At 42.0% G+C, this 461373-nt stretch carries 372 protein-coding genes, 10 tRNA genes, 1 other RNA gene and 3 pseudogenes (1 of these 386 only partly in view); 161 read left to right on the top strand and 225 right to left on the bottom strand.

All coding sequences use genetic code 11. The features are described 5' to 3' along the window. Positions 1-1397 carry the 5' portion of a malate synthase gene (locus tag AAFH98_RS09285; protein WP_342522424.1) on the bottom strand. The gene continues 289 nt to the left of window position 1, outside the view, so only the first 1397 of its 1686 coding nucleotides appear in the window; its start codon is at positions 1395-1397; its stop codon lies beyond the left edge, outside the window. Between the two features lie 186 nt (positions 1398-1583). Between AAFH98_RS09285 and AAFH98_RS09280 the strand changes: the two genes are divergently transcribed. Continuing rightward, positions 1584-3092 carry a helix-turn-helix domain-containing protein gene (locus AAFH98_RS09280; protein WP_342522423.1) on the top strand — a complete coding sequence of 503 codons (1509 nt, stop codon included), beginning with the start codon at positions 1584-1586 and terminating at the stop codon, positions 3090-3092. A gap of 16 nt (positions 3093-3108) precedes the next feature. Here AAFH98_RS09280 and AAFH98_RS09275 read toward each other — a convergent pair whose 3' ends face one another. Continuing rightward, positions 3109-3759 carry an arylesterase gene (locus AAFH98_RS09275; protein WP_342522422.1) on the bottom strand — a complete coding sequence of 217 codons (651 nt, stop codon included), beginning with the start codon at positions 3757-3759 and terminating at the stop codon, positions 3109-3111. 124 nt (positions 3760-3883) lie between these two features. Here AAFH98_RS09275 and AAFH98_RS09270 point away from each other — a divergent pair, with 124 nt between their 5' ends. The 7 genes from AAFH98_RS09270 (at position 3884) to AAFH98_RS09240 (ending at position 11402) form a co-directional block, all read left to right on the top strand. Continuing rightward, complete coding sequence (locus AAFH98_RS09270; protein WP_342522421.1) at positions 3884-4603, top strand: ABC transporter ATP-binding protein; 720 nt, start codon at positions 3884-3886, stop codon at positions 4601-4603. Positions 4604-4624: 21 nt separating this feature from the next. Beyond that, positions 4625-7171: an ABC transporter permease gene (locus AAFH98_RS09265; protein WP_342522420.1), complete on the top strand. Its 2547-nt coding sequence runs from the start codon at positions 4625-4627 to the stop codon at positions 7169-7171. 75 nt (positions 7172-7246) lie between these two features. Further along, positions 7247-7930 (top strand): YiaD family glycine zipper/OmpA-like lipoprotein, encoded by a 684-nt coding sequence (locus tag AAFH98_RS09260; RefSeq protein ID WP_342522419.1) that lies wholly within the window; start codon positions 7247-7249, stop codon positions 7928-7930. Between the two features lie 115 nt (positions 7931-8045). Next, positions 8046-8216: a hypothetical protein gene (locus AAFH98_RS09255; protein WP_342522418.1), complete on the top strand. Its 171-nt coding sequence runs from the start codon at positions 8046-8048 to the stop codon at positions 8214-8216. A gap of 111 nt (positions 8217-8327) precedes the next feature. Then, the gene (gene corA, locus AAFH98_RS09250; RefSeq protein WP_342522417.1) at positions 8328-9449 is read left to right on the top strand and encodes a magnesium/cobalt transporter CorA; all 1122 of its coding nucleotides are present in this window, start codon (positions 8328-8330) and stop codon (positions 9447-9449) included. A gap of 53 nt (positions 9450-9502) precedes the next feature. After that, on the top strand, positions 9503-10381 hold the full coding sequence (locus AAFH98_RS09245; protein WP_342522416.1) for a universal stress protein: 879 nt from the start codon (positions 9503-9505) through the stop codon (positions 10379-10381). A gap of 13 nt (positions 10382-10394) precedes the next feature. Next, positions 10395-11402 carry an endonuclease/exonuclease/phosphatase family protein gene (locus AAFH98_RS09240; protein WP_342522415.1) on the top strand — a complete coding sequence of 336 codons (1008 nt, stop codon included), beginning with the start codon at positions 10395-10397 and terminating at the stop codon, positions 11400-11402. A gap of 247 nt (positions 11403-11649) precedes the next feature. Here AAFH98_RS09240 and AAFH98_RS09235 read toward each other — a convergent pair whose 3' ends face one another. From AAFH98_RS09235 to AAFH98_RS09200, 8 genes are all read right to left on the bottom strand, one after another. Continuing rightward, on the bottom strand, positions 11650-13140 hold the full coding sequence (locus AAFH98_RS09235) for an OmpP1/FadL family transporter (RefSeq protein ID WP_342522414.1): 1491 nt from the start codon (positions 13138-13140) through the stop codon (positions 11650-11652). 37 nt (positions 13141-13177) lie between these two features. Continuing rightward, complete coding sequence (locus AAFH98_RS09230) at positions 13178-14458, bottom strand: hypothetical protein (protein WP_342522413.1); 1281 nt, start codon at positions 14456-14458, stop codon at positions 13178-13180. 120 nt (positions 14459-14578) lie between these two features. Continuing rightward, positions 14579-15214 carry a response regulator transcription factor gene (locus AAFH98_RS09225; RefSeq protein WP_342522412.1) on the bottom strand — a complete coding sequence of 212 codons (636 nt, stop codon included), beginning with the start codon at positions 15212-15214 and terminating at the stop codon, positions 14579-14581. A 36-nt stretch (positions 15215-15250) separates the two neighbouring features. Beyond that, a complete protein-coding gene (locus AAFH98_RS09220) occupies positions 15251-18106 on the bottom strand; it encodes a ligand-binding sensor domain-containing protein (RefSeq protein ID WP_342522411.1) in 2856 nt (951 codons plus the stop codon). Positions 18107-18227: 121 nt separating this feature from the next. Then, a complete protein-coding gene (locus AAFH98_RS09215; RefSeq protein ID WP_095607284.1) occupies positions 18228-19082 on the bottom strand; it encodes a sigma-70 family RNA polymerase sigma factor in 855 nt (284 codons plus the stop codon). 192 nt (positions 19083-19274) lie between these two features. Then, a complete protein-coding gene (locus AAFH98_RS09210) occupies positions 19275-20438 on the bottom strand; it encodes a phosphopentomutase (protein WP_342522410.1) in 1164 nt (387 codons plus the stop codon). Between the two features lie 5 nt (positions 20439-20443). Then, positions 20444-21955 (bottom strand): GAF domain-containing protein, encoded by a 1512-nt coding sequence (locus tag AAFH98_RS09205; protein ID WP_342522409.1) that lies wholly within the window; start codon positions 21953-21955, stop codon positions 20444-20446. A 5-nt stretch (positions 21956-21960) separates the two neighbouring features. Further along, positions 21961-23757, bottom strand: a complete 1797-nt coding sequence (locus tag AAFH98_RS09200) for a M3 family oligoendopeptidase (protein ID WP_342522408.1) — start codon at positions 23755-23757, stop codon at positions 21961-21963. A 219-nt stretch (positions 23758-23976) separates the two neighbouring features. Between AAFH98_RS09200 and AAFH98_RS09195 the strand changes: the two genes are divergently transcribed. Next, positions 23977-27642: a multifunctional oxoglutarate decarboxylase/oxoglutarate dehydrogenase thiamine pyrophosphate-binding subunit/dihydrolipoyllysine-residue succinyltransferase subunit gene (locus tag AAFH98_RS09195; protein ID WP_342522407.1), complete on the top strand. Its 3666-nt coding sequence runs from the start codon at positions 23977-23979 to the stop codon at positions 27640-27642. Between the two features lie 464 nt (positions 27643-28106). Here the strand turns inward: AAFH98_RS09195 and folE2 are convergent, their stop codons facing one another. The 24 genes from folE2 to AAFH98_RS09075 all read right to left on the bottom strand — a co-directional run bounded on the left by folE2 (position 28107) and on the right by AAFH98_RS09075 (position 53196). Then, positions 28107-29006 carry a GTP cyclohydrolase FolE2 gene (folE2, locus tag AAFH98_RS09190; RefSeq protein WP_342522406.1) on the bottom strand — a complete coding sequence of 300 codons (900 nt, stop codon included), beginning with the start codon at positions 29004-29006 and terminating at the stop codon, positions 28107-28109. A 24-nt stretch (positions 29007-29030) separates the two neighbouring features. After that, positions 29031-29483: a 6-pyruvoyl trahydropterin synthase family protein gene (locus AAFH98_RS09185; protein ID WP_342522405.1), complete on the bottom strand. Its 453-nt coding sequence runs from the start codon at positions 29481-29483 to the stop codon at positions 29031-29033. 148 nt (positions 29484-29631) lie between these two features. Further along, positions 29632-30714 (bottom strand): ACR3 family arsenite efflux transporter, encoded by a 1083-nt coding sequence (gene arsB / locus AAFH98_RS09180; protein ID WP_342522404.1) that lies wholly within the window; start codon positions 30712-30714, stop codon positions 29632-29634. Positions 30715-30796: 82 nt separating this feature from the next. Continuing rightward, positions 30797-31393, bottom strand: a complete 597-nt coding sequence (locus tag AAFH98_RS09175; RefSeq protein ID WP_342522403.1) for a low molecular weight phosphatase family protein — start codon at positions 31391-31393, stop codon at positions 30797-30799. 136 nt (positions 31394-31529) lie between these two features. After that, positions 31530-32429, bottom strand: a complete 900-nt coding sequence (locus AAFH98_RS09170; protein ID WP_342522402.1) for an arsenite methyltransferase — start codon at positions 32427-32429, stop codon at positions 31530-31532. A gap of 1 nt (position 32430) precedes the next feature. Beyond that, on the bottom strand, positions 32431-32766 hold the full coding sequence (locus tag AAFH98_RS09165; RefSeq protein WP_342522401.1) for an ArsR/SmtB family transcription factor: 336 nt from the start codon (positions 32764-32766) through the stop codon (positions 32431-32433). A 162-nt stretch (positions 32767-32928) separates the two neighbouring features. Continuing rightward, positions 32929-35829: a TonB-dependent receptor gene (locus tag AAFH98_RS09160; protein ID WP_342522400.1), complete on the bottom strand. Its 2901-nt coding sequence runs from the start codon at positions 35827-35829 to the stop codon at positions 32929-32931. A 108-nt stretch (positions 35830-35937) separates the two neighbouring features. Continuing rightward, positions 35938-37467 (bottom strand): autotransporter outer membrane beta-barrel domain-containing protein, encoded by a 1530-nt coding sequence (locus AAFH98_RS09155; RefSeq protein ID WP_342522399.1) that lies wholly within the window; start codon positions 37465-37467, stop codon positions 35938-35940. 398 nt (positions 37468-37865) lie between these two features. Then, positions 37866-39911: an ATP-dependent zinc metalloprotease FtsH gene (gene ftsH, locus AAFH98_RS09150; RefSeq protein ID WP_342522398.1), complete on the bottom strand. Its 2046-nt coding sequence runs from the start codon at positions 39909-39911 to the stop codon at positions 37866-37868. Between the two features lie 168 nt (positions 39912-40079). After that, positions 40080-41120 (bottom strand): thiamine-phosphate kinase, encoded by a 1041-nt coding sequence (gene thiL, locus AAFH98_RS09145; protein ID WP_342522397.1) that lies wholly within the window; start codon positions 41118-41120, stop codon positions 40080-40082. A 72-nt stretch (positions 41121-41192) separates the two neighbouring features. Further along, entirely contained in the window at positions 41193-41639 is a 447-nt protein-coding gene (locus tag AAFH98_RS09140; RefSeq protein WP_342522396.1) for an ExbD/TolR family protein, read from the bottom strand. A 12-nt stretch (positions 41640-41651) separates the two neighbouring features. Beyond that, positions 41652-42194, bottom strand: a complete 543-nt coding sequence (locus AAFH98_RS09135) for a biopolymer transporter ExbD (protein WP_342522395.1) — start codon at positions 42192-42194, stop codon at positions 41652-41654. 21 nt (positions 42195-42215) lie between these two features. Next, positions 42216-42485 carry a hypothetical protein gene (locus AAFH98_RS09130; protein ID WP_342522394.1) on the bottom strand — a complete coding sequence of 90 codons (270 nt, stop codon included), beginning with the start codon at positions 42483-42485 and terminating at the stop codon, positions 42216-42218. A 57-nt stretch (positions 42486-42542) separates the two neighbouring features. Then, on the bottom strand, positions 42543-43262 hold the full coding sequence (locus tag AAFH98_RS09125; RefSeq protein WP_342522393.1) for a MotA/TolQ/ExbB proton channel family protein: 720 nt from the start codon (positions 43260-43262) through the stop codon (positions 42543-42545). Between the two features lie 154 nt (positions 43263-43416). After that, positions 43417-45384, bottom strand: a complete 1968-nt coding sequence (locus AAFH98_RS09120) for a protein-disulfide reductase DsbD family protein (RefSeq protein WP_342522392.1) — start codon at positions 45382-45384, stop codon at positions 43417-43419. Positions 45385-45460: 76 nt separating this feature from the next. Further along, entirely contained in the window at positions 45461-45919 is a 459-nt protein-coding gene (gene rplI, locus AAFH98_RS09115) for a 50S ribosomal protein L9 (RefSeq protein WP_342522391.1), read from the bottom strand. A gap of 17 nt (positions 45920-45936) precedes the next feature. Then, positions 45937-46188, bottom strand: coding sequence for a 30S ribosomal protein S18 (rpsR, locus tag AAFH98_RS09110; RefSeq protein WP_342522390.1), 252 nt, complete (start codon positions 46186-46188; stop codon positions 45937-45939). Between the two features lie 34 nt (positions 46189-46222). Further along, the gene (gene rpsF, locus AAFH98_RS09105; RefSeq protein WP_342522389.1) at positions 46223-46606 is read right to left on the bottom strand and encodes a 30S ribosomal protein S6; all 384 of its coding nucleotides are present in this window, start codon (positions 46604-46606) and stop codon (positions 46223-46225) included. 160 nt (positions 46607-46766) lie between these two features. Next, complete coding sequence (locus AAFH98_RS09100) at positions 46767-48218, bottom strand: NADH-quinone oxidoreductase subunit N (RefSeq protein ID WP_342522388.1); 1452 nt, start codon at positions 48216-48218, stop codon at positions 46767-46769. Between the two features lie 5 nt (positions 48219-48223). Then, a complete protein-coding gene (locus AAFH98_RS09095) occupies positions 48224-48514 on the bottom strand; it encodes a 4a-hydroxytetrahydrobiopterin dehydratase (protein WP_342522387.1) in 291 nt (96 codons plus the stop codon). A gap of 4 nt (positions 48515-48518) precedes the next feature. Continuing rightward, positions 48519-50132: a complex I subunit 4 family protein gene (locus tag AAFH98_RS09090; RefSeq protein ID WP_342522386.1), complete on the bottom strand. Its 1614-nt coding sequence runs from the start codon at positions 50130-50132 to the stop codon at positions 48519-48521. Positions 50133-50145: 13 nt separating this feature from the next. Continuing rightward, positions 50146-52167, bottom strand: a complete 2022-nt coding sequence (gene nuoL / locus AAFH98_RS09085; protein ID WP_342522385.1) for an NADH-quinone oxidoreductase subunit L — start codon at positions 52165-52167, stop codon at positions 50146-50148. A gap of 212 nt (positions 52168-52379) precedes the next feature. Continuing rightward, positions 52380-52682 carry an NADH-quinone oxidoreductase subunit NuoK gene (gene nuoK / locus AAFH98_RS09080; protein WP_342522384.1) on the bottom strand — a complete coding sequence of 101 codons (303 nt, stop codon included), beginning with the start codon at positions 52680-52682 and terminating at the stop codon, positions 52380-52382. Beyond that, positions 52675-53196 (bottom strand): NADH-quinone oxidoreductase subunit J family protein, encoded by a 522-nt coding sequence (locus AAFH98_RS09075; protein WP_342522383.1) that lies wholly within the window; start codon positions 53194-53196, stop codon positions 52675-52677. The genes nuoK and AAFH98_RS09075 overlap by 8 nt, the downstream gene beginning before the upstream one ends. 273 nt (positions 53197-53469) lie before the next feature. On the opposite strand from AAFH98_RS09075, the gene AAFH98_RS09070 reads away from it, so the two are divergent. Further along, entirely contained in the window at positions 53470-54486 is a 1017-nt protein-coding gene (locus tag AAFH98_RS09070; RefSeq protein ID WP_342522382.1) for an AAA family ATPase, read from the top strand. Between the two features lie 67 nt (positions 54487-54553). After that, entirely contained in the window at positions 54554-54808 is a 255-nt protein-coding gene (locus tag AAFH98_RS09065) for a hypothetical protein (RefSeq protein ID WP_342522381.1), read from the top strand. A 95-nt stretch (positions 54809-54903) separates the two neighbouring features. Here AAFH98_RS09065 and rpsA read toward each other — a convergent pair whose 3' ends face one another. Continuing rightward, positions 54904-56892: a 30S ribosomal protein S1 gene (gene rpsA / locus AAFH98_RS09060; RefSeq protein WP_342522380.1), complete on the bottom strand. Its 1989-nt coding sequence runs from the start codon at positions 56890-56892 to the stop codon at positions 54904-54906. Between the two features lie 74 nt (positions 56893-56966). Then, on the bottom strand, positions 56967-57629 hold the full coding sequence (gene cmk, locus AAFH98_RS09055; RefSeq protein ID WP_342522379.1) for a (d)CMP kinase: 663 nt from the start codon (positions 57627-57629) through the stop codon (positions 56967-56969). 150 nt (positions 57630-57779) lie between these two features. Between cmk and rpsT the strand changes: the two genes are divergently transcribed. From rpsT to AAFH98_RS09040, 3 genes are all read left to right on the top strand, one after another. Continuing rightward, entirely contained in the window at positions 57780-58031 is a 252-nt protein-coding gene (gene rpsT / locus AAFH98_RS09050; protein ID WP_342522378.1) for a 30S ribosomal protein S20, read from the top strand. 11 nt (positions 58032-58042) lie between these two features. After that, positions 58043-59566, top strand: a complete 1524-nt coding sequence (gene gpmI / locus AAFH98_RS09045; protein WP_342522377.1) for a 2,3-bisphosphoglycerate-independent phosphoglycerate mutase — start codon at positions 58043-58045, stop codon at positions 59564-59566. Positions 59567-59915: 349 nt separating this feature from the next. After that, positions 59916-62537: an ATP-dependent Clp protease ATP-binding subunit gene (locus AAFH98_RS09040; protein ID WP_342522376.1), complete on the top strand. Its 2622-nt coding sequence runs from the start codon at positions 59916-59918 to the stop codon at positions 62535-62537. A 107-nt stretch (positions 62538-62644) separates the two neighbouring features. Here the strand turns inward: AAFH98_RS09040 and AAFH98_RS09035 are convergent, their stop codons facing one another. Continuing rightward, positions 62645-63691 carry a hypothetical protein gene (locus tag AAFH98_RS09035; protein WP_342522375.1) on the bottom strand — a complete coding sequence of 349 codons (1047 nt, stop codon included), beginning with the start codon at positions 63689-63691 and terminating at the stop codon, positions 62645-62647. A 203-nt stretch (positions 63692-63894) separates the two neighbouring features. On the opposite strand from AAFH98_RS09035, the gene AAFH98_RS09030 reads away from it, so the two are divergent. From AAFH98_RS09030 to AAFH98_RS09000, 7 genes are all read left to right on the top strand, one after another. Beyond that, entirely contained in the window at positions 63895-64854 is a 960-nt protein-coding gene (locus AAFH98_RS09030; protein WP_342522374.1) for a glycosyltransferase family 2 protein, read from the top strand. 64 nt (positions 64855-64918) lie between these two features. Further along, a tRNA-Pro gene (locus AAFH98_RS09025) sits at positions 64919-64992 on the top strand. An 85-nt stretch (positions 64993-65077) separates the two neighbouring features. Then, positions 65078-65152 (top strand) — tRNA-Arg (locus tag AAFH98_RS09020). Positions 65153-65169: 17 nt separating this feature from the next. Beyond that, a tRNA-Cys gene (locus tag AAFH98_RS09015) sits at positions 65170-65240 on the top strand. Between the two features lie 31 nt (positions 65241-65271). Further along, positions 65272-65344, top strand: a tRNA-Glu gene (locus tag AAFH98_RS09010). Between the two features lie 76 nt (positions 65345-65420). After that, positions 65421-65494, top strand: a tRNA-His gene (locus AAFH98_RS09005). A 109-nt stretch (positions 65495-65603) separates the two neighbouring features. Next, positions 65604-65676, top strand: a tRNA-Glu gene (locus AAFH98_RS09000). A 92-nt stretch (positions 65677-65768) separates the two neighbouring features. Here AAFH98_RS09000 and AAFH98_RS08995 read toward each other — a convergent pair. The 4 genes from AAFH98_RS08995 to AAFH98_RS08980 all read right to left on the bottom strand — a co-directional run bounded on the left by AAFH98_RS08995 (position 65769) and on the right by AAFH98_RS08980 (position 69186). Further along, complete coding sequence (locus AAFH98_RS08995) at positions 65769-66263, bottom strand: DinB family protein (protein WP_342522373.1); 495 nt, start codon at positions 66261-66263, stop codon at positions 65769-65771. Positions 66264-66366: 103 nt separating this feature from the next. After that, positions 66367-67323, bottom strand: a complete 957-nt coding sequence (locus tag AAFH98_RS08990; RefSeq protein ID WP_342522372.1) for a helix-turn-helix transcriptional regulator — start codon at positions 67321-67323, stop codon at positions 66367-66369. 40 nt (positions 67324-67363) lie between these two features. Continuing rightward, a complete protein-coding gene (locus tag AAFH98_RS08985) occupies positions 67364-68185 on the bottom strand; it encodes a class I SAM-dependent methyltransferase (protein WP_342522371.1) in 822 nt (273 codons plus the stop codon). A gap of 44 nt (positions 68186-68229) precedes the next feature. Then, positions 68230-69186 (bottom strand): glycosyltransferase family 2 protein, encoded by a 957-nt coding sequence (locus tag AAFH98_RS08980; RefSeq protein ID WP_342522370.1) that lies wholly within the window; start codon positions 69184-69186, stop codon positions 68230-68232. A gap of 88 nt (positions 69187-69274) precedes the next feature. Here AAFH98_RS08980 and AAFH98_RS08975 point away from each other — a divergent pair, with 88 nt between their 5' ends. The 3 genes from AAFH98_RS08975 (at position 69275) to AAFH98_RS08965 (ending at position 74011) form a co-directional block, all read left to right on the top strand. Next, positions 69275-69595, top strand: a complete 321-nt coding sequence (locus tag AAFH98_RS08975) for a MerR family transcriptional regulator (RefSeq protein ID WP_342522369.1) — start codon at positions 69275-69277, stop codon at positions 69593-69595. Between the two features lie 55 nt (positions 69596-69650). Further along, entirely contained in the window at positions 69651-70532 is an 882-nt protein-coding gene (locus AAFH98_RS08970) for an MBL fold metallo-hydrolase (RefSeq protein WP_342522368.1), read from the top strand. A gap of 125 nt (positions 70533-70657) precedes the next feature. After that, complete coding sequence (locus AAFH98_RS08965; protein ID WP_342522367.1) at positions 70658-74011, top strand: DUF4175 family protein; 3354 nt, start codon at positions 70658-70660, stop codon at positions 74009-74011. 597 nt (positions 74012-74608) lie between these two features. Here AAFH98_RS08965 and AAFH98_RS08960 read toward each other — a convergent pair. From AAFH98_RS08960 to AAFH98_RS08940, 5 genes are all read right to left on the bottom strand, one after another. Further along, a complete protein-coding gene (locus AAFH98_RS08960) occupies positions 74609-75367 on the bottom strand; it encodes an HAD hydrolase family protein (RefSeq protein ID WP_342522366.1) in 759 nt (252 codons plus the stop codon). 51 nt (positions 75368-75418) lie between these two features. Then, positions 75419-75769 (bottom strand): four helix bundle protein, encoded by a 351-nt coding sequence (locus tag AAFH98_RS08955; protein WP_342522365.1) that lies wholly within the window; start codon positions 75767-75769, stop codon positions 75419-75421. A 62-nt stretch (positions 75770-75831) separates the two neighbouring features. Then, complete coding sequence (locus tag AAFH98_RS08950) at positions 75832-76866, bottom strand: vWA domain-containing protein (RefSeq protein ID WP_342522364.1); 1035 nt, start codon at positions 76864-76866, stop codon at positions 75832-75834. 525 nt (positions 76867-77391) lie between these two features. Next, positions 77392-78708: a glycerate kinase type-2 family protein gene (locus tag AAFH98_RS08945; RefSeq protein WP_342522363.1), complete on the bottom strand. Its 1317-nt coding sequence runs from the start codon at positions 78706-78708 to the stop codon at positions 77392-77394. 448 nt (positions 78709-79156) lie between these two features. After that, positions 79157-79645 (bottom strand): archaeosortase/exosortase family protein, encoded by a 489-nt coding sequence (locus AAFH98_RS08940; protein ID WP_342522362.1) that lies wholly within the window; start codon positions 79643-79645, stop codon positions 79157-79159. Between the two features lie 318 nt (positions 79646-79963). Between AAFH98_RS08940 and AAFH98_RS08935 the strand changes: the two genes are divergently transcribed. Next, entirely contained in the window at positions 79964-82516 is a 2553-nt protein-coding gene (locus tag AAFH98_RS08935; RefSeq protein WP_342522361.1) for an SLBB domain-containing protein, read from the top strand. A 273-nt stretch (positions 82517-82789) separates the two neighbouring features. On the opposite strand, the gene AAFH98_RS08930 is transcribed toward AAFH98_RS08935, so the two are convergent. From AAFH98_RS08930 to AAFH98_RS08845, 18 genes are all read right to left on the bottom strand, one after another. After that, positions 82790-84178, bottom strand: coding sequence for a capsule assembly Wzi family protein (locus AAFH98_RS08930; RefSeq protein ID WP_342522360.1), 1389 nt, complete (start codon positions 84176-84178; stop codon positions 82790-82792). An 826-nt stretch (positions 84179-85004) separates the two neighbouring features. Continuing rightward, a complete protein-coding gene (locus AAFH98_RS08925) occupies positions 85005-86243 on the bottom strand; it encodes an MraY family glycosyltransferase (RefSeq protein ID WP_342522359.1) in 1239 nt (412 codons plus the stop codon). Between the two features lie 626 nt (positions 86244-86869). Further along, entirely contained in the window at positions 86870-88198 is a 1329-nt protein-coding gene (locus AAFH98_RS08920) for a nucleotide sugar dehydrogenase (RefSeq protein ID WP_342522358.1), read from the bottom strand. A gap of 526 nt (positions 88199-88724) precedes the next feature. Beyond that, positions 88725-89825: a non-hydrolyzing UDP-N-acetylglucosamine 2-epimerase gene (wecB, locus tag AAFH98_RS08915; RefSeq protein ID WP_342522357.1), complete on the bottom strand. Its 1101-nt coding sequence runs from the start codon at positions 89823-89825 to the stop codon at positions 88725-88727. A gap of 109 nt (positions 89826-89934) precedes the next feature. After that, positions 89935-91149, bottom strand: a complete 1215-nt coding sequence (locus AAFH98_RS08910; protein ID WP_342522356.1) for a glycosyltransferase family 4 protein — start codon at positions 91147-91149, stop codon at positions 89935-89937. Between the two features lie 48 nt (positions 91150-91197). Continuing rightward, positions 91198-92784: an alginate lyase family protein gene (locus tag AAFH98_RS08905; protein WP_342522355.1), complete on the bottom strand. Its 1587-nt coding sequence runs from the start codon at positions 92782-92784 to the stop codon at positions 91198-91200. A gap of 138 nt (positions 92785-92922) precedes the next feature. Beyond that, positions 92923-93951 carry a hypothetical protein gene (locus tag AAFH98_RS08900; protein ID WP_342522354.1) on the bottom strand — a complete coding sequence of 343 codons (1029 nt, stop codon included), beginning with the start codon at positions 93949-93951 and terminating at the stop codon, positions 92923-92925. Continuing rightward, positions 93915-94862, bottom strand: coding sequence for a sulfotransferase family protein (locus AAFH98_RS08895; protein WP_342522353.1), 948 nt, complete (start codon positions 94860-94862; stop codon positions 93915-93917). The genes AAFH98_RS08900 and AAFH98_RS08895 overlap by 37 nt, the downstream gene beginning before the upstream one ends. Then, entirely contained in the window at positions 94849-96696 is a 1848-nt protein-coding gene (gene asnB / locus AAFH98_RS08890) for an asparagine synthase (glutamine-hydrolyzing) (protein WP_342522352.1), read from the bottom strand. The genes AAFH98_RS08895 and asnB overlap by 14 nt, the downstream gene beginning before the upstream one ends. Before the next feature lie 3 nt (positions 96697-96699). Further along, positions 96700-97737 (bottom strand): glycosyltransferase family 4 protein, encoded by a 1038-nt coding sequence (locus tag AAFH98_RS08885; protein ID WP_342522351.1) that lies wholly within the window; start codon positions 97735-97737, stop codon positions 96700-96702. Between the two features lie 435 nt (positions 97738-98172). Further along, on the bottom strand, positions 98173-99003 hold the full coding sequence (locus AAFH98_RS08880) for a glycosyltransferase family 2 protein (protein WP_342522350.1): 831 nt from the start codon (positions 99001-99003) through the stop codon (positions 98173-98175). Next, the gene (locus tag AAFH98_RS08875) at positions 99004-100086 is read right to left on the bottom strand and encodes an O-antigen ligase family protein (RefSeq protein ID WP_342522349.1); all 1083 of its coding nucleotides are present in this window, start codon (positions 100084-100086) and stop codon (positions 99004-99006) included. 165 nt (positions 100087-100251) lie between these two features. Beyond that, positions 100252-101280: a polysaccharide pyruvyl transferase family protein gene (locus AAFH98_RS08870; protein ID WP_342522348.1), complete on the bottom strand. Its 1029-nt coding sequence runs from the start codon at positions 101278-101280 to the stop codon at positions 100252-100254. After that, on the bottom strand, positions 101273-102214 hold the full coding sequence (locus AAFH98_RS08865) for a sulfotransferase family protein (protein ID WP_342522347.1): 942 nt from the start codon (positions 102212-102214) through the stop codon (positions 101273-101275). The genes AAFH98_RS08870 and AAFH98_RS08865 overlap by 8 nt, the downstream gene beginning before the upstream one ends. A gap of 11 nt (positions 102215-102225) precedes the next feature. Beyond that, positions 102226-103572, bottom strand: coding sequence for a flippase (locus AAFH98_RS08860; protein WP_342522346.1), 1347 nt, complete (start codon positions 103570-103572; stop codon positions 102226-102228). Between the two features lie 25 nt (positions 103573-103597). Beyond that, on the bottom strand, positions 103598-104710 hold the full coding sequence (gene gmd / locus AAFH98_RS08855) for a GDP-mannose 4,6-dehydratase (RefSeq protein WP_342522345.1): 1113 nt from the start codon (positions 104708-104710) through the stop codon (positions 103598-103600). 477 nt (positions 104711-105187) lie between these two features. Further along, the gene (locus AAFH98_RS08850) at positions 105188-106147 is read right to left on the bottom strand and encodes a GDP-L-fucose synthase family protein (protein WP_342522344.1); all 960 of its coding nucleotides are present in this window, start codon (positions 106145-106147) and stop codon (positions 105188-105190) included. 57 nt (positions 106148-106204) lie between these two features. Further along, positions 106205-107230 (bottom strand): hypothetical protein, encoded by a 1026-nt coding sequence (locus AAFH98_RS08845; RefSeq protein ID WP_342523458.1) that lies wholly within the window; start codon positions 107228-107230, stop codon positions 106205-106207. Positions 107231-107250: 20 nt separating this feature from the next. Here AAFH98_RS08845 and AAFH98_RS08840 point away from each other — a divergent pair, with 20 nt between their 5' ends. Continuing rightward, positions 107251-107430, top strand: coding sequence for a hypothetical protein (locus tag AAFH98_RS08840; protein WP_342522343.1), 180 nt, complete (start codon positions 107251-107253; stop codon positions 107428-107430). Positions 107431-108322: 892 nt separating this feature from the next. On the opposite strand, the gene AAFH98_RS08835 is transcribed toward AAFH98_RS08840, so the two are convergent. From AAFH98_RS08835 to AAFH98_RS08770, 14 genes are all read right to left on the bottom strand, one after another. Then, positions 108323-108940, bottom strand: a complete 618-nt coding sequence (locus AAFH98_RS08835) for a hypothetical protein (RefSeq protein WP_342522342.1) — start codon at positions 108938-108940, stop codon at positions 108323-108325. Further along, positions 108930-109787 (bottom strand): DUF4747 family protein, encoded by an 858-nt coding sequence (locus AAFH98_RS08830; protein ID WP_342522341.1) that lies wholly within the window; start codon positions 109785-109787, stop codon positions 108930-108932. The genes AAFH98_RS08835 and AAFH98_RS08830 overlap by 11 nt, the downstream gene beginning before the upstream one ends. A gap of 320 nt (positions 109788-110107) precedes the next feature. Beyond that, positions 110108-111103 (bottom strand): patatin-like phospholipase family protein, encoded by a 996-nt coding sequence (locus AAFH98_RS08825; RefSeq protein ID WP_342522340.1) that lies wholly within the window; start codon positions 111101-111103, stop codon positions 110108-110110. Between the two features lie 199 nt (positions 111104-111302). Continuing rightward, the gene (locus tag AAFH98_RS08820; RefSeq protein ID WP_342522339.1) at positions 111303-112013 is read right to left on the bottom strand and encodes a DNA-binding domain-containing protein; all 711 of its coding nucleotides are present in this window, start codon (positions 112011-112013) and stop codon (positions 111303-111305) included. Positions 112014-113357: 1344 nt separating this feature from the next. Further along, positions 113358-114638 (bottom strand): sulfate adenylyltransferase subunit CysN, encoded by a 1281-nt coding sequence (cysN, locus tag AAFH98_RS08815; RefSeq protein ID WP_342522338.1) that lies wholly within the window; start codon positions 114636-114638, stop codon positions 113358-113360. 73 nt (positions 114639-114711) lie between these two features. Beyond that, positions 114712-115074, bottom strand: coding sequence for a four helix bundle protein (locus AAFH98_RS08810; protein WP_342522337.1), 363 nt, complete (start codon positions 115072-115074; stop codon positions 114712-114714). Between the two features lie 37 nt (positions 115075-115111). Beyond that, positions 115112-116017 (bottom strand): sulfate adenylyltransferase subunit CysD, encoded by a 906-nt coding sequence (gene cysD / locus AAFH98_RS08805; protein ID WP_342522336.1) that lies wholly within the window; start codon positions 116015-116017, stop codon positions 115112-115114. Positions 116018-116484: 467 nt separating this feature from the next. Further along, complete coding sequence (gene cysC, locus AAFH98_RS08800) at positions 116485-117018, bottom strand: adenylyl-sulfate kinase (protein ID WP_342522335.1); 534 nt, start codon at positions 117016-117018, stop codon at positions 116485-116487. A 66-nt stretch (positions 117019-117084) separates the two neighbouring features. Then, a complete protein-coding gene (locus AAFH98_RS08795) occupies positions 117085-117444 on the bottom strand; it encodes a four helix bundle protein (RefSeq protein ID WP_342522334.1) in 360 nt (119 codons plus the stop codon). Between the two features lie 144 nt (positions 117445-117588). Next, positions 117589-118359, bottom strand: coding sequence for a 3'(2'),5'-bisphosphate nucleotidase CysQ (gene cysQ, locus AAFH98_RS08790; protein ID WP_342522333.1), 771 nt, complete (start codon positions 118357-118359; stop codon positions 117589-117591). Between the two features lie 325 nt (positions 118360-118684). Next, positions 118685-120493, bottom strand: a complete 1809-nt coding sequence (locus AAFH98_RS08785; protein WP_342522332.1) for an SLC13 family permease — start codon at positions 120491-120493, stop codon at positions 118685-118687. A gap of 609 nt (positions 120494-121102) precedes the next feature. Beyond that, on the bottom strand, positions 121103-122914 hold the full coding sequence (locus AAFH98_RS08780; protein WP_342522331.1) for an SLC13 family permease: 1812 nt from the start codon (positions 122912-122914) through the stop codon (positions 121103-121105). Positions 122915-124426: 1512 nt separating this feature from the next. Then, positions 124427-126484 (bottom strand): ComEA family DNA-binding protein, encoded by a 2058-nt coding sequence (locus tag AAFH98_RS08775; protein WP_342522330.1) that lies wholly within the window; start codon positions 126482-126484, stop codon positions 124427-124429. After that, positions 126484-127329 carry a hypothetical protein gene (locus tag AAFH98_RS08770; RefSeq protein WP_342522329.1) on the bottom strand — a complete coding sequence of 282 codons (846 nt, stop codon included), beginning with the start codon at positions 127327-127329 and terminating at the stop codon, positions 126484-126486. The genes AAFH98_RS08775 and AAFH98_RS08770 overlap by 1 nt, the downstream gene beginning before the upstream one ends. A 49-nt stretch (positions 127330-127378) precedes the next feature. Between AAFH98_RS08770 and porD the strand changes: the two genes are divergently transcribed. The 5 genes from porD (at position 127379) to AAFH98_RS08745 (ending at position 132078) form a co-directional block, all read left to right on the top strand. Further along, a complete protein-coding gene (gene porD, locus AAFH98_RS08765; RefSeq protein ID WP_342522328.1) occupies positions 127379-128290 on the top strand; it encodes a type IX secretion system protein PorD in 912 nt (303 codons plus the stop codon). Positions 128291-128401: 111 nt separating this feature from the next. After that, positions 128402-129172, top strand: a complete 771-nt coding sequence (locus AAFH98_RS08760) for an electron transfer flavoprotein subunit beta/FixA family protein (RefSeq protein ID WP_342522327.1) — start codon at positions 128402-128404, stop codon at positions 129170-129172. Between the two features lie 96 nt (positions 129173-129268). Next, the gene (locus tag AAFH98_RS08755) at positions 129269-130243 is read left to right on the top strand and encodes an electron transfer flavoprotein subunit alpha/FixB family protein (protein ID WP_342522326.1); all 975 of its coding nucleotides are present in this window, start codon (positions 129269-129271) and stop codon (positions 130241-130243) included. A gap of 78 nt (positions 130244-130321) precedes the next feature. Further along, positions 130322-131650, top strand: a complete 1329-nt coding sequence (locus tag AAFH98_RS08750) for an FAD-dependent oxidoreductase (protein WP_342522325.1) — start codon at positions 130322-130324, stop codon at positions 131648-131650. Between the two features lie 125 nt (positions 131651-131775). Beyond that, positions 131776-132078 (top strand): ferredoxin family protein, encoded by a 303-nt coding sequence (locus tag AAFH98_RS08745; RefSeq protein ID WP_342522324.1) that lies wholly within the window; start codon positions 131776-131778, stop codon positions 132076-132078. A gap of 90 nt (positions 132079-132168) precedes the next feature. Here AAFH98_RS08745 and AAFH98_RS08740 read toward each other — a convergent pair whose 3' ends face one another. Beyond that, on the bottom strand, positions 132169-132516 hold the full coding sequence (locus tag AAFH98_RS08740; RefSeq protein ID WP_342522323.1) for a beta-sandwich domain-containing protein: 348 nt from the start codon (positions 132514-132516) through the stop codon (positions 132169-132171). Positions 132517-132732: 216 nt separating this feature from the next. Then, positions 132733-133077 (bottom strand): carboxypeptidase-like regulatory domain-containing protein, encoded by a 345-nt coding sequence (locus tag AAFH98_RS08735; protein WP_342522322.1) that lies wholly within the window; start codon positions 133075-133077, stop codon positions 132733-132735. 227 nt (positions 133078-133304) lie between these two features. Between AAFH98_RS08735 and AAFH98_RS08730 the strand changes: the two genes are divergently transcribed. Both AAFH98_RS08730 and AAFH98_RS08725 read left to right on the top strand, forming a co-directional pair. Continuing rightward, complete coding sequence (locus tag AAFH98_RS08730; RefSeq protein WP_342522321.1) at positions 133305-134489, top strand: acyl-CoA dehydrogenase family protein; 1185 nt, start codon at positions 133305-133307, stop codon at positions 134487-134489. A 128-nt stretch (positions 134490-134617) separates the two neighbouring features. Further along, the gene (locus AAFH98_RS08725; RefSeq protein WP_342522320.1) at positions 134618-135838 is read left to right on the top strand and encodes an acyl-CoA dehydrogenase; all 1221 of its coding nucleotides are present in this window, start codon (positions 134618-134620) and stop codon (positions 135836-135838) included. A gap of 78 nt (positions 135839-135916) precedes the next feature. Here AAFH98_RS08725 and AAFH98_RS08720 read toward each other — a convergent pair whose 3' ends face one another. The 4 genes from AAFH98_RS08720 to AAFH98_RS08705 form a co-directional block, all read right to left on the bottom strand. Further along, complete coding sequence (locus tag AAFH98_RS08720) at positions 135917-136705, bottom strand: undecaprenyl-diphosphate phosphatase (protein ID WP_342522319.1); 789 nt, start codon at positions 136703-136705, stop codon at positions 135917-135919. A 57-nt stretch (positions 136706-136762) separates the two neighbouring features. Further along, positions 136763-137197 (bottom strand): cytochrome B, encoded by a 435-nt coding sequence (locus tag AAFH98_RS08715; RefSeq protein WP_342522318.1) that lies wholly within the window; start codon positions 137195-137197, stop codon positions 136763-136765. Between the two features lie 126 nt (positions 137198-137323). Then, positions 137324-137806 carry a PH domain-containing protein gene (locus tag AAFH98_RS08710; protein WP_342522317.1) on the bottom strand — a complete coding sequence of 161 codons (483 nt, stop codon included), beginning with the start codon at positions 137804-137806 and terminating at the stop codon, positions 137324-137326. Positions 137807-137821: 15 nt separating this feature from the next. Beyond that, positions 137822-138853 (bottom strand): Atu2307/SP_0267 family LLM class monooxygenase, encoded by a 1032-nt coding sequence (locus tag AAFH98_RS08705; RefSeq protein WP_342522316.1) that lies wholly within the window; start codon positions 138851-138853, stop codon positions 137822-137824. 450 nt (positions 138854-139303) lie between these two features. Between AAFH98_RS08705 and AAFH98_RS08700 the strand changes: the two genes are divergently transcribed. After that, entirely contained in the window at positions 139304-140335 is a 1032-nt protein-coding gene (locus AAFH98_RS08700; RefSeq protein WP_342522315.1) for a hotdog domain-containing protein, read from the top strand. A 25-nt stretch (positions 140336-140360) separates the two neighbouring features. Here the strand turns inward: AAFH98_RS08700 and AAFH98_RS08695 are convergent, their stop codons facing one another. After that, positions 140361-140723 (bottom strand): DUF488 domain-containing protein, encoded by a 363-nt coding sequence (locus tag AAFH98_RS08695; protein ID WP_342522314.1) that lies wholly within the window; start codon positions 140721-140723, stop codon positions 140361-140363. 219 nt (positions 140724-140942) lie between these two features. On the opposite strand from AAFH98_RS08695, the gene AAFH98_RS08690 reads away from it, so the two are divergent. Further along, positions 140943-141512, top strand: a complete 570-nt coding sequence (locus AAFH98_RS08690; protein WP_342522313.1) for a plastocyanin/azurin family copper-binding protein — start codon at positions 140943-140945, stop codon at positions 141510-141512. A 152-nt stretch (positions 141513-141664) separates the two neighbouring features. On the opposite strand, the pseudogene AAFH98_RS08685 reads toward AAFH98_RS08690, so the two are convergent. The 5 genes and pseudogenes from AAFH98_RS08685 to AAFH98_RS08665 all read right to left on the bottom strand — a co-directional run bounded on the left by AAFH98_RS08685 (position 141665) and on the right by AAFH98_RS08665 (position 145068). Then, positions 141665-141804: pseudogene (locus AAFH98_RS08685) on the bottom strand (DUF3565 domain-containing protein). 52 nt (positions 141805-141856) lie between these two features. Next, positions 141857-142864 (bottom strand): dTDP-glucose 4,6-dehydratase, encoded by a 1008-nt coding sequence (gene rfbB / locus AAFH98_RS08680; protein ID WP_342522311.1) that lies wholly within the window; start codon positions 142862-142864, stop codon positions 141857-141859. Beyond that, entirely contained in the window at positions 142864-143409 is a 546-nt protein-coding gene (gene rfbC, locus AAFH98_RS08675; protein WP_342522310.1) for a dTDP-4-dehydrorhamnose 3,5-epimerase, read from the bottom strand. Before rfbC ends, rfbB begins: the two co-directional genes overlap by 1 nt. Positions 143410-143494: 85 nt before the next feature. Then, positions 143495-144361, bottom strand: coding sequence for a dTDP-4-dehydrorhamnose reductase (rfbD, locus tag AAFH98_RS08670; RefSeq protein WP_342522309.1), 867 nt, complete (start codon positions 144359-144361; stop codon positions 143495-143497). 2 nt (positions 144362-144363) lie between these two features. Continuing rightward, positions 144364-145068, bottom strand: a complete 705-nt coding sequence (locus AAFH98_RS08665; protein ID WP_342522308.1) for a sugar phosphate nucleotidyltransferase — start codon at positions 145066-145068, stop codon at positions 144364-144366. A gap of 178 nt (positions 145069-145246) precedes the next feature. Between AAFH98_RS08665 and AAFH98_RS08660 the strand changes: the two genes are divergently transcribed. The 15 genes from AAFH98_RS08660 (at position 145247) to AAFH98_RS08590 (ending at position 167108) form a co-directional block, all read left to right on the top strand. Beyond that, positions 145247-148837 (top strand): T9SS type A sorting domain-containing protein, encoded by a 3591-nt coding sequence (locus AAFH98_RS08660; protein ID WP_342522307.1) that lies wholly within the window; start codon positions 145247-145249, stop codon positions 148835-148837. A gap of 260 nt (positions 148838-149097) precedes the next feature. Further along, entirely contained in the window at positions 149098-154317 is a 5220-nt protein-coding gene (locus AAFH98_RS08655; RefSeq protein WP_342522306.1) for an invasin domain 3-containing protein, read from the top strand. Between the two features lie 265 nt (positions 154318-154582). Next, a complete protein-coding gene (locus AAFH98_RS08650) occupies positions 154583-154912 on the top strand; it encodes a hypothetical protein (protein WP_342522305.1) in 330 nt (109 codons plus the stop codon). A gap of 14 nt (positions 154913-154926) precedes the next feature. Continuing rightward, positions 154927-155517 carry a hypothetical protein gene (locus tag AAFH98_RS08645; RefSeq protein WP_342522304.1) on the top strand — a complete coding sequence of 197 codons (591 nt, stop codon included), beginning with the start codon at positions 154927-154929 and terminating at the stop codon, positions 155515-155517. An 11-nt stretch (positions 155518-155528) separates the two neighbouring features. Continuing rightward, a complete protein-coding gene (locus AAFH98_RS08640; protein ID WP_342522303.1) occupies positions 155529-156809 on the top strand; it encodes a DUF4900 domain-containing protein in 1281 nt (426 codons plus the stop codon). Next, on the top strand, positions 156806-157240 hold the full coding sequence (locus tag AAFH98_RS08635; protein WP_342522302.1) for a hypothetical protein: 435 nt from the start codon (positions 156806-156808) through the stop codon (positions 157238-157240). Before AAFH98_RS08640 ends, AAFH98_RS08635 begins: the two co-directional genes overlap by 4 nt. Positions 157241-157502: 262 nt before the next feature. After that, the gene (locus tag AAFH98_RS08630) at positions 157503-158027 is read left to right on the top strand and encodes a type IV pilus modification PilV family protein (protein WP_342522301.1); all 525 of its coding nucleotides are present in this window, start codon (positions 157503-157505) and stop codon (positions 158025-158027) included. 20 nt (positions 158028-158047) lie between these two features. Next, complete coding sequence (locus AAFH98_RS08625) at positions 158048-158629, top strand: hypothetical protein (RefSeq protein WP_342522300.1); 582 nt, start codon at positions 158048-158050, stop codon at positions 158627-158629. 24 nt (positions 158630-158653) lie between these two features. Further along, complete coding sequence (locus AAFH98_RS08620; protein WP_342522299.1) at positions 158654-159676, top strand: hypothetical protein; 1023 nt, start codon at positions 158654-158656, stop codon at positions 159674-159676. A gap of 172 nt (positions 159677-159848) precedes the next feature. Next, positions 159849-160367 (top strand): DUF4402 domain-containing protein, encoded by a 519-nt coding sequence (locus tag AAFH98_RS08615; RefSeq protein WP_342522298.1) that lies wholly within the window; start codon positions 159849-159851, stop codon positions 160365-160367. A 5-nt stretch (positions 160368-160372) separates the two neighbouring features. Then, on the top strand, positions 160373-160978 hold the full coding sequence (locus AAFH98_RS08610; protein WP_342522297.1) for a hypothetical protein: 606 nt from the start codon (positions 160373-160375) through the stop codon (positions 160976-160978). Then, a complete protein-coding gene (locus tag AAFH98_RS08605) occupies positions 160971-161510 on the top strand; it encodes a hypothetical protein (RefSeq protein ID WP_342522296.1) in 540 nt (179 codons plus the stop codon). Before AAFH98_RS08610 ends, AAFH98_RS08605 begins: the two co-directional genes overlap by 8 nt. Positions 161511-161854: 344 nt before the next feature. Then, complete coding sequence (locus tag AAFH98_RS08600; RefSeq protein ID WP_342522295.1) at positions 161855-162430, top strand: hypothetical protein; 576 nt, start codon at positions 161855-161857, stop codon at positions 162428-162430. Positions 162431-162540: 110 nt separating this feature from the next. Further along, positions 162541-163389 carry a fimbrial biogenesis chaperone gene (locus AAFH98_RS08595; RefSeq protein WP_342522294.1) on the top strand — a complete coding sequence of 283 codons (849 nt, stop codon included), beginning with the start codon at positions 162541-162543 and terminating at the stop codon, positions 163387-163389. After that, on the top strand, positions 163386-167108 hold the full coding sequence (locus AAFH98_RS08590) for an SPOR domain-containing protein (protein ID WP_342522293.1): 3723 nt from the start codon (positions 163386-163388) through the stop codon (positions 167106-167108). Before AAFH98_RS08595 ends, AAFH98_RS08590 begins: the two co-directional genes overlap by 4 nt. Before the next feature lie 13 nt (positions 167109-167121). Here AAFH98_RS08590 and AAFH98_RS08585 read toward each other — a convergent pair whose 3' ends face one another. From AAFH98_RS08585 to alaS, 5 genes are all read right to left on the bottom strand, one after another. Further along, entirely contained in the window at positions 167122-167526 is a 405-nt protein-coding gene (locus AAFH98_RS08585) for a hypothetical protein (protein WP_342522292.1), read from the bottom strand. 340 nt (positions 167527-167866) lie between these two features. After that, on the bottom strand, positions 167867-169126 hold the full coding sequence (locus AAFH98_RS08580; protein ID WP_342522291.1) for a pyruvate dehydrogenase complex dihydrolipoamide acetyltransferase: 1260 nt from the start codon (positions 169124-169126) through the stop codon (positions 167867-167869). Between the two features lie 153 nt (positions 169127-169279). Further along, positions 169280-170263, bottom strand: coding sequence for a pyruvate dehydrogenase complex E1 component subunit beta (locus AAFH98_RS08575; protein WP_342522290.1), 984 nt, complete (start codon positions 170261-170263; stop codon positions 169280-169282). A gap of 54 nt (positions 170264-170317) precedes the next feature. Continuing rightward, a complete protein-coding gene (gene pdhA, locus AAFH98_RS08570; protein WP_342522289.1) occupies positions 170318-171424 on the bottom strand; it encodes a pyruvate dehydrogenase (acetyl-transferring) E1 component subunit alpha in 1107 nt (368 codons plus the stop codon). 105 nt (positions 171425-171529) lie between these two features. Beyond that, entirely contained in the window at positions 171530-174199 is a 2670-nt protein-coding gene (alaS, locus tag AAFH98_RS08565; protein WP_342522288.1) for an alanine--tRNA ligase, read from the bottom strand. Between the two features lie 170 nt (positions 174200-174369). Here alaS and AAFH98_RS08560 point away from each other — a divergent pair, with 170 nt between their 5' ends. Both AAFH98_RS08560 and AAFH98_RS08555 read left to right on the top strand, forming a co-directional pair. After that, entirely contained in the window at positions 174370-174936 is a 567-nt protein-coding gene (locus AAFH98_RS08560) for a DUF502 domain-containing protein (protein ID WP_342522287.1), read from the top strand. A gap of 159 nt (positions 174937-175095) precedes the next feature. Beyond that, positions 175096-175389, top strand: coding sequence for a hypothetical protein (locus AAFH98_RS08555; protein WP_342522286.1), 294 nt, complete (start codon positions 175096-175098; stop codon positions 175387-175389). Here the strand turns inward: AAFH98_RS08555 and AAFH98_RS08550 are convergent. The 3 genes from AAFH98_RS08550 to AAFH98_RS08540 all read right to left on the bottom strand — a co-directional run bounded on the left by AAFH98_RS08550 (position 175383) and on the right by AAFH98_RS08540 (position 177556). Next, complete coding sequence (locus AAFH98_RS08550) at positions 175383-176309, bottom strand: ferredoxin reductase domain-containing protein (protein WP_342522285.1); 927 nt, start codon at positions 176307-176309, stop codon at positions 175383-175385. The genes AAFH98_RS08555 and AAFH98_RS08550 overlap by 7 nt on opposite strands. Positions 176310-176469: 160 nt before the next feature. After that, a complete protein-coding gene (locus AAFH98_RS08545; protein ID WP_342522284.1) occupies positions 176470-177051 on the bottom strand; it encodes a porin family protein in 582 nt (193 codons plus the stop codon). A 142-nt stretch (positions 177052-177193) separates the two neighbouring features. Beyond that, positions 177194-177556 (bottom strand): response regulator, encoded by a 363-nt coding sequence (locus AAFH98_RS08540; RefSeq protein WP_342522283.1) that lies wholly within the window; start codon positions 177554-177556, stop codon positions 177194-177196. 225 nt (positions 177557-177781) lie between these two features. On the opposite strand from AAFH98_RS08540, the gene AAFH98_RS08535 reads away from it, so the two are divergent. The 4 genes from AAFH98_RS08535 to AAFH98_RS08520 all read left to right on the top strand — a co-directional run bounded on the left by AAFH98_RS08535 (position 177782) and on the right by AAFH98_RS08520 (position 181183). Next, entirely contained in the window at positions 177782-178507 is a 726-nt protein-coding gene (locus tag AAFH98_RS08535; RefSeq protein ID WP_342522282.1) for a hypothetical protein, read from the top strand. A 180-nt stretch (positions 178508-178687) separates the two neighbouring features. After that, entirely contained in the window at positions 178688-179152 is a 465-nt protein-coding gene (locus AAFH98_RS08530) for an NfeD family protein (protein WP_342522281.1), read from the top strand. 148 nt (positions 179153-179300) lie between these two features. Further along, entirely contained in the window at positions 179301-180245 is a 945-nt protein-coding gene (locus AAFH98_RS08525) for an SPFH domain-containing protein (protein WP_342522280.1), read from the top strand. Then, positions 180242-181183, top strand: a complete 942-nt coding sequence (locus tag AAFH98_RS08520; RefSeq protein ID WP_342522279.1) for an SPFH domain-containing protein — start codon at positions 180242-180244, stop codon at positions 181181-181183. The genes AAFH98_RS08525 and AAFH98_RS08520 overlap by 4 nt, the downstream gene beginning before the upstream one ends. Before the next feature lie 138 nt (positions 181184-181321). Here AAFH98_RS08520 and AAFH98_RS08515 read toward each other — a convergent pair whose 3' ends face one another. Both AAFH98_RS08515 and AAFH98_RS08510 read right to left on the bottom strand, forming a co-directional pair. Further along, positions 181322-181753: an SRPBCC family protein gene (locus AAFH98_RS08515; protein WP_342522278.1), complete on the bottom strand. Its 432-nt coding sequence runs from the start codon at positions 181751-181753 to the stop codon at positions 181322-181324. A 195-nt stretch (positions 181754-181948) separates the two neighbouring features. Then, positions 181949-182278 (bottom strand): ArsR/SmtB family transcription factor, encoded by a 330-nt coding sequence (locus tag AAFH98_RS08510; protein ID WP_342522277.1) that lies wholly within the window; start codon positions 182276-182278, stop codon positions 181949-181951. Positions 182279-182470: 192 nt separating this feature from the next. Between AAFH98_RS08510 and AAFH98_RS08505 the strand changes: the two genes are divergently transcribed. Beyond that, complete coding sequence (locus AAFH98_RS08505) at positions 182471-183118, top strand: 2OG-Fe(II) oxygenase (protein WP_342522276.1); 648 nt, start codon at positions 182471-182473, stop codon at positions 183116-183118. Here the strand turns inward: AAFH98_RS08505 and AAFH98_RS08500 are convergent. Then, a complete protein-coding gene (locus tag AAFH98_RS08500; protein ID WP_342522275.1) occupies positions 183115-184137 on the bottom strand; it encodes a TIGR00341 family protein in 1023 nt (340 codons plus the stop codon). The two genes, AAFH98_RS08505 and AAFH98_RS08500, sit on opposite strands and share 4 nt — an antisense overlap. A gap of 383 nt (positions 184138-184520) precedes the next feature. Continuing rightward, positions 184521-184887, bottom strand: a transfer-messenger RNA (tmRNA) gene (ssrA, locus tag AAFH98_RS08495). 168 nt (positions 184888-185055) lie between these two features. Between ssrA and AAFH98_RS08490 the strand changes: the two genes are divergently transcribed. Next, the gene (locus AAFH98_RS08490) at positions 185056-185577 is read left to right on the top strand and encodes a hypothetical protein (RefSeq protein WP_342522274.1); all 522 of its coding nucleotides are present in this window, start codon (positions 185056-185058) and stop codon (positions 185575-185577) included. Here AAFH98_RS08490 and AAFH98_RS08485 read toward each other — a convergent pair. Beyond that, on the bottom strand, positions 185574-188162 hold the full coding sequence (locus AAFH98_RS08485; RefSeq protein ID WP_342522273.1) for a bifunctional aspartate kinase/diaminopimelate decarboxylase: 2589 nt from the start codon (positions 188160-188162) through the stop codon (positions 185574-185576). The two genes, AAFH98_RS08490 and AAFH98_RS08485, sit on opposite strands and share 4 nt — an antisense overlap. Before the next feature lie 330 nt (positions 188163-188492). Between AAFH98_RS08485 and AAFH98_RS08480 the strand changes: the two genes are divergently transcribed. From AAFH98_RS08480 to AAFH98_RS08450, 7 genes are all read left to right on the top strand, one after another. Further along, positions 188493-190760: a TonB-dependent receptor gene (locus AAFH98_RS08480; protein WP_342522272.1), complete on the top strand. Its 2268-nt coding sequence runs from the start codon at positions 188493-188495 to the stop codon at positions 190758-190760. 3 nt (positions 190761-190763) lie between these two features. Then, positions 190764-191648, top strand: coding sequence for a DUF4249 family protein (locus AAFH98_RS08475; protein WP_342522271.1), 885 nt, complete (start codon positions 190764-190766; stop codon positions 191646-191648). Between the two features lie 8 nt (positions 191649-191656). Continuing rightward, positions 191657-192340: a DUF4159 domain-containing protein gene (locus tag AAFH98_RS08470; protein ID WP_342522270.1), complete on the top strand. Its 684-nt coding sequence runs from the start codon at positions 191657-191659 to the stop codon at positions 192338-192340. Between the two features lie 137 nt (positions 192341-192477). After that, positions 192478-192921 (top strand): ribose 5-phosphate isomerase B, encoded by a 444-nt coding sequence (gene rpiB / locus AAFH98_RS08465; RefSeq protein WP_342522269.1) that lies wholly within the window; start codon positions 192478-192480, stop codon positions 192919-192921. 4 nt (positions 192922-192925) lie between these two features. After that, positions 192926-194224, top strand: coding sequence for a serine hydroxymethyltransferase (locus AAFH98_RS08460; protein ID WP_342522268.1), 1299 nt, complete (start codon positions 192926-192928; stop codon positions 194222-194224). A gap of 20 nt (positions 194225-194244) precedes the next feature. Then, positions 194245-195087 (top strand): twin-arginine translocase subunit TatC, encoded by an 843-nt coding sequence (gene tatC, locus AAFH98_RS08455; RefSeq protein WP_342522267.1) that lies wholly within the window; start codon positions 194245-194247, stop codon positions 195085-195087. Between the two features lie 137 nt (positions 195088-195224). After that, positions 195225-195788 (top strand): FKBP-type peptidyl-prolyl cis-trans isomerase, encoded by a 564-nt coding sequence (locus tag AAFH98_RS08450; protein ID WP_342522266.1) that lies wholly within the window; start codon positions 195225-195227, stop codon positions 195786-195788. 13 nt (positions 195789-195801) lie between these two features. Here AAFH98_RS08450 and alr (AAFH98_RS08445) read toward each other — a convergent pair whose 3' ends face one another. Next, positions 195802-196866, bottom strand: coding sequence for an alanine racemase (gene alr, locus AAFH98_RS08445; RefSeq protein WP_342522265.1), 1065 nt, complete (start codon positions 196864-196866; stop codon positions 195802-195804). A gap of 13 nt (positions 196867-196879) precedes the next feature. Next, positions 196880-198478, bottom strand: coding sequence for a phytoene desaturase family protein (locus AAFH98_RS08440; protein WP_342522264.1), 1599 nt, complete (start codon positions 198476-198478; stop codon positions 196880-196882). A 108-nt stretch (positions 198479-198586) separates the two neighbouring features. Between AAFH98_RS08440 and sppA the strand changes: the two genes are divergently transcribed. Next, complete coding sequence (gene sppA, locus AAFH98_RS08435; RefSeq protein WP_342522263.1) at positions 198587-200377, top strand: signal peptide peptidase SppA; 1791 nt, start codon at positions 198587-198589, stop codon at positions 200375-200377. 9 nt (positions 200378-200386) lie between these two features. Next, positions 200387-201241 carry an MBL fold metallo-hydrolase gene (locus tag AAFH98_RS08430; RefSeq protein WP_342522262.1) on the top strand — a complete coding sequence of 285 codons (855 nt, stop codon included), beginning with the start codon at positions 200387-200389 and terminating at the stop codon, positions 201239-201241. A gap of 6 nt (positions 201242-201247) precedes the next feature. On the opposite strand, the gene rho is transcribed toward AAFH98_RS08430, so the two are convergent. Beyond that, positions 201248-202723, bottom strand: a complete 1476-nt coding sequence (rho, locus tag AAFH98_RS08425) for a transcription termination factor Rho (RefSeq protein ID WP_342522261.1) — start codon at positions 202721-202723, stop codon at positions 201248-201250. 130 nt (positions 202724-202853) lie between these two features. After that, positions 202854-204134 carry a bifunctional folylpolyglutamate synthase/dihydrofolate synthase gene (locus tag AAFH98_RS08420; RefSeq protein WP_342522260.1) on the bottom strand — a complete coding sequence of 427 codons (1281 nt, stop codon included), beginning with the start codon at positions 204132-204134 and terminating at the stop codon, positions 202854-202856. 85 nt (positions 204135-204219) lie between these two features. Here AAFH98_RS08420 and AAFH98_RS08415 point away from each other — a divergent pair, with 85 nt between their 5' ends. After that, on the top strand, positions 204220-205305 hold the full coding sequence (locus AAFH98_RS08415) for a quinone-dependent dihydroorotate dehydrogenase (RefSeq protein ID WP_342522259.1): 1086 nt from the start codon (positions 204220-204222) through the stop codon (positions 205303-205305). On the opposite strand, the gene porW is transcribed toward AAFH98_RS08415, so the two are convergent. Further along, positions 205302-207881 carry a type IX secretion system periplasmic lipoprotein PorW/SprE gene (gene porW / locus AAFH98_RS08410; RefSeq protein ID WP_342522258.1) on the bottom strand — a complete coding sequence of 860 codons (2580 nt, stop codon included), beginning with the start codon at positions 207879-207881 and terminating at the stop codon, positions 205302-205304. The genes AAFH98_RS08415 and porW overlap by 4 nt on opposite strands. A gap of 17 nt (positions 207882-207898) precedes the next feature. Beyond that, positions 207899-209332 (bottom strand): pyruvate kinase, encoded by a 1434-nt coding sequence (gene pyk, locus AAFH98_RS08405; protein WP_342522257.1) that lies wholly within the window; start codon positions 209330-209332, stop codon positions 207899-207901. A gap of 235 nt (positions 209333-209567) precedes the next feature. Between pyk and AAFH98_RS08400 the strand changes: the two genes are divergently transcribed. Next, the gene (locus AAFH98_RS08400) at positions 209568-211007 is read left to right on the top strand and encodes a GWxTD domain-containing protein (protein WP_342522256.1); all 1440 of its coding nucleotides are present in this window, start codon (positions 209568-209570) and stop codon (positions 211005-211007) included. An 847-nt stretch (positions 211008-211854) separates the two neighbouring features. On the opposite strand, the gene AAFH98_RS08395 is transcribed toward AAFH98_RS08400, so the two are convergent. The 7 genes from AAFH98_RS08395 to AAFH98_RS08365 all read right to left on the bottom strand — a co-directional run bounded on the left by AAFH98_RS08395 (position 211855) and on the right by AAFH98_RS08365 (position 228851). Beyond that, entirely contained in the window at positions 211855-212220 is a 366-nt protein-coding gene (locus AAFH98_RS08395) for a LytR/AlgR family response regulator transcription factor (protein WP_342522255.1), read from the bottom strand. A gap of 168 nt (positions 212221-212388) precedes the next feature. Further along, the gene (locus AAFH98_RS08390) at positions 212389-213900 is read right to left on the bottom strand and encodes a SusD/RagB family nutrient-binding outer membrane lipoprotein (RefSeq protein WP_342522254.1); all 1512 of its coding nucleotides are present in this window, start codon (positions 213898-213900) and stop codon (positions 212389-212391) included. Between the two features lie 54 nt (positions 213901-213954). Beyond that, the gene (locus tag AAFH98_RS08385; RefSeq protein WP_342522253.1) at positions 213955-217326 is read right to left on the bottom strand and encodes a SusC/RagA family TonB-linked outer membrane protein; all 3372 of its coding nucleotides are present in this window, start codon (positions 217324-217326) and stop codon (positions 213955-213957) included. A 1243-nt stretch (positions 217327-218569) separates the two neighbouring features. After that, positions 218570-220201 carry a SusD/RagB family nutrient-binding outer membrane lipoprotein gene (locus tag AAFH98_RS08380; protein WP_342522252.1) on the bottom strand — a complete coding sequence of 544 codons (1632 nt, stop codon included), beginning with the start codon at positions 220199-220201 and terminating at the stop codon, positions 218570-218572. A 19-nt stretch (positions 220202-220220) separates the two neighbouring features. Then, positions 220221-223604, bottom strand: a complete 3384-nt coding sequence (locus AAFH98_RS08375) for a SusC/RagA family TonB-linked outer membrane protein (protein ID WP_342522251.1) — start codon at positions 223602-223604, stop codon at positions 220221-220223. 744 nt (positions 223605-224348) lie between these two features. Further along, complete coding sequence (locus AAFH98_RS08370; RefSeq protein ID WP_342522250.1) at positions 224349-225725, bottom strand: RagB/SusD family nutrient uptake outer membrane protein; 1377 nt, start codon at positions 225723-225725, stop codon at positions 224349-224351. A 21-nt stretch (positions 225726-225746) separates the two neighbouring features. After that, positions 225747-228851 (bottom strand): SusC/RagA family TonB-linked outer membrane protein, encoded by a 3105-nt coding sequence (locus tag AAFH98_RS08365; RefSeq protein ID WP_342522249.1) that lies wholly within the window; start codon positions 228849-228851, stop codon positions 225747-225749. A 500-nt stretch (positions 228852-229351) separates the two neighbouring features. Here AAFH98_RS08365 and AAFH98_RS08360 point away from each other — a divergent pair, with 500 nt between their 5' ends. Continuing rightward, positions 229352-230698 carry a GWxTD domain-containing protein gene (locus AAFH98_RS08360; protein WP_342522248.1) on the top strand — a complete coding sequence of 449 codons (1347 nt, stop codon included), beginning with the start codon at positions 229352-229354 and terminating at the stop codon, positions 230696-230698. Positions 230699-231074: 376 nt separating this feature from the next. Here AAFH98_RS08360 and AAFH98_RS08355 read toward each other — a convergent pair whose 3' ends face one another. The 10 genes from AAFH98_RS08355 to AAFH98_RS08310 all read right to left on the bottom strand — a co-directional run bounded on the left by AAFH98_RS08355 (position 231075) and on the right by AAFH98_RS08310 (position 243813). Further along, positions 231075-232322: a RagB/SusD family nutrient uptake outer membrane protein gene (locus AAFH98_RS08355; protein WP_342522247.1), complete on the bottom strand. Its 1248-nt coding sequence runs from the start codon at positions 232320-232322 to the stop codon at positions 231075-231077. Between the two features lie 27 nt (positions 232323-232349). Next, entirely contained in the window at positions 232350-235229 is a 2880-nt protein-coding gene (locus AAFH98_RS08350) for a carboxypeptidase-like regulatory domain-containing protein (protein WP_342522246.1), read from the bottom strand. A gap of 513 nt (positions 235230-235742) precedes the next feature. Then, entirely contained in the window at positions 235743-236915 is a 1173-nt protein-coding gene (alr, locus tag AAFH98_RS08345) for an alanine racemase (RefSeq protein WP_342522245.1), read from the bottom strand. Beyond that, the gene (locus AAFH98_RS08340; protein WP_342522244.1) at positions 236908-238071 is read right to left on the bottom strand and encodes an amidohydrolase; all 1164 of its coding nucleotides are present in this window, start codon (positions 238069-238071) and stop codon (positions 236908-236910) included. Before AAFH98_RS08340 ends, alr (AAFH98_RS08345) begins: the two co-directional genes overlap by 8 nt. 151 nt (positions 238072-238222) lie before the next feature. After that, a complete protein-coding gene (locus tag AAFH98_RS08335) occupies positions 238223-238819 on the bottom strand; it encodes a peptidoglycan DD-metalloendopeptidase family protein (RefSeq protein WP_342522243.1) in 597 nt (198 codons plus the stop codon). A 462-nt stretch (positions 238820-239281) separates the two neighbouring features. Continuing rightward, positions 239282-240355: an alanine/ornithine racemase family PLP-dependent enzyme gene (locus AAFH98_RS08330; RefSeq protein ID WP_342522242.1), complete on the bottom strand. Its 1074-nt coding sequence runs from the start codon at positions 240353-240355 to the stop codon at positions 239282-239284. A 2-nt stretch (positions 240356-240357) separates the two neighbouring features. Beyond that, a complete protein-coding gene (locus AAFH98_RS08325; protein ID WP_342522241.1) occupies positions 240358-240801 on the bottom strand; it encodes a GNAT family N-acetyltransferase in 444 nt (147 codons plus the stop codon). Further along, positions 240801-242282, bottom strand: a complete 1482-nt coding sequence (locus AAFH98_RS08320) for a sodium:solute symporter family protein (protein WP_342522240.1) — start codon at positions 242280-242282, stop codon at positions 240801-240803. Before AAFH98_RS08320 ends, AAFH98_RS08325 begins: the two co-directional genes overlap by 1 nt. Before the next feature lie 139 nt (positions 242283-242421). After that, positions 242422-242772, bottom strand: coding sequence for a bactofilin family protein (locus AAFH98_RS08315; RefSeq protein ID WP_342522239.1), 351 nt, complete (start codon positions 242770-242772; stop codon positions 242422-242424). A 9-nt stretch (positions 242773-242781) separates the two neighbouring features. Beyond that, positions 242782-243813 carry a ParM/StbA family protein gene (locus AAFH98_RS08310; RefSeq protein ID WP_342522238.1) on the bottom strand — a complete coding sequence of 344 codons (1032 nt, stop codon included), beginning with the start codon at positions 243811-243813 and terminating at the stop codon, positions 242782-242784. A 202-nt stretch (positions 243814-244015) separates the two neighbouring features. Here AAFH98_RS08310 and rocD point away from each other — a divergent pair, with 202 nt between their 5' ends. Beyond that, complete coding sequence (rocD, locus tag AAFH98_RS08305; RefSeq protein ID WP_342522237.1) at positions 244016-245254, top strand: ornithine--oxo-acid transaminase; 1239 nt, start codon at positions 244016-244018, stop codon at positions 245252-245254. Between the two features lie 79 nt (positions 245255-245333). Here the strand turns inward: rocD and AAFH98_RS08300 are convergent, their stop codons facing one another. From AAFH98_RS08300 to AAFH98_RS08290, 3 genes are all read right to left on the bottom strand, one after another. Then, entirely contained in the window at positions 245334-246344 is a 1011-nt protein-coding gene (locus AAFH98_RS08300; protein WP_407935502.1) for a glycoside hydrolase family 43 protein, read from the bottom strand. Between the two features lie 241 nt (positions 246345-246585). Further along, a complete protein-coding gene (locus AAFH98_RS08295) occupies positions 246586-247683 on the bottom strand; it encodes an ATP-binding protein (protein ID WP_342522235.1) in 1098 nt (365 codons plus the stop codon). A gap of 885 nt (positions 247684-248568) precedes the next feature. Beyond that, positions 248569-248641: transfer RNA gene (locus AAFH98_RS08290), tRNA-Met, on the bottom strand. Between the two features lie 114 nt (positions 248642-248755). On the opposite strand from AAFH98_RS08290, the gene lat reads away from it, so the two are divergent. Then, complete coding sequence (gene lat, locus AAFH98_RS08285) at positions 248756-250084, top strand: L-lysine 6-transaminase (protein WP_342522234.1); 1329 nt, start codon at positions 248756-248758, stop codon at positions 250082-250084. A gap of 90 nt (positions 250085-250174) precedes the next feature. On the opposite strand, the gene AAFH98_RS08280 is transcribed toward lat, so the two are convergent. The 3 genes from AAFH98_RS08280 to AAFH98_RS08270 form a co-directional block, all read right to left on the bottom strand. Continuing rightward, positions 250175-250894: an SDR family oxidoreductase gene (locus tag AAFH98_RS08280; protein WP_342522233.1), complete on the bottom strand. Its 720-nt coding sequence runs from the start codon at positions 250892-250894 to the stop codon at positions 250175-250177. Between the two features lie 160 nt (positions 250895-251054). Beyond that, positions 251055-253313 (bottom strand): phosphoribosylformylglycinamidine synthase subunit PurL, encoded by a 2259-nt coding sequence (gene purL, locus AAFH98_RS08275; protein WP_342522232.1) that lies wholly within the window; start codon positions 253311-253313, stop codon positions 251055-251057. 72 nt (positions 253314-253385) lie between these two features. Then, a complete protein-coding gene (locus tag AAFH98_RS08270; RefSeq protein WP_342522231.1) occupies positions 253386-254078 on the bottom strand; it encodes an HAD family hydrolase in 693 nt (230 codons plus the stop codon). Between the two features lie 195 nt (positions 254079-254273). Between AAFH98_RS08270 and AAFH98_RS08265 the strand changes: the two genes are divergently transcribed. The 4 genes from AAFH98_RS08265 to AAFH98_RS08250 are packed head-to-tail and all read left to right on the top strand — an operon-like array spanning position 254274 to position 256768. Next, on the top strand, positions 254274-254864 hold the full coding sequence (locus tag AAFH98_RS08265; protein WP_342522230.1) for a LemA family protein: 591 nt from the start codon (positions 254274-254276) through the stop codon (positions 254862-254864). Between the two features lie 43 nt (positions 254865-254907). Next, complete coding sequence (locus AAFH98_RS08260; protein ID WP_342522229.1) at positions 254908-255486, top strand: YkoF family thiamine/hydroxymethylpyrimidine-binding protein; 579 nt, start codon at positions 254908-254910, stop codon at positions 255484-255486. Between the two features lie 25 nt (positions 255487-255511). Then, entirely contained in the window at positions 255512-255961 is a 450-nt protein-coding gene (locus tag AAFH98_RS08255; RefSeq protein WP_342522228.1) for a TPM domain-containing protein, read from the top strand. A 24-nt stretch (positions 255962-255985) separates the two neighbouring features. Beyond that, entirely contained in the window at positions 255986-256768 is a 783-nt protein-coding gene (locus tag AAFH98_RS08250; protein WP_342522227.1) for a TPM domain-containing protein, read from the top strand. Positions 256769-256785: 17 nt separating this feature from the next. Here AAFH98_RS08250 and AAFH98_RS08245 read toward each other — a convergent pair whose 3' ends face one another. The 13 genes from AAFH98_RS08245 to AAFH98_RS08185 all read right to left on the bottom strand — a co-directional run bounded on the left by AAFH98_RS08245 (position 256786) and on the right by AAFH98_RS08185 (position 273880). Then, complete coding sequence (locus AAFH98_RS08245) at positions 256786-258099, bottom strand: Nramp family divalent metal transporter (RefSeq protein WP_342522226.1); 1314 nt, start codon at positions 258097-258099, stop codon at positions 256786-256788. A gap of 27 nt (positions 258100-258126) precedes the next feature. Further along, positions 258127-261924, bottom strand: coding sequence for a hydantoinase B/oxoprolinase family protein (locus AAFH98_RS08240; RefSeq protein WP_342522225.1), 3798 nt, complete (start codon positions 261922-261924; stop codon positions 258127-258129). Between the two features lie 138 nt (positions 261925-262062). Beyond that, positions 262063-264555: an acyl-CoA dehydrogenase gene (locus tag AAFH98_RS08235; protein WP_342522224.1), complete on the bottom strand. Its 2493-nt coding sequence runs from the start codon at positions 264553-264555 to the stop codon at positions 262063-262065. A 21-nt stretch (positions 264556-264576) separates the two neighbouring features. Beyond that, positions 264577-265200 carry a TetR/AcrR family transcriptional regulator gene (locus AAFH98_RS08230; protein ID WP_342522223.1) on the bottom strand — a complete coding sequence of 208 codons (624 nt, stop codon included), beginning with the start codon at positions 265198-265200 and terminating at the stop codon, positions 264577-264579. A 98-nt stretch (positions 265201-265298) separates the two neighbouring features. Beyond that, complete coding sequence (trmB, locus tag AAFH98_RS08225) at positions 265299-265991, bottom strand: tRNA (guanosine(46)-N7)-methyltransferase TrmB (RefSeq protein ID WP_342522222.1); 693 nt, start codon at positions 265989-265991, stop codon at positions 265299-265301. A gap of 36 nt (positions 265992-266027) precedes the next feature. Further along, on the bottom strand, positions 266028-266687 hold the full coding sequence (gene pdxH, locus AAFH98_RS08220) for a pyridoxamine 5'-phosphate oxidase (protein ID WP_342522221.1): 660 nt from the start codon (positions 266685-266687) through the stop codon (positions 266028-266030). A 9-nt stretch (positions 266688-266696) separates the two neighbouring features. Then, entirely contained in the window at positions 266697-267278 is a 582-nt protein-coding gene (locus tag AAFH98_RS08215) for a thioredoxin family protein (protein WP_342522220.1), read from the bottom strand. A 228-nt stretch (positions 267279-267506) separates the two neighbouring features. Next, entirely contained in the window at positions 267507-268634 is a 1128-nt protein-coding gene (locus tag AAFH98_RS08210) for a PA0069 family radical SAM protein (RefSeq protein ID WP_342522219.1), read from the bottom strand. Between the two features lie 72 nt (positions 268635-268706). After that, positions 268707-269504, bottom strand: a complete 798-nt coding sequence (locus AAFH98_RS08205; protein WP_342522218.1) for a hypothetical protein — start codon at positions 269502-269504, stop codon at positions 268707-268709. Between the two features lie 117 nt (positions 269505-269621). Further along, on the bottom strand, positions 269622-270983 hold the full coding sequence (locus AAFH98_RS08200) for an NAD-dependent succinate-semialdehyde dehydrogenase (RefSeq protein ID WP_342522217.1): 1362 nt from the start codon (positions 270981-270983) through the stop codon (positions 269622-269624). A 66-nt stretch (positions 270984-271049) separates the two neighbouring features. Then, on the bottom strand, positions 271050-272237 hold the full coding sequence (locus tag AAFH98_RS08195; protein ID WP_342522216.1) for an aspartate aminotransferase family protein: 1188 nt from the start codon (positions 272235-272237) through the stop codon (positions 271050-271052). A gap of 27 nt (positions 272238-272264) precedes the next feature. After that, positions 272265-272885, bottom strand: coding sequence for a thioredoxin family protein (locus tag AAFH98_RS08190; protein ID WP_342522215.1), 621 nt, complete (start codon positions 272883-272885; stop codon positions 272265-272267). 62 nt (positions 272886-272947) lie between these two features. After that, the gene (locus AAFH98_RS08185) at positions 272948-273880 is read right to left on the bottom strand and encodes a UbiA family prenyltransferase (RefSeq protein WP_342522214.1); all 933 of its coding nucleotides are present in this window, start codon (positions 273878-273880) and stop codon (positions 272948-272950) included. A gap of 78 nt (positions 273881-273958) precedes the next feature. Here AAFH98_RS08185 and AAFH98_RS08180 point away from each other — a divergent pair, with 78 nt between their 5' ends. Further along, on the top strand, positions 273959-274861 hold the full coding sequence (locus AAFH98_RS08180; protein WP_342522213.1) for a 3-methyladenine DNA glycosylase: 903 nt from the start codon (positions 273959-273961) through the stop codon (positions 274859-274861). Positions 274862-274907: 46 nt separating this feature from the next. Here the strand turns inward: AAFH98_RS08180 and AAFH98_RS08175 are convergent, their stop codons facing one another. Continuing rightward, positions 274908-275216, bottom strand: a complete 309-nt coding sequence (locus AAFH98_RS08175) for a GIY-YIG nuclease family protein (protein WP_342522212.1) — start codon at positions 275214-275216, stop codon at positions 274908-274910. 203 nt (positions 275217-275419) lie between these two features. On the opposite strand from AAFH98_RS08175, the gene AAFH98_RS08170 reads away from it, so the two are divergent. Both AAFH98_RS08170 and thrC (AAFH98_RS08165) read left to right on the top strand, forming a co-directional pair. Beyond that, the gene (locus tag AAFH98_RS08170) at positions 275420-275671 is read left to right on the top strand and encodes a hypothetical protein (RefSeq protein WP_342522211.1); all 252 of its coding nucleotides are present in this window, start codon (positions 275420-275422) and stop codon (positions 275669-275671) included. A 111-nt stretch (positions 275672-275782) separates the two neighbouring features. Further along, a complete protein-coding gene (gene thrC, locus AAFH98_RS08165; protein WP_342522210.1) occupies positions 275783-277486 on the top strand; it encodes a threonine synthase in 1704 nt (567 codons plus the stop codon). Positions 277487-277564: 78 nt separating this feature from the next. On the opposite strand, the gene thrC (AAFH98_RS08160) is transcribed toward thrC (AAFH98_RS08165), so the two are convergent. Genes thrC (AAFH98_RS08160) through AAFH98_RS08135 form a run of 6 tightly spaced genes read right to left on the bottom strand, consistent with a single transcriptional unit; the run spans position 277565 to position 284715 of the window. Further along, positions 277565-278884 carry a threonine synthase gene (thrC, locus tag AAFH98_RS08160; protein WP_342522209.1) on the bottom strand — a complete coding sequence of 440 codons (1320 nt, stop codon included), beginning with the start codon at positions 278882-278884 and terminating at the stop codon, positions 277565-277567. After that, positions 278881-279828, bottom strand: coding sequence for a homoserine kinase (locus AAFH98_RS08155; protein ID WP_342522208.1), 948 nt, complete (start codon positions 279826-279828; stop codon positions 278881-278883). Before AAFH98_RS08155 ends, thrC (AAFH98_RS08160) begins: the two co-directional genes overlap by 4 nt. Position 279829: 1 nt before the next feature. Beyond that, positions 279830-282304 (bottom strand): bifunctional aspartate kinase/homoserine dehydrogenase I, encoded by a 2475-nt coding sequence (gene thrA, locus AAFH98_RS08150; RefSeq protein WP_342522207.1) that lies wholly within the window; start codon positions 282302-282304, stop codon positions 279830-279832. A 45-nt stretch (positions 282305-282349) separates the two neighbouring features. Continuing rightward, positions 282350-283105: a 2,3,4,5-tetrahydropyridine-2,6-dicarboxylate N-succinyltransferase gene (locus tag AAFH98_RS08145; RefSeq protein ID WP_342522206.1), complete on the bottom strand. Its 756-nt coding sequence runs from the start codon at positions 283103-283105 to the stop codon at positions 282350-282352. A 51-nt stretch (positions 283106-283156) separates the two neighbouring features. Next, the gene (gene dapA / locus AAFH98_RS08140; protein ID WP_342522205.1) at positions 283157-284041 is read right to left on the bottom strand and encodes a 4-hydroxy-tetrahydrodipicolinate synthase; all 885 of its coding nucleotides are present in this window, start codon (positions 284039-284041) and stop codon (positions 283157-283159) included. Continuing rightward, a complete protein-coding gene (locus AAFH98_RS08135; RefSeq protein ID WP_342522204.1) occupies positions 284038-284715 on the bottom strand; it encodes a dihydrodipicolinate reductase C-terminal domain-containing protein in 678 nt (225 codons plus the stop codon). Before AAFH98_RS08135 ends, dapA begins: the two co-directional genes overlap by 4 nt. Before the next feature lie 131 nt (positions 284716-284846). Here AAFH98_RS08135 and AAFH98_RS08130 point away from each other — a divergent pair, with 131 nt between their 5' ends. From AAFH98_RS08130 to AAFH98_RS08110, 5 genes are all read left to right on the top strand, one after another. Beyond that, positions 284847-286100, top strand: a complete 1254-nt coding sequence (locus tag AAFH98_RS08130) for a DUF819 family protein (RefSeq protein WP_342522203.1) — start codon at positions 284847-284849, stop codon at positions 286098-286100. Between the two features lie 155 nt (positions 286101-286255). After that, positions 286256-287446: a serine hydrolase gene (locus AAFH98_RS08125; RefSeq protein WP_342522202.1), complete on the top strand. Its 1191-nt coding sequence runs from the start codon at positions 286256-286258 to the stop codon at positions 287444-287446. A 43-nt stretch (positions 287447-287489) separates the two neighbouring features. Continuing rightward, positions 287490-287654, top strand: a complete 165-nt coding sequence (locus AAFH98_RS08120) for a hypothetical protein (protein ID WP_342522201.1) — start codon at positions 287490-287492, stop codon at positions 287652-287654. A gap of 20 nt (positions 287655-287674) precedes the next feature. Further along, positions 287675-288157: a hypothetical protein gene (locus tag AAFH98_RS08115; protein ID WP_342522200.1), complete on the top strand. Its 483-nt coding sequence runs from the start codon at positions 287675-287677 to the stop codon at positions 288155-288157. A gap of 5 nt (positions 288158-288162) precedes the next feature. After that, entirely contained in the window at positions 288163-288891 is a 729-nt protein-coding gene (locus tag AAFH98_RS08110; RefSeq protein WP_342522199.1) for an SAM-dependent methyltransferase, read from the top strand. Between the two features lie 140 nt (positions 288892-289031). Here the strand turns inward: AAFH98_RS08110 and AAFH98_RS08105 are convergent, their stop codons facing one another. The 4 genes from AAFH98_RS08105 to AAFH98_RS08090 form a co-directional block, all read right to left on the bottom strand. After that, the gene (locus AAFH98_RS08105) at positions 289032-289409 is read right to left on the bottom strand and encodes an ankyrin repeat domain-containing protein (RefSeq protein WP_342522198.1); all 378 of its coding nucleotides are present in this window, start codon (positions 289407-289409) and stop codon (positions 289032-289034) included. A 154-nt stretch (positions 289410-289563) separates the two neighbouring features. Then, entirely contained in the window at positions 289564-291198 is a 1635-nt protein-coding gene (locus tag AAFH98_RS08100; protein ID WP_342522197.1) for a dipeptidyl-peptidase 3 family protein, read from the bottom strand. A 36-nt stretch (positions 291199-291234) separates the two neighbouring features. Beyond that, the gene (locus AAFH98_RS08095; RefSeq protein ID WP_342522196.1) at positions 291235-292212 is read right to left on the bottom strand and encodes a mechanosensitive ion channel family protein; all 978 of its coding nucleotides are present in this window, start codon (positions 292210-292212) and stop codon (positions 291235-291237) included. Positions 292213-292216: 4 nt separating this feature from the next. After that, positions 292217-295156 carry a hypothetical protein gene (locus AAFH98_RS08090; RefSeq protein ID WP_342522195.1) on the bottom strand — a complete coding sequence of 980 codons (2940 nt, stop codon included), beginning with the start codon at positions 295154-295156 and terminating at the stop codon, positions 292217-292219. Between the two features lie 160 nt (positions 295157-295316). On the opposite strand from AAFH98_RS08090, the gene AAFH98_RS08085 reads away from it, so the two are divergent. The 4 genes from AAFH98_RS08085 to AAFH98_RS08070 are packed head-to-tail and all read left to right on the top strand — an operon-like array spanning position 295317 to position 298403. Next, positions 295317-296597 (top strand): N-acetylmuramoyl-L-alanine amidase family protein, encoded by a 1281-nt coding sequence (locus AAFH98_RS08085; protein ID WP_342522194.1) that lies wholly within the window; start codon positions 295317-295319, stop codon positions 296595-296597. 12 nt (positions 296598-296609) lie between these two features. Beyond that, positions 296610-297272 (top strand): uridine kinase, encoded by a 663-nt coding sequence (gene udk, locus AAFH98_RS08080; RefSeq protein ID WP_407935501.1) that lies wholly within the window; start codon positions 296610-296612, stop codon positions 297270-297272. Between the two features lie 58 nt (positions 297273-297330). Then, the gene (locus AAFH98_RS08075; protein ID WP_342522192.1) at positions 297331-298050 is read left to right on the top strand and encodes an SDR family oxidoreductase; all 720 of its coding nucleotides are present in this window, start codon (positions 297331-297333) and stop codon (positions 298048-298050) included. Continuing rightward, the gene (locus AAFH98_RS08070; RefSeq protein WP_342522191.1) at positions 298047-298403 is read left to right on the top strand and encodes a DUF4296 domain-containing protein; all 357 of its coding nucleotides are present in this window, start codon (positions 298047-298049) and stop codon (positions 298401-298403) included. The genes AAFH98_RS08075 and AAFH98_RS08070 overlap by 4 nt, the downstream gene beginning before the upstream one ends. Position 298404: 1 nt before the next feature. Here AAFH98_RS08070 and AAFH98_RS08065 read toward each other — a convergent pair whose 3' ends face one another. Then, a complete protein-coding gene (locus AAFH98_RS08065; protein WP_342522190.1) occupies positions 298405-300330 on the bottom strand; it encodes a RecQ family ATP-dependent DNA helicase in 1926 nt (641 codons plus the stop codon). A 502-nt stretch (positions 300331-300832) separates the two neighbouring features. On the opposite strand from AAFH98_RS08065, the gene AAFH98_RS08060 reads away from it, so the two are divergent. The 8 genes from AAFH98_RS08060 (at position 300833) to argH (ending at position 308927) form a co-directional block, all read left to right on the top strand. Beyond that, entirely contained in the window at positions 300833-301501 is a 669-nt protein-coding gene (locus AAFH98_RS08060) for a GNAT family N-acetyltransferase (RefSeq protein WP_342522189.1), read from the top strand. Between the two features lie 6 nt (positions 301502-301507). After that, positions 301508-302704, top strand: coding sequence for an argininosuccinate synthase (argG, locus tag AAFH98_RS08055; RefSeq protein WP_342522188.1), 1197 nt, complete (start codon positions 301508-301510; stop codon positions 302702-302704). Then, positions 302697-303674: an N-acetyl-gamma-glutamyl-phosphate reductase gene (argC, locus tag AAFH98_RS08050; RefSeq protein WP_342522187.1), complete on the top strand. Its 978-nt coding sequence runs from the start codon at positions 302697-302699 to the stop codon at positions 303672-303674. The genes argG and argC overlap by 8 nt, the downstream gene beginning before the upstream one ends. Before the next feature lies 1 nt (position 303675). Continuing rightward, positions 303676-304806 (top strand): aspartate aminotransferase family protein, encoded by a 1131-nt coding sequence (locus AAFH98_RS08045; protein ID WP_342522186.1) that lies wholly within the window; start codon positions 303676-303678, stop codon positions 304804-304806. 2 nt (positions 304807-304808) lie between these two features. After that, positions 304809-305744 (top strand): N-acetylornithine carbamoyltransferase, encoded by a 936-nt coding sequence (locus tag AAFH98_RS08040; RefSeq protein WP_342522185.1) that lies wholly within the window; start codon positions 304809-304811, stop codon positions 305742-305744. Then, complete coding sequence (argB, locus tag AAFH98_RS08035; RefSeq protein WP_342522184.1) at positions 305744-306520, top strand: acetylglutamate kinase; 777 nt, start codon at positions 305744-305746, stop codon at positions 306518-306520. The genes AAFH98_RS08040 and argB overlap by 1 nt, the downstream gene beginning before the upstream one ends. After that, entirely contained in the window at positions 306517-307578 is a 1062-nt protein-coding gene (locus AAFH98_RS08030) for a M20 family metallo-hydrolase (protein WP_342522183.1), read from the top strand. Before argB ends, AAFH98_RS08030 begins: the two co-directional genes overlap by 4 nt. 65 nt (positions 307579-307643) lie before the next feature. Continuing rightward, positions 307644-308927, top strand: coding sequence for an argininosuccinate lyase (gene argH, locus AAFH98_RS08025; protein ID WP_342522182.1), 1284 nt, complete (start codon positions 307644-307646; stop codon positions 308925-308927). A gap of 67 nt (positions 308928-308994) precedes the next feature. Here the strand turns inward: argH and AAFH98_RS08020 are convergent, their stop codons facing one another. The 3 genes from AAFH98_RS08020 to AAFH98_RS08010 form a co-directional block, all read right to left on the bottom strand. Beyond that, positions 308995-309762 (bottom strand): succinate dehydrogenase/fumarate reductase iron-sulfur subunit, encoded by a 768-nt coding sequence (locus tag AAFH98_RS08020; RefSeq protein WP_342522181.1) that lies wholly within the window; start codon positions 309760-309762, stop codon positions 308995-308997. A 107-nt stretch (positions 309763-309869) separates the two neighbouring features. After that, complete coding sequence (locus AAFH98_RS08015; RefSeq protein ID WP_342522180.1) at positions 309870-311789, bottom strand: fumarate reductase/succinate dehydrogenase flavoprotein subunit; 1920 nt, start codon at positions 311787-311789, stop codon at positions 309870-309872. 27 nt (positions 311790-311816) lie between these two features. Further along, entirely contained in the window at positions 311817-312524 is a 708-nt protein-coding gene (locus tag AAFH98_RS08010) for a succinate dehydrogenase cytochrome b subunit (RefSeq protein ID WP_342522179.1), read from the bottom strand. Between the two features lie 225 nt (positions 312525-312749). On the opposite strand from AAFH98_RS08010, the gene AAFH98_RS08005 reads away from it, so the two are divergent. The 8 genes from AAFH98_RS08005 to coaBC all read left to right on the top strand — a co-directional run bounded on the left by AAFH98_RS08005 (position 312750) and on the right by coaBC (position 319773). Further along, positions 312750-313373 (top strand): IMPACT family protein, encoded by a 624-nt coding sequence (locus AAFH98_RS08005; protein ID WP_342522178.1) that lies wholly within the window; start codon positions 312750-312752, stop codon positions 313371-313373. A gap of 75 nt (positions 313374-313448) precedes the next feature. After that, entirely contained in the window at positions 313449-313997 is a 549-nt protein-coding gene (locus tag AAFH98_RS08000) for a cob(I)yrinic acid a,c-diamide adenosyltransferase (protein WP_342522177.1), read from the top strand. Positions 313998-314141: 144 nt separating this feature from the next. Further along, a complete protein-coding gene (gene glmM, locus AAFH98_RS07995) occupies positions 314142-315485 on the top strand; it encodes a phosphoglucosamine mutase (protein WP_342522176.1) in 1344 nt (447 codons plus the stop codon). A 77-nt stretch (positions 315486-315562) separates the two neighbouring features. Continuing rightward, positions 315563-316612, top strand: coding sequence for an NAD(P)-dependent alcohol dehydrogenase (locus AAFH98_RS07990; RefSeq protein WP_342522175.1), 1050 nt, complete (start codon positions 315563-315565; stop codon positions 316610-316612). 189 nt (positions 316613-316801) lie between these two features. After that, positions 316802-317683: a YicC/YloC family endoribonuclease gene (locus tag AAFH98_RS07985; RefSeq protein WP_342522174.1), complete on the top strand. Its 882-nt coding sequence runs from the start codon at positions 316802-316804 to the stop codon at positions 317681-317683. Further along, entirely contained in the window at positions 317676-318254 is a 579-nt protein-coding gene (gene gmk, locus AAFH98_RS07980) for a guanylate kinase (RefSeq protein ID WP_342522173.1), read from the top strand. Before AAFH98_RS07985 ends, gmk begins: the two co-directional genes overlap by 8 nt. 16 nt (positions 318255-318270) lie before the next feature. Then, positions 318271-318564: a DNA-directed RNA polymerase subunit omega gene (locus AAFH98_RS07975; RefSeq protein WP_342522172.1), complete on the top strand. Its 294-nt coding sequence runs from the start codon at positions 318271-318273 to the stop codon at positions 318562-318564. A gap of 3 nt (positions 318565-318567) precedes the next feature. Continuing rightward, positions 318568-319773, top strand: a complete 1206-nt coding sequence (coaBC, locus tag AAFH98_RS07970) for a bifunctional phosphopantothenoylcysteine decarboxylase/phosphopantothenate--cysteine ligase CoaBC (RefSeq protein WP_342522171.1) — start codon at positions 318568-318570, stop codon at positions 319771-319773. A 4-nt stretch (positions 319774-319777) separates the two neighbouring features. On the opposite strand, the gene AAFH98_RS07965 is transcribed toward coaBC, so the two are convergent. Continuing rightward, entirely contained in the window at positions 319778-321931 is a 2154-nt protein-coding gene (locus AAFH98_RS07965) for a PAS domain S-box protein (RefSeq protein ID WP_342522170.1), read from the bottom strand. 81 nt (positions 321932-322012) lie between these two features. After that, complete coding sequence (locus AAFH98_RS07960) at positions 322013-323155, bottom strand: hypothetical protein (RefSeq protein ID WP_342522169.1); 1143 nt, start codon at positions 323153-323155, stop codon at positions 322013-322015. Positions 323156-323285: 130 nt separating this feature from the next. Here AAFH98_RS07960 and AAFH98_RS07955 point away from each other — a divergent pair, with 130 nt between their 5' ends. Beyond that, positions 323286-324242, top strand: coding sequence for a hypothetical protein (locus AAFH98_RS07955; RefSeq protein ID WP_342522168.1), 957 nt, complete (start codon positions 323286-323288; stop codon positions 324240-324242). Next, the gene (locus tag AAFH98_RS07950) at positions 324239-325099 is read left to right on the top strand and encodes an esterase/lipase family protein (protein WP_342522167.1); all 861 of its coding nucleotides are present in this window, start codon (positions 324239-324241) and stop codon (positions 325097-325099) included. The genes AAFH98_RS07955 and AAFH98_RS07950 overlap by 4 nt, the downstream gene beginning before the upstream one ends. Here the strand turns inward: AAFH98_RS07950 and surE are convergent, their stop codons facing one another. From surE to AAFH98_RS07915, 7 genes are read right to left on the bottom strand one after another with little or no spacing between them, the layout of a single operon-like run. Next, entirely contained in the window at positions 325100-325867 is a 768-nt protein-coding gene (gene surE / locus AAFH98_RS07945) for a 5'/3'-nucleotidase SurE (RefSeq protein WP_342522166.1), read from the bottom strand. It lies immediately after the preceding gene. A 12-nt stretch (positions 325868-325879) separates the two neighbouring features. After that, positions 325880-326707: a 3-methyl-2-oxobutanoate hydroxymethyltransferase gene (gene panB / locus AAFH98_RS07940; protein ID WP_342522165.1), complete on the bottom strand. Its 828-nt coding sequence runs from the start codon at positions 326705-326707 to the stop codon at positions 325880-325882. Beyond that, on the bottom strand, positions 326708-327151 hold the full coding sequence (fabZ, locus tag AAFH98_RS07935) for a 3-hydroxyacyl-ACP dehydratase FabZ (RefSeq protein ID WP_342522164.1): 444 nt from the start codon (positions 327149-327151) through the stop codon (positions 326708-326710). It abuts the gene before it with no gap. Positions 327152-327198: 47 nt separating this feature from the next. Beyond that, entirely contained in the window at positions 327199-327888 is a 690-nt protein-coding gene (ubiE, locus tag AAFH98_RS07930; protein WP_342522163.1) for a bifunctional demethylmenaquinone methyltransferase/2-methoxy-6-polyprenyl-1,4-benzoquinol methylase UbiE, read from the bottom strand. A gap of 38 nt (positions 327889-327926) precedes the next feature. Then, on the bottom strand, positions 327927-328547 hold the full coding sequence (locus AAFH98_RS07925; protein ID WP_342522162.1) for a histidine phosphatase family protein: 621 nt from the start codon (positions 328545-328547) through the stop codon (positions 327927-327929). 7 nt (positions 328548-328554) lie between these two features. Continuing rightward, the gene (locus tag AAFH98_RS07920; RefSeq protein ID WP_342522161.1) at positions 328555-329190 is read right to left on the bottom strand and encodes a hypothetical protein; all 636 of its coding nucleotides are present in this window, start codon (positions 329188-329190) and stop codon (positions 328555-328557) included. A 52-nt stretch (positions 329191-329242) separates the two neighbouring features. Further along, positions 329243-329953 carry a ComF family protein gene (locus tag AAFH98_RS07915; protein ID WP_342522160.1) on the bottom strand — a complete coding sequence of 237 codons (711 nt, stop codon included), beginning with the start codon at positions 329951-329953 and terminating at the stop codon, positions 329243-329245. Positions 329954-330105: 152 nt separating this feature from the next. Here AAFH98_RS07915 and AAFH98_RS07910 point away from each other — a divergent pair, with 152 nt between their 5' ends. The 6 genes from AAFH98_RS07910 to AAFH98_RS07885 all read left to right on the top strand — a co-directional run bounded on the left by AAFH98_RS07910 (position 330106) and on the right by AAFH98_RS07885 (position 340316). Beyond that, positions 330106-331254 (top strand): helix-turn-helix domain-containing protein, encoded by a 1149-nt coding sequence (locus AAFH98_RS07910; protein WP_342522159.1) that lies wholly within the window; start codon positions 330106-330108, stop codon positions 331252-331254. Between the two features lie 24 nt (positions 331255-331278). Next, positions 331279-333282: an NAD-dependent DNA ligase LigA gene (ligA, locus tag AAFH98_RS07905; protein WP_342522158.1), complete on the top strand. Its 2004-nt coding sequence runs from the start codon at positions 331279-331281 to the stop codon at positions 333280-333282. Positions 333283-333426: 144 nt separating this feature from the next. Continuing rightward, positions 333427-335871 carry an HD family phosphohydrolase gene (locus tag AAFH98_RS07900; RefSeq protein ID WP_342522157.1) on the top strand — a complete coding sequence of 815 codons (2445 nt, stop codon included), beginning with the start codon at positions 333427-333429 and terminating at the stop codon, positions 335869-335871. 9 nt (positions 335872-335880) lie between these two features. Further along, on the top strand, positions 335881-336789 hold the full coding sequence (gene xerD / locus AAFH98_RS07895) for a site-specific tyrosine recombinase XerD (RefSeq protein WP_342522156.1): 909 nt from the start codon (positions 335881-335883) through the stop codon (positions 336787-336789). Positions 336790-336915: 126 nt separating this feature from the next. Continuing rightward, complete coding sequence (locus AAFH98_RS07890; protein WP_342522155.1) at positions 336916-337473, top strand: ECF-type sigma factor; 558 nt, start codon at positions 336916-336918, stop codon at positions 337471-337473. Positions 337474-337496: 23 nt separating this feature from the next. Beyond that, positions 337497-340316 (top strand): serine/threonine-protein kinase, encoded by a 2820-nt coding sequence (locus AAFH98_RS07885; RefSeq protein ID WP_342522154.1) that lies wholly within the window; start codon positions 337497-337499, stop codon positions 340314-340316. A gap of 74 nt (positions 340317-340390) precedes the next feature. Here the strand turns inward: AAFH98_RS07885 and AAFH98_RS07880 are convergent, their stop codons facing one another. From AAFH98_RS07880 to AAFH98_RS07870, 3 genes are all read right to left on the bottom strand, one after another. Further along, positions 340391-341260 (bottom strand): collagen-like domain-containing protein, encoded by an 870-nt coding sequence (locus AAFH98_RS07880; RefSeq protein ID WP_342522153.1) that lies wholly within the window; start codon positions 341258-341260, stop codon positions 340391-340393. Between the two features lie 443 nt (positions 341261-341703). Further along, the gene (locus AAFH98_RS07875; protein ID WP_342522152.1) at positions 341704-342891 is read right to left on the bottom strand and encodes a DUF5050 domain-containing protein; all 1188 of its coding nucleotides are present in this window, start codon (positions 342889-342891) and stop codon (positions 341704-341706) included. Positions 342892-343102: 211 nt separating this feature from the next. Next, positions 343103-344302, bottom strand: coding sequence for a DPP IV N-terminal domain-containing protein (locus tag AAFH98_RS07870; RefSeq protein WP_342522151.1), 1200 nt, complete (start codon positions 344300-344302; stop codon positions 343103-343105). A 336-nt stretch (positions 344303-344638) separates the two neighbouring features. Here AAFH98_RS07870 and AAFH98_RS07865 point away from each other — a divergent pair. From AAFH98_RS07865 to mtnA, 3 genes and pseudogenes are all read left to right on the top strand, one after another. After that, positions 344639-344779 (top strand): annotated as a pseudogene (locus tag AAFH98_RS07865) (tyrosine-type recombinase/integrase); the annotation flags it as partial. Positions 344780-345218: 439 nt separating this feature from the next. Next, positions 345219-346919, top strand: coding sequence for a gamma-glutamyltransferase (ggt, locus tag AAFH98_RS07860; protein WP_342522150.1), 1701 nt, complete (start codon positions 345219-345221; stop codon positions 346917-346919). A 168-nt stretch (positions 346920-347087) separates the two neighbouring features. Continuing rightward, entirely contained in the window at positions 347088-348146 is a 1059-nt protein-coding gene (gene mtnA / locus AAFH98_RS07855; protein ID WP_342522149.1) for an S-methyl-5-thioribose-1-phosphate isomerase, read from the top strand. Between the two features lie 8 nt (positions 348147-348154). On the opposite strand, the gene ytxJ is transcribed toward mtnA, so the two are convergent. From ytxJ to AAFH98_RS07840, 3 genes are all read right to left on the bottom strand, one after another. After that, positions 348155-348541: a bacillithiol system redox-active protein YtxJ gene (gene ytxJ, locus AAFH98_RS07850; protein ID WP_342522148.1), complete on the bottom strand. Its 387-nt coding sequence runs from the start codon at positions 348539-348541 to the stop codon at positions 348155-348157. Between the two features lie 62 nt (positions 348542-348603). Next, complete coding sequence (locus tag AAFH98_RS07845; protein ID WP_342522147.1) at positions 348604-349680, bottom strand: 6-phosphofructokinase; 1077 nt, start codon at positions 349678-349680, stop codon at positions 348604-348606. 12 nt (positions 349681-349692) lie between these two features. After that, a complete protein-coding gene (locus tag AAFH98_RS07840; protein ID WP_342522146.1) occupies positions 349693-350358 on the bottom strand; it encodes an L-threonylcarbamoyladenylate synthase in 666 nt (221 codons plus the stop codon). A gap of 223 nt (positions 350359-350581) precedes the next feature. On the opposite strand from AAFH98_RS07840, the gene AAFH98_RS07835 reads away from it, so the two are divergent. Further along, positions 350582-351289 (top strand): metal-dependent hydrolase, encoded by a 708-nt coding sequence (locus AAFH98_RS07835; protein WP_342522145.1) that lies wholly within the window; start codon positions 350582-350584, stop codon positions 351287-351289. A gap of 137 nt (positions 351290-351426) precedes the next feature. Here the strand turns inward: AAFH98_RS07835 and AAFH98_RS07830 are convergent, their stop codons facing one another. The 4 genes from AAFH98_RS07830 to AAFH98_RS07815 all read right to left on the bottom strand — a co-directional run bounded on the left by AAFH98_RS07830 (position 351427) and on the right by AAFH98_RS07815 (position 355541). Beyond that, the gene (locus AAFH98_RS07830; RefSeq protein ID WP_342522144.1) at positions 351427-352458 is read right to left on the bottom strand and encodes a vWA domain-containing protein; all 1032 of its coding nucleotides are present in this window, start codon (positions 352456-352458) and stop codon (positions 351427-351429) included. A 180-nt stretch (positions 352459-352638) separates the two neighbouring features. Then, positions 352639-353631, bottom strand: coding sequence for a universal stress protein (locus AAFH98_RS07825; protein WP_342522143.1), 993 nt, complete (start codon positions 353629-353631; stop codon positions 352639-352641). A gap of 41 nt (positions 353632-353672) precedes the next feature. Beyond that, positions 353673-354797, bottom strand: a complete 1125-nt coding sequence (locus tag AAFH98_RS07820; protein WP_342522142.1) for a DUF368 domain-containing protein — start codon at positions 354795-354797, stop codon at positions 353673-353675. 75 nt (positions 354798-354872) lie between these two features. Next, positions 354873-355541 (bottom strand): protein-L-isoaspartate(D-aspartate) O-methyltransferase, encoded by a 669-nt coding sequence (locus AAFH98_RS07815; protein WP_342522141.1) that lies wholly within the window; start codon positions 355539-355541, stop codon positions 354873-354875. A gap of 148 nt (positions 355542-355689) precedes the next feature. Here AAFH98_RS07815 and AAFH98_RS07810 point away from each other — a divergent pair, with 148 nt between their 5' ends. The 6 genes from AAFH98_RS07810 to AAFH98_RS07785 all read left to right on the top strand — a co-directional run bounded on the left by AAFH98_RS07810 (position 355690) and on the right by AAFH98_RS07785 (position 366284). After that, the gene (locus AAFH98_RS07810; RefSeq protein ID WP_342522140.1) at positions 355690-358773 is read left to right on the top strand and encodes a DUF748 domain-containing protein; all 3084 of its coding nucleotides are present in this window, start codon (positions 355690-355692) and stop codon (positions 358771-358773) included. A 118-nt stretch (positions 358774-358891) separates the two neighbouring features. After that, positions 358892-360346, top strand: coding sequence for a cysteine--tRNA ligase (cysS, locus tag AAFH98_RS07805; RefSeq protein ID WP_342522139.1), 1455 nt, complete (start codon positions 358892-358894; stop codon positions 360344-360346). Between the two features lie 126 nt (positions 360347-360472). Then, positions 360473-361300, top strand: coding sequence for a prolipoprotein diacylglyceryl transferase (gene lgt, locus AAFH98_RS07800; RefSeq protein ID WP_342522138.1), 828 nt, complete (start codon positions 360473-360475; stop codon positions 361298-361300). A gap of 19 nt (positions 361301-361319) precedes the next feature. Continuing rightward, on the top strand, positions 361320-363062 hold the full coding sequence (locus AAFH98_RS07795) for a phospho-sugar mutase (protein ID WP_342522137.1): 1743 nt from the start codon (positions 361320-361322) through the stop codon (positions 363060-363062). A 152-nt stretch (positions 363063-363214) separates the two neighbouring features. Further along, complete coding sequence (locus AAFH98_RS07790) at positions 363215-363967, top strand: ZIP family metal transporter (protein WP_342522136.1); 753 nt, start codon at positions 363215-363217, stop codon at positions 363965-363967. An 82-nt stretch (positions 363968-364049) separates the two neighbouring features. Continuing rightward, positions 364050-366284 (top strand): S9 family peptidase, encoded by a 2235-nt coding sequence (locus AAFH98_RS07785; protein WP_342522135.1) that lies wholly within the window; start codon positions 364050-364052, stop codon positions 366282-366284. Positions 366285-366358: 74 nt separating this feature from the next. Here the strand turns inward: AAFH98_RS07785 and AAFH98_RS07780 are convergent, their stop codons facing one another. Further along, positions 366359-367270 carry a mechanosensitive ion channel family protein gene (locus AAFH98_RS07780; protein WP_342522134.1) on the bottom strand — a complete coding sequence of 304 codons (912 nt, stop codon included), beginning with the start codon at positions 367268-367270 and terminating at the stop codon, positions 366359-366361. Positions 367271-367484: 214 nt separating this feature from the next. Between AAFH98_RS07780 and AAFH98_RS07775 the strand changes: the two genes are divergently transcribed. After that, the gene (locus AAFH98_RS07775) at positions 367485-367913 is read left to right on the top strand and encodes an OsmC family protein (RefSeq protein ID WP_342522133.1); all 429 of its coding nucleotides are present in this window, start codon (positions 367485-367487) and stop codon (positions 367911-367913) included. A gap of 134 nt (positions 367914-368047) precedes the next feature. After that, positions 368048-369160 (top strand): dual-specificity RNA methyltransferase RlmN, encoded by a 1113-nt coding sequence (rlmN, locus tag AAFH98_RS07770; RefSeq protein WP_342522132.1) that lies wholly within the window; start codon positions 368048-368050, stop codon positions 369158-369160. On the opposite strand, the gene AAFH98_RS07765 is transcribed toward rlmN, so the two are convergent. From AAFH98_RS07765 to AAFH98_RS07745, 5 genes are all read right to left on the bottom strand, one after another. Further along, positions 369157-369681 (bottom strand): Spy/CpxP family protein refolding chaperone, encoded by a 525-nt coding sequence (locus AAFH98_RS07765; RefSeq protein ID WP_342522131.1) that lies wholly within the window; start codon positions 369679-369681, stop codon positions 369157-369159. The two genes, rlmN and AAFH98_RS07765, sit on opposite strands and share 4 nt — an antisense overlap. 46 nt (positions 369682-369727) lie before the next feature. Beyond that, a complete protein-coding gene (lepB, locus tag AAFH98_RS07760) occupies positions 369728-370816 on the bottom strand; it encodes a signal peptidase I (RefSeq protein WP_342522130.1) in 1089 nt (362 codons plus the stop codon). 14 nt (positions 370817-370830) lie between these two features. Further along, a complete protein-coding gene (locus AAFH98_RS07755) occupies positions 370831-371436 on the bottom strand; it encodes a hypothetical protein (RefSeq protein WP_342522129.1) in 606 nt (201 codons plus the stop codon). 30 nt (positions 371437-371466) lie between these two features. Continuing rightward, positions 371467-373281 (bottom strand): translation elongation factor 4, encoded by a 1815-nt coding sequence (gene lepA, locus AAFH98_RS07750; protein WP_342522128.1) that lies wholly within the window; start codon positions 373279-373281, stop codon positions 371467-371469. 163 nt (positions 373282-373444) lie between these two features. Then, positions 373445-373708 carry a YkoF family thiamine/hydroxymethylpyrimidine-binding protein gene (locus AAFH98_RS07745; RefSeq protein WP_342522127.1) on the bottom strand — a complete coding sequence of 88 codons (264 nt, stop codon included), beginning with the start codon at positions 373706-373708 and terminating at the stop codon, positions 373445-373447. 375 nt (positions 373709-374083) lie between these two features. On the opposite strand from AAFH98_RS07745, the gene AAFH98_RS07740 reads away from it, so the two are divergent. From AAFH98_RS07740 to hisA, 12 genes are all read left to right on the top strand, one after another. After that, positions 374084-374914, top strand: coding sequence for a DUF4382 domain-containing protein (locus AAFH98_RS07740; RefSeq protein ID WP_342522126.1), 831 nt, complete (start codon positions 374084-374086; stop codon positions 374912-374914). A 325-nt stretch (positions 374915-375239) separates the two neighbouring features. After that, on the top strand, positions 375240-376121 hold the full coding sequence (gene hisG, locus AAFH98_RS07735) for an ATP phosphoribosyltransferase (RefSeq protein WP_342522125.1): 882 nt from the start codon (positions 375240-375242) through the stop codon (positions 376119-376121). Positions 376122-376162: 41 nt separating this feature from the next. Beyond that, positions 376163-377464: a histidinol dehydrogenase gene (hisD, locus tag AAFH98_RS07730; protein ID WP_342522124.1), complete on the top strand. Its 1302-nt coding sequence runs from the start codon at positions 376163-376165 to the stop codon at positions 377462-377464. Between the two features lie 6 nt (positions 377465-377470). Beyond that, positions 377471-378526 (top strand): histidinol-phosphate transaminase, encoded by a 1056-nt coding sequence (gene hisC / locus AAFH98_RS07725; RefSeq protein WP_342522123.1) that lies wholly within the window; start codon positions 377471-377473, stop codon positions 378524-378526. After that, the gene (gene hisB, locus AAFH98_RS07720) at positions 378526-379416 is read left to right on the top strand and encodes an imidazoleglycerol-phosphate dehydratase HisB (protein WP_342522122.1); all 891 of its coding nucleotides are present in this window, start codon (positions 378526-378528) and stop codon (positions 379414-379416) included. The genes hisC and hisB overlap by 1 nt, the downstream gene beginning before the upstream one ends. Position 379417: 1 nt before the next feature. Then, the gene (hisH, locus tag AAFH98_RS07715; RefSeq protein WP_342522121.1) at positions 379418-380017 is read left to right on the top strand and encodes an imidazole glycerol phosphate synthase subunit HisH; all 600 of its coding nucleotides are present in this window, start codon (positions 379418-379420) and stop codon (positions 380015-380017) included. 95 nt (positions 380018-380112) lie between these two features. Beyond that, positions 380113-380919, top strand: a complete 807-nt coding sequence (locus AAFH98_RS07710) for an outer membrane lipoprotein-sorting protein (protein ID WP_342522120.1) — start codon at positions 380113-380115, stop codon at positions 380917-380919. Between the two features lie 93 nt (positions 380920-381012). Then, positions 381013-382236, top strand: coding sequence for an ABC transporter permease (locus AAFH98_RS07705; protein WP_342522119.1), 1224 nt, complete (start codon positions 381013-381015; stop codon positions 382234-382236). Between the two features lie 2 nt (positions 382237-382238). Then, positions 382239-383456 carry an ABC transporter permease gene (locus tag AAFH98_RS07700; protein WP_342522118.1) on the top strand — a complete coding sequence of 406 codons (1218 nt, stop codon included), beginning with the start codon at positions 382239-382241 and terminating at the stop codon, positions 383454-383456. A gap of 64 nt (positions 383457-383520) precedes the next feature. Continuing rightward, positions 383521-384207: an ABC transporter ATP-binding protein gene (locus AAFH98_RS07695; RefSeq protein WP_342522117.1), complete on the top strand. Its 687-nt coding sequence runs from the start codon at positions 383521-383523 to the stop codon at positions 384205-384207. Next, the gene (locus AAFH98_RS07690) at positions 384191-385381 is read left to right on the top strand and encodes a hypothetical protein (protein ID WP_342522116.1); all 1191 of its coding nucleotides are present in this window, start codon (positions 384191-384193) and stop codon (positions 385379-385381) included. The genes AAFH98_RS07695 and AAFH98_RS07690 overlap by 17 nt, the downstream gene beginning before the upstream one ends. 131 nt (positions 385382-385512) lie before the next feature. Continuing rightward, positions 385513-386232, top strand: a complete 720-nt coding sequence (hisA, locus tag AAFH98_RS07685; RefSeq protein ID WP_342522115.1) for a 1-(5-phosphoribosyl)-5-[(5-phosphoribosylamino)methylideneamino]imidazole-4-carboxamide isomerase — start codon at positions 385513-385515, stop codon at positions 386230-386232. Between the two features lie 6 nt (positions 386233-386238). Here the strand turns inward: hisA and AAFH98_RS07680 are convergent, their stop codons facing one another. After that, a complete protein-coding gene (locus AAFH98_RS07680) occupies positions 386239-386742 on the bottom strand; it encodes a cupin domain-containing protein (protein ID WP_342522114.1) in 504 nt (167 codons plus the stop codon). A 454-nt stretch (positions 386743-387196) separates the two neighbouring features. Here AAFH98_RS07680 and hisF point away from each other — a divergent pair, with 454 nt between their 5' ends. Both hisF and hisIE read left to right on the top strand, forming a co-directional pair. After that, positions 387197-387958, top strand: coding sequence for an imidazole glycerol phosphate synthase subunit HisF (hisF, locus tag AAFH98_RS07675; protein WP_342522113.1), 762 nt, complete (start codon positions 387197-387199; stop codon positions 387956-387958). An 85-nt stretch (positions 387959-388043) separates the two neighbouring features. Continuing rightward, positions 388044-388658, top strand: coding sequence for a bifunctional phosphoribosyl-AMP cyclohydrolase/phosphoribosyl-ATP diphosphatase HisIE (gene hisIE / locus AAFH98_RS07670; protein WP_342522112.1), 615 nt, complete (start codon positions 388044-388046; stop codon positions 388656-388658). Between the two features lie 118 nt (positions 388659-388776). On the opposite strand, the gene AAFH98_RS07665 is transcribed toward hisIE, so the two are convergent. Beyond that, entirely contained in the window at positions 388777-389784 is a 1008-nt protein-coding gene (locus AAFH98_RS07665) for an acetamidase/formamidase family protein (protein WP_342522111.1), read from the bottom strand. A 252-nt stretch (positions 389785-390036) separates the two neighbouring features. On the opposite strand from AAFH98_RS07665, the gene AAFH98_RS07660 reads away from it, so the two are divergent. Together AAFH98_RS07660 and metZ are read left to right on the top strand one after the other, a co-directional pair. Continuing rightward, positions 390037-390453, top strand: a complete 417-nt coding sequence (locus AAFH98_RS07660; protein WP_342522110.1) for an OsmC family protein — start codon at positions 390037-390039, stop codon at positions 390451-390453. A gap of 4 nt (positions 390454-390457) precedes the next feature. Next, positions 390458-391624 carry an O-succinylhomoserine sulfhydrylase gene (gene metZ / locus AAFH98_RS07655; protein WP_342522109.1) on the top strand — a complete coding sequence of 389 codons (1167 nt, stop codon included), beginning with the start codon at positions 390458-390460 and terminating at the stop codon, positions 391622-391624. 255 nt (positions 391625-391879) lie between these two features. Here metZ and ilvD read toward each other — a convergent pair whose 3' ends face one another. Then, entirely contained in the window at positions 391880-393559 is a 1680-nt protein-coding gene (gene ilvD, locus AAFH98_RS07650) for a dihydroxy-acid dehydratase (RefSeq protein ID WP_342522108.1), read from the bottom strand. 546 nt (positions 393560-394105) lie between these two features. Between ilvD and ilvB the strand changes: the two genes are divergently transcribed. The 9 genes and pseudogenes from ilvB to AAFH98_RS07605 all read left to right on the top strand — a co-directional run bounded on the left by ilvB (position 394106) and on the right by AAFH98_RS07605 (position 404511). After that, positions 394106-395857, top strand: a complete 1752-nt coding sequence (ilvB, locus tag AAFH98_RS07645) for a biosynthetic-type acetolactate synthase large subunit (protein WP_342522107.1) — start codon at positions 394106-394108, stop codon at positions 395855-395857. Beyond that, positions 395854-396378, top strand: coding sequence for an acetolactate synthase small subunit (ilvN, locus tag AAFH98_RS07640; RefSeq protein WP_342522106.1), 525 nt, complete (start codon positions 395854-395856; stop codon positions 396376-396378). The genes ilvB and ilvN overlap by 4 nt, the downstream gene beginning before the upstream one ends. Positions 396379-396405: 27 nt before the next feature. Continuing rightward, positions 396406-397431 (top strand): ketol-acid reductoisomerase, encoded by a 1026-nt coding sequence (ilvC, locus tag AAFH98_RS07635; protein WP_342522105.1) that lies wholly within the window; start codon positions 396406-396408, stop codon positions 397429-397431. Continuing rightward, positions 397431-399020 (top strand): citramalate synthase, encoded by a 1590-nt coding sequence (gene cimA, locus AAFH98_RS07630; RefSeq protein WP_342522104.1) that lies wholly within the window; start codon positions 397431-397433, stop codon positions 399018-399020. Before ilvC ends, cimA begins: the two co-directional genes overlap by 1 nt. A gap of 134 nt (positions 399021-399154) precedes the next feature. Beyond that, a pseudogene (locus tag AAFH98_RS07625) lies at positions 399155-400291 on the top strand (2-isopropylmalate synthase); the annotation flags it as partial. 101 nt (positions 400292-400392) lie between these two features. Then, a complete protein-coding gene (locus AAFH98_RS07620) occupies positions 400393-401706 on the top strand; it encodes a 3-isopropylmalate dehydratase large subunit (protein WP_407935494.1) in 1314 nt (437 codons plus the stop codon). A 24-nt stretch (positions 401707-401730) separates the two neighbouring features. Further along, positions 401731-402309: a hypothetical protein gene (locus tag AAFH98_RS07615; protein WP_342522101.1), complete on the top strand. Its 579-nt coding sequence runs from the start codon at positions 401731-401733 to the stop codon at positions 402307-402309. Next, on the top strand, positions 402296-403405 hold the full coding sequence (gene leuB / locus AAFH98_RS07610) for a 3-isopropylmalate dehydrogenase (protein ID WP_342522100.1): 1110 nt from the start codon (positions 402296-402298) through the stop codon (positions 403403-403405). Before AAFH98_RS07615 ends, leuB begins: the two co-directional genes overlap by 14 nt. Further along, a complete protein-coding gene (locus AAFH98_RS07605) occupies positions 403402-404511 on the top strand; it encodes a branched-chain amino acid aminotransferase (protein WP_342522099.1) in 1110 nt (369 codons plus the stop codon). The genes leuB and AAFH98_RS07605 overlap by 4 nt, the downstream gene beginning before the upstream one ends. 144 nt (positions 404512-404655) lie before the next feature. Here AAFH98_RS07605 and msrB read toward each other — a convergent pair whose 3' ends face one another. The 12 genes from msrB to AAFH98_RS07550 form a co-directional block, all read right to left on the bottom strand. Then, the gene (gene msrB / locus AAFH98_RS07600; protein WP_342522098.1) at positions 404656-405099 is read right to left on the bottom strand and encodes a peptide-methionine (R)-S-oxide reductase MsrB; all 444 of its coding nucleotides are present in this window, start codon (positions 405097-405099) and stop codon (positions 404656-404658) included. 118 nt (positions 405100-405217) lie between these two features. Then, entirely contained in the window at positions 405218-406222 is a 1005-nt protein-coding gene (gene gap / locus AAFH98_RS07595; protein ID WP_342522097.1) for a type I glyceraldehyde-3-phosphate dehydrogenase, read from the bottom strand. A 117-nt stretch (positions 406223-406339) separates the two neighbouring features. After that, positions 406340-407026, bottom strand: a complete 687-nt coding sequence (locus AAFH98_RS07590; RefSeq protein ID WP_342522096.1) for an ankyrin repeat domain-containing protein — start codon at positions 407024-407026, stop codon at positions 406340-406342. 94 nt (positions 407027-407120) lie between these two features. Further along, entirely contained in the window at positions 407121-408035 is a 915-nt protein-coding gene (gene fmt / locus AAFH98_RS07585; RefSeq protein WP_342522095.1) for a methionyl-tRNA formyltransferase, read from the bottom strand. Positions 408036-408044: 9 nt separating this feature from the next. Beyond that, positions 408045-408614 carry a peptide deformylase gene (gene def, locus AAFH98_RS07580; protein WP_342522094.1) on the bottom strand — a complete coding sequence of 190 codons (570 nt, stop codon included), beginning with the start codon at positions 408612-408614 and terminating at the stop codon, positions 408045-408047. Continuing rightward, a complete protein-coding gene (gene ruvX, locus AAFH98_RS07575) occupies positions 408586-409041 on the bottom strand; it encodes a Holliday junction resolvase RuvX (protein ID WP_342522093.1) in 456 nt (151 codons plus the stop codon). Before ruvX ends, def begins: the two co-directional genes overlap by 29 nt. A gap of 2 nt (positions 409042-409043) precedes the next feature. After that, on the bottom strand, positions 409044-409376 hold the full coding sequence (locus tag AAFH98_RS07570) for an HU family DNA-binding protein (RefSeq protein ID WP_342522092.1): 333 nt from the start codon (positions 409374-409376) through the stop codon (positions 409044-409046). 151 nt (positions 409377-409527) lie between these two features. Beyond that, on the bottom strand, positions 409528-411780 hold the full coding sequence (locus tag AAFH98_RS07565; RefSeq protein WP_342522091.1) for a RelA/SpoT family protein: 2253 nt from the start codon (positions 411778-411780) through the stop codon (positions 409528-409530). Between the two features lie 171 nt (positions 411781-411951). Further along, on the bottom strand, positions 411952-412524 hold the full coding sequence (locus AAFH98_RS07560) for an outer membrane protein (protein ID WP_342522090.1): 573 nt from the start codon (positions 412522-412524) through the stop codon (positions 411952-411954). Positions 412525-412653: 129 nt separating this feature from the next. Then, on the bottom strand, positions 412654-412854 hold the full coding sequence (locus tag AAFH98_RS15085; RefSeq protein ID WP_473730265.1) for an OmpA/MotB family protein: 201 nt from the start codon (positions 412852-412854) through the stop codon (positions 412654-412656). Beyond that, positions 412851-416516: a T9SS type A sorting domain-containing protein gene (locus AAFH98_RS07555; protein WP_342522089.1), complete on the bottom strand. Its 3666-nt coding sequence runs from the start codon at positions 416514-416516 to the stop codon at positions 412851-412853. Before AAFH98_RS07555 ends, AAFH98_RS15085 begins: the two co-directional genes overlap by 4 nt. Positions 416517-416522: 6 nt before the next feature. Then, entirely contained in the window at positions 416523-417047 is a 525-nt protein-coding gene (locus AAFH98_RS07550; protein ID WP_342522088.1) for a hypothetical protein, read from the bottom strand. Between the two features lie 266 nt (positions 417048-417313). Between AAFH98_RS07550 and AAFH98_RS07545 the strand changes: the two genes are divergently transcribed. Together AAFH98_RS07545 and AAFH98_RS07540 are read left to right on the top strand one after the other, a co-directional pair. Continuing rightward, positions 417314-417532, top strand: a complete 219-nt coding sequence (locus AAFH98_RS07545) for a cold-shock protein (protein ID WP_342522087.1) — start codon at positions 417314-417316, stop codon at positions 417530-417532. A gap of 223 nt (positions 417533-417755) precedes the next feature. Then, positions 417756-418001, top strand: a complete 246-nt coding sequence (locus AAFH98_RS07540; RefSeq protein WP_342522086.1) for a hypothetical protein — start codon at positions 417756-417758, stop codon at positions 417999-418001. Positions 418002-418075: 74 nt separating this feature from the next. On the opposite strand, the gene AAFH98_RS07535 is transcribed toward AAFH98_RS07540, so the two are convergent. After that, complete coding sequence (locus tag AAFH98_RS07535) at positions 418076-418375, bottom strand: hypothetical protein (RefSeq protein WP_342522085.1); 300 nt, start codon at positions 418373-418375, stop codon at positions 418076-418078. Positions 418376-418835: 460 nt separating this feature from the next. Here AAFH98_RS07535 and AAFH98_RS07530 point away from each other — a divergent pair, with 460 nt between their 5' ends. The 4 genes from AAFH98_RS07530 (at position 418836) to AAFH98_RS07515 (ending at position 420755) form a co-directional block, all read left to right on the top strand. Then, on the top strand, positions 418836-419390 hold the full coding sequence (locus tag AAFH98_RS07530; RefSeq protein WP_342522084.1) for a YciE/YciF ferroxidase family protein: 555 nt from the start codon (positions 418836-418838) through the stop codon (positions 419388-419390). A gap of 12 nt (positions 419391-419402) precedes the next feature. Next, positions 419403-419648 (top strand): hypothetical protein, encoded by a 246-nt coding sequence (locus AAFH98_RS07525; protein WP_342522083.1) that lies wholly within the window; start codon positions 419403-419405, stop codon positions 419646-419648. 49 nt (positions 419649-419697) lie between these two features. Further along, the gene (locus AAFH98_RS07520; RefSeq protein WP_342522082.1) at positions 419698-419913 is read left to right on the top strand and encodes a YgaP family membrane protein; all 216 of its coding nucleotides are present in this window, start codon (positions 419698-419700) and stop codon (positions 419911-419913) included. Between the two features lie 467 nt (positions 419914-420380). Next, a complete protein-coding gene (locus AAFH98_RS07515) occupies positions 420381-420755 on the top strand; it encodes a hypothetical protein (protein ID WP_342522081.1) in 375 nt (124 codons plus the stop codon). A 455-nt stretch (positions 420756-421210) separates the two neighbouring features. Here the strand turns inward: AAFH98_RS07515 and AAFH98_RS07510 are convergent, their stop codons facing one another. The 11 genes from AAFH98_RS07510 to AAFH98_RS07460 form a co-directional block, all read right to left on the bottom strand. After that, entirely contained in the window at positions 421211-421420 is a 210-nt protein-coding gene (locus AAFH98_RS07510; RefSeq protein ID WP_342522080.1) for a hypothetical protein, read from the bottom strand. A 427-nt stretch (positions 421421-421847) separates the two neighbouring features. Further along, entirely contained in the window at positions 421848-423440 is a 1593-nt protein-coding gene (locus AAFH98_RS07505) for a calcineurin-like phosphoesterase family protein (RefSeq protein WP_342522079.1), read from the bottom strand. 107 nt (positions 423441-423547) lie between these two features. After that, complete coding sequence (locus tag AAFH98_RS07500) at positions 423548-425287, bottom strand: RagB/SusD family nutrient uptake outer membrane protein (protein WP_342522078.1); 1740 nt, start codon at positions 425285-425287, stop codon at positions 423548-423550. Positions 425288-425358: 71 nt separating this feature from the next. Further along, entirely contained in the window at positions 425359-428640 is a 3282-nt protein-coding gene (locus tag AAFH98_RS07495; protein ID WP_342522077.1) for a SusC/RagA family TonB-linked outer membrane protein, read from the bottom strand. Between the two features lie 252 nt (positions 428641-428892). After that, complete coding sequence (locus AAFH98_RS07490) at positions 428893-430347, bottom strand: alkaline phosphatase (protein WP_342522076.1); 1455 nt, start codon at positions 430345-430347, stop codon at positions 428893-428895. 57 nt (positions 430348-430404) lie between these two features. Next, positions 430405-431310, bottom strand: coding sequence for a glycerophosphodiester phosphodiesterase family protein (locus AAFH98_RS07485; RefSeq protein WP_342522075.1), 906 nt, complete (start codon positions 431308-431310; stop codon positions 430405-430407). A gap of 482 nt (positions 431311-431792) precedes the next feature. Next, positions 431793-431866, bottom strand: a tRNA-Ile gene (locus AAFH98_RS07480). Positions 431867-431987: 121 nt separating this feature from the next. Then, positions 431988-432075: transfer RNA gene (locus AAFH98_RS07475), tRNA-Leu, on the bottom strand. 270 nt (positions 432076-432345) lie between these two features. Further along, positions 432346-435483 carry an efflux RND transporter permease subunit gene (locus AAFH98_RS07470; RefSeq protein WP_342522074.1) on the bottom strand — a complete coding sequence of 1046 codons (3138 nt, stop codon included), beginning with the start codon at positions 435481-435483 and terminating at the stop codon, positions 432346-432348. A gap of 29 nt (positions 435484-435512) precedes the next feature. Then, entirely contained in the window at positions 435513-436712 is a 1200-nt protein-coding gene (locus AAFH98_RS07465; RefSeq protein WP_342522073.1) for an efflux RND transporter periplasmic adaptor subunit, read from the bottom strand. A gap of 47 nt (positions 436713-436759) precedes the next feature. Continuing rightward, entirely contained in the window at positions 436760-438154 is a 1395-nt protein-coding gene (locus AAFH98_RS07460) for an efflux transporter outer membrane subunit (RefSeq protein WP_342522072.1), read from the bottom strand. Positions 438155-438443: 289 nt separating this feature from the next. Here AAFH98_RS07460 and AAFH98_RS07455 point away from each other — a divergent pair, with 289 nt between their 5' ends. The 5 genes from AAFH98_RS07455 to AAFH98_RS07435 all read left to right on the top strand — a co-directional run bounded on the left by AAFH98_RS07455 (position 438444) and on the right by AAFH98_RS07435 (position 446261). Further along, positions 438444-441086 (top strand): PAS domain S-box protein, encoded by a 2643-nt coding sequence (locus AAFH98_RS07455; RefSeq protein ID WP_342522071.1) that lies wholly within the window; start codon positions 438444-438446, stop codon positions 441084-441086. 162 nt (positions 441087-441248) lie between these two features. After that, positions 441249-441629 carry a response regulator gene (locus AAFH98_RS07450; RefSeq protein ID WP_342522070.1) on the top strand — a complete coding sequence of 127 codons (381 nt, stop codon included), beginning with the start codon at positions 441249-441251 and terminating at the stop codon, positions 441627-441629. Between the two features lie 36 nt (positions 441630-441665). Further along, positions 441666-443693, top strand: coding sequence for a M1 family metallopeptidase (locus AAFH98_RS07445; protein ID WP_342522069.1), 2028 nt, complete (start codon positions 441666-441668; stop codon positions 443691-443693). A gap of 173 nt (positions 443694-443866) precedes the next feature. Further along, a complete protein-coding gene (locus AAFH98_RS07440) occupies positions 443867-445567 on the top strand; it encodes a sensor histidine kinase (protein ID WP_342522068.1) in 1701 nt (566 codons plus the stop codon). After that, entirely contained in the window at positions 445557-446261 is a 705-nt protein-coding gene (locus AAFH98_RS07435; protein ID WP_342522067.1) for a response regulator transcription factor, read from the top strand. The genes AAFH98_RS07440 and AAFH98_RS07435 overlap by 11 nt, the downstream gene beginning before the upstream one ends. Here AAFH98_RS07435 and AAFH98_RS07430 read toward each other — a convergent pair. From AAFH98_RS07430 to fsa, 3 genes are all read right to left on the bottom strand, one after another. Further along, entirely contained in the window at positions 446258-446827 is a 570-nt protein-coding gene (locus AAFH98_RS07430) for an NADPH-dependent FMN reductase (protein ID WP_342522066.1), read from the bottom strand. The genes AAFH98_RS07435 and AAFH98_RS07430 overlap by 4 nt on opposite strands. An 84-nt stretch (positions 446828-446911) precedes the next feature. Further along, positions 446912-448294, bottom strand: a complete 1383-nt coding sequence (locus AAFH98_RS07425) for a replication-associated recombination protein A (protein ID WP_342522065.1) — start codon at positions 448292-448294, stop codon at positions 446912-446914. A gap of 84 nt (positions 448295-448378) precedes the next feature. Beyond that, entirely contained in the window at positions 448379-449035 is a 657-nt protein-coding gene (gene fsa / locus AAFH98_RS07420; protein WP_342522064.1) for a fructose-6-phosphate aldolase, read from the bottom strand. Between the two features lie 270 nt (positions 449036-449305). On the opposite strand from fsa, the gene AAFH98_RS07415 reads away from it, so the two are divergent. Beyond that, the gene (locus AAFH98_RS07415; protein ID WP_342522063.1) at positions 449306-449635 is read left to right on the top strand and encodes a YtxH domain-containing protein; all 330 of its coding nucleotides are present in this window, start codon (positions 449306-449308) and stop codon (positions 449633-449635) included. A 112-nt stretch (positions 449636-449747) separates the two neighbouring features. Here AAFH98_RS07415 and rpoC read toward each other — a convergent pair whose 3' ends face one another. The 10 genes from rpoC to AAFH98_RS07365 all read right to left on the bottom strand — a co-directional run. Beyond that, positions 449748-454082, bottom strand: a complete 4335-nt coding sequence (gene rpoC / locus AAFH98_RS07410; protein ID WP_342522062.1) for a DNA-directed RNA polymerase subunit beta' — start codon at positions 454080-454082, stop codon at positions 449748-449750. 52 nt (positions 454083-454134) lie between these two features. Further along, positions 454135-457950 carry a DNA-directed RNA polymerase subunit beta gene (gene rpoB, locus AAFH98_RS07405; RefSeq protein ID WP_342522061.1) on the bottom strand — a complete coding sequence of 1272 codons (3816 nt, stop codon included), beginning with the start codon at positions 457948-457950 and terminating at the stop codon, positions 454135-454137. 179 nt (positions 457951-458129) lie between these two features. Beyond that, positions 458130-458501: a 50S ribosomal protein L7/L12 gene (gene rplL / locus AAFH98_RS07400; protein ID WP_322574752.1), complete on the bottom strand. Its 372-nt coding sequence runs from the start codon at positions 458499-458501 to the stop codon at positions 458130-458132. 53 nt (positions 458502-458554) lie between these two features. Next, entirely contained in the window at positions 458555-459079 is a 525-nt protein-coding gene (rplJ, locus tag AAFH98_RS07395) for a 50S ribosomal protein L10 (protein WP_342522060.1), read from the bottom strand. Between the two features lie 21 nt (positions 459080-459100). Further along, entirely contained in the window at positions 459101-459799 is a 699-nt protein-coding gene (rplA, locus tag AAFH98_RS07390) for a 50S ribosomal protein L1 (protein ID WP_342522059.1), read from the bottom strand. Between the two features lie 18 nt (positions 459800-459817). Then, positions 459818-460249, bottom strand: coding sequence for a 50S ribosomal protein L11 (rplK, locus tag AAFH98_RS07385; protein WP_342522058.1), 432 nt, complete (start codon positions 460247-460249; stop codon positions 459818-459820). A 74-nt stretch (positions 460250-460323) separates the two neighbouring features. Continuing rightward, a complete protein-coding gene (gene nusG, locus AAFH98_RS07380) occupies positions 460324-460887 on the bottom strand; it encodes a transcription termination/antitermination protein NusG (protein WP_342522057.1) in 564 nt (187 codons plus the stop codon). Beyond that, the gene (secE, locus tag AAFH98_RS07375) at positions 460884-461066 is read right to left on the bottom strand and encodes a preprotein translocase subunit SecE (protein ID WP_342522056.1); all 183 of its coding nucleotides are present in this window, start codon (positions 461064-461066) and stop codon (positions 460884-460886) included. Before secE ends, nusG begins: the two co-directional genes overlap by 4 nt. 26 nt (positions 461067-461092) lie before the next feature. After that, positions 461093-461165, bottom strand: a tRNA-Trp gene (locus tag AAFH98_RS07370). 74 nt (positions 461166-461239) lie between these two features. Further along, positions 461240-461373 (bottom strand): EF-Tu C-terminal domain-related protein (locus AAFH98_RS07365; protein ID WP_473730264.1); only part of this gene is annotated, 134 nt, incomplete at its 5' end.

The following is a 461373-nucleotide window of genomic DNA, read 5'->3' as shown; positions in this document are numbered from 1 at the left end:
GCAAGATCTTCCATCAAATTATCCCACGCCACACACCCTATATCCTGATTCCATCCTTGCATATAAGCAATACCCACACGGATGTTCGTTCGTAAGCCGGCCTCGGTAATATCGCCGCCACCCTGCGGTAACAGTTCGGGATATTTATCTTGATTAGGTAGTGTTCGATCCAGCTGATTTTCTTCAGGAAAACACTCCAGCGCAGAAGTTATAAAATAAGGATGCGAAACCCAGCAGCCATCATGACCGATATCGTGCTCGTTCTTTTTATCAGCAAGCACTTTCGCCGTTTGCTCTTTTCGCAACTCGGGATCTTTACCCGGTGTAAATGCCGACATGCCGCCAATGGCCATAGCACCACGGCTATGACAAACTTTAATCAACCGCTTAGCATATTGATCCATCCAGGGCTTGCTCATATCGATAGTGCCTCGATCGGGCATAATCCGATCTTTATGATAGCGCAACACTTTAATGTCACTAAATATCTTATCCCATCGACCAACATTTAATCCCGCGGCGTGATCACGAATTTCATAAAGTATCTCCTCGATCTGGAAAGCAGCAGTCAATGTTTCTATCAAAAAGGTAGCTCGCAAGGTACCCGTTTCATATTTCAGCTTACCTTCCAACATTTCAAAAAGATTATTCCACCAGCGTGCTTCTTGGTATGACTCACATTTGGGGACATAATATTTAGGTGTACGCCCTCGCTGAACTAACGGCTCGGCGGCATGATAAAATGTAACAGCCAAGTCAAAAAGTCCTGCTGAAATAGCCTCTCCGTCAACCGTGATGTTCTCCTCATCTAAATGCAGTCCCCGGCATCTTACCATCACCCCGGGCATATCGTCTTTATTTAGCTCATAAATTTTACCTGGTCCATCATTCTTTGCCAGTTGCTCAAACCGGAGATCCCCCTTCGCCGCTCCAATTACGTTATAGATTCCATCCACAACATTTTGCCAGCTTGGTTTCATCGAATCCTCAAAGTCCAGCATCGCCATATCGGCTCTCGCGCCCTCGTCATTATAACTCAGCATATTGATAACCATTTTGGCAGAATTTACCGGCCCCGTAATTTCCACTCTTCTTTTTTTAAGATCATCAGGTAACGGATTTACCTTCCAAGCCCCGGTTACCGCTTCATTATCTCTATTTAGATATTCTGGCACCTTGCCCTCATCAAAATTAAGTTGCCGGACTTTCCGTTGTTTTAAGAGTGATTTCCGCTGTGGTTCCAAGTCCCGATGAAGATGAGCCAACAGTTTAACAAACCCTTCATTAAGAATTGCTTTCATTCTTTCACTAAAGGCCTCAGATTTGATCTCAACTCCATGCCCCAGTGAAATATATACTTTTGTTTTCGCTCCCTTCTTCTCTTTTGTTATCTGCATATTTCTCTCCTCTATTTTTTATTGATGATGTGCCTCCCTTTTTAGATCACATCTTTAAATCAATTTCGTAAAAACGAATATAACTTACAAGCGAATATTCGCTAATAGATTATATTTTATTTTGCGATGTATTTCTTTGTACATTGATTGAAGTACAAAATAAACCACTAACATCATCTAAACGCTATGTCGCAACCGGTACAGGAAGAAAATCTTAAAGCGATTTTCGGACTCAAACTCCGTCAATACCGAGAGCTGCAAGAACTTTCGACTCAAGAATTAGCTAAACAGTCGGGACTTTCAGCTTCGTATATCAACGAAATTGAGAAGGGCAAAAAATACCCTAAAGCCGACAAAATCATGTCGCTTGCTACGGCTCTCGATGTTGATTATGATGAGATGGTTTCCTTAAAACTGGGTAAACAGTTAGGCCAACTTTCTGACCTTCTGAAGAGTAATGCCCTTCATGAAATGCCACTCGAACTTTTTGGGATTAAAACCAGTGATCTTATTGGCTTGATGGGTGATGACCCGGCCAAATTTAGCGCCCTGCTGCAAACTCTTTTAGAGGTAGCCCGTAATTATGACGTGCGGGTAGAACACTTTCTGCTGGCCGCATTACGATCGTACCAAGAACTCAATAACAACTACTTTGAGGAGCTTGAAAAAGCCGCTGAATCTTTCCTGGAAAATAAGCAGTGGATGGATCTACCTACCATCCCTTATAATCAACTAAAAACACTTCTCGAAACTGATTACGATTACGAAATAATCGAAAGCTCATTTGATAGCCAGCCTGAATTGCAGGGCTTTCGATCCATATATGTCCCCACCGAATCGCCGAAACTTTTTATTAATGATCAGCTCTTCCCTAATCAAAAAGCCTTTGTGCTGGGACGCGAATTGGGATACAACATCCTTGACTTGAAAGAACGGGCTCTTACCTCTTCCTGGATTAAAGTAGAATCGTTCAACCAAGTACTAAATAATTTCAAAGCCTCTTACTTTTCAGGAGCTATCCTCATGAATCGACATACATTTGTTCAAAAGCTGCAGGATTTCTTTAATCGAGATACCTGGGATTCCCAGCCATTGCTTGATATGATCGATTATTTCGACACTACCCCCGAAACATTTACCCATAGGCTAACCCAAATTTTGCCTCACTATTTTGGCTTAGATCAACTATTCTTTTTACGATTCCATAATATGCCGGGATCCCAGCAATACAAACTTTCGAAAGAGCTGCACCTGTCTCAACTGCATAATCCTCATCGCGTTAATCCCAGCGAGCATTATTGCCGGCGATGGATCACCATCACGTTATTGCAAAAATTAGCAGATACCGATATGCATGAAGCGAGCAACCAGCCACTTATAGATATCCAGCGCTCCCAATTCTATGGAACTGAAAATGAATATCTCTGCATTTCTTTTGCACGTCCACTGGCTCTTAACGAAGAAGCCAATTCGTGCATTACGTTGGGCTTATTGGATAATAATACCCTGAAAAAAGGAGTGAATTTCGCTTCAGATACCGATATTAAAACCCGGATCGTTAACGAGTCGTGCGAACGGTGCCCTATTCCTGATTGCCAAGAACGCGCCGCCGAACCTATGATTAGTAAAAAAGATCAGCAACAAAAAAAGCGCGAAAAAGCTTTACAATATTTTTTGGAACAACATAGCGAATAGAAAAAACCTAACCTCTTCACTCATTAGTATGGCTATCACGATTCCTATCTTCTAAAATAGGCCTCAAAACTTCCCAAACCTTTTTAGCAAGCAGCTTGTGTCCTTTTTTAGTGGGATGAATACCATCCGATTGCATTAACTCAGAGTCACCGCCCAAATCATCCAGAAAGTATGGAATAAGCTTGACACCATTAGCCTTTGCTAATTCCGGGTACATCTCTTTGAATTGTTGCGTGTACTCTGGTCCCAAATTGGGCGGAACCTGCATTCCTGTGATGATGATTTCGGCTTCGGGATATTTTGACTCTACCTTGTCGATAATTTTCTGCAGGTTCTGTTTTGTAGCATCTAAGTCAATACCGCGGAGTCCATCGTTCCCCCCCAGTTCGAGCACAAATACAGATACGGGTTGCTGCAAAACCCAGTCAATACGGCGTAACCCACCGGCCGATGTTTCCCCACTCGAACCACCATTAATAGCTTTATAAGCTAAGCCTGCGGAATCAATCTTTTGTTGGATAAAGGCGGGGAAAGCCTGGTCTTCTCCCACACCGTATCCGGCGGTAATACTATCTCCAAAAAACAGAATGCGATCAGGGGAATCTTGACTAAACATAACCGTGGGTAGCAAAAAAGTGAAAACAACAGCCGTCAATAATCGTTTCATTAAATATCAGGAGTAAATTTATGTTATCCGATTTTCATTTAGTTCAGGAAACGCTTTCCTTAACGGAATGATTCACCCGTTTGTAGATGTTACAAACCATAATTCAATCATCATATTATTTTTTATGGCTTTAAATCCGATTCTGGAAGTTACAAATCTTACCCAACAATTTAGAAACGGCGACCGTAACTTAACCGTTTTAGATCACGTCGACTTTTTAGTGGAAAAAGGAACCACTTGTTCTATCGTTGGCCCCTCTGGCAGTGGTAAAACGACCTTACTTGGACTTTGCGCTGGACTTGATCGTCCCACTACAGGAGAAGTAACACTCAACGGGGTTAAACTTGGTCCACTGGATGAAGACCAGCGGGCGGAGGTACGTAACAAACATGTAGGCTTTGTTTTCCAGACCTTTCAACTCGTGCCTACCCTTACAGCCCTCGAAAATGTGATGGTTCCGCTCGAACTTCGGGGCGATAAAACATCCGAAGTACAACACGATGCCGAAGAATTGTTAGAACAGGTGGGACTTAGCGATCGGATGAGTCACTACCCTGCTCAGCTTTCGGGCGGTGAGCAGCAACGGGTAGCTATAGCACGAGCGTTCATCAACAAACCAAAAATTCTTTTTGCTGATGAACCTACCGGTAATTTAGATTCTGAGACCGGGGGGACAATTGAAGACCTGCTTTTTGATCTCAATAAAGCCCGAGGTACTACGCTGGTTTTGGTGACACACGACCTATCATTGGCTGAAAAGTGTCAGCGTATTATTCGTCTTAAAAATGGGAAGATCCACAAAGACAACTGGATAGAACATCCCCAGGAAACAGAAAAAGTTTAACCGGTTTTATTTTAGCTCTTTATGTCATCATTCTTTTCTAAATGGTCATGGAAGATGGCCTGGCGCGATGCCCGATCTAACAAAAAACGACTGTTCGTTTATATTTCGGCCATTATTATTGGCGTAGCAGCACAAGTAGCCATTACTTCATTTCGGGATAGCCTGAACAATACCATTGACAACCAATCCAAAGAACTACTGGGGGCCGACCTCGAAATTGAGACCGAACAACCGCCCCCCGACACGCTTACGGTATATTATGACTCGCTCGGCGGTGAGCAATCCCGCATTACCGAATTTCCATCGATGGTGCTCTTTCCACAAAGTGGCAACACGCGCTTGGCCAACGTACGCGCCTTAAAGGGCAATTTCCCTTTTTATGGTACGCTTGAGACTATCCCCATAGAAGCAGCTACAGCTTTTCAATCTGATTCAACCGCCCTTGTCGACGAGGCCCTAATGACCCAGCTTGATATTGAGGTTGGTGACTCTATCAAAGTTGGAGAAGTAACTTTTGCTATTGGAGGAGCTGTGACCAAAATACCCGGCGAAGCAGCCGCAGCAGCCATGGTCGGTCCACGCGTATTTATTCCCGGATCAATGTTGGAGGCAACCAATCTTGTACAACGAGGCAGCCGCATTGAGTACAAGCAGTATTTTAAGTTCGATGATAACCGGGATATGGAAGCTATTGAAGCCCAAGTAGATTCTTTGGAAGAATCTCTGGCTATTGATATCAATATAGAAACGGTAGAAGAACGTCGTGAAGAGATCGGTGAAGCAGTCGGTAACCTCAGTAAATTTCTCAATCTGGTAGGATTTATTGCCCTGCTACTGGGCGGTATTGGGGTTGCCAGCTCTATCCACGTCTATATCAATCAAAAAATTGGTACCGCCTCGGTATTGCGATGTTTTGGGGCTTCTTCCAATCAGACCATGAGCATTTTTCTTATCCAGTCGGTTGTTCTTGGCTTTCTTGGTGCCCTCACAGGCACGTTGATAGGCGTGGGCATTCAGTACCTGTTGCCGGGTCTGGTTAGCGATTTTCTGCCTGTTAACGTAGAACTTACAACATCATGGCTGGCGATCGGCTTGGGACTTTTCACCGGTACGGGGGTGGCACTGGCTTTTGCCCTGCTTCCGCTGCTGGCCCTGCGAAAAGCTTCTCCCCTTTATGCACTACGGAAAATCGAGGGATCAATTACATCTCTGCTATCAAACAAAACAAAAAGCATGATCTATGTAGCCATTGCCCTTGTTGTTATGGGATATGCGACCCTGCTCACAGCCGATTGGATGGTGGGCGGATTGTTTACGGCAGGGATGATCATTGCTTTTGGATTACTCTACCTCGTTGCCCAGTTGCTTATAACACTCATTCGACAATACTTCCCTTCTCACTGGCCGTATGTATGGCGACAAGGACTTGCAAACTTGTATCGACCCAATAATCAGACAACTACCCTTATGCTTTCGCTCGGGCTGGGAATGTTGTTAGTGAGCACGCTTTACTTTAGCCAGGATATGTTGATGGAAGAGCTCGACTTTGCAACCCGCGATGATGCGCCAAATCTCATTTTCTTTGACATCCAACCGGATCAAAATGAGGGCGTTAACAAGCTACTTGGTGAAAAAGATATTCCCATCCTGCAAAATGTACCGATGGTAACAATGCGGCTCGACTCTCTCCGTGGACAAAGCACTGATGCCATTGATGACGACACAACCAATAACGTCCGCGACTGGGCCTTGCGACGTGAATACCGTTCTACCTATCGCGACTCCCTGATTGATTCCGAAACGCTGCTCGAAGGTCAATTTATTGGTCAGGCCCCCGATACCGGTCGTGTTCCTGTCTCCGCTGCTAATGAAATCGTCGAGGACCTAAACTTATCCATTGGTGATGAGTTGACCTTTGACGTACAGGGTGTACCTGTTGCAGCTTATGTCAGCAGTATTCGTGAAGTTGATTTCCAGCGCGTGCAGCCCAACTTCTTTATGCTCTTTCCCTCAGGCGTTCTGGAATCAGCACCGCAAATTTTCGTGACCGTTTCGCGGGCCCCTACGGATGAAGCTTCGGCATCAGCTCAACAAGCGGTCGTTCAAGAATATCCGAATGTCTCGGCTATTGATGTTAGTCGCATTCTTGAAACAATTAATCAATTTATTGACAAAATCTCTTTCGCCGTACAGTTTATGGCGCTCTTCAGCATTATTACCGGACTGATTGTGCTGGCCAGCTCGGTGGCAACCAGTCGTTTCCAACGCATTAAAGAAAGTGTACTGCTGCGTACTCTTGGAGCCAGCAAGAAACAAATCATCCAGATACTATCGGTGGAGTATTTGTTTTTGGGGATTCTTTCTGCCCTAACGGGACTTATTCTCTCAGTTGCAGCCACATGGCTATTGGGCTACTTCTACTTTGATATCACTTTTGTACCAAACCCTTGGGTAATTATCATTGGTACCGTAGTAGTTACAGGACTTACCATACTGATTGGTATGTTTAACAGCCGCAGCATCTATAAAAAAACGCCATTAGAAGTATTACGAATGGAAGCCGGGTAATTTAGGAAACATTATCTGTTGATACCTATTAAAAGGTCATAGTTTAAAACCCCTAAATAAACAGATATATCTCCTATGAAATCATCTAAATACGGTTTAATAATTACCCTTTGTATTGCGCTACTGGCAGTAACGACCAAAAGCTGTAAAAACTGGAGCAAGACAGCGAAAGGTGGTACTATTGGTGCAGGAGCTGGAGCATTAGCTGGGGCAGTTATTGGTGAAGTTACTGGTGATAATACCGTTAAAGGAGCAATTATTGGTGCTGCGGTTGGCGGAGCTGCCGGTGCAGCGATAGGAAATTACATGGATCGCCAAGCTCGGGAAATGCGAAAGGATCTTGAAAATGCGGAAGTAGAACGCGTAGGCGAAGGTATCAAAATTACATTCGACTCGGGTATCCTTTTTGAAGTTGACTCCTATAACCTCCAAAAACCGGCTAAAGAAAATATTGCTGAGCTATCAGAGATACTGAAAAAGTATGAGGATACAAATATCCTTTTTGCTGGTCATACTGACAATACCGGTTCTGAAAAATACAACCAAGAATTATCCGAAGAACGGGGTAAGTCTGTTGCTGAGTACACCTCCTTTCTGGGTGTGGATTCAAATCGCATGACGATTATTGGATATGGAGAAACCGAACCTGTTACCTCGAATGAGACGGCGGAAGGTCGACAACAAAATCGTCGTGTTGAAATCGCCATTTATGCTAATGACGAATTGAAAGAAGCCGCTAAAAATGGTGAGCTTGATTAACCAGTATTAATCTTATTACCACGTTTAAAAATGGCTTCGGACTTTTCCGAGGCCATTTTTATTTACACCTTCATTAATGAATAATGAAATGCAATTTTATAACACGATATAGCCTATGAATATCAATCAGAAAACAAACCTTATTTCTATTGTTATTTTATTGGTTTGTATCCTGATAGCTGTTGCCATTTACCTTTATAATGGAACTATCGTTGTGGCTATTTTTATTGCTCCGCCTATTATCCACTGGATTCTTAAGAAACGCCAAAATTCAGATTATATGTAATTCGTACCCCCATCTATATGTAATCTCCTAATGGCCATGTATTTGTCGGCTTGTTTTAGGATTACAGCTTACCCATATTACAGTTGAAATCTAAAACAAATAATAGCAGGTATGGCTACCAGAAAAAGGATTAAAAATGTTCTTCCGAGTATTCGTTTTCGACGATCAGGACAACAAAAAAAGCCGGGTACTGCACCAGGCACGGTAGAGCATATTGGCGAACGACACATGGATGAGATTAAAATTGTCGTCCATGATTATGATGAAAGCCACGTTGAAGAGATTCCAATTAAAAAAATCCAAAAAGCCCAACAGTACCTTGATGCGCCCTCAAAAACATGGGTGAAAGTGAGTGGGTTACATGATACTGAAAAGCTGAAATCAATTTGGAATTTCTTTGACCTGCACCCCCTTATCCAAGAGGATATCGTCCACACGGCCCAGCGTCCCAAAGTGGAGGTGTATGACAACTGTGTCTTTTTTGTGCTCCGTCTGCTCTCCTATTCATCGGAAGAACAGAAAATTCAAAGTGAACAGATCAGTATTGTACTGGGCGAAAACTTTGTCCTTTCCTTCCAGGAAACTGATGTCGATCATTTTAAACCTATCCTGGATCGTCTGGCCATTGAAGGATCACGTATCCGAAAAAGCGGTCCCGATTACCTTACATATGCCTTGGTTGACGCTATCGTAGACTATTATTTTAATGTCATTGAACATATTGCTGATGATATTGAGAGGTTGGAAGATCAACTGTTAAAAGAACCCGAGGACGACCTGCTGGAACAGATTCACAAAATTCGCCGCGAAATTATCTTTTTCCGAAAGTCTGTCTGGCCGCTGCGTGATGCCATGAATACGGCCATCAGAGACGAGTCTAAATTTATCGACGATGGCACCAAAATTTACTTGCGCGACGTTTATGACCATATGATTCAGGTTATTGACAATATCGAGAACTACCGCGATATGATTCTGGGGCTACACGATATGTATATGTCGCACGTGAGCAACAAGATGAATGAGGTGATGAAGGTACTCACCATTATTGCCACAATCTTCATTCCACTGACATTTGTTGCCGGTATTTATGGAATGAACTTTGACCCTGAAACAAGCCCCTATAATATGCCGGAACTGAGTTGGTACTGGGGGTATCCTGCAGCTATGGGTGTCATGGGAATCATTGCTGTTATTATGGTTGTTTATTTTAAACGTAAAGGCTGGTTCTGACAAAAGAGATAATTTAGTATTTTAAGATAACCTTTCATCAAACCTTCATTACTATGGATAACATTAAAATACTTGTGCCACTCGATTTTTCAGACCTTGGTTCAAAGGCACTCCATTCAGCTGAAAAGATGGCCAAACTATTTGATGGTAGTATTACTCCTTTCCATTCGTACTTACCACTTAATGAAGTTGATGGAGGCCCTTACATGTTTGGAATGGGCGCTTCTACAATGGAAGATTTCGATGAAATTGAAACAGCTCTGCATGACCGGCTGGCTGAAATAGCTGGCGAAGAAGTTGATGCCTCCCTTCTTACCGATCCACTTATTTCAATCGGCAATCCAGCCCAGTCTATAGCTGAGGAAGCCGAGGATTTTGATATGATCGTCATGACCACGCATGGTCGGACCGGCTTTTCGCGATTTTTTCTGGGTTCGGTATCCGAAAAAGTAATCCGTACCTCCCACGTACCTGTTTTAATTGTCAACCAAGAGCGCGAACTAAGTAACCTTAATCGTATTATGGTTACCACTGATTTTTCTGATCACTCAAAAGAGGCTTTTGCTACAGCTATGGAAATTGCCCAAAAAGCCAATGCCAAGCTCGATCTCGTTAACGTAATGAATTATGATGCCCAGCATCAAGATGCACCGGACGAATCAAAGAAAGAACTTCGCGAGCAACGGCTAAAAATCTTAGCCAAAGAAGAAATGCATGAAATGGGCGATTTGCTGCAAACAAAAGTTATTGTCTCTTCCGAGACTGCTCATGAGGCCATTATCAATTATAATCAGGAGCATCCTTATGATCTTATTGTCATGTCTACCGTGGGGCGTACTGGTATTGATTACCTGATGCTGGGAAGCACAACAGCCAATATTGCTCGGTATGTTAAGAGCCCCGTTTTAAGTATAAACCCCAAAGCGAAATAGATAAGCCTTGCAATTGTTACGTACCATCAAATTCAGTTTTGTAATCCTTATAACCTTATTACTGACTTCTTGTGGCACTCCATACCAGCCAGAAGAGGATCCCGATGAAGAACAAGAAGAGCCGGAAGAACAAATTGAACAAAATGATCCGGTTCCTCCCGATGGAGTGCTTGAAACAGTAACCTGGAATTTACTCGGCTACGGTACAGGGTTCACTGGCCCCTCAAACCAAGATCAACAAACCAGAAATATAGTGGAAGTTATTGACTCTTTGGATGCGGATCTGTTTGCCTTTCAAGAAGTTAACGACCAGCAACCTTTGAATGAGATTGTTCAATACATGCAAGGTTATAGTGGTTTTACAGCTGATCACGTAAGCCAGCAACAAAAAATGGCATTTGTATATAACACCAACACCATTGATTCTCTCGAGGCAGGATCGATCAGTAATGTGAGAGAAGAATATCAAAACGATTGGGCATATTACTGGGCTAGTGGACGTACGCCTTTATTCTTTCGTTTTGACTATACGTACGAAAATACAACGAAAGAATTCTACGCAGTTGTCATTCATGGAAAAGCAAATTATGGTGATAATGAGGAAGAATATGCCGAAGCCTATAAACGACGCCAAAAAGCTGCTGAGGGACTTTATTATTATTTACAAGATAACAAACCTGATGCCAATATTATCTTACTGGGAGATTACAACGACGATGTTGATCAGTCCATTTATTATGAAGAGGTAGATGGCGAAGAGGTTTACCAAGAAACACCTTATGATGAATTTGTTGAAGATACCGACAACTTTGATGTCATAACAAAGAAACTATCCGATACGGGCGAATCGGCTTCCATAAATTATGAAGATATCATTGATCACATTACCATCAGCGATGAATTATTTGATGAGCATGCTCAAAACAGCACCTTAATTCATGATCCACGGGAGTATATTGATAACTATGGCAATACCACTTCAGATCACCTGCCAGTATGGACCAAGTTTAACATCCAGTAGACCTTTATAACAATTTTTGTATACCCTTTCTCGGCCTACCTTTCATCCTCATTCCGGAGTTAAGTGCCGGAATGGGATTACCCTACAAGTAAAGGCTCAGCCTATGCCCATGACAACAAGCTAAATGACATTAGTATGTCTTTAGATAAGACGTACTAATGTCGTATACGCTATACTTAACGGTTCTCTCATCCCATGCCTTATATTGCGGAAAGAAAAACCAGCTCCTGAACCAAGATGTGTTAATCTACAGGATCATCCGCAGGCCAGTCATTACATGCAGACGCGTAACATCTTCCTGAACCGTTTCGGTAATTGATGGCGTACTATATAATGCATTCTGATCTTCCCAGAAACTATATTGTAGTCCAAAGTCAAAAATGAGTCCCTTGGTTAACGTGGCACTAAACCCTCCGCTAAGAAACTGCCGATCACTCCCTGCCTGCTTTGGATTGGGATAATAAGCATACCCAAAGCGACCGGTAAAATCATCATTAAAAGCATATTCTAAACCGCCACGCAGGTTGATCACATCATTAAATGCGGCTTTAACCTGTGAATTGATATCACTTTCAAGCGGATTTAAATCAATTTCATCAAACTCAATTTTTGCATTTGAATAACTAACCGCTTCCGCAGATCCGGATAACGTCAGGTTCGCCCCCCCTTGGAAAGATACGCCGGCTTTAACGCGCTGAGGCTTAGTTATTGAATACGAAAACTGGCCGGGCGCATCATCAGAGAATTGAATACTGTTATCGAATGTCGTGGTAATCTCGGTGTTAAAACGCTCATCAATATATAGCTTGGATGGAAAAGCATAACTGGCCGCAATTTTTAGCTTGGACACAGGTTCATAGATCAATCCCAATCGAGCACTAAACGCTTTTATCTCAGAATCGATCCGATCCTCGCTTAATATATTATCAATATCTGTATCAGGATTTCCATCACCATCAGAATCTATAAATGCTGCACTGTAGTCATCTTCGCGATCAGATTCTAAAAAATCACGTCGGTACTCATATGTGCCACTATAGTAGCCAATTGATCCCCCAACATATAGGTTTTCAAGGAATTCAGTTGCTAAAAACAGAGAATACTCTCCCGTGGCGCCACGCTCAGTCATCTCTATATCTTGGTTGATACCTGGAAATTGCGGAAAACCTATCCGAAAAATAGATGATGTTTCAGAGAAAGAACTATCCGTAGTGGCAAAATCAATAGCGTAGGTATCAAAAGCAGCAAAAAAGAGCGAATCATCTGCTGTGGTATTATAAAAATCGGTGATAGTTGATTGCTGGTTTCTGCCTGATGCTGAAAGCACGCGATTAAAATCTGTGGTCTGGCTATATCCTCCCCCAACCACTAAACTACCACGAGTTGTTGGTACTTTATAGACAAATCCCAAATCACTGACTCCCGTCTGATTATCGGAATCATTAGCTGTATTACCCAAGTATGTACCCGTTTCATCTACAAAACGGCTACCCAATCCAAATGAGAGAAAGCTATCATCAAATAGAGCCATAGAAGCCGGGTTCTGCTGATACGCTCCAAATCCCGTAGCTTCTGTCATCCCGGGCATCACAATACTGACCGGATCGTTGGAGGGATATTCCAGACTATATCGCAGCACGTCATCAGCACTTTGTGCCTGCATAGTACTGGATAAGATTCCAATAATAAACAGAATAAAAACGCCACTCTTTGACAAACCTCTGGTATTGATAATCATAGAACTGAATTTAAGGGATTATAACCGAAATATAATGTTAGTTACCGCGACTGCGATCTGAACCGGAATCGGAATCCGAACTACTGCCACCACTTCTACTCCGCGACGACGAAGAGCTACTACCCCGCGATCGAGAGTTACTTGATGACGATTTACTGCGTGTTACCGAGCTTCGATTATTCGAGCTACTACGATTTACGGTTCCACGATTTCGTGTCGGGAAGTTAGAACGTGTTCTCCATGTACTACGATTGCCGTCTGCTTTTTTGAAGATATCATTATTGCCATCAAAGAAAGACCGCATCCGATTGAAGAAGGTCGATTTATCACTGTCATTATTACTTCGAGAGCGATTTAGTAGTCCACGATTATTAGACCTATTTGCTTGGGATCGTATTTGTTTTAACTGGTCTTCATCAATAACAAGCGGCAAGTCAGAATCGTAATCGCGACTTCGATAATTATATTCACTTATTACATTTCCCTCATCTACGCGAGCATTCCCTCTCGTTCGGCTTCGGCCTGTACTATTGCCGTTATCACTCTTTGATCGATCAACTCTGGTAGTTCTCGAAGTACCCCGTGTTCGGGTAGTTCCAGTAGATCTCGTTCTAACAGTTGATGATGTTCGATTCGTCACTGCAGCACTTCGCTCCCGATCTACCGATCCGGATCTATTTCTATCTGTTACAACGCGATTGGTGCCAATAGAACGCGGCCCATAACGGACATTACGATCTTCTCTCACTTTTTTATCGGGATAATACCCGTGCCCATATCCAGACTTACCATAGTAATTCCAATAGCCATATGTATATCGGTTGTGATATCGGTGCCAGTAGTAATCATAATAGGGGTCATAGAAAGGATCATAATACCCGTAATGATAATGTGGCCATCCCCAACTTAAACTAAAAGAGAATCCATAATGGGGGCGATCATACCAGCGTCCATAAAAGCTGTGGTAAGCCCATCGATCGTAGCCAAACGGATACCACGAAGAGTACGGGTGATACCGATCAAAATCATACCAATCATTAGCATAAAAATTATAAACATTACCGTATTTAGTGGCATATTTATAATCCTTATAGTAAACTGGAATGTACTCTTCTTGCTTCTCAGCCTTTGCTACCTCCCCATTCGTTGTATGTTTCGAAGAATCAGCTTGTTCTTCTCCACTCCACGAATAAGCAGGAGTATCATTGGTTTCTTTATCCGTAATTTTCTTCATCGTCTGGCTGTACTGCAGCTGGGTGTAACAACCAGTGAGGAAAAGCGCTAACAGGGTGATAACAAACACTTTCATAAATTTCATAATAGACTCCATATTTTACCCATAAATTTGGCAGAAGAAATCACCTGCTTCTGTCATTATCTATAACAATGGTATCAAGCAGTATCGTTGCATTCAATCACATATTCATGCGAAGGAATGTTAGATTTCGCCCTTCAGCGATTTGGTAATCACTTCGGCCTTAGAGTTAACGTGGAGCTTACGGTAAATATTACGGATATGAGCCCGAACAGTATCGATAGAAATGTCATAGCGATCAGCAATCATTTTGTAGCTTAAACCATCTACAAGTCCATTTACAATATCGTGTTCTCGGGGCGTGAGGTCGGAATCCGAATCTTTTTTAGGGGCATTCTCCTGAAAATGATTAATCACCTTTCGTGCTATTTGTGGCGACATAGGCGCACCACCATCAACCAATTTAAGTATCGATTCTTTAATCTCTGGCAATGAGGTATGCTTTAGTAAATAGCCTGATGCCCCAGCTCGCAGAGCATTAAATATTTTGTGAGAATCATGGTACACCGTAAGCATGATAATATCCACATTATCATACTTTTCTTTGATAAGGCCAATGCCCTTAATACCAGACATGCCCGGTAGCTGAATATCCATTAAAATAACATCAGGGGCATTATGTTCTTCGAGATAATCCAGCATTTCTTCTACAGAATCGACCGCGACAGGACACGATAACTCATCCTGCATATCCAAGTAGCGCTGGATCAGATCTCGAATTTTTTTATTGTCCTCAACAATACCAACTACCGAAGCCATAGCTATAAGGGCTTATTTTAATGCTATAATTTATATCTAATTACCATTCTCAACCAACACTTCAAAACCGTTCTTGTTATTAAATGTAATTTCTGCATCTATTCGTTTCGCCCGCATTCGCATATTTTGTAAGCCCTGCCCTGTTTTTCGATTTCCCTTAACTTCAGTTCCATTATCCTTTACCTTCAATAAGGTCTCATCACTCCCATTCGCTGACAAGGTAACCTCTACGCGATCCGCATTCGAATGCTTAGCAATATTATTAACAGCTTCCTTGAAAATTAAATATAGATTTTCCTTTACTGATACTTCTAACTTTTGTTGCATATCACCATCAAAATGGTAATAAACTTCCCGATTTGGTAATACATTGTTTATATAATCTTGCATCCGATCGGTAAGATCTCCAACGGTATCATTACGAGCATCAATAGACCACACAATATCGTCGAGACTGGAAACGATTTTTCGACTCTGGGCCCCAATCTGTTTCAGTGATTCTTCCAGTTTATCCGATACCTGCATCGTTTGCAGAAAATCGGATTGGAGGGCAATTTCGGTAAGTGCTGAGCCCACATCATCATGCAAATCACTGGCTATTCGTACGCGCATGCGTTCCATTTCCATCATTTTTTTTATCCGATAATAATGATAGCTGAATATGACTAAACCTATTACTACCAATACTACCAACGTAAGAAACCACCATTGAAGCCAAAACGGAGCCTGTATTGTAAAACCTACACGAGCAGTATTCGTACTCCATTGACCATCTATATTTTGGGCCTTCACTTCAAAAGTATAATCCCCCGGTATCAAGGCCGAATAACTGACGGAACGCTGCATGGTTTCCTGCCATCCTTCACCCGAATTTTTTAACCGGTACTGATACTTCATCTGATGGGGAGCTGAAAAACTCAACCCAATAAACGAAAATGTTATGTTATGAACATCGCTCCCCATATTTATCTGAGGCTTCAGGGGAACTTCTTCTCCAGAAACATACATTGAATTGATATGCACTTTGGGAGGAGTATTGGTCACTTTTTCTTTAGAAGGATCAAAAACCGAAACCCCATGTACTGATCCAAACCATAATCGGTCATTACTATCTTTAAAAGAAGCACCGGCATTCATTTCATTGGCAGCAAGTCCCTGCTCACGAGTAATCAACTTAAATACCTGTCGTTCACTGTCTCCATCATGATATGCCTGGTAATCAAATCGGACGACCCCTTCATTTGTACCAACCCAAAAAATACCACGTTCATCCTGCTCAATAAAGTAACAAACCTCATCAGGTAGTCCATCCGCAGCGGTGATAGCCTCGAACCCTTTGCCATCAAACCGGGCAATACCTCCAAAAGTGGCCACCCAAAGCTCCCCATTTTGATCTTCTAACACATCTAATACCCCATTATGAGGCAATCCATCTTCAATAGTATAATTCGTAAAGGTAGTATCTTGTATTCGACTTACTCCCCCATAGGTCGCCGCCCAAATAACCCCATCCTCCGTTTGTTCTAATGACATTACCGTATTGTTTGCCAACCCATCTTCCTCGGTAAACTGGATAAATCTACCATTAGCGAATTCAATAATTCCTTCACCATATGTTCCCAGTAAAAACTCATCCCCACCCCCTAATGGTAAAACAGCCCTTATTTTTCGGTAAGGCAATTCCGTTTCATCAAAATTCTTAAATGAATCATTTTCATAAATACTCAATCCCCAGCGCGTACCCACAAATAATCGATCACGGGAATCAATTTGAAGCGTATAAACCTTATTATCTACCAACCCATCATTGGCAGTAAGCGTTTCAATATCCTCTCCAATTTTTGAGATACCACCTCCATACGTTGATACCCAGAACTGTCCACGTTGATCTTCTGCAATAGACGTAACTACATTATTGGGGAGGCCTTCTTCAATTGTATATGTCTCAACGTAATCGCCAAGAAAAATACTGGCTCCACCTCCAAAAGTACCAAACCATATGTTACCCTCATTATCATAATATGTGGCATGGATCATATTATTTCCCAATCCTTGCTCAACAGAATAGTTCTTAAACTGCCCGTTCGAGAAATAACTTACTCCTTCTTCAGTACCCAGCCAAAGGTTTTCCTGCTCATCTTTTGAAATGGATTGTATGCGATTATTCATCAATCCATCGTCTTCTGAAAAGCAGTTAAACTGTTCATCTTGAAAATGACATAATCCTCCACGGCTGGCAACCCAAAGCTCTCCATCCTCAGTCAAGATCACATCCCGCAAACGATTATCAGGCAAACCATGGCGGGTTGTAAACGTCCGGAAATTCCCATCCTCAAGCTTGGTCAATCCATCACGCGTAGCAAACCACATAACGCCCTTCTGATCTTCTACAGCAGCCCGTACCCGACTACTACCTATACCATGAACTTCCCGGTATTGGGTAAGACTTTTCTGAGGATCCCAGTGCCAAACGCCTTCCCCATCCGTAGTAAACCACATCCCCTTTTGACTATCTTGATAGATAGATAAAATAGTACTCGACTCCAAGGGCTGTAAATTGGAAATAGTATGAATACTATCCTTTCGAATTATATTTACGCCCGAATCTGTACCAATCCAAAAACGATTTTCGCGATCCAGATACAACGATTGGACACTATTATTGAGCAATCCATCCTCGATGTAATAGCTTTTAAAATTGATGCCGTCAAATCGGTTCAACCCATAGCCCGTGCCAATCCAAAGATACCCCTCCTCATCTTGGGCAATAGTATTAACTACTGCTTCACTTAATCCGTCTTCAATTGAATAGTTTCTGAACGGTAAATTCTGTGCCTCTGCTATACCGGCAAACAGAAACAACAATACAAATATGTTTATCAATGTTTTCATACGATGGTAACGAAATGCCAAACAGAATATTTATGCTCCACCCCCTATTCTATCAAAAGTTTAGACAAATAAAAAAAGCCCCGGAAATTCGGGGCTTTTCTTTTCAATATTTCTTTGAAACTTATCCTAAATAAGCACGCAGTGCGGCGCTTCGGTTATGGTGACGAAGCTTGCGCAGTGCCTTCTCCTTAATCTGACGGACACGCTCACGAGTTAAATCAAAACGCTCACCAATTTCTTCAAGCGTTAGGGAGTGCTCGCGGCCAATGCCAAAATAGAGACGAATCACTTCTGCTTCTCGGTTAGTGAGCTTAGAAAGTGCACGCTCAATCTCAACCTTAAGCGATTCGCCCATTAAGTCAGTATCAGGATCGGGTGTCTCTTCGTTTTCGAGAACATCAAGCAAACGATTATCCTCACCCTGGGCAAAAGGCGCATCTACTGAAAGGTGTCGGCCAGAAATCTTAAGTGTGTCGGCAACCTCCGAAACAGTCATATCCAGACTTTCAGCCAGCTCGGCAGCAGAAGGTACACGTTCGTACTCCTGTTCAAGCTTGGAAAGTTCCTTCCCGATTTTGTTAAGAGCACCAACACGGTTCAGGGGCAGACGCACAATTCGACTCTGCTCAGCCAGTGCTTGCAAAATAGACTGACGAATCCACCAAACGGCGTACGAAATAAACTTAAAACCACGTGTTTCATCAAAACGTTTAGCCGCTTTAATCAAACCAAGGTTTCCTTCATTAATAAGATCGCCAAGCGACAGCCCCTGATTCTGATATTGCTTCGCTACAGAAACAACAAATCGAAGGTTAGCTTTGGTAAGATCCTCAAGGGCTTTTTGGCTTCCTTTTTGGATCTCTTTCGCAAGCCTTACCTCATCTTCGGGGGTAATAAGTTTCTCTTTGCCTATCTCTTGTAAGTAACGATCGAGTGATTCTGATTCTCGCGTAGAAATACCTGAACTTCTTGCCACGGGATATGATGGGTTAAATTAGGATTTACGTATGATCTGTGGAACAGCTATGATCACGTTGATTAATAAGAGGATCAAATTTCAATGGGATAATACAACGAGTGCCACCAACTTAATGTTGTTTGATTTTGATCTCTGTAATATAAGGGTTTCTAAAGTTAATTTCGAGCAGCTTTTCAGCCTTCAATCACCCTACTTTAACATAGAGGTGCCAGGAAATGTTTCATCGATGCCAAAGAAGTCAGCCACAGTGCTGGCTATATCACTAAAAGTGTTACGAGTCCCCATATTTTTCTGCTCAGCCTTATCAGAAGGACACAGTAAAATAGGCGTGAACTCGCGGCTGTGATCGGTGCTTTCCGAGGTAGGATCATTTCCATGATCCCCACAGATCATTAATATATCATCGTCTGCTAATTTGCTGACGATAGCTGGTACAGCCCTATCAAATTCTTGCAGAGATTCTGCAAAGCCTTGGGGATCAAGGCGATGACCGTACTTCTGATCGGTATCAATAAGATTAACAAACACAAAACTATCCTGTGCAGCCGACATTAGACTTAACAACTGAGAAATTCCCTCGGCATTACTTTTAGTCCGACGAAATTGGGTAAATCCCTGTTCAGCAAAAAGGTCTATAATTTTTCCGATGGAATACGTTTTTATTCCCTGTTCTTGCAGCCGGTTTATAACATTATCTTCGGGCGGCTCCATAGAAAAATCGTGACGCTGATCAGAAATCCGTTCAAAATGCCCCGGCTCTCCGGTAAACGGACGCGCAATTACACGCCCCACTCCGTGCTCATCCTGGAGCACATTTCTACGCGCAAACTCACACCATTCATAAAGTGTATCCACCGGAGTTACATCTACATGGGCTGCAATCTGGAACACGCTATCAGCCGAAGTGTATACAATTGGATATCCAGTTTCTAAATGTTCCTCTCCATAATCAGCAATTACCTCGGTACCTGAATAAGGTTTATTTACTAACACTTTTTCGACGCCTATACCCTCACAAAACTGATCGATCACTTCTTTAGGGAACCCATCCGGATACGTAGGAAATGGGCGATTAAGCTGAATACCCGCAATTTCCCAATGTCCCGTTGTAGAATCTTTGCCAGCTGAGTGCTCACGCATTTTACCATACGCACAAATAGGATCGGCTTCTACCGGCACTGAAGACAGCGGAATAATATTGCCTAACCCCATACGCTGTAAATTTGGCAATTTTACATCCGTTACTTCACAAACATGCCCCAATGTATTTTCCTGTTCATCCCCATAATCAGCTGCATCTTCTTGAGCACCAACACCTAAACCATCAATAACAATTACATAACAATTTCCCATAAATGTTATACAGCTTCGTTTTTATTTGATTTTAAGGCCTGTGACAGTGCAGATTTCGCATTCTTTACCACTTGATAGCTGTCATTATACCCATTGTCTAACCGTACAAAACCTACTTTAATACCTGTTTCAATGTGGATTCCGTTTGAAAGCTCAAAAGAGTTAGCAAACTTTTTCTTTACCGCACGGCTCCACTTTTTAACAGCCTCCTCATCTTTACTCTGAATCATAAATGAATACACATAATCTGAGTTGTATCCCAACACACCGTTAAAGCCAAACTGGCTTGGATTAAAAGCGGCAATTAGATCTTTCTGCATCTGGTCAAGCTGATCCATTCGTAACTTTGTACGTAGTTCTGGCAAATTCGAAAGCGTAATAAGACCAAACCAACTTTGGGAACTACTCCCATTTCGGTGAATACGCTGCAATTCTGTGTTTACGGTAATCTCCCAAAGCTCTGGGAGATAAGCTCCATATTTATTCGTAAAAATAGCTTCATCAACATCCAATTTTGGATTGTTCGACAGCATTTGCAAACCAGCTACACGTACTAAATTGATAAGCTTATGCTTTGTAGATTCTTTAAAGATGAGTGGGTTTTTATCATACACCAACACCACCCCCTGCCGACGATCTTTCATCATCAGCGGAATAGCCAACGTTGCCCCCTCGGAATGCAACTCTCTGGGTGATAATCGTTTGGGGTTATTATTAAAATGAATGGCAAATTCCGGCTCTCCACTCTCGGCCGCTTCATAAACCATGGAGCGTTCTTCCATCTTCATACCAATTGGCGGAGCATAATTTGCACCATCAGCATTCATTACATTGTGCCAATTCCCCATCCCTTGAGCAATAAACGAAGCCCCACCATCATATAAAAAGTCTTGAATCTTATTGAGAAGTCGTTGTACCATCTCACTGCGGTGACAACGCACTTGTAGCTCCGAAATCGACTGCTCATAATCAATCCATTCATCCTGCTGCTCATATAAATCGCTAATCTCCAAATACGTATTCAACACATTGCGCAACGCATTGATGTATGAATAGATGACATCACTTGTATTCTCGGTAAAAATGTGATCCCGCGATTCTAACACTGTTATCGCAACCGTTTCTCCATTATTTACAAACGGCAGTAACGTAATGTATTGAACCGGCACATCATTATAATAGTGATTCAATACCGAGGCAGGAATATCTTCACCAATCTCAACCGCCGCAGGCTCATCCAAATCTTTAAACTCATCCAAAAAATGATTTTGGAAACTGACACGATCCTTAAACATCACGTTATCAAATACCGATGATTGGGTCTCCATCACAAATTGTTCACGGGAACGGTTCACCCAGTACATATAAACCGTTTCCATCTCTGAGGCGCTCTGCAGCATAAAAATCAGATCATTCAGCACCTGTTTAAATTCGCGAAGCGCCTTTTCCTGCCGCTTTCGTCCCATGATTTCCGCGTTCGATCGCTCCTTTTCCCGTGCCGTTGCGTAATTTTCCATCCCTGTTATTTTATCTTTTTAGCCAATTTTTCTGCCTGTTGTATCATCTCTTCAATAGCCGTTAACCCGTTATCCCAGAAATCAGGCTGCGTGATATCCAATCCCAATTTGCCAACAATATTTTCCGGCCAGTCCGATCCACCGGCTCGCAGCATGTCAATATATTTATCCGAGAACCCGTTTTCGGACCGCGTATACTCCTGATACAATGCCAACACCAATAATTCACCAAAAGCGTAAGCATATACATAACCCGGCGTATGCAAAAAGTGCGGTATGTAGCTCCACCAAAGATTATATTCCTCAGTCAATGTCACCGAATCTCCATACACCGCTTCCTGCGTTTCACGCCATAAGGTAGAAAAATCTTCGGTTGTAAGTTCTCCTTTTTCACGACGATGTGTATGCATAGCGTGCTCAAAACGATTCATCGATACCTGACGAAATACCGTAGCAATGGAATCATCAATCTTACCAATTAGCAGCGCCAGCTTTTCTTTGGGATCGTCAAGCTTGCGCATCAATTTTTGGAAGACCAACATTTCGCCAAATACAGATGCCGTTTCTGCGGTCGTCAGTGGCGTATCAGCTTGGAGTGCACCTTGTTCTCGGGATAAATACTGATGAACCCCATGCCCCAATTCATGAGCTAACGTCTGCACATCACGCACCTTGCCATTAAAATTCATAAATACATAAGGATGCACCGACGGAACGGTACTGGCCGAATAGGCTCCACCGCGCTTGCCCGGCTTGAGCGCGGCATCAATCCAGTTATTATCAAAAAACTCCGAAGTGATTTCTCCCATTTGAGGATGAAAATCCGAGTAGGAATCAAGCACCATCTCTTTGGCTTCGGTCCACTGAATAGTCTCCTCACTTTCGAGAATAGGCGCATACCGATCGTAGTCAAATAGTTCGTCATAGCCCAGCAACTCCCGTTTCAAATCATAAAATCGGTGCACCAGACCATAATTATTCGTGACGGAATTAATTAACGTCTCAACCGTTTCATCGTCAATTTCATTAGCGAGGTTTCGCGAAGAAATCCAGCTGTCATAACCACGTAGCTTATCATCAGTATGTTTGTCGGCCAATAACGTATTAAAGATAAACGTTAGGGTACGACTGTGATCCTCGAACGTATCGGTAAGTGATTTATGCGCACGCTTTCGGAGATCACGATCGGGTTCATGGAGCTTGCTGAGTACCTGCTGTTGGGTCAACGATTCATCATCCAACTCAAAACGGGCTGCTCCCATTGTTTCATCAAAATAGCGGTTCCACGCACTGCGTCCTGTTACTTTCTTCGCAGACAACACTTGCTCTTCCTTTTCACTCAGAACGTAATCTTTGTATCGACGAGACGTTTCCAAATAATGCTGATAATGCTCAAGCGTATCGCTGTCGATCAGCTTTTGCGCTTTTTCATCATCAATATCCAGCCACTCAACATCAAAAAACACCAACATCTGGTGAATTTCGGATGACAGCTCGTTGGCCTCTTGCATCAACTTACCGTACTTGGGGTCGTTGGTATTTGTTGACCATATCAGGTGAGCATAAGAACCAATCTTGCCAATAGTTTCTAATATCTGCTCATACTCCTCGAGCGCCTGCTTCATCTGTTCTTCATCAAGATCGGCTACGTTCCCTTTGTAATCTGAAGCAAATGATCTTGCCTGCTCAATAATTTGTTCTTTATCGTTTTCAAGAGCGGGGTCATCAATAGAATTATACAGGTCAGAAAGATCCCACTGTACATTTTCTGCTCCTGTTTTTTCTTTCACACTTTCGTTCATAAATTTGCTGAAACCTACTTTAATAAATCATTGTTAGAGAACCTAATTCAGTAAAAAATGATCCAAAATTATATCTATTCGAAAATCGTAATTTAATATAACAATGATTAACTTTACGCTTGATTGTTTACGGTTGAAAGAAACCAAAAATAACAGTCAATTTTAACTCTTGCAGACGTTTATTTACTAATAATTTAAACCTACTCAATAAGACATATTTTGAAGTCGCTCGAAGCCGCATTCGGACCCAACTCCGCACTTGTTGAAGAACTTTTTAATCAGTACAAAGAAGATCCCTCTTCTGTTCCCAATCACTGGCGTCAATATTTTGATGATATTGAAGGTGTAGAACGAACAGAAGATTTGAAATCAAAGGCACAAGATACCGGCAATGGATCTGCCGTTGCCAAACAAGCTGCTGCCGCCAAGGCTAAAAAAGAATCGAAAACTAAACAGAAAGCTCCCAAGCAAAAAGATGATAGCGGAGCTGATATTCCATCCGGTGCTACGCTCGAAAAAATTAAAGGCGTATCCAGCAAGATTGTCCAGAATATGGATGAAAGCCTGGAGGTGCCTACAGCAACGTCGGTTCGATCGCTACCGATGAAGATGCTTATTGAAGATCGGGCTATCATCAACCGGCATCTAAAACAGCGAAACGAGCCTAAATCTTCATTTACACATTATATTGCGTGGGCTATTATCAAGGCACTTGAAGAGTATCCCAACATGAACAATTCGTTCATGTACAAGGATGGAGAGCCTTATAAAGTTATCCCTGAGCAAGTAAACCTGGGACTGGCTATTGATGTGCAGAATAAAGATGGCTCTCGTAACCTGTTGGTGCCCAATATTAAGGGCGTTGACAAGATGAATTTCAAGGAATTTCTCTATGCCTATTCTGAACTTATTGATAAGGCCCGCAATGGCAATCTCGAAATTTCTGATTTCCAGGGTACGACCCTTACGCTGACAAATCCTGGGATGATTGGTACCGTGCAATCAGTGCCCCGCCTCATGAAAACACAGGGAGCTATTATTGCAACGGGTGCTATTGATTATCCGGCAGAATACCAGTCGATGTCGCAAGAGGTACTTAATAAGCTGGGCATCAGTAAAGTGATGAATGTTACATCTACCTACGATCACCGTGTGATTCAGGGGGCAGAGTCTGGAGCATTTTTGAAGAAAGTACATAGCCTACTGAACGGTGAAGAGGATTTCTACAGCGATATTTTTGAAGATCTGGAAATCCCGTATGACCCTCTGCCCTTTGGCGCTGACACTTATGTCGGTCAGCTTGATGGCGGTGGTGCTACCCTTGAGCAAAATAAGCGCGCAATTAACGTAATGCGACTCATCAATATGTATCGCACGCGTGGACATGTTCTTGCTGATCTCGATCCTCTTAGCGACGAGCCAGGTCACAGTCCCGAACTTGATCTAAGTTATTACGATCTCACGCTTTGGGATCTGGATCGCGAATTTTACTGCGGTGGATTAGGCGGCAATGAAAAAGCTACACTTCGAGAAATTATTACGCTGCTCCGCGAAACCTATTGCGGCAAGCTGGGTGCTGAGTTTATGCACATCCTTGATCTGGAAGAACGCAAGTGGCTGCGCGAGCGTATGGAATCAACAACTAATACGCCCGAATTAGACAAGGATCAAAAAGAGGAAATTCTACATCGTTTAAATCAGGCGATGGCTTTTGAACAATTTCTTCATAAAAAATATATCGGCCATAAACGCTTCTCGCTTGAAGGCGCTGACACGCTGATTCCAATGATGAATCACATGCTTGAAAAGGCCGCTGAGGATGAAGTTGAAAAAATATTTATGGGTATGGCCCACCGGGGACGTTTAAATATCCTCGTTAATATTATGAATAAACCGTATCGCAAAGTGTTTGCCGATTTTGAGGGCAACCTGGATCCGGAAAGTATTCAAGGTTCCGGGGATGTAAAGTATCACCTGGGTTCTCATGGCACATTCAAATCACAAGACGGTAAAGAAGTTGAAATTGAATTGATGCCAAATCCCAGCCATCTTGAATCGGTAAATCCGGTTGTTGAGGGAGCAACACGTGCAACCCAAGATCACGATGGTGAGAATGCTGAAAAGAAAAATGTGCCACTTCTTATCCACGGTGATGCGGCCTTTTCTGGTCAGGGCGTCGTAGCTGAGACCTTGAATATGTCGCAGCTGGATGCCTACAAAACGGGCGGAACCATCCATCTGATTATTAATAATCAAATTGGATTTACGACCCTACCCGAAGATGGACGTTCAACCGAATATGCTTCTGATCTTGCAAAAGCTATTTTAGCGCCGATCTTCCACGTCAATGGTGACAATCCCGAAGAAGCCGTACATGCTATGCAGATGGCCTTCGAATATCGCCAGAAGTTTGGCAAGGATGTGGTTATTGATCTGATTGGTTTCCGCAAGCACGGCCACAATGAAGGCGACGAGCCAGCATTTACGCAGCCCGGCATGTATAAAGAGATCGAAAACCATCCGACAGTACGCGACATTTATACGGAAACTCTCTTGGGGCGCGGTGAATTTACGGAAGAAGAAATGCAGGAAATCTTCGATGAGTTTGATGAATTGCTACGCGAGGCTTTTGAGGATGCAAAGAATGCCTCTCCCCTTGAAGTTACCGAGGATATGATTGACCGTCATGAAATGACGCAAGAAGATTGGGATGAATTTCCTGATACGACGTATCCCGAGGATGAACTCAAAGATATTGCCGTTAAGCTCAACACCGTTCCTAAAGATTTTGATGCGAATCCCAAGTTGCTTCGTCAGCTTGCTAAACGCGCCGAAATTGTTGAAGAGAATGAGAAGAAAATTGACTGGGGCTTTGCCGAAGCGCTGGCTTTCGGATCACTTCTCAAAGACGGTACCACTGTTCGCCTAACAGGTCAGGATGCCGAGCGGGGTACGTTCTCGCATCGTCATGCTATCCTACATGGAACAGAAACCGATCAGCAATTTATTCCACTTAATAATCTCGGAGATGATCAAGCGCCCTTCTATCCGTACAACAGTTTGCTTAGTGAATTTGCTGCTGTTGGTTTTGAATTTGGATATAGTGCCGCAAAGCTCGATGCGCTGGTCATTTGGGAAGCACAGTTTGGCGACTTTGCGAATGGTGCCCAGGTGATGATGGACCAATACATTTCGGCCAGTGAGGCAAAATGGGGACAAAAATCATCGTTGGTAATGACTCTACCCCACGGCTATGAAGGTCAGGGGCCTGAACACTCTTCTGCACGACTGGAGCGTTATCTCCAACTCTGTGCCGAGGACAACATGCAAGTCGTCAACTTGACAACGCCGGCTCAATATTTCCATATCTTACGTAAACAAGCTAAGCAGGATGACAAAAAGCCTCTCATCATTATGTCTCCAAAAAGCCTGCTTCGTCATCCATTGGCAACATCTAAAACGGATGATTTAGCTAAGGGACAATATCAGCCATTTATTCCCGATCAGGAAGTGGAAGATAAAAGTAAAATTGATCGACTGGTGATCTGCTCAGGAAAGGTCTATTATGATCTCTACAAGCAGCGTCAGGATGAGGAAGTTGATAATGTTGCCATTGCACGTTTAGAGCAATATTACCCCTTCCCGAATAAAGACATCAGTGATATTTTGGATGAATACAGTCATGTAGATGATATCGTCTGGTGTCAGGAAGAACCACAAAATATGGGTGCGTGGACATTTGTCTCAACCCGTATTATGCAGCAGCTGAAAGACGGACAAAACTTGCGTTATGTCGGTCGTCAAGCTTCTGCCTCTCCCGCTGCCGGACAGAAGAAAGTCCATAAGGCTGAGCAAGAGAAATTAGTTAACGAGGCGTTAAATTAATTTCTAAGAAAAGTTAAAACGATTACCAAAAGGGGGCGTATTCCGATACGCCCCCTTTTTATTTTTAAAACTATCTCTGGTATCGTAGCTCCGTTGTGATGCTTTATTTGTTTTCGCGATGAACTATTCGATGAGTTTCCTGCCCAAAACCAATACCGTATTCGAATAAATACTACACAGTAGGATTATCCGATAACCCTCTACAAAAACAGCTTACTTCACTACTCTGGGGAATCGTAGATTTTGTTCTTTATATAATTGTAGGCTAACTCTTTGATACTATTTCAGAGCAATTAAACCAAAGTCCTTTTTAGAAAAGAGGGTTCCGGGGGATGACCCTCCTCAAATTAGAAACGAGTTTATCAAAGTCGGCAATAACGGTGCCCCTTCAGAAGGAGGTAAAACAAAAAACCCTGACAGCGTTCGGAACGCTACCAGGGTTAATTCTCTATAAATTTTTATAACTACCGCAGACCGTTTTTTACGCCTTTACAAATGCGGCTTACAGCATCGTGGCTGTGGAGACTTTCCATATGCGTACATCGAATCACAAAATCGTGGATACGTTCTTCGTCATTTAACTCTTCGTATAACAGGCGCGCAGCATCTTCCACAAATTTCTGGTAAGCCCCATTCATCTCGGCAAAAGCCTGCTCATCTTCACGCTTCACCATCACCTGCGTTTCAGTCATTAATGCCTCTTGGCAATGGCCCACTAAATCTTCAATAAAGATCTCCTCATTCAGCTCAACCGTCAAATTTGCGATACTTCGCTGGCTGTGAGGAATACTTGCTACTTCCCGAGTTTCGCGCGCATGCTCTGAAAGTTCGTATGAACAGGGACATGCACTGCTATATTCAAAATCCAAATGCATAAACTTGCGAAAGTGTCCCTCAGCATCCATCGTACCCTCGATAGAAACCGTATAATATTGATATCCTTCCAAACCCGATCGCAAACTTTCTTGCTTGATCGGGTAATTAAACGACAGCCGCAGATATGCCGTTTTCGTATCAAGCTCTTTGCGATATGTTTCAAGAACTTCTTCTAATTTATCTGGATGAAAGACATCATCTTCAAAATCATAAAAAGATCGCATAATGCGACTCATGTTGATGCCTTTTTTACCAGCCTCTAATCCTACATAGCCATCAACCGACGTTTCCAGCGTTAACAATTCGCCATTGGGCCGTGGATATTTAAGCGGGAGCTTAAATCCTGATATCCCAACCTGCTGAATAGGTACATCAGCGCCTTCAATCAATGACGCCGGACCATTTTGCAAATCGGGTAAACTGGCCTTATAGTCATCTGAAACTGTAAATGTTGGATCGTAATGTCGTTTCAATTCTGTCGTAATCATGCGTTAAAAAATACAGTTGTTAAATTACTTAATAGCGGGCATCTCTTTTTCTAAGAGATACGGACAATATTTGGCCGAATTTCGTTCAGTTTCTTGTAACTCAACCTCATACAAAAATCCTCGCTTATTCGTAGCTTCACGGATAGGATTTTCAAGCTCTTTAAAAAAAGCTTCAACTAAATTTTCCGTTGATGGCATAATCCCATCTAAAAAAGGAACATCTAAATTTAGGTTTTTATGATCACATTTCTCAACAATGCGCGACTCAACAATCTCCTTTAATTCTGATAAATCAATAACGTAGCCAGTATCTTCATCCTGTTTACCAGCAACGGTTACCTTTAAGATATAATTGTGTCCATGCCAATGTTCATGGTTGCACTTCCCAAATGTCTTTTTATTCCATTCATCAGACTTTTGGGGATTGTGCAACCGATGAGCTGCATTAAAATGTGATTTTCGAGTTACAAAGACCAAAGTTTGCCGTTTTTATCATTTTATATTGACCCTTAGTAACGATTCTAAAATTTACAGGGTTCCCGCTTTTAAAATATCAAATAAAGTTATCAGGTAGGGCGATTTTTATCAAATATAACTTTATTCATCGTGGGGAGCTATTTCGTAATTATTCTCCCTTTTGATAGCTAAGATCCAACGAATTTTGGTAATATTTATCCTTTAACCAAAATGCCACATTAACCAGTGCAATAAGTGCAGGAACTTCAATTAACGGTCCCACAACCCCGGCAAATGCTTGTCCGCTGTTGAGCCCAAATACTGCAATGGCAACAGCTATAGCTAACTCGAAATTATTGCCAGCCGCCGTAAACGAAATCGAAGCATTTTTATCATACTCTGCTCCCATCATTTTACTCACAGCAAAACCTATAAAAAACATAACCACAAAATAGATTAACAATGGTACAGCAATTCGGGCAACATCCAGTGGAATTTGAACGATAAGCTCTCCCTTGAGGCTAAACATAACAACAATAGTAAACAGTAACGCAATGAGTGTCATGGGTGAAATCGCCGGTAAAAACTTCTCCTCGTACCACTCCTTACTTTTTAGGCGTACCAATCCAAAACGACTCAACATACCGGCCAAAAAAGGAATGCCAAGATAGATGGCCACACTTTCGGCTACAGTATAAATCGAAATATCAACTATAGCTCCCTCGAAACCCAGCAACGGAGGTAATTTTGTAATAAATATCCACGCGTAAAAACTATAGGCAAATACCTGGAATACACTGTTAAGGGCAACTAACCCAGCTCCATACTCACTGCTTCCCTCGGCCAAATCATTCCACACCAGTACCATAGCAATACAGCGTGCTAACCCAATTAGGATAAGTCCCACCATATACTCGGGATAATCGTGCAGAAAAATAATAGCCAGGGCAAACATCAGCACCGGACCAATAATCCAGTTAAGCACCAGCGAAATACTGAGTACTTTGACGTCCTTAAAAACCTTAGGCAGTAGCTTGTAGTCTACTTTGGCCAACGGCGGATACATCATTAATATCAACCCTATGGCGATGGGAATATTGGTCGATCCGCTGCTGAAAGAATTGATGAATTCAGACGTGGATGGAATAAAAAAACCGATTGCTACTCCTATGGCCATGGCAACGAAAATCCACAGCGTTAGGTAGCGATCAAGGAAACTCATTTTTTTCGTTGGCGCAGGGGAATTACTCATTTGTAATTACTTTCTATATTTTTTTGAAGTTAGGTTTCTAAGATCCTATCCGAATACATTCGGGACAGGGTGACATATAATTTTAGACTTGCGAAATCATATAATACATTTCTGATGCTATTTGGCGACAACGCTCATCATAGGTATTGGTTTCTTGGGGCGTACCGTCTGATTCTTTGGGATCGATATACGGAATAGAAAATCGTCTTTCAGCTCCCCGTACCACCGGACAATTTTCGTCGGCATCCGAGCAGGTCATTATAGCAGCAAATCCTTTTTCGGGATTGTAGGAGTCATCGAATGTTTTGGAAAAACAGATTATCGGCTCAGATTCACCATTAAAATAAACTTCGTACTTTGGATTTTCTCCACCGGGATTTTCTACCTTAAAACCAGCTCGTTCAATTGCTGCTACGGCACGTGGATTAAAAGCTGTAACTTCGGTTCCTCCAGAATACGTTTCCACATTTTCTATTCCAAAGTGTTCAGCCATCGTGGCTGCCCAGATCTGGCACAGGTGACTGCGCCTGCTATTGTGGGTGCAAATGAAAATAAGTTTTGCATCATCTTTTTCTCTGATATAATCAGCTATTTGTTTTAGCTGGCCTTTTCGGTGTTCAGAGATTTCTGATGTTCCGCTCTCAATATTTTGGATGTATAACTTTAACTCTGAATTCATGTTATGCAAATATTAGACGTTCCCCAGCAGAACTACGGAACGAGAGTCATAATAGGAGTTAGAAGTTCCCTTTGGCAAACCTGTAGAATGCAACCCTTGGTGGTCCCCTGCTTTCTCGGAGACAAAAAGATTGATCTTAGCAACAACCTGATCCAGGCTTGCAAACCGGACCATCTTCTATCATTTCGATTTCCTGTTCGTCAACTTTGTCATTACCGCCGAGTTTTTGAGCAAACACGGTAATACTGTAAATACCCGTATCACCATTCTTAAACTCATCAATTTCCTCTTCTGATAAATATTTATTCAAAATATCATCAGGAATAGTGATAGTCTTTTCTTTTTGAATAGTGATGTTTTCAAACCCCACCTCTTTGATGTGGCGCAGATATTCATCTTTCTGAATTGCCCCAGCCACGCAACCGGCATACATCTCGGCGTCTTCCCGCAAAGCATCAGGCAAATCACCCACCAGTACAATATCAGAAATACTAAAGTGTGCTCCCGGTTTTAGCGTACGGTAAATTTCTGCAAAAACGTTGGGTTTATTCGGCACCAGGTTAAGTACACAATTACTTACAATAACATCTGCTACGTTATCCGAAACGGGCATGTCTTCAATATCCCCATACCGAAATTCAACATTATTAAACCCAAGCTTATCAGCGTTCTTACGAGCTTTAGCAATCATTGGCTCTGCAAAATCGATACCAATAACTTTCCCTTCATCTCCCGTTTCGTGTCGGGCTACGAAGCAGTCGTTGCCGGCTCCTGAGCCCAAATCAATAACGGTGTCCCCTTCCTTTATTTTTGCAAATTGCGTAGGCAAACCGCATCCGAGCCCCAAATCAGCATCAGCATTATATCCTTCCACCTCGCTATAATCGTCGGTCATAATGTTATAAACTTCTTGGGAGGCCTCTCCTGCCCCACAACACGAACTGGCGTTATAGTCAGATGATTGCTCACTAATTTGGCTGTACTTTTCTTTAACAGTTTGTTTTAATTCTTCAGCAGACTTTTTGGTATTACTCATATTAGCAACAGTTTTCTTGAGTTGCAGTTGTAAGATTCGTTAAAAGGGGTTTGAATAGCTTTTCCATTTCTGCGATACCCTCTTCATCCAGACAGTAGCACGTCCGCACGCCATCAATTTCACCTTTGATAATCCCCGCTTTTTTTAAGGCTTTCAAATGTTGTGAAACCGTCGATTGAGCCAATGGCAGTTCCTGTGTGATATCACCACAAATACAGGTCTCACGTTCGGCGAGCAATTCGATAATTGCAATACGTGCAGGATGTCCAAGTGCTTTCATCAACTCGGCAGCCCGCTTTTGAGAAATGTTGAAAAGTTTTGCTTTTGTAATTGCCATATCCCCTTTATCGGTTATCGTAAATTTACGATTAAAGGTATCCTTTATGGGTTCTTTTGTCAAGAATATTATCCATTAAAAATAAAGAAGGAAGGCCCGAATCAACGGACCTCCCCTGTGATCAGCACACCTCACATATAGGATGTGAGAGATTCTTAAGTGTTAGAATGAATATTTAAAGCCAACGCTATAGGTTCTTGCAGGACTATAAGCCTCATATATTTTATCTGCAGTATTATATCCGTCATAAAACTCTTCTCTTCGATCATTCAGAATGTTAGAGATATTTAAGCTAAATGAATACTGACTTTCTTGACCAAAAGATTTATTCAGATTGAAACTGAGGTTATGAAATGGTTCTGAATAGACATCAGGGTATGTCCCTCCCCCCACTAATACTAAGGTTTCACCTTTTAGATTATAGAATAATCCTGCATCCATATTTATATTAGCATTATCATAAGTGATACCTGCATTGATAATGTAGGGAGCCTGACCAGCCATTTGACGCTGGTCATCAATATCTTGTCCTTCTTTTTCCCTGTTCTTACGGGCATTGTATTCCTCATCGGTCATATCAATTAAAGATTTCACGGCCGTTATGTTCGTGCTAAACCCAAAATTAGTTAAGGATTCTGATAAGAAGTTAAATGACTTCCGAAACTCAAATTCAGCTCCATATACTTTCCCATTACCAACATTCCGTGGTTGAAACTCACTGGATGTTGCAGAAGCTCGAAGTCTGACAAGTTCAATAGGATCATCAAATATTTTATAGAATCCACTTACCGATATCAGCTGATTACCGTTTAAAAATGATTCAAAGCGAAAGTCAAAATTATTGATCCGAGTTTCATGCAAATTGCCATCCCAGCTTCCTATGGGATATAAGCCGCCATTAAAGATCCGATTTGATATAGGATCCAAAATCTGAGCAAAAGACATTTCCTTAAAGGAAGGGCGTGCAATGGTTTTTGAATACGAGAGCCTCACATTCATACGATCTGTGACGTTATAAATCACATTTGCAGAAGGAAAAAAATCAAGTGCATCAAGTACTTTTTCATCGTCAAAATTAATGCCTGCTTCCGTACTACCCTGCGCATATGAAATATCCCGACCGGTGTGACGTAACACATATTTTTCGACCCTCAGACCAATGTTTGTTTTAACATTGGGAATCAAACTAAACTCATTAGACAAGTAAACGGCCGTATTAGAAGAATTGGAATTGTAGGCATTTGGATTGGGATCCGGATTTCCTGATTGATAATATATCGTGCCGCCATTTCCATTACCATATATATGATCATCTATCAGTATCTCTGAAGGATCACCCTGCCAGTCAAACTGATTGCCAAAGAAAGAAGCCGTATATGATAAAATCTCATAATCACGCTCTTTATATACGTGACTTCCTCCAAACTTTACTGTGGCAGGATTCCCAAACAATTCATAATCCCCTGAAATATTAACGCGACCTACCATATTAACCTCATCCATGTAGCGCCAGGTTCTACTTGGGAATCCTCCGGCTCCAGCATTAAACGTATAGTCGCCATTAGGTCTTATAGTATAAGTGGTTTTTCTCAGATCAGGATCATCCATCGATGAGAAGGTTGGAGAAAGCCTCCAATCAATCTCCCAATTGGTTTTATTAAAATAATGAGTTCCATTCAACAAAAAGTTTGTAATGCTGCGCTCACTATATTCCAAATTATAAGAGTCTCCAATATAACCTGATTGTCCCGGTGCACTTTCACTATTATCTACTAAGAAATTGGCCGATTTGCTTTCACCGTTCTGCAAATGCATACCTGTTAGCTTAAATTTTGATTGGCCAGTTTTAAATGCCAATCCGGCTAATCCTCCGAAAAACACGTCGTTTTCTGCCACCGTACCATTCTGAGTAGTTGATCGAACTAAATCATAGTTTTCCTCATCCAACGCATTTTGCCACTCCCCGTATTGAAAATTGTTATAATATTTTGTTTTGTTACTATATTTTCCTGACAAAATGTATCCGAGGGTGTTACCTTGTCCTACCGCATATTGATCTCCCAAGCTAAGTCCAAGACTGTAATCCATATTATTTCTTTTCTGTTTGGAACCAAGCGTTGGATTAAAGCTATTTACGAATTCATAGACGTTGCTATCAGATGCACCACTAAGAGGTGAGGGAATACTCTCTCCTTTTGCCTCATTAGGTAAATCCCGAGTCCCATTATCAAAGCCAAGAAAATCAGTATCACTACCCTCATAAGTTAAATAATTGCTATTGAAGTGCATCTCAGGGTTGTAAGTAAAACTGGTAGAAATATCTAAAATAGGACGTTCCGGAAAATCAATCGTTTCAATATCCACAATTCCCCCAGTGAAATCCGCAGGCAATTCTGCAGATGCTGTTTTGTTTATAACCATATTTTCAATCAGGTTAGATGGAAAAATATCAACCTGTAAACTATTACGGTTTGGATCTAAACTGGGAATCTCAACTGAATTCAGCATGGTATTAGTATATCGGTCTCCCAAACCACGAACGTATACATATTTACCACCTTCTACCGATACCCCTGTTACTTTTTTAAGAGCTTGCGCTGCATCAGAAACCCCTATTTTATTGAATTTCTCCGAAGATATTCCATCTAACATTTGGGGAGATGTTCTCTTCATTGTCAGCATGGCTGCTTCAGAATTCCTTACCGCTCCTGCTGTCACAACAACTTCTTCCATTTCGGTCGTAGCTGATGAAAGCCCGATGTCATTCAATACCGTAATCTCTCCGGCCTTTACCTCTATACCTTCAATTGTTTTGTTTTGATAAGAGACATAGGAAAGACGAAGGTTGTATGTGCCTTCGGGTACTTCCAAGCTAAATGCGCCATCAACATCGGTACTTGCGCCATCCGATGTACCAAGAATCAAAACGTTTACTCCAATAAGCGGTTCTCCGCTTGAGGCATCAATGACCTTACCTCTAATGGTGCCTTCCTGACTTTGACCATAAACTAATTGGCCAAAACCAACAAATAGAATTAAAAAAATGTATTTAGCGAATTTCATAAGATGACTGATCACAATTATTTAACTATTACAAAAGATGTGCTGTTTATAAATAATGACTTGCCCTCAATTGTGAGGGCAAGTCAAATCGAAATGTATTGCTGCTAATTAAAGTCCAACATTTGACAAAGCACCTGCCTGGCTGGCCCATGTCCAATCGAAGACAGACGTATCAGCTCCTGTACCGCTTTGGGCATCAGCCACTTCTTCAACTTCACCGTCATCCACTAAAGACTGTGGGAAGTAGTCAGCGAGTGCCGTACCAGATGGCAGAACAGCATCAATGGATGTCACTGCATAGCCATTTGAGTTACTGGCATAGTCTGCATAATCGCTTGAGAACATGTTGTCAGCATTTCCATTGTCATCAGTAGCTAAGCCAAAGAACACAACATTACTCACATTGACGTTGGTGTTGGCATCAACATCAATTAGTTCAGAACCATTAGTTTCTACGTAAGAAGATACGTTTTGAATGGTATGAGCATTACCACTTACCGTAGCACTTGATCCTTCAGGACCATCAAGCTCCATAGTAGAACCATCTGGGCTCATCGTAACAACATTATCTACTGTTCCTTGCCAGTCTTGGTCGGTATCAAGAGCATCGTCTCCATTATTCCAAACCAACACATTGGTTACATTTACCGTACCACCAAACCATTCGACGCCGTCATCTTGGTTAGCAACAACCTCGATATTCTCAATTGTTGTACCATTACCTACACCACCGAGCGACAAACCGTTTATTTCGTTTCCTTGTCCAATATTTGTCCCACCGTGACGAATAGTAACATATGTGAGTGATCCTGAGCTATCACTTGGATCATTACCACCGTATAGAGCAAGCGTCTCAGAAGTTGGGATACCTTCAATCTGGGCTTCTGTTTGATCATTCCCATCATCATCACTGTATGAAATTGGAGCATTTCCAAGCACAATTACACCACCCCAGAGACCACTCTGTGTTTCGTCCAAGTTCGGGCTTCCAAAGTTCCCGTTATCAATGTCTTCAGGTGTAATTTCGTCTGCTACAGACGTAAAGATAATAGGAGCCTGTGCAGTACCATTAGCGTTTAATGTTGCATCTCGGGCAACAAGAAGTGTAGTAGCATTAGAACCACTTCCAGCTTCTCCTTTTACTACTGCTCCACCTTCGATGGTAAGCGTAACATTTGGTTCAACAATAATTCGACCTCCAAGGACATACGTTTTGCCATCTTCCCAAGTAGTATCTTCAGTAATGTTTTCAGTAATCACGAATTCTTTCTGCTCTTCACCGACATTTATAACAGCCGTTGCCTCAGCAGTCAATCCATCTGTATCAGTTACTGTCAGTTCGATAGAACCAGCGCCAGCAGTATTACCAGTATAATTTACCACTATATCACCACTTGTAGCACCAGCTTCAGGTTCTGAAGAGATAGAAGCTTCTCCATTCGAAGAAGATATACTGGCGGACTCATATCCAGCATCTACAGAAACACTGAATGTCACGTCAACAGATTTACCTACAAGTACACTTTGAGTTTCAGGAGCAGTTGCACTTGGCGGATTCGGATCATTTTCATTATCATCACATGAAATAAATAGAGCCAACACCAATAAAAGGCTAGCTGTATGTTTTAGTATCTTCATAACTTATCTTTATATGATTATATTTGGTTTGCGGATTTGTTTGAGGTGAAGAATTTATAACACTGAAATTAGCATTACTTAAAATCAGTATTACCATACTATTACCTTCTGCATAGTGGTATATAGAAGACCTACCATCTTGATGGTATTAAGAGATTTCTTGGTAATATGATGGGACAATTTCATTCTTAAATATGCTGATTTTAATTGAAGCAGTATCTTCAACTCGATAGATCAATAATAGCATACTAAGATTGCATAACTGTTATGCCACAGTTATACCTCTGTTATTCTAATTTTAAGAGAATGTTAACAAGTACGTTTAGAGTAAATAAAGATAGGTTTTACTCTCCCTCTTGTTATTCAATGTGCTATCTAAATAACAATAGAAAGTACTTTTAATTTGAGTCTGATGAAGTGTTTTCTTCTCCGGATTGCTCGATCTCTTCCTTAAATTTTTTATCGTTTGTGCCATTTGATTTGTCAGACACTACTTCATTACTGAAGATCCCCTCCGGATATTTCCCCTCGGGATGATCGCCAAGCAGTTCTTTCAGATCATTATGATCAAGCACTTCCTTATCCAACAGTGTTTTAGCCATCTTTTCAAGCTTGTCTTTATGCTTGTTAATCAATGCTTTGGTACGCTCGTAATTCTGGCGGATAATTTCCCGAACCGCAGCATCAATTTGTTGAGCGGTTTGTTCAGAATACTTTTTATTAAACCCATAACTATTTTCGGGATTTTGAGAGTCCTTAAGAGATAGATAGCCCAACTCTTCACTCATCCCATATTCTGCCACCATGGCAAATGCCATATTCGTTATGCGCTCCAGATCATTTTGCGCTCCCGTAGAAATACGGCCAAATATGATTTCTTCAGCAATTCGTCCGCCCAACAATGCACAAATTTTATCATTGAGTTCTTCGGTTGTCATTAAGAAGCGATCTTCAAGAGGCGTTTGCAGGGTATATCCCAAAGCAGCCAAACCGCGAGGGACGATGCTTACTTTCAGTACCGGATCGGTATGCTCAAGGTACCAACCAACAATAGCATGACCCGATTCGTGATAAGCCACAATTTCTCGCTCTTTAGGACTAATCAGCTTGTTTTTCTTTTCAAGCCCGGCAATAACGCGCTCGATGGAATCCTGGAAGTCTTCCATCTCAACGGCATCTTTTCCACGCCGTGCTGCCATCAGTGCTGCTTCATTACAGAGGTTAGCAAGCTCAGCTCCGGCAAATCCAGGGGTTTGAGAAGCAAGAAGCTTTAAATCAATGTCATCAGAGAGCTTAAGGTTTCGCGTATGCACTTTGAGCACTTCAACACGTCCTCTTAAATCTGGCTTATCAATGAGAATCTGTCGGTCAAACCTTCCCGGACGCAATAGAGCAGAATCCAATACATCAGGCCGGTTGGTAGCAGCCATAATGATTACCCCTTTATCGGTATTAAAACCATCCATTTCGCTGAGTAACTGATTTAGTGTATTCTCCCGCTCATCGTTTGATCCCATCTGCATGCCTTTACCGCGACTACGACCTATGGCATCAATTTCATCAATAAAAATGATACAAGGTGCTTTTTCTTTGGCTTGCTTAAAAAGATCACGAACTCGAGCAGCTCCTACCCCTACAAACATTTCCACAAAATCAGAACCGCTAAGGCTAAAGAAAGGTACATCAGCTTCACCCGCTGTCGCTTTCGCCAATAATGTTTTACCAGTTCCCGGAGGCCCCACAAGTAATACGCCCTTGGGTAGGGTACCGCCAAGCCTGGTAAACTTTTGGGGATTACGGAGAAACTCTACAACCTCCTCCACTTCTGCTTTGGCTTCTTCCAGTCCGGCAACATCTTTAAAAGAAATCTGGTTTTCAGCTTGTTTATCGTATAGTGAAGCTTTGTTTTTACCAATACTTAATACCTGCTGGCCCGGATTCATTCTACGAAATATGTAAATCCAAAAAATAATTGCCAATCCTATGGGTATCAGCCAGATAAGAATTCCACTAAACCAATCCTCTTCAATTTGCACATCATAAGCGACATCATATTCATCCAAGATAGGACGAATTTCATCCCCTTCAAGCCTGGTTGTAGTAAAACGATTACCTTGTGGAGATGATGAGAGTGCCCACTGATTTTCTTCTTCCTTTGGAGGGCTAATTATCCCATCCTTTATAGCCTTATCGGTGTATGCTCCGCTTATATGTAGACCGTTTTTGATCGTAATTTCCTCGACATAACCTTTTTCTACATATTCAAGAAAAGTGCTGTATTTTATTTTATTTCCTGCATCAGGATTCATGAAATAAAATTGAATACCAAGCAATACCAATAAAAGTATTACATAAATCCAAATAGGAAACTTGGGAGAACTGTCATTCCCTTTCAACGGAGATTTTGAGTGGCCTTTCTCAGGCTGTTGTTTCTTTTCAGGCATATCGAAATACGGATTTACTATTCAATCAAATAGATAAATATACGGCAAATATTGATTCGGTGCGTACTCTTGTATTTATATTAGAATAATCTGTGATTGGTATTATATAAAATAAAAAAGCCGACCTTAAAACGGTCGGCTTTTAAAATTATTGGATGCGGGATGGTATTAATTCTCTTCTTCAGGCTCATCAAACAGAATCATATCTCCTTCTGCCTGTTGCATCTTAACCCCTTCTTCTTGCTCAGTAATCTTACCAATTACAGCAAAGTCAGAAAATTCATCCGTCAGTTTTTCGACATCTTTTTCTGGTAGGGTAAACATAAGTTCAAAATCTTCTCCACCATATAGCGCATACTTGTCGACATCTTCCTTCATCTCGTCGGCAACATGCCGTGTCTTTAAAGAAATTGGAATAGTCGCTCCATAGATATGTGCACCAACTTCTGAAGCATCTGCCAGATGTTTGAGTTCTGATACTAATCCCTGAGTAATATCAATCATTGAAGAGGGGACAATATTTAATTCATCTATTTTTTCAATAAAATCCTTTCGTCCAATCGGAACCAATTGCCGCTTTACCACATATTCATAGTCATCCAATTCAGGTTGAAATGCCTGCTCAGCCCCCTGCTCCTCCCAATATTCTTTCTCACGCATCAGAATACGGAGACCTGCAATAGCCCCTCCAAGGTCGCCTGTAACACAAATAGCATCATCTTTATGAGCCCCCTTGCGATAGGCAATTTTTTCTTGGGATACCTTACCATAACAGCTAATACTGGCACTTAAAATTTGATGAGAAGCCGTTAAATCTCCCCCTACAATTTCAAATTCAAAATCTTCTGATGCCCTACCAATACCCCGATATATTTCTTTCAACATATCTACAGATATTTTATTAGGCACGGCAAAGTTTACCAATACTACATCAGGCGTGCCATTCATTGCATAAATGTCACTTACTGCAGCAACAGCAATTTTATAACCTAAATGATGAAGTGGAACATAGGTGAGATCAAAATCAACGCCCTCCATAAAAGTTTCAGAGCTCAGCAGCTGATAATTTTCTCCATTATCTAACACTGCAGTATCATCACCGTATGACTGTGTAACGCAATCCTTTTTAAAGGTTGCATGCTCCATCAGTTCATCAATAAGTTCAGTACGTCCTATCGATTGTATTGTGCGAAATGAGTCTTTGTCCATAATATATCAAAAAATAAAAAAGGCAGGTACACAAACGTGTACATGCCTTTTCTGGTAAATTTTATCTAAAAATTACTGTTCTTGATTTGTAGAGTAATTGATACGAAGAGTTCCTGCGTCCCTAAGTTCTTCCTGGATATCTGTAACGATACCAAATTCAGTTTCGTCGTGTACACGTAATGACACAATTAAACGAGGTTCTTCTTTTAACTTATCATACATCAACTGTTGAACGGCTCCTACATCTTCAATTATAGAATCGTCAATCTGAATTTTAGTAGAACCTAATTGGTTTCCCTGTAATTTTTCAGGACCGACGTAAATATAACTTACTAACCGTTTTTGTTCGATCTTTTCGATATTTTCTGCACGTGCATAATCAATTTGTACCTGTAAGGTAACTTCGCGCAACACTGTTGTCACCATAAAGAAGATGAGCAACATAAACACAACATCAGGCATTGCTGATGTAGGGATATCCTGCTGTGTGTCGGCAGATTTCTTTTCAAAATGTCCCATAGTTATACTCTTTTATTGATTGGGCTCTGCGATTGAAATTTTCTTTGGATATTCATCCTTAACAGCTTTTTGCTCGTCACTTTCATCTTCGAGCTGGCTGTATCTTACACCGAAACGTTGCTGTGCTTCTTGATTACGTAATTCAGCATAAGCTCCCATCACCTCATCAAGCATATCTATATATACATTATAGGGGGTTGCCCTATCAGTTTTTATAGATACAATAGCTTTATCAGGCGAATCTGAGAGTTCCGGATTTTGTCCCCGATTTGTAATAAACTCCTTCACCGTTTGCTTAACTTGACTAACAGGAGTGGGTTCTTCATCTATCAATACCATTCCCTGAGAGTTAACCAGAATATTAAGCAAGTTACGCTCTTTAATGGGAGGGGGCTCTTGATTTTCTTCAGGAGCCGGAGGTAATTGAAGCCCTATACCAGTATCGACATCAATCGTAGTTACAAGCAAGAAGAAAATCAACAGAAGGAAGGCAATATCGGCCATTCCCGCACCGCCTACTTCCGGATCTTCTCTATCTCTTTTATTATCAAACATCGCTTAGCCTGTTTAAAAATTTTATAGATTAAATGTGGTACGCATTCCAGTAAGAGCTATCAACAATACCATGGCTGCCATCATAAACAACATTGTTCCAATTGCAGCTTCAGTAACTGTTCCTGCAATACCATATGCGACACCAAACACAATGAATGGGACAAGCATTGTAATAATCTTTTTAACATCTTGCTTGCCTTTCATTACGCTGCGAATACCGGAAATTAACATTCCCAGTACTCCCAGCCCCACGAGTCCTAATCCTAATCCTAATGCTATATTTACTATCATATCGTTAAACTAAATATTAAACTATTGTGTGATGAGAATATTTTGTTGCATCAAGAATTATTCAGCAGAATCACTTCCTGAAGTATCAACAATTTGCTCACCTTCTTTAAGCATTACAATAGAATCGATCAGGGTGATTGAACTTTCTTCCATCTCAGAAATCAAACGATCAATTTTAGAAACGCAGTAGTTGTAACCTACCTGAAGGATAATACCTGCAAGCAAACCAGCTGCCGTAGTTAGAAGCGCAACCTTAATACCACCTGCTACAAGAGTAGGTGAAATATCTCCAGCCTGTTCAATGGCGTCGAATGCCTGAATCATACCTACTACTGTTCCGAGGAAACCAAGCATTGGCGCAATGGCAATAAACAGTGATAGCCAAACGAGACCACGTTCAAGAAAGCTCATCTCAATAGAACCGTAAGATGAAATAGCTTTTTCAGCAGCTTCGATGCCTTCATCAACCCGCATTAATCCAGCCTGAAAAACTGAAGCTACCGGACCGCGTGTTTCAGCACAAAGTTCTTTTGCCGCCGGTACGCCGCCTTCTTGAAGTGCTTCTTGCACATCAACAATAAACTTACGTGTGTCAATATCAGCCAAGTTTAAGGTAATAATTCGCTCCAGGAAGATTGCCAATCCAAGAATCAGAGCGACGAGGACCGGCCACATAAACCCACCCTCATTACCTTCGTTAAACTTTTCTACGAGAACATTAAAAAATCCTTGGTCTACTCCTGCTTGAAGGAAAAAGAGAGCTATAGACGATGTCATACGATTACTCCGATTAAATTATATTTGTTAACTGTTAATAAGGGCTTATAAAGATTCAAAATGATAGATCATTTTGACTAAAATGTCAAAGAGTGGGAACCACATTTTTTATTAAATGAGATTTTTAAACCTATTTAACAAAATAGCACTCTAATTACAGGTTCCCAACACTTTCTTTACTGTTTTGCTGATTGAACCGTTGAAGTCCTGAATCCAAAAATCCTTTAAATTTATTTTGGTCTGCATACCCCACAAGTTGATCCATTATTTTTTCGTTTGACGGATCAAGAATCACATACGTAGGAAGCGCAACTGTTCCGGTTAATTCAAATTGAAATTTTTGATTTTCCGGACCATCAGAACCGTCGTCAGTATATAAACGCACTTGCTGCATTTTTGCAAATCGATTTTGCACCTCTTTTAAGGGAAATACATTGGCTTCCATAGCCCGGCAATTTGTACAAGTATACCCTGTGAAATCTATAAATAAAGGTTTATTTTCCTCAAGAGCCTTTTTTCGTCCTTCCTCATAGTTACTCGTCCAGTTTTCGCTATCAACAGAACTATCCGATATACCTCCTCGCTGTGCGAGCGAACTCACTACGCTGACATCCGTAGCTTGCTTGGGAGGCAACCATGCATCCCAAATACCAAGCGATGCTCCCATCAGCCCGGGGATTAAATAAAAACTAAATAGTAAGAAAGGCATGGCCAACATCAAGCGTCCGGTACTAATCTGCGACGATCTCTCATCATTATGAAGAGTATACGTACCCAGCAGATACAAGCCGGCCATTAAGAAAATAGCAATCCAAGTTGCTATAGCGAATGGTCGAGATACCAATCCCCACTCCCACACAAGATCGGCATTAGATAAAAACTTAATTGCTGCTGCAAGTTCTATAAATCCCAATAATACTTTTACAATATTCATCCATGAACCACTTTGTGGCAAACTTTCAAGCCAACGGGGAAATAATGCCAATAGAACAAAGGGGCTGGCAAATGCCGCTGAAAATCCAGCCATACCAATAATTGGATAGAACCATTCTCCCCCTGCGGTAGCAGCTAATACACCACCTACAAACGGGGCTGTACATGAAAATGAAACAGCACTTATGGTCAACGCCATAAAAAGAATACCAACGATTCCTGAACTTTCATTACTTTTTCTATTCAGCCAATTGGTAAGCTGATGAGGCAAGCGTAACTCAAATGCCCCTAATAAGCTGACTGCAAAAACAATAAGTACAAGAGCTATAAAAAGGTTGACCCACGGATTAGCAGCAAAATTGTTCGCACCAGAAGCTCCCACAAAAAGAGCCAATAAAGCCCCCAGTATTGTAAACGTAACCACAATTGCTAATCCAAACCCAAAAGCCTGACCAATTGCGGCCGCCCCCTGCCCTTCTTTTTGTTTGGAGAAAAACGAAACCGTCAATGGAATCATTGGAAATACACAAGGAGTCAATAATGCTGCAAATCCCGCTGCTAAAGCAATCCATAGAAAAGAAAAGATACCACCAGAATTATAATTGCTTGCTGCTACCTGTCCTTGTTCAGCTTGTTGATTATCCGTATTGGTTTCAGGGTCTGCACCTGTTTCGGAAAGTATTGCTGTTTCGCTACTCCCTTCTGATCCTCCTTCCTCAAAATCGGTGTAAGGATCAGTAGCTACCCCCGATACACTAATAGTGTGAGTAATAGATTTTGTTTTTGGCGGCAAGCATGATTTATCATCACATACCTGGTATAAAACCTCCAACGATATTTCCTGAGAGCCAACTAACTCTTTTTGAAATGCAAGAGGAATAGTAAAGGTTGCACTACCGGTATGCCATCCCAGTTCAGCATTAAAGTTCGGGTCCATCTCAATAGAAGGCTCACTCTCTTCAATACTTCCGGCGATAGCTAACTTTTGATCAGCAGAAGAAAATTGTGTGGGATAAGGACCAGCATCGGGATCATTAGCTATAGAATAAAGATGCCAGTCACCCTCAATCGTAGATTCTATGGTTATTTCAAAGACTTCCCCAGCCTGCACTTGGTTAGGTGCATCAACCACCTCATAAGAGACAGGATCTAACATCTGTCCCTGAACTAAAAAAGGGGATAACATCATAACGATGCTCCCCATCAAAACTTTAATAGAATAAGTGAAATTCATGTTAATAAATCATCAGTTCGCGCAGCATCGTTTATTCTTTCACTACCCAAACCTTAATTTGTGCTTTAATTTCACTAATCAGGTTTATTGTTGCAGTGTATTCACCCAACGTTTTGATATCCTGATCTATTGTAATCTTGCGCTTGTCGATTTCAATATCACGATCAGCTAATGCATCAGCAATATCTTGGGTAGTTACTGAACCGTGAATACGTTCATCTTCACCTACCTCAACAGGAATAGTAACCGACGTCGTTTCAAGTCTGTCAGCCATTTTTTGTGCGCGCTCAACCGTAAGTTCCGCACGACGTTCTGCCTGTTCTTTCATGCGCTCAACTTGCTTAAGAGCACCCTCAGTAGCCATCATAGCTTTTCCCTGAGGAATAAGATAATTGCGCCCGTAACCGGCACGCACTTCAACGATGTCGCCCGAATCACCAAGCTTGTCGACATCTTCTCGTAAAATTAATTTCATGTACTTATTAGCCATTGGAATAAAATCTTTTTTTATCGAAGGTTATCTGCTACGTATGGTAGTAATCCAAGAAAACGAGCACGTTTAATAGCTCGAGAAAGCTGACGTTGAAACTTGGCACTCGTTCCGGTTACGCGTCGGGGAAGAATCTTTCCCTGATCATTCATAAACCGCTCTAACAAGTCGGTATCTTTGTAATCAATATATTCAATACCCGCCTTGGTAAATTTGCATTCGCGGGTTTTAATATGTCCTTTTTTAGGATGTGATGGATTCTTAATCATAATCTTAAATTTCTTTTAGTGTATTATAATAGACTTATTCGTCGTCGTCCTCTTCGCCCTCGTTATCCTCGACGAAAACTTGCGGTACAGCGTTTTTGCGTTGTAGATCACGATGACGCATCATTTTAGCATCATACTTCAAGGTAAGATAGCGCATTACCTGATCGTCAATCCGGAGAGCACGTTCCAACTTCTCTATTAATTCTCCGGGCGCTGTAAAATAAGCATTTACATAGTATCCGCTTGATTTGTTGTCCATCTCGTACTCAAACTTGCGGATACCCCATTTATCAACTTCATCAACCTCACCCTCGTTATCTCGGATAAAGTCAGTGAATTTGTCGACGATCTCATCATATTGATCGTCTTCTAAGACAGGATTAAGAATATATGTTAACTCGTAATAATTTCTACTCATGTGATATGTTCCTTTGGTTGTTTCGATTGAAACAGCCGACGTGGTGACTTTCACTCGTCAGCAGGCACGCAAAAATAGGCTTTTTTGCGATTAATTCCAATCCCCTGACAAATAATATTCTGAGACTTCTCTAACTGTCTTCTGGCTAACTAATAACTGGTTATTGTCCGATAAAGTGAGTAACCCAATCACCAGCATAGTAAGAAGAAAGTAAGTTGTGCAAGTCACCAAAGGCGATTCCAAAATAAAGTGTCATAATCGCTAAAATGATGAGCGAAGATTTGAAAATAATTCCAGAACGAACCAAAGGAACATCTTTATGAGCCTCCCTGAAATACATATACACCATGGGACGCAAGTAGTAATACACGCTGGCTGCACTTGCTAACGCTAATATAACAGCCAGTGAAATAAATCCGGTTTCAATAGCAGCAGCAAATATCAACCATTTCCCAATGAATCCTACAAAGGGAGGAATGCCAGCCAGTGAAAACAGAAAGAATGAAAGTAGTACTCCCATCAGCGGCTTTTTAAAACCAAGGCCAGCATAGTTATTAACGTCCGTAAAATCCAATCCCTGTTGACGTTCGTAATAAGCAACTACCCCAAAAGCTCCAATATTCATAATAGTATAAGCCAACAAGTAAAACAGCACAGCACTATATCCTTCGGGCGTACCTACTGCTAACCCTACCAATAGATAACCAGCGTGCGCAATACTTGAGTACGCAAGCATACGCTTAATATCATCTTGAACAATCGCAATCAGGTTCCCTAATATCATTGTGATGATAGCAATAACTTCTATAACGTCGACCCAGTTTCCTGTTTCAGAGGGGATCATCTTCGATAAAACTACCAACAACGCTATAAATGCTGCTGACTTCGAAGCTGTTGCCATATAAGCCGTAATAGTTGTAGGGGTACCCTGGTATACATCCGGCGTCCACATATGGAAAGGAACAACAGATATCTTAAAAAAGAATCCAACTAACAAGAGTGCAGCGCCAGCAATAAAAATCAAATCTGAACTTGCAGCTGATGCAATCTCACCTAAATATAACGATCCGGTAGCTCCATATAAGAGGGCCATTCCATAAAGTAAGAAACCGGTAGAGAATGCTCCTAATAAGAAATATTTAAGTGAAGCTTCTGCACTGGTTTTCCGATCTTTTATGAGGCCTGCCAATACATATAGGCAGATCGACATTGTTTCTATGCCAATGAATATCATAATCAAATTATTGGCACTTGCAAGTCCCAACATCCCCGATGTTGCAAAAAGAATAAGGGCATATACTTCGCCATACTCATGATCGATGGCATTTAAATACTCTCGGGAAATCAATACACAAAACAGTGTACCAAATAATATTACACTATTCCCAAATGCCGAGACTCCTCCATAAGTAATCATCCCGGAAAAAGCTTCTCCTACCGGGCCAAACATATCCATAATAGAGACAGCCAATGCTGCAATCAACGAAAATACAGTAACTCCAAAAATAGCCCCATGATCATTTTTATAGGCATCAATAACAATACCTATAATGCCAGCTAAAGCTATTATAACTCCGGGTAAGAACGCGTTAAGGTCGTGTAAGTAATCCATGCAACTTAATTGTTATACAGTGTCTCAATTTTCTTAGCAAGCTTAACATCTTTTTCGGTCACTTTTCCACCTGCATCATGCGTGCTTAGCGAAATATTGACCGTATTGTAGACATTAAAAATCTCGGGATGATGAACCTGTTCTTCAGCTTCAAAGGCAATCCGATTAATAAAAGCTATGGCATCACGAAAATTATCGAATCCAAACTCTTTGCTCAGCTTATCATCCTCGTGTTCCCAACCAGGTAGATCGGAAAGTAATTCAGAAATTTTACTATCTGAGAGTGGTTCAGCCATTGTACTAATTGTTTTTAATTTGCGATGCTAATTCATCGGTAACATCAACATCATACAAGGTTGAAGCCCATTGTGGCAAGTCTTCGGTATTTGCTGATTGTTTAATTGCCATCCGCTTTTCATTTGATGATTCCAAGAGTTCCTGCACTTGCACTTCAGAATATTGGGTGAAGTCAGTGGGACGGATACCAATCCAAATCATAAAAATTACCAGCGGAACCAACAGCCCAATTTCACGAGCATTTAGGTCTACCAGCTTTTCATTCTTCTCATGCTTCATCGGTCCAAACATCACCCGTTGGTACATCCATAACATATAAACAGCTGCCAAGATAACCCCCAGTGCAGCAAATACTACAAATGCATTTTCGGGTAAAATTTCAGAGCTGAATGTTCCATTTAAAATCAAAAATTCTCCAATAAAACCGTTTAACCCCGGCAAGCCAATAGACGCCAGTGTAGCAATCATAAACATAACGGCAAACACCGGTACTACTTTAGCAATTCCACCGTAATCTTTAATCTGGCGGGTATGCGTACGGTCGTAAATCATCCCAACAATTAAAAATAACGCCCCTGTTGAGAGTCCGTGATTTACCATCTGAATTAGGGCTCCCTGAACTGCAATGGTATTGAAGGCAAACAATCCCAATACCACAAAACCCAAGTGACTAACGGAAGAATAGGCAACAAGCTTTTTAATATCCTTCTGCACCATCGCCACAAGCGCACCGTAAATAATACCTATTACAGCTAATGTGGCAAAATATGGTGCAAACTCAGTAAAGGCATTAGGGAAAAGCGGCAGACAAATGCGAAGCAATCCATAGGTACCCATTTTAAGCATAATTGCTGCTAATACTACCGACCCAGCTGTCGGTGCTTCGGTGTGTGCATAAGGCAACCAAGTGTGGAATGGAAATAATGGCACCTTAATACAGAATGCTAACGCAAATGACAAAAACAGATACGTTTGTTCAACCAATCCAATTTGATAGGCTTCGCTGGATAAAAACCTCCAATCTGTTGTAAATCGGAACCCGTCGATTACTGCCCCGGCATCGTATCCCGTATAAATTAATCCCACCAACATGATAAGAGAACCAACAAGAGTGTAAACAAAAAACTTAACCGTTGCGTGAATACGGTTCTTTCCACCCCAAATTCCGATGAGAAAATACATGGGAATGAGTGAGAGCTCAAAGAAAACATAGAAAACGATTAGATCTAAGGAAGCAAAAACCCCCATTGAGGCCGTTTGCAGAAGCAAGAGCATGGAATAGTATCCTGCCAAGTGCTTCTTAACAGAATCCCAGGATGATAGAATAACAATGGGTCCCATCAGAGTGGTGAGCATAAATAGTAGCAAACTCAAACCATCGAGACCAAGGAGGTACTTTATATCATAGCCTGCAATAATGCTACTACCCTCAGTCAAATATTGTACGGTCCCAGAATTGGCAACATCAAAATTAAACAGTAGTGGTAATGATAACACAAAGGTAGCCCCAGTAATGATAAGGCTAATCCATTTTGTAGCTTGATCATTACGGACCGCCAGAATTCCAGCGATTCCTAAAAGCGGTAAATATATAACTAAATTTAAAAGTAACTCCATTATTAATTCTTTTTTACAGGATCAACATACTTAGTACAAGAATAACACCTAACACCAATGCCAATGCATAGCTACTGGTAACGCCGGTTTGAATATATCGGAAAACACTTCCGAAAAGCCGGACAACCCCGCCAACCGTATTGACGACGCCATCTACAATTTTCATATCAAATTTCGCAAGTCCTTTTTCTGACCCACGTACTATCGGATGCACCACGATACCTTCGTAGAATTCATCCAGATTATACTTTTCACTCCAAGTCTCGTAGAGTGCACCAAATCGATCGGACAGTTTAGCATCAGATTCTTCTGTAGCCCCGCTCCCGTACATGCGATAAGCGATATATACACCACCCACAGCTACTATTATTGAAACGGTCATTAAAATCCATTCTATAGAATGAGATAATGCCAATTCATAATCGGCCGTCACATTATACAACCAGTTATGCAGCAGGTTAATATGTTCTTCTTGGTGTGTAAAGGTCGATAACAAGAAATTGGGTACTCCTAAAAATCCACCTACAACCGATAGTCCTCCTAATGTCCAGAGTGGGATAGTCATTGACTTAGGGCTTTCATGTAGATGTTTTTCAGCGCCCGCTGCTTCACTAATTTTCTCAGGCAGCTTAAAACTACCATTAAATGTTCCAAATGTTAGACGGAACATATAAAAAGCCGTCAAAAATGCTGTGATAATCCCAATAACCCACAAGAAGATATAAAGAGATCCAGCAAATTCTCCCATGCCGGCATTGAAGGTAAAGGCTAAAATCTCATCCTTGGAAAAGAATCCAGCCAGAGGTGGGATACCGGCAATAGCAATAGTCGCTATTAAAAAAGTCTTATAGGTTGAGGGCATATACTCCTTGAGCCCGCCCATAAATCGCATATCCTGCGGATCGAAATGCACATCCTTTCCCTCTTCCTGCAAGTCATGCTCAACATGTTCCATCGCATGAATAACCGATCCGGAACCAAGAAAAAGCAGCGCCTTAAAAAATGCGTGCGTAACAACATGGAACATCGCAGCCGTAAAAGCACCCGATCCCAACGCAAGAAACATATATCCCAACTGCGATACCGTTGAATACGCAAGAACGCGCTTAATATCATTTTGCGTGAGAGCAATAGTTGCAGCAACAATTGCTGTTAACGCACCAATTACTGCAATAATCATCATTACTTCCGGCGACATCACAAACATCGGCGACAAACGGGAAATCAAATAAATACCCGATGTTACCATGGTAGCCGCGTGAATTAATGCGGATACAGAAGTGGGGCCAGCCATCGCATCAGGTAACCATACAAATAATGGAATCTGCGCACTTTTCCCGGTAGCGCCAATAAAGACCAGCAACCCAATCCAAAACTTGTCATCAGCGGGAATGGCATCAAGACTCGAAAGGATGTTATCAAAATCCAAACTGCCCACGTGCTGGAAAGTCAAAAACATCGCAACTAAAAAGGCAAAGTCACCCACTCGATTATACCAAAATGCTTTACTACCGGCTGCGGAATTCGCCATGTCGGTATACCAAAAACCGATCAAGAGATAAGAACAAAGACCTACTCCCTCCCATCCTAAAAAGAGTAGCAACAGGTTATCGGCCAACACGAGGTTGAGCATTGCGAAGATGAAGAGGTTTAGATACGCAAAAAACTTCCAGTATCCTTCATCATGCCACATATATCCGATTGAATACATGTGGATTAAAAATCCGACCCCGGTAACCACGAGAGTCATCAAAATCGATAACTGGTCAATCTGATACGCAATATCAACGCTAAAGCTACCAACCTCAATCCAGGTAAATAACTCAGCAATAATAGGCTCAGCATTCTGTCCCATATTCATAAAAAAGTAGACCGCAATAGCAAAAGGAATAAAAACCGTAAGATTGGCAATACTTCCTATAAGTGACTTGCGCTGACGAAAGGATTTTGAGCTTAATCCCCAAAGTCCATTAACAAGAAAACCCAACAGGGGCAAAAGTATAATCAGACTTGTAAGCGTAGTAGCAGAATCCATTAAAAAAGATATTTCAGATTTGTATCCATATAAATTTTTCGGCCCAAATGTAGCCAACACCCCATGCATTAACAAGGGTAAATTCACAAGTGGCAAAGATACAAAAAAGTAAGTGAAGGTAAAGGGTAGAATTGCTGTTTAGACCCATTATATAAATAGAAAAAGACTCCCAAATAGAGAGCCTTTTTTCTACTTAATAAGACAAGCAGCTTCTACCAACGTAATAAACTTACTTTATTAATATCTACCGATAGATTATTACGGAATATGGCAATAATAATTGCTAAGCCAACTACCGCTTCGGCAGCGGCTACGGCAAGTGAGAAAAAAACCAATATTTGCCCGTCAATATTACCATAGTGACTACTAAAAGAAATAAGTGAAAGATTTACGGCATTCAACATAAGTTCAACGCACATAAAAATCACAATGGCATTCTTCCGAATTAGCACGCCTATAATCCCAATACAAAAAAGCAGAGCGCTTAGCGCTAAAAACCAATCAATACTAATCATTCGTTGCCCCAGATTTAACTTTGTGTTGTGCCACAATTAATGCTCCAACGACAGCAGCTGTCAATAAAATTGCGGTTAATTCAAATGGTAAAAGATATTCGGTAAAGAGTACATCACCTACGGCCTCAACCGTACCTACATAGGCCATATCAGATGAAACGGTAGGTAGCGTATCGGTAAAACTTCCCAAGCTATACAAGATTTGTGAAAATACTCCTACTCCGAGTAGAAAAGCCACAAAATACTTCAGTCGAAACTTGTTAAACAAGCTTTCTTCATCCTGCACGTTTAAAAGCATAATCACAAATAAAAACAGTACCATTATAGCCCCGGCATAAACCAGAATCTGAATAACAGCTAAAAATTGTGCTTTTAACAGCAAAAACAATCCTGCTAAAGACACCATATTTAAGACTAAGAAAAGAGCACTGTTAACAGTATTCTTACTAATTACCATTGCTAAAGCAGATGCAACTGCTAACACCGCTAAGAAAATAAAGAAATAAGTTATCATATCGATCTGTTTATTTTTGTGGCTTCAAAGGTAGATAAATTTAAAAACCTCATCAACTAAAATTGTGGAAATATACCATTGCCGTATGGTTGTAAATTTGGTTAACATAACCTTGGTATCTTTGCCTGTCTTTAAATAGGCGCTCACTATTTTTTATTTGAAATCAAATAGAAAAGAATCTGTAATTTCCATTTATTAACTTTGTTCATTCAAAACCGAGTCTTTACCAAGGCTTATTCAAACTAAACTTCAATTTGTAATAATTATTTAGATATGAGCAACAATACCTCCTCGGTAGATTCTGTGGATATGGAAAAGTTAAGCACAGAAATTGAAGAAGCCAGTGCGTTTATTGACGATATTTATTCGGAGTTAGATAAAGTAATTGTTGGTCAGCGCTATATGATTGATCGACTTCTGATTGGCTTACTGGCAGATGGTCATGTATTGTTGGAAGGAGTGCCCGGACTTGCCAAAACACTCACCGTCTCTTCATTGGCAAAAGTTATTGATACCAAGTTTCAGCGTCTCCAGTTTACCCCCGATTTATTACCTGCGGATTTGATTGGTACATTAATTTACAATCAAAAAGAAGCAGAGTTTACAGTAAAAAAAGGACCTATTTTTGCAAATATTATCTTGGCTGATGAAATAAATCGATCGCCTGCCAAGGTACAAAGTGCCCTTTTAGAAGCTATGCAGGAACAACAAGTAACAATTGGTGAGGAGACCTTCTCCCTTGATGACCCCTTCTTAGCCCTGGCTACCCAAAATCCTGTCGAACAGGAAGGTACCTATCCCCTGCCAGAAGCACAGGTCGATCGATTTATGATGAAAATTAAAATTGATTATCCCAATGAAGAAGAAGAGCTCGAAATCATGCGGCGTATGGCTAAGACCGGAGCTAAAGAAGAGTTAAAGCCGGTGATTACTACCCAAAAAGTCTTGGAGGCTCGCAATGTAATTAACGATATCTATATTGATGAAAAGGTTGAGCAATATATTATAGATTTAGTTTTTGCCACACGAAACCCTGCAAAATATAATCTTAATGATCTTTCTGAGTTGATTAACTTCGGAGCCTCTCCCCGAGCATCTATCAACCTAAATTTAGCAGCTCGAGCACATGCCTTTATGGAACACCGGGCCTATGTTACACCCGAGGATGTTCGAATTATTGCTATGGATGTTTTACGCCATCGTATTATTCCAACATTTGAAGCCGAAGCCGAAAACATCACTTCAGAAGATATCATCGACAAAATTATGTCAACTGTTCAAGTTCCATAATGACCTCTATCAGTTATCACTTCCAAGCTTTCATGAGTGAGTAGTAATTTGAAAAATAAACGATTTTATGGACATCAATTTTGTCTCAAGAACCGATATCGATATCGCCCAAAAAAGTTCCTCAAAGTACAAGCCACTTATTGAGGCCGTTCAGCAACTAAATCCAGGTGGCAAAGCATTAGAGGTATCTTTTGAAGATAAGGCAGAACTGAACTCTATGCGAAATGTTGTTTATAGCTACAACAAAGAGACTGGCGAAAAGGTAAAAAGCAGTAAGCATCCCGAAAAAAATGTTGTCTTTTTCTTCAAGGGTGAAAAGTAATTCGCACAACTTTAAAAAAAGGATATAAAAAATAGAAAAGGCTCAGAGTTTCCTCTGAGCCTTTTCTTATAAAGTACTGTAAAAGAGCTTAGTTATTACTCTTCTTCATCAGCATCACCTTCTTCCTCTTCAACCTCTTCGGCTTTCTTTTGAAGGTTCCGAGCTGCTTTCTCTTTATCTGCCATCTCTTTTTTCAGATCGGCAAGACCAGACATTTCACCTAATGTAGGTGTACCTGTTTGAGGAGTAGACTCTTCTTTTTGCTGACTACTACTTCCACGTTTTTTCGCTTCCTTGGCCTTCTTAACATCCTGCTCACGTTCGCTGAGCGTAATGTTCTTATTGGTTTCATCCAGCTCAATAACAAACGTTTCAATAGTATCACCCTCTTCGAAGTTCTCTTCGGGGTCACCATCTGTATCTGTTTTGCTGGCCGGCAAGAATCCTTCAAGATCATAAGGCAACTTCACAAACACACCCTTTTCGGTGGTCTTGGATACTTCACCTTCAACCTTGGTAGAACCACTGTACTCTTCAGCGAATTTCTCCCATGGATTCTCTTCAATCTGCTTATGACCAAGTGTGATTCGACGATTTTCGAAATCGATCGCCAGAATAACTACTTCGATCTCCTCATCCTTGTCAATAACCTCGTTTGGATGGTTGATCTTTTCGGTCCAACTTAAGTCAGAAATGTGGATGAGTCCGTCAATACCGGGCTCGAGCTCAACAAACACACCAAAGTTGGTGAGGTTGCGAACTGTTCCCTTGTGCTTAGATCCAACGGGGTAACGCTCATCGATATCTTCCCAAGGATCTTTCTCAAGCTGCTTGACGCCAAGTGAAATTTTCTTCTCGGGCTCGTTCACATTTAGCACAACACAGTCGATGATATCATCCTTGCTGACCAACTGCGATGGGTGCTTGATATGCTGTGTCCATGACATCTCACTAATGTGGATAAGTCCTTCAACACCTTTTTCGAGCTCAATAAAGGCACCGTAATCAGCGATAGAAACAACCCGACCTTGCACCTGAATATTTTCAGGATACTTAAGATCAATTTCATCCCATGGATGCGGCTGTAGCTGCTTAAGTCCAAGAGAAACACGCTTACTTTCCTCATCAAAGTCGATAACCGCAACATTAAGTCGCTGATCGAGCGAAACGATTTCTTCGGGATGTTCAACACGTCCCCAAGAAAGATCGGTAATGTGCAAGAGACCGTCGACACCACCAAGATCGATAAACACACCGAAATCAGTAATATTTTTGACGATACCTTCAAGCACCTGACCTTCTTCGATAGATTCGAGAATTTCTTCGCGCTGTTCTTCGAGATCAGACTCAATGAGTGCACGGTGAGAAACAACCACGTTCTCAGCTGACATATTCAGCTTAACAACCTGGAATTCCATCGTCTTGCCAACATAGGCATCGAAATCGCGAACAGGTCGTACATCAATCTGTGACCCAGGCAAGAATGCGTCAATACCCATAATATCGGCAACCATACCACCTTTAATGCGGCGCTGGATCTTACCTTCAACAATTTCTCCAGTTTCAGCTGCACGTTCAATCGTCTCCCATGCATGCAGAATATCTGCTTTGCGACGAGATAAAATTAACTGACCTTCCTGGTCTTCAACCTGATCTAAAAATACATCAACTTCATCGCCGGGCTCCAGTTCCTCTACTACCTCATTAGGAAACTCATTGGTTTGCACCATCCCTTCGGATTTGAACCCGATATCAACGACAACATAATCTTCATCAACAGAAACAACACGCCCGGTGACAATTTCTTTTTCCTCAATCTCGTTGAGCGTGTCTTCATACATATCTGCAAGCTCATGAAACTCCTCATCGGTATAATCTTCCGATGCAGCCTGCAATTGTTCATATGTAAATGTTTCTTCGTCATCTAAATCGCCAGAAAATACGGCAATATCCTCTTCTTCCGGCTCTACCCTTACTTCTTCTTCGGTAGTTGTTTCTACTGCAGTTTCTTCAGTTACCTCGTCGGTAGCTGTGTCCTGCTCTTGGTTTTCGTTATTTTGTTCTTGTTTAACTTCTTCGGTCATTATTGGTTTTAGTTAAAATTACCGCATTCCAAATAGTTCGGAATGGGATTAAGTTAGTGTTATAATTAATATTCTTAGTTCTGTACTTCGATCACTTCCGAAACTTTAGAACAAATTTTATCAACTTGCTGTTCAAAAGTCACATCTGTGGTATCAAACTCAATAGCATCATCCGCTTTTTTCAGTGGATCTGCTTTACGTTTAGAATCTTTTAAATCTCGTTCTGCAATATTTTGTTTCACTTCTTCTAAAGTTATCTCCGGATTTTTTGACTTTCGCTCTTTATAACGTCGCTTTGCACGCTCTTCTAAATCCGCAGACATAAAAAACTTCAATTCTGCATCAGGAAATACTGCTGTCCCCAAGTCGCGACCTTCAGCGATATATAAACCATCAATAACTGCTTCTCGCATCAGGTTATTAACAAATGATCGTACACGCGGCAAAGCAGCCACTTCGCTTACAAATTCAGCAACCTTGGCCGTTCGCAACTCATTAGTAACAGACTGCCCATCAATTGCCACATAGAATGTCTGATCTTCGTAATAGAACGAGATCTCTTTTTGATTCAATAACTCAAAGAACACTTCCTTATCTCGATTTGCCTCTATATATATAAGGGTAACGGCTCTGTACAGCGCACCAGAATCGAGATACTCAATATTTAATCGGTCTGCCACTGCCCGGGCTGTCGAACTCTTACCCGATCCGGCCGGACCATCGATCACTATGATCATAAACGAAAGTCTCCTAACTTACCTTTAATTATGTAATTTTTCAATGATTTCTTGTTTAACACTTTCAGAAATTTTAACTTTGACGTCTTTCTGAATTGGCGCAGAAAATACAAATAAATTTGAAGAACTGATAAGAAACTCTAAAAAACTATGCCACAACATCAATCTGCAGTAAAACGAGTGCGACAAAACGAAAAACGTCGCGTTAGAAATCAGGCTAAGCGTTCTAAAATGAAGACTTTGATCAAAAAAGCGCTTGAGTCTACCGATAAAGAAGAAGCCGAAAAGCTGTTTAAAGAAACCAGCTCTTTGCTCGATAAATTAGCTGCCAAGGACTTAATCCACGAAAATTTTGCTGCGCGCAAAAAGTCCAAAATTGCTAACCACGTAAACAGCCTTTAAGCAAAAAAGTAGTGGCTAACCCATATTCCAAGGCACTTCTGATTATTTTAGACGGCTTCGGGTTAGCCCAAAATCCCGAAGTAAGTGCTATTGACAAGGCGCATAAGCCGTTTATCGATTCCCTTTTTGGGAGTAATCCCCATTCTAAACTCTCGGCCAGTGGTCATGATGTAGGGCTTCCCGACGGGCAGTTTGGCAACTCTGAGGTTGGACACCTTAATATTGGTGCGGGCCGTATCGTTCCCCAAGAACTAACGCGTGTAAATACCTCCATCGAGGATGGAAGCTTTTTTGAAAATAGAGTATTAAAGCAAGCCTTTGAAAAGGCAAAGACGAATGGGCGTATCCATATTATGGGGCTATTTTCTGATGGAGGCGTACACAGCCATAATAACCATTTATTTGCGCTTCTCGATTTTGCCCAAAAAACTGGTATTGATAATACCTATGTTCATGCTTTTACGGATGGACGCGACACTTCTCCCCACGGCGGACTTAATTACTTAAAAGAGTTTGAAAACAAAGCCGGGGAAATTGGCAGTGGAGAAATTGCATCTATCGTGGGACGCTATTATGCTATGGATCGCGATAATCGTTGGGAGCGTACAAAACTTGCGTATGATCTTTTAGTACATGGAGAAGGTGAGCAGTTCTCAAATGCTACAGAAGCTCTTCAATCATCATATAATGAAGATGTTACGGATGAGTTTGTAAAACCAAAGCTTATTAACAATTCACCCGACTCCCGAATTCAAGAAGATGATGTTATCATCTTTTATAATATTCGCGGTGACCGCGCTCGGCAAATCACCCGCGCACTAACGGAAGATAACTTCAGTGAGTTTGAAGTAGAGAAAAATCTCAACCTTCATTACGTCACCTTTACTTCGTATGATGATACCTTTGAACACGTTCAGGTAGCTTATCCACCGGTGAATTTGCACAATACACTGGGCGAAGTCGTTAGCAAACACCACTTGAAACAACTGAGAATCGCTGAAACGGAAAAATATCCTCATGTAACCTACTTTTTTAACGGTGGTGAAGAAGAGCCCTTTGAGAATGAAGAACGTATCTTAATCCCCAGTCCTAAAGTAGCAACATATGACCTTCAACCAGAAATGAGTGCTGTTGAAGTTACGGATGCTCTTTGTGCTCAGCTGATTACCGAAAAACACCATCTCGGAATTTTGAATTATGCCAATCCTGACATGGTTGGACATACCGGCGATATGGATGCTACAATAAAAGCAGTTGAAACAATTGATCAGCAGTTGCAAAAAGTAGTTGATACTGCTACGGAACATGACTACAAAATGCTCATTATTGCTGACCACGGTAATGCCGATTGTTTAAAAAATGAAGATGGGAGTCCCCACACAGCACATACTTCTGCTTTGGTTCCAGCGCTTATTGTTAATGAACCAAATGCTACAGATATGAACGATGGCATTCTTGCCGATGTAGCCCCTACCCTCCTAAAATTGATGGGAATAGAACAACCCGAAGAAATGACGGGATCACCACTATTCTAATTAGAAATCACGTTCCCTTCTTACTATTTTTAAGAACAAACGATTGAAGTATCTGATTTTATTGGTGTAGATAGAAATATGAAAATAAGAATCCCGAACCAATAAAGTAGGGGCATTTCTTAAACCATGTTTTGTGCTACACCCTTGATTTGCATAAAGCTATGTGATTTAACTACAAGAGTATTTTTTTATCATTTGTTAAGAAGTTTTTTAATATCCCGATAACTTATTCAGTTTGCTTTTGCACAACGCCAATACTACTTTCGTTAAAGAATATGAACTAAATTTTCTGTTCACTCGTTAATGCGAATGACAGATAACTTTTAATCAATTTGAAGGTTCGTTTTTTATGGAGGGCAATTTCTCAAGTAAAGTCCGAGATGTAATTCAATTTAGCCGTGAAGAAGCACTTCGCCTGGGTCACGACTATATAGGAACCGAACACTTGATTCTTGGCATTGTTCGGCTGGGCGAAGGTGTAGCAGTAAAAATTCTAAAGAATCTAAATTGTGACCTTTTCAAGCTTAAAAAAACAGTTGAAGATACCGTACGCGGCACTGGCGGATCAGTAAAAGTGGGTAATATCCCCCTAACAAAACAAGCTGAAAAAGTACTGCGTATCACCTATCTCGAAGCTAAATTGTATAAAAGTGATACCATTGGTACAGAACATTTACTACTGTCATTGTTGCGCGACGATGAGAATATTGCCGCACAAATTCTTCAACAGTTTAATGTTTCATATGATGCAGTTCGCGAAGAGTTAGATCTTATTATCTCAGGTAAATCATCTGACAAGGATCGACAAGATTCAGGTTCTGTGTCAGCAAGTTTATCATCCTCTAAAGGTGGAAGTTCAAAATCGTCTGGAAGCTCACGAGAAAAGAAAATGGAAAAATCAAAGACACCTGTACTCGACAATTTTGGCCGCGATTTAACACAGCTGGCTGAAGATGGAAAGCTCGACCCTATTATTGGTCGCGAAAAAGAGATTGAGCGTGTTGCTCAGGTCTTAAGCCGTCGCAAGAAAAACAACCCGGTATTAATTGGTGAACCAGGGGTTGGGAAAACTGCTATTGCTGAAGGATTGGCTACCCGCATTATTGAACGAAAAGTTTCGCGGGTACTATACGACAAACGCGTTGTTGCCCTGGATCTGGCTGCCCTGGTTGCAGGAACCAAATACCGCGGACAATTTGAAGAACGTATTAAAGCAGTAATGGGCGAACTGGAAAAAACTCAAAATGTAATTCTCTTTATTGATGAGCTTCACACTATTGTAGGTGCTGGCGGAGCAAGCGGCTCACTCGATGCTTCTAACATGTTAAAACCTGCTCTTGCCCGTGGCGAAGTTCAAGCGATCGGTGCTACTACGCTTAATGAATACCGTCAACACATCGAAAAAGACGGTGCTCTTGAACGCCGCTTCCAAAAAATAATGGTTGATCCGACTACGCCGGAAGAAACCACTGAAATTTTATCTCAAATTAAAGACAAGTACGAAAAGCATCACAGCGTTCGATATTCTGAAGAAGCTATCGAAGCCTGTGTGAAACTTACCGACCGCTATGTAACCGACCACTTTTTGCCAGATAAAGCGATTGATGCGCTCGACGAAGCTGGTGCTCGTGTTCACTTGTCTAATATCCACGTGCCGCAACATATCATTGACTTGGAAGAGCAAATTGAAAAAACCAGCAATGAGAAAAATGGTATGGTCAAAAAGCAGCGTTTCGAAGAAGCTGCTCGTCTACGTGATAAAGAAAAACGCTTAACGGAAGAACTTGAACAAGCCCAGAAAGAGTGGGAAAAAGAATCTGAAGAAATCGTCTACGATGTTGAGGAAGAAGACGTAGCACAGGTCGTAGGCATGATGAGTGGCGTTCCTGTTAGCAAAATTAACCAGAGTGAAAGCAAGAAACTGGTTAAGATGAAGGAAGAACTCTCCAAGCAGGTCATTGGACAAAATGAGGCTATTGTAAAACTTACAAAAGCTATCAAACGTACTCGGGCCGGACTCAAAGATCCTACCCGACCTATTGGATCGTTTATTTTCCTTGGACCAACGGGAGTCGGTAAAACAGAAATGGCTAAAGTGCTTGCTCAGTATTTGTTTGATAAAGAAGATGCACTTATCCGCATTGATATGAGTGAGTATATGGAGAAATTTTCTGTCTCTCGACTTGTAGGTGCTCCTCCAGGATATGTCGGATATGAAGAAGGTGGTATGCTTACAGAGAAAGTTCGTCGAAAGCCCTACAGTGTTGTTCTGTTAGATGAAATCGAAAAAGCACACCCTGATGTATTTAATATTTTACTGCAGGTACTTGATGATGGAATTCTAACGGATAGTCTTGGCCGTAAGGTTGACTTTCGAAATACTATCATTATCATGACATCAAATATAGGAGCACGTGACATCCGTAGCTTGGGTGAAGGTATTGGATTTTCAAGTGGAGCAAAAAGCTTCGACTATGAGAAGATGAAGTCAACCATTCAGGATGCCCTTAAAAAGGTATTTAACCCTGAGTTCCTAAACCGTATCGACGATGTTATCACCTTCCGAGCACTCGAAAAAGAAGATATATTCAAGATTATTGATATTCTTTCTGATGATCTGTTCAAACGTATTCGAGATCTCGGCTACGAAGTTGAAGTTACCAAAGGTGCTAAAGACTTCTTAAGTGATAAAGGGTTTGATCAGAAATATGGAGCTCGTCCGCTTAAGCGTGCGATACAAAAATATGTAGAGGAACCACTGGCTGAAGAACTGCTCGAATCTGAACACGAAGAAGGAGCTCAGATCAAAATTAAGATGAATAAATCTCGTGATGGCCTCCTCTTTGACTGGTCAGATACCGACGACACTACACAAATCGAAACCAGTGACGATGAAATTAAAGCTGATAAAGAAAAAGAGTCAGATAATGGCTCCGAAGACGAAAAATCAAAGTCTGAGGCTAAGGCTTAACTCTCAGCAATAAATGTCATAAAACAAAAAGCCTGACAGTGATAAGCTGTCAGGCTTTTTTTATTGCTAATTTCGATTGGAATCTAAAAAGAGAACAAATTATACCGTTAAAAGTTAGCTCGAATATTCACTCTTTTATTTGCCCCTTCTAACATAAAATTATTCGAAGCATTCCGCTTAAATTCAACGTCAATAATATCCGACATACCAAGCGCCCCGGAAAGTTGCTGACTCGCTATAGATCGCTGTTCTAAATTAATAGCTCTAAAATTAACGCTGTTCAACAGGCCTGATTGGTCAGAATAATTACCTGTTAATGCTAAAATCAAATTATCTTCAGGAAAATAATCTGCTACGATAACCGGTGATCGTAGGCTTGTTGCTCCTAAACTTTCTCCTGTCAGTGTATTATGAACCATCACGCGTCCACCGGAATAAATAGTTACCTGCTCGAGATTATTAGTAAAATTAATCCCTTTCAAATCCTCATCGGCAGAGATAGTATTTAGCTCGTTTCCATATTTATCCATAATCAGAACTTGATCACTCGTGCCATCCCGGGCCGTAATTAATGCAATGAAGCTCCCATCGTCAGAAACAGTTACATCTTTCAGGTAACGATCGCTGGAGAAATAAATATCTTTAAACTCTTCTACACCAGTCCGTACTTGCGCCTTCGAACCCAATGTCCCATCACGCTTAATTTGCGGGTTATAAAGCACCACTGTTTTTCCTGACTCATTAATTGCCACTTCAGAAATTGCCTCCCCCCCTTTACTTTGACTGCTATTAGAAACACTCGTAGTAATTTCACCAAAGGTGTCATAGAATGTAAAATTGGCAATCTTATCGCGCAGTATCGTATTACCATTACCAAGGGTATACATCCCAAAAGATGCCTCATCTGCCAACATTATGGACTCAAAATCAAAAAGCTTATTTCCCTCCGAGTCATAAAGTAATATCTCTCCCTCTTCTCCATTCCATGATAAAATACTTACAAGAGATTTATCAGAGGAAACTCCTACAGCATCATAATATTCTTCGGCACCGTTATTTAGAAAACGAACACTTTGTGAATTAAAAGAAACGTTACCTTCTTTAAGTAAAAACGTTGACGTATTATTCCCATTCGTTTCAGAATCGATAGACAAGTCAAGCGATTGACCTGCCGTTACAACTGGAAAACAGAAAATTAGAACGAATTTTAGAAACTTAGCAACCATAAATACATTATTAGCAAGATTGAAATTGAAGGCTTAAGAACGGAATTATTTATCAGAGTTTCATCTGCTATAAACCAAAATTCTATCTATTTATTTGTACATTTGGCCTATCTTAAATTTTATTCGTAGCTATGTTTTTCTCTGTCATCATTCCAGTGTATAACCGCCCTGAAGAAGTGGACGAATTGCTCCAAACGCTTACCGAGCAATCGTATCAAAACTTTGAAACATTAATTATCGAAGATGGTTCCGAAGATCGGTGTGAAGATGTTGTGAAAAGATATGAAGAACAACTCGACATCCGTTACTATTACAAAGAAAACTCGGGACAGGGTTTTAGCAGGAATTTTGGTTTCGAACGTGCGAAGGGCGACTATTTTGTTGTTTTTGATTCAGATTGCCTCATTCCACCACACTATTTCGAAACAGTCAAAGATCATCTTCAAAAACATAAGTTAGATGCTTTTGGTGGACCTGATCGTGAACACGAAAGCTTTTCACCCATTCAAAAAGCTATTAGCTATACCATGACTTCCCCTTTTACAACCGGTGGTATTCGTGGTAATAAAAACCATGCCGGCACTTTTCATCCCCGGAGCTTTAATATGGGAATATCCCGAGACGTCTATGAAGAAACAGGGGGCTATAAAATCACGCGCATGGGCGAAGATATTGAGTTTAGTATACGTATCATTAAACAGGGATTTACCACTGGATTAATTCCCAATGCCTATGTCTATCATAAACGGCGCACAAGCTTACGTAAATTTTTCAACCAGCTCCACTTCTTTGGGCGGGCACGAATAAATATCAATCGCTTTCATCCCGGAGAAATAAAATTTATCCATACCCTTCCGGCAATATTTGTACTGGGTATGATCTTCTTTTTGAGTCTCCCCTTTTGGGATATGGAATTGTTTAATATTCTCCTTATTCCGTTTTTATTCTTCTTTTCGCTCATCTTTGCACATGCATCCGTAAAAAATTCCAGCCTTTATATTGGTATACTCAGTACCGCTGCAGCATTGATTCAACTCTCTGGCTATGGAATAGGCTTTTTAAGGGAATGGTGGGACGAGCAACAAGAATAAAATTCATTTAGAATTCTGATTGATTCCAGAAGTAAAGTCCCTTATATTTGACATCTTTCTGAAACGGGGAGTAGCGCAGTCCGGTAGCGCATTCGCTTTGGGAGCGAAGGGTCGCAGGTTCAAATCCTGTCTCCCCGACAATTAGCAGTTTCAAATTACATAAATCGTATGCCGAAATTGCAACGATTGACGTATTGATTTAGTAATTTGCCTTTGAGTTAGCGCGCCCGTAGCTCAACTGGATTAGAGCAACTCCCTTCTAAGGAGTAGGTTACAGGTTCGAGTCCTGTCGGGCGTACAAGAAAAGCTTTGTAAGGCGACGTGGCCGAGTGGTCAGGCAGAGGTCTGCAAAACCTCCTACGGCGGTTCGATCCCGCCCGTCGCCTCAGAAGAAGTTGTTTGATTTACTGATTTTATGCCGCGTTCGTCTAGGGGTTTAGGACGCCGCCCTTTCACGGCGGTAGCACGGGTTCGAATCCCGTACGCGGTACTCTCGTTCTTTGTATTGATTATTTTGTTTGGTAGTAATACACTGCCTAAAATCAATATTATTGAACTACTAAATGGAGCTCGTAGCTCAGTTGGTTAGAGCGCCAGGTTGTGGCCCTGGAGGCCGTGGGTTCAAATCCCATCGGGCTCCCATTTTTTTCGGCATTAATGGTTGTAAAAAACCATACAAAAACGTATCCTTGATGCCTCATTTCAGCTTTGCTGAATAATTTTCAGCAAGGCTTTTTTACTGATTTTATGCCGCGTTCGTCTAGGGGTTTAGGACGCCGCCCTTTCACGGCGGTAGCACGGGTTCGAATCCCGTACGCGGTACTCTAAAGCCTCTACAGGTTCATCACTTGTGGAGGCTTTTATTATTTTAGAAAAAGTACCTGCCCCATTCCCCCTTTGGCAGGCACCTAATACTAAAAGCTTTGCTCATCAGCACTAGGACCATAACTACCGGGAATGGGAATATCCAACAGGCGTAGATACACACCTAATTGCGCCCGGTGGTGAGTAAGCTGATTTAATGAATGACGAATAACTTCGTGCTTAGGCATCACCATCAGCACTTGGTCACCATTGCGCATGGTCCAATCGGGCAGCAGATCGTCTTCATCAGCCTCATCCAACGCTGCGTTTGACTTTGTTACCGATTGCTCCAACAGCTCCAATAAGTCGTCGGTACTTTCCACAGGCGTGGGCTTGTAGCCGTCAGCAAAATCCAGCACATCCTTATTAAGGGCCGTTTCTATCCAACTGGGGATTTCGGCAATGTGAACGGTCAGCTCTTTCAGCGACATACTCTTTTCATGAGGTTTCCAGTCGAATTTGTCATCTGGCACAAGCTTCAAAAACTTGCGGGTTGTTTTTGCTTCCTGATCCAGTTCGGTGGTAAACAAAGGAATTAATTCCATTTTAATGCTTATTTAAGATTGAAGGTATTAATTCAATCTTAAGGTAACACCGGCTTATGACAACCCTATGTCAATGGAAGAGTAATTTTCTGTAGTAGTAAAATTAACTGCTGTGGTGTCGGTACAACTCGTTACTCAGCTCTCGTATCCGTTCTTTAAGCTGTTCAGGTTGGTGGACCGTCACCCCTTTGCCCCACATCAGCAGCCAGCGGGCAAAGTATTCAAGCGATGAGGTAAGAAAGGTCATTTTAATTCCACCATCTACTTTTTCTTCTGAGACCCAGCCTCGATAATATTTTTGGTCACCAAGATAACGAACCATCTCTTTATCAAACTGCACAGTTACTTCCTCCAGGTCTTGTTCTTCGCGCAGACTCTGTTCCGAAAACTCTTGCAGGCTATGCTCCGGTGATTCGGCCAGTTGTTCTCCGGTTTTTTTATAGCTTTCTATCCGATCAACTCGAAACATCCGGTAATCGGTACGCAGCCGACACCAAGCTGCCAGATACCAGTAGTTTCCACGAATAAGAAGGCCGAGCGGTTCCAAGTCCCGCTGGGTGTGTTGATCTTTGTAAGGCGAATAATACTCTATTGAAATAACTGTGCCATTAACTACGGCATCCTGAAGAAAGCCAAATACTCGCTTATCAATTTCAACCTGTCTTTCATCCGAATAGGTAAATGTTTTGGTATGTTGGTCTAAAGTATCGAGGTATTCCTTTTCCCGGCTTCGGAGGACGGCTCGTATTTTATCCAGGGCAGCGGAATAAGATTGACTTAGCTTGGTTTCGCTCCATTTTTCCATCAGCCGTTCCCCGGCCAACAGGGCCGCTGCTTCATCTTTATCAAACATGACCGGCGGTAAGTGATATCCCTTGACGATAAAATATCCCTTCCCTTTCTCAGATCCGATAGGAACGCCCACTTCCTGCAGCGCTCGAAGGTCACGATAAACCGTACGATTACTAATATTGTACCGGTTCGCCAGTTCATCTACAGTTACTCTCTGGCGTCCCTGAAGATAAATAATGATAGCTGTTAAACGGTCAATTCGATTCATAGCAGGAATATAATATAATTTAATTCCTGGCTAACCCAATTTACTTTCGGGCTAATGCATAAATGCCGTTTCCTACATTATTATCCACTCTCATATCAAAATACATTAATACCAAGCCCACCGGTAAGGTAAACACATAATACACCGCCATCAGTGGTAGTGCCCATAGCTTTATCTTGTTGAGCCACAGCATCGGATATTTGATCATCAGTTCCCAAGCCAAGTGCCCTTTTGAACCGTACGTATACGCCACATCTGTCACTGAAAACCCAGAGCTTTCTAATTTAGTCTTAATATCTTCCTTAGAATAACCCGATCGGGCATGCTCATCTACAAAACTTTCATCGCCGTCGGCATCTTCTTCGGAATAAATAGAGGGAGAATGCATCAGAAAATAGCCGCCCGGCTGTAAGGCTTGATGAATATTTTTCATCACCGTTGTGTCCTCCTCAATATGCTCTAACACATCTACACATATTGCAAAATCGAACTGCTCACTGTAATCAATTTGCAGGAGATCTTCTTGCTCAAACTCAACACGTCCCTCTGCAATTTCTCTTTCAAAGTACTGCCGGGAATCAGCCAGGTAATCTTTTTTCACATCAATGGCTTTTACTTGTACGTTTTGGAATTCGCGAAGTATAAAACGGTCGTATTGCCCAAAACCAGATCCGGCATCCAACAACTTCCACTTCCCCTTAGTATCCATATTGCCACCAAATCGGCGTAATATTTTCCGGATATACCAGCTCCTTAAAAAGAACAGGTCCAGCACTTTATAAAAAAGCGTTCGCAGTATTTTAGAATTGCGGATAATCTTAGCAAACCGATCTTTCACCGGATCGTAGGCAATGCGACTCATGAAAAAACTTCTTATGCTTTTATGATATTATAAGTTGTAAGCTGCTAAACCTGCTCGCGTATGTTTGGCTTTTGCTGCTTCTCATTTCGCTTTTGAATGAGTTCACCCAAAAACCCGATCGAAAATATCTGTGCTCCCAGCACCATTAACATCACCCCCAGCAAAAGCAGTGGACGATCTCCAATGGGATGACCAAAAAATATTTTGTCAATAGACAAATAGGTGTTTATAGCACCGCCTAAAATCAAAAAGAGAAAGCCGAGCGTCCCAAAAAAGTGCATGGGTCGCTGCAAGTACCGATTGACAAACAAGAGGGTCAACAGATCTAAAAAACCATGCATAAAGCGCGAAATCCCAAACTTGGTTTCTCCATATTTTCGGGGATGATGTTTGACCACTTTCTCTCCAATCCGATCATACCCTTCAAGTTTTGCCAGAAAAGGAATATATCGATGCAGCTCTCCATACAGATAAATATGGTCAATAACCTCGCGCCGATACACTTTTAGTCCACAGTTGAAGTCGTTGAGTTTGATACCTGTTACCAACGACGTCACTTTGTTAAAGAAACGGGACGGCACTGTTTTAGAAATGGGATCGTGACGTTTCTTCTTCCAACCGCTTACCAAGTGTAAATCATTTTCTTTAAGCTGCGCAACCATTTCCGGGATCTCACAAGGATCGTCCTGCAAATCGGCATCCATGGTAGCTATAAACTCACCCTGGGCCTCTTCAAAACCTGCTTGTAGCGCCGAACTCTTTCCATAGTTGCGCTGCAAGCGAATTCCCGAAACAAGCGTATTTTGCTTACTAACTTTCTTTATCTTTTCCCAAGACTGATCGGTTGACCCGTCATCAACAAAAATAATCTCATATGCATACGTTCCATCAAGCACTTCGTGGAGCTGGCTGGTCAACTCTTGGATAGATTCCTCTTCATCGAGCAAAGGAACCACGACACTAAGCTCTAAATCGGATTTGCTTATATCTTTTTCAGGCAATGTTTTTTAAATATTTTGTAGCAATGAGTTAGAAATAATCCACCAGAACATGTATAATTAGCAATAAAGATACGCTTTTAGTCTTCTTATGAAAAAACTTTATTACTCCATAGGTGAAGTCAGCGATATTACCGACGTAGAAGCGCATGTACTGCGCTATTGGGAAACGGTATTTGACGAATTGAATCCCAAGAAAAATAAAGCCGGTAATCGCGTTTACAAAGAAAATGATATTGAGACAATTTTAAAACTCAAGGAGCTAATTCAAGAGAAAAAATACAGCACGGAGGGTGCTCAACAGGTCTTGGCAGAAGGCGGAGAGGAAGACTCCGAGAAAATTCCTGTAAGTGTTAAGAAAGATTTGAAAGAAATTCGCCTCTTTCTTAATAAACTCTTAGAAAAACTATAGGCTCTGCTGCCCGGCAAAACTGAATTTTAATACTCTAACATCAGTAATTACGACAATGAAGCTATCCCAAACGACTATTGGACCATTTACCTTGTATAGCATCGAAGCCGGCAGATTTCGCCTCGATGGCGGTGCTATGTTTGGTGTAGTACCTAAAACGCTGTGGGGACGACAAATGGATGTTGATGACAAAAACCGGATCCACATGGCCATGCGTTGCCTGCTTATTGAGTCTCACAACACTGGCAAACTTTACTTAGTCGATAATGGCTCGGGCACCAAATTTGACGAAAAGTTTGAGAATATTTATCAGCTGGATTATTCCGACTACGATTTGCTGAGCTCTCTCGAAGAACATGGATTTAGTCCCGAGGATATTACCGACATCATTTTTTCTCACCTCCATTTCGACCATTGTGGCGGCACTACGTATTATGATGACGATGGGAACCTGCGGCACACTTTCCCCAATGCCACCTATCATGTGACTGAGAAGCAACTTGAAACGGCTACCAATCCCAATGCACGGGAGAAGGCAAGCTTTTTGGCCGATAATATCGATCCCATTAAAAACTGGGATAAGCTAAATATTGTTGGTCCCAATCATCAGTACGAAGAAGGCTTGGACGCCCTGCCGGTTAACGGACATACATTGGGCCAACAACTACCAAGAATTACAGGAGATGAAAAAGCTATTGTTTTTGCTGCTGACCTTATTCCAACCCATGTACATCTTCCCCTGCCCTGGGTGATGGGTTACGACATGTATCCCGTAACCACACTCGAAGAAAAAGAGAACTATTTAGATCAGGCTGTTGAAAATAACTGGCACCTCTTTTTGGAACACGATGCTGACCAGGAAATGGTAACAGTTAAGAAAGAAAAGGGGAAGTTTTCTGTTGACCAAAAGCTAACGTTATCGCAGCTAACTAATTAGGCTTATAATAACTCATTCCTTGTTTACAAATACTTTAACAACTACAGTGTTGGAGTATCCAATATTTTCACTTATTTAAACGTATTATAATGTTCGTGTCCGTATAGTCGTTTAATTTTTTTCCAATGAGTCTCGATCCATCAACAGAAAAACTCATTCAACCTTTTCTCGATGCTGTCCATACTACACATCAGAGGTTGACACGAAATTATTACTTGGCCATTGTTGCCATCATTATTGCTATTCTCATTTTCGGCTTTGCCTTACTCGGCTTGGTTGAAACAGGCTACTATCTATCATCAAGTGTAAAAACAATTGGACTGCTATCCGTTATTGTCGCCGCTATTTCGGCCGGAGTTTACACCTATTCCCACTATTCCTCTCCTACCTTTAGGCATTTATATCAACAATTTAGCAGACAGAAAAACCGCTCTCAACTGGCTGATGCTTTTGACCTTCATCTTGAAAACAATCGGAATAATTCACTGAAAGAAGCAGCCATAAAACAGAACATCTCCAAGCTCAACCCTCGCAAAATACATGAAGAGCTTCGCGACTTTTCCGATAGTCATCCGCTAAAAAAATTATACAGAAAAGCTCTTGGGGTTGTACTATTCGGGATGGGGACACTGGTTCTATTCATCTTTTCTAATCCCATGGCTACCGAACGCTTAGCTACCTTTTGGGCAACGTTCAATCCCCCAAACCCCTATAATTTCGTAGTAGAACCCGGATCAGTTACCGTTGAACAAGGCGAATCTTTTGCCCCCACTATCCGATTTACAGATGAAGTTCCAAATGACATCTCACTTTCCTTTAAGTCAAATATTGAAAACCAATACCGCGAACGTCGTCCCGAATCTGTCGATGATGCTGCAGCCTCATTTACGCCCATTTCCATATCCACCAACGGCACCTACTATCTTACGATGGATGGATTTAAATCGGAAGCCTATGAAATCAATGTCCAGTTACGTCCCCGGTTCGAAAGTTTGACGTTCAATGTTATTCCACCAGACTATACCCAACTCGATTCTACAACCTACTCCTACCCTCTCTCAAAAGTGCAAGCCTACCAGGGATCAACGATTGAGATTACGGGCGTTCCCAACAAGTCGTTATCCGAGCTGTTATACATTAGCTCAAATTTAGACGATACGCTGGAAGTCTATCAAGATACCACCCAGGCTAATCGATATACGATTAAAACGAAAGTTGAAGCCCTTGATACGCTCTCTTTTCGGATGCAGGACGAGACCAATCTGACGAATAAAAATAATTTCCAGGTTGTTATTGATCCCCGAACCGATCAACCTCCTTTTGTAGATCTTATTGCTCCCACCGAAAATATTACGATGCAAAATCCCGAACCCGTTAATATTGAATATGAAGCAGGTGATGACTTTGGACTTACCCGGGCAGAGCTTCACTACGAGCATCAGCGGGCCTTTACTTCTGAACCCGAAATAGGCTCGATAGAGCTACAAACTCCATCCATCAATGACCAACAATCCTACACTTGGCAACTATCTGAATTAAATCCTAAAGCCCGAGACCAGATCACCTACTGGGTAAGAGTTTACGATAATGATCGCTACAGCGGAGCCAAGAAAGGGGAATCACAAAAAATGGATATTACCTTTCCCTCTGCAACGGAATATATGGATGAGCTGGATTCACGGGAACGAGAGGTTTCGGAATCGTTAGAGGATGTTTCAAAATCGTTCGACCAAATGCAGCAGGAATATGATGAGTTCAGAAAAAAGCTGCAGCAAAATCCGGAAACTGATTGGGAACAAAAACAACAACTTGAAGATGTTGAACGCGAGCGGCAGGAAATTGATAAAAAGGTTGACGACCTGAATAAAAAGTTTGAGCAAATCAAAAAGGACATCGAACAAAATCAGTCGTTATCTCCCGAAACGATGGAATCTTATGATGAACTGCAAAAACTAATGAAAGAGATTAACGATCCAGAGCTTGAAAAAGCGCTGGATGAGCTGCGAAATTCATTGGGAGAAATGAGTCCGGATGAAATGCGCGAAGCCCTGCAGAATTATGAATTTAATGAAGAGCAATACCGGCAACGCATTAACCGTACACTTAATCTCTTTAAGTCGCTGAAACTGAATAGCGACCTGGAGAAAGCAGCCCGTTCCCTGGAAGATTTAGCAGAACAAGAAAAAACGCTGAGTGAGTCAAATGCTCCATCAAAAGAAGAAATTAGCCAGCAAAAAGCTATTGAAAATGACCTCTCTGACTTGGAAGAGCAGTTGCAAGAGATTAATGAAAATGCGCCAGACAAAGCTAAATCGAAAATCAATGAGCTACAAGAACAGAGCCAACAGCAGTTAAAAGAGATCAAAAAACAACTGCAAGAAAATATTGATAAGTTGCAGCAGGAATCGCCCGATAGTGGCTCTGAAATCAATGAGCAGCAACAGCAAATCCGACAACAGCTTGAGCAACAAGCACAACAGATGCGGGCCGCTAAACAGCAACTCAATCAACAACAGCGCAATGTCAATATCACTGCCCTCGAATACGTGTTACATTCGTTGCTTAATCTCTCCTTGAATCAAGAAAAGTTAACAAAAGAAACGGAAGAGCTTCCTCCGCGAAGTAATGCATTTGTCGGTAAAGCGCAACGAGAGCGTAATATTTCTGATCAATTTCGGATGCTTTCTGATTCTCTTTACAAGGTTTCGTCCGAAATACCCAGCTTTTCAAATCAAATCAATAAAAAGAAAGCAGAAATTGAAGGACACCTCAACCGTTCGGTAGAAATGCTGGCAGAGCGTGACCGTTCGAATGCTACCTCGGCACAACGGCAATCACTTGGCGGGCTTAACAAGCTGGCTACTATGGTAGCTTCACTATTGGATCAGCTTAATAACCAACAAGGTGGTGGTTCGGGGGGCGCCATGAGCATGCAGCAACTGATGGAGCAGATCAAAAAAATGTCGGGGGAGCAGCAGCAAATCAATCAACAGATTCAGGAGATGATTAATGACATGCAGGGCAATCGGTTGTCGCAAGATCAGATGGAACGGCTTAATCAGCTGTCGAAACAGCAAAATCGTATCCGGAAACAAATGCGCGAACTGCAGCGACGTGGTGAGTTGGAGCCGGGTGACCGTGTGTTAAGCGAACTGGAACGAATGTCGGAACAGATGGAAGATGCAATTAATGATTTGCGCGGCGGACAACTTGATGAAAGTATGGTACAGCGACAAGAAAATATTCTATCCCGCATGCTTAACGCTGAAAAAGCTATTCAGGAACGCGGAAAAGAAGAACGCCGCGAGGCTACCACGGCCGAAGAACGAGAGAAACAGGCATCACCTGATGTAACACTTGAGGAACTCCAGAAACAAGTCCGTAAAATGATTAATGACCCTGATTACACCAAGTTTACTGAGGATTATCAACGGCTTATTGAACAGTATTTTGAACTGCTACAGGAATACGACAATTGAAAAATTGTCTCTTTCTCATTCCATTGCTCTGCTATGGGATGTGTCTCATCCCCCTATTCGTTTACCTTTCACCTTTTTTTGCCTCTCCACCATGTTACGTTCGAAATGACAAATTCCTATGTCATATCACAGAGATTTAGGCTTTCTTTGGTAACTGGTCCAAATTATAGACTTGAACCAGTCAGTGGAGTTTTTTTCATAACTTCACGGTTTTAAACCACAGGGGGTTTGGGGGAATCGCGGAAAATATAATCATAAAAGCAATAAGCGAATTAGAGCAATCTTTATTCTCTCAATTTTTGATAGAACAAAATCTACGATTCTCCCAACAGTTTTCTCGTCTATTTTTTGCTGACAAAAAATAGACATATCACCAATAAAATTAGACACAAACTACATAGGTCCTTTCCAGAAGAAGGGATATTTGCCCAATTTCTACAATTACTCGAAGGTATAACCCTCTCGTAACTAATATAATGAAGTTTAGAGGGAGTTGTACTCCCGACAAACGTACCATTTCAACGCAGAGCGTAGAAACGAGATAAACGGAGTTTCTCAATCACTTAATAACCTGATCTCCTAATCACCATCTACTGCCTATCCCGCCGCTGCCAGCTTCTTTCTATTCTCACGTATAATTTGACGATAGGCTTCCAAAACTGCTTTCGTAACTTCCCCATCAAGCACTTCTGCTTCTCGTTTGACAGACTCTGCCGCATTTTTCGGCGCAAAGGGTTTTCCCACAAATTTCAGCCCGGGAATATCCCCACTACTATCCCCTATATAAGCTACCTCGTCAGGTGATAGGTCCATAATTTCACAAAGCTGGTGAATACCTGTACGCTTATTATTTTCTGATAACACAATATTGATCGAGACATCCGTGTCGTGCACTTCAAACCGGGGATAATTGTCACTTACATACTCTTTAATACGTGGATAAATTTCTTGGATAACCTCGGTATCCAAATGAATAATTCCGGCATCCATTTTCTTGGTAAATTCAATAATGAAATTATCATCAAGGGGAACAATCTCATTATTCAGCCACTGCTTAAGCTCACGGACCTGCAATTCCGCTTCGTCATCAAATGAAGGGTGCAGCTTTATAGTATTGGATGCAAGCTCAAAAACCCCTGCACTTTCGAACACCACGTGATTCGTTATTCCCAGCCATTGTGCAACGGCTTCTACATAGGGAAATGGACGTCCCGAGCAGATCGAGAGTGAAGGCACGGCCATATCATGAGAACTTTGCTCATTCAGCCGACGAATTTGGGAAAGCAAATCCCACTCTGGCGTTTTAAAAGGGGTCGAAATACACCCATCGAGATCAGTAATAAAAAGTTTTATCATGGCATTAGTTGCAAAGTGACAAAGTTGAAAGTAACAAAGTTAACAGTAATACTATTCTATACTTCTTATAAAACTACTTAACATTCGTTCTATTTCACGACTCAATTCGTACATCTTTCCTCCCTCATTATCATTGAAATATTCCAAGTTCTGCGCAATTTCAATCTGGGTTTGAAGCTCAAATAAAGATCCCATTGAAATATTTAAATAACGCTGAAACTCTCCATTCGAATTTCGGCCATACCCTTCTGCAATGTTTGAAGGTATCGAAATAGCTGATCTCCTGATTTGTGAAACCAAACCATATTTCTCCGAATCAGGAAATCCTTCTGTTTTTTGGTAAATATCAGTAACCAGATCCATCGATTTCTGCCAAATTTTCAAATCTCTGAAAGTACTCATAACTCTCCTAATTAGATATATATTGTTTTTCTGCTCTGTTACTTTGTCACTTTGCAACTCAGTTACTTTCTATTACTCTCACCAATTTTAAACTCCGGAAATACCATTCCCATAAAAACAAACAACAATCCGATACCAGCCAGCCACTGGTACTGATTTTTGAAATCAGCATACTCTTGGCTCGAAAACTCTCCCTGTTGCAGCTCATCCAGTCGACCTAAGAAACGATCAATACCCGAACCCCCATTTCGAATCTCATAATATTCACCATTCCCCTGCTCAGCAATAGAACGCAACACATTGGATTGCAACTTCGTCGTGACCACCTTCCCATCCTGATCACGCTTATACCCAAACATCGAACCGCTGTTATCATAGAGTGGAATAGTACTGCCCGATTCCGTTCCGATTCCCAACGTATATACCGACACATTTTGCGCCAACAATTGATTAAGTTCCTCCTCATAACTTTCCCCGTGATTTTCACCATCAGAAATAATCATAAACACTTTTGACGCGTCTCCCTCCTGTTGATCTTGCTCATTTGATTCAAAGGCCTCAAAAGCCGTTTTCATCGCCGCACTAAAGTTCGTTGATGACGAAGGCATTTGGTCAGTCTCAGCGATATTCAAAAACAATCTCATAGCCGAATAATCCAATGTCATCGGTGCTTGCAGGTATGATTCTCCAGTAAATACCACCAAACCAACCCGATCACCATTAAGGCGATCAACAAGTCTTGAAATTTCGTACTTAGCCTTTTCGAGCCGACTTGGTTTTACATCCTCAGCATTCATACTGTCAGAAAGGTCCAAACCAATAAGCAGGTCGACCCCTTGGCGTTTCACTTCACGGACCTCTGTCCCAATCTTAGGACCGGCAGCTGCAATAATGAGTAAAGCAATACCCAGATATAAACTCCCCATACGGATGCGCTTACCACTGGGCCAAAATCCCTGTCGCAACTTTTCAAAAAGCTCCGAACCAAAGTAATTCTCCCGTTTCTTGGCCAGCTTCTTGTTATACCACCAAGTGGCCGCTAACAGAAGGGGAATGACCAGTAAAAACCACAAATAAATACCGTCCTGCCAAATCATAAATAATCTACATTAGGTGACTAAAATAAGCTTTGAGGATAAATAACTACCAAAAATAAACCAAATTGTGTTTAGGGCAGTGACAGAGACACAGAGCTACAAAGTAACAAAGTCCAATATAACATTTACTCCGTTACTATGTCACTTTGCACTCAGTCACTTAATCACCATTCACTGCATTTAAATCCGTCATCCGTCAATACTATCAGTCATTTGATCCTACGCGAACCCAATGGCAGGAGATCCCTCGGCTTCGCTCGGGATGACATTGCTTTTCCGGTCATCCGTCCTCCATCCCCGGTCTCCATCCAACATTCAAAATCACAATAATTCCATTCGTTACAACGCAGAGCGTAGTAACGAGATATTGATAATATAACGGTCACCCGTCCTCACTCCTCCGTCCTCACTCCTCCGTCCTCACTCACCACCCACATTCAACACTTAAAACTTAACACTTCCAACTTTGTCACTCTGTCACTTTGCTACTCAGTAACTGCCTTTCTTCATCACTTAATCACCTCATCACCTATCCACAAAAACCATCACCACATCCATCAAATTATTGCCGGTGGGACCCGTTTTTAAAAGCGTCCCCATTTTTTGATGAAAGCGATATGAATCATTGTCTCTTAAAAAAGTTTCCGGATCTACGTCTTGCTCCCTGGCCTTAATGATTGTTGTGCCATCAACAACAGCCCCCGCCGCATCCGTGGGTCCATCAATACCATCAGTACCAGCACTCAACCAAGTAATTTTTTCGTGTCCCTCTATTTCGATAGCTCCCCGAAGTGCCAACTCTTGATTCCGCCCCCCTTTTCCACCACCTGTAACCTGCACCGTACTTTCCCCATAAAATAGAAACAGCATCGGTCCTTCTTCCAATCTCATTATCTGATCCGCAATTATAGTAACCACCGTTTCAACATCAGCATTGAATGGCTCATCAAACAACTTGACAGAAAGTCCCTTCTGTTTGGCCAAATCCCCTATTTTTTGGATAAGCTTCCTGCCCGAACTAATTATGGTAGAACTATGCTCAGTTACTGGATCTTTACCCAGCTTTACAGTTTCATCAATCTTGCCCGCTACACCTTTACTAATATGTTCTCGGATAGATTTCGACACCTGATCCCAAAGTTCATACCTTAACAAAATGTCATGTGCTTCTTGATAGGTCGACGCATCCGGAACTGTTGGACCACTACCAATAATCGATAAATCATCTCCAGGCACATCAGAAATAGCTAAATCTATAAGTGTTACGGTCCTATTCAGATACCGTAATAACTGCCCCCCTTTAATCTGTGAACAATGCTTCCGAACGGTATTGATCTCTTGAATAGTCGCCCCTGAATTGTTTAGCAACCCAAACAACTTTGATAATGCCCGGACTGTGATCCCGTGAGCAGGAAATGCCAACAACGACGACGTCCCACCAGATATCAGGATAAGCACAATAGCATTGGAGGGAATTTGCTTAAAAAACGAAACGGTCTGTTTACCTGCTTGTACGCTCGACTCATCGGGCACAGGATGGCTCCCAACGATAACTTCATCAGCGCTGCAATTTTTGGCTTGTCCAGCATCACCCGTAATAACAAGGCTTTTAGTAACTCGATCGCCAAACAATTCCGCAACTTGTTGATACATCGGAACGGCCGCTTTTCCCGTTGCCCAGACGTAAATTGGGCGCCCATCACAAGCAATTTTTTTGCCATCAACAGTGATAGAATCTTCCGAAAATTGTACCGACACCTCCAATGCCCGCTGTGGGGAACACGCTTCAAGTCCTTGCAAAAAAAGATCTTTCAGCAATGTATGGGGATTTCCAAAATCCATAACAACATATTTGTAGGAATTATTACTTATCAAAGATAACCAATTCCATTCAAGCAATAGAATTTAACAGCGGGAGACATTTTCTTGCCAGCTTCACAATTTTAAGCCCCCTCCATATTTATTGGGAGGGGTTTGGGGTGGATCAACCAATTGCTAAATATGAATGCCGGTTACTCTATAGGAATACGTTGTTTGCGCACCTTCAACATTAAAACCGTCATTTGTCGTCCGCCCTCCGTCCCTGCCCCCGATCAGCACTTAAAAGTAACAACCTACATAGCTAATGCTTCTCCATTCGTTACAACGCAGAGCGTAGTAACGAGATATAGATAATATAACGGTCGTCCGCCCTCCGTCATCGGTCCCTATCCAACACTTAAAACTTAACACTAGTCCTTTGTCCCTTCGCAACTTTGTTTCTTTCTCACTCCATAACTTAATCACCCAATCACTTCTTACCCCAAACAATACAGAGACCAAAAATCACCAGATAGAATATGGCAGCAGTTGAATAATCCTGAGTTACGGTAAAGATATCAGGCGCCTGTACTTGAGTAATTGCAAGCACCATGATTCGTATGATATTGATAATATAAATAACGCCAATTCCGAACAGGATAAACGCAATGCGAGGAACCCATGCCCCTGGATATGCAATCACAAAGCCGATGAAAAGTCCAATGGCTGCAATACCACTACAACCATCAGCCAGGTAGATACCGGCCGACTCTCCAACTCCAATTAACCGCCCCGTGGCATACACATCATAATTGAATGATTGTAAAATGCCTCCCGAAACGGAAACAATATTCGTCGTTAGCCATTGATCTAAACTTCCCTCGGGTAATAACCACAGTTCATAGATACAATACCATAACAAGTATATCCCGGCTGCTTTGAGCAAGAAAAGCCCTACATCAGATTTGATCCATCGCATATAAGCTGTCAGTCCTTATTTTGAGGCCAATATATAAGTTTCGGCATAACCTTCGAAATGGATTTTATATATCCCTACCTATCAACAATCCGCCCGTCAAGGAATACCAAGATTTCTCCACTCTGACTGAAACCCACAGCCTCTGGTCGAAATTAACTGCTTTTCGGTCATCCGTCATCAGTCCACCGTCCGCGGTCTCTATCCAACATTCACCCATTAACTTTCAACCTTACTCTCTCCTGAAACAAACATTATTTTTTCGGTGCATTTCTTTATATTTACCCTCCTTTTAAACCAATCAAAAAAAACAAAAACGGTATGCGCCTCAAAAGCCTGTTAACTATAGCATTTTTAACAGTACTTACTATTGCTGCCTCGGGACAAAGTATTACAGACATTGATTTTGAAAAAATCAAAGTTGATAACCTATCCGAGCAACAAATTCAACAGCTGAAAGCCGAAGCTGAAAGCCGAGGCTTATCTACGAATGAAATTGTACAGTTAGCTGTAGCACGAGGCATGCCGCAAACCGAAGCCCAGAAACTGCAGCGCAGGCTCGGACAAGTAAGCGGTGGAGGTAACCAAGGTGCAGGTGGGGGATCAGATCGCATGCGATACACTGCCCCCGACACCGCACGAGCCAATGAATTTGATTCCTTTTTTGGAGCTGATACCCGACGCGACTCTCTCCGCTTTTATCAAGATATCCGATTTCTGCAATACCAGGTACAGCAAGATTCACTCGAACTTGAACGCAAGAAACTTCAGGATAAAATTTTTGGATTTGAACTATTCCAAAATACATCCACCTCTTTTCAACCGGCTTTAAATATTCCCACTCCAAAAGATTATCAGCTTGGCCCCGGTGACCAACTTATGATCGATATTTGGGGGGCTGCTGAAACGACCTATCAGCCACAAATAACTCCCGAAGGAACGATTAATATCACCAATATAGGGCCTATTTCGCTCAATGGCCTCACCATCGAAGAAGCATCAGCTAAACTTCAAGAACGTCTCGGAGAAATATACTCGGGACTTAACCCAGCTGACGATTCCCAGAAAGATACCTACATGCAGGTAAGCCTGGGACAAGTACGAAGTATTAACGTATCAGTGATTGGAGAAGTCCGTCAGCCAGGCAGCTATTCTCTGCCTTCGTTAGCAACCGTTTTTAATGCCTTATATTCAGCAGGCGGACCTACCGTAACCGGAAGTTTTCGTGACATACAGGTACTACGGGGGGATTCAGTAGCCGCTACGTTTGATCTTTACGATCTCATAATAAATAGTGATCAATCCGATAATATTCGTCTTCGCAGTCAGGATATCATCAAAATAAGTCCCTATATCAACCGTGTTGAAGTCGCCGGCGAAGTAAAAAGAGAAGGCCTTTATGAAACAAAGGAAGGCGATCGACTCTCCAACCTGATAGAATACGCAGGTGGTTTCACCGGTGATGCCTACAGTCACCGCATCAGAATTACCGGCAACGACTCTCGACAGCGTACTATTGATGACGTTACCAAATCGAATTTTGACAACTATGAAATCACAAACGGTGACAGTGTTACGGTCGGTAAAGTCTTAGACCGATTTAAAAACCTCGTTGAAATTGAAGGCGCTGTTTTCAGAGAAGGGAAATATGCCCTTACCGATACCAGTACCGTTGCCTCCCTGATTAAACGAGCCGAAGGCCTTCGCGGTGATGCCTTTCAAAACCGGGGACTCATATATCGTGAGCAAGATGACTATACCCTAAAAAGCATTCCCTTCAATGTTGCAGAAGTCATGACCGACTCCACCAAAGACATCCCCCTTGAAAAAAACGACTTGGTGATGATCTCATCCATTCTTGATATGAAGCTAAATTACTTTGTTGAGATCGAAGGTCCGGTACAAAATCCGAATAAGTATAAGTTTGCCGAGGAGATGACGCTTGAAGACCTCATCCTGCAGGCCGGAGGCTTCAAACAAGGAGCGACCCCTAATCATGTAGAAGTTGCACGACGTAAGACACGGGCAAACCAAGACGAATACAATACCTCACAGATCGCCCAGATCCATCGCTTTGATCTTAATGAAGATCTGAGTCTGGATGCTGAGGCAAGCAATTTTGTACTCAATCCCTTTGATAAGGTGTACGTTCGAAGCATCCCCAATTATAGCGAACAGCAAAATATTGTTATTAGCGGTGAGGTGAAGTATCCCGGCACCTATTCAATGCAGAGTAAGAACGATCGTATTTCTGATATTGTTCAACGTGCCGGTGGACTCTCTGCCAATGCCTACCCTGAGGGCGCTACGTTATACCGAGAACTTGATGATGACCAATTAGCCTCAGACTCTGACGAAGAACCTCAGGGGTTTTACGTTGCCGGCGAAGATACTCTACAATCAAGAGCCAAAGATCAGAAAGAAACAAGAACGATCTCTAAAATTGGCATCAGCTTACCCCACATCATGAAAAATCCGGGGTCAAAATATGATCTCTTTGTTCAGGAGGCCGATTCTATCGTTATCCCCAAAGAGTTGCAGACTGTTACCGTTGATGGCGGTGTCTTTTACCCTCGCAGCGTCCGCTACCAGGAAGGCATGAACTACAAGGACTACATTGCCTCGGCCGGAGGCTTTACCAATCTGGCTCGAAAAGGACGATCGTATGTCATTTATGCCAACGGGGATGTTGAAAAAGTGAAACGATTCCTCTTTTTCAAAAACTATCCCGAGGTAAAACCGGGAGCAAAGCTGGTTGTACCTGAAAAACCAGAATCAGCGAAGCTCTCACCCCAGGAACGTATTAGTATCCTGTCGGCCATAACCTCTACCGCTGCCCTTATCGTAACCACTATTGTTCAAGTAAACCGATAAGCGCAGGTCAAAGACATTAATGAATCTATTGGAGAGTATCTGGTTTGTTCTCCAGTGGGTTTTCTTTCAACCCATCCCTCTTGATCTCCCTTCCCTACAAGCAGGGAAAGGAGAAACTCTTGGTTAAGTTATCGTATCTAATTCAACATTGACGATCCAACACTTAAAACTTTAACATCCCTAACTGTCCACCGCCATCAACCATCTTAAATTACATCCGAAACCTCTCATTGAGATCGAAATAACTTCCTTCATCAAGACTTATCCCTACTGTTAATCACTTCCATAAATCGAGTAGGAAGCTCCAATCATCACCCCAAATTCATCTGATAGTTCTCCCACATCCAGCCCAAAAGTCGTCGTTACCTTGAACCGCGGTGTTATCTGTTGTCCCAGCTCTAGCTGATAATACCACTGATCTCTGCGAGGGGTTCTATACGGATTTGGATCATCCTCATCACAAAAGTCACCACTACAATCGGTCGTTAACCCATAATTTCGACTGTAAGTTACTTTAAGTTGATATTCAATAAGATTGTTACCGAATCCGATTGGAGGGGTTCCTTCAAACCCAAAATGATGAGCTACAATAATATTGTTAACAATTTTTTTTCTTTCATTAACAGTTCCCAACCCAATTAACGGTGATCCTATAATACGATCTTTGTAAGTCCAACCATTTTGATAAATAAAATTATTGTAATAATTATCAGCCCCAATTGCTTCACCACTTTTGGCATTCTGTCGCTTAGTATTAAGATGCTCCCATAGAAATGTTTTTAACCAACCTGAAGTCTTCCCTTTAATATTAACCTGTAAACCCCACTGCCCATCCCAGGGACTTCGAAATCTTACATTAGGTCCTGTCTCAATAAAAAACTGCCGATATGCTTTAAGATCAACGTTATTCAGGTATATGTCTAAACGAGCTTCATAAGCTCCTAAGGTATTGCCAAGAGCATTAAGAACTTCCCCCTCAGGCGAAGTACCTGATTCTCCAGCACGACCAGTTACAATACGCCAATAGTCTCCAGTACCATCTGGCAGATCTCCTAATCTGGGATGTGTACCTCCCCACTGTACATTATGAATTAATCCAAGGTGACCATTGACCGGAAATTTATCCTGTAATAGCCGTACATATAATGCTTTTTCATGTAGATAGGTATCTTCTACATAACGGTTTTTTCCAAACCAACCATGTCCCCAGTATCCCCGAAAAGCAATCCAACCATTCGTAAAGGGAACCGAGGTATACTCCGGAATAAAAGCCATTACTTTTGGCATGGTCGCACTATTACCACTCCATATCATTGACCCTAGAGATAATTCAGAAGACCATATGCCATCCTGCCAATTTTTTTTACCAGAGTATAGATGAAGAATACCAATTTTAGCCTCTGCATATAATTCATTAAAGAATACATCAGAATTTAAAGATCCCCGTCCCACAAAATTAGTTCCGATTCCGTAATCAAAAAACCGGGAATTCCTTAACTTTTTGTCTAGTCGTAAACCAAGTAATAGATTTGAACCGGACGGATCATATTCCCCTGCTCTATTAGAATGAAACCAAAATGGCAAATCTTCAGAGGTGGTTACGGCCCCAACTGTCCGCCCATTCAACTGCCAATTTGATTGCCCATAACCCGGAACTTGCATCCAAGCTAAACAACCTATTGTAATAATAAAACTAATAAAACCCTTTTTGAATACGCCCACTTATTTGATAATATCTAATAATTAAATATTTGGACAGAAATATAATGATATCAATCAGCAGTACATAAATTTAAAGCCTAGTAATTCAGTTATTAGGTAATGAGGTTGAAGAGTGACAGAGTTACAAAGTAGCAGAGTGACAAAGTTTTTCACCTGCCTTTTCTGAATCACAGAGCCTTTCATAGGAAGCACTGGTTTTGAGTGGTCCGAAAAATGGGGAAGCTTACACCCCCAGTCATCAAACATTCGACCCTGCTTAATTCACTTCATCACCTAATCACCATTCACCGTTCTCGACCCATCCCACTTGATCTCCCTTCCCTACAAGTAGGGAAAGGAGAAACTCTTTATTACAAACGCGTGACTCAACAAACATTCAACACCTAACCTTCAACCTATAACACCAAACCGTCAACAGTCGTCAGTCATTTAACCCTACGCGAACCTCTATATGGAGATCCTTCACTCCGTTCCCCGAATGACGGGGCACAGCAGGATGACACTGCTTTTAAGTTAACCTACAACCTTCCCGACGGTCATCGGTCACCCGTCCTCAGTCCTTTGTTACCCTGTCTCTTTGCAACTTTGTCACTTAATCACCTAATCACCATTCACTGCTTTTAAACCGTCATCGGTCCTCCGTCAGCTTCGCTTTGAAGCTCTGTATCTTTGTTACTCAGTAACTGCCCTAAACTAAAAAGGCACGCCCTGCCGGACATGCCTCAAAACTAAACTTAATACTTAACACCTTCTACTTAATACTAAATCAGACCGCTACACTATCAGCTTCTTCCCGGGCCTCTTCTCCTTTATCCACATGCTCAAAAGATTCCTCAGACTCATTGCCATTAAGCGGCTTAATTTTATCCTGATCAAACTCAATGCCCCACTTTCGACTGCGAAAGGCCACCCAGTTGTACCCAAAAACACGGGAAATCAATGCCCGCTTCCAACCATTTGTAGGGAATATCAACAGGCTCGAAAAAAGCACCGCACCAAGCAGAACATTGGGATTAACACCCAACCACGCCAACGGCCCAACAATGCCTATTAAAAGCAAACTTTTACCGTATAACAATAACGTAGCATCCCTGTGCGAAAACCCCATACGAAGCAACTCATGATGCACATGATCCTGTCCCGGCTCAAAAATAGACTTGCCCCTGCGCATGCGTTTTACAATAACTCTGATTGTATCAAACAAAGGAAATGCTAAAATAGCCACCGGAAGTATGGCCGAAGAACTGCCAAAGACATTAGCAAAAGCGGGGATATCGCTAAGGGCAATAAACTCTATAGCCTGTATGGATAACAGGAACCCTAACAACATCGAGCCGGTATCTCCCATAAAGATAGAAGCCGGACTAAAGTTGTAGTATAAAAACCCTAACAGCGCCCCTGCCAGGCAAAACGAAAACATCGCCATCGGCACCTGACCAGCATATAAAAAGGCAGAACCGAATATTACAGAAGCTAAAACTCCAATGCCTCCCGCCAGTCCATCAATACCGTCGATAAGATTCACCGCATTAATAACCACAATCACCGTGAAAAACGTAACTGGCACCGCTACCCAATAAGAGATTTCTGCCAAGCCAAACACTCCATGAAAATTGTCAATAATGACCCCGCTGCCAAAGATCACCAAACCGGCAGCCGTAAGCTGGGCCGCCAATTTCTTCTTAGCCGACAAAACGACCAAATCATCTTTCAGTCCGGTAAAAAATAAAATAAGCAACGCGCCCACCAGGTAGGAATAGCCCTCAAAACCTTCAGCCCATGGACTTACCGAAAAACTTAGTAAAAAAGCCAAAAATATAGCAATGCCACCAAGCGTTGGAATCGCTTCCAAATGTAACTTCCGATCCTCATCCGGATGATCAAAAAGGTGCTTGGCCTCTGCCGCCCGGGTAATTATCGGTATTGCAATGTAGGAAATCACATAAGAAAGAATAACAACCAGCCCTATGCTCATCCCGTGATTCAACAGTAACGTTTGTTCCATACACTATTAATTTTTCTCGACATATGACGCCTCTACTTGCTTTGTTCGAAAAAGTAATGGTTTTAATGAATTATTACAATTACAATTCTAAAGCGTCCCAATATATGTAAATTTACGTATTAATTACTAAAATCCTTTTCCAGTATTGCAATTAAAAACCTACCTATAAACTGCCCCAATTTCTCACATTATTGAACCGCACTTCGTCATCTCTTATCGGTCAATGCCTGAAAAACTTAATTTCCTTGTCACTTAGTCACCTAATCACCGCTTATAGTCCTCTGCCGACACCCTAACACTGTATACCTAAAAATTAACTCTTTGTTCTCTGTCACTCAGTAACTTAATTACCTAATCACAGCTCTCGACCCATCCCTCTTGATCTCCCTTCCCTACAAACAGGGAAAGGAGAAACTCTTTATTAAAGCGACGTAACTAATTCAACATTTAGCATTTAACCTTCAACACCAAGCCGTCCTCCGTCTCCCGTCGACTACACAGTGTTAGATACATTCGTTACAACGCAAAGCGTCGTAACGAGATAAAAAGCCCAAAAGAGCTTAATTCATCATTCACAATTCAACACTCAAAATTAAACCGTCATCCGTCGGCAGCTCCGCTGCCTCCTACGCTTTCCAAAAATGGATATCAGATTGTGACTCTATCCCTTTCAACGCATTACGGCTATCAATAATACAATCGCTCCACTCGGCTAACTGTTGATAGTCAACACACGAATGATCTGTTGAAATGATAACAGCATCGAAACCTTCCACTGTTTTTTTATCCCAGCTGATACTTTTAGTTCCCGTCCACTCGTCATGTTCTCGAGTTGGCTTTATCTCTGGAATATGCGGATCATAGTAAGATACATTGGCCTCATATTCTTCTAATAGATCCAAAATTTTAAAGGTTGGTGACTCTCTCATATCGTCTACATCGGGTTTATAGGCCAAACCCAACACAAGAATATCGGAATCATTTAATGGTTTTTTATGCGCATTAAGAGCCTTCAATGTTTGATCGATTACATATTGCGGCATGGAAGTATTAATTTCTCCCGCCAACTCAATAAAGCGGGTATTTTCTTCATACTCACGAGCTTTCCAAGTCAGGTAAAAGGGATCAATGGGGATGCAATGCCCACCGAGACCCGGTCCAGGTACAAACTTCATGAAACCAAAAGGTTTGGTATCTGCCGCATCCAATACTTCATGGACATCAATATCCATTTCAGAAAACACGACCTTCAGCTCATTGACGAGTGCAATATTAACGGCCCGAAATACATTTTCGGTAATCTTTACAGCTTCAGCTGTTTTGGTATCCGATACCGGAACCGTTTCTACAATTGAGGTATCGTATAAGGCACAGGCCAAATCTATCCCCTCTTGGGTATGCCCCCCTACTACTTTGGGGATACTACCCGTATCGAAATTGATATTGCCGGGATCTTCACGCTCGGGGCTGTAGGCCACATAAAAATCTTCTCCTGCCGTAAGCCCTGACTTTGATTCCAATATGGGAATAATCAGTTCCTCGGTAGTACCCGGATAAGTAGTCGATTCCAATACCACCAGCTGACCTTTACGTAGATTCTCACCAACCGTCAGACACGTTTTTTCCACATACTGCATATCAGGCTCACGGTGATGATCAAGTGGAGTTGGCACACAGAGCAACAGGGCATCTACTTCGGGAATGCGACTAAAATCTGTAGTGGCATCACATTTTTCACTATCAGAAAGTTTCTGCATCATCTCTTGCCCGAGATGCTTTATATAGGGCTTACCCTGCTCGATACTCTCAATTTTATCGGTATCAATATCGAAACCCAACACCGGCATGTTATTGCTATGGAACGTCCACATCAAGGGTAATCCCACATATCCCAATCCTACAATGCCGACGGTGTATTCTTTGTTCTCAATTTTACCCAAAAGCTCTTGAAGCATTTCTGATATTATTTAACAATCTAAAATTTTGGAAAGGCTGAATATAAGGCCTTCGTGTTGTAAGTAAAAGAGTTAATTAAACGTTGTATCATCCCGACCAGCATGGAGGGATCTCCAACCATTAAGCTCGCAAAGTACACCTAAGAACTAACTTAGGCGTAGGTGTACGTAGAATCTTAGGAATTCATCATACAACCATTTTTAAACAATTAGCCAGAGATTCTGAGATTCCGCTACGCTATGTTTTCATCCTAAAAGAGAAGCTTCATTAACCCTTTTATTACTGGCTATCTGATTTTCTTACCGCCTTTACAGAAATGAACAACACACTTTGTATCATTATCACTCAATGATTGCTTTCGACCCATCCCTCTATCTCCCTTCCCTGCGAGCAGGAAAAGGAGTAACTCCTGATTAAAGCGAAGTAACTAATTCAACCTTCAACATTAAAACGGTCATCGGTCCACCGTCAACCGTCAATCATTCTTTGCCCTTCAATGACTTAGTAACTCAGTCACCTAATAACTCAATTAACTTCGAGAATCACTTTAACAATCCTCTTCGCCGTATTACCATCCCAATACAACGGTTTCGGAAGATCCTTATCACCGGCCACACCATTTTGCAAATGCTTTGTAATATGATCTAAAATCACCTCAGGATCGGTGCCCACCAAGGTATTTGTCCCTTCAGTAATGGTAATAGGACGTTCGGTGTTTTCTCGGGCCGTCAGACAGGGTACACCTAATGCTGTAGTTTCTTCCTGTATACCTCCGGAATCGGTCAGTACTAATCGGGCATTATTCATTAGGTTCACATTATCCAGATACCCCACCGGCTCCAATAAGTGGAGGTTATCAATGGCCTGTAATTCATCCCAAAGCCCAAATTTTTCAGCATTGCTTTTAGATCGCGGATGTACGGGCCACACCAGCGGCAATTCTTTAGAAGTTTCCTCCAAAATATCTACAAAATTACTCAGCGTTTTCTTCTGATCTACATTTGACGGACGGTGCAAAGTCACCAGCACATATCCTTTTTCGCTGATACCCAGATCGCCTAAAATAGTAGACTCATCCGACCGCTTCCGCATATTAAAGAGCGTGTCGATCATAATATTCCCTACGAAACGAATCTTTTCTTCGGGGATGCCCTCTTTGATCAAATTCATATTACCATCAATAGACGGAGTAAGCAACAAGTCAGCGATACTATCGGTCAGTACCCGGTTGATCTCTTCGGGCATATCACGGTCGTAACTGCGTAAACCTGCTTCCACATGGGCCACTTTAATGCCCATTTTATTAGCCACAATAGTACAGGCCATAGTCGGATTCACATCACCTACCACTACCACCCAGTCAGGTTGTTCTTTCTCCAGAACTTTCTCAAATTCGGTCATCACCTTGGCGGTCTGCTCAGCGTGGCTGCCGCTGCCTACTCCCAAGTGAAAATCGGGTTTGGGAATGCCCAGCTCGTCAAAAAAGATCTTGGACATTTCGTAATCATAATGCTGACCGGTATGCAGCAACTGCGCTTCGACCTCCTGATGATTTTTGTATTCCTCTAACAGTGGCGCCACTTTCATGAAATTAGGACGTGCGCTTGCAACGTTGATAATCTTCATTTATATATTTTTTGATTTAACATTTAGATTGGCCACAGATTTTCACTGATTTAACTTTTTAAATCGGTTTTAATCTGTGCAGATCTGCGGCTATTTATCGTTAACTATTTCATAAGGTTAATTTTTCCAAGGCATCCAACATCTTTCGGGCCAGTTTCTCCCGATCATAAGCCTGAGCCAGTTTTTCTCCATTCTTGGAAACTTTTTCATATAGCTCTTTATCTTCTTTAAGTAACCTGAGTTTAGCTAAAAAGTCATCCTTATTCTCAGGTTCAAAACAGATACCTGCTTCATAAGCTTCAACAATTTCCTGTGCTTGACCTTCTACTCCCAATAAAATAGGTAGTTGCATGGAAGCAGCCTCAAAAATCTTTGAAGGTATCACCGTTTTAAAAGTATCAGATTTCTTTAGTGGAACTAAAGAAACATCAACAGCATCTAAATAATCAGGTACTTCCTGTTTGGGAATAGGATCTACAAAAGTAACATTTTCCAAATTGCGTTGCTTAGCCATTGCTACTAATCTTTCTTTTTCTGCCCCATCTCCTATAAAAAGAAAGTGTATATCCGGATCTTCAATATCGGCTACACACTCCAGAATAAAATCCAGGCTATGAGCCATACCGTGAGTACCTAAATAACCGACTATAAACTTATATTCCAGACTTAACTGCTTACGTATTCTCTGACCATCACTGTTCTCTTTATTAAATAGATCAAGGTTTGATCCATTGGGAATAACAAGCTGCTTGTCAGATTCAATATTACGATCAACTAAATTCTTTTTAAACGCATCTGTTACCGGTACAACTAAATCCGCACTACGATATAAAAACAACTCTATTTGCTCTAAGGTATCATAAATAAGCCCATCATCTAACGCCCCTACTGTTTTAATAGACTCCGGCCATAAATCACGCAGCTCAAATACCCATGGCTTGCGTTTAAACTTAGACAACCCCCACCCGCTCCACGTTGTAAAAAACTGGGGCGAAGTTGCAATTAAGATATCCGTCTTTTGAAACAGGCCAGCCCAAAAGGAAGTAACTGCAAAACTAAAATAATCCAGCGTTCTTTTAATAAATCCTTCATTAGAGGTAATATATGACCACACACGAATAACATTTATACCATCTATTTCCTCTTTTTGGCAAAGCTTATTTTCATAGCCATCATATATTTCACCCTGCGGGAAATTAGGGTTACAAGTAATTACTGTTACCTGGTGACCCTCTTCGGCCCATATTTTAGCATGTTCGTAAGTACGGGTGGCAGGGGCATTTACTTCTGGAGGGAAATTATCGGTGATGAATAATATGTGCATAATATCTTTTAACGCAGAGTTCGCAGAGAAGAAACAGAGCCCACTATTTTATTTTTTTAACCCTGTGGTCTCTGTGTTCCAAAAGATTTTAGTAATTAAATGATTAAAAAATGTTACCTTAATTTTTGGGGCCTTAATATACTGATTATAACCGTCGGGGCAATCATAGTTGTACTTTCTGATATCAACAGCACCTTCTACTTCAACTTTAATACCCTTTGTTTGTATACTGTTGTCTTGTACCAATATTTCGCCTAAAAACAACGGATGAAAATGTAGATAAAACTTTCCTGTTGCCCCCTCTTTCCCAATCAAGCGATCCCTAATATAAATATGATCTTCCTTCACTGTCCATTCCCGCTCGTGAGTAATCCCCCATGGCTGATATCCGTTGTGGGATGCAGTCAACTTCTTTTGATCCTCAGCCTTAATCTCAACCTGTGCCCTACGCCCAACCCTAAAGGCACTCCACACTTCTGACTGCTCTTTATCCCCGTACTGAACTGTATTATGAAAATTGGTTGACCGTTCCAACTGACGCTGGTCATTATTTTCATAGGTAGAAATACCGGGATCAATAATAACCGGTTTACCATCCACATATAACACAAAAGAAAATGTATCGCTGTGAGCATGTCCCGGCTGATAATCCGGACCAACCCTCCCCACATCACAAATAATATCAATGTTCCCTGATGAGTAACGTCTATAACCACTTTGTCCTAACTCAACTTTGCCTGCCTCCAGGCCCAGGCGATCGGCGTAATCGAATAGTTCAACAGGCTCCGAGCCAATCCCTTTGGCAGCATCATTTAATAAAGGTAATTGTGGTTCGTTTGGGGCGGTCTTATCCCCGGTCGTCTGTCGTCGGTCCACAGACACCTTTGCAAGCCACCCCAGCATTAATTTCACTTTCTCTTTTACTTTCTGCTCCAAGTCTGTGTCTTCGAATGCATCATTATGAGACATAACATTATGGCAATCCATCAGCCGCTCTAGAAGGATGCAATGATACATCGTCGAACGCTCAAAATGCCCCCCATCATTTAGGATCTGTTCTTCCAGCTCTTCGCTCAAAATTTCTTTTGCCTTGTTATATAACTCCTGATCCTGTAAATAATAGGCTCCAAACAGCAGGCTGCATCCATTTTCCAGCAGGTGATTTCCTAACAAGTGATATTCCAAATTGTCTAACAGTATTTGATACTGGGAATAAAGACTTGAGTCAATCTCCTTATCTTCTATATCATGCTTACTTAAAAACTTTATCCAATTGATACCTCTCAGTGATATTGGATAGGGTTCGAGTCCCTCATTGTTTTCTTTGACCTGATGAATAAACCCCCTAATAAGCTTTAGACCCTCTTCTTTGGATATATCCGTCTGGTGCAAGTAGTCAAAATAATTGAGGTTATAGACCCAAAGTTTACCGTAGGTTCTTGTATTCCAATTTATATTCCCTTCAAATGATTGGGTAAGATTTAAAAAAGTGAAACTTACCTTAGTAGAAAAAGGTTGCAGGTTGCAGGTTGCAGGTTTAGATATATCCTCTTCAAGGTTTAGCCTGTTTCCTAGTTTGGGGATTGAAAGTGGACAGGAGTGGCCAATGAGTTTTCGGGTTTTGTTTCGGAACATATACCACAAGCGGTATCGAATTTGTATCGGCTTGAGGTGCTTAATCGTCCTGTAATACAATCCAAGTTGGTTTAACATACTGACGGACTTACCACTAAGATCCTTAATAGTTTTAGTATTAACTTAGTTATAAAAATATCAAACTGAATCCAATGGCAACTTCATTATCTGATGATCATATTCAGTAGCATAAGGAGTAAACCATAAATTATTACCATCTCCCGATCCATTCGGAAACTTGATCTGCCCGTATTGAAACAATTTCATATGTCCGAAATCCTTCTTAAACTCTTTTATTTTTTTCCAATTCTTACCCTCATCATTAGAATACCATAACTCCACAGCATCCATTCTATTTACTTCCGAAGGTTCTACTACTGTAGAAAAGAATAGCCCGTTTTCCAACGCTTTACCGTAGAATACAGGACCGCCTATCTCTTGCAGTTGTTCTACCTGTCCACTTTTACGATCTAAACAGTATATATAGTTTTGTTCATTTGGGGCATCAGTAGTATAAAAAATAGCGTCTTTAGTAAATAAAAGGTCAACTGCCCTGGTTTGTTGCGAACCTGTTGCGATTTTTTCTGGCTCACCTTTATCATTAAATCGCCATATAATTGATTCATGATCTAAATCTCCTGTTGTAACCCATAAGTTAGATTCATATTGATCCCAAAATACGCCATGAATGTGGCGAATATTATTAAATATATGATATACTGACCATTTGCTTTCTTCTAAAAGATAGGAAAAAAGTTTGATAGGTTTTCGTTCTGTATTACCTGTATAAACTCCATAATAAATACAGCTGCCATCTGAGCAAATTTTTAATGGGCGTGAACCTTTAATATTCCCAATCACCTCTACTTGGCCAATATTTTCTTCCACCAAGTAAATTTTACCAAAGGCAAAACAGGCAAAAATTCCATCCCTTATCTTGATAACATGATGTACTTCATTTCTGAATAGTCTTGACAACCAACGATTACTACTATAAAACTTTTCAGACAAAGATATCGGCAAGTTACACCAAGGTTTCCAATGGGAATTATTTCTTTTTTTACAAAACAATTTATTCCCTTTAGAAATAATAATTTTATTAGAAGAGACATACTGTACTATTCCTTTCCCTAGTACTTCCATGCTACCAAAAGCTTCTGTGACCATAATCTACAAGGTATATAAATAGCTCCCAGTATTGTTAATAGAAAGCTCAAAGATAAAACCCTCAGCTTGTTAACAAAAGAGAGTTTGCTATAAGATTCACTTTTTTTATAACCTCCAATTTTAAACGCTTGCTTACATAACAACTCAGTCAGTGCCACTTCTGTGTCTGTTAGCTTACCCTTCCATTTTCCAGTATTATTTTTTAACAATGGACCCATCGTCTCTTTTTTCCACTGTTTTTCATCTTCAGAAACTAATTCTTTAGCTTTTTCTTGGAAAGAAAGCATGTTCTCTTCAAACTTTACTCCTAAAAAATTACAAACTTTTTCCATTGATATCTCAGGCTCATCCAATAACTTCTCATAAGTTAAAAGTAGATATTTATCTTTAGATAATTTTTGCCCCTGGCTTTCTCCTATCTTCAATTGAATATAATTAGCAAAGATATGATACCAACTTGGCTTATCTTTTGACCATTCTGCCTTCTTTTTCGACAATAGAACATCCCTGGGATCTCTTACTAAATGAATAAATTTAGCACTGGGAAAAAGTTCCAAAGCAGCCTTCATAAATTCTACCAATCGGGGATCTTTGTCACCAATCTTTTGTTTATTTTGAACTTCCTTATATCTCTCTATTAAGAAATAATAAAAGTACAATTTATTGGTAAATAACTGTTGTTGCCCATCAGTAATACCTTCGACAATTCTTTCCAACTTACCATTAGCTGATACAATTTCATTGGCTGTAAACTCTCTATTCCTTCTCCATGATAAAATATTAGATCTAACAAACCCAGTCTCTGGAGGCATACATATTTTAGAATGGCTAGATAATATACTTTGTAATAAAGAAGTACCGGAACGTCCAACCCCGACAATAAAAAAGGAGACACATTTATTTATTTTCATTATACCAAGCACTTAAATATAATAATCTATAAATTTTGAATGTATTATTTTGTTTCCCATTAAAATGTTCATCTAATATCTTTCTTACTTCTTTGTAAGAGATTAGATCAAACAATTCATTATTTTTCAGGTAACTTATTATTTTATTATTTCCTAATTCCATGATTTTTGAATCAATCGGTGGATGGAATCCTGCCTTTCTTCGATCAACCAATTTTTTGGGGAGCTCTTCATAGAGCATATTTTTTAATATTTTTTTTGTCTTACTCACACTCATTAATTTCCTATCAGGCAAGTTCATAGATAGCTCAAATAATTCGTGAGTAGCCAAAGGGACTCTTAACTCTATTCCAGCTTGCATACTTGATTTATCAGCCACTAAAAAATTATGTGACAAAAACCCATATCTATCTAAAAACATTGCCTTTTTTAGGGGGGACTGAAAAGGACATTTGTCAAGTATTTTATCAATTTTTTTATCAAATTTATTAAAATTAGCTCCGTCTATAATTAATCTATCAATTTCAGCGCGAGAAAATGGTGTTAAGAGTGTATTATATTTTCTTGCAAATCCCCTTTCCCCAAAATAATTAGAAAATCTCTCAATCTTTTTTTCTAAATAATTTGATAATTTCATAAAAGGTTTAAGGAATGGAAAGAAAAAAGCAAAATACTTCCCATATTTTGCCAATTGATATCTGGGATAGCCCGAAAAAATTTCATCTGCTCCCATACCGCTCAGCATTACTTTATAGCCTTCTCTACTTACTTCTTTAGACAATCCCATTGAAGAAATAAATGTATAATCCTTAATGGGCTCTTCTGATAGTTTAGCAATATGAGTAATATCCTCTAATATTGAAGACCGATTGCCTTCCTTATTATTAAGAGAAACCTCCTTAATATCTTTGTTTAAAATACCAGCTATTTTTTTTCCATATTCATAATCATTTGTCATCCCTGCCTTTTCATATTCTTTTTCCTCAGACTTAACGATAAATGGTTTAATATTTTTTTCAACTTTAGAAAGAATAAGTGAAGAATCCACCCCACCTGAATAAAATAAACCAACTGGCACATCACTCACTAAATGATTTTCTATAGAACTTCTTACCTTCTGTCTTAATTCTTCAATATTTGTCTCTCTTTTATTCAATGACCAGTATCTCTTTGGGATAAGAGTATCTCCATTATAACTATTAAGTTTTACCTTTACATAACTTGCTGGGGGTACCTTATAAACATTCTTATATCCAGTATCTGGTTCATACAAAAATCCTGTAGAAAGGTGTTCCGTTAGCACATCAGGATCAATATTTGCCTTAGTACCTATAAGATTCCATATACCCTTCAACTCTGATGACCAAAATACCCCCCTATTGTTCTGCCAGTAATAAAGAGGTTTTATGCCCAACGGGTCTCGGACAAAAATTAATTCATTCCTTGTTCTATCAAGAATACTGAAGGCAAACATTCCCTTTAACTCACGTAATCCCTTTACTCCGTATTCCTTATAATATTTTAATAGAACTTCAGTATCTGAGTCGGTTCTAAAATTAACATTTTTACTTTCTAAATCTCTTCGTAAAGATTTATAATTATATATTTCCCCATTGTATATTATTTTAAACTTTCCCTCTTCTATACTCATAGGCTGATTAGATTCAGGATTCAAGCCTATAATACTAAGCCTTGCATGCCCAAAACCAACATAACTATCCCTATATTCAGTTATTTCATAATTTTGATAATCTGGTCCACGATGGGAAATAGAATCAACTCCCTTTTTTAAATTCCATTGTTTTTTTGATACATAACCTACAATGCCACACATATTCTAAATATTTTTAATCTTTTTTAAAATCGCTGGCATTTGTACTTCTGCATTAAAACTTTTAAAAGCTTCTTTTGCACCAGCAATTAACTTTGAATAATTTGATTGATTGATTTCTTCTATCGCTTGTTTTAACTCTAACACTGATCGTGGTTCAATTAATATACCTGCATCCTTTTCAAACATTTCTTTAATTCCCATTAAATCTGTAGCAATTACTGGAATACCAAGCCCAAAAGCCTCAATAATAATACCGGGATAACCTTCACCACTCCAAAAGGTGGGAAGTACAAGAACATCATATTCACTTAACACCTGAAGTACGTTTTCAGGCTCAATAGCACCTTTATAGATGTTTTTATAAATTGGTTTTAATTGTTGAGGACATTCATAATTAAGTTCAGGGCCATATAGATGAATATCAAAATTCGATCCTAATTCACACTTAACTTTTAAAATCGCGTTTACTCCCTTTTCCTCACGTATATGACTTATAAAAACAAATTTTCCTTTAAAATCTCTTTCCTGATCGTGAATGAGAGATTCATCAGTAATACTTCGAACATTGGGAAACCAATGAGCATTAATTTGTTTATCCTTAAAGTAATTTACTTGGTAGTGTTGTTCCCAAAATACCAAATCTGCTTTCCTAAGCTGCAAAAGAAATATACACCTCAGTAAAATGTTTTTCTGTTCATAATAATTATGAAAATTTCCACCAAAAAAGCGGAATATAACTTTTTGACCACCTATCAAGCTCCAAATTAATAAAAAAGGTGCATATAGGTAGATTAGGTTGTTATCACCATTCAATAAAACTTTGTCACTACTCCATATTTTGCAAAGTATTTGCCAATGTATCAGCAAATAAGCTTTAATTTTATTTCCATAATTGCGGTAGTTGATATCAATTACTTCATGCTTAAAATTATTTCTTTGCAAATCTTCCAATAATTGTTCAAATAATACAATCACTCCCCCAACATTGGATCGTTCATTTGTAGGAACTCTTTTACCTATTATAAGATATTTATCCTTCATAATTACTAAATTGCATATTCATTAAATTAAACTCCTAAAAGTGCTTAGTACCATGTCCCATTGGGCGCTTTTTTTCTCATAAACTATGACCACCACCTTTCAAATTTATTTGTACTCTTAATAAAATTGATGGGGCCTGCTTGATGATATTTTACAAGCTTTTGCTAAACCTTTTCCATCCCTACATAGCATAAGGGGATCTATTCTTTTAATTTACGATTCATATTCGGTAATCTTTCATGTAACTTGTTCATACTTTGCCCCCCCTATTTTATCCGTGGTTCTACAACTCTTCCTAAAATTCAAACACCACTTTCAGAAGATACATCATCCAAAGTAACTGCAAGGCCCTTTCGCTATATTTTTTTCTGATCCTAAAATGCTACATCTGGCACATTATTCAACATTTCAATTTCTCGATATTAAATACTCTATTTACATCCAATAATCATCATCAGATAAAGTAAAACTATCTCTATGCTTATCCCACCACCCTTCTTGTAGTTGAATGAAGTTTTCTTGAGGTAATAAGGTCTGTAGAATACTTTTTCTTGTTTTTTGCAACGTGGTCTTAATTAATACATTCATTGCCGATAATAATCCATAATACTTCTTCTCAATTCTAAATCTTTCTATAGAACCTAAAAAACCGTTAGATATCCCTCCCTCTTGCATGTATGTCAATAAAAAATCAATAGATCCCATTTGAATTTGTGGATGTTGTTTCGCTCTCATAATCAATTCCATATCTGAAGCAATATTATACGCTAAATTGTACAAACCCATCTTTAAATAGGCATCCTTTTTAACAAAAGTAGCTGGATGATTATTGGGTTCCAATATGCCTGATTGATGGTCAGGTGGAGAAACTTTCTTTCCTATCGTACCAGTGATATTCACTCGTCCCATCTTACCAATTAAAAAATTAATATCTGATTTCTCCTGAGCATATCTCCCTACGATATTTAGCGTGTTTTTTGCATACCAATCATCGCTGTTCAAGATCCCTATCCAATCGCCAGTAGCCATTCTTATACCTTTATTCATTGCATCATATATTCCCTCATCGTTTTCCGAAATCCACTTTAAATCATCCCCATACTTTCTAATAATTTCTTTGGTTTTATCTGTTGACCCCCCATCAATTATAATATATTCCAATTCTCCCTCATAGTTTTGCTTTAATACACTTCGTATTGTTCGCTCAATCGTATTTTCCGCATTATATGAAACCGTTATAATGCTAATCTTAGGTAATCGAGACATTTAAAAACTTTTATATTTAGTTGGATATGATATGACCAAAGATAAAATCACGAAAAATATAGCCATATTACTTAGAGGTTGACTAAAAAAAGCTGTTACTAAAACTGGAATTAGAAAAACCAGCAAACGATCCCTTCTTTTAATCAAATGCCAAATCGGTAAAATTACCATCAAAAAAAATAACCCGGCACCTACAATACCTAAAGAAGCTAATATTGCAAATATCGAAGAACCTGGAACAGAACTATTAAATAAACCTACTCCAATTATTGGGTTATCTAAAAATATTTGTATTGACTCTTGATAATGTTGTAATCTCTGCAGACCAGATTCATATGTCAGCTTTGCCAATAATCCAAACTTTTCATTTGTGAACACAAAAAAATATGATCCCAAACTTATTATTAAGAACGAAATTGCTTTATAAAAAAAATTCATTTTAAACTTTCTATCTCCTGAAATGTAATAGTAATAGAAATATGACAATATAAATACCACCATACCAGTAGTAGAAAATGTGATTAAAAGAGATAAAAACACTAAGGTTTTAAATATTTTCCGATACTTAATTGAAATATAATCTAACCCAAAAAAACTGATAACCACTAATATTTGATATATTCCCGGTTCTCTCATATATCCAATTGCCCTTCCAAAATCAATGTTGGCAATATTAGCATTTCCAAGGCCCATCATAGGAGAAAATGGGAATACTATATTTATCTTATAAAAATCTTCAATTACTCTGGGTTGAAAAATATGAAAGGCAAAATAAGTAAGATCTATTATTGAATAACCAGTTAGAAGAGTAATAAGTATTGTCACAAAGTATGATAATGCAAAGAATAAAACGGGATACACGATTGCATATAAAGCATAGTGCCAAGTCTCATCCTTTGTATAGAGCGATATTAATACACCGACAAGTATAAAGAGTTCAGTAAATACTAACGATAAGTCAAATACTGACAAAGCAAGTGCCTGTAACAGCAAATATGTCATATATATACCTGCTAAGACAATATAACTTTTCTTCTTTTCAGAAAGCCTAAAACGAAACCCTAATAACAGTATTAATATCATCAAACCTATTACACACAGGAATACTAATTCCCCATACTCTTGTAATATAGCCGGTCTTAAATTTAGTGTTATGAAGAACAGCAAAAATACAAATACAGATTCAAGGGATTTCGATAGCCTATGCATCCTGCGTGTATTTATAAATAAGAGAAATGTAGTATGGTGTCATATAGATAAGTTCTTCATATAATCTAGATATTTGTCTTTTTCCTCTTTTAAGTAACTTTGATCTATTTTAATAATATTACCATTTATATCATCTAAATTTAATCTAGAAAAAAGAGCTTTTCTTTTTGTTGAAGAAATTAACATTGCAGCATTTCCAAAAGCCAATGTTGGTATACATGCATGAACTCTATCACTTATAGTAAGATCAGTATTAGCATATAAATTTAAATACCCAAAAGGCGTTTGAGAAACAAAGGAATTGGGCAATCTAAAAAGTTCAATTGAGTTATTACCTTGAATTTTATGAGTTGGTCTTACAATTTTTCTTCCAGCTGATTCTTGAGGAAAATTTCTAATTAAATCAAAATACTTATTTATGCGAAAAGGTAATTTAAGTCTATGATTTATAGTTAAGTTATTCCAAGTATTCTTGTCTTCTTCATCAAACCCATTTAAATTAATTTTCGGCTCAACAATTTTATCAAATGTAAATGTACAATAATCTCCTAATTTTGGGGTTTCATATTTCGTAAAATAATCGCTACAAAAAAAAGCGGTATCAAAGCCGTTATAGCTATTTTCTGCTAAATCAGCATAATGTTCGTAAGTAAATTCATCCCTTGTTGTAAATAAATATGGATTATATTTCTTTAAAACAGACCTGCAATACTTTACCTCCTCCTTATCATAACCTATGCTACCAGCATTCATTATGATTAACTTCGTTTTATCGTTATTTGAAAACACCCTTTCAAATACAGGAATTAATTTATTCATTGGTTTTTTCTGGAACATTGGACCAGATAAAACAAACCAATCAGGTTCAGAATAACTTGGATATTTTAGATCATTTTTTTCTATCAAAAACCTTGGTTGGTGCCATGCTAAAGTCGAAAGCTGATCTGTCTGTATTACTTTGGAGTCTTCAAATGTATTTTCTAAGATATACTTGACTCCAAGTGTAAAAAAAGAATTACCGATATTGTTAGCCCAATGGCTATTGTGTAAAAGTATCGTATTATGCATTATTAAGAATTATAGATTTAATTTTTTGTTTAGTTATACCATATCCAATCCTGATAATATCAGAGGGTAACCTAAAAAAATGGTTTGGGCAAACATTCAAACCATTTTTTAATTCTGAAATAGAGTACCCAATCTTATTTAAGTTTTTTTCTCCAATATTATCCAAGTATTTATACGCCCATTTTTTTCTTACATGAGTATTATAAGTTCGTCTCCACTTTTCAATTGAGTCAACTGATATTTCGGAATACTTATCTGTACCAGTTTGATCACCCATCCTACCAGTAAAATCAATATCATTAAATTCACTAAGTAAGTTAGAAGTGTATTCCAAGTTCAAATATTGAAGTATCTCCTTAATATGTATTTCTGGATTACTTACAAGGTCTTCATATTTAATTTGAAATATTTGATGTTCATTATCACTACATGTATTTATCAAATTATTCAATCCATCAAATAAATCGATGTAATATTTATAGACATTCCATCTACCTTTCCCCCAAGATTCAATCATAGAAGAAATAACAGCTAACGGGTTCCTCCATAAAAAGATAAACTTTCCATGGGGGAACATTTCTATAATTTGGTCACATATTAAACTGTATCTGGGAGTTTTATCTAAAAAATAGATAGCATTATTATTCGAAGCCAACTTATAGTTATTCAATACAAACTGTCTTAATAGCCTTTGATAGGAAGCTTTATTATCCGCATCAATTTGGTTTCTAAAATCATTAAATCCTTTTCTGAATTTTGAATAACCATACTCTGTTTTAACACCATTATCTTTTGACATATAAATCAACGGAAGTAAGAACCACGTCTCAGCCGTTGTAGATACCATAGGGTGTGAAGCAAGGGTTCGTTGTAACAGTGTAGACCCAGACCTAGGAAGTGAAAATATAAATATTGGACGGATTTCTTTATGCATTCTCTAATTATTTAATCAAATAATATCTTCAATGAAAATATTGAAGTATTCACATTTAAATATTTAATTCCCCAGTAAACCAAAATAAAATTCCATATAAAAAATGTAACAATAGTAGCAAGTGCTGCTCCTTCCATTCCATGATTTGGAATTAAAAATAAATTTAAAATAATATTCAAAACTGTAGAAATTGCCACCCCTTTTAAAACTAGCTTTTCATATCCTGTCATATTTAACAGCAAGCCTATTGATCCCGCCCCTACATTTATTAACTGTCCTATACAAAGTAATATGAGTGTGACGTGACCTGTTGCAAACTCAGCCCCAAAAAAAAAGCTAAGAATTTCATAACCGAAGGATGACAAAAAGATTGCAACAGGTACTGATACACCCAAACTTATAAATACGCCCCACGTGGCTATCTTTTTGAGAACTTTATTTTTTCCCTCAGTATAAAATTTTGAAAAATATGGCGCTAATACAGCATTCATCGCCAACAGACTAAATGCTACTAAAGAAGAAGCTTTGACCGTTATTTCATATACTCCAACATTCTCAGAACTTTTAAACCATCCCAGCATTAAAATATCCACCTTATTATTTAAGACAAACATCCCTCCTGTTAATAAAAAAGGTATGGCAATTGAAATCCATTTTCGACTTAAATATTCTGTATCAGAACTAAATACCTTAGATGGAAGCTTTTGCCATAACCAAAAAGTTCCTATAAGAAAAACTACGAGTGCTGATATAACATGTAGCATCATTGCATTATCGGCATAAATACTTCTATTAAAAAAATAGAAGTACCCGAGTACCATTATTACTAAAAAAGCTTGCCTTAGAATCTTATCAGGCAATTTACCTAGAACAACATATCGTAATCCTCGTAAAGCTGCCCCACGAAGTGCTCCCAAAGCTATGATTGGTAATAATAATAAACCCCAATGAAGTGTAGAAAGTCGTTCTGTAGTTAAAGAAAGTACCCTTAAAACAAAATAAGTACCTCCTATCATTGTTATAGACAACACAAATACAGCCCAATTGCTCCATTTGATTAGTCCTTTCAATTTCCCCCATTCTTCATTTGCTTGGTATTGTGCGACAAAACGGACTAATAAGTTTGGTAAGCCTAATTGAGTTGGCATTGCCAAAGTTGAAATTAATGCATATACATATACATAATTACCATAACTTTCAGCACCAAGCAATCTTGCAAGAACAACTCCCAATAAAAAGCCCAAAATAGCATTACCAAACTGTATAAAAAAACTACCAAGGGACCCTTTAAAAATAGAACTCTTTAAATCCTTTCCTTTTAATAAAGTCTGAAAAAAATCTGGTAACAAATTCTTCAACTATATTTTAATAACTATTTATAGATTATAGAGCTATATTTTTCATATCCATTTTAACCATATCCTGAACTAAATCATCAATAGAATAGTTGACTTCCCAACCCAATTTTTCTCTGGCTTTTGAGGCATTTCCCAACAAAACATCTACTTCGGTCGGCCGAAAATACTGGGAGTCGACTTCGATAATTGCTTTGCCTTTTGAAAGTTCAAGCTTTGAAGTTGAAAGCTTGGTAATATTTGAAAACTGTTCTTTATCAACAGAATCAATAACTCCTTTTTCATCGACTCCCTCACCTTCCCATTTGAGATCAATACCGAGATAGCTGAATGCCATTTCGCAAAACTCTCTAACTTTCGTTGTTTCTCCGGTTGCCAACACAAAGTCTTCCGGTTCTTCCCGCTGAAGCATCAGCCACATGCCACGCACGTAGTCTTTCGCATGTCCCCAGTCACGCTTGGCATCAAGGTTTCCAAGAAAGAGTTTCTTTTGCTGTCCGGTTGCTATACGCACCGCTGCCCGGGTAATCTTTCGGGTCACAAAGGTTTCGCCCCTTCGTGGTGACTCGTGGTTAAACAAAATTCCGTTTACTGCAAACATATCGTAGGCTTCACGATAGTTCTTGCAAATCCAGTAAGCATAGAGTTTCGCAGCAGCATAGGGGGAACGTGGATAAAAAGGGGTATCTTCGTTTTGAGGCATCTCCTGCACTTTTCCATAGAGCTCAGAAGTCGAAGCCTGATAAAATTTGGTTTTGTTTTCTAGTCCAAGAATGCGAATTCCTTCCAACAGTCTCAACACCCCCATGGCATCTACATCAGCGGTATATTCCGGCGATTCAAAGGACACCCCCACGTGGCTTTGGGCCGCGAGATTATAAACTTCATCGGGTTGGGTCTCCTGAATAATGCGGGTCAGGTTAGAAGAGTCGGTCAAATCACCGTAGTGCAAATAAAAAGGCAACCCTTCGTAATGTGGATCGTGGTACAGGTGATCTACACGGTCCGTTTTAATGAGACTAGCTCTTCGCTTTATGCCATGAACTTCGTAGCCTTTATTCAATAGTAATTCGGCTAAGTACGAGCCATCCTGTCCGGTGACTCCGGTTATTAGTGCTGTTTTATTTCTTGATGCACTCACGTTGTAGTATTTATTTAAAATTTTCTAAAAATCTTTTCTTGCCGCCTTTTCGCTTGACCCAAAAGGTTCGTAAAACTCAAGAGAATTTTAACTCCTCGGTGCTGATTTTATTCATCAACGCTGATACCATTCTATATTAGCACCTCGTCAGACAGAAATTTCTCCAGTTTCGTTTTGACACTTTCAAAAGTATGAATTAACAGTTATTACCTTTTTCAAGGTTTCAAATTCGACATAAAAATTTTGAGCAAAGGTCAAAAGATGCGTTTATGCATTTAATACCGATAAGTATTTTATATCAATCTCAATATGTATGTGGATCACAAAAATGCATGGATCTTGAAGGCTGAAGCTGAATTCAAAATTCAAAGTCTTGATCTTTTAGATTAAGCCAAAAGGCATACTATAAAACTTTTAAAGAACAAATAATCAATAATTGTAGGAGTTATCCCCAGACCCCTCTTCAAAGGGAGTCTTTTAAGGTTCAATTTCCACTTCCTTAATTTCATCTTCATACTCTAAATACCATTCATACGTCGATCGAATACCATCTTCTAACTCTATATTATACGTCCAGCCTGCCTCGTTCATACGGCTCACGTCCATCAGTTTTCTGGGCGTACCGTCCGGCTTAGAAGTATCCCAGTTGATATTTCCTTCGTGACCAATGATATCCTGTATCAACAGTGCCAAATCTTTGATTGTGATATCCCTACCTGTTCCTACATTATACAGATCGTGCTCCATCTGGTTCTTCAGCGTAAAGAACACCGCATCGGCTACATCATCCACATGCAAAAATTCGCGCATTGGTGTGCCGGTTCCCCACAACGGTACGGGACGATTACCTTCTTCTTTAGCCTCATGGAACTTTCGAATCATAGCCGGTAGCACATGCGAGGTTTCCAAATCAAAATTATCATGGGGGCCGTACAGGTTCGTCGGCATCAGTGATACATAATTACGATTATACTGGCGCCGCAGAGCCTCTACCATTTTTACGCCTGCAATCTTGGCAATGGCATACCATTGGTTAGTTGGCTCCAACTCACCGGTCAATAACGCATCTTCACTCATCGGCTGGGCGGTATGCTTTGGATAAATACAAGAACTGCCCAAAAAAATAAGTTTGCTAATATCTTGCTGGTGTGAAGCCGCTATAATATTATTCTGTATCTCTAAATTTTCATATAGAAATTGCCACGGGTATTCATCATTAGCTAATATCCCTCCAACTCGGGCCGCAGCGTCTACAACCACATCGGGGTGCTCTTCTTCAAAGAACTGTTTTACGGCCTGTTGATTGCAGAGATCTAACTCAGAACTGGTTCTGTAAAGAAGATTCTCATATCCCTCCTGTTCCAGCTTTCGCTTTACAGCCGATCCGACCATGCCTCGATGGCCGGCAATATAAATTTTCGACTTCTTATCTAACATTCAGCCAAATAGTTTTCTAACCTTTAAATTTCAATATCCAACCTGTGAGTAAGAATACTACTCAAAACGAACCTGCTCGCTTCTCCACCAACTGCTCAGCAACACCCAACCCAAACTAATAATACCGCCCAACATCCCAGATACGATCAAAACAAGTAGTCCCGAAGTATTATCCTCCAACGGAACGCTCACCGGTTCCAACACCGAAAGCACCGGTGTCTCCTCCTGCAGGTCCAGTTTTGCCTGTTCCTGTCGCTGGGCAAGAGAATTATATAAATTAAAGGTCAGGTCGTACTGCGACTGCAATTCCTGTTCTCGACTCTGCGCCTTAGCCGTCGCTAAATTTATATTACTGTCCCGAAACTCTGCCAGCCTGCTCTGTACTTCTTCAAAACGCTTTTTAGCTTCCTGCACCTGCTCTTGTACAAACTGCAGATTTTGTCGGGCCTTTTCGGTACGATATTCTTCAACATTTTTCCGCAGTAACTGAATCCCTTTCTGTCCCACCTCTGCTGCGGCCCGAGGGGTGGGGAACTCACTTGTCAGCGTTAATATTCCTGTTTCCTGATCCACCGAAATTGAAAGCCTTTCGCGTAGTGTCTTTACCGTTTCCATCTGTTCTTTCGATAGCGATAATACTGCTTCGCGATCTACTTTCTGTGGCAGCGGACGATCTTCCTGCTCTTCTTCAAATAACCCAGCAATCTTGCCGGGCAAACCAATAGTAAACTTCCCGATATACCCAAATAATGAAGGGGAATGAATTTCATTAAAAAAGGCATGCACCGTGGCGGTGGTATCATACCTCGAAAAATAGATTTTTGTATTCATCAGTTCTACCTGGTAGGGCAAACTCTGCACAATATTCGGATACAGCTGCGGGGGAATAGAACCTTCCTGTCCGCCACTTAGCTGTCCCCCACTGATCCCCAGCATGCCTCCATATTGCTGCAACAAACCAGCAGCCCCACTTTGGGCCGATTGGCTTTCGGGCATAAGCGTGGCTTCGGTAGAATATTCTTTGGGGCTAAAAAGGGCGATTAGTAAACCTAACACTAAAAAAGCCCCGGTAATCTTGGCGATAAGAATACGTTCATTCCAGAATGTCTGCGCCAGCTCTATCAGGTCTATTTCATCTTCTTCGATGGGTTGGTAGCCGTATTCGGGTGGGCCGCCGTAATAGCCTTGGGGCGGTGGGTTTTGGGGCCTTTGCCCTTTCCGAGGTTGAGGATCGTGATGCTCGTTATGTGGGTTTTCGTTGCTCAGCGCTGCGAATTATTTAGTAGTTCTTATTATAGTTTATTGCAAGTAAAAAGTAATTCAATTGTATTCAGGTTGAACGTCATAGGTTGAAGGTTAACTTTCAACATTCAACATGTAACCTTCAACAATTAACTATGCCTCTCTTCTTAACCTCAACCTTGATCCCTAAATCAAGTCATATCAGTGAGGCTATCTCAACAGTCGCTTAAAGTAAGGAAATATCGATCTTTTAGAAAGCTGTATTTGCTGTTCTTTTCGCGACTGTTGGCACAGATCCAAACGGATTGGCACCCGTCACCTGTCCTCGGTCCTCCGTCAACCGTCGTCAGTCCTTTAATCCTACGCGAACCCAATGGCAGGAGATTCTTCACTTCGTTCAGAATGACACTGCTTTTAATTGCACCTTCAACCTGAAACTTTCAACATTCAACCTACCCAACACACCCCGAGCCGCCACTTCGTGGCAGCCCACCCCTCTCGAGAGGGGAATTACTCCTGCCCATTTCAAGGTTTTCTAACCGGGCCTACGAATAATCTGTGCAGGGCAGCGGATGCCCGGAATAAATTCGCACCGGTGGTTCTTCCATTAATAGGTACCCCCTATAACGGACCATCGAATTTATTCAATCCGTTGTCCGAAACGCTTAGATTATTCTCAGCCTTGATTTTTTAGTCCCTTTTTTATCAAGAAAAAAGGGGCATCTCCAAACGTTCTTAATTACAAAAATGAATGGATTAATATAAACTACACCAAAGATTATAAGCCAGTTCCTTCGTTACAACGCTGAGCATTGTAACGAGATACCGAAGTAATAACGGTCCTCGGTCACCCATCATCCGTCTCTTCACAGCTTTGGCACTCTGCAACTTTGTCACTTAATCACCTAATCACCATTCACTGCTTTTAAGCCGTCATCGGTCGTCCCTCAACCGTCGGCAGCTTCGCTGCCTCTTCCTCAACACCAAATGCAGGTGATAGTTTTGTGCCAGCCCAAAGATGATCATCACCATCTGGTAAATCGAAAACAGCGAAACCAAGATAAGAAGCATTAATAATCCGAATCCTATATTATTTATCAGTCTGTATGCCGGGGCTACCCAGTCGATATACACCTTCGAAAACAGCTGAAACAGGAAGGCGGTCATAAGGGTCATTGATTGCAGCACCAGCGTAAAGGTAAAGGCGAAAATAACTTTTTGATAGAGCGTCAGTCCCCCTTCATCTACTGTGGTTTTTCTCAGAAATGCGCGGTCGCGAAGCCCAAAGAATATGCCGAAGCCGGCCAGCAGCACGGCCTGCATGTCAGGGAAGATACGCAGGGCCAGATCGATAAGCCCGAGCAGCATATCTCGAGCCGGCAAGCCTACCCACAGCAGTATGCCCATGATCGCTGCACTAACCGCCAGGGGAATACCCAGGGTCTGTTTTAATTTATTCTTTGGATACAACCGGAACAGGTCACGGGCACCCGACTGGTGCCGGGCCCGCAACCGCTTTATTTGTTTTGGAAGTTGGCTATTATACTTCATTGCGCCGCCCATATGTTTTCATCATATGATGGACCACCGCCGCTGCCTTCTCTCCTTCACCGCAGCGAATTTGGAAGATGCGCGGGTAGTTAGAAGTATCTACCGTCTTCTTTTCTCCCTTGCCGTTTACAATCTGCACCGAAGCGCGACCGTTGCTCGGCACCAGCCCGGCGGCCCCCATCAGAAACTCGCTTTTCTTCAGGTCTACGCTCTTGCCATCCCGCGCTCGTCCGCGGATCTCCAGGTGCTCAACCTCCGCATCCCTCAGCTGATTGTCTACAAGGGTGGTGTACTCGTCATTGAGATCCTGATTGCTGAATGAGACATGAAACGTAATATCAAGGATGTCGCGGGCACTAAAGATATCCTCAAGAAATTTCGGGGATTTCTCTAACGTAACGTGCACCTCTTCATCCTTCCGAGCGGCCCGGTTGAGTTCTGCCTTCAGAAACTTCCCCACCATCGAAAGGGATAACTTATCGAGGCGCATTAGCAGGCAAAAGCGATGCAGGGCCGGAATAAATAGGTATTCTATGACCCGAAAATTGGGACAGGGTATCTGGGCACCGGATTGTTTTTCGGCTTCACATGGATTGAAATCATACCACTGATGGCTATGCTCTTCGCAGAACTTGCCAAGGTATCCCTTTAGCACTGGTGTTCCGGCAATATAGCACTCCTCCATCGAAGCAAGCATCATGTAGCAACGGGATTTGCGAATCGGCTCCGGCTTGCGCAGCCAATGCAACGTATGGAACAGACGCGTGTAAGTGGCCGGCATGCGCTCCCGGTCGGTAAGCAGGCGGATATTGAATACAAAGAAATGTACCTCTTGTTGGTTGCTCATAGTATGTCTCTAATTTTTGATTATGATAGTATGATGTTTTACAAATCAATCTCCCTTAATCCCTCTTCTCCAAGAGGGATTTTTTTGAAGCCTCTATTTGGTCTTAAGCCTAATCTCAAAGTGTAAGAGTTCCTCCTTGCCTGCCCCGAGTAATTCGGCGGGAGAAGGAGGTCAGGAGGATTGATAACATTCACTTCTGCCACCTTTTTTTAATGAAATAACACGTTTTGATTTCATACCCTCCCCTCCCTAAACCATTAGGGAGGGGTCGGGGGCATAATAAGGGTATGAATTCCACAATCCGCCGAACTGATCCCCTTCTACAGGGCTTCCCGAAACAAAATCATCGGTTTCGGATACGGCTCCATCGACAGCACCTCGCGTGCTCGGTCGCGCCCAACCTGCATCAGGCGGCGAACGTTATCGTTGCTGAAATCCATCGCATCCCCCAGCGGCTCTTTGGGAGCAATAATCAGCGGATGAACATGCCGGTAGATGCGTCCGGTACGGTGGCGCAGCTCGACGCCCTCATCTTCTGCCTGACGTACCAAGTTATTGATCGTCAGGAAGCGGGCGATATCCTCATAGAAGATTTCATCCATCATGATATCGATCGAGCGGAAGGCGATGTCGATGATATCACGGCTTTTTACCGGACGCGGCAGGCCATCCGTAGGTTTAGTGGGGATAATAATGGCGCGGTGCGGGTTATACGGCAGTACTTCGCGGATGGGCGAAATATCGCGGAGTCCGCCGTCTACACATTGGTAACCATTGACTGATACCGGGTTGAATACTGCCGGGATGGCCGTAGATGCCAGAATGCGGCAGATCTCTTCTTCGTTGATGGTATGCGGCTCTTGATGAGGAATGGAGGCGCGTATATATCGTCCGGTTTCCAGCTTCACGTAGCCAAAGGTGAAAGGCACGGTAGTCGGCCGACCGTTCAGGTGCTTCCGCAACAGGCTGTGCAGCGGCTCGTTGTCGTATTTGGAAACGGGCGGTTTGCCCAGTCCAATTTTGTATTGCAGGTATCGGCGGGCCAGCCCGGCCAGCGTCTTTTTTCGGTATATCTGTTTCGGTGTAAGTTGCTTCCACACCTCAATCATGGTCTCAAACTGATCGGTAGCCAACATGGCTCCGTTCAGTGAACCTACGCTGATGCCGCTGATAACATCGTAGGTGAATCCCTGCTCGCGCAATACCTGCAGTACCCCTGCCTGGAAAGCCCCTTTGGCTCCTCCGCCCGGCAGCACCAGGGCCGTACGTTCTTCGGTTTTATAAGAATAATTATATGAATCATTATGAATATTCATCTCTTATCTCCTGATTTTTGATTAATAGTAAACCTGCCGGGCCGCCAGCCCCGACAGGTAATTTTTACTGTTTGTAACATTGTCATTATAAGGCCAGTGATATTGTCCTTATAAGGCCGGTGTTGCTCTCCTTATAAGGAGCGTGTCACCGACATACTAAGGGGAGTGATAGTCCCCTTATAAGGATACTGACGATATACTATGGAGTAGCTTCTACCACCAAGGGAGTTGAAAGGATACCTGATCGTATGGTGGTAGTGCCGTTTAGGATGCTGCGAACCTCCAGCCGGTATTCACCCGCAGGAAGGTCCGGAAGCGTAAAGATGAGCTCTTTCGGCATATTGCGCAGCGGAGAACGTTCTACCCGGTGTTCGGTACCGTCTTGGGTATTAATAAAGAAGATGCCTTGCTGATTATCTTCCTCATCAAACTTGAGCAGAGAACCTTTAATGCGAGCTCCACCTTGTGGGGTAAGCAGCTCACTTCTCGTCCCTGATACATTATCATGCAGATATTTGATATCGGGTGCCGGCTCCGATCCTTCTATGCGAGTAGGTTTTATAGAGGCTGTCAGGTTTCTGAGCCTCACACCCGAGTTGATATTTAACTGTACCTTATGCCGGTCAGCATCAAACGGATCCTCCTCTTCGTCAAAAACACCGGTAACACTTGATGAAATATTCACCAATGGCGTCACCACTGAATGACCTTCTTCAAGAATGTTTGAAATAGCCTGTGTGATTTCCTCGAACACCGCAAGGGCTTCCGCTTTGGTGACGGTAGATCCTTCTCGGGTCATCTGCTTGTACACATCCTCAATAGTATAACTATTAGAATTACGACTAACAGCTCTATAGTCATTGGGATTATCAGTGATATGGTTCGGAACTAAATAATACTCTAAAGACATATAGTCTATTGTTTTAGTTATGGTTGGCCGGTCCGTACCGAGCCCGTTTCGCGATAGGCAAAGCAGCGTCTCTCCGGTACCGGGTTTTATTTGTTTATGATGGACGCAATTGGAAACTACGTCCACGTTCTTGATTCAAGTTTTATATTTTTTTCAATTGATGATTTTTATTTGATTTGCAGACAAGAGTAGGCTGGAAGATACTTGTTACAAAATAAATTTATTTTTTAACCCTCTCCTGCCTTTCGAATCCACTCACTATCCCAGCCCCCTTCAGGCCAACACCGGTCAAAATAAAACCCTTAACCTCAAACACCGTCGTCGGTCACTTTACACTTGTAACTCTGAAACGTCATCACATAGATGCTTCTAAGTGAACCTTCAACCTGTAACTTTCACCATGAAAAAGAATGCGGTTTTAAAAAGCACCTCCATACTTATAGAAAGGGATTAAGCTTGCTCTACGAAGTAACACCAAACATAGTAGAGGGATTTCCAATTGCTACTTTCACGGGTTTCCCCCTTCCCTAATTGTTAGGGAAGGGCCGGGGATGGGTCACCTAATCACTGTTTTTCAATCCCCTGCATCCCCTTCTCCAAGGGGAAAAATGTTCTTAATTATCTCATAAACAAAAGCCCCTCCATAGTTATAGGGAGGGGTTTGGGGTGGGTCAAAATATTAATCGTACGTACAGCTCACTCACAACTTTGTACAGGAGTTTGGTTTTAAAACGTTTGGGGACGGGATGCATCAAGAGAAATATGCTTTACAGTCTTATAACCCGGCCTACGAATAATATGTGTAGGTCAGCGGATGCCCGGAATAAATTCGCACCGGTGCCCCTTTCCTTCACAGGCAACCATGCAACGGTCCATCGAATTTATTCAATCCGCTGATCTGGAATGGGTAGATTATTCTCAGCCTTGATTTTTTTAGTCCCCTTTTTATCAAGAAAAAAGGGGCATCTCCAAACCTAAAGCTATGCCACAGTAGAGCTACAGCACGAGAAAATTGGAAGTTACCAAACGTAGCCCTCACGTCAATCCCCTTCTCCAAGGGGAATTACCAGTACCAACCTCATGAGTTTTAATCCTTTGTCACTTTGCATCTTTATTACTCAGTTACTTAGTCACTCCAAAAAACTTCACGGTTTAAAAGTCCCTCCCTACTCGTGGGGAGGGATTTAGGGTGGGGCAAAAAACAAAGATTTCTCCACTCCGGCTCAAAACCACAGCCTCCGGTCGAAATGACAGATCGATCCTCCGTCACCGGTCGTCAGTCCTTTGCCACTCTGTCTCTTTGCAGCTCTGTTACCTTGTTACTTAATCACTAAGTAACTGCCCTTAAAGAATCATCCCTGCTCCAACAGTTTCATTGGTATATTCATCAATAAGAATAATACTGCCCGTCTTGCGATTGCGTTTATAGGAATCATAAAAGAGCGGCTTCGTTGTTCGGATTTTAATACGTCCGATATCATTAAGCCCAATCTCCTTATCCCCTTCCACGCGGTGCAGCGTATTGATGTTTACTTTGTATTTCACATCCTTGACAATGCATCGCGCCTCTTTGGTGGTATGCTTGATAGCGTACTTTCCATTAGGATCAAGCGGCTCTTTATTTAGCCAGCAGACCATCATCTCAATATCTTGTCCCACAGTAGGCTGGTTGTCAGGTTTGGCAATCATATCCCCGCGGGAGATATCAATATCGTCTTCCAAAGTCATCGTTACCGACATCGGAGAAAAAGCTTCCTCTTCATCCTGCTCAAAGGTTTGAATCTTGTCAATTTTGCTGGTAAATCCGGAGGGCAATGCAATAACTTCATCACCGGGTTTAAAAACGCCACCGGCAACTTGCCCGGCATAACCACGGTAATCGGGATAGTCGGTAGATTGCGGACGTGTAACCCACTGCACGGGAAAACGGCTGTCAACGTGATTATAATCACTACCTACCTGCACGTTTTCGAGTGTATACAACAGCGTCGACCCTCCGTACCACGGCATATTATCGGATTTATCCACAACGTTATCACCATACAGGGCGCTAATGGGCACATAATGAATATCTGGGACATCAAGCTTGGAAGAGAAGGTCTTAAACTCCTGCTTGATTTCGTTATATCGCTCCTCACTGTAATCCACCAAATCCATCTTATTAACACATAGTACTACGTGCTTGATTCCTAATAGCGAAGAAATAAACGAATGTCGACAAGTTTGCTCAATCACACCATTACGCGCGTCCACCAGAATAATAGCCAAATTGGCTGTAGATGCCCCTGTAACCATGTTTCGCGTGTATTGCACATGTCCGGGCGTATCGGCAATAATAAACTTTCGGTTCGGCGTGGAAAAATAGCGGTATGCCACATCAATGGTGATGCCCTGCTCGCGTTCGGCCGATAGTCCATCGGTAAGCAGTGCCAGGTTCGTATATTCATCTCCCTTCTTACGACTGGATTCTTCAATCTTCTCCATCTGGTCGTCAAAAATAGCTTTCGAATCATATAGCAAGCGACCAATCAAAGTACTTTTACCATCATCCACGCTGCCCGCCGTCGTAAAGCGGAGCAAATCCATATCTAAATATTTCTGTGCTTCGTTCTTTTCAGTGCTCATTATGGTTATTCAGTATCTTAAAAATTAAAATCTTACTATCACTTCTGATAAGTTAGGTGTTAAGTAACAAGTTTTAAGTGTTAAGTTTTTTATCTAAGCTTTTAATTAATCCTTGTAACATTGATGAAAGTTCTTTCAACTCTTTTATCATTTTTTGAGCTATCTCTTTCTCTACAAGTGTTGTTTCCATACCGACATATAATTGAGTTCTAAGCTCGGCAGCAGAACCTTTAGCAACATTCAAAAAATAGCGAAACTCTTTTTCTGAATGACGTTCAGCTCCTTCAGCTATATTAGAGGGAATAGACAACGCTGATCTTAATACCTGGTTCTTAAAAGCATAGTCATTGCAATCACTCAGATAATTGGTAAGCTCAACCGATAATCGTGTTGAACGCTTCCACACATTTAAATCTTCGAATGATTGGTAGGACATCACTTAAAACTTAGTACTTAACACTTTGAACTGCCCTCTAAAAGTATCCCTGCTTCTTACGTTCTTCCATTGCTGCTTCAGCTTTTTTGTCATCCGTACGGTTACCACGCTCGGTAATACGAGCCGATGCCACCTCTTCAATAATTTGAGGGAGCGTATCGGCATCAGATTCAAAAGCACCGGTACACGTCATATCGCCAATAGTACGAAATCGAATTTGACGTTCCTCATACTCCTCATCATCCGACAAGGTAATAAAACGCGATTTTGCCAGATAGGTCCCTTCGCGTTCAACCACATCACGGGTATGCGCCATATACAAGCTGGGAATATCAATCCCTTCGGAAGCAATATACTGCCATACATCCATCTCCGTCCAGTTACTCAGCGGAAATACCCGAAAATGCTCTCCGTGATTTTTATTGCCGTTATACAAATTCCATAACTCCGGACGCTGGTTCTTGGGATCCCACTGCCCAAATTCATCACGGTGGGAGAAAAACCGTTCTTTGGCCCGTGCTTTTTCCTCATCACGACGTGCCCCGCCAAAAGCGGCATCAAAACCATGCTCTTCCAACGCATTCAGCAAAGTCGGGATCTGCAACTTATTGCGACTTGGATTGGGACCTTTGGGTTCTTTCACTTTTCCAGAATCAATCATGTCCTGCACGTGAGCTACAATAAGTTCAACGCCCAGATCATCCATCAATTGATCACGAAATTCAATGGTCTCGTCAAAATTATGTCCCGTATCTACATGTAAAAAAGGGAAAGGAATTTTTCCGGGCCAGAATGCCTTTTGAGCCAAACGCGCCATCGTAATAGAATCCTTCCCTCCGGAAAACATCAGGACGGGATTCTCAAACTGGGCAGCGACCTCCCTGAAAATATGAATAGATTCCGACTCCAATTGCCGGATGTGATTCAGTTTATATAAATGCATTTGTTGATTTTATTTTTCAGTAAAACTAAAACGGCTTAAAGTAAGAATTTTAAAACCCAATGACTATTGGATTTTATCAGATAAGGGAATTCGTAACTGTTTTTGAATAGTCATCACAACAGGCTCTCTAAAGTTATAAGAGAATTGTATCCCATGAAAACACTTTGCAGCTCTGTCACTTTGCATCTTTGTCCCCCCCTCACCCAGTAACTTAATAACCCAATCACGTAGTCACTTCAGATAACAACTTCACGATTTTTAAGCCCCTCCATAGTCATAAGGAGGGGTTTGGGGTGGGTCAAAAAACAAAGATTTCTCCATTCTGGCTCAAACCCCCAGCCTCCGGTCGAAATGACAGGTCGGTCCTCGGTCATCACTCATCCGTCTCTTCACAACTTTGCCACTTTGCAACTCCGTCACGTTATAACCCAATCACCTAATCACGGTCTTCGGTCCTTCGTCGACCGTCAACTTTTCTCACGCAAATATTCAAATACCCGCTGTACTCCCTCTTCAGGCGTAATATCAGTAGTATCGATTCGCAATTCTGGATTTTCTGGCTCTTCATACGGATCACTAATACCGGTAAAGTTATCGATCTCTCCCTTTCTCGCCTTCTCGTATAGTCCTTTCACATCCCGCTCTTCACAAACTTCAAGCGGAGTAGAAATATGAATTTCGGTAAAGTCCTGGCACATATTGCGGACAAAGTCTCGGGCATCCTGATAAGGAGAAATAAACGAAGCCACTACAAAAACACCATGTTTCTGCAACAAACTGGCGATAAAGCCTACTCGTTTTACGTGATCATCCCGTTCTTTTTTTGAAAACCCCGTTTGGGGAAACACTTCCCGAACAGCATCCCCATCCAAATGCTCAACCTCATACCCCTGGTCTTTTAGCCGGGCATATACTTTTTCTGATATCGTACTCTTCCCCGATCCCGATAACCCCGTAAACCAAAGGACAGTAGGTTTTAGTGACATTTTATTACTATTCATAAATCCACTTCTTATCTAATAATTTAAATTTTAAACAAAGACAGACGACAAGTGACTATCGACCGGCTATTTTATTGCTCTTTTAAATGCATTGAGTTTTGCAAATAATTCAGCTCCCAACTCTTCAAACCTATTCATCAATTCGGTGTTTGAATCTATATAGTTACGTTCTTGAATTAACCTGATACAAGCTACAACCTCAACATGCGAACGAATAGCAAAGGATAAAAACCGAGATTGTTCTGCATTACTTTGTCCGGTAGATCCTTCAGCAATATTTAAGGCTATTGATGTTGAAGCTCTTTTTAACTGTGATGTCAGGTTATACTTTTCATGATCTGGCAATGTACCTGCAATAGTATAAGAAAGAGCATTAAATTTCATTGCAAGCTCCCAAACCTCTAATTTTTCAAACTTATATGTCATGAGTAGTCAGGTCTAAATTTAAAGGTTGATTAACGGTCATCGGTCAACCGTCTTTATCTATTAGACCATCTATTAACCAACACCTTACAAACTTTCTACTTCTGCACCGGTCATCCGTCCTTGGTCTACAGTCGTTCACAACACTCAAAATTCAACATTTTTAATAAGTCCAATCAAAAAGCTACCATTCTTTAAATCCGGCTTGTTATAGGTCAACGGCGATTCATGAACCCCTTCGCGCGCCGAGTAACGATATACCGCGTCGCCGGCCGCCACATCCCATTCCATCGTTGGGCCCATGCGCGGATAAATATCTGCTTTACCTTCAGCCACCAGGCAAAACTTGATTGAGCTCCCTGCTGGAACCGTTTCTTTGACCGTCAACCCCTGCTTTTTGAGCTGCTGTACCAATTTATCGGACCCATGCGACCGACTTTGAACAGCAGTCAGCTCATCATCTTTATGACTGGCAGATGAAAAAATTCGCTGCGGAGAATCGGCCCCAACTTGTTTAAAAGAACCTTTCCCTTTCTCAGCATAATAGGTCGTCTCTTTATCTGGGACGTACACTACGCCCAACACCGGAACCCCGTCATCTATCAGTGCAATATTAACCGTAAATTCGCCATTCTTTTTGATAAACTCTTTGGTACCGTCCAGCGGATCTACAATCCAAAACTTGCCCCAATCTTTGCGATCCTCATAATCTGGAATACCTGATTCTTCCGAAATGATGGGAGTTTCGGGATCGAGCTCTTTAAGCGCATCAACAATAATATGGTGCGAAGCCAAATCAGCCTTGGTAAGGGGAGAATCATCATCCTTACGGCTAATCTCCACATCCTGCGCATCGTGATAAATTTCCAGCATCGCCTGACCGGCTTCCTTCGCTATTCCAATAATCTCTTTAAGCATATTTTATTTTGTATGTATTGGGAGTACAACTCCCTCTTAACTTTTTCTATTTCTTATTGATATGTTTTTTAATAGCTCAATCGTCATAACCCGGGTGTCCAAAGATCCTGCCCCCCCCGAAATGTTGGGACACGGCAAGTTCAGGATGACACAATTTATAAACTGTTATCCAACACCTAACTTCTAACATCCAGCCGATGTGTCATGCTGAATTTATTTCAGCATCTACCCACGGTTTATCTCGTTACAATGCTCTGCGTTGTCACGAGAAGTGAGAATGTTATTTATCACATAATTTCTTAATCATCTAATAACTTTAGCCCTTTCAAAATGGCCAAATTTGAGGCACCAAAGATATTGTTATTACCGCAACCATCAAATTAAGAGGCAACCCTATTTTCGTAAAATCTGTAAACTTATATCCCCCGGGACCATACACCATTAAATTCGTTTGATAGCCTATTGGCGTTGAAAAACTGGCCGAGGCCGCCATGATAATCGTCATCACAAAGGGCATATAACTCACTCCAAACGAGGCCGCCATCGAAATAGCAATGGGAAATATAAGCACGGCCGCCGCATTATTGGTGACCATCTCGGTTAATATCCATGTAGACAGATAAACCCCTGCCAGTGCCAGGTACGGGTTGTTTTCTGTATAGCTTAAAAATTCCTCAGCCAACACGGAAGCTGCTCCTGTCTCTTGTAGGGCGTTACCGAGTCCCAGCGAGGCCGCAATAACCAACAGCACCGACCAGTCAATATATTCTTTAGCTGTTGATGAGCGACAACAGCGGCTAAAGATCATCAATCCCGCCGCTAAAAAAGAGGCTTGAAACATGGTTAAAAATCCAAAGGCTACAGTCCCTACCATGAATCCCAAAATAGACCATGCATAAGCCGACTTGTCATAGCTCGGCGGATTGGAGTCACGAATCCCACTAATCAGAAAATAATCACTCGAATTCTTGTACTGTTTTAAAAAGTTGGGATGGGCTTCCAAAAGTAGGGTATCCCCGGTTCTGAGGCGAATATCACCTACTTTTTCTTCAATTCGTTCCCCGCTGCGCGACACCGCTAACACTACTGCGTCGTAATTATTTCTGAACCTCCCCCTTTTGATAGTTTCCCCGTTAATGGGGTGACTCGGCGAAACAACGGCCTCAATAAGCACGCGTTCCCCTCGTTCGGAATCCATTTTAAAAATCTGTTCGGTGGCCGGCGATAAGCCCTTTACCTGCTGTAAATCTACAATAGAATCGACTACCCCGGTAAATATAAGGCGGTCGCCTGCCCGCAATTTCTGTTCGGGGTCTACTGCAGCTAATACATGATCCTCGCGATAGATCTCCGCAAGATAAAGGGAAGGCAAATGACGCAGTCCGGCCTCCTCAATTGTCTTTCCCGGCAGTGGACTATCACCCTCTACGATCATCTCAATGGTATATTCACGGGGATCTTTAAAGGTATCGAATCCAGATCCACGTTCAGGCAGTAGCGAATCCCCAAAGAAAACCAAATATAAAAAGCCCACAATAGCACAGGGTATCCCGATCAGGGCCGGCTCAAAAATACCGATGGTATTTGTAGAGGCCTCCTGAATTAATAGTCCGTTAACAATAAGATTAGTGCTGGTACCAATGAGCGTACAGGTACCTCCTAAAATAGCGGCATAGCTCAATGGAATCAGCAACTTGGAGACCTTTACTTCATTTTTACGAGCCCAGTCTTCAAGAGCAGGGATGAAAGAGGCCACTACGGGCGTATTATTAAGAAAGGCACTGACTACCATCACCGGAGCCATAATACGAATCTGGGTCCGGCGGATACTTTTAAAGCGGCCGATAATTTTCTCAACTACATATTGAATAGCACCCGTTTCTTTCATCCCTGCCGCTACTACATAAAGCGCAGCCACTGTTAACATCCCCTGATTGGAAAACCCTACCAGGGCTTCAGCCGGATCAACAACCTGGCTGACAAACAATACGGTAAGTCCGCTAACAAAAACTACATCTGGGGATATGCGACTGCCGATAAGCAGAACAACACATAATAATATAACAGCAATAACCGTCCAGCCGGCAAGGGTCATAAATGCTACACGCTTGTTTTGGGATAATATTGGAAGCACAAAGAAAACGAATTCTCCTGTGCTTTCAAATCGAAGTAAAGAAAAGTACCGTAACTGCTAAACTCCGTTACAATGCTCTGCGTCGTAACAAGATCAGATTGATCGAACGAGTGACTCTTAGATACTACACAAACCTGATGGCAGGAGATCCCTCGGCTGCGCTCCCCGAATTTCGAGACATGGCGGGATGACACTGCTTTTTACCTAGTACTTTATCTCCAAGTTTTGAGGCAATTTGACTTCCGAAATACGATCTGTTGCTCCAAAGGGTACAACACAACCCTCTCTCAAACTTAGACTCACTTATAAAAGGACTTCCTAAATATCTGCGGCAAATCCTTAGCATAATAGCATCCCAAAGCTTAGGAGTACGACTTTAATAAGCCCCTCCATATTTATAGGGAGGGGTTGGGGTGGATAAAAACACAGATTTCTCTCTTCACTACGTTACGTTCGAAATGACTCATAAAGGGTATCTTGTTACGCTGCGCCGTAACGAGTACCAAGTGTGCATAGAATCTAAAGAGCATAAAATGCGTTTCAATACGGAGCGTAGAAATAAAATAATCAGTTGAACCAACCGTCGGCCGTCCCCCCGTCCTCTGCCCCCTACATCGGCCAAATAATCGGGATAAGTATAATAACAACCGTCCACAGAGTAATCTGCAAAGGAAACCCAACCTTAAAGAAATCAGTAAACTTATAATTACCGGGACCATATACCATAAGATTCGTCTGATACCCAATCGGAGTTATCAGTGACATGGAAGCTGCCAATGTAATCCCAACAACCAACCCACGAGCCTCAATACCCTGCGTTTCTGCAATGGATATTACAACGGGAAACATGAGAGCTATGGCCCCATTATTGGTGATAATCTCAGTCAATACTACCGTAACGATGACTGCCCCTGCAAGTACTGTTCGAGGGCCATAAGCACTTGTAAGCTCCAACAGTCCTTCCCCCAAAAGTGCCGCCGCCCCACTCACCTCCATAGCTTTACCCAATCCAAGAGCAGCCCCAATAACAATCAATACCGTCCAGTCTACTGACTTTCGTGCTTCACCAGCCTCAATAATGTTAAAAACCAACAATACAGCCACCCCCAAAATACCTGCCAAGGCAATATGTAACAGTCCCGCAGCTACCGATCCTACAATAGCCAAAAGTACTCCTACAGATATATAGAGATCTTTCCCGCCCGGACGATGTTCTATAATATCTTCAGGGGCTGCCGGACCTTCGCCACCAGCTTCACTTGTCAGGAAAAAATCTTCGGTATCTTCATAGGCTCCTCGAAATCCCCGGCCGGTATCAAGTAACAAAACATCTCCAGCATGCAATACAAACTCTCCCAGCGGCTGATCAATACGCTTCCCCTTCCGACGTACACCTGTAACCGCCGCCCCAAATCGCTCTAAGAGTTTCGCCTCCCCAACTGTAGCTCCCACCAATCGAGATCCTTCTTTGACAACTACTTGGTGCAACTCCCGATCTCGTTCTGATCGTTGAATTCTTCGCGGCGGCTGATAAGCCAATCGCAAACTGGGATAATCATCTAATCTGGGTGCTTTGGCTGCAATCCCCCCTTGGGCTGCATAAAACAGGTGATCGCCAGCTCGTAGTTTTTCCTCATCGGTAACGGGAGCAATCTCTTGCCCATTTCTATTAATTCGGGATAAATAAAATTCAGAAATATTTGCGATCCCTGCTTGTTCTATCGTTTGTCCAATGACCGGAGCTCCCTCAACAATTTCGAGTTCTACTAACAGCTCTCGATTCCGCTCCTCCTGGTATCGAATATCGCGCCGGGCGGGGGTCACACTTGGTGAGATAAAAACAAGGTACAACAATCCGGCAATGGCACAAGGAACTCCCACCCAGGCAAGTTCAAAAAATGAAAACCCTTCTAATCCGTGACTCTCCAGCAGTCCGTGAGCAATGAGATTCGTACTGGTACCAATAAGCGTACAAAGTCCCCCCAAGATGGCCGCATACGAGAGGGGCATCAATAATTTAGATACGGGAATCCCTTTTTTCTGGGCCCAACTTCTGATGGCAGGAATCCCCATAGCAACGATGGGCGTATTATTTAAAAAGGCGGAATAAACAGATACGCTGGGACACAATCGTAATAAAATACGTTGAATACTTCTTGTTTCTTCTCCCAGAATAAAGCGACTGGCTCGATCCAGCGCCCCACTTTCGCGCAATGCAGCCCCAACTACATACAAACTCCCCAAAGCCAGCAACGTCGTATTCCCAAATCCTAAAAAAGCATCTTCTAAACTGATCACCCCACTTACCGTCACAATTGCAAGAGCCGTAAGTAAAATAGCATCCGGGCTCCATAAATCGACGGCCAACGCTAAAAAGGTTAGCACCAAAACAATTAATATGATCAGTACATCAATACTCATTTGGGCCTATGTTTATAATATAAATAACCCGTTTAGTTACTGGGGGAAATGGCTAATAAATGACACATAGCCCTCTGTGTCATCCCGGACCCCGATCCGGGATCTCTCGGTGGTGATCATCGTTGATCTGTTACCAGCTCATATCAAAGTTACCGAGATTTGCGAGATCCTGAAACCCCGAAGTGTCGGGACACGGCAAGTTCAGGAGACACTATAGCTTTTTTAACCGTCAAACACGTTATACATAATCTTATATAAGATAGCAGAACTCTTTTTATATGCTATAGATTTTTTTGTGGGGATAAGCTGTACTTCTTTTTGCCTGGATAAAAAACTTCTAAACACCCTTCCCCTGCTACGCACGCGTAGAGCTGCTATATTTGAGCAGATACCCATTTAAGGTACTTTGCGGGTAAATCCGTTTCGCACCAGAAATACGAAACGAGCACAGTTCAAGCAAACCTATTCGTTACAACGCAGAGCGTATTAACGAGATATTGTGAGCGTGCCATTCCCGGCTTCAAAAATCATAAAGCCAGCGCACTTCACTTATTCTCTTTCAAGAAGATAGTACCTTACGAGGTACATCCCAGTGGCCACTTCACCGTTTTCCCTATCTCGGCATAGTGAATTCTGTGCCAGAGGTCGCAGGATGAAAAGGATAATTCTATACCGGTTATTTATCCTAAAATAGTCTCTAAACTTTATAGACCATTAGAATTATCCCATCCAAAGGCCGAAGCGGTTTCAGAATTCCAAGCCAGCGATGTTTTTGGGTTCCGTTTTTGCATCGTTCCAAAAATGGAACAATACCCCAATTACCAGTTCTTGATCATTGAACAAATGAACGCCTCCATCAACGTAAAACCTTATCTATGCCGTCATAAATACGAGGGAACAAGCTAATCCCTTCGTTACAACACAGAGCGTAGTAACGAGATAAATGTTTAATCTCACCAGAGGTTCAAGGAAAATCACACGAAAAATACTTCACAGCTTTCTAATTGGACCTAAGAATTTTATGCGGAAGCCCAAATATGCGCATATGTATTTTATACCGATAACTCATTTCGACCTTGTTTCAATACTATAAGAATTATTAAAACACATGCATTTTGCCGGCCGTAGCTGGTTACAAAATTCTTACGTCTTAATCTTTTTGTCTCTTTTGCATCAAGGTAAAAGGGACGGCTCCAAAGTTTTCTTTCTTCCTTAATTGTTAGGGGAGGACAGGGATGGGTCACCTAATAACCTAATCACTGTTTTTCAATCCTCGGTATCCCCTTCTCTATGGGGAAAATGTTCTTAATTATCTCATAAACATAAACCCCTCCATACTTATAGGAAGGAATTTGGGGTGGGTCAAAAAAACAAAGATTTCTCCGCTCCGGCTCAAACCCACAGCCTCCGGTCGAAATGACAGATCGGTCCTCCGTCACCAGTCCTTTGCCACTTTGTTACTTAATAACTTCATCACTTAGTAACCTAATCACTAAACCACCTCCAGAAACCTCAAAACCGTACCCGTGCCTGAACTCCCACCTCACTTCGACGATCCCCCTCAACCCGATTGAGTCCACTGCCAACAACTTGGGTATCCTCATATACTGTCAGCCCAAACTTCGCCCACAACTCCAGAAAGTCGAACGGTTCATAATTTAATAACACGTATATACGCTGACCTTCATCAAACAGTGACTGACTGGAAAACACATACAGTAAATCACTTTCAAACTGATACACTCTCGTGGCAAAACTTTCGGTATCAAACATGGATACTCGCGTATCCAACCTCAACCGATCATTGATCCGCAATCGCAAATCCTGATACAACAAATATCCAAGCTCCAGATCTTCTCCGGCCTGTTGACTGCGGACGATTTCACCGCGCGATCGCAACCGTACTTTGGGATTCACCCAGTACTCCAAATTGACCCGAAAGCTACTTCGTTCAGCATCTCCCAATCGGCGCTGTACCCTCCCATAGGAATCCGAAATCTCATACTCATCATCCTCTATTTCGCTCCGCAGCTGCACGTAAAAATTGAAACTATCCGTCAGATCAAACTCGGCTTTCGCCAGCCAGTCGAACCCCTGTGTAGGCTGATTGGTTCCAAACCGAGCCGTCGGAAATCTAAACTGATCGATATAAGCACTCAAAGTAACCTTCGCTCCTATCGTATGGCGCATTCCCAAGTAAACCCCCTCTTCATTTTTAGGCTGACCGGAGACCTCTCCAAAACCATTCCCCAAAATAGACTGGAACTCCGCCTGGTAATTCCGATAGGCTAACGTAATATCCGTATCATTACCAAGACTACTTTCAACTCCCGAAACAAGTCCATAACCACCATTTTCGCTCTGGCCAACTTCCCCAAATATAATAGCCGGTCCTGCTATAAACGTATAATCTACTCCATAGGCATAATTCGATGTCCCCTCAAAATCATATTGTGCATACGTCTGCTCGCTGGCCGTAATATAGCGATCAAAAATGGTCTGATAGCCGGTAGCGCCAATAATACCAAAAGGAATCTCCCACTGGATATGCCCTCCATACAACTTTTGCTGCAGATTATTCTTTTGCAGAAACTCGGTTTCGGTACGATGATATCCATCCGTGCCGGGAAAACGGGTCGTATCAGCATTAATATCACTGGCACTGCGATATCGATTCGAATAAAAACCGGTAAACTGTAGCCTGGCACCATAGGTTACAGCAGCCCCGCGATAGTAGTTTGTTTCCTGCGCCGAGGTGTAGGGTTTAATGCCTCGACCGTTTCGACTTACCGCTCCCACCACATTACTTCCCTTTCCAAAAGCCGCACCGCTCCAAAGCACCAACCCCTGACCAAAAGCCAAGCTATAATCACCACCTACTAACATCTGTACATTGCCATTATCTTCTAATGCTACGTGCCACGTTCGGTGGTCAAATTGGAATGGTCCAACCAACTCTTCCCCGGGATCTTTCTCCTGCGTTAGGTTCACCGACAGATGATCACTCTGATAGCCTATCCGCTGGTAATATTTTACCGGACTCCCGATATATCCCCCTTCCTGCGGCGACTGCTCATATCCTTCGGCCTTCTGTAAATCCCGCTGGTAACGCGAAAAGGCCTGAAAATGGCCGCCCGAGGTCCAATAACGAGGGCTGGTATAAAGCTCACGACTCAATTCAAGTCCACTGCCCACCGTTATATAAGGGCGGACCTGCTCCAACGTAACCCGGCCAATACCAGATACTTCATCCAGTTCATCCGTAGTTTCAAACGGCTTAACATCCGAACGGTATTTAATAATGGCCCGGGCCAACTTGAGATTTAATCCCGGCAGCTGCAACAAATCATTTACGCCAGCCTGATTAATATTAATGGGATTTTCGGCCAGTTCTTGCAAAAATTGAGTCAGCTGCTCGCTGTCAAAATTAGTATCGCCCGGATCAAAATTTTCGATAGCCCCTTCCAGATCGTCTTCTACCTCTGAACGCGTAGTATCCTGTTGCTGAGCATACCCTACCTCTGAGAAGGCAAAAATACATCCCAAAACAAGTAAAAACCGAATAACCATTACCACAAAATTTTAAAATCGATGGCAGGACTATACCCCAGCGCTCTGTTCTCGTGACGCTGAACTGCTATATTTACGGTCCATAATTCTGAGTTGTACCCAAATCCACCTGAAAAGGTCAGCGGTTTGATGGTAAAGCCAGCCCGACCAACCAGCTCCTCTATTATGAAAACTTCTACTCCTCCGCGATACGATATTGGGAACTGTACATCCTTAACCACATCAGTCGTAAATAAGGCGATATCAGATAAATGATACGAAAACCCTATACTCAATTCCCGAGGTAACTTTTCGTTATTTAGCGAACCATATTCGGGCTGATTAACATTGGTAGCTTTTGCTCCAACCCATAGATCAGAAACAATAGATGCTGCTAACCCCACATTAATACCCAATGCTCCGGCCGAACCATATCCCCCGCCCATGGCCACATGGCTGTAGTTAAGTATTGCTCCAAAATGAAATCCCGAAAACGAATGCTTGTATCCAAGGCGCATCCTGTTTTCATTGAAAAGGTCATCTCCGTAGCGATGTGCTCCGGCTCCCAGCGTTCCAAATGTGGTTGGATATGCAACCGACATGGCCATATCAGTAATTTCAGCAAGACTAAAATAGCGTACGCCAAAGAATGACACGGCACGCTCATCTTCCGGCATCAAGGCAGGATTTCCAAACATCGACCAATCGGTGTTATATAAGGCTGTAGTGGCCTGACCAACGGCCAGCTCCCTGGCACCAATTACAGCTTGCGCCTGAACTATTGAACTAATCCCACTTATCCCCAAAAGAACACTACCCAAAAGTGTGAGCTTAAATCTGTGTATATCTATTAGCTTTCGTATCATATATACATATATTGCTCTCTGATGATTTAAAGCAATCTATAAAATCAAAATGAATATTTCTTCTATTATTAAAAATCTTAATGCCCTCTTGGTAATATTGGGACTTCTTTTCCTGCCATTTACTGGTGCAGCACAAGAAATTAATGCCGACGTAAATATTGACAGGAGTCAAATTTCCGGTACTTCTTTGGGATATATTGATAATCTGCCCCAACAACTTGAGGCGTATATCAACGACCATGATTGGACAAATGATAATTTTAATGAAAACGAACGTATTAACGTCTCTCTCCAGATCAATTTACTGGCTGTTCAGGATTACAACTTTGAAGCCCAAATTATTGTCCGCAGCCAACGTCCCATTTACAATACCCCGCGCGAAACGGTAACCCTTTTATTTAATGATGAGGATTGGGGATTTGAATATCGCCCCAATCAAACATTTTTACATGATGAGCTGCAGTTCAATCCTCTGACCAGCCTCATTGATTTTTATGTCTATCTAATTATAGGATATGACGCTGATACGTTTGAACCGCTTGGGGGCTCAGACTACTATCAACAAGCACAAAATATTGCATCGCTGGCCCAAAGCTCTTCGGCCGTCGGATGGTCGCGGTCAAACAACCGCCGAAATCGGGCACAACTTATTACTAATTTACTACAAGCCAATCACGAACCCTTTAGAATGGCTCTTTATGAGTATCATCGACAAGGACTTGATCACTTTTTAGAAGATCCGCCTGAAGCCCGTCAACAAATTTTGAGTGCTTTGGAAAAACTTCAGCAGGCCCAACGACAAACCTCATCAAGCCTGCTATTTGATACCTTCTTTAATGCCAAATACCGTGAACTTACTTCTATTTTTGAGGATGCAGAACCACAAGTTCGATTGGATGCCTATAATCTGCTTTCTAATATTGACCAGAGCCATTTAAGTGAATACGAAAAATTGCAGTAACACGGTTGTAACCTACAACCCAATACACTGAACATTTAATGTCAGGTTTTGTATATTCTCGGCCTGATGAGTAAAATCTTTTTCCATTCTAACTGAAAATATTTTCATCGTATGAAATTTTACGTCTGTATCAAACAAGTCCCCGACGTGGATGCACCCATCCAAATAAAAGACGGCAACTTAATTCAAGACACCGATCGTATGGTTCTCAATGCCTACGATGCGTCAGCTGTTGAAGAGGCACTGGTGCTTACCGAGGAACACGGCGGCGAAGTAGAAGTCGTGCTTGTTGGTCCCGAAAAAGCCAAAGAAACCATCCGTAAAGCTCTGGCTATGGGTGCCGACAAAGCCACACATATCACGACCGAAGACGAAGTTGACTACGATTCAGCTGTATATGCAAACGTCTTGGCTACCTTTTTTGAGGATAAAGAATACGATATTATTTCTTGTGGAAAGCAGTCGCAAGATACCGATGCCGGCCTGGCAGGTAGTATGCTGGCTCAACACCTCAACCTGTCTTATGCCACCAACGCTGTAGGGCTTTCAATCGAGGATGAAAATTTAGTCGTAAAACGTCAGGGAGATTCGGGACAGGAAATTATTGCACTGCCCGCTCCCTGCCTGGTAACTTGCTCCAACGATATGAATGAGCCGCGTATCCCCAGCCTTAAAGGGATTATGCAATCGAAACGCAAGCCGATGGAAACCATCGCTCTTTCGGATATGAATGTGGATGAATCGGTCCTTTCTGCGAAAACCCAAGTAACCGGTTACAAAGAAAAACCCGCGCGCGAACCGGGACAGAAGTTTGAGGGTGAACCTGATGAGCTGGCTGAAAAAGTGGCTAAACTCTTAGACGAAGAAGAAAATGTAATTTAAAGCTCTCAGATCTCAGCTAACCGCTGAAAGCTTATGTTATCTTCATAAGAAATACCACATTTTGAAATTGTTAACACTATAAAATATTAGCTATCCATGAGTACCCTACTAACCCACATCGCAGTAAGTGACGGAAAGATTAAACGATCTTCGCTGGAAGTATTATCTCGGATGACACAACTTGCCGAGTCCAACGGACATTCCTCAGAAGCCGTAATTATTGATACCAATGCCTCTAACTATGTAGATGAGGTCCAAAAATATGGTGCTTCCAAAGTGTATACTATTTCTGATCCCATTTTCGAGAACCATCAAAACACGCCACTGCTTAAAGCACTTTCGAAGGTAATGGACGAAGCCAATCCTTTTGTCTTTGGATTCGGCTCAACCGAGGGAACCAAAGATATTTTAGGTGCCCTCGCAGCCAATACAGATGCTGCTGTGCTCTCGGATGTTTCTGAGTTTGAACTGATCGACGGGGGTATCAAAGCAACACGTCCGGTTATGGCAGCTAAAATCCTTTCAGATAATGAAGCACACGGCGATAATATCCTGGTTTCGGTACGTTCGGGTTCTTATGATTTAAATGAATCTCCAACTGAAGCTGAAGTCGTCGATATTGATTTTAGCTTTGATGAAGGAGATCTCAAAGCAACTCTTCGCGAAATTATCGGTGCTTCGGGCGACAAAATTGATCTATCCGAAGCCGAAACAATTGTAGCTGCAGGACGTGGTGCCAAAGATGACGAAGGGCAAGAGTTAGTTGAAGAATTAGCCTCTGTACTAAATGCTGCACTGGGGGCTTCCCGAGCACTTACGGAAGCGGGCGTTATGGATCCCAGCCTACAAATTGGACAAACCGGAAAAGTAGTTTCTCCACAGCTCTATATCGCCGTCGGAATTTCTGGTGCTATCCAGCACGTAGCCGGTATGGCCAACAGTAAAGTCATTGTAGCGATCAATAAGGATCCCGATGCCCCTATTTTCGATATTGCTGATTACGGCATCGTTGGTGATCTTTATAAAGTGTTGCCTCCTTTTATTGAAGAATTAAAAAAGATTAAAGAGTAGTTAATTTTAAGTTTTGGATGTTGAGTTTTGAATTAGTTTCTGCATTCAACATCCAAAATTAATAATTCAACATTTATTATGATGGACGAGAAATTTGACTGCATTATTGTTGGAGCCGGCATTGCGGGATTATCGGCAGCGATGACGCTTGCAAAAAACAACATGAAGTTTTTACTCATTGAAAAAGGCGAATTTGCCGGATCAAAAAATGTCTCGGGAGGGGTGCTCTGGGGCAGTGATCTGGCCAAGCTCGTGCCCAATTACTGGGAGGAAGAAGACGGCGGCTGGGAGCGATTTATTAACCACCGCCGACTCACCTTCATGGACGATCAGTCAACATTTTCCATCGATTTTAAATCGTCTCACTTTAACGACACCCCCTACTCCGGTGTTGTAGTGCTACGCTCCAAGTTTGACCGCTGGCTGGCCGGTAAAGTCCAGGAAGAAATCGACAACAGTGACTATGCCATGGAATCGTTCATCGCTACCAATATTAAAGTGGATGAAGTCCTGATGGAAGACAACAAGGCGGTGGGCATTCGTACCGGTGATGAAAAATTTCATGCCGACAGCGTAATCATCTCGGAAGGAGTCAATAATCTACTTACACGTCAGGTGGGCTTGCAAGATGATTATGTGCCCGCTGATCATATGCTAACCGGCATCAAGGAAGTCATCCGCTACGATCAAAAAGTGTTGGAAGATCGATTCCAGCTAAATGGACTCAGCGGCATGTCGAATGAGTTTGTCGGCTTTGCGACTGACGGCGTTGAGGGCGGTGGGTTTCTCTATACCAATCGCGATACCATTTCATTAGGATTGGTGGCTGGCATCAAAGACATGCGTGAGAAGGAGAAAAGTCCGCATGATTTATTGAATACCTTCAAAGCACATCCGGTCATTCAGGATACCATCAAAGGCGGTGAAGTCGTTGAATATTCTGCACATGTGGTTTCCTCCGGTGATAAACGCGTCATGCCTAAGGAACTCTATAAAGATGGTGTTTTATTATGCGGCGAAGCGGCGAACTTGCTAATGAATGCTGGCAAGGCTATTCAAGGTATGGATTATGCGATGCGCTCTGGCATCTTGGGAGCAGAAACAATCGTTAAGGCCAAAGAGCGCGATGATTTTACAAGCAATACGCTCAAAGAGTACAAACAGGCGCTTGAGGACAGCTATGTAATGAAGGATATCAACAGCTTCCAGGATGCGGTACATATGCTCCACAACCCGACGATGTACCAAGATGTGCCAAACTTGATTTGTGACTTCGGACGTAAGTTCTTTACCATTGATAATGAACCTACAAAGAAGTCGCGTGAGCTGATGAGTGAATCTATTAAAGAGCACTCGTCGTACTGGGATCTGATAAAAATCGGATTTAAAGGAGCAAAATCGTTATAGGAATTTGAAATAGGTTTATGTGTCATCCTGAATTTATTTCAGGATCTGAAGCTAAATATTTTATAGATTCTGAAACGAGTTCAGAATGACACGTGCTAATTAATGGCAAGTCATCATTTTTTATTATGAAATTAATGGATCTTACTGAACGACTGGGACTGGTCAGCTATCGCAACCAGGCAAAATCAGATATTAAACCCCATATTGAGGTAGATACAGATATCTGTAACTCAACTTGTCCACATAAATGTACCACCTATGTGTGCCCCGCTAACTGCTATACGATGGATGAGGACGGCAAAGTGCATTTCCAGGTAGAAGACTGTATTGAATGTGGGACGTGCATGTATGCATGTGATCAGGGAGCTGTAGACTGGAATTATCCCGATCCTGAAATTGGCCGCGGTGTAACTTGGAATTTTGGATAACCTGTTTCCATCGCAACGAGTAGTTGCCCAATAAAAAAAAGGCCATCCCGTAATTGAATGGCCTTTTTACATTATGTTTTCGATTATCTATTAGTAGTCTTTGGGTTGCAGCTCAACAGTTATTGAATTTCCACTTTCTTTAACTTCTACTTCTTGCTCCCAATCCTCATATCCATCAGCTGTTGCTGTAAGCGTATAAGTTCCGGCACTAACCATTTCAAAAGTGAAAGAGCCATCATCAGAACTTGTTGTTTCCTTATCAGCACCTTCAAGGGTTAACTGAACTCCAGATAACGCCTCTTGCGTTGACGCATCAACAACTTCACCAGTTAGTGATACCTCAACGTTTTCTTGAGCAACCGCATTTCCTGCCATAATTGTCATTCCTATCAAAAGTATTACTGCAGAAAAGATTGTTGTTTTCTTGAACCAATTCATAACATCCTCAATTTTAGAGTTATATCTCAATGAAATTTTATTGACGTTTTACGTCAACTTTCAATGATTTTACCGCAACAACTACTTCTTTGTTCCGAAAACAATACACATAACCTATTGTTTATTTTAATCTTAAGTCCCCAAAAATAATCGCAACCAAATTATAAAGGTCGCCCATCAGGACGACCTTTATCGTTTTAATAATTTGATTAAACTTTAACTACCTGCCGGTTTCATTTCAATCTTTAAAGCACCACCTTTCTTGGTAACCTCAACTTCTTGCTCCCAATCTTGGTAACCTTCTGCATTGGCAGTAACAGTATAACTTCCGGGCTTGAGGTTTTTAAAACTAAATGTTCCATCATCACCGGACGTTTTCTGCATATCTTCGCCTTGTACGGTTATCTCTACGCCCGATAACACTTCTTGAGTTGAGGCATCAATAACCTGTCCAGATAGTTTTGCACCAGTCTCTTGAGCCAGTGCTTCATTTGAAATAATGGTTACTCCAATTAATAATGTTAATGCTGAAATAAGAACTTTTTTATTGAATAAATGCATAGTAATCTATGGCTTTATTGTTTTTAATTAAGATAGTTGACTTCTTTCTCAGTCAACTATTAAACCTTACCTGTAGCCCCTGCCTTTTGTTCCATGTATGAGAATGGGTACACCGTCTCCCTGATCAACTGTGTATCTCTTCCATATTTACGGGATTTGATAAAACGTTTTGTAGAAAAATTTTTATTTTAATCATAGAATAATATCAACCTTCTTATTTTCATCTTATGAGCACTGACGTAATGAATAGCTCAACTGAGCTTAACTTCAATCTTTCCGAGGAACAACAACTCATCAAAGATAGTATTAAGGATTTCGTCGAACGGCATGTCAAACCCGGCGTAAAAGAGCGCGATGCCAGCAAAGAATTTCCGCATGAGCTCGTTAACCAGTTAGCCGAACAGGGGTTTATGGGGATGGTTCATCCCGAAAAATATGGTGGCGGTGGTGTGGGACACGTCAGCTTTTGTCTGGCTATTGAAGAGATTGCTCGATGGGATGCCTCACTGGCTTTGACTGTAGCTTCACACACTTCTCTGGCTTCAGGGCACATCGCCCTGGCAGCCAACGAATCCCAAAAGGAAAAGTACCTAACGCCGCTTGCCAAAGGTAAAAAACTGGGGGCATGGTGCCTGACGGAACCCGGATCGGGAAGTGATGCATCGGGCATGAAAACAACAGCCCTAAAAAAAGGCGAGAAATATATTCTTAATGGCTCCAAGATTTTTATTACCCAGGGCTCAGTTGGAGATATATACGTAGTACTGGCAAAAACGGATCCTGATAAAGGAACAAAAGGCATCAGTGCTTTTATTGTGGAGGGAGATTGGGATGGCGTTGAATCCGGCAAAAAGATGGAAAAGCTGGGCATGAATTCCAGCGATACTACCGAGGTTATTTTTGAGGATGTGGAAGTGCCCAAAGAAAATTTGTTGGGTGAACTGGGCCGTGGTTTTGTTGATACGATGAAAGTGCTCGACGGCGGACGTATTGGCATTGGTGCCCTATCAGTAGGCATTGCACGCGGGGCTCTCGAGGAATCTCTGAAATATTCAGGAGAACGTAAGCAGTTTGGATCTCCCATCGGCGACTTCCAGGCTATTGAGACGAAAATAGCAAACATGGCTACGGAAGTGGATGCCGCTCGCATGCTGGTCCACCGCGCAGCCTGGCTCAAAGATCAGGAGAAGCCTTTTACCAAAGAAGTTTCGATGGCCAAGTTGTTTGCTTCTGAGCTGGCGGTACGCGCCGCAGATGAAGCTGTGCAAATTCATGGTGGTTACGGCTACATCAAAGAATATCACGTGGAGCGTTTTATGCGCGATGCCAAACTTATGACCATTGGCGAAGGTACTTCCGAAGTACAGCGCATGATTATCGCCCGGGAACTCAAAAAAGAATTCTGGGGATAATTAATGTTGTTGAAAATTAGCAAGTTAAAGGTTGAATGTTTAATACCTTTAACTTGCAACCTGCAACTTTAAACCATATAACTTACCTTGCACAGGAAAATAACTCAGGCAACAAACTTAATACATTTATGTCCAGCAATAGTTTTAATATTGACGATCCCTTTCAATTTGAATCCGAGCTTTCTGAAGATGATCGCATGATCATGGAAACAGCTCGCGATTATGCCCAGAGCAAATTAGAGCCGCGAGCACTGAAAGGAAATCAAGAAGAGTATTTTGACAAAGATATCGCTACAGAAATGGGCGACTTGGGACTACTTGGTTCCTACCTTCCGCCTAAATATGGCGGGGTAGACGCAAGCCAGACGGCTTATGGACTTATTGCCCGAGAAGTCGAACGGGTAGATTCAGGTTACCGCTCCTTTATGTCGGTACAATCGTCGTTGGTTATGTTTCCTATTTTCAAATTCGGAACTGAGGAACAGAAAGAACGATTTCTGCCAAAGTTAGCAACCGGAGAACTCATTGGCTGCTTTGGATTGACCGAGCCCGATCACGGTTCTGATCCCGGATCAATGGCTACGACCGCTGTAAAAACGGACGGCGGCTGGATTTTAAACGGTGCTAAAATGTGGATTACAAATTCCCCCATTGCCGATGTGGGAATTGTCTGGGCAAAAGCCAAAGAAAGCAAAGATGACGAAGGCGAAATTCGTGGTTTTATTGTCGAAAGCGACATGGATGGATACAGCACGCCATCTACTAAGCATAAAATGTCACTCCGCGCATCAGAAACGGGCGAAATGGTATTTGAGGATGTTTTTGTCCCAGACGAAAATGCTTTCCCGGATATCCGCGGACTCAAAGGTCCCTTTACCTGCCTGAACTCTGCACGCTATGGCATTGCCTGGGGAACGGTTGGTGCAGCGGAATTCTGCTATCAGAAAGCACGGGAGTATGTACTCGATCGCAAGCAGTTTGGGTATCCCATCGGAGCCAATCAACTGCCGCAGACCAAATTGGCAAATATGTTAACCGATATCACTCAGATGCAACTGCTCGCATGGCGGTTGGGTAAGCTCAAAGACGAGGGACGTGCTCATCATTCTATGGTATCAATGGCCAAACGTAATAACTGTGGTACGGCATTAGAAATTGCGCGTATTGCCCGAGATATGCATGGTGCTAACGGCATTACCGGTGAATATCGCGTAATTCACCATGTCATGAATCTCGAATCTGTAAACACTTACGAAGGCACCTACGATATTCACGGATTAATATTGGGGCGTGAAATTACCGATATTCAGGCGTTTGTTCCCCGTGGAAATGATATGCCGGAGAATTAACGTTACCATTTTAAATTACGTAACCCTGTCAGGATTCAACACCCTGACAGGGTTTGTTTATTTAATGATAGGATTTCTTTAATACAATGTAATGCCGAAGCCGTACGCCAGGATCAAAAATATCGTAGCCAGTCCAATACGGTAATAGCCGAAATGACGGAAACCGTAATGGTCCACAATTTTTAAAAATCCTTTTACGGCGATCCAGGCAAAAATAAAAGCAAAGACACTTCCCACTCCTAATAGCATAAATTGCTCCATTGAAATTACTGATGCTGTTTTGAACAGATCATAGCCTGTAGCTGCTGCCATGGTGGGAATAGCCAACAGAAAGGAAAATTCGGTAGCCTGACGCTCATTATAGCCAATTGCTGCTCCACCGATTATGGTAGCTGCAGCTCGTGAGGTGCCGGGAATAAGTGCAAAACACTGGGCAACTCCAATCATCAGGGCACTCTTCGTGGAGATGTCTTCCAGCTCCTCATATTGGGTTTCGCGGTTGCGGGTCCACTTGTCGAGCCAGATAAGCACAATACCCCCTAAAATAAGCATCACGCTTACCACAACCGTATTAAAAAGCACCGCTTTGATGGCATCATAGAACAACAATCCTACCACCGACACGGGAATAAACGCCCAAAATAATTTAAAGTACAGCTGCAGACCGGCAAACAGCTTATCGCGATACATTACCACAATGGCCAGCACCGCCGAAAGCTGGATGGAGATTTCAAAAGTCTTAAGGAACTCAGAGTTCTCCATCCCCAGCATGTGGGAAGCCAAAATCATGTGTCCCGTTGATGAAATCGGTAAAAACTCAGTAATGCCCTCAATAATGCTGAGGATAATAACTTCAATAATGCTCATGCCGCAAATGGTTGGATGGGAAAGAGGTTTTCGGTTTAAATCCTAATACACCAATAACTACATGCCCGGCCAAACTGACCATGGAATACGAAGCAGAATCAAGAATAATCCCAGCCCGTAAAAAATGAAAATTTTCTTGTGCCGTGCAGCATCATCATCTCCACTTTTGGCTTTGGAATAGCCGATAGTGATTAATACGATTCCGATAATCATGGTCAACGGATGCTCCAACATATACAATCGCGACATGGCATCGCCCATTGCTTCGCCGGAGAAGTTTGAAAGCCCAACCGGTGATATAACATAAAGTACTAATCCGATGAGCAGTTGTGTATGGGCGGCGATGAGTCCAATCAACGAAATCTTGCGCGATTTTTCAGTAAAAGGCTTGTTGTTAATGAAATTCATAGCAGCATAAATCACTACGCCTACTAAAATGAGCAGTACCAAATACGCGATGCCGGAGTGCAGATGTTGAAAGCCGGTGTACATGGTGAACAGATTTTTAAAAGTTTGATTTTGAGTGGCTCAATAATACGAAACTGCCATTGAAACAGAAACTAAAATCGACTACATAACTGAGGGAGATTTGTCCTCAAAAAACAATGGCAATTCTACTCACTGATCATTCCCTAAAACTAATTTCAGTGAGGCTACGAACGCCTTGGGATCATCAGGTGAAACAACAACTTCTCCCTCTTCGGTTGTTAATACTACCGTTTTATCCCGATGGGTAACATACGCTTTGTAGCTTTTCAGGATACTATTTCGGAAATACCCGACGTAGCCGAACAGCCCGCCAATACCAAATGTTCGCACTGATCCCGTCATCGCATGAGGTTTAAATTCAACATTTTTGATCTCCGAGAAATCGATATCCTTCGACCATCCGAGCCGTAAAATTTTAAGCTGATCATCCTCAAGGTGATATCCAAATATGCCAAAGCTGAGTGCACCCAAAATAATTGACCATGTTATAAGAGTAGGTATCGTTCCAGGCATAACGTAATTTAGCCCCAAGAGCAATATGGTAATTCCGCTCGTCATTAGGATCAGCAGCCAATCCCACGGTGCTTTGAAGGTTGTTCTGGCTTCTCCCATAGCATTCCAAATAATTTATGTTTCATTAAGTGCTTTATTTACCGCCGGCTTTACTTCAGTGGCAAACAGTTCTATGGATTTAAGCAGCTTCTTGTGTGGGATTGATCCCACGCTCATCTGCAGCAAAAACCGATCGTGACCAAAAATTTCGTGTTGAAACAGCACTTTATCAATTATTTCTTGTGGATCGCCTACAGCATTGGCCCCACGCAATGTTCGAGAGGCTTCAAACTTGTCGCGCGTCATCGGTGGCCAACCACGCTCCTTGCCAATCTTGTCCATTGTTACCTTAAAAGCCGGAAATGCAATATCAGCGGCTTCATTGGAATTTTCGGCTATGAAACCGTGTGAGTTGATACTCAACTTGGGCGGCTGGTGACCATTTTCTTCTGCTCCCCTTTTATGGATATCAGCCAGCTGTTTGAACTGCTCGGGCTGACCGCCAATAATACCCAGCGCCATGGGCAGCCCCAGTGCTCCGGCTGAGTATGCTGATTTCGGGGTTCCCCCCACGGCCCTCCATACGGGAATTTGATCTTGGTATGGCTGCGGATATACGCCACGATTGTCTATATCGGGACGATGCTTTCCACTCCAGGAAATGGTTTCGTTTTCACGGAGTTCAAGCAACAGATCCAATTTTTCTTCAAACAGTTCTTCGTAATCTTGCAGATCATAGCCAAACAGCGGAAAGGATTCTACAAAGGAACCACGTCCCACCATAATCTCGGCCCGACCTTTGGCAAGTTGATCGATAGTCGCAAACTGCTGATATGCTCGAACTGGATCTTCAGAACCGAGCACCGTTACGGCACTACTCAATCGAATTTGCTTTGTCCTTGCTGCAGCCGCTGCGAGGATGGTGGTAGGCGATGATGACAAATACTCCTCGCGATGGTGTTCCCCTATCCCAAACAGATCAAGTCCCGCTTCGTCTGCCAATTCTATTTCCTCCATCAGATTTTCGAATCGTTCGGCGGGTGTTAACATACGATCCAACTCGGGATGCGGGGTATTTTCGACAAAGGTGTATAAACCAAATTCCATAGGTAATATCTTTTAGAAGGTAATTTATTTTAATGTTAAAATAAGTGTCTGTAGTTGTAACTAAAAATAGTACGCTCAAATTCCCCATATATTCATTTCAACTAAATCAATCTCCTACGTTAAAGCTTCAGAGATCAAGAAAACGTTGTAGGGCAGGCTAACTTCAAGAGAGATTCGAAAAAAGATACAAAGAATAATATACGGCCTAAGCGGATGCCTGCACCATCTGTGGATTGTTTAGATTCCACATACATTTTTACACCGAATGCACATTATACTGATTAAACAGATAATCGCTGTTTTGATTAATCTATAAAGATCTAACAGATCAGTGTAATTCGCGTTCTATCATCAAAAACTATGTGGTATATCATCAGAAAGAATCTTCGAAAGTATATACAGATTACTATTTTCAAACAGTTCAAAAGATCAAAAAATTAGTTATCAATTATGCGACCACTCGATACCTCCATTGAACGAACTCTTCCCTTTAGTAGTGATCAAGAATTACGTAAAAGATTTATGATTGTTGATAAGGAAATACCGGGAAATATCAGATGGGGACGCCTGTTGGAAGAGCTTGACAAAATCGCCGAAGATATCGCCCTCGATTATGTCCACAGGTTCGATCCCGAAGGTCGGGTAGTTACCGCTGCGGTGGATGATATCGCTCTGCATGTTCCGGCCGATATCACCAAAGATGTATACCTGCGGGCACGCATTAATTATGTGGGGCGAACATCGATGGAGGTCGGTATCCGGGTAGATCAGGATAAAGAGGCCGACCAATCACTGGCGGCCTGTTACTTTACCATGGTCGCACGTAAAGGGGAAGGAGATGAGGCCGAGAGTCTACCCATTCCTCCATTAGAGTATGAAAGTACCATCGAAAAAGAGCGTTACAATGCCGCTATTAAACGACGTGAAAAATACCGCGAGCAGATCGACGCCCTGGAAGAACCCCCCAGCAAAGAAGAGTACCAGATGCTTCGGGAACTTCACAAGGCACAAGAAAAGGAGGATTTTGACGGGCTGCTGGCCGGCAATCAGATCCGAAATAGCGTAGAACGTATGTACCCGGATCTGGAAAATGTGCCCCAGAAAATATTTGGTGGATACGTTATTCGCAGGGCTTTTGAATTGGCCTTAATCCAAGCTGAGGAAATACTACCCGATCGTCCCGTTTTTGTACGCGTAAATCGCATTAACTTTTTGCAGCCCATTCGCATTGGCGATAAGCTCGATTTCACCAGCCGCATTGTGTATACCGGCAACACATCTATGACCCTTGAAATTGATATCGAACGCACCAGCATGGATAAAGTAACCAAAGCCTTGTCAAATACCTGCGTCTTTACTTTTGTAAATGTGGATGAGGAGCTAACTCCCAAACCAGTGCCTAAGATATATCCAACCACTTATGCCGAAGATGAACGGTATCTAAAAGCACACCGACGACGGATGGAACGACTTGACCAGTAGCTGGCGTACCCATTCAATACTCGTTTCACGTACTAACAGATTCAAGAAATCTTTTCAATACAGAAGCATGATTATGCCTCTCCTCTTTAGCTGCATAAAGCAAAGTTACTTGCTGATCCTCAGCAATTTTAATCAAGTGTTCTGTTAACTCTGGCTTCTGCTGTAACTCTACTTTATATCGGTTTCGAAACTCATCAAATTTTTGGGCATCATGATCGAACCATTTTCGAAGCTCTGTTGAGGGCGCGATATTCTTAAGCCACTCATTTAACCGGGCCTCCTCTTTAGATACTCCCCTCGGCCAAAGCCGATCTACCAACACCCGGTACCCATCATCAGGAGAGTACTCTTGGTAAATTCGTTTGGTCAAAAATTGATTCTTACTCATCAGTTATCATTTTTTTTAAAAAATACTTGAGCCCCCTTTACATAAACACTTTTATGTTTCGATTACCTAATTGATGAAATAAAAATATCAACAAACTCTTTGCACACCAACGGATTCTTAATAAAAGTTGTTACAGAAATGTAGTTAAAATATATGCAATCAATTAAATACTTCCGTATCTTTTATACTCAAATATTAACCAAAGAATTACACAAATTTATGACACGTTTTGCTCCTTATTTACTTTCATTAGTGCTACTTTTTGTAACTGCTTGCGGCGGTGGATCTGATCAGCAACAGACTGAAAATCAAACAGCAGAAACACAAGCTACCGAACAAACTGACAATATTCGGACAATAGAAGTGATCGGTATCGACCGGATGAAATATGTAGTTGAAAATGATGCCGAAGGTATTACAACTGGAGACGAAGTAGGAGATTACCTACTCCTTGAATCGATAACAGCAGCTCCTGGGGAAGAGCTTCGAATTCGGTTGCACACCGAAAGCGAGATGCCTGCCCAAGCAATGTCGCACAATTTTGTACTGCTGACCATGGATGCAGATGCCCAAGCATTTGCCAACGCTGCAGCACAAGCCCGTGATAATGAATATATCCCTGCTGACAGAGAAGATCAGATCATCGCACACTCCGACCTCGCTGCCGGCGGAGAAACGGTTGAAGTAACTTTTACTGTACCAGAAGAGACCGGAGAATATGATTATCTCTGTAGCTTTACCGGACACTTTGCTGGTGGCATGGTAGGTACTCTTAATGTTGAAGAATAATTTTCTTTATACACGCATCTAATTTAAAAAGGCGGCTGATTTTCCAGTCGCCTTTTTTATTGGCACGGCAAAATCCAATGGGGGCAATTACTTAATCAAAATCTTAGGTTCGTTGCAATCGCATTTTTTTTGCACGCCAACTCGTTCCCCAGCTATCTCTCCTCTTTCGTTGTTACCCAGGGACGTAGCATCCACGGTGGATTATGTCGTACATGCGATTATATCCGCACTGCAGTTCAGCTACCCAGTCGCCATCCTCATCTTTATGATAGCCTATAATTGGTTGCTTCATCTTTTGATATTTCTACCAATACAAACCAATTCCATATACACAGCTAACTACACTATTTGTTATAACGCTTAACATACCATTGAATAGTCTCTCTCAGACGCTCTTCAAAAGATTCTTGGCTTTTCCATCCCAGCTCTTCCTTGATTTTAGAAGCATCAATCGCATACCGAAAATCATGGCCCGGACGATCAGTAACAAACGTGATGAGGGACTTATAATCTGATTCAGGTCCCTCCCCTACCTCTTCATTCAAGATATCACAAATCTTTTTTACCAAGTCAATATTCTTCCACTCATTATTACCGCCAACAATATAAGTTTCCCCTGTTGTTCCCTCTCGAAAAACTAAATCCATCGCTTCACAATGATCTGTTACATACAGCCAATCCCGCACATTTTCTCCTTTACCATATACGGGAATATTATTTTTGTTTAATGCCGTACGAATAACCGTGGGAATTAACTTCTCATCATGCTGGTGCGGACCAAAGTTATTGGAACAATTGGTCGTCACTACATTCATCCCGTAGGTATGGAAATAAGATCGTACAACAAAATCACTCCCCGCCTTTGATGCTGAATACGGAGAATTGGGCGCGTACGGCGAATCCTCAGAAAAAGCTCCCTGTTCGCCCAATTCGCCATACACTTCGTCAGTTGAAACGTGTAAAAAACGGTTATTTTGCCAACGCCCTTCATCCTCTTTCCAAAACTGTCGGCATTCTTCGAGCAAGTTAAATGTCCCCAACACATTCGACTTTATAAATGGCTCCGGGCCTTTGATCGAATTATCAACATGTGATTCGGCCGCCAGATGAAATACCCCTTCAGGCTTATAACTTCGAATGATGTCTCGAACCGCTTTCCGGTCGACAATATCAAGTTTTTTAAACGTATAACGATTCGATCCCTTGATGGGATCAAGATACGATAAGTCCGATGCGTAACTCAGCTTATCAATATTTAAAAAATGGGCCTCTGGATATTTTTCATGCAGATGTAGTAGTAAATTAGATCCTATAAATCCCGCACCCCCTGTAACTAAAATTCTCTTCTTCATCAGAACAAATCCTCTTTTTGAATTTCATTTAATTGTGGTTGAGCCTGATCCTTCTCAGATACGATAGCATCTGAAATCTGCCAATCGATATCCAGATCAGGGTCATCCCAATATAATCCCCGCTCCCCTTCTGGATTATAATAGTCGCTGCATTTGTAATATACCAGCGCAGTATCTGATAAAACAGAAAACCCGTGTGCAAATCCCTTGGGAATAAACATCTGGTGTTTGTTATCAGCTGAAAGCTCAGTAGCAACATGTTCTCCAAATGTTGGCGACCCCTTTCGCAGATCAACAGCTACATCCCGGATCGCCCCCTGCATCACCATCAATAATTTGTCTTGCTGATTTTCTATCTGGTAATGCAACCCCCGAACGGTATTCTTTTGAGATTGTGACAGATTATCCTGGACGAAATGAACATCTATATTTCTTGATTGCAAATGCTCTTCGCGGTAGGTCTCCAGAAAAAATCCCCGTTCATCTTTGTAAACATCAGGCTTGAGTAGTAATACGTCTGGGATATTCGTTTCTACAATCTCCATTCATTAATCTTTGACGAGTTAAAATTGAAAAAGAATATAAGAATTTGAGTACAGAATTTTACTACTTCACAATAGCAAGCTGGTTCTATAACTGCCTTAACAACTTCCGCAGACCTTCTTGCCAATTAATAATCCGGCTGTCTTCTATACCTTCAATTTTTTGCGTATTCAATTTCGAGAAATACGGGCGTTTCGCCTTGGTGGGAAAAGCATTCGAATCAACAGCTTCAAGGTTTACCTTGGTACCACAAACCTTAAAGATAGCTTTGGCAAAATCATACCACGTTATCAATCCCTCTGATGTAATATGATACGTTCCGTTTGCTTCTTGATTAAGCAAGTTTAGACAATTCTGCACCACATTCTCAGTAAAAGTAGGGCTACCCCACTGGTCGTTCACAATCTGTAACTCATCCCGTTCTTGTCCCAGCTTAAGCATCGTTTTTACAAAGTTAGAACCAAACTGACCACACAGCCACGACACACGGATAATTAAATGGTTTTCAGTCGTCTGACGAATGGCCTGTTCTCCCTCCCACTTCGTTTTGCCGTACCAATTAATAGGCTCAGCAGGATACGTTTCGTGATATCCCTCAGGAAATTCCCTGCGATTCAATTTTGTACCGGGAAAAACATAATCCGTTGAGTAATGGATAAGCTTAAAATCCAACTCATTACTTAACTCAGCAAGATAAAGCACTGCTTCAGTATTTACCTTTCGGGCCAATTTACGGTGCTCCTCTGCACCATCAACATCAGTATACGCCGCACAGTTGATCACCACATCCGGCTTCTGATTACGAAACTTATCCGACATTTCTCGGTAATGCGTAATATCCAAACCATCCGAAGTATAAGTTATTAGCTCAATTTCATCTCCATACCCGGCTTCAATAATCCGTTGCCATTCTCTGCCTAACTGTCCAGACGCTCCAAGTAGTAATACTTTCATTATTACTCCGAATCCACCAGTTTATTAGCCCGCTTATATGACGACGGTGTTCCCGCATCTGTCCACCAGCCCTCCATCACCGAAAATCGCATAGATTCTTCTTTAATGTAATGATTATTCACATCCGTAATTTCGAGCTCCCCGCGATCTGATGGCTCCAACTGACGAATAAAATCAAACACCCGGGCATCATATATATAAACGCCAGTCACTGCCAAGTTACTTTTAGGCTGATCCGGTTTTTCTTCTATATCTATAATTTTGTCACCGGCAACTTCAGCCACCCCAAAACGCTCGGGATCATCCACTTCTTTTAACAAAATCTGGGCGCCGCTCCCGGGATATGATTTTAGGGCCTCATCCAACGACGTCTGGAAAATATTATCCCCTAAAATAACAGTCATCGAATCATCCCCGACAAAATTCTCAGCCAATCCCAGTGCCTGCGCAATACCTCCAGCCTCGTCTTGTACCTTATAGGTAAAACGACATCCAAAATCCTTTCCTGATCCCAACAGGTTCACCACATCCCCCATGTGCTCGGTACCGGTAACAATTAAAATCTCTTCAATACCTGCTTCGGTTAGTTTTGCTATGGGATGATAAATCATCGGTTGGTTACCAACTGGTAACAGGTGTTTGTTGGTAACTTTTGTTAACGGATACAACCGAGATCCCGTACCACCTGCCAAGATAATTCCTTTCATCTTTTTAAAATAATTTCACATTAACATTTATTTAATTATTCCGATAAGTACAACGAGACCTTTATTTTATATTCAGTTTCAATAAAACTTCTATTTGTAAAAAAACTTGCTCTCGAAGATACAATATAAGTTCTCTATATTCACACAGGGAATTCTTTTTACGATTGCTATACTGATCTTGGCTTTAATTCCTTTCCACCTACAAGCACAAACGAAAACTTGGACTGGAGCTATCGATTCGGAATGGCACAAAGCTGGTAACTGGAACCCATCAGGAGTACCTGCATCTGATGCAACAGTTGAAATACGCCCACAGAATGGAAATCCCTATCCTGTTATCTCCAAAGATGTCACAATTTCAACTGTAACAATTTCACTTTGGTATAGCGGCGGAGACCTAACAGTTAGTAATGGTGCTTATTTAACCATTACTAACCAGTTAAATATGTATAGCAACTCTAACTTATTTATAGAATCTAATTCATCGATATCAATAACGGGAAATATAAATTTTAATGGAGATGGTTCACAAGTCATTGATATAAACGGCAACGCCCAATTTTCAACTACCTCAGATTTTAGTCTCTCGGGAACATTTTACGGTGGTAGCGGCGATATTCAAATTGGCGGACAATTAACTGTTCCGAGTGGTAATTCATTTAATACTGAAGAAGCTACCGTTACCGTCACCAACAATACCAAAATTAACGGTATTTATAATGGAGATAATGGCTATACAACGTTTAATGGTAACACTGACGTTCGAGATGGTGGCGTTATTAACTTAGATACTGGAACTATCATCTTTAATGGTCAAGCTCAAATACGAAACAATGGAACGCTAAATATGGGTACGGGCACCGTCAATCTCAATGCCGGCTTAACCGCCGAAAGTGACGGTAACGTAAATGTACAGAACGGAAACCTTAACGTACAGGGTAATGCAACTTTCCAGAACAACGGGAATTTATCATCTGATAATGGGAATGTAAATGTTACCGGAGATGCCAGCCTGCAAAACGGAGGCAATTTTAATTTTAATGAGGGTTCGCTTAACGTGGGGGGTAACTCAACCTTTCAAAACGGAGGAACCTTTAATGCCGGCAAGTCCCAAATAGACCTCAAGGGCGATTTAACGGTCCAAAATGGTGGGAATTTCAATTCTGACAGCAGTACCGTTTCTTTTAGTGGTGATCAAACCCAAACTATTAATACCAATGGTAATGACATTACCTTCCATAATGTAAAAGTTGATTCGGGATCATCAGTCCAAACAGACGGGTCGGCGGACAACACAGTAAATATTGAAAATGACCTTACTGTTGAAGAAAATGGTCAAGTTGGCGTTCAGGGAGATGATACTATCGATGTTCAGGGTGATCTTAATAATCAAGGAAACGTACAAGCTAAACGACCCTTTGTTTATGCAATAACAACTCCTTCCCTCTCAGAAGTAATAGTTGCTTACGACAAAAAGATGGATCCTTCAACTACCCAGAACACCTCCAATTACTCAATCAATAATGGGATATCCGTATCCAATGCTACGTTAACTCCATCTGATTCGACCGTAACGCTACAGGTTTCACCACAGCTAACAGAAAATATAGAATATAAGCTTACAGTTAATAATGTACAGTCAGCCGCCGGTGAAGAAATATCAGATAATCATATTAAGCGATTTACGCCCATGGTTGATATCACCTATTACAGTCGTCAAACCGGTAGCTGGGATAATCTCAATTCATGGTCCACGCAAAGTCACACCGGATCAGCAGCCTCCAGTATCCCCAACGCCCACGATGGTGAAGATGTCATAATCGGGAATAATCATACGATCACGATAGGATCAACACAAGATATTAGTAACCTCAATGAATTGACCATCGACGATACAGGAACTCTGGCCGTAAGTGCCGGAGATACTCTTATTCTAAATGAGTTTCCCATTATTGGCGGCGGTACTTTTGATCTTCAGAATAACGGGACTCTGCAATTAGGATTATCTGAAGGAATCACAGCTCCAGGTAACGAAGCCGGAAATATCCAGTCTGAAAACCGAAGTTATAGCGAGACTGCTAATTATATCTATGCTGGTTCAACTGACCAAAAAACCGGTTCGGGCTTGCCTGTAACCGTCAATGATCTACGCATTGATAACAATTCGGAGGTAACAGCTTCAAACGATCTTCAAGTTAAAGGGACTCTCTATCTACAGAATGGAACGTTAACAATTCCATCCGGACAAGCACTTATTGCTAATACCAAATCAATCAATAATGGAAATCTATCATTTGAACGAATTCTCTCAGGAGATCCGGGCTGGAGAATGCTTTCTTCACCTGTTTCAGCTTCGTTTAATAATTTTTTAAGTAATATTATTACCCAGGGTTACGAAGGGGCTTATTATGATGCCAGCGTAGCGCCGAATGATACTCTGCAACCAAACGTCTTATATTATAATGAAACCTATGAGGGTACTGATAATCAGCGCTGGAGAACACCTTCATCTGCATCTGAAGAAGTTATACCTGGACTGGGTTACAATGTATACCTGTTTGGAAATGTAGAAGTCGACGAGCGATATAATAATCCTCTGCCCGCCACCCTCACAGTAAGTGGTCAGGAACATGCCGGACCTGTAGATCTTGCTGTAACATATACAGCCGAAGCAGACACCGGATGGAACCTCGTTGGAAATCCGTATGGCGCTCCTGTAAATTGGGATAATTCTGGTGGGTGGAATAAAACTAATATCGATCAAACGATCTATGTGTGGGAACCCGATGACAATTCCTACAAAACCTGGAACGGATCTACTGGCACGCTGGGAAATGGCATTATCCCCCCCTTTCAAGCTTTTTGGATTAAAGCCAATACGCCCCAACCAAACAGTCAGCCGGAGCTTGTGGTTAATGAAAATGCCAAAACAATGGATTCCTCCTTTTATTTTGTAGGTAAAACACGAAGTGATACAAATCCCGAAATTAAGATTCACTTAAATTACAACAATAATACAAACAGCATTTTCTTTAGCTTTTATGACAATGCCAAAGTAGGAAAGGACGCCCGTGATGCCTACCATTTGCAACCTCCTCTGGGTACTTCCACGTATTCTGAACTCTTTTCTATCGGCCGGAAAAACAATCGCTTTAATATTAATGCTCTCCCAATTTCATTTGGGGTCCCCATAGAAATACCCATCACTGCCAATGTTATCAAGAATCATCAAAAGGTCTCAGAATCTGTAGAGCTACAAATTGCTGAAATCAAGAATATTCCATCAAGTTGGGAGGTAACATTGGTCGATCGGAAAACAGGTCAAGATTTATCGACCTCTAAAGGATCAAACTATCAATTTAAGACCACCGGCAATAATAATGGAAACGAAAAAAATAAAAATGCCTTACAAAAAGACTACCAAATATTAACGGAGGCTGATCCATCGGATGCCCGGTTTGCCCTTCAAATTCATCCCGGTGCTTCCGGAACGGGATTACCCAACAAAATTGATCTCAAACAGAATTATCCCAATCCTTTTAATCCTACAACTACTATCCGATTTACCTTGCCCATCCAAAATGAAGTAACACTGGAAGTATTCAATATTTTAGGCCGAAAAGTAGCTACACTTTTAGACAACCGGTCCTATCAGGCAGGGTTACATAGTATAAGCTGGAATGCTTCAAACGTTGCCAGCGGCACCTATATTTATCGTTTAACTACAGGGGATCGTGTCATCTCCCAAAAAATGACGGTTATCAAATAGGTCATCTCGTCCCTGTACCTAATAAATTAAGTGATTATAATCTGCAGATATTCCATAGTTATTTATCTTTAAAGCTTTTTAATTCAACCTTTGTCACCGTACTTCCTATCTTAGGTATGGTTATCGGCATAAATTAATAACATCTACAATTCGGCGGCTTGGATAGCACAATCACTAAAACATTTTCTAAGTATAGCAACCTGATCCTTGTTTTCTTGCTTTCAGGCATTGGGTTACTATGCATTATCCCCTCTGTTACTATGGGACAAGAAGCCGATGTTATTAAGGCGGCAGGGGGCACGAATCTTTCTATCGATTCAGTTAATGTTCAAAATGGGGGATACACAACCTTAGATACGCTAACCATTCGAGAAACAGCATCAGGACAACTTGAAGAAGGTTTAAGTCTTGTTTTGGAACTCCCAAATGGTTTCGAATGGAATCCCGACCTTCAACATATCGATAATGGGGGAACTATTGGTATCATTATTACACCTACAGGTGGTAATAATACGGAGTTAGAGGTAGAATTTAACGCTAACAGCAGCAATGCATCACAAGTAGTTATTGATGTAACAAGTGAAAGTAGAACAACCGGAGGTGGTCGAGGTAAAGGACCAGGACGAGTGGAAATAAGTGGTCTACAACTTAAACCTACTACCTTGGACGTACCTACAATCGGTCAAATATCAAATACCGGTGGTACTGGCCCAGACAAAAATTATGGAGATCTAAGCACGGCCGTGGGGGCCATTCAAGAAATAATTGTTGAGTCTGCTGCTGACGGATCAGGGCAACAAATATCAAGCCAAGACATTTTAGCCGGCGAACCTATTACCGGATATGCTATTGGACGTGATGTTGGAGACAATTTTGTAGAAAATATAGGACTTAATGATGAAAGTGATTGGAACCTAATTAATATTACAGGAAATGTCCCACAAACTGCCCTTACTCCTTCAGCAGATCTTAAAAATGCAACCTTTTCCTCCCAAAAAACCGGTACGGCACAAATTCAGGCAAACTACAGCAATGTCAGCCTAACTCCTTCCGAAACCATCACAGTACTGCCAAGGGCTGCGGATGAGATGGTTATTAACACCCAACCTTCCGGCACCGCTACAGCCGGAGATCCCTTCCCAACCCAACCTGTTATTTATTTACAGGATCAATTTGGGAACAAAGTAACTACAGATAATTCTACAGAAGTTACGGTAAGTATCAGTTCTGGGAACGGATCATTATCTGGTACACTTACTCAAACGGCATCAAACGGTGAAATCACGTTTACAGATTTGTTTGCTACGGTTGCAGAAACGATTACACTTCAATTTGAAAACCCTGAATTTTCTACTGTTACTTCTGATCAAATAACTATAAATCCCGCATCTCCTTCCGATTTAACTTATACCCAACAACCCAGCAATACAGCCCAAGGCAGTAATATCGATCCAGCAGTCGAGCTGCAACTTCTCGATGAATTTGAAAATATAGTAACAAATAGCGGTACACAAGTTACTATTAATGATGAATCTTTCTTAGATAGTGGCACCAGTGACTTTACAAGCGATACGGATTCAGATGGTATTGCTACATTTGATGGTCTAAATATTGCCAGTGGTGCCTCAAAAGGTTCCGTTAATCTAACTGCTCAATTTAGTGGCATTTCTTCACCGGTTTCAAGTGAATCATTTCTGATTATTGCTGCTGATGAGCTGGCAAGATTTATTATAACAGATACTAATGGGAATGATATTGGCGAACAACAGGCTGGCTCCAGTTTTAACATTACAGTTACAGCCAAGGATGGCAGCAAAAGTGATTATACCTTTTCCAGTGATAGAACAGTCGAAATAACCTCTGATGGAGACATCCAAAAGAATGGATCTTCAACAAGTAGTTTCCAAATTACTATTCCAAGTGGTGAAAGTAGTTTAAATACTGATTTAACAATTACCTCATCCGGAGATACAAAAATATTTGCTGATGAGGGTCAAGATGTTTCAGGAACCAGCAACACTTTTAATGTAACTCCATCGAGCACCATCGATGAAACGCAATCTACGATAACCGCAAATCCAACCTTAATTACTGCCGACGGCAACAGTACATCCACCATCACTGTGCAATTAAAAGATGAATTTGGTAACAACTTGGTATCAGGTGGAGAAACCGTTGAACTAACAACTACAGCAGGTACATTCAACGGTGGTGTTACAACTATTACAGCTAATGATGAAGGAGACGGCACCTATACTGCTGTGCTTATCTCTTCTACAACTGCAGGTGAAACAGCTACAATTTCAGCCACTGTAAATAGCAATGACATCACTGATGAAGCTACTGTTAATTTTGAACCTGGAGAGGTTACCTCCTTTACAATCGCGCTGCCCCAATCAAATGGTAGTCCCGCAACACAAACGGCTGGGGCCCCTTTCGAAATAGATGTTCATGCAGTTGATGACCTGGGAAATACCGTAACTTCATTTAATGGACCCGTAACGTTTACCTCGAACTCTGCTATCAGTGCTGGTGAAACAGCTACATTTTCAAATGGAACCCTTGAAAACTATCCTATAACACTCACCACTGCTGGTGCCAATGTAACTATTACCGTTAGTGGTGATAATCTATATCAAGTTTCTGGGACAAGTACTTCTTTCGAAATTGTTGCTAATCAGCCTGATGCTTCTACTTCTCAAGTAACAGCATCACCCGATATACTCCTTAGTGATGGTGACTCTCAGTCTGTTATTACGGTAACGTTAAGAGACGAATTCCAAAACCAAGTTTTTCAACAAAAGGCTGTTTCACTTAATATCGCCCAATTAGAAGAAAATGATGGAGTATCCCCTGACGGTGATGCAGATGCTACTTTTACTAATGGCCAACAAAGCATTTCTAATCTGCCATTTAACAGCAATCAAGGTATTTACAGAGATACCCTAACATCCACAAACACCATTGAACTTGTAGAAATTACAGGCTCATTTGGCAGTTCCCCCTCAACAGGTATAAGTCAGACTCCTACTGTTGATATTGTAATACCAAACACGTGGGAACCAGGGGGTGGTCCATCAGAATTTCGATCAGATTGGAATAATGACGATAACTGGACAAGTGGTGTGCCTGATGAAGATGACTACGTAGTTATTCCTGATAATTCAGATCCCGTGCCAGAATTAGATTTAAACGTTACGCTCGGAAGTTTTCAAATTGGAACAGGCAATTCACTAACTCTTTATGGAGGAAATGCAATCACTGTTTCAGGGAATCTCGATTTACAAGGAGATCTTAACATTGAGGAAAATACAGAATTAAATGTTAATGGGAACTTAATTGGCGGAGGTACATTTGCTGGTCAAAGTGGGACCAATATAGAAGTCAAAGGAGATATTTCACTAACTAACTTTAATACTCGTACAACCGGTTCCGAAATAACACTAAATGGTTCTGATCCGCAGGTTATAACCACCCCAATTTTTCGAGCTCAAAGTTTAAATATTTTAAATGATGTCACCGCAACTTCCGGTGATCTTATTGACACCGCTAATCTATTGATCACCGAAGGAAACACCTTTGAGCTTGCCCAGGATGCTGGTATCACGCTTGATAACCTCGAAAATATTTCCGGTGATGGTGAGCTTATTCTCAACAATAATACCCTTGTTACCCGTGGAGATCTTAGCCTATTAAATATAGATACCAGTGAGGGTACAGTCATTTTCGGAATTCGAACTGATGAGAATTTTGCAGACTATCCCGATCTGGAACAACAACAAATTGCGAACCTCAGCGAGATGCAAAATGCCGTCATCAACAACACTGAAGGAGTTCGCACTTTTGAAGACATTATTATTGAGGGCGATTTAACCCTTGAAAATGGGGAATTAATTATATCCTCAGGGAAAAGCCTCATCGCTCCTAATCAAACCTACAACAATGGCTCTATAACCATCAGGCGCTCGATCAGTAATAATGGCTGGGTGATGATGGGTTCTCCCATTAATGTTACCTTCTCGGATCTTTTTGACGGACTCGTAACCCAGGGCATGACAAACTCAGACTACCCCGATAAACAACCCAACCTACTTTACTATTATGAAAGTGCCGAATGCACCCAAGATGGTGATACCGTCCCCTGCACCGATAACCAACGTTGGCGCACCCCCGATGATATCAACAACAACATTCACAGCTCCAATACCGACTCGCTGGGTCAAGGGTACTTTTTCTATGTGTTTGGAGATGTAGATGGCGATTCTGATTATAATGATAGCCTTCCCAAAACCCTGAGCGTGAGCGGCGAAGAATACCAGCAGCAAAGTTCTACCTTCGATTTTACATCGGTCTCCTACACCGCTTCGGCAGATACTATCGAATCAATGGTAGGCTGGAATTTGCTTTCAAACCCCTGGGCAGCCAGTTTAGACTGGGATGACTCTGAATGGACTAAGACGAATGTAGATAATGTAATTTACATCTGGGATCCATCCACAAACAGCTATAAAACATGGAACGGAATTGACGGATCATTAGATAATGGACTCATCAAACCATTCCAGGCATTCTGGGTTAAAGCAAACGGTACAAATCCTAATTTAACCGTAGATAAGTCAGTAAAAACTACCGGCGGCACATATTATGGAAAATCAAAAAAAGAACCAGCATCCATAGGTTTTAAACTTGAAGCCGATACCCTTGAAACCGAAACACATATCACCCTTACCCCCGATGGCAGTAATGCAAAAGACCCGCGCGATGCCTATCGACTGTTACCATTTGAAACCGAAACATACTTAGAGCTTTATACTACTTTTGATGATGGGACGGAACTATCCATAAATAATTTAGCCCGTTCCTTTGGAAAAGAGATTTCTATCCCAATGCACGTAGGAGGGTTCAATGATGGACAGCCTATTAACGGTGAATATACCCTTTCCTGGCCTACTTTTGGTGATGTACCTGACGAATGGACAATCATTCTACAAGACAAAAAAACAGGCGAAAAAATCAATCTTCGGAAAAATACCTTTTACAGTTTCAATCTGTCGCAGTCCAAGGCCAAAAGCCCCATTAGTAATACAACAGAAAATTTCCAATTAGTGAAAAATCAGCGGCTGGATACAAAAGCCAAATCACAAAATAAGAGCAACTCAGACGAAAATCGGTTTGTAATTCATATTTCTCCGGGAGCCGATGGGGCCGATGTGCCCGATGAGTATTCGCTGGGAAAAAATTATCCCAATCCGTTTTCTGAACAAACCACTATCGAATATAACACACCGGTTGAGGGTGAAGTACAGATCCATATCTATGATATCTTGGGCCGAAAAGTAAAAACTATTTTAAATGAACGACGTCCCGCTGATTACCACGAAATAGATTGGATCCCTTCACAGCTGGCCAGCGGCGTCTATATTGTTGTGATGCGTGCTGGTGGAAAGCAATTCTCAAAAAAGCTTACCTACATTAAATAGTTCCAATATCAATTGGACTTTCCCCACCACACCCTTGTAACACCCTCTCAGCTTTACATTTCCTATTATTAGAGCAGAAACGCGTTGAAGTTAACCTGTTGCTAAAAAACTTTGTAACATCTGCACTGTTTGGGATTCTTTTATAATACCATGGTTGGATTAAACTAACATTAAACCTATGAACGATTATTCGGATTTAATTTACTTAATGGGTGCTATGATAGTGTTTTCGCTCCTATCACTACAAGCCAGTAGAATGTTTCAGATGAATAATCAAGTACAGATAAATGCAGAAATTGAATACCATGCAGTATCTATTGCTCAAAATGAAATAGACCAAATAAAATGGATAAAATCAGAATCAGCTTTAAATGACCATCTCAATAAGTTTCCCCAAAAAGTACCACTAACGGTTGGCAATGATACTCTTTTTTATAACGTCAACATAGATATTGCTGATATCACAATTCCGAATTCCAATATTAAAAATAAAAAGGTATCGGTTCGGGTATCTAATAAATTTTTAAAAAACAACAGCAATAATAATAAAGGAAACCGCAACATAGAACTGGGTTTTATTAAGAGTTTTAACTAAAACAGGCTTACTATATGAATTTAGGAATCACCACAAGCTTTATTATTGGCGGATTGCTTCTGTTGGCAATGCTTCAATTAAATAACAGTATGCTGAAAAATTCCGCAGAAATTACAATGGACCTCAATGACCAATCACATATTGAGACCATTCGGAAAATTGTGGCACATGATTTCAGTCGGATAGGTCTTGGAAAGAACAGTAAAATAAAGGCTTTTAACCCTCCCCATTTTATCAACTTCAGTGCTGATGTCTACGATGAAGGGACAGCAGAAGTGATATGGCATTTTAAGGAGAATGTACAAGTAAAGAGTACCTCAAACCCTTCAGATCGTATCCTTCAAAGAAATGGGCCTATTGATACTTCTGGTGGGTCAAAACCATCGCGGTTTCAAGTTGTAGACTTTTCAATTACTGGATACAGCGATATCCAGGGAACTACAGTTACCACAGATAAAAATGAAATAAAAAGTCTGCGAATTAAAGTTATATGCGAATCCCCTGAACCGGTATCGAAGAACGGTGGGCAAACGTACTATACCAAAGCCGCGTGGGAAAAACTGATTGTTCCTAATAATCTGCAAGTAGAAAATCTAAACAAATAACCTAAGACACTATGGGACGCGGATTGTTAATTCTTGTTGGTGGCCTTGTTATTATTGTAGGTATGATTCAAAAATCTATAACTAACCGGCTGGTGCTTTTCCCTGAAAGAACTGTCAATTATCATCAAGAAGCAGATGCACAAAATGTTGCAAACAGTGCTATGGAATACGGAATACGTGAGCTTGAAAACAATCAGAATTGGGATGAAGGATTCTCATCTAATGATTTTATGGGTGCTGAAGTAACGTTAGAAATTTTTGACTATGAGGACTATAACAAAAATAACCCAGACATACCGCCAAACCACAACATAGAAAACTGGGATCAATATACTGCCCTACTTGTAAGCACTGCTAAAAACAAACAGGCCGAGGCTATTACTGAAGTTGCTGTTACTAAAAACTCATTTTCAAGGTATACCTATTTTACTGACCATGAACCCTCCAATATTTACTTTTTTGACGGTGATGTTATGGAAGGTCCTGTTCATACCAACGGCCAATTAAAAATTGCTGGCTCTCCTGTTTTTGAAGGTTTTGTTTCAAGTCCCAACAACTGGCAAGGGCATTCGGGATATCAAAACGACCCGCAATTTAATGGCGGGGCCAATTTTGATTCGCATGAAATCGAGATGCCAGATGCAAGTCAACTGAACGAATTAAAGAGTGAAGCTCAAAACGGAGGTCTTAGTTTTAGTGGAGAAATTTTTGTTGAATTCAAAAATAATGGGACTGCAGCAATTTCTGAACGTCAGGGAAATAGTTGGGGAAATACTATAACATATGACCTCGATAACTACAATGGGGTTATTTCATCTTCTCAAAAGATTTATACAAAGGGAAAACTTAAGGGCCAAATAACGTTACATTCAGAGGACGATATTGAAATTACGGGTGACTTAACCTATTCCACTGACCCGACTAAAAATACTAATGCATCAGATCTATTAGGGCTGGTTAGTGAAAAAGAAGTTATTATAGATAAAGATGCCCATAAAGATACCGGGTCAAAAGATTTAGAAATTCATGGTTCAATCATGACTCTTGATAAATCATTCAAGGTTGAAAACTATCGCTTTGGTGATTCAAGAGGTACGTTGAAACTTGTTGGGGGATTACAACAGAAAGAACGCGGACCTGTTGGTACATTTGGAAATGGCGAAATTCAATCGGGGTTTAGCAAATCGTATTCATATGATAGCCGATTGATGCAAATTAATCCTCCTTTCTATCCCCGAGTCAGTGTTTTTTCAGAAGTATATTGGAAAGAAAAACCTGTAGAAATGTTATGAAATACCTCGAAAATATGTTTAAATCTTTTTCACAGAAAATAATATCTAGAACTTCAGCATTAATCCTGTTTTTATTTATTCTGATAACAGTTGATGCTAAAGCACAAAACAAAGTTACCTTTCAAGTGAACTTAGAACCACAGCTCAAAGACAGTATTTTTGTGCCTAAAAGAGACAAAATATACGTAAAGGGAAATATATTTCCTTTGACGAATTCAAGAAAAGTTTATTTAGAAGATAAGGCTCCCACCGATAGTGTTTTTGAAGCGACTGTCAACTTTCCATCATCAGCAATCGGCCAAACCCTACAATTTAATTATATAATTGCTACCCCATCCAAGAAAATAACTGAGCAAATGTCTCGTCAAATTCAACTACAATCAGGAGATCGGGAGCTGGATGCTTTATACTTCAATAGTTTTGCATGGTGAAAATAAGCTATTATTAAAATCTAATATTCTACATCCATCATAATTATTAATCCGTAACATCAGCTCTATTCCCTCCTCTTGTAGATAAAGACGTAGAATATCCTTAATCGTCTATAAGTCAATACGTTAACATACTGTTATCATTAATGAAATTTAATCACATCTCATTTGCAGATATTATAATATTACAAGTGGATAATTGTTCAACGTGTTCTTTTCCGTACAATGATCCTATTATAAATCACTATTAATACGATTGGCTATGGTTGGATACAGTGAAGTGTTACAAACAATGGCAGCAATGGTGCTGTTTTCCCTTATTCTGCTGACCTCAAATAAACTGATATTTCTTAACAGTCAGCATGTAGTTGAAAGTGAAGCAGAAAAGAGAGCTATCACTATTGCTCAAAGTTACATCGACAGGGCACGCGCCCTTCCCTTTGATGCTAATACTGCATCAGGTACACCTTCGCAAGTACCAGAAGGATTTTCAGCTTGTGGGCCAGGTACTGGTGAGAGTTCACCAGAAAGTTTCAATGACTTTGATGACTATCACACATGGTCAGAATCTGTAGATTGGGAACCGGGTTCTGGTGATGGAGCTTTTCAAGTCAATATAGATGTGAAGTATGTAAACTCCCCTAATTATGATATGGCATCTGGAACAACCGGAACTCCTTATACCGAATTCAAAAAAATGGTAGTTACAATAACCAGTGACTATCTGAAAGATGGAAACGGAGATTATATTGAAATTAAAATACCGTACTTACGCCGTTATTATTAACAATAACAGAGGGTAACAACATGAATCTCGGTCTAACAACAAGCTTTATTATTGCAGGTATTTTATTGCTGAGTATCCTGAGCATGAATATGAATGTTTCTCAGAGCTCTACCACATTGACGATGCGGCAAATGATACAACAACGAGCGGGAACTATTGCAGAAGTTTTAGAAAAAGACATTTCAAATATTGCTTACAGTCAAGGCGGTCCATATGATGATCCCATTACCGATGCCCGGGAAGGATTTATCGAATTTAAAACGGATATTAATAACGATGGAACACAGGATGTAATCCAATGGAAACACGACGCATCAAACAATCGACTGATTCGAACCCTGAATGGGGATGAAACCACCTTTAATTGGAGTATTACTGACTTCAACATGGCGTACCTCGATAACAATAGAGATATTATTGGTATCAGCACTATCTCTAAACTGGAGGGAAATGACCAGAGCAAACGAAATAGTATTCGTTTTATTGATATATCAATAACTGTACGAAGTCCTGAGCAAATAGGTGGAATGGGTTCATCTGATCCTGATTATATCAAAACAAACTGGAATAGAGAGTTTAGACCAATCAACTTAAGTTTATAGAGGTACACTATCATGGGCAGACCAATGTTAATTATCGTAATGGGCTTACTTGTAGCCTTGGGATATACGTTTATGGGAATGACCAGTCAGCGCAAGGCTATGACCAAGCAATCAGTTAATACCGCAGAACAGGCTATGACCCAAAATATGACTCGCACAGGTATTGAATTTGGGATTAATGAACTAAGTGAGAATCCCAGCTGGGAAAAAAATAGCAAAATAACCAAAACAATAGATGGTGGTACCATTGAATATTTTTGGTCTGACATCCCAAGTTCTAACAATATTAAACTAACTGTAACTGCAACAGTAAATAATACAAGCAATAAGATATTTGCAACAGTATCCACCGGAGAAGCCATTGACTTATCTCAAATACCTGGTGCTATGGGGGTCTATGGCGATGGTACGCAGGTCCAAATCAATGGAAATCCTCCTCAGATAGATGGCAGAAATTATGATATGGATGCAAGTGCCCCTAATGGGGACCAAGATAGTTATAAATCTGGTGTAACTGGAATAAATAGTGAGGGTGAAACCTTTAATTTCAGCGGAAATAGTAATGAAGTAGGAGGCGATTATATCGAAGGGTCACCCAGATATAATGAAGATCCTGAATTAGATGGACAAGTTTGGAATGACGAAATTGCAAATAAATACGTGCCTTCTGCTGAACCATACAATGGTGATCTGGGTTCCAGATCATCACCAAAAATTATAACAGTAAGTGGTAACGAAAGTTATGGTAGTAGTGCAGAAGGTGCTGGCATTCTGATTGTTGAAGCGGGCGGATCGCTTCAACTAACAGGAGACATGAGTTACTATGGACTAATTATTATCAAGGGAAATTTGAAATTAAGTGGATCGCCCCAAATTTATGGATCAGTAATCTTTGCGGATAATTCCAGTATTGATGTAGAGGAGGATCCAGAAGGGGTTTATAGTGGAAATCCCGATATTCGTTATAGTAGTGATGCCCTAAATAATGTTAACGAAAAACTTCAGACAAGTGGGAGTGAAACAAAACTTGTCAGTATGTATAATTGATAAAATTTTTTAAGATAGAAACACATTTAGAATCCACTTATTTAGCTTAAGATTTACTAATGCAGAGGGTACCTCTCCTCTGCATTTTTTATTTTTGGATACAGTTTCAGAGAAATACATGTTATCTGCGTTTGGATAATAAATTTGTAAAACGGCTCAGCGGCTTAATATCATGAACAAACATTTACATTTTCTACTTTGGGGATTGTTATGGCTTTTCCTGTTTCTGCCAAGTTTAGCCCTATCACAAAATAACAATTCAAATTCAGAGGTTTCGATCAACGTATCTGCCCAAGTCATTAGCAGTATCGAAATGATCACCATCCAATCAATGAACCTGTCTCAAGCTGAAAATGACAATGATCGCATCACTATTGATCCGCAAAATAGTTCAAATGCCGGCAAGATGATTGCCATTGGCACGCCTAATTCAGACATACGTATTAGCTACCTTGAGCAACGTGAGTTAACCCGACGTCAGGGCTCAGAAACCCTCATATTTAATTACCAAATTGCGGGTAACACAGAGGACGATCAATCAACGGCTGAACTGCTCAATAGAGAAAATCGTGATTTTGAATTTAACGAGCAGGGACAATTTTATTTATGGATTGGGGGTAACGTAGATATATCTACTGCAACTCCCGGAAATTACGAAGGCGAATTTACAGTAGATATTGAATATATCTAATGGCTATGAAATTTCTCTTTTCCATATTAACATGCTTTTTATTTACGGTCTCGGCACAGGCCCAGCAAATCAATTTCAGCGCTTATGCCGACTACGGGTTAGAAATCATTAACAGCCCACAAGATTTAAACTTTAATCAAGTAGGCCCCATTATTGCTGATGGCAGCACATACTCACTCGACATCCACGAAGGTAATTTTACCATCATAGAAATTGTGGGAGTTAAGTACCTCGATATTTACGTTGATGTAACTGCTGATGATAATATGATTGGAAATAATACGGGCGATGCCATTGACTTTACCCTCAAAGCAGCCTATAGCAATCAGTTGGGGGATGTCAAAGATCCTGCCAGCATTCCTCTCAAGTATATCAATGTAATGAATGATGCTTTTAACATTCGTACTCCCATTCTTGAGCGACAAAGCCAACCACCTAACCCGCCCCCCACACCACCCACTAATGCCACTGATTTAGATCCCAGAACTGATTATTCGAATCCACTTTATGAAACCTTTTACTTGTATTTATATGGAGATATAACTGTGCCTGAAGGCACTTCTGCTGACAGCTATACCGGAAATATCACAGTCACCGTGAGCTATGATTGATGACAACAACATATCCCAAGCTTTAACCTTAAAAATATTTGGCCTGGCACTCCTGCTTTGCTTGTTACAAGCAAATAAAACATCAGCCCAGTTTATTGACCTTCGATTAGATATTGATGCTGAAATTACCGCCCAAACCGAACAATCCCTAAACTTTGGTACGCTTAGCACCAACAGTGGTCGACGCATGATTGAATTTGGCAGTGTTAATATGGGGATTTTTAGTATTACAGCCCTCGAAAATCAATTATTATTAGTCACCTTAGATAAGCCCACCCTCTTGAACCATGATAACCCTGCCATAGAAGAAACTATTCCTTTAGAATTATTTGCACGATATGGATTTTCTATGCAAAATCATGAAGATTCTTTTCCCCTCCCCGAAGCAGTCAGCAATATCAAGGTAGAACCCAATCCAGGACCTGGCCCCTGGAACGCTATCTACATTTTTATGTATGGTACTATTGATATAAACGACGTTCCCGATGGTACGTATTCCAATCAAATTGTATTAAGTGTAGAATACATTTAGGGAAATTCTTAGCCACCATAATACCAAATCCTCTTTCAGATGAATTTTAATTCATCCTGCAAAATATTAATGATTTATAATTTGTGAAGCTCCGCCTATCCTTTAGTTTAAAGCGGCTTTTAGAAAGCTTATTACGGCTATTTTATTTGTGTAATTAATCATCTATCGAATTACTCTATTTCAAAATACGGGATAAAAATACCCCTCAACATTAACGCTCGTTAATGCAGATTAAAAGGCTCTTAATTAATAGAACTTAATTTTAAGCCTCTTAGAATCTCGTTAATTTTGAGGTGAAACAAAGAAACTACACGGTTATTATTCACAACAAAACAATACTATCTATGAAACGGTCAATCTCTATTCTTTCGGTTTTAGCTTTCGTTTTGGCATTTAGCGGAAGTGCTTTGGGACAATCTGAAAATATTTCAGCTACAGCTCAAGTAATTACTAATATTGCAACAGACGTGGCTCAAGATGTTAATTTTGGAAATATAGATCCTTCTCTGGCAAGTACTCCAACTTTAGATGTAACAAATGGTAATACCTCAAATACCGATGGGGCTGGTCAATTAGGTTATGTTCATGTAACAAGTGGAGAACCTGACCAAAGTGTTACCGTAGAATGGAATGGAGGTAGCAATACAACAAATTTAGGTAGAGATGGAAATCCAGAAACAATAGAATGGACAATTGAAGTAGGATCCGTTGGTGGTAACGTCACATCAGGTGGTGGTACTGATATATCAAGTAATAATGGAACTGCTGGAAATGTTACTCTTGACGGGAGTGGACTTACCACTCTAATTTTTGGCGGACAATTAACAGGTAAGAGCACAACTGGTGATTTACCAGCAGACACTTATACCTCTGGCTTTGGTGATGGAGACGTGGCTGTTACTATTTCTTATGACCTTTAAATTCAAGCTTGATTCACAAAAGCTCCAGATTTAATTATCTGGGGCTTTTTTTATACAAATTAACTTTCTATATATTGTAGCTGACTTATCGGGATCAAATATTATCAATCATGACATTATTCGTATCTGCCGACATTAAAAAAGCTACAATATTTTTTATTTCCTTTTTTTGTCTGATCTTTGCTTCACAATCCATAGCACAGGTTAGTATTGCCCCTACTTCTCTATTCTTTGACAATCAAAATCGTTTTGGTTCACTTACCATCAGTAATGGTGGGCAGCAAGCTCAGGAAATTTCCATAAGCACTGAATTTGGTTATCCAACAACACAAGATGGAAACCTTACTGTCGTTAATGATTCAGTAATGGCAGAAAAAAAGTCTATTGCAGACTGGGTCAAAATATTCCCCCAGAATTTTACTCTACAACCCAATCAGCGTCAAACCGTTCGCTTTGTCTCACGTCCGCCTAATAACCTGGATCCTGGTGGCTACTGGTCACGTGTGAAAATTCGGTCAAACCCAGTATCTCCCCCAATCGAGTCGGTTGAAGAGGGAGAAGTTGGTGCTCAAATTAATTTAGTTGTGAACCAGGTAATAGCGGCACACTATCGTACACAAGATGCCCAAACGGGAGTCGAAGTTTCATCAGTAGATTTTGACCGCGAAGACGACACCGGACAAATTGCAGTAAGTATGAAACAATTAGGCAATGCGCCTTTTGTAGGATCTATTAGCCTGCAAGTGACGGATGATACTGGAGAAAAAATTTGGGAAACTACAACCACAAATTCGGTTTATACCACTATCACACGATCTTTCAATATGGATCTTTCAGAGTTAGATCCTGGTCAATATACCATTAGTGGTAAAATCGTTTCACAACGACGCGACATTAGTCAAGACCACCTCTTGCAAATTCAACCTGTTTCATTCAAAAAACAAATCACGATTGAGTGATCAACCGATGGCTACCGACTAAAATATCTGCCTATTTGGCAACAGTTTGGCTGCTGTTTGCCCTTGCATCGGTGGCCCAAGCCCAACAAAGTGATGAAAACGAGGGTACTGAAGTATATCTCACCTTCCAGTATCGAGGGGTTGTAAGTAATTACGTTACAGCTTACTATAAAGACGAGCAATTTTATCTTCCCGTTAGCGAGCTCTTCTCATTACTGCAAATAGACCATACAATTGACCAAGGCAACCTTTCTATTTCCGGACTATATCTTGGTGAAGACGAATATATGCTGGATTTCTCTAAGCAGATTGCTCAAGCTGGAAATACTAAAATCAATCTGCAAGCCGAAGATTTTCTTATTAAGGAGATTGATTATTTTTTAAGACCAGAAGTTTTTGACCAGCTTTTTGAACTGGAATTTTCTACTAATTTTAATAACCTAACTCTTGATCTGGCAACAAATGATAAAATGCCAGTCATTGCCCAATATGAACGAGAGCAGGAACGTCAACGGCTAAATCGCGATCAGCCCCTCTTCGATCGCAGTTATTATCCTCTTCAGTATGATCGCAACTACCAAACTCTCAATGGTGCCTTTTTGGACTACAATCTATCGGGGGTCTATTCCACGAACTCTAAACTATTTACTTTTAGTAACAGTTTGGGAGCCGAAGTCTTGGCTGGCGATGTTCAGGGTAATATATTCGGTGTATTCTCAAACCAACAATCTGAACTCACTACTCAAGGGCTTCGGTGGCGTTATGTCCAACGAGATAACAGGTATTTTAGCAGCGCTATTGCCGGGCAAACAAATTCGGAAGGAATCAGCAGTCGAGCCATCACTGGAGTTAAAATATCCAATAAACCAGTAGAGCCACGCCGCCTGTTCGACCGTTATCCTATAGAGGGCAACGTCCCTGCTCAATCCGAAGTAGAGCTATATCTCAATAATAGATTAGTTGACTACCAAGAAGCAGACGAATCAGGTAATTATCGATTCTTAGTTCCCCTTACATATGGAAGTACCAATTATTCGGTGCGTGTTTTTACCCCATCAGGTCGAAACCTGGAACGAAACAACAGAATCCAAGTGCCTTTCGATTATCTCCCGCCCGGGCAGGTTGACTACAACATCAGTGCAGGCCAATTAGAAAATCCTATTTTGGGATCAAGTAAACGAGGATATATCGGTGAGGCAAGCCTTTCAACGGGTATTACCAATTGGTTAACAGCCCAGGGATCATCAGAATATCTTACAGAATACCATGAGAAGGTCCCCTCATTCACCGGGACATTAAACGCCCGACTTTTTTCAAAATATTTGATTAGTGCCAGTGCAAACTCAGAAAATTTTTACAGGCTATCGTCAAGCGTAGTCTATAGCAGTGGGGCCAGCTGGAGTCTATCCTATGATTATAATCCCGGAGATAGCAGGTTGTATAATATCGGTGGAAGTGATCACTTAGGTCGAATTACTCTTTTCACTCCTTTCCAAATCGGGAATGTCCCTTTAAATCTGCGTTGGTCAACAAACTATCAGCAAAGCGGTACCAACAGCATCTATAGGTACCGGGCTGACTTAAACAGCAGAATTGGACGGTTAAACGTCCGTATAGGATATCAGGATCAACAATCCGGTAGTCTCAATTGGGAAACAACCTCATCCTCTCGCATTACAAACTCCTACACCTACTCAATGGGCCGTTTCAACGATATACCAGCCCTCTTACGAGGTATGTTTATCCGTGGACAACTTTCGTACCTGCCAGGGTTACAAGAATTGGAGGAAATGGAATTTCAGTTATCTCGTGACCTTTTCCAAACAGGGAGATTACAATTAACCTACGGGCGTAATTTTCTTGGCGGATTTAACTCGCTCAGCCTAAACATTACCGTTGACTTTAATAAAGTACGCAGCAATACCTCAGCCCGCACAACAGGCTCAAGTGTAACAATAAACCAGAGTATCAGGGGTTCTATAGGATACGACCCTTACGGTGATCAGCTCTTGATGACAAACCGCCAGCAAGTTGGTCAAGCCGGAGCAGCAGTACGACTTTTCGTGGATAATAATAATGACGGCACCTTCCAGGATAGTACTGATGAAGTCATTACTGATCCTGCTGTTCGTATGAATCGGGCAGGCGGCCGTACGCAAGTCAAAAACAACATCAATTATATTTCACAACTCCTACCCTATTATCGGTATGATCTTGAGATCAATAAAGGGGCTTTGAGCAATCCGCTGTTAGTTCCCAATGTCGAAAATTTTTCTATTATTACCGATCCCAACCAATTTAAGACGATAGAGATTCCTTTCTATCTATCAGGTGTTATTTCCGGTCGGGTTGATAGAAAACGTAATGATAAGCTTGAGGGCTTAAGCGGCGTTCGATTATATCTGGAATCAAATTATAAAAATGATTCTAAACGGGAACCATTCAGTGAAGAGATTCGTACTTTTTCTGACGGGTCCTTTTATACCTATGAAGTTCCACCCGGACGATACCACCTCTATGTAGATCCCAATCAACTGGACTTTCTACAGGTTGAATCCAAGCCTGATACCATGAGCATTGAGGTAGAATCTTTAGCAGAGGGAGATTTTATTGAAGGGTTAAATTTTGTTTTACAATCCAATGATGACTCTCTTGAGACCCAAGACCCCATAAGTACCCAAGATACGTCTGCAATAGAAGTATCGAAGAATGAGCTATCAGATCAAAAACGCTATTATCAAATTCAACTTGCCAGCTTTAAAACAGAAAAGAAGGCTAAGCGTATTGCATTAGAAGCAGCTCAACAATTGGGAGGGGCATTTTCAGTAATTTATAATACCAATACCAAACTTTATGGAATTAGAAGTGTTCCTCTTCAAAGTCGAAATCAAGCTGTAGAAACAATATTATCGTATCATAACAGCCAATATAAACAAGCAGCCTTAGTAGTCCTTAGTAATGGAGATAAAACCTCCAATAATGTTCAAGGTAAATTTATTCAAATTGGGGCTTTTAGCACTAAAGAACGAGCTGAAGAGTTTGCCCAAAACTCTGCCAAAAAACTTCAGCAAGAGACAGCTGTAACATATAATAGTAAACTTGACCTTCATAAAGTTTATCTAAATCAAAAATTTGAATCAGAGGCGCAACGTAGCAGGATACTTTCCTCAATCCGATCACAATATACCTTTGACAAGGCTTTTATAAATGAAGAACAACGAATCCAGATTGGAGCTTTTAGTAACAAACAATCTGCCCAACTCTTTGCAGACCAAGCCCAAGTAACCCTGCACCGCAATGTATCTGTTACCTTTGACGAAGAAAAACAACTACACGAAGTTTATATAGATCAACATGCTAATAACCAACAAGAGCTTCGGAAACAATTAGCTGCAATTCGTAATACCCAATCCCCCTTTTATGATGCTTTCATAAATGTATTCAACCATCCTCTACCGAATACAGGTCAAACTCCAAGCCGTGCTATAGAATTTACTTATCAAGTTGAAGTTCGTGGAGTTACAAAAGATTCAGAACAAGCCTTCATCTCGTCTATCCAAGACAGAAATACAGATACAAACTTAGCCCAACCCAAAGAAAATAAAATTGTTTTCCAGAATGTTAGCAGCTGGACAGAAGCACAACAATTACAGCAAAAGCTATCTCAAATAGCTACAGTCAGCCGACCTATTGTTATACTGGTAGAACAACGAAATTAACCATGACATTTTTTTAAAAATACTCAATAGATGTCGTCATTTCTCCTCGGTAAACACTACTCATCATTTCTGAAGACTTCTTACCAACAAACTGGATACTATTTTTACCTAACTGACCTTGCTCTCTGCTGACAATATCCATTTTTACTTGATGTCCACTGCCATCCGTTAAAACAATCTGATCAGAACTTTTTATCAGCGCCTCCCCTTTTTCAATTCCTTGTAGATTTATAGCCCCTATTTCAGCATTATGGCGGCCCGAGAACCAAACAATTGGAGACATTTTCGCTTCTACACTGGCCCCACTCACCACCGTAACACTAACACGCATCGTTGCCTGGGCAGTATTTTGTCCGTAGGAAGGTGTAGCAAAAAATCCTATCAGGAAAAGAATTGATATGAAAACATGTTTAACCACTTTACTCTCTGTTGGTGATTGAATCTACATCCATAATATTAAAATATTTTAATATTAGAAAATTTTAATATTAAAGACTGCGTAGATTTGTTAATAATCGCCTTTATCAGGTTACTGAGGGCATTTTACATTTATTAGAAATATCACCATTCCTGATAAAAAAGATTATTCGTATGAAAATGCTCAGAAATGCTCTTCTACAACTTATTAAATTCGTTGTATCAACTGTTTTTAGGCGGGGTAAAAAATACTAACAGTAAAGAGTTGCAAGAGACAACATAAAATATAAAAGCCCTGAACCTCTCGATTCAGGGCTTTAAAAATTGGATTTTAAAATAGCTTAGAGCACTAATCCCAATGGATTTTCAAGCATACTCTTAAGCGTATTCAAAAATTTAGCGGCAACAACACCATCTACGATACGATGATCACTCGAAAGCGTAACCTTCATTCGCTTGCCAGGCACTATTTCTCCATCCTCAACCACGGGTACTTCACGAATAGCCCCCACAGCGAGAATACATGCATTAGGTGGATTGATAATAGCAGTAAACTCCTCAATACCAAACATTCCTAAATTACTAACCGTAAAGGTACTGCCTTCCATTTCTTCGGGCTGTAAATCACGGTTTTGGGCTTTTTCAATAAGAGTTTTACTCTCAGCTGCAATCTGCTGCAAGCCTTTCTGGTCGGTATTATCAATCACCGGTGTAAGCAATCCTTCGTCAATCCCCACAGCAACGGCCACATTTACATCACCATGCTCAACAATCTTGTCACCATGCCATGAGCTATTCACCTGCGGATGCTGTCGTAATGCAGTAGCACATGCTTTAACAACAATATCATTAAAGCTAATCTTGCTTTCACTAATTTCGTTTAACTGCTTGCGCGCATCCCAAACCGCACTCATATCGATATCAATTGTTTCATAAAAATGTGGGCTGCTAAACTTACTTTCAGAAAGTCTGCGAGCAATCGTCTTACGCATTTGTGATACGCGATGTTCTTTATCTTCGCGCGATACCGTAGCTGCAGGCGCAGCGGCCGGAGCTTTTGAAGGCTCATAGCTTTCGATATCTCGTTTAATAATACGTCCATGTGGACCGCTACCCTCTACATTCGCAAGATTAATGCCTTGCTCTTCAGCCATATTACGAGCTAATGGAGAAGCTTTAATCCGTCCGTCATCAGACTGACCATTTTCTTTCTCATCAAGGTCTCCAAAGACCGGATCAAAACTCTCTTCCTTTTCATCACCCATAGATTCAGCAGAATCCTCAGATTTTTCTTTATCAGCCGTATCTTCAGAAGATCCACCCGCAGATTTTGCTTCTTCCAGGATATCGCTGATATCTTCTCCTTCTTCACCAATTACGGCAATCAAACCACCGAGCGGTACAGCATCTCCTTCCTCTACTAAAATTTTGAGAATCGTTCCGGCATCAAAAACCTCAACTTCCATTGTCGCCTTATCGGTTTCCACCTCAGCAATCACATCGCCGGATTCGACACTATCTCCTTCTTCAACATTCCACGCAGCGATCACGCCTTCTTCCATCGTATCGCTTAGCTTGGGCATTTCAACCTTAACTGCCATAGTAGTTAAATTTAAATTATTAACTGGTTGTAATTTTATTCAACAAATCAATTTAAAAATCAGTGTCATCCTGAATTCAGTTCAGGATCTTATTTAAGTTAGTTCTTCAAGATTCTAATCCCGAAAGCTTTCAGGACAGAATGACACGAGGTATTACTTGCGATAAGTAACGGTATTCACAGCATCAATCACCTGATCCGGACTGGGCAACCACTCATCAAACAAATTCTTTGCAAAGGGGGCATTTGTATCCGGAAGCGTTACCCGTTGAACCGGCGCATCCAGGTAATCAAAAGCCTCGCGCTGGATCAAATATCCAACTTCAGCCGCAAGCCCGCCAAACGGATGTGCTTCATCCACAATTACGCAGCGATTGGTTTTGCGGATGGATTTCACAATCGTTTCCATATCCAATGGCTTAACCGTCCGAGGATCAATAATTTCTACATCCACATCTTCTTTCGCCAACTGTTCAGCAGCTTGCGTTGCAACATGATACATCTTTCCATGCGCTACCACCGTTACGTCACTGCCTTCGCGCTTCACCTTGGCTTTTCCTATGGGGATGGTAAAATCATCTTCTTCAGGCACTTCTCCTTTCAGGCCATACATCTGCTCCGACTCCATAAACAATACCGGATTGTCATCACGAATTGCAGACTTCAACAATCCCTTAGCATCAGCAGGTTCGGAGGTATAAATTACTTTTAGTCCAGGAAAATGAGCATACATTGCATCATAAGAAACCGAGTGGGTTGCACTTAGCTGGCCTGCTGATGCGTTGGGACCACGAAAAACAATCGGAATCTCCACCTGTCCACCGGTCATATACCGTACTTTGGATGCGTGATTAATAATTTGGTCAGCGGCCAACACCGCAAAATTAAACGTCATAAATTCTACAATTGGGCGCAGACCATTCATCGCCGCCCCTACACCAATGCCGGCAAAACCCAGTTCCGAGATAGGCGTATCAATCATACGTTTCGATCCGTATTTATCGAGCAGACCTTCGGTTACCTTATAGGCTCCGTCGTATTCGGCGACTTCTTCACCCATTACAAAAATATCTTCATCCTGGCCCATTTCTTCATCTATTGCAGCCCGGATTGCTTCTCTGAATTGTAACTCAGCCATTTTTAATTAGTTATTTCAAAAATTGTCGATTCGTAATTTATCAGAAATCAAAAATTATGTATGGAAAGGATAATCATCTTCCGCAAACATGTGGTCATAGAGTGCTTCTTTTTCGGGGAAGTCACTCTCTTCAGCAAAGTCAATCGCTTCCATCACTGTGTCTTCCACACTGTCTTTAATTTCTTCGACTTTATCGTCATCGATAATATCTTCATCCAACAGATAGTTCTTAATACGCTCCACCGGATCAAGCTTCTCATATTCTTCAAGCTCTTCCTTGCTACGATATTTCATGGGATCTGACATGGAATGGCCGCGATAGCGATAGGTGCGAATTTCTACAAACCACGGCTCAGAATTTTCGCGGACATCCTCGGCAATTTCTTTCATCTTTTCATAGACCGTAAGTACGTCCATGCCATTAATGACCATCTTCTTCATATCAAAGCCATCAGCACGATCCACGATTTCACCAGTAGAATGACGGTGAACAGCAGTACCCATTGCATACCCGTTATTTTCTACCGCATAAATGCAAGGCAGTCCCCAATTTTGACTCATATTCAATGTCTCGTGCAACGCACCCTGTGGTACCGCACCGTCACCCAAGAAACAAGCAGTAACACGTCCATTCTGCTTATATTTATTGGCAAAGGCAATTCCACCGCCAAGGGGAATATGTCCGCCTACAATACCATAACCGCCCCAAAAATGTTCATCAACATTGGCAAAGTGCATCGAGCCCCCTTTACCTTTCGAGCAGCCGGTCACTTTGCCATAAAGTTCAGCCATCCCCTCTTTGGGCGATACGCCACGAACAAGTCCCCATCCGTGATCACGATAAGCAGTAATAATATCGTCGTCAGCATTTAAGGCATAAGTTGTTCCGGTCGAAATCGCTTCCTGTCCCATGTAGAGGTGAAGGAATCCACCAAATTTCCCTTTCTGATACATCTGCATAGCACGCTCTTCGAATCGGCGCTGCAAATACATTTGCTCAAACATATCGACGACATCATCGTCTGATAGTCCTAAATCATCATGATTCTTGTCTGTGGGATCGGGTAGCTCCGTACTGCGGATAATTTCTCCGTTTGTGCGAATACCCGTGCCCGTTGGAGTAAACGAAACTTCTTCTGCGTTCTTTTTCTTTTTGGCCATAATATCTTTTTACAGCAGATTAGCTGTTACAACGTTTTCAGTTCAAATTCCTTAAAATAGGGTCAGAAAATATACCTAAAATTATGGAAGATTACAGGTTCGGCTTTAATCTAAATGTTTGCCGATTATTGAAGGTAGTTTATCGAACATCTCTTTCAATTTTTCAGGCTTTCGTCCACCGGCTGTAGCTAAGTTCGGCTGACCGCCGCCGCCACCACCGAGCATCTGTCCAAGTTCACCGACCAGCGCGCCGGCTTTAAGATCTTTTCCTTCGATAAGATCTTTGGTCACCGCCGCCATTACATATACTTTTCCTTCCTCAGAATCTTTTGCTCCAAGTATAGTGATCGTATTTTCTTTCTGTTTATCGAGCGACTCATATCCCAGCTGCTTCAACAGATCCATATCAGCATGAGGTATTTCTCCAGATACCAGCCTGACCCCACCATTAATTTCAGTTCCCGATTGGATTAAGTTATCTAACCGTGAAGCACTTTGCTGCTTACGCAGTTCTTCCAGCTCTTTTTCAAGCTCTTTACGTTCTTCAATAAGCTGATGAATATCGCGCACTAAATCCTGACTCTGACCAATTTCAGAGCGAATATTCTGAATCAGTTCGCTCTCACTTCTTAAATATTCATCCACACTCTGGCCAACCTTTGCTTCGATACGCCGGATGCCCGCTGCTGCAGATGATTCGCTCGTAAACCGAAAATAGCCAATTTCACCAGTAGCATCGACGTGTGTACCACCACAAAGCTCCATTGAATATTCGGGATCGAAGGAAATTATGCGAACTTTATCGCCATATTTTTCACCAAACAACATCGTTGCGCCACGTTCCTTAGCTTCATCGATAGGTACTTCACGTTCTTCCTGCTTGGAGATATTCTGCTGAATCCGATCGTTTACAATTTCTTCAATCTTATTGAGCTCTTTATCCGTAATCTGCTCATAGTGCGAAAAGTCAAATCGCAGATGATTTTCATCCACGAGAGAACCTTTCTGCTGCACGTGGTCACCGAGCACCTGCTTTAAAGCGGCATGTACCAAGTGCGTGGCCGAGTGATGCTTACGGATTTCCTTGCGTCGCTCACCATCCACCATAGCCTCCCATTCTCCACTGGGATCTTCGGGCAGATGGTTTACGAAATGGATATATCCATCTGGAGATTGCTGTACCCCCAGCACACGCAGATGGTCATCACCATTACTGATGATACCCGTGTCGGCCACCTGTCCACCACTTTCGGCATAAAAAGGGGTTTGGTCAAGAATAATAGCTCCCTGGTCGCCATCTTTACGCATAGCTTTAATATTACTCCAGGTTGACAATGAATCGTATCCTACAAACTCAAAGTCATCGGTATCAGAAACTGGAATCCATTCCTTTGGGGATGACTGATCTACACTAAACTGTCCAGCGGCACGAGCACGTTCTTTCTGCTCTTTCATTCGTTTTTCAAACCCACTCACATCAACTTCAACACCACGCTCACGTGCCATCAGCTGTGTTAAATCGATAGGAAATCCATACGTATCGTGCAGCTTAAAGGCATCCTCACCAGGCAATTTATCCTTGCCTTCGATCATCTCCTCAAAAAGCTCAATGCCTTGTCCTAACGTATTTAAAAAGCTCTTTTCTTCGGATTGAATTACATTCTGCACGTAATCCTGTTGGTTAACAAGCACCGGAAACACCTCCTTAAACTGTTCGGCCAGCACTGGAACCAACTTGTAGAAAAACGGCTTTTTCAAATCCAGCTTATCCCAACCATAGCGAATAGCACGTCGTAAAATACGTCGGATCACATATCCTCGTCCGTCGTTGCCGGGCGATGCCCCATCCGCAATAGAAAAACTGACCGCACGAATGTGATCGGCAATTACCCGCATGGCAATATCAATCTCGTCATCATCCCCATACGAAACATCGGCCAGCTCCCCGATTTTGTCGAGCAGTGGCGTAAAAAGGTCGGTATCGTAATTCGATTTCTTATCCTGAAGTACAGCACAAATACGCTCAAAGCCCATACCCGTATCAACGTGTTGAGCAGGCAGCTTTTCGAGCGTACTGTCGGGTTGACGATTGAACTGGATAAACACCAGATTCCAAATCTCCATCACCCGGGGATCGTCCATATTTACGAGTTCGGCACCATCTTTTTTAGCACGTTCTTCATCAGGGCGAATATCCACATGTACTTCGGAGCACGGACCACATGGACCGGTATCTCCCATTTCCCAAAAGTTATCTTTCTTATCAAACTTCAAGATGTGATCTGGGTTAATCGACGTTTCTTCTTTCCACAACTCTATAGACTCCTGATCTACCGGCAAACCGTCGCTCTCATCCCCTTCAAAAACCGTAGCATACAAGCGGTCAGGTTCCAGACCCCACTTATCGACGAGTAACTCCCAGGCATAGCGGATAGCTTCGCGTTTAAAGTAGTCCCCAAACGACCAGTTTCCGAGCATCTCAAACAACGTGTGGTGATAGGTATCATACCCCACTTCTTCCAGATCATTATGCTTACCACTTACGCGAATACACCGCTGACTATCAACCACCCGCTGCCAGGTTTCTCCATCCTTATCATACCCCGACTGTTCTCCCATAAATATGGGTTTAAACTGATTCATCCCCGCATTAGTAAACAATAGCGTGGGATCATTTTGAGGAACAACTGGAGCACTCGAAACAATAGCATGGTCTTTTTCCTTAAAGAAATCCAGAAACTCCTCGCGTATTTGTGCAGAACTCTTGTGGGACATCAGTTTTGACTTAACTTAATTACAGATTCATTAGATCGTTGAAAATAGCAAAAAATCCTGTTGAACTCATCTTAAATACCAACCTGAAAAATTGCTCTGTTGCACCCATCGTTTTACTACCATAGATTACGCAACATCATCAATCAGCTACCCAAAAAAATTTTCTTGTTATGCGACCTATAATTAACAATTTCTTACGGGGATTATTACTTGTTTTTCCCATTACTGCCACCATATATATTATCTTCTCGGCAGCAAGATGGTCGAACAACTTTTTTAATGACCTCCTTTTTGAATGGCTTAATCTCGATATTCCCGGTTTGGGATTGATTACAGTCTTCGTTGGAATTACTGTAGTTGGGTATATTTTTTCACGAGCTATTACTCGTCCTATTGTTACCTATTTTGAGCGCTTTCTAAAAAAAGTGCCTTTCATAAAAATTATCTATACCTCGCTTAAGGAACTTACCGAAGCTTTTGTCGGTGATAAAAAACGATTCAATAAACCTGTTCTTATTGATTTTGGTGGCGTTGAGGCCAAACGCATCGGATTTGTAACGCAGAAAGATCTCAGCGCTCTTGGAATTGAGGACACCGTTGCTGTCTATTGTCCTCATTCATATAACTTTTCCGGCAACTTGTACTTAGTTCCCGCTGAAAATGTAACCCCTATTGACCACAACTCGACCGACGTGATGAAATATGTGGTATCTGGAGGAGTTACCAATATTTCATAACATCAGCCTGCAAAATCATTCGCCAGCTATAAACTAATTTATGCATCCTATCGTTGCACCGATAACATCTTTAACGGATATCAAAAAAACGTTTGTAGATCAATTTTACGAAAAATAAATCTTCAAATTACTTTTGTATAAATATAAATGGGTAAACCTTTGCCAAAAGACGCATATCATAAGTCAGACATAAAAATCAATTCGGTGGAAGGTAAACTAAATTTGGTTGGCCCCTGTTCTTATCCCGAAAAGTGGTGTAATAAATGGAATAAAGAACTTTCTGATTTTTACAAACGATTTGCTCTTAATCCGGGCCTTTTAGGCATCACCCCAGAGTTGCAAAATCCCGACGATAAAGAAAAAGTCGCAGAAATGCTTAATCGAGAACTATCCTATATCCTCAATCCAACCCTGATGAAGGATTTAAAAAGACTCTTTGGGCAATATCAATAAACTTCAACAAATGTCCTTGAGGAAGGTTTAACATATCTTTTTAGATCTCGCTCATCCCATTCTTCGGGCGTTTTACCTGATGCCGGCTCTCGTACATCCAAATATTCTGCCAGCCCCTTTTTAGCCAATGCAGGATAGATTCCACGTTCCATCCCCTTCAGTCCACAAATATACATGAGTGTATTATCTTGCTCCATGATAGGATCAAGTAGCTCTGCATCATCCCAAAGCGCAGTTTGGACATACTTTTTTGACCCATCAGTACGCCGATCTTCGCGCGACACACGAGGTAAGTAGTGGAAGTTGTCATATTCCTCATCCAACGACTCAAAATAATCAGCATACAGCAGATCAGTACGATAAGCACATCCAAAAACCAATACAATTTCGTTTTCAAATCCCTGATCGAGTAGCTCCTTAATCATTCCACGATATGGAGCAATACCGGTACCGGTTGCAAAAAAAACGTAGTTAAAATCGTGAGCATTCTCGGGTAGTAAAAACCTCCGGCCGCTGGGCCCTGTCATCTTAACCATATCACCAGGCTGTAAATCTGCCAAATAGTTTGAGCACACTCCCAAATAGAGTTCATTATTATCGAACTCTTCGATGGTTCGCTTAACCGTTGTTGAAATAAGGTTGGGCTTGCCCTCCTCGCCTTTGGTGGGAGAAGAAATTGAATATAACCGTAATTTATAATCACGCCCCTTTTCATTTTTACCAGGAGGTAAAATTCCAATAGACTGCCCTACCCGTACATGTCCCTCGAGATCTGTACCTGAAATATCGAATGTGACATGGCGGACAAAATTGGGACTACTTTCTTTTGTGCAAATCCTGTTTTCAACGATAGGAACTTCTACAGGATCTTTAGGAGTGTAAATATTGAGTTCAACTTCGGGGAGCTTAATCTCCGGCATACTGCTACTTGTAATACGTTATTTAGATCTAATTTAAACGGCTATGAACTTGTAAATGTTCTGCCAAAATTACAAGCATTTTTTAAATGAAATAAATCCCGAAAATAAAAAAAGACCCGCCTTTTAAAACGGGCCTTTCATACAATAATTTAATGAACTTTTATAGATAAAACATCAGTCCAGCTGTAAAGACATTACCATTATAATTGGCATTTTCGGTACTCATCTCATTGTCATCGGGATTTAGAAACAGATAACGGTAGTCAAAGTTGAGAGCTGCATTTTGGTTGATAGGAAATTCCACTCCAAAGCCAAGGTGATAACCAAAATTAAACTCGTTATCCACATCATCAAATACACCATCATAGTCATATATAGTATAATAAGCTCCTAATCCAGCAATTCCATACGGAGCAAAGTTTTTGCTCACTGGCAAAAACATAAGTGCTGAAGCTGTCACAGGTACTAACTTTGTTTCCAGCGTTTGTCCGCCAATAGAATATTCCTGAGCCGCACGATACTCTACGGAACCCTCTAAACCAATGACAGATCCCAGTCGAACTCGCGACTGCGCACCAATATAAAAATTGCCATTATCAGCATCATTAGCTTTGTAATACCCTAACCGAGGACCAATACCAAGGGTATTTTTAATGGTTGCATCGGATGAAGCCTGCTGTGCCTGAGATATTGATGGGGCAAATAAAAATACAATAATAGGAAGTAATAATAATTTCTTCATCGAAATACTTTTCTTGATTAGAGTTCAATCAGTTATAAAACGAACAAGCATTTTTTGTTCCATAGCTTAGAACGCTTTGAGCATTTCTCCTAAAACAGTCCATACCCCCCATGAACCTTTCCTTGCTATATAATTACATCAATTAAGAAGCCACCTTAAATGACTTACTTAAATCAGATTGGGTTATTGGCTTCGATAAAAAGTCGAGATATTTAGTACTCTCCATCTTTTTTTGATGAGCCAGATCAGTATTGCCCGATATATATATCACGGGCATTGATACCTTCTCCTGAATTTTTTGTATAGCTTCAATGCCATCAATCGCTCCCTTTAAGCGAATATCCATTAAAATCAGATCTGGATGTTGCCCCAATGCCACATCGATGGCATCCTGTCCTGTAGATACTTTACCTAATACCTCATGACCAAGATTTTTCACCATGCGTTCTATGAGCATAGCAATAATCATCTCATCTTCAACAATTAATACTTTCTTTGATTTCATATAAGCCGTCTTCTAAAATAATTTCTTGAATCATCTATTTGGAATTCAAGAGTGCTTTACTCTTCCTTTGTTACAAAACAGACTCCCCTTTAAGCAAGAAGTTCCATTAATATTTATTAATACTTTTTGCGATAAAATATGTAGGGAACACCTCCGGCTGATCTGAATACAAAGTAGCTAAACAAATAAATAATTATCCCAAACTAATTATCACGAAGTCGCATCATGAAGTCTTTTAAACAATTATCATCCTATTTATTAATAATCGCCCTATTTGTAGCTACCATTAGCTGCGATACCTCCGATTCTAATTCCGGCGGTGAACAGCAGGTAACCGTTAAAATGAAGATAGACAACTCAAATAATTCATCCGCCAAACAGTTTTCCTATTCTCCTACCACACAATCAGTCGACTCATTAACAGAAGTAAAACTACTGGTAGAAGAACTTGAGCTGGAAAGTACCGCTGATGACGATTCACTCGATTTCGAAGTTGATGACTTGGTCGTCAACCTACCACTCGATGGTAGTGAGTTTAACTTAACATCTGGGAATGTACCCGCTGGCGTATATGATGAGTTTGAAATGGAAATTGAACACGACGATGATACCAATGTTAATGATCCGGATTTCATAAATGAATCAGGAGATGAGGACGATGGATATACCGTCGTAATTAAAGGCATCTATAATGGTGAGGAATTTACCTACCAATCTGATGAAGATTTCGAAATCGAACTGGAATTCAATCCTCCGTTCGAAATAAATGACGACTCCTCCCCTTCTATTGCCATTAATATTGATCCATCCGGCTGGTTTACAGATTCTTCGGGCAACGATTTAGATCCCAACGATCCAGCTAATTATGAACAAATTAAAGAAAACATTGAAAATTCATTTGACGTCGAACAAGATGACGATGGTGATAACGACGACGATAATGACGATTAAGTAACCATATATTTTTAGGGTTATCTATTACCATCGTTAGGGCAATTCCCATACAGGGGATTGCCCATTTTTTTGTAACTGAAGAACATTTAAAAAATTACTTTTCTTTTCTAAATCACGGTTTGTCTCAATTCAAATTTTAGCTATAATGCAAAAAAATTAAAGCTAAATATTATTGAGATGGATGCGGAGACTCTCACCACCATTTTCTTTATCGGTGGTATTGTATTAATGATCATTGAAACCTTAATTCCGGGAGGCGTATCATTTTTCCTGGGCGTAAGTGGGCTTTTTGTTGGAACTTTACGTTGGCTTGGGATTTTGGAAGATCCTGCCACCTCTATTATTACCTGGCTTTTTACATCGGTCGCTCTCATTTTGGCTATGCGGCCTTTGTTAATGAAATATTGGGGAGGCGAAAGCAGCTATAAACTGGCCAATGAAGATGTGGAAGCCATGGATCAAATTGTAGATGTCGTTGATGAGGTCAATCCCAATGACAATTCTGGGCGTATCCGTTTTCAAGGGATTTCCTGGCAAGCACGAACACTGGAAGGAAAGATTCCCGCAGGGACAAAAGCCAAAATACGCTACCGGGATAATGTGACCTGGATCGTTGAACCTATCGACGAAATTGAAGAATGAGCTCAATTATCCATGGGGAATCCATGGACTAAACCTTTATGAAAAAAGCTCTCTTAAAGCGAGCTCCAAGAATTTTCTTGGCCTGCTGATTCATCATCAGGCCAAAAACCAAGCAAATACTTATTTATAACTTTAAAATATAATCATCATGTGGACGACCATACTCATTATTATAGCCTTGGGCCTCTTCATCTTTACAAAAGTGTTTATCATTGTAGAGATGCGAGAAGAAGTTATCCAAGAGCGACTCGGAAAATACATTAAGACTCTTAAACCCGGCCTGCACTTTTTAATTCCTTTTGTGGATCGGGCAGCTTATCGCCAAGAAATGCGCGAGCAAGTCATTGATGTGCCCAGTCAAACTTGTATCACCAAAGACAATATTGAAGTTGAAGTCGATGGACTTGTTTATGTCAAAGTAATGGACGCCTATAAAGCCAGCTATGGCATTGGCAATTACAAGTTAGCAGCCATTAACCTGGCGCAAACTACTATGCGAAGTGAAATTGGTAAAATTACGCTGGATGATACGTTTTCTGAGCGCGAACAGATGAATGAAAATATTGTCCGCGAAATTGATAAGGCCTCCGATCCATGGGGTATTAAAGTGCTACGATACGAAATTCGTAATATTCGTCCCTCGGATAATTTAATTCACACACTCGAAAAACAGATGGAGGCCGAACGCGATAAACGCGCCGAAATTACGACCTCTACCGGTACCCGTGATTATAAAATCAATGAATCACAGGGAGAGCGACAGGAAGCTATTCTACTTTCTGAGGCTCAACGACAAAAGCGAATCAATGAAGCTAAAGGAAAAGCCAAAGAGATTGAACTCATTGCCAAGGCCACTTCCAAAGGCATAAAACGCGTATCCCAAGCCATTGCTAAACCGGGAGGAGATCTGGCTGTTAAAACACAACTTATTGAGCAGTTTATTGATCAACTGGGTAATGTGATCGAACGATCAAATGTATCAGTACTGCCAACAGAAACAGCAAACCTTAAAACCTTTTTTGAAGGCGTCGGTAAAGTAAGCGACAGTACACAACCAACTTCATCAAACACTACAACGGGGGCCCAACAATGATAGAACCAATTAGTCAAGGTGTACTTGGACTTTTAAGTATTTACATACTTTTTAAATTTATTCAGTCGATTCAACTTGTACCCACTCAACGGGCTTATATTGTTGAGCGACTTGGCAATTATCACAAAACACTCGGCCCCGGCTTTCATGCGCTCGTCCCCTTTTTCGACAAGGTTAAATATAAGCAGGATCTGCGGGAAGAAACGATCGAGGTTGAACCACAGGAATGTTTTACTAAAGATAATGTAAAAGTCGAAGTTGATGGCGTGATTTATCTGGCCGTAATTGATCCCGTAAATGCCAGCTATGGCGTCACCAACTATCGTTTTGCAGCCGTTCAGCTGGCTCAGACCACTACGCGTTCCATTATTGGTACGATGGACTTGGATGATACCTTCGAAGATCGTGCAATCATCAACAAAGAGGTTGTTGATGTACTTAGCGAAATGGAACAAGCATGGGGCATTCGCGTGCTGCGATATGAGATTAAAAACATCTATACACCTAAAACCATCCAGAACGCAATGGAACGACAGATGACGGCCGAACGCGAACGTCGCGCGACTATTGCGAAATCGGAAGGAATTATGCAGTCGACCATTAATGATGCTGAAGGTGAAAAAGAGGAAATCATTAACAAATCGGAAGGTGAAATGCAGCGGCAGATTAATGAAGCTGAAGGGGTAGCCCAGGAAATTGAGTCTATCGCAGAAGCTACGGCTATTTCTATTGAAGAAATTGCCGATGCATTATCCCAGGAAAAAGGAAAAGAAGCCATGCAGATGCGTTTGGCCGAGCAATATATTAGTCAGCTTTCTAAACTTGCCAGCGACAAAAATGATGTCATCATTCCTAAAGACGTCACCAATTATGATTCCATCATGAGTGGTCTTTCTCTGGATAAAATATCCATTGTTCCAGAAAAAGAAACAGAGTAACAATAATTATCTATCGCGATTTAAAAAGCCCAATCCTATCTTGGACTGGGCTTTTTATTTTTTATTGTTTTTCTCCAATTGAAACAGCACGCCATTTATGAACTATCTTCTCTATCTACCCTCACGGCTTATTACAGATTATCCCACAACAACTTGATCCAAATTTTCAAGGATTGCCGTCCAACCCTGCGTATGTTTTTCGGCAATCTCTTTACTTGGCATAAACTCATGATGGAGCTTCACTTCCGTGCCCCCACCTACCTGACTTAAAGTGATTGTCACCACCGTATCCGTAACAAGATGAGAGTTCCACGTAAACACGATCTTTTTATTTGGAACAATCTCTTTGTAAACCCCTTTGTGTGGATAGGTATCATCGGGACCATGCATATCTACCTTAAAACTCCCTCCTTCTTGGGGATTATTTTCTATTGAAGCCGACCAACCATTTTCGGTCGAAGCAAAAAACCACTGTTCCATAATTTTTTGATTAGTTAATGCTTCAAAAAGAGTCTCCGGATCAGCATCAATAATACGCTTTACTGTTAGTGTTGATTCATCCTTTGCCATAATAAGCACCCATTATTTGTAGTTACAGGTTTATTAAGATTTTCAAGCAGTTCATTCTATCCTTTCTCGTGCCCTTCCATTTCACCTCCTGATATAAATTAATGACCCAAAACGATCATTGAGTTTGGCTTTCTTTAAAAATTTCTTTGACAGAAACATCAATTACCCGTTCAACAAGTGTTTTTCTCTTATACTTTATCCATCTTTTCCGTCTTTAGTTTTGTTTTCATCAAGAAATTGCTCCAATTCATCGAACCGATCCTCCCAAAATTTGCGATATGTTTTAATTAGGTCTGATACCTCGGTTAGTGGCTCGTAATTCATCCGACACAAATAACTACGCCCCTCCTTTCTTTTCACAATCAAATCAGCACGCTCAAGCACCTTCAAATGTTTTGATACTGCCGCTAACGACATTTCATACGGCTTGGCAATCTCATTAACCGACCGTTCTTGATCAGCCAAGCGCAACAAAATATCACGCCGTGTGCTATCCGCTAAAGCATGTAATGTTGAATCAAGCATTTTATCCAACTATTAATATTAAACCGTTCGGTTAAATATAAGAAGAAAAACCAAATATTCAACCTATTGGTTAAATATTTTTATAAGATGTTTGGCCTTAACATGATTGCAAAAGATATTCTAAATAAATTTTAAGGGTTTCGTTTTGGGATTGTGTGTATCTTCTTACCTCTTAACCAAACACATATGACTATGAAATCAACAGAAGTAACAAAGTACCACTCCGATGAAAAATGGAATACATGGATGAGCCAATTGGCCACCGACGACTACTTGGTAGTCGATAATTTCATTTCGGATCATCTTTTTGAAAAGGTTCAGTGCTATTTTCAAGAAAGGCTTGATGAAAGTAAATTCTCTAAAGCTGCTATCGGATCGGACAAAAACCGGCAAGTTGAATCTTCGGTCCGTGGTGACTTTATTTATTGGCTCGATCGTCGGCAAGATTCAGCAGTAAATGAACTTTTTATCTTGTTTGATGAGGTAATGGCAAACCTGAGACAACAATTATTCTTGAGCCTCTCAGATTACGAGTTTCACTTTGCCCTGTATCCGCCCAACACTCATTATGATAAGCACGTTGATCAATTTCATGGCAAGGCCAATCGCGTTATTTCTATGCTGATCTATCTCAATGAAAACTGGCAACCAGGTAACGGCGGGGAATTAAAAATATACCAAGCTGATGGGACAGAATCCCTTATAGAGCCTTGTGCAAAAAGACTGGTCATGTTTAAAAGTGATACCGTTCCCCACGAAGTACTGCTCACTCAGATCCCCCGGAAAAGTATCACCGGTTGGATGCTCCACAAACCGGCATCTGTAGGACAGTTTGTTTAAAGTGGATTCAGCGACAAATTCCAATACCAGATAATAATTGCCAGAATCACCAACAACGCTACCCATATTCCAATAGCGGTACGGGTAGCTTTTTTAGCTTTCTCAACCTCCCACCAGCTTCGAGGCTGTATACCTTGGACAAGAAATGTAACGATCCCTGCAAGGTTGATACATATTAAATTAGTTATCGTTAAAATAATTGATCCAACTGCCAGTCCGGTATGTCCTGCCCCCAGTAACAATCCCACATTAACCAGCGGAGGCAACAGGGCTACAGCTACCATTACCCCTACAATGGCTGCCGGTACCCCACGTGTATAAGCAAGCACTCCTGCACTTCCGGCTGCCAAGGCAATGGTTATATCTCCAATATTCACATTCGTCTTATTTATAATTTGCTGGGACTCTAAATCAACATTCATAATAACTCCCATTACAATGGCCAACGCAAGCGATACTCCTAACCCAATGGCATTGGTCTTTAACGCTTTCCATCCCAAATCGAGGTCACCTAACGTTACTGATAATGCCATAGCTACATTGGGGCCCAACAAGGGAGCAATCACCATGGCACCAATAATAACGGCCACATCTCCCCTAACAAGACCTACCCCAGCTACAAGGGTCGATAACAAGACCAACCCAATATATACTATGTTTAACTCTCCACCTCCTGAGACATCAGTATAAAGCTCTTCCCTACTAATGCGGCCGGCAGATTTCTTTTCTGACGCTTCCTCTTCTTGATCATCTGACTCTTCTTCACTCTCTTGGGGCTGGGGTAGCGTAGCCTGTACTTCAAAGAGCATGATTCTGAATCCATCAACATGAGAAAACTTCTCCGTTAATGTATCAGATAGTGCTTCAATTCTATTCACATCCACCAGCACACGTAGAATTGAACATCCATCTTCCAAGGTATCTGTCCAGACGCCAAGTACATTTTGGTCTTCCACAATTTTTCGCGCCTCTTTAGCTGTATCAGGTGGAGCAATTAGCTCCAGCATGCGATAGCTCATTACCGATAATATTTATAGTTAATGATGTTATGATGTAGGGTATAAAGGAAGGGATAAAGAATGAAGAATAGCAACTATAAATTCACTATGGTAAAGTTTATCCCTACGACTGTTAAATCTCCCTGAATTATAAAACTCTGACTAAAGATATGAATGCCATCAAACATACATTGCAAAAAAAATTAATCAGATAAACTACAACAGTGAGTTTATCAAAAAAGGGATTAAATCAACAATTTATGTGTTTTCGGGACAAGTTATATATCATATTTAGAACATAATTTTTAACCGATCGAATAGAAATAAACAATCTTTCAGCTTGTATTGGTTGCAAAATATCCCCAAAATAAAAAAGTCTAACCCTATTACAGGTTAGACTTGGGAAGTGGAGGTGCGGGGAATCGAACCCCGGTCCGAAATGGTATATCGTTCAAGCATCTACATGCATAGTTGCCGTTTATCATTCGCCTGAAGCATCGCCCGGCAACAGGCAACTTCAGACTAGACTGTTAAAGTTTTACGTACGTCCGACAGTCAGCAGGCCGTACGCTATCCTGTCATAATCGGCGCTCCATTCAGCACTGACAGGCAAGAAGCTGAAGGAACGGCTTAGCTGCGTTACGCAGCTAAGCTATAAGAATAGTTGTTGTCAACTACATTTAATTGCATGATGATTATTTACGAGATCATCGCAAAATCTCGGCATGCAGCCTGCGATTCTACTCACTCCGTCGAATCCATTACACCCCCAAAATGTGAAAGAACTATAGGTTACAATAAACGCTTTTCTTGTCTTTTTATTGTATTACCATAACATTTCAAACGCCCGTAAAATTCATGGTATTTTCCTCCAAAGTCAATCATTGGACAAACTTTATTTCATATTGATTTATGTCGTAAAGTTATATAATCTAATTAATGACTGATGATAATATTATACTTCCTGATATGATGAAAGTATGCCACTCTATATTCTTTTTTGCTCTCCTTTTAGCAGGTAGTGGCTGTGATATAGGCGGAGAGGCGAACTATATCTCTCCCCCTTCGATGGATGTAAGTATTAGTTATGTTGATGAGCAAGGAAAAGATGTACTGAATCCCGAATATTTCTCGGTTTTTAACATTTATTATCTGCAAAAAAATGAAGAAACAGAAGCATTTGAATTAGTTGAGGTAGAAAATAATCAATACTCGTTTTATACCGATGAGGAATCCGATCGCTATGCCCTTCGTATATTTCCCAACCGAGAGTTTATTGACGGAGAATCCCGGACCATCATCGAAAATCATCGCGATGATTTTGATACGCTGCGAGTGCAAGGATATAACGAGGGCCGTGGGTCCGTTGCCGAACGTATTTGGTATAATGATGAATTGGTCTGGGAAACTGCACCGAATCCCCCGCGCCGTTACTTTGTAATCATTAAAACCGACTTTTAGTTAAGCACGTATTCTTCTGCCGGTGCCCGTAGATTATAATTCGAGCTCATCACCTTACCATACGCACCAGTATTTGCAACCAAGATAACATCGCCCTCCTCAGAACTTGGAAACAACCGGTCGATACCCAATTTATCACCCGATTCACAAATAGGGCCAACGATATTTACCGTTTGGTTGGCAGGATGATCGAGCTTAGATAAATTAACTATGGTATGCCGGGCCCCATAAAGAGCGGGGCGAATAAACGAATTCATTCCCGTTTCGATACCTACATACTGCATCTCCCCTTTTCCTTTTAGCTGCGTTACCTTACTTAACAACACCCCGGCGGTAGCCACCAAAAACCGGCCCGGTTCTACCCACAGATCATACTGTGGATGTGCTTCTTTAAATTGATTCAGTGATTCGTTCACAGATTTCATATCCAATCCGGCCTGTGTCTCATTTTCCCTGATTCCAAATCCTCCTCCCAAATCAAGAATATCAACGCCTCCAAGATCTTCAGCTACATTATGCAAAATAACAGCTACATCTTTCCACGACTGTGGGTCTTTAATGCCACTCCCAATATGAGCATGTAACCCTTTCACCTGAATATTATGAGTCGCAATAAGTTCTTTTAGTTCCGGAATTTCAAAGCGTGGTATTCCAAATTTGGATTGTACCCCTCCGGTTTTAACGTGCTCATGATGACCACCTCCATGTCCGGGGTCTATCCGTAAAAATACCTCTTTATCCTTAAATATTTTAGGCCACTTCTGCAGTGGATAAATATTATCAAGCGTAACATTTACCCCCAGCTCCATACCTTTCTCATACTCCGACTTCGGCGCAAAGTTCGGGGTAAACAATATTTTTTGAGGATCAAAATCAGGAAATAATTCAAAAACCTTCTCTACCTCTCCTATTGATACGCACTCGAATCCAAAACCTAATTCGTGAAACGTTTTTAAAATATCTGTATTGGCATTTGCTTTCATCGCATAAAGCCCAAACGATACAGCATCAATATTTTGGATAAGCTCTGCATACCGTTTCACCGTGTCGGTATCATAAATATACATAGATCCGTTACCCTCCATAAGAGTCAGCAATTCCCCCCGCTTATCTTTCCACCATGCTTCACCGTCATCCTTCGACTCACTTTCTTCATTCATTAACTGAGACCAAGTGGGACCAAATGACTTTTGGTTTCCAGACTGTAATATCACCTGCTCGTGTAGCTTGCGAACCAGTCGGTCAACTTGTTCACTTTCAACCACAAATGTAAAGTTGAGATCATTTGCAGCTTGGCTAACCAAGTACACTTGGTGCTCTTGAAATGCTTCAAAAGCTGACCCTAACTGATGTAAAATAGTTCTAATACGACGTCCCAGTAAACTTACTGCTGACACATCCTCAATAACTTCTACCGCGCAGTAACGCCTCAGATCCTCCACAAATTCATCCCGGATATCCTGGAAGTGATCATTTAACCCCGGATCAAGAGAAACCGTAACATTTGACTGGGAAGTTGAAACCAAATCAATGGATAACCCAAAATGCTTGAATACATCAAAGGCATCAGCCAAAAAACCAACCTCTTGCCACATACCCAGCGATTCCATGCTCACCAAGATCACATCACTGCGCACAGCAATAGCTTTCACTAATGCTTCATCCTCCGATGCCTCAGCAGAGATAACAGTACCCGATAGTTCTGGTTTTTGTGTACAACGTACATGAATTGGGATTTGGTGTTTACGCGCCGGCATTATACTCCGCGGATGCAATACGTGAGCACCATTTGTTGCAATTTCTTGCGCCTCTTCGTAACTAAGGTGATTTAAAAGTCGCGCCGAAGGTACGGCATGGGGATTCACCGAAAACATGCCCGGCACATCCGTCCATATCTCTAAGCGTTCTGCGCCAATTTTTGCAGCAAAATAGGCTGCCGATACATCCGATCCACCGCGGCCCAGAACAACTGTTTTATCTTCGGAATCACTCCCGATAAATCCCTGGGTGACAATAACTGGACCTGCCTTGTCTAAGGCATCAGCGGTATTTTGGTCATAATCAGTCGTACTTACCGCTGAAATGATCTGAGAACGCTCGGTAGTATTTTTTCGGATAATCGTTTTGATATAATTTCTCGCATCCAGCCATAGTGCTTCATCCAATTCTTTCTGCAGGTAAGCCGTACCAAGCTTCGTAGCCATCAGCTCTCCCATCGCCAACAGACGGGCATGAACACGGTATCCCGCTTCTCCAATAAGTTCAATACCCTTTACAATATGTCCCAACTCTTCAAAATCATTTGCAAGCAAATCAACAGTATCAATGCCAAGCGTTTTTCCTAAATCGATATGCTTTTGTTTTACCTGCTCAACTTTTTGCATCAAATCATTTTCGTCGGGCTGTTCAACAATATCCTGAAGAATATTCGATACCCCACTCAAGGCCGAATGGACTAAACATACTTTAAACCCTTCCTCCCTGCGTTTTCTTACTACAGAAACAATTTTTTGCCAGTTCTCCAACGTTGAAACACTTGTACCACCAAATTTTAACACAACCCAACCAGAACGTTCCTCGGACATCGTTATCTATCTTTCTTTTCAGTAAATATTTATGAAACAGCTGAAGATAAGAATCTTCATGACCGTTTTAATAAAAAATCAGTTAAAAAGCTTAAAGTTTTATTGATATGCCATATCATAAAAAACTCTCTACATATTAACTACACAAGTTTGGCATATTCGGGAGTATGGCCAATGATACCAATAAGATCGAGATTCTGAGACCTGAATAATTTTTCACACCTACATTTTCTTTTAATAAAATTTTAACGCCTCTCCCCTTTGCCATCCGATGCAAAACTATTAATTTCTTCATTCATCAATTAATGACCTCCTGCGAAAGATCTTACCTTGAAATATTTCTCATTTGCTGTTCTCATTTTTATCCTTATCCCCATCACCGTTTGGGGGCAACAATCGGCTTCTATTAACGGGTATATTTCGGATTCCAAGACAGGCGAAACCTTAATATCGGCAAACGTAGCACTTAAAGACAGTCGCAAGGGTACCTCTTCGAACACATCAGGGTATTTTTCTCTCCAAGGTATTGATCCCGGCACCTACACTGTTATTGCGACCTATGTGGGGTATCAGCAGTATGAGCAGGAGATTTCCCTTGATCCAGGGCAAAACCTGCGGCTTGATATTAAGCTTCAGCCTCAGGGAGTTCAACTTGAGGAAGTAGTCGTAGAATCAAAGCGGGAGCAAGAAGAGCAACGAGATATTGGTATTGCACAGCTTCAAACCCAACTTATTAACGACCTCCCCTCGGTCGGACAAACCGATGTTTTTCGATCCCTACAGCTACTGCCCGGTGTCAAAGCAGCATCTGATTTTTCCAGCGGACTCTATATTCGTGGCGGAAGTCCCGATCAAACGCTGATTCTGCTCGACAGAACTACAGTTTATAACCCCTCCCACTTTTTTGGCTTCTTTTCAACTTTCAATCCCGATGCCGTAAAAGATGTACGACTCTATAAAGGGGGATATCCCGCTCAATATGGGGGACGTCTCGGATCGGTGCTCACTATCTTTAATAAAGATGGAAATCGAAACGAATTTCAGGGGTCGGTCACCATGGGATTGCTTTCGTCACGCGCTTCTGTAGAAGGACCTTTCGCCAACGAAAACGGCTCTTACATGTTTGCCGTGCGCCGGTCAACGCTTGAACCGGCCCTTGCTATACTACAAAGTACCTCCGAAAATATCCCCGAAAGCTTTTACTTTTTAGATTTAAATGGGAAACTAAACTATAATGCCGGGCCTAATGATAAAATCTCACTTGCCTTTTATACCGGCTCAGATAACCTCAAATTTCCTTTTGCTACGGATGCCGGTATTGACCTGAACTACGGGAATCAAACCCTTAGTTCAACGTGGACGCATATCTTTTCGGATAAGGTTTTCTCAAACTTTACTTTGACCGGATCGCGCTATTTCAACTATCCGTCAATAAATTTGGCCTCTACCCCCATCGACCGCTCCAACAATATTTATGATTTTTCCCTGAAAGGTGATATCGAATACTTACCTAACAATGATCACGAAATTTCATCTGGTTTCTGGATTGGCAACCTAACCCTGAAATTGCAAGACCAATTTGACGGCGAAGATACGTTTAGCTCTCGCATTCAAACCCAATATGGCTCGCTATACCTCCAAGACAAATGGAGCATCAATGATCAATGGATTGTCACCCCCGGACTGCGCTTGGAGGGGTTCACTGAAGGCCAATACGCGCGGTTGGAACCCCGCATGTCGCTGGAATACCGCCCTACCGATCGGGTTCGCCTGCAAGCCGCCTACGGACGGTATAACCAGTTTTTAACCTTAATATCCAACGAAGCATTTTCTGGTTTTGATGTATGGCTTACTACAGATGACGGCGTACCGCCGGCCTATGGTGATCAATATGTACTGGGAGCTAAAACTATTCCCTGGGAGGGGTATGGATTGGATTTAGAATTATATTACCGGTCTATGAATGACCTTTTTGAACTCGACCCCTTTCTTCCTGATCAAGCGGGCCTACCCTATGAGGAAATATTCCGATTTGGCGATGGATACGCATACGGTGCTGAGCTGTTTTTTGAACGACAAATCGGGCGGCTTACCGGCTTTGCGGGCTATACCTTTAGCGTAACGAGACGCAAATTCCCCAACTTTAACGATTCAATTTTAGACCAAGGCACAGCACGATATTATCCCCCAAAATACGACCGTATACACGACCTGAACATCGTTCTGCAATACGATATTAGCAACCGCTGGGCAACAACGGTAAGCTTCAATTATGCTACAGGTCAAGCATATACCAAACCATTGGGCAGAACGACCGCTTTTGATGTGCCTACATCCGGCCTTAGCTTTGACCAGCTGATCGTTGGGCGCGTCAATGCTTCTCGGCTCCCAGATTACAACCGACTCGATATCAGCTTTAGTCGACAGGGAACCTTTTTTGGGATCGGTGAAGCCGAATGGCAATTCCAGGTTATTAATGCTTATTCTCGGCGCAATGTCTGGTTTTACAATTACAACTTAGAAGAAAATCCCGCCGAGCGAGAAGCGATAACCCTTCTCCCCATTTTACCAACCCTTTCATACACTGTGGAATTTTAGGCTATGGATAAATTTATCATTCTTATAACCGTTTTGTTAACTACACTCTCGGGCTGTGAGCTCTATGAACAAGATGAGTATGAAGAGTATTATGTAGTAGAATCGTATCTGGTTGCAAATGGTAACCTGCAACAAGTACGTGTTTCAACAACCAGTCCGATTGAAGAATCCTATAGCTTTGAAAACAATACCGTATCCGGGGCCTCTGTTGAAATCCAAAAACTAAATCCTGATAGCACTGTTGCCGAACGATATCAATATATACAGGAGCAACCAGGAATCTATATCCCAACTGATAGTATAACAATACAGGCCGCACAACTATATCGCCTTTCAGTCACTACCCAAAACGGCAGAGAAGTTACTTCTACCACTTATGTACCCGGAAACTTTGAAACAATCAATGAATTAGAACCCCGCTATGTGTACCAAAGTCCTGAACAGGTAGAACTGACAACGACTCCCAGTTCCTATATTACCGATCGTCAAACCTACTTTGTCTTTACGGTAAATGCATTAGATCCCAGTACCAATGCCCTTACACCTTTCTATGCCGACCAAGTTGATGATGAAGATACGGACATAGAGGAATTCTATATTAACTCATCTGGCATCGTTAATGAAGGAAATTTTGAAATTAACGAGGATGGCACTATTACACTCCGGTTACCCTGGATTGGGGTTGCATTTTACGGTCCCAACAATATTATCACCAATGCAATTGATGATAATTTATATGATTTTCTTCGATCACATGGTACACAAGCTGGCGGTACTACACTTTCTCCCGGAGAAATTCAAAATATCCGTTATAATGTAAATGGCGGTATTGGTGTTTTTGGAAGTATGTCCAGCGATACCAATGGAACTTTTATTGCTCGACCATAACTCATTTTATGATACGTCAATCTCTCATTATTTTTGTGCTTCTGTTGCTCTTGGCTATCAGTTTCTCATGGCCGGCTGCAGCTCAAGACACTAACTCATTTAACCTTGCCCGCATAAAATACAGTGGCGGCGGAGACTGGTATAATAATCCATCATCCCTACGAAATTTAGCCGAATTTGCTCGCCAACACGTTCCCATCGCCATCAATCCAGAGTATGATGATGTAGAAGTTGGCAGCCCCGACTTATTTGATTATCCTTTTGCATTTTTAACTGGTCATGGCAATATCACATTGAATCAGGCCGAAGCCTCCAACCTTCGAGACTACTTACACAATGGTGGATTTTTGTATGTGGATGATGATTACGGCCTTGATGAACATTTTAGGGAAGTAATCCAACAAGTATTTCCTAACGAGAAACTGGTTGAACTACCCTTTGCTCACCCCATATATCACCAGGTATTTTCTTTTGATGAAGGTTTGCCAAAAATTCATGAACACGATGGAAAACCTCCCCAGGGATTTGGCATTTTCTTAGACGGCAGACTGGCCCTGTTTTACACGTATGAAACCAATTTGGGGGATGGCTGGGCCAATCCCGATATTCACAATGATCCCGCAGCAATTCGAGAACAAGCACTTCAAATGGGCACAAACATCCTGATCTATGCCCTGACGCAAGGACAATAAGACAATCAACCAGTATCTAAAACGATCTCCTTTTTTGCCTACATCCTGATCCTACTTAATCTATACCATCCCTTTTTAATAAGGCGTAATTTACGGATATTTAACCAACGCAAATTACAAGTAAATTTCATGTTATTATGATCATCCCAATAGCCAGCGACCATGCCGGTTTTGATGCTAAAGAAAAAGTGAAGACTTTGCTCGAAGAAATGGGGCACATGCCGGTAGATTTTGGGACACACTCTGATGAATCTGTTGATTATCCTGACTATGCCGTACAAGTCGCCGAAAAAGTTGATGCAGGCGAACATGATAAAGGTATTCTTGTTTGTGGAAGTGGTCAGGGGATGTGCATGACAGCCAACAAATATCAAAATGTGCGCGCCGCTCTTGTCTACGATGATAATTCAGCCAAGATGACTCGACAGCACAACAATGCCAATATTTTGTGTCTGCCCGGACGCCAACTGAGTGATAAAAATCTTAAAAAAGTGGTCCAAATCTGGCTCGATACCGAGTTTGATGGAGGCCGCCATGAACGCCGTGTTAACAAAATCCATGATTTAACCGATAAAAAATAATCCTATGCAATCTCTATCTGATCGAGACTCAGAAATTTTTGAGCTCTTAGCTGAGGAAAAAGAACGCCAAAATGATAATTTAGAACTGATCGCCTCCGAAAACTTCGCTTCCAAAGCTGTTATGGAGGCCATGGGCTCTACGCTTACTAATAAATATGCCGAAGGCCTGCCCGGCAAGCGATATTATGGCGGTTGTGAAGTAGTAGATAAGGTAGAAGAACTTGCCCGGGAACGAGCAAAAAAACTCTTTGGCGCTTCGTGGGTTAATGTGCAACCTCACTCCGGTGCTCAAGCTAATGCCGCTGTGTATCTCACGTTCATGGAACCCGGCGAAACCCTATTGGGACTTAACTTATCACACGGCGGACACCTTACCCATGGATCCCCGGTTAACTTCTCTGGTATTTTATACAACTCCGAATTTTATGGTGTAGACAAAGAAACCGGTCGTATTGATCTCGAAGAGGTCCGAAAGAAAGCCAAAGAAGTTCAGCCTAAACTTATTTCAATCGGAGCTTCGGCTTATCCCCGTGACTTTAATTACAAAGCATTCCGCGAAATTGCCGATGAAGTCGGCGCATATCTTTGGATGGATATGGCACACACTGCCGGGCTGATTGCAGCCGGATTACTAAATAATCCCCTACCCTACTGTCACGTCGTAACAACGACCACGCATAAAACACTGCGCGGACCTCGGGGCGGCATGATTTTGCTTGGTGAAGATGGGGAAAATACGCTTGGCGTTACGGCACGCAAATCTGGACGAACTAAGAATTGGAGTGAAATTCTTGATTCCGGCGTCTTTCCCGGTACCCAAGGTGGACCACTCATGCATGTGATAGCATCCAAAGCAGTTTCGTTCAAAGAAGCACTGAAAGATGATTTCAAAGACTACCAGCAAAACGTAAAGGCCAATGCTCAGGCCTTGGCTGACTCGTTCCTTAACATGGATTACGACCTTGTTAGCGGTGGTACAGACAACCATTTAATTCTTATTGATCTCCGCAATAAGGGACTAACTGGAAAAGTAGCAGAACAGGCGCTTGAAAAAGCCAATATCACGCTAAATAAAAACATGGTACCCTTTGATACTGAAAGTCCGTTTGTTACTTCCGGCATTCGTATTGGGTCACCGGCAATGACCACCCGCGGATTAGGTACTGATGAGTTTCGCAAAATTGCTGAACTTATCGACAGAGTTCTCCAAAACCCCGAAGAAGAATCAACCATTAACAACGTTAAAAAAGAGGTTTCAGAACTCTGTAATGACTTTCCTCTTTATGATTTTGTAACCGCGTAGTAAGTTCCTAACCCACTTCCATGAACCAAGAACGTCAAATAATGACTGGGGATCTGCCCGAAGCCAAAAAGCCTGAAGATCGAACTTCCAATATGTCGTTTTTAGACCACTTGGAAGAACTACGCTGGCGCCTTATTAAAGGATTAGCCGGAATAGCCCTGGGCATCACTATAGCCTTCTTTTTTGGCGATTTTCTTGTCGATAAGGTTATGCTTGGCCCTACTAAATCTGACTTTTTTGTCTATCAGCTTCTTGGTATCGAGGCCATTGATCTCACCATCCAAAGCCGAAAACTACCGGGGCAGTTTTTCACCTATTGGGGTACGCTCATTGTCTTTGGAGCCATTCTGGGATCTCCCATATTCTTTTACCAAATATGGTCGTTTATTGAGCCCGCTATGGAAAAATCGGAGAAGTGGAAGTCAGTAGGACATACTGCATTTATCACCTTCTTTTTCTTGTTAGGCGTTGCTTTTGGATACTTTATCCTGGTACCCTTTGCACTCCAGTTTTTTAGTCAATTCCAAATTTCTGATGCCATCCATAACGATTTTGATATCAATGAGTATTTTAGCTCATTAACCATGTGGGTAATATCATGTGGAATCATATTTCAACTGCCGGTATTAAGTTACTTCTTCTCAAAATTCGGATTACTTACGCCCGAATTCTTAGTACAGTACCGACGCCATGCCATCATCATGTGCTTTATTCTATCGGCATTTTTGACGCCCCCCGATCCCGTTTCTCAAGTACTTATTGCAGTACCACTGGTATTGCTTTTCCAACTTTCGGTATGGATCAGCAAATTAGGGGTACGTAAACGCAACAAAGAGCTGGAACAAGCGTTTAGTGATGGGTGATGGGAAAGTTTTTGTTTTCCTGTGCACTCGAAATACGTTACCTTTAGCAGTAATTAAAAATCAGCATAATCAGCTGTTGCCAATTATGTTACTATTGGCATCGTGAATAAAATTCGATTTCAATCTTTATCTAATCAATGAATTTTTTTAGCAAATCTCCCCTTCTGTTTTTCGCCTTATTATTATCTACAACATTGGCTTTTCAGGCGTGTAATGATAACAACAATCGTCGCCCTACCGGACCTGATTTTAGCACCGTCCCGGAATCTTACGATCTATCCAATGCTGATACAACCTATACGAAAGAAGGCGGCGTTGAAATATATGTCATTGAAAAAGGAGATTGTCCCGGCGGTATAGAAGAGTACTGTACCGTAACATCTCGTGACCAGATTGGCTTAAAATATACTGGCCGAATTTTTGAAGGTGGATCAGGAGATGGAGAAATTTTTGAGAGCACCTATGCCGACAGCAATACCTCTTCGGCTCTTATTAGCAACTTAACACCAAATTCCACCTCCCAGCAATCAGCACAAATTGAAGGGTTTCGTCGTGGATTATTGGGGATGAAGCAAAACGAAAAACGAGTCATCATTGTCCCTCCTTCCCTTGGATATAATGACAACCGTCCGGGTGTCAATGGAATGGATTTACGAGATGAAACCTTACGGTATGACGTTGAACTAACCGGTATTCAATAAAGCCTCTTGTATATCATAAAATATACTCACGGGGAATCTTGGTATTGACACTGGTCAAAATTTCATAAGCAATAGTATCTATTTTTGATGCCCAATCCCAGGCATCACTATCTGAATAAAAAAGATCTACACGCGTACCTGGCTTAAATTGGTCTTTTCCTAAAAAGACCATGGAATAGTTCATTGTGACCTTTCCTACCAGTGGATACCGGGAGCCATTAATTTGAATTTGCACATTTCCTGAAAGACCTCTTTTTAATCCATCATCATAACCAACCGGTATAATTCCTAAATAACCGTCCATCGGGGCCTTCCAGGTTGCCCCATAACTAACTGGCGTATTAGCAACAATCGATTTTATTTGTACCAGCCTGGTCTTCCACTGCATAATGGGGGCAAGCCCTTCTATCGAAGTTTCTCCCGGTGGGTATCCATATAAACCAATACCAAGCCGAACCATGTCAAAAGAATTGTTGCTATAAAATGCCGACGCACCGGTGTTGGCAACATGGGTCGTTAATTCGGATGGAAAATAACCTATCACCTGTTCAAACAACTTTTGCTGTTCGCTTACAAAATTTGACCCGGGCTGATCAGCAGTTGCAAAGTGACTGTAAATACCCGTGCAAAAAAGATTATCGTAATCTTTTACAATCTTTGAAATACGCTGAGCCTCCTCAGGCCGAAATCCCATCCGTCCCATGCCGGTATCAAAATTAAGATGATACGACGTGCCATTCGGCAACCAATCGAAATGTTCCTGAGCACTTATTGTAGCCGTCAAGTTATGAACTCGATATTGTGTGGCTGTGGACTTCTCAGGGACCTCAAAAACAAGGATTGGTTTAGCAACGCCTTGCTTACGAAGCTGAATACCCTCATTCAAATCATTCACAGCAAAAGCGTCAACCTCCGGCTCCAGGGTACTGGCAACCTCAACAGCTCCATGACCATATCCATCTGCTTTGACAACAGCCATCACCTCTGTGTCAGCATCCAGATTTGATAACAATACCTGAAGGTTATTTTTCAGCTTGGATAAATCAACCTCTACTATCGAATTTGTTTTTTTAATCATGAAAGCCGTGTACCTAAAATTTGAACCAAGATTTCTTGTTGTCTTTTAAAATAACTTGTGCGGCATTATATCCTGCTGCACCAAAAACTCCTCCACCGGGATGACAAGAAGCCGAAGATAAATAAAGGTTTCCAATAGGTGTTTTATATTCACTCATCTCCGGAATAGGCCGAAACATAAACATCTGATCAAAACTCATCTCTACATGCATCACATTGCCACGTAACAATCCATGCTTCCGTTCAATATCCAGCGGCGACTGAATATACCAATCAATTAGATTACCCTCCATATTTGGGGCATAACGGGTTACCACATTATAAATCTTTTGGGCTTCCCGCTCTCGAATATCATCCCAGTGAAGACCATCTTGTAACTCATACGGGTGCCACTGCGCCCACGCATAAAGGGTATGTCCCCCACTTGGAGCTACGTCAGGATCAATTTCCGAAAACGTCATTGCCAACACAGCAGGATCTTTCGGAGGCTTTTTCTGGTGATAATCTCCAATCGCATTATTCATATACTGCACCGATGGGGCAAGCAACTGCATCCCATTGTGAATGTATGGATCATCAGGGCAAGCGGTATATTGTGGCAACTCTTCCACCGCACATCGAATCACCATTCCAAATCCATTACCCACATTAATATTTTCAACCTTTTCATAGGTCGCGTTCGGCAAATGCTCACGCCCCACTAATTTCATCATCGTTGTTTGCACATGGGCGTTTGAAATAATGGTATCCGCACGATACTCATTATCCTCCGTTTTTATCCCAAGGGCTTCTCCATCTTCAATAATGATATTTGTGACAGGAGAACCAGTAATAATTTCACCGCCGTGTGCTTCAATAAACCGTGCCATAGCCTGCGTCAGCATCCCACTTCCTCCCCGCGGATGCTTGGCCCCGCTTTGATGTAACATCGACTGCCAACCGGCGAAATCGCCCGTAGCGGGGTGATCGGGCGTAGGCCCCGACTGTGCCGCAAACCACATCAGAGCCGCCTTCATATGCGGACTCTCAAAGGCATCATCAACGACTTTTCCATAACTACTCAATATCTTTTGCAGACCGGTAAGCTGTTTTCCTTTTTCAAAGATTCCGCCATTACGCAACTGCCCTTTGACTAACTCAGTAACAATATTCTTTCCAGACGGGGGAACCATAAATGCCTTTAGTACGCCTTCGTTAATGCGTCCCCAAAATTCCACAAACTCCCGATAGTTTTCGACATCTTCGGGAGCTACTTTCTGGATCGAATCGAGGGTTCGTTCTAAATCCTTGAAAAAGTGGATTACTCCTTTCCCATCGGGCACCGGATAAGACATAATGGGATCCATCTCGATATAATCCAGCCCATACTTTTCTAATTCCAGCTCTTCCAAAATCCCCGTTTGGTGAATCATGATATGCACAGATGATCCCACATCCATACGAAATCCCTCGGGATATTTCGATGAGGTGAACATCGTTTCGGTGCTTACCGCTCCGCCCAGCTGCTGCTGACGCTCAAGAACTGTTACGTTATACCCTTCTTTGGCTAAATAACACCCTGTAACCAAGCCATTATGACCTGAACCAATAATTAAAACATCCTGTTTAGACATTGTTTCTCATACTCACTTTTAATAACATACTTCAAAATTTGACGTACACGGATTGGCTAACAATTCATCACTGCAATTAATTCTGAAATAATAGATTTCATTTCCCTTATGAATTTTTTCAAAACACTTATTGCCGCAACGCTGGGTACTCTCATTGCTCTGCTGTTGATATTCTTTATTGCTATTATCACGGTATCTACCAGTTCTCAAGAACCGGAACCCTATATCCAGAGCAATTCTGTGCTCAAAATTTCGCTCAGTGGAATGTTGCCCAGTCAAGATTCCCAAAACCCGCTGGACGAGCTATTCAATCAGTCAAACAATGATAAGGTCTCGCTCGAAACATTAAAAGAAAATCTATCCAAAGCTCAAGCCCATGATAACGTCGAAGGCATATGGCTCGAAATCGATTTTATGACAGAAAGCTGGGCCAACCTCCAGGAAGCACACCGCCTGATAAGTGCCTTCCGCGACAGTTCTGATAAATTTATTTATGCCAGCACCAATGACTTGGGATACAACGAAAAAGGATATTACTTAGCAACAGCAACTGATTCTGTTTTTGCTCCACCAGAGTCATTCTTTGAATTTGATGGATTCTTTAGCCAGGTCACCTTTTTCGATAACATGTTCGAAAAAATTGGCGTGGATGCCGAAGTGATCCGTCACGGAAAGTATAAAGGCGCAGTCGAACCCTTTTACCGTACTGACCTGTCTGAAGAAAATGAGTATCAGCTAACACAGATATTAAATCAATCCAGCTCCGTCTTTTTGGATGCCGTAAGTGCCAAAACAGGACATTCAAAAGATGAGCTTAATAACCTACTGAACAGTCAACCTAACTTGACCACACAGTTTGGTTTCCAAGAAAATTTAATAGACTCCCTCGTTTATACTGATGAGTTGGTAAACTACATGAAAAACCGAATCGGACTTGATGAAAGTGCTTCTATCAAGACAGTCAACTTCGACCGATACTCCAAGGTATCACCTTCATCAGCCGGACTTTCTACACCATCCACGTCTGATAAAATTGCGGTCGTCTACGCAAACGGACCTATTATGCCTGAAGTGAGCTCCGATTCTCCTTTCAACAACCAGCAACAAATTACGGTTGATTTTATTAAAGAACAGCTTGATGACATCCGAGAAGATGATGACGTTAAGGCCATAGTTCTTCGTATTAGTAGTCCGGGCGGTTCGGGCAGTACCTCTGATGCCATTTGGCGCATGATTCACGAAACGAAGAAAGATATTCCAGTAATTGTCTCAATGGGGAATGTAGCAGCATCTGGCGGTTATTATATTGCTATGGCTGGCGACTCAATTGTAGCAGAACCTACAACGATTACGGGATCTATTGGTGTCTTCGGAACCAAGTTTAATGCCCGAGAGCTTCTCAATGATAAGATTGGCATTACCTTTGATGAAGTTAAAACCCACGAGCATGCCGACTGGCTGCTTCCAACAAGTGGATTATCATCATCCGAAGAGAAAGCCTTTCAGCAGTATATTGACAATTTCTATCAAACATTTATAACCAAGGCAGCTAATGACCGAGGCATGTCTGTTGATGAGATGGATGAGCTTGCTCAGGGACGCGTATGGGCCGGTGGCGATGCCAAAGAAAATGGCTTGGTAGATGAACTTGGCGGACTCGATAAAGCATTGAGTATTGCTGCCGAAAAAGCCAATGTCGATACCTATAAAATCGCTAAATATCCCAAGCCCAAAACATTTTATGAATTGTTCATGGGCTCTGCAGCTACACAAGCCAAAACACTCCTGCCAAATAGTTGGTTCTTATCGGATGAAATGGAAAAGGTTCAAAAACAGTTTTCCATATTAGAGCGTCCCGATGCACTCACACTATTCCCTTATGATATAACCATCGAATAACATTTACTTATGGAAATAGGCTCTTTTACGATTGAAATTCTTAGTGAAGGTCGTTTTGAATTCTTTAGAGACGGCCATATCAACAGAGCTAAAAGAGCACACCCAAAATCTTCTCATACCGATGATACCGGGCCTGGCAATTTAGTTACGTCCGGTATCAATCCGGTATTCATACAAACAGATAATCACAACATTTTACTTGATACCGGGCTTGGCTGGGGACTGGATGCCGGTTCTCCTGATAAGAATATTTCCAATGCCTCTACCAACCTTCGCATTTTCGGATTAACGCGCGAAGATATCACTCACGTTGTATTATCTCACCTACACTACGACCACGCAGCAGGTGCCACCTTTACCGATAACACCGCTACCGTGCAGCCCACTTTTCCCAACGCAACATATTATACCCATCAAAAAGAGTGGGATTTTGCTCTCCAACAAATAGAAAGTGAACAAACCCCCTATAGTGAACGATATCGCCTTGATGATCTGTATAAGTTAGTTAGTCAAGAGCAAATCACTTTTTTATCTGATAATTCTACGAAATTACTTGATGGTATTACGCTCTTAAGAACTGGTGGACATACGCCCGGGCATACCACTGTTAAAATAGAAAGTAATGGTGAAAAGGCCTACTACATGGGTGATTTGTTGCCTACAGAATTTCAGCTAAATAATTATGATATGGAGGCTGCAGATGTGTATCCGCTGGAGGCAAAAAAACAAAAAGTACAATTAATTAAGCAAGCTTATCAAGAAAAGGCATTGCTTCTGTTCTACCACTCTAAAAATGGACAGGCAGGGAAGCTAATCCGAGACGAAGATCAAAAGTATGTGTTAGCCAAACAACTTCCGATGTAAACCTCTCTACTGGTTCATAGAAAGGAGGAATTCCTCGTTATCTTCAGTTCCTTTCATTTTGTCAAGCACAAACTCCATTGCTTCAAAGCTATTCATACGGTTCAGGTAGCGACGCAATAGTACTACCTTTTCATGCTCAGCTTCCGGTACAATAAGTTCCTCTCGACGAGTTCCACTCTTGAATATATCCATAGCGGGATAAATACGTCGCTCCGAAAGATTACGATCGAGCACAATCTCCATATTACCTGTACCCTTAAATTCTTCAAAAATAAGATCATCCATCCGTGAACCTGTCTGGACAAGTGCTGTAGCAAGAATGGAGAGACTACCGCCGTTTTCAACATTACGCGCCGAACTAAACAACTGGCGCGGGGCTTTCAATGCTTCCGAATCGACTCCACCCGACATCGTTCGTCCCGATGAAGGCTGGCAAATATTGTATGCCCGGGCTAATCGGGTAATAGAATCCATCAATACAAGTACATCGTGCCCACTTTCGACGAGTCGTTTACTTTTCTCAAAAACAATCTCTGAAAGACCAATATGATTTTCAGGTCGTTCATCAAAGGTCGAGGCCACCACTTCAGCATGCTCTACATTACGTTCCATCTCCGTAACTTCTTCCGGACGCTCATCAATCAGAAGAATAATAATTTTTGTCTCCGGATTATTTTCGTTCACCGCATTGGCGATATTACGCAAAATCGTTGTTTTACCGGTCTTGGGCTGCGCCACAATCAAGCCACGCTGTCCTTTTCCAAGTGGTGCAAACAAATCAACCGTACGCGTAGTATATTCCGTGGGCTTGTGTTCAAGCTTTAACCGTTCTTCAGGGTAGATCGGCATTAGGTCATCGAAGTCCTCACGATTATCCATATCATGAGGGATTTTACCATTAACGCCATCTACGCGAAGTAGTGCAAAATAGCGTTCGCCTACCTTAGGGGGACGTATAATTCCAATTACACAATCGCCCTGCTTTAATCGAAATCGCTTAATTTGCGATGGCGATACATAAATATCATCAGGACTGGCCTTGTAATTATAATTCACCGAACGTAAGAATCCATAGCCATCGGGTAAAATTTCGAGGGTCCCCTCCTGGATAAGATATGGCCCCAACTCAGGCTCAATCTCTGCGAGCCGTTCTTCAAGCGTAGGTGCATCTGATTCGGGCAGGATGTCATGAACACTCTTTTTCTTCTTTTTATTGTCGCGACTATTATTGCTTTGCCCCGAACTATTTCTGCTTCGGCTATTATTATTAGATGAATTATTGGAATTAGAATCCAATTCACCGCGAGCCCTTGCCTTATCGCGTACAGACTGTGTAATGCGATTAATCAATTCTTGCTTACGCAAATTTGATACTGAACTTAATCCCTGTTCACGGGCTAAATCACGAAGTTCCTTAACGGTTCTATCCTGAAGAGTATCTATTTCTTCAAGAGAAACGCCATCGGTTTGGTAATCCGACATAATATTCTTCTTCTATCTATTTAAGTATGAAAATGGGTTACGATGAATAAAATGGTTCTATAATCTTATATCCGAAGCTATAGAGAATAGGTCTACACTGTAAAAGGAAGCAAATTCAGGTAGATATGGATTATTGATTTAAAGCAAAAGTTGAAACCCAGTCCCGAACTGTTTCATAAAAGTAAAAACTTCCTGAAAAAATTACTAATTCCGAATCCAAATCGTTTTGTAATAACTTTTTACGCTGATCATCGGAAACAGGAAAGGGATTAGCCTTTGGCAACCATTGTGTAATATCGTCAAAAGTTGCTGCCCGTTCAAGGGCTAAGCCATAATAATAGATATTTTTGAATTCTGAAAATTCCTTCATCACTTCTGAATTGATCTTATCACGCATTAGGGAAAGTACCAGTACAGCTTCGCTCCTTTCCCCTACCGATGCAATTGACTCTTTTAGAGCCTGAACGGCTTCCAGATTGTGCCCTCCATCAAAATACCAACGTTGACGATCTGTGAGCTTCTCAAACCGTCCGGCACCGGCATTTACCTGTTCTACACCTCGAACAAAACCAGGTATTGAAATTGGATACTCATCACTTATTGCTCGACATACCTGCCAGGCAATCGCCAGGTTCTTCGCCTGTATTGGAGACGTTAAATCACTTGCGATATCCCACTGATTGCCATCTACCGTCAATTGGTACTGTCCCGGCGCTTTCCATTGTGGATTACACTCCCGGGCTAACAATACCGAACACTGCTTACTTTCCGCAACCTGGCGCACTATTTTTTCTCCTTTGGATGGCAAATCGCCCAATATTACTGGCCGACCTTCTTTAATAATTCCCGCCTTTTCTCGTGCAATATCTGCAACCGTATCCCCCAAAATATCAGTATGGTCCAACCCAATACTGGTGATAACACTTGCTAACGGATTAATAATATTAGTAGCATCCAAACGGCCACCAAGCCCAACCTCAATACAAGCAATATCCACTTCAGAATCCGCGAACCACCAAAAGGCAATCGCCGTGCTAATCTCAAAATAGGTCAGATTATACTCCTCAATCTGTTCGACATATTTATTAAAGAATGCCACCAGTTTTTCATCCGGAAGAAGCTGACCATCTACACAAAACCGTTCATTATATCGAGTAATATGGGGCGACGTATATACCCCTACTCTATAATTATACTGCTGCAACACCGATGCCAAAATATTGCACGTACTGCCCTTGCCATTAGTTCCGCCGACATGTATCGATTTAAATTGCTGATGCGGGTTGCCTGTAGCCTCACAAAAATTTCGGAACCGTGACAAGGTAAACTCTGCTGAAGACGCCCCTTTGGATTGGAATTTTGGGATACCTTCAAGATACTCCCAAACAGGTTTTACAGATGAAAAACGCATTTTTAGTAACAGGTTGTTTAAATTTCGTTCTTAGAAAAAACCTCTTTACTTTTCCTGAGCAAAAAATTAGTTGGTTTCATATTGTATGATATATAACTCGTTGGTAAAATCTCTATTATTTCAGCTTGATGCTGAGCAAGCGCATTCCGCTGTTCATCGTTTTGCCGAAACGGTATCAAAAAGCAGTGCTTTAAAAGCACTTGCCAGCAGCATCTATAATTACCAATCGCCCAAATTGAGTCAACAAATATGGGGATTAACCTTTAGAAATCCTATTGGGCTGGCGGCTGGTTTTGACAAAAACGGGCAGCTGCCACAAGCCATGGAAGCTATTGGACTCGGTTTTGTAGAAATTGGTAGCATCACCGCCAATCCCAATACCGGAAATCCCAAACCGCGGATGTTTCGGCTTCCCGAAGACCGAGCATTGATCAACCGAATGGGGCTCAATAACGATGGCGCCCAAACCATCGTAAAGCGATTAAAAAATAACAAACCCTCTATTCCACTTGGCATCAATATTGCAAAAACGCATAACCCATCTATAATGGGGGATGCCGCCATTCGAGATTACGTGCACAGCTTTACCGAGGCCAAAAAAGTTGCCGACTATATTACCGTTAATATCTCTTGTCCCAATACCAACGAAGGCAAAACATTTGAGGATCCGTCGGCTTTGGATGAACTGCTATCAGCCTTACAAATTCGCGACGATGCCCGGGTTGTACCAACAACGGTTAAATTTTCTACTGACTTAAGCAAAGATGAGCTTCTTGAGCTCTTGGAAATTTGTGAAAATCATCGTGTCCATGGTTATGTAGCCTGCAACACATCCTCATCACGGGACGGACTACAAACCGACCAAGCAACGCTTAATAAGATAGGACGAGGCGGCCTTAGTGGTCGACCTATTGCCAAAAAGAGTGTTCAGATTGTACAATGGATCAGCGACGCCACTAACGGGCAAAAGCCTATTATAGGTGTGGGAGGCATTGATGATTTCAATACGGCCCTAAAAATGTTGTTAGCCGGAGCCGATCTGCTCCAAATGTATACCGGACTCATTTATGAAGGTCCCGGACTCGTAAAATCGATCAACCGTCAACTTCTTAAAGAGCTTAAAGAACTTAATATAAGCTCAATCCATCAACTGGTTAAGGCCATCGACTAATGCCGGATGGGAAAAGCTACCTCGCAAGCAATCTCGGAATTTCCCGGAACCTCCAACGGTGCAAACTGTAAGTGCTCATCAAAAGCGTTCTTAAATGCTTCTTCAATTCCCAAAGACGTATTTTGAGAGACCAGCTTATAGGAAACTATTTTACCCTCTTTTGTTACCGTAAAGTTATATCGAACCTCTCCCGAGATCGACATATCCCGCACCTCCTCAGGATAAGTAACAGTCGACAAAAATGCCTCCATACTGGGAACAACCTGCAATGATATCCCCAGATCTTCACATCTCTTCTTCGTTTCATTGTGGGTCTCCTCTCTTTCTAACATTTCTTTTAATTTTGCTACTCGCTGCTGCTGTTTGGCATTAGGAAAAACCGTATCAAATTGCGCAATAGCCTGCCGAACACTATCCCAGGCAGCCCCCGTAAATGCATATTGATCTCGTACGGAATTCCTGGCCAACAGTGAATCAGATTTAGCCAACGAATCAGCTGAAATATCCATAATGGGTTGTACAGATTCGGATCTACTGCTCTGTTTTTTTGCTTCTTCGATATATGCTTCAATAGCCGAATAAAAGATATGAGGAGCTAATTCGGTCGATTTATGTTGCAGAGCCAACCTTTTTAGCTTTGCCGGTTTTTTGGAGGTGCTATCTGCCACATATTGATGGTACTGCTCCAACAGCTGCACGTTGCTATCTTGCTCTATTTCTTGTCCCATATCCCCTCTCGACCTGTTCTGAACTCTTCGGGCATATCGGCTTTGCGGATACTCATCAACAATTCTATCGCCCCAATACGCTACGCTATCAGGGTTATTTTCTGATGAAAAAATTTCAAACAATGAATACATTGCTTGCGGGTGCAGGGGCTCGGCGACTTCATTGTGTATCACTTTATGAAAATAGTACCGAGCACTATCTGCCATATTTAGATTTAGGAACAATAAATTTCCCAATCGGTACTGTGCCTCAACCTTTTGTAGAAGCAACAGTTCTCTCTCCTGTTCAGTTTTGGGAATATCTTCAAGATTCATCGAAACACTGGCTTCAGGGGTTTGGTCTTCGGAATTACTCTCATTACTATTAGCCGCACCTTGCCCTCCAACCCTATCAGCGACACGAATAGCCTGTACTCTACGCCAGTTATCTACCAGCGGACGATCGCCCCACCGTGCCCGAAACTGAGCCTTTGCCTGAGCAACCAATTCAGCATCTTTGAAATTTAAATACCCATACTCCGAAGAGGGATCAACAGCTGAAATAATATCATCCGTTTGCTGGTTCCTTATAGCCGTATCCCCCTCTTCATCCTCATCCTCAAGCTGTTGCTGCTTTTGCACTCGAATTTTGACTAATGCCGAATCCAATTGTTGCTTCGACATGGTACCCAACTTAAGCAAACTATCAGCTCGATTAATAGACGTTTGCAACCTTGTATAGTCTCCATACACATCAGCTAATTCTTCTGCATTTTCCCCTTCCTCTTGAACAGTTGTTTTCAATGATGAGGAAGAATCAAAATAAGCTGCTGCAAGCTCGTAATTATCGTAGTGATTACCATAAATTTTTCCCAAACGGAAATAAATATCTGCTGTTAACTCCCGGTCTTGCTGTATTCTTTCTGATCCATGCAATAGATCTTTCAACTGCAATTCCGCCTTATTAAGACGATTAGTCATCTCATAAATACGTGCTATCTCAAATAAAATACGGCCTCTTCGAGCTTGGTTTTTGTCATCCCGTAACATAGCCTGATAAATATTCTCCGCCACCTCATAACGCTCCGCTTTACGTGCGATGTCAGCTTTTTTAAACTGTGCCCAATACAAATATTCGAAATTCGGGAAGTTATTCTCTACCTCAAGAAAAGCGCTGTATGCTTCCCCGTATCGTTCTTGCCGCTCCAGAACCTGTCCCAGCAAAAAATACGTTCTTCCCAGCAATGGTTTATCACTAATAACTGAAGTAGCATTATATAAAAGATTGGTAGCTTCCTCCCAATTTTGAGCATAGGCATGGTGTTGGGCAGCAACCGTCTGAATCTCTCCAAGAAAGGCTTGTGGCCAATCCGAAGGTGTTTCCTCCAACTCCGACTCCAAATAGCTTATGCCGGCCGTATATTGCTTCAGATCGAGCTGTGTCCGGCCCTTCCAAATAATAGCCTGGGATAACACCTTTGGAGATGTGGCTGCATTCCGGAGTTCTTCAAACTTCTGGAGAGCGGGGTAAAACTCTTGGCGATAATAATAAGACTTACCAATCAACAAAATAGCATCATCCACCCATTTCGATTCCGGAAATTTTCGCAATACACGAGCCCCTTTATCGATCGCATCTTGAAAATCATTATAACCCGCCTGGTTGGGAGAGGGATGAATACGTACAGGATGTTCCGGATCAATATTTACCGGCTGCTCTTTTACTTTTTTTAGCCCCGACCGGTAATATTCCTTTGCATTATAGAAGGTATTGTAGTAGGTGGTAAAATTATTCCATGAATTCTTCAGGGAGCTCCCACATCCCGCTAAAAAAACACTGGCAAACAGTATGAGAAATAGCTTTCTCAATATGAATCCATTTTCAATTAGTTAACCGTACTCACCTTAACCATATTTGTACGACCCTTTTTGGCAATAGGCATACCTGTTGCAATAATTGCCCGATCTCCCGGGTTCACAAATCCATTATTTTTGAGATGTTCTTCCATGAGTTTAACACTCTTGTCGGTATCAAAAATTTCCTCAATTTTTACCGGCTGTACCCCCCATACCATTCCAAGCTGGCGACGAACCTCATCACTCTCTGTAAAGGCAACAATGGGTACGCGCGGACGAAATTTAGCAATCCGTCGGGCTGTGCTTCCCGAATGAGTAATAGTACTGATAACTTTGGCATCAACATTTTCGGCCAATGTTACACAGGAATAGGCCAATGATTCAATAACCTGCTTCTCTTTCCATTCCGGCTTGCGATATTCTAAACTGTCATAGATATCATCCGCATTTTGTTCAACCAGACCACAAATCTTGTCCATGGTCTTCACTGCTTCTACGGGATACTCACCAGCCGCCGTTTCGCCCGATAACATTACCGCATCCGTTCCATCGAGCACCGCATTTGCCACATCTGAACTTTCAGCTCTGGTAGGACGCGGATTTTCAATCATAGAATCCAGCATTTGTGTGGCCGTAATAACCGGTTTACCGGCCTGTCGACATTTATCAATAATATTCTTCTGCACCATCGGCACACGCTCACTGGCAATTTCGATACCCAAGTCGCCCCGCGCAACCATAATACCACTCGACTCCTCAATAATATCATCAATTACCGTTATGGCTTCAGGCTTTTCAATTTTAGCAATAATACCCGCATTTGATCCCTCTGCCCGAACACGTGATATAACCTCCTGAATGTCATCCGCCGAACGCACAAACGACATAGCCACATAATCTACATCCTGCGATACGGCATATTCCAGATCAGCAATATCTTTTGCCGTCAGGGAAGACATCGAAATATCAACATCGGGCAGGTTTAATCCTTTACGAGATTTTAGCAAGCCCCCAACCACAACCTGTGCAACCAAGGATGATTCATTCTTCTTAATCACTTTCAACTCGAGCAATCCATCATCAATAAGCAACCTGTTACCTTCTACCGCATCCTCAACCAATCCCTTGTAATCTACCGGAATTGTTTCGGAGGTTCCTTCAATCTCTTCGGTAGTAAGCGTAACATAATCCCCAGCTTCTACCTGCTGTCCCCCATCCTTCATATCTCCAATCCGGATTTTGGGGCCCTGCAAATCAGCCAAGACAGGTAGACTTATGCCATAGCGATCTGCTACTTTTTTCACATTCTGGATGACTTTACCATTATCCTCGTGCGTTCCATGCGAAAAGTTAATCCGGGCAATATTCATCCCGTTTCTTACCAATTGATCAATTTTTTCTTCAGTATTACTGCTCGGACCAAGGGTACATACAATTTTCGTTCGTCGTTCGCTAATACTCATTAAATTCTTTTATTTATCAGTAGAATTATTTCTATAACAGTTCTGTAAAATGTTTCGCTGCTTAAAATAGTTTTGTGAAGAGACGATTTAATGTATGAAATTATATCAATAATCGTTATCTGATTTACTTACTAAAAATACAAGGCAACTGGTGCTTTAAAAATGTCAATCAATTAGTATATTGATTATTAGAGATGGATAACATTCTTCATTAATTTCGCTTAAATCCTTGGTTATGGATGCACTTTCAAAATTAAAATGGCTCTCCGCTTATATTGTCATCCTCGGTGCTGGTTTAATAGGTTGTGCAAAATCGATGAATCCCGATATTGAGCGCGGATCGAGTTATAATTTTTTGGATGGGTTGCCGGAAGTACGCTTTTCTGCCATTGGCTTAATCGACGATCAGGGGGCTCCTAAAATTGACCTTGCAGCCGACCTTGTTTTGGGAAGCCTCATTTATAATAAAGAAGGTGATCAATATGTGGCAAATGTTACTATTGATGTTCAAATCATTAATAAATCCAATCCCGATAATGTTAGTGGATCAAACCGGTACACCGTTGCTATAGAAAGGGAGGATCCCAACATCGTTTATAGTCAGCAAGTACATACTTTTGAAAAGGAGATTCAAGTCGATCCCGGTGAATACACAATTAACTTTACTCTCACTGATCAAAATTCAGATAAAAAAGTAACGCACTCTACCAATACATACCTCCCCAATCCCGAAAATAATATTGCTAACCTCACCAACATTCGCATGGAAGGGAAAAATATGAGCGAGGATAATCCCGAGTGGTCTCCCATCACTACCTATGATGTTCCCGGCCGTGTAGATTCCCTAAAATTTATTTTCCAGGTCACAAACAACAAATCCAACGAACCTTTAACGATAGATTCACAGCTTCTTCGTTTTGAATCAGATACAACCTATGCCCGGCCCATGCACTATAATAATTATAGTCCATCGAGTATACAGTATAAAGGCATCGATTATGATGAAGAAGAGGTTATCCAATCCACACAACGCAAATTAGTAGAACCCGGCAATGTGCTTATTGAGTTTACCTTTGCTAACCAGCGGCGGGGTAATTACCGCTTTGAGGTACAGACAAATAAATCTTCTGATGACTCTGATGAGTCGTTTAAAGCCCGCGACTTTTCCGTAAAAAGTAAAAACTATCCCTCCATAAAATCTGCCGAGGAATTGGCCCAGCCCCTTATTTATCTCATGTCTGAAAAAGACTATGAAAATCTCATGGCTATTGAAAATGCCGATTCTTTAAAACAAGCTGTTGATCGGTTTTGGCTGCGAAATATTGGTAATCGAGGCCAAGGTAGAAGTGTGATTAAAAAGTTTTACAATCGTGTTGAGGAAGCCAATAAGCAATTTTCGAATTTTAAAGAAGGCTGGAAAACAGATCCCGGAATGATGTATATCTTGTTGGGGCCGCCATGGTATGTGAACGAACGTCTTGACGAAATGTTCTGGTCGTATTCATATAACAGAAGCGACCCTGAACGAAATTTCAGCTTTTATGAACCACGCAACAAAAATGAATTCTTTCCCTTTGATCACTACCTCCTACGAAGGTCACAATCTTACTTTACGCTGCAATATCAACAGATTGACCTTTGGCTTTCCGGATCAATTATGCGACGCAACTTATAGACAAAGTGACTAAGTAACAGAGTTACAAAAATAATTAAGTTTTGTTTTTCCACAACTGAACACAAAACAAGAAATGAATCAATAAAATTTTTTCTATCCCTCATGCCGTCGCCTCACTGGGGACGTAAAGGAAAAGAAAAAAAACTCTTGTAGAAGAAAAGGCATAAATAAAAAACTCGGCCCGATAGAACTTTGCTAAAACCAGGGCTATGGTAAAAACAAAGATGTGTTCGGGCCGAGCGCTTCAATTATACTGTAGTGGATTGCCCCACAAAAGAAATATGTTATATTCGGTTATATGGTGTTGTATATGGTTATAATCGGTGGATTGGTCTTGAACGCTTACAAAGTTAATTCCAACTTCTTTCTCATTGAATTAGTAAAGAGTTGATTAAGTGACTGAGTAACACAGAATAGTTGCAAAAGAATTATACTCTTGACCACTGTATTGCTTTTTTAAACAACGCTAATGTCATGGTGAGTGAAATACGAACCATCTCCCTGAAATAAGTTACTCATATAGTGAGTAGACCCCTACAACTACTACGTGAACCTCGTGGATGGAGATCTCTCCGCTGCGATCGGGATGACATCAACTTTAATTTGGAAAAGGAATTTTCTACTCCCTGGAACTTTACAGTTTTACTTCCCTATACCTCTCCTTCAGATTTTTTCCAGTGCTTTTCAACTCAGTGTTCACCCAACAATAAAAATTCGTGCAGCTTGGGTAACTATTCATTTCATCACCCAATTTCCTAATCCCCCAAAACCTTCACCCACAGAAATATCAATTCTCTTATGTACCCTTGCCTTATCAACGAACATAGCATCTCAATTTTGAAGCATCCTACTTCATCAAATAATCCTCAATCACATCTTTATAACGCCGGCTGAGGCGTACTTCCTCACCATTCACTAACCGGACATTATAATCACCGCCCGAAGCGGCCTCTAAGTATTTGATCTTATTGATATTTACGATATGCGATCGATGAATACGTATAAAAGCATTGGGATCCAACTTCTCCTTGATATTCTTTAAACTGTCCCGAATCATATAAGATTGTTCATCAAGGTAAAGCTCTACATAATTCCCTTCCGATTTAATCACATTAATATTATTGGGATTTATTGGAATAATCTTCTCTTTATTTTTTACAAAGAGTTTTTCGGGAGTCTTATTCAACAAATTGGATTTACTCTCTTCCTGCATTAAGTCGTCAATTTTGATGATTAGATGATTAAATAAATTTACCTAATAATTAATGGTGTTAACTATAATAAACAACTTTTAGAGTTAGTTTTTTGTAAAAAGATATTCAAATAAAAATGCCCCTTCCCTTTGACAGGAAGAGGCATAGCAATAATAACTATTTGCTAATTAATCTACATCCCACCAGAGGTTGGTATTCAGAGGATGGAAATCCTCTCCAACAGCTTCCTGATAGTTCTGACCGTTGAGACTTGGCTCACTGGTAGGATACCCCTGACGAACCGGAATGACTGGATTATCATTTTCGTCAAAGTTATCGGTATCTGCTGAATTTGCAGGATCTAACTGTGGGTACCCAAGTCGACGCCATTCTGCCCACGCTTCATAACCTTGAGGGAATAACGCAATCCATTTTTCATAGCCAATCTGTTCTTCCCAGTTGGCAGGATCGTAAGCAACATCAGCTTGAGTAAGATAGCTACTTACACCGTCAACTCCCCACTGATTCCAAGAAGCTGTAATGCCTTCATTATAAGCGGTAGCAGCTGCTTCAGTAACACTCCAGCCTCGAGCTGCAGCTTCTGCAATCATGAAGTGAATTTCTGCCTCGCTTACAATAGGCAACGGAGCAGATGAGTTGTCATACCCAATGGCGCTACCGGGAAATGAAACATCATCATTTTCGATTTCTCCGGCATCAGCAGAAGATAACCCATATTCAAGCCCAGCTACCTCACTCATTTCTGTTTCGCCATCACCATTATCCAAGTTAGCAGCTGGTTCTGCAAAAGCAGTCAGCCGCATATCATCCAACTCTTTCATAGGTTCAGTCATCGTTGTTGAAATCGCATAGTCTGTACGCGTTTCAAAACGATCTTGCCATGGATTGTCATTATTTTGGCCACTGAGATATGGGAACATTACACTTGTTTCAAGAAGTCCATCATCATAAGCAGCCTCAAATTCAGTCTGTGCATAATCTGCATCAACCTCAGTTAGACGTAGCGCCATACGCGCTCGAATAGTATTGGCAAATTCCACCCAACGGTTTAGCTGGTCACTGCCAGCATCGGCAAAAAGAAAGTCACCAACAATACTACCATCAGTATCTATCTGATCAGCATATTTATCCAAAGTATCTATGAGACCAGTATATAACTGTTCTTGAGTATCATATGCAGGGGTATAATTTTCAGCACCTTTTAAAGCCTCAGAATAAGGTAAGTCTCCCCACCGATCCGTGGCTGTATGCATTAAATATGCCTGCATGATTTTGGCAACGGCAATCTGGTTTTGTCTATCTCCACCTGCAGTCACATAACTTTTGTTACGTGTTTCCTCATTATTGTTAAGATCAATAATAGTCTGCAGATCTTGTAAAGCACCAGAATACAAGTTCGTTGTATTGGAACTATTCGTAGGTGTATATCCACTTGCAAAACTAAAGAAATCAGTTGCATAGTTAGATTCATCAGTATACTGAGTTTCAGCAAAATACTGAACATACAGCGTACCAGTCACACTACCCACATAAGCACCAACAGTACGTTGGGCTTCTGTAAGTAGAAGGTCAGTTCGTGGTTCGTCAGCATTATTTGGATCAATGTTTTTATCGGTCAGGTCATCACAACCAACCAAGACAAACATCACAAGTAATGCTGATGTAATAATTTTTCTCATATCAAATAGATTTAAACTTTTTTGTAAAAAATTCATAAGCGTTACCTCTTAATTTTAAAATCGAAGATTCACGCTTGCACCAACGGAACGTGTTCCAGGTACGGAACCACCTTCCCACCAGCCAAAGCTATTTTCGCCAACACCTTGAATTACTGATGGATCAAGATCATCAACGCTTGAATAAAGCAGTAGTGGGTTCGAAGCATGTACCGAAACAGTTGCACCTGCAAGAGGAACACGATCCATTACACTATTTGGCAAGGTATAACTCAACTTCACATTACGAAGCTTGATATAACTTGCATCATAGATGTACGCTTCCTGATTCAAGAATTCCTGGTAGAAGTGGGTAGATGGAGCACTCAGGTATTTTACTGGGTTACCATCTTCATCAACACCTTCAACGAGAATACCACCAGATTCCGAACCTGCATCTTCTAACGGCATGGCAACATATGAAACTTCTTCGCCATCGTCGTTGACGTAAGTTGTATTTCCATTGTTATCTGTGATAGGATCTCGCATGGGGTTCCCGAGCGTGTTCGCTCCTGTTGTTGCAGCACCTATACCCGAGTAGTTGTTAAACATTTTAGATATAGAATAGAACTGTCCGCCTTTCTGATAATCTACATAGGCAGAAAGAGAGACGCTTTTGTATTTCAGGTTCGCTCGAACACCGCCATTCCAGTCAGGAATAATACTACCGTGCTTCATCAAACCACCGTCGGCGTAACTACCGGTCGCAGGATTAATAATGGGTTCTCCATTATCAGCACGAGCATATCCATAACTGCGGATCTGTCCCCACTCTTCACCTTCTTCTGCAAGAAGTTGAGCATAAAAGCTGGAGTTTTCTAATACACGTGTCTCCAACTGAGGAGCAAGTTCATTAACTTGATTAGATAGTACCGTTGACCAGTTCACGTTCAAGTCCAAAGACCAGTTTTCGGTTTGCAACGGTGTACCACCAAGAGCAAACTCCAGTCCGGTTGTTTCAAATTCTCCGGCATTAATCAATGATTGATCGTAACCGCTGGTTGGTGATACATCAAGATCAAGGATTTCATCTTCAGATATTGAACGATAGTAAGTACCGTCTAAACGAAGACGTCCGTCCAAAAATCGAAGATCTAATCCAAACTCAGTATCCGTTGTAATAGCAGCTTCAAGGTCAGGATTATTTAATAAATCCGGTACCGTCATAGCTGAATTACTACCTCGTGGGTTTCTCAGGAAGTACCGGTTATAAATCTGATAGGGATCTAAATCGTCACCAACCTGTGCATATGAAGCACGAAGCTTACCATATGTCAAGAAATCCAGGTTGTTAAAGAAATCTAACTCCGTAAAGACCATACTACCAGAAAATCCATAGTAAAGATATGAGTTATTAGCCTCAGGCAATGAAGATGACCTGTCGTTACGCAGGGTCATATCTATATAAACTAAGTCATTCCAACCAATATTAGCTGTACCATAGACACTGCGTACCTCTTTTTCCTCAGAGTAGTTTGATACATCAGGTCGGTCACTGGAAGCTTCCAGGTTATATAGATTTGGTACGGCTAATCCACCAACGGTTTCACCAGTTACAAAGTTATAGTTCTCTTGACGAAGGTTAGCACCTAAGAAACCGTCAAAAGACCAATCACCAAAGGTATTTTGATATTGCAGTGAACCTTCATAGTTCATTTCTCTTCTACTACGCTGGGTTTCCGTATACCAGTCAGTTTCTAATCCACCACTTGCAATACGGTCTTCAGTATTAAAGTCAAAAAAGTCAGCATGAATTTTACCAGAAACTTGCAAGTTATTGGTAATTTCATATGTCAATGAATAATTCCCATACACACGGTTTCGATCACTATAAGGCACATTTTCCATTACACTAAAGTAAGGACTATCCCAATATAATGGGCTGCCGTTCGTTGTTGAACGTCTATTCCATGTGGCAATAGTACCATCTTCCAGCCGATAGTTTTGAAGCTTATCCATATCAAGCTGACGCTGGAACCACTGGTTAAACATTTGTGTAGGGTTACCCTGTGTGGGAGAATAACTTTGTGATGGTTGCCCTTTCGTCTGCGTATTGATATAGTTAAAGCTTACCTTAGAAGTAAACCTATCATTATGATTAAGGGCACCATTAAAGTTCAAGTACGTCTTATCCAGTGAAGAGTTTGGCATAACGCCAGAGCTGTTAATATCCTCAATAGATACACGATAAGAAGAACTTTTAGATCCTCCACTTATGGCAAGACTATTGGATACTTCTACACCGGTGTCATAGAAATTACGCACATTGTCCGGTCGTGGATTCAATTGAGCAGTTTCACCATAGTCGTCCTGACCATCACCGTCAAAATCACCGTGATACCATGACCACCATGGGCGATACTCTTGTCCTTCCATTTTAGGCCCCCAACTTTCGTCGGCAGCATAATTTAAACGCTGTTGTACCTCACCTTGATAAGGATCAGAGTACGTATCAGATCCCTCATCATATTCCAAATATGGATCACCATTATCATCAAAATAAAGTGATTCACCATTTTCTCCGACAGGAATCATCGACTGACTATAACCGCCGGCATATGTATTTTGATAATCAGGTAACTTATAAACTTCACTGGCTGTTGTAGAGTGACTAAATTCTACTTGAAAAGGACGTTCTCCAACTTCTCCACCTTTAGTAGTAATTACAACAACACCGTCAGAAGCTCTGTTACCATACAAAGCAGCCGCTGCAGCCCCTTTAAGAACAGAAACTGATTCCACGTCATCCAAGTTTAAGTCCTGGGCCAAATTACCCAAGTCACGGTTGTTCGACGTAAAGTTTTGGTTACTTATGGGTGTACCATCTACTACAAATAATGGGTCACTGGTAGAAAGTCCCGATTCACCCCGGATACGGATCTTGGAACTACCTCCTATAGCAGCACCCGGATTCCCAATTACTTGAACACCGGAAACCTGTCCGCCAAGGGAACTGACTAAATCTTCATTTCCTGCTGACGGTAAGTTATCTCCGGAAACTTCTTGTACAGAATAACTTACAGACCGTTCATCACGGCTAAGTCCAAATGCAGTCACGACCACATCATCAAGCTCTTGAGTTTGTGATCTAAGACCAATATCAAGAGTCATATTTTCTTGGTCAACTGTAACCTCTTGTTCAAAAGTGTCGTACCCAACGAAGCTGGCTCGTACGGTATACGTTCCGTATTCGACCCCTTCTATCGTAAACTCTCCCTGGGCGTTAGTAGCGGCTCCCCGCTGCAACTCCACAATAAAGACGTTTACGCTGGGTAGCGTTTCACCCGAACTTTGATCGGTCACTGTTCCTGTAATCGTACCCGTCTGCGCAAAAGCAGTACCGGCCGACACAAGACATGCCATTACTATTAAAAGTAACTTTCTTAACATAGACTACCTCGTTTACTTATTATTTTAATTAAACGAACCTATGTTTGATACATAGGTCGTATTACCTGCCTGAATTATTCAAACAAGCAATATGAGTAGCCCTGGTTTTATGGATGTAATTGCCCCCAACCATTCAGGTGGGAATTTATATGTTTAGGAGCCCTGGCTTGTAGTAGTCGGAAATATCTTACATCCCTGTCCTTCCGATTCAGCCGTAAATGTTATTAAAAGATTATGTAATGTCAATTATTATGTAAACCCTTGTTAAATCATTAATATCTATACTATATAAGGGATTGTAATACTACTGTATGGGACTCTAACATCTAATTACAAATAAACTCGTGGCTTAAGGAGAGGCTCATTGATCCAAAATTTGATCTTTGAGTTCGTGGGCAAGGTAGTACTACTACTTATTGAAGTATAAAAGCAGTGTTACTGCAAGGGAGTGCTCCATTTTTGGATGACCGCCACAATCTCCCAATAGCAGCTGAAGTGTACCCTTTTAGGCATCAGAAAATTATTTCCAAGAAATTGCCTGCTAATACTGGCGAATATGCTTTTAGGTTCACAATACATTATGAGGCTATGTATTGCTAAAACCCTCCTAAGGCTTTAACAAACCACAATCGTTTTAAGAGAGTCGTATTCTCCATAAACTGATCCACCAATAGTTCCGAAAAAGATGATACACAATCCTTGCTTATTCTTCGAGAGTGAGTACAACTCCCTGATATCTAAAGGCTTCTTACCAACGGCATTATAATGATACAGATACTACCCTTATAAGGGCAGTGTCTATCTCCTTACTATCTTAGAGACACTCTCATTATAATGCCGATGTCACTGCCCTTAGTATGATAATGTTCCTGTCCTTATAATGCCGGTGTCTCTTCCCTTACTATGTCAGACAGTCTAAGCTTATAAGCACAGTAGCAGAAAGTACAAATCGTATTTTTCTTATAGAAGCCCACCATAAACAGCAGTGAATAGCTAAGAAATGTTATAGTCTAAAAGCCAGTAAATAATAGACAAAACCATGAAGGATGACTATGAGGAGTGCGGCGTAATGACAGTGCTTTTATAATGAGTAGAAGAAACAAGAGAGGACAAACTACCGAACTACTACCCTTCTCTTAAACAGCAAAACCTGTCCAGACTTCTCTGCAGGTTTATACTCCCATAAATAAAAAAAGCCGCCCCGAAAAAGGGGCGGCTTTAAATTTATACAAGAAGGTTTAACCTATTCTTGATCCAAGACCTTCTGATACGCCTTTTTAATTTTTTCGTATTCAGAAGTACCTTTTAACTTCTCTCGAAGTTGAGAAATATGTTTTGCTCTTATTTCCTGAAGCTCTTCTTTTGTCCATTCAGGATAATTAAACTGGCTAACCAGAGCTTTGGCTTGTGATTGACTATTTACCGGCGTTGGATCAAATAATCCACCTCGGTCAGAAGGCACATTGTCATTTGCATTCACCTCTGTTTGAGGAATCAAGAAACGTTGTGGAATTTCATTCCCTGTATTCGCAGGAATACCCAGAACATTTCCAGTTCTTCTAATATCATTAAAAGTTGCATATGTACCTTGCAACGTGAAGAAACGTTCCTCAATAATTTCGTGAAAGAGGTTCGCCTGAACATCGCCAGAACCAGTAACATCAGCCATGCCTCCAGCCTCAAAATCTAATCGGTTATAATCGTCATACTGACGTGGAGCTCCAAGTACAGATTCCCAAGAACCCATATAATAACCGTTTCGCAGATATTCGCGGACGTTATTCAGTACAGAAATACCTTCATCGAGATCTTGCTGTGGACCGTCCATTGTAAGGGCTTCTGCCCGAATAAGCTCATTTTCAGCATAAGTTACCAGTGGAAAGTCTCTATCCGATGCATACTTTCCCTCGTAAGGAGCTAAACCAAAAATTGGACCATCTACAAAATTGATCTCTGTCCCTGTGTTATAAATATCTCCCAGAACGTCTGGATATACATAAGAGTAATATGCCCTTGCGATCTCATCTGTTTTCCCATCCATTCTCGTAAAAAACATATCAGGACCAACAGCTTCATTAGCAGACATATATGCAGGTCGATCATATACTGAGAAGGAGAAATATGCATTCATATTCCCTCCATAAACAGAATTGTGTTCGGCATACATATCATTATCCGGAGTGCTAATGCCGTTTTGTGCAGCCGTATTAGCAGCTTCATAATCGCCTACATGTAGATAATAACGAGCTTTCAAGGTATATGCGGCTTCAATCCATTTATTCAAATCGCCACTATAAAGTACGTCATCATCTCCAGGATTAATCCCTTGTCCAGACTGTAAATCAGCAATTGACTCATCAAGCAGAGTTTGTACGGATTCATAAACCTGAGCTTGAGAATCATATTCAGGATTGGGGTATTCTTCTACATTCCCATACTGAGAATACGGAATATCCCCCCAAAGGGCCGCTGCCATACCGGCTGTTTGTGCCTGTACAACACCTGCAATCCCTTTAATAATACGATTATTCAGTTCATCCGCTTTACTGCGAATTACTTTTGTTTGTCCCAAGGTATTAGCATACGCCTGAGCCCAAGGACCATCAAATTCAGTAGCTGATACATTATAATTATTTAAAGCAACATACTGTCGATCAGAACCTGTAAAGTGTCCGTCCCACATCCCTGAAATACGAGCACCTTCAGCTTCCATAAATAACATCATACCCACTTGGGCACCACTGAGCATAAGCTCGGGAGGTGCATCAGAGGGACTATTCGGATCTTTATCATATCCGTCAGTTAAATCATTGCAGCTTACAAACGTAAGTGCTGCAACTAATAACAGACTTGTAAGTTTATTAATAGTATTCATAGTTAAACTCCTCATATTCTTAATAATTCACTCTTAAGGTGAAAATTAATGACCGTGTATTCGGATTATTGAAATAGTCCAATCCACGACCATTAGATGGTCCAGTTAAGTTTGTCGCCGGATCAATTCCGTCATAATCGGTAAATAATAGCAGGTTATTACCTTGAGCCGATAAATTAACTGAACTTAATCCAGTTTTAGACGACAACCACTCGTTAGAGAGCGTGTAACCCAGCTTTACCTGTTTCAAACGAACATATCCGCCGTCCTGAATAAATTCTTCAGCTACGGGACCAAAGCCACCACCTAAATCGGTGTACCAGCTTTCATCAAGGGCTACTTCTCCGCCACCAAAATCGTGTACTCGGCCACGGAACGTATACGAACCATCATCATTTTGTACGGCATATCCATTATAACTGCCATTATCATAAGAATTCGCCAAATCAGCGATTGTCGAACCACCGTAGGTTACAAGATTCTGGGCTTCATTGGCACTCACTGTTGTCATTGTACCAACATCTTCGTGCGTACCGAAGGTATAGAGGGCCCCTTTTGTTCCATTCCAGATATCTCCACCATGCTTAATATCGATCATGAAACTCAGTTCAACCCCTTTATAGTTAAAGGTATTTGTTACACCTCCAATCCAATCAGGATTAGGATCACCTAATACACCTTCTGTAGCATTAACGGTTGGGAAACCAGCATTACTTAACTCAAGGTTTCCACTCTCATCACGAGCATAGGGAACACCCCAAAGTACACCTAAGGCTTCTCCTTCAACAGCTCTTGACGATGTACCGGCAAATCCAGCCAAGAAAATTGACTCAGTACCCTGTAGATCAGTTACTTCATTTTCATTAGTGCTCCAATGGAGATTTGTAGTCCAATTGAAATCATTTGAAGCAATCCAATCTACACCGAGTTCTACTTCAACACCTTTGTTTTCCAGTGTTGCAGCATTTGCTGTCTGTCCTGCAAAACCTGTAGAAGCAGCAACGTCTACACTAAAAATAGCATCCGTCGTTTCATTTTGATAAAACGTTACACTTGGCCGTACACGATCATCAAAGAATCGCAAATCCAGACCAGCTTCCATTTCAGTTTTGGTTTCAGGCTTAAGATTTGCATTACCTTGGTTAGTAGATCTTACGTAACCACCACCATAATTTGAGGCGCTCAATGCTGGCCCCCATCCTGTACCAAACGAAGCAGGTACATAATCGGTAATTGTTAAATATGGACCTGGTTGTCGACCTACTTGTCCCCAAGAAGCTCTCAACTTACCAAAGCTTAAAATACTGTTATCACTCAATGCATCGAGATCAGTAAATTGCCATGCTGCACTAACTGATGGATAAAAGAATGTACTGCTTGCTTCTTCTCCAAAAGTAGAAGCCGTCTCCCCACGTCCTGTTACGGTAAGGAAGAGTTGATCATAAGCATTTAACTTGAGTTCAGAATATACGGCTGCAGTACGAACGGTACTTTCTCCATTAAATGGATACCGTTGATCAGGTGCAGTGTTCTCTAAGTCTCTAAAATCACCCGGAAGGGTAAAGTTCTCGGCCGTTGCACCTACATTATCAAATTCTCGGTGGTTGAAATTAAAACCAACCAATGCAGAACCTGAAAAATCCTCATTTAACTGATGCGTGGCACGAGCGATAATATCAGTATTAATCTGATACTCCGATATCGTCTCCTCTGTCATTTGTCCCGGATCATACGTAGCATTATATACAGGGAAAAATGAGTATCGTCGATCTTGGTAACGATCTAATCCAACTCGACCTGTAAGGTTAAACCAACTTGTTGGATCGTAGGAAGCCTCCACTTTACCAATCAAACGATTAACAACAGAAGAGTTTTCATTATTTTCAATCGTCCAAAACGGATTGTCATATCCGGGATTATCAGCAGAAGCTATAGGATTACGATAGGCGCGATGCTTGTCAGGAAAAAGGTTTCCAGCAGTATCGTAATAATCTAACTCGTACACACTGTTATTGAAATCTGGCGATGTACGAAGCCCTCCCAAGAAAATACCACTTAGGTTAGAACCCTGCTGGATTCGGTCAGACGTATTTTTATTATAGGCTGCCGAACCACTGAGGTTTAAATCACCAAATTGCTGATCTGCAGTAAACCGAACATTCGTTCTGTTATAATTACTGTTATTACGGATAATTCCCTCTTGGGATACATTACCTATGCTCAGATAATAGGTTCCATCTTGATCTCCGCCACTTAGTGACAATGAATTTTCTATGGTCAATCCATTTTGGAAAACTTCATCCCCATGGTCATACGTTTGTGTAGAACGTTTGCCACCATGTGGCCCAAGCACCTCTCCAGTGTTAGAATTCGTAGCACCAGCGCTGGGGATTACATAATACTCGTTATCATTGTTATCAACACCATAACCATTATATAGATTACCAAAAGGTCCAGTAGGTGAAGTAACTTGTAAATCTTCACCACCTTCTCGGTCAGGAATATAATCTCCCCAACTATCTGATGAACCATACGAATATGCACCACCTGACCCTTGACCAAACTGGGTTTGTAATGGCACAGTTTTATTCAGTTCAGAAGTTTTAACGGAAGATTTAAAAGATACATTAACAGGTTTATCACCTGATGTTTGCCCTGCTTTAGTCTTTACAACTACAACACCATTAATAGCACGACTACCCCAAAGAGCAGCAGCCGAAGCACCTTTCAGTACTTCAATCGATTCTATATCATCAGGGTTTAGGTCATTAATACGAGACTGTTGAGCAACCCCGTCAATTCCCTGACCTAAAGTAGAATTTTCTACGGGTACACCATCAATAACAAAAAGTGGTTGTGTATCCCCAGTAATTGTACTTTGCCCTCGGATAAGGATATACGATCCAGCTCCGGGATCACCGCCAGAACTTGTTACTCGCATACCCGAGGCCAATCCTGATAGGCTATTAAGCAAGTTCTCCTCACCTGTTTCACCAACTGTTTCTCCACCAATGTTTGATGTTGAAACACCTGATTCATCTCGGTCGCTCTCAAAACCAAGGGCACTTACAACAACCTCATCGAGCCCTAAGACATCAGAACGCATCTGAATATTATGAGTAGTTTCACCTGCTCCAACTTCAATTTCTTGCGTATATGTTCTATACCCAATAAATGAAGCTTGAATGGTGTATGTGCCACTTGGTACCCCGCTAATAGTATAAACACCTTCAGCGTCTGTAGAAGCACCTGTTTGCAATTCATTGATCACAACATTTACGCCTGGTAAGGTTTCACCAGTTTCTGCATCCGTAACAGTACCCGTCACGGTGCCATCTTGAGCCAACGTAGTAGCTGCAAGAAATAACGTAAATATTGCTGTAGAAAGTAACTTTCTAAGCATAATTATAGACAGTTTTGGATTAGATGATTAGCCTCTTAATGCCACATGGACTCTCTTACTGTTTGATTTAAAAAAGAGAGACCGTGAAAGAGCAACATCAAAAGGAGTTATTTGTTATTTAAGATGTGCTATTGTTGCATAACAACATCTTAATTTCTTGGAAAAATAAAAGTAAAACCAACTGTACAAGCCCTAATTATTTTATCTTAAAAGTAATCCCTTCTTATTCCGTCCCTAAATCTCAGCCTTACCTTAATAATTTGATAGTGATTAATCAACCATTAATTATCTTGTGCAAAAAACAGCTATTTGTATTCATTTTTAACTAACCTACAAATACCAACCTGCTTGATATCAATACCTTTTTAAGAGCCCCATAAAGGTGGGGAACAAAAACAAATTTTGGAGCCCTGGTTTTAAAAGTCGATAGATATGTTTCCCCTTTCTAACTTTCACTAATCTTATGAAAAGAAAAGCTAATGTCAATTCTTGTTAAAGTCCCGCACTTTTGCAATAAGCTAAAAGGTTTCCTCTCCTTAGATAAAGTTCATAATTAAACAGTTCCATATTCGACCATTTTAATACAAATCAGCTCTCTCCTATCAGCTTTGCAAAACATTTTCTCTAAGTAGTCAAAACATGAAACTCCTGTCGCTATTTGATGAATTAAGGATTTTTCGTAGCAATAAAAAAAGCCGCCCCGAAAACGAGGCGGCTTTTGAAGCACTAACAGCACATTGCCAATTAGTAACCAGGATTTTGTTCTAAATTTGGATTGGAATCCATTTCTCGTTGAGGTATTGGCCACAAGGTCATTGCTTGATCAATTCCAAACTGACTGGTAGCCATACCCAAACGCTTATAATCAAACCAGCGATGACCTTCTTGTGCTAACTCTAAACCACGTTGATACATAACAGCATCAATTACCTCTTGATCGGAAGTAAAATCAGCTGCAGCATAATCTGTGGAGTATGGGCCTCCCGAAGGCTCTTGATTTTCATATGCTCGTCGCTGGACCATATTTAGATCTGAAGCAACACCGCCATAATCAGGGGTATCTTTTAAACCACGCGCTTCTGCACGAATAAGATACATTTCTGCAAGTCGTACGATGATAACATCGTCATTACCTTCAAGCTCGAAATATTTAGCTAACTCTGAACCGTTACCTTCACTGGGATCAAAATCAGTTAAATTAACTAATTCGCGCATATCTTCATTTGCAAAAGCGGAAGTGTAATCACTCGTAGGAGCATACTCTCTACGTCCACCATAACCATTCGGGCGCGCAAAAAATGAAAGAGAATTATCATCCTCTGAGGTAAATTCCAACCTGAAAATTGGTTCAGCAGTAGAAGGAGTATTACCAAATAAGCCCTCATAAGTACCAAGAGCGAATGTACCACTATCAATCACTTCAGTAGCATAGTCTTCTGCTGCCCCATGATTACCTTGATATAAGTGTACGCGAGCTAATAGAGCTTTAGCAGTATATCCAGTAGCAGTACGAGAATTGGCTGAACCATCAGCCCCCAATGTACTTTCGGCCTGTTCCAAATCAGTTACGATCTGGTCATACACAGCCGAAACCGAACTTCGCTCTACAAAACTTTCCTCACCCAACGAAGTGGTTGGGGTAGTAATCAGTGGTACACCACCGAAATAACGTACTAGAGAATGATAAGCTAATGCTCGCAGAATTTTAGCTTCCGCAACGATCTGATTCTTTTCAGCATCAGAAAATCCATCCTCTTCAATATCAGGAACATTCCCGATAAGGTTATTTGTGATATTAATCAATTCATAGTACTCAATCCACATGTCACGGCCTTCAGCATTCGTTGGCAGTAAATTATGCTGGTTAACAGATGCCCAAGAAGGATAAGAACCTGAATGCCCGGCATAATCGGCGGCTAATTCAGCAAATACATAATCATCCTCAATTACTTCCTGATATGCGGAATACGCACCAGCCAAAGTGGAATTAGCTCCATCTTCGGTGGTTAACACCGTCTCCGATGGTAAACTTTGCTGGGGGGTTTGATTGGTCACATCACATGACGAAACCACAAACACAACCAACAATGCAGTTGTTATGTTTTTAAATATGTTCTTCATAATAATTCGTGTTTATAAATTTTAAAGTCCAATATTAATTCCTACCTGAACAGTACGAGCATGTGGGTAACTAAAGAAATCAGTACCCAACGCAGTGTTACTGCCATCGAAAGTATTAATTTCTGGATCTAAGCCCGGATAATCTGTCCATGTTATGAGATTTTGACCTGTTGCATAAATACGCAAGCTGCGGAGACCAAATTGTTCTAATTGGTCAGCCGTAAAATTATAGGCCAAAGTTGCAGACTTAATACGCATATAAGAACCATCATACATCATGAAATCAGACTCCCGCGTATTTTGGTTATCATCAAACCATGAAGCACGAGGTACATTGGTATCCGTATTCTCCGGTGTCCATCGATCACGAGCCCGATCCCAAGAGTTATAGGCATAACCGTAGTGGCCATAAAATCCTTGGGCGTTGTTAAAGATTTCATTTCCATAGCTAAACTGCAGAAATGCACTTAGCTCAAAACCTTTGTAGCTCAACTTATTTGTAATGCCTCCAGTAAAGTCGGGCTGTGCCGAACCAACCACCTTTTGGTCTTCTGAGTTGATAACGCCATCATCATTGATGTCAACAAATTTGACATCTCCAGGTTGAGCAGGTCCTGCATCATAATCAGCATTATCTAACTCTTCCTGGGTGTTCCATATTCCATCAGAAACATAACCGTAAAAAGCACCTAACGGTTCACCTACTTGAACACGGTTAGCAAAACCAGAAGCAAACGGCTGGTCTTGATATAGCGCTGTAACTTCATTGCTATTATGCGAGATGTTGAAATCAGTAGTCCAAGAGAAATCTTGGGTCTGTACATTGATTGAGTTAATTGCTAACTCCACCCCTTTGTTCTCAATAGAACCAATATTACTGTCAAATCCAGTAAAACCTGTAGTGGCAGGCACAGGACGATTCAAAAGCAAATCATCCGTTTGCTTGATATAACCATCGAGAGTTACGATAAGACGTTCCTCAAGGACAGCAAGGTCAATACCTGCGTTATATTGAGTTGTTTCTTCCCATCGAAGATCCGGATTAGCCAACTGGGTAGGAGCAAGTGCAGGAGTACCTGAATAACTTTCCACATCATAAAGGGCTTGATATGAAAAGTTACCAATGCTTTGATTACCTGTGATACCAGCACTTAGTCGTACTTTCAAATTGTTAATGGCATCTACATCTTCCATGAAACCTTCATTCGTAACTCTCCAAGCCAGAGATGCGGAAGGAAAAACCCCATAGGCATTGTCTTCACTAAATCGTGAAGAACCATCCACACGCCCAGTTAAAGTTACTAAATAACGATCATCGTAATCATAATTAACTCGGGCAGTGTATGATTCCAACCCATTTGTAGTTAATGAAGAACCACCTGTTGTAGTTGCTGCATTATTGATAGTAGTCAAATCATCACTTGGATAAAATTGACCATCAGAAAATGTTCGTTCAAACTGCGTTTCCTGATAACTAACCACTCCAAGTGCATTCAAACTGTGAGCACCGAAATCATTAGTATAGGCAAGTCGGAGCTCCGTCAACCATGTCTGCTCCAAACCAATACTATAAAAACCACTCCCCAAGGGTGATCCCTGATTCGTAAAGCTTGGTGAATAGGTTTCTTCATCCAGATCATAACGATCAACACCAGCTGTACCTGTCACTGTAAGATTATTTGTCAAATCATAGCTGGCTTCTACATTACCAATAAAGCGCGTACGAACGGCATCATTAGTAACTTGAGCAGCTGACACAGGATTTGAAAATGCCCCAACACTTGGATTGTAATCACCATCATCTGTACGAACAGGTGCTGTCGGGTAGGACAATATAGCGTTTGTTAATACACCGTAAATGTTGTTGTCATTTTCCAAACGCTCCGTAGTAGAACGACTGTAAGAAACACGAGAGCTAATATCCGCCCGCTCGCTAATTTGATGCTCCAGATTCATACGGCCACTAAGGCGCTCGAAACCAGCATTTTCCATGATACCTTCTTCGTTAAAGTAATTACCAGAGAGAAAATACTGCGTAGTTTCATCTCCACCTTGGGCAGAAATATTAAACTCATCAGTAATTCCCGTATTAAAGACCTTGTCCTGCCAGTCAGTAGTCGTGGCTTCTGATGGGTTAGCACCGTATTCGTCAATTGCTCCGATACCTGCATAACTTCCAAATGTCAACCCATTGGAAGCAAGAAAGGAATCCATAGCATTATAACGATCTTCATAGGATCCCCAATTGGAGTAACCAAAGAAGTCGCCATATAAACCGTCAACATACATTTTGATAAATTCTGGACCACTCAGCATATCAATCTCATTATTGAATTCTTTTACGCCGTGGCTGTACCCAAAATCAATCTGAGTATCACCGGCAGAACCGTCTTTAGTGGTAATAAGTACGACCCCATTAGCGCCACGAGCACCGTAAATAGCGGTAGCCGAAGCATCTTTAAGCACCTCAATAGATTCAATATCCTGTGGATTCACGGTAGAAAGGCCATTTAGTCCCTGATTACCAACCCCGACAGCAGAATTACTTTCATTAGAAACGGGAACACCGTCAATAACATAAAGCGGCTCGTTTGATGCGTTAATAGAAGTAGCACCACGAACACGAACTTTAATACCGCCGCCCGGAGTACCCGAGTTTTGCACAATATTCACACCTGCAGCACGTCCCTGTAAGAGTGAATTAGCGTTTGAAGAAGAAACATCGTCAAAATCTTCTGAACTAACAGAAGTAATGGAGCTTGTCAAGTTTCCTCGTTCTACCTGTTCACCATAACCTGTTACTACAACGTCACCTAATTGGGCAACATCGGATTCTAGCTCAACATCAATAGTCGTCCGACCATCGATATCTATTTCTTGGGTAACAAAACCAACGTAAGAGAACGTTAATGTACCGTCAGATGGAGCATCAACTTCATAGGTTCCGTCTGATCCGGTAGCGGTTCCTCGGTTTGTGCCTTGTAACATAACTGTAACTCCCGGTAGTGGTTCACCACCCTCAGCATCCACAACCGTACCCGAAACGGTAACGTCTTGTGCAAATGCCGAAGTAGCAAACAGCAAACCGAAAGTACATACTAATAGAGATAGTACCTTCAACTTCATAATTAGAGATAATTTTAGATTAGATGATTAGCCTTTTAATACCGCGGTAACCCAAGCCAACTAATATAAATAAATTAGAGAGGCCAACATTATATACGCACTATTAAAAGGAGTTGTTTGTGATTAAGATGTGGATTGCAGAACGCAAAAACACCTTAAATTCTTGTACCTAATTTTTTTCAAGAGCAATATTCTTAATATTAATAGCCTTAATAAGATTGGATGAGTCAAAGTGCAAACATCCTGTATATCCTAATTGATTCCATAACACCATTGAATGATGGTGCCAACATTAACAAATCAGTGTTACCTTGTCAACTTAAAGTTTTGTGTATTTCCATCCCCTTCTTAATTTGAATTGACAACATTAAGAGGGCCACTTAATTTCCTTAAGTAAATAACTCTGCCATTGTACCATTATGACTAAATCAATGCGAACTTTTTTACTTTTATTTACAAGTTTAATTATCGCCTTCCTTTTTAGCTGCAGCAGTAGCAAAATGGATAATATACAACGCGGCATCGATTATAATTACAAATCGGGGTATCCGGAATTCCGATCCAGCGCCTTTGGCTTTGTAGATGAAAAGGAAGGTCCTGTTATTGATATCAATACGGACATTGTTAAAGGGAGTTTAGTGTATAGCCGAAAGGGGGATTCTCTTTCTGGCGAAGTAGCATTAGATATCCAGATTACAGATCTTAGCGGTGAGCAAAACATTGGCTCGAAACGTATCACGCGCCAGATAGTAACAGCCGATAAATCTATTACGAATAGCCGGGAAATCGAACATATTTCTTACCAGCTACAGGTAGCTCCAGGTGAATATGAAATATTGGTAACCGTTCAAGATCTCAACTCTGATCAAAAGCTTACCCAAACCAGTAACGTCTATATTCCCGGTACTACAGAGAGCGACTATACCCTCAGCGAGATACAGCTATTTGGCAAAGAAAAAGGAGAGAAACAGTGGACACAATTATCCGGCTACCATGTCTCCAATGCCATGGATTCACTTCGTTTTGTATTCCAAGTTATCAGTCCCCAGTCGGACGTGCCCCTGACACTTGATGCTCGTCTAATTTCTTTTGCTTCTGATACCGGTCTGCCCCGAGCCATTACCCGTAACAATTATAGCTCTTCAAGCATCGAGTACAAGGGAATTGATTTTGATCAGGAAACGGAACTACAAAGCAACCGGCGTATTCTCACGGATTACAGCAGCGTGTTTGTAGAGTATAAATTTGCTAATCAAAATCGAGGAAATTACCGATTCGAAGTTACGGCATTAAAAGAAGGTGACGACGGAGAAGAAATTTTTAAAGGACGCTCTTATGGCATCAAAAGCGAGAATTTTCCGGCGGTAAAAAGTGTGCAGGAATTAGCACGTCCACTTTACTATTTAATGGGTCGCGGCGACCATGAAGAACTGATGGCCATTTCTGATACGGATTCTCTTAAACAAGCTATCGACCGATTTTGGCTAAAAAATGTGGGAAACAAACAGGAGGCACAGCAAGTTATTCAACAATATTATACGCGTGTTGAGGAAGCCAACAAACGGTTCTCTAATTTTAAGGAGGGCTGGAAAACGGATCGAGGCATGATCTATATCCTTTTTGGGGAACCGTTTCATACTCGTGATCGCCTAAAGCAGTTAATTTGGTACTATTCCTATAATACAGAGGACCCGCGCTACCGATTTTTCTTTGAGCAGCCAAAGCTCAACAACCAGTTTTTCCCCTTCGACCATTATATATTAAACCGTAATAACAATTATCATAATATCGTATATACCCAACGTGGTTTATGGTTAAGTGGTCGTATTCTTGAGCGTCAGATTTAGTTTGGAAAGTTATTAGGTGATTCAGTTACTAAGTGACTAAGTTGCAAAGGGACAGAGTTTTAGAACAAAAAAGGTTTCAACTAACCAAAGTTAACTTAGCCCCGTTCTATATTTAGTACCCATTAGAAAGCTGGTTTTACTGTTCGATGGGTGGGAACATCTGCTCATGTATAAGCACCGCGACCCTTGTGGCTGGAGATCCCTCCACGTTGGCCAGGATGACATCAATTTTTATTTTTTAGAAACCTTTATCCTGCCAAAACTTATAAACCTGCGCCATTTCAACTGTCATGCTATCCCCATCGAAATTAACAAAAAAGCCGCTCCTTATTTACATAAAGAGCGGCTTAAAATCAGCTGTTTCTGATGTTCTGATTTATAATTCTGGGTTGTTATTTCTTTCACTTTGGGTGATGGGGAAATACTTCCAGCTTCCTGCAGGCAGATGCCAATTATCATATCGCCGTTGATCAATCATACGATTGCCAGTCAGATACAGCTCTTTATCCCGCTCTTCCAGTAACAAATCAATATCCACCGTTACCGATAAGGGTAGCGGATCTATATCATGACTGGCACGAACTTCATCAATTAAGGTACGGGCGTTCGCTTGTCCCGTTGCCCCACCTTCCTGTAGCTCTACTTCAGCAAGCATGAGGTGGTTCTCCTGCCACGACATAATATTGATATTCGTGTCCTCGAAGTACTTAGTTTGCCTGAAAATAACCACACCGGCTTCAACTCCTGCATCTGTAACCTCATCTTCAGGCAACACTTCCAGCGAAATTCGATTGGCCTCGTCAGGATCGGCTTCGATATAGTCATTGTATCGTGATGCTACCGTATACTGGTTTCGGCTTGCCCCAGCCTGGGCTGAAAAGGCATTTTGCGACTCCAAACTATGGATCGATTGGAAAGGAGCATCGCCAGACTCGAGCCCATTTTCGAGAAAGCTCAATGCCGTCCCATAGTTACCCTGGTAAACATGAATTCTGCCAATCAGGGAGTTTACTACGCGAGCATCATAGTCCGATGGAGCATTCGTCAGGGCCGTTTCTAAAAATCCCAGTGTCCTGTTATACATTTCAGGAGAAGGAATAAACGGACTGTTATTAATAACTCCACCGCCATTTTCGGGCTCAAGCCCAAAGTAGGCCGCATAAATATAACGAGTCAACCCGGCATATAAATTGCCATTATAAATGGCTTGTTGACGCAGATCAGCATCCTCGAAATCGATTTCTTCGACTCGACTTAGAAAATCATCAGCCAAAAACCGCGCCTGCCCCAACGTGTTAAAAGGTCCGTCAACACTATTGTTGTCAAATTGGATATCCCCATTATCGATATCACGAAATGTTGGAAAGGTAGCGTCACGAACGTTATCACTGTCAAATTCCAGGGCATCCGACAAACCTCCGGCAATTACGGTTAGAGCATCGTGCGTGATATCAAAACGTCCGATAACCCCGTTCATAAAAAATGATACCTGGTCTTCGCTGTTTAGCTGCTCAGAGCTGACCACATCAATAGGGTCGTCAACTTCTTGTACAAAATTTTCGCAGCCGGTAATCGAAATGAAGCCGGCAACAAATACGAAAAGTATTATTTTATTATAATTCATAATATTAACCTCGTTAATAATCTGATATTAAAAACCAATATTGAGTGTTGCCGAGAATACGCGAGGAGTCTGCAGCGTCAAGAAATCTGCACCCCTGGTTAAGCTTCTGGCCCCTGTGAAATTAACTTCGGGATCAATTCCGCTGTAATCGGTAAAGGTCAGCAGATTCCGGCCCGACACAGAAAGTCTTAAATTTCGGATGGTATTGACAAGTGGGCTATTCTGAATAAGGGTATTAAAGTTATACGAAAAGCTTAATTCACGAAGCTTGAGATACGAAGCATCCTCAATAAAGTTCCCGTCATAGTTTGGATTCAGATTTGCCAACTCATCGGCCAGACGGCGGTATTCATCACTACCCGGGCTTGCATTAGAAAAGGCCTCAACTTTTTCATCGTATTTTACATCATTTCCAAACAATATCATGAAAATACGCGTATTGTTATAGACATCTAAGCCTGTAGCAAAATCCCAGTTTTGATAGAGCTCGAAATTGCGCAGGAATCGGAATGTTAGCGAAAGTGATCCATTCTGCTCGGGATACGGTTGTCCTTTAAACACTCGATCTTCACTCAAGTTTACGGCAGGTAACCCATCAGATCCGAGTACAATATTGCCGTCATCATCTCGCAGAGCTCCATCCACATCCAGCACATAAAATGCAGATTTGGGAAGCCCCTCATCAATAACATTAACATCGAAACCGTCAAAGATAGGTTGTGCTCCACCGAGATCTACCACCTCATTTTCCTGATAGCTCCACTGCAGGTTAAAATCAAACTGGTAGTTTCGAGATCGGAATGGCGTACCCGTTAATCCGACTTCAACACCCCAGCTGTCAACGCCTCCTACATTAAATGGCGGATCATCAAAGGTTAGGCCTGTTGAAGGCGATTCCTCAAAACCGATAATGGATTGCCGTGCCCACTGATTGTAGTAGGTAACGCCAATACCGTAACTTCCCAGAAAATCGACATCAATACCTGTGGAGAGTTCCTTAATTCGTTCGGGCTCGATATCGGGGTTTCCAACCTCTTCGATTATCACGCCTCGTCCTACGCCATAGGCTGCTGCTCCAAACAGTAATGTGGTTCCATCGAAAATACCTGGTAACTGTCCGGTTTCACCGTACGCAGCACGAACCTTAAACAGATCAATAGATTCCGGCAAGAAATCAAACTGTTCTAAGCGTACAGAAGCACGAGCCTGGGGATAGAAAATCGTTGGAGCTTCATCACCAACGGAGCTCGCGAAATCAAACCGACCACCAAGTGACAGGTAATAGGTGTCATCATATGAAAAGTCATGCTGAGTGAAAACACCTGCCTCACGAGTGTGCAAAAAAGTTTCATCAGCATCAATTAATACAGCCCCCGATGCTACATTTCTTATCGCACTTGAGGGGAAATCATCTTTTTGTACAAAAGTAGTATTTAACCTTCTATTGAAAATCTGAGTACCAACAATTGAAGTGATACTTACATCTTCACCAATGTTATAATTATATGATGCATTTAAATCATAAGTGAAGTTTTTATTTTCTCTCATAAATATTGCACGTTCTCCATTTATGATACCGGCATAACCAAAGTCAGGGCTAAAAAATTGGCTTTGACGTAAGTTAGCACCATCATAACCAAACGAACCCGATATGTCTAAGTTCTCAACCGGCGTCCAGGTTGCCGATAAACTACCGACAAATCTGTTAGTCTTGTTGTTATCATCTATGGCGTCAATAGCTTCGCGAGCAGTGAAATTATAAGTAGTTCCGCCTGGGGCAAGAATCAAGTTACCTAAATAGCCAAATATATTGTTGTCAGCTTGAGGCCTGCTAATTTCATTCAACGTAAATGAGGTATTTGCTGAAACCGTAAAGTTATCATTTGGAAACGCTTCAAAATTCCCGCGGAATGATTGTCGATCCAACGTATTTTTTGGCCCAAGCCCCTCTTCATAGCGTTGGGTTAAACCAGTCAAATACCTAATGGTTTCCGTTCCTCCGCTAACCGTAATTGAGTTATTATAATAGGGATTACTCTCTATAGTTTCGTTTGCTTCTTCAGCACTATAAATTTCATCCTCTGAGTATTCTTGCTGTTTAGTGTTTATTCCATAAGTAGACTTAAAATCTACTTGCACAGCTCCGCCACTTACACCACGCCCACTCTTCGTTTCAATAAGCACGACTCCACTTGAACCACTCGTTCCATAAAGTGCAGCAGCAGCAGGACCTTTAAGTATTTCTACCGAAGCAATATCATCCGGATTTAGATCAGACAACGCACCTATACCCTGTCCACCTACTCCAAAACCTTCGATTTCGCTGTTATCAACACGCGTTCCATCAATATAAATGATAGGCTGCCCATCTCCTCCAAGGCCACCTCCGGAACGTACTTGAAAACGAATTCCACCACCGGGGTTACCGGATGCTGCCGATATATTTACGCCTGCCGCTTTACCTTGTAAAAGCTCACTTATACCAGTATAAGAGTTTGATACCTGTAGCTCCTCGGCATTAACCTTTGCAACTGAAATTTGCGTAACAGATCTGGATGTTTCAGAAGCAATACCTGAAACGACCACTTCTTCTAAGTTTTGCAGATCCGACTGTAGCTCGAAATTAACCGTCTGATTTTCATTATTAATTTCAACCTCTCTGGTTACTGTTCTATATCCTATAAAGGTCACTCTAAAAGTGTATGTACCAAATTCTACATTGGTGATTTCATACTCTCCTGAGGCATTTGTAGCAGCCCCTCTTTCAAGTTCCTGTATTAGAATATTAGCTCCCGGCAAAGATTCTTCTGTTTCTGAATCAATAACCGTACCTGTAATTGTTGACTGTGCATATGCGAGATTTGCAAGCACACATAGCACCCCCAACGAAAGTAACTTTTTGAACATAGTTTTGACCGTTTGCTGTTAGCTGTTGATTTATAAATAGCCTACTTTAGATATGTCAGCTTTGAACTGGCAGAAGAGCAATGCTATTTATTGTTAATTGTATTAACATAAACTGTGGATATCATTACACAGCTCATCTTAATTTCTTTTTAAAAGCCCTTATACTTTTTTAATGCTAAACCACTTGTTCTCTTACTCTTACCATTGTTATGAAGCTAATAGTAATTGAACATCACTATAGAAAAGATAAGCTCGAGATTTTCACTTATTGTAGGGTTTTCCCCTCTCCGCTTGACAGTTAATCCCTTAAGCTGTTAACGAGATGAAAAAAAGCGTTTACATTTCTTCAGCCTAATTTAGGATTACGTATCCATCGAAAAGCTGGGCTTGTCGTCCGATAGATCCCCCGTCCTATGGCACATTCAGTTATTGGTTGGGTATGCCAGACAGTGGATAAATTAAAGCCTTGACAGTAACAAAACTGATAGCTTTTCAACTAACCCCAATCACTCCTCACACAATACTGCGCGGCAGGCCTGCGGGAATCTGAACAAGCACCTCGTAATTGAGATTATTCCGCATTTCACTGAATGATGCTACCGTTATCTGTTGCTCTCCCTGTTTGCCGATAATAACAACCTCATCTCCAATTTCTACATCGGGAATATCCGTTACATCCACCGTGAGCAAATTCATATTTACCAATCCTGCCACCGGGGCCCGTTTGCCGTTAATCAGAACAATACCCACGTTCGTCAAATTACGACCAAAACCGTGAGAATATCCAATGGGCACTGATGCAATGATTTCGTCGCGACTGGTTAAATAAGTATTGCCATACCCCACAAATTCACCGGCCGGCACTTTCTTGGTACTCATTACGTGGCTCTTCCAGCTCAGTACCCGTTCAAGAGGATCTTTATGCTCTTTATTTATCTCGGGATATTTTTTCACGAAGTTCATATAGGTCTCCCGATTCGGCCAAAAGCCGTATTGGGCAATACCGAAACGAACCATATCCATAATCGTTTCAGGATAGTTTAAAGCCGATGCAGAACACGCTGTATGCCGACTTTTAGCTTTTATACCCTGACTTTCGAACCAAGAGCTATACTCTTCAAAACGTTCAATCTGTTCCTGGATGCGCACATAATTTCCCACACTCTCAGCCCCGGCAAAATGCGTACAGAGACCATCAAGATTTAAATGACGATCGTTACCTTTAATGATTTCTACGGCCTCCTCAAATTCACTCTCTTCTAATCCCAACCGATTCATCCCCGTTTCCAGATGAAGATGTATACGCGCCGGTTTGCCAATCCTTTTCGCTTCCTTCACCGCGCATTTCAGGCGATCCAACTCGAAGACAAAAAATGAAACATCCCGTTCTATGGCCCATCCAAGGGCACCCTCATTAATCATCCCCATAATCATTACATGGGTATCGTCATGCGAACTTGCACGTACAGCCTGTCGTGCCTCATCAGAACTAAACACCGAAAAGTGACGAATGCCGCATTCTTCAGCCATAGGCACAAAATGTCCAATACCGTGGCCATAAGCATTGCCCTTAATGACCGAACTGAATATCACATCTTTACCAATGTAATCTTTCAGGAAAGAGATATTTTTTTTAAAAGCTGATTTACTCAGTTCAATTCTTGAGGGATATAACTCTTCACTCATTTCTATTTGTTACTTCATTAATTATTTGCATGAACATCGAAATTCCGGTCTTCAAAATATCATCGGGAAAGTCATAACTTTCGGCATGTAGTGCAGGTTGTTCGATCCCGGCACCTAATCCAAACATAGCCCCATTGATCTGTTGTGTAAAATGTCCAAAATCTTCTGACCAGCTAAATGGCTTCTTTTTTTGATGTCTATCAATCCCTAACTGCTCCACAGAGGATGATACAATTTTGGTGGCCTCGGGACTATTTACCGTAGCAGCAAAAGGCTCTACCCATTCGATTTCGAAATTCAGATTATGCGTCTGGGCATATCCTTCTACTATTTTAATACATTTATTCTTCAGCTTTTCCAGTAGTGCATCATCATAGGTTCGCAGCGTAGCCATTACCCCTCCTTCCCCGGGCGATGTACCAAATGCCTCTTCGCCCACATTGGCATGTATCACTGTCACTTTTGCTGCCTCTTCTAATGGCACATAAAACTGAGGAATAGCCGAAAAGGCTTGTATGGTTTGAGCTACTGCCAAGGCCGGACTGTTTCCCTCTTCGGGATGGGCTGCATGGGCCGTTGCTCCTTTAAATAAAACTTTCATTCCCACTGATGCGGCAGCAAAGGTATCTTCTTTTACGATGATTTGATGCTTTTGATAGCCCGGCAGATTATGGAGTGCAAAGCAGTAATCAAATAATCCCGTATCAAAATCAGAGTCATCAATAACGCTCTGGGCTCCTTCTCCTGTTTCTTCGGCCGGCTGAAAAAGAAGAGAGACAGTACCAGACTCGGGACGCTTATTTTCCAATAGCTTAGCCACTCCACAAACTATTGCCATGTGTCCGTCGTGCCCACATTTATGGCCTATCCCTTCTGTTTTAGACTGGTATTCGGTCTCAATATTATCGGCAATGGGTAAGCCATCCAGCTCGCAACGTATTAGCAGGTACGGCCCCTCATTTTCTCCTTTATACGTTGCCAATATTCCGGTGCCCCCAATACCTGTTTGTATATTATCGGGATTGGCCTTCTTCAAAAAGGCAGTAATTTCCTCTGCTGTCTGGTGTTCCTTGCCCGATACTTCTGCCATGGAATGTAGTTTCTGACGTAATTCTCTAAGTTGTAATAGCAAGTCATTTTCGATATTGAAGGGCATACCGGGTAATATCTAAATCACAATTTGTGCAAGGCACAAGTAGTGGATTTTACTGCAAAATTGCTAACTCAAATTTGTTGAAAGCTCCATGTTGAAATGTTAGAAGTTACCTACAACCTTCAACCTATAACCTTCAACCTATAACCTTCAACTAATACAAATTGCCCATCACCAGCCGGGGGTCAGGATATTTTTCCAGGGCTTTTTCTCTGTTAGCAGGTGCTACCACGCCCGGCATATCGGCCTCTCCCGGATCTTCGACTGATAACTGGAAATGAAGATGCGGTACCCATCCCCCATTAACTTCCGAGGCACCAAGCGTAGCAATCTGTTGCGCCTTTTTCACTTTCTGGCCAATCGTTACTCTATCCAGTGCTTCCCTTGCGAGGTGTCCATACAAAGTGTACAATACCTGATCTTTTAACTGATACTCGATAACAATAGTGGGGCCATAATCCCCCGCCTGATCGTTATCTTGCATGTAGGCTACTTTGCCATCCCAAAATGAATAGACCGGATTTCCCGCTTCCGTCCAGATATCAATCCCCATGTGGACGTTACGCTCATTATTATACTGAGAAGCTAAGTACATGTTGGAACGCTGTTCATTGTATTTACCAATGCCCCAATCCTTAGTCTCAATAAAATCGGCGTCATATCCTTCCGAAAAATCAAACACATACAGTTTGTCCCTGCGATCCGGGTAATCCATCACTTTGGCAAAATCATAATCGGCAAGCTCTTTCATGGTCTATATTTAAGTAGTGTTATCACACCTATTAATAAATCTATGATATGAGAAAATAACACTTCTTGTTTCGAGAGTACAACTCCCGCTACCCTCGACAAGCAAAATTAATGATAACGTAATACGAATCTCTAAAAATAATTATAAACCTCTACTAAAATTAAGAAGCAGCTCTCTTACATCTCCCCTTTGAAAGGAGAAAACTTTGATGCACTTAATTTATCGGTTATTGAACTCCCTTATAACCTATAATTATAGGACTTTGATAGACTACCTAATGCCATGCTGAACCTGTTTCAGCACCTATAGTTAACCGTTCATCATAAGCTTCTACCCCCACTTTTGTTCCAGACCCTGAAATAAATTCAGGATGACACATCGGTCTTGCCTAAACCCTCTATTAAATAAAAAAGGCGCCGTAGAGGAACTACGACGCCATATTATATATATCAGTTTCCTTTACTATTCTTCTACAACCTTGTCAATATAATCGGAATTCATAATTCCAAGTGCTCCCATATATTTCATCCGGAACCGAATAAAGTCACCCACCTCGTAGCCGGCTTTATTATCCCCGACATCCAGGATAAGCATATCAGAGCTGGCGTCGGCAATCTCAATTCCGTCTTCTTCACTAATTAGGTGATCTGGATTAATATCAAGGTAACCAATATCCAAAATAGCCCGGTACGATGTTTCACCGTAATCATCTTCATCAATATCGACAACTTCTCCCTGTGGATTCATTCCGAGCTCACCGCTGGGAACCTTGGGCTTTTCAGCAATTTCAATAATTTGCGGATACAATTCGAGCACATCATTGTGCATGCCCTCAATGGTGCCATCGGTAAATAGGTTTTTACCAAAGAAAAGAGCTTCTCCTACTCGGAAATGATTAATGCCACTGGGCAGCTGGTTGCGTAAAAGCAATGGGATGGTCACTGTAGTACCTCCCGAAACCAAAGGAATTTTTTTATCAAAACGGAGCTCAATAATCTGCTTGTAAAGAGAAAGCTGAATAAGCTTATCCTCATCCGGCATTACCCCATGCATACAGTTGAGATTAGCCCCGATGCCGATAACCTCAATATTTTCGAGCTTAAATACCTTTTCATAAAAGTCGATCAGATTTTCGCGAATTACCCCTTCGCGCAGATCTCCCAGTTCAATCATAATAATAACCTTGTGCACCTTATCCTGGCGCTGAGCTTCTTCAGAAAGGGCGTGCAAGGTGGGAAGTTCGGTATTCAAGCTGATATCGGCATACTTAACCACCGACTCAATAATATCTTTGGGTGGTGGCTTGATGTAGGTAGTAAGCGTATCAGAGTCAATCTCCTTTATCTTTTTAAGATTGCTGATACGAGAATCGAGCATATCCCCAATCCCCAAATCGGCCACCTCTTTTAAATATTCTTCATGTCCACACAACAGCTTGGTGGTAATACCCCACTTGATACCGTTATCTTTGAAAAGCTTATCAAGAAAATCGTAATTATGACGTAACTTATCGCGATATAGTTTTATAAAAGCCATCTCTATTTGCTGAGTCGCATTTCAAGATACTTATTGGTAAACCCATATTTTTCGTACAGGTATTTTGCCGGATTATCAGGTTCTACATGCAGAGCGATATCTCCTTTTGTACTATCAATTATACGTTCCATCAATTCTTTTCCTAATCCTTGACCGCGATAATCACCGTGAACTGCAATATAGACCAATATATGTTCGGGAATAAAACCTGCCATATTGGTATGGTTAATGATAACAGCCCCTACAATTTGTTCTTTTTCATGGGCAACCAAAATAAACCCATCTTGGCCTTCCTCATCTCCATAAGCATAAGCAATACACGACAAAATATGCTTCTTTTCATCCCCATACTCGTCCAGATGCTCATATAAAAAATCTGCGACATCTTCCCTGCTAAATGGCGTAGGGTTCTCGATATCCGAATGTATCAGATCAAATTCAATCATTATGTGCTTGTGACATTAGACTGTTTCAATTCCTCAGTCCGCGGCTTACCGGTATTATCGGGAAATGCCAGCGAAACTAAAATAAATACTATGGCTGAGACACTAATGCCAAATACATTTGCATCAAGTCCAGCCGGTAATTCTTCTAAAAAAAGTTCTAAGCAGACTGTTGTGGCCCCGCCTAAAATCATGGCTGCAATAGCCCCGATGCTGCTACTTTTGGACCAATAAAGAGCTCCAATTATGGGGACAAACAATCCCGACACCATAAAGGCATAGGAATATAACATTAAATCGAGCACATTCGTCATTGTTGTAGCCACGAGCAAGGCAAATGTTCCAATCAACAGTGTTGTAATCTGTGAAAATCGTAAAAACGTATCGCTGTCATGATCAACATCCTTAAAATAGCCAATTATATCGGAAACCACATTGCCCGATGCTGCCATAAGGCAACTATCGGCCGTCGATAGAATAGCAGAAAAGTAGGCACTCATCATAATCCCCATAAGCCCAACGGGCAATACCGTACGCAGCAACATCGGCAGACCGGTTTCGGGATCGGTTTCTGAAACATCGGCTGCACCAAGATATGCAAACATACCCTGTTCGGCGCCAACCTTAGCAAATAATCCCAATGCAACGCCCATAAAAGCCATAATCGGCCATTCAAAAACCCCTGCCAAATACCACGCTCTTTTTGCCGTTTCCTCATCGTTACAGGCGTAAATACGCTGGTAGAGAGTCATCCCCACAAACCAGATGGGAATAATAGTTACCGTCCAATAGACAACGTCCTGCCAGGAAATATTTGTCATAGAAAGCAAAGCAGGATCTACCGCTTGAGAAATAGCCTCCCAACCACCGACAGCCGTGTATGAAATGGGGATACCAATAAAAATAAGACCAATCATCAGAATAGTCCATTGCACCGTATCAGTATAGATCACGGCTTTAAGTCCACCCATTACGGTGTAGATAACTGCCACAGATCCCATAATAATGAGCGCTGTTTGCAGATCGAGATTAGCAAATGTACCCGTAGCTAACTTAGCGCCAGCCAATATCTGTGAACTCGTAAATCCGGCGTATCCAATGGCAGAAATAATTCCGGCCACTAATGCTACCTGTGGCGTGAAATAGTACTCAAATACTTCAGGAAAGGTATAGGCTTCATCAAATACGGGGTTTCCTTTCACTTTTGGGATGAGAAAAACTGCAGCTAACCAAGCTCCCAACAGGCCGGTAAAAAGCATCCAAGATCCGGATATCCCCATAACAAAACCGAGGCCACCCAGTCCAATGGAAAAACCGCCTCCCACATCAGTAGCTACAACCGAAAGCCCAATATGCAGGCTGCTCATATTTCGTCCACCTACATAATAATCCTCAGCGCCTTCATTTCTTTTGAGAAAGAAATATCCAAAACCCAACATTGCCATCATATAGGCAATAAAAATCGTCAGGTCTATCCAATGCATAAATTGTGCAACTCTGTTGAATTTCTATCTAATAAGAAAACCCTTGAGCTATTACACTCAAGGGTTCTTATTTCAAGGGTTAATATACCTTATAAATGCCGTATGGTGCAAGTGCCACAACATTTTTTATAAACTGTTGTTACCACAGCTTGTTTTTCTTCTTTTGGGAAACAGAAACAGTTTTCTCGGACTTACTCTCGGATTTGATCTCATCCTCAACGGCTTCGGATTTCGAGCTCCCAATATCTATTTTCTCCGGAGCAGGTTTGTCGGGATCTCCAAGGCAAATCAGGCCCTCGTGATAGCAATTTTCAGCAATATATACTTTGGGGGCCTTTATATCTCCCCTTATCTGGGCATATTCCTGAAGAATGATTGTAGAAGAAGCCGTAAGATTTCCTATCACTGTTCCTGCCACCACAATACGATTGGCAGAAATATCACCTTCAAATGAGGAATCCTTGCTAATAAAAGTATTACGTTCGTCCACCTTGCAATACTATGCCCCTACCTCTTCATCCATAATTGCAATAAGGGTATTGGCATTCCCCATATCAATTCCAACGGGCGTACCTTCTCCTTCAAACTGCATTGCAGTGTTCAGACAATATCCTTTAACAGCCATCTGTTCGGGCTTATCAGGAATTTCGATATTAAGAATACCCTCAAATTCATCGGATATTAAGTTCGTGAGCTCACTAAAATAAGCACCTCCTCCTACCAGGTACATGGTTGAACAATCGGCAAAATCAGAATCCTGAAATGCATTTGCCAGGGCCGGATGAATAATATTCTGGAAATATGACTTCAGCACTTTTCGGCGCAGGGCAGTAAGGTCAATATTACGCTTGTCAATATTAATTTTGCCGTTTTTGAAAGCGACGTTGAGCTGATGCTCAGTTTTGAAACCGAGATAGTAATCCTTCTGTAGCTCTTCCTTCATCATATTTACTGCATAACGAATACCGTGCGTACTGGTAGCCGTTCGGCGAATAATACCATTATCGGTACTAACAACTCCCTCCATCGAACCATATCCAAGACTTACAACAAAGAAATCATCTTCTTCGCGATAGTCACCATACCGCAATGAAATAATACTACCGGCAATCTCGGGAATGACGTCTACATTTCGCAGCTGAATAGTTGCTGCTTGCTTGCCGGTTGCTCCATTCGTAGCAAAAGTAGAACTGTCATACAACACATCGAATGACTTAGTTAGTCGCTGCTTCGCCATATCGCTGTGCTTTTGATACATCTCAAAGGGAAAACCCATGGTCATGGAAAAGTCGCTCCCAGCTTTTTCTTGCGCCAGCAGCAATGCTGCCCGAAAAAGCACGTCAAAATCTAACTCTCCGGGAGCTGTATTAATAAGTCGATGAGGTGAAAGCCCTTCTTGAAGCGCTAATTCGCCAATAATATATGACTCATCGTTGTAGTCGATCTTGAGACCGCTCAATAAGTCGTTACTAACTCCGCTTAAATCTGATCGCGTTGATTCATATACGCTTGGAAATACTGAAATATCCATGATTACTTAATTTTATTGATGACAAGTACCCTTTTCGCAACGTGTTGTGGATTATATAAATTTTTTATAGAGAATACTATTATAAATGTATCGAACCTGTCTCCCAAAAATTTCATCATCCCATCAAGAAATTAATTTACCTTATATTCTATAGATCCTATCTTCAGTAAAACATTTCTTTCAAACTAATCGATATAATTAGATGATTACCACAACCCAAGCTATTGAACTTGAAAATAAATTTGGTGCTCATAATTACCATCCTTTGCCAGTAGTACTTTCAAAAGGTGAAGGGGTTCATGTTTGGGATCCCGAGGGAAACAAGTATTATGATTTCTTATCGGCGTATTCTGCCGTAAATCAAGGGCATTGTCATCCTCGTATTATTAATACCCTTGAAGAACAGGCTAAAAAGCTGACACTCGTCTCAAGGGCCTTTCACAGCGATCTGCTGGGGAAATATGAAGAATATATGCACGATCTTTTTGGATATGATAAGCTCTTGCCCATGAATACCGGGGCGGAAGGTGTCGAAACGGCCATCAAATTGTGCCGCAAATGGTCGTATGAAAAGAAAAACCTGACGCCTGAAAAAGCGACGATCATTGTTGCAAAAGGAAACTTTCACGGGCGTACAACCAGCATTATCTCCTTTTCAAATGACCCGGTAGCCCGTAAAAACTTTGGCCCCTATACGCCGGGATTTGTCTCAATTCCTTATAATGATCTGGAAGCCCTTGAGCAGGCGTTGCAGAAAAAAGATGTAGCAGGATTTTTAGTTGAGCCCATTCAAGGCGAAGCCGGCGTTGTGGTTCCCGATGACAATTATCTTAAAAAAGCATCTGAGCTCTGTGAAAAGTACGACACTCTTTTTATTGCGGATGAAATCCAAACCGGTATTGCCCGGACGGGCGAAATGCTGTGCGTGGATCACGAAAATGTCCGTCCTGATATTGTGATTTTAGGGAAAGCCCTTTCGGGCGGAGCTTATCCCGTGTCAGCAGTTATGGCTGATGACGATATTATGGAATGCTTGCGCCCCGGCGAACACGGTTCTACCTATGGTGGAAATCCGCTGGCTTGTGCCGTGGCTATGGAGGCGCTAAAGGTAGTTGAAGAAGAAGGATTAGCTGACAATGCCGACCAACTGGGCAACATATTTCGTGATGAGATGAATAATCTCGTTCAGGAATCTGACCTTGTAAAGCTCGTTCGGGGTAAGGGGCTACTCAATGCCATCGTCATTAATGATTCAGAAGAAAGTGATACGGCATGGAATATTTGCCTTAAACTCAAAGAAAATGGTCTTTTGGCCAAACCAACACACGGTAATATTATACGCTTTGCTCCACCATTGGTAATGACCGAAGATCAGCTTATGGATTGTATAACTATTATTAAAGATACTATTGCAACCTTCGAGGAGTCCATTTCCGTTTAAATAATTTTCCCAAAACAAAACTCCACAGGAGATATAAATCCTGCGGAGTTTTCTATATCTGAAAAAATAAGTAATTAAATCACCTTCCAGATGGATCTGTTGAAGCATTATCTGGTTGTGGGATACCAAATTCAGGCGTTCCATCCTCATTCCATTTTATTACCTGAACACGGGTGTGCCGATTAGGATCATTCAAGGGATCCCCTTCAATTTCCTTATAACTTCTGGCGTGATATATCATCAAATCAGTAGATTCGTCCGGTGTTGTTGTAAAACTATTGTGACCCGGACCGTATATCTCATTTTCTTCTGACGACGAAAACACCGGCTCTTTCGATTTTTTCCATGCATCGGGGTCCATCAGGTCAGCATCCTCATCAGCCGTAAGCAGACCTACCTTATAATTGTGATTCGTTCCACTGGCCGAATACGTCATGAAAATTTTATCATTCCTTTTAATTACTGCTGCCCCTTCATTCACTTTGAACAACTGCTCTTCCCATTCATATTCGGGACGCGTTAACTCCACTTGCGGTTGTTTGATACTCCAGGGCGTATCCATCTCCGCAATATAAAGGGCTGTATTACCATCAAAATCCGGGGGATGTTGGGCCCATACCATATATCGCGTGCCTCGGTGTTCAAAAGTAGTTGCATCAAGGGAGAAGGTATCCCATTGGGTTTTTGTCTCTCCTTTCTCTACCCATTCTCCTTTCATCGGGTTTGCCGCCTCATTTTCAAGCACATACATTCTAATGGCCCAAATATCTTCCGTAGATCCTGCAGCAAAGTACATATACCATTTTCCATTAATATGGTGTAACTCAGGTGCCCAAATATGTGCTCCCATGATACCCTCATCATGTTTTCGCCAAATCACTTTTGGCTCCGCCTTCTTCAATCCTTCTATGGTTTTTGATCGACGAATTTCTAAACGATCAAATTCAGGAACTGATGCCGTAAAATAGTAATAGCCATCGGTATGTTTATATACCCAGGGATCAGCTCGTTGCAATATTAGCGGATTCGTATATTCCGCTGAAACTTTGTCTGATGTTGACGATTGTGCCTGTACAAGCTCAACCTGCATAAAACTTCCCACTAATAATATAAGAACAAGTACCGGCAGACAGCTTTTTCTATTCATAATCTTCTCTTTTAATACGATTAACAACGAAACTCAATATAATAAATGTATTTTTCACACCTAATAATATTCTATAGTATCTATATTGAACTGTATCAGGGGTTACTTTTTGGATGGGTAGACAAAATTACTCATTGAACTAAAAAGGGCAGAAAATAAAAAGGCAGGAAGCTAACAAGTATTTTTATAGCTTTTCTATTGGTAGCTTGCAGGAAACGGTAATGCCTTCGTTTCCTAAATCAGAAGTGTCCAGAATTTCAAATTTCCCGTCAACCATTTCCATCCGGTGGCGCATAATATCAATGCCTCTTCCTTCATCTCCTGTTGAAGAATCTGAGAAACCGGTTCCGTCGTCTTCTATAGTAAGATACATATAATCTTCATCCGACCTTAAAGAGATCTTAACATGTTCAGCGTTTCCATGGAGAACTGCATTTTTGACCGACTCTTGGGCGATATGGTATAAATGTGTTGCTACCTCAATGTTTGTAATATTATCAGGAGTGATATCATATTCCAGGTCGCAGTGAATGTCATATCTTTTTTCAAGTTGTCGGCCAAAATTGCGGAACACTTGAGTTATGCCGTGCTCTTCTATTTGAATGGGCATGATATCATGAGATAAATCGCGGACATCTGTATTGCTCTCTCTGAGTATCTCTAACACCTGATCTATATCTTCCTCTACCCCTTTTTCTCCTCTTGCTAACTTTTTTCTCGTTTCCTGAAGCAAAAGTTCGGCCGCTACCAATGTTTGGCCAATATTATCATGCAGAAATTGTCCGATCCTCCAACGTTCGCTTACGTCCTTTTTAATAATCTGCTGCTGCAATTCTTTATTTTTTTCTATTTTTTCTGCGAGCTTTTGTTCAGTGTCTTTAAGTTGAGTAATATCAACAAATGTTATTACCACCCCTTCAATATCATCTTCTGGTGAATGAGGATGCAACTCCATCAAATACCATCTCCCACTTTTCCCTTCTACTTCTTTTTGAACCCTATCCCGATATTTAAGTACATATCTAATATCGTCTGTAATCCCCTCGTACTTCAGCTGCTGGGAAAAATCCTTAATTTCCAGATCCTCATTGAAAGAGTTCGAATTGATCAGTTCAGTAATAGATGAAATAACGCATTTGATTCGATTTTTTTGATTTACATAAATGGTACCGGCTATATTTTCTTCTGGCCCCTTAAAAGGCCCATTAATATGTAAATCTACCACCTTTTCTGATGAACCTGAGGAGGTAACTTTTCTTTTGTCATCTTTTACGTTGCTCATAATGGTTTCTCTTTCGTAAGGGGATATTATTTTGTACATACCTTCCTAAAAAAGCTTAAAAGAAGGCTGATATTTTCTTCCCTTACAACTGTATTCCCCTTCTCTTTGTATCCACTTCCTGCAGTACTTCATCTTATTTCCAATAACCTACTTCAAAAATCAAAACTAAAATAGTAGCCATTGCATGATCATTGCTAAACAATAAAATTATCCCTGAAAGTTCCCAAGTTATGCGTAACGAAGTTCTTCGGACAGTATCTCTCACAAAATCTTTTCATGGTTTGTCATCTACTATCAACATATATGGAAATTTCCAAAATCAGCTTTAACTCGTAACTACCTGATTATCATACGAGTTATATTTTTACCTCTGAAATTGACTCTAAGTTATGCCCTTTAATTATATCCTCATTCTTATAAAGAACAAGCTTCAGGTCAGGATTTTCATCCTCTCTCTCTTCTCAAGTTAAAACAATATTAAGGTGCAGACCTATGAAAAATAATATACATATTTCCAGTCCACCTTAGGGTAAGAATCCTATTAGGAACTTCGCTGGTGGTAGTAACAAAGGATACTTTCTTTAAACCTTAAATACTGGGTGTCGCCTAATCATTGCTTTAATTGCATTATCACTTCTCGTAGCAATGTTAAGCTCAATAGTTAGTTCAAAAATCACATATCCCAATAAATGAAAAACAAGTTATATCTTTAGCTAACTATAGAACAAATAGCTTAAAACTTGTCAAAAGTATGCGGTTTGCTTCAGTAAATATGTTCGCAGTACTGTTTTAAGAGGGTAAGAAAATAATTTATTTGTACTTTTCCTGTACTACGCAAATAAAAAAGGCGACCTCCTGTTAAACAGAAAGTCGCCTTTTTGGTAGTGGCGGGGAGAGGACTTGAACCTCTAACCTTCGGGTTATGAGCCCGACGAGCTACCAATTGCTCCACCCCGCGATGTGAGTCAGTAAAGATACAGCTTGACATGGGTAGTTGTCAATAGTAAATTCAAAATTCTTTCCCGGTTAGACTCCGACACATAAACATTAATTAAAAGCTATTAGGAGGCATATGTCCACATCCAACACAGTTGCTCCCGCACAAGTACACAAGATTCTACAAAAACATATTTTAACGGATGGGTACGATATTGTGCTTGATCTCGAAAAGAGTGAAGGGACCTATCTATATGATGCGAAGAGCGGAGAGCGTTATCTGGATTTCTTTACTTTTTTTGCCTCTAATCCACTGGGAATGAATCACCCTCAACTGGCTAACGAGGAGTTCCAACAAAAGATTGGCAAAGTTGCTATTAACAAGCCTTCCAACTCGGATGTCTATACCGAAGAGATGGCTGAATTTGTAGACAATTTTGATCGTGTCGGCATTCCGGATTACCTCCCCTACTCGTTCTTTATTTCCGGCGGTGCATTAGCGGTTGAAAATGCCCTTAAGGTAGCCTTTGATTGGAAAGTGCAAAAGAATTTTGAGAAAGGTTATCGGCAAGAAAAAGGACATAAAGTCCTCCACTTAGAACAGGCCTTTCACGGTCGGTCGGGATATACGATGTCGTTGACCAATACAGATCCCAAAAAAGTAAAATACTTTCCAAAGTTCGACTGGCCGCGCATTACCTCTCCGGCTATGACTTATCCAGCTACTGATGAACATATCCGACAAACGGTGGCGCATGAAGAACGCGCTATTGCCCAAGCCGAGCGATACTTTGAGATGTACAAAGATGAAATTGCCTGTATCATCCTGGAACCCATTCAAGGTGAAGGAGGCGACCGTCATTTTCGCAAGGAATTTCACCAAGCGCTTCGTGATCTGGCCGATAAACATGAAGCGCTGCTCATTTATGATGAGGTACAAACGGGCGTTGCACTAACTGGAAAATTCTGGGCCCATGAGCACTATGTTAAACCAGATATCTTAGCTTTTGGTAAAAAAGCACAAGTTTGTGGAATCTTAGCCAGTAAACGTATCGACGATGTCGAAACCAATTGCTTCCATGTCTCTTCACGTATTAACTCGACATGGGGCGGAAACCTGGTAGATATGGTTCGGTTTGGACGTATTTTACAGGTAATTGAAGATGAAAACCTCGTCGATAATGCCGCTACGGTAGGTAACTTTTTACAGGATAAAATTAATGATCTAACCCAAAAATTTGAACACGTTACAAACCCACGGGGTAAAGGGTTGTTCTGTGCTGTTGATTTCCCCGATACCCATACCCGGGATTCAGTAATTAAAGAATGCTTCCAGAATAACTTGATGATTCTCTCCTGCGGAGAACGAACCATGCGATTCCGTCCGCCATTAACCGTCAATAAAGATCAAATTGAGGAAGGACTCGACATCATCGAGGAGTCCATTAAGTCAACAATGGATTAATCTCCGCCCCTCACTCAAACAAAATTAGTAAGCAGTAACAGTTAGCAGTAAATAATATCAGAACTAAAATACTGCTAACTGTCAACTGTTTTACACCATTTGATGCGATTCAGGCTGAATCGTAATTTCGTTTAGGACCGAACCTTCAGGCTGATTGGCAGCATAATACACGGATTTAGCCACTTCTTCTGGCGACAACATTTTGTCTTTTTGAACACGCATATCCACGGTATTGCTATCCCACATCGGGGTATCTACGCCGCCCAAATGCATAAGCGTAAACTTAACTCCGCTACGCTTATGCTCTTCAACCAGCGACTTTGTAAATCCTGTAATGGCAAATTTCGAAGCTGAGTAGATCGACGAATTCTTCATAGGATACTTACCCACACTGCCAGGAAACATAATAACACGTCCCTTCTTCTCCGTCGCCATATAACGCACCACCGTCTGCGTCACCAAAAACGTCCCATACACATTCACATCCAGCATCTCTTTGGCTTCTTCGGGATTGATGTCCAAAAGTGGTTGAATAACAGCAGTACCGAAAGCATTCACCAGCACATCAATAGGTCCGAGATCCTGGGTTACCTCCCGGGCCATTTTTGATACCGAAGCTAAATCAGTGACATCAACGCCAATCACAAAGGCTTCCCCACCGGAATCATTAATTTCTTGAGCCACCTTTTCTACCTTCTCCTGGTTTCGCGCTGCAAGTACCACTTTGGCACCCGCCTTGGCAAACACGCGTCCACAAGCACTTCCAATTCCTCCTGATCCACCAACAATCAATACAATCTTATTTTTCATAATACTCGTTTTTTTAAGCCACAGATACACACTGATCTGAACGGATAATTATTTATTGTGAAAATAATTGAATAAAATTGGCTGAACTTTCGTTCAAAAAAGAAGGCTGCCAGCATACAGATTACCGACAGCCCATAACTTTCACTATTTAGAATCCAAACTACGCTACCACATCATCTTTTTGCTTCATAGCTTGCTCAATAACGTTATCATAGATATCGTACATCTCCTCTACCGACAAGTTCACCAGCTCATCTACAGTTAACAAATCATTATTTGTTACAGTACCTAATTCCTCAAAAGGAATCTCTTGGTTTTGTAGATGTGATTCGAGCTGCCCTTTCATTTCGGCTTCGCAAGTGACTACTACTCCAGATTGTGCTTCGCTGTAAAGTACTTCATAGTCATTATCTCCCAAATCATCTACTGAAATGTCAGCGCCCTTGCCAGCAAATATCGCCATTTCAGCTAACGTTGTTGCCAGACCGCCATCCGAAATATCATGTGCCGCATTAACAATCTGCTGCTGAATTGCTTCCAGCAACGTTGATTGCAATCGACTCTCAAATTCGAGATCAATATCGGGAGCATCACCCGTCGTCAAATCATGAAGCGTATGCAGATACTCACTCCCCCCTAACCCTTTTCGAGGAGCACCAACGTAATAGATTACATCAGACTCATTCTTAAACTCAGGAGTCATACGATGATTTTCCACATCTTCAATCAATCCCAACATACCAATAACCGGCGTTGGGAAAATTGCCATCTCAGGATTCTCATTATAGAAGCTCACATTTCCACCCGTCACCGGCGTATTAAACATCCGACAAGCTTCACCCATCCCTGCAAGTGCTTCCTTAAACGTCCAATACACTTCTGGTTTATAGGGATTTCCAAAGTTCAGACAGTTTGTAATAGCCATCGGTTTAGCACCACTGCAAACCACATTTCGAGCTGATTCTGCCACCGCAATTTGTCCACCTTTACGTGGATTCAAATACACATATCGACCATTGCAATCGGTCTTAACAGCCAGCCCTTTTTTCGTGCCTTTGATACGTACCACGCCAGAATCCGAAGCACCAGGGCCGTTCACTGTATTAGTGCGTACCATCGTATCATACTGCTCATACGCCCAACGCTTGGAAGCAATGTTCGGTGATCCTAATAATTTTTTAATTACATCATTGTGGTTTTTGGGATGGTCAAGTGAATCAATGTCAAATGACTGCACATCATCCAAATATTCGGGCTTCTTCGTCTCACGCTTATAACGCGGAGCACCGCCGCCCAACACCAAACTATCAGCGGGAATATCAGCTTTCACTTCGCCATCTTTGAGATAGGTTACGTTTTCACCTTCGACAACCTCACCAATAACTACCGCATTCAGATCCCACTTCTCATAAATATCGATAATCTCCTGTTCACGTCCTTCTTCAGCTACAACCAGCATCCGCTCTTGGCTTTCGGAGAGCAACAGCTCGTAAGCCGTCATACCATCTTCGCGGGCTGGAACTTTGTCCAAGTCCAGCTTCATTCCCACGCCTCCCTTGGCAGTCATTTCAGAAGACGAACAACTGATGCCGGCAGCCCCCATATCCTGAACACCAACGATACCGCCATTTTTAATAACTTCAAGTGTAGCTTCGAGCAATTGCTTCTCTGAAAACGGATCGCCCACTTGCACACTGGGACGCTTATCCTCACTTTCTTCACTAATTTCTTCAGAGGCAAAGGTTGCCCCGTGAATACCATCTCGTCCGGTATCTGAACCAACGATAATTACCGGATTCCCAACCCCCTCGGCAATAGCCGATGCCGTCTGATCTTCCTTTACAATTCCAACACTCATAGCATTTACCAGCGGATTGCCCTCATATTTTTCATCAAAATAGATTTCTCCGCCTACCATCGGCACGCCGAAGGAATTACCGTAATCTGCGATACCGCGCACAACGCCATCCAACAGGAAACGAACACGAGGCGTATCCATATCACCAAAACGTAAGGAGTTGAGACTGGCAACCGGACGAGCACCCATGGTAAAAATATCACGATGAATGCCACCAACACCGGTCGCAGCACCTTCATACGGTTCAATTGCGGACGGGTGATTATGGCTCTCAACTTTAAATACACAACCAAGTCCATCACCAATATCAACTAACCCGGCATTTTCTTCTCCTGCTCCTACCAGCATCTGCGGACCTTCGTTGGGCAGTTTTTTTATTTCTAAGATAGAGTTTTTATACGAACAATGTTCACTCCACATCACCGAATAAACCCCAAGCTCGGTAAAATTTGGGGTACGACCGAGATAATCTTTGATCATCTCAAATTCCTCTTCGGTCAATCCGTGATCTTTGGCTAATTCAAGTGTTACTTCCGGCTCCTTCATCGTGTTATCAGACATTAGGCTTATTGTTATATGATGGAAAGTTGAAGGTTCAAGGTTAGACAAAGATCTAACCCTCAACCTTTAACTTTAAACCTTCAACAAGTTTTTCAAATCTATAAAATCAGCAAATACAAAATCGGCTTTCTGATGCTTATCCGCCTCCCCATTTTGGGTAAACCAAGCTACATTCCATCCAAACTGTGTTCCTCCTTCCACATCAGAACTAAATGAATCACCTACATATAAAATCTCATCTTTAGAGACTCCCGCTTGCTCAGTAGCGTATTCAAACACATCGGGATGAGGTTTTAGCACTCCAACCTCTTCCGAAATGACGGTTGCCTGAGCAGAATTATATAAATCAAAAGCTTCGAACTTTTTGCGCTGCGTTTCGGCAAAGCCATTGGTTAAGATACCAACGGGATACTTCTCAAGAATTCCATAATATGCTTCCTTCGCACCATCAAGCCACTGCCAGTGATTGCGATACGCCTGCATATAAAAATTACCAACTTCTTCGTATCGGCTTTTATCCAGACCGAGCTCTTTTAGCGTCAACTCAAACCGATTGCGCTGTAGCTCATCCCGGGTCACTTTTGCCTGACTATACAAACTCCATTGCTTGCTATTAACTTGATGATATACATCAATAAGTTCTTCAGTGCCGGTATTTTCAAAAAGCCCAAAATGGCGGTGGACATCTTTTAATCCCGCGGCCTCTGCAGATTTGTGATCCAGTAACGTATCGTCCAGATCAAAGTAGATAAATTGGTAAGACAAAGCGTAAATTTGCAGTTGAAAAATGATTCGCTCAAAGATAGGGATTTGATTGCTAAGATTTAAAAATGAAAACCCCCTAAGTATTTGCCCTTCTATAATAATCTTCAATTTTTTTTTAATCGGAAAGCATGCATCAATTTATGAATGCTTTCGTATATTTGTGCTCCACAATTATTAACAAAATACATTTAGGTCATGAATATTAAGACTATTATCGGATTAGGCGTTATCGCCTTGTTGGTTTTTATCGGCATTGGAAAATATAATACTTTAGTAGAGCAAGGACAGAACGTTGAACAATCTTGGGCACAAGTTGAAAACCAATACCAACGACGCGCCGACCTGGTACCCAACTTAGTCAATACAGTAAAAGGGGCGGCTGATTTTGAGCAGGAAACACTAACTCAAGTTACAGAAGCACGTAGCAAAGCCAGTTCTATTCAGATATCAGCTGATGACCTCAATAATCCACAAAAGATTCAGCAGTTCCAGCAGGCGCAACAGCAGCTTTCCGGCGCCTTATCACGGATGCTTGTAACTGTAGAAAAATATCCTGAGCTAAAAGCCAATCAGAATTTCAGGGATCTGCAAGTCCAACTCGAAGGAACCGAAAACCGAATAGCAACTGAACGACAACGTTTTAATGAAGCTGTACGAGACTACAATACTACGGTAAAGAGATTCCCAAATAACGTATTTGCAGGAATTTTCGGCTTTGATCAAAAAGCTTTCTTCGAGGCCGATGAAGGAGCTGAAGAAGTTCCGGAAGTTAACTTTGACTCCTAATTCATTCCCCTTTAAAATTTGCAAATCTAATTTCTCAAATACTATGTCAGATGATAATGCAGCATTAGCAGGATGCAGTTTTTCTATCCATCCTATGAGTGATAATTTTGTTGAACTCATAACAAAGGCTATTGATAAAACAGATACTTCCAAAACATGGACACAAACCGATAAAGTAAGTACCATCGTGCGGGGAAGAATGGCTCATGTTCTTGATGTCAGCCAATCAGTACTGGCTCACACTGCTCAAAGCGGGAAGCATGTGGCTTTTCATGCCACTTATTCTGTGGGTTGTCCCGGTGATACAAAAGGACACTCCTATATGGCTGAAAGTGATGAGCTCATGAATATATCTGCAAACAAGCGCCTTTCGCTTGATGTGGCTGCAAAGTTCGCCCTATACCCCATGGATGGGGGTGATTATATGGATACCATTTATGAGCAAATTGAGAATATGAAATCATTTGGTGTCAAAGTTACCCCAACCCATTACGAAACCCGTCTTGATGGAAACTCTCACGATATTTTTAAAGGGCTGCACAGCGTTTTTCAAAAAACAAAAGAAGCGGGTTCTAATCACACTGTAATGACCGTATCCATTTCGGCTAATAGTCCAACATAATAATCTGAATTATTAACACTTTCCTATGCCTGCCAGACAATTTTTAAGCGAACAAGAAGAACAGCAGATTGTTGAAGCAATTAATAATGCTGAACAAAAAACATCGGGAGAAATCCGTATACATCTTGAACATCACTGCGAAGGAGATGCATTAGATCAAGCGGCCCAAATTTTTCACGAGCTGGGTATGGATGAAACCCAGCTACAAAATGGCGTTTTAATATATATTGCTACAGAAGACCACAAAGCAGCCGTCTATGCGGGAAAAGGCATTCATCGTGAAGTTGATGAGGGATTCTGGGATGATATACTGCAAATCTTAGTTCAACACTTTAAAAATGAGGAATACGAAGAGGGTATTGAGAAAGCCGTCCATAAAGTAGGCAATAAACTGGAGCAACTGTTCCCTTATCATCAGAAAGGAGATCTCGATGAACTTTCGAATGAGGTTAGCTATAATAACAACAAGAATTAGGATTTAATTTTTAGTACAGCCGTTATGTTTTCCACGAAACGAAGAACATCATTATTTAAAACTTTTCTGCTCGCGCTATTCCTGTTACCCAGTATTATTTTGGCACAGGACCTACCCTCCGAACCAGTGGGTCACGTCAATGATTTCGCCAAAATGCTTACATCCGGTGAACGTCAACAGCTCGAAGAGAAACTACGCAATTATAGAGATACAACCACTACCGTAATTTCTATTGCTACGCTCGATAACTTGGGTGGGATCTCAATTGAAGAAGCGGCTACCACCTTATTTAATGATTGGAAAATGTGGGAAGACAATAAAGATAACGGAGTACTCATTCTTATTGCTCAGGAAGAACGTAAAATGCGTATTGAAGTAGGATATGGATTGGAAGGTGCTATCCCTGATGTAATGGCGGGACGAATTGTTCGTGAAATATTGACCCCCAGCTTTAAGAAAGCTGATTATTACGGAGGATTAGATCGAGCTACCTCAGCACTCATTCAACTCGCAAGCGGAGAGTTCCAAGGGCAATTGACTGAAAATAAATCATCAGAAGACGGCAATACCGCTGACTTTATCATTTTCTTATTGTTTCTCTTTTTTGTCTTTTACTCCTCTTCCTGTGGTGGAGGTAAAGGGCGTGGTAAAAAAGGTAAGCGAAGAAGAACCCTTGGTCCCGGTGGGTTTATCTTCCTCGGCGGTGGCGGTTTCGGAGGCGGAAGTTCCGGCAGCGGTGGATTTGGGGGCTTCAGCGGCGGGGGCGGATTTGGCTCCGGCGGTGGTGGTGCCAGCGGCGGCTGGTAGCCTTTGGGAAATTATAATCAGTTTTGTTCTCGTAATCTTCTAATTGTTCGATACACTGGCCAGCTGATTAATAGCGTCACAATTAAAGAAGTCCCTAAAATGTAAGATTCTTTTACAAGTTCGATCGGTAGAAAATTGGTGAACGCCCCCGCTATATTTCGTACTCCAATAATGATAGTAATAAATACTACAATGCTCATCACAACATTAAACAAAATCGTATTCACCGATCGCTGAGTCATAAGCTCTAAATTATTAACCAGTATCAACAACCCGATCGCAACCAGTGGGAGAATAATTCCATTTAGTGCCTGAGCCAGAATAATGGCGGGCACGGGACGTACTTGTGATAGACCAAAAGCGAGTCCTACCAGCAATACCACAATCCAGACCATCCGAAAGAATCTCCCCTTTTCCTTCCACTTGCCTTTAGATTTTTTATCCTTTTCCGCTAAAATACTTCGCGCCGTAATAGCTGCTGCCATCGGGGCCGTTATCGACGACGTTAATCCCGCGGCAAACAATCCGAGTCCCAACAATACTGAAGCCCAACCACCAAGCTGTACGCTTAACGCGGCGGCAAGCCCTTCAAAACTGAATTCCCCCATGATGGCCGTCCCCACAACCAATACCGCAATAGAAATGAGTCCACCAAGGCCAATCGCGATGGTCAAGCTAATGCGCATTTCTTTCAAATTTTTACCCGCTGCAATCCCGGAGCCCAAAAACAGATTATAGGGTACAACGGTTGTCCCAATAAGCGCCAAAACAAGCATGCTCGACCCTTCGGGGAAACTGGGAAGCGCCATGTTCTGCAAGAGTGATCCCCAATCAGGTTGCATAATTACAGCCGTAGCAAAAAAGCAAGCCCCCATAAAAGCAACAATAACGCCCATAATTTTAGCAACTACATCCACGCTGTTAACCCAAAACAATAAGAAAACGATTATACCGATCAGCGAGGTTACCCAGTACGATGGTATATTCAGTAGCAGCTCGATACCAGCCACAGCACCCAAAATATTGCCCGCTTCGTAGGCAGCACAGCCGAGAATAATAGCCGCGAGAATCAACCAGAGTGTTGTCTTGCCCAGCATACTATCTGACAAATATTTCTTGAGGGCTTCACCCAGGTTGATACCCGAGGCCACGGTTAACCGCGCGCTCGACTCCTGCAAAATAATGCAGGCGATGGTCGAAAAAACCAGTGCCCAGACGATAGCGTATCCAAATTCAGCACCCGCCGCGGCCGCCGTTGTTATGGTACCGGGACCAATAAAAGCTGCCGAGATAACGCCCCAAAATAAAATTTCCAACAAACGTTTTTTCATAGTGTTGTTATTGAAAATTAACCCTAATTAATACTCCGGTGGCTTCCCAAAGCCACCGCCGCCGGGTGTCTTAAGGATAAATCGATCTCCAGCTTCCAAGAATTTTCCATCTGTTGCAGCCAACTGTTCACGCCGCCCATCATTTCTTACAACATATTGTTCACCAGCTTGGCCCGACTCTCCACCTTGTAATCCGTATGGCACTTCTTTTCGATGTTGCGTTAAGACAGTCAACTCGACCGGTTCCAGGAACTTAATCTTTCGAACAATACCATTGCCACCCCGATGTTTTCCTTTTCCGCCTGATCCTTTTCGAATCGCGTATTTTTCGAGCAGGACCGGATAACGATGTTCCAACACTTCAGGATCGGTACCACGCGTATTTGTCATATGATGATGAACGGCATTCGCCCCCTCAAAATCAGGCCCCGCTCCCGTTCCTCCGCCGACCGTTTCATAGTACCCAAATTTGTCATTGCCAAACAAAATATTATTCATCGTGCCCTGGCTACAAGCCACGCGTTCAAAAGGCTTGAGCAAGGTATCGACCAAACGCTGGCTTACCTCAACATTGCCACCTACCACAGCGGGACATTGGCTCGGATCTTCATCAAAATCAGGATTAAGCAAACAAGTGGGTAACTCCATATTTATCGGCTTTAAAATCCCCTCATTCAGCGGAATTTGCTCGTCAATCAGCAAGCGTAGCACATACATTACCACACTGTTAACAATAGCCGGAGTCGCATTCAGGTTACGGGGATGCACCGCACCCGTGCCGGAAAAATCAATCTCAATATCCTCCTCTTTTATCTGCAACGATACTTTCAACGGCGTTCCATCATCCAAAAACTCCTCACTTTCGTATTGGCCTGAAGGTATATTTTTGATAGTATCACACATTTTCTGCTCGGCGTGATTGGTCAACGCTGCCATATAGTGATGTACTTCTTCAAAACCATAATTTTCGCATAGCAATCTTAAGCTATTCCGTCCACGCTGATTGGCAGCTATTGCTGCCCTAATATCTGCTATATTTTCCTCCACATTCCGGCTTGGATATTCTCCGTTGCGAAGATGATTTTTAATTTCATCCCATCGCTCATTACCGTTTTTAATCACATACATCGGTGGAATCACTACACCCTCTTCCGCAAGGCTGGTTGCCGTCGGCGGCATTGATCCCGGAGCCGTCCCTCCAATTTCGGCATGGTGCGCACGACTGGCGGCATACCCCACAAGCTGATGATCATCCGTAAAAACTGGCGTTACAATAGTTACATCTGGTAGGTGCGAACCTCCATAAGCCGGGTGATTGGTAATAACAACATCACCAGGCTCCATGGTAATATGTTCCTTAAGCTTCCGCACACACAATCCCAAAGCACCAAGATGCACCGGGATATGAGGTGCATTTACGACCAGTTCTCCTTCTGCATTTAGTAAAGCACACGAAAAATCCAGCCGGTCTTTAACATTCACCGACAGCGCTGTGCGCCGGAGCACCTCTCCCATTTCTTCGGCAATGGAGCTAAACCTATTGGTAAAAAGCTCCAACTTTACGACCTCAGATACTACCTGATCGTCAACATCCTCCTTACTTTTTTGTCGATCTATCTTTAAAGTATCCTGCTCCGTTACTGACAGCCTCCAATCAGGCTCCACAACAATCGTACTATGGGGATCCAGAACCAATGCAGGTCCGTCAATCTCGTGTCCCTGTTTAAAATCGTTGCGATCATATACAGGCGTAGCTTTCTCTTCACCCTCAAACCAAATTGGTTTCTCGAACTTTGGTTTTGGGGCTCCCTGAACTTTGGAAATAGCTTTTTTCTCCTGAGTATTCGTTTTCACCGAAGCGACTACCCTCAGGCTTTCCACCTCAATAGCACGGTCCGATATCCAATGGCCGTACTGTTCTTCGTATGCTTTCTTAAATATTTTTTTGGGATCCGATTCCGGATCGTAATCAATCTCGATGGAGGTCTCCTGTCCCTCTAAACGCATCGATAAAATTTGCCGTCGCTCAACAATTCGGTCACTTTCAATCCCGGTGTCTTTTAGCTTTTGCCGAGCTTGCTGTGCCAGACTCTCACAAAATTGCTCCAGTTCATCTTCAACCTGATCATAGGACTTCAAGAGTTGCGTTTCTGCAAACTGCTCGATGCGGGCGTTACCGATGCCATAAGCGCTCAGTAACCCCGCTTCTTTAGGTACCAATACCGTATCGATATTCAGGCGACGAGCAATCGCGCAGGCATGCTGACCGCCGGCCCCACCAAACGCTACCATTCCATATTCACGGGTATCATAACCCTTGCGAACGGACACTTTTCTGATGACGTCGGCCATCCGTTCGTTGGCAATTTTCAAAAATCCCGATAATAGCTCTTGTTCAGTGGGATTTTCTCGTCCTGTCGCTTCAACTTCTTTTTGCAACTCTTTTAGCTTCTTTTTAGCAGCTTCCACATCCACAGGGATATGAAAGTTCCGGGGATCCAAACGACCCAGCAAAAGATTCACATCGGTAATAGTTAGCGGGCCACCCGCACCGTAACAGGCCGGACCCGGCCACGCTCCTGCACTTTGCGGTCCCACGCAAAGCTTATATCCATCAAAATAGCAGATGGATCCACCGCCTGCCGCAACGGTCTCGATGTTGAGTGTAGGAGCAATAAGATGAGCATTACCGACCTGGTGTTCGAAGTTATATTCAAAATCCGAATCGTAGCGAGACACATCTGTGCTGGTCCCGCCCATATCCAACGAGATTATTTTATCGAAAGCAGCTTCTTTTCCCACTGCAGCCGCACCTACAACTCCACCCGCCGGACCGCTCAGCAAACTGTCCTTTGGTAAGTAATCTTGCTTTTGGGTAAGTCCACCTGCGCTGGTCATTATGTGCATATTTTCTTCTGGAAGCACAGCCTCTACATCATCGAGATACCTCTGAATAATCGGTACCAGGTAAGCATTGACCAAGGTCGTTTCGGCGCGGGGGATAATCCGAATAAAAGGGCTGAGCTCAGAGGATATGGATACATGCTCGAATCCCTTTTCCAGCAGCCATTGTTTTAATTGGCGCTCGTGCTCCCCGTTTTTATAGCTATGCATAAACGCAACAGCCGCCGACTTTATGCCCTCACCCAGTATCTGCTCTACTCTGGACTCGAGCGGCGAAAGCTCTAAGCTCGTTATGATATCTCCATCAGTACCCAACCGCTCTTCTACCCCCACCACCTGCTCATAGATTGGGCATCGCTTTTTTATTTCCAATGCAAAAAGATCCGGACGCTGCTGCGTACTAATTTCCAGCAGATCTTCGAATCCATTTGTAACAAAGAAAGCTGTGGGCACACCCTTTTCTTCAAGCAGTGCATTGGTTGCCTTGGTCGTTGCCAATCGCAAATCGATGGGTGGCAATGTATCCCTGACCGACGTTTCGGTCACCAGTCGCATAGCCAACACCGGGGCCTCCTCATCCGATCGCACTTCAAAAGATACTCCCTCATTGACCTGGATCGAACGATCTAATGTTAATACAGAGGTTTTGCTATCAAAAGCTGTAACTTTGGCTTCGCTTTTATTATCTCCTAATAACTTGAAACAAAATCCTTTAACAAAGTCATCCGGTGCATCCCATTCCTGCTCTATTTTATAGGTATGAGTCTCTGAACCGGCACTTGTGATTTTACCACGTAAAGAGCTGTTACTTAGCACTTTGGCGGTTTTGCGATGGCCGTCGGGTGTTCGAGCAATACAATCCGTAAACGTACCCCCAGTGTCAATCCAAATTTGCCAAGACAAACTCTGATTCTCTTGCATATTGCGATGGTATTTATAACACTCTTCCGATTAAGTGCCTAATATTTCATTTAATTTGGGGTTTTGCCACAAAAAAAGCCCCGCTAACCGAAAAGGCTAACGGGGCGTCCTACATTCAAGAGAAATTAGCATGAACCATTATTCAGCTATATTTTCTGCTTTGGCACTATCTTTAAGTTTGGGAGTCGATGGTGTCAGGTTTTCATACTCTTCAAGCGTAAAGTCATCAACCTGAACCATATCTACGCGAGCGTTTTCGGCTTTACGTAGCAGTACAGCTTCGTCATCATCAATAATGCCTTTCTCCAACGCCTGATCAATTACAAAACGCACCTGCGTTTTAGGTAGTTCTTTTTTCTTGGTTGCCTTATGAATCTTCTTATAAATTGGTGCAGCTTCTTGCGAAAGCCTAAAAGCGTATTCATAACGGCCGAGCGCCTCCTCCTTATCTTCAGGAATATAAATTCCATCTGTGATGCGATCACGCTGTTCGCTTCGTTGCTGCATGGCCTGAGCCACTTTGTGTCCCAATTTATCAGACGGCATACTACTAATGCGATTCATCCGCGACCACAGAGCAATAGGTCCTCGGAATAACCAGCTTAGACCCGGTACTTTAATTTCACGATATATAGCATCAAAGGCTTCTTGGATTTGGGCAAAAGCATACTCCATCGACCACTCGAAAAAGATGCGATCTTCTTCTCGTTGTCCCTCCGCATCGTAACGACGTAAGGTTGCAGTAGCAAGATACATCCAACTTAAAATGTCCGCGAAGCGACCACTGATCTTCTCTTTAATTTTGAGTCCACCACCATAAGAACCGAGCGCAACATCAGCTAAAAAGGCGAACGAGGCAGAAGCCCAGGACAATTTCTTGTAATACTTTTTAGCTGGTCCACTAACTGGTGAAGAAGCAATAGTACCCCGTGTCAGGCTCATTAGCAACGAACGGGACATGTTCTGCACCACGTGACCGATATGCTTCCAAAAAGCACCATCAAAAGCCTTTACATCACCGCGGGTTAAAGCGTCAATTTCATCATAGGCATAAGGGTGACAACGAATAGCACCCTGACCAAAGATCATCAGACTCCGCGTCAAAATATTGGCTCCTTCAACTGTGATAGCAATAGGAAGTGAAATATAACCGTGGGCAAAAATATTGCGAGGGCCACGAGAAATTCCAGCTCCGCCCTGAATATCCATGGCATCATTAACAATCTGACGCCCCAGCTCCGTAAAATTGTATTTCGCGATTGCTGTTACTACCGATGGTTTTTCTCCAATATCCAGTCCGGCACATGTATAACGGCGTGCAGCATCCATTAGGTACGTGAATCCACCAATACGAGCCATCGGCTCCTCAATACCTTCGAACTTACCAATGTTGATACCGAACTGTTTACGGACAGCCGTATAAGCTCCAAGTGCACGCGTTGCTACTTTAGCACCGCCCATACTTTGCGCTGGCAGTGAGATACCACGTCCTACGCCGAGCGACTCCATCAGCATGCGCCAACCATTTCCTGCCTGTTCGGGCCCCCCAATAATTTGATTGACCGATACCACGGCATCTTCTCCATCAATAGGACAGTTATAGAACGGTACCCCCAGCGGATCGTGCCGACGCCCCAAAATAATGCCTTCAGTATCACTTGGGATAAGCGCACATGTAATACCAGGATATTCTCCTTTCCCCAAATGGTTTTCGGGGTCACGCAGTTTAAAAGCAAGTCCTATCAACGTTGAAATAGCCGCAAGAGTAATATATCGTTTAGTAAAATTCAGGCGGATATAAAGCTCTCCGTCATCTCCTTTGAATACCTCACCCTCGGCCGTCATCGCCCCGGCATCCGAACCAGCTGTAGGTTCTGTGAGTGCAAAACAGGGCATTTCTTCTCCCGTAGCCAGTCTCGGCAGATAACGATCTTTCTGCTCGTCAGTACCATAATGCATTAGCAATTCAGCAGGCCCCAGTGAATTGGGAACCATCACAGTTGTTGCCAGCGGTCCACACCGCGAAGCCAACTTTGTGACAATAGCACTGTGTGCAGAAGCAGAAAATTCGAGTCCACCATATTTTTCGGGAATAATCAATCCAAAAAACTTATGCTCACGCATAAAGTTCCAAACTTCGTCAGTAAATCCTTTGCGGACAAACACATCCCAGTCCGAAACCATTGAACAGAGTTTTTCCACGGGCCCATCAAGAAATGCTTGCTCCTCTTCACTTAATTCGGGATAAGATTCACTTGCCAATCGTTTCAAGTTGGGTTTACCAGAAAACAGCTCAGCATCTACCCATACATTACCAGCTTCAATAGCCGTACGTTCCGTTTCAGAAATTTGAGGCAAAAAGTTCATCGCATCCAATAATTTCATCAACGGACCTGTTAGAAGCGTGCGACGAATAGGTTTAACATTGAATACAACCACCAGGGCTGCAAAGACTACAAAAAGCCAGGTTGGGGCAGAAAACCCCCAAAGTGCTACAAATCCGGCTATGGCCCAAACCCAAAGCGGTGTACCCCAGAATGCAAAAAGCGTAGCAACAATTACCATGCTTACAATAACAGCCCACAACGGGTACTGAAATAAAAATCCGAAGCTTTCATTCAAAAATTCCATAACAATCACCTATTGGTTAAATCACACTTTTCTGTTGTTTGTTGATAATGCAGTCCGCACTTGATATCCGTCAATAATATGTTCAATAGCCTCCTCTATAAATGCCTGCTGATTAATACGTGTGTCTAATCGCTTTGATAGTACCACTGACATCACCCCGTGCAGTTGTGCCCAAAATGTATATGCTGCTATTCTTGGTTTTTCCTCGGCAATTAATCCTTCTTCAACCCCTTGTTTTAGCACTTCAATGACAAGATCATATCCCTTTCGAGCCTTGCGGAATTTTTCTTTGGGATAGCGCGTCATTTCATCCGAACTGACAAGATAAATCACTTGGTACTCTCTCGGATGGTCTAAGGCAAAGTCCACATACTCCCGTGCCAATGCTTCCAGCTTTTCGATGGGATTGTTACCGGCTGCAACCACTTTCTGGAGCCTATTGTTTAGCCGCTCGATGGCCTCTTCAATTAGGGTATGAACCAAATCGTCCTTGTTTTCAAAATGCAGATAAATGCTCGTAGCACTTACATCAATGGTTCGAGCTATTTTGCGAAGTGAAAAATTTCGATACCCATCAGATAGCAATACCTGCCGAGCTGCATTAACAATCTTATTTTTAAGACTTTTTTCCTTCGACGGAGCCATATCAGTAAAGGTTAACGGTGTTAACTATTTGCAATTAAACATTTCTGCTCCGATAAAGCAATACCTTGATAAAACTATTTTTGAGATATAATCAATCCCTAATCAAGGGTCCAAGTGATGTTAGATCCGAGTAACGAAAATTTTATATAAGATATGGATCGTCCCTTTTCAAGATGACGTTTTTCGAAATGGGTTTGAATAGTCAGTAATTCATCATCGGGACGTTCATCATATATTTCTTCTACCCTATCCTGCACCTCGCATCCCGACTTTCGGACCACTTTCTTCGTAAACGAAAAAAGCTCATTGCTATCCGTCTTGAAATGAACCACTCCTTCCGGCTTCATTACGCTTTGATAAATCTTTAAAAACTTCGGACTCGAAAGTCGCTTGGTGCGATTAGAATGACGGGGATAAGGGTCAGGAAAAGTAATCCATATCTCATCAACCTCTTTCGGGGCAAAATATTCATCAAGGTGATCAATATAAATTCGGAGAAACCGAACATTATCCAAATCTTCTTCTAATGCTTCCTTTGCCCCCTTCCAAATACGATGTCCCTTAATATCAACGCCTATAAAATTTTTCTGCGGATTCCGTCGTGCCAACTCCAGCGTATACGTACCCTTACCACACGCTAATTCCAATACAATAGGATTGTCATTGCCAAAAACATCAGTATGCCAACGTCCCCTTGGCTTTTCAGATTCCTCATCCTGAAAGTTGGTAAGCTCCAGGGTATTCGAAAATGCTGATACTTCCTTATATTTTTCGAGTTTTCCTTTTCCCATCGGAGCTAAAGATATGTCAACTGTGAGAAATGCTTTTTACGGAGCAAGTCTGAAGATATTCCACCGATCATCTTTTTTTTCATAACAGATCCGATCGTGCATTCGCCCTTCACGCCCTTGCCAAAATTCTACCCGATGAGGTCGAAGCAGAAATCCGCCCCAAAATTCCGGTAACGGCACTTCCTGTCCCTCAAAACGCTCTTTGATTTCATTAAATCGATTTTCGAGTGCTTCTCGGGTACCAACTTTTGAACTTTGCTTTGAAGCCCAAGCCCCCAATTGACTTTCGCGTGGACGCTGCTTGAAATATTCTTTTGATGCCGCCTGACTTAATTTTGCAACCTTTCCCTCAATCCGCACTTGACGTTCCAAAGGAGCCCAGTAGAAACAGAGCGCTGCATGGGGATTTTCTGTTAACTCCTGTCCCTTTCTACTATTGTAGTTCGTATAAAAACGGAATCCATTCTCATCAACCCCTTTAAGCAACACAATGCGTGACGAAGGCTGCCCATCTTTATTTGCAGTAGCAAGAGTCATTGCATTGGCATCAAGCAGCTCGGCAGAAAGAGCCTGCTGAAACCATTGCGTGAATTGATCAATGGGATGCGCAGCAACCTCTGATTCCGCCAATACCTGCCGGGAATATTCGCGCCGTAATTCTGCTATTTCTTTATCTGATCGACTATTGTCAGGCATCTCAACTACTTACCCTTCAAAATATTCCGGAGCATTCCCCTTTTTCCACTTAATGTTACATCCCATGCTTGGCTTTTGATCTTCTTTTACCTTCCCATCAAATAATAATTCTACTGCCTCTCGAAGATCTTTACCATTTACTGGTTTATCATTACCCGGACGACTGTCATCAAATTGCCCGCGATAAACCAACTCATCTTTTTCATCAAACAAAAAGAAGTCAGGTGTACAGGCTGCATTATATGCCTTTGCCACTTCCTGCGTACCATCATATAGATAAGGGAACGAAAACTGGTGGGCACGTGCTTCGGCAGCCATCTTAACCGGGCTGTCATCTGGATAGTTCTCGACATCATTAGAACTTATTGCAACAACACCAATACCTTTTTGCTGTAAATCGCGAGCCGCCACTACAAATTCATCTAAAATATGCTTCACATACGGACAGTGATTACACATAAAAACAACCAACAGGCCCTTAGCATTATCAAAATCATCGAGTGAAACCAACTGGTTATTAACGGTATCAAATAATTTAAAATCTGGCGCTTTTGTTCCCAGATCCATCATCGTTGAAGGAGTACTTGACATAAGCAGTAATAGTGTTTGTTTTAAATTTTATTCAGATTAAACGTACAAAAATCAGGCGTTTTCTGTTCACTGAATATATGCGAAATGAAATGGAAAATGAATAAAAAAACCCGATATCTGCATGACAAATCAGGGCTATGGTAATAGAAAATTTCCTGTTTTACAGATACCGGGTCAAGGTACTATCTCTATGTTTCCTTTAACGATATATACACCAGAAATGTTACATTAAAACAATGTTAATTGTCCCTTTTCGGGACGTTGAAAATGCTCTCTCGACAATGATAATGGAGACTGATTAAATCCATATTTTTCAACATGAATCTTAAACATGCTTTTTATTTGGCTGTAAAACTCTCCCTCTCCGGTAAAACGCTTGCCAAATTCACTTTCATATAGCTTACCGCCCCGCATATCACGAATTCTATTCAGTACTTTTTCTTTGCGATCAGGGAAATGTTGTGCGAGCCATTCTGTGAACAAATCTTTAACTCCATAAGGTAACCGAACAATAGTATAACCGGCATGAGTGGCCCCGGCATTACGAGCTTCCTTTAAAATACCGGGACATTCATGATCAGTAAGTCCCGGTATTATAGGAGCCACATTAACACCTACAGAAATATCATTCTCCGCCAATTTTTCGATGGCTTTCAAGCGTCGATATGGCTGAGAAGTTCGTGGTTCCATCACCCGGGCCAAATCCCGATCAAGCGTGGTTATCGATAGTGTTACATGTACCGCATTGTATTGCGATAATTCTTTCAATAGCTCAATATCACGAGTGACCAGATAATTCTTCGTGATAATACCCACCGGGTTCCGTGCTTCAGCAAAAATCTCCAGGCAACTCCTGGTAATTTCAAGCTCTCTTTCAACCGGTTGATATGGATCGGTAACCCCACTTAATGTAATAGGTTCGGGCTTCCAATTTTTATCAGCAAATTTAGTACGTAATTTATCAGCGGCATCATATTTAACCATGATCCGTGATTCAAAATCAAGGCCGGCCGAAAAGCCCAAGAATTCGTGGGTGGGACGTGCATAACAATAAATACACCCATGCTCGCATCCACGATATGGGTTCAACCCATAAGTAAAAGGGATATCGGGGCTGTCATTCTTAGAGAGGATCTCTTTAGTATCATCACGAATCAGTTTCGTTTCCTGGGATGGCTTTTCTCCGGAATCCTCATCTAAATCATAATCGGTGTATCGACCCTCAAACCGATTTGCCGGATTATCCGAAGCACCGCGACCGCGAATCGGATTTTTGTCCTTTTCATTCATGGTAGTCACAATCTGTTTTTCTTTCTCACCTAAAGCATAACAGATTTTATGACACCATAGTGTCATACTTTTTCATTATTTCCACGCAAAAGAAAAAGCCTGGCTTTCACCAGGCTTTGAACTCAAAATAGTAAGGATTTAGTTGCAAGGAATATCCTTAAAATCTTCATCCCAGCAAGAACTTTCTCCCCCTTGTTCAAATGATCCTTCATTGGTATCCGTATTCCAATATAAGGTAATATTTGGCTCATTAGGATAGGTGTAAACCATCGTATGATTTGGTTCATTCTTCTCATAACTGGCTGTTAATGTAGCCGTGCCAGATTCATCATACCACTTAGCTACCATTGAACTCTCCGTCTCACTGGTAACCGTCCATTCTGAGGTATAAGCTACTCGTTCTTCATTGGTTTCCGTATCTAATGAGTTGAACGTCCAATTACCTTCGGAACCATCTTCCGAAACAGTACCTTCCATTATCTTATAATTATCAACGCTGGTTTCCCCATCATCATAACTCCAGTACATGGCCCATTCATAACCATCAGACACTTCTTCAGAAGTTAATTTCATAGTAAAACTTCCTTCCTCACTTTGGTATGAATACTCCCAAACCCACATACCATCTTCATAAACAGCCTCTTCGTTATTACTTCCCATCAAAAAGCTGTTATAAGTACTGGCAAAAGCGAAGGTACCAGCTTGCAAAAGTGCCCATGAACGTGCCTCATAGTAATTGGCCGTATCTCCTTTGGCCAAAATTTTTTGGGGCTCATTATTTTCAAAAAAGGAAATATCAGGTTGTGCAGCTTCACTTTGCACTTCTGGCAAAGCGGGTGGTTCACCAGGATCTGGGTTTACCCCATTATCCTTGCCACAGCCTGCCAATACAATTATTAATACGAGTGGTAATATTAGTTTGTAACGTTTAAACATAGTTTTCTGGATTTATTTGTCTTTACCTACTTATAGATACGTAACTCCACACAAAATCAGTTCAATGAAGTTATCTCTATAAGTAAGACCAACGAAACCACAAATCCTTACAAAATACTATGCTTTATATACTGTTTTGGCATTCACAAACTCCCTGATTCCAAGGTGGGACAATTCTCTACCATAGCCTGATTGTTTCACTCCTCCAAATGGCAACCGAGGATCAGACTTCACAAAATCATTGATAAAACAGCACCCTGCCTGTAATTCATGCTCAGCAATAAACTGTGCTCGTTCTAAATCCTCCGAAAATACTGCTGCTCCCAACCCATATTTATTGTCGTTGGCTATCGCAATTGCTTCTTGTTCATTCTCAGCCTTAATAATCGATGCTACCGGACCAAAGAGTTCTTCTTCGTATGCCGGCATCCCTTTTGCAACTTCCGTAAGAACAGTTGGGGGATAAAAATACCCTTCCTGATCCGGTATATATCCGCCAATAATACACTCGGCTCCAGCTTTAACACTTTGCTGCACCTGATCATGCAATCCATCCCGCAAATCTTCCCGTGCCATAGGCCCAATATCTGTTTGGCTCTCAAACGGATCGCCTATCCTTTTCTCTGTCATCAAATCTACAACAATCTCCAAAAATTCATCATAGACCTCCTCAACCACAATAAATCGTTTGGCCGCAATGCAACTTTGTCCACTGTTTATTAAGCGGGAAGTCACGCAGGTCTCAGCTGATTTTTGCACATCGGCATCTTCCAAAATCAGGTATGGATCGCTACCGCCCAGCTCCAATACTGTTTTCTTGAGCACACTTCCTGCCGTTGATGCCACGGCCTTTCCAGCCCGCGTACTTCCTGTCAATGTAACTGCAGCAATATCCGGGTGCTTGATAAGCTCGTTTGTTTGATCGTTATCGGCAATCACCGTACGGAACAAATTGTCGGAGATTCCAGCCTCATGCATAAGCTCCTCAATGGCCAACGCACAGCCCGTAACGTTAGCAGCATGCTTTAAGATTACTGCATTACCAGCCATCAACGCCGGAGCAGCAAAACGAAACAACTGCCAGAACGGAAAATTCCACGGCATAATCGCCAAGACAGTACCAAGCGGATTATAAGTAATATAACTCTCGCTGGCATCCGTTTTGATATATTCATTCTTTAAAAACTTCTTGGTATTCTCGGCATAATAATTACATACCCAAGCGCACTTTTCAGCCTCCGACTTTCCCTGAGCCAGCGGCTTTCCCATCTCACGAGCCATTAGTTCTGCATACTTCGACGACCGTTCCTCCAATAACTCAGCTACGCGCTGCAACAATAAACTTCGTTCGTAATACGAATTTTTCCGCCACTTTTCTTGTGCCGAAGCAGCATCTTCCACAATAGCATGCAAGGCTTCATCATCCATCTGTTTATACTCTTCGATAAGCTCTCCATTTGCTGGATTAATTGATTTCATAGCGACTTTTTTCTCTTAGTATTAAATAACCTACGTTATTAAGTATAGTAAATTTCCAGTCAGAAGCTACTCTGAAAATCGATTCACTTGTCGATTAATACTACGCAAAGTTTCTCGAAGCAATTGCTCTTCAATGATTAACGGCGGCGCCAATCGTACCAATGTATTTGAGTGAAGGGTCCACCCAAGGATGATTCCCTTCTTAAAACATGCTTCAACTACCTTTTGCGTAAGGTCCCGATCAGCCAATTCCATACCTAACATCGCTCCCACACCACGGATTTCAGAAATTCCATCTGCGGTTAATTCTTTTTTCGCAATTTGCTCAATCTTTGTTGCCCGACCTCCATAATCATCCGACAACAACTCCGTAAGCGTAGCATGTGCCGCAGCACACGATACGGGATGACCACCAAAAGTCGTCACATGATTTAAGGGCGGATCATGCTTAAATACTTCAAAAATTTCAGATGAGGATACAAAAGCTCCCATTGGCATACCTCCCCCCATTGCCTTAGCCAGACTCATAATATCAGGCATAACGTCATATCCCTGGAAAGCAAACAGCGAACCCGTACGGTAAAAACCCGTCTGGATCTCATCAAAAATAAGCAGTGCCCCCACCTCATTACAACGTCGGCGTACTGCTTGCAGCCACTCTTTGTTTGCGGGGATAATCCCCCCTTCGCCCTGAATCGGTTCCATAATTACAGCTGCCGTTTCTCCATCAATAGTTTCTAATCCATCAAAACTGTTGAAATCCAAGAAGTCGACATCGGGTAACAGTGGCAAGTACGGATCGCGATATACATCTCGGCCTGTTACGCTCAGCGATCCGTGCGTATCGCCGTGATAACCATGATGAAATCCCACAAACTTATGACGACCCGTATACTTCTTGGCTAATTTGAGGGCTCCTTCATTAGCCTCGGTACCACTGTTTACAAAATAAACGCGGTCCAATTTATCCGGCAATTGGGACGTCAGCAATTCAGCATAAGCTGACTGCGGCTCCTGGATGAACTCACCGTACACCATCACATGCAAGTGCCGATCAACCTGACGCTTAACGGCCTCCACAACATTGGGATGACGGTGTCCCAAACTGCTCACTGCAATACCGGAAATAAAATCAACATACTCTTTGCCATCAGTTGTGTAAATATAGGGACCTTCAGCACGGGCTATCTCCAATCCCATTGGCGCATCGCTGGTTTGGGCTACGTGCTCGTAAAAAGAATCTTTGTTACTCAAACTAACTACACTCTTTATTATTGGGATTTACTGCTGCCATTCTGAAATTAACTGCTCAAACTCTTTCTGCAGCTCCTGATTCCGGTTTTTAGCGTACCATTTATGGAGTTTCTTAGCCCACTCTTTTTTGCTGATGCTTTCATCTTCTTTCCATTCCATCGCCTTCTTCTGGGCCACCTCTGGACGCGGTCCCCACGTACCAACCTCTTCGAGCGTTTCGGCATCCAGACATATGAGCTTTGGGATAGAACGTCCACCATTAGTCAAATACTCATCCATAATATCAAGGTTCTGATCCCGTAAAATGAACCGGATATCAATCTTATCAGTTTCATTAGCCATTTTTACAATAGCAGGAATATTTTGGGCTGCATCGCCACACCACGCTTCAGTAATGACCAGCCAAACCCACTCTGCATCCATATTCTCAAGCAGATCAATCAAAGAATCATTAATGTCTACCCGTTTATCCCAGCGACTCATGCGCTGTACATTCATCTTCGTATAATGGATCATCGCTTTGGAGTGGTTATCGCCTGTTGTTTTATCCTCCTCCAAAAGCTCATCAATCATGTTCCGATATTCCTCATAGGTATAAGCCTCGTCAATTATTTCGTCAGTAATAACCTGTTCTGCTGCTATACTCATATTGTCTGTAGATGTAATTGTAATTCACGTTCATATCATTGATGAACAACACCTTGAAGGTCTTACTCTAACAACAATTTGGCAACCCAAGATATTCCATCAATCTCGATATGCTTTAAGATAATGCTCGCAATTAGAAAGCATACAAAACCCAATGACGTTCCATATTTTATCCACATAACTGTAGAATAGTCACCTTCCGTACTATCCAAAGAAGAAATAATTTGATATACGACTATCAAAATCAGCAGTCCAACAACTCCAAAAAGCACCGACAACATCACGTGTGATTGTCCCATTGCCAAAGCTACGAGTACCAACCCGCTCGTAAAACCCCCTATAAAAAATCGCTCAACTCCCCTTTTCCCATAACGCACAGCAAACGTCCGATCTCCGCGTTTTCGGTCTTCATCCTGCTGATAAATTTGTGATATGGGATATAAGCTAAGCAACAATAACGATGCTCCCAGAGCAGCCACCAACACCCAAAATGGCAGTTGAGAATTTCCAGCTGCCAGATAACCCATTAACACAGCGTTTAAGCCCGTACTCACACCGATGGCCACCAAGCTTTTTATGGGATGACCTTTCCATCGTGCCAGTGGTGTAGAATACAGCCAGAAAAAAAACATACTCGATCCATAAATGCCTGTGAACACAACTCCTTCTCTTATCGCTATTCCAAAACCTATAAATTGAAAAATCAACGAAGCGCCCCACATCCATGGTACTATTTTCGGGGGATGTTTGAGCCCCCCAATAGGACCTTCATCCTTATCCCAATACGAATTATAAACCGTGGCACCCCCAAAAAGCAGCAAGTGAACATTCAAAAACTGTATTATGAACGACCATATCTCCAAGCCCGAGCTCAACAATCCCCCTAACAAGAAACCACCGGATAAAATAAACAGCTGGTAATGCCACCGCAGGTGCAGCACAAAATGCCACAACTCCTTCACTAAATTTCGATTGGCTGCTCTCATGGCTTTCATTAATTGCATCACAATTCAGATAATCAGCATAGTAATTTAGGCTTATCAATCCAATTAACAATTGGTATCTTTGGGGCTATGATTTCCACAGAAACAAAAATGCCAGCATACATTCTCAAGCAGTTGTCACCGAAACAGTGGCAGCAACAAAAACATAACCATTCCCAAGCGATCAGTGAGCTCATTGACGATTATCTTGAGCGTCGATCCCATCAACAGAAAGATCCCGTGCTCGATTTCCTCTTTGAATACTACGCTTTTCGTCCCTCCTACTTAAAACGCTGGTCGCCGGGGTTAGGAACATTGTTAAAGGACAGCTCTGTCAACGACTGGATGTTTGATGAAATGGAAACCACCGGCGGCAACTGTTTTCTTGACATTCGACATTTTGATAAAGATCGCATTTCTGCCGTCAAGTGGATTTTAAATGTACTGGAGCAATCGCTTGACCGAAAACCTTCGTTTGGGTGTTTTGGAATGCATGAGTGGGCCATGGTTTACAAAGCTGATCGCGTTCGACATGATTATCTTTCCCTGCGCATGGACAAAGATGAGCTTGCGGAGTTCGTAGAATCACGTCCGTTGGTTTGCACACATTTTGACGCTTTCCGCTTTTTTACGGATGAGGCCAAGCCCCAAAATAAGTTTGCACTCAATCGCGATACCTTTGCCGAGATGGAACAGCCGGGCTGTCTGCATACGAATATGGATCTATATAAATGGGGATTCAAAATGTATCCCTGGATTTCGAGTAATACTATTCGTCAGGCCTTTGAATTAGCCATTGAAACACGTGTTATGGATATGAAAGCCAGTCCCTATGACCTGCGCGACCGAGGGTTGGAACCCATTAAGATTGAAACTGACAAGGGACGTCAAGAATATATGCAAAAACAGATGTCCATTTATGAAAAGTCACAACCCATTCGACGTCAGCTTATTAAAGAATATAAGCACCTGTTAGAGACCCTTTCTAAATAGTCAGGCCTCCAGATCCTGAAACAAGTTCAGGATGACACCCACTGGGTTAGTCAATCTGACCCCATAAGTCTTTTAATTCTGGATTTGATTTTTTAATCAAATTAAACTTCCATTTTCGATGCCAGTTTTTAAGTTGTTTTTCTCTTTCTATCGCTTCATTAATATTTGGATATTCCTCGAAGTATAATAGGATTTTCAAATTATATTTTGAAGTGAACTTTGAACCTTGGCCAAATTTATGATCAAGTATTCTTTTATCCAATTCACCTGTAACACCGATATATAGCACATTTCTGTTATAGTTCGACAAAAAATAAACGAACCCATTTTTACCAGAATAATTTCTGTAAGCCATATACTTTCGATTTTCTCTTCATGAATCAATAGTATGACCTTTTCATAGCAATATACTTACATTAAAATTTCCGTGTCATCCTGAACTTGTTTCAGGATCTATATAAATCATAAAAATCTGCAGTAAAATCTTTGATTGGCTATCATCTATTGTGTATTGTTCCACCACAAATTCAACTGATCATCTGAATAAATTTCACAGCAATGAGCGAACTCGAAAAAGCTGATTACGAAGCTTATGAGCACGACATCAAAGTACTTGTAGATACGCTTCGCAAGTGCTTTAATGCCGACAAAGCACGATACAGTGTCGTTGGACATCAGAACACCTTATTCATTGAAATTGAGGGCTTGGATGAACTTGATCCGGACGAAATTTCTGAAGTCGCAGAACCTATTCTTGATGAACTGGATATGGATTTTGACGAAATTTCTCTTCTACCACTCAAAAGCTAAATTGATTTTAGATCTTTAAAAACGAATTCCATTCCTACGTGGAATCACCTATTTTCTACTGTTAGGCGAATAGTATTTACGCAATAAATTTTTAAACAGGGATTTTTTACTATGGCAAGTGCAACAACAAACTACGAGTTAAAATGCGTAGCTAACGGACACCTTAACTCTGAAGAAGAAACCACAACCTATTGTACCCAATGCGATAGTGTGCTGCGCGTATTTTATGATGCCACTTCTGATGATATTCAGTATCCGCTAAAAGAGCTGGTGCCCGACCCGATGAAAACTCATCCTTCAGCTCTCAAAAAATTAGACCGACTGTCGGATGAATATGGTGCCGACCTCTGGGCGAAACTTGAATTTGAACATCCCACAGGCTGTTTTAAAGATCGCGGCAGCTATATTGAGGTACAGAAAGCCCGAGAGCTTGGTGCTGATGCTATATGCCTGGCCTCAACAGGAAATATGGCCGCTTCGGTTGCTGCCTACGCTTGCTATTTCAAAATCCCCTGTTTTGTGTTTGTCCCCGAAAAAACAACGGACGCAAAGATTGCTCAAGCTACTATTTTTAACGCCAATATCATCCGAATTAAAGGCGATTTCAGCACTTGTGAAGCTCTCTGCCGAAAGTTTGCTAAATCAGGAAATTATTATTTAGCTGGCGATTATGTTTTTCGTGAGGAAGGCCAAAAATCATTTGCCTATGAACTGTTGGAGCAAGGAGCAGACGATTTTGATTACATCTTCGTCCCCGTAGGATGCGGAACTAACTTCGGAGCTATCTGGAAAGGATTCACGGAGCTCAAAGAATCGGGACAAATATCAGAACGTCCCAAGATGATTGCCATTCAGCCAGAACAGAGTTCTCCTGTTGTTGAAGGAATTTTCAAAAAAGTGAAAATCATTAAAAAACAGGTAAATACCATGGCACAGTCTGTGGCCGCCTCCGATCCAGTGGATTTCCATAAAGTACTGCTGGGAATTGAAGAATCTGATGGCTCAGCCTTTACCGTTTCGGAAGATGAAATCCTACAGTCTCTCAAAGAGATGGCCGTTGAGGAAGGTCATTTTACTGAGCCTGCCTGCGCCTTGCCACTGGCAGCCTTCAAAAACAATATGGATGCCTTTAAGGATAAAAAGTGCCTGTTTGTTCTCACCGGATCTGGCCTGAAAGATACGAAGGTTGTTGCCAAACATTCGCTTTCCTCTCCCGTACTTTCCCCTGATATCGATAAAGTTACCAACTACATTAAGTCGGGCTTCATTGAGATGCAGAAAGATTCCTGGGGTAAATCACGGGATACGTTTATGGCAAATCTTGAGATGGATGAAGACCATGAACAGTTGTATAACGACTACGTATCAAAAATCAATAAGAAGGGTAAAACATTAAGTAACAACGAGATTGAAGTACTTCAATCTCTCATCTTTAATGAAGATCTGGACTTAGATTACCCTGCCGAAGTGCTTGACTATAAACTTACGATGCGCAAGCACGGACTCGTACAAGCGGCCGTAAAACTTGACCTACAGGGAGAAGAAATTATCTCCGAAGCAAAAGGCGTTGGTCCCATTGATGCAATTTTATCAGCTATTCGTGCCGAAACGAATTCGGTGTTCCATTTAGAAGTCAAAAATCATGAGGTGGATATCCTAAGTCCTGATACGGATTCGCTGGTTGTTGTCACACTTACGCTGGCTAACAATGATCAGGAATGGGTCTCGAAGGGCGCTTCCCCAGATACTCTTGAAGCAGTCATCCAGGCATTTACCAAAGGATTAGCCATTGCTATGAAATCTACTGTGACTTAAGATATAATGCTAAGGAAAAGCTGTATAAAAGGTTACTATACGTTGGAAGAATATAGTAACCTTTGCTTGTGTTACGTATCATCGGTATGAATCCATCAGCCACTTTTTTAAATCATCGTAATCGTCTGACATCTCCACACTTTGTTTCTCTTTATTTAAACACGTTTTAAGCCGGGCGGGTATATCAATTTTCGCACTGATAACAGGCTCAATCACATCCCCAAATTTTGCAGGATGTGCAGTAGATAAAATAATTTTTGGTGTGGACTCACTTTCACTAAAATACCCTTGCTCCGAGGCAGTATATTGTTGTACCGCCCTGTATCCTACGGCCGTATGGGGATCCATTAGGTAATCGTGTTCACGGTAGACTTCCTTTATTGCCTGCCGAGTTTGGGAATCAGAAAAGGAGGCTCCCCAAATTTTTTGTTTTATCTTTTGATAATCTCCATCAAACAGATGAACAATACGAGCAAAATTACTGGGATTTCCCACATCCATAGCGTTTGAGATCGTTCTTTTCGAAGATCGGGGATGAAACTCACCATGCTCTAAAAATTCAGGGACTACATCATTTGCATTGGTCGCAGCTATAAAACCTGCAGCCGGCATCCCCGTTTTTTGCGCCATCAATCCCGCTGTTAAATTGCCAAAATTTCCACTGGGGACACAAAAAATCGGCGGATTGCCTTCCCGCAACTGGCCAATAGCATAATAGTAATAAAACATCTGTGGAATAAGTCGCGCAATATTAATAGAGTTAGCCGAACTAAGCTGCAATTTTTCGTTCAGCGACCGGTCCGAAAACGCCGCTTTTACCATCCGCTGGCAATCGTCAAACGTGCCTTCTACTTCGAGCGCCGTCACATTTTGTCCCGCCGTAGTTAGCTGCTGTTCTTGAATATAACTTACTTTTCCTTTGGGGTAGAGCAGGCAAACCTGAATCCCTTCTACACCTAAGAATCCCTGTGCCACAGCGCTCCCGGTATCTCCTGAGGTGGCAGCTAAAATCACCAAATCCTGATCAGATCCCCCTCGCATTGCCGAGAATATCCTCGACATAAAACGGGCACCAAAATCCTTAAAGGCCAAAGTGGGTCCGTGGAATAATTCTAACACATATACGTGATTGCCCAATGAAACCAGCGGAGCATCGAAATTTAGGGCTTCACTAATATTTTCTTCAAGCAGCTCATCCTCAAGGCTATCAACAAACAATCGAGAAACTTCAAAACCAATATCCTGCAAACTTTTCTGGCCAAGCTGATCCCAAAATGAATTAGGTAACTGCGGCCAGGATTGAGGAAGATACAATCCCCCATCGGGCGCCAACCCTTGAAGGGCGGCCTCCGAAAATGATACAGGAGGTGTTTTATCATTTGTGCTGATATACTTCATGCCTTTTCCAGAACTTGGGGACCTTCTGTATTAATTGGAGAGATATACACCTCGTTATCCAGCCCGATTTCTTTAAATTTTTGCCGCATTGCTTCTCCTACGGCTGTTGCTGTTTCTTTGTCAGAAGAGAGCGCAAATATTGAAGGACCTGATCCGGAAATACCGCTGCCCAACGCTCCTGTATTCAATGCAGCTTCCTTAACCTCGGCAAAGCCGGGAATCAACACCGACCGGATCGGCTCAATTATTACATCCTGCATTGAACGAGAGATGAGCTCATAATCACCTTTTAAAAGTCCCGCTACCAAGCCGCCCACATTCCCCCATTGCGTTACCGCTTTTTGTAATGGAATATCGCGCCGCAAAATTTTCCGGGTATCTTCTGTCCTAATCTTTATGTGAGGATGTACGACGGTAGCAAATAATGGCTTCGGACAATCCAACTCGATAACATCCTGAGGAGCACTACTGCGGATAAAAACAAACCCTCCGAACAGCGATGGGGCCACATTATCCAGATGAGGCGTACCGCAGGCCACGCGTTCGCCTTCGGCGGCGAAGGCCAGCAATTCATCAGTTTCATAGGGTAATCCCAGCAAGTGATTAACCGCTACCACTGCCCCTACTGAACTAGCTGCGCTCGACCCAAGTCCACTGCCCAACGGCATCTTCTTGTGGATTTCGAGTTCAATCCCCACCTCCCTGTCAAACTGTTCTAACAGCGCCCGGGCCGCTACTCCCGCCGTATTCTCATTTACCGAGGTAGGCAGCACACCATGTTCACCAGTTACTTTTGATATTTGGATTCCCGGTTCTTCTGTTCTTCGTGCTACGATTTCATCACCGGGATGGTCGAGTGCAAATCCCATCACATCAAAACCACAGCTCACGTTAGCAACCGAAGCCGGGGCAAATACTTTTACATATTGATATCGATCAACCATCTCAAATCTCCTCCCTAAATGAAGGGGCATTACTAATGCGAAGAATATCGGCAATGATGCCGCTCGCTGTAACATCTGCTCCTGCCCCCGGACCTTTTACAACAATGGGACTATCTTGATAATGCCGCGTTTTAAATGCCACGATATTGTCACTACCGTCAAGTCCATAAAAGGGGTGTTCAGGGCCTATTTTTTCTAACTGTACGGTAGCTTTCTCATCTTCATACCGTGCTATATAACAAAGCTTTTTATTATCCGAAGCAGCCTCTTTAAAGAGTTTTGCAAATTCATCATCATGTTCTTCAAGAATATTAAAAAACTCTTCTACAGTATTAACGTCACGCGCTCCTTCAGGTACCAAGTTTTGGATATCAATATTATTAAATTCGAGCTTCATTCCTGCCTCACGCGTTAATATCAATAACTTTCGTCCCACATCTTGCCCATTAAGGTCTTCCCGTGGATCTGGTTCCGTAAATCCTTTCTCACGGGCCGATCGCACCACTTCACTAAAAGAAGTACTGCCATCAAACGTATTAAAGATATAGCTAAGTGTACCCGAAAGTACCCCTTCGATTCGTATGACATCATCACCAGTTAGCACCTGCTCTTTGAGCGTAGCCACAACCGGCAATCCTGCCCCCACATTGGTTTCATAGAGATACGCTACATTATGTTTGAAGGCCAATCGCTGCAGCTTTTCGTAAGTGGCAAGGGAACTGGAGTTGGCCTTTTTATTCGCCGTCACGATCGAAATATTTGACTCCAGTACATCCGAGTAAGAAGAAGCAATTGCATCACTGGCTGTACAATCAATAAAAATACTGTTCGAAAGATTAAGCTCAGACATTTGATCAATAAAATGATTGATGTCAACCGCTTCACCTTCTGACATCATCTGTTTTTTCCAACTATCAATTGAGATTCCTTCATCATCAATGAGAAATTTTTTACTGTTGGATACGCCCGTCAACTTTAATTCAAGATGGTAGTCATCCAGCAATTTTTGAGCCTGCTTCTGGATTAAATCCAACAACTTGCCACCAATTAATCCAACGCCTACTAAAAAAAGGTTAACCGTTTTTACATTCGCAATAAAAAAGGCATCATGCAGCGTATTCAGAGTTTTGGTCTCATTTTTGCGATCCACTACAATCGAGATATTGCGCTCCGAAGATCCCTGAGCAATGGCTACTACGTTAATCCCATTTGCTCCCAACGCCTGAAATACGCGTCCTGAGATACCAGGCTTACGACGCATATTATCGCTGACAACCGCTACAATTGACAGGTCGTGCTCTACCTTTACGTTATCAATAATATCATCCCGGAGCTCATATTTGAATTCCTTCTCAATCGCATTCTGGGCAATTTTTGTCTGTGAAGGAAGCACTGCCAGACTTATGGTATGTTCGGATGAAGCCTGGGTAATCAAAATAATATTAACCCCGGCATCAGCCAACGCTCCAAACAGACGCGCCGAAATTCCGGTAACCCCAATCATACCACTCCCCTTAACGGTCAGCAGTGTAATATTATCGATCGAGGAAATACCTTTTATTATCGATTCTCCCGGAATGGACTGATTACTGATGCGTGTCCCCTCCTCTTCGGGTTTGAACGTATTTTTAATAAGGATAGGAATGTTCTCCTTCATAGCCGGTTGTAATGCCGGCGGGTAAATAATCTGCGCGCCAAAATGCGAAAGCTCCATCGCTTCTTCATAAGAAAGATGGGGGATTACAAAATAGCGTTTCACCTTTCCAGGATCAGCGGTCATAATGCCCTCAATATCAGTCCACAGCTCAATAGTTTGGGCTTCGAGTGCCGCACTGATTAACGAGGCAGTATAATCCGATCCCCCACGTCCCAAAGTTGTAGACTCCCCGCTCGACGTTGAAGCGACAAAGCCGGTAACTATCTGTATAGAATCAGGGTCTGCCTCTGAAAAATAGTCTCGAATCTTTTTGTAGGTTTCATCAAACTGTACTCTTGCAGAGCCAAAATCACGATTAGTTTCAATAATTTTTCGGGCATCCAGATAGTCAGCTGAAATTCCTGCATCAGATAAAAACTGGCTAATGATGTATGCTGAAAATCGTTCTCCGAATCCTACTACAAAGTCACGAGTGCGATCAGTCAATTCACGAGTCAACGAAACCCCATGCAGTACATCGTCAAGCTCGTTAAACATCATTTTGAACTGCGCCAGCGTATGACTTTGATTTTGAATGCTGACCAGCTCTTTGATGGTATTGTTGTGGCGCTTCTCCAGATCAGTTAACGTTTGAAGATATGCGTCATCTCCTTTTGAAGCCTTTGCCACCGCATCTTCTAAAGCATCAGTAACTCCTTCAAAAGCAGAAACCACCACAGCCACGTGGTGGTCTTTTTTCTTTTCAGAAATGATATCTGCAACCTGCCTTATAGCAGCGGTCGTTCCCACAGAGGAACCACCGAATTTTAATATGCGCATAAGCCCTTTTTAAATATGAATAAATGAAATCTAACGTTGATCTAATTAACGAAGTGCATCCTCAAGTTCAAGAGAAGCATCGCTGTCAGCATCGCGGTATTTTACGATCAGCGGACATGCAACATTTAGTCCCTGTTCTTGTGCCCAGTCACCGCTCATAGGTCGCGTTCCCGGCACAACCACTGCACGCTCAGGAATATCAGCACCTTTGCCAAGCACTTTTTCGTTTACGCAATCATAAACAGGAATAGACTTAGAAAGCGTAACGCCCGGCGCAATAACGGCTCCTTTTTTCACGAGAATACCTTCCACAATGACGGACCCTGCCCCAATAAAACAATCGTCTTCAATCACCACAGGTGACAACCCAACGGGCTCGAGCACACCACCAAGCTGCACACCGGCAGACAAATGTACATTTTTGCCAACCTGGGCACATGATCCTACTAAAGCGTGGCTATCGATCATTGAACCTTCATCTACATATCCACCTACATTTACATAAGCAGGAGGCATGATAATCACATTTTCTGCCACATATGCTCCTCGGCGAACTGATGACCCACCCGGAACTAAGCGCACGTTTTCATCAGCTGAAAACCGACGTGGAGGCAAGTTGTGCTTGTCCACAAAACCGTCATAAATACCGGAATATTCCGTATTTTCTCCCGCTGAAAATGAAGCTAAAATAGCTTCCTTAACTTCTTTATTTGCTTCCCACCGGTCACCCTTGGGTTCAGCAGCACGTACTTCGCCAGCTTCCAGTTTATCTAAAATTTCTTCCCAATTATTGTCACTCATCGTTAGTAATTATTTGAATTAATTTTAAAAATTGTTCGAATCTGAATCTCTTCAACTATTTTCTTTGTGCCAGCGTTGGATCATATTATCCGCATTTTTTAGAATGCTGATATCCTCCAAATCTTTTTCAGTCAGCGGGGGATGCAAGGTTGAATTTTCGATCCACCCTTTTTCATGCAACAGCACTTTTGCCGGAACCGGATTCGGTCCACGAAACAGTGCATCCGTACATTCTTGCCATAATGGTAGTAAGTCCGGCCCACGACCGTCTAAACACCAATCCACATACTTATGGGTCGGCTTTGGCCACACGTTTGATGCCACCGAAACAAGTCCATCACAACCCGCCATCGCAAAAAATGGAAGTAATCCATCATCACCGCTATAAAACGCAATATCTTTAGCCGTTTTACGATAGTTCTGATAATCATCAATACTTCCACTGGCTTCTTTAACAGCCTTAAAATTCGGGTGGTCAGCCAGATCTTTAAGCACCAACGGACTCATCTTACTACCCGTTCGTGAAGGAACATTATAAAGCATACATTCTTTATCGGCCGCATCCAACAATGCTTTAAACCACTCCACCTGTCCCTTAGGGCCGGGTTTGGCATATAGGGGCGTCACCAGTAAAAATGAATCTACATCAAACTGGTGGCAATACTCAATCCATTCGATCTGATTCCGGAGGTTAAATCCCCCAACCCCTACCATAATGGGAGCATCAACATTCAGGCTCGAAGCTGTTTTAACAACTTCCTTTTTATCCTCTAAAGGTAGCGCCAATCCTTCGCCAGTACTCCCCAAAACAAGAACCCCATTGCCAGCATCATCCTGCTTATGGATTAGCGAGGCCAAATCATCCAAATGGAGATCCCCATTTTCTTTCATCGGGGTGACTAATGCGGTATAAAGTTTTGTGTCTGTAATACTCATAATTGTTGTTGCATTACGTTATCAAAAATTGTTGAAAGATCGTGAAAACCTGGTTCAATATCGTTTAAAACAAGTTGTTCGGCGGCCCATACAGCACCTTGGGCAAAAATCTTTCGGTCATGTGCCTGGTGTTTCAGGTGGATAGATTCCGTTTCCGTTTTTACTTCCAGTTGATGAATCCCTTTAATATCACCTTTTCGTTCCGAAGTAATTTTAGCATCCTGCCCCAGCCACTGTTCCCACGAGATAGCTGTTCCGCTGGGTGCATCTTGCTTATGTATATGGTGAATCTCGTGAATATTAAATTTTGGATGATCAAGCACCGAGGAACTTTGTCCAATAATATTCAAACAGCGGCGCACAATATTCATCCCCAAACTAAAATTGGAAGCTTGTAGCCATGCCAGCTTTCTTGCTTTAAGACGCTCATCCAGATCCGACGGCCACTCATAACCTGTGGTTCCCCAAGCAGCCGGAATACCGGCCTCCATTAACGGCTCGATCAACTCATCGGCCGCTGCACCAGGGACAAACAAAATTGCGGCGTCAGCTTGTTTAAGCTTTTCAATCGTGGGTTTATTTGTCGAATCGAACGGACCTACGATTTGATCCTCATCTAACACTTCTACAACTTTTCCACCAGTTTTTCCAGTGCCTATAACAGCAAATTTCATCTATCAATCGTTTAAATTCAGCGCAATAGTGTTGGATAAGTATAACCTTTTGGAAATCTATTTTCATCCATTTGCGGATATCCCCAAATATAATGTAGATTCAGGCCTAATAAATTTAAAAAACACTGTCTATGTTCACCTTATTTGCGACCCCCGTTTTTACTAATGATGCTGTTGTATTAGGAATTCTTTTGTTAATACTTGCTGCAATTTTCATTACCTCAAACAGCGACAACCCGAAGTGGCAAAAATTTTATACGTTCGTTCCCTCGCTGCTGCTCTGCTATTTTATTCCGTCTATTTTTAATTCCTTGGGGTTGATATCGGGTGAAGAATCGAACCTTTATTTTGTAGCTTCTCGGTACCTTTTACCCGCAAGTTTGGTCTTATTGACGCTCAGCATCGACTTTAAAGGAATCATTAATCTGGGTCCAAAAGCCGTTATCATGTTTTTAGCTGGAACGGTTGGTATTATGATTGGCGGCCCATTGGCTCTTATCACGGTTAGTTATTTTGCCCCAGAGATGACTGCCGGCGCAGGTCCCGAAGCGCTCTGGCGTGGGCTTTCTACCGTAGCTGGCAGCTGGATTGGTGGCGGTGCAAATCAAACAGCTATGTTCGAAGTATTTGATCCCAGTGCTGATTTATTTTCTGCTATGGTGACAGTCGATATTATTGTCGCAAATATCTGGTTAGCGTTCTTACTTTATGGTGCGGGAATTTCGGAGAAAATTGATGCATGGTTTAAGGCCGATGCTTCTCCTATTACCGAACTCCGCAAAAAAATTGAAGACTATAAGGCAAGTGTTGCTAAAATTCCCACCCTCGCAGATATCACCACGATCGTCGCCGTTGGTTTTGTAATTACCGCCATTGGACATTTGGGTGCCGATGGTATTGCTCCATGGATTGGCGAAAATTTTCCACAGCTCAGTGATTTAAGCTTGGATTCTGAATTCTTCTGGATTATCGTTATTGCTACTACCGGTGGACTTGCCCTTTCATTCACAAAAGCTCGTGAGCTTGAAGGAGCAGGTGCATCCAAGATTGGGAGTTTATTCCTATATATCCTGGTCGCCACTATTGGGATGAAAATGAATGTACTCGCTATTTTTGAAAATCCGGGATTCTTTCTAATTGGCTTGCTCTGGATTATTATCCACGTAGTGATTCTCTTTATTACTGCTAAAATTATCAATGCGCCATTCTTTTTTGTTGCGGTTGGAAGTCAGGCAAACGTGGGTGGTGCCGCTTCAGCACCTATTGTAGCTTCGGCGTTTCATCCAGCCCTGGCCCCTGTTGGTGTACTACTTGCGGTATTGGGATATGCCGTTGGAACCTATGCGGCCTATGCCTGTGCTATTATGATGCAGTTTGTGAGCTGACAGATGTGAAACATAAATGGGCAGACGTTTAATAAATTGAAATCACTTTCGTCTGCCGTTTCACTTCTCACTTTTGTCCAAATTACTTACTGATTAAAAGGGGCAATTTTTCTATCTTGGCAGGTCACTTTATAATAGCTTTTCAATACACCTGCATGCGCATCCTCAAATTTATTGGCGTTTTTCTCGGCACATTGCTGGCTGTCTTTTTACTTGTTTTCGGATTTAATCTGGACGCCCTCAAAACGCTTTATGATAACAGCGGAGACTTACAGGAAGGTCAAGAATGGGTATCTAAAGCAACTTCGCTCAAAGGACTTACCCAATATATTGGTTCCAATCCACAGCACACAGCTATTGTATCACAGTCGGTCACCAATCCCGATACGACCATTAATTATGGTGGAAAGAAATTGCACACCATGGGTACGCTTTCTAATTTTTTTCTGATTACCACCTATGCCCAACTTCTCGAGGAAGAACAATTAGATCCTAATCAAACCATCGCCTGGGATTCGGTTGACCGCTACCAGCTCCCCTTTATAGATGCGTCGCACCACGATAATGCTAAACAGGCGCTACAATCCCATACCATAAACGGACAAGTGCCATTAGACAAACTTGTTGAAACGGCTATCATTTATAATGATTTGGCAATTTCGGATTATCTGTATTTTGCATTAGGAAGTGATGCTATAGCGAAAACTATGCAAAAATTAGAACTATCATCTACCGATTTTCCGCTCCCCTTTTCAGGATTGTATATTACGCTGCATCCCTCATTGCATGACAAAGAGTTTGAGGCACACTTTGAAGATTTAACCAATCTATCAAAAAACGAATTTCGAGCGAAAGTATTAGATAACGCACAGCAATATATTTTTAATGAAGATTTTCACGAACGGGTTCGTAAGGCGTTTAATGATCATAATGGATTAGGAATAGGTTTTACTGAACGACGTAATTTGCTACAACTATTTCCAAAATCGAGTGCTCAAGAATTATCTCGGCTAATGCTTCAACTTGAGCAAGATAAGTTGATCTCCCCAGGAGTTTCTCGGCATGTTAAAGACCTAATGGATTGGCCCTATGCCGAACAGGGATTAAATAATGATTTTAAATACTATGGGGCCATTTATGATAATCGGCTCGGCCTTCTTAACGGAATCGACTATGGTGCTTCTGTATATTCAGAAGAACCGTTTGGACAGGCCGTATTTTTTGATTCCCTGCAAGTAGCCTTTTGGTTTCACATGAGCAGCAATTTTATGCATCAAGATTACCAACAACGGTTAATGTGGGATCCTGCGCTACGTGATGCTACACTACAAGAAATCAACAAATAGTATTACCTTTATTCGAAGCAACCCATCACAAAACACAAAAACTATGGCAACATCAGGAAAAGTAAATGAAACCGTTCGCGGAGGAATTACATTGGGATCTGCTCTTGCTGTAACCATCTCATGGTCGGTCAATAAATCAATCGTATGGGCTATTATACATGGATTGTTTAGTTGGTTCTACGTGATTTATTACGCCATTGCATACTAATTTTTAGTTCTTCATCAACAATGAACAAATACAAATACCTCTATTTCACTTGGTTGATTCCAGCTGCTTTCCTATTTCTTGTAATTCATCAGGCTGTAGTCTATTACGGGGTCACCAATACCTATGAAAACGGAACCAGTTATACAGCTGAAATCGTCGATTTTGATCTCAAACAAATTGCCGCTCAAACCAATGGCTATATTGTGCTTCGATTCACAACTCATGATGGCCAGGAAATTCAGCGCCAACTTTCGCTCCCCGTAGAAATGGCTGGTGAACTACAAGAAATACGGGTAGTGCCCGTCCGCTATCAAGCCGATACTATACAAGAAATTGTACTGATGCCAACCATTGACACCCAAAAGAGTTTAATTTGGACGAATGCTTTAATGGCCGGTGTCGCTTTACTGATCACGTTTTTTATTGGATTGGCTGCCCACCGTTTTGCAAATAAAAAACTCAATGAATCTGACGAACAATTTATCCTCGAACGCATAGATTAAACTTTATGAGTTCATCCGATTTAAAGAAAGGCACTCTTTACCTCATCCCCAATACGCTTGGCAAAACACCAGAAAATAATACTATTCCCGAGTATGTGTTGAATATCATCCGAAAACTTGATGTGCTCATTGTTGAAAATGTGCAAACAGCAGCACGATATCTACAGTGGGTTGGGGATACTGTACCTGAGTATGAAATTGAATTTCTTCTGCTCAATAAAAAAACGCCCGTTCATGAGATAACTTCGTTCTTAAATCCTCTTAAAAAGGGAAAAGATGCGGGAATACTATCAGAGGCGGGATGTCCAGTAGTAGCTGACCCCGGATCAGAGTTGATAAAAATGGCGCATGATCAATCTATCACGGTAGAACCATTAGTCGGGCCCTCTTCAATCTTGCTTGCCTTAATGGGGTCGGGCTTTAATGGACAGCAGTTTACCTTTCACGGCTACCTGCCGATTGATCAAAACAAACGACAAGGGGCTATTCAAAAATTAGAACAGCAATCCAAAGAAAGTGGCGGAACGCAAATTTTTATGGAAGCCCCCCATCGCAATGATGAGGTAGTCGAGGATGTTGTTCGGTATTGCAATCCGAATACTCGTTTTTGTACGGCTACTAATTTAACTCTGCCTGGTGAGCGTATTGTATCAAAAAAGATATCAGCGTGGAGGAAAAGTACAGGTGATTCAATCCATAAAGAGCCAACGATATTTTTGTTATATGCTTCTTGAAATAGCTTGCCCGGTTATGATACAATCCGCAGCAGAGTTACGGATTGAGATAATAAATGTATTGATTGAATCCACTCAATAAAAAAGCCTGTCCCAAAAACTGGAACAGGCTTTCAAAGCTGTTATTAATATTAGATACACTAAGCGCCGGCTTCTTCCAACATTTGAACAATACTGTCATAATGATGAGAACTGGCCTGATCTTTAGCTGACCAACCGCGATCATCTACAACCACAACATCACTATGATGCTGAATAAGCAGTTGGACAATATTATCGTACCCATTACTTGAGGCCCAATACAAGGCACTGGTTCCACGATTATCACGAATATTGACATCGGCTCCATGTTCGAGCAGATATTGTACTACATCCAAATGACCATGTTTCGCTGCTTTCATTAATGCCGTGCGGTTATGCTCATCGCTGGTATTAACGTTAGCGCCATCCTTCAAATGCTTTTTTACCGCTTCTAAATCTCCCGTTTCTGATGCTTCAAGAAAGGCGTTTTCTTCCATATTTCAACCTCCTTATTTAGGATTAAAGGTGGGTCTGTAAAAGCATGGTAATTGTTTGGTAGATGATAGTCAACCCTGAACACTAATTGATGCCTCAAAATAAAAAAGGAGGCATCCCTGCCCCCCTTCAATTAGTACAATACTAATTCAATGTCTATTCCAACCCGAGCACATCAACACCCTGTTCAAATGTTACATCTACCGGGATTGATTGCTCTGAAAGGCGATCCAGCGATTCCTGAAGCTGATCACCAATTTGTCCGTATTCTTCAATAAATTTTACTACGCCTTCATAATCCCCATTACCTTGCAGGGTGAGAATTTTTTCAGAAAGTGAATTAGTTGCTTCGGCCATTTTATCAAAATTCACGCGATAGGTTTGCGTATCGTCATCGTAGGTAAAAGCCCCCTGTTCTTTAAAATAATTAAACCGAATCAGATTTGCTTTGCCGTGCGCGCTGGACGAACCAAAGCGGATTGATCGAAAGATACTGGCCATAAACGTAACATAATTGTTATCAATAACTCCTTCATCAATCATATTATCGTTGCGAAGCTCCGAAACCATATACAGCCCTAACACATCGGCCTTACCCTCTTCAAGCGCTGATGCATGTTCCTTAAGTGCTTCTCGCACTGTACTTTCCCCATCGATAGTATTTTTGATTCCCAAACCGTGGGCCACCTCGTGGAACATCGTATTGCCAAAGAAGGCATCAAACGTTAGGTACTGCCGCTGATCTTCAGCAATTAACACATCAGAAATGGGTAACAAAATTTTATCGTATTTAGCGCGCATAGCATTTTTTAGCTGCAGGCGACGGGTCCCCTTTTCAAGCTGTACTTCCTCATCATTGGGTAGATTTATGGCGATAGTTTTTGATCCCGCATTTGCATCCCCTGCATAATAAACAGCATCATAAGCATTAAGATCAGAATCACGTCCAGGTTTTTCCTGCTTGTACTCTTCGGCAACCGGTAGGCCTTCCTGAAGTTCGGGAAGCACTTCTGCATATTTCGATAAACGGCTGCTCCACTCCTTGTCTTTAATTAGTACAAACGTTTCGTGAGCAGCTTTGTATCCAAATAACTGATCTTCATACGTTTCAATAGGTCCTATAACAACTTCGATCGTATTATTTTTCATATCCAGCCACGCCCTATCACTTTCTTGGTATTCGTCTGTGCGTAAAGCCTCAGCCCGCAAATTCAGATATTTTTTAAATCCTTCATCGTCGGCAAGTTCGGCTGCTTCTTCTAATTTATTAGCCGCCCGCTGATGTTGCTCGGCAAAAGCCTCGTGATAGGGAACCGTAACCAGCCCACCAGTAGAATTACGACGGACCAATGTATATAGATCATCTTTATCATCTGCATCCCAATTTTCAAATTCTTCCTTGGTCATATCTCGAGGATAAAAATTGGCTCCCGCAGGTTTTTCCCCAACGTCTTCAAGAAAGGGCTCGTTGCCATTCAACCGATCCCAGGGACCATAATTTATTCGGGCAAAGCGCTGTTCCTTTTCAGTCGTATTAGCCAACAATGTTTCCTTATTGCCATAAGATTGCTCCCAAAATACCTGATCCATCTCATCGCCCGCATCAATAAGAAGCTTGATAATTTCTTTCTGATTATCACTCAGAGAGGAAACATCCGCTTCTAATGTAAACTCCGTATACTGATTTAACCGGTCATCAATCGACATTATATTCTTCCCATCATCAAACTGACATCCTGAAAAAATAAATCCAACTACTACAGTTGTTAATAGCGCTATTGTATATTTCATAATTTTAAATGTAATGTTTGTTTTAGCTAATAAAGGTCAATTCAACTTCTGTTTGGGTAGCATCTTCCGTCTTTTCAGCTCTTCTAAAATAAGCTCCGTCATATCACTTTTAAAAGGAAACTCATAGCGTATATCTAACACATATGCTTTAACCCGAAGCTTAAGTACAAAATTTTCTTCATGAACTTCATTAAGAGCAATGATTGTGATAGGCTTTTTTAAATAAACATATCGCGACGAAACGGCTGCTCGATATGCAATACGCTTAACCTTATCAACATCAATATCCATAGGTAGAAAAATTTCGGCGACTACCAGACAATCTAATGCACTGGAATTGGCATTGGATACCGCTCTATTCATTAGCTCACTGTTGGGAATCGTGACAATAGAATCATCAGGCGTTACAATACGGCTTGATCGCAACCCAATGGATAAAACTTCGCCATAATGTTCGGCAACTTCGATTTTATCGCCTACCTGAAAAGGACGATCCATAATGATTATAAATCCACCGAATATATTTTTAAGGATATCCTGAGCCGCAAAACCAACGGCAATACCGATGGATGCCAGTACCGTAATGATGGTGCTTAATGGTGGTTCAATGATACCCGCAATGATGATGTAGATAGCAACAGACCAAATTATCAACCGAATAACAGGTACCAATCGCTTAATACCTAAACGGTAACTGGTAAATTGCTCCGACAAGTTATCGAGGATGAGTACAATAAATCGATTGATAAAATAGGTAACAATCAATGCTATAATAATAGCAATGATCACCCCCGTAGAAATGAGGTTTTCGAACTTTGCCAGCGGATCTTCCTCTTGGATAGCAGCAGTATCACCTTCTACCTTGGCTTGTGTGGTATCGATCTGTACCGGCCCAATAATAATAGTAGTATCGGGTTGCTGCGCTACAGTATCCTGCACAACCGATAAGCTGGTATGAACCCCACCTAAGACAAAAACCGTAATCAATCCCAATATGCTAAAAAACTTCCCCATACTATTACCCCAAATGAATTATATTCCGTTCTTTCAGCACGCGGACAATTTGTCGGTACATCAAATGATTGATGGTACTACTTCCTTCTTTATCCACAAGCATGCCTCGTGATCGCAAACGGTTTATTAACAGCCTGCTTTCCTCAATCGTATTATCCATGATCATTGCCAGTTCAGTGTCAGACAGCGTATCATGCAATACAAATGCCTCCAATGTAAATAAGACCTGTGGATTTAAGTCTTCAATCATCTCCACTGATGTGATCTCGAGAGGTTTTATATAAAAGTTTGTTTCATCAAATTCTCGTATCGAGCGAATCCAAAAAATCATAGCAATAGAAGGATTACCTTCAGCCAATTTTGTCAATTCTTCAAAATATTCCTCCTTTAAATAGGTTTGCACTTCCTCTTCACTGTCCTTCAATTTCCTGTAGGTCCGCGACTGTAAGACTTGTTCATCGGGTTCAAAATACAATGAGTATCCACTGGCTTGGTGCCTGTTTAAAATAACTTGCTCAAGTTGATCAGCAGTCAACGAATCACTTTTACTGACATGGGAAAAGTACTCACTTAACTGCATCACCTTATCCAAAAATGACCACGCATAACGCGAACAACTAACGACCCAAAAGAGGTTATCTCGGGTTTCACTGATTAGATACATAAGTTTTTCAATGGCCTTAAAACCGTTGATATCTCGAACAAAACAGTTTTGAACGGATTCCAAAACAATAACTGACCGTTGATTCTTTTCTTTGATCTCAGCTATAAGCTCCTCAACAGACTCTGCATGCTCTACTTGTAACACAGATATAACCTTATCAACTAACTGCTGCTCATCCCATATTGTTTTATTAAACTCCAATATTTGAGGTTCTGATTGGCTGAACTCTGTTTCTATCATCAGCTTTAAAAAAGAAGATTTTCCACTCCCCTTCTCTCCCACCACTGCGAAATTCGTCGAAAATTCATTCTGCCATTGCTCATACGCTTTTTTAAAAAGCACAACCGAATCATTGGCAGGCTCAAAAAAACGTTTGTCGGCCAGTGATTTAAAATCAAACAAGCGCCGATAAATATACGGCAAACCCTTCATCTGTTTGTCTGTCTCAGAAAGATAAGTAGCAATATCGGCACGCCTTGATTCCTGAACCCCGCTTTTTTTAAACCCCAATAATGACTTTACACTATCTGCATAACCTTTGCCTTTTTTCCACAAAAATCGGCTCCACAACATCAGCTGATCCTCTGCCCGGGCCCAGCGAGAATCTAATATCGTTTTCCAATCTTTCGTTTTTTCCTTGACCGTATATTTCGCATTCAACACCTGCAGCTGCTTCGAATCTCCCTTGTGTAGCAAATCCAACAACGAGACAAAAAACTGCTTGTTACCTCCTCGAAGTGCTCCCTCTATCTGTTGCCACTTTTCATCAGCACTTTGATTTAATTCTTCAACCTTCGCTAAGATTCGCTGCAATGCTTCGCGCACTACCTTAGTAGGATCTTCCTGCTCCTCTACATCCTCATCATCTACTGTTAATGCAGATTCAAGGTTCACAGAAATAATATTATTAATCTCCTGAATCTCTTCTATATTTTGTGCGATAAACTGCTCGTACTGCTGTTCATCAGGCTGTAAAGAACGCATAAACAGTTCCCGAAACGCCCGAATAACGAGTTGCCGCCAGGCAACTTTCTCCTGATTTACCGTGGGTGGATTTGTATCCAAACCAGAACCAAAAACGAGTTGGGCATCCTCGGATGATTGCCCTACCATCAGCAATAAATCTTCAAAAAAGTGTTCCACTTTTCCCGATAAAATGCGTTTTTCATGCAGCTTTTCTAAGGGAGCCAAAAGCTTTAGCTCAACAAACTCTTCCAGTTTTTCTTTTAGTGATCGAACTTCAACAAGTGAATCTTCCTCACCAACCGTTTGGATGCTCTTCTCGATATGCTGATAAAATTCACTGAGTGGTTTATTTAGTGCTTCCTTAAAATGGGTTTCCAGGGTTGATCTAAATTCAGCGATCTCCCCTTCCATCTCATTCTGTAAGCTCAAAAAATGAGCCACATCTCGAGTACGTTCCAGATATAACTGTTCTACATCCAACCACTGTTTCCGATTGGCTTTAAACTGATCGAGCAAATTGTGACGAGTTTCTTGCAGCTGCTCATTAGTAAAAACAGCACTGCTCTTCTCAATCGTGTCTACCTTTTCAATAACCTCCTCAATATGTGATTGCTGAGCATCCAGATCTTCTTCTATTTGCTGCAAAAGAATTTTCTTTTTCTCTCCCAGCTTCTCTTTTTGATCCGATACAAACCCCAATAAATCGGGCTGGGTATTTCCATCGTTTTGCACCAGCAGTTCCTCAATGTCCCGAACAATTTCCAGCTGTACTCGTTCAATATCATGCTCCCATTCGAGCACTTGCCCACCCTGTAACAACAAACACTTTATTGCATTTTCTAATGGAACCTGTTGTTCCCATTTTGGATACGGCTTCTTTTCTCTACCTATGAGTCCCCTGAAAAATTGACCACTATTATGAAGAAATTTTAAAAGGCCATATGTAATTTGCTTTCCCTTTTTTCCGATCATGATAGCCACAGCATCCCCATCTTGCTTAGCAAAACGCTGTGTCTTTTGCTGCCACACAACCTCGTCCGGAAATGAGCCCCCCACCTTATCAACAGCAGACAAATACTTATTTATGAGTAAAGGAGCATCTAACTTCAATAACGAGTTTTCAATATTTGTTAAAAGGCTTTGCAATCCCTGCTGCAACAACTCCCCATCAGCATACTTCCGGTCAACAGCTGAAAAATATCTCAGCAGTTGCTCATAAACTTCAAAACGGTGTTCAATATATGAGGCAATACCAGTAAGAAGCTCGTCTTTTATACCCTGTTGCAGCCTATTCCTAAATTCTTGACGCTTCAATACAGATCGGTTTATTTATTTGTTTTGTCTTAATTTGATCAAAAAATGATGAAATACAAATTAATACTCATCCGTTAACCACTGCTATTCATAGGATAATCTCTTTTTATTCTTGACTAAATATTAATTAATTTCGATCAAAATATTCTTCACTATCCCAATGCATTGTAAGGTGATCAATCCCATTCTGAAATACGCGCATAAAACTGCCAACTATAGATTCTTTCGGGCACTATTGGTCACAGTTCTTTTTCTAACTTTCTCCCTCCCCTTTTCTCTCCAGGCCCAAGAGAATACGCTACAAAAATTAACGACTGCAGAACGTAGCGACGGCAAAGGACAAGTTATACGATTTCATTTAGCCCAGGCAGTAGATTCGTTCCAGGTTTATCAACCTGATCCAGATCTAATACAATTGACGCTGTATCAAGAAAATATTGATACAGCAGATATCAACCTACCTAACATTTCTTCCGCTTTTGATGAAATTAGTTTCTACGATATTCCCGCAGGTATCGGCGTTGACATCTATATTACCGAAGGAAAATTCTATGACGGGAAAGCCTATCATGATGGTAACAGTAATGATTTACTTCTGGGACTCACTGAAACAGAGAAATCAGAACTCGAATATTTAACCAAAGATACTGAACCCATTATATGGTCGAGCTTTACGATCACTGAACAAAATTTATTGGAAGGAAATGGGAATACCCCCTCCGAAAACAGCGACTACAATCAAACAAGAGATAAAATGAAGTTTGATGTGGTCGTTATTGATGCGGGTCATGGCGGTCATGATCCCGGCTCTATTGGATATCGAAATGTTCAGGAGAAAAATATCGTGCTCGAAATTGCCAAGAAAGTAGGTGGTTATATCAATGAATATATGCCAGAGGTTGAAGTCGTGTATACCCGCGACTCTGATGAGTTTATTGAGCTTGAAGAACGCGGCAGTATTGCCAATGATGCCGAAGGGGATCTTTTTATCTCCATTCACTGTAACTCACATACTACTCGTCAACCCAATGGCACCGAACTCTACTTTTTGGGACTGGAACGCAGTGAGTCAGCCCTGGAAGTTATGAAACGAGAAAATAAAGTAGTGCGCGCTAACAACGATATTGAACAGCGCGAGCTTAGCCAGGAAGAATTACTGGTATATGAACTGGCCAACAGCAGCTATATTACAGCCAGTGAGCAAATTGCCGGAATGATGGAATACCAATTTGATGAGCGAGCCCAACGCCATTCTCGTGGCGTTAAACAAGGACGCTTTGTCGTACTTTATCATGCTTCGATGCCGGCTGTGCTCGTTGAAACAGGCTTTATCAGCAACCCAAGCGAAGCACGATACCTTACCTCTGATCGGGGGCAATCGTATATAGCCTCAGCAATTTTCAGGGCTATCAGGAATTATAAAGAATCAAACGGAAATTAATAATATTAAATCATATCCATATTGAAACCTCTTATCATAGGTGTTGCAGGAGGCAGCGGTTCAGGAAAAACAACAGTTGTTGAACACATTGTTAATGCCATTGGGGAAAATGACATCTTGCTGATTCAGCACGATTCATATTACCGCGACTTGAAACATTTGTCGTTCGAAGAGCGAAATAAGCAAAATTTTGACCATCCCTCTTCGCTCGAAACCGAATTGATGATCCGACACATTGAAGCTCTCAAAGAAGGGTATCAGGTTGAGATCCCCATTTACGATTTCAGCAAGCATATCCGCAAAGAGGAAACCCGCTTAGCAGAACCAAAAAAGATTATACTGGTTGACGGGATTCTCATTTTTACCGAAAAAGAGCTGCGCGAATTGATGGACATCAAACTATATGTGGATACTGATGATGATATCCGTCTTTTGCGTCGCATTCAACGCGATATTGTAGAACGTGACCGCGAACTTGAGCACGTACTCTCCCAATACCAAAAACACGTGCGACCTATGCACCTTGAATTTGTGGAACCTACCAAAAGATACGCCGATATTATCATCCCACACGGCGGCGAAAACAAGGTAGCACTGGATATGGTCAACGCCTTAATACAGGATCGATTAAACAATTATACAGAAGAAATAAAAAACGAGTCGAAGTCGGAATGAAACCAGTTATAGATTTGCTTTAGCAGGTACATTCTAATTAATTGAGTGACTTAAATTTATGGATATACATTCCAAAACAGCCATTGTTACGGGAGCCAGCAGTGGCATCGGTATCGCTTTCAGTGAAGCTTTGATAAATAATGGAGCTACGGTGTATGGACTGGCACGAAGCACCGATAAATTACAACGCGTGCAACAAGAGCTGGGCGATCAATTTATTCCTATTACAATGGATATTACCGACCACGATGCCATCGAAAAATGGGTTTCTGAGACTTTTGATAATTCGACTGCTCCCGATATTCTTATTAACAACGCCGGACTGGGACGTTTTGCTGATGTCGATGAACTACCCTTGGATGAGTGGGAAGCAATGGTACAGACCAACTTATCCGGCACTTTTTATATGACGCGTCAATTTGTCCCTTTAATGAAGGCTAAAGACGCTACCTGTCATATTATTAATATCGCGTCGATCGCCGGAAAAATTGGCAATCCTAAAATGACGGGCTATAATGCATCCAAGTTTGGAGTCCGTGGATTTAGTGAAGCCCTCTTCAAGGAAGTCCGATACGATGGCATAAAGGTAACCTGTTTTTACCCCGGCTCTATTGCAACCAGCTTTTTTGGGGATAAAGATATTGATACTCACTCCAATATGATGCAGCCCGATGAAGTCGCCCAGGTATTAGTTAATGTGCTGGAAACTCCAGATAACTTCCTGATCAATGATATTACCATGCGTCCCCTGAACCCTAAATCACCAGACGACTCATGAAATGGCTGCTTCCTCTTATTTTTTTGGGGATGTTCTTGTCGGTTAGCTGTTCAAGTGATCATCCTCCGAAACCAAAATCTTTATTGGAAGAGGATACCTATATTGATTTAATGATTGAACTCCAACTGGTACGTTCTTACGGAGAAACAAATTCCCTGGACAGCCTTCTGGTCGACTCACTTACCCAAGAAGTATTTCAGAAATATCAAACCACTGACTCCACTTTTGTTCGCAGCCATCGCTATTACGAGCAGTTTCCCGAACAACAACTTCAACGCATTGATGCAGCAATTGAACAACTAAAAATGGATCAGGTTGCCGATACCACCCAACAGGATTCAATTCCGGGATAAACTATTTCTTCCAGGAATATTTCTCCCCCTTATTTACCAATATTTTTTCTCTCTCTAAATAGCTTATCACGTGTTTAGTACGTTCCTTTGTCCAACCTAACTGACTAATTATTTCTTGAAACGACAAAGGATTATCAGCTAAAAGCCTTTTCAACGTCAAAATTTCTTCTTCCTCAATAGCCCCCTGTAATCTCTCATCCTTCAAACAATTATCGCAATGCCCACAAGCCTGAACATCTTCTTCCCCAAAATAATGGCGGATATACTTTTCCCGGCATCCATCAGTTTCTATGTATCCTGTCATATAATCTAACTTCTTGAGTAGATTATCGCGATGCTTTTCCAACTCCTCGGTACTTAGTGTCAACGTAGATTGACGCTCCGCATTTAATATTATCAAGGGCAATTCTCCAATCAATTCATACTTTAAAATATGATCTCGGTCCTGCAGTACTTGCATCCCTTTTTTTACAGCATTTGGTGACATTCCTAACTTCCGCTTGATGTAATCGAACTCCAGGTATTTCATTTTTCCAAATGCTTCTCCACCAAATTGACGAAATAGAACGTCCAAAAACTCCGCCTTTTGTTGGTTCTCTAACGTATTAATTTGATCGTGAACATAATCCTGGTTAGCAATAAAATGTACCCCCACTTGTGGACTGATATGCTCAACAACCTCCACAATCTCTAATTGATTGAGCACATCAAGAGCTGTGCGGACTTTCCGTTTGTCCAATCCCGACCGTTTTTCAAGCGCCTGTACCGACACCTCTTGACGTTCTTCCATCTCCGACCCAACCGCTAAATTTAAGTGATCGCACAATGCATCATACACTTTTTGCAGCTGATCTTTACCGGGATACGAATCCTTTATTCGTTTTTTTGCAATAATCGCATCGGCAGGTTTAAACAGAAGCATAGGAAAACTCTCTTCCCCATCCCGCCCGGCACGTCCGGCCTCTTGGTAATATGATTCCAACGAATATGGCATCTCGTAATGAATCACATACCGACAGTCTGCTTTATCGATACCCATACCAAACGCATTCGTAGCTACCACCAATGGAATCGTACCCTCAATCCATTCCTGCTGAATTTGTTGTCGCTGGGCAGAATCAACTCCCGCATGATAAGCCTTCGTTTGCACACCCAGCTTCTGTTCTATCTTTTGGGATAATGCCTCACAGTTCCGTCGCGTCCCCCCATAAATCAATCCCGATCCTTTGGGAGCCGCCCTTTGCACTGCTTGCAGTAGCTTTTTCTCCTTCTTTTCGGTTGCAATAACCCACCACTTTAAATTTGGCCGTTCAAATCCTTTTGAAACTATAACCGGATCTTCTAACTCCAAATTCTTTTGAATATCATCCCGAACTTCCGGAGTAGCTGTGGCCGTCAGGGCAACCCATGTAACGTCATCGGCAATATCTTCTAACGCCGGACGGATTTCACGATAGCTCGGCCGGAAATCGTGCCCCCATTCCGAGATACAGTGTGCCTCATCAATAGCAATAACATCGATATCCAGCTTCGGCATCTCTGCTTCCCAAAGTGGTGTTTTCAATCGTTCAGGAGAACAATAGAGCAAATCATACATCCCATTACGGGCATTGGCAAACCGCTGTTCAATTTCCCACGACGAAATTGTACTGTTCACAAACGTAGCAGAAATACCACGGCTATTAAGCTGCTCTACCTGATCCTGCATCAAGGCTACCAGCGGAGAAATAACAATCGTCACTCCATCCAGCACCGTAGCCGGCACTTGGTAACACAATGATTTTCCCCCGCCCGTAGGAAAAAGCACCATCGTATTTTTTCCATCCAATACCGATTGAATCACTTTATCTTGGCCCGGCCGAAAGGATGGAAAGCCCCAATGTTTTTTTAGGGATTCCTGTGCCTTTTCAAAAAGATTATTATTCATAAACTTTAATTGCTAAATATTGCCAATCTTTCGCATTCGCACATTATAGAACAATAAATCCCCATTATAGTAATTTTTTGCTCACAATTTTACCTGGGACATATACCTACCTAAACCATCCGGTTATGGCTAACATTAATCTCATTATTCAATGTTATATAAGGATTTAGCGACATAAATAAATTCCCGAATCGCACCTATAAAATGCAGAAATTATAACAGAAACAATATCTATTTGTTTTTTTCTCTAAAGACCATAGTTTAATGGGCAATGAAATTAAACGGAACAAATATCGTACTTTTTAGCGACAGTCCATCTGTTGCAGGCCCATCTATGTTCCGGATTTCTGTACGGCGACGGCCCTTTCGGGCTTAACAACAACCTTCCTATCGGAGGGTACACCATTTAGTATCACTCCGAACGACCCTATCACTTTTATCACCAAATATTTTCACCCAGCGGATAACTTTATCGCTGATAGATTTCAACCATCGCCGTACGATGAATATTACAATCACCGTAGCCAACACAGAGCATCTTTCTTTTGCAGAAACAATTTGTGACCTCATGGAAGAAGCCGCAAAAAAACGCGGTACAGGCATTGCAAAACGTGCTCCCGAATATATCCAAGATAAAATAAATGAAGGAAAAGCGGTTATTGCTGTTGATGAACAAAATAATCAGCTGGCCGGCTTTTGCTACATCGAAAATTGGGATCACAACAAATATATCGCCAATTCGGGACTCATTGTGCATCCGCACTACCGCAAACTCGGGCTCGGCAGAAAAATCAAGGAACGCATTTTCCAATTATCTCGCGAAAAATACCCCAATGCCAAGATATTCGGTATAACCACCAGTATGGCCGTAATGAAAATCAATTCCGATATGGGGTATCGTCCAGTCACTTTCTCTGAGCTGACCCAAGACGAAGAATTTTGGCAAGGCTGCCAGAGTTGTCCTAACTACGATATTTTGACCAGTGAAGATCGTAAAGATTGCTTGTGCACCGGCATGCTATACGATCCCCAAAAAGAGAAAAATAAACCTAAAAACCAGAGTGAGTCTGAACAAAAGGCCAAGCGCTGGGAACAGTTCAAGCGCTTTGTACGCCTGCATAAAATCAATATCAAACGCAAAACGAAATCAATTTTCAATTTTAAAAAGTAATCTCCAATGAGCTCAAAGAAAAAAATTGTACTGGCATTCAGCGGAGGACTCGATACCTCATACTGTGTGCCTTATCTCAAGCAAACTTATGATGGGAAAATTCATACAGTTCTTGTTAATACGGGTGGATTTTCGGATGAAGAATTATCGCAAACTAAAACACATGCATATAACCTGGGGGCCGACTCCCACCAAACACTCGATCAAACCGAAGAATTTTACTGGAAAGTGATTAAATATCTGATCTTCGGGAACGTACTGAAAAACGACACTTATCCCCTTTCAGTGAGTTCTGAACGTGTTTTCCAAGCGGTAGCCATCGCCAAATACGCCCAAGAAATTGGCACCGATGCCATCGCACACGGCAGCACGGGTGCTGGTAACGATCAAGTGCGATTCGACTTGGTGTTCAACGTCATAGCTCCCAACATGGAGATTATTACTCCCATTCGTGATCAGCAACTATCGCGACAAGAAGAAGTGGATTTTTTACAACAAAATGGATTCGACTTCGACTGGGCGGAATCCAAATATTCGATCAACAAAGGGCTATGGGGCACGAGTGTAGGCGGAGCCGAAACACTAACTTCCGACCAACCATTGCCCGACGAAGCATGGCCAAGTCAGCTCGAAAAAAAGAAACCACAATCTATAGAAGTTAAGTTTGAACAAGGCGAACCGGTTGGGCTGAATGACCAAACACTTACTCCTGTCGAACTCATTCAAACAGTAGATGAACTGGCATCAAAATATGCAATCGGACGTGATATTCACGTCGGTGATACCATTATTGGTATTAAAGGTCGCGTAGGATTTGAAGCCGCCGCTCCCATGATTCTGATAAACGCCCACAAGCATCTTGAAAAACACGTGCTCACCAAATGGCAAATTCATTGGAAAGATCAGCTTGCTGATTGGTATGGCATGATGTTGCACGAGGGACAGTATCTGGATCCGGTGATGCGAAATATAGAAGGTTTTCTATCTGATACCCAGTCGAATGTAACCGGTAAAGTTAAATTGCAGCTTCACCCCTATCGCTTTGAAATCGAAGGTGTTTCTTCACCCAACGATTTAATGAACGCCAAATTTGGCGACTATGGCGAAATGAACAAAGCCTGGAGCGGTCAGGACGTCAAAGGTTTTGCCAAAATATTGTCCAATCAAATAAATATCCACCAATCGGTAAACAGTTATGATTAACGTAGGAATTGTAGGTGGATCGGGTTACACCGCCGGCGAACTCATTCGCCTGCTGCTCGTCCATCCCAAAACAAAAATTGATTTTGTATTCAGTACGAGCCGCGCCGGTAAGCCGGTTACGTCGGTTCACCAAGATCTCCTGGGAGATACAAATCTCGAATTTAGCTCAGAGATAAATCCTAATGTTGATGTGCTTTTTCTCTGTACGGGACATGGAAATTCTACAAAAATTCTGCAGGATTTCACCGTATCCCCAGGCACTAAAATCATCGATTTGAGTCGGGATTTCAGGCTCGCTGACAACAATTCGTTTGGAAATCGTAAATTCATTTATGGACTTCCCGAACTTCAAAAATCAGCAATTTCAGATGCTGATAATATAGCCAATCCCGGCTGTTTTGCGACTGCCATCCAACTGGCGCTGCTGCCGGCGGCACACATATCCGCCTTGGAAAATGGGATCCACATTCATGGTATAACCGGATCAACGGGCGCGGGAAGTTCATTGCGAGACACCACTCATTTTAGCTGGCGCGATAATAACGTATCGATTTACAAAGCACTTGATCACCAACATGTGGGCGAAGTAACACAGAGTTTGACACAGCTTTTCCCGGATTACAATTCGGAACTTAATTTTGTGCCTGTCCGAGGTAATTTTTCCCGGGGCATTTTTATATCCGCATACACCGAAAGCGACCTGTCACTGGAGCAAGCACAATCGTTGTACGAAGAATTCTACGCGGATGCACCGTTTGTTCATCTCAGTGAAGAACCGCTCCACCTGAAACAAGTGGTAAACACTAATAAATGCCTACTCCATCTTCAGAAAGAAAATGGCAAACTGTTGGTCACCTGCATCATCGATAACCTGCTTAAAGGGGCATCGGGGCAGGCACTGCAAAATATGAATCTGATGTTTAAACTCGACGAAAAAACTGCACTTCAACTCAAAGCTACGCACTTCTAACATGGAAATTTTCGACGTATATCCCCTTTTAAATCTTGAACCCGTAAAAGCGCAGGGCAATTATGTATTCTGCAATGATGGGGAAAAATATCTCGATTTCTACGGCGGACACGCAGTAATCTCGATTGGCCATTCGCATTCGCATTTCGTAAACAAAATTACTAAGCAGCTGAACGGTCTCGGATTTTATTCGAATTCAGTTCAAAATCCCTTGCAAAAAAAGTTAGCAAAGAAACTTGGCAAACTTTCAGGATATGATGACTACCAGCTTTTCCTCTGCAATTCGGGAGCCGAATCTGTGGAAAATGCCCTTAAAATGGCCTCCTTCCATACCGGGAAATCGAAAGTCGTATCCTTCAAAAAAGCCTTTCATGGACGCACTACGACCGCTTTAAGCGTAACGGACAAAGAAGAATATACTGCTCCGATTAACGAAGGCGGTGAAGTAATTTTCCTGAAGATGAACAACTTTGAAAAACTGCAATCTGAAATCAACGGCGGGGATGTCTGCGCTGTTGTGCTGGAACCAATACAGGGCATCGGCGGTATTCGCCTGTTTGAAGATTCTTTTTTAAAGCAAGTTCGCCAGCTCTGTAACAAGCACAACGTGGTTCTGATTTGCGACGAAATTCAATCGGGATTTGGTCGCACAGGCAAGTTCTTTGCCCATCAGCATGCCGGCATCGAACCCGATATTATTACTGTGGCAAAAGGCATGGGCAACGGATTCCCCGTCGCCGGCACGATATTGAGTCCAGATTTTAAGGCCAAACACGGCAGACTCGGCTCAACGTTTGGAGGAAATCATTTGGCTTGTGCCGCATCAATAGCGGTACTTGAAGTACTCGAAAACGAGCAGATGATCTGTAATGCTGCAACAATCGGAGCGAAATTAATAAATGACTTATCAAAACTGCCGGAAGTTAAGGAAGTACGAGGACGCGGACTCATGATCGGTATAGAATTTCCGTTCGAAATCAAAGAAATACGCCAGCAACTCATCAACCAAGAACAAGTTATTACTGGTGTTTCTTCGAATCCTAATGTCTTACGGCTCCTCCCACCGTTGGGAATCCACAACCAAGAAATCGATCAATTCATGAATGCTATAAAAAACGTTTTAAACCAGTAACAATGAACAATTTTACCTCAATAACCGACGTCAAAAATCCCAATAAACTCGTGCAGCAAGTTCCTTCAATAAAGAACAATGGTGTGGAGTCAAAAGTTGGAAAACACAAATCGCTGGCTCTCATCTTTTTCAATCCCAGCCTGCGCACGCGGATGAGTACCCAAAAAGCAGCACAAAATATCGGAATGGATGTAACCGTGATGAACATCAACGCGGACGCCTGGAACATCGAGTTTGAGGACGGCACAATCATGGACGGATCAACCCAGGAACATATCAAAGATGCGGTACAAGTTATCAGTAGTTATTGCGATGTGATGGGCGTACGAACGTTTGCCAATCTGCAAAACCAAAAAGAAGATTATGAAGAAAAAGTGCTGAACAAGTTTTTGGAATACTCTTCGGTCCCGGTAATCAGCCTGGAATCGGCAACGCTGCATCCGCTACAATCGCTGACGGATCTGGCTACCATTGCCGAATCGGGAATCCAAAAACCAAAAGTGGTATTGAGCTGGGCGCCGCATCCCAAAAAGTTGCCACAAGCAGTCGCAAACTCGTTTCTCGAATGGATTGTGCAAACCGATGCCAAAATTAAGCTAACGCATCCCAAAGGATATGAGCTCAGCGATCAGTTTACGGGTGGAGTTCCGATCACTCATAACCAAAAAGAAGCCTTTAAAGATGCCGATTTCATTTACGCCAAAAACTGGTCGAGTTATTCAAATTATGGACAAACACCCCAAATCGAAAAGAACTGGACCATCACTTCCGAAAAAATGAATCTCACAAATAATGGAAAATTTATGCACTGTCTGCCTATCCGGAGGAATGTAGTGGCAACCGATCAAGTCATTGACCAATCACTGGTCTACAAGCAGGCAAAAAACAGAGAATACGCAGCACAGGCTGTGCTTAAAAACATTTTGGAGGATTTATAATGAACACGCTTCACGTCATCAAAATTGGCGGAAATATCGCCAATGATGAGAAAAAACTGGAGAATTTTCTTGCCAATTTTGTCCAACTGGACGAACCCAAAATCCTGGTGCATGGGGGGGGAAGTTCCGCGTCCGACCTGTGTAAAAAATTGGACATCCCCATCCAGATGAACAACGGACGGCGCATAACCGATAAGCCGGCCCTCGATGTTGCGGTGATGGTTTATGCCGGACTAATCAACAAAAATATTGTGGCCAAGCTGCAGGGCCGTTCGTGTAATGCATTGGGACTTTCAGGCGCGGATCTCAATATTATTCCTGCCAAAAAGCGAACCGGCACCGAAATTAATTACGGATTTGTCGGTGATATCGAGGCGAAATCCATCAATAATTATTTTATCAGACGCTTGCTGGATGAGCAAATCGTGCCTGTTTTCCCAGCTATCACTCACGACACCCAGGGTCAATTGCTCAATACCAACGCGGATACCATTGCTTCAACACTGTCGATTGCTCTGACCAAACACTACAACGTTTCGTTAATCTATTGCTTCGAAGAACAAGGAGTACTTAAAAATATAAAAGATCCCGATTCGTGGATTCCACAGCTTAAAAAGCAAAACTATCTCGATTTAAAAAGTGAAGGTGTCATCCATGAAGGCATGATTCCCAAGCTGGATACCGCATTTGAAGCACTGAAGCAGGATGTACAACAAGTACATATCAAACACGCTGAAAATCTACTAAACAACACTGGAACCGAACTCTCGTTATGAATCAAAACCAACTTGTTGAAAATAGTACCGAACTTTTAAAAAAGCTTATTACTACGCCTTCCTTTTCAACAGAAGAGGATACCACAGCAGAAATTCTACAGCAGTTCTTTGAAGATCAGGGGATTCCGACAAAAGGCTACAAAAATAACCTGTGGGCAACCAATAAGTATTTTGATGAGGATAAGTCCACTATTTTACTCAATTCACATCATGATACTGTAAAGCCCAATTCGGGCTATACCAAAGATCCATTTACGCCAGTTGTTGAAGATGGAAAACTTTTTGGACTGGGGGCGAATGATGCGGGGGGACCGTTAATTTCGCTTATTTCTGCTTTTATTCACTTTTACCCAAAGAAAAACCTGAGTTATAATCTTGTCTTTGCCGCATCTGCCGAAGAGGAAATATCGGGTGACAACGGTATTGTTTCAATCCTCGATATGCTACCTCCAATCGATTGCGCTATTGTAGGAGAACCAACACAAATGCGAATGGCTGTTGCCGAAAAGGGATTGATGGTGCTTGAATGTACGGCCAAAGGCAAAAGCGGGCATGCCGCACGCGACGAAGGAGAAAATGCTATTTACAAGGCCTTGTCAGATATCGAATGGTTTAAAAATTATGAATTCGCTGAAGAGTCAGAGACATTGGGACCAGTAAAGATGACGGTGACGGAAGTCCACGCTGGCAGCCAACACAATGTAGTGCCTGACACCTGCGATTTTACGGTGGATATCCGAAGCACTGATGCCTATTCGAATAAGGAAATCTTGAACATTGTCGAAAGAAATATAGACTCTGTCATTCACCCAAGATCCATCCGACTGAATCCCTCATTCATGCCATTGGATCACCCGATTATAAAGGCAGGGCAAAGTATGGGATTGGAACAGTACGGATCACCAACGCTCTCCGATCAGGCGTTTTTATCAGTACCTTCGCTAAAAATTGGTCCTGGTAAATCGGCACGCTCACATACGGCAGATGAATTTATCCAACTGGATGAAATTGAAGAAGGAATTGAAATATATATCAGACTATTAAATAAAATACTTTAAAAATAGATCCTGAGATAAGTTCAGGATGACACAATCTTCTCTAACTATATACTACAAGTTAAACCATGAAACTTTGGGATAAAGGACAACAATCGACAAGCGAAATAATCGATCAGTTTACGATAGGGAATGATCGTATTCTGGATCTCGAAATTGCCGAATATGACTTGCGGGCATCCAAAGCACATGCACAAATGCTCAACGATGTGGCATTACTAACCGACCAAGAATGGAAAAAGATAGAGCACGAGTTGAATCGACTGTTAGATCAGATAGAAGATAATACCTTTACCATTGAGGAACAGTTTGAGGACGTGCACTCCAAAATTGAATATGAGCTCACCCAGGCGCTTGGTGATACCGGCAAGAAAATTCATGCCGGGCGGTCGCGCAATGACCAAGTGCTCGTATGCCTGCACTTGTACGTCAAAGAGCAAATCGAGGAAATAAAAAAGCTAATAAAAGTACTTTTTAATAGACTGATTGAACTCAGCGAAGAACACAAAGAGGTGGTCATTCCCGGTTATACACACATGCAGGTGGCCATGCCCTCATCGTTTGGATTGTGGTTTGGGAGCTACGCCGAATCGCTCATCGATGATCTGTACATGCTGAACTCAGCTTACGAAATTGCCGACCAAAATCCGTTGGGATCAGCCGCCGGTTACGGAAGCTCTTTGCCCTTAAATCGAGAAAAGACCACTAAATTATTGGGATTCAGTACACTGAAATATAATTCCGTTGCTGCACAAATGAGCCGCGGGCATCTTGAAAAAATGGCAAGTTTCGGCCTCAGCGCCGTCGGCGGCACGCTTTCCAAAATGGCAATGGATATTTGCCAATATATGAGCCAAAATTTCGGATTTATCTCTTTTCCCGATGAACTTACGACCGGTTCAAGCATTATGCCACATAAAAAAAATCCAGATGTCTTTGAGCTCGTCCGCGCTAAATGTAACAGCATTCAAAACCTGCCCAACGAACTGACGCTCATCACCAACAACCTACCGAGCGGCTACCACCGAGATTATCAATTACTTAAAGAAAAGCTATTTCCTGCGGTGCAGACGCTAAAATCATGCTTGAGCATCAGCGAATTTATGCTCCAGCATATTGAAGTAAATGAAAAAGCCATTGAAGACGAGCGATATCAATACATTTACAGCGTCGAAGAGGTCAACAAAAAAGTGCTCGAAGGAGTCCCCTTCCGCGAAGCGTATCAACAGGTTGCTAAATCTATTGCAGAAGGGCATTTTCAGCCCGATCGTAATATTGAACATACTCACGAGGGAAGCATTGGCAATCTTTGCAACGATAAAATAAGAGAAAAGTTCGCTAAGGTTTTCTAAATAAAAAAAGGGGCAGATCATAGATCATTCGACCTGCACCCAAAATATTTTGTATAGTACTGTGTAATTATGCTTCAGTACCCGCCAGTGCGGCTTTCATATAATTGCGACGCATTTCTGCAATAGCAGAGATGGAAATTCCCTTAGGACAAACAGCCTCACACTCTGCAAAGTTTGAGCAATCTCCAAAGCCTTCTTCTTCCATCTGTTTGACCATTGCGACAGTACGTTTCTTGCGTTCCGGCTCACCCTGTGGCAATCGATTCAAGTGTGCCAGCTTAGCACCCGTAAACAGCGAAGCTGAAGAGTTTGGACAGGCGGCTACACAAGCTCCACATCCAATACAAGTAGCATAATCAAAAGCTGTATCAGCCACTTCCTTATCAATGGGAATAGAATTGGCATCTGGTGCCGACCCCGTTTTGACAGAAACGTAACCACCAGCTTCCACGATGCGGTCAAAAGCAGACCGATCGACAACGAGATCTTTAATCACCGGAAATGCCTTAGCACGAAACGGTTCAATAACAATGGTATCACCGTCGCTAAAATTACGCATATGCAGCTGACAAGAGCAGGTCATCGCTTTAGGACCATGCGCCTGACCGTTAATCATCAGGTTACAAGAACCGCAAATTCCTTCACGACAGTCATAATCAAATTCAATAGGTTCTTCCTTCCCTTCTGCGACGATTTCTTCATTAAGCACGTCGAGCATTTCCAGAAATGACATATGCTCGTTGACTTTATCCAGGGTATAGTCAACCAGTTTTCCCGGCTGATCTGGTCCTGCTTGTCGCCATATTTTAAGGTGTACGGTAAATGTATCAGACATAATTCTTTTATCTTCTATTAAAATGGAACGCCGATGACACGGGTAAAGCGGATTACCACCGAATAGTTTCAGTGTAAATCTGCAAAATCAGCTTTATCAACGTTCTATTATTTATAACTGCGTTGCTTCAGTTCTACAAATTCAAATTCGAGATCTTCCTTGTGCAGGGTTTCATTCAGCTCACCATTTACATTTTCGAACTCCCAAGCCGCTACATAAGAATATTCTTCATCATTACGCAGTGCTTCACCCTCTTCGGATTGATGCTCTTCGCGCAAGTGACAGCCGCATGATTCATCACGATCCAGGGCATCTTTCGCCATTAGCTCTCCGAGCTCAAGGAAATCTGCAACACGTCCGGCAAATTCCAGATACTTGTTATAGTTGGAGGATTCGCCCGGAACACGCACATTATTCCAAAATTCTTCACGCAATTCGCGAATCTGTTCAATAGCTTCTTTAAGCCCTTCTTCACTACGGGAAATACCCACTTTATCCCACATAATTTGTCCGAGCTCTCGGTGGAATTCGACTACACTCTTATCGCCATCAACAGCAAAAAGCTTATCAATTTGATCCTGAGCATTTTGTGCTGCATCATCAAATGCATTGTGATCTTTAGTTACCTCTCCAAGATCCGCATCAGCGATATAATTACCCACAGTGTACGGGATAATGAAGTATCCGTCAGAGAGTCCCTGCATTAGCGCACTGGCGCCAAGACGATTTGCACCGTGATCAGAGAAGTTCGCTTCCCCGGCTACAAAAAGTCCCGGAATATTGCTTTGCAAATTATAATCAACCCAGAGACCACCCATCGTATAGTGCACCGCGGGAAATATCCGCATCGGTTCCTCATAGGGATTATCATCTGTAATATTTTCGTACATCTCAAAGAGGTTCCCATACTTCTCGGAAATTGCTTTCTTGCCTTCCCGCTCAATGGCATCACCGAAATCGAGATAGACCGCGCGTCCAGTTGGACCAACGCCCATCCCTTCATCACAAACGATCTTAGCATTTCGAGAAGCCACATCACGCGGCACAAGGTTCCCGAAAGCCGGATATTTTTCTTCAAGATAATAATACCGTTCATCCTCGGGAATGTCGTTGGGATGGCGATCATCCCCCTTCTCCTTCGGCACCCACACGCGTCCATCGTTACGGAGACTCTCACTCATCAGCGTAAGCTTAGACTGATAATCCCCAGAAACCGGGATGCATGTTGGATGAATTTGTACGTAGCATGGATTAGCAAACGCCGCTCCTCGCTTGTGGCAGCGCCATGCCGCAGTAACGTTTGAATTCTTTGCATTGGTTGAGAGATAAAAGACGTTTCCATATCCTCCGCTGGCAAGTACAACCGCATCAGCCATCCAACGCTGAATTTCTCCGGAGACCAGATCACGCGTTATAATACCGCGAGCCTTGCCATCGATAATCACCAGATCAAGCATTTCGTGACGCGTATGCATCTCGATCTTTCCTTCATTGACTTGACGCATCATCGCCTGATAAGCTCCTAAGAGCAGCTGCTGTCCCGTTTGCCCACGGGCATAAAATGTTCGGGAAACCTGAGCTCCCCCAAAAGATCGATTTGCAAGCAATCCACCGTATTCACGGGCAAAAGGCACCCCCTGCGCTACAGCTTGGTCAATTATTTCGTTCGAGTTTTGTGCCAATCGATAGGTGTTCGATTCACGCGACCGGTAGTCACCGCCTTTAATCGTATCATAAAACAATCGCCAAACGGTATCTCCGTCATTGGGATAGTTTTTGGCGGCATTAATTCCACCCTGTGCTGCAATACTGTGTGCACGTCGCGCCGAATCCTGAATACAAAAACTCTTTACATTATATCCCAATTCAGCCAAACTTGCTGCAGCTGATCCTCCGGCCAAACCGGTACCTACAACAATGACGTCGTGTTTACGCTTATTATTGGGGGCAACTAATTTAATATCATTCAAATGCTTGGACCATTTTTCTTCGAGTGGTCCTGAGGGAACTTTTGCGTCTAAATTCATAAGTCTAAAAGTGGATTTACAAAATGATTATTGGCACTGAATGAGAGCGGCTTCACAACCTCCGCCAAAATAGATATAAAGTGGAATAAACAGGAATCCGACAGCCATCAGGATAGCAAAAATAATTCCTACAGTATAGATGAGTGCCGAATATTGATTATGCTTCATCGTCAACGATGTAAAAGCACTCCAAAATCCATGTCCCAGATGAAAGCCCAACAAGATCATCACAGCCGTATATCCAAAGGCATACAGTGGCTGCTGAAAGGTAGCAATAACCAAATCTTTCAAATCACGGGCTTCTTCTCCGCTGGGCAACGTAGTCATATCGGTAGCGCCAAGTTTAAAGGTGTCGATATGTAACACCAAAAAGACCAACAAGACAACACCGGTAAATATCATGGATCGTGCGGCCCACGTCTGATGGCTTGGACCACCCTTACTTTGGTATTTTTCATAGCCATCGGGGCGGGCTTTCCGGCGATTCCACCAAATGGATATTCCAACATAGGCATGCAAGAGAAATGCAATCGCCAAACCCGCCTCCAGGATGTATAACAGCCACCCTAAACTTTCGAGGGCATAAGTATATTCATTAAAGGCTGAGACATCTCCAAATAAGGTAAGATTCCCCAGCAAGTGGAAAATGATGAAAATAATTAACCCAACTCCTGTTACTCCTGTCAGAATCTTACGTCCGACCTGAGATTTAAGCGCTTCTAAAAATGATGGCATTGTAATTAATAATCTTTAATCTATTGTTTATCCGCAGCAAAAACGCCAACGTACGGACTCTCGTTCCGAGGGTTGAAGATGTATTTTAATGCGAAAAAAGGCAAGGTATGATAGAAGGCTTTCCTCCTGAAAATCTTATTCAGAAATATTCTAAATTGGCTGTTGGGATTTATTGATGGTTAGTCGTTATTTTGGGACAAATATCGACTAACTAATTTATATCTTTTGTATACCGTCCAGCAGTTAACAAAAACGTCTTTTCGGGAAAAGGGATCAAAGTTTATTGGATACCTTTTCCCTGCCTTGTCAAAGGATAACTTCGAAGCAAAGCTCAATGACATTCAATCTAAGTACCCCGATGCAACTCATCACTGTTACGCCTGGCGAATCAATCCCAATAAGATAGAGGAATTTTCGCAAGATGATGGCGAACCGAGTGGAACAGCGGGGCAACCTATCCTTAACAAGCTAAAATCCTTCGAAGTTGTAAATTGCGGATGTGTTGTGGTGCGCTATTATGGCGGCACTAATTTAGGAACATCGGGTTTGATTCAAGCATACGGGCAATCGGCAGAACGATGCCTCAAAGAAGCCGATCGCAGTACCATCATTCCAACAAAAACCGTTCAAATAACCTATCCCTATAATCAGCAAAAGAAGGTTGATCAACTTAAAAATCAGTTTGACCTCAAAGAACTTGATGCCGAGTATTTAGAAAACGTGACCATGAAAATGGCTTGCCGATCGGATCAAGCAGATCGTTTTTTAGTCGCACTGGAAAAACTGGAACACGCTGGCGTTACAACGGAATATTTAGGGGATGGATATGTGACAATGAATAGCGATTAAGTAAGATATTAAATCTGAAAAAAAGCTGTGCACTCCGTACTTTAAGCCACCCAATTTTGATTATATTAACACGCCATGAAAATTTATACAAAGAAAGGTGATTCAGGAGAAACCTCGCTTTTTGGTGGAACACGCGTTCCCAAATCTAATGAACGCATTGAGGCTTACGGTACGGTTGACGAGCTAAATTCTTTTGTGGGGTTAGCAGCCAGTTACGATCTGTCGGATGCGGGCACCAATTACCTCCGCAAGGTACAAGAACTGCTTTTCATTTTGGGCGCTGATTTAGCAACGCCCCCCTCTTCGAAAACGCGCATCGATCGAATTGCTGCTGAAGATGTCTCCTTTTTGGAGGATGCCATAGATCACCTCGAAGAAAATCTTGCCCCGCTAAAAAACTTTATTCTGCCCGGTGGATCACAAGCTGGTGCCACCCTGCATGCTGCCCGAACCATTTGTCGACGCGCCGAACGGGCTGCGGTGGCCTGTGCTGAAGCTGACGATATCTCTCAAGAATGCATTAAGTTTTTAAACCGTCTCTCTGATTTCCTTTTTGTTATTGCACGATATGAAAACAAACAGGCTGGAATCCGCGAAGAAACGTGGAAACCAGATAGGCAATAGCAGTGGATAGTTTACAGTAATAATTTCAATTTTGAATTAACATACCATGTCATCCTGAACTTGTTACAGGATCTATTGATTTATACTATGCATTTGCATTTAGATGCTGAAATAAATTTAGCATGACACATAAATATTTTAACTATGTCATTAATGATTTCGGTCTCGGGCATCCGGGGCATCTTTGGTACTGATCTAACACCGGAAAACCTAACACAATTTACGGCTGCTTTTGGAAAATGGTCTGGTAGCGGAAAAATTGTCGTCGGCCGAGACACACGTGTAACGGGACAAATTTGTGAAGATATCGTCTGTGCCACTCTGCAGTCGGTAGGATGTGATGTCGTAAAAGCAGGCGTAGCTCCAACTCCCACCGTAGCTATGGGCGTGTTAAAACATAAAGCCGACGGAGCCATTATCATTTCGGCCAGCCATAACCCCGAGGAGTGGAACGCTCTGAAATTGCTTAACAGCAAAAGCGAATTTCTGGATGCCCAGCAAGGCAACGAAGTTATCGAGATCAGTAAAAACCAATCGTACTCCTATAAGAAATTTGATGAAATTGGTTCAGTAACGGAAGATGATCAACTGCTCGATTACCACATCCAGAAAATACTGGATCTGCCTTATATCGATCGTGATCTCATTGCCTCGAAAGATTTTTCAGTAGCTATTGACCCAGTGAATGGAACCGGCGCAGTAAGCCTGCCCAAACTCCTCAGAGCATTAGGCGTTAATACTATTGAAGCCATTAATGATGTGCCAACCGGACTTTTTGCTCATGTTGCCGAACCCCTGCCCGAACACTTGGAAGATATCTGCGAACTTGTTAAAGAAAAGAGATGCGACCTTGGCATCGTCACTGATCCCGATGCAGATCGACTGGCACTGGTAACCGATAAAGGCAATCTATTTGGAGAAGAATACACCCAGGCTGCAACTTTCGATTTTTTGTTGGATAAAAAAGCCGGTGCCTGTGCTACGAACTTATCTTCTTCCCGAGTAGCCGAGGATGTAGCCAAGAAATATGGGCAGGAGTGTCATCGATCGAAAGTGGGCGAAATAAATGTCGTTAAAAAAATGCAGCAGGTCGATGCTGTAATCGGCGGTGAAGGCAATGGCGGAGTCATCAATCCTGATTTGCATTACGGTCGGGATGCCCTTGTTGGGACGGCCATGGTTCTTCAACTGCTGGCCGAGCGCGATATTAGCTCTGATGATTACCGCAACACGCTGCCAGATTATTATATGCGAAAAGACAAAATGCAATTAGCTGATGTGGATGGCGATGCTTTGCTGGAAAAAGCAAAATCATTGTATCAGGAATATAATCCCGATACTACCGATGGCGTAAAAATCGACTTTGAAGATGGCTGGGTGCATCTTAGAAAATCTAACACCGAACCTATCATTCGAATCTATTCTGAGGGCACATCGCCGGACAAAGCCAAAGAACTGGCTCAAGCGGTAGTAAATAAGATTCAATAACTTTTTTTGAATGGATTTCTATTTCCTCTTGTTAGTCCCCCTTCACTGAACAGAATTAATACCCTATTTATTGATCTATGACAACTATTAATGCCTATGCTGCACACGATCCCGAAGCAGATCTGGAACCTCATGATATTAATCGCCGTGATATCAAAGATGACGATATCAAAATTGAAATAACGTACTGTGGTGTTTGCCACAGCGATATCCATCAGGTTCGTAATGATTGGAATAACTCCCAATATCCCGTTGTACCCGGCCACGAAATTATTGGTCGAGTTACGGAAGTTGGTGCAAATGTAGACGACTTTTCTGAAGGACAACTTGTGGGAGTGGGTTGTATGGTCGATTCCTGCCAGGAATGTAAACATTGCAAGAACGACCTGGAACAGTTTTGCCAAGAGGGTGCGGTTATGACCTATAATGGTCCCGATGAACACCTCGGCGGACATACCTTCGGTGGCTATTCGGAACAAATTGTAGTTGACAAAGAATTTGTGCTGGATGTGCCCGAAAACATTGATACGAAGGCTGCGGCTCCCTTACTTTGTGCCGGTATCACCACATGGTCTCCGCTTCGTCACTGGGATATTAGTGACGGCGACAAAGTAGGTATTATTGGACTTGGCGGACTTGGTCATATGGGCGTAAAGTTTGCTGATGCCCTGGGCGCAGAAGTGGTCATGATCACTCGATCCCCAGAAAAAGCCGATGATGCCAAACGTCTTGGAGCCGATGAAGTCCTCATCTCTACCGATCAGGAACAAATGGCTAAGCACAAAGGCTCTTTTGACTTTCTACTAAATACCATCCCTGTAAAGCACGATTTAGATCCCTACATTCAGCTACTTAGTGTTGATGCTACCATGGTATTAGTCGGTGCTATTGAGCCACTTGAAGAGATGCACGGTGGTAGATTAATAGGTGGCAGAAAACGTGTAGCCGGCTCTGTTATAGGGGGAATCAAAGAAACCCAAGAGATGCTGGATTTCTGCGGTGAGCACAATGTAACCTGCGATGTTGAAATGATTGATATCCAAAACATTAACGAGGCCTACAAACGTGTCGTCAATTCGGATGTTAAATATCGGTTTGTGATCGACATGCAATCGTTAAAAAATTAAAATTCACGATCAAGACATTTGATTAGAGCCATCGAAAGTGCCTAAACAGGTTACTCTCGATGGCTTTTATTTTGACTGCATATATTAACAGAACAAATTTCTCGTGACCAGAACACGATTTTTTCGTGCAACAGAGTTTGTTATCTTCTCCTTTTCCCGAAATAAGAACATTACTTAAATTGACAGAATATGATCACTTCCATGACCGGCTTTGGTCGCGGTGATGCCTCTGGCAATGGTATTTCCGTAACCGTAGAACTTAAATCCGTAAACAGTCGCTATCTCGATATTTCTTTGCGACTTCCACAGTCTATTCAGGATCGGGAATTGGATATTAAGGAAATGCTGCAACAGCACGTGGAGCGTGGAAAAGTTAATGTGTCGGTACGGGTGGATAAATCTGAGACCGGCGAACCGGAAATTACCTTTAATAAAAAGTTGGTTGCTGGATATAAGCAGCTACTTAACGATCTGCGAGAAACAGCCGATATCAAAGAACCCATCACGCTGCGGACGTTACTGGAGTTCAATGATATTTTTGAATCTCGAGAAGATGATCCGGAAACAAAAAAGCAGATCTGGCAACTCACGCAGGAGGCTGTTAAAGAAGCGGCTGAGGAATTAAAAGCCATGCGTATGCAGGAAGGTAGTCAGCTTGAAGAGGATCTAAATCAACGCATCGATCATATTGAAGAGATGCTAAATATTGTTATGGATAAAGTGGACGGGCGCTCTCAAGAAATTAAAGAAGATCTTATTGCACGGGTAAATGATCTTATTGATAATGATAAGATTGACCCAGATCGCCTGGAAATGGAAGTGGCTGTCTTAGTAGATAAGATGGATATCACTGAAGAAATTGTGCGTACCCAATCGCATATTAAGTTTTTCCGCGAGGCTGTTAACAACGACAATTCTGTTGGTCGTCGGCTTAACTTTTTAAGCCAAGAAATCAATCGCGAAATCAATACTATTGGTTCAAAAGCCAACGATTCAGAAATATCTCAGTACATCGTAAAAGCCAAGGAAAGTTTAGAACAAATAAGGGAACAGGTACAGAACGTTGAGTAATAAAAAAACACCCGGTAAAGTCATTGTTATCGTAGCCCCCAGTGGAGCAGGTAAAACAACCATTGCCCAACGGCTGTTGGAAGACTATCCCAAAATCCAATTTTCGACCTCGGCCACAACACGAAAACCGCGGAAAAAGGAACAAAATGGTAAAGACTACTACTTTTTATCAGATGAAGAATTTGATCAAAAGGTAGAAAATGAAGAGTTCTTAGAATGGGAACATTATAGCGGTAATCGCTACGGCACCCTCCGATCTGAAGTTGATAAACTGGTGGAATCTGGGTATTTTCCCCTGCTTGATATTGAAGTAAAAGGAGCCCTGAACGTTCAACGGCTCTATGATTCGGATGCCATTTCCATTTTTATTGAACCACCCTCAATGAATGAGCTTAAAGAAAGGCTCTCAAAACGGGGTAGCGAAACAAATGAATCGCTTCAGCAGCGGCTGAAACGAGCAGAAATGGAAATGAAATATGCCGATCGCTTCGATTTTTCTGTTGTTAATGATGATCTCGAAGAAGCATATACAGAAGTCAAGAATATCATAGAACCCTTTATCACTGATTAAAAAGCTGTATTATAATATGGGTATTAAAACATTAGATATTGAAAAGCTGAATAAAGACACAGGAAATCAGTACGAACTGATTTCAATTATGTCAAAACGGGCCCGTCAAATTGCGGCGCAGGAGAAGCTTCAGCTTGATGAAAAACTGAAGTACTTTGAAGGTTTTGAGGATGACGACGAGTTCTCTTTTAACGAAGAACAAGAAAATATCTCAAAAGAATTTGAGAAGCTCGCACATCCCACGCAACGTGCTGTTGGTGAAATGGAAAAAGGAAAAATCTATTTCCGTTACCCACAAGACGAAGAATAATTTATGTTATCCGGAAAGCGGATAATACTGGGAGTTACCGGAGGAATTGCAGCCTACAAGGCTGCTTTTCTTTTACGTGCCTATCAAAAGGCAGGTGCCGAAGTACGTGTTACGATGACCCCGGCCGCCACTAAATTCGTAGGCACTGATACCTTTTCTTCTCTTTCTAAACATCCAGTTGCCGTGGACGTTTTTCCGAAAAATAACACCACGGTCGACACATGGACAAAGCACATCTCTTGGGGAGAATGGGCGGATCTATTTGTCATTGCTCCCTGCACCGCAAATACGTTGGGAAAAATTGCATACGGTCTTTCTGATAATATGCTAACCGCTACGGTGCTGGCTGCTCGCTGTCCCCTGCTTCTTTGTCCCACAATGGATGGAGAAATGTATGAATCGCCTGCAGTTTATAAAAATCTGCAAACCGTTCAGAATTTTGGATATCACATCTTAGAACCCGAAGAAGGTTATTTGGCCAGTGGCCTTGAAGGCAAGGGACGACTGCCCGAAGCAGAAACAATTCTGGAAAAAAGCGCAGAAATCATCCGGAAACACCAAAAAAATGGTCCCTTAGCTGGCAAAAAAGTCGTTGTTACAGCCGGACCTACTCGGGAACATATCGATCCCGTTCGATTTATTTCCAATCCCAGCTCTGGAAAAATGGGTTTTGCCATGGCCGAAGCAGCTCAAAACTTAGGAGCCGATGTAACCCTTATTCACGGTCCTGTTTCTCTGGATAAACCAGCGGATATCAAAGCAATAGAAATTGAATCAACGGCTGATCTTTTTGAACAGGTAAAAAATCATGCCAATGCGGATGTAGTTATTATGGCCGCTGCGGTATCCGATTTTACCCCAAAAAATAAATACTCCAACAAAGTAAAGAAAGACAAAGCTGAATCATCCATCGAGCTTGAACAAACGACGGATATCCTATCGTGGCTCGGTGATCATAAGAAAGATGGACAGGTTCTTATCGGTTTTGCCATGGAAACTGAAAACCTTATCGAAAATGCCACAACCAAGTTAAATAAGAAAAAGGCAGACTGGATTGTGGCCAACACCCTTACCGATGAGGAGGCTGGATTCCAATCCGACAAAAATAAAGTGCACTTACTGGGCAGAAATGGCTCTGCAAAGTTTGAAGGATTAAAACGAGAAGTAGCTCAAAAAATACTAAATTATATTTTTCCTGATAACACGTAGGGTGTTACGCCTTGCCTTCAACAAGGTACAGGTTTCCACTTCCCTTGTCTTTCGTCTTCTCAAAACGGATACAAAATTCAGTGCCCTTCCCATTGCTTGAACTATATTCCAGATTACCTTCCAACTGATCAGTTAATGTCTGAATTAAGTTCATTCCAATAGAGGATAGGTTTTCGACCGAAAATTCTTGGGGTAGCCCTTTCCCATCATCTACGACATAAATAGATATTGTTTGGTCTTTCTCTTCCAGTGTGATCTGTATTGTTCCTGTTTCTCCATTCGTAAATGCATGTTTATATGCATTGGTAACGAGCTCATTAATCAAAATTGCACTTGGAATAGCCTGATTGATATCTAATAAAACATTGCCCGTATCTACTTGCACATCAATATGTTGGTGCTCAAACGGAAGGGTTTCCCGGATTGTTTTTACAAGCTTTGAAATATACTCTTCAAACGAGATATCGATAAAATCATCAGATTGGTATAACAATTCATGAACAATACCGATAGATTGAATGCGAAGTTGCCCATCGTTAAGGGCACTTTTAATTTCTGGATTTTCAGCTTCAAATGCCTGTAGCTGAAGCATTCCAGAAATTATAGCCAGATTATTTTTTACCCGGTGGTGTATTTCTTCAAGTAATACCTGTTTCTCCTTGACTGACTGCTGCAGTTGTTGCTGGTATTTTTTCTGCTCGGTAACATCCACATAAATTCCAAAGCCTGCAATAGGTTCATCATCCAAATACACTGGTATGGCTCCCAGTAGCAGGTTCAGCTTTTCTCCATCTTTAGTATAGCGAATGATGTCAGTATAAAATTTATCCTCCCGAAAACCACGATCAGGCATACGGGGAATTACCTGACCATCATCTTCACCCACTATGATTTCATCAATATCATTGCCCTTAAGCTCCTTCTCAGTATATCCAAACAGGTCTTCAAAGCTTTTATTTACCCTTTTCACCCTGTTATTGGGATCAATCATCACCATCGCTCCCGGGGCTTTCAAAAAGAGTTTTCTAAATAAGGCCTCACTTTTTTGTATTTTTTCCTGGGCTTTTTTCTGATCCGTAATATCCCGAACAATAGCCTGAACATAAGCTTCCTCTCCCATGTCCAGTCGATTTAAACTAACTTCCACATCAACCGGCTTCCCCTCTGAAGTTTGGTGTTGCCACTCAAATACCTCAGCAGTTCCATTTAATGCTTTGTTAATTTTTTCTTGTGCCTTTTTCTTTGACTTAACTCCATCCGGCTGATATTCGGGAGAAAAATCTACTGGTGTCTTTCCTAAAATATCAGATTTTGATGACAGCTTGTATATATTGAGAACTTGGTTGTTACACTCTATAAACTGGTCGCCTTTCATGATAAAAATACCATCATTGGCATTTTCAAACAGCCGCTGATAACGGATCTCAGTATGCTTTCTTTCGGTTACATCTTCAATAAAGGTCAACACCGAAACCAATTTTCCATTATCGTCTCGCAATGCCGACGAATGTACATTAATATCTACCAAATGACCCTCTCGATGATACATTTTTGTTTCGAAATGTGACCGGTTGCGTTTCCCCGAAACAAGGTAATTCATATCCTGTCGAACGCTCTCTAATCCCTCTTCATAGAAATCAAAATATTCAGGATTTTGTCCAAGGGCCTCTCTTTTTGAATAACCGGTAATTTCTTCCGCACGTTTTGACCATTCAATAATCTCATAGTTTTCATCCCATTTAATCATCGCCAACGGACTATGATTAACATGATGACTTAGCTCATCATAAGCTTTCTGGGCTTTCCGTTCCGCCTTAACACGCTCTGTTACATCATGGATAAAAGCTATTTGTGCATTTTCGTAATCGTCCCTATAAGGATGACAAGAAACCGTCACATAAAATATTGAACCATTTTTAGAACAGTGTTTAACTACATCGGTTTTATTCGCCTCATCTTCCTCCTGTTTATCCAACAACTTCTTGAGCTGGTTATCCGCAATATGCGGACGTAAATCATATAACGTTAGCTCCTTTGTTTCCTCTGATTTATAACCATATTTATCTAAAAAAGCCTTATTTGCCTCTATTATCTGTAGAGATTCCCGATCATAAATAAGTACGGGATTGGGGGTTAGTTCAAACAGTGCACGATCCATAGATGATATTAACTTCCCGATTTTTAAATGAGATTAAGGGTAACCGAAGAAAATCTATTATTCAAGTTTTGTGAATTTTTCTCAAAAAACCCATTTATAAGTCCGGTGCGTTTTATGATGATGACATCCCAACGCTTCTAAGCTGCGCTGCATCAACCAATTGCTCTCACTTACCCATGCGCCTTCCAAATATTCCAGCGAAGGTGCAGCTTCTTTGGTATACTGAATACCACGCGTAAAAGTGAGCGCTTCGAGTCCCATTTTGCGATATTTGGGTCGAGTACCAAAAACCAGCGTTCGCAGGTGCTTGGCACGCCGCTTAAACCAAAACAATTTGGGATAATGCCACCAACGCAACCGTCCACCCGTTTCTTTAGATACTTCATTAAGATCAGGCACACATACTATAAATGAGGCAGGTTCCCCATCAACAAAAGCAAGGAGTACACTCTCTGGAATAAGTACCGGCTTTAATTTGTTAATCATATCTTCAACAGTATCCCGCGTGAGCTCGGTAAACTCCTCTTCTCGTTCGGTGATATCCTGATCACTCCAGGCATCGTTATAAATTTTGCGAATATACTCCGCATCACGATAAATATTTTTCTTGTCAATAGGACGCAAACTTACGTCTTTTCGCTGTTCAATACGGTCTGTAATGCGCTGCATTCGCTCAGGGATAGGCTGCGAAAAATCTCGTTTGTAGCTCCAGTGATCATCCAGTTTTTGAGCACCCGTTTGCTCTAACAAAGTTTTATAATAAGGTGGATGATAAAACATTCCGTAAATTGGCGGCTCATCATAATTTTCAACCAACAACCCCCAGTACGTATCATTTTCCCCAAAATTAATTGGTCCACGCATGGCATTATATCCACGCTTTTGATGCCACTGTTGAGCAAAATCAATCATTGCCTCAGCTACACTATGATCTTCAACCATCTCGATAAATCCAATTCCTCCCATCGTTGGATCAAGCACCTCATCACGCTTGGGCGTATTCATTACAGCAAACCGAGCTAAAACCTTATCCCCATCCTTAATAAGATATCGCTCGCATTCTCCCTTGTTAAAAAAAGCATTTTCCTCTTCATCAAAGATACGCTCTATTTCTGATCGAAATGGCGGGGTCCACTGGGGGTAATCTTCGTAAATTTGAAAAGGTAACTGATGAAATGCATCGATCTGCTGTGATGATTCCACTAACTCAACGTCATAACCCATTCTGTATACTGATCAAAGTTTAAATATCCGAGTAACAAATCGTCTAATCCGGCAAATTATTCATAGATTTCCAACAGAATAACACCTATAATTAGACGGCTCAAATGCCAACTTAATATCGACAACTGGCTTGAAGGAACAAAAGAAAAAACGGATCATAGCAGCTCTCTTATTTATTTCGTGTATCATCAGTGGAACGATCCTATTCTCAACCGCTAACCAACCCATAGATGCATTAGAGTCTTTTGCCCAGGCCGATTCGTTAATTGAGAACCAGTTTGAACGCTTCAATATTAGCGAGCAACAAGTTACCGTTGCTACTACCCGTGTTGATTCCAATTTCTATCGGAAAACCTACTACGTAGCCCTTCCCTATCAGTTTTCAAAAACACAATTTCATGCTGCGCTCAACAATCGATTTCACCGCTATTCAGTAGAAACTCCGGCCCGTGTCACTTTTCCACAGCAAGATGTTAATATCCAACTGGCATATCGAGGCACCGTTATCCGTACGATATCGCTGCAGACTGATCCTGAGTTAGCCATGGAAACGGATAATATCAGCATACTAATGGTGTTTGATGAACTGCCCGATGGTGATATCCTTTCCAATCTTCGATCATTGGCCGAACCTATTCCACTGGTTATAAAAGTGGAAAAACCGCTTCAGGTTCAAGATATAAAGGAAGAATTAAACGGTCGCTATACCCCTGTTATATTTTGGCTCCACAACCAGAATGGGGATAATGTAATGGAACAAAATTCCGAGACTGCTATAACACAACTCAAAAGACTTGAACGCATTTCCCCGAACTCCAATGTATTAGTCACGGGAGATGCTGAAAATAACATGCCGAACCTTCGTACGTTTACCAAACTGTCATTTGTCAAAGTTACTGAAAGTCACATGCTTACTGAACAAATGGGGAAAGATTCTTTTATATCAGAACTTCGTCGATTAACCTCTAATGCTACATTTGCTACTACCTTGATTACCGGATCTTCTTCGACGGTAAATTGGCTTAAAGAAGAACTCCCGGATCTTAAAACATCAGGTATCAATATAATAGCTCCAATGAACTTATGATTGAACGCATTGACACTGACAAGTGGCTAAAACGTTTCGAACTCAATGAATTTCCCGAACCGGAAATCATACACCTAAAATACCCCGTATTGCTTTGCCATGGTTATGGAGCTATTACTTCGCTGGTAAAACCTTCTCCCCTTTATGATATAGCCCTGCTCCTGCGTTCTCATAATGTATTGGCTTTTGCTCCTAACATTGTGCCTTACGCAAAAATTGAAACACGGGCTCAAAGCTGGGTAAGGCGTATTGAAGAACTGGTCGATAACTTGCCCTACCAAAAGGTAAATATTATAGCTCACAGCATGGGTGGACTCGATATGCGGTATGCCCTGTCAAAATTAGATATAGCACAGCATGTTGCTTCACTAACAACGATAAGTACGCCCCATCACGGTACAAGCCTGGCGGAGCTTACCCTAAAAACACCCGATGCTATCCGTGAAAAGTTAGGGGATTTTCTTGATTGGATGGGCGACAGAATTTATCCTCATACCAAAAGTGATTCCGTGGGGTCAGCGGCACAATTAACACGTAAATATATCAACGAAGAGTTTAATCCCGCCACTCCCAATATTGATGATATCCCTTACTATTCTTATAGCTCAGCTGTAGGCAAAGGAACCAACCAACCTATTCGTGTTATTGCTCGTTATCAAAACAAGCACATCTATGATCTTGAAGGCCCCAATGATGGAATGGTATCTGTAAAAAGCGCCAAGTGGGGAGAGCATATTGAAACCTCAAACCTGTCGCACCTGGAGCAAATGAACTTGCGCCTCAAAGATGATCGTGAAATACTCTTTCAAACGTTTTGGCTGAATGTCATCAAAATGCTGGAGGCCAAAGGACATTAATTACAACTCAACGCCTTCCTTTTTCTTTAGAAGATTATAGGCCGTCATATCGTATTGGATAGGCGTCAAAGAAGCATACCCTTTTTCCAACACATTGACATCAAGATCATCACCTTCATCCAACAGCTGTAACTTTCCCGTCATCCAGTAATATGACCTGTTATTCGGATCAACACGTCCCTCGAATTCCTCGACATAGCGGCTGTTGGCTTGGCGCGCCCACTTAATACCTCTGAGCGGACCAGCAGGCACATTCAAATTCATGGTTACCCCTTTGGGTAACCCTTCACTTAAGACATACCCAATCACTTTGCGCGCCGCTTCTTTGGCACCGGATAAATCCGCATCTTCATCATAATCAGTACAGCTTACCGCAATTGAAGGGTAGCCTAAAATCGTACCTTCTGTGGCAGCACTTACCGTTCCAGAATACAAAATATTAATACCGGCGTTGCTTCCGTGATTGATACCACTAACTACCAAATCCGGCTTACGCTCCATCAGCTGATCATGGGCAAGCTTTACCGAATCCGCAGGGGTCCCCGTTACCGCCTGACCGTTAAACCGACCGTCAATTTGAAATGAACGAGACCGCAGGGGAGTGTTAACCGTCACGGCATGTCCTACCGCACTTTGCTGGCGATCGGGGGCAATAATTTCAACATCCCCAAACTCATCAGCTACTTGAGCCAGCGCTCGAATACCTGGTGAAAAGATGCCATCATCATTACAAACTAAAATTAGAGGGTTGTTATCTGATGTACTCATAAATTTTATTCCTTAATCGTATTGCTCATTTTCATTCGGAAATTCGCCTGATTTAGTATCAGCAATATATTGCTGCACGGCATTTGTCATCGAAGTATGCATATCATCATAACGACGGAGAAATCGAGGTTTAAACTCTTTATTCAATCCCAACATATCATGCGTAACTAATACCTGGCCATCACATTGTGCCCCGGCTCCAATACCAATGGTTGGGATAGAAATCGCATCTGTTACTTTGGCAGCAAGTTCAGCCGGAATCTTTTCTAATACGATGGAAAAACACCCGGCTTCTTCCAATCGTTTGGCATCTTCAACAAGTTGATTAGCCTCATTTTCCTCTTTAGCACGAACCTTATAAGTACCAAATTTGTAAATGCTCTGCGGGGTAAGCCCTAAGTGTCCCATTACGGGGATACCTGCATCAACAATTTTGGCAATCGTTTTAGCTACTGATTTCCCCCCTTCCAGCTTTACGCCATGAACACCAGCTTCCTTCATCATGCGCCCGGCATTTTCGAGCGCTTCTTCTGCTGTCACCTGGTAACTCATAAAGGGTAAATCCGCAATAACAAGAGCCGTCTCTACGCCCCGAACAACACACGAAGCGTGGTAGATCATGTGATCCATCGTCATGGGTACAGTCGTATCATATCCCGCCATTACATTACTGGCCGAATCGCCTACCAGGATCACATCTATACCAGCCTGATCAACAATACGAGCCATCGTATAATCATAGGCCGTAAGCATGCTAATCTTCTCAGATTGCTGCTTCATCTCTACCACCGTTTGGGTGGTAACTTTTTTGGGACGGTTTGAGGATTGTTGGGTACTCATTTATTCTTCACTTGGAACTATAGCTGCCGTGGCATCAAGCTCACATACCACCTTTTCACCCACTCGGGCTTCGGCGGTCATGTTATAAAAATTTCGCTTCTCCTGTACCAACGTCACTTCCATTTTTAGCTGGTCGCCGGGAACTACCGACTTTCGAAATTTTGCCCTGTTGATCCCCGTAAATACTGGAATAAAATCTTCGGGATTATCGATATGAGAATGCATCAGCATTAAACATCCACTTTGGGCTAATGCTTCTACCTGTAGTACTCCTGGCATAATCGGGCGATGGGGAAAGTGACCATTAAAAAACTCTTCGTTTGCTGTCACATTTTTTATCGCAAGAATGCGTCCCTCTTCTACTTCCAATACCCGGTCAACTAATAAAAATGGGTAACGATGCGGAATTAACTTTTTGATTTCATCAATTGTTAATTGGTCCATAGTCATTTAATAGTGTTTTTTTATAAATGCGTAATAATATAGTGGATTTATTCAACGGTACCCACATAAATATAGGCGATACCACCTGTAAGCCTTTCATAACATTGAGATGAAAAAGATTTAGCCTGTTCCATCAAATCTATAAATTTATCAGCAGCCGGAAATTGGGCACTGGTTCTCGGCAAATAGGTATATGCTTCCTTATTGCCACTTATCCACCCTCCCAATGTAGGCATAATATATTGGCTGTAAAGCTCATACGGATACTTCATAATCCCTTTGGGCTGGCCAAATTCCAACACAACAACTTTACCTCCGGGCCTTACCACACGTGCCATCTCAGATAACGCCTTTACGGGATCATCTACATTACGAATCCCAAAAGCAATGCTGGAAATATCAAATTGATTGTCATCGTATGGGAGGTCCATAGCATCAGCCACCTCAAAGTCCACCACAAGGTTATGTTCCTGTGCTTTTTCGGGGGCGTGCTCGATCATCTCGGCACAAAAGTCAGTTCCCAACACATACCCATCATCACCTACAGCCTCTTTAAACTCTAAGGCCAAGTCCCCCGTCCCCGTAGCACAATCGAGTACTCGGTCGCCCAGCTTCGCTTCACTTAGTTCTACAGCCTTGGATCGCCATAAATGATGGACTCCAAAGGATAATATGTTATTCACCCGATCATAATCATCGGCAATATCGGCAAACATATTTCGTACTTTTTCGCTCATAAATCCTGTTTACCTCATTATTATCTCTATTTCTATTATCAATTTTTTTGTTCGTTGAATAAATGATCGGTTTTATTGAGATATACGGCCTCAAATTCCGTGTTATTCCATTGCAAATGATACAAAGCCCCATTACTATGCGGTATTCGATGCATCTGATGAAGACCGTACTGTAACCACTGGGACAGTAAAATCCGCAATAAGCGTCCATGTAAAACAAATAACACGTTATGGATATTTTGCCCCAAAATCATTTGGGCCCGTTTATTAGCCCGATCAAAAACTACAGCGGGACTTTCTCCTCCTCGACAACTATGCTCAACATCACCGCTTTTCCACCGCTGGTGAAGTTCTTTCAAATCATCTTCTATATTAGAGATTGGCTTTCCCTCCAAATGCCCAAAATCCATTTCATCCAAATCAGCATATGACACCAGATCTAACTTCTTATTCCGCGCTATCTCACTCGCAGTTTCTATGGATCGTTTCAGGCTACTGCTGACAACTTTTTGAATCGGCGTATCCTGCAAAAAACCGGTTATATCACGAGCCTGTCGTAATCCCGTTTCATTTAAGGATGCATCAATACCGCGTCCCTGGATTTGGTTTCGTCGATTGTATTCTGTTTCGCCGTGCCGGGCTAAATAAATATTGATCAAACTCACGTCAGCTTTTTCCTTCTTTTCTACTCGTTGCCAACTCTACAAACTTATCTTCCATCTCTTGTACCTGCGAAGGCTGTAGATTATAATGCATACCATATTTTACCAGCAGCATCTTAAAGACACGATCATTGAGTGTCAGTTTTTTATCAACCCCTTCGTCAATTTTATCCCAAAGTCGCTTTAGCAATCCAAGCTTCATCAAAAAGAAAAATACAAGCCCAATACCGGCGGCTAAATATTGCCCGGTCATTCCCAAAGCACTAATGATTACCAATGAGGTAATTAATAAGTATCCATCAGTATTTAGAAATTTGAGCACCTTTCCGAGGTAAATAGTGACGAAAGCACTTTTAGTGCGATACCACATAAAATGAAAGGCTATTGCTATCGTAACTGCAAATATGGGATTAATAAATAAGAGTAGTACCAGCAAAAGTGTAAGCGATAAACTATCAGCACTTCGTACCCAGGCAATCGCTTCTTCAACCAAATTATCAAGGGGGCGTTTATCCAGCAAGCCCGGGACAAATTTTTTAATTTGATCAGTTGTTACATGAAACCAATCACCGGTACGTGTAACAATGCCTAACTGGGTTTCGAGAAATAAATTTTGATGTCTTGATCCTTGGTTTTTCATAAGCCGAAAAATATCCTTCTTTTAGCAAAAAACGAATTTTCTATTTGAATAATTACGCTTGTGCAATTGTCAAAATCATTATGGGCCCAGCTCCTTCTTTGTGCAGCGTTTCGGCCAACTCAAAAGTTGTAGCGCCCGTCGTAAATACATCATCAATGATTATACAAAGCCGACCATTAATCAACGAGTGATTTTTTACCTTAAAAGCCTTCTGCATATTTTTAAGGCGTTTTTTAAGACTAAACCCCGTTTGTGAACTCGTATTTTTTGTTCGGATAATATCCGTAACACCACAAATGGGAATGGCTTGCCATATCTCTTTAAATCCTTGTGCTAATTTGAAAGCCTGATTAAACCCTCGATAGCGATATTTCAAATAATGCAACGGCACCGGCACAATTACTGCTGTATGTTGTTCAATAAGATTAACAACCGTGGGATGCGTTTTCATTCGCTGTCCCAGTTTTCTACCCAAATCTATCCCTATAGTTGTTAGCCGTTCGTATTTAAGTTGATGCAACAGATTCTGCAAATCCCCTCCTTTGTCAAAATTCCATAGGGCATGCTGTAAAACAACCTCGTTTGGCAACAAAGAATCTGATGATCGATCTTTGTTATCAGGATTCCCATCTTCGAAACGCTCATCGAGACAGAACGAGCAGATCTGGCGCTCCAACCGAGTATTTTCCCGCCCGCAGCAAACACACACGTTGGGAAATACTACCTTCTTTAAATCGTTTATAACAGAGTTAATAATATTCATAAGTCGATGCTTTATAAGTATGATCTATTACTGGCAACAATCCTTACAGAAAGGCTTTTATTTTCAGGCAAAAAATTTTTAGCAACCGCTATATTTGTTTAGATTACACGGCCTATAAACCGTCTGCCACTATTAATTCAGAAAAATTATTTATGGCATCACTCGGAAAAGACCTTGCCCACATTCGTAAAGAGCAAGAATTGAGTCTTCAAGACATCAATGAAGCGACAAAAATACCAATCCGTACGCTGCAATCGATAGAAGATGATTCTATTTTTGATGATTTCGAAAGTAACGCAACCTACATCCGCAGCTACGTCCGCAGTTATGCAAAAGCGTTATCTGTTGATGAAAAACAGATCATTTATGCACTCAACAAGGTTTCTAAAAATGATTATTCCGGCTCCTTACAAAATTACTTTACGGAGAAGCCTAAAAAATCTTTTGAATATGATGATGAAGAGGAGAAAACAGCTGCCGAGGATAGTGACCATTCAGAAGATGAAAACGAAGATATTGTTCACGATCAGTCACCCGAAGTACAACCTGAATCCCCAACACCAAAAAGCTCTGAGGATTCACAGCGTTCTTCGTCTATTGCCAGTACAACTCCTCCCGATGTAAAGTCGGTTGACTGGGTTGGAATGGGTCGGAAGTTCAAACCATTAAAATCTGTAGGATCTAAAACCTGGTTTGGCCTCTCTACCATTTTAGTTCTGATTATTATCGTTGGCGCTTTTATCTTTTTCTACGAGGGCAACCCTACTAATTCAACAACCTCCAATAATGGCAATGCTAATAACCAGCAAGAAACTCCGCCAGAAGCCGTCAGTACGGATTCATTAGAACTTAACATTGTACCATCATCTGAAGAAAAAGATACGCTCAATCAACAAGAAACTGCTTCCGTTCAAGAACTTCCAAACGAAAACCTTTCTGCATTGCCCGATACATTAACCATGGTCGTTTATGCAGCATATGGACGATTAGAACCCGTTCGCGTATATACTGATATCATGGACGACATCAACCCCTATTGGATAGAACAAGGGGAAGCTGTACGATTTAATTTTGTTAATGATATCGACCTACGCGGACAGGTAAATAATATGGTATTGTTAATGAATGGCCATCCCGTTCAAAATATACGCGAAGAATTCTATAATCCGGAAACACGAATGCTCGAGATTAACCGTACTTATTTTGAAGGTGACAGCACATGGCTTGGCTCCGCTCCCGATTCATTAGCTATCGATGCACCTCCTCCCTCAGTAATTAGGGAACGACCAACTTTTAATTAACTGCGATTTAGGTTTTTCATCAATATGAATAAGCAAGAGGCCCAACAACGCGTAGATGAACTACGGATGTTGCTGGACAAAGCCAACAAAGCATATTATCAAGATGCTCAACCATTTATTTCTGATAAAGAATTTGACGAATATCTGGCCGAATTAAATAAGCTTGAACAGAAGTTTGACCTTTCGGATCCAACATCCCCAACACAGCGCGTTGGCGGTGAACCCAGTAGTGATTTTGATACTGTTGAACATCCTATACCATTGCTAAGCCTTGATAACACTTATAATGAAGAAGAACTTAACGATTTTGATCGGCGTGTTCACGATCTGTTGGAACACGATGATTTTACCTACTTAGTAGAACTCAAGTTTGATGGGGCGGCTATTCGGCTCCGCTACGAAAACGGTACCTTAGCCTTAGGAGCTACACGTGGTGATGGTGAACGCGGTGATGACATCACACGTAATATTAAAACGATTAAGGATATTCCGTTGCAGCTTGAGGATGATTATCCCGATATCGTAGAAGTACGCGGCGAGGCCTATATGGAACGGGAAGCTTTTGTTCGTATGAATGAACACCGCGAACAGCAGGGACTTAATGCATTTGCTAATCCGCGAAATTCCACGGCTGGTTCGTTGAAGATGCAAGATCCGCGTGAAGTAGCTCGACGACCCATACGATTTTTTAGTTTTGACCTTCTAAGTGAGGGAACTGATACCAATATCACCCAATACCAAAAAATGGAGTGGCTGGAGAAGTTTGGATTACCAGTCTGTGAACATTATAAATTGTGTTCAGACATCCAGCAGGTTCACAAGCAAATTGAAGAATGGAAAGATTTGCGTCACGATCTACCTTATGAGACCGATGGCGTGGTAATAAAAGTGAACGAGGAGAAGTACCGGGAAACATTAGGAACCACCTCGAAAGCTCCTCGATGGGCTATTGCCTATAAATTTGAAGCTGAACAAGCTACCACAGTATTACAAGATATTACTCTACAAGTTGGCAGATTAGGAAAAATTACGCCTGTTGCTGAGCTTAAAGCCGTAGAACTGGCTGGTACAACCGTTAAACGAGCTTCGTTACATAACGAGGATGAAATCCACCGCAAAGATATACGCATTGGAGATCGGGTTGTCGTTGAGAAAGCCGGGGAAATTATTCCCCAAATCGTAACAGTAGTAAACCCTAACCGTAACGACCGGGGATCGCGGTTTGAAATGCCTGAGCGTTGCCCTGCCTGCAACCAGGAGTTGGTAAAATTGGGTGAAGATGTCGATTGGCGCTGCATCAACCCCGAATGTCCGCCCCAAATACGTCAACGTATTGAACATTTTGCCTCGCGCGATGCTATGGATATTGATGGTATGGGAGAAGCAGTGGTAGATCAACTTGTTACAGAAAGCCTTATTAGCAATTATGCTGATCTCTACGAACTAAAAAAAGAACAGCTTTTGCCATTGGAGCGTATGGCTGAAAAAAGTGCTCAAAACCTGATAGATGCTATCGAAGGGAGCAAGGATCAACCGTTGGATCGGGTTATTTATGCAATGGGAATACGTTTTGTGGGTAAAACAGTAGCTCGTGATCTGGCACATGGGTTTAAAACGATGGACGCCCTAATGGAAGCTGACCAAGAAGATATTGAAAACATTGAATCTATTGGTCCCAAAATTGCACAATCAGTGGTCGAGTTCTTCAGCCAAGATCATAATCGTGACATTGTAGCTAATCTTCGCAACCATGGCTTAACCTTACAGATGGAGGAAGAACAACAGGCCTCCCAAAAATTAAAAGACAAAAAGTTTGTTTTGACCGGTAGCCTACCTTCTCTTACCCGTAAAGAAGCTACCGAGCTAATTCAAAAACACGGTGGATCGACGACCTCATCAGTAAGTGGTAACACGGACTATCTTTTAGTAGGTGATTCCCCGGGCAGCAAATACGACAAAGCACAAGAACTTAATATCCCAATTATCGACCAAGCTGCTTTCCTGGAACTTATTGATGAAGAGATATAATCATTCACATACGCTTTGAAGCTATTCCAACGTTTGGTAATATGGTTGTGGGTTGGTATAATTTTGTAATCACAGTATCTTATCCAAACACATTAAAAATGTCTCGCTTTCATTGTTAGTTATAGAGACAATTGAATTTACATTATGGGTATTCTTGAAAAGTTAGGATTGGCTCCCAAAAAAAGAAGGGGTGCTCCGGTAATAGGTAAAAAAAAGAAGCAGCAGGAAGAAGCCTCAAAATTAAAATATAGCCCCTACCTAAGAGCTTTCATTCTTCTTGCATTCTTAGGTATTATCATTTTTTCTCTTCCAGAAAGTTCTTTTAAAGAACCGGTTAATTACAATATTGGGGAACCCTGGCGGGCCGATGACTTAACAGCTCCCTTTACGTTTGCCATCAAAAAAAGTAGTGAGGAACTGGAAAAAGAACGGGAAACCATTCGTGAAACAACACCTCCTATCTTTCATAAACAGCCGGGAGTGCAAATCGATATTCAATCCAGCATCGACTCATTATTCAGCAACCTATCCCAAATAAAAACGGGATACAACCAATGGCAGGAATCGAAAGAAAATAATGCCAACAATGTTCAGCGTGATAGCCTGCGATATGTTGAACTGAAAAACCAATCGCCAATTCGCTTATCGGATTCTGTTTGGCAAATTCTGATGGAAAATTATGAATCCCTTTCTACCCAAGATGGTCAGACAAATTCCGGCGGCAATGAGTTTGCGGAAGTAAATCTTAAAGAAGAGCTGGAAAAGATCATTGGCGAAGTCCTTAATGATGGCGTAACCAATACTCCGAAATCTGAGTTATCGAATGATGAAATCACCGTCCGTGACCTCAAAGAACGTACTGAGCAGACTCAAAATCTGGTTAATGTACGTGATATACCGGAAGCCAGAGAGTTTGCGCAATATCGACTTTCACGCAATTTTTATGATGAAATAGCTAAAGCAGGCAGTGAAATATTCACTCAGGTTATTGAGCCGAACCTAATCTTAAATAAAGAAGAAACACAGGCCAGAGTTAAGGACGCACTTGACGAAATCTCGACTTCAAAAGGTGCCGTCGCGCAGGGACAGGTCATTATCCGTCGCGGCGATATTGTAACAGAGGATAAATATAATATGTTACAGAGTTTAGCTGAGGCACGAGCCCAAAATGCCAGCACTCTGGAACGATGGCTACGATACGGTGGGGACATCATAGCAGTTGTTGCAATACTAACTATTTTCTTCTTTTACCTCTATCTCTACCGCCGGTATATTTATATCAATAATTCCATGCTGACCCTCGTCCTCATCGCCTTTTCGCTGGTGATTATCAGCAGTTCTATCGTGTTTCACTTCGATAACATCTCCCCTTATATCGTGCCGGTAGCTATTGCCCCTATAATTCTGACTATCATTTTTGATTCACGGGTAGGATTGTTATCCACCATCACGCTGGCATTACTTACAGGGTTAATAAATGGTAATAATTTTGAATATGTCACTGCTACAACCGTAGCCTGCAGTCTGGGCTTATTCTCGGTACGTGATATTAAAAAACGATCTCAATTTTTCTTTACTACACCCGGTATTGTCTTCGGGGCGTACCTTGTTGTAGTGCTGGGCTTTAATATGACTACTTTTGACAGCTGGGGAGGACTGGGAAGCGAGGTATTATATATCGGTTTCAACGCTATTTTCATCCTATTTACCTACCCCCTGATCTTGCTCTTTGAAAAATCATTTAACGTAACCACAGATTTTTCCCTTTTAGAATTAAGTGATACCAACCTGCCACTTCTAAAGAAATTAATGACCAAAGCCCCCGGAACTTTTCATCACAGCCTGCAAGTCTCAAACTTGGCGGAGGCAGCAGCAGGAGCTATTCGTGCCAATGGATTGCTCTGTCGAGTTGGTGGACTCTATCACGATATTGGCAAAATGGAAAACCCAGGATACTTCACAGAAAATCAAACCGAGAGTAATGAACATGATAAGCTAAAGCCACGAATGAGTGCATTGGTTATTAAAGCTCATGTTTCTAACGGGGTTAAAATGGCCGAAGAGCACGGTCTCCCCGATGTTATCATCGACTTTATTAAAACTCACCACGGTGATTCACTTATTAAATTTTTCTGGGAAAAAGCTAAAGAACAGGCCGATACCAGCAAAAAAGAGATAAAAGAAAAAGATTTTCGATACGATGGCCCCCTGCCTCAAACCAAAGAAACAGGTATTTTGCTTCTTGCTGATTGTATCGAGGCATCATCTCGGGCTATGAAAGATCCCAACTACCAAAAGTTGGAAAACCTCATTGATAAGATGGTCGATGACCGGGTGAACGAAGGACAACTTAGCAAAACTCCACTTACCTTCCAGGATATACGCACGATAAAAGAGACCTTTCTGAACATTTTAGTGGGAATCTACCACAGCCGTGTTGAATATCCCGATGATGAGACAGAATCAGAACAGGAAGATCGAGAGGAGAAGAAAAAACAGATTGAGGAATTTAAGGAATCTGAAGAAATGCCTGACCATCCTGATTCTCCCAAAAAACCGCCGCGGGTTGACGAATACTATAATTCCTAAGCCGTTATCATGAAGTTTCAGCAAGAACTAAAGCGGTACCTCCAGTTTGTAAAGCTGGAGAAAAGTCTTTCTGAAAACTCCGTTGTATCGTACGAGAATGATCTGGAACGATACCTGCGATTTATTGCCAATGATTTACAAATTTCTGATCTGGCAGGTGTTGAGCTACGACACATTGAAGATTACCTGGAAGAACTAACAGCCTTGGATTTATCGGTGAGTTCTGTTGCTCGCAATATTTCAAGCATCCGGGGATTTCATGAATTTGCCGTTGTTGAAGGCATGGCCGAGGCCAATCCCGCAGAACTCATTGACTTACCTAAACAAACTAAGAACCTGCCCGAGGTTTTAAATCCCGATGAAGTTGCTTCGATCTTAGACATTCCAAACCGAGAAACAGATGCCGGTATTCGGAATGCCGCCATCTTAGAAACGCTCTACGCTACAGGAATGCGTGTCAGCGAACTTACGGGCCTCGAAGTTGATAACCTTATATTTGAAATTGGATTTATTCGAGTGCTCGGTAAAGGAAATAAAGAACGTTTAGTGCCAGTTGGCGAAGTGGCTCAATCTGCCTTAGAACACTATATTGAGATTGTTCGTCCTAAATTTCAAAGTGACAAGAATCCCCAAAAGGCCGAGAACAAAGTGTTTTTGAGTCAACGTGGCAATCCCCTGTCACGGATGAGTATCTGGAATATTGTTAATGACGCCGCCGAGCGAGCAGGCATCGAAAAGAATGTGTATCCCCATATTTTTCGCCACTCTTTTGCTACTCATCTTTTGGAAGGTGGAGCCGACCTGCGGGCTGTACAAGAGATGCTGGGCCATGCCTCTATCAACACCACCGAAATCTATACCCATGTAGATCGATCACTGTTGCATCAGGTGCATAAAGAATTTCATCCACGGGCATAAAATAGTAGAACTATACGAGTGCTGTTATAATCATTATGAGTGGAGAAGTTTCTTACACTTCTGTTTATTGCATAAAGTAAACATTTGTGTAAGAATATCATTTACAACCTTTTCAGCTCTACCTTCGTGGCACAAAAGAATATTACCCAACTGTTAATAGACTTGCGAACTGCCGGTGATGATGCGTATAATGAGCTTTTTCCACTTATTTATGAGGAGCTTAAACGACTTGCCTACTCCAAACTCCAGCGAGAGAATGATGAGATTACCTTAAGCGAAACTGAACTGGTGCATGAGGTTTACCTTAAAATGATCGATCAAACAAAGATCAAAGCCCGTGATAAAAATCATTTTATGGCAATTTCTGCACGTTGTATGAGGCAAATTCTGATTGACCATGCCCGAAAAAAGAAAGCGGAAAAGCGTGGGGGTGATAAAAAAGACGTGACATATATTGATGAACTTCTCAAACAACGGCACAAAACTGAAGAGCTAATCAATCTTGATAATGAACTGAATAAGTTGGCAGAACTTGACCAGCGAATGGCTGACATTGTGATACTCCGTTTTTTTGGACAAATGACGGTATCCGCCACAGCAGAAGCTCTGGGCATATCAGAACGAACGGTTAAAAGAGACTGGGCAAAAGCGCGAGGATGGCTTTATAAAGAATTAAAAGGGTAATTTTAAAAGGCTTCACTACTTTTATGGAGCAACATCAATGGGAAAAAGTCAACAAAATTGTTGATACAGCTCTTGAACTTGACGAAAAAGAGAGAGCCACTTACATCGAGGAAAGTTGTAAAAATGATAAAAAACTAAAGCGGCATGTAACCCAACTTCTTGCCGCTATTGAACAATCAGAAACGGAAGATTTTCTAGCAACTCCTGGTACCTATATCGATAGTATTGTTGATGAATCATCAGAGGCAGATACCCCCACTGCCTCCTCCATGGTTGGCCAACAAGTAGGTAATTACCACCTTGATGAACTTATTGACCATGGCGGAATGGGATCTGTTTTTAAAGGTAAACGCGCCGATGAAGCCTATAAAAAAGAAGTAGCCATTAAGATATTACGGCGTGGCATGGATACCCCTTCCAATATTGCCCGGTTTAAACGGGAACGAAATATCTTAGCAAATCTGGAACATCCGAACGTTGCTCGCCTACTGGATGGAGGCCTTACGGAAGAGGGCTTGCCCTACTTGGTCATGGAATATGTCGATGGTACTCCCCTACTGGAATACTGTAACCAACATAATCTACCCATTGAAGAACGGTTAAAACTGTTTGAACAGGTGTGCTTTGCTGTTCAACATGCCCATCAAAATGCCATTATTCATCGCGATCTAAAGCCTTCTAATATATTGATTAATAAAGAAGGAAAGGTAAAAGTTCTGGATTTTGGTATTGCAAAACTTATAGAAGCCGAAAGTACGGAGGGACTAAACTTTCAAACTCGCACTGGGGCTCGCATGCTAACAATAGGATATTCGGCCCCCGAACAGTTAGAAGGTCAACCCGTAACTACAGCTACCGATTCCTATGTGCTCGGAATCTTGTTATTTGAGCTATTGGCCGGTATTCATCCATTTGAGATGGATGGTAAAAATTTGATGGAATTTGAAAAGCAGGTGCGGAAAAAGCGCCCCCAAAAACCTTCCGATAAATATACGAAGCTGTCTACGAGTGGAAAGCAACAAATTGCTAATGACCGTAATACCACTGAAGCTAAGTTATTTAATCTACTGAAAGGTGACCTCGATGCCATTGTGATAAAAGCCCTGCGTAAAGAACCAGGCCATCGTTATAGCTCTGCCGAACAACTGCTGGAAGACCTTAACAGGCGTAAAGCCAATCTACCAATCATTGCCCGGAAAGATACATTCCGCTATAATGCATCCAAATTTTGGAGGCGTCATAAAACCAGGCTTTCCGTAGCAGCAGGGTTTTTGTTGATGATAGTCGGACTTACAGCCTTCTATACTTGGCAAATTGCTCAAGAAAGAAATAAGGCCCAATTGGAAGCTCAAAAAGCCCAAGAAGTGAGCAATTTTCTTACGGATATGTTCCGGGCCAGTAATCCCAATTATAATCCCCGGGATACTGTTACCGCTGCCACGTTCTTAAAACGAGGAGAAAAACGTATTGATCAGCTCGAAAATCAACCGGAAGTGCAAGCTCAGCTGCTTGAAGTAATGGGACGAGCATATACCGAGATTGGACAATTTGATAAAGCCAATCCCCTGCTACAGAAAAGTTTCCAACTTCGAAAAACATATCAGGGAACTACAAGTATCGCGTATTCACAGAGTCTTGACGCATTCGTCGTTTTTCAGCGACTGAAAGGAAATTTTGCGGAAGCAGAATCGCTTACCCGTGAATCTATTTCTATCATAAGAAACAATCATCCTAATAATAAAAAGCTTCTTTCAAATGGGTTGAATGAGCTTGGCTTAATACTTGACCAACGGGGTAAATATGAAGAAGCTGACTCGGTTTATAAGACTGTTCTCCAGATACAACAACAGCTTTATGAATCCAACCACCCCAAACTTGCCCATACTTATAATAATAGGGCCGGAGCGCTACGAAAACTTGGTAACTATGAAAAAGCAGAACCCCTTTATCGAAGAGCATTGATTATTTGGAAGAATACATATGGAGACATCCACCCAAGTACAGCAATGGGTTATCACGATCTTGCCTTAATATTAAATCAGCGAGGGGAACTTAAAAAAGCAGACTCTCTTTATCATAAAGGGTTAGCGATTGATAAAAAGCTGTATGAACCCCCGAACAGACATATTGCCCAGTCATACAATAATATCGGCATCTTTTATGGTCAACAAGGCCGTTACCAAGAAGCCAAACCTTATTTAACCAAAGCAGTAGCTATGCGCCGCAAACTGTTTTCAGAATTCCATCCAAAACTTGCGGAAAGTCTTAATAACCTGAGCCGACTTTATATCGAGCTGGAAAACTATCAGAAAGCTCATCCTTATCTTAAAGAAGCGCTTAACATTGATCGCAAAAATTTTGGAGAGAAACACCCGTATGTAGCTGGTGACCTCGCAAACTTAGCACGTATTGAAAAAGAAAATGGGTCACTGCATTTAGCTGAAAAGCATTTACGGAAATCCTTGTCGATTTTTAAAGCTACTTTACCTTCTGATCATCGAAAAATAGCGGATATTCTTACAGAACTTGGAGATCTACTCGTTGTTCAGAACAACCTAAATGAAGCGATCTCTTTATTACAAGAAGCCATAACAATTAAAAATAAATCCTATGATGACAGGAGCTGGCAAATTGCCTATAGCAAATCAATCTTAGGAAAAGCCCTTACAAAAAACACCGAATATCAAAAGGCGGAACCCTATTTAACAGAAGCATACAAGACGCTAAAAGAAGAACGCGGTTCGTCTGATCATTTTACTACACAAGCCAGAAATAATGTAATAAAACTCTACAAAGCCTGGAATAAGCCAAAAATGGCCAAAAAGTATTCTTCGACTAAGTAAAACCTTTGATAAACTAAAACCTGCCAAGCCAGAAAACCTGGCAGGCCAATCTGTTTAACTTTTAATCAAATAGTTTACTGGTAGAAGCCATAATAGTCGGCTACAGCTTTGTAATCGGAGGTATCTAATCCACCAGGAATTAACATCCCGGTATCTGCAACCTTTGTATTATCTTGCGTGTTATTCGCCTCTGTACGAATCATCTCAATTTGGTCATATGGTATGCCTGTTTGGTTGGGCTCTGTATTTATACGAAAATAAACATTCCCATTAACGAAATTATGCTCAACAGAATACCTGATATTTCGAGCACGTCCCGGAATGGAGTAATATATTTGATTATTACTTCCAGTCTCATACATCAGATATACAGACCAAGAACTCTGTTTCATTTCTGTTTCTGTTAAATCAGTAAATACAGCCACGAATTGTGGATCTGTACTAAAATCATGCCCCGGAAAAATATACCGCGTAACATTTGCATTCCCGTCGGCTCCCTTCAGGTTAATCGGTGATCCCCACCCCTGATCCGTTTTAGGACCGTACATATCATAGTTAGACTTATCCAAGTAAAAATCGCCATTAGCTCCCAGGGAAGAAGCAGGGGCCCCTGTCCCAGCGTGAATCTGACTACCGTCTTCACCATCTTGCCCATCTTGGCCCATCAATACTATAATCGGATTTCCCCATCCGTTATCATCTTTGGGGCCATACATTTCACCGGTATTGGTATCCAAATAGTAATCACCACTACTACCGATACTACTTGCTGGCACTCCCGTACCAGAATAGATCATGCTTCCGTCATCGCCGGCCGGACCTACCGGGCCTTGTGAGCCTTCAGAACCTTGTGGACCCTGTTCCCCCACCGGGCCTTCGCATCCCATAAATAGAGGCAAAACTGCGATCAAAAATAATGTCAACACTCGTGATAATTCTCTCATAACTGTATATAGGGTTTGTTCATATTTGCTCTTATATCGTAAATACGTAAAGAAAGAACGAAAGAGCCCATATAAATAAAGTCCACGACATTTTGGGTCTCCCGACTCACGATAATATGTAACAGGATCTACACCTGTATTACATAAAAATGGCCCTACCTAATAAGACAGGGCCATTACTACAATAACTGTGCTAACGTATATTATTCACTATAAAATCCGCAATGCTCAGCTACAGCTTGATAAATAAGATGTGTCAAGATCCTCCCGAAGGTGCCTTTGGTTTCGCCTTGGGCAGATTCTGATTATTGTTCGCTCTGACCTAAACAAACTCTATCCTATCGTAGGCTTCGCCCACCGCACTTTGATTGCAGCCAAGCACAAATAAAAAGCCCACAGCAGAACAATTTGCTGTGGGCCTAAAAAGTTCATTGATTATAAGATTATTTTACCGGGCTCCAGAACGGGTGAAGATCCCCTGCAGTGTTGACCGTTAGATTGACGGCGCCCGTGCCATCAGTATTAATAATATATACTTCTTCATTTCCATCCCGATCGCTTTGAAAAGTAAGTTTGCTGCCGTCGGGCGACCATGAAGGAAAAACATCACTACCGGAGTTATTGGTCACCCGCTGGGGATTGCTTCCATCTGTATTTATCACATATATCTCTTCGTTCCCATCCCTTCCACTTACAAAGACAATCTGGGATCCATCCGGACTGTAGTTTGGTACCCCATCCCATGTAGTGTTATCGGTTAGTTTTTGCAGGGCCGTCCCTTCGGTATTCACCGAATAAATCTCATAGTCGCCATCGGCATCCCGATTACTATGAAACGCAATATGATTACCATCGGGAGACCATCCACCGGCAATATCACTCGAGCTCGAATTATTTGTCAGGTTAGTTTGATTACTTCCATCAGCGTCCATGATATATATCTCATTATCACCATCGCGATCGCTGGTGAATACGATCTGACTGCCGTCTGGCGACCAGCGGGGAAACAAGTCATCCCCTGAAGAACTGGTGAGTTGGGTGCGACCGGAGCCGTCGGCGTTAATTGCATATATATTTCCCTCTGATTGATCAGTGTAGGCAATTTTGGTCCCGTCAGGAGATACCGAAGGATAGTATTCCGTTTGTGCATTATTGGTTATCCGCTCCTGGCCCGTACCATCCGGGTTGGTCACGTACAGATCGGGATTAGTATTTCGTCCGCTGATAAAGACGATCTGCTTGGTTAATACCGCCTCGCAACTAATATCGAAACTGGTAGTCGTTGTATTCTCCGCGGAAATATCTACTTGCTGAGGATTATCCCCGTCCACCGAGCAGTTGTCGGCGATCCCCGATAGTTCCGGATCGTAACTGCCCTCCTCAAGGTCTTCGATCGTTATCGTTTCGTCGGTCCCTATGGAATGATCAGATCCGTCCACAGTAACAGTGTACCCGTCGGAATCCACGTCCGAACCACTGGTACTCGTCGTCACTTCCAGGGTCCCCGTTGTGGGCTCTTCGGGCTCAGGTTCTGGATCAGGGTCGGGCTCGGTACCCGTGCTGTTATCACTGCACGAAATGACCAACCCCATTAACAAAAGTGGTAGTAATGTTCGTAGTAGTTTTCTCATAATGATAGTTTTTAATTTAAGATGATGATTAGTAATCCCCTCAAAATGTTATTGCGTAACATGCCTGATCACATTATTGAAAAGATTTTAGGTTGTATCGTTTGATATACCACACAGCAACATGCGTAACGGTGAGCGAAATAAGGACAAATAAAAAAAACCCGCAGCAGCCTTTCAGCCACTGCGAGTCGAAGGAATAAAAGCTATGACTCTATTCGACCGGGCTCCAGAAGGGATGGGCATCTGTATCAGAATGAACGGTAAGGTTTGTGGCCCCGGTTCCGTCGGGATTAATCACGTAAACCTCCGCATTGCCATCCCGATCGCTATGGAAGGTCAGGCGGCTCCCGTCCGGCGACCAAGAAGGAATGTTATCAAGCGCTGGGTTATTGGTTACCCGCTGCGGATTACTACCGTCAGTGTCCATCACATAGATCTCATTGTTCCCATCCCGCTGACTTGCAAACGCAATTTGCGAACCATCCGGACTGTATATCGGCGCATTGTCTGGGTCGGTATTATCTGTTAGTTTTTTCAGGGCGGTCCCTTCGGTATTGACCGTATATATTTCAGGATCATTGTCGGCATCCCGGTCACTTACAAACGCAATGCGATCACCGTCGGGCGACCAAGTGCCAAAATAATCCTCAGAGCCTGAGTTGTTTGTCAAATTTGTTTGGTCACTGCCGTCCGCATTCATGATATATACCTCTTGATCCCCGTCGCGAGTCGTTGTGAATGCGATTTGACTGCCATCGGGCGACCAGCGAGGGGCTGCATCTGTTTCAGATGAGGTAGTTAATTGCGTGGGATCAGAACCATCGGCATTCGCGACATAAATATTGGCGCCGGCACCTAATCCATCTGAATATGCAATCTTTGTACCATCGGGAGAAACAGCAGGTAAGACTTCAGATTTTGTATTATTGGTCAGCCTTTCCTGGCCGGTGCCGTCAGGGTTAGTCACATACAACTCGCCGTCGGCATTATCCCGGTCGCTGTAAAATACGATTTGATTCTTCAGCACCGTCTCACAGGTTACATCAAAGCTGGCAGAACTCGTCTCTTCAGCCGTAATATCCACGCTCTGCGGGTTATCCCCGTCCACCGAGCAGTTGTCGGCAATGCCCGAAAGTTCCGCATTGTAGCTGCCCTCTTCAAGGTCTTCCACGGTGACCGTCTCGTCGGTGCCAATAGAATAATCGGAATTGTCAACGGTAAGGGTGTAGCCATCAGAGTCAAGGTCGTCTCCTTCCGTGCTGGTCGTAACTTCAAGCGTACCCGTGGTTACTTCTTCTTCCGATTCCGGATCAGGCTCCGGTTCAGGCTCGGTGCCCGTGCTGTTGTCGCTGCACGAAATCACCAAGCCTATTAACAAAAGTGGTAGTAGCATTTGTAGTAGTTTTCTCATAATGATAGTCTTTTATTTAAGATGATAATTCGTAAGCCTCCCAGGGGATTCCTTTCTAAATCCCCGATCCCATTCGTTGAGAATGGTTTGATGTTATATAGTATGATCTTTTCGCAGAGAAGAGCTATTCTATCTGCAATAGTTATCATACTATCAAGCTTATTACATGGCATTATGCGTAACAATTAGCAGAATGGGGCCAAATAAAAAAACCGTAAAGACGATACATCATCTGCGGACAAATGAATTAATAGAATGACAGCTAACTACTAACTGTTAGGAGCGATACATTCCAACCTCACTCCATCAATCTACATATTTTCGCTACTCTGGCCGTATCTGTTAGAAGGCAGAGCGAACTTGCGGGCCGTACAGGAGATGCTCGGCCATGCCTCTATTAATACCACCGAAATCTATACCCATGTAGATCGATCCTTGTTACATCAAGTACATAAAGAATTTCATCCACGGGCATAACATCTACATCTCACCGTATCAGAGATGAAGCTAATCCACAAAGGGTTTCTTAAAATGGTGGATCACATGTAGATCGAAGCCAATGATAAAAATCACGACCATAGTCCAAGAACTATGGGAAAGGATAAATAATATTGTTGATAACGCTCTTTATTTGGAGGGAGAAAAACACAAAACCCAGATTTATATTAATCTGGGGAATGGTATCAAATATATAGCCAATTAAAACAGGGATTCCTTACAAAGCCCAAAATACTTTCAAAAGCCTATCGTACTATCTTGACCAATTTTTTGGGCATACACTACATAAACCCAAAAGTGAAATCTTATTTAGATTAATTACCGGAAGCATGAATAGAAAAATAACAAATCAGGTGAATCCTACCCGATATTTCTTATATTTGCATGCTCCTTAAGATTAATATACAGATATATGGCCATGCGTATCATTCTGCAATTTCTATTTGCTCTACTCATAATCATTGGCACTCAAACTGAGCAAGTTTTTTCCCAAACCGGCTGGGCCAAATCATACGAAAATGCCGTTGTCGTCTCTGCCGAAAAACATGCTTCGCAAATCGGTAAAAAAATATTGCAACAGGGGGGCAATGCTGTTGATGCAGCTGTTGCCGTACAGTTCGCCTTAGCCGTAACTGAGCCCCGTGCCGGAAATATTGGGGGCGGTGGCTTTATGGTTTTGCATCTTGAAGACGGCACTTCAAAAGCACTCGATTTTCGGGAACGTGCCCCCGAACGCGCCACAAAAGATATGTTTATTAAAAACGGAGAATACCAATCCGATTTAAGTCGCCGATCAGCACTCGCCTCGGGTGTACCCGGAGTTGTGGATGGAATGATTAAAGCTCTCGAGCGATATGGAAACTTGCCGCTCGAAACAGTAATAGAACCGGCCATTAAACTGGCAGAAGACGGATTTCCCCTTAGCTGGAAACAAGCACAAGATCTAAATTACTACGCAGACAAATTTCAGAAATATCGCACCTCACGCCGATATTTTACCAAACGTGATAAAACCCCCTATCAAGAAGGAGATCTCTTTGTGCAAGAAGATCTGGCTGCTACCTTAGATCGCATCGCACGTATGGGACGTGATGGGTTTTACTCCGGACTTACGGCCGATCGCATTGTCAATACGATGGAAGAACTTGGAGGTATTATCAACTATCGTGATCTTAAAAACTACGAAAGCAAATGGCGTGATCCTGTGTCGGTTACCTACAATGGATATAACCTTCATATCATGCCTCCCCCCAGTAGCGGCAGTATCGCAATCGCTCAAATGCTTACGATGCTCGAAAATTATGACCTCAAAAAATTGGGATTCAACTCTGCCGAATATGTTCATTTAGTGACCGAAGTTATGCGACGCGCTTTTGCAGATCGAGCTCATTTTCTCGGTGATCCGGACTTCGTGAATATCCCAAAGCCAGAATTGTTATCCGAAACATATAATGATCATCGAATGACAAGCTTTAAGTCTGATACTATTACCAGCAGTGATAATATTTCGCACGGTGATCCAATTTCGATTGAGGAATCAACTGAGACAACTCATTATTCCATTGTAGATGAACAAGGAAATGCGGTAGCTGTTACCACGACCCTTAATGGCTCTTTTGGAAATAAAATTGCCGTCGATGGAGCAGGCTTTTTGCTTAACAATGAAATGGATGACTTTACGGCTCAACCCGGCGAACCCAATATGTTTGGACTAATTCAGGGCAAAGCCAACGCCGTAGCTCCCAAAAAACGGATGCTCAGCAGCATGTCCCCCACGATTGTTACAAAAAATGATTCTACCAGGATGGTATTGGGAGCCGCTGGCGGACCTATGATTATAACAGCAACCTTCCATAATTTTCTTAATATGGCCGTTTTTGGGATGGATCCTCAAAAAGCTAATTCTGCACCTCGCTTTCATCACCAATGGATGCCAGACAAACTGTATTACGAAGAATTTGGCCTAAGTCCCGATACCCGACATAAATTACAGAAAATGGGTCACCAACTTGAAGTCAGGGGAAGCATTGGACGGACACACAATATTCTTGTGGATGACGAGGGCTTAAAGTTTGGCTCTCCCGATCCGCGCGGCGATGGCTCTGCACAGGGATATTAATCTAAATGAGACAAAAATATATTGATTGGTCTTTTATTTAGTTACAACACTATGCACTGCAACCAAATCACTTATCAGCGAAGTGCAACATAATGAAGGTTGTAAAATCCCGCATCTTTTATCATAATCATTAGCTGATAAGCTCCCCAAAATGAAATCTTGACTGTTATGAATAATGATATTGACGCGGCTGTACAATCTATTGAATGGCGGGAAGATCATGTTCGCATTTTAGATCAAACCTATCTGCCCGGCCGGGAAGTCTATAGCGACATTCGCGATGTTGGGCGTATGTGGGAAGCAATAAAAAAACTCCGCATTCGCGGGGCACCCGCCATTGGTATTGCTGCTGCCTACGGTATGTATTTGGGAATTAAAGAACTCCCCGAAAATGCTTTTGAAAGCTTTATCGTTGAGGTAAACCGAGTGGCAGAGTATTTAGAGGGAGCACACCCTACCGCCACCAACCTTGAATGGGCTACGAATCGCATCAAATCCACTATTCGAGCACATAAAGGTAAAGAGATCAGTGAGATAAAAAAGATAGTATTACAAACAGCGAAAACAATCCACGATGAAGACAAACGCATCTGTAAAAAGATTGGCGAACATGGCGGGGATTTGATCCCTAAAGATGCACAAGTGCTAACACACTGTAATACCGGAAGCCTGGCGACCGGAAAATATGGTACCGCTCTTTCAGCAATATTTCACGCGCATGAGCAGGGCAAAAAACCGTTTGTGTGGGTAGATGAAACGCGTCCCCTGCTGCAAGGCTCACGCCTTACGGCCTGGGAACTGATGAATGCAGAAATCCCAATGAAAATTATCACAGATTCGGCTGCCGGATCGCTTATGCAGCGCGACGAAGTAGATATGATCATCGTTGGGGCAGATAGAGTCGCAGCCAACGGTGATGTGGCAAACCAAATAGGCACTTATCCCTTAGCTGTCTTGGCTCAAGAAAATAATGTCCCCTTTTATGTAGCTGCTCCGCTTTCAACTGTTGACATGGATATTGACCAAGGCGATGATATTCCGTTAGTAGAGCGCGACCAAGAAGAAATTCTCAATTACAGCGACTCGCAGGTAGCTCCTAAAAAAGCTGAAGCCTATAATCCCACGTTCGATATTACTCCCAATTCATATATCACTGGCATCGTAACCGAAGAAGGAACAGTCGAACCACCTTTTGATGAAGGGTTCAGAAATATTTTTGAGGATTAAGAAAGCTTTTATCCCAGATGGTCTAACAACTCTTCAGCATTAATACTCCCATGCGATCCATGCCACACCGCCTCCCCATCATCAACCAAAATAACTTGGGGCGACTCATGGCGAATATCCAGAGCTGAAGCAATTTCATTTGAAGCCTCTCGGCTGTTTACCACATTTACAAAATGCATATCAGCGTGCTGCAGAATTTTTTCTGAGGCTTGTTCCAAAGTCCCCTTGGCCACAAAGCAGACACTGCAGCGGTGGCTGTGTTTATAAATAAGCTGTGGCTTTTCTTTTGATGCTTCAATAATTGGTGCTACTTGGGAGGAATCTGAAATCGCCGCCCAAATATCACTCGTATCTTCACCAGAAAATGCATTCTTTACTGAATCAAAAAGTCCCATAAATATTCTTTACTTATTTCTTCTTGCGATTGCAAAACCAACAATCGTTGAGTATTAACATGTTAATCTCCCAAACAGATACCAATATCACGCGCCGTTTGCACCGTATCGCTTTCAAGAGATACAGCTTTCATTTTTCCCTCAATACTGGTGATCGGAATACGAGTCAGCTTATTATCCTGTAGCACTACCAACTTATTATAATCGTGTTCTTCTACACAGCGAATGGCCGCTGCGCCAAATCGCAATGAAATTAATCGATCATAAGTTGATGGAGAACCACCACGCTGGAGATGTCCCAATACTACAGACCGTGACTCTTTACCTGTTCGCTCGCTGAGTTCATCCGCAACCTGATCGGCGATCCCTCCCAGCTGTACTTGTTGTCCGGGCGTTTTCCCTTTGGTGACAATTTCACCGTCTTTTTTCGTAGCCCCTTCGGCCACGACAATCATCGTATAATGACGTCCCTTTGCTTCCCGCTCCTTAATTTTTTTCACAATCGAATCATACGAAAACGGTATCTCGGGAATCAATATCACATCTGCCGAGGATGCAATGCCGGAATATAATGCAATCCATCCGGCGTAACGCCCCATCACTTCTACCACCATCAGCCGGTGATGCGATTCCGCCGTAGTTGTAATACGGTCGATTGCACCTGTGGCAATATCGATAGCGGTATCAAAACCAAGCGTTACGTCGCAACCATAAATATCATTATCAATCGTTTTGGGTACGCCTACAATATTTAGTCCTTTCTGGATGAGCTTGCTGGCAATATTCATCGAACCGTCGCCGCCAATGGCTACAAGAGCATCAATACCGTAGTCCTCAAACGTTTCCACCAGCTGGTCTGATACATCTTTGGCCCCCCAGCTACCATCATCTTTCTCATACGGCATTTCAAAGGGATTACCACGATTGGCGGTACCCAAAATGGTTCCGCCCTGCATTGTGATACCACGCACCGCTTTTGCATCGAGTTTTATAAAAGGGTCATCAGTAAAAATGGAACCATAGCCATTTTCAATACCGTATACTTCCCATCCTCTTTTCAAAGCTGCCAAGGTAGCCGCCCGGATAGCCGCATTCAATCCGGGAGCGTCGCCGCCCCCTGTATTTATAGCAATTTTCATAAAAAACTATCTCTATTTTTCTAACGGTTCTCGCTCCCTGTCAAACACTTCTTCAACCCGTTCAATTCCAAGTCCTCGACGGACAATCTTGGTATTATCATCCGTCATATCTAAAATCGTTGTTTCCCTCGAAGGCAGATCCTGCTGATTATCAATAGTCACATCCACCAACTTTTCGAACTCACGCAAAAATGGCTCCCGATCAAACGCATCCAGCGCATTATTATCCATATCCGGCTTCTTCGCCGTAATAGCCAGCATCGGATTTCCAACTTCACGCACCAACCCTTCACAAATCGGATAATCAGGTACGCGAATCCCAACCGTTTTTTTCTTGGGATGAACAAGCAACTTGGGCACCTCTTTTGTTGCCGGTAAAATAAAGGTGTATGGCCCCGGAATCAGTCGTTTCATCAGCTTAAAGTTATAATCAGAAATATGGGCAAACTTCGCCGTTCCAGATAAAGAATCACATAAAATAGTTAAGTGATCATCTTGACCAAGCTGTCGAATCTCTCGAATTCGTTCAATCCCCTTTTTGTTTTTATAATCACAGCCAAGTGCATATTGACTGTCGGTGGGAAACAACACCACCGCTCCATCTTTCACCTTGTCGGCAATTTCAAATAATCGTTTTACATGGGGAGTCTCGGGATGCAGTTTAATTCGTTCTGCCATGAATAAACCTCATAAATTTTAATAGTTAAACGATATTAGATAAGCTTCAAAAAGCGCACGGAATGATTAGCGATAAAATGTTGTGATAATAACTGGAATGGAATAACATTTACCCTCATAATTCACCGTAATTTAATGCGCCTTGAACTTCATTAATAACACATTGATTTCGGATAATCAATACCATTTCAAATAAATCATTAAATAAAAAATTATTTTAACTATGGATACATCAGTGCAAGCCCAATGGTTGGGACACTCTGCTTTTAAACTCGTAAGCCCCAAAGGAACAAATATTTTGGTTGATCCCTTTCTGTCGGGTAATCCATCAACACCGGACGAGTATAAACAACAGGATAACGTCGATTATATTCTGTTAACTCACGGACATGAAGATCATGTAGGTGACACGCTCGACATTGCCGAAAAAACCGGTTGCAAAGTAGTATCGATGGTCGAACTTTCCCGGCTTTTGGTAAACAAGCACGGCCTTGAAGAAGAACAAGCGATCGAATTTAATAAAGGAGGTACGGTGGCCTTCGATGATTTTTCCGTAACAATGGTAGACGCCAACCACAGCTCCTCGTTCCAAGGGGACTATGCTGGTGAACCGGGAGGACTGGTGATCTCTTTTTACGATGATATTACCTTTTACCACTTAGGCGATACCAACATCTTTTACGAACTTGAACTATACGGTGAACTCTACGAACCCGATGTTGTTGCTGTACCTATGGGCGATTACTATACCATGGGTCCCGGCGAAGCAGCCATGGCATGCGACCTGCTTCAAGCAGATTACGCAGTGCCTATCCATTATGGAACATTTCCTCCCCTTACCGGCGATCCGAAAGATTTCAAGAAGTACACCGAAAAATCGACCGACACGGAAGTCTGGATTCCCGAGGCTGGAGAAAATTTTCTGGGATAATTACCAAATTTGATCCCAACAAAAAAGGCGCGGAAGTACCCGCGCCTTTTTATTTTTAAGCACAAAATTAACTTTCACCCCTCAGTATATTTACTCTCCTTCGGCTTAGTAAATCAGTTTACAATAGTAATACCCACTTATTCTACCGTGCATCCGCCGGAAAAACCTTCAGCCGAAAACTGGGTTTGGAAGCTTCCAAATTTATCTTCATAGTTCGCACGCAACTCTAATGAGTGCTGACCTGAGCGCTTGGGCGAACAGTACTCAAGCACATAATATGAATTTGATTCTGCCTCCAACCTCTTGGCCACTGCCAGGAAAGAATCATTGAGTTCCAGTGAATCCTCAGCAAGCTCAAAACCATCCTTACCAAACGATTTCAATATCTCCTGATCAATTTCTCCACCTAACCCAATTGTAAAAAGAGAGTGCTCCTTAGCAGCATTCCGCACCGAATCCATGGCCTGTTCAGTGCTCACGTATCCCGCCTGGTCCGTACCGTCAGTAAATAATACCATCGATCCGGCCGTAGCACCGCTCGAATCTTCACGGACTTCTTGCAGGCGATCATCCATTACCGACAAACCCTGGATGACTGCACCATTAAGATTAGTAGATCTGTCATTACTAATATCTTCACTGATAGATTCAATCCCCGATATCAGACTATCGCGGACAGATGTAAAACCTACCAGAGGATGGATATTCTGCTCACCATCAAACCAATACACCGACATCTCTCGAGTGCCATACAGGTCTTCGCCCTCAACCGGCATTGTGCGTTCGATAAAGGTTGTAGCCGCTTCTTTGAGCCGGGGCAGGTCGGCATTATTAAGAATACTGCCGCTGAGATCAAGCATCAGTACTGATGAATATAAAAAATCACCCGGTTCCCGCTGAATATCGGCCTGCGATTCGAGCCGCGATATCTGTGAACCATCTTCAAGAATATCAAAAGCAGAAGGTTCGAGCGTAGCAAATTGGTTCTCTTCGCCAAGGTCTACCTTAAAGAAGAGCCTTATTTTAGAGGGCGGCTCAGATTCTGCTTCAATAAGTTCAACGTCAATTTCCTCACCGCTGTTGTCACTGCTGTTACAACCAACGATAATGATCATAAGAAAAATGCTCAAGGTAAGTGCTGCGGGAAGGATTTTTTTCAACAATTTCATATCTGTAGCAGTATTTAGGCAACGTTTCTATTAGATTCTGTCTCATTGGATTAAAAGCCAGAATTACAGATTTGTTCCCTGAAACCGACGAAACCATTCGCTCCCAATTTTTTTACTATCCAATAAAAAAAGACACGGTAATACCCGTGCCCTTTTTTATTTAAATTAAGTAATCAGTCTTTACTTCTCAGTAAACTTACCAACCTTCGGCTTTACCGTAACCACCGGCGTGCTTAGTGATTGTGCTACTTTTTCAGTAGTTGAACCCAGTAACAAGTGGGCAAAACCGCTATGACCGTGTGTAGCCATAACCACCACATCGGCATGTTCGGCAGCATAATCCTCAATACCCAAGTGTGCCGACACGCCGCGATCAACTGCTGTATAAATATCAATTCGATGACTGGAAGCATTATCTGAAACAACAAACTGATCACGAAATTGCTCACTTCCCCGGGCTATCTGAATATTATCCAAGCCTTCAACATTCAGAAACTCATCAAGTCGCCTCATAAGTGCTTCATAAATATTTTGCTTATCTGTCTTTTGCGGATCGCGACTTTCTGAATCCAACGGACTGCCATACATCTCCTGTACATGATAAAAGGTAATATCAGCACCATAAATCGAGGCCAGTGTTATCCCCATAGGCAAGGCTGTGAACGACAACATCGAACCATCTGTAGGAATCATAATCTCCTTCAATCCTTCAGCATTCAGCCCTTCATCCACCGTAAAAACCGGTACCGAAGAATGCCGAACCACTTTATTAGTGGTAGAACCGCGCATAAGATTCGATTTATGATGTCCCTTCGATGCCATCACAATTAAATCATAATTCTCCTCTTGGGCATAATTGGCAATGGCTGTAGATGGTTTTCTATTGATCTGACAAATAGCCTCCCCTTTAGATTCATTAGCAATGTAATCATCCATTGCCTTCTGCAACTGGTGCATAGCCTCTTTTTGAGCCGTGGGATAAATCTCCTCATCCAAATCAAGCGGCGCCTGCATATTTGACAAACTCTTATGGAAATATGTAAGCGTGGGTATTATATGAATGAAATCCACTTTTGCCCCAACACGGTGTGCAATTTCCTGGGCATGACGATAGGCCAACTGAGCATTTTCCGAAAAATCCGTAGGTACTAATATCTTTGTGATAGGCTTCATAATAGCAGTCTTTTGATGGTAATTAAACAGCTATTATAACATTAGGTTTCCGTCCGTAAATAGTCAAGCCCCATCACCATAATTAGACCAATTAGTAGCCCCCAAATGCCGCTCCAAAAATGCTTTGTTCCGGCCTCCTGAACCGTTACATACGGCACAAAAGGATCACTCTTGATAAGTTTATTTTTTACGGTCACAATCTCTACTTCTTTTTGTGCGCCATCAGCATTAACCACTTCTCCCAATCGCTTGAATTCCGGACGATTGGTATTCGGTGGGTTACTGCGCAACGCCTCCGCTTCGGCACTTTCGTATGCCACCACTTGGGTCTTACTAACAAACTGCTCATAACTACGATCCTGGTACGGCCAAATAACGTACAGCGATCCAATTAAAAAGCCGATCAACACCGCTAACGTTTTCGCTTCATAACGGTCTAAAAGCCACGACAACAACCGGGCAAAAAGTGCCAACCCCACTATGGCGCCGGCAATAAATGGAAGCAGGGCCAACAATCCTCCCATCATCTCTGACGTACCCAACTTCCCAAATTGAGATAAAATATAATCGTACTTACGCAGGATAAGCAGAAAATACGATCCCGATATGCCAGGTAAAATCATGGCACAAATAGCAATAGACCCACTGATAAATACAAACCACGGAGCTTCGGACGTATCCGTAGGTACCAAGGTCACTACCCAAAATCCGATTCCCGCCCCTACCAACACAAACAGTGCATGAATCCAGTTAAATCCGTCAATGGCTTTAATTAATACAAATATGGATCCCACGATTAATCCGAAAAAAAGTCCGTACACCAACTCGGGATTGGTAAACATATAGATCTGCAAGGGCACTACTTTTGTAAAAAACAGCAGAGCACAAAAAATACCCGAAAGCAACATCACCATAAACTTCCAGTGTACCTCGCTAAGTGCAGAACGAAATTTGAACGTAATTAATCGCTTAAAAAAACGCGTATCGAAACTCTTGATGGCATTAATGAGACGAGTATAAATACCCACAATAAGAGCCAGCGTGCCGCCGCTTACGCCCGGCACAACATCTGCCGATCCCATTAAAAAGCCTTTTATTAACAGAAAGGGATACTCTTTCCAAGAAGTATTGTCAGGCTGAGATACTGGGTCTTCGTTTTCTGACAAGGAAATTAGATATTAGGAATTAGGAATTTATGCAGTGACGAAGATAGGGTAAGGTTTTCAATTTTTCATTCCTAATTATTGCTGCCACCCCTTCTTGCCAATCAGTGGCACAAATTTAAAATCACTGAAACGCTCTTCTTCGTATTCATCTTCGCGGATTTTGATAATCCGAATCATCTCCTGCTTTTGATCATCACCAACAGGCACTACTAATCGACCATTTACATTCAGCTGTTCAACTAAATCTTCTGGCACTACCGGAGCGCCCGCCGTAACAACAATGGCATCATAAGGCGCATAGGCCGACCATCCCAAAGTGCCATCTCCTAATTTCGCCCGAATAGAATATCCCAGTTCGCGCAAAACAGATTTCGCTTTTTGGTACAATTCTTTATGACGCTCAATAGTATACACCTCGGCTCCGAGTTCACATAAAATAGCGGCTTGGTATCCCGAACCCGTGCCAATTTCCAACACTTTTTCTCCTGGTTTAACCTCAAGCAATTCGGTCTGTCGAGCCACGGTATAGGGCTGCGATATCGTTTGCTCTTTACCAATTGGTAAGGCTGTATCTTTATAAGCACGATCTTGCAGTGCAGTATCCACAAAAACATGGCGTGGAACAATATTAAAAGCTTCCAACACCCGGTGATCTTGAATACCTTTATCGGCAAGTGCTTCTACCAACCGACGACGACGCTGTTTAAATTTCGGATTATCCGCTCCTGAACCCCAATTTAACATGATAAACTTTTGTTTATACCAACCGTTTTGCGTTAGATTATAACATAAGGAACTTGCAGCAATTTATTCGATTTTTAATAACTGCAATCTTTCTTACTATTCGTAATATATCGGGATAGAAATTCAATTGAGACTAACATCAGAAATTATGAAAACTTTTCTAAAGATAGCCGCTGGAATTCTGGGATTTTTCGTCATCCTCATCATAGTACTAAACCTTTATTTTACGGATGAACGTCTCAAAAACACCGCTATGCCCTACGTCAACGAGGCTGTAGGACGTACCGTCAATGTAGAAGAGATGTCCTTAACTTTCTTTAGTACTTTTCCACAGCCGGGCGTCAGCATCCGAAAAATGAGTATCCCCGGCGAAACGGAAAAAGATACGCTGCTTTCGCTGGACAAACTTGTTGTTTCCGTTGAATTATTTTCACTCTTAGGAGACCAAATCAATATTTCTGAAATCAGTCTGCAAAATCCCACGTTTACCTATGTTGTTAATGCTGACAGCACCACGAATATTGATTTTCTGATAGCTGAGGAAACGGAAACTGACACCACGACGGAAACCATGGGTATTAGCATCCCCTATTTTAATGTCAGCGGCGGGGACTTTGGCTACCGTGATAAAACCTCAAACACGAATGCCCAAATTGATGATCTCAATGCCGATATTTCGCTCAGCTATGCCGACCTAATTACAAGCACCATTGATCTGCAAATTGGTGGACTTTCAGCTGAGGTAGATGGTAGTCGCTACCTTAATGGTTTGCCCTTGAGTATGACTCAACAGTCAACAATTGATCTGGAAAATGAAACCGTAACACTTGATAAGGGTACCGTTTCCATTCGTGGGCTTGCACTTAACCTAACTGGATCACTTTCGGATTGGAGTAACAGTTTAAATAGTGATCTTACCTTCAACTCATCCTCAGATAACTTTGGTGAATTATTACGCTTAGTGCCTGCCGAATATGAGGAATATATCGAAGGACTTGAAAGTCGTGGTTCACTGGCTCTCGAAGGGACAATTTCCGGTGCTCTATTGGGGGATGAACTTCCCAGCTTTAATATCAATATGAGCGTTACCGATGGCTACGTCAAAAACCCTGATTTACCGCAGCCTATCCAAAATATTCAACTAACTGCCAATGCATCAAATAAGCTGATATCCATAGAATCATTGACGGCCCAAGCAGGAGAAAACAATTTATCAGCAAATGGACAGCTTGAAGATCCGCTTGAAGAAAATGGAGCATTCTCGATTGATTTTGACTCAGATGTGAACCTGGCTACGATCCGTGAATTTTATGATATCAGTGAGTTCGATATTGAAGACCTTGGCGGACAACTGACGGCTAATGGTCAGGCCTCGGGTCGCATGAACGCTCCCGAAGAAGCCACTTTTGATGCGGTTATCAATTTAAGTGACGGCCTCCTCAAATACGCGGAAGTATCCAAGCCCATTGAAAACATTTCGATTGATGCCAAAGCGAACCAGTCAGTCATTACCATAAACAATATGGAACTGCAAGCCGCTACCAACACCTTTTCAATGAGCGGAACCATTAACGAGCCCATGCAAGAAGATCAGCGAAATATTAATTTGACTACTGATCTTAGTTTTGATCTGGCTACGATCAAAGATTTTTATCCCATCGACGAAGACACCCTTACCATGCGTGGACAGTTCACAGCTAATGCCACACTTAAAGGCAAAGCCGATCAAATTGAAAATGCCGTACAGTCGGGTAGCATTTCCTTAGCAAATGGATTTATTAGCCATAAATCGCTGGGTAAACCCATTGAAGATATCACGCTTGAATCGTCACTCAATGGCCCTACTCTGTCTATATCAAAAGCGAGCTTTGCGACCGGCGATAATAACCTCAGCTTATCAGGAAATGTGCAAAATTATCTCAGTGATAACCGTACAGTCGATATCAACCTAACAGGAAAAGCTGCACTGGATCAAATCAAAGATTATTACGAATTGGAACCAACCATCACCGACCTTACCGGTATGGCTGATGTAAACCTCCAGGTTCAAGGTTCTCCAGCTAATCCCCAAAACATGCAGTTTAACGGCCAGTTTACTGCGCAGGATATCAACATGGATGGAGAGGCAATGGTTCAACCGGTTACAAACCTTAATGGTAAACTTAAACTATCACCCGGCTCCGTTGATTTAGAACAACTCACCTTTAATATCGGATCTTCAGATATTGCGCTTTCCGGTTCGCTTCGTGATTATATGGAGTATCTAAAGACCGAAGAAGATCGTAGTACTACCCCTCATTTAACGGGATCATATAAAAGTGAATTCCTGAATTTAGACGAACTCATCGACTGGAGTGATACCACTGAAACAACTGAGCCCATCCCCATTCACCTGCCGGATTTAACCAGCTCGGTGAATGCCGAAATTAGTAAAATGATTGTCACCGGTGTTACAATGACTAACCTGACAGCCAAAGCCTCCACCTCACCGGATCAAATTGTAATGGAACAAGCCTCAGTTAACTTATTTGATGGAGAGGCCACCGGTTCATTTACCTGGGATGTTCCCGACCCCAAACGTACAATGATTACCTTCAACGGCAACCTCGACCATTTGCAAGCCGCAGCCTTTTTTGATGAATTCCAAGTGCTTGGCAAAAACAGCAAGTTTCATGAGTACGTATCTGGAGCATTTACCGCTGATGTAGAATACTTTTCTGAACTCAATGAGTTTTTGGAACCCGTTATTAAAACCTCAACCATGGACGGCAATTTTGGAATGACCAACTCTCGTATTCAGGGACATCCTATTCAAAAGCGATTGGCTTCACTCTTTAGTGCCAATGAGTTTAATAACATCGGCCTGGATAAGTTTAACAGTACCTATTCACTTAAAAACAGCATATTTACCATTAATGATTTACGAATGACCAGCGATGATATTGGCCTGGAATTAAACGGAACGCAGCACATGATAAAGGGTGATATCAATTATAAGACGCAGCTGTTTTTACCAGGGCGATTCAAGAAGGGTATTGCCTCCGTCATAAGCTCCCGGGCTGTCGAAGCACTTACTCAAGATAACGGAACTATCCAAGTTCCATTACGCATTACCGGTACACAGGAAGATCCCAACATTCGTCCTGATAAAGAAGCTATTGAACCCATCGTTAAGGATTACTTGAAAGAAAAGGGAGGAAACCTGATCAAAGGATTGTTCAACAATAACTAAATACACTCCAGACAACGATTTTGCAGTAAAGTGCGTTGTCAACTAATGCTGCGAAACGTTATCTTTGCGATCTGAAAATACAATTTAGCGATTAGATTAATAAGCATTCATCCTGATAATGGATAAACTTCATATTTACAACACGCTAACTCGTAAAAAGGAAGAATTTAAACCTATTGAAGAAGGCTTTGTTGGTGTCTACATCTGTGGACCTACGGTTTATGGTGATGCCCACTTGGGTCATGCCAAAAGCTATGTCTCTTTTGATGTCGTAATCCGCTACCTGCGTTACTTGGGGTACAAAGTCCGGTATGTGCAAAATATCACCGATGTGGGCCACCTGACTGATGATGCAGATCAGGGTGAAGACAAGCTGGAAAAGCAGGCCAAAATTGAAAAACTGGAACCCATGGAGATTGCGGAAAAGTACACCTACAACTATTTCCGCGATATGGACGCCCTTGGTGTTCAGCGACCCGATATTTCTCCCCGCGCAACGGGACATATCATCGAGCAAATCGAAATGGTAAAAAAACTGCTCGAAAACGGTCACGCTTATGAAACCGATGGCAATGTCTATTTTGATGTTTCTTCCGATAAGGAATACGGAAAACTTAGTGGTCGCGATATTGAAGATCAGGAAAGCGGTTCGCGCATCGAAACCGCCAGCGACAAACGTTCGCCCGAAGATTTTGCCCTCTGGAAAAAAGCCGATGACGGACACATTATGAAATGGCCTTCGCCCTGGGGCATGGGCTATCCCGGCTGGCACGTGGAGTGCTCGGCGATGTCCACAAAGTACCTGGGCGAAAATTTCGACATTCACGGCGGAGGCATGGATAACCAGTTTCCGCATCACGAATGCGAAATTGCCCAAAGTGAGGGAGCATTCAATAAACCTTTTGCCAACTACTGGATGCACAACAATATGGTTACCCTTGAGGGACAAAAAATGGGCAAGTCGCTGGGCAATGCCATTTCACTGCACCAGTTTTTCTCTGGTGAGCACGACCTCTTAACTCGCTCCTGGGATCCGCAGATCATTCGTTTCTTCTTGCTCCAAAGTCATTATCGTAGCACTACCGACTTTTCCGAGGATGCGCTTTCCGGTGCCGAAAACGGGCTCCGCAGCCTTCAGGATATGGTTCGAACCATCGATAAGGCTGAAAGTGAAGGTGGCGATGATTACGACTTGGAAACCTTGAAATCTGACTTGGAAAGCAAACTCAACGACGACTTTAATACTGCACAAGCTATCGCGGTTCTGTTTGAGGAACTAAAAATCATCCGTAAGCAAATTAATAGCGGTGATACCCCAGAAAATATTACGGATATTCAGGAATTTTTACGGAATTTCGTCGATGGTGTGCTTGGGCTTTGGCCTGAGGAGGAGCAATCTTCTGCCAGAGATAACAAGACAGAGGATCTGATCGAACTGCTGATTGATATCCGACGAAATGCGCGTCACGAAAAGAACTTTGAGCTTTCAGATATGATTCGCGACCGCCTTGAAGAGTTGGATATCAAACTAATGGACAGCCCCGAAGGCACAGAATACAAAATTGTATCGTAGCAAACCTTCACATGGAGGGAATTAGAGGAGCTAAAAACTGGGGTAACGTATATATCCTCCCCTTCTATAGGGAAACGTAAGAGGGATTAAACTCAAAAATTATTTTTCTAATCGATATATTATTTCATGGATCTATTACTTTTAGCAACTGATTTCTTTACTTGGTCCGTTGATCCCGTAGCATTTAGCCTGGGGCCGCTCGAACCACGCTGGTACGGCGTTCTTTTTGCCAGTTCATTTCTGGTTGGTTTTTGGCTAACACGCAAAATGTTCCTTCATGCTGGTCGTGATCCCGAGGAAGTAGATCAACTGCTTACCTATGTTTTAATTGGTACCGTCGTTGGCGCTCGTTTGGGACACGTGCTGTTTTATGATCCCGCGTTTTACTTCCGCTATCCATCTGAAATTTTAAAAATATGGCATGGAGGCTTGGCCAGTCACGGTGCAGCCATCGGCATCATCATAGCCATGTATATGTTTATCAAAAAGTTTCGGGATATGAGTTTTCTATGGCTGGCTGATCGGGTGGTGGTTGTCGTAGCTATTGCCGGAACTTTTATCCGAACTGGTAATTTCATGAACTCCGAAATTGTTGGCCAACCCACGGAAGTACCCTGGGCGGTTATCTTTACGAAAGTTGACATGCTGCCCCGTCATCCCACCCAACTATATGAAGCCCTTTTGTGCATCCTCGTGTTCGGTATTTTATGGAAGGTATACCATGCCTATAAAACAAATCCGCCGGAAGGTTCACTTTTTGCCCTCTTTTTGGCCACACTTTTTTCAGGACGTTTCCTGCTTGAATTCACCAAAATGGAGCAGGCCGCCTTTGCCGCCGATTGGGTATTTAATATGGGACAATGGCTTAGTATCCCACTGATTGGCATCGGCATCTGGTTGATAATTAAAAAGGTCGATTGGAACCAACCGGATATCCAAAAGCAACAAAATTAATTTATCACCTATAGTAACTATGGAATCATTAGATCCACAGATTAAAGAGAAAATTGACCACTGGCTAAATAGTAACTATGATGAAGCTACAAAGAATGCTATCCGCCAAAAGCTGGATAATCAAGAGTATCAAGAATTGACTGATGCTTTTTATAAAGATCTGGAATTTGGAACCGGGGGGATGCGTGGCATTATGGGAGTAGGCTCCAATCGGGTCAACAAGTACACCTTTGGGATGGCTACCCAGGGATACAGTAACCTTTTAAAACAAAACTATCCCGATGAACAAATTAAAGTTGTAATTGCTCACGACTGCCGTAATAATTCCGAAGAGCTGGCTCAAGTTGTTGCGGATGTGTTTTCGGCTAATGGCATTTATGTATACCTGTTTGAGGGTTTACGCCCCACTCCTGAACTGTCATTCGCCATTCGCGAATTAGATTGTCACGGTGGGGTTATGCTGACAGCCTCCCACAATCCCAAAGAATATAATGGCTATAAAGCTTACAATGAGCATGGCTGTCAATTAGTGTCTCCACAGGATAAGCAGGTGATGGAGGAAGTACAGAAAATCGAAAATATCGACGATGTGAAATTTGAGGGCGATGCTGAAAACATCGAAAAAATTGGCAAAAATATTGATAAAAAGTACCTCGATGCTATCTTGGATGTAACGATGTCGCGAGAAGCGATTAGTCGTCAAAGTGATCTCAGCATTGTCTTCTCTCCCATCCATGGCACCTCTGGTGTGCTGGTTCCACCGGCCTTAAAACGCTGCGGCTTTAATAATGTAACGCTCGTTGAAGAACAGATGAGCTATGATGGCAACTTTCCCACGGTGGAGTATCCGAATCCCGAGGAAAAGGAAGCTCTTACAATGGCGTTGAATAAAGCCAAAGAGATTGATGCCGAGCTGGTAATGGCAACCGATCCCGATGCCGATCGCGTGGGCATTGCCATCGAGGACAACCACGATGAGTGGATGCTGCTGAATGGAAACCAAACCGGTGCACTTATCATTAACTACCTGTTGCATACCTGGAAGAAGGCGGACAAGTTGGACGGTGACGAGTATATAGTCAAGACGATTGTTACGTCGTATTTGATTGACACTATTGCCGAACACTACGGCGTGGACTGCTATAATACGCTTACCGGTTTCAAATACATTGGTGAGCTGATGACTGAGCTCGAAAACGAAAAACAGTTTATTGCCGGCGGAGAGGAAAGTTACGGCTACCTAATTGGCGACCATGTTCGTGATAAAGATGCCATCGTTTCTATCGTAATTATTGCTGAGATGGCTGCTTATTATAAAGACCAAGACACCAACCTTTTTGATGCCCTGCTGGATATCTACTTACGTCATGGATACTATCGCGAAAAACTGGTATCGGTATATAAGCGCGGACGTGAAGGAGCCGAAGAAATCAAACAAATTCTAAAAAACTATCGCGAAAATCCGCCCCAGACGCTGGCCGGGTCTGAGGTAGTTACCATCAAAGATTACAAAACACAGGTATCAAAAAATGCCCAGACGGGGGAAACCGAAAATATTGATCTGCCCGAATCAAATGTACTGCAATTCTTCACTGGAGATGGCTCTATCGTTTCTGTACGTCCATCGGGAACAGAGCCTAAAATCAAGTTTTATTGCAGCGTTAATACTGATCTGCCTAATCGAAATGGCTTTGACAATAAGACGCACGTATTAGAAGAAAAAATGGATACTATTATCCAGGAACTAACTGAGAATACATAATTTTAACCTATTGGGTGGCAGGCACATAGATACCTTTCGCCTGTCACTATTACTTCGCCCTGCCTATTTAATTCCATTCTAAATTCATTTTCACTAATGGATTAACTACAGCCACTCTGTATATTTCTGCGCAGCATTAACTAAAAAGGACTATGAGTGACCTTCTGCAACAACCTGTTTTTGATGTTTTTATCTATGCCCTAATTACGGCCGTAGCTACCGGATTGGGTGCCCTCCCCTTTTTCTTTTTTAAAAGCTTGACAAGAAACTGGCTTGGTATTTCCAATGCTATTGCTTCTGGATTAATGATCGCAGCCAGCTTTGGACTTATCTATGAAGGTATTAATCATGACCTCTGGTTCACGTTTTGGGGTATTATTATTGGGCTCATATTTATCATTGGCAGTGAAAAGCTCCTCAGTAAGTATGATGATCAGTTTTCAATCAAGAAAATAAACAAAGCAGACGCTACGAAAATGCTGTTGATTGTTGGCATTATGACGGTCCACTCTTTTACAGAGGGCGTAAGCGTAGGAGTATCGTTCAGTGGCGGAATCGACCTTGGACTTTTTATTACTACGGCTATTGCGGTCCATAACATTCCCGAAGGATTAGCCATCAGCTTGGTACTTATTCCGCGAGGAACATCCCCAATAAAAGCCGCTTGGTGGAGTATATTTTCCAGTTTACCCCAACCGTTAATGGCTGTGCCGGCTTTTCTGTTTGTAGAAATTTTTCGAACCTACCTCCCCATGGGACTCGGTTTTGCTGCAGGTGCCATGATCTGGATGGTTTTTGCCGAACTCATTCCCGATGCTATGGAAGAAAGCAAAAGCTCAACGGTAGCTACCGTCGTTACTATATCTATTTCCTTGATGATTATCTTCCAGGTACTAATTGAATAACTGCATTTAAATTTTATTTTGTATCGGTTTCAACAAGAATATTTCAATACTACCGTTTTACCTTCTAAAAAGAACTCAACCCATGAAACATATATCTACTTATCTAATGAAATCACTGGCTCTGCTGTTTTTAATTGGAGCCTTTGTTTTTCAACAGCCTACTCTGGCACAAGAAACACAGCGATACTCAAGTGTTAAAGAAGCCCTTTCCAAAAGCGGACAACTTAGTGGATCCAACGGTCCGGAAAATGTCACTTGGATTGATGATGGAAACCGCTATTCGTATATGGAGTATAACTCCGATACTGAAACAAGGGAAATCCGGGCATATGATCCTGCTATGGAAGAAGATGAGCTTATTTTCAATAGCGCCAACCATACCTTTCCCAGCTCAGATTCTACGTTCGAATATTCCTCCTTCCAATGGTCAGATGATTCCAAATATTTAGTATTTCAATCAAACTTCAGACCAGTCTACCGCCGTTCTGGCATCTCTGATTACTACTTGTATTCCATCGAGAACAAAACGTTAGAGCTGCTGGTTGAGGATGCCCGAACCGCTGAACTTTCTCCCGACGGGAGCAAAATCGGCTATGAGCGTGAGGGAGATCTTTTTGTGTACGATCTGGATGCTGGTGAAGAAACACAACTCACCAACAGTGCCAAAGAGTATTTTTACAATGGGCGTTTTGGCTGGGTTTACGAAGAGGAATTTGGATTGGCCCAGGCGTGGCAATGGTCCCCCGACAGCGACCATATTGCGTACTGGCAAACGGATGAGCGGAATGTCAATATTTTTCAGATGACAGATTATGAGGGTCAGCATCCAGAATATGAAAAAATTCCCTATCCCAAGGTGGGCGATGAAAATCCCAAAGTGAAAATTGGCGTTGTAAATGTAGACTCAGGTCAACAGCAGTGGATGGATACCCCAACAGATGGATATATCCCCCGAATATACTGGACGGCTGATGAGAATGAGTTAGCAACAGTCCATCTAAACAGGGCCCAAAATCATCTGAGACTGTTTTTTAATGATATTAACAATGGTGATCGACAGTTGGTCATGGAAGAACAATCAGATACCTGGATTGATGTGTTTGATTTCTTTGCCGGCATCAATCACCTATTTTTCTTTCCCAAAGACAGCGAAGAATTCTTCTGGATTTCTGATCGCAATGGCTGGAGTCATATCTATCGCTACAATTATGATGGAGAAGTCAAAAACCAGGTAACAACAGGGAATTGGGAAGTCACCTATGTCCACACCGTTGATTACAGGAACAATCGCATTTATTACACCTCTACCGAAGAATCACCGCTGGAGCGACACCTGTATTCCGTAAACTTTAACGGACGTAATAAGACTAAGCACACCCAGGTTAAGGGCACTCATGACATCAGTATGGGCTCGAATGGCAAGTATTATATTAATCGCTATTCCAATACTTCCACCCCTACACAGGTGGAGCTTTGGAGTACCACAAATGGCAAAATAGAAGTGCTTGAAGATAATACATCTGTGGAAGCTTTTACCAAAAAACATGTATATGCACCTCGAGAACTCTTTTCCTTTACCACTTCGGATGGCCAACAACTGGATGGATACATGATTCGCCCAATCGATTTTGATTCCGAAAAAGAATACCCACTGGTACTCAACATTTATGGTGGCCCCGGGGCGCAGGGCGTTTATAACGAGTGGGAATCCAGCGGCTGGAATCAATATTTAGCCCAGGAAGGATACGTCGTTGTAAATGTCAATAATCGTGGAAGCGGCGGATATGGGTCCGACTTTGAAAAGATAGTCTACAAAAAACTGGGGGAATGGGAAGCCAATGATTTTGTTGAAACAGCCCAATTTATGGCTCAAAAAGACTGGGTGGATAGCGACCGAATGGCGATTCGTGGACACAGTTATGGCGGATATATGACCACCTACACAATGTTCAATCATCCCGATATATTTGAAGTGGGAATCGCCACGGCTCCCGTTACAGATTGGCGATTATACGATAGCATCTATACCGAACGCTATATGGGATTACTGGAAAATAATACAGACGGATATAAACAGAGTTCATCTACCACTCATGTCCAAAACTTAAAAGGCAATCTCCTGCTTTCGCACTCTACAAAGGATGAAAATGTGCACGTACAAAACACGATGCAACTACTTACCAAATTAACAGGCAATGGGCAGGATGTAGATCTGCAAATTTATCCACCGGGTGCTCACGGCGTAGCATTTAATACCGCAAGTTACTATCTGCTTTATACCTCATATGTGGATTACCTAAATGAGCACTTCAAATAATCTAACATCTGTTTAAAACAAAAAAGGCCGAGTGTTAAACTCGGCCTTTTTTATTGAATAATATATTTTGAGACTTACGACTCCTTGCCATTCCCCAACATGGTACTAAGCTTTTCGCCGCCACGAATCCCAAAATCGAGCGTACGAATAGGAAATGGAATCATAATATCGTTTTCATCAAAGGCTTTGGTGATAGCAATAATAGCATCGCTACGCGCCGACCAGAAATCTGGATTCGTTCTAAAATTTACCCAGAACCGAATTTTAAAATTAATCGAACTGCCACCAAACTCATCATAATAAAACTCAACATCCTTGCTGTCATCATAATTATCCAAACTTTCTACAGCCTCAAGAGCTACTTTCTTAGCTTTTTCTAAATCATCCCCATACGATACCCCACACGATAAATCGATACGGCGATTACTCTCATCTGTAAAGTTCTGAAGTGGATTTTCAAATACACTCTTGTTGGGGATATATACAATCTGCCCCTGCGGAGTTCTGATAATGGTATTTCGTAAATTCATTTTTACGACCGTACCATAAAAATCATTCGTCTCAATAATATCTCCAATTCCAAAGGGATGACGAATAGACAAAATAATACCAGAAATAAAATTTGAGGCAATATCCTGAAATGCAAAACCTAATGCCAAACCAATAATACCAGCACCGGCAAGCAACGAGGTAACAGCCCCATCAAGCTTGAGCACACTCAAAGCGATAAAGATCCCTATCCCAATCACTAATACGCCAACTATGGTCTCCAGCAAATTAATAATAGTTTTATTGCTGGTCGTTTTTTCAAGCATATGCTTGACGCCCTTTCGTACCAGACGTCCCAACACAAAAAATGCGATAAGCACAAGCAATGCTACTACCAGGTTTGGCAGCATTGCGATAGTCGTTTCTAACCAATTCATCAGCTTCTCAGTGAGTGTACTATACACATCCACAAATTCGGCTTCCATTTCTTGATTCATCCGTAATAATGTTTTTTGCGATTTATAATTTGAAAGCAATGTTTAGTGAGAAAAAATTAAATACAAAAACAGATCGTTCATTTAAATTCGATTTATAATCAATATACTTTTGTCATACCTTCTCTCTCAAGATGATATCCTGTAAGCAGGAATGTAAGCAATAGTTTCACTGTTTATTAATCGTAACACAAGTTTAACCAAAAATTATTTATTTATGCCTACACGTAAAGCAGAAGCAAGTTGGAACGGAGATCTAAAAAATGGAACCGGCAAAATGTCGTTTGGCAGCGGTGCCTATACCGGGGCCTATTCTTTTAAATCCCGATTTGAAGAAGGAACCGGAACCAATCCCGAAGAATTAATTGGTGCCGCTAATGCCGGATGCTTTTCCATGGCACTGTCTGCTGATTTAGCAGAAGCCGGATATGATCCCCAAACCGTTACAACAAATGCCGATGTGACCCTTGAAATGGTTGATGGTGATCCGGCAATTACTACCATAAAACTTAATGTTGAAGCAAATGTTCCGGACATCGATCAGGATGAGTTTCTGGAAATTGCTGAAGGGGCCAAGAAAAACTGTCCCGTTTCCAAAGCATTAGCTGGCGTTAATATTGTATTAGATGCCAAGCTCAACAGTTAGAGAATCATCCATTCTTACATTATTCTTTTCAGGGGATACCGTTGGGGTATCCCCTCATTTATTGGCACAAGCTATCTTCAAAAATAGTGGTGCTCAGTTTAAATAGCTGCTTAAGGATTTGTATCTTTGGGGTTATGGCTACAAAAACAGATATCGACGAAAAAGTAAATTTAAAAGACTTAACCAAAGAAGAGCTTCGGGAATTCACCGAAGAGCTGGGCTTGCAATCTTTTCGCAGTGATCAGCTATTTCAATGGCTTTATCAGAAGGGCGTGCACAGTTTTGATGAGATGACTAATCTCTCTAAAGGCCTTCGTGCTCAGCTTAAAGAAATAGCGACCGTTCCTACTATTGAACATGTTACGCAGCAAGAATCCAAAGATGGAACCATAAAGTTTCTGTTTAAGCTGCAGGGCGAAGAAGAACACAAGGTTGAGTCCGTACTTATTCCTGACTTTTATGACGACGGAGCAGCCAATCGACTTACGGTTTGTGTTTCTTCACAAGTTGGCTGTGTTTTTGGATGTTCTTTCTGTGCCACCGGTAAAATGGGTTTTTTTCGTAGCCTGACGCACGGTGAAATCGTCGATCAGGTGCAATATATCGATGCGCTTTGTGAAGAACGCTTTGGCAAAGGCATTACCAATATCGTGTATATGGGGATGGGCGAACCGCTGCACAATTATAAAGCAGTCGTCAATTCTGCGAATATCATTACCGATGAATTAAGTATTGGTCTTTCGCCAAAACGCATTACTGTTTCTACGGTGGGACTTACCAAGCAGATCAAGCAATTGGCCGATGAACGACAGCCGTTTAACCTGGCCATCTCACTGCATGCGGCGAATGATGAAAAGCGGGATGAAATTATGCCCATCAACAATTCCATGAACCTCGAGCAGCTCAAAGAAGCTGTTCAACATTATTATGATAAGCTGCACCGTCCTATCACGTATGAATATCTTCTGTTTGATGAGTTCAACGACAGCCCCGAGGATGCACGTCAACTCGCTGAAATTGTACAATGGATACCCAGCAAGGTAAATATTATTATGTACAACGATGTGGCCGGAGTAGCGCTTAAACGTGCTCGAGAGAAACGTTTAGATGCTTTTATGCAAGAGTTGGTAAAACGCGATATTACTGCTACCGTACGTCGTAGCCGCGGTGATGATATTGATGCCGGATGCGGACAGTTAGCCATCAAAGAAGGACAGCCAATGGGCAAAACGATTCGCAAAAATTAGTCATTTCCCATTTGGTGTTGATGCCTCTCATCACGGTATCCCCGTAATTCTTGATACCGATCTATTTGCTGCCCGGAAAGAAGTTTTTCCATTTTTAGATGAGCTTGCACGTGAGTAGCACGAATTTTGGCATGGAGCATTCCAATTTTCGATATCAACGAATCAACTTGAGCAGAATCGACATCAGAATGCTCAAAAATATTATTAAGCTCTCTTTCTGCCGAAATATATTGTTGGCCCAAAGTCGTTGAATGCTTTTTCATCTCTTCAAATAACATCTCTGTTTGAGAAAGTTGGGCTTCCGTGAGGTCTAACTGGTCAGAAAGCTCAATCACATGTTTAGGGCCAGGGAAATTATTGAGCTCAGCAACTTTTGATAATCCCATACCTTCACCATTCAAATAACCCTGTACTTCTCGATCGGTAAGCGACTTTATTTCACGACCTTCTTGGCCAACATACGGTGATTCTCCTTCTTCGGGGTGATGACTATTACAGCCAGCCCCAAAAAATACTATCATTAATAAGCATATTGATATTGAACTCCAACGCATAGGCCTCAAAGTCCTAATCATGAATGACATTAAGTAACCGATCAAAACGGGGCAACCAGCGCTCGTGATCCCAAGAAAAGTAGATCATGCCAGCCTTTCCAACAACATGTGATTGCGGCACAAACCCCCAGAAACGACTATCCTCACTGTCATCCCGGTTATCCCCCATCATAAAATAATAATCTTGCTGGATCGTATATTCATTTGTAGGCTCTCCGTTGATAACAAACTGATCACCATTACGATCTACATTATTCCCCTCATATCGAGTAATAATATTTTCATAGATGTGATAATTACTGGGTGATAACGTTACCGTTTGCCCTTCTCTGGGTACAATTACCTGCGGAATATGGTGATGATTATTGAAACCCGATGAAAAGCTAAAATCGCGCCGACTAAACTCATTAAAGTCTTCCGGTAAAACGAACAGATCTATGTTATTCACTTCCGGCCATTCTCTCATATTCCGAGCTACCGACTCAGTCATCGTAACGCGATAAGTTCCCTGGTTTTGCGACCCAATTAACCGTCCACCGGCAGCCTCAACTTTAGCAGGACTTAACCGTACGCGATCACGAACCGATACACTATACGTCCGTTGAATGCCCTCAAAATCATGTGCCTGTTCTCCATTGATATATAATTCAGCATCATCAATTTGCAGGGTATCGCCTGGCATACCTACAGCTCGCTTAATATAACTGGTTTTAGCTGCTACTGGTGCCAGATCAATAGGATAATTGAATACCACAATGTCATTGCGTTCTATCTCACTAAATCCGGGTAATCGAGTCCACGGTAATACAGCACCAGGCATATATATATTGGTAAATGGTACTCCTAATACCATGGGGGTTCGCGGACCGTAACTTATTTTGGATACGATCAGAAAATCGCCCGTAAGAAGGGTCTTTTCCATTGAGGGAGTAGGAATGCGATAGGCCTCAAAGAAAAATGCCCTAATTATTATCGCTGCCACTGCTGCAAAAAGCAGTGCATCCATCCATTCCCGAAGCCAACTTTTTGCTTCCTCGTTTTGTTCCCCTCGTCGCCGTGACCGTCGCTGCTCGCGCTCTTCTTTAGATAACTTATCTGCCAATGTAACTCCTAAAATTAGTTATTATAATCGATACTCATCCCTTCGGGCGAATCGATTTCAGTATTTTTAAATTTGCCGTCCTTATAGCTTACACTGTACCACTGCTCCTTTTCCGGAGAATAAAAATAGTCTTCATATTCCCCAAAATCTTCAACAGCCAAAAGTTTCTGAACAAACTCCCGCTTAATTTGAGGCATCAAGTCAATATACTTGCTGGCCCCACCATAGGTCAATCCACTTCCAAATGGACCATTCCAATCAAGCACAATAAGGGGAATACTATCATTAACCATAAACCAATACTCAAACTGGATAGCCTTGCCGGGGCGAAAGTTTGGTTGATTCAGTAAGTCTTTGAGTGTTTGAGTGGGCGCCCCAAACTCTGCCTGTAGGCGTGCCCGAATTTCATTGGTTTGCTTATCATCAAGCTTGGTATCTTCGTAAAGTCCCTGCCCTGTAAGACTTATATTTTGAGTCAATCGCTTAAAATTACCTCTGTTATCGTTTGACACTTTCTCAAACTGGGCAGCTTCAAACTGAGCATAAGCTCCAATAGAAATGAGTGTTAAAAAAAGCGTTAGAAAAAAACTCTTTACAATCTTTCGTAATCTTACATTCATAAAATAAATCTCGTTAAACCGTTTCTTGAATTAATTATTCTTGTCTTCATCCATAGAAAGCACTGCTAAGAAAGCCTCTTGGGGGATTTCAACCGTGCCAACTTGTTTCATACGCTTTTTACCCTCCTTCTGTTTCTCAAGAAGTTTACGCTTACGAGAAACATCACCGCCATAACATTTAGCCGTTACATCTTTTCGGATGGCCGGGATTGTTTCTCGGGCAATAACGTTTGATCCAATAGCCGCCTGAATAGGTACCTCAAACTGGTGGCGATCGATAAGCTCTTTTAATTTCTTGCAAAGCTTACGTCCCAATTCATACGCCTTATCTCTATGTACGATACTCGATAACGCATCAACCGGCTCTTTATTAAGTAAAATATCAAGCCGCACGAGATCTCCTTCCCGATACTCCAAAAATTCGTAATCCAGCGAGGCATATCCGCGCGTTCCACTCTTTAATCGGTCGTAAAAATCGAATACGACTTCTGCCATCGGCAACTCGTATTTAATTTCAACACGCTGGCTCTGCATATGCAACTGATTAACATAGATACCGCGTTTATCTTGACACAACTTCATTACCGGCCCAATATAATCGGAGGGCGTTAATATGCTCGCTTTAATATAAGGCTCATAAACGGCATTTACCTTAGCAGGGTCAGGCATATCACTGGGGTTATCTACAATAACCTTCTTATCCTCTCCCTTTTCTGTGATATGAACTTCGTATTCAACGTTGGGGACCGTAGTGATAATATCAATATTAAATTCACGATCCAGTCGCTCCTGCACAATTTCCATATGGAGCATCCCCAAAAACCCTGCTCGAAATCCAAAACCAAGCGCCTCAGATGTTTCTGGCTGATAAGTGAGCGAAGCATCATTCAATTGAAGCTTTTCAAGTGCTGATCGCAGATCTTCAAAATCGTCAGACTGGGTAGGAAAGAGCCCACTAAATACCATGGGCTTGGGCTCTTGATAACCCGGTATGGGTTTTTCGGCAGGATTATCGGTACGAGTCACCGTATCACCTACGCGAGCATCTTGCAAAGATTTAACGCTACCCACAACATATCCTACATCTCCGGCTTCCAGCTTATCGGTCTTGACCTTTTCCAACTTTAGGTGCCCGATTTCTTCAGCCTCATACTCCTTATCCGTGGCCATAAAGCGAATTCCATCCCCTTTATGAAGCGTACCCTCCATTACCCGAACATAAACAACAGAACCGCGATAGGTGTTAAAAACAGAATCAAAAATAAGGGCACGCAACGGTTTATCAGATTCACGTCCCGGCTCAGGGATACGTTCTACAATAGCCTCTAAAAGCTCATCAACCCCTTCTCCCGTTTTCGCTGATACTTTCAGAATTTCATCGTGTGAACAACCAATTAAATCAACAATCTGTTGCCCCACGCCTTCGACATCAGCGCTGGGTAAATCAATCTTATTTAATACGGGAATAATTTCCAGATCCTGATCAATAGCTTGATACAAGGTAGAAATGGTCTGCGCTTCTATTCCCTGTGCAGCGTCTACCACCAACAAAACCCCTTCGCAAGCTTTTAGAGCACGTGAAACTTCGTACGAAAAGTCAACGTGTCCTGGCGTATCAATCAAGTTAAAAATGACATTTTCACCACTGGGACGCTCATAATCCATCCGGATAGCGTGGCTCTTAATGGTGATGCCGCGCTCACGTTCTAAATCCATATCGTCGAGAATCTGTTCCTGCATTTCGCGCTCGGTGATAGCACCGGTGCGCTCGAGCAGACGATCTGCGAGCGTAGATTTGCCGTGATCGATATGGGCTATAATACTAAAGTTGCGAATCTGGGTCATAAAGATGTGCTAACAGCACTATTTTTGCTTACTCAAAAAGAACGATAAAGATACAAAAATGCCCGTGGCATTTCATAATTATTCGCAACTATTGATAGAAAAAGGAACTCATAAAAAAGTCCAACACCTTTATTGTATTGGACTTACATAACGAACCGAAAAATTATTCTTCCACGGCATCTTCCTCAGCAACAGGGTTCAACAATTCAACATGAAATCGAAACTCCTCCTTTTCTATCGTCATCGTGTCATACATCTCACGAATAAGACTAAAAACTACATCCGTTTCTCCCCGCACACTTGTTGACATATAATTTACATCCACCTCAACATCGTGCTGTGCCACTAACTCAAGCAGATAATCTATACTTTCGCGGGGGTCTGATGTCTTAAGGGGAATATAAGTAAATTGAGCGGTTGTAATCATAGTACTAAATCTATTATCAATTTTAATTATTGGGTTGTAAGAATAGCCTTTTAGCACTAATACTTCAATCTCTTACCTAAATTTTCGGAACATTACGTTTTTAGATCCATTTAAGAAAATCAAAAACAACCCAACTACAGAACTATGCACAAAAGAATTGTCCAAAACCCTATTCTACAACTAACACTCTTTACATTGTTACTCATCATTTTCGTGGCATCAGTATCCGCCTAATATTTACGAACAAGCAACAAGTTTTTCATTAGACAATACTTTAATTACTGGTTTTGGAAGCTAAAAACGGAAGAAACAATTCCCGCTAACCACAATTAAATATACCGTGAGACACTAACCATAAATTTAAATATTACTGTTATGAAAAATATTTCGTTACTATTTACCATCATTATTGGACTACTCTTAGGTTTTACGGCCTGTGATAGTACTGGGTCAGATGGGGGAACTGGAACCATGGAAGTAACCATGACCGATGCCCCGGCCAATTACGATTCTGTCAATGTTACTATCAACAGTGTTCGTGTCCATCAAAATGAAGATGCGGAAACAGATAGCACCGAAGATGATGAAGAAGCCGAAGAAAACGAATGGGTTACCATTACTGATGAACAAATAAAGGTAAACCTGCTTGAACTCACGAACGGGAACCAAATTTCATTGGGGACTGAAGAGCTTGAAGCTGGTACGTACTCCCAAATCCGGTTCATCTTGGGAGATGACAATACCGTTACCGTTGATGGAGAAACTCATCAGCTGCAAACACCAAGTGCACAACAGTCAGGCTTAAAATTAAATGTTAATGCCGAGGTGGAAGAAGATGCCACCTACAGCTTGTTAATTGATTTTGATGCTGCTCGATCCATTGTCCAACAAGGCAACGGTGGGTACCTGTTAAAACCAGTACTCCGAGCTGTTAACCTTGCCGAAACGGGCTCCATTACTGGAAATGTGCAGCCTTCCGACTTCAAAACAAATGTACTGGCCGTATCCGGAGAAGATACTGTTACAAGTACTATAACAGCTGATAATGGCGATTTTAAAATCATTGGCCTAACCGAAGGAACCTATGATGTTGCATTTGACCCTGATAATGAACAGTATAGTGACACCACTATCACTGACGTGGAGGTCACAGTAGGTGAAGAAAACGTAATTGAGGATATGCAATTAGAAGAAACAGCCAACTAATTTGTTCACTTACCCCTCAAGGTAAACTGAACAGTTAAGGGCTCTTGCTACAAGGCAGGAGCCCTTTTTCTTTTGGGAATGATTTCTTTGCCAATCAAGTTTCTATTAGCTTAATGTTAAAAAGTGTTTCTGATGTGAAAGATATAGTAAAAAAGCTTATCTTTGGACTGATGCAAAAACAAAGCCTACATATTTCTTTTCATTCTCACCTCCATCACGGCGGTTGGCACCGTCAATAGCATCACTTTGTGTAGCTTAAGCTACATCGTCTTTTCTCCTTTTTATTAATATTTTTCTCCTAACAATTATATCTATCTCATTTGTTATGCAACGCACTGCTGACTCTACCACATCTCTACGTATTGCCATTCAAAAATCAGGCCGTTTAACTGATAAAACGATTGAACTTCTTAAAGGTATTGGTCTCCGTTTCGATGATTATAAAAGAAACCTGCTTGTCAAATGTCGTAATTTCGATGTAGAACTGCTTCTCATTCGTGACGATGATATCCCGGAATATGTCCAGGACGGTGTTTGTGACTTAGGATTCGTAGGCGCTAACGAAACCCAAGAAAAAGGGGCTGATGTTACCGTACTGCGTGGACTCGATTATGGTGTATGTCGTTTGTCACTTGCCGCTCCAAAGGATGGTAATATTCAAAATGTTCAGGACTTTGAAGGCAAAACAATTGCTACCAGTTATCCTAACCTGACGAAAAACTTTTTCCAAGACCGAAATATTAATGCCGATATCGTCACGATTTCCGGTGCCGTGGAAATAGCTCCACGCCTTGAAGTTGCCGATGCAATTTGTGACCTGGTATCAACAGGAAATACTCTTAAGGCCAACGGACTTAGGGAGTTGGATACCATCTTAGAATCAGAAACAGAGCTTATCCGAACAAACAAAGAATTATCACCAGGCAAAAAACAGCTGATTGATAAGTTTTTGCAACGAATGGACGGTCATCAACAAGCCGAACGCAGCCGCTATATTATGATGAATGCCCCAGAAGAGGCCGTTCCACAAATCAAGCAGATTATCCCCTCGCTCAAAAGTCCAACTGTGATGCCACTGGCTGATAACGGCATGGTAGCCATCCACACAGTAATACCCATTGATGAGTTTTGGATCGTAATGGAAAAACTTAAAGCTGAAGGGGCCACTGGCATTGTTATCCTTCCCATTGAAAGTATGATATTGTAATATCACTTCTTACTCAGGTTAATAATTGGATAATAAAGACCATGAAAACTTACACTTATAATCAGCTGAAAACCGATGATTTGAGGCAACTTTGCCAACGTCCAAAAATGGATTTCCAATCCGTTTTTGGACAGGTACAGCCCATCATCAAAAAGGTTGAACAAAAAGGCGATTCTGGTATCAATTATTACAGCCAGAAATTTGATGGAGTTGTTCCAGATCCGCTCGTAATAAATCCACAGCAGAAAAAAGTAAGCTTAGATCCAGAGATAAGACAAGCTATTGATACTGCTTTTGACAATATTTGCCGCTTTCACAAAGCTCAGCTACGGAAACCTTTAAAAGTGGAAACGATGCCGGGTGTACAATGTAAACGGGTAACACGACCTATTGAACGTGTTGGATTATACGTACCCGGAGGCACAGCGATCCTCCCTTCTACCCTGATGATGCTCGGCATACCCGCCATGCTTGCCGGGTGTTCCACTATTGTGATCGCAACCCCTCCCAAGACCGATGGCACAATAGCTGATGAAATTCTATACATAGCTCAAAAAGTTGGTGCTACGCACCTGCTCAAAGCTGGCGGTGCACAGGCCGTTTCCGGAATGGCCCTGGGAACGGAATCAGTACCCAAGGTGGATAAAATTTTGGGGCCCGGCAACCAATATGTAACGGCAGCCAAAATGATGCTTCAAAATAGTGAAGCTCAAATTGCAATTGATATGCCAGCTGGTCCCTCAGAAGTACTGATCATTGCAGACAAATCAGCAAATCCAAAATATGTGGCTGCTGATCTATTGTCCCAGGCTGAACACGGCGAAGACAGCCAAGTTGTGCTGATAGCAACTCCTGATTTTGATCTCGAAACCTGTGAACAGGAAATCAACCACCAACTTGCTGATCTTCCACGACAAAAAGTTGCTAAAAAAGCAATTGAGCAAAGCTTTGTGTTAACAGTTGATACACTCGAACAAGCTTTTTCTTTTTCCAACCAATATGCCCCAGAGCATCTAATTCTGCAATGTAATAATCCTGAAAAGTGGGAGAAAAATATCATCAATGCAGGATCGGTATTTTTAGGACCCTGGACGCCAGAAAGTGCTGGCGATTACGCATCGGGAACCAATCACACACTTCCTACATATGGCTATGCTCGTATGTTCAGCGGCGTTTCGGTCGACTCGTTTTTAAAACAGATTACGATGCAACAAATTACAAAAGAAGGACTGCAAAATGTGGGGCCCACCGTAGAAAAACTTGCACAGCTGGAACATCTTCAGGCTCACAAAAATGCTGTTTCCATCCGACTTAATGACATTAATTCAGAAAGCAACACTTGAAATATTATGACTCGTTCTTTTGAACTAAACCAACTTGTTCGTCCCAACATACAAAACCTAACCCCCTATCACAGCGCACGTGAAGATTTTGAAGAAGGGCTTCTTCTTGATGCCAATGAAAACAGCCTTGGTGCCCCTTTTACCGATAATCAAAAGCTGCATCGCTATCCCGATCCCAACCAAAAACAACTGCGACAGCTTATTGCAGATTGGCGCGGCGTTCGACCACAAAATATATTCACCGGTGTAGGCAGCGATGAAGGCATTGACTTACTGTACCGAATATTCTGTCGGCCCGGCAAAGATCGCGTTTTAACAACGCCCCCTACCTATGGAATGTACAAAGTATCCGCAAGCATCCATGATATTGAAGTTGATGAAGTGCTACTGGATAAAAACTTTGGGCTACGTCCAGATGCTATTTTAGAAGCGGTAAACCCACATACCAAACTACTCTTTCTCTGCTCACCTAACAATCCTACGGGCAATACTTTTGAGGATAAATCTATACAAAAGATCCTCAAAAACTTTGGCGGAATTGTAGTTATCGATGAGGCTTATATTGATTTCAGCGAGCAGCAAAGTTGGGCAGCAAAAGTCGCCCAATATCCCAATCTTGTGGTCTTGCAAACGCTATCGAAATCATTCGGACTGGCTGGAATCCGACTTGGCATAAGCTATGCGCAAGAAGAAATCATCAATTATATGATGAAGGTAAAAGCACCATACAACATCAACAAACTAACCGCAAAGTATGCTATTAAAGGCTTGCAAAGTTGGGATACGGTGCAGTTTCGAATTGATGCCATCAAAAAGGAACGAAAACGTCTTAAAGACAAGTTGCAAGAACTTAAACAGGTCAACCATGTGTATGACAGTGAAGCGAATTTTCTACTGGCAACGTTTGATAATGCCCACACTGTCTATCAGCAGTTGGCAGAAAAAGATATCATCATTCGATACAGAGGAGATCAACCGCTTTGTGATAATTGTCTACGTATTACAGTGGGCACTCCGGATGAAAATGAACAGTTAATTTCAGCATTAAAGGCATTAGCATAATGAATATTCGTATTTCAACAGAAGCACTGTCCGGAACCTCTCAAGCATTGCTTTGGCCTGGAGCATTATATGGACTTAAGCGCCTGCAAACTTTTGATCACAAGCTTTACTTTCTGAATGAAGATCTCTCCAAACAGCAACAGGAATTGATTAACAATGAGCTCATTACCCCTGTAACTTCTTTCTCTGACGAGATTGACCTACAGGTTATAGCCGAAAAAAATAAACTCAAAGCAATTGATGATAACGGATCCCAAACCGAAACTGCTGAAAATTGGGTGGAATTAAGCAACAAAATCTGCTTTCCAACCCGCAAAGCTTCGAAACAACGAACAACAGCTGAAACGGATATCAATATCAGCTTAAATTTAGATGGTTCCGGGCAAAGTAATATTTCTACCGGGCTCAACTTTTTTGATCACATGCTGGAACAAATTGCCAAACATGGATTGATTGATTTAGACCTTAGCTGTGATGGCGACCTGGAAGTCGATGAACACCATACTATCGAGGATGTTGCTATAACACTGGGTGAAACCATCAATAAAGCACTCGGCAAAAAAATTGGAATTCAGCGATATGCTTTTGCATTACCAATGGATGAAACGCTGGCAACCGTAGCCCTGGATTTTTCTGGCCGACCTTTTTTAAAGTTTGATGGCTCCTTTAAACGCGAAATGGTGGGAGATATACCAACAGAAATGATCGAACATTTCTTTTATTCGTTGGCTATTAACCTTAAGGCTACTCTTCATATTGATGTAGAAGGAGAAAATGACCATCACAAGATTGAAGGTTGCTTTAAGGGATTTGCCCGCTGCTTACGCGCTGCTGTTAGCCGTAATGAACGAAACTTAAACGTATTACCCAGTACCAAAGATTTATTATAACATGATTGCAATTATTAATTATGAAGCCGGCAATCTTGCCTCCGTCGCCAATGCTTTTAAACGACTTGATGAACCGTATGTCGTAACTGATGATATCGAAAAATTAGACGCTGCCAATGGCATCATTTTTCCCGGTGTGGGACATGCGCAGCCCGCCATGCAGTCGCTTCAAAAAAACGAGCTGGATACCTGGCTTAAACAAACCCAAAAACCAGTATTGGGTATTTGCTTGGGGATGCAGCTTCTTTTTGAATCATCCGAAGAAGGTGATTCTAAAGGATTGGGGATTATTCCCGGACGCCTTAAAAAGTTCGACTCTTCTAAGGCGAAAGTGCCACACATGGGATGGAATACTTTTCACAACGTATCTAATCATCCTATTGCTAAAAATCTTAATAAAAAAGAATACTTTTACTATGTGCATAGCTTCTATGCGCCCCTAAACGATTTTACCGTGGCTTCTTGTAACTACATTCAAGATTTTTCGGCCATTGTTGCCCGAGACAATTTTATTGGCGTACAGTTCCATCCCGAAAAGTCGGGCAAAGTTGGATCCTTGCTGCTCCAAAATTTTTTACAGTACGTACATAATCCCAAATAGAATTCATCAACTCCTCTTTTACTATTAATTCTTTTATTGCATAGAGAGCAATTAGCGTTTACATTTTAATCGAACGTACATTCAATTGATAGTAAATGGGAGCTCTCGACAGGTCGCTACTCCAAAATTTCCTTATCCCGAAAAAGCAATACGCTCATTGCTTTTCTTTTGGCACCCTCCTCCTTTGGTTGTTGATATCTGGACCTGCATTTGGACAAGACGCTACCGAGATTGTAAAGAAGGCAGATGAAAAGATGCGGGGAGAAAGTTCACGGGCCGAAATGACTATGCAGATTGTTCGACCATCGTGGGAGCGTAGCATTTCGATGAAGACCTGGAGTTTGGGACAGGATTACAGCCTTATTTTAATTACTGCACCAGCTCGTGATAAAGGATCAGCCTACCTGAAGAGAGGAAATGAAATTTGGAACTGGCTGCCCAATATCAACCGGACTGTTAAGCTACCGCCTTCGATGATGAGTCAATCGTGGATGGGGTCCGATTTTTCTAATAATGATTTAGTTCGGGAAGCCTCTATAATAGTCGATTATACCCATACTCTTTTGGGTGACACAACGATTAGCGACCATGAGGCCTATAAAATCCTGATGGAACCTAAACCAGATGCCCCGGTAGTCTGGGAAACGGTGCATATTTTCATATCGAAAAATGAATATTTGCAATTACGTACGGAGTTTTTTGACGAAAATGAAGAAATGGTTCGACTGATGGAAGGATCAGAAATTAAAGAAATCGGGGGACGTATTATTCCTACCCGCATGGAAATGATTCCCCTTACCGAAAAAGGACAAAAGACTGTGATGATTTATCAGGATATTGAATTTGGAATTGACATCTCGGAAAATTTCTTCAGTATCCAGAATATGAAACGCATCGAATAAATAGAAGGCAGGTAACCTGGGTTTGAAAGATTAACGCTGAGAATCGGTAGTATCCGAAAATCCATTTAATCAGTGTTCCAAAAACATAAATACATGTTATCTCTACGCTTAGCATGGCGAAATATTTGGCGTAACAAGCGCCGCACGCTCATCACGGTAACGTCTATCGCCGTAGCCGTTTTGCTTTCAGCGGTCATGCGCTCCATGCAAGAGGGACAATACCAAGATATGATCAACACCACCGTGGGCAGCTTTAGCGGCTATATTCAAATTCATGCTAATGGCTACTGGGATGATAAAACCCTCGATAACAGCTTCGAAACTACGGATTCACTCCTTGCCGTCATACAAAATACCGAAAATGTATCGGCTGTAATGCCACGAATTGAATCGTACGCACTGGGTGCTGGTCAGCAGCAAAGTCGTCCCCTTATGGTCATGGGGATCGACGTTGACGCCGAGCAATATCTTATGAATCCCCAAGAACGATTACAACAAGGAACCTATTTTCAGAAAAATAATGAACAAGCTGTTCTCGTGGGACGTGATATCCCGGAGCGCTTAAATATTACGCTTGGCGATAGCCTCGTACTTCTGGGACAAGGGTTTCGCGGGATGTCGGCTACGGGATTGTATCCAGTGAAAGGAACCATAAGCTTGCCCAATCCGGAGTTGAACAGAAGTCTCGTTATGATGCCGATCGAGACCGCTCAACAATTTTTAGCAGCCCATAACCGACTTACTGCCTTGGCTGTGAATGTTGATGATCCTGATAATATTAACACTGTCGTACAAAAGTTGCGGACTAACCTACCGACCAATGACTACGAAATTATGCCCTGGCAAGAGCTGATGCCGGAACTCGTACAAGGCATCGAAGTGGATCGGGTTAGCGGATATATTATGCTGGCGGTTTTATACATGGTTGTGGGATTTGGCATCCTTGGCACCCTTTTGATGATGATTGCCGAACGAACGTATGAATTTGGAATCATGCTTTCTGTGGGAACCCCTCGTCACAAATTAGCATTGATTCTTGCAATTGAAATTTTGTGCATCACCATGTTGGGCAGTGTAGCTGGCATTTCACTGAGCCTGCCTGTAGCTTGGTATTTCAATATCAATCCCATAGAATTAACCGGCGACATGGCAGCTACCATGGAAAATTATGGACTGCAACCCATGCTACAATTTTCGACTGAGCCATCTATCTTTGTTTGGCAGGCGGTCGTTATTTTTGGGATTACCTTGCTGTTTAGTTTCTTCCCTATTCTGCGAGCCAGCAAACTCAATCCCATTAAGGCAATGAGGGGCTGACTATGATCCGAAATATTATCAAGCTTGGCTGGAAGAATGTATGGCGAAGTCCCACACGCAGCGGGGTCGTAATTGTAGCTGTATTGCTCGGAACTTGGGCTGGTGTTTTTCTTTCGGCTTTCTTTACGGGCATGGTCAAGGGATATCTTGATAACCAATTTGATTTAACTGTTCCCCACATTGAAATAACTCATCCCCAATTTGAAGACCTCTACAGTCCAGAACATACCATCCCCAACGCAGAAACTCTTTTGAGAGATTTAGCCCGGCACGACTCCATAACCTCCATACGCACGCAAAGCTTGGCTAATGGACTGGCGCAGAGTCCTCGAAATAATTTTGGCGTTACCATTAGAGGCGTTGATCCAGATAGTACCCATAGCATAGAAAACTATCTTGAGGAGGGCTCCATGCTCTCTAACCAGCAGCAAAACCCCGTTGTAATTGGTCAAAAGTTAGCCGATCGATTGGGAATTGGATTAGAATCCAGACTCGTTCTTAATTTCCAGGATACAAATGGTGATATCACAGGTGGGGCCTTCCGGGTGGTAGGTATTTTTGACAGCTTTAGCTCGGTCTTTGATGAGAGCAATGTGTTTGTTAGCCGGCCGGATTTAAATTCGCTGATGGGACTTGATAACGAAATTCACAGTATTCAGCTCACGATCCCAGCCTTTGATAACGCCGACAAACTTGCTGATCACCTCGGGCAGAAATATCCTAACCTGCAAGTTACGACGTGGGGCGAAGCGGCGCCAGAATTGCAATACACCTACGAAATGACCGGCCTGATGATGTATATTGTTATGATTATCATCATCATTGCCTTGGTATTTAGCATCATTAATACCATGCTGATGGCTGTTCTCGAGCGAACACGCGAGCTTGGCATGTTACGAGCAGTGGGGATGAACAAAACACGTGTATTTACAATGGTCGTTTACGAAACAGTTTTTCTTACTATGGTCGGTGCCCCAATAGGTCTCTTCCTCAGCTGGCTTACCATTTCCTTTTATGGGGATACGGGAATCAATCTCAGTGCCTTTGCCGAAGGAATGAATGCCTATGGATTAAGCACTGTCATTTATCCGAGTCTACCACCCATTTATTATCTCAATATTACGCTACTTGTTGCCGTAGCGTCCCTGCTTTCTGCATTATATCCAGCCTGGAAAACCATCCAACTAAATCCCATAGAAGCCATTCGAAAAATGAATTAACTGTTAAGCATGACTACCAATAGAAATCAAACACCCAATTATAAGTAACTTGGAATATGCACCCATGTCCATAATTCAAACCGAAGGCGTCACAAAAATATACAACCCTGATAAAGTGCCGGTTCATGCTCTGCGTGGCGTAGATTTAACGATAGGAAAAGGAGAATTTACGGCGATTGTAGGTCCATCGGGATCGGGCAAAACCACACTGCTTAACATCATTGGCGGATTAGATACACCTACTGAAGGGAAGACGATCATTAGGGACACGGAATTGAATACCTTATCGGATCGAGAACTTGTCAACTTTCGCCTGCATCATATTGGGTTTGTATTTCAGGCATACAACCTTATCCCAGTGCTTACAGCTATAGAAAACGTTTCATTCATTATGCAAATGCAAGGGCGACCTGCCGAAGAATATGAAAGCAAAAGTATTGCACTATTGAAAGAAGTCGGGCTGGAAGATAAAATTCACAAACGTCCGTCTGAACTTTCTGGCGGGCAACAACAGCGGGTAGCAGTAGCGCGAGCCCTGGCCTCAAAACCCGATTTTGTTTTGGCGGATGAACCCACGGCCAACCTCGATTCAGTATCAACAGCTGACCTTCTTGATTTGATGCTGGAACTCAATCAAAAAGAAGAGACGACCTTTGTCTTTGCCACTCATGATCAACGGGTTATTGACCGAGCACGAAGGGTGGTTACGTTGGTAGATGGAAAAATTGATAAGGATGAGATTCGGAAATAAGGATATGCTCAAGCATAGTAACACAACGGTTATAACATTCTTATTTATAGTTGTATTCAACTGTCAGAGTACATTTGCGCAAAGTAACGAATTCGACGTAGCGTTTAGCGGCTATCTAAAAGAACTCGGACAAATTGCTGTGAGTAATAACTTTTCTACGCTTCGATACGATAACATCCTGCACCACCGCATCGAAAGTGACTGGACCCTCAGCAATAATTTTGAGTTTCGGGCGGATCTTAGAACGAGGTTACTCAACGGGTATACCGTTAATAATACTCCCGGACTAAAAAAATACTATGAACAAGATCCCAATTATGTTGACCTTTCTTGGGTTTGGCTGGACACCGATCATTCCCTGATGCATTCTACTATTGATCGCCTGCACCTGAGCTACATCAACGGTCCGTGGGAAATCCACGCCGGACGCCAACGCCTAAACTGGAGTCGAACATACGTTTGGAATCCCAATGACTTGTTTAATAATTACGCTTTTCTCGATTTTGACTACGAAGAACGTCCCGGTGTAGATGCACTATCCGCTCAATATAATTGGAGTTATGCATCAAGTATCGAGACTGGTTTCCGCATTGGGAATAGTTGGGACCAATCGGTGGCAGCCGGAATGCTTCGGTCAAGTTGGCGAAGCTACGACATCCAAATAACAGCGGGACATTACTTAGATAAACTAACACTTGGCGGTGGATGGGCAGGATATCTTGGCGATGCGGGATTCAAAGGCGAGGTATCGTACTTTCACCCAGCAGACGATTTTTTTGATCAAACGGGACACTTTACTGCCACTGCTGGTATTGATTATATGCTCTCAAATGGTGTATACCTTCAAAGCGAATTGCTTTATAACGGCGGATATAACCCAAGGAGAAATCCCCTCAACACTTTGACGCAACCCCCACGCGCCGATAACCTATTTATTGCCAAATCGGGATTTCTACTTGGCGGCTCTTACCAGCTCCACCCTCTTGTCAGTGGCACCCTCAATTTTATGAGCAGTTTCGACCGTTCCATTTTTATTGCTATCCCACAGATATCTGTTTCTGTAACTGAAGATCTCGATTTTCTTGTCTTATCTCAGCTTTTAAAGGGAACTGTTTTCAGGAATGCGATTGAAACGTCCAACCTGTTCTTCTTTCGCTTAAAATGGTCCTACTGACGGTTATCTCAGGTTGGTGACTTTCAGTTTCTACATTAAATCTTATGTAACTGTCCACTGCCCCACTGTTATCTGTCCAACTGTTTGTTTACTTTCACGCTCGAATTGTTAACAAAGTTTTCCTTGAAAAAATGAAAGTTATTCCTGCAATAGACCTTCTTGATGGTAAGGTCGTACGTCTGCACAAAGGCGATTACGATGAAGCTACGATCTATAATGATAATCCCGTTGAAGAAGCCCGAAAGTTCAAAGAAGCCGGATTCGATCATATTCACATTGTTGATCTGAACGGCGCCAAAGAAGGTAAGTTTGTAAATCTTGAACATGTGAAGGAAATAATTGATACGCTCGATATCTCGGTCCAAACTGGGGGTGGTATTCGCAGTTATGAGGATGCTCAAATGCTACTCGATAAAGGCATATCTAATATTATTTGTAGTTCCATGGCAGTAAAAAGTCCCGCTGAATGGCTAAGGGTGCTCGATAACTATGGTCAACGTGCTATTTTGGGAATGGATCTCAAAGACGGAAAAGTAGCCTATGGAGGCTGGCTTGAAACGCTTGACCAATCCCTTAAAGATTTCCTACAACCGATGATCGACCGTGGACTTTCAACGGTGTTAAGTACTGACATCTCCAAAGATGGTACCCTCGAGGGGCCTAATATAGAACTGTATCGTAAGCTATCGACTCAATTCCCCGTTCTACACTTCATTGCCTCGGGCGGTGTTGCCAATGCCAACGATTTAAAATTATTGGCTGAGCAAAATCAATATGGCGTCGTGATTGGACGTGCGTATTACGAAGGCAAACTTTCTCTTGACGAGATGCAAAGATATCATTCGGAATAACTCCTGTTACCGTCCAAAATCATCTTGTACACGCACAATATCATCTTCATCAGATGGATTTTCGGGATCGGTATGCTGCCAGATTTCAGCAAGGGTTGCCCAGCCGTCAAGTCCCACCAGACGGTGACGTTCGCCCTGCTCCAAGGTAATAAACTCTCCCTCATCCAATATATGCACAGGCCCTTGCTCATCCGTATCACTGGTGATCACGCCAACGGGCCCTTCAAGCACCTTCCATATTTCAGCGCGGCGATGATGGTACTGCCACGATAAACGCTTATCAGGCTGAACAATCAATATTTTGGGACTCAGCTTCCCCGATATTTTCAGATCCTCAATATCGATATCTCCAAAATACGTCTTTGCAAAATCAGCCGCCTGACTCTCATCAATAACAAAAAAGCCTCCCCAAGGTCGCTCCATATCTTCATCAACGATAGCAAAATTTTTCTCTTGAATAGTCTGCCTTGTTTTCTCAAATAACTTTTGCTTCGTACTATCGGGATTCATTGAAATCTACCTAATTACTATAATTCTATTTTTGAGGGAAGAAGGTACAAATATTGATCGGTAAACATAAATGAAACCTCTCCGCTTTTATGCACTTCAAATAAAAAAAGCCACGGTTTAAACCGCGGCTTTTATCAAATCTGTAAGCAAAAGTTAATCTTCGCGTTCACAATCAATTTTAGGTTCTTTTTGACACGGATCAACTGCCGTTGCTCCACATTGAGGACATTCTGTTGGTTTAGCCATAATTCTCGGTCTTTTAAGTTAACCTTCGTTAAACTATACAAATATTTTCCTTTACATGATCCTCAAGAACAAAATTTATATTCAATCTAAGTTAAATATTAGGCCTTGCTGAGTGGTAGAATTTTCGATCAGTTGTAATCTAACCTGTTACCATAAGATTTTCTATATTTGGGATCTAACAAATTATTGATTTTCACCACACCATCCCATGCTTGCAAAACGTATTATTCCCTGCCTCGATATTAAAGATGGTAGAACAGTAAAAGGTGTTAACTTTGAAGGATTGCGCGATGCAGGTGACCCAGTAGAACTGGCACGCCGATATTCTGACGAAGGTGCCGATGAACTTGTATTTTTGGATATTACTGCTACCAAAGAAAAACGAAAGACACTGGTTGAGCTCGTAACAAAAATTGCACAAGAAATTGATATCCCTTTTACCGTTGGCGGTGGTATAAGCAACACCAAACAGATTGCAGAAATATTACATGCCGGGGCTGATAAAGTTTCAATGAACAGTGCTATTGTCCGTAACCCTGAGCTTATTAATAAAGCAGCCCAACAGTTTGGCTCGCAATGTATTGTTGCTGCAGTGGATGCGAAACGTACCGGCGACCAATGGACAGTCTTTATTTCAGGCGGATCAAAAAATACTGGGAAGGATGCTCTCAAATGGATCAAAGAAGTTGAAGAACGTGGGGCAGGTGAAGTTTTACTTACAAGTATGGACCAAGATGGTACGAAAGAAGGATTTGACCTTGAACTGCTACAAAGAGTCAACGAATTTACTACCATTCCCGTTATTGCCAGCGGCGGTGCCGGTACCAAACAACACTGTATTGACGCTATCAAAAAAGGGAACGCTGACGCAGTACTGGCAGCAAGCATTTTTCACTTTCAGGAAATTAAGATTTCTGATCTCAAAGAAGACCTTAAGAAGGCTCAAATATCTGTTCGTATAACAAAATAAATTTTAATAAGTAATATTGTGTATGTCGTATCATCCTACGAATCAAAAGCAAAATATACTACGCAATACGCAATAAGTTTAAAACATGATTAACATTGATTCTCTCGATTTCGAAAAAGTTAATGGGTTAATGCCAGCTATTATTCAAGATGCCCAAAGCTTCCAAGTTCTTATGCTCGGTTACATGAACAAAGAAGCCCTGCAAAAGACGCTTGATGAAGAACGAGTTACCTTTTTTAGTCGCACTAAACAGCGACTTTGGACCAAGGGCGAAACATCCGGCAACCATCTTGAGTTGGTTGATATCCAGCAAGATTGCGATGACGACACACTGCTTATCTTAGCGAATCCCAAAGGACCAACGTGCCATACTGGTGAACAATCTTGTTTCTACAGAAAAGATTTCAAACCTGATTCCCAACTCAACTTTTTAGGCAATCTTGAAGAAGTAATCATCAGCCGAAAAAAACAGATGCCGGAAGGCTCCTATACGACCTCCCTTTTTAAGAATGGAATTGATACAATTGCCCAGAAAGTGGGTGAAGAAGCCGTAGAAACAGTTATTGAAGCCAAAAATGAAAATCACAACTTAGTAGATGAGGTCTCTGATCTTATCTATCACTTGCTGGTATTATTAGTTGCTAAGGGCGTTCCGCTTCAATCCATTATTGATAATCTTGAAGAGCGTCACAGCAAATAGTAATGAATAGTTTGAAGCATCTACTCAGACTGTTATCTCTACACTCTGCTTAGAAACGTAATTTAATGCCTGTAATATCCATCGGATGGCAAGCCCAGCCATCCGATAAATTAAAATATTATTTAACGCCCAACACTTCTTTTGACATATGCATAGACACCAGCATGTGTGGCACATCAACGACCTCGGCAATTTTCAGATCTCCCGCCAAAGAAGTTAAAGCATATGCATCATTGCGATCCATATCGTGTTCCTGCTCCAAATAATCAATCATATAACGGGTAGCTTTCTTAGCCGCTTCGTCAATGGTTTCACCATAACCAGTAACGGCATAATAGTCATCGGTTTCGTACTGCGGCTCCTGAATTTTACGCTCACCTTTTATTACCTCAATTTCATATACAATCCGCATCGGTGCCTCAATAGCTGTTCCGCAAACTTCACCATGGCCTTGTGCCGCATGGGTATCGCCTATTGAAAATAAGGCTCCTTCTACAAAAACAGGAAAATATACGGTCGTCCCTTCTGTCATATTGGGATCATCCATATTGCCCCCGTTCGCTCTCGGTGGGACAGTGGATAACGAAGAATCAGTTGCCGGAGCAACTCCCATGACTCCCGGAAACGGTTTTAAAGGAATGTTGATATCATCAGAAAATGCAGCAGTTTGAGAATTTTCATCAAACTCGAAGGTTTTAATCCAGGGCTCATTAAATTCATCAGCTAAGAACCCAAAACCCGGAATTATGCCCGTCCATCCCCAACTTCCCAACTCAATTTTATGGAGTTTCACTTTGAGTATATCCCCCGGCTCAGCATTCTCCACATAAACTGGTCCCGTTAACGGGTGAATGGGATCAAAGCTCAGGTTCTCAATATCCTCCACTGTAGATTCTGGAGTTAACTGCTGATCAGAAGCCTCTTCGGTACTGACCTCAATCACACTGCCCGATTCCACCCTAATCAAAGGTTCAACGGTGCTACTCCAATAACTATGGGTTTGATCAGCAGAAAGTGAATATTCCGGTTCGGGTATCGAAGTCATTGTTTCGTCCTTAATATTTTCCTCACATCCCAATAGGATGAGTAAAACCATTAATCCAGATAATGCTATTCCCTTTTTCATCTTTTATCCCTTTTTATTTTGACTATGTGATAAATCCTTTCAACCACTTTTTAGGTTCTTACTTTTTACCACCCAGCGGCCACAAAAACAAATACGTCAAGAATCAAACGCATTACATCCATACTCTTCTGGATAGCAAGTAAAATACTTCTTATCAAAGTAACAGAACTAAGAAAGAAAACAAGAATCAGCTTTCCTAAACAGCGGCCTTTTTGTACCTTAATCTGCAAAATTTTAGTAAAAAACATTGTTATGAAAATTACGATTGATCATCTAAAAGACCTCCATATGGAAGCTCAAAACGAGGAAGGAGGAGCCATTAGAATGGATGGTACCACAGAAATTGGGGGACTTGAGGGCGGCTTTAGTCCCATGCAGCTTTTACTGGCCGGTGTAGGTGGCTGTAGTGCCATTGATATCATTGGTATTCTTGAAAAACAGAAACAGGATTTACAAGATCTTAAGGTAGTCGTAGACGGAGATCGACAAAATAAAGACACCTATTCTGAATTTACTACTATCCATATCAACTATATTTTCACAGGTGATCTGGACGAAAGCAAAGTAGAGCGTGCTATTAACCTTTCGCTCGATAAATATTGCTCAGTGACCAAGACGTTAGAAAAAACCTCTGACATCACTCACAGCTTTGAAATCATAAGCAATTAATATTGTGACTAAAAAGAAGCCCGAAACAAAAGCCATACGTACACAAACTGAACGCAGCGAACAACACGAACACTCGACTCCACTTTTTATGACCTCGAGCTTCGTGTTTGATTCTGCTGAACATGCACGTGCTCTTTTTGCCAAAGAAGTTGAGGGAAACGTATACAGTCGTTATTCAAACCCCAATACCAACGAGTTTGAAGAGAAGATGTGTTGGCTCGAAGGTGCAGAAGCAGGTATTGCTACGGCTTCGGGGATGTCAGCAATTTTTTCGAGTTTAGCCGGACTTTTGGAACAGGGTGACCACGTACTTGCTTGCAGGTCTCTTTTTGGCTCATCCCACCAAATACTGAATGGAATTTTACCCAAATGGGGCATCAACTTTAGTTATGGGGATATCGACAATCCAGAAAACTGGGAATCGCTCATCAAAGAGCAAACCAAAGTTCTTTTCTTGGAAACACCCTCCAATCCCGGACTCGATCTTATTGATCTCGAGTGGGCGGGCGAACTGGCTGAAGCTCACAATCTAATTCTCATTGTCGACAACTGCTTTGCCACGCCCTACTTGCAACAACCAATGAAATATGGTGCAGATATTGTTCTACATTCGGCTACAAAATTTATCGATGGACAGGGGCGCGGTATTGGTGGAGTAATTGTCGGCAAAGAAAAATACATCGAAGAGATTAGCTTTTTTACGCGCCACTCGGGACCGGCCCTCTCTCCGTTCAACGCCTGGATGTTTTCCAAGAGCCTGGAAACGCTGCCTGCACGTATGGATCGCCACTGTGATAACGCATTAGAGTTGGCCACTTTTCTTGAAGAGCAACAGAATGTAGAATGGGTAAAATACCCGCATCTCAAAAGCCATCCGCAGTATGATCTTGCTAAAAAACAGATGAAAAAAGGAGGCGGCGTTGTGGCTTTTAATATCAGTGGTGGTTACCAGGCGGCTACAAAATTCCTGGACAAGCTGGAAACGCTATCACTTTCGGCAAATTTAGGGGATACCCGAACTATTGCCACGCATCCGGCTTCAACAACCCATTCCAAGCTCACTGATGAAGAACGAGCAGCTGTAAATATTACCCCCGGTATGATTCGCATTGCGGTGGGTCTTGAAGCTATTGAAGATATCAAACAAGATATTGATCAGGCCTTGGGATGATGTGATTATTTCTATCAATCTCCCATCACTTCGTCGTCCAGGCGAAAGTCCTCTTTTCTTAGAGGTACTTTAGATACATGCCTCTAACTTACTAAAAGGATTTCTGCTTGCCTGCCCAAGTATTTAGGTGGGATAAAGAGAACAAATCCTGTGGAATGCCACTAAAAAAGGCCTCCCACAGATGGGGAGATGCTACAAAAGCAGGAGGATTGTCATCTATTTTTTATAAACGCTATAAATGCTTCGGAATTAATTTCATCCGTCTGTCACACAGCCCTCAGAAGCCGAAGAAACTAATTGGGCATATTTGTAAAGCGATCCGCTTTTCATATCCAAAGGCGGAGCTTCCCAATTCTTGCGACGTTCTTCCAACTCTTCTTCTGAAAGGTGAACATCAATTTCTCGGCTATCCGCATCAATCGTAATGGTATCCCCATCTTCAATTAGCCCAATAGTACCTCCCACCTGGGCTTCCGGCGTAACGTGACCAATTACAAAACCATGCGACCCCCCCGAAAAACGCCCATCAGTAATCAAGGCTACATCCTTACCTAATCCAGCCCCCATAATTGCCGCCGTAATCGAAAGCATTTCGCGCATTCCCGGTCCCCCCTTGGGACCTTCGTAACGAATTACAACCACATCCCCTTTTTGGACTTCTCCCCCTTCAATACCTTTTAGACTTTCCTCCTCGGAATTATACACGCGTGCCGTACCAGTAAATCTTGTACCCTCTTTCCCCGTTATTTTGGCTACAGCTCCCTCCGAAGCTAAGTTGCCGTATAAGATTTGCAGGTGTCCGGTTTCTTTAATGGGATTATCAATAGGTGTAATAATATTCTGTTCTTCAAAAAGACCGGGCACATCAGCCACATTTTCTTCCAGCGTATCTCCAGTAACCGTCAGACAATCTCCATACAGATAGCCCTCCTTAAGTAACAGCTTTTGTACAGCCGGAACGCCTCCTACATTGTAAAGGTCCTCCATCACGTATTTACCGCTGGGTTTTAAATCAGCTAAATAGGGGGTTCGGTTGCTGATGTCCTGAAAGTCATCAATCGTAAAGGACACCTCAGCAGAACGAGCAATTGCCAGCAAATGCATCACCGCATTTGTTGATCCGCCCAATGCCACCGTAATAGTGACTGCATTTTCCAGGGCTCTGCGGGTAATAATATCTCTCGGTTTGATATCCTCCTCAAGCAAATGAAGAATGGCATCTCCCGCTCGCTGACACTCTTCTATTTTTTGCTGATGTGTGGCAGGAATCGAAGAACTAAAGGGCAAACTCATTCCCATTGTTTCAATGGCTGATGCCATTGTATTAGCAGTATACATTCCACCACATGCCCCGGCCCCGGGACAGGCATGACGAAGCACCTCATTCATTTCATCCTTACTGATCTCATCTGATAAATACTGCCCATAAGATTCAAAAGCCGATACCACATCAAGATCTTTACCATTCAATTTTCCCGGTCGAATGGTACCTCCATACACCATAATAGACGGACGATTAAATCGGGCCATAGCCATAATTGATCCCGGCATATTTTTATCACATCCTACAATCGAAATATTACCATCGTACCACTGGGCTCGCATCACCGTCTCGATAGAATCCGCAATAATTTCGCGTGACTGCAACGAATACTTCATCCCCTGAGTCCCCATAGAAATACCGTCGCTCACACCAATACTGTGAAACACAAAGCCAACAAGCCCCGCATCCCAAATACTATCGCGAACGTGCACAGCTAAATCATTTAAATGCATATTACAGGGGTTTCCCTCCCACCCAGTACTGGCAATACCGACCTGTGCCTTCTCCATATCTTCATCAGTAAGACCGGCGCCATATAGCATTGCCTGAGAGCCAACCTGTGATTCTTTTTCTGTAAGTCTTGAACTGTATTTATTGATCTTATTAGACATATACGGCGTTTTTATGCAATTTGCATTTTATGATCAGATACTGCTAAACGGCTAAAATATTCCTTATACAAAAAGACAAAAAGCTACAATAATCCAAAGATTATTCAAGAGAATAATATAAATCACCTGCAATCAAAATTAAATTTGACAAGGGAATATCCGTTAGCTATAATGATGATTCTTAATTGAAAGAAATAGCTAAAATTGAATTCACAAGCAATACATATCAACTCATTAGGCAAACAATCGGGGGCACTTTCCGATCTGTTTGATGCTGATGGTATTACTATGTTGCTTGTACTTTCTTTGCTCTCTCCCTTCATTTCTTTAGCTGTTTCTATCTCTTCTGTAGTAGAAATAATTAGTATAGAGACTGTAATAGGTCTACTAAACCTACTAATTATTCTATCTATTCTAATTTCTGGCATTATTAACCTAATCCTAATTATTAGCTAACCATAACAGCCAGAGGTTAGAAACTGAATTCCTGATCACATTTCATCTTTCTTCTGACCTCTGGCAGGAAAAGTATATCTGCGAGGTCACATGGAATCTGCAAAAGCACATACATCCAACAAAAACAAAGAGAAATCGGTCCAAGAAAAGGAATCCCCCGTTTTAAACGGAGCAGGTATTCTCATCAAAACACTGGAAAACCTCGATGTTGATACTATATTCGGCTATCCAGGCGGTGCCGTCTTGCCCCTTTATGACGAACTGTTTGATAATAATGATATCAACCATGTTTTAATAAGACACGAACAGGCCGGATCACATGCCGCAGATGGATATGCCCGTGCCACTGGAAAACCAGGCGTAGTAATGGCAACATCAGGTCCGGGCGGTACAAATACCGTAACGGGCATTGCAACAGCAGCAATGGACTCGATACCGCTTGTTGTTTTTACCGGACAGGTACCAAAAGAAATGATCGGTAATGATGCTTTCCAGGAAGCTGATATTGTTGGCATAACACGCCCTATCACCAAGAATAATTACTTAGTTAAGGATGTAGATGAGCTGGAACAGACCGTTCGTGAAGCCTTTCATGTAGCCACGAGCGGACGCCCGGGACCGGTATTAGTAGATCTTCCAAAAGATATGCTTCAGGCCAAAGGAAGATTTAGTGGACTGCATAAAGTATCTATCCCAAGTTATAATCCTACTAAAAAAGGTCATTTTACGCAGATTCAAAAAGCTGCTGAATTGCTCAGTGAAGCCGAAAAACCCCTCATTTATGCCGGTGGTGGAGTCATCCTCGGAGAAGCATGGGAAGAGCTTACTGCCCTGGCCGAAAATCATAATATCCCTGTTACTACTACCCTTATGGGATTAGGTGGCTTTCCCGAAAGCAAACCGCAATCGCTTGGAATGCTGGGAATGCACGGCACCTATTACGCCAATATGGCCACGACTGAATGCGATGTTCTGGTCGCTGTTGGGGCCCGGTTTGATGATCGCGTTACCGGCGACCTGGAGGGATTTTCACCTCATTCAAAGAAAATCCACATTGATATTGATCCTACAAACATCGGGAAAAATGTAGAAGTGGACGTGCCTATTGTCGGTGATGTAAAACACGTTTTACCAGAAATTGACAAACATACTGAACAACCAGATACCAATGATTGGTGGGACACCATCAACAAGTGGAAAGAGGAGCATCCGCTGGAAGTACCCGAAGAAGACCACAAGATTAAACCGCAACAGATGATGGAATCGATCTCTGATATCACCAACGGAAAGGCCATTGTGGTAACCGATGTGGGACAACATCAAATGTGGGCGGCGCAGCATTATACCTACGATTATCCCCGCTCCTTTCTTTCATCGGGTGGATTAGGCACTATGGGCTATGGCTTTCCTGCTGCCCTGGGAGCTCATTTTGGCTGTCCCGATCGTCCGGTGGTATGCATCACTGGTGACGGCGGATTTCAAATGACGGCCTATGAGCTGGCAACAGCTGTGGAATACGAGGTACCACTCAAGATTGCCATCATGAATAACGAATGCCTCGGCATGGTACGACAGTGGCAAGAACTATTCTATGATGAGCGATACAGTCACTCTATCCTCAAAAAAGGAAATCCCGATTTCGTAAAGCTTGCTGAAAGCTACGGTGCAGCTGGATTTAGAGCTTCCAGTAAAAACGAGATGGAACAGGTGCTCGCAGAAGCCATGACAATTGACGACCGCCCGGTTGTGATGGATTTCCGGGTTGACGAATACGAAAATTGCTATCCCATGGTACCCTCGGGAGCAGCATTAAATGAAATGGTTTTGGGGGATAAGGAATGAGTTCAACACAGAACGGTACAGCAACAAACCAAACAAAACACACCCTTTCGGTGGTCGTAAAATATAACCTCAATGCCCTTTCTCGCATTATCGGAATTTTCAGCAGCAAGGGATTTGAAATTGACAGTATCAGTTTCGGATCGGGAAAAGAAACGGGGTTGGCACGAATCACCATAACAACTCATGGTGATGAACAGATTATCGAGCAGATCACCAAACAGCTGCATAAAATTATCGATGTGGTAACGGTTTCCGACCTCACTCATCAAAGCTTTGTAGAACGTGAAATGGCGTTAGTAAAAGTTAAGGCACAGCGATCGGCACGATCCGAAATTATGCAGATTACCGATATTTTTCGCGCCAAAATTATTGATATCAGTCCGGATAACCTGGCAATAGAAATTACCGGTAATCGCGACAAGGTCAATGCTTTTATCGGTATGGTACGTCCATTCGGCATTATTGAATTAGCACGGACAGGTACGGTAGCACTTAAAAGAGAATTCGAAGGATCAGTTTAACAACAAATAGTTAATCAACATTTTATTATGGAAGCAAAAACATACTATAACGCAGATGCAGATCTTAAATTTTTACACGACAAAACGGTAGCCATCCTTGGATATGGAAGTCAGGGTCATGCCCATGCACTAAACCTCAAAGACAGTGGCGTAAATGTAGTCGTTGGTCTTCGCGAGGATAGCTCATCGCGTGCCAAAGCCAAAAATGAAGGACTCAAAGTTTACTCTACTGCCGAAGCGGCACAGAAAGGTGATATTGTAATGGTGCTCATCCCCGATCAATATCAGGCAGACGTGTATGAGCAAGAAATAAAACCGAATCTTTCGGATGGTAATGCCCTTGCATTTGCCCACGGCTTTAACATCCACTTTGATCAGATACAGCCTGACACCAATGTGGATGTATTTATGATTGCCCCAAAAAGTCCGGGACACCTGGTGCGCAGAGTTTACAAAAAAGGATCGGGGACTCCCTGCCTTATTGCCGTGGATCAAGACTATACAGGAACCGCCAAAGGTACCGCCCTGGCCTATGCCAAAGCTATCGGAGGCACTCGGGCCGGCGTCTTGGAAACCACTTTTAAAGAAGAGACTGAAACTGATCTTTTTGGCGAACAGGCCATACTTTGCGGAGGGGTTTCCGAACTCGTAAAACAAGGCTTTGAAGTACTTACCGAAGCCGGATATCAACCCGAAATTGCCTACTTCGAATGTCTGCACGAGCTCAAGCTTATTGTGGACCTAATGTACGAAGGCGGCATTGAACGCATGTATTACTCCGTAAGTGATACCGCGGAATACGGCGGACTTACCCGTGGTGCAGAGGTCGTTGATGAAGTCAACAAGGAGCGGATGAAAGAGGTGCTTAAGCGGGTACAAAACGGGGCTTTTGCTAACGATTGGATCAAGGAGAATGAAGATGGAATTCCTAAACTCAAGGAATTGCGATCACAGTTAGGCGACCATCAGATTGAAAAGGTGGGGAAACAGCTCCGCTCTATGATGGAAGGAATATTGGAAGAGGAAAGTGAAGTTGACGAGGCCGCAGAATAATGGATCAGAAAATCCACACATTTGATACTACGCTCCGGGACGGTACGCAGGGCGAAAAGGTAGCATTTTCAGCTTACGACAAGCTGCGCATCGCCAAGCAGATCGACAACTTTGGCATCGACTACATCGAAGGCGGCTGGCCGGGCTCCAATCCCAAGGATATGGAGTTCTTTGCCTTGGCCCGCAAACACACTTTTGATCACGCTCGCATTGTGGCATTTGGCAGTACCTGCCGGACCGAATCTGATCCCGCCAAGGATCCCAATATCCAGAAACTTATTGAAGCACAAACGCCAACCGTTTCGATCTTTGGCAAAAGCTGGTTGCTTCATGTAAAAGAAGCACTGCAAACTACGGCGGACGAAAACATCCGAATCATCTATGACTCGGTGCACTATCTCAAAGAGCATCACAAAGAAGTAATTTACGATGCCGAACACTTTTTCGATGGCTATAAAGTCCATCCCAATTACGCCTTGGATACCATAAAGGCCGCCGAAACGGCTGGTGCTGATACGCTTGTGCTCTGCGATACCAACGGCGGTACGCTTCCGACGGAAATCAGCCAAATTATTACAGAGGTTCAAAAACATATAGATACAGAAATTGGGATTCACGCTCACAACGACTGCGAGCTCGGTGTTGCCAATTCTATAGCAGCTGTGAGTGCCGGATGTACCCACGTTCAGGGCACCATCAACGGTTATGGGGAGCGATGCGGCAATGCCAACCTCTGTTCGATTATTCCCAACCTGCAGCTTAAGCAAAACTATCACTGTGTGCCCGAAGATAATATGGGTCATATTTCAGGACTCTCTCATTTTGTGAGCGAAGTTGCGAATCTAAATCCCAACGACCGACAGCCCTACGTGGGTAAAAGCGCTTTTGCTCACAAAGGCGGCATCCACGTGAGCGCAGTGATGAAAAATGAAGAAACCTACGAACATGTCGTCCCCGAAAAAGTGGGCAACAGGCGACGTGTTCTTGTTTCTGATTTGTCGGGCAAAAGTAATATCCGTTTTAAATCTGAGCAGCTGGACATCGACATCAATAACGACAGCGAGGAACTTTCGGCCGTTGTAAATAAGCTTAAGGAGATGGAAAATAATGGCTATCAGTTTGAGGCCGCTGAGGCTTCATTTGAACTGCTCGTTAAAAAGATGAAGGATCAATATGAGGAATTTTTCTCGCTCGAGGGCTTTCGGATTATTGTAGAAAAGAACATCACCGGCACTTCACGGACCGAGGCTACTATTCGGCTTTCCGTAAATGGGCAAATGGAACACTGTGCTGCAGAAGGAAGTGGACCCGTGCATGCCCTCGACAAAGCACTTCGCAAAGCGGTGCATCGTTTCTATCCCGAAATTTCGGACATGCACCTACAGGATTACAAAGTTCGGGTTCTCAATAAAAAAGATGGAACCGACGCGCAGGTGCGGGTACTTATCGACTCGGCTCATCCCGGAGATTCATGGACCACTATTGGTGTCTCCAGAAATATTATTGATGCCAGCTGGGAAGCCCTTTCAGACAGTTTTAACTACTATTTAGCACAACAATATCAAACACATAATCAAAAAGCTATATAACATGACTTTGCTAAATCTATTACTAAGACCTCTGCTACGCAGTCTGCTGACTGCCATAAATCTATCATACCTACTCCAAGATCACCAAAAAATTATTGTGCAAACATTGATTAAAAATCCACCTGATCACTATTATGAGTACACCCATTAAAATTTTCGATACAACCCTTCGTGACGGCGAACAATCTCCCGGATTCAGCATGAATCAAGAGGAGAAATTGAAGCTTGCCCTTCAGCTTGAACGCATGCAAGTTGACGTTATCGAGGCCGGCTTCCCTATTGCCTCAGAAGGCGACTTTAATACCGTCCGTGAAATAAGCAAGAAGATTACCCAAAGCACAGTTGCGGCACTTTGCCGTACTACTAAAAAAGACATCGAACGGGCGGCGGCCTCCCTGAAATCGGCTACTAAACCGCGCATCCACACCTTTATTGCTACTTCCGACATTCACATGAAATACAAGCTAAAAAAGGATCGTGAAGAGGTGCTGGAATCGGCCGTGCAAGCTGTTGAGCAGTCTAAACAATACTGTGATGAAGTTGAGTTTTCGGCTGAGGATGCCTCCCGAAGTGATCCCGAATTTTTGTACGAAATATTTGAAGCGGTTATCAACGCTGGGGCTGATGTCATCAATGTACCTGATACGGTGGGCTATGCCATGCCGTGGGAATTTGGTCAGTTAATCAAAAACATTCGAGAGAAAGTCCCCAATATTGATCAAGCCACACTTAGCGTCCACTGTCATAATGATCTTGGTGTGGGCGTTGCCAATTCGCTTATGGCTTTAAAAAATGGTGCACAGCAAATTGAATGCACTATCAACGGCATTGGAGAACGTGCCGGCAACGCCTCACTCGAAGAAATTGTGATGGCTATTGCTACCCGCCAAAAAGAAATGAGTACGAGTATTGCTACCGAGCAGCTTGTCCCCTCCAGCAGATTATTATCAGAAATTACAGGTCATAAAGTGCAGCCAAACAAGGCTATTGTGGGTGACAACGCCTTTGCTCACGAGGCGGGCATTCACCAGCACGGGGTACTTAACAATCCCATGACCTACGAGATAATGACCCCCAAATCAGTAGGACTTGAAAGCAACAAAATTGTGCTTGGAAAACATTCGGGACGTTTTGCACTGGATGAGAAACTGCAAAAGATGGGATATTCCCTTGCCAAAGATGAATTAAATCAAGTATACATAAAATTTACTGATCTTGCTGACCAGAAAAAGAAAATCAGTGAAAACGACCTGCTAAATCTTATCAGCCAAGCATTGCCTTCACAAAATATACCAGCCGACAGTGCTATGACCGGATAATCATAAAACTGAATGAAAATTATTAACAAACTTAAGATTAAACTATTTGAATTATGGGAATGACTCTTACAGAAAAAATTTTAGCAAATCACAGCGATGCCGCATCTGTGGAACCCGGCGAAAGCGTATGGGTGAATGTGGATGTACTGATGACACACGACGTCTGCGGTCCTCCTTCCATTTCTATCTTCAGAGATCAATTTGGGGAAGATGCCCGGGTTTGGGATAAGGAAAAGCTCGTCATCATTCCAGACCACTATATTTTTACTGAAGATAAATACGCCAATCGCAATGTTGATATTTTGAGGGCCTTTGCCGCCGATCAGGATCTGCCCTATTTTTACGATGTGGGATCCGAAGATTACAAAGGCGTGTGTCATATCGCACTTCCCGAAGAGGGATTTACGCGTCCCGGCGAAGTACTGTTTGGCACCGATTCTCATACCTGCACCGCAGGGGCGTTCGGGCAATTTGCAACGGGCATTGGCAATACCGATGCAGCCTTTATTATGGGCACCGGTCAGCTTTGGGTAAAGGTACCTGAGACCATGCGGTTTGATTTTCATGGCACGTCAATGCCCCCTTATTTGATGGCCAAAGATATCATCCTGCAAATTATTGGCGATATAGGTGTTGATGGAGCCACCTACCGCACGATGGAATTCGGGGGACCGGGAATCAGCTGTATGACAATGGAAGACCGTATGACCCTCACTAACATGGTAATTGAGGCAGGCGGTAAAAATGGCGTTGTGGAACCCGATGCTACTACAGAAGCATACGTTAAACAGCGCACTGACAAACCTTTTGAACCAGTGTATAGCGATCCCGATGCCAACTATCACTCCAAATATCAATACAATTTGGAGGAGATGGTTCCAATGATTGCCAAGCCACACAGTCCCGATAACAAGGCCAGGGTTATCGATCTCGAAGGTACAACTCTGGACCGGGCATACATCGGTTCCTGCACAGGGGGTAAGCTGTCAGATTTTAAAGCGGCGGCAGAAATTATTGCTGGCAATAATCTTAAAATTGACACCTATATCGTGCCCGCTACGACTGAAATAGCCGATGGACTTGAAACCGAAACCCTAAACGGGAAACCGCTGATCGATATCTTCAGAGAAGCCGGTTGTAAAATTGGGCAGGCTTCTTGTGCGGCATGTCTTGGCGGTCCCTCCGACACTTTCGGGCGGCTCAACAATCAGGAGGTATGTATTTCTACTACAAACCGAAATTACCCGGGACGTATGGGATCTAAAGAATCGAAAGTCTATTTAGCCTCTCCCTACACGGTAGCCGCCTCTGCCATAACCGGTAAGGTTACCGATCCGCGCGTTTTTATTCACGAAACTATTATTTAATAACCCATTACCTATTAGATAGCTATGTCAAAACAACATCAAACTATAAAAGGAAAAGCATTTGTGCTCGGCAAAAACATTGATACCGACCAAATTATTCCGGCTGAGCACTTGGTTTACAGCCTTGATGATCCCGAGGAACGAAAATTTTACGGACGGCATGCCCTTTCCGGGGTTCCCGATGAACAATCGGGGCTTCCACAGGGAAACATCCCATTGGTGGATGAGGATCAGTTCGAAAGTGAATTTTCTATCATCGTGGGCGGACCCAATTTTGGATGCGGCTCTTCCCGCGAACACGCTCCGGCTTCGCTCGATATTGCCGGTATTGAGGCCATTATAGCACCAACCTTTGCACGTATTTTTTACCGTAATTCGGTAGATGGTGGATTTGTTATTCCCTATGAAAGCCTGCAGGATCTCAGCCAAGAAGTAAAAACCGGTGACAAAATTGAAATACATCCAGAAAAACAGACTGTAACAAATATCACCCAGGATACCAGCTACGAAATTCGTCCGCTGGGCAGTGTCGCCAATATTGTAAACGCTGGTGGAATTTTTGAATTTGCACGAAAAGAGGGAATGATTGATGTCAAAAACTAAAGAAATTGTTGTATTGCCGGGCGATGGTATTGGACCGGAAGTAACCAAAGAAGCTATTAAAATACTGCAGACGGTCTGCAAGCGGCACGACAAAAAACTAAGCATTCGAAGCTTTCCGGTAGGAGGCGCCAGCATTGATCGTTATGGACGTCCTCTTACCGAAGAAGCCCTTACAGCCTGTAGAAAAAGTTCAGCCATATTGCTGGGCGCAGTGGGGGGGGGCAAGTGGAATGATCAGCCAAAAGACAAACGACCCGAAGCGGCTCTGTTGCAACTTCGTAAAGAGCTTGATCTTTTTGCCAACCTCCGCCCCATAACAACCTATAAATCATTACTGAAAAGCTCCCCTTTAAAACAAGAAATCGTCAGCGGGGTGGATATCATGATTGTCCGTGAACTTACCGGGGGAATTTACTTTGGGAGACCACGATTTATCGAACAAACTGAACAGGGAGAACGTGGTGTAGATACCCTGTCGTACACAACGGAAGAAATTGAACGCGTGGCTCATACCGCTTTTGAAACAGCTGCAAAACGAGACAGGAAAATAACTTCTGTTGACAAGGCCAATGTGTTAGACTCCTCCCGGTTGTGGCGTAAGACAGTGCAGGAATCAGCCAAACAGTGGCCCGAGATTGAACTACAACACATGCTGGTTGATAATTGCGCGATGCAGCTCGTCCGCAATCCCAAACAGTTCGATGTCATTCTAACGGGCAATATGTTTGGGGATATTTTAAGTGATGAGGCTTCAATGATCACCGGCTCTATCGGCATGCTGCCTTCGGCCAGTCTTGGTGAAGAATTTGCTATGTATGAACCTGTTCATGGTTCGGCACCTGATATTGCAGGACAAAATAAAGCCAATCCGCTGGCAGCTATTGCATCAGTTGCCCTGATGTGCCGGTATTCGCTGGGGATGCCCGAAGCAGCACGCGAAATCGAAGCAGCTATAGAAGCTACACTCAACGACGGATTCAGAACAGGCGATATTTCATCAAAACCATCAAAAGAATATCTGGCTGATACTACTGATATGGGAAGTGCGGTTTTAAAACATTTAAATCCTTATATGCAACCGGGTAACCTCTTATGAATCAATCAACTATTCCCCAAAAATCAAAAAATCAGGACTCTTCCCCAATCAAAATAGAACACCAAACGGAAAGCCGTATTCAGTCGGTAGATTTGGATAACCCCGGCTTTGGAAATGTTTTTGCCGATCACATGCTGAATATAACCTACAAAAACAACCAGTGGCAGCAACCGTTGATCGAGCCGTTCCGTGAGCTATCACTTTCTCCGGCCACGGCCACCATCCACTATGGACAAACTGTTTTTGAAGGGATGAAAGCATTTCGTGGGCAAAATGGAGAGGTCAAAATATTCAGGCTGCACGATCATTTAAATCGCCTTAATAATTCCTGTTCCCGGATGTGCATTCCTCAACTGGATACAGAACTGCTCTCCCGGGCACTTAAAAAACTAATTACCATCGACCGAAAATGGGTACCTGAAAAATATGGCAACGCCCTCTACATTCGGCCTATCATTTTTGCCACCGACGCCAGCTTGGGTGTTAAGCCGGCCAAAACATATCAGTTGCTTGTCATCACATCGCCCGTGGGGGCCTATTACGATGAGGGATTTGATCCCGTAAATCTAACTACAACTGATGAATATATCCGTGCGACTGAAGGCGGTTCCGGCTATGTAAAAACGGCCTGTAATTATGGTCCCACTCTCCTCCCCGCCCAGAAAGCCAAAGAAAAAGGGTTTACCCAAATACTCTGGCTTGATGCCCACGAACATAAGTACATCGAAGAAGTGGGGACGATGAATATCTTCTTCAAAATTGACGGAGAATTACACACTCCTCCGCTCGATGGATCGATTTTGGGCGGAATTACGCGTGACTCCGTCATCCGGTTGGCCTCACAATGGGATATCCCCGTGCATCAGCGCCGCATTACCATCAATGAAATTTTTGAAGCAGATCACAACAACAAGCTGGAAGAAATCTTTGGTACCGGAACAGCAGCCGTTATTTCGCCGGTAGGTTCCATCCATCACAACGGCAAAACCATTGTAACAGACAGGGAACAAATCGGGCCATTTGCCCAAAAACTATATGAGACTATTACCGGTATCCAATACTCAACTCTTGAGGATACGAATCAATGGATGTCTTCTATTGACTGATTTAATCTGCTGTTGATAAACGCGCGCATCAATAAGGCTGTACCACTCCGTATGGGAGTCGTTGTAGCTCCGCATGCCGAGATATTCAAGCAGTTGAATTAAAAAGTGAGCTGATCGTTCTCCAACATGGGAACGGTAATTTCTTTAGGATACCAGCTTCAATGAAGCCGAGTTGACACAATATCGTAATCCCGTAGGCTCGGGGCCATCTGGAAAAACGTGCCCTAAATGCGCATCACATACATTACAAAGTACCTCAATACGCTGCATACCGTGGCTGTAATCCTCCTTATATTTGATTACGTTATCTTTAACCGGTTCTGTAAAGCTGGGCCAACCCGATCGGGACTCAAACTTTTGGGTAGAATCAAATAACTCCGTTCCGCAACAGACACAGGCATATAATCCAGGCTGGTGGCTTTCGCAGTATTCTCCTGTTCCCGCCCGTTCTGTACCATGCTTACGAGCCACATAAAACTGTTCCTCAGTTAACTGCTCTTTCCACTCTTTTTCTGGTTTCTCTATTCGTCGGGGTGGTTCGGGATTCCCCTTTCCTGCATATTCATTTACCTGTTTCCAGTCAATCATGATATCATGTCTTATTACCTATTTAAAATATAAAAGGGTCAGAAAAACTTCTGACCCCCGAAATAAACTGATAGAATCACTCTCCATGATTCTATCACAAAATAATATAATACCCTATTTAGGCAATTTTAGTAATGAGATCAGCGGTACGCGCAGAATATCCTGCCTCATTATCGTACCAAGCAAGAATCTTCACAAGATTATCATTTGCCTTGGTAAAACCGCTATCATAAATGCAAGAATGTGGATTCGTTAGAATATCAGTTGAAACAAGCTCTTCATCAGAATATTGAAGAACTCCTTTCATAGAACCTTCAGCTGCATCTTTAAAAGCTTTATGGACCTCATCTACCGTCACGTCTTGACTAAGGGTAGCAGTAAGATCTGTCAGAGATCCATCTGGAACCGGAACACGGATTGCACTTCCATCCAGTCTACCTTCAAGCTCTGGCAGAACTAATTCGACCGCCTGCGCTGCTCCTGTTGTAGTAGGTACAATATTATGAGCTGCCGTACGACCTCTGCGGACATCCTTATGTGGGCCATCCAAAATATTTTGGCTTCCCGTATAGGCATGTGTGGTGGTCATAAACCCTTTCTCCAATCCGAAGAAATCATTCAAGACTTTAACCATTGGAGCCAAGCAATTCGTTGTGCAACTGGCATTGGAATATATGTTTGTTTCCTCGTCGATAACTTCATCGTTCACTCCCAATACAACAGTTTTAACCTCTTTATCTCCTTTTGCCGGTGCAGAGATAATTACTTTTTCAGCTCCCGCTTCCAAGTGTTTAGATGCTCCATCTTTAGTACGAAATAAGCCCGTAGACTCAACAATAATATCGGCGCCACGCTCGCCCCACTTCAGATTCGACGGATCTCTCTCAGAAGAGATACCAATTTCCATTCCATCAATCGTAAGACTATTATCAGTATGGCTTACTTCTCCTTGGTAGGTTCCGTGAACAGAATCACGTTTAAAAAGATAGGCAAGCGTTTCTACATCCATCAAATCATTGATGCCTACAATATTAATTTCATCTTTGTGATATGCCATAATGGAACGGGTTACCAATCTCCCGATACGCCCGAATCCATTAATACCAATATTAATTTTACTCATAAATTGTAACCTTTCGTTACCTTGTTAAAGTTCTCGCGTTGATACGCGTGTTAGATATTTCTGCTAAAAATAAAAGTTCAAATGTTCTTTTGTAAACTAATCCTAAATACCTTTTAACTAATCTTCTTCCAGATCAATATCCTCTGGTATTTCTTCCTCGTCTATCAAATCATCATAGTCGTCTGTATCTAACAGATCTTCTGAATCCTCATCATCTAACTCATCTTCCGATTCAGCAGCATCTGCTTTTGCTCCGGCTCGTCTAAGTTGACTTGCAATATCAACATGGTCATTATCCAAAGCCAAAGACAATGCAGAATTCCCATTTTTATCTTTCACTTTTACTCGGGCTTTATTGTTGAGCAAATAAGTAACCACGTCGGTATGTCCTTCTCTGGCAGCCAACATCAATGGTGTTAATCCCCAACGTTGTTCAGCATTTTTATTAGCCCCGTTTTCTATTAATAGTTTTACAGCATCTACATTACCTGCTCTTGCCGCTGCAATTAATGCTATATCTGCCGCTTTAGCTCCATTGTCGAGTAGCTTTTTAATAATTTCGACATGGCCATTTTCGGCTGCCCTGCTCATAGCGGTACCGCCCATTGACGTTGTAGCATTCACATCAGCCCCTTCATTCAAGAGGTAATCAACAGCCTCAACATTATTATTTTCGGCTGCCAACATTAACGCAGTTACCCCATTTTTGGCAGTCTCATTAATATCAATATCGTCCTCACTCAACCTTTCGAGTTCTGACATATCTCCCTTCTTAGCGGCATCTAAAAGTGGTGATAACTCCATATCTTCAAATATTATATTAAGGGATGAAAGTGAATGTGATTATATGACAATTATCTTATTATTTGTCAACATAAAAAACCTTTTTAGCATTATTTTAATGCAGCATGCCCCGGCCGTTATATCCATTCATAAAGTCCTTCCCACTCATTCGTTTTTTTCCTTCTATCTGAACTTTTTTAAGAATAACCGTTCCTTCTTTGCAGCCTACAAGTAAATCATCATCCTGCATTTGTAAACGTCCGGGAGCTAAATTCTCGGCCGGTCCCATTTCAGAACGATACATATTAAATTTCAAATCATCGAGCTCCGCCCAGGCAGTAGGAAAAGGACTCAATCCTCGAATTTTATTATGAATTTCTTGTGCCGGTCTATCAAAATGGATTTTACAATCTTCGGTAAATAACTTTGGCGCTGGAGTGGCTTTTTCATGATTTTGCTCCTGCAACTGATAAGACTCCTCTTCAATCTGATTTACCGCCTCTCCCAAAAGGATACTACCCATCTTCTTAAGGCGCTCATATACATCACCAGTTGTTTCATTGGCACCAATTGGTGTTTCTTGCTGCAAGATAATATTCCCGGTGTCTACCTGTTCATCCAAAAAGAAAACCGTACAACCAGTCGTTTCCTCACCATTAATTATAGCCCAGTGAATGGGGGCTGCCCCTCTGTATTTAGGAAGTAAAGAAGCGTGGAGGTTAATTGACCCTTTTTGGGGTAGATCTAAAATTTTAGGTGGCAGTATTCTAAAAGCAACAACGACAAACAGATCAGCATCCAATGCTTTAAGTTCATCATAAAAAGAGGGGGCACTGAGATCCTCAACTTCTATAACCGGCAACCCCAACTCCAGCGCCTTCCTTTTAACAATAGTAGGAGAAGGCTTTTCGCGCCGACCACGCCGCTTATCAACATTGCTAACAACAGATACGATTTCATGCTCCGAATTATGTAACCGCTCTAAACTGGGGATCGCAAAATCGGGAGATCCCATAAAAACAATACGCATAACAGTAAGTTACTTAGTCTCTGTTTTCTTGGGTACAATAGGATAAGCGATCTCAGCCCTTCCTTCAGCTATTTCCTTAAGCTTCGAACTCAGGAGCTTGCGCTTGAACATCGAAAGATAGTCCAAAAACAAGACTCCATCGAGATGATCTTTTTCGTGCTGAATTACCCGCGCCCACCAGCCATCAATCTCGAGCTGTTGTTCATTAAAATCGCGATCGAGGTACTCAACAACAATTTTTTCGGGGCGGGTTACCGTTGCATTAACCCCTGGAATACTTAAACACCCTTCATCCATGTCCACTTCTTCATCACTTTCAAATGTGATCTGTGGATTTATTAGTGCCATTGGCCCGTGTTTTGGTCCATTACCTCCCTCGATCATAGGATCAGCATCTGCTACAAATATTTGCAACAGTTCTCCTATCTGAGGAGCGGCAAGCCCGACACCATCCGAATTATACATGGTATCGAACATATCATCGATAAGTGTTTGTATTTCTGGGGTATTTTCTTCGACTGGCTTTGCTTCTTTGCGAAGCACATCGTCGTCATACGTAACGATCGGTAATACGGACATTATTCGCTTTTACAAGTTCAATATATTTTTGAAGGATAATTGCTGCAGCAGCTTGGTTGACACGATCAGACTCCCGACGCTTCATTTTCGGTACGCCTGCCTCAACCATAGCCCGAACAGCTTCTTTGGAAGTGTACCGTTCATCAACCTTGGCAACATCAACATCAGGAAACTTTGTCTCTAACTTTGCAAGAAATTCTTTTACCATTTTGATAGCACGCCCCTCTTCCCCTTCCGGAGTTAAAGGCCAACCTACCACTACCTTTTCCACATTTTCGTTTTCAAGCTGTTCTCCAAGAGCATCAAAAACGTCATCAACGTGGTAGGTTCCAATCGGGTTGGCTACCGTTTTTAGTAAATCGGTACGGGCAAGGCCAACCCATTTTGTTCCAACATCGATACCGATTATTCTTCCATATTGTGCCACAATCAATCTTCCATTTCTTCTAATTCCTCTTCATCAAGAGGTTGCTTTAAAAACTCTTTCAGTAGTTTACTGGGTTTAAAATGTGTTTTACGATGCGCAGGCACATATATTTCTTCATTGGTACGAGGATTTCGTGCCTTCGGCTTCGCTTTTGTCTTCTTTACTTCAAAAACACCAAAATCCCGCAATTCAATTCTACACGTGGGATCAGCATCCATCATCGTTTCACGCAAAGCATCCAGCACAGCATTGACCCACGGATCACTCTGAACCATTGGTTCATCCATCTCCTCAGCCACGCGCCGCACGATATCTCTTTTCGTATAGGTAATCATATTTTATGAACGATATTTTTAGCTCTTAAATTCGATTCTCTTTTAAGAAAAAATGTCTGTAAAACGTACCAATTTTTCTTGGTTGATGATATTACTTTTATCTCAGAGATAAAAATGATTGTCCAGCAATAGTTTCAACGAAAACAATCACTTATTCGTATCTAAAGACGCTCTTGACACCTGTTACTTTCTGTAATTTATTAATAATTCTTCCCAGGTGATCAATATCATCCACATACACGGTAAGAATCCCTTCAAACATACCACTGTCACTATTGACATTAATGCTTTTCATATTCGTTTCAAGCGACTTTGATAGCACATCAGTAATATCATTGATCATACCCACACGATCTTCCCCAATAACTTTAACGGCTCCAAGAAATTTGGAATCGATATTCTTAGCCCACGAAACATCTACGATCCGCTCTCCGTCGGTTTGTATTAAATGGTGGATATTCTTGCAATTTGACCGATGCACCTTCACATCTCCGGTACGACTAATAAAGCCCATCACATCATCACCCGGAATGGGGTTACAACAGTTAGCATAGCTATATTTAACGTTGGTCACCTCCCCATTAATAACCAGCGCCTTTTCGTCACTTACCGAGCGTGCCGCATTAATGTACGTTTCCTGAATCTCTTCCTCTGTAGCTGGAGCTGGCTTTTTATTCTCATCTTCCTTTTCATCAATACGTCCCTTGCTGGTAAATTCTTTGACCGCATTATAAAGCTCATTCACGTCAAAGCTACCCTTTCCAATATCGTAAAATAGGTCCTGCGTAGAATCAAACTTCAACTTTTGAGCAATACGGGTAAGGTCTTGCTCTGAAATTTTAACGCTCCCTCTTTTAGCCCGTTTTTCCCATATCTCGCGTCCTTCATCGGCCGTTTTACGTTCTTTCTGTTTGATGTACTGCCGAATACGAGACTTTGCCTTATGCGTAACAACATCATTAATCCAGTCGGGGTTAAGGTTTATTTTATTACCGGTGATAATCTCAACCTGGTCACCGATATCCAGCTTTTGCCGCAGCGGAGCCATCTTGCCATTGATCTTAGCAGCAATGGCTCGCTCCCCAATTTCACTGTGAATTTCAAAAGCAAAGTCAATAGGCGTAGCACCTTGTGGCAAGGTACGCAGCTCACCATCAGGGGTAAATACGTAAATTTCATCCTGATACAAATTAAGCTGAAAATCCTTTACAAACTCCGTAGCCGCATCAGGACGTGGATTATCCAACACATCGCGCACCCAATGCACAAACTTATCAAGTGTTTCTGACCCTTCTTCTTTGCCCTCTTTGTACTTCCAATGCGCGGCCACTCCCTTTTCAGCAATATCATCCATATGGCGGGTACGAATCTGCACCTCAACCTTACGGCCTTTCTTAGTAATCACCGTGGTGTGCAGCGACTGATATCCATTGGCTTTGGGAACTGAAATAAAATCCCTAAAACGCTTAGGGATAGGGGTATACCAGTCCGTAATGATGGAATATACGCGCCAGCAATCCTCTTTCGAGTGCGGATCTTCCAAAATGATACGAATAGCAAAAAGGTCGTATATTTCCTCAAATGGTTTCTGCTGACGCTGCATCTTGCGAAAGATCGAATAAATATGCTTGGGACGACCTTTCATCTCAAAAGTAAACCCCTGCTTGTTAAGCTCCTCCTCGATGGGATCCATAAACTCTTTAATAAAAGCCTCACGCGACTCCTTTTTTTCCCGGAGTTTGCGAGCAATAAACTTATAAGAGTTGGGGTCTATAACTTTAAAACAGAGATCTTCGAGCTGGCTTTTTATGTTAAACAACCCAAACCGATGAGCCAGCGGAGCATACAGCTCCATCGTCTCAGTTGCTTTCTGCATCTGTTTTTCACGCGGCAAATGCTGAATAGTGCGCATATTATGCAGCCGATCGGCAAACTTAATGAGCACCACGCGAATATCTTCGGCCATAGAGAGCAACATCTTCATAAAGGTCTCGGCCTGCTTGGTGTTGCGACTCTTAAAGACGCCCGAAATTTTAGTTACCCCGTCAATAAGGTGGGCAACAATATCTCCAAACTTCTCCTCGATATCATCAAGTGTCACCTCAGTATCTTCTACCGTATCGTGTAAAAGCGAGGCCACCACGGACACGTCATCGATATTTATTTCTGATGCTACAATCTTAGCAACAGCAACGGGATGATAATAGTATGGTTCTCCAGATGCTCGCTCAATACCTTCATGGGACAGATAGCAGAGTTTAAATGCCCGCGAAACAAGGTTCTCATCCACCTCTTCAAGGTTTTCACGGCATACCTTTAACAGCTCATCAAGATCATCCTGTTGAGGAGCATCAAGGACATATTCGTCCAGATTAATATCGTATTTCGTTTTCGTGTCTGCCATCTGAGTTACTTCAAAATATATTAAGCGCTTACATACGTAATGTTAAACAATGCAATTACTTTATACATTCAAAAAAAGAGACTGAACAACTATTTAGCAATTGTCGTAAGTTTATAAATGAAAAAAAGCGGACGTTGTAATAACGTCCGCTTCGTACCTAAAAAGTATATCTTAAAATGATAAAGAAACACCAAAGATCAATCGCCCAGAACTATTTCCAACATCATTTAATTCATTCTCATAGTCAGAAATATCCTCAAACCGGTATTCTACAAAAGGTTTTATATTAGGAATCGGACTTACTTTCGCTCCTACAAAACCATTCCAGTAAAAGGCACTGTCATTACTTTCCTCAGGAGCAGAAACTCCTCCCACATCTTCTCGAGTTACATCTAATGTTGAAGCTCCCAAACCTAATCCCACATAAGGACTTAATAAGCCTAAAGACACACCACCAACAGCTGCCAACCCATAATCATAACTGGTGACATCTGTTGAATAAGTTCTATTTTCGTATGAAATGTCATCATTAAAATAACTGAAGTGAGCTCGTAACCCTAAATCAACAATCGGCAGTTGCCCTAAAATGCCGCGTTCAAGCCGCAAGCCAAAACCGTTTTGGGGGTCTTCATCCCTTATCTCATACGATGCTCCAATACTCGTTTGGGCAGAAGCCATCTGTGGAAGCATTCCCAATGAACAGGTGAAAATTACAACTGCAAGAATGTATTTGATAGATTTCATAGCAAACCTCTTAACTTATCATTTGTGTATTATCTTTTTTGTAGAGTAAGGGTGTAAAAAAAGTTATGCAAATAAAGTTGAATTTTCTTTATCCAACCTTAATAACAGAAGAATATGCCCTGTCAATCGCTAATAGTAGATCCGCATTACAATACGCCTGTTTTGCGCGCGGTTTTCGGGGATGGGGTTACCCAGCGAATCACGATTAGCCACCAGAGGTTGAGTGTCAGCATAACCGGATGCTTTAAGCCGATCAGCTTCGATACCGTGATTTATAAAGTATTTAACGACATTGAAAGCCCGTGATACCGAAAGCTCTTTGGAACCTATTTTATAAGAGTCATCTTCTGTACCTTTATTGTTTCGCCAACTTTTAGGTGGATAAAATATATGCCACTTGAAAGGTTGCTTCCATCAAACCGAATTGAATATTCCCCTTTTGACTTCTGCTCGTCAACCAGCGTTTGAACTTTACGACCCAATACATCATAAACCTCGAGCGTAGCCCGTGATTGCGACGCCACCTGGTACCGAATTTGGGTTCCTGAAGTAAACGGATTGGGGAAATTTGGCTTTAAATTATGTTCGGTAATTTGAGCATTATCCCCAACTGTTGACAAAAATAATGACTCGTACGGACGCTGAAGCGTTACCTTTTCATCAGTTCTCAGGTTATAGTATGCCGTATCCTGACCAACCACTCCCTTTAATGTATATCCTTGACTATTCTCTGGGTGCGATGATACTGTTACCGGATAACTGTCAGTCGTCAGCTTTAAGTTACTTTGTTCACCCTGAGCCAAACGCAACCCCTGATCAGTACGTACATCCATTACTGCTTCAGGAGCCATCGGTGGCATCAGATACTTTTCTTCCTCCGAAGTGCTTAACAACTGGTTTGATACATAAAATTGCTGTGAGGCTGTCTCATTGCTAAAAGTTAGTTGACCAACATCTCCTGATGCCAATACCGGCCCGGATTTGTTCGACGATTCATCCGGCAGAATTTCGATATCGCCATCCTCACTGGCATGAATCCAATATCCCATAAAAGATTTTACATCGGATGCCGACTGATAGCTTCCTTCGCTGTATTCAAATATATCAGCCGAACTTAAAATACTATTAGGATCGCTGATGGCCGAAATTCCAACTGTATCAGCAACCCCGCCAATCAGATTCCATCCTTTCTCAAGGGCAATAGTTGCTGCGGTATCCGCTTCACCACTATAGGAAATCTCAGAACCAGAGCTACTTTTCGTCCAGTATCCCTTATGGGAAGATATGTTGGCGACCGACTTGTATGTTCCAGAATATTCATACAGCTGCAAGTCCGAACCGGGTTCAGCACCTGCATCTGAGGTCATCGGAGATCCCACCAATTGCCAATCATCAACAACCTCAAGGGTATCCTCAATAACAGGTAGTTGTTCAACAACCACATCCCCTACTTCCGCCCGTCCTACAAATATTCCTCGTCCATGGCTACCAACGGCAATAGTTCCATCAGAAGGACGCACGTCCAGGTATTCCACCACCGAATATCCTATACTTTCAGGAGAACCATCATCAGATGTTCGCTGCCAGCTGGTCGAATTTCCATCGAGTGTCATCGTAGTATAGATACCAGTGCTCGTACCCACTAAATATATATTACCTTCCTCCGTTGGCAGAATCTCCGCATCTCGTAACGAAGGTCCCGGATCTTGAGAATCCCCCTCTAAGTTGCCCTCAATAGCCGTCCAGCTATTACCCGCATCCAGCGAATGATATAATCCGGTGATACTATAATTGGACATCACTGCAATTACCTCATCACCATCAAGTGGATTGACCGCAATATCGTGTACATAGGCTCCGGCTGACGCACCTCCAATAGATATCTCGGTAGGCGTGTCAGAGGTCGAAGCATTATTTAACCTAAAGATTTCAGGTGTTCCGGTAGAGGAAGACGCCCCATAATACAGGCGATCTGAAGGACTCATGCTCGTTACCTCAAGCGTAGAAATGGTATATCCTGTTGAAGATGTCCCTTCAAAGCTTTCCCATCCAGTCGTCGTACTCCCTTGATTATAATTCGATATTTCATCCATTTCAGTATTTCGCCACATCGTAGTGCCGCCAGGATAATACATGATAGTATCATCATTGGGATCAACGGCATAGGGATGTACAAAGAGCTGATTTGTGGCCCCTGATGGCTGTACAAAACTCCACGTTCCTGTAGGAGCCTCGTAGGGAGAAGTAATGCTGCCATCCGATTCAATTGTCAGTCGCAAAACATTTCCCATTTGAGAAGATACATAGGCGTAGTCAGTGCCCCAATGCGCATAACTTCCATCGCCGCTCGATATATCTTCTATGGTGGTCGCCTGTGAATTAGACTCATCAAAGCGGAAAAAGGGCGTCCCATTATCCTGGGTGCCACCCAAATACCGATCATCTCCCGACTCGTCGGGAATCTCTACCGTATAAAACTGTCCCGTAACATATCCCTCATCCTTATCCTCCCAACTTACCGGAGCAGCGGTTATATCAGTCGTAGCACTTAATCCGCCATCATGACCCGCCCACAAAGTATTGGGATCATTGGGCTGAAAAACCAGCACATGTTGATCGGGATGCTGATTGGGATACTGGCTTACATTATTGGCAGGGTCGTAACCGCCAACCCAAAATTCTTGTTTTTGATTGATATCGGAATTATCGTAACCCCCGGCGGGAGTGGTTGCAAACCCATCACGTGACCGAAACAAGTTGGTTGTGCCTATCACCACCAAATCGGGGTCGTCGGGCTTTACCGCCATCACCATATTATAGTTGAACTGAGTATTCACAAATCCTACCGGGTTTCCAAAATCCGGCAGGTTACCCGATCGATCCTCACTTGCATCGTTTGCAAAGTCCATCATAAAAAAGCTGATATTTTCATTCGATCCCGAACCCGATCCTTCATAGGTAAAGGCGTAGGCCGTATCGGGAGCCGACGGTGCAAATGCAAGGTACGTACGATCGTGCGTGGCGGGAAAATCAGAAGGCGTCACATCGATCCAACTTTGACCATCGTCCGTAGAACGATAAATACCAGGATTATCGGTCTGTATTGCCCCCGCCCCCCTTTCAGAAAGAGCGGCCAGTAACGTTCCGTTTTTGTTCACAATTACATCGGCATAACGGTGACCACCTAAATTACCCAACACATTTGAAAAAGAACCGCCCCCATTTGTTGATCGATAAATTGCCCCACCATTGGCAGCGAAATAAACATCGCCGTTCACCGGGTTTACTATAATCCGCGATATAAAATCAAACTCACTATTCCAGGCAATATCCGTATCCTCCGTTGATGAAAGCCGAGACCAGCTTTCCCCGTTATCGGTCGATTTATAGATACCGGTACCAAAATAGGAGGCCCTGCCCCCACGATCTCCTGCCGAATTTCCTCGAAGTTCGCCCGTCGCATAATACCAGGTATCCGGCTCGGTAGGATCTTGTGCCACGCTGGTTACGCTCATATCCTGGTTGGGATCGGTTTTTAACTGCCAGGTATTACCACCGTCGATACTCTTCCACATTCCCCCGGAGACTCCACCAGCCAAAACGATATCCGCATTGCGCCGATCAAACGCCAGCGCCCGGGTACGTCCGCCCAAATCCACAGGACCAGCTAAATGCCAGCTGATATCCCCCACCTGCTGCATACTTGCCGAGCCTGACTTTCGCAAACCCCTACCGCCGCGCAACTGCTGCGCATGATTCAATTCTCGTGACCGTATATTTTCGGGGATGCTATTGGTTGCAGGATCACGAAGCAGATTAAAAAAGTAATCAGTCCGTGCCCTTTTCTTCTCCACAGGATCAAGCTTGGTAGAACTTTCCGCAATATAGATAGCCGAATACTCCCAGCCCCCACCATACCACGTTCCTACAGCAGCTATTATTAAGATGATAAAAACAGTAATACCAAAGATGACTTTCTTGCTGCGTAACATACCCTACTATTTGTTAGGTTTTAATTCGATAAGCGTCCAGCTTTTGCGACTTTCCTTCTCCCCAAAATTCATATCCCCTTCCGAAGAAAGTACCATGGCAACTACCTCTCCCTTCACTATTAAAGCCTTAAATTCTTGATCATTCCTCCATTCTTTTTGCACGTTCACATCCAACGTTTCACCCGTTCCCACCGGGGATGCTGAAGCCCCATATCCCAGCACCTCCTGTACTGTAATTGTTATTTTCTGATTCGGATTTTGCTCATCAGCTGTGTGTACAACCTTTCCCCTTAAGAGGACAGTACCCGGCGCCAATTCTTCTCTGACTTGTGGGGCAATGCTGTCAACGGTATCAGCCTTGGGTTGCGTTGTAATTACGGGTCGTTCTGATATTTCCAGGCTATCGATATTTACAATTGACTGACTTGAAGCTTGCGGATCAGAATTGGAATTGGTTGAAGAAAATAAATACCAGCCGATACCTGTGAGAATAATGATCCCTATGGCAAGAATTGTCTTAAAGCTACTCAATACTGCTCCCTGACTTTGTTATCTGTTTATTACAACCGGAAGGCTGCGTCTGTTTGCAAATCCAATAAAAGAATTATTTGGTAATTCTAAAATTCGTTCCTGTTTGATGACCATTTTGGTTGTGGACATTCCAATTACAAAACGATATCTTTAAATATAATTTTAATTCCCACCTTAGAATTGAGATTCCAAGATAGAATTATCTTACGATATACTTCTCTTTTAGGAAATCCCTAAGGTGTTATAACACAATATATTTAGTATACATGACACAACAAGGTAAAGTTAAATGGTTCGACGTTGAAAAAGGATACGGATTTATCGAACCTGAGGACGGAACGAAAGATGTATTCGTCCATCGCAACAACGTAGAAAATTTAGACTATAATCAAGGTTTGGAAGACGGCGAAAACGTTGAATTCGACGTCGAAGAAACTGATAAAGGACTGAGTGCTATTGAAGTAGTTAGTCTTGATTATAAGTAAGTTTTAGCCAATATATTTTGGTATCTTTAAGCCCGCTTTTATAGCGGGCTTTTTTATTTCATCAAGAAACGTACAATATCCCCTTTCTGCCACACAGGCTCATATCATAACGATATAGCCTGAAACATTTCCCAATATCAGGGGTTATAATCGTACCCCAAAGTAAATATGCACACAACTGCTTTCATCAAAAGCACATTGCAATAAGAAACCCTTCAAAACTATGCATCAATCCCCTTCGGAGCTCTTTAAACATTATTTAGACGAACAAAATATTTCTCCCCGTGAATTTTCAGACATATCGGGCATGCCCTTAGCTGAAGTGCAGGGATTGCTGGACCGGGAACTATCCATCACAAAACTTCGTGCGCACCACCTGGCAACTGTCTTTGATACTGATGTAGATCTATGGTTGGAACAAGAAAACGAACCCCAGCAAGAACAAGAAGTAAGTACTATGTCAAAATAACTCCCCTGTTGCCCCATAACCCGGCAGGCTTAAAAACTTTGTCCCTCTGTCATTAAGGCACTTAAATTGCCCAATCACTTCTCTTTAATTCGCATTCCCCGATCAATATCACCGGTTAAATCTTCTACGTGATGTAAGTGAAATACATTTGCTAAAAAGAGAATGGCCAGGGTTCCTAAGAAAGCAAACATCAATATTCCACTGAGGTTTAGATAGAGGCCACAAATGCCGGTAGAAACAGCACCTGCCATCCCCCAAATGATATTAGCCTTCAACGAAATACCTTCGTACTTGATAAAATAGCTGACTACCCAACCTACTGTAGCTCCCATTGTTAGCAACCAGAAAAGTGTTGTGGCAGATAGAGTTTCCATAATTTCGAGAGTTATTGGAATTTCTTGTAAGCTATAGAAATCCCCATGAAAACGCTGTAGGGAAATCCCTTTTTGTTAATTATTTCATGTAATGCCACAAGTTTAAAACTTGCGGCAGTTGTATGGAGTATGCCCTATAGCATAACTTGTACGTAGCATATAACGTATACTGGTCACCCAAACCTACGCAGGCAATTTCAGGGAGATTCTTTGAGTCCACTCATTATCACTTGTTTCCCTCAGAATGACATCACCATTGTTTTGACAACCGGCGAAAGACCTCCGTGGAAGGCAACAAAAAGGTAGCCCGAACCCCTCCTACAAATAAACCCACCTTCTCCTTACAAAATAGCCCCTCCAAGATCTTACCAACACCAAAAACTGTCTATCATATATTATAAAGGATTGCACTTTAAATATACCGGATCAATAATACTTCCACCTATAGCCCTCATGAACCATGGCTATTTTAGCTCAGAAAGACATTTTTGACCTCTATGATTTGATGGTCGAACAATTACGAGATTTATATGATGGCGAACTACAACAAATCACTTTTTTAGAATCTCAAAGTAATGTTGCTGTATCGTTTGAACTCATCGAATTTCTGTCCTTCCACCTTAAAGAGACCAAACGTCAGGCGCGGAGAATTCTGGAAATTTTTGAGATACTAAATGAAGATGCGGAAGGCGAATCATGTGATGGTATCAAAGGACTGATCAAAGAGTCAAAAAAATTAGCCGATCGATGCATTAATAAGGAAGTTCGCGACGCGGCGGTAATCACTGCTATACAGCATATCAATCATTACGAGATGGCAGGGTATGGAACTGCTATTGCCTATGCCAAAACCCTTCATCGACATGATATTGCTGAATTACTATTGGATACACTCCGAGAAGAAAAGCGCGCCGATATGGGTCTTAGTGACCTTGCCGAAAACCAAATTAATCCCGATGCAAAGTGGTCGGCTATTATTAAAAAGATACAAACCCCGTCAACTCCCGAAGCTTAAACCCGATATGCCATGAGAAAAACGCTCATCCGAAATCTCAAAATTAAATTGGATGTACCTTCACTGTCGGCCACCGACTTGAACAATCTCGAGCAATGGGAAAACGAAGGCGGTCTTCCCACTTCCCAAACGACATTTTTGAAATCATTGAGTCCCATACAAAAAGGGGAAATATTTGAAGTAACCGCCGGTAATATCCATTTCGAAGATGGACAACTTTATTATGAAGCAGAAATTGAAATACTGGCATTGCCGTAACAACTAATAATTTTTTATCACAATCATAATCAAAAAGATCTAACACAAGATGAATAACAGAACCAAACTCCACGATGGTATTGTAGGAATGATTTACCTGCTAAGTATCATCCTGGCAACCACCGTCAATTTACAGTGGCTATATCTGGCTGGAGCCGTAGCCATACTTCAAATTATGAGCATGTTTACCGGATTTTGTCCTGTATACTATACTTTGGACAAACTTATGGACCAAACGAAATCTGGAGCTCCAAAAACCAAGTAAGTACTTTTTATGGCTCGCACCCCCGGTTGGGGATTGGATGAATTACAAGAGTAAATGGCCCTCTACACCTATTGTATTATACATCAACACTTCTTCCAACTAAGATTTCTCCATTCCGGCTGACCCCTACAGCCTCCAGTCGAAAAGACAACTTCGGTTAGTAGTTCAACCGCCATCAGCCTTCATTGCACTTAAACTTCATACTCTGTTACTTAGTAACTTAATCACCCACCTACCATTGACTGCCAAAAAATATAATACCTCAACTTTAAACTTACGTCCGTTTTGGTTTCTTCATCTCCAGCCTTGCAACAAGTATCTACTACCCCCACGCCATCGCCTAATTCCAGCAAAATTTGATAATGTTAATTTTTTCTAATATTCATTAACTAACTTTTATCATCGTCGATAAAGAATCTGTTGGCAATATATACTTTTAACCAAGTATTTGGGGGCAGGGCAAAATTATGGCGACGATCAACAAGCATAACGAAGCTGTTTTTACAGCAAATCCAGTTACAGACAGAGGGGACAATATGGGTCGTACAGCTGTTCAAAATTTTGATGAGACTCATTCAGAATCGGCTAAATCAGAAACCCGTTTCAATGCCTCCGTATTTAGCTGGATGTTTGATAAGTTTTTGAGCTATTATGTGCTGATGGTGGTTAGCTTGTTATTATTAAAATACTTTGAAATCATCAGCCTAAGCGGATTCTTGGTAGGTTTGTTTTCTGCATTTGGAATCTCACTGGCCTTGCTGGGACATGGATTTTCTAAATTAACTCGTCATGCTAAAAAGACGCAACATGGCCAGCATTACGACAAGCACATCTCTGGATAGGAAAGCACTCTCGTCACACAGAAATTTCTATCTGTTACACTTCCAATAACATTGAACTAAGATTTATTAGCTATTTCACGGTTCAAACCCATCCGGCATTCGGGTTGTGAAGGATCCAGCTGTATAAATGAGCGCTGAGAATCAGAAATAATTTCTGTCTGATCCTGACTTATAGGGTAAGATTCAGTGTGGTTAGCTTCCAAAAAAGCACAGCTTTTAAATCTCAAACCAGATCCCGAAGAGCGCTTTAACAGGGCTAAAGATTATCCTGAGATCGTCAAACAAATACGAAGTAGCATGAAGAAGACAGCAAAACAAGTAGGCGTGCCCATGGCATCGAGATAATCTGCCCCAACATACCCTACCAGACTATATTCAAACTGGACGTCAAGAATTTAACATTCAAGAAGCTGGTTTACATTCACCCTAAATGTAATAATATGTCTGCCCGGCACTTAGTTTGATCGGACGCTATCAATTTGATGAAAGATTCGTTGCAAGGCATCACTTTTAAACATGCCGGAAGCTGATATTTCCTGCACCCCATCTGAAAGTGTAAGGTGCGTCATATTCCCTCGATCATGTTCAATAACTTCGTAAAACCCTTTGTATTCGCCGGTACGATAATATTCATCAAGTTTATCTTCCAAAAGTATCGTCATCATATCTCCCAAAGTTTTTAGGTTTTGAAGAATTCTACTCTGTGATGATACCATTTGTCTTTTAACAATATATTAAGTGGCAATAAAGTATAGATAATCTTATGGGGTCACTGCTTTTTAACCTTTGACCCTAACTCTCAAAGAACCCCCGTATTACGCTTCTTATGCTGTTTATTTATTGAACTACTTTCGAAGTCAAAACATACTACTCTTGGGCCGCCTAAAATAGAAAAGACACAATGGCTTTAAACCAAAAGGGAAAGCCAGAAATACCTTTAAATAATATGCCCGCCATTACGACGGGCATATTACATGTTTCATTCCACTCTCTTTTTCTCAAACTGGTACTATATAGGTTTATTGATCTAATACTATTCTCTACCGTTGAATGAGTTGTCGTTCTAATTACATTTTATGTACTCAACAGTTTTTATCTATCTTCTACATGATAACTATATTCATCAAAGAATTGTCGTCCAAAAATGTCAGTCACGCGGATAGTTATAGTATGTTCGCCCTCGGGAAGGTTTTTAGGGACACGTGTTTTCCACAGGTGACTTGAAGCAACAGCATTATTAGGGCGTTTGCCATCAATAAGTCCTTCGGAACGGTCCCATTTATCACGCAATGAGGTAATATAGGGATCGCCAAGTGCAACCTTGTCCATCTTCTGCCATTCTTCTTTTCCCTTGACCCGATATTCAACTTTCGTAGAGTCACTGCCTAAAAAATAGTTCACATATAGATCCGCATTAAACCACTCGCGTTGTGGAACTACTTCGGGTCCCCATATATTCATCGTTTTCTCTTCATCAGCACCAGCAACTTTATAATTAAGTGTATAGTCGTTGCCTTCAAAATTAATGCTGGCGTAGCCGTTGGGAGTACCGTCTCTCATTATTGTCGGCGGTATGCCATCTTCTCCGGGTTCACCAGACCACCAGTCACCGCCAGTAGTTCCTACATTGTAATGCAGGTGAGGATTTTCCCCTTTCCAACCGTCATTTTCAGTCAGAAATGTAAGACGTTGCACATGGGTATGAGCCGATAGAGACAGGGTATGGGAATAATCCGACAGCAATTCAAAAAGTTTCTGCCGGTCATCCATCCTAAAATACGGATCACCATCTCTCCACTCGGGAACGACTAATGGAATATGCGAAGCCAGTACAACCAAGTGATCATTAGGCACATGCTTAAGATCGTTTTTGATAAACGTAAGCTGCTTGTCAGTAAGTCCACCTATATAACCGGATTCACCATCTTTTCGAGGGTATATCACATCATCAAGAACAATGAAATGCACTTTACCTTTATTAAAGGCATACGTTGGCGGGCCAAAAGTTGCTTCAAAAGTTTCATCCGCAAGGGAGTCACTTTCCACATCAAAATTCATATCATGATTGCCATATACATTAAACCAAGGCGTGCCAATGCGGGCAACCGACTTGGAATAAGGTTCAAAAAGATCCAGGTCATTACCAACAATATCGCCGAGCGTAATACCAAACTCATAGCCCTCAACATCTGTGAGCTCATTAATAATATCCCTGTTGAAATAATCTAACTCCTGCATGTTATAGGGTTGGGGATCTCCAAAGACAAGCATCTCAAAATTATCGGTCTGCTCGCCTTTAATTAGCCCAAAATTTAGGGAATCGGGAAGTGGTCCGGTTGGAGATACGCCACTGTACTCCAAATCCGGGGACCCCTTGGGTTTATGAATGTAATAGAATTGTGGGCGTTCTCTGTTATCAACCGGGAGCTTATAACTACCTGGTTTTATAACAAAGATAATAGTATCATCATCTACAGGAAGTTCATAACGTCCCTGCTTGTCAGTTAATACAACATCCTTCCCATTTGATACAGCGACATCGGCAAGCCTTTTTTCTGAAGAATCAAGCTGACCATTCTGGTTTTTATCATGAAAAACTACTCCAGTAGCCATGTCTTGAGCCAAAGCTGAACCGGCTCCAAAAAACAACATTGTAATTGCTACAACTAACAATTGCTTATTCATTTTTCCCATTTAAAGTGATCTTTTTCTGAGTTAATAGTTAATAAGTATGAAAAAAGAGCCCATGCCATAGTTTATAAAAACATTATGGCATGGGATTCAATCGTTTTTTACCAACCTTGGTTCTGCTCTAAATTATCGTTCAATTCTAAATCTTCGATTGGTATGGGGTAATAGTAATCTTTCGGTTCCTCAAATGACCCTCCATCAAACAAATGTAAGTTTCCAGCTGTACCATTTGTCAGAGGACGTTCGTTGATATTTATTGTCGTCGTTACCTCCTCAGGTGCGCCGGAAGCGTCTCCATCATGCACATATACATCAGCATTACCATCATTGTTAAAATCATGAGCTCCCAGGCCTGAGAAGTATATACCTCTTATTGGATCCTCAACGATGTTTCCTTCTTTCCATCGCATCAAATCGTCCCACCGGAGGCCTTCATTCACCATCTCAACTCTTCGTTCACGGCGGATCTCCAGAATGACTCCTTTATTTGCTCCCTGCTCAACATTTTTATACAGAGCTTCTTGATAAGGATCGGGATTAGCATTGGCATCTGCCATATTTAAGTGTGGCATACCAACGCGATCTCGTAATTTATTAATAGACATATCCAGATCTCCCTGGGTGAGTGTTCCCAGCTCTGCTTTGGCTTCGGCATATATCAGTAATGCTTCGGCATAACGGAAAAGGATAACGTCGTTATAAGATCCACCCGAACCCCATTGTGGTCCTTTAGGAGGCAACGCTTTAATTACCCGGTATCCTGTTCTCGTTATATCTAAATTTACAGGTTCGCGTTCATTTGACCCGTATGTTTCATAATCAGGTCCTGCTGTGGTTTGGGTCAACCGTGGATCTCGATTCTGCATCTCCTCATAAAAACCCATCGTTTCATATCCATTTTGATCAGTAAATGGGGTTCCATCAGCCATGAGGTAACTATTAACAAGATCTTTTGCCAGCCCCCATCTACCCTGGGTTGGTGCTGTCATCCTGTAAGCCAAATCATGTGTTCTCTTTCCAAACTCGTAATCCACAGCCAAAATGGTCTCTGTCATATCTTGGCTATTTCTTGCAAACAGATCCAGATATGCCTGGTCTGCACCTCCATTGGTATACAGGGTATAAGCCCCGGAATCTATTAATTCTTTAGCGGCTGAAGCGGCCTCTTCTAAAAATCTTTCATGATCACCTAAATCATGATATTTTCTAAACGTCCCTTCAAACAAACTAATACGAGCTTTTAAAATGAGGGCCGTATATTTTGTAATCTGATTTAGTTGTTTTTCAGCTGGAATGTTCTCAACAGCATAATTTATATCAGCAAGAACAGAATCCATTACCAATGCCCTTGGATCCCGTGATTTGTTCAACAACTTTTCATCATCAGCATTTATCACCTCGCTATACCAGGGTACATCTCCAAACCGTTTCACTTTCTCGAAATAAAAATAAGCTCGAAAAAATCTGGCTATCCCAGAATATTTGGCTTTTGCATCCGCATTGTCTACCCTATCATAATTTTCGAGGAAATAGTTTATCTTTCGGAGGTTTTCCCAAGACCAACCTCCGCTACCTCTATTTGTTGGTACAGTACGCGATCCTTCAACTCTGGCCGAGGCACTTACTCCCAAAATATTATCGGAACTGGCGTCGTCCATATAGACCGATTTCCTGGGCAATACATCATATAAATCATTTGTGTAAACCCTTAAATCATTACTGGTGTTGAAAAACTCTTCTGATGTTATAGCATCATCAGGGGGCTGGTTAAGTATGTCTTGGCAACTTGTTGTTACTAAAAACAACATGACTATTGTTAATATTTGTATGAGCCTATTCATAGTTATATCTATTTTTTAAAATTATTTATAACGTTCGTCGGTGTATCTATTCCGAAACTGATGAGTATGTATTAGAGACTAATTTCGACTCCTGCCGAATACGTCTTACCCATAGGATATAGTTGGGTATCTCTGGCAGGCTTTGCACTAACACCATTTGGATTTGAATAACTTACATGAGCCCCTACTTCTTCCGGATCCAGGTATTCAGTTAATCCCCCAAATCTCCAGGTAAATAGATTTTCACCACTAAAGAAGATTCTTACCTTTTTAAGATCTACTTTTTCTGTAAGTGTTGATGGAAGGGTATAACCAACAGTTAGATTCTTTATCCTCAGATACCCGATGTTGGTTAAATAATGATCATTAACATTCGCTGACATCCGACCTGAACTTAGCGCGTTATACGCTCTTTGCCTTTGAGGATAAATTCTATCCGGATCATTAGGATGTTCGGGATCCCAGACTTTGTCTAAAATATCTTTTCTGATAAAAGAGACATATGGTCTGTGGAATGTAGCCCAGTACAATGGCCCTGATGGGTACCAGTGTTGTTTTGCAACTCCCTGCCCAATAACAGAGAGATCAATATTTTTCCAGCCCGCACTGATGTTAAACCCAAAGGGAAATTGTGGCATGGCGTTTCCAATTCGCTCCAAATCTCCGGGATCTTCCAAAGTATTATTCCCATTATTAATTTCACCGTCTCCATCCACATCTACATATTTTAGATCTCCTCCTCTCAGGTAATTCCAATCTGAATTTGAGCCGTAGTCAAGAATTCCACGGTAAACCTCAACCAAATTTTCTGTGCCATATTTATTTTGAAATGCTGCTGCTTCTTCATCGGACTGGAATTGACCATCAATACGATATCCCCAAATCTCACCAAGCTCTTGCCCTTCAAAGAATGTACTTAACAAGCCATTGGGGTTATCAAATTTAGTGATTACCCCCTTATTATTTGAAACATTGGCTTGGATATTGAAAGAAAGAGCGTCCCCCATTACATCAAATTGATCATTATAACCAACGGTTAATTCAAAACCTCTATTTCGCATAGATGCATAGTTTCTACGAGGCTCTGAAGCGCCAAATACAGCGGGCAGTGGCTGACCGGGCAAATACATATCACTCGTATTACGTTCATACAAATCCAGGGAGGTTGTTAATTTGTCTTCAAAAAATCCTATATCAACACCAATGTTTGTTGACGTGATGTTTTCCCAGCCAATATTTGCCGGAAGGGGTTCTGGAGCACTGGCATAATTAACTTCTTGCCCATTAACTAACCATGATTTTTTGCCCATCCCTATAAGCTGTCTAAAGGTATTTACACCCACATTTTGATTTCCCAGCTTCCCATATGAAGCTCTCAACTTCATTGATGAAACCACCTCTTCTAAAGAAGAAGTCCAAAAGGCTTCATTATCTACTTGCCAACCTACTCCCACTGATGGAAAGAAGCCCCATCGATTATCCTTAGGAAAACGAGATGATCCATCATAACGGGCATTAACTTCCAATAAATATTTATCGTCATAATTATAATTAAAACGCCCAAAATAGCCTTGAAGAGCCCATTCTAACGTAGAACCTGACATATCCAACATTTCGGTTCCAAATGAGATATTAGCCTTATTTTTTGTAAGTAACTCCTCAATTCTGGCTCCTACTCTATCGCGATCAAATACCTCCTGATTAAACCCAAGCATCAACTTAACATTATGCTTGTCTGCTACATCTTCGGTATACGTTCCATAAATATTCAACGCTTTATAATAATCCTTCCAACGATATTCATTATGACGATTAAGACCAGCATCTTCCACTAACTCAAGTTCATTACCTGACAGATAGGAAAATGGGGTGTACGAAAATGTTCGATCTGTTCTTTCAATGTTATAACTATAGTCCATATTAAGCTCTAACTCTTCAATCGGATTTACTATAGCTTTCAACGTATTCGTCTGGTTTTCGTACTGCCATTGACGATGAGCCGCCCCTTCTTTTAAGGCTCCCAAACGTCCCACATAACCATTTCTGGTCCGCCCAACACTTACCCCCTCTCCATCAACAAAAGCCGGATAATTGGGGAAAAGGTCACGCCATTTACTCACTCCGAATGCTCCACCCCAACCGTTTTTGGTCCCTGCATACTGCTCATCAAACCTACTGCTGAACTTACTAACAGCAGATAGTTCCAACCAATCATAGGGAGTAGCAACTAAGTTAAGCTTAAGATTATATCGCTTCATCTCTGCATCCTGAATATTCTGAATTTTCTCCCTTTCATATATCCTCCCCGAAATAACACCCTGCAATTTGTCGGAACCACCAGAGACGGAAATATTATGCATAACATGAGAGCGCTTGTCCTTAAACAGGATGTCGTAATAATCATTATTTTCATAGAATTTGTAGGTTCCATCGGGCTGTTCCTCATAGAAAGGTTCTCTCTCACCGTTTCCTACTTGTCTGGCAATCTCCCAATCCTCTCCCTCATAGCAGACATAACAACCACTGTGATAAGAACCAATGGCCCCATCTGCCCATTGAGCATATGTGTAGGGATCAGTCACAAAATCGGTACGAGCAGTATTTGTTGTAAAACCTACATTATTGGAATATTCAACTTCAAACTCCCCTTTTCTACCTGTCTTCGTAGTTACCAATACTACCCCAAAGGAACCCCGGGCCCCGTAAATAGCTGCTGCCTGTGCATCTTTTAAGACAGTTACACTTTCAATATCATTGGGATTAACATTCGCAAGGTCTTCCTTTATTCCGTCAACCAAAACAAGAGGATCTCCGCCGTTAATCGAGTTAAAGCCACGAATATTAATCTCTGGAGTCTCAGATGGATCACCACCGGATGATGATCTAACATTTAAACCAGGTACAGCACCCTGCAGAGAACTTGCTATGTCTGCAGATGGACGAGTTGAAATATCTTTAACCTCAGCTTCACCAACGGCTCCAACAATATTTTCCTTCCGTTGGGTGCCATACCCAACAACCACAACTTCTTCTCCGGTCACGGTTTCTAATTGCATTTGCACATCGATTTCTGACCTCCCATCAATTGGTACTTCCTGGGTCTTATAGCCAATAAATGAGAATACCAGAGTATCTTGCATACTTGGAACCGCTAAACTGTATACCCCTTCTGTATCACTTGATGTACCAACACCTGTTCCTTTTACCATGATATTGACTCCAGGAAGTAGCGAATCCGTTTCATCAGTTACTATCCCGCTAACCTCTTGTCCATATATCTGAGAGGTAAATCCAATTAACATTACAATTAACCCTATAGCTGGTTTTCTAAATCTTGCGCATATTTTATTCATTGTATTCCGCTTCATCATTCCTAAAAGATTAGCTTTTTTTATTTTGACTAAGACTTTTTGCCTTCCGTTTTATTGGTTGTAGATAATAGTTTTCAGCTTTGACTATACTTGAAACTTACTGTTATGAAACTATTACCTACTCAAGCTTGTGTGTCGTTATCAATACAGCTAATCTTGGTTTGATGGGGAAACCATTGTACAGATAGGAATCTTTGGTCCAACCTTCCCAGATATCCCGTGCTCGATCTGAGTCTATTGACTGGCCAGAACCATATTTTCATTCAATCCAGCCACATTTACCATTAGATCAAAAAGCTCGGTATTACGTGTAAAGTAATCTAAGTTTTCAATGCCCGGACCCAGAGCTGCAAGTTCTACAAAGTCACTGGTATGACCACCACTTGTAAAACTAACGCTGGTGTAATTTGCTAAAATTGATCCCAATACGCTCGAAGGATTGCTTTTTATGTCGTAAATAGTATCCAGATTACCATTTAGAGCTTTTCTTAACGCTTGTGCTTCATCCTTACCGATGCCAAGCCGAGTGGCATACTCTACTCTTTCCCGAATCTCTGAAACAGTACTATGGCTGTCGAGTTCAGAAAGTATCCAAGTATTAGAATGACGGAATTCCTGAAGCCGATCGAAAAAAGGAGCAGAATCATTATAACCTTCACCGGCGGCATTAAGGGCAGGATTGGCATTTCCATGATCTGTAGTAATTATAAGCAGCGTATCATCACGTTGATCAACAAAATCGAGTGCCACTTTTATGGCATCATCAAACGCAACTTGATCATAAAGCATGCCTGAAGCATCATTAGCGTGAGCTCCGTGATCAACCCGCCCACCTTCAACCTGCAATATGAACCCATCTTGATTTTCGAGATGTTTTAAAGCTGTCTGGGTCATCTCAGCAATAGTTGGAATGTTCTGTTGGTGTTCGTCTATGGTCTGACGATCAATACTGTAGGGTAGATGACTATCATAAAAAAGACCCAAAAGCCGTTTATTCGCCGAAGCCTGGGTAAGCTCTTGTCTGGTTTGGACTATCTGGTAGTTTTTGTCGGCAAATTTTGAAATTAGATTTTTATCATCATCACGACTGGCGGCCTCAAAATGACGAGCACCCCCGCCTAACATTACATCATATTCGCGCTGCAGATACCTTAATGCAATCTCATCTTCTTTATTACGATGATCAATATTTACAGAAAACCCCGCAGGAGTGGCGTGCGTAATTCTCGTAGTAGTTACCAGTCCTGTCTTTTTACCAGCATCTTTAAAAATCTGATTAATGGGGGTATACTCTTCGCCATTAGGCCCCATATTTACAGATAGGTTATTAACGCGATGCCCACATCCCCACGAAGAAGCGGCCGCTGCGGACCCCGTAATGGGTGAATTCAGGGAGGCCATATCCATTATCCCCCGATGAAATCTCCTATCAGAATTATATAGATCAACCCAATGACTACCGTTCCCATATTTCCGTCTCTTGATAAGATCAGCCATATTAAAGGTTCCGGCACTCATTCCATCAGAAACCATAAAAATTACGTTTTTCGCTTTACCGCGTCCTTTAAATGACTGTTCGCCATCAGAATCGCATCCCCCAAGCAATAATGGCCCCAAAGCCAAACTGGACAGCGCCCCAGCCTTTAAAAAATCGCGACGTGATATATTTTTATTCTTGGATTCAGACATAATGTTGTTTTTTGGGATTTAAAAAGGATGAAAGTGTAATTACAAAACCTTCAGTAATTACTCTGCTCTTAGTTTCTCAAAATAGTTCGGATAGTCTGAAATAATGCCATCCACGCCAACACCTACAAGCTTAACCATATCTTCGTATCTATTTACCGTCCATGGAATGAGTGTCATCCCCTTTTCGTGTACTTGCTCTACGAGGGTCGAATTGACAAGGGTATAGTTCGGCGCATATACATCAGGCAAACTATTTAGTTCGGCTAAGTTTGCATCAAAATTACTTTTAGACTCGGGAATCAGGAAAACTCTTGGGATAGAAGAATTTATTTCTTCAAATCTGTTCAGCACTCGGGGATTGAACGCAAAAATATTAACCCGATTAATAACTCCTTCTTCAACCAATACTTTATGCACCATTTCTGCAGCCTGCTCCGGGACAGGCTGTATATTATTACCCTCATACCAACCTGGTTTACTTTTTATTTCAATCTTGTACCCAACCCGTTCAAGATCGTTTTCTTTAATATAGTCTTCTACTTCGCGGATAACCTCTGTCAATAGTGGCTTTGTCAGCGGTTGATTCTCCTGCCCGGGATATCCTTCCCTTTGTATAGAACCACAATCATATTCGACAATCTGCTCATAATCCATGTCATAAACCAAGTGCTCTTTTTGAGAGTCAACAGAAATAGAATCTCCCTTTGGCGTCAGACAAATATCATGACGAAACCACGGCTCATGAGAGACAAGTACTTGTTTGTCACCGATAATTACCACATCAAGCTCAATGGCATCCACATCGTATCCCAGTGCTATCTTAAATCCGGGAATAGTATTCTCCGGTGCTAATCCCGTTGCCTCTCGATGCCCAATCAATTCAAGTGTTTTGTCTTGTTTAGACTCATTACAACTGATAATAGTTACAAGTGCAATTAATACTATATACTTTAATAGGTTCATAAATACCCCTTAATTATGCGAAAATATTTTTCAAACTGGTTACAGGAAGTGACGAATTAACAGCGTCATTGCATTCTTTTCATGAGAAATGACCAACTGGGAGGCTAAATGCAATAACAACCCTTTATTTATAAGTGGCTAAATATAGTTGATGACCTACACTTTATCTTTATGGCAGTATTAAGGCACTGTTATGAAGAAGTTATTTGAACATCTCTAAATCATGATACGTAGATTGGCTCTATTTCACCTTTTGACAGAAATAAAAAGGTGAAGGTAGCAGATCATTTTTTCAGTATATAACACGTTCCATAACGTGGGCTTTTTATAGGGATGCCCCAAATACCTATTAACATGTAAGAAGAGAAAAAAAATGGGGCTGGTGTCAACTTTCGAGATGACTAATCATGAATTACATACATGATTCGTCACATGACAATCAAAGAATTTCCAGCGGCATCCCATGAAAAGGTGAGAAAATGTGGGCCCGGCAGGACTTGAACCTGCGACCAATCGATTATGAGTCGACTGCTCTGACCAACTGAGCTACGGGCCCAATGCCTATACCCGACAAATAAACAGATTATTTGTCAGTTACTAAACACTTCAGCAGTTTACTTCATCAGATTTAAATCATGATGAAATAAATCACCTTAAAACTGACTTATTGTTTTGAGTACCCGAGGCCGGACTCGAACCGGCACTGGTATTTAGATACCAATTGGATTTTAAGTCCAACGCGTCTACCAATTCCGCCACTCGGGCAAACATCTACATATTGATTACCTCAGCGGATAGCCTTTCTAACTGTTAAGCTAAGGTACCAATTTTTCGAGATTCCAAATATAAGGGATTATGTATTACTTCTACAATGTAATTTTGATAAAGATTTTACCAGCATTTTAAACCCTATCGCAATCATTAACAAGGCGGTAGCATAAAACAATCCTCTGCTAACTAAATAGATTAAACAAGTAGAGTTTCTACCGCAGTGGAGCTACGGTATGAGGTACACTTTGTTACTTCATCACCTTCCTATCTCTCTGCAGAAGCAAATGAATTGAATCCAGTAATTGTATCCTCAAGGATTAAATACAGACAAGGTACAATTACCAGAATAATAGAAGTGGCGAATACAATCCCAAAGCCAAGTGATATCGCCATGGGTATTAAGTTTGCAGCCTGACGTGAAGTCTCTAAAATCATTGGGGTCAGTCCGCCAAAAGTCGTTAATGTAGTTAGCGTAATGGGACGAAAACGCCGTAAACCTGCTTCATGAATTGCATCATAAACGGATACCCCATCTTCTTTTCGTTTTCGATTAGCCAGATCAATCATAATGAGAGAGTCGTTAAGTACAACGCCCGACAGGGCAATAACCCCCATCAAACTTACTAACGAGAGGTCATATCCCAACACGATGTGTCCAATTACGGCTCCAACAATCCCAAAAGGGATAGCCCCCATCACAATAATAGGCTGCATATAACTTCCAAAGGCTACCGCCAGCAAGGCATAAATCACAATTAAAGCCAAAGCAAACGTACCCCACAGCGCTTGGGTAGATTCGCGCATTTCGGCCTGACTCCCTTCAAACGTCCATGTGATACCAGGAAAATCTTCACGTAACTCGGGAAGTGTTTCTGTCTGTAGTGATTCCAATACCCGTGATACCGCATTAGCAGGTTCGGCATCCATACTTACCGATACCACGCGACGTCCATTGCGACGGTTAATAGTTGTAAAAGCTTCACCCTTCTCAAATTCAGCGACATCCATCAATGGCACTTCGGCCCCGGAAGGCGTCTGAATCACAAAATCTTCTAAGCTATGGATATCGCGCCGCTGCTCAAGGGGGAGCTTGACACGTACTTCAATTTCGTTCGTACCTCTCAACTGACGCATCGCAAGCGAACCGTAAAACGCATTCCGCAGTTGTTGCCCTATATCATCTGATGTAAGTCCTAAGCGTCTTCCCTCGGGCAATAATTTAAAATCATATTGTGCTTTGCCGCGATTGTAGTTGTCATTTACATCTCGGGAGGCCTCATAGCGTTCAACGCGTTCTACAAACGCTTGGCTTGCATTTTCCAGCACCGAAATATCCGAGTGACTCAAGTCTACACTGATATCGGGCAAATATCCTCCGGGTCCACGTTCAGCCTCAAACGTAATCTGATCCACCCCTTCGATATCACCAATCTCCTCGCGCCATAACTCAATAACTTCCTGCGACGACATATCACGTTGGTTGGGCGGCTTCATCACAATTTCGACATCGATAAAATTTTGTCCCCGTACATTGGTCTTGACCCCTTCGGCCACTTCATATAAATTATGTTCTTCAAACATCCGCTGTGTCGAATTAGTAATTTCTTTGGCCACTTTTGCTGCCTGCATAGTCGTCGTTCCCACCGGCAATGATACTCCCGATTCAATCTCATCAGCAGCTACTTCAGGCATCATGATCATTCCCATATGGTCGCTATACCCGTATCCACCCACGACAATCAACAATGCAACTGCGGTGCTAAGCGTGATATACCGATATTTCAAACATAAATCTAAAAAGCCTCGATAATAGGTATCGACAAAGCGGTTAAATTTTTCAGCAAATGATTGCTGCCATTTATGCATTTTTTGACCAAGGGCAAACCGACTCTCTTTTTTAGAACTGTGTGCAAGGTGGGCGGGCAGTATAAATAGTGCTTCAACCAGTGATACCAATAACACTACAATAACTACAGCGGGGAGCGGCCACCAGTACTTACCCGTTGTTCCCGGCATAAACATCAGTGGAAAAAAGGCAATAACATTGGTAAGAATTGCAAAAGTCACCGGTTTCCCCATCTCCCGCGCTCCTTTGATGGCCGCATCCAAAAAGCTCATGCCCTGTTGACGATATTCATAGACATTCTCTCCCACCACAATGGCATCATCCACCACAATTCCCAGTACCACCAGGAATCCAAACATGGAAATCATATTAATGCTCAATCCCAACAATGGGAGGAATAACAATCCACCTACAAATGATATTGTCATCCCCATCATCACCCAAAAAGCAAGACGATATTCCAGGAATAGTGCCAAAATAAACAGTACAATCAGGATAGCCAGCCCTCCGTTTTTCAACAATAGTGAGAGACGTTCGCGATAGTCCTCGGCACTATTACTGTCAATACGATATTGCACACCGGGCGGAAATTCTGATTGGGCGATCTCCAGTTCATTTTCAACAGTTTCAGCAATCTCGAGCGGTGACTGATTACCGATACGATAGATCTGAAGATCGACCGTTGGCTGTTGATTGAATTCCCCATAGAAACCAATCTCCTCAAACCCATCGGTAATTTCTGCAATATCACCCAGTGTTACATTGGTTCCGATATCTGATGTTACTACTTCAATGTTGCCATATTCTTCGGCCCATTGTTTTCGCTCTTGCATCCGAAGCAAGATTTCTCCTGAGTTGGTTTCTACGGCTCCAGCTGGAATATCTTCACTGGACTGACGTATCACATTGGCTACATCAGCCAACGTCAAATTATATTCGCGCAGCGTATTACGTGGAATCTCTACATGAGTGATGTAATCGGGCACATTGCCAATTTCGACCTGCGTAATATTTTCTTTGCTTAAGAGCCGATCCCGCATATTCTCGGCCAGTTTACGAAGTGTCCAGATATCGGAATCTCCATACAAACCGATGGTCATGACCTCACGCTGATTCGACTGTAACTGAACTTCAGGCTCTTCAATGTCATCAGGGAAGGTACGGATACGGTTCACCGCCTGATCAATATCTTGAAATACTTTCATCCGCTCGGCGCCAGTCACCAATTCTATGGATACATTCCCCGATCCCTCATCGGCCGTTGAGGTCACTTCTTTGATTCCCTGAACCCCGCGAATGGCTTCTTCCACCGGACGTAATATTCCCTGCTCAACTTCTTCCGGTGCAGCTCCCGGGTAAACAACGCTCACTTCAACAATATCCAGCTGGTATTCCGGAAATACTTCTTTTTGAATGTTAAAGGCCGTCCATATACCACCTCCGATAAGAATGAGCATTAACAAGTTCGCCGCAATAGAATTTTCGGCCATATAAGCGATCAATCCACGGCTGGTACCATCATTTGATGACGAAGTATTTAAATTAGACTTACTCATCTATACTGCTGTTTAGAAAATACCATTAATCATTCTGATGCAGAAGAGGATTCAGTTTCTGAACTTGGTTTATCCCCCAATCTCAATGGGGCGCCATCACTAACCGTTGAAAGATTCGTCGTTACAACCTGATCACCACCTAACAATCCATTTTGGATATACGCGTACTGCGCATCACGAAACTGAACCTCAACATCCTGAATACGCAAGCTGTCATTTTCCATCACCCACACCGTTTCGTCATCACGAATATAATCACGATTCAAGCGGATAACATCGCTAAGCTCTTTGGCTTGGATATGGACTTCTACAAAGGATCCTAACATCAAGCGCGGCACATTGGGATCCTCAACCTTATATGCCTGCGGATCGGGCACCGAAACTAATACGCGGGCCAAGCGAGTTTGATCTTCGAGCGTACCTATGAGCCTAAACAAATGCCCCTTTCGATAAGTGTCGGCCGGCCACGCGGTTCGGTTCCTTACTTTTACTTCCGATCCGGTCTCACTGTTATTTTGTGGAATATCCATCCAACGGAGCTTCGAAAGCGGTACCGTTGCTTCTACCCAGTAGGTATCGAGCCCGACCAGTCGACCTAAATCCTCTCCCTCCGATACCTGTGAACCTACATTTACATTGCGACTCAAAATCTGGGCATTAAAGGGTGCCCGGATTGTTGTTCGGTCCAAATCCAATTGTGCCTGATCAACACCGGCTTGGGCCGATTCCACACTCGAACGGGCCGATTCGAGTTGGGGCTCGCGCAAAACCAGTGCCTTATTCTCTTCTGTCAGAGTATCTGCAAACAGCTGATAATCTTGTCGGGCCACATCCTGCTGCCCCATCTCAATATCCAAGTCGGCCTGTGCCTGTCGAAGCTCGCTTTTTCGCTGTTCAAGGATGTTTTTATAATCTGATGAGTCAATCTGTACCAGCGGTTCCCCCTTTTCAACATATCCACCAGGAGCAAAAGAATCGGACAACGAAATAACCTCCCCACTAACGCGGGGACTTAAATTGATATCCTGCGAAGCCCGTACAGTACCCATTACCTGAATCGTAGGCTGATAGTTTCCACACTGAACTTCGGTTACATCAACAAGCATCGGTGTTGCCCGAGTAGCCCCGGCCTGTTGCGCTGTAGGCTCTGTATAGAAAATGAGTGCTATCAAGGTCACGGCTCCTGCCAAAATACCCAAACTCACAAGAAGTGTCTGTTTCCAATCCATGTTCTTGGTTTTCTAAGATCTACTATCCTATATAGGAATATTCAAATTTAACGATCCGAACCTGTTTTGCGTTCGATTTCTAATGATCCTGCTAATGCCCGGTATAATCCTATTCGATATTCTATAAGTGTAAGCTTTGCAGTCAATAAATCCCTTCGAAGCTGCTGCACTTCATCAAGAGCGGTAAGAACGTCCAGGTAATTATTGGTTCCATTCAGATACTGTAATTGCAACTGACTGTATGCCTGCTCTGCCAGTTTTACCTGCTCCTCAATTCGATTAATACTTTCTCGTTGTTTCTGCTCCCGCACAAGCGCATCTTCTACTTCTTGAAAAGCAGTAAGCACTGATTGACCATATTCGTATAATCTCTGTTTCTTTACTGCTTCGAGGCGATCCACTTCAGCACTGAGTTCTCCACCCCGAAAAATCGGTGCCAGCAGATTCCCCGCAAAGGATGAGACCCACTCTTCAAAAAGCCCCCCAGCTGTATTACTGGAACTGTTTAACGAGACTGACAGGGTTAAACGGGGGTACTGATTACTGATTGCAGAAGCCAAATCACGGTCAGCGGCTTTCACTAAATTAAAGGCACTTCGTACATCGGGACGACGCTGAACAAGATCAACAGGCACACCGGTTTCGGGTAATGGAGCCAAATCCAGTAGCTGGTTGGGCTGTACGTCAAGCGTATCCTGAGGAGGTCGCCCTACTAATACTGAAAGTTCGTGCTGTAATACTTTTAGATTTGCCTCGGCATCTGCTTTCTGTTGTTGGGTTGCTTCAAGTAATTGCTGTTGACGCAATATATCAACGCTTCTAATCTGGCCAGTGCCAAACCTGTTTTTCAGCAATCGTAATACTTTTCGGTTTGTCGCTATTTGATTGTCGAGCAGAGATAATTGCTGTTGCGCCTCGGCCAACCGTGCCCACGTTTGTACAACCTGCCCCGACAATGTCAGTGCTGCTGTCTGGTAATCTGCCAATGATGCCTGGGCCCGGTATTCTTCAGCATCAACCTGTGAACCAATACGTCCCCACAAATCTATCTCATATGATGAACTCAATCCAACACTAAAATCATTGCTGCTGCCAAAGTCGGATTGGTTTCGGGTTGTTTGTGCTCCCGCAGTACCATCCAATGATGGAAAAAGTCCGCCCCGTTCACGGCTAACAACCGCTTCGGCAGCTTGCAGCCGCTGCCAAGCCGTTCGAATATCAAAATTTGATGCGAGAGCCGTATCAACCAGTGTATTCAGCTCATCATTACCAAACGCTGTCCACCAACGGTCTGGCACTTCGTTTTCCCCACTTTGCGAAAAGGATGCTGGTTCCTCAACTGGAGGTGCAGATATCTCCTCTTGTGATACGCAACTTCCAATCACCAGCAGCAGAAAAAAAGCACCAAAATATTTTAGAAAACTTAAAATTCGACGATACATAAGTTACAGTTGCAAATACATATTCAGAAAAAAAGAATGGAACCTATTATAGACTTCTGTTAGGAATCATTCCAACATAGAATATCTATAAATAGTTTATATGAGCTAACTAAATCATAAGTAACAATGTGATTGTAACATTTAAAACACAAACCAAATTTTAACTCAGAGTTTACAACTTATAAAACATCATCTTATTAGATTAACTGCATGGGAGATACCGCTTTTATAACGATCCCTGTCACCGCATTTTGATAGAAATCTGTACTGTAATTTATCTACCGATCGTATGCTTTCCACATCTAACACAAATCGGCTAAAAACACTAAAAGAGTTTGGTATTATTAGCAAAGAGATCCGAGAAGAGCTCAGCGGTTTAACCGATTTAGCTTCGGAAATTTGTGATGCTCCTATTTCACTGATTAATATCCTGGATGATGAAATGCAGTACACAAAGGCACAACGCGGGATTGATTTTCCTGATCGACCGAGAGAAGAAACATTCTGTCAATACACGATAAACGAAAATGGCCTGCTGGTTATTCCGGACACAACCAAAGACCGACGTGTAAAAGACTATCCTTTTGTTAATGAAGATCCAAAAATAAGATTTTATGCAGGTGCTCCGTTAAACGTTGATGATAACATTTCGCTGGGTGCTTTATGTATATTGGATACGAAACCCCGAAATCTCACTGACGTTCAAAAACGAAGTTTAATACAGCTGGCCGATGAGGTGGTCGCACGACTTACATTAATTAAAAACAAGCAACAGCTTAAAAAACAAAATGCCAACCTTAAAAAGGCAGCAAAATTCCTCGACAACTCTTCTGACATCAGACTTATTGTCGACGCCCATTCCAAAGAAGTTATCAAACTGAATAACGAAGCAAATAAATATTTTAAAATGGATGGTGGAATCGGAAAAAAACTAACTCTCGAAGAGTTACTTGAAGGATACAACTCAAAAGAGAAGATGATAAACTTCATCGATTCTAACATTGAGCAGCAAGGAATTTTTCTGGCCAAGAAAACGCATCCCACCGGAAACACAACCTCTCTGGAGTTTAGTCTTTCGCTCCATGGTGACAAATGGTATATCACTGCTCGTGACATCAGCGCTCGTGAGAAGACTCGTAAACAACTGGAAGAAACTCAGATCAAAAAAGATGCTATTTTAAACTCTTCGGCTGATGCCATCATTACCGTAAATAAGGATGAGGAAATCATTGAATTTAATCCTGCTGCGGAAAAAATATTTCAATTTTCAAAAGAAGAAATTCAGGGTAAAAAACTGTCGGAAACTATCGTCCCGAAACGACATGAAGAAGCACACGAACGAGGGATGCAGTATTACATCAAAACTGGCGAAGGTCCCATTATGGGACGACTTGTGGAGTTACCGGCGCTTCGCAAAGATGGTACAGAATTCCCCATCGAGATACAGGTAAACCATATCGGCGATACAGATCCGCCACAATTTATGGCAGTAATCCGGGATATTACAGAGCGACGAAAAAATCAGGAAAAACTTCGTCAGGCTATTACTAATCTTAATATTGGTCAAGATTTGGCCAATGTGGGGAGCTTTCGCTGGGATCGGGACAAAGATTATCTCCAATGGTCAGAAAAAGTATTTGATATCTATGGGATAGATGATGTTTCCATAAAACCAACCACCGACCTATTATTAAGCCGAACCCATCCGGACGACTTAGAATGGGTACAACAGCGATACAGCGATATTGTAAAAGGGGCTGAATTTAAAGAATTTGAACACCGGCTACTTTTAGATGGTGGCCAAATCCGGTGGGTACGCCTCACAGGCAAAACAACGTTCGGTGATGATGGAAATCCCAAAGAAATTTATGGAGCAGTTCAGAATATTACCGACCAAAAAGAAAATGAGAAAAGGCTACAGCAAGCCAAAGCACTGAGTGACAAAATTATTGATAGTCTTCCAAACGCATTTTTCATGTTTGATAAGGATGGAAATGCAATACGATGGAATGACGAGCTCCAGAAAAGGACCGGGTATAATGGGCAGGAAATTTCGTATATGAATCCACTCGATTTTGTAAAAAAAGAACATCACTTCCGTGTTAAAAAAGGAATTGCTGAAATATTTGCGAACGGTCATGCTACTACAGAAGCTGATGTACTTGACCGGCACGGCAACACTGCTCCTTATCTCTTTAGCGCTTCGTCATTTAAAACCGGCGGCAAGGAATTTATTATTGGTACCGGACAAAATATTGCCCCTCTCAAAAAGTATGAACATCGGTTAGAAAATTCCCTTGAAGAGAAGAAGGTGTTACTTTCTGAAATCCATCACCGTGTCAAAAATAACCTGGCAATTATCTCGGGCTTGCTCCAGTTAGAGACTTTTGACACAGATAATCCATCCACCCAGAAAACCTTGTCAAATACCCAGCTCCGCATACAATCGATGGCAACGGTACATGAAATGTTGTACGAGGCCCAAGATTTTAACGATCTGCCTTTTGAGCAATTTATTTCGAATATCATCGAATCGGTAGAGACTATCTTTGGCCAGCCCCATTCGAATATATCATTTGATCTTTCTATCGAACAAATCAACTTGAATATCAACCAGGCTATCCCTTGCGGATTGATTATTAACGAGGTTGTTACCAATGCCTATAATCACGCTTTCCCTGACGAAGAGGGAGAAATCAGTGTAGAACTTACTAAAACTGGTGATGAGGTAACCATAAAGATTGAAGACAACGGACGGGGACTGCCCGAGAATTTTTCAATTTCAGAAAGTGACTCGCTTGGCTTTTCTTTAATAAAACAACTTACGCAACAATTAGACGCTGATCTCGACCTGCATTCGGAGACCGGAACGACCTTTACGATCACCTTTAGCAGAAACCGAGTTCGTGGGTCTGGTAGTGCAATGCCTTAATATCAAGATGACTTTGAAAGCATATACTCAGAATTGCCGGATATCTCTTTTAAACAATATCTTATTACAAAGGCAACACCTTATTAAAATAGAGAATTGTCTTATCACACTATTTTACTATTTTAGGTGTAATACTATGAATAATGATATCCTAAAAATTATATGAGTAAAGATAAGAAGAAGGTCATCATTGTTGAAGACGATCTCATTCTCAATTTACTGTACGAAAGTTATTTAGAACGACTTGGCTTCCAAACAGAGGGTGAACTTGTTTACGGTAAAACCGCAATTGAAACAGCAAAAAAAATAGATCCCGATTTAATTATCATGGACATTTCTCTGGAAGGAGAAATTGATGGTATTGAAGCCATGAATAAGATTAGAGAGTTTTCGGATGTTCCGGTTATCTATATTACGGGTAATTCAGACCCCTACCATGTAGAACGATCCAAGGATACCAACCCCTTGGATTATCTTACCAAACCTATTGAGTTTGAAGATTTGAAGGTTTCAGTTGAGAAACACTTTTCAACCGATTCTTAAAGCGCTTACACCAGTATTTTAACTCCCTTGATTCCCATGATTTTGAAACCACTATCTTTTGAAAACACTATTTGCATATTCATTATAAGTGCGCTGCTACTTGCAGGATGTACGGGTTCCCAACAAATCAGCCAAGAAAAACAACCCGAAGGTGAGGAAGCTACGCCATCGGAAACCACAACTACCCAAAACCGGTTGGCCGTCAATCCTATTACAAACGAAATTCCTGACGCTTTCTTCAATGCTGTTGAAATGAACACCCGAACAATGTCTGGCACGCCGGGCGAAGACTACTGGACACAGTGGGCCAATTATGACATTGATGTAGAATTGCTCCCCGCTGATACCCTTGTTAAAGGAAACGCTACTATTACTTACTATAATAATTCGCCTGATACCCTTAGCGGTTTGTATATGGAATTAGCCCAAAATCTGCATGCCAAAGGTGCCAAACGAAACAGCCAGCAGGAGGTTACAGGTGGCATTAACCTGCATAATGTGGGCTTGAATGGCAATAAGCTGAACCAGCTGCAATCACAGCGAGATCCTTCTGGGTACGGCGTCAATGGAACGCTACTATATATCCGTCCTGAAAATAACTTGGCACCGGGCGATTCTGCCCAAATACAAGTTACCTGGGATTTCAAAATCCCTCAGCAAGGGGCCGATGGACGCATGGGGTACAGCGAAGACAATCTTTTTTACATTGCCTATTGGTACCCACAAATGCGTGTTTATGATGATGTTATTGGATGGATGACAGATCAGTTTACTGGTAATGCAGAATTTTACCATGATTTTGCTGACTACAACGTAGATATTACCGTCCCGAATCAATGGATGGTGGGATCAACCGGACAATTGACAAATGGCGATGACGTTCTTGCTAAAGATATATACGAGCGTCTCAATAAGGCACACAGTAGCGATTCTGTCATGCATGTAGTGACCGAAGATGATTTTGGATCAGTAACGAAGTCATCCGAAAATGGTACGCTCACATGGAACTTCAAAGCCCAAAAAGTTCGCGACTTTGCTTTTAGTGTTACCAAAGAATCTAAATGGGATGCAACCCGGGCCGGTATAGGCGATCGTAATGGCGATGGCGTAGAAGATTTTACGAATATCAATGCAATCTATCGAGGTTCAGCACCTCTGTGGACGGATGGCGCTAAGTTTACGCAACACGCCATCACGTATCTTTCGGAACAAACAGGCCTGACATATCCCTGGCCGCACATGACCTCCGTTGAGGGCGGCGGCATCATCGGTGGTGGCATGGAGTTTCCCATGATGACTATCATTGGAGATTACAACGGGCAGTCATCACAAGCCCTTTATGCGGTAATAGCCCATGAACTTGCCCATATGTGGGTGCCTATGATCGTAAGCACCAATGAACGCCGCTATGCCTGGATGGATGAAGGAACAACTACCTTTAATGAAAATCAGGCAAAAAAAGCGTACTATCCCGGCGGACCTGATTTTGACGTCAATGATATAAACAGCTATCTACAAATCACAAATACGGATATTGAAGGTCCCATTATGCGATGGTCAGATTACCATTATAACGGATTTGCCTATGGCGTAGCCTCTTATCCCAAACCAGCATCAATGCTCGTAAGTTTACGTGCAATCTTGGGCCAAAAAACATTTAATGAAGCACTCCACAAATTTATTGACCGATGGAAATACAAACACCCATATCCCTGGGATATGTTTAACACCTTTGAAGATGTTGCAGGTCGTGATCTGGACTGGTTCTGGAGAGCTTGGTACTATGAAACCTGGACGCTTGATCATGCTATAACAAATGTTCGCTTCGAAGATGGGGAAAGCCATATTTTAATTGAAGACTACGGTCAGGCTGCTATGCCAGTAATGCTGGAAATTACTAAAAGTGATGGATCTACTGTAACTGAAACCATTTCCGTTGAAAAATGGCTAAATGGTGCAACACAAGTTGAGCTAACAATTCCCGGAGAAGTAACAAAGGTAAAAATCGATCCCAGTAACAGTTTCCCCGATACAAATAGGCAAAATAACAACTGGATAAAGTAGCTCAAATATTTAGCACTTTAGTTGGAAAGGGCGCTTAACAGTACCCTTTTTCTATTTTAAATACATTTAGTTTTAGGTTGTATTAAATCACGTAAAAAAATAGCTGTTTCGAATTTAAGGAGATGATAATTTTCTTACCTTTAGATAATATCTAAACAGATAGCCATGTTACAATGAGTATGAAACAATATGGATCACTACAGTGGATTTTAATTGCCGGCGTAATTGCAATTTTGGCCCTTACCGGCATGAATGTGTATTCGCTTTACTCACTACACGAACATACCCTGGAATCCTCAAGAGAAAATAAAAAGCTTCAGATTGCTGAGTTTTCTGATAAAATCCGATATCGGTTTTTTAAAGACTTTTTTGGATTAGGATCAACCGATATCAATCGCCTGGAGAATCAATTTAAGGATAATGGACAGTTCACAAGAGAGGTTACTAACCTACTTAATAATGCTGTCAAGGATTCCATTTATCAATCCATTTATTTCATCCCTTCCTCCTCAGAGGCATGCCAGCAACAAGGTTCTGTTTTAGAGTATACCACAGAAAAGGAGTTCCGACCTACTTCCAATTTTTCTTCGATCGTTTGTGATGGGATGGGCATTGCCCGTACTCAGATCAAAAGCTTAATTGATGAGTACAAATATAATAATAAGGTCATTTTCGATTCGCATCGCAGTATAACCATTGTACTCATTAATCCATCCGAACATCACATTTTTGGATATTTGGTAATGCCTTTTAACCAGGATTTTTTAAGAAATTCCTATCTCCCATCTGTTTTTGCAGAAAAGTTCGGGGATGATGATCATGCCGACATGAATGTTTGGCTCCGCGATTGGACTAATGAAGAAATTATTACTGGCAGCAATCCCGAGGCAGACTATAACCGGGAACAGATCCAGTTTGACCAAAACTTCCCTGACTTTTTCGACTACTGGAAAATTGAAGTAGCTTTTACAGATGCATCAACAATTGCAGCCAGCAACACTTCCCTGATTCGAAACCTCATTGTATTGGGTGCAGCCATGCTCTTATTACTTGGAGCACTTGTCTTCATGTTTCGGTATGCCCGCAAGGAACGTGCATTGGCAGAGCGTCAGTCAGAGTTTTTGGCTAACGTGACCCATGAACTTAAGACTCCGCTTTCCGTAATGCAGGCTGCCGGGGAAAACCTTTCTGATGGACGCGTTCAGGATCAAGAAAGACTTAAAAGCTATGGCAATCATATTTACAGCGAAGCTGTTCGCCTCCGCAAAATGATTGATAAACTATTGGATGTCGCCAAAGCTAATGCCGGCGAATCGCTAATAAACCCCAAGCCAACAAACATTGGCGAAGTAGTACAGTCATACATCGAGAAGCATCAAAAGTTTTTCACGACCCAAGACTTTGACCTCGATATCCATATTGATGATTCCTTACCCCAGGCAAATATTGATCGCAATAGTTTAGAAACCATCCTCAGTAACCTGGTTGATAACGCTATAAAATATAGTAATGACCATAAGTATTTAGGGATTAAAGTGCTTAATCAAGCCAAGAATATTGAGATGCATATTGAGGATCACGGTATTGGCATTGAAAAGAAAAATCTGTCGAATATATTTGATAAATTTTTTCGAATTGAAGACTCCCTCACCGCTAAGACAAAAGGACACGGGTTGGGATTATCAATCGTAAAAAATTTAGTACAGCTCAATGGCGGTACGATAAAAGTAGAAAGTAAACCGGGACAAGGATCAACTTTTATCATCACATTTCCTATTTTGAATACCTCCGAAAGCAAAGATTCTGTTAAGTCAGAACAAAACGCCACCGAATCTTTATCAGAAAATAAAGCATTAAAACAATATGTCAGCTGATCCCAAAAAAATAGTTATTGTTGAAGATGAACCGAGTTTAGTTTTCACTCTTCAAGATACATTGGCAAGTGAAGGGTATGATGTTTTTGTAGCAAAGGATGGCGACAAGGCGGTGGACATTGTCCAAGAGGAAGATCCGGATTTGATGATTTTAGATCTCATGCTGCCAGGAATGAGTGGGTTTGATGTATGTCGCGAAGTACGTGACCAGAATTACACCTTTCCCATTATCATGCTAACAGCGCGGGATCAGGAAATAGATAAAGTTACGGGCTTAAACATTGGAGCTGATGATTATATCACAAAACCTTTTGGAGTAAAAGAACTTCTGGCCCGCATTAAAGCCCGCTTACGCCGTTCCGATACCTACTCCAAGATGAAACCCGTCAAAGAAATCAATCTCGACCCAATCCATGTTGATTTGTCTAACGCTGTAGCTGAACATCCCGAAGAAGGAGATTTAGAACTTACCACACGCGAAGTAGAGCTTATACGCTATCTGGTTTCTCACTCCAATGAACCGGTTTCTCGTGACGATCTCTTGGAAAATGTATGGCGCTATGAGTTTAGCACTAATACACGAACCGTGGATGTACATATCTCAAAGTTACGCTCCAAAATTGAGGTCAAACCCGACGATCCCAAGTACTTGGTTACCTTACATGGAGTCGGATATATGCTTAAGATGAATTAACTTCCAGAAACCAACGACTCATTTTTTTGCAAATTTCTGATAAACGGCGGAAATCCCTCTATTTGTGATATCAGGAGCTGTTGCTGGAATTCATTTTTGATGCCTTTTTCATCATCGAAGTTTTCATTGATGCGAGATATAAATACTCGCTCAGGATAGATGTGTGCATTTCTATATCCAAAAACCTGCTGCAACTGTTCTACCGCCCTCATCGCTCCAAAAGCACCATTTGCTTCTCCAATAAGTGCAATGGGCTTTTTGTCAAGACTGTTTGGAAAAGGCAAATAGTCGATAAACATTTTCAAAATTCCCGGATAGCCCCCGTTGTATTCGGGACATACTATTACCAAACCATCAGCAGTTACGGCAGCATCAACAAACGTATCAACAGCTGGCAACTCTTCACCATATCTCCCTCCGGCCACCTCTGATAAGGGAAAATCCTGCAGATCAATAATGTCAGTATCGATACCTTCCTTCTGATATAATCCTTTCACATACGTTGAAACACGCATGGCATTAGAATTTGGACGATCCGTACCGCTGATAATTTTAAGGTCAACCATAAATAAACGTTTAAGTTCTACTATATCCTACATGTAATTTTTCAACAACCGATACTTAAATTTAGCCTAACGGGAAAACTAACTCTATCGTTTCCCTTTGTTCGCTTTTTCGTATGCTTCTTTAATCTTTTCAATACGATCCCACAGCTTACTTTCCCGGCCAATGGCACCGGCTTCGTACCAGCTTTTCTCTTTTACACTTTCAGGCAGATAATCTTGTGGAACCCAATGATGATCATATGAATGCGGATAATGGTAATCATCAGAAGCATTTTCAACGCCCAAATAGCGCGACTGTTTAGAATTGGCTGTTTTATCTCTTAAATGCGGGGGTACTTCACCAATACCATTGCTTTGAATTTCGCTGCGTACAGAAAATACAGCCCCTGTACTATTGCTCTTGGGCGCCAGGGCTACATAAATACACGCATGAGCCAGAAAATACAACCCTTCGGGCATTCCGCATTTGGTAAATGCTTCGTGCGCAGAATTTACAAGCGTAAGCGCATGGGGATCGGCCATCCCTACATCCTCAGAAGCCTGAATAAGCATCCTCCTAAAAATAAAATTGGGATCTTCGCCGCCTTCTAACATAGCGACCATCCAATACAGAGCTGCATCGACATCCGAGCCACGCAACGACTTTATAAAAGCTGATGCATAATGATAATGCTCGTCTCCACTGCCATCATAACGCACCCCGCGACGTTGAATACATTCCTTTGCAACTTCTAAATTAATGCGAATTACACCATCCTCATCAGCCTCACTGGATAGAACCGCTATTTCTAAGGCATTAATGGCATTACGGATATCGCCCCCTGCAAAATCGGCTAAATGCTGCTTCGCCTCATCTGTTACCTCAATTTCTTTCTTTCCAAGACCTCGCACTTCATCCTCCAACGACCGGTCAATCATTTTCAAAACATGATCGGTGGTAAGATCATACAACTCAAACAATTGGCATCGTGATAACAACGGACTTACCAACGAATAAAAGGGATTTTCTGTGGTCGCCCCAATTAATGTAATCACCCCTGATTCCAAATGTGGTAATAACGCATCTTGCTGGGCCTTGTTCCAACGGTGAATTTCATCAACAAAAAGAATGGTCTTACGATCATTCATCTGCTGGACCTTTTCAGCCTTGGCCACCACCTTTCGCAAATCCTTTATGCCATCGAGCACAGCATTAAGCTCAATATATTGGGCATTTATTTCCCGGGATATGACATGTGCCAACGTTGTTTTACCGGAACTTGGCGGACCGTAAAAAATAAGTGATCCAATAACACCCGACTCGATCATCCGTCGCAGCATTTTTCCTTCTCCGACAATATGATTCTGCCCAACAAACTCATCAAGAGACCGTGGCCGCATACGGGTAGCAAGCGGTTCATGAGGATTTACAAAGTCGGACTTGGGGTTACTTTGACCCGATTCTGATTCTTCATTAAAAAGATCCATCTCAAGCTCTTATCAAGTTAAATAAAAATGCCCGGCACATGATATACCGGGCACTTAAAAACGAATATATAAATCGATTTATTACTAATTAAGCTCGTCTTGGAGTGCATTCCAGTCATCAAGAAAACGCTCTAAGCCACTATCTGTTTTAGGATGGTGCAGAAGCTGGTCGATCACGTTAAGTGGCATCGTAGCTACATCAGCTCCCAGTCGGGCAGATTCAAGTACATGCATTGGATGACGAATACTTGCTGCAAGCACTTCTGTTTCAAATCCATAATTTTCGTAGATGGTTACCACATCTGCGATAAGCTGCATACCATCACTCGAAATATCATCTAACCGCCCGATAAATGGCGAAATGTAGGTAGCCCCCGCTTTAGCGGCTATCAAAGCTTGCGTTGCTGAAAAACAGAGCGTACAGTTGGTGCGAATACCTTCGTCGGATAACGTTTTGATGGCTTTAATTCCATCCTTAATAAGGGGAACTTTTACTACAACATTATCGGCAATATCAGCCAAGTGTCGTGCTTCGGAAATAATTTCATCATATTCCGTGGACACAACTTCAGCCGAAACATCACCATCAACAAGATTACAAATTTTTGCAATATGGCCTTCAAAATCAGCAACACCAATTTTTGCACACAAACTTGGGTTCGTTGTAACACCATCTAATATCCCTAAATCGTTGGCTTCTTTAATTTCATCAAGATCAGCGGTATCAATAAAAAATTTCATAGTTGATTGGTCCTTTGGTAGTTATTTTTTGGTAAACTTAAGATAAAAAAAATTGCTTCTTTTTCTTAATATGGATACTAACTATTGTACGTTATTACAAGAATTACTATGCTTGAATCCAACCCCAAAGTAGTTTATGAAATGTTGCTAAAATTTTTAAATAACTATAGATAATTGCATATTAAACCTTCAGATAAAACGTTAGCAATATATAATATCATAATCATTTAAAGCTATTTGAAAATAGGCTACAGGAGGCAGCAATTAATTATGAGTAAATCAAAAGACTTTACACTCGGTTTATTATCCGGAGCCGTGATTGGATCGGCAATAGCATTACTTTATGCTCCAGACAAAGGAAGCAATACAAGGGATATTCTCAGCTATCGCTTAAGCTCTTACTTAGATGAACTTACCCATCTGATAGATCGTCTTTCTGAAGAGAAAGAAGCCATATCAGAAGCGAAACGTCAAGGTAACTTGGTAGTAGAAGATGCACGCGATCGTGCACAAGATCTAATACGAGAAGCTGAAGATCTCTTGGAGACTATTGACGACTCAAAAGAAACGAACCAAAATAGTACAAAAGAGAAGTCGTAATTTCTAAAACGATTTTAAAATAAATAGGTTCTCTTTATTTATTGGTTTTAATAAAAAGAGCCCGACTTAAACAGTCGGGCTCTTTTCTTTTATATCTGTAAGTGAAGGTCAATTAAGACTCATCCTCTTCAGCAGCTGGTTTTGCAGCCTCTTCTTCTCCATTGCCTTCAGATCCGGCAAGCTCATCAAAGACTTTTGCAACATCTTGCTCATCTTCATCAAGCTCTTCTTTCTTACCGACAATAAGATCATCATACTTACGGAGACCCGTACCAGCAGGTACTTTGTGTCCGACAATAACATTTTCTTTGAGACCTTGAAGTGTATCTTTCTTTGCCTCAATAGATGCTTGTGTCAGTACTTTTGTAGTCTCCTGGAATGAAGCAGCAGATAACCAGCTCTCAGTTGAGAGGGCTGCACGTGTAATACCTAACAATATCGGCTTAGAAATTGCCGGTTCGGCTTCACGTGTCTCAATTTCATCCAGACCTTCCCTAATAAGTTCATTATTTGTATCTCGTACCTCGCGGCGCGTTAGCAGAGTACCCTGCTTAAGTTCGCTTCCGCCGGGATCGGTAACAACATATTTTCCAATAAGATCATCATTCTTATTGTTCAGCTCAAAGCGGTCAACTTTATCTCCTTCGAGATACATAGTATCTCCCGGATCAGTAACTTCCACTTTCTGCATCATTGTACGAACGATGGTCTCAATGTGCTTGTCATTGATCTTCACACCCTGCAGTCGATAAACCTCCTGAATCTCATTCACAAGGTAAGACTGTACAGCATATGGACCGAGAATATTCAGAATCTCTTCGGCCGGGATTGTACCATCAGATAGCTGCTGACCGGCTTCAACATAATCATTCTCCTGCACCAGAATGTGCTTGGAAAGAGAAATGAGATATGTTTTTTCCGTCTTGCCGTCCTTACTTTCAACAATAACTTCCTGTTTACCACGCTTACGACCACCCATCTTGACAATACCGTCAATTTCGGATACCGCAGCAGGATCACTCGGTGAACGAGCTTCAAAAAGCTCAGTTACACGCGGCAGACCCGCCGTAATATCTTTTGACTGTCCGGTAGAACGTGGAATCTTAGCAAGAACCTGGCCAGCTGAAACATCTTCACCATCATCAATAACGATGTGAGTATCAACCGGAAGCGTTTTCTCACGAACTCGATCATCATCGCCTTTCACCAACAACGTTGGAATTAATGAGCGATCTTTTGAATCAATCACTACTTTCTCACGGTGACCGGTTTGAGCATCCGTCTCCTCGGTAAAGGTAATATCTTCAAGAATATCCTTGTACTCAACAACACCGTCAATCTCAGCATAAATATTGGCGTTATAAGGATCCCAGGTACAAAGTGGTACTCCTTTTGGCACTTCATCACCCTCTTCAACCAAGAGCTCTGAACCATAAGGCACATTGTACGATATAAGCTCCTTACCTTCTTCATCAAGAATCTTGATTTCTCCTGCTCGACTGAGAACAACATCGTGAATTTCCTCACCATCATCGTATTCAACAGAACGAACGTTTTCAAACTCGACCTTTCCTTCAAACTTGGTCTTGTGCATTGATTCTGACTCAACGCGCGAAGCCGTACCACCAACGTGGAATGTTCGAAGTGTCAACTGCGTACCGGGCTCACCAATGGATTGTGCTGCAATAACTCCCACAGCTTCACCAACCTGAACCATCGTATTACGTGACAGATCTCGTCCATAACACTTCGAGCAAACTCCTCGCTCTGTCTCACAAGTAAGTACTGAACGTATCTCAACTTCTTCAATTGATGTTTCAGCAATACTTTGTGCTACATCTTCATCAATCATCTGATTAGCTTCGCAAAGAAGCTCGTCAGTAATAGGATCATAAATATCGTGCAGTGATACCCGACCCAAGATACGATCTTCCAGACTCTCGATAACATCCTCGTTATCTTTGAGAGCCTTCATCTTAATTCCACGGAGCGTACCACAATCCTGTTCATTAATAATGATATCCTGTGATACATCAACCAGTCGTCGTGTTAGGTAACCGGCATCAGCTGTTTTAAGAGCCGTATCAGCCAGACCCTTACGAGCACCGTGCGTAGAGATAAAGTACTCAAGAACCGTTAGTCCCTCTTTAAAAGACGAGAGAATAGGGTTCTCAATAACTTCGTTCCCTTCTTGTTGTGAACTTTTCTGTGGCTTCGCCATCAGTCCACGCATACCACCAAGCTGACGGATCTGCTCTTTAGAACCACGAGCTCCAGAATCAGCCATCATAAACACCGGGTTAAACCCTTCTCGATCTGAAGTCAGTGCTTCGAAAAGAGATTCAGAAACACGGTTTGTAGTACTGGTCCACTTATCAATAACCTGATTATAACGCTCGTTATCCGTAATGAAACCCATCTCGTAACGCTGATCAATCTCAGCTACTTCGTCCTGGGCTTTTTCGAGCAGTTTATCTTTCTCTTCAGGAATAACGATATCTTCCAAGCTAAACGAGATACCTCCCGTTGTAGCTTCTTCGAAACCAAGACGTTTCATATCGTCAAGAAATTCTGCAGTACGGGCGGTACCCACTTTGTAGTGGATATCTCCAATGAGTACCCGCAACTCTTTCTTGCCGAGTGTCTTGTTTACAAATTCCATAGCATCCGGCAGAATCTTGTTGAACAGAACTCGGCCGGTTGTTGTCTTCACAATCTCCTGTACTTTTTCACCATCTTCATTCTCTTTGGTGATACGGAGATTAATCTTCGCATGCAGATCAATACGATCGCGATCGTAAGCAATCAATACCTCATCGAGGTTAGCAAACGTTTTACCTTCTCCTCGCTGATCACCTCTCATTTTGGTCAAGTAATAAATACCCAAGACCATATCCTGCGAAGGTACCGCAATTGGTCCACCGTTTGCCGGACTCAACAGGTTATGCGAACCAAGCATCAATACGGATGCTTCAAGAACTGCATCGTGACTCAATGGCAAGTGAACCGCCATCTGGTCACCGTCAAAGTCAGCGTTGTAAGCGGTACATGCCAGTGGGTGCAATCGAATTGCTTTTTCCTCAATAAGAACCGGCTGAAATGCCTGAATCCCCAATCGGTGAAGCGTCGGTGCACGGTTAAGCAGTACAGGGTGTCCGTCAATCACATTTTCAAGGACTTCCCAAACAACCGCATCACGGCGATCTACTACTTTTTTCGCAGACTTAACCGTCTTGACATATCCACGCTCAATCAAGCGGCGAATAATAAACGGCTTATACAATTCAACGGCCATCTCTTTAGGCAGACCACACTGATGCATTTTCAGTTCAGGCCCAACCACAATCACCGAACGCCCAGAATAATCAACACGCTTACCGAGCAAGTTCTGACGGAATCGACCACTTTTACCTTTCAGCATATCACTGAGAGATTTTAATGGTCGGTTATTATTTCGTACCGCATTTGATTTTCGCGAATTATCATACAGCGAATCAACCGCCTCCTGCAGCATGCGCTTCTCGTTACGCAGGATAACATCAGGCGCCTTAATATCAATCAGACGCTTAAGTCGGTTATTTCGAATGATCACACGACGATAAAGGTCGTTAAGGTCAGAAGTCGCAAAACGACCACCTTCAAGGGGTACGAGTGGACGTAATTCCGGAGGTATAACAGGAATTACACTCTGTACCATCCACTCGGGACGGTTTTCAGTATGTTGGTTCGCTGCACGGAATGATTCAATAACCTGCAGGCGCTTCAACTTTTTCTTCTTACGCATCTGCGAAGTCTCGTTACGAGCCTCATAACGCAGACGATAAGCTAACTCATCAAGATCCTGAGTAGCCAGAAGCTCTTCGATAGCTTCGGCACCTTCTTTTGCCCGAAACTTATCTTCATCATCGTCATCCATCTCCCACTGATCTTCGGGAAGTTGTTCCTGGATGTCGTAATATTCTTCTTCAGAAATCAGGTCACCCTTCTTGTAACCAAGGTCACGGGCTACCCCGGGATTCATTATAACATACGTCTCGTAATAGACAATCTTCTCGAGATTCTTTGAAGAATATCCCAAGAGGTATGCAAGCTTGTTTGGCAGCGACTTGAAGTACCAAATGTGAACAACCGGAACGGTAAGGGAAATATGCCCCATACGTTCGCGACGAACCGCTTTTCGGGTTACCTCAACACCACAGCGATCACAAATAATCCCTTTATAACGGATTCGTTTGTATTTGCCACAATGGCATTCATAGTCTTTTACCGGACCGAAGATCTTTTCACAGAAAAGACCATCCATTTCCGGTTTAAATGTACGATAGTTGATTGTTTCGGGAGTCAAGACTTCGCCATGCGACCGCGAGAGAATAGTCTCTGGCGACGCAAGGGAAATACCAATTTTATCGAAGTCTTTCGAAACTGTTAATGTATTAGTAGTCGGCAAGGAAGTACCTCCGGATTGACTTTATTTAACAGTGCAAATTCTGTATTTCTAATTAGTCGATGTGAACTTCAAGGCCAAGCCCCATCATTTCGCGTAGTAGTACCTTAAATGATTCTGGTACATCGCCTTCAGGCAAGTTTTCACCTTTTACAATCGCCTCATAAACACGAGAACGGCCTTTCACATCATCACTTTTTACAGTAAGCATCTCTTTTAGGATACTTGAAGCACCATATGCATACAGTGCCCAAACCTCCATCTCACCAAGACGCTGACCACCAAACTGTGCTTTACCGCCCAGTGGCTGTTGTGTAATAAGAGAATATGGTCCAATAGAACGGGCATGCATCTTATCCTGAATCAGGTGATTCAACTTCAGGATATACATGTATCCAACCGTAGATTTTTGATCCATCGGTTCACCGGTACGACCATCGTATAAAGTTACGCGGCCATCTTCCGGTAATCCCGCTTCACGCATTTTCTCTTTAACCTGATCTTCGCTGGCACCGTCAAAAATGGGTGATGCAAACTTAACACCAAGTTTTTTGGCAGCCCATCCCAGAATGGTTTCATAAATCTGACCAAGGTTCATTCGAGAAGGTACTCCCAGCGGATTCAAACAAATATCAACCGGCGTACCATCTTTCATATACGGCATATCTTCAACGGGTACCACTTTCGCGATCACACCCTTGTTACCGTGTCGACCAGAAAGCTTATCACCTACTTGAAGTTTACGCTTTTTAGCAACATAAACTTTGGCTTTTTGGATAATTCCTGGTGGTAAATCATCGCCAACCTGAATCTGATATTTACGACGCTTGGCTTCAGTATCAATCTCACGACGCAGATCCCGATAATTCTTAAAGAGCAATCGCACGTGTTCTACTAATTCATCATCAGTAGCCCACTGGATATTTTCGTTAATGTTTACAGGATCAAGCTCTTCGAAATCTGATTTTCGATATTTTTCACCTTTTGGAATAAGCTCAATACCATTAAAATCATAAACGCCAGGTGACGTTTTATCTCTCAGCAAGGTATAAAGCTTATCTACCATCTTACTATTGAGCTCATCAATTTTTTCTTGATGACGCTCATTTTCAAGCTCTACCTGCTTTTTCTCCTCTTTACGAGAAATCTGCTCATCACGCTTACGGCTAAAGAGCTTGGTATCAATAACCGTTCCCTTAACTCCGGGAGGCACTTTCAGCGATGCATCTTTCACATCACCGGCCTTATCACCGAAAATAGCTCGCAGAAGTTTTTCTTCTGGGGTAGGATCGGTTTCCCCTTTAGGGGTAATTTTACCAACAAGGATATCGCCGTGACTTATTTGAGCACCCGTACGGATAATTCCTTGCTCATCAAGATCTTTAGTAGCATCTTCGCTTACATTCGGAATTTCACGCGTAAGTTCCTCTTCACCACGTTTCGTATCACGCACCTCTTGTTCAAATTCTTCAATATGAATTGAGGTGTACATATCTTCCTGAACAACACGCTCACTTACCACAATCGCATCCTCAAAGTTATAACCTCTCCAAGGTACGAATCCAATAAGAACGTTACGTCCCAGAGCAAGTTCACCCTGATCCGTTGCGCAACCATCGGCAAGTGTTTCTCCTTTCTTAACCTTGTCACCAACTTCAACAATTGGTGTCTGGTTAATGGTTGTATCCTGATTAGTACGCTGAAACTTCTCCAGCTTATACTTCTTAATTCCCTCATCAAAGTAACACTGCTGTTCCATATCGGTACGATCATATTTTACGTGAATTTCTTTAGCACTCACGTAAACAACCTCACCATCTTCGTCAGCAGTAATAATTGCACGGGAATCTTTTGCAGCACGGTGTTCGAGTCCAGTTCCAACTACAGGAGCTTCGGGACGAAGCAATGGCACCGCCTGACGCTGCATGTTAGCTCCCATAAGAGCTCTGTTCGCATCATTGTGCTCCACAAATGGAATTAACGATGCGGCCACCGATGCAATTTGGTTTGTGGAAACATCCATATAATGTATCTCTTCCGGATCAGCCAAACCAACTTCACCATCACGGAAACGAGAGAAAATATTGTTATTCTTGAATACTCCTTTTTCATCAATAGGAGCATTCGCCTGTGCAATAATCGTCTCATCCTCCTGCTCGGCAGAAAGGTATTCAATATCTTTTGTTGCCCTTCCATCCTCAATCTTACGATAAGGAGTTTCAAGAAATCCGAAATCATTCACTTTTGAATGCACACAAAGCGAGGTAATCAACCCAATATTTGGACCCTCTGGTGTTTCAATTGGGCACAGGCGTCCGTAGTGTGTATAGTGAACGTCACGAACTTCAAACCCTGCTCGCTCTCGCGTCAAACCACCCGGTCCTAACGCCGACATACGTCGCTTGTGCGTCAACGTTGCCATCGGGTTAGTCTGGTCCATAAACTGCGACAGCTGGTTCGTACCAAAGAATGTGTTAATAACCGATGAAATGGTACGAGCGTTAACCAAATCTTGAGGCGTCAACTGCTCAGCATCACGGGAGTTCATCCGCTCCTTAATAGTACGTGACATGCGAGCAAGTCCAATAGAAAACTGTTGCGAAATTTGCTCACCTATTGTACGTACACGACGGTTACTCAAGTGATCAATATCATCCACCTGAGCTTTCATATTCTTAAGGCGAATAATTTCTCTAATAATCGCCAAGATATCCTCAGGTGTTAGATATCGCGTATCCATATCCACGTCTATCTTCAGACGCTTATTCAGACGATAACGACCAACTTCGCCGAGATCATACTTCTTGTCACTAAAAAACAGACGTTCGAGCACTTGTCGAGCCGTTTCAGCATCCGGCATTTCACCTGTTCTAATCTGGCGATAAATTTCAGCCAGTGCAGATTCTTCATCATGAGAAGGATCTTTACGCATCGTGTTCATAAACACATCACGCTCAGATTCTTCAGGCTCAAGCGTTTGTACACGTACTTTTTCTAAGCCCGCTTCTTGCAGCATTCCGTAATCATCTTCCGTCAGCTCATGATCAACTTCTAAAAGCACTTCGCGATTAAGAGCCTCGGTAACTTCGCCGGTCTCATCATCAATAACTTCTTCCATCTTTTCTTCTACGACATCCGTAGCAAGGCGACGACCTACAAGCTCTTTCTTATACTGCTTTTTTGACTCAATTTCTAAAAGCTCCGTTCCGCCAAACAGGTTGAAGAGCTCCTCATCAGAAGAGTAACCTAAAGCACGCAATAAAGTAGTGAAAGGGACCTTCTTCTTACGATCTATATATGCCCAAAGCACATCCCGGATATCAGTAGAAAACTCAATCCAAGACCCCTTAAAAGGAATAACTTTTGCGTTGTAAAGCTGGGTGCCATTGGGGTGAACATTTTGTCCAAAAAAGGCACCTGGTGATCGGTGCAATTGACTTACAATGACCCGTTCAGAACCATTGACGATAAAGCTTCCCTTCTCCGTCATCCAAGGCAAATCGCCTAAAAACACTTCCTGCTCAATAGTTTCCGTAGTCTCGTCATCATCGTCAACTGCAGAAAGACGAAGCTTTGCCTTCAAAGGTACGGCGTACGAAAGCCCTCGTTCCTGGCATTCTTTGATATTATACTTTGGAGTATCCACGCTATAATGCATGAACTCCAAGATATGAGTTTCACGAGAATCCTGAATAGGGAAGTTGTTATTGAATATCTTTTGAAGACCTTGATTTTTTCTGTCTTCAGGAGCAATATCTAATTGGGTAAAGTTACTGAACGATTCAAGCTGGATATCCAAAAAATCAGGATAGTCAAGCACATGTTCGGTACTCCCAAATGATAAGCGGTCGGTGAAAGGTATTTTCTCCATTTTACTTTGTTTATTCAAAAGGAACCTCTCCTTTAAAATTAAAAGATGATGATGAGCTGAATTTGCCGCTTTACATACACTTTATACAAAGTGAATAATTAGCATGCAAATAGACGCCAATAGCCAATACCGTAAATACGATATTGGCTAATGACTAAAAGTATGTAATTGAGCGCTAATTACTTAAGCTCAACTTCAGCGCCTGCGTCTTCAAGCTTAGACTTAAGGTCTTCAGCTTCTTCTTTAGAGACGGCTTCTTTAATTGGGTTCGGTGCATTATCAACCAATTCCTTGGCTTCTTTAAGACCGAGACCAGTTATGCTGCGAACTTCTTTAATAACAGCAATCTTCTTGTCTCCGGCACCAGTAAGAACAACATCGAATTCAGTTTGTTCTTCTTCGCCGCCACCTTCTCCGCCACCGGCTGCTACTACAGCACCTCCGGTTGCAGGCTCAATGCCGTATTCTTCTTCAAGAAATTCAGCAAGTTCATTTGCTTCCTTTACAGTTAAGTTGACTAATTGTTCAGCTAAATCTTTAACGTCAGCCATTGTTATTTCTCCGATTGATCTTTATGAATTGAAAATTCGTGTGTTAGTAATTGTTATTCGTCGCCTTTTTCAGCGATTGTTTCAAGGGCTCCGGCAATGTTACGACCGGGAGCTTGTAAAGCACCTACAACATTAGAAACAGGACCAAGCAAGAGACCAACAATGTCTCCAATAACTTCGGTCTTAGACTTCATAGCAGCCAGTGTCTCAAGCTCATCCTCACCGTAATAATCTCCGTCGATGATGGCAGCCTTAAACTTTGGCTTTTCTGTTTCCTCAAATAGTTTTTTAATCACTTTTGCTGGTGCGGCAAGCTCTTCTTCTACAAAGGCAAAACCATTTTGTTCAACCAAGTGGGGATACAAATCTTCATATCCTCCAACTTCGTCCATGGCTCGCTTTACCAAGGTATTTTTATATACTTTATACTTGATATCGCCTTTAAAGAATTCGCCACGCATATTGTTGACTTCCTTTACCGACATGCCTGAATAATTGGTGATATAAACAGCACCAGAAGATTGCAGATCTTCGGTAATTTGTTCAACAGTTGCTTTCTTTTCTGCTAATGTTGGCATTATTTAGTTCCTATTTATTCTTTATGCAGAAATTATAGATGAACGACTCAATGGAATACTTGGGCCCATGGATGAGCTCATAAACGCGCTTCTGATATATAATCCTTTTGCAGAAGCGGGTCGGAGCCGCATTACCGTGCGCATAAATTCCAAAGCGTTTTCACGAATCTCGCTGGCATCAAAGCTAATTCGTCCGATTGATGCATGTAGAATACCATACTTGTCTACACGGAAATCAATCTTACCAGATTTAGCTTCATCAATTGCATCAGCAACATCGTTCGTAACGGTACCACTCTTGGGATTAGGCATCAATCCACGTGGACCCAAAATGCGTCCAAGTTTACCTATTTGCCCCATCACATCAGGAGTAGCTATAATTACATCAACGTCAGTCCATCCTTCTTCAATTTTTTCAATATACTCGTCGAGACCAACATGATCTGCTCCGGCCTCTTCGGCTTCTTCTTGTTTAGCTTCGTTAACCAAAGCTAATACACGTACTTCTTTACCTGTACCATGCGGTAAGGTAACAGAACCACGTACCATCTGATCGGCGTGCCGGGGATCAACTCCCAGACGTAAATCTAAATCGACAGATGCATCGAAGTTAACCGTAGAGGTTTTCTTCACAAGATCACATGCTTCCTCCAGAGTATATTCCAACTCGGGATCTATGAGCTTTGCGGCCTCTTGGTATTTTTTTCCTCGTTGTGCCATAAATTAATTTTATACCTTCTATTTATCTCTTAGCACTCGCAGCCCCATACTTCTGGCAGTACCTGCAATCATCTCTGCAGCATTCTCGATCTCAAATGCATTGAGATCTTTCATTTTCTGCTCTGCTATATCTTTGCACTGAGTCCAGGTTACTTGGCCAACCTTTGTTCGATTAGGTTCACCAGAACCGGATTTAATCCCAGCAGCTTGTTTTAGCAGTACTGCAGCAGGTGGAGTTTTAGTTATGAATGTAAAAGACTTATCCTGATACACCGTAATTTCAACCGGAATAATAGTACCGGCATCTTCCTGTGTAGCAGCATTAAAAGCCTTACAAAACTCCATAATATTAATTCCAGCCTGCCCTAAAGCAGGTCCTACAGGTGGTGCAGGATTCGCCTGCCCGCCTCGAATCTGGAGCTTAAGTACTTGATCTACTTTTTTTGCCATTTTAATTTACTGCTTGTACTTATGTTTGTTTGCCGCGTAATAGCTCACTTTGCATCAAGTGATTAATAATATGGTCAAGTTGCAGGTTCTACCTGGTTCACACCAACTTCAACCGGGGTCTTTCGACCGAAAATACTTACAAGAACGCGTAATTTCAGTTTATCTGTATTAACTTCTTGTACGGTTCCATCAAAATCTTTAAAAGGACCATCAATAACCTTAACAACATCTCCTTCATCATAGGGAATTTCAATCTTACCCCCTTCTTCCATCATATCCTCATTATCTTGTACTTGTCCGAGGATTCTATTCACTTCAGATTTTCGAAGTGGTTTGGGCTGATGTTCATTCTTACTCTTCAGAAACCCAATAGTTGAGGGAGCACCTTGAATAAGGTTATTTACCTCTTCATCATAAATAGTCTTAAGCATTATATATCCGGGTAAAAAATTCTTTTCCCGGGTACGCTTCTTTCCAGAACGTATCTCAATAACCGTTTCAGTAGGGATCAACACCTCACTGATTTTGTCTTCCAAACCCTGCATCTCAATCTCACGATCCAAATAACGCTTTACCTTTTTCTCGTGATTAGAGAATACACGGACTATATACCAATCATGTTGATCTTCTTGTGTCATTGATAAATGGCCTCTAATATTGTGCTATACACCTGATCAACTGCAAAAATAAATCCTGACAATAGAATCGTAAAAACTACAACTACAATAGTGTAATCAACTAATTCCTGCTGATCAGGCCAGGAGACTTTTCTCATCTCCTTTTGCACATCTTTTAAATACTCTTTTATACTATCCATGATTTAATAATCAATTTCTAAACTTGCACGGGTGGAAGGACTTGAACCCACAACCTTCGGTTTTGGAGACCGCTGCTCTGCCAATTGAGCTACACCCGTATATGCAGAGAGAACAGACCTCAAAAGAAGCCTATTCCCCTTGCAATTTTGTGCAGAAACCTGAACTCACTTCTTTACTCAATAATTTCAGTTACAACACCGGCGCCTACCGTGCGGCCGCCCTCGCGGATCGCAAAACGCAGGCCTTCTTCCATCGCTACCGGTTGAATCAGGCTTACTTCCATCGTCACATTGTCGCCCGGCATGA

The sequence above is a fragment of the Fodinibius sp. Rm-B-1B1-1 genome, from assembly GCF_038594945.1.
In the GTDB taxonomy this organism is placed as follows: Bacteria; Bacteroidota; Rhodothermia; order Balneolales; family Balneolaceae; genus Fodinibius; species Fodinibius alkaliphilus.
The sequence above is the reverse complement of the archived record's forward strand: the minus strand, read 5'-3'. Positions and strand labels throughout refer to the sequence as shown.

Bases quoted from the DNA above. Each gene is read 5' to 3' on its own strand.
- porD (WP_342522328.1), top strand. From the start codon at position 127,379: ATGAATATTTCTTCTATTATTAAAAATCTTAATGCCCTCTTGGTAATA.
- rplI (WP_342522391.1), bottom strand. From the start codon at position 45,919: ATGGCTAATAAGTACATGAAATTAATTTTACGAGAAGATGTCGACAAG.
- AAFH98_RS09095 (WP_342522387.1), bottom strand. From the start codon at position 48,514: ATGGCTGAACCACTCTCAGATAGTAAAATTTCTGAATTACTTTCCGAT.
- AAFH98_RS08250 (WP_342522227.1), top strand. From the start codon at position 255,986: ATGTTTTCCACGAAACGAAGAACATCATTATTTAAAACTTTTCTGCTC.
- AAFH98_RS08340 (WP_342522244.1), bottom strand. From the start codon at position 238,071: ATGCCCTTCAATATCGAAAATGACTTGCTATTACAACTTAGAGAATTA.
- AAFH98_RS08720 (WP_342522319.1), bottom strand. From the start codon at position 136,705: ATGAGCATTATTGAAGTTATTATCCTCAGCATTATTGAGGGCATTACT.
- AAFH98_RS08240 (WP_342522225.1), bottom strand. From the start codon at position 261,924: ATGCAAGAGAATCAGAGTTTGTCTTGGCAAATTTGGATTGACACTGGG.
- AAFH98_RS08525 (WP_342522280.1), top strand. From the start codon at position 179,301: ATGTGGACGACCATACTCATTATTATAGCCTTGGGCCTCTTCATCTTT.
- AAFH98_RS08215 (WP_342522220.1), bottom strand. From the start codon at position 267,278: ATGTCAAGTACTCCTTCAACGATGATGGATCTGGGAACAAAAGCGCCA.
- AAFH98_RS09265 (WP_342522420.1), top strand. From the start codon at position 4,625: ATGTCATCATTCTTTTCTAAATGGTCATGGAAGATGGCCTGGCGCGAT.
- msrB (WP_342522098.1), bottom strand. From the start codon at position 405,099: ATGATTGACTGGAAACAGGTAAATGAATATGCAGGAAAGGGGAATCCC.
- AAFH98_RS07490 (WP_342522076.1), bottom strand. From the start codon at position 430,347: ATGTCTGAATCCAAGAATAAAAATATATCACGTCGCGATTTTTTAAAG.
- AAFH98_RS09160 (WP_342522400.1), bottom strand. From the start codon at position 35,829: ATGAAATTCGCTAAATACATTTTTTTAATTCTATTTGTTGGTTTTGGC.
- arsB (WP_342522404.1), bottom strand. From the start codon at position 30,714: ATGAGTAATTCCCCTGCGCCAACGAAAAAAATGAGTTTCCTTGATCGC.
- AAFH98_RS07560 (WP_342522090.1), bottom strand. From the start codon at position 412,524: ATGAAATCTATCAAATACATTCTTGCAGTTGTAATTTTCACCTGTTCA.
- AAFH98_RS08995 (WP_342522373.1), bottom strand. From the start codon at position 66,263: ATGGAATTAATTCCTTTGTTTACCACCGAACTGGATCAGGAAGCAAAA.
- AAFH98_RS08365 (WP_342522249.1), bottom strand. From the start codon at position 228,851: ATGAAGTTGAAGGTACTATCTCTATTAGTATGTACTTTCGGTTTGCTG.
- AAFH98_RS07835 (WP_342522145.1), top strand. From the start codon at position 350,582: ATGGATACATCAGTGCAAGCCCAATGGTTGGGACACTCTGCTTTTAAA.
- AAFH98_RS08350 (WP_342522246.1), bottom strand. From the start codon at position 235,229: ATGTTCAAAAAGTTACTTTCGTTGGGGGTGCTATGTGTGCTTGCAAAT.
- AAFH98_RS08320 (WP_342522240.1), bottom strand. From the start codon at position 242,282: ATGCATTGGATAGACCTGACGATTTTTATTGCCTATATGATGGCAATG.
- AAFH98_RS08905 (WP_342522355.1), bottom strand. From the start codon at position 92,784: ATGTTCCGAAACAAAACCCGAAAACTCATTGGCCACTCCTGTCCACTT.
- AAFH98_RS09130 (WP_342522394.1), bottom strand. From the start codon at position 42,485: ATGATAGTAAATATAGCATTAGGATTAGGATTAGGACTCGTGGGGCTG.
- AAFH98_RS08510 (WP_342522277.1), bottom strand. From the start codon at position 182,278: ATGCTTGATTCAACATTACATGCTTTAGCGGATAGCACACGGCGTGAT.
- hisD (WP_342522124.1), top strand. From the start codon at position 376,163: ATGAAAACTTACACTTATAATCAGCTGAAAACCGATGATTTGAGGCAA.
- AAFH98_RS08125 (WP_342522202.1), top strand. From the start codon at position 286,256: ATGCGCATCCTCAAATTTATTGGCGTTTTTCTCGGCACATTGCTGGCT.
- ilvB (WP_342522107.1), top strand. From the start codon at position 394,106: ATGGAATCTGCAAAAGCACATACATCCAACAAAAACAAAGAGAAATCG.
- AAFH98_RS08490 (WP_342522274.1), top strand. From the start codon at position 185,056: ATGACTGATGATAATATTATACTTCCTGATATGATGAAAGTATGCCAC.
- AAFH98_RS08830 (WP_342522341.1), bottom strand. From the start codon at position 109,787: ATGAGCAACCAACAAGAGGTACATTTCTTTGTATTCAATATCCGCCTG.
- AAFH98_RS07530 (WP_342522084.1), top strand. From the start codon at position 418,836: ATGGCTATTTTAGCTCAGAAAGACATTTTTGACCTCTATGATTTGATG.
- AAFH98_RS09275 (WP_342522422.1), bottom strand. From the start codon at position 3,759: ATGAAACGATTATTGACGGCTGTTGTTTTCACTTTTTTGCTACCCACG.
- AAFH98_RS08430 (WP_342522262.1), top strand. From the start codon at position 200,387: ATGGAAATAGGCTCTTTTACGATTGAAATTCTTAGTGAAGGTCGTTTT.
- lat (WP_342522234.1), top strand. From the start codon at position 248,756: ATGTCCACATCCAACACAGTTGCTCCCGCACAAGTACACAAGATTCTA.
- AAFH98_RS08460 (WP_342522268.1), top strand. From the start codon at position 192,926: ATGCAATCTCTATCTGATCGAGACTCAGAAATTTTTGAGCTCTTAGCT.
- AAFH98_RS08880 (WP_342522350.1), bottom strand. From the start codon at position 99,003: ATGTCTCGATTACCTAAGATTAGCATTATAACGGTTTCATATAATGCG.
- def (WP_342522094.1), bottom strand. From the start codon at position 408,614: ATGTCCGTATTACCGATCGTTACGTATGACGACGATGTGCTTCGCAAA.
- AAFH98_RS08265 (WP_342522230.1), top strand. From the start codon at position 254,274: ATGAATATTAAGACTATTATCGGATTAGGCGTTATCGCCTTGTTGGTT.
- AAFH98_RS09245 (WP_342522416.1), top strand. From the start codon at position 9,503: ATGGATAACATTAAAATACTTGTGCCACTCGATTTTTCAGACCTTGGT.
- AAFH98_RS08850 (WP_342522344.1), bottom strand. From the start codon at position 106,147: ATGTTAGATAAGAAGTCGAAAATTTATATTGCCGGCCATCGAGGCATG.
- AAFH98_RS07485 (WP_342522075.1), bottom strand. From the start codon at position 431,310: ATGAACCTATTAAAGTATATAGTATTAATTGCACTTGTAACTATTATC.
- AAFH98_RS07950 (WP_342522167.1), top strand. From the start codon at position 324,239: ATGATTGAACGCATTGACACTGACAAGTGGCTAAAACGTTTCGAACTC.
- AAFH98_RS08755 (WP_342522326.1), top strand. From the start codon at position 129,269: ATGAGTACCCTACTAACCCACATCGCAGTAAGTGACGGAAAGATTAAA.
- rocD (WP_342522237.1), top strand. From the start codon at position 244,016: ATGATTACCACAACCCAAGCTATTGAACTTGAAAATAAATTTGGTGCT.
- AAFH98_RS09135 (WP_342522395.1), bottom strand. From the start codon at position 42,194: ATGTTTGATAATAAAAGAGATAGAGAAGATCCGGAAGTAGGCGGTGCG.
- AAFH98_RS09270 (WP_342522421.1), top strand. From the start codon at position 3,884: ATGGCTTTAAATCCGATTCTGGAAGTTACAAATCTTACCCAACAATTT.
- AAFH98_RS08400 (WP_342522256.1), top strand. From the start codon at position 209,568: ATGGATGCACTTTCAAAATTAAAATGGCTCTCCGCTTATATTGTCATC.
- AAFH98_RS08205 (WP_342522218.1), bottom strand. From the start codon at position 269,504: ATGTTTAAACGTTACAAACTAATATTACCACTCGTATTAATAATTGTA.
- AAFH98_RS07975 (WP_342522172.1), top strand. From the start codon at position 318,271: ATGGGTATTAAAACATTAGATATTGAAAAGCTGAATAAAGACACAGGA.
- AAFH98_RS08375 (WP_342522251.1), bottom strand. From the start codon at position 223,604: ATGCTTAGAAAGTTACTTTCTACAGCAATATTTACGTTATTTCTTGCA.
- fmt (WP_342522095.1), bottom strand. From the start codon at position 408,035: ATGCGTATTGTTTTTATGGGATCTCCCGATTTTGCGATCCCCAGTTTA.
- AAFH98_RS07710 (WP_342522120.1), top strand. From the start codon at position 380,113: ATGGGAGCTCTCGACAGGTCGCTACTCCAAAATTTCCTTATCCCGAAA.
- AAFH98_RS07915 (WP_342522160.1), bottom strand. From the start codon at position 329,953: ATGAATATTATTAACTCTGTTATAAACGATTTAAAGAAGGTAGTATTT.
- AAFH98_RS07870 (WP_342522151.1), bottom strand. From the start codon at position 344,302: ATGAGAAAACTACTACAAATGCTACTACCACTTTTGTTAATAGGCTTG.
- AAFH98_RS08795 (WP_342522334.1), bottom strand. From the start codon at position 117,444: ATGACATATAAGTTTGAAAAATTAGAGGTTTGGGAGCTTGCAATGAAA.
- AAFH98_RS08230 (WP_342522223.1), bottom strand. From the start codon at position 265,200: ATGGCTCCGTCGAAGGAAAAAAGTCTTAAAAATAAGATTGTTAATGCA.
- AAFH98_RS09205 (WP_342522409.1), bottom strand. From the start codon at position 21,955: ATGGAAAATTACGCAACGGCACGGGAAAAGGAGCGATCGAACGCGGAA.
- AAFH98_RS07880 (WP_342522153.1), bottom strand. From the start codon at position 341,260: ATGAGAGAATTATCACGAGTGTTGACATTATTTTTGATCGCAGTTTTG.
- AAFH98_RS07665 (WP_342522111.1), bottom strand. From the start codon at position 389,784: ATGAAAAAGGGAATAGCATTATCTGGATTAATGGTTTTACTCATCCTA.
- AAFH98_RS09235 (WP_342522414.1), bottom strand. From the start codon at position 13,140: ATGATTATCAATACCAGAGGTTTGTCAAAGAGTGGCGTTTTTATTCTG.
- AAFH98_RS07740 (WP_342522126.1), top strand. From the start codon at position 374,084: ATGAAAAATATTTCGTTACTATTTACCATCATTATTGGACTACTCTTA.
- AAFH98_RS08990 (WP_342522372.1), bottom strand. From the start codon at position 67,323: ATGAATCGAATTGACCGTTTAACAGCTATCATTATTTATCTTCAGGGA.
- AAFH98_RS09225 (WP_342522412.1), bottom strand. From the start codon at position 15,214: ATGGCTTCGGTAGTTGGTATTGTTGAGGACAATAAAAAAATTCGAGAT.
- AAFH98_RS08625 (WP_342522300.1), top strand. From the start codon at position 158,048: ATGAATCTCGGTCTAACAACAAGCTTTATTATTGCAGGTATTTTATTG.
- folE2 (WP_342522406.1), bottom strand. From the start codon at position 29,006: ATGATTACGACAGAATTGAAACGACATTACGATCCAACATTTACAGTT.
- AAFH98_RS07450 (WP_342522070.1), top strand. From the start codon at position 441,249: ATGAGTAAAGATAAGAAGAAGGTCATCATTGTTGAAGACGATCTCATT.
- AAFH98_RS07500 (WP_342522078.1), bottom strand. From the start codon at position 425,287: ATGAATAGGCTCATACAAATATTAACAATAGTCATGTTGTTTTTAGTA.
- AAFH98_RS09140 (WP_342522396.1), bottom strand. From the start codon at position 41,639: ATGGGACATTTTGAAAAGAAATCTGCCGACACACAGCAGGATATCCCT.
- ubiE (WP_342522163.1), bottom strand. From the start codon at position 327,888: ATGAGCGAAAAAGTACGAAATATGTTTGCCGATATTGCCGATGATTAT.
- AAFH98_RS08470 (WP_342522270.1), top strand. From the start codon at position 191,657: ATGATACGTCAATCTCTCATTATTTTTGTGCTTCTGTTGCTCTTGGCT.
- AAFH98_RS08045 (WP_342522186.1), top strand. From the start codon at position 303,676: ATGGAAATTTTCGACGTATATCCCCTTTTAAATCTTGAACCCGTAAAA.
- AAFH98_RS07705 (WP_342522119.1), top strand. From the start codon at position 381,013: ATGTTATCTCTACGCTTAGCATGGCGAAATATTTGGCGTAACAAGCGC.
- AAFH98_RS08700 (WP_342522315.1), top strand. From the start codon at position 139,304: ATGCGACCACTCGATACCTCCATTGAACGAACTCTTCCCTTTAGTAGT.
- AAFH98_RS08120 (WP_342522201.1), top strand. From the start codon at position 287,490: ATGGCAACATCAGGAAAAGTAAATGAAACCGTTCGCGGAGGAATTACA.
- AAFH98_RS08245 (WP_342522226.1), bottom strand. From the start codon at position 258,099: ATGAAAAAACGTTTGTTGGAAATTTTATTTTGGGGCGTTATCTCGGCA.
- AAFH98_RS09070 (WP_342522382.1), top strand. From the start codon at position 53,470: ATGAGCAACAATACCTCCTCGGTAGATTCTGTGGATATGGAAAAGTTA.
- mtnA (WP_342522149.1), top strand. From the start codon at position 347,088: ATGAATAATGATATTGACGCGGCTGTACAATCTATTGAATGGCGGGAA.
- AAFH98_RS08145 (WP_342522206.1), bottom strand. From the start codon at position 283,105: ATGAGTGACAATAATTGGGAAGAAATTTTAGATAAACTGGAAGCTGGC.
- ilvD (WP_342522108.1), bottom strand. From the start codon at position 393,559: ATGTCTAATAAGATCAATAAATACAGTTCAAGACTTACAGAAAAAGAA.
- alaS (WP_342522288.1), bottom strand. From the start codon at position 174,199: ATGTCCCACAAGAGTTCTGCACAAATACGCGAGGAGTTTCTGGATTTC.
- AAFH98_RS08615 (WP_342522298.1), top strand. From the start codon at position 159,849: ATGAACAAACATTTACATTTTCTACTTTGGGGATTGTTATGGCTTTTC.
- rplK (WP_342522058.1), bottom strand. From the start codon at position 460,249: ATGGCAAAAAAAGTAGATCAAGTACTTAAGCTCCAGATTCGAGGCGGG.
- AAFH98_RS08745 (WP_342522324.1), top strand. From the start codon at position 131,776: ATGAAATTAATGGATCTTACTGAACGACTGGGACTGGTCAGCTATCGC.
- alr (WP_342522245.1), bottom strand. From the start codon at position 236,915: ATGAGTGAAGAGTTATATCCCTCAAGAATTGAACTGAGTAAATCAGCT.
- AAFH98_RS08450 (WP_342522266.1), top strand. From the start codon at position 195,225: ATGAATTTTTTTAGCAAATCTCCCCTTCTGTTTTTCGCCTTATTATTA.
- AAFH98_RS08065 (WP_342522190.1), bottom strand. From the start codon at position 300,330: ATGAATAATAATCTTTTTGAAAAGGCACAGGAATCCCTAAAAAAACAT.
- AAFH98_RS08385 (WP_342522253.1), bottom strand. From the start codon at position 217,326: ATGTTAAGAAAGTTACTTTTAATAGTAATGGCATGTCTTGTGTCGGCC.
- AAFH98_RS09230 (WP_342522413.1), bottom strand. From the start codon at position 14,458: ATGAAATTTATGAAAGTGTTTGTTATCACCCTGTTAGCGCTTTTCCTC.
- AAFH98_RS08840 (WP_342522343.1), top strand. From the start codon at position 107,251: ATGTCTGCGCCAGCTCTATCAGGTCTATTTCATCTTCTTCGATGGGTT.
- AAFH98_RS08960 (WP_342522366.1), bottom strand. From the start codon at position 75,367: ATGATAAAACTTTTTATTACTGATCTCGATGGGTGTATTTCGACCCCT.
- AAFH98_RS08330 (WP_342522242.1), bottom strand. From the start codon at position 240,355: ATGGCTTTTATAAAACTATATCGCGATAAGTTACGTCATAATTACGAT.
- AAFH98_RS09210 (WP_342522410.1), bottom strand. From the start codon at position 20,438: ATGGGAAATTGTTATGTAATTGTTATTGATGGTTTAGGTGTTGGTGCT.
- AAFH98_RS07790 (WP_342522136.1), top strand. From the start codon at position 363,215: ATGAGTGACCTTCTGCAACAACCTGTTTTTGATGTTTTTATCTATGCC.
- AAFH98_RS07775 (WP_342522133.1), top strand. From the start codon at position 367,485: ATGCCTACACGTAAAGCAGAAGCAAGTTGGAACGGAGATCTAAAAAAT.
- AAFH98_RS08895 (WP_342522353.1), bottom strand. From the start codon at position 94,862: ATGAAAATAAATAAATGTGTCTCCTTTTTTATTGTCGGGGTTGGACGT.
- cysN (WP_342522338.1), bottom strand. From the start codon at position 114,638: ATGAGCACTGAAAAGAACGAAGCACAGAAATATTTAGATATGGATTTG.
- AAFH98_RS08600 (WP_342522295.1), top strand. From the start codon at position 161,855: ATGAAACGGTCAATCTCTATTCTTTCGGTTTTAGCTTTCGTTTTGGCA.
- AAFH98_RS08530 (WP_342522281.1), top strand. From the start codon at position 178,688: ATGGATGCGGAGACTCTCACCACCATTTTCTTTATCGGTGGTATTGTA.
- AAFH98_RS08440 (WP_342522264.1), bottom strand. From the start codon at position 198,478: ATGTCTAAACAGGATGTTTTAATTATTGGTTCAGGTCATAATGGCTTG.
- AAFH98_RS08820 (WP_342522339.1), bottom strand. From the start codon at position 112,013: ATGTCTTTAGAGTATTATTTAGTTCCGAACCATATCACTGATAATCCC.
- AAFH98_RS07885 (WP_342522154.1), top strand. From the start codon at position 337,497: ATGGAGCAACATCAATGGGAAAAAGTCAACAAAATTGTTGATACAGCT.
- AAFH98_RS08930 (WP_342522360.1), bottom strand. From the start codon at position 84,178: ATGCAAGTTCCGGGTTATGGGCAATCAAATTGGCAGTTGAATGGGCGG.
- fsa (WP_342522064.1), bottom strand. From the start codon at position 449,035: ATGAAATTTTTTATTGATACCGCTGATCTTGATGAAATTAAAGAAGCC.
- hisH (WP_342522121.1), top strand. From the start codon at position 379,418: ATGATTGCAATTATTAATTATGAAGCCGGCAATCTTGCCTCCGTCGCC.
- AAFH98_RS08130 (WP_342522203.1), top strand. From the start codon at position 284,847: ATGTTCACCTTATTTGCGACCCCCGTTTTTACTAATGATGCTGTTGTA.
- AAFH98_RS08070 (WP_342522191.1), top strand. From the start codon at position 298,047: ATGAAATGGCTGCTTCCTCTTATTTTTTTGGGGATGTTCTTGTCGGTT.
- AAFH98_RS08155 (WP_342522208.1), bottom strand. From the start codon at position 279,828: ATGGTTGATCGATATCAATATGTAAAAGTATTTGCCCCGGCTTCGGTT.
- AAFH98_RS08645 (WP_342522304.1), top strand. From the start codon at position 154,927: ATGAATTTAGGAATCACCACAAGCTTTATTATTGGCGGATTGCTTCTG.
- AAFH98_RS08910 (WP_342522356.1), bottom strand. From the start codon at position 91,149: ATGCACATATTATTCATCACCGATAATTTCCCTCCAGAAGTAAATGCC.
- AAFH98_RS08535 (WP_342522282.1), top strand. From the start codon at position 177,782: ATGAAGTCTTTTAAACAATTATCATCCTATTTATTAATAATCGCCCTA.
- rplJ (WP_342522060.1), bottom strand. From the start codon at position 459,079: ATGCCAACATTAGCAGAAAAGAAAGCAACTGTTGAACAAATTACCGAA.
- sppA (WP_342522263.1), top strand. From the start codon at position 198,587: ATGAATTTTTTCAAAACACTTATTGCCGCAACGCTGGGTACTCTCATT.
- AAFH98_RS07545 (WP_342522087.1), top strand. From the start codon at position 417,314: ATGACACAACAAGGTAAAGTTAAATGGTTCGACGTTGAAAAAGGATAC.
- argC (WP_342522187.1), top strand. From the start codon at position 302,697: ATGATTAACGTAGGAATTGTAGGTGGATCGGGTTACACCGCCGGCGAA.
- AAFH98_RS08040 (WP_342522185.1), top strand. From the start codon at position 304,809: ATGAACAATTTTACCTCAATAACCGACGTCAAAAATCCCAATAAACTC.
- AAFH98_RS09220 (WP_342522411.1), bottom strand. From the start codon at position 18,106: ATGAAAACATTGATAAACATATTTGTATTGTTGTTTCTGTTTGCCGGT.
- AAFH98_RS09175 (WP_342522403.1), bottom strand. From the start codon at position 31,393: ATGAATTCAGAGTTAAAGTTATACATCCAAAATATTGAGAGCGGAACA.
- gap (WP_342522097.1), bottom strand. From the start codon at position 406,222: ATGAGTAAAATTAATATTGGTATTAATGGATTCGGGCGTATCGGGAGA.
- AAFH98_RS08210 (WP_342522219.1), bottom strand. From the start codon at position 268,634: ATGACACTATGGTGTCATAAAATCTGTTATGCTTTAGGTGAGAAAGAA.
- coaBC (WP_342522171.1), top strand. From the start codon at position 318,568: ATGTTATCCGGAAAGCGGATAATACTGGGAGTTACCGGAGGAATTGCA.
- AAFH98_RS07920 (WP_342522161.1), bottom strand. From the start codon at position 329,190: ATGAAAAACCAAGGATCAAGACATCAAAATTTATTTCTCGAAACCCAG.
- AAFH98_RS07815 (WP_342522141.1), bottom strand. From the start codon at position 355,541: ATGTTAAATTGGGGTTCAGGAGCGGATAATCCGAAATTTAAACAGCGT.
- AAFH98_RS09120 (WP_342522392.1), bottom strand. From the start codon at position 45,384: ATGATGTTATCCCCTTTTTTAGTTCAGGGACAGATGTTAGATCCTGTC.
- AAFH98_RS08370 (WP_342522250.1), bottom strand. From the start codon at position 225,725: ATGAAGAACATATTTAAAAACATAACAACTGCATTGTTGGTTGTGTTT.
- AAFH98_RS08725 (WP_342522320.1), top strand. From the start codon at position 134,618: ATGTCCAGCAATAGTTTTAATATTGACGATCCCTTTCAATTTGAATCC.
- AAFH98_RS07660 (WP_342522110.1), top strand. From the start codon at position 390,037: ATGAAAATTACGATTGATCATCTAAAAGACCTCCATATGGAAGCTCAA.
- AAFH98_RS08945 (WP_342522363.1), bottom strand. From the start codon at position 78,708: ATGGATTTTGGAAATCCCCATACATTGCTGAAAGATCTTTTTTTGCAA.
- AAFH98_RS08485 (WP_342522273.1), bottom strand. From the start codon at position 188,162: ATGTCCGAGGAACGTTCTGGTTGGGTTGTGTTAAAATTTGGTGGTACA.
- rpsF (WP_342522389.1), bottom strand. From the start codon at position 46,606: ATGAGTAGAAATTATTACGAGTTAACATATATTCTTAATCCTGTCTTA.
- lgt (WP_342522138.1), top strand. From the start codon at position 360,473: ATGGATCTATTACTTTTAGCAACTGATTTCTTTACTTGGTCCGTTGAT.
- tatC (WP_342522267.1), top strand. From the start codon at position 194,245: ATGAACCAAGAACGTCAAATAATGACTGGGGATCTGCCCGAAGCCAAA.
- AAFH98_RS08030 (WP_342522183.1), top strand. From the start codon at position 306,517: ATGAATCAAAACCAACTTGTTGAAAATAGTACCGAACTTTTAAAAAAG.
- AAFH98_RS07515 (WP_342522081.1), top strand. From the start codon at position 420,381: ATGGCGACGATCAACAAGCATAACGAAGCTGTTTTTACAGCAAATCCA.
- AAFH98_RS08920 (WP_342522358.1), bottom strand. From the start codon at position 88,198: ATGCTTCAAGAGCTTTTGGGTAAAATTGAGAACAAAGAATACACCGTC.
- ilvC (WP_342522105.1), top strand. From the start codon at position 396,406: ATGGAAGCAAAAACATACTATAACGCAGATGCAGATCTTAAATTTTTA.
- AAFH98_RS08690 (WP_342522313.1), top strand. From the start codon at position 140,943: ATGACACGTTTTGCTCCTTATTTACTTTCATTAGTGCTACTTTTTGTA.
- AAFH98_RS07965 (WP_342522170.1), bottom strand. From the start codon at position 321,931: ATGGATCGTGCACTGTTTGAACTAACCCCCAATCCCGTACTTATTTAT.
- AAFH98_RS07435 (WP_342522067.1), top strand. From the start codon at position 445,557: ATGTCAGCTGATCCCAAAAAAATAGTTATTGTTGAAGATGAACCGAGT.
- nusG (WP_342522057.1), bottom strand. From the start codon at position 460,887: ATGACACAAGAAGATCAACATGATTGGTATATAGTCCGTGTATTCTCT.
- AAFH98_RS07875 (WP_342522152.1), bottom strand. From the start codon at position 342,891: ATGAGAAAACTACTACGAACATTACTACCACTTTTGTTAATGGGGTTG.
- AAFH98_RS07840 (WP_342522146.1), bottom strand. From the start codon at position 350,358: ATGGCAGAACGAATTAAACTGCATCCCGAGACTCCCCATGTAAAACGA.
- leuB (WP_342522100.1), top strand. From the start codon at position 402,296: ATGTCAAAAACTAAAGAAATTGTTGTATTGCCGGGCGATGGTATTGGA.
- AAFH98_RS09260 (WP_342522419.1), top strand. From the start codon at position 7,247: ATGAAATCATCTAAATACGGTTTAATAATTACCCTTTGTATTGCGCTA.
- nuoK (WP_342522384.1), bottom strand. From the start codon at position 52,682: ATGATTAGTATTGATTGGTTTTTAGCGCTAAGCGCTCTGCTTTTTTGT.
- AAFH98_RS08605 (WP_342522296.1), top strand. From the start codon at position 160,971: ATGATTGATGACAACAACATATCCCAAGCTTTAACCTTAAAAATATTT.
- AAFH98_RS09170 (WP_342522402.1), bottom strand. From the start codon at position 32,429: ATGAGTAATACCAAAAAGTCTGCTGAAGAATTAAAACAAACTGTTAAA.
- xerD (WP_342522156.1), top strand. From the start codon at position 335,881: ATGAAGTTTCAGCAAGAACTAAAGCGGTACCTCCAGTTTGTAAAGCTG.
- AAFH98_RS08280 (WP_342522233.1), bottom strand. From the start codon at position 250,894: ATGAAAAATAAGATTGTATTGATTGTTGGTGGATCAGGAGGAATTGGA.
- hisIE (WP_342522112.1), top strand. From the start codon at position 388,044: ATGATTAACATTGATTCTCTCGATTTCGAAAAAGTTAATGGGTTAATG.
- AAFH98_RS07695 (WP_342522117.1), top strand. From the start codon at position 383,521: ATGTCCATAATTCAAACCGAAGGCGTCACAAAAATATACAACCCTGAT.
- AAFH98_RS08360 (WP_342522248.1), top strand. From the start codon at position 229,352: ATGGATAATATACAACGCGGCATCGATTATAATTACAAATCGGGGTAT.
- AAFH98_RS07425 (WP_342522065.1), bottom strand. From the start codon at position 448,294: ATGGATCTTTTTAATGAAGAATCAGAATCGGGTCAAAGTAACCCCAAG.
- AAFH98_RS08475 (WP_342522271.1), top strand. From the start codon at position 190,764: ATGGATAAATTTATCATTCTTATAACCGTTTTGTTAACTACACTCTCG.
- AAFH98_RS08925 (WP_342522359.1), bottom strand. From the start codon at position 86,243: ATGGAACAAACGTTACTGTTGAATCACGGGATGAGCATAGGGCTGGTT.
- AAFH98_RS08735 (WP_342522322.1), bottom strand. From the start codon at position 133,077: ATGCATTTATTCAATAAAAAAGTTCTTATTTCAGCATTAACATTATTA.
- thiL (WP_342522397.1), bottom strand. From the start codon at position 41,120: ATGGACAAAGACTCATTTCGCACAATACAATCGATAGGACGTACTGAA.
- AAFH98_RS09155 (WP_342522399.1), bottom strand. From the start codon at position 37,467: ATGAAGATACTAAAACATACAGCTAGCCTTTTATTGGTGTTGGCTCTA.
- nuoL (WP_342522385.1), bottom strand. From the start codon at position 52,167: ATGGATTCTGCTACTACGCTTACAAGTCTGATTATACTTTTGCCCCTG.
- rho (WP_342522261.1), bottom strand. From the start codon at position 202,723: ATGTCGGATTACCAAACCGATGGCGTTTCTCTTGAAGAAATAGATACT.
- rlmN (WP_342522132.1), top strand. From the start codon at position 368,048: ATGGCTACAAAAACAGATATCGACGAAAAAGTAAATTTAAAAGACTTA.
- AAFH98_RS07570 (WP_342522092.1), bottom strand. From the start codon at position 409,376: ATGATTACCTATACGAAAAGAGATATCGTGCGGCGCGTGGCTGAGGAG.
- AAFH98_RS07440 (WP_342522068.1), top strand. From the start codon at position 443,867: ATGAGTATGAAACAATATGGATCACTACAGTGGATTTTAATTGCCGGC.
- AAFH98_RS08170 (WP_342522211.1), top strand. From the start codon at position 275,420: ATGAGCGAACTCGAAAAAGCTGATTACGAAGCTTATGAGCACGACATC.
- surE (WP_342522166.1), bottom strand. From the start codon at position 325,867: ATGAGTACATCAGATAACAACCCTCTAATTTTAGTTTGTAATGATGAT.
- pdhA (WP_342522289.1), bottom strand. From the start codon at position 171,424: ATGGCCAAAAAGAAAAAGAACGCAGAAGAAGTTTCGTTTACTCCAACG.
- AAFH98_RS08715 (WP_342522318.1), bottom strand. From the start codon at position 137,197: ATGTACACCGGCTTTCAACATCTGCACTCCGGCATCGCGTATTTGGTA.
- AAFH98_RS07430 (WP_342522066.1), bottom strand. From the start codon at position 446,827: ATGGTTGACCTTAAAATTATCAGCGGTACGGATCGTCCAAATTCTAAT.
- AAFH98_RS08185 (WP_342522214.1), bottom strand. From the start codon at position 273,880: ATGAAAGCCATGAGAGCAGCCAATCGAAATTTAGTGAAGGAGTTGTGG.
- AAFH98_RS07505 (WP_342522079.1), bottom strand. From the start codon at position 423,440: ATGAATAAGCAATTGTTAGTTGTAGCAATTACAATGTTGTTTTTTGGA.
- AAFH98_RS07520 (WP_342522082.1), top strand. From the start codon at position 419,698: ATGAATAACAGAACCAAACTCCACGATGGTATTGTAGGAATGATTTAC.
- AAFH98_RS08965 (WP_342522367.1), top strand. From the start codon at position 70,658: ATGAGTCTCGATCCATCAACAGAAAAACTCATTCAACCTTTTCTCGAT.
- AAFH98_RS08010 (WP_342522179.1), bottom strand. From the start codon at position 312,524: ATGCCATCATTTTTAGAAGCGCTTAAATCTCAGGTCGGACGTAAGATT.
- AAFH98_RS07470 (WP_342522074.1), bottom strand. From the start codon at position 435,483: ATGAGTAAGTCTAATTTAAATACTTCGTCATCAAATGATGGTACCAGC.
- AAFH98_RS08810 (WP_342522337.1), bottom strand. From the start codon at position 115,074: ATGTCCTACCAATCATTCGAAGATTTAAATGTGTGGAAGCGTTCAACA.
- rfbC (WP_342522310.1), bottom strand. From the start codon at position 143,409: ATGGAGATTGTAGAAACGAATATCCCAGACGTATTACTACTCAAGCCT.
- ligA (WP_342522158.1), top strand. From the start codon at position 331,279: ATGAATAAGCAAGAGGCCCAACAACGCGTAGATGAACTACGGATGTTG.
- glmM (WP_342522176.1), top strand. From the start codon at position 314,142: ATGTCATTAATGATTTCGGTCTCGGGCATCCGGGGCATCTTTGGTACT.
- AAFH98_RS08710 (WP_342522317.1), bottom strand. From the start codon at position 137,806: ATGGGAGAAGCCAGAACAACCTTCAAAGCACCGTGGGATTGGCTGCTG.
- AAFH98_RS08865 (WP_342522347.1), bottom strand. From the start codon at position 102,214: ATGCATAAAGAAATCCGTCCAATATTTATATTTTCACTTCCTAGGTCT.
- AAFH98_RS08310 (WP_342522238.1), bottom strand. From the start codon at position 243,813: ATGGATATTTCAGTATTTCCAAGCGTATATGAATCAACGCGATCAGAT.
- AAFH98_RS08885 (WP_342522351.1), bottom strand. From the start codon at position 97,737: ATGAAGGATAAATATCTTATAATAGGTAAAAGAGTTCCTACAAATGAA.
- rpiB (WP_342522269.1), top strand. From the start codon at position 192,478: ATGATCATCCCAATAGCCAGCGACCATGCCGGTTTTGATGCTAAAGAA.
- AAFH98_RS08610 (WP_342522297.1), top strand. From the start codon at position 160,373: ATGAAATTTCTCTTTTCCATATTAACATGCTTTTTATTTACGGTCTCG.
- cysD (WP_342522336.1), bottom strand. From the start codon at position 116,017: ATGCATTTATATAAACTGAATCACATCCGGCAATTGGAGTCGGAATCT.
- corA (WP_342522417.1), top strand. From the start codon at position 8,328: ATGGCTACCAGAAAAAGGATTAAAAATGTTCTTCCGAGTATTCGTTTT.
- lepA (WP_342522128.1), bottom strand. From the start codon at position 373,281: ATGACCCAGATTCGCAACTTTAGTATTATAGCCCATATCGATCACGGC.
- AAFH98_RS08595 (WP_342522294.1), top strand. From the start codon at position 162,541: ATGACATTATTCGTATCTGCCGACATTAAAAAAGCTACAATATTTTTT.
- AAFH98_RS07680 (WP_342522114.1), bottom strand. From the start codon at position 386,742: ATGAATCCCGATAGTACGAAGCAAAAGTTATTTGAGAAAACAAGGCAG.
- AAFH98_RS08515 (WP_342522278.1), bottom strand. From the start codon at position 181,753: ATGGCAAAGGATGAATCAACACTAACAGTAAAGCGTATTATTGATGCT.
- AAFH98_RS07620 (WP_407935494.1), top strand. From the start codon at position 400,393: ATGGGAATGACTCTTACAGAAAAAATTTTAGCAAATCACAGCGATGCC.
- AAFH98_RS08650 (WP_342522305.1), top strand. From the start codon at position 154,583: ATGAATAATCAAGTACAGATAAATGCAGAAATTGAATACCATGCAGTA.
- dapA (WP_342522205.1), bottom strand. From the start codon at position 284,041: ATGAGTATTACAGACACAAAACTTTATACCGCATTAGTCACCCCGATG.
- AAFH98_RS08000 (WP_342522177.1), top strand. From the start codon at position 313,449: ATGAAAATTTATACAAAGAAAGGTGATTCAGGAGAAACCTCGCTTTTT.
- AAFH98_RS07745 (WP_342522127.1), bottom strand. From the start codon at position 373,708: ATGATTACAACCGCTCAATTTACTTATATTCCCCTTAAGACATCAGAC.
- AAFH98_RS08380 (WP_342522252.1), bottom strand. From the start codon at position 220,201: ATGAATACTATTAATAAACTTACAAGTCTGTTATTAGTTGCAGCACTT.
- AAFH98_RS08415 (WP_342522259.1), top strand. From the start codon at position 204,220: ATGATATATAACTCGTTGGTAAAATCTCTATTATTTCAGCTTGATGCT.
- AAFH98_RS08640 (WP_342522303.1), top strand. From the start codon at position 155,529: ATGGGACGCGGATTGTTAATTCTTGTTGGTGGCCTTGTTATTATTGTA.
- AAFH98_RS08780 (WP_342522331.1), bottom strand. From the start codon at position 122,914: ATGAGTATTGATGTACTGATCATATTAATTGTTTTGGTGCTAACCTTT.
- AAFH98_RS08110 (WP_342522199.1), top strand. From the start codon at position 288,163: ATGAGTTCATCCGATTTAAAGAAAGGCACTCTTTACCTCATCCCCAAT.
- AAFH98_RS08335 (WP_342522243.1), bottom strand. From the start codon at position 238,819: ATGAAAGAGCTTGCCGATTATGATTTTGCCAAAGTGATGGATTACCCG.
- AAFH98_RS08760 (WP_342522327.1), top strand. From the start codon at position 128,402: ATGAAATTTTACGTCTGTATCAAACAAGTCCCCGACGTGGATGCACCC.
- AAFH98_RS07555 (WP_342522089.1), bottom strand. From the start codon at position 416,516: ATGTTACGCAGCAAGAAAGTCATCTTTGGTATTACTGTTTTTATCATC.
- AAFH98_RS07785 (WP_342522135.1), top strand. From the start codon at position 364,050: ATGAAACATATATCTACTTATCTAATGAAATCACTGGCTCTGCTGTTT.
- AAFH98_RS09075 (WP_342522383.1), bottom strand. From the start codon at position 53,196: ATGATAACTTATTTCTTTATTTTCTTAGCGGTGTTAGCAGTTGCATCT.
- AAFH98_RS08015 (WP_342522180.1), bottom strand. From the start codon at position 311,789: ATGAATTTAGACGCAAAAGTTCCCTCAGGACCACTCGAAGAAAAATGG.
- ggt (WP_342522150.1), top strand. From the start codon at position 345,219: ATGCGTATCATTCTGCAATTTCTATTTGCTCTACTCATAATCATTGGC.
- AAFH98_RS08940 (WP_342522362.1), bottom strand. From the start codon at position 79,645: ATGCGATGGATCAAATCTGATGTAGGGCTTTTCTTGCTCAAAGCAGCC.
- AAFH98_RS07590 (WP_342522096.1), bottom strand. From the start codon at position 407,026: ATGGAGTTATCACCACTTTTAGATGCCGCTAAGAAGGGAGATATGTCA.
- fabZ (WP_342522164.1), bottom strand. From the start codon at position 327,151: ATGGACCAATTAACAATTGATGAAATCAAAAAGTTAATTCCGCATCGT.
- AAFH98_RS09065 (WP_342522381.1), top strand. From the start codon at position 54,554: ATGGACATCAATTTTGTCTCAAGAACCGATATCGATATCGCCCAAAAA.
- AAFH98_RS08020 (WP_342522181.1), bottom strand. From the start codon at position 309,762: ATGTCTGATACATTTACCGTACACCTTAAAATATGGCGACAAGCAGGA.
- AAFH98_RS08580 (WP_342522291.1), bottom strand. From the start codon at position 169,126: ATGGCAGTTAAGGTTGAAATGCCCAAGCTAAGCGATACGATGGAAGAA.
- AAFH98_RS07845 (WP_342522147.1), bottom strand. From the start codon at position 349,680: ATGAAAATTGCTATAAATACAGGGGGCGGCGACGCTCCCGGATTGAAT.
- AAFH98_RS09200 (WP_342522408.1), bottom strand. From the start codon at position 23,757: ATGAACGAAAGTGTGAAAGAAAAAACAGGAGCAGAAAATGTACAGTGG.
- AAFH98_RS08295 (WP_342522235.1), bottom strand. From the start codon at position 247,683: ATGAGCAACGTAAAAGATGACAAAAGAAAAGTTACCTCCTCAGGTTCA.
- AAFH98_RS08355 (WP_342522247.1), bottom strand. From the start codon at position 232,322: ATGAATTATAATAAAATAATACTTTTCGTATTTGTTGCCGGCTTCATT.
- AAFH98_RS08740 (WP_342522323.1), bottom strand. From the start codon at position 132,516: ATGAATTGGTTCAAGAAAACAACAATCTTTTCTGCAGTAATACTTTTG.
- argG (WP_342522188.1), top strand. From the start codon at position 301,508: ATGAGCTCAAAGAAAAAAATTGTACTGGCATTCAGCGGAGGACTCGAT.
- AAFH98_RS07455 (WP_342522071.1), top strand. From the start codon at position 438,444: ATGCTTTCCACATCTAACACAAATCGGCTAAAAACACTAAAAGAGTTT.
- AAFH98_RS08190 (WP_342522215.1), bottom strand. From the start codon at position 272,885: ATGAGTATAGCAGCAGAACAGGTTATTACTGACGAAATAATTGACGAG.
- asnB (WP_342522352.1), bottom strand. From the start codon at position 96,696: ATGTGTGGCATTGTAGGTTATGTATCAAAAAAACAATGGAATTTAAAA.
- AAFH98_RS08870 (WP_342522348.1), bottom strand. From the start codon at position 101,280: ATGCATAATACGATACTTTTACACAATAGCCATTGGGCTAACAATATC.
- AAFH98_RS08835 (WP_342522342.1), bottom strand. From the start codon at position 108,940: ATGAAGTATAATAGCCAACTTCCAAAACAAATAAAGCGGTTGCGGGCC.
- AAFH98_RS08975 (WP_342522369.1), top strand. From the start codon at position 69,275: ATGAAAAAACTTTATTACTCCATAGGTGAAGTCAGCGATATTACCGAC.
- rplL (WP_322574752.1), bottom strand. From the start codon at position 458,501: ATGGCTGACGTTAAAGATTTAGCTGAACAATTAGTCAACTTAACTGTA.
- secE (WP_342522056.1), bottom strand. From the start codon at position 461,066: ATGGATAGTATAAAAGAGTATTTAAAAGATGTGCAAAAGGAGATGAGA.
- AAFH98_RS08135 (WP_342522204.1), bottom strand. From the start codon at position 284,715: ATGAAATTTGCTGTTATAGGCACTGGAAAAACTGGTGGAAAAGTTGTA.
- AAFH98_RS07565 (WP_342522091.1), bottom strand. From the start codon at position 411,780: ATGGCAGACACGAAAACGAAATACGATATTAATCTGGACGAATATGTC.
- AAFH98_RS08655 (WP_342522306.1), top strand. From the start codon at position 149,098: ATGGGACAAGAAGCCGATGTTATTAAGGCGGCAGGGGGCACGAATCTT.
- thrA (WP_342522207.1), bottom strand. From the start codon at position 282,304: ATGCGCATATTAAAATTCGGTGGTTCCTCTGTGGGAACGACCGCTGCT.
- AAFH98_RS07795 (WP_342522137.1), top strand. From the start codon at position 361,320: ATGGAATCATTAGATCCACAGATTAAAGAGAAAATTGACCACTGGCTA.
- rfbD (WP_342522309.1), bottom strand. From the start codon at position 144,361: ATGAAAGTATTACTACTTGGAGCGTCTGGACAGTTAGGCAGAGAATGG.
- AAFH98_RS07510 (WP_342522080.1), bottom strand. From the start codon at position 421,420: ATGATGACGATACTTTTGGAAGATAAACTTGATGAATATTATCGTACC.
- AAFH98_RS07755 (WP_342522129.1), bottom strand. From the start codon at position 371,436: ATGAATGTAAGATTACGAAAGATTGTAAAGAGTTTTTTTCTAACGCTT.
- AAFH98_RS08300 (WP_407935502.1), bottom strand. From the start codon at position 246,344: ATGCAGGTTGAGCTTGTACAGGCACAATCGTCAACATCAGACAAAGTT.
- AAFH98_RS08900 (WP_342522354.1), bottom strand. From the start codon at position 93,951: ATGGTCACAGAAGCTTTTGGTAGCATGGAAGTACTAGGGAAAGGAATA.
- AAFH98_RS08500 (WP_342522275.1), bottom strand. From the start codon at position 184,137: ATGAGCTATCGCATGCTGGAGCTAATTGCTCCACCTGATACAGCTAAA.
- AAFH98_RS08255 (WP_342522228.1), top strand. From the start codon at position 255,512: ATGCCTGCCAGACAATTTTTAAGCGAACAAGAAGAACAGCAGATTGTT.
- AAFH98_RS07525 (WP_342522083.1), top strand. From the start codon at position 419,403: ATGAGAAAAACGCTCATCCGAAATCTCAAAATTAAATTGGATGTACCT.
- AAFH98_RS07460 (WP_342522072.1), bottom strand. From the start codon at position 438,154: ATGTATCGTCGAATTTTAAGTTTTCTAAAATATTTTGGTGCTTTTTTT.
- AAFH98_RS08235 (WP_342522224.1), bottom strand. From the start codon at position 264,555: ATGGAATTTTTGAATGAAAGCTTCGGATTTTTATTTCAGTACCCGTTG.
- AAFH98_RS08875 (WP_342522349.1), bottom strand. From the start codon at position 100,086: ATGATATTAATACTGTTATTAGGGTTTCGTTTTAGGCTTTCTGAAAAG.
- ytxJ (WP_342522148.1), bottom strand. From the start codon at position 348,541: ATGGGACTTTTTGATTCAGTAAAGAATGCATTTTCTGGTGAAGATACG.
- trmB (WP_342522222.1), bottom strand. From the start codon at position 265,991: ATGGGAAAAGGAAAACTCGAAAAATATAAGGAAGTATCAGCATTTTCG.
- AAFH98_RS07540 (WP_342522086.1), top strand. From the start codon at position 417,756: ATGCATCAATCCCCTTCGGAGCTCTTTAAACATTATTTAGACGAACAA.
- AAFH98_RS08200 (WP_342522217.1), bottom strand. From the start codon at position 270,983: ATGAAATCAATTAATCCAGCAAATGGAGAGCTTATCGAAGAGTATAAA.
- hisC (WP_342522123.1), top strand. From the start codon at position 377,471: ATGACTCGTTCTTTTGAACTAAACCAACTTGTTCGTCCCAACATACAA.
- AAFH98_RS07900 (WP_342522157.1), top strand. From the start codon at position 333,427: ATGGGTATTCTTGAAAAGTTAGGATTGGCTCCCAAAAAAAGAAGGGGT.
- AAFH98_RS08705 (WP_342522316.1), bottom strand. From the start codon at position 138,853: ATGGAATTTGGTTTATACACCTTTGTCGAAAATACCCCGCATCCCGAG.
- argH (WP_342522182.1), top strand. From the start codon at position 307,644: ATGAAACTTTGGGATAAAGGACAACAATCGACAAGCGAAATAATCGAT.
- AAFH98_RS07615 (WP_342522101.1), top strand. From the start codon at position 401,731: ATGTCAAAACAACATCAAACTATAAAAGGAAAAGCATTTGTGCTCGGC.
- cysC (WP_342522335.1), bottom strand. From the start codon at position 117,018: ATGAATAGTAATAAAATGTCACTAAAACCTACTGTCCTTTGGTTTACG.
- hisF (WP_342522113.1), top strand. From the start codon at position 387,197: ATGCTTGCAAAACGTATTATTCCCTGCCTCGATATTAAAGATGGTAGA.
- AAFH98_RS07910 (WP_342522159.1), top strand. From the start codon at position 330,106: ATGGCATCACTCGGAAAAGACCTTGCCCACATTCGTAAAGAGCAAGAA.
- AAFH98_RS08085 (WP_342522194.1), top strand. From the start codon at position 295,317: ATGCATTGTAAGGTGATCAATCCCATTCTGAAATACGCGCATAAAACT.
- AAFH98_RS08630 (WP_342522301.1), top strand. From the start codon at position 157,503: ATGGTTGGATACAGTGAAGTGTTACAAACAATGGCAGCAATGGTGCTG.
- AAFH98_RS07765 (WP_342522131.1), bottom strand. From the start codon at position 369,681: ATGATAGTATTTTTTGGGGCTGGCTGTAATAGTCATCACCCCGAAGAA.
- AAFH98_RS07690 (WP_342522116.1), top strand. From the start codon at position 384,191: ATGAGATTCGGAAATAAGGATATGCTCAAGCATAGTAACACAACGGTT.
- AAFH98_RS08985 (WP_342522371.1), bottom strand. From the start codon at position 68,185: ATGAGTCGCATTGCCTACGATCCGGTGAAAGATCGGTTTGCTAAGATT.
- AAFH98_RS07810 (WP_342522140.1), top strand. From the start codon at position 355,690: ATGAAAACTTTTCTAAAGATAGCCGCTGGAATTCTGGGATTTTTCGTC.
- AAFH98_RS07780 (WP_342522134.1), bottom strand. From the start codon at position 367,270: ATGAATCAAGAAATGGAAGCCGAATTTGTGGATGTGTATAGTACACTC.
- hisA (WP_342522115.1), top strand. From the start codon at position 385,513: ATGAAAGTTATTCCTGCAATAGACCTTCTTGATGGTAAGGTCGTACGT.
- AAFH98_RS07415 (WP_342522063.1), top strand. From the start codon at position 449,306: ATGAGTAAATCAAAAGACTTTACACTCGGTTTATTATCCGGAGCCGTG.
- AAFH98_RS08095 (WP_342522196.1), bottom strand. From the start codon at position 292,212: ATGGGGAAGTTTTTTAGCATATTGGGATTGATTACGGTTTTTGTCTTA.
- AAFH98_RS09255 (WP_342522418.1), top strand. From the start codon at position 8,046: ATGAATATCAATCAGAAAACAAACCTTATTTCTATTGTTATTTTATTG.
- AAFH98_RS08695 (WP_342522314.1), bottom strand. From the start codon at position 140,723: ATGAGTAAGAATCAATTTTTGACCAAACGAATTTACCAAGAGTACTCT.
- panB (WP_342522165.1), bottom strand. From the start codon at position 326,707: ATGAGTACCCAACAATCCTCAAACCGTCCCAAAAAAGTTACCACCCAA.
- alr (WP_342522265.1), bottom strand. From the start codon at position 196,866: ATGATTAAAAAAACAAATTCGATAGTAGAGGTTGATTTATCCAAGCTG.
- AAFH98_RS07495 (WP_342522077.1), bottom strand. From the start codon at position 428,640: ATGAATAAAATATGCGCAAGATTTAGAAAACCAGCTATAGGGTTAATT.
- AAFH98_RS08935 (WP_342522361.1), top strand. From the start codon at position 79,964: ATGCGCCTCAAAAGCCTGTTAACTATAGCATTTTTAACAGTACTTACT.
- AAFH98_RS08770 (WP_342522329.1), bottom strand. From the start codon at position 127,329: ATGATACGAAAGCTAATAGATATACACAGATTTAAGCTCACACTTTTG.
- AAFH98_RS09030 (WP_342522374.1), top strand. From the start codon at position 63,895: ATGTTTTTCTCTGTCATCATTCCAGTGTATAACCGCCCTGAAGAAGTG.
- rpsR (WP_342522390.1), bottom strand. From the start codon at position 46,188: ATGATTAAGAATCCATCACATCCTAAAAAAGGACATATTAAAACCCGC.
- AAFH98_RS08550 (WP_342522285.1), bottom strand. From the start codon at position 176,309: ATGCCGGAGATTAAGCTCCCCGAAGTTGAACTCAATATTTACACTCCT.
- thrC (WP_342522209.1), bottom strand. From the start codon at position 278,884: ATGAAGTATATCAGCACAAATGATAAAACACCTCCTGTATCATTTTCG.
- AAFH98_RS09090 (WP_342522386.1), bottom strand. From the start codon at position 50,132: ATGGAGTTACTTTTAAATTTAGTTATATATTTACCGCTTTTAGGAATC.
- rpsA (WP_342522380.1), bottom strand. From the start codon at position 56,892: ATGACCGAAGAAGTTAAACAAGAACAAAATAACGAAAACCAAGAGCAG.
- AAFH98_RS09040 (WP_342522376.1), top strand. From the start codon at position 59,916: ATGGAGGGCAATTTCTCAAGTAAAGTCCGAGATGTAATTCAATTTAGC.
- AAFH98_RS08260 (WP_342522229.1), top strand. From the start codon at position 254,908: ATGTCAGATGATAATGCAGCATTAGCAGGATGCAGTTTTTCTATCCAT.
- AAFH98_RS07445 (WP_342522069.1), top strand. From the start codon at position 441,666: ATGATTTTGAAACCACTATCTTTTGAAAACACTATTTGCATATTCATT.
- ilvN (WP_342522106.1), top strand. From the start codon at position 395,854: ATGAGTTCAACACAGAACGGTACAGCAACAAACCAAACAAAACACACC.
- AAFH98_RS07825 (WP_342522143.1), bottom strand. From the start codon at position 353,631: ATGAAGCCTATCACAAAGATATTAGTACCTACGGATTTTTCGGAAAAT.
- AAFH98_RS08635 (WP_342522302.1), top strand. From the start codon at position 156,806: ATGAAATACCTCGAAAATATGTTTAAATCTTTTTCACAGAAAATAATA.
- AAFH98_RS08390 (WP_342522254.1), bottom strand. From the start codon at position 213,900: ATGAGAAAAATTATTACATCAGCATTACTTGTGATGTTTGTCTTGGTT.
- AAFH98_RS09280 (WP_342522423.1), top strand. From the start codon at position 1,584: ATGTCGCAACCGGTACAGGAAGAAAATCTTAAAGCGATTTTCGGACTC.
- AAFH98_RS07605 (WP_342522099.1), top strand. From the start codon at position 403,402: ATGAATCAATCAACTATTCCCCAAAAATCAAAAAATCAGGACTCTTCC.
- wecB (WP_342522357.1), bottom strand. From the start codon at position 89,825: ATGAAGATTATCAACGTTGCAAGCGCACGTCCTAATTTCATGAAAGTG.
- AAFH98_RS08775 (WP_342522330.1), bottom strand. From the start codon at position 126,484: ATGGTTATTCGGTTTTTACTTGTTTTGGGATGTATTTTTGCCTTCTCA.
- AAFH98_RS08620 (WP_342522299.1), top strand. From the start codon at position 158,654: ATGTTAATTATCGTAATGGGCTTACTTGTAGCCTTGGGATATACGTTT.
- AAFH98_RS08825 (WP_342522340.1), bottom strand. From the start codon at position 111,103: ATGAATATTCATAATGATTCATATAATTATTCTTATAAAACCGAAGAA.
- cysQ (WP_342522333.1), bottom strand. From the start codon at position 118,359: ATGCTTAAAGAGATTATTGGAATAGCGAAGGAAGCCGGTCAGGCGATG.
- AAFH98_RS07535 (WP_342522085.1), bottom strand. From the start codon at position 418,375: ATGGAAACTCTATCTGCCACAACACTTTTCTGGTTGCTAACAATGGGA.
- AAFH98_RS08115 (WP_342522200.1), top strand. From the start codon at position 287,675: ATGAACAAATACAAATACCTCTATTTCACTTGGTTGATTCCAGCTGCT.
- AAFH98_RS07465 (WP_342522073.1), bottom strand. From the start codon at position 436,712: ATGGATTGGAAACAGACACTTCTTGTGAGTTTGGGTATTTTGGCAGGA.
- AAFH98_RS08545 (WP_342522284.1), bottom strand. From the start codon at position 177,051: ATGAAGAAATTATTATTACTTCCTATTATTGTATTTTTATTTGCCCCA.
- AAFH98_RS07985 (WP_342522174.1), top strand. From the start codon at position 316,802: ATGATCACTTCCATGACCGGCTTTGGTCGCGGTGATGCCTCTGGCAAT.
- AAFH98_RS07830 (WP_342522144.1), bottom strand. From the start codon at position 352,458: ATGAAATTGTTGAAAAAAATCCTTCCCGCAGCACTTACCTTGAGCATT.
- thrC (WP_342522210.1), top strand. From the start codon at position 275,783: ATGGCAAGTGCAACAACAAACTACGAGTTAAAATGCGTAGCTAACGGA.
- AAFH98_RS08175 (WP_342522212.1), bottom strand. From the start codon at position 275,216: ATGGCTTACAGAAATTATTCTGGTAAAAATGGGTTCGTTTATTTTTTG.
- rpoB (WP_342522061.1), bottom strand. From the start codon at position 457,950: ATGGAGAAAATACCTTTCACCGACCGCTTATCATTTGGGAGTACCGAA.
- AAFH98_RS08950 (WP_342522364.1), bottom strand. From the start codon at position 76,866: ATGATTTGGCAGGACGGTATTTATTTGTGGTTTTTACTGGTCATTCCC.
- AAFH98_RS08955 (WP_342522365.1), bottom strand. From the start codon at position 75,769: ATGAGTACTTTCAGAGATTTGAAAATTTGGCAGAAATCGATGGATCTG.
- AAFH98_RS08420 (WP_342522260.1), bottom strand. From the start codon at position 204,134: ATGCGTTTTTCATCTGTAAAACCTGTTTGGGAGTATCTTGAAGGTATC.
- AAFH98_RS08060 (WP_342522189.1), top strand. From the start codon at position 300,833: ATGAATATTACAATCACCGTAGCCAACACAGAGCATCTTTCTTTTGCA.
- rfbB (WP_342522311.1), bottom strand. From the start codon at position 142,864: ATGAAGAAGAGAATTTTAGTTACAGGGGGTGCGGGATTTATAGGATCT.
- AAFH98_RS09100 (WP_342522388.1), bottom strand. From the start codon at position 48,218: ATGGATTACTTACACGACCTTAACGCGTTCTTACCCGGAGTTATAATA.
- AAFH98_RS08575 (WP_342522290.1), bottom strand. From the start codon at position 170,263: ATGGCTGAGTTACAATTCAGAGAAGCAATCCGGGCTGCAATAGATGAA.
- rpsT (WP_342522378.1), top strand. From the start codon at position 57,780: ATGCCACAACATCAATCTGCAGTAAAACGAGTGCGACAAAACGAAAAA.
- AAFH98_RS09165 (WP_342522401.1), bottom strand. From the start codon at position 32,766: ATGGCAATTACAAAAGCAAAACTTTTCAACATTTCTCAAAAGCGGGCT.
- hisB (WP_342522122.1), top strand. From the start codon at position 378,526: ATGAATATTCGTATTTCAACAGAAGCACTGTCCGGAACCTCTCAAGCA.
- AAFH98_RS07700 (WP_342522118.1), top strand. From the start codon at position 382,239: ATGATCCGAAATATTATCAAGCTTGGCTGGAAGAATGTATGGCGAAGT.
- hisG (WP_342522125.1), top strand. From the start codon at position 375,240: ATGCAACGCACTGCTGACTCTACCACATCTCTACGTATTGCCATTCAA.
- cysS (WP_342522139.1), top strand. From the start codon at position 358,892: ATGGATAAACTTCATATTTACAACACGCTAACTCGTAAAAAGGAAGAA.
- AAFH98_RS08325 (WP_342522241.1), bottom strand. From the start codon at position 240,801: ATGATTGAATTTGATCTGATACATTCGGATATCGAGAACCCTACGCCA.
- AAFH98_RS08075 (WP_342522192.1), top strand. From the start codon at position 297,331: ATGGATATACATTCCAAAACAGCCATTGTTACGGGAGCCAGCAGTGGC.
- AAFH98_RS08665 (WP_342522308.1), bottom strand. From the start codon at position 145,068: ATGAAAGGAATTATCTTGGCAGGTGGTACGGGATCTCGGTTGTATCCG.
- AAFH98_RS08520 (WP_342522279.1), top strand. From the start codon at position 180,242: ATGATAGAACCAATTAGTCAAGGTGTACTTGGACTTTTAAGTATTTAC.
- AAFH98_RS08970 (WP_342522368.1), top strand. From the start codon at position 69,651: ATGAAGCTATCCCAAACGACTATTGGACCATTTACCTTGTATAGCATC.
- AAFH98_RS09125 (WP_342522393.1), bottom strand. From the start codon at position 43,262: ATGACATCGTCTATAGCTCTCTTTTTCCTTCAAGCAGGAGTAGACCAA.
- AAFH98_RS07990 (WP_342522175.1), top strand. From the start codon at position 315,563: ATGACAACTATTAATGCCTATGCTGCACACGATCCCGAAGCAGATCTG.
- cmk (WP_342522379.1), bottom strand. From the start codon at position 57,629: ATGATCATAGTGATCGATGGTCCGGCCGGATCGGGTAAGAGTTCGACA.
- AAFH98_RS08540 (WP_342522283.1), bottom strand. From the start codon at position 177,556: ATGAAATCAAAGAAAGTATTAATTGTTGAAGATGAGATGATTATTGCT.
- ftsH (WP_342522398.1), bottom strand. From the start codon at position 39,911: ATGCCTGAAAAGAAACAACAGCCTGAGAAAGGCCACTCAAAATCTCCG.
- AAFH98_RS08395 (WP_342522255.1), bottom strand. From the start codon at position 212,220: ATGCAGGAAGAGAGTAAATCCAATTTGTTGAATAAGACTCCCGAAAAA.
- AAFH98_RS08750 (WP_342522325.1), top strand. From the start codon at position 130,322: ATGATGGACGAGAAATTTGACTGCATTATTGTTGGAGCCGGCATTGCG.
- argB (WP_342522184.1), top strand. From the start codon at position 305,744: ATGAACACGCTTCACGTCATCAAAATTGGCGGAAATATCGCCAATGAT.
- purL (WP_342522232.1), bottom strand. From the start codon at position 253,313: ATGTCTGATAACACGATGAAGGAGCCGGAAGTAACACTTGAATTAGCC.
- pdxH (WP_342522221.1), bottom strand. From the start codon at position 266,687: ATGCCTGACAATAGTCGATCAGATAAAGAAATAGCAGAATTACGGCGC.
- cimA (WP_342522104.1), top strand. From the start codon at position 397,431: ATGGATCAGAAAATCCACACATTTGATACTACGCTCCGGGACGGTACG.
- AAFH98_RS08505 (WP_342522276.1), top strand. From the start codon at position 182,471: ATGAAATCAACAGAAGTAACAAAGTACCACTCCGATGAAAAATGGAAT.
- AAFH98_RS08730 (WP_342522321.1), top strand. From the start codon at position 133,305: ATGAGCACTGACGTAATGAATAGCTCAACTGAGCTTAACTTCAATCTT.
- AAFH98_RS07960 (WP_342522169.1), bottom strand. From the start codon at position 323,155: ATGGGTTATGACGTTGAGTTAGTGGAATCATCACAGCAGATCGATGCA.
- AAFH98_RS08560 (WP_342522287.1), top strand. From the start codon at position 174,370: ATGCGACCTATAATTAACAATTTCTTACGGGGATTATTACTTGTTTTT.
- pyk (WP_342522257.1), bottom strand. From the start codon at position 209,332: ATGAGTATTAGCGAACGACGAACGAAAATTGTATGTACCCTTGGTCCG.
- rplA (WP_342522059.1), bottom strand. From the start codon at position 459,799: ATGGCACAACGAGGAAAAAAATACCAAGAGGCCGCAAAGCTCATAGAT.
- AAFH98_RS08105 (WP_342522198.1), bottom strand. From the start codon at position 289,409: ATGGAAGAAAACGCCTTTCTTGAAGCATCAGAAACGGGAGATTTAGAA.
- AAFH98_RS08100 (WP_342522197.1), bottom strand. From the start codon at position 291,198: ATGAAATATACAATAGCGCTATTAACAACTGTAGTAGTTGGATTTATT.
- AAFH98_RS08180 (WP_342522213.1), top strand. From the start codon at position 273,959: ATGATTTCCACAGAAACAAAAATGCCAGCATACATTCTCAAGCAGTTG.